The 461,373-nt window shown below is 37.9% G+C and carries 413 protein-coding genes, 3 tRNA genes and 14 pseudogenes (2 of these 430 cut by a window edge); 278 read left to right on the top strand and 152 right to left on the bottom strand.

Annotation, left to right across the window (positions count from 1 at the left end; genetic code table 11):
* Positions 1–547, bottom strand: partial view of an SAM-dependent methyltransferase gene (locus OVA16_RS04665; RefSeq protein WP_267763810.1) — the 5' portion only. 167 nt of this gene lie to the left of the window's left edge; only the first 547 of its 714 coding nucleotides appear in the window; its start codon is at positions 545–547; its stop codon lies beyond the left edge, outside the window.
* Positions 548–818: 271 nt separating this feature from the next.
* Between OVA16_RS04665 and OVA16_RS04660 the strand changes: the two genes are divergently transcribed.
* The 13 genes from OVA16_RS04660 to OVA16_RS04600 all read left to right on the top strand — a co-directional run bounded on the left by OVA16_RS04660 (position 819) and on the right by OVA16_RS04600 (position 15,830).
* Positions 819–2,153, top strand: a complete 1,335-nt coding sequence (locus OVA16_RS04660; protein WP_267763809.1) for a DUF6600 domain-containing protein — start codon at positions 819–821, stop codon at positions 2,151–2,153.
* Between the two features lie 193 nt (positions 2,154–2,346).
* Complete coding sequence (locus tag OVA16_RS04655) at positions 2,347–3,402, top strand: nucleoid-associated protein (RefSeq protein WP_267763808.1); 1,056 nt, start codon at positions 2,347–2,349, stop codon at positions 3,400–3,402.
* A 162-nt stretch (positions 3,403–3,564) separates the two neighbouring features.
* On the top strand, positions 3,565–4,125 hold the full coding sequence (locus OVA16_RS04650; RefSeq protein WP_267763806.1) for a TatD family hydrolase: 561 nt from the start codon (positions 3,565–3,567) through the stop codon (positions 4,123–4,125).
* Between the two features lie 87 nt (positions 4,126–4,212).
* Positions 4,213–5,013 (top strand): tRNA threonylcarbamoyladenosine dehydratase, encoded by an 801-nt coding sequence (locus tag OVA16_RS04645; RefSeq protein ID WP_267763805.1) that lies wholly within the window; start codon positions 4,213–4,215, stop codon positions 5,011–5,013.
* A gap of 192 nt (positions 5,014–5,205) precedes the next feature.
* Positions 5,206–5,682: a transposase gene (locus tag OVA16_RS04640; RefSeq protein WP_267763804.1), complete on the top strand. Its 477-nt coding sequence runs from the start codon at positions 5,206–5,208 to the stop codon at positions 5,680–5,682.
* The gene (locus tag OVA16_RS04635; RefSeq protein WP_267763803.1) at positions 5,673–8,921 is read left to right on the top strand and encodes a UvrD-helicase domain-containing protein; all 3,249 of its coding nucleotides are present in this window, start codon (positions 5,673–5,675) and stop codon (positions 8,919–8,921) included. Before OVA16_RS04640 ends, OVA16_RS04635 begins: the two co-directional genes overlap by 10 nt.
* Positions 8,922–8,986: 65 nt before the next feature.
* Positions 8,987–11,827, top strand: a complete 2,841-nt coding sequence (locus tag OVA16_RS04630) for a PD-(D/E)XK nuclease family protein (protein ID WP_267763801.1) — start codon at positions 8,987–8,989, stop codon at positions 11,825–11,827.
* 107 nt (positions 11,828–11,934) lie between these two features.
* Positions 11,935–12,486, top strand: a complete 552-nt coding sequence (locus OVA16_RS04625; RefSeq protein WP_267763800.1) for a GNAT family N-acetyltransferase — start codon at positions 11,935–11,937, stop codon at positions 12,484–12,486.
* Between the two features lie 21 nt (positions 12,487–12,507).
* Complete coding sequence (locus tag OVA16_RS04620; protein ID WP_267763799.1) at positions 12,508–12,717, top strand: hypothetical protein; 210 nt, start codon at positions 12,508–12,510, stop codon at positions 12,715–12,717.
* 61 nt (positions 12,718–12,778) lie between these two features.
* A complete protein-coding gene (locus OVA16_RS04615) occupies positions 12,779–13,159 on the top strand; it encodes a hypothetical protein (RefSeq protein ID WP_324288594.1) in 381 nt (126 codons plus the stop codon).
* A complete protein-coding gene (locus OVA16_RS04610; RefSeq protein ID WP_267763797.1) occupies positions 13,159–13,515 on the top strand; it encodes a bleomycin resistance protein in 357 nt (118 codons plus the stop codon). The genes OVA16_RS04615 and OVA16_RS04610 overlap by 1 nt, the downstream gene beginning before the upstream one ends.
* A gap of 154 nt (positions 13,516–13,669) precedes the next feature.
* On the top strand, positions 13,670–14,656 hold the full coding sequence (locus OVA16_RS04605) for a pyruvate dehydrogenase complex E1 component subunit beta (protein ID WP_267763796.1): 987 nt from the start codon (positions 13,670–13,672) through the stop codon (positions 14,654–14,656).
* 538 nt (positions 14,657–15,194) lie between these two features.
* Positions 15,195–15,830, top strand: a complete 636-nt coding sequence (locus tag OVA16_RS04600) for an OmpW/AlkL family protein (protein WP_267763795.1) — start codon at positions 15,195–15,197, stop codon at positions 15,828–15,830.
* An 84-nt stretch (positions 15,831–15,914) separates the two neighbouring features.
* On the opposite strand, the gene OVA16_RS04595 is transcribed toward OVA16_RS04600, so the two are convergent.
* Complete coding sequence (locus tag OVA16_RS04595; protein WP_267763793.1) at positions 15,915–16,238, bottom strand: 2Fe-2S iron-sulfur cluster-binding protein; 324 nt, start codon at positions 16,236–16,238, stop codon at positions 15,915–15,917.
* 14 nt (positions 16,239–16,252) lie between these two features.
* The gene (locus OVA16_RS04590) at positions 16,253–17,263 is read right to left on the bottom strand and encodes an NAD(P)/FAD-dependent oxidoreductase (RefSeq protein WP_267763791.1); all 1,011 of its coding nucleotides are present in this window, start codon (positions 17,261–17,263) and stop codon (positions 16,253–16,255) included.
* A gap of 281 nt (positions 17,264–17,544) precedes the next feature.
* On the opposite strand from OVA16_RS04590, the gene OVA16_RS04585 reads away from it, so the two are divergent.
* From OVA16_RS04585 to OVA16_RS04565, 4 genes and pseudogenes are all read left to right on the top strand, one after another.
* Positions 17,545–18,294, top strand: a complete 750-nt coding sequence (locus OVA16_RS04585; RefSeq protein ID WP_267763790.1) for a UDP-2,3-diacylglucosamine diphosphatase — start codon at positions 17,545–17,547, stop codon at positions 18,292–18,294.
* A gap of 21 nt (positions 18,295–18,315) precedes the next feature.
* Positions 18,316–19,122 (top strand): hypothetical protein, encoded by an 807-nt coding sequence (locus OVA16_RS04580; RefSeq protein WP_267763789.1) that lies wholly within the window; start codon positions 18,316–18,318, stop codon positions 19,120–19,122.
* 223 nt (positions 19,123–19,345) lie between these two features.
* Positions 19,346–20,420 (top strand): annotated as a pseudogene (gene prfA / locus OVA16_RS20215) (peptide chain release factor 1).
* Between the two features lie 199 nt (positions 20,421–20,619).
* Positions 20,620–20,693, top strand: a tRNA-Asp gene (locus tag OVA16_RS04565).
* 196 nt (positions 20,694–20,889) lie between these two features.
* Here the strand turns inward: OVA16_RS04565 and OVA16_RS04560 are convergent.
* The gene (locus tag OVA16_RS04560) at positions 20,890–21,843 is read right to left on the bottom strand and encodes a transposase (protein WP_267758925.1); all 954 of its coding nucleotides are present in this window, start codon (positions 21,841–21,843) and stop codon (positions 20,890–20,892) included.
* A 22-nt stretch (positions 21,844–21,865) separates the two neighbouring features.
* The gene (locus OVA16_RS04555) at positions 21,866–22,213 is read right to left on the bottom strand and encodes a transposase (protein ID WP_267763786.1); all 348 of its coding nucleotides are present in this window, start codon (positions 22,211–22,213) and stop codon (positions 21,866–21,868) included.
* 158 nt (positions 22,214–22,371) lie between these two features.
* On the opposite strand from OVA16_RS04555, the gene OVA16_RS04550 reads away from it, so the two are divergent.
* Positions 22,372–22,992, top strand: a complete 621-nt coding sequence (locus tag OVA16_RS04550) for an Arm DNA-binding domain-containing protein (RefSeq protein ID WP_267763785.1) — start codon at positions 22,372–22,374, stop codon at positions 22,990–22,992.
* On the opposite strand, the gene OVA16_RS04545 is transcribed toward OVA16_RS04550, so the two are convergent.
* Positions 22,929–24,007, bottom strand: a protein-coding gene (locus tag OVA16_RS04545) for an IS3 family transposase (protein ID WP_267759787.1) whose coding sequence is annotated in 2 segments (ribosomal slippage) — positions 22,929–23,746 and positions 23,746–24,007 — 1,080 coding nt in all. Because the reading frame shifts where the segments join, the coding sequence is not laid out codon by codon here. The two genes, OVA16_RS04550 and OVA16_RS04545, sit on opposite strands and share 64 nt — an antisense overlap.
* Positions 24,008–24,009: 2 nt before the next feature.
* On the opposite strand from OVA16_RS04545, the gene OVA16_RS04540 reads away from it, so the two are divergent.
* On the top strand, positions 24,010–24,864 hold the full coding sequence (locus tag OVA16_RS04540; RefSeq protein WP_267763782.1) for a site-specific integrase: 855 nt from the start codon (positions 24,010–24,012) through the stop codon (positions 24,862–24,864).
* Between the two features lie 240 nt (positions 24,865–25,104).
* Here OVA16_RS04540 and OVA16_RS04535 read toward each other — a convergent pair whose 3' ends face one another.
* From OVA16_RS04535 to OVA16_RS04515, 5 genes are all read right to left on the bottom strand, one after another.
* Positions 25,105–25,410, bottom strand: coding sequence for a helix-turn-helix domain-containing protein (locus OVA16_RS04535; protein ID WP_267763779.1), 306 nt, complete (start codon positions 25,408–25,410; stop codon positions 25,105–25,107).
* A 35-nt stretch (positions 25,411–25,445) separates the two neighbouring features.
* On the bottom strand, positions 25,446–25,736 hold the full coding sequence (locus OVA16_RS04530) for a hypothetical protein (RefSeq protein WP_267763776.1): 291 nt from the start codon (positions 25,734–25,736) through the stop codon (positions 25,446–25,448).
* Between the two features lie 359 nt (positions 25,737–26,095).
* Positions 26,096–26,842, bottom strand: coding sequence for an IS21-like element helper ATPase IstB (gene istB / locus OVA16_RS04525; protein ID WP_267763774.1), 747 nt, complete (start codon positions 26,840–26,842; stop codon positions 26,096–26,098).
* A gap of 23 nt (positions 26,843–26,865) precedes the next feature.
* Positions 26,866–28,443 carry an IS21 family transposase gene (gene istA, locus OVA16_RS04520; RefSeq protein ID WP_267763773.1) on the bottom strand — a complete coding sequence of 526 codons (1,578 nt, stop codon included), beginning with the start codon at positions 28,441–28,443 and terminating at the stop codon, positions 26,866–26,868.
* 407 nt (positions 28,444–28,850) lie between these two features.
* Positions 28,851–30,332 (bottom strand): Fic family protein, encoded by a 1,482-nt coding sequence (locus OVA16_RS04515; RefSeq protein WP_267763771.1) that lies wholly within the window; start codon positions 30,330–30,332, stop codon positions 28,851–28,853.
* A gap of 572 nt (positions 30,333–30,904) precedes the next feature.
* On the opposite strand from OVA16_RS04515, the gene OVA16_RS04510 reads away from it, so the two are divergent.
* Complete coding sequence (locus tag OVA16_RS04510; RefSeq protein ID WP_267763769.1) at positions 30,905–32,197, top strand: hypothetical protein; 1,293 nt, start codon at positions 30,905–30,907, stop codon at positions 32,195–32,197.
* A 404-nt stretch (positions 32,198–32,601) separates the two neighbouring features.
* Here OVA16_RS04510 and OVA16_RS04505 read toward each other — a convergent pair whose 3' ends face one another.
* Entirely contained in the window at positions 32,602–33,189 is a 588-nt protein-coding gene (locus OVA16_RS04505; protein ID WP_267763767.1) for an RNA polymerase sigma factor, read from the bottom strand.
* Positions 33,190–33,322: 133 nt separating this feature from the next.
* On the opposite strand from OVA16_RS04505, the gene OVA16_RS04500 reads away from it, so the two are divergent.
* From OVA16_RS04500 to OVA16_RS04440, 13 genes are all read left to right on the top strand, one after another.
* A complete protein-coding gene (locus OVA16_RS04500; RefSeq protein ID WP_267763765.1) occupies positions 33,323–34,474 on the top strand; it encodes a FecR family protein in 1,152 nt (383 codons plus the stop codon).
* Positions 34,475–34,661: 187 nt separating this feature from the next.
* Positions 34,662–36,182 (top strand): SusC/RagA family TonB-linked outer membrane protein, encoded by a 1,521-nt coding sequence (locus tag OVA16_RS04495; RefSeq protein WP_267763763.1) that lies wholly within the window; start codon positions 34,662–34,664, stop codon positions 36,180–36,182.
* A gap of 196 nt (positions 36,183–36,378) precedes the next feature.
* Entirely contained in the window at positions 36,379–37,611 is a 1,233-nt protein-coding gene (locus tag OVA16_RS04490) for a hypothetical protein (RefSeq protein WP_267763761.1), read from the top strand.
* Positions 37,612–37,622: 11 nt separating this feature from the next.
* The gene (locus OVA16_RS04485; protein WP_267763760.1) at positions 37,623–38,120 is read left to right on the top strand and encodes a hypothetical protein; all 498 of its coding nucleotides are present in this window, start codon (positions 37,623–37,625) and stop codon (positions 38,118–38,120) included.
* A gap of 19 nt (positions 38,121–38,139) precedes the next feature.
* The gene (locus OVA16_RS04480) at positions 38,140–39,516 is read left to right on the top strand and encodes a RagB/SusD family nutrient uptake outer membrane protein (protein WP_267763759.1); all 1,377 of its coding nucleotides are present in this window, start codon (positions 38,140–38,142) and stop codon (positions 39,514–39,516) included.
* Positions 39,517–39,580: 64 nt separating this feature from the next.
* Positions 39,581–40,708: a TlpA disulfide reductase family protein gene (locus tag OVA16_RS04475; RefSeq protein ID WP_267763757.1), complete on the top strand. Its 1,128-nt coding sequence runs from the start codon at positions 39,581–39,583 to the stop codon at positions 40,706–40,708.
* Positions 40,709–41,206: 498 nt separating this feature from the next.
* Positions 41,207–42,328, top strand: coding sequence for a peroxiredoxin family protein (locus OVA16_RS04470; protein ID WP_267763756.1), 1,122 nt, complete (start codon positions 41,207–41,209; stop codon positions 42,326–42,328).
* Positions 42,325–43,575, top strand: a complete 1,251-nt coding sequence (locus OVA16_RS04465) for a thioredoxin family protein (RefSeq protein ID WP_267763755.1) — start codon at positions 42,325–42,327, stop codon at positions 43,573–43,575. The genes OVA16_RS04470 and OVA16_RS04465 overlap by 4 nt, the downstream gene beginning before the upstream one ends.
* Before the next feature lie 131 nt (positions 43,576–43,706).
* The gene (locus OVA16_RS04460; protein ID WP_267763754.1) at positions 43,707–44,168 is read left to right on the top strand and encodes a hypothetical protein; all 462 of its coding nucleotides are present in this window, start codon (positions 43,707–43,709) and stop codon (positions 44,166–44,168) included.
* A gap of 419 nt (positions 44,169–44,587) precedes the next feature.
* A complete protein-coding gene (locus OVA16_RS04455; protein WP_267763752.1) occupies positions 44,588–47,377 on the top strand; it encodes a T9SS type A sorting domain-containing protein in 2,790 nt (929 codons plus the stop codon).
* A 33-nt stretch (positions 47,378–47,410) separates the two neighbouring features.
* Positions 47,411–49,114 (top strand): InlB B-repeat-containing protein, encoded by a 1,704-nt coding sequence (locus OVA16_RS04450; protein ID WP_267763751.1) that lies wholly within the window; start codon positions 47,411–47,413, stop codon positions 49,112–49,114.
* A 7-nt stretch (positions 49,115–49,121) separates the two neighbouring features.
* Positions 49,122–51,125, top strand: a complete 2,004-nt coding sequence (locus OVA16_RS04445; protein ID WP_267763749.1) for a pectinesterase family protein — start codon at positions 49,122–49,124, stop codon at positions 51,123–51,125.
* 60 nt (positions 51,126–51,185) lie between these two features.
* On the top strand, positions 51,186–52,619 hold the full coding sequence (locus OVA16_RS04440) for a pectate lyase (RefSeq protein ID WP_267763747.1): 1,434 nt from the start codon (positions 51,186–51,188) through the stop codon (positions 52,617–52,619).
* A 67-nt stretch (positions 52,620–52,686) separates the two neighbouring features.
* Here OVA16_RS04440 and OVA16_RS04435 read toward each other — a convergent pair whose 3' ends face one another.
* The 3 genes from OVA16_RS04435 to OVA16_RS04425 form a co-directional block, all read right to left on the bottom strand.
* Complete coding sequence (locus tag OVA16_RS04435; RefSeq protein WP_267763745.1) at positions 52,687–53,478, bottom strand: helix-turn-helix domain-containing protein; 792 nt, start codon at positions 53,476–53,478, stop codon at positions 52,687–52,689.
* A complete protein-coding gene (locus tag OVA16_RS04430; RefSeq protein WP_267763742.1) occupies positions 53,478–54,605 on the bottom strand; it encodes an MBL fold metallo-hydrolase in 1,128 nt (375 codons plus the stop codon). Before OVA16_RS04430 ends, OVA16_RS04435 begins: the two co-directional genes overlap by 1 nt.
* A 117-nt stretch (positions 54,606–54,722) precedes the next feature.
* The gene (locus OVA16_RS04425; RefSeq protein ID WP_267763741.1) at positions 54,723–55,169 is read right to left on the bottom strand and encodes a hypothetical protein; all 447 of its coding nucleotides are present in this window, start codon (positions 55,167–55,169) and stop codon (positions 54,723–54,725) included.
* Between the two features lie 332 nt (positions 55,170–55,501).
* Between OVA16_RS04425 and OVA16_RS04420 the strand changes: the two genes are divergently transcribed.
* On the top strand, positions 55,502–56,848 hold the full coding sequence (locus OVA16_RS04420; RefSeq protein WP_267763739.1) for a Gfo/Idh/MocA family protein: 1,347 nt from the start codon (positions 55,502–55,504) through the stop codon (positions 56,846–56,848).
* Positions 56,849–57,072: 224 nt separating this feature from the next.
* Here the strand turns inward: OVA16_RS04420 and OVA16_RS04415 are convergent, their stop codons facing one another.
* Entirely contained in the window at positions 57,073–57,420 is a 348-nt protein-coding gene (locus tag OVA16_RS04415; RefSeq protein ID WP_267763738.1) for a hypothetical protein, read from the bottom strand.
* A gap of 164 nt (positions 57,421–57,584) precedes the next feature.
* Between OVA16_RS04415 and OVA16_RS04410 the strand changes: the two genes are divergently transcribed.
* Both OVA16_RS04410 and OVA16_RS04405 read left to right on the top strand, forming a co-directional pair.
* Positions 57,585–58,112: a superoxide dismutase family protein gene (locus OVA16_RS04410; protein ID WP_267763736.1), complete on the top strand. Its 528-nt coding sequence runs from the start codon at positions 57,585–57,587 to the stop codon at positions 58,110–58,112.
* Positions 58,113–58,201: 89 nt separating this feature from the next.
* On the top strand, positions 58,202–58,738 hold the full coding sequence (locus OVA16_RS04405) for an ExbD/TolR family protein (protein WP_267763734.1): 537 nt from the start codon (positions 58,202–58,204) through the stop codon (positions 58,736–58,738).
* 97 nt (positions 58,739–58,835) lie between these two features.
* Here the strand turns inward: OVA16_RS04405 and metK are convergent, their stop codons facing one another.
* Positions 58,836–60,122 (bottom strand): methionine adenosyltransferase, encoded by a 1,287-nt coding sequence (gene metK / locus OVA16_RS04400; RefSeq protein WP_267763731.1) that lies wholly within the window; start codon positions 60,120–60,122, stop codon positions 58,836–58,838.
* Between the two features lie 234 nt (positions 60,123–60,356).
* Between metK and OVA16_RS04395 the strand changes: the two genes are divergently transcribed.
* The 32 genes and pseudogenes from OVA16_RS04395 to OVA16_RS04240 all read left to right on the top strand — a co-directional run bounded on the left by OVA16_RS04395 (position 60,357) and on the right by OVA16_RS04240 (position 89,040).
* The gene (locus OVA16_RS04395; RefSeq protein ID WP_267763730.1) at positions 60,357–61,241 is read left to right on the top strand and encodes a diacylglycerol/lipid kinase family protein; all 885 of its coding nucleotides are present in this window, start codon (positions 60,357–60,359) and stop codon (positions 61,239–61,241) included.
* Between the two features lie 38 nt (positions 61,242–61,279).
* Positions 61,280–61,636, top strand: coding sequence for a translation initiation factor (locus OVA16_RS04390; protein ID WP_267763729.1), 357 nt, complete (start codon positions 61,280–61,282; stop codon positions 61,634–61,636).
* 135 nt (positions 61,637–61,771) lie between these two features.
* Complete coding sequence (pckA, locus tag OVA16_RS04385) at positions 61,772–63,379, top strand: phosphoenolpyruvate carboxykinase (ATP) (protein ID WP_267763728.1); 1,608 nt, start codon at positions 61,772–61,774, stop codon at positions 63,377–63,379.
* Positions 63,380–63,643: 264 nt separating this feature from the next.
* Entirely contained in the window at positions 63,644–64,474 is an 831-nt protein-coding gene (locus OVA16_RS04380; RefSeq protein ID WP_267763727.1) for a MotA/TolQ/ExbB proton channel family protein, read from the top strand.
* Between the two features lie 129 nt (positions 64,475–64,603).
* Complete coding sequence (locus tag OVA16_RS04375) at positions 64,604–65,179, top strand: biopolymer transporter ExbD (protein ID WP_324288519.1); 576 nt, start codon at positions 64,604–64,606, stop codon at positions 65,177–65,179.
* 11 nt (positions 65,180–65,190) lie between these two features.
* On the top strand, positions 65,191–65,739 hold the full coding sequence (locus tag OVA16_RS04370) for an ExbD/TolR family protein (protein ID WP_267763726.1): 549 nt from the start codon (positions 65,191–65,193) through the stop codon (positions 65,737–65,739).
* Between the two features lie 28 nt (positions 65,740–65,767).
* Complete coding sequence (locus OVA16_RS04365; RefSeq protein ID WP_267763724.1) at positions 65,768–66,583, top strand: energy transducer TonB; 816 nt, start codon at positions 65,768–65,770, stop codon at positions 66,581–66,583.
* Positions 66,584–66,664: 81 nt separating this feature from the next.
* Positions 66,665–66,835 (top strand): hypothetical protein, encoded by a 171-nt coding sequence (locus OVA16_RS04360; RefSeq protein ID WP_267763723.1) that lies wholly within the window; start codon positions 66,665–66,667, stop codon positions 66,833–66,835.
* Positions 66,832–67,749, top strand: a complete 918-nt coding sequence (locus OVA16_RS04355) for a PstS family phosphate ABC transporter substrate-binding protein (RefSeq protein ID WP_267763722.1) — start codon at positions 66,832–66,834, stop codon at positions 67,747–67,749. Before OVA16_RS04360 ends, OVA16_RS04355 begins: the two co-directional genes overlap by 4 nt.
* A gap of 73 nt (positions 67,750–67,822) precedes the next feature.
* Entirely contained in the window at positions 67,823–69,538 is a 1,716-nt protein-coding gene (locus tag OVA16_RS04350) for a tetratricopeptide repeat protein (RefSeq protein ID WP_267763721.1), read from the top strand.
* Positions 69,539–69,617: 79 nt separating this feature from the next.
* Positions 69,618–69,989 carry an NADH-quinone oxidoreductase subunit A gene (locus OVA16_RS04345; protein WP_267763720.1) on the top strand — a complete coding sequence of 124 codons (372 nt, stop codon included), beginning with the start codon at positions 69,618–69,620 and terminating at the stop codon, positions 69,987–69,989.
* A 123-nt stretch (positions 69,990–70,112) separates the two neighbouring features.
* Complete coding sequence (locus OVA16_RS04340) at positions 70,113–70,655, top strand: NADH-quinone oxidoreductase subunit B (protein ID WP_267763718.1); 543 nt, start codon at positions 70,113–70,115, stop codon at positions 70,653–70,655.
* A pseudogene (locus OVA16_RS04335) lies at positions 70,655–71,154 on the top strand (NADH-quinone oxidoreductase subunit C). Before OVA16_RS04340 ends, OVA16_RS04335 begins: the two are co-directional and overlap by 1 nt.
* Before the next feature lie 2 nt (positions 71,155–71,156).
* The gene (locus OVA16_RS04330) at positions 71,157–72,371 is read left to right on the top strand and encodes an NADH-quinone oxidoreductase subunit D (protein ID WP_267763716.1); all 1,215 of its coding nucleotides are present in this window, start codon (positions 71,157–71,159) and stop codon (positions 72,369–72,371) included.
* Positions 72,364–72,888, top strand: a complete 525-nt coding sequence (nuoE, locus tag OVA16_RS04325) for a complex I 24 kDa subunit family protein (protein ID WP_267763715.1) — start codon at positions 72,364–72,366, stop codon at positions 72,886–72,888. The genes OVA16_RS04330 and nuoE overlap by 8 nt, the downstream gene beginning before the upstream one ends.
* A gap of 64 nt (positions 72,889–72,952) precedes the next feature.
* A pseudogene (gene nuoF, locus OVA16_RS04320) lies at positions 72,953–74,328 on the top strand (NADH-quinone oxidoreductase subunit NuoF).
* Positions 74,329–74,338: 10 nt separating this feature from the next.
* Positions 74,339–74,704, top strand: coding sequence for a four helix bundle protein (locus OVA16_RS04315; protein ID WP_267763713.1), 366 nt, complete (start codon positions 74,339–74,341; stop codon positions 74,702–74,704).
* A 53-nt stretch (positions 74,705–74,757) separates the two neighbouring features.
* Positions 74,758–75,768 carry a 2Fe-2S iron-sulfur cluster-binding protein gene (locus tag OVA16_RS04310; RefSeq protein ID WP_267763711.1) on the top strand — a complete coding sequence of 337 codons (1,011 nt, stop codon included), beginning with the start codon at positions 74,758–74,760 and terminating at the stop codon, positions 75,766–75,768.
* On the top strand, positions 75,768–76,802 hold the full coding sequence (gene nuoH, locus OVA16_RS04305; protein WP_267763709.1) for an NADH-quinone oxidoreductase subunit NuoH: 1,035 nt from the start codon (positions 75,768–75,770) through the stop codon (positions 76,800–76,802). The genes OVA16_RS04310 and nuoH overlap by 1 nt, the downstream gene beginning before the upstream one ends.
* A gap of 7 nt (positions 76,803–76,809) precedes the next feature.
* Positions 76,810–77,307 (top strand): NuoI/complex I 23 kDa subunit family protein, encoded by a 498-nt coding sequence (locus OVA16_RS04300; RefSeq protein WP_267763708.1) that lies wholly within the window; start codon positions 76,810–76,812, stop codon positions 77,305–77,307.
* 78 nt (positions 77,308–77,385) lie between these two features.
* A pseudogene (locus OVA16_RS04295) lies at positions 77,386–77,894 on the top strand (NADH-quinone oxidoreductase subunit J).
* A complete protein-coding gene (gene nuoK, locus OVA16_RS04290) occupies positions 77,887–78,216 on the top strand; it encodes an NADH-quinone oxidoreductase subunit NuoK (RefSeq protein ID WP_267763705.1) in 330 nt (109 codons plus the stop codon). Before OVA16_RS04295 ends, nuoK begins: the two are co-directional and overlap by 8 nt.
* Positions 78,217–78,231: 15 nt before the next feature.
* Entirely contained in the window at positions 78,232–80,133 is a 1,902-nt protein-coding gene (nuoL, locus tag OVA16_RS04285) for an NADH-quinone oxidoreductase subunit L (RefSeq protein ID WP_420712335.1), read from the top strand.
* A gap of 19 nt (positions 80,134–80,152) precedes the next feature.
* Positions 80,153–81,619 (top strand): complex I subunit 4 family protein, encoded by a 1,467-nt coding sequence (locus OVA16_RS04280; protein ID WP_267763704.1) that lies wholly within the window; start codon positions 80,153–80,155, stop codon positions 81,617–81,619.
* Positions 81,620–81,621: 2 nt separating this feature from the next.
* A complete protein-coding gene (locus OVA16_RS04275) occupies positions 81,622–82,995 on the top strand; it encodes an NADH-quinone oxidoreductase subunit N (protein ID WP_267763703.1) in 1,374 nt (457 codons plus the stop codon).
* Positions 82,996–83,131: 136 nt separating this feature from the next.
* Entirely contained in the window at positions 83,132–84,283 is a 1,152-nt protein-coding gene (locus OVA16_RS04270; protein WP_267763701.1) for an ATP-binding protein, read from the top strand.
* A 79-nt stretch (positions 84,284–84,362) separates the two neighbouring features.
* Entirely contained in the window at positions 84,363–85,019 is a 657-nt protein-coding gene (locus tag OVA16_RS04265) for a DedA family protein (protein ID WP_267763699.1), read from the top strand.
* A gap of 8 nt (positions 85,020–85,027) precedes the next feature.
* Positions 85,028–85,570: an inorganic diphosphatase gene (locus OVA16_RS04260; RefSeq protein WP_267763698.1), complete on the top strand. Its 543-nt coding sequence runs from the start codon at positions 85,028–85,030 to the stop codon at positions 85,568–85,570.
* Between the two features lie 7 nt (positions 85,571–85,577).
* Positions 85,578–86,993 carry a hemolysin family protein gene (locus OVA16_RS04255; protein ID WP_267763697.1) on the top strand — a complete coding sequence of 472 codons (1,416 nt, stop codon included), beginning with the start codon at positions 85,578–85,580 and terminating at the stop codon, positions 86,991–86,993.
* 96 nt (positions 86,994–87,089) lie between these two features.
* Positions 87,090–87,824, top strand: coding sequence for a 16S rRNA (uracil(1498)-N(3))-methyltransferase (locus OVA16_RS04250; protein ID WP_267763696.1), 735 nt, complete (start codon positions 87,090–87,092; stop codon positions 87,822–87,824).
* Positions 87,796–88,536 carry a DUF4159 domain-containing protein gene (locus OVA16_RS04245; RefSeq protein ID WP_267763695.1) on the top strand — a complete coding sequence of 247 codons (741 nt, stop codon included), beginning with the start codon at positions 87,796–87,798 and terminating at the stop codon, positions 88,534–88,536. The genes OVA16_RS04250 and OVA16_RS04245 overlap by 29 nt, the downstream gene beginning before the upstream one ends.
* A gap of 3 nt (positions 88,537–88,539) precedes the next feature.
* Positions 88,540–89,040, top strand: coding sequence for an acetyl-CoA carboxylase biotin carboxyl carrier protein subunit (locus OVA16_RS04240; RefSeq protein WP_267763693.1), 501 nt, complete (start codon positions 88,540–88,542; stop codon positions 89,038–89,040).
* 75 nt (positions 89,041–89,115) lie between these two features.
* On the opposite strand, the gene OVA16_RS04235 is transcribed toward OVA16_RS04240, so the two are convergent.
* Positions 89,116–90,681: an SUMF1/EgtB/PvdO family nonheme iron enzyme gene (locus OVA16_RS04235; RefSeq protein WP_267763692.1), complete on the bottom strand. Its 1,566-nt coding sequence runs from the start codon at positions 90,679–90,681 to the stop codon at positions 89,116–89,118.
* Positions 90,682–91,120: 439 nt separating this feature from the next.
* Between OVA16_RS04235 and porV the strand changes: the two genes are divergently transcribed.
* Together porV and ispF are read left to right on the top strand one after the other, a co-directional pair.
* The gene (porV, locus tag OVA16_RS04230) at positions 91,121–92,287 is read left to right on the top strand and encodes a type IX secretion system outer membrane channel protein PorV (protein WP_267763690.1); all 1,167 of its coding nucleotides are present in this window, start codon (positions 91,121–91,123) and stop codon (positions 92,285–92,287) included.
* A gap of 10 nt (positions 92,288–92,297) precedes the next feature.
* A complete protein-coding gene (ispF, locus tag OVA16_RS04225; RefSeq protein WP_267763688.1) occupies positions 92,298–92,780 on the top strand; it encodes a 2-C-methyl-D-erythritol 2,4-cyclodiphosphate synthase in 483 nt (160 codons plus the stop codon).
* Positions 92,781–92,855: 75 nt separating this feature from the next.
* Here ispF and OVA16_RS04220 read toward each other — a convergent pair whose 3' ends face one another.
* From OVA16_RS04220 to OVA16_RS04170, 11 genes are all read right to left on the bottom strand, one after another.
* Positions 92,856–93,263, bottom strand: a complete 408-nt coding sequence (locus OVA16_RS04220) for a pirin family protein (protein ID WP_267763686.1) — start codon at positions 93,261–93,263, stop codon at positions 92,856–92,858.
* A 26-nt stretch (positions 93,264–93,289) separates the two neighbouring features.
* A complete protein-coding gene (locus OVA16_RS04215) occupies positions 93,290–93,727 on the bottom strand; it encodes a pirin family protein (protein WP_267763685.1) in 438 nt (145 codons plus the stop codon).
* Between the two features lie 50 nt (positions 93,728–93,777).
* The gene (locus tag OVA16_RS04210; protein WP_267763683.1) at positions 93,778–94,308 is read right to left on the bottom strand and encodes a YceI family protein; all 531 of its coding nucleotides are present in this window, start codon (positions 94,306–94,308) and stop codon (positions 93,778–93,780) included.
* 166 nt (positions 94,309–94,474) lie between these two features.
* Positions 94,475–95,062 carry a Crp/Fnr family transcriptional regulator gene (locus OVA16_RS04205; protein WP_267763681.1) on the bottom strand — a complete coding sequence of 196 codons (588 nt, stop codon included), beginning with the start codon at positions 95,060–95,062 and terminating at the stop codon, positions 94,475–94,477.
* A 6-nt stretch (positions 95,063–95,068) separates the two neighbouring features.
* A complete protein-coding gene (locus tag OVA16_RS04200; RefSeq protein WP_267763680.1) occupies positions 95,069–95,230 on the bottom strand; it encodes a FeoB-associated Cys-rich membrane protein in 162 nt (53 codons plus the stop codon).
* 183 nt (positions 95,231–95,413) lie between these two features.
* Complete coding sequence (locus tag OVA16_RS04195) at positions 95,414–96,598, bottom strand: hypothetical protein (protein ID WP_267763679.1); 1,185 nt, start codon at positions 96,596–96,598, stop codon at positions 95,414–95,416.
* A gap of 246 nt (positions 96,599–96,844) precedes the next feature.
* Positions 96,845–97,669: a type 1 glutamine amidotransferase gene (locus OVA16_RS04190; protein ID WP_267763678.1), complete on the bottom strand. Its 825-nt coding sequence runs from the start codon at positions 97,667–97,669 to the stop codon at positions 96,845–96,847.
* Between the two features lie 4 nt (positions 97,670–97,673).
* Entirely contained in the window at positions 97,674–98,774 is a 1,101-nt protein-coding gene (locus OVA16_RS04185) for a carboxylate-amine ligase (RefSeq protein ID WP_267763676.1), read from the bottom strand.
* Positions 98,775–98,793: 19 nt separating this feature from the next.
* Positions 98,794–99,258, bottom strand: coding sequence for a hypothetical protein (locus OVA16_RS04180; protein WP_267763675.1), 465 nt, complete (start codon positions 99,256–99,258; stop codon positions 98,794–98,796).
* Entirely contained in the window at positions 99,216–99,857 is a 642-nt protein-coding gene (locus OVA16_RS04175; RefSeq protein WP_267763674.1) for an ATP-grasp domain-containing protein, read from the bottom strand. Before OVA16_RS04175 ends, OVA16_RS04180 begins: the two co-directional genes overlap by 43 nt.
* 100 nt (positions 99,858–99,957) lie before the next feature.
* Entirely contained in the window at positions 99,958–100,662 is a 705-nt protein-coding gene (locus OVA16_RS04170; RefSeq protein WP_267763673.1) for an esterase family protein, read from the bottom strand.
* Positions 100,663–100,903: 241 nt separating this feature from the next.
* Between OVA16_RS04170 and OVA16_RS04165 the strand changes: the two genes are divergently transcribed.
* Positions 100,904–101,620 (top strand): alpha/beta hydrolase, encoded by a 717-nt coding sequence (locus tag OVA16_RS04165; protein ID WP_420712334.1) that lies wholly within the window; start codon positions 100,904–100,906, stop codon positions 101,618–101,620.
* 4 nt (positions 101,621–101,624) lie between these two features.
* Here the strand turns inward: OVA16_RS04165 and OVA16_RS04160 are convergent, their stop codons facing one another.
* Together OVA16_RS04160 and OVA16_RS04155 are read right to left on the bottom strand one after the other, a co-directional pair.
* Positions 101,625–102,440: an anti-sigma factor gene (locus tag OVA16_RS04160; RefSeq protein ID WP_267763672.1), complete on the bottom strand. Its 816-nt coding sequence runs from the start codon at positions 102,438–102,440 to the stop codon at positions 101,625–101,627.
* 3 nt (positions 102,441–102,443) lie between these two features.
* Complete coding sequence (locus OVA16_RS04155) at positions 102,444–102,995, bottom strand: RNA polymerase sigma factor (RefSeq protein ID WP_267763671.1); 552 nt, start codon at positions 102,993–102,995, stop codon at positions 102,444–102,446.
* A gap of 337 nt (positions 102,996–103,332) precedes the next feature.
* Between OVA16_RS04155 and OVA16_RS04150 the strand changes: the two genes are divergently transcribed.
* Both OVA16_RS04150 and OVA16_RS04145 read left to right on the top strand, forming a co-directional pair.
* Positions 103,333–103,905: a fasciclin domain-containing protein gene (locus OVA16_RS04150; protein WP_267763670.1), complete on the top strand. Its 573-nt coding sequence runs from the start codon at positions 103,333–103,335 to the stop codon at positions 103,903–103,905.
* A gap of 256 nt (positions 103,906–104,161) precedes the next feature.
* The gene (locus OVA16_RS04145) at positions 104,162–104,611 is read left to right on the top strand and encodes a VOC family protein (protein WP_267763668.1); all 450 of its coding nucleotides are present in this window, start codon (positions 104,162–104,164) and stop codon (positions 104,609–104,611) included.
* A gap of 9 nt (positions 104,612–104,620) precedes the next feature.
* On the opposite strand, the gene bla is transcribed toward OVA16_RS04145, so the two are convergent.
* Both bla and OVA16_RS04135 read right to left on the bottom strand, forming a co-directional pair.
* On the bottom strand, positions 104,621–105,379 hold the full coding sequence (gene bla, locus OVA16_RS04140) for a subclass B1 metallo-beta-lactamase (protein ID WP_267763667.1): 759 nt from the start codon (positions 105,377–105,379) through the stop codon (positions 104,621–104,623).
* A gap of 296 nt (positions 105,380–105,675) precedes the next feature.
* On the bottom strand, positions 105,676–106,428 hold the full coding sequence (locus OVA16_RS04135) for a carbonic anhydrase family protein (RefSeq protein WP_267763666.1): 753 nt from the start codon (positions 106,426–106,428) through the stop codon (positions 105,676–105,678).
* 538 nt (positions 106,429–106,966) lie between these two features.
* On the opposite strand from OVA16_RS04135, the gene typA reads away from it, so the two are divergent.
* On the top strand, positions 106,967–108,775 hold the full coding sequence (gene typA, locus OVA16_RS04130) for a translational GTPase TypA (RefSeq protein ID WP_267763665.1): 1,809 nt from the start codon (positions 106,967–106,969) through the stop codon (positions 108,773–108,775).
* A 211-nt stretch (positions 108,776–108,986) separates the two neighbouring features.
* Here the strand turns inward: typA and OVA16_RS04125 are convergent, their stop codons facing one another.
* The 4 genes from OVA16_RS04125 to OVA16_RS04110 all read right to left on the bottom strand — a co-directional run bounded on the left by OVA16_RS04125 (position 108,987) and on the right by OVA16_RS04110 (position 111,728).
* Positions 108,987–109,400: an energy transducer TonB gene (locus OVA16_RS04125; protein WP_267763663.1), complete on the bottom strand. Its 414-nt coding sequence runs from the start codon at positions 109,398–109,400 to the stop codon at positions 108,987–108,989.
* 11 nt (positions 109,401–109,411) lie between these two features.
* Positions 109,412–109,966, bottom strand: coding sequence for an energy transducer TonB (locus tag OVA16_RS04120; RefSeq protein ID WP_267765342.1), 555 nt, complete (start codon positions 109,964–109,966; stop codon positions 109,412–109,414).
* A 542-nt stretch (positions 109,967–110,508) separates the two neighbouring features.
* Complete coding sequence (locus OVA16_RS04115) at positions 110,509–111,354, bottom strand: M56 family metallopeptidase (protein WP_267763662.1); 846 nt, start codon at positions 111,352–111,354, stop codon at positions 110,509–110,511.
* A complete protein-coding gene (locus OVA16_RS04110; protein ID WP_267763661.1) occupies positions 111,351–111,728 on the bottom strand; it encodes a BlaI/MecI/CopY family transcriptional regulator in 378 nt (125 codons plus the stop codon). Before OVA16_RS04110 ends, OVA16_RS04115 begins: the two co-directional genes overlap by 4 nt.
* 339 nt (positions 111,729–112,067) lie before the next feature.
* Here OVA16_RS04110 and OVA16_RS04105 point away from each other — a divergent pair, with 339 nt between their 5' ends.
* Positions 112,068–113,474, top strand: coding sequence for an MBL fold metallo-hydrolase RNA specificity domain-containing protein (locus OVA16_RS04105; protein ID WP_267763660.1), 1,407 nt, complete (start codon positions 112,068–112,070; stop codon positions 113,472–113,474).
* A gap of 78 nt (positions 113,475–113,552) precedes the next feature.
* Here OVA16_RS04105 and OVA16_RS04100 read toward each other — a convergent pair whose 3' ends face one another.
* Positions 113,553–115,130: a M28 family metallopeptidase gene (locus OVA16_RS04100; protein WP_267763659.1), complete on the bottom strand. Its 1,578-nt coding sequence runs from the start codon at positions 115,128–115,130 to the stop codon at positions 113,553–113,555.
* 99 nt (positions 115,131–115,229) lie between these two features.
* Here OVA16_RS04100 and OVA16_RS04095 point away from each other — a divergent pair, with 99 nt between their 5' ends.
* Positions 115,230–116,588, top strand: a complete 1,359-nt coding sequence (locus OVA16_RS04095) for a M20/M25/M40 family metallo-hydrolase (RefSeq protein ID WP_267763657.1) — start codon at positions 115,230–115,232, stop codon at positions 116,586–116,588.
* A 138-nt stretch (positions 116,589–116,726) separates the two neighbouring features.
* On the opposite strand, the gene OVA16_RS04090 is transcribed toward OVA16_RS04095, so the two are convergent.
* The 5 genes from OVA16_RS04090 to OVA16_RS04070 form a co-directional block, all read right to left on the bottom strand.
* Complete coding sequence (locus tag OVA16_RS04090) at positions 116,727–116,882, bottom strand: type II toxin-antitoxin system RelE/ParE family toxin (protein ID WP_267763656.1); 156 nt, start codon at positions 116,880–116,882, stop codon at positions 116,727–116,729.
* A gap of 2 nt (positions 116,883–116,884) precedes the next feature.
* Positions 116,885–117,088: a DUF2683 family protein gene (locus OVA16_RS04085; protein ID WP_267763655.1), complete on the bottom strand. Its 204-nt coding sequence runs from the start codon at positions 117,086–117,088 to the stop codon at positions 116,885–116,887.
* Positions 117,089–117,233: 145 nt separating this feature from the next.
* On the bottom strand, positions 117,234–118,031 hold the full coding sequence (locus OVA16_RS04080) for an ABC transporter permease (RefSeq protein ID WP_267763654.1): 798 nt from the start codon (positions 118,029–118,031) through the stop codon (positions 117,234–117,236).
* A gap of 138 nt (positions 118,032–118,169) precedes the next feature.
* On the bottom strand, positions 118,170–119,078 hold the full coding sequence (locus tag OVA16_RS04075) for an ABC transporter ATP-binding protein (RefSeq protein ID WP_267763653.1): 909 nt from the start codon (positions 119,076–119,078) through the stop codon (positions 118,170–118,172).
* Between the two features lie 2 nt (positions 119,079–119,080).
* Positions 119,081–119,254 carry a hypothetical protein gene (locus OVA16_RS04070; RefSeq protein WP_267763652.1) on the bottom strand — a complete coding sequence of 58 codons (174 nt, stop codon included), beginning with the start codon at positions 119,252–119,254 and terminating at the stop codon, positions 119,081–119,083.
* Positions 119,255–119,516: 262 nt separating this feature from the next.
* Here OVA16_RS04070 and OVA16_RS04065 point away from each other — a divergent pair, with 262 nt between their 5' ends.
* Positions 119,517–120,554, top strand: coding sequence for a sensor histidine kinase (locus tag OVA16_RS04065; protein ID WP_267763651.1), 1,038 nt, complete (start codon positions 119,517–119,519; stop codon positions 120,552–120,554).
* Positions 120,551–121,294 carry a LytR/AlgR family response regulator transcription factor gene (locus tag OVA16_RS04060; RefSeq protein WP_267763649.1) on the top strand — a complete coding sequence of 248 codons (744 nt, stop codon included), beginning with the start codon at positions 120,551–120,553 and terminating at the stop codon, positions 121,292–121,294. The genes OVA16_RS04065 and OVA16_RS04060 overlap by 4 nt, the downstream gene beginning before the upstream one ends.
* Positions 121,295–121,370: 76 nt before the next feature.
* Here the strand turns inward: OVA16_RS04060 and OVA16_RS04055 are convergent, their stop codons facing one another.
* The 5 genes from OVA16_RS04055 to OVA16_RS04035 form a co-directional block, all read right to left on the bottom strand.
* Positions 121,371–121,910 (bottom strand): dihydrofolate reductase family protein, encoded by a 540-nt coding sequence (locus OVA16_RS04055; protein ID WP_267763648.1) that lies wholly within the window; start codon positions 121,908–121,910, stop codon positions 121,371–121,373.
* Positions 121,911–122,046: 136 nt separating this feature from the next.
* On the bottom strand, positions 122,047–122,784 hold the full coding sequence (locus tag OVA16_RS04050; protein ID WP_267763647.1) for a lysophospholipid acyltransferase family protein: 738 nt from the start codon (positions 122,782–122,784) through the stop codon (positions 122,047–122,049).
* Between the two features lie 52 nt (positions 122,785–122,836).
* Positions 122,837–123,391 carry an NUDIX domain-containing protein gene (locus OVA16_RS04045; RefSeq protein ID WP_267763645.1) on the bottom strand — a complete coding sequence of 185 codons (555 nt, stop codon included), beginning with the start codon at positions 123,389–123,391 and terminating at the stop codon, positions 122,837–122,839.
* A 117-nt stretch (positions 123,392–123,508) separates the two neighbouring features.
* Positions 123,509–125,926, bottom strand: coding sequence for an outer membrane beta-barrel protein (locus tag OVA16_RS04040; protein WP_267763644.1), 2,418 nt, complete (start codon positions 125,924–125,926; stop codon positions 123,509–123,511).
* A 173-nt stretch (positions 125,927–126,099) separates the two neighbouring features.
* The gene (locus OVA16_RS04035) at positions 126,100–128,559 is read right to left on the bottom strand and encodes a TonB-dependent receptor domain-containing protein (RefSeq protein ID WP_267763643.1); all 2,460 of its coding nucleotides are present in this window, start codon (positions 128,557–128,559) and stop codon (positions 126,100–126,102) included.
* Positions 128,560–128,656: 97 nt separating this feature from the next.
* On the opposite strand from OVA16_RS04035, the gene OVA16_RS04030 reads away from it, so the two are divergent.
* Complete coding sequence (locus tag OVA16_RS04030; protein WP_267763642.1) at positions 128,657–129,280, top strand: thioredoxin family protein; 624 nt, start codon at positions 128,657–128,659, stop codon at positions 129,278–129,280.
* Positions 129,281–129,352: 72 nt separating this feature from the next.
* On the opposite strand, the gene hisS is transcribed toward OVA16_RS04030, so the two are convergent.
* A complete protein-coding gene (hisS, locus tag OVA16_RS04025; protein WP_267763641.1) occupies positions 129,353–130,735 on the bottom strand; it encodes a histidine--tRNA ligase in 1,383 nt (460 codons plus the stop codon).
* A 486-nt stretch (positions 130,736–131,221) separates the two neighbouring features.
* The gene (locus OVA16_RS04020; RefSeq protein ID WP_267763640.1) at positions 131,222–132,070 is read right to left on the bottom strand and encodes a DUF2911 domain-containing protein; all 849 of its coding nucleotides are present in this window, start codon (positions 132,068–132,070) and stop codon (positions 131,222–131,224) included.
* 141 nt (positions 132,071–132,211) lie between these two features.
* Between OVA16_RS04020 and OVA16_RS04015 the strand changes: the two genes are divergently transcribed.
* Complete coding sequence (locus OVA16_RS04015) at positions 132,212–133,054, top strand: SDR family oxidoreductase (RefSeq protein ID WP_267763639.1); 843 nt, start codon at positions 132,212–132,214, stop codon at positions 133,052–133,054.
* Positions 133,055–133,508: 454 nt separating this feature from the next.
* Here OVA16_RS04015 and OVA16_RS04010 read toward each other — a convergent pair whose 3' ends face one another.
* Together OVA16_RS04010 and OVA16_RS04005 are read right to left on the bottom strand one after the other, a co-directional pair.
* A complete protein-coding gene (locus tag OVA16_RS04010) occupies positions 133,509–134,819 on the bottom strand; it encodes a DUF3887 domain-containing protein (RefSeq protein WP_267763638.1) in 1,311 nt (436 codons plus the stop codon).
* Positions 134,820–134,975: 156 nt separating this feature from the next.
* Positions 134,976–135,392, bottom strand: a complete 417-nt coding sequence (locus OVA16_RS04005) for an OsmC family peroxiredoxin (protein ID WP_267763637.1) — start codon at positions 135,390–135,392, stop codon at positions 134,976–134,978.
* A gap of 124 nt (positions 135,393–135,516) precedes the next feature.
* Here OVA16_RS04005 and OVA16_RS04000 point away from each other — a divergent pair, with 124 nt between their 5' ends.
* A complete protein-coding gene (locus tag OVA16_RS04000) occupies positions 135,517–135,960 on the top strand; it encodes a nuclear transport factor 2 family protein (protein ID WP_267763636.1) in 444 nt (147 codons plus the stop codon).
* A gap of 18 nt (positions 135,961–135,978) precedes the next feature.
* Here OVA16_RS04000 and OVA16_RS03995 read toward each other — a convergent pair whose 3' ends face one another.
* Entirely contained in the window at positions 135,979–136,260 is a 282-nt protein-coding gene (locus tag OVA16_RS03995) for an ATP-dependent Clp protease adaptor ClpS (RefSeq protein WP_267763635.1), read from the bottom strand.
* A gap of 459 nt (positions 136,261–136,719) precedes the next feature.
* Between OVA16_RS03995 and OVA16_RS03990 the strand changes: the two genes are divergently transcribed.
* Together OVA16_RS03990 and OVA16_RS03985 are read left to right on the top strand one after the other, a co-directional pair.
* Positions 136,720–137,766, top strand: a complete 1,047-nt coding sequence (locus OVA16_RS03990) for a 3-oxoacyl-ACP synthase III family protein (RefSeq protein WP_267763634.1) — start codon at positions 136,720–136,722, stop codon at positions 137,764–137,766.
* A 75-nt stretch (positions 137,767–137,841) separates the two neighbouring features.
* Positions 137,842–138,825 carry a Smr/MutS family protein gene (locus OVA16_RS03985; protein WP_267763633.1) on the top strand — a complete coding sequence of 328 codons (984 nt, stop codon included), beginning with the start codon at positions 137,842–137,844 and terminating at the stop codon, positions 138,823–138,825.
* On the opposite strand, the gene OVA16_RS03980 is transcribed toward OVA16_RS03985, so the two are convergent.
* The gene (locus tag OVA16_RS03980) at positions 138,826–139,137 is read right to left on the bottom strand and encodes a helix-turn-helix transcriptional regulator (RefSeq protein WP_267763632.1); all 312 of its coding nucleotides are present in this window, start codon (positions 139,135–139,137) and stop codon (positions 138,826–138,828) included.
* Positions 139,138–139,410: 273 nt separating this feature from the next.
* On the opposite strand from OVA16_RS03980, the gene OVA16_RS03975 reads away from it, so the two are divergent.
* The 13 genes and pseudogenes from OVA16_RS03975 to OVA16_RS03915 all read left to right on the top strand — a co-directional run bounded on the left by OVA16_RS03975 (position 139,411) and on the right by OVA16_RS03915 (position 147,675).
* Positions 139,411–139,638 carry a hypothetical protein gene (locus OVA16_RS03975; protein ID WP_267763631.1) on the top strand — a complete coding sequence of 76 codons (228 nt, stop codon included), beginning with the start codon at positions 139,411–139,413 and terminating at the stop codon, positions 139,636–139,638.
* Between the two features lie 74 nt (positions 139,639–139,712).
* Positions 139,713–140,801 carry a hypothetical protein gene (locus tag OVA16_RS03970; RefSeq protein ID WP_267763630.1) on the top strand — a complete coding sequence of 363 codons (1,089 nt, stop codon included), beginning with the start codon at positions 139,713–139,715 and terminating at the stop codon, positions 140,799–140,801.
* Complete coding sequence (locus OVA16_RS03965) at positions 140,798–141,277, top strand: TlpA family protein disulfide reductase (protein ID WP_267763629.1); 480 nt, start codon at positions 140,798–140,800, stop codon at positions 141,275–141,277. The genes OVA16_RS03970 and OVA16_RS03965 overlap by 4 nt, the downstream gene beginning before the upstream one ends.
* Before the next feature lie 398 nt (positions 141,278–141,675).
* A complete protein-coding gene (locus OVA16_RS03960; RefSeq protein WP_267763628.1) occupies positions 141,676–141,933 on the top strand; it encodes an ABC transporter ATP-binding protein in 258 nt (85 codons plus the stop codon).
* Positions 141,934–141,974: 41 nt separating this feature from the next.
* A complete protein-coding gene (locus tag OVA16_RS03955; RefSeq protein ID WP_267765341.1) occupies positions 141,975–142,361 on the top strand; it encodes an ATP-binding cassette domain-containing protein in 387 nt (128 codons plus the stop codon).
* On the top strand, positions 142,358–143,128 hold the full coding sequence (locus tag OVA16_RS03950) for a hypothetical protein (protein ID WP_267763627.1): 771 nt from the start codon (positions 142,358–142,360) through the stop codon (positions 143,126–143,128). The genes OVA16_RS03955 and OVA16_RS03950 overlap by 4 nt, the downstream gene beginning before the upstream one ends.
* Positions 143,125–143,514 (top strand): hypothetical protein, encoded by a 390-nt coding sequence (locus OVA16_RS03945; RefSeq protein WP_267763626.1) that lies wholly within the window; start codon positions 143,125–143,127, stop codon positions 143,512–143,514. Before OVA16_RS03950 ends, OVA16_RS03945 begins: the two co-directional genes overlap by 4 nt.
* 111 nt (positions 143,515–143,625) lie before the next feature.
* Positions 143,626–144,078: a hypothetical protein gene (locus tag OVA16_RS03940; RefSeq protein WP_267763625.1), complete on the top strand. Its 453-nt coding sequence runs from the start codon at positions 143,626–143,628 to the stop codon at positions 144,076–144,078.
* A 147-nt stretch (positions 144,079–144,225) separates the two neighbouring features.
* A complete protein-coding gene (locus OVA16_RS03935) occupies positions 144,226–144,759 on the top strand; it encodes a hypothetical protein (protein ID WP_267763624.1) in 534 nt (177 codons plus the stop codon).
* A pseudogene (locus OVA16_RS03930) lies at positions 144,731–145,958 on the top strand (cysteine peptidase family C39 domain-containing protein); the annotation flags it as partial. The gene OVA16_RS03935 and the pseudogene OVA16_RS03930, both read left to right, overlap by 29 nt.
* On the top strand, positions 145,950–146,870 hold the full coding sequence (locus OVA16_RS03925; protein ID WP_324288593.1) for an ATP-binding cassette domain-containing protein: 921 nt from the start codon (positions 145,950–145,952) through the stop codon (positions 146,868–146,870). The pseudogene OVA16_RS03930 and the gene OVA16_RS03925, both read left to right, overlap by 9 nt.
* A gap of 164 nt (positions 146,871–147,034) precedes the next feature.
* A complete protein-coding gene (locus tag OVA16_RS03920; protein ID WP_267763623.1) occupies positions 147,035–147,277 on the top strand; it encodes a hypothetical protein in 243 nt (80 codons plus the stop codon).
* Positions 147,274–147,675, top strand: a complete 402-nt coding sequence (locus tag OVA16_RS03915; protein WP_267763622.1) for a thiol-disulfide oxidoreductase DCC family protein — start codon at positions 147,274–147,276, stop codon at positions 147,673–147,675. The genes OVA16_RS03920 and OVA16_RS03915 overlap by 4 nt, the downstream gene beginning before the upstream one ends.
* Here the strand turns inward: OVA16_RS03915 and OVA16_RS03910 are convergent.
* The 4 genes from OVA16_RS03910 to dcd all read right to left on the bottom strand — a co-directional run bounded on the left by OVA16_RS03910 (position 147,672) and on the right by dcd (position 152,904).
* Complete coding sequence (locus OVA16_RS03910) at positions 147,672–148,547, bottom strand: SDR family oxidoreductase (RefSeq protein ID WP_267763621.1); 876 nt, start codon at positions 148,545–148,547, stop codon at positions 147,672–147,674. The two genes, OVA16_RS03915 and OVA16_RS03910, sit on opposite strands and share 4 nt — an antisense overlap.
* Positions 148,548–148,613: 66 nt before the next feature.
* Positions 148,614–149,390: an enoyl-CoA hydratase/isomerase family protein gene (locus OVA16_RS03905; RefSeq protein ID WP_267763620.1), complete on the bottom strand. Its 777-nt coding sequence runs from the start codon at positions 149,388–149,390 to the stop codon at positions 148,614–148,616.
* Positions 149,391–149,486: 96 nt separating this feature from the next.
* Positions 149,487–152,237: a TonB-dependent receptor plug domain-containing protein gene (locus OVA16_RS03900; RefSeq protein ID WP_267763619.1), complete on the bottom strand. Its 2,751-nt coding sequence runs from the start codon at positions 152,235–152,237 to the stop codon at positions 149,487–149,489.
* 130 nt (positions 152,238–152,367) lie between these two features.
* Positions 152,368–152,904 (bottom strand): dCTP deaminase, encoded by a 537-nt coding sequence (gene dcd / locus OVA16_RS03895; protein ID WP_267763618.1) that lies wholly within the window; start codon positions 152,902–152,904, stop codon positions 152,368–152,370.
* Between the two features lie 170 nt (positions 152,905–153,074).
* Here dcd and OVA16_RS03890 point away from each other — a divergent pair, with 170 nt between their 5' ends.
* The 6 genes from OVA16_RS03890 (at position 153,075) to OVA16_RS03865 (ending at position 157,064) form a co-directional block, all read left to right on the top strand.
* Positions 153,075–153,722 (top strand): 4'-phosphopantetheinyl transferase family protein, encoded by a 648-nt coding sequence (locus OVA16_RS03890; protein WP_267763617.1) that lies wholly within the window; start codon positions 153,075–153,077, stop codon positions 153,720–153,722.
* Positions 153,723–153,818: 96 nt separating this feature from the next.
* Positions 153,819–154,514: a lipoyl(octanoyl) transferase LipB gene (gene lipB / locus OVA16_RS03885; protein ID WP_267763616.1), complete on the top strand. Its 696-nt coding sequence runs from the start codon at positions 153,819–153,821 to the stop codon at positions 154,512–154,514.
* Positions 154,515–154,586: 72 nt separating this feature from the next.
* Positions 154,587–155,525, top strand: a complete 939-nt coding sequence (locus tag OVA16_RS03880; protein ID WP_267763615.1) for a carboxypeptidase-like regulatory domain-containing protein — start codon at positions 154,587–154,589, stop codon at positions 155,523–155,525.
* A 104-nt stretch (positions 155,526–155,629) separates the two neighbouring features.
* Complete coding sequence (locus OVA16_RS03875) at positions 155,630–156,100, top strand: DUF5684 domain-containing protein (RefSeq protein ID WP_267763614.1); 471 nt, start codon at positions 155,630–155,632, stop codon at positions 156,098–156,100.
* 36 nt (positions 156,101–156,136) lie between these two features.
* Complete coding sequence (locus OVA16_RS03870; RefSeq protein WP_267763613.1) at positions 156,137–156,442, top strand: DUF2752 domain-containing protein; 306 nt, start codon at positions 156,137–156,139, stop codon at positions 156,440–156,442.
* A 10-nt stretch (positions 156,443–156,452) separates the two neighbouring features.
* Entirely contained in the window at positions 156,453–157,064 is a 612-nt protein-coding gene (locus OVA16_RS03865; RefSeq protein ID WP_267763612.1) for an SGNH/GDSL hydrolase family protein, read from the top strand.
* On the opposite strand, the gene OVA16_RS03860 is transcribed toward OVA16_RS03865, so the two are convergent.
* Entirely contained in the window at positions 157,061–157,801 is a 741-nt protein-coding gene (locus OVA16_RS03860) for an RDD family protein (protein ID WP_267763611.1), read from the bottom strand. The two genes, OVA16_RS03865 and OVA16_RS03860, sit on opposite strands and share 4 nt — an antisense overlap.
* Positions 157,802–158,048: 247 nt before the next feature.
* Between OVA16_RS03860 and OVA16_RS03855 the strand changes: the two genes are divergently transcribed.
* From OVA16_RS03855 to OVA16_RS03830, 6 genes are all read left to right on the top strand, one after another.
* Positions 158,049–159,011 (top strand): stage II sporulation protein M, encoded by a 963-nt coding sequence (locus OVA16_RS03855; RefSeq protein WP_267763610.1) that lies wholly within the window; start codon positions 158,049–158,051, stop codon positions 159,009–159,011.
* Positions 159,008–159,880 carry a hypothetical protein gene (locus OVA16_RS03850; protein ID WP_267763609.1) on the top strand — a complete coding sequence of 291 codons (873 nt, stop codon included), beginning with the start codon at positions 159,008–159,010 and terminating at the stop codon, positions 159,878–159,880. The genes OVA16_RS03855 and OVA16_RS03850 overlap by 4 nt, the downstream gene beginning before the upstream one ends.
* Before the next feature lies 1 nt (position 159,881).
* Positions 159,882–160,634 carry a DUF4129 domain-containing protein gene (locus OVA16_RS03845; protein ID WP_267763608.1) on the top strand — a complete coding sequence of 251 codons (753 nt, stop codon included), beginning with the start codon at positions 159,882–159,884 and terminating at the stop codon, positions 160,632–160,634.
* Positions 160,631–161,821 carry a DUF4350 domain-containing protein gene (locus OVA16_RS03840; protein WP_267763606.1) on the top strand — a complete coding sequence of 397 codons (1,191 nt, stop codon included), beginning with the start codon at positions 160,631–160,633 and terminating at the stop codon, positions 161,819–161,821. Before OVA16_RS03845 ends, OVA16_RS03840 begins: the two co-directional genes overlap by 4 nt.
* Positions 161,822–161,943: 122 nt before the next feature.
* Positions 161,944–162,921: an AAA family ATPase gene (locus OVA16_RS03835; RefSeq protein WP_267763605.1), complete on the top strand. Its 978-nt coding sequence runs from the start codon at positions 161,944–161,946 to the stop codon at positions 162,919–162,921.
* Positions 162,922–163,027: 106 nt separating this feature from the next.
* Positions 163,028–164,173, top strand: a complete 1,146-nt coding sequence (locus OVA16_RS03830) for a DUF58 domain-containing protein (protein WP_324288511.1) — start codon at positions 163,028–163,030, stop codon at positions 164,171–164,173.
* Between the two features lie 284 nt (positions 164,174–164,457).
* Here the strand turns inward: OVA16_RS03830 and mfd are convergent, their stop codons facing one another.
* Positions 164,458–167,787 carry a transcription-repair coupling factor gene (gene mfd / locus OVA16_RS03825; RefSeq protein ID WP_267763604.1) on the bottom strand — a complete coding sequence of 1,110 codons (3,330 nt, stop codon included), beginning with the start codon at positions 167,785–167,787 and terminating at the stop codon, positions 164,458–164,460.
* 237 nt (positions 167,788–168,024) lie between these two features.
* On the opposite strand from mfd, the gene OVA16_RS03820 reads away from it, so the two are divergent.
* The 4 genes from OVA16_RS03820 (at position 168,025) to OVA16_RS03805 (ending at position 170,759) form a co-directional block, all read left to right on the top strand.
* Positions 168,025–168,330, top strand: a complete 306-nt coding sequence (locus OVA16_RS03820; protein WP_267763603.1) for a DUF2752 domain-containing protein — start codon at positions 168,025–168,027, stop codon at positions 168,328–168,330.
* A gap of 2 nt (positions 168,331–168,332) precedes the next feature.
* The gene (locus OVA16_RS03815; RefSeq protein ID WP_267763602.1) at positions 168,333–168,692 is read left to right on the top strand and encodes a TM2 domain-containing protein; all 360 of its coding nucleotides are present in this window, start codon (positions 168,333–168,335) and stop codon (positions 168,690–168,692) included.
* A 226-nt stretch (positions 168,693–168,918) separates the two neighbouring features.
* The gene (locus OVA16_RS03810) at positions 168,919–170,016 is read left to right on the top strand and encodes a Nif3-like dinuclear metal center hexameric protein (RefSeq protein ID WP_267763601.1); all 1,098 of its coding nucleotides are present in this window, start codon (positions 168,919–168,921) and stop codon (positions 170,014–170,016) included.
* A complete protein-coding gene (locus tag OVA16_RS03805) occupies positions 170,016–170,759 on the top strand; it encodes a zinc ribbon domain-containing protein (RefSeq protein WP_267763600.1) in 744 nt (247 codons plus the stop codon). Before OVA16_RS03810 ends, OVA16_RS03805 begins: the two co-directional genes overlap by 1 nt.
* A 70-nt stretch (positions 170,760–170,829) precedes the next feature.
* Here OVA16_RS03805 and OVA16_RS03800 read toward each other — a convergent pair whose 3' ends face one another.
* The 8 genes from OVA16_RS03800 to OVA16_RS03765 all read right to left on the bottom strand — a co-directional run bounded on the left by OVA16_RS03800 (position 170,830) and on the right by OVA16_RS03765 (position 176,020).
* Positions 170,830–171,033: a hypothetical protein gene (locus OVA16_RS03800; RefSeq protein WP_267763599.1), complete on the bottom strand. Its 204-nt coding sequence runs from the start codon at positions 171,031–171,033 to the stop codon at positions 170,830–170,832.
* A gap of 770 nt (positions 171,034–171,803) precedes the next feature.
* Positions 171,804–171,986, bottom strand: coding sequence for a hypothetical protein (locus OVA16_RS03795; RefSeq protein ID WP_267763598.1), 183 nt, complete (start codon positions 171,984–171,986; stop codon positions 171,804–171,806).
* Between the two features lie 11 nt (positions 171,987–171,997).
* On the bottom strand, positions 171,998–172,195 hold the full coding sequence (locus tag OVA16_RS03790; RefSeq protein WP_267763597.1) for a hypothetical protein: 198 nt from the start codon (positions 172,193–172,195) through the stop codon (positions 171,998–172,000).
* Between the two features lie 100 nt (positions 172,196–172,295).
* Positions 172,296–172,607, bottom strand: coding sequence for a hypothetical protein (locus OVA16_RS03785; protein ID WP_267763596.1), 312 nt, complete (start codon positions 172,605–172,607; stop codon positions 172,296–172,298).
* Between the two features lie 108 nt (positions 172,608–172,715).
* On the bottom strand, positions 172,716–174,419 hold the full coding sequence (locus OVA16_RS03780; protein ID WP_267763595.1) for a peptidase domain-containing ABC transporter: 1,704 nt from the start codon (positions 174,417–174,419) through the stop codon (positions 172,716–172,718).
* A 16-nt stretch (positions 174,420–174,435) separates the two neighbouring features.
* Complete coding sequence (locus tag OVA16_RS03775) at positions 174,436–174,861, bottom strand: cysteine peptidase family C39 domain-containing protein (RefSeq protein WP_267763594.1); 426 nt, start codon at positions 174,859–174,861, stop codon at positions 174,436–174,438.
* 2 nt (positions 174,862–174,863) lie between these two features.
* Positions 174,864–175,235, bottom strand: a complete 372-nt coding sequence (locus OVA16_RS03770) for an HlyD family efflux transporter periplasmic adaptor subunit (protein WP_267763593.1) — start codon at positions 175,233–175,235, stop codon at positions 174,864–174,866.
* On the bottom strand, positions 175,169–176,020 hold the full coding sequence (locus OVA16_RS03765; protein WP_267763592.1) for a hypothetical protein: 852 nt from the start codon (positions 176,018–176,020) through the stop codon (positions 175,169–175,171). The genes OVA16_RS03770 and OVA16_RS03765 overlap by 67 nt, the downstream gene beginning before the upstream one ends.
* Positions 176,021–176,285: 265 nt before the next feature.
* Between OVA16_RS03765 and OVA16_RS03760 the strand changes: the two genes are divergently transcribed.
* On the top strand, positions 176,286–176,843 hold the full coding sequence (locus OVA16_RS03760; protein ID WP_324288509.1) for a rhomboid family intramembrane serine protease: 558 nt from the start codon (positions 176,286–176,288) through the stop codon (positions 176,841–176,843).
* Here the strand turns inward: OVA16_RS03760 and OVA16_RS03755 are convergent.
* Positions 176,836–176,985, bottom strand: coding sequence for a hypothetical protein (locus tag OVA16_RS03755; RefSeq protein ID WP_267763590.1), 150 nt, complete (start codon positions 176,983–176,985; stop codon positions 176,836–176,838). The genes OVA16_RS03760 and OVA16_RS03755 overlap by 8 nt on opposite strands.
* A 150-nt stretch (positions 176,986–177,135) precedes the next feature.
* On the opposite strand from OVA16_RS03755, the gene OVA16_RS03750 reads away from it, so the two are divergent.
* Both OVA16_RS03750 and OVA16_RS03745 read left to right on the top strand, forming a co-directional pair.
* Positions 177,136–177,414, top strand: a complete 279-nt coding sequence (locus OVA16_RS03750; RefSeq protein ID WP_267763589.1) for a helix-turn-helix domain-containing protein — start codon at positions 177,136–177,138, stop codon at positions 177,412–177,414.
* Between the two features lie 106 nt (positions 177,415–177,520).
* Positions 177,521–179,011 carry a tetratricopeptide repeat protein gene (locus OVA16_RS03745; RefSeq protein ID WP_267763588.1) on the top strand — a complete coding sequence of 497 codons (1,491 nt, stop codon included), beginning with the start codon at positions 177,521–177,523 and terminating at the stop codon, positions 179,009–179,011.
* 62 nt (positions 179,012–179,073) lie between these two features.
* Here OVA16_RS03745 and OVA16_RS03740 read toward each other — a convergent pair whose 3' ends face one another.
* The 4 genes and pseudogenes from OVA16_RS03740 to rsfS all read right to left on the bottom strand — a co-directional run bounded on the left by OVA16_RS03740 (position 179,074) and on the right by rsfS (position 183,564).
* Complete coding sequence (locus OVA16_RS03740; protein WP_267763587.1) at positions 179,074–180,144, bottom strand: 3-oxoacyl-ACP synthase III family protein; 1,071 nt, start codon at positions 180,142–180,144, stop codon at positions 179,074–179,076.
* Positions 180,145–180,220: 76 nt separating this feature from the next.
* A complete protein-coding gene (locus tag OVA16_RS03735; protein WP_267763586.1) occupies positions 180,221–180,865 on the bottom strand; it encodes a LutC/YkgG family protein in 645 nt (214 codons plus the stop codon).
* A 215-nt stretch (positions 180,866–181,080) separates the two neighbouring features.
* A complete protein-coding gene (gene ftsH, locus OVA16_RS03730) occupies positions 181,081–183,171 on the bottom strand; it encodes an ATP-dependent zinc metalloprotease FtsH (protein WP_267763585.1) in 2,091 nt (696 codons plus the stop codon).
* A gap of 19 nt (positions 183,172–183,190) precedes the next feature.
* Positions 183,191–183,564 (bottom strand): annotated as a pseudogene (gene rsfS / locus OVA16_RS03725) (ribosome silencing factor).
* A gap of 45 nt (positions 183,565–183,609) precedes the next feature.
* Between rsfS and OVA16_RS03720 the strand changes: the two are divergent.
* The 11 genes and pseudogenes from OVA16_RS03720 (at position 183,610) to OVA16_RS19990 (ending at position 198,652) form a co-directional block, all read left to right on the top strand.
* A complete protein-coding gene (locus OVA16_RS03720; RefSeq protein ID WP_267763584.1) occupies positions 183,610–184,380 on the top strand; it encodes a biotin--[acetyl-CoA-carboxylase] ligase in 771 nt (256 codons plus the stop codon).
* Positions 184,381–184,425: 45 nt separating this feature from the next.
* Positions 184,426–184,875, top strand: coding sequence for a protein-disulfide reductase DsbD N-terminal domain-containing protein (locus OVA16_RS03715; protein WP_267763583.1), 450 nt, complete (start codon positions 184,426–184,428; stop codon positions 184,873–184,875).
* A gap of 240 nt (positions 184,876–185,115) precedes the next feature.
* On the top strand, positions 185,116–186,798 hold the full coding sequence (locus OVA16_RS03710; protein WP_267763579.1) for a protein-disulfide reductase DsbD family protein: 1,683 nt from the start codon (positions 185,116–185,118) through the stop codon (positions 186,796–186,798).
* Entirely contained in the window at positions 186,799–187,782 is a 984-nt protein-coding gene (gene pfkA, locus OVA16_RS03705) for a 6-phosphofructokinase (RefSeq protein WP_267763577.1), read from the top strand.
* 172 nt (positions 187,783–187,954) lie between these two features.
* Positions 187,955–189,493 carry a YifB family Mg chelatase-like AAA ATPase gene (locus OVA16_RS03700; protein WP_267763576.1) on the top strand — a complete coding sequence of 513 codons (1,539 nt, stop codon included), beginning with the start codon at positions 187,955–187,957 and terminating at the stop codon, positions 189,491–189,493.
* A 396-nt stretch (positions 189,494–189,889) separates the two neighbouring features.
* Positions 189,890–191,777 (top strand): annotated as a pseudogene (gene htpG / locus OVA16_RS03695) (molecular chaperone HtpG).
* Between the two features lie 116 nt (positions 191,778–191,893).
* A complete protein-coding gene (locus OVA16_RS03690; RefSeq protein WP_267763575.1) occupies positions 191,894–193,114 on the top strand; it encodes a metallophosphoesterase in 1,221 nt (406 codons plus the stop codon).
* A 336-nt stretch (positions 193,115–193,450) separates the two neighbouring features.
* Positions 193,451–194,083 (top strand): DUF4397 domain-containing protein, encoded by a 633-nt coding sequence (locus tag OVA16_RS03685; RefSeq protein WP_267763574.1) that lies wholly within the window; start codon positions 193,451–193,453, stop codon positions 194,081–194,083.
* A 220-nt stretch (positions 194,084–194,303) separates the two neighbouring features.
* Positions 194,304–197,213, top strand: coding sequence for a TonB-dependent receptor (locus OVA16_RS03680; RefSeq protein WP_267763573.1), 2,910 nt, complete (start codon positions 194,304–194,306; stop codon positions 197,211–197,213).
* A 1-nt stretch (position 197,214) separates the two neighbouring features.
* Positions 197,215–198,129: a M28 family peptidase gene (locus OVA16_RS03675; protein ID WP_267763572.1), complete on the top strand. Its 915-nt coding sequence runs from the start codon at positions 197,215–197,217 to the stop codon at positions 198,127–198,129.
* A 1-nt stretch (position 198,130) separates the two neighbouring features.
* On the top strand, positions 198,131–198,652 hold the full coding sequence (locus tag OVA16_RS19990; RefSeq protein ID WP_324288506.1) for a TlpA disulfide reductase family protein: 522 nt from the start codon (positions 198,131–198,133) through the stop codon (positions 198,650–198,652).
* 362 nt (positions 198,653–199,014) lie between these two features.
* Here the strand turns inward: OVA16_RS19990 and aat are convergent, their stop codons facing one another.
* The 4 genes from aat to OVA16_RS03650 all read right to left on the bottom strand — a co-directional run bounded on the left by aat (position 199,015) and on the right by OVA16_RS03650 (position 201,607).
* Positions 199,015–199,659, bottom strand: a complete 645-nt coding sequence (gene aat, locus OVA16_RS03665) for a leucyl/phenylalanyl-tRNA--protein transferase (protein ID WP_267763571.1) — start codon at positions 199,657–199,659, stop codon at positions 199,015–199,017.
* A gap of 39 nt (positions 199,660–199,698) precedes the next feature.
* Entirely contained in the window at positions 199,699–200,055 is a 357-nt protein-coding gene (locus OVA16_RS03660; protein WP_267763570.1) for a hypothetical protein, read from the bottom strand.
* An 89-nt stretch (positions 200,056–200,144) separates the two neighbouring features.
* Positions 200,145–200,543, bottom strand: a complete 399-nt coding sequence (locus tag OVA16_RS03655) for an META domain-containing protein (protein WP_267763569.1) — start codon at positions 200,541–200,543, stop codon at positions 200,145–200,147.
* Between the two features lie 143 nt (positions 200,544–200,686).
* Positions 200,687–201,607, bottom strand: coding sequence for an App1 family protein (locus tag OVA16_RS03650; protein WP_267763568.1), 921 nt, complete (start codon positions 201,605–201,607; stop codon positions 200,687–200,689).
* Positions 201,608–201,714: 107 nt separating this feature from the next.
* Between OVA16_RS03650 and OVA16_RS03645 the strand changes: the two genes are divergently transcribed.
* On the top strand, positions 201,715–202,611 hold the full coding sequence (locus OVA16_RS03645; protein WP_267763567.1) for a diacylglycerol/lipid kinase family protein: 897 nt from the start codon (positions 201,715–201,717) through the stop codon (positions 202,609–202,611).
* On the opposite strand, the gene OVA16_RS03640 is transcribed toward OVA16_RS03645, so the two are convergent.
* From OVA16_RS03640 to hflX, 5 genes and pseudogenes are all read right to left on the bottom strand, one after another.
* The gene (locus OVA16_RS03640) at positions 202,574–202,975 is read right to left on the bottom strand and encodes a hypothetical protein (RefSeq protein WP_267763566.1); all 402 of its coding nucleotides are present in this window, start codon (positions 202,973–202,975) and stop codon (positions 202,574–202,576) included. The two genes, OVA16_RS03645 and OVA16_RS03640, sit on opposite strands and share 38 nt — an antisense overlap.
* Before the next feature lie 2 nt (positions 202,976–202,977).
* Positions 202,978–203,634: a TonB family protein gene (locus OVA16_RS03635; RefSeq protein ID WP_267763565.1), complete on the bottom strand. Its 657-nt coding sequence runs from the start codon at positions 203,632–203,634 to the stop codon at positions 202,978–202,980.
* A 337-nt stretch (positions 203,635–203,971) separates the two neighbouring features.
* Positions 203,972–204,607 carry a PAQR family membrane homeostasis protein TrhA gene (gene trhA / locus OVA16_RS03630; RefSeq protein ID WP_267763564.1) on the bottom strand — a complete coding sequence of 212 codons (636 nt, stop codon included), beginning with the start codon at positions 204,605–204,607 and terminating at the stop codon, positions 203,972–203,974.
* The gene (rbfA, locus tag OVA16_RS03625; RefSeq protein ID WP_267763563.1) at positions 204,600–204,980 is read right to left on the bottom strand and encodes a 30S ribosome-binding factor RbfA; all 381 of its coding nucleotides are present in this window, start codon (positions 204,978–204,980) and stop codon (positions 204,600–204,602) included. The genes trhA and rbfA overlap by 8 nt, the downstream gene beginning before the upstream one ends.
* A gap of 99 nt (positions 204,981–205,079) precedes the next feature.
* Positions 205,080–206,280, bottom strand: a pseudogene (hflX, locus tag OVA16_RS03620) (GTPase HflX).
* Positions 206,281–206,764: 484 nt separating this feature from the next.
* On the opposite strand from hflX, the gene OVA16_RS03615 reads away from it, so the two are divergent.
* The 26 genes from OVA16_RS03615 (at position 206,765) to OVA16_RS03490 (ending at position 237,737) form a co-directional block, all read left to right on the top strand.
* Entirely contained in the window at positions 206,765–209,053 is a 2,289-nt protein-coding gene (locus tag OVA16_RS03615; protein ID WP_267763562.1) for a Tex family protein, read from the top strand.
* Positions 209,053–209,580: a 5' nucleotidase, NT5C type gene (locus tag OVA16_RS03610; RefSeq protein ID WP_267763561.1), complete on the top strand. Its 528-nt coding sequence runs from the start codon at positions 209,053–209,055 to the stop codon at positions 209,578–209,580. Before OVA16_RS03615 ends, OVA16_RS03610 begins: the two co-directional genes overlap by 1 nt.
* Before the next feature lie 264 nt (positions 209,581–209,844).
* Complete coding sequence (gene gmd, locus OVA16_RS03605) at positions 209,845–210,996, top strand: GDP-mannose 4,6-dehydratase (protein WP_267763560.1); 1,152 nt, start codon at positions 209,845–209,847, stop codon at positions 210,994–210,996.
* A gap of 41 nt (positions 210,997–211,037) precedes the next feature.
* Positions 211,038–213,494 carry an SLBB domain-containing protein gene (locus OVA16_RS03600; protein WP_267763559.1) on the top strand — a complete coding sequence of 819 codons (2,457 nt, stop codon included), beginning with the start codon at positions 211,038–211,040 and terminating at the stop codon, positions 213,492–213,494.
* A 32-nt stretch (positions 213,495–213,526) separates the two neighbouring features.
* Positions 213,527–214,795 (top strand): nucleotide sugar dehydrogenase, encoded by a 1,269-nt coding sequence (locus tag OVA16_RS03595; RefSeq protein WP_267763558.1) that lies wholly within the window; start codon positions 213,527–213,529, stop codon positions 214,793–214,795.
* On the top strand, positions 214,782–215,909 hold the full coding sequence (locus tag OVA16_RS03590) for a DegT/DnrJ/EryC1/StrS family aminotransferase (protein WP_267763557.1): 1,128 nt from the start codon (positions 214,782–214,784) through the stop codon (positions 215,907–215,909). The genes OVA16_RS03595 and OVA16_RS03590 overlap by 14 nt, the downstream gene beginning before the upstream one ends.
* Positions 215,902–216,498 carry an acyltransferase gene (locus OVA16_RS03585; RefSeq protein ID WP_267763556.1) on the top strand — a complete coding sequence of 199 codons (597 nt, stop codon included), beginning with the start codon at positions 215,902–215,904 and terminating at the stop codon, positions 216,496–216,498. Before OVA16_RS03590 ends, OVA16_RS03585 begins: the two co-directional genes overlap by 8 nt.
* Positions 216,479–217,534, top strand: a complete 1,056-nt coding sequence (locus OVA16_RS03580; protein ID WP_267763555.1) for a Gfo/Idh/MocA family protein — start codon at positions 216,479–216,481, stop codon at positions 217,532–217,534. The genes OVA16_RS03585 and OVA16_RS03580 overlap by 20 nt, the downstream gene beginning before the upstream one ends.
* A 13-nt stretch (positions 217,535–217,547) precedes the next feature.
* A complete protein-coding gene (locus OVA16_RS03575) occupies positions 217,548–218,639 on the top strand; it encodes a Wzz/FepE/Etk N-terminal domain-containing protein (RefSeq protein WP_267763554.1) in 1,092 nt (363 codons plus the stop codon).
* A 6-nt stretch (positions 218,640–218,645) separates the two neighbouring features.
* A complete protein-coding gene (locus OVA16_RS03570) occupies positions 218,646–219,671 on the top strand; it encodes a polysaccharide biosynthesis protein (protein WP_267763553.1) in 1,026 nt (341 codons plus the stop codon).
* 7 nt (positions 219,672–219,678) lie between these two features.
* Positions 219,679–220,767 carry a DegT/DnrJ/EryC1/StrS family aminotransferase gene (locus OVA16_RS03565; RefSeq protein ID WP_267763552.1) on the top strand — a complete coding sequence of 363 codons (1,089 nt, stop codon included), beginning with the start codon at positions 219,679–219,681 and terminating at the stop codon, positions 220,765–220,767.
* A gap of 23 nt (positions 220,768–220,790) precedes the next feature.
* Entirely contained in the window at positions 220,791–221,831 is a 1,041-nt protein-coding gene (locus tag OVA16_RS03560) for a DegT/DnrJ/EryC1/StrS family aminotransferase (protein WP_267763551.1), read from the top strand.
* 1 nt (position 221,832) lies between these two features.
* Entirely contained in the window at positions 221,833–222,330 is a 498-nt protein-coding gene (locus OVA16_RS03555; RefSeq protein WP_267763550.1) for a GNAT family N-acetyltransferase, read from the top strand.
* Between the two features lie 61 nt (positions 222,331–222,391).
* Positions 222,392–223,882, top strand: a complete 1,491-nt coding sequence (locus OVA16_RS03550; RefSeq protein ID WP_267763549.1) for an oligosaccharide flippase family protein — start codon at positions 222,392–222,394, stop codon at positions 223,880–223,882.
* On the top strand, positions 223,879–225,117 hold the full coding sequence (locus OVA16_RS03545) for a glycosyltransferase family 2 protein (RefSeq protein ID WP_267763548.1): 1,239 nt from the start codon (positions 223,879–223,881) through the stop codon (positions 225,115–225,117). Before OVA16_RS03550 ends, OVA16_RS03545 begins: the two co-directional genes overlap by 4 nt.
* 54 nt (positions 225,118–225,171) lie before the next feature.
* A complete protein-coding gene (locus tag OVA16_RS03540) occupies positions 225,172–226,215 on the top strand; it encodes an EpsG family protein (RefSeq protein WP_267763547.1) in 1,044 nt (347 codons plus the stop codon).
* A 117-nt stretch (positions 226,216–226,332) separates the two neighbouring features.
* A complete protein-coding gene (locus tag OVA16_RS03535; protein WP_267763545.1) occupies positions 226,333–227,277 on the top strand; it encodes a hypothetical protein in 945 nt (314 codons plus the stop codon).
* A gap of 17 nt (positions 227,278–227,294) precedes the next feature.
* Positions 227,295–228,383: a glycosyltransferase family 4 protein gene (locus tag OVA16_RS03530; protein WP_267763544.1), complete on the top strand. Its 1,089-nt coding sequence runs from the start codon at positions 227,295–227,297 to the stop codon at positions 228,381–228,383.
* Positions 228,362–229,165, top strand: a complete 804-nt coding sequence (locus OVA16_RS03525; RefSeq protein ID WP_267763543.1) for a glycosyltransferase family 2 protein — start codon at positions 228,362–228,364, stop codon at positions 229,163–229,165. Before OVA16_RS03530 ends, OVA16_RS03525 begins: the two co-directional genes overlap by 22 nt.
* 135 nt (positions 229,166–229,300) lie before the next feature.
* A complete protein-coding gene (locus tag OVA16_RS03520; protein ID WP_324288498.1) occupies positions 229,301–229,759 on the top strand; it encodes a DapH/DapD/GlmU-related protein in 459 nt (152 codons plus the stop codon).
* On the top strand, positions 229,744–230,895 hold the full coding sequence (locus OVA16_RS03515; RefSeq protein ID WP_267763541.1) for an NAD-dependent epimerase/dehydratase family protein: 1,152 nt from the start codon (positions 229,744–229,746) through the stop codon (positions 230,893–230,895). The genes OVA16_RS03520 and OVA16_RS03515 overlap by 16 nt, the downstream gene beginning before the upstream one ends.
* A gap of 2 nt (positions 230,896–230,897) precedes the next feature.
* On the top strand, positions 230,898–231,926 hold the full coding sequence (locus OVA16_RS03510; RefSeq protein ID WP_267763540.1) for a hypothetical protein: 1,029 nt from the start codon (positions 230,898–230,900) through the stop codon (positions 231,924–231,926).
* A complete protein-coding gene (locus OVA16_RS03505) occupies positions 231,880–232,845 on the top strand; it encodes an NAD-dependent epimerase/dehydratase family protein (protein WP_267763539.1) in 966 nt (321 codons plus the stop codon). Before OVA16_RS03510 ends, OVA16_RS03505 begins: the two co-directional genes overlap by 47 nt.
* Before the next feature lie 72 nt (positions 232,846–232,917).
* Positions 232,918–233,892 (top strand): MraY family glycosyltransferase, encoded by a 975-nt coding sequence (locus tag OVA16_RS03500; protein ID WP_267763538.1) that lies wholly within the window; start codon positions 232,918–232,920, stop codon positions 233,890–233,892.
* 59 nt (positions 233,893–233,951) lie between these two features.
* Positions 233,952–235,892, top strand: a complete 1,941-nt coding sequence (locus OVA16_RS03495) for a polysaccharide biosynthesis protein (RefSeq protein WP_267763537.1) — start codon at positions 233,952–233,954, stop codon at positions 235,890–235,892.
* Between the two features lie 225 nt (positions 235,893–236,117).
* On the top strand, positions 236,118–237,737 hold the full coding sequence (locus OVA16_RS03490; RefSeq protein ID WP_267763536.1) for a gliding motility protein RemB: 1,620 nt from the start codon (positions 236,118–236,120) through the stop codon (positions 237,735–237,737).
* A gap of 251 nt (positions 237,738–237,988) precedes the next feature.
* On the opposite strand, the gene fcl is transcribed toward OVA16_RS03490, so the two are convergent.
* Together fcl and dxs are read right to left on the bottom strand one after the other, a co-directional pair.
* Positions 237,989–238,915, bottom strand: a complete 927-nt coding sequence (gene fcl, locus OVA16_RS03485) for a GDP-L-fucose synthase (RefSeq protein WP_267763535.1) — start codon at positions 238,913–238,915, stop codon at positions 237,989–237,991.
* Positions 238,916–238,962: 47 nt separating this feature from the next.
* Positions 238,963–240,891, bottom strand: coding sequence for a 1-deoxy-D-xylulose-5-phosphate synthase (gene dxs / locus OVA16_RS03480; protein WP_267763534.1), 1,929 nt, complete (start codon positions 240,889–240,891; stop codon positions 238,963–238,965).
* A gap of 183 nt (positions 240,892–241,074) precedes the next feature.
* Between dxs and glyA the strand changes: the two genes are divergently transcribed.
* Entirely contained in the window at positions 241,075–242,346 is a 1,272-nt protein-coding gene (gene glyA, locus OVA16_RS03475; RefSeq protein ID WP_267763533.1) for a serine hydroxymethyltransferase, read from the top strand.
* 28 nt (positions 242,347–242,374) lie between these two features.
* Positions 242,375–245,137, top strand: a complete 2,763-nt coding sequence (locus OVA16_RS03470) for a PAS domain S-box protein (RefSeq protein WP_267763532.1) — start codon at positions 242,375–242,377, stop codon at positions 245,135–245,137.
* 111 nt (positions 245,138–245,248) lie between these two features.
* On the opposite strand, the gene OVA16_RS03465 is transcribed toward OVA16_RS03470, so the two are convergent.
* The 3 genes from OVA16_RS03465 to OVA16_RS03455 all read right to left on the bottom strand — a co-directional run bounded on the left by OVA16_RS03465 (position 245,249) and on the right by OVA16_RS03455 (position 247,687).
* Positions 245,249–246,631, bottom strand: coding sequence for a hypothetical protein (locus OVA16_RS03465; RefSeq protein ID WP_267763531.1), 1,383 nt, complete (start codon positions 246,629–246,631; stop codon positions 245,249–245,251).
* Positions 246,631–247,329: a ComF family protein gene (locus tag OVA16_RS03460; protein WP_267763530.1), complete on the bottom strand. Its 699-nt coding sequence runs from the start codon at positions 247,327–247,329 to the stop codon at positions 246,631–246,633. Before OVA16_RS03460 ends, OVA16_RS03465 begins: the two co-directional genes overlap by 1 nt.
* Before the next feature lie 73 nt (positions 247,330–247,402).
* On the bottom strand, positions 247,403–247,687 hold the full coding sequence (locus OVA16_RS03455; protein WP_267765337.1) for a helix-turn-helix domain-containing protein: 285 nt from the start codon (positions 247,685–247,687) through the stop codon (positions 247,403–247,405).
* Positions 247,688–248,284: 597 nt separating this feature from the next.
* On the opposite strand from OVA16_RS03455, the gene OVA16_RS03450 reads away from it, so the two are divergent.
* From OVA16_RS03450 to OVA16_RS03435, 4 genes are all read left to right on the top strand, one after another.
* Positions 248,285–248,911 (top strand): DUF4369 domain-containing protein, encoded by a 627-nt coding sequence (locus tag OVA16_RS03450; RefSeq protein ID WP_267763528.1) that lies wholly within the window; start codon positions 248,285–248,287, stop codon positions 248,909–248,911.
* Positions 248,912–249,518: 607 nt separating this feature from the next.
* Positions 249,519–250,733, top strand: a complete 1,215-nt coding sequence (gene ltrA / locus OVA16_RS03445; protein ID WP_267763130.1) for a group II intron reverse transcriptase/maturase — start codon at positions 249,519–249,521, stop codon at positions 250,731–250,733.
* A 222-nt stretch (positions 250,734–250,955) separates the two neighbouring features.
* Positions 250,956–251,504 (top strand): REP-associated tyrosine transposase, encoded by a 549-nt coding sequence (locus OVA16_RS03440; RefSeq protein ID WP_267763527.1) that lies wholly within the window; start codon positions 250,956–250,958, stop codon positions 251,502–251,504.
* Positions 251,505–251,672: 168 nt separating this feature from the next.
* Positions 251,673–252,212, top strand: coding sequence for a tetratricopeptide repeat protein (locus OVA16_RS03435; protein WP_267763526.1), 540 nt, complete (start codon positions 251,673–251,675; stop codon positions 252,210–252,212).
* A gap of 196 nt (positions 252,213–252,408) precedes the next feature.
* Here the strand turns inward: OVA16_RS03435 and rlmN are convergent, their stop codons facing one another.
* The 8 genes from rlmN to OVA16_RS03395 all read right to left on the bottom strand — a co-directional run bounded on the left by rlmN (position 252,409) and on the right by OVA16_RS03395 (position 259,451).
* A complete protein-coding gene (gene rlmN / locus OVA16_RS03430) occupies positions 252,409–253,458 on the bottom strand; it encodes a 23S rRNA (adenine(2503)-C(2))-methyltransferase RlmN (protein WP_267763525.1) in 1,050 nt (349 codons plus the stop codon).
* A 5-nt stretch (positions 253,459–253,463) separates the two neighbouring features.
* A complete protein-coding gene (locus OVA16_RS03425) occupies positions 253,464–253,745 on the bottom strand; it encodes a Txe/YoeB family addiction module toxin (protein ID WP_138729701.1) in 282 nt (93 codons plus the stop codon).
* Positions 253,721–253,927, bottom strand: coding sequence for a DUF2683 family protein (locus tag OVA16_RS03420; protein ID WP_267763524.1), 207 nt, complete (start codon positions 253,925–253,927; stop codon positions 253,721–253,723). The genes OVA16_RS03425 and OVA16_RS03420 overlap by 25 nt, the downstream gene beginning before the upstream one ends.
* Before the next feature lie 109 nt (positions 253,928–254,036).
* Entirely contained in the window at positions 254,037–255,572 is a 1,536-nt protein-coding gene (locus OVA16_RS03415; protein WP_267763522.1) for a flotillin family protein, read from the bottom strand.
* Between the two features lies 1 nt (position 255,573).
* Positions 255,574–256,140 carry an NfeD family protein gene (locus OVA16_RS03410; RefSeq protein ID WP_267763521.1) on the bottom strand — a complete coding sequence of 189 codons (567 nt, stop codon included), beginning with the start codon at positions 256,138–256,140 and terminating at the stop codon, positions 255,574–255,576.
* 533 nt (positions 256,141–256,673) lie between these two features.
* Complete coding sequence (rluF, locus tag OVA16_RS03405; RefSeq protein ID WP_267763520.1) at positions 256,674–257,660, bottom strand: 23S rRNA pseudouridine(2604) synthase RluF; 987 nt, start codon at positions 257,658–257,660, stop codon at positions 256,674–256,676.
* Positions 257,661–257,840: 180 nt separating this feature from the next.
* Positions 257,841–258,338 carry a DinB family protein gene (locus OVA16_RS03400; protein ID WP_267763519.1) on the bottom strand — a complete coding sequence of 166 codons (498 nt, stop codon included), beginning with the start codon at positions 258,336–258,338 and terminating at the stop codon, positions 257,841–257,843.
* A 423-nt stretch (positions 258,339–258,761) separates the two neighbouring features.
* Positions 258,762–259,451, bottom strand: a complete 690-nt coding sequence (locus tag OVA16_RS03395; RefSeq protein ID WP_267763518.1) for a helix-turn-helix transcriptional regulator — start codon at positions 259,449–259,451, stop codon at positions 258,762–258,764.
* A gap of 122 nt (positions 259,452–259,573) precedes the next feature.
* On the opposite strand from OVA16_RS03395, the gene OVA16_RS03390 reads away from it, so the two are divergent.
* The 3 genes from OVA16_RS03390 to OVA16_RS03380 all read left to right on the top strand — a co-directional run bounded on the left by OVA16_RS03390 (position 259,574) and on the right by OVA16_RS03380 (position 262,946).
* Positions 259,574–260,569: a hypothetical protein gene (locus OVA16_RS03390; protein WP_267763517.1), complete on the top strand. Its 996-nt coding sequence runs from the start codon at positions 259,574–259,576 to the stop codon at positions 260,567–260,569.
* Complete coding sequence (locus tag OVA16_RS03385; RefSeq protein ID WP_267763516.1) at positions 260,550–262,046, top strand: ATP-binding protein; 1,497 nt, start codon at positions 260,550–260,552, stop codon at positions 262,044–262,046. The genes OVA16_RS03390 and OVA16_RS03385 overlap by 20 nt, the downstream gene beginning before the upstream one ends.
* A gap of 111 nt (positions 262,047–262,157) precedes the next feature.
* Complete coding sequence (locus OVA16_RS03380) at positions 262,158–262,946, top strand: Cof-type HAD-IIB family hydrolase (RefSeq protein ID WP_267763515.1); 789 nt, start codon at positions 262,158–262,160, stop codon at positions 262,944–262,946.
* 44 nt (positions 262,947–262,990) lie between these two features.
* Here OVA16_RS03380 and OVA16_RS03375 read toward each other — a convergent pair whose 3' ends face one another.
* Positions 262,991–264,310 (bottom strand): sigma-54-dependent transcriptional regulator, encoded by a 1,320-nt coding sequence (locus OVA16_RS03375; RefSeq protein WP_267763514.1) that lies wholly within the window; start codon positions 264,308–264,310, stop codon positions 262,991–262,993.
* Positions 264,311–264,387: 77 nt separating this feature from the next.
* The gene (locus tag OVA16_RS03370; protein WP_267763513.1) at positions 264,388–264,957 is read right to left on the bottom strand and encodes a hypothetical protein; all 570 of its coding nucleotides are present in this window, start codon (positions 264,955–264,957) and stop codon (positions 264,388–264,390) included.
* Between the two features lie 229 nt (positions 264,958–265,186).
* Between OVA16_RS03370 and OVA16_RS03365 the strand changes: the two genes are divergently transcribed.
* The 13 genes from OVA16_RS03365 to OVA16_RS03305 all read left to right on the top strand — a co-directional run bounded on the left by OVA16_RS03365 (position 265,187) and on the right by OVA16_RS03305 (position 278,317).
* A complete protein-coding gene (locus tag OVA16_RS03365; protein ID WP_267763512.1) occupies positions 265,187–266,350 on the top strand; it encodes an amidohydrolase family protein in 1,164 nt (387 codons plus the stop codon).
* 78 nt (positions 266,351–266,428) lie between these two features.
* A complete protein-coding gene (locus tag OVA16_RS03360; RefSeq protein WP_267763511.1) occupies positions 266,429–267,256 on the top strand; it encodes a Bro-N domain-containing protein in 828 nt (275 codons plus the stop codon).
* Entirely contained in the window at positions 267,253–268,200 is a 948-nt protein-coding gene (locus OVA16_RS03355) for an NAD(P)H-dependent flavin oxidoreductase (RefSeq protein WP_267763510.1), read from the top strand. Before OVA16_RS03360 ends, OVA16_RS03355 begins: the two co-directional genes overlap by 4 nt.
* A 217-nt stretch (positions 268,201–268,417) precedes the next feature.
* Positions 268,418–268,702: an acylphosphatase gene (locus OVA16_RS03350; protein WP_267763509.1), complete on the top strand. Its 285-nt coding sequence runs from the start codon at positions 268,418–268,420 to the stop codon at positions 268,700–268,702.
* A gap of 120 nt (positions 268,703–268,822) precedes the next feature.
* A complete protein-coding gene (locus OVA16_RS03345) occupies positions 268,823–270,313 on the top strand; it encodes a lipopolysaccharide biosynthesis protein (protein ID WP_267763508.1) in 1,491 nt (496 codons plus the stop codon).
* A 34-nt stretch (positions 270,314–270,347) separates the two neighbouring features.
* On the top strand, positions 270,348–270,779 hold the full coding sequence (gene dut / locus OVA16_RS03340) for a dUTP diphosphatase (protein ID WP_267763507.1): 432 nt from the start codon (positions 270,348–270,350) through the stop codon (positions 270,777–270,779).
* 200 nt (positions 270,780–270,979) lie between these two features.
* Positions 270,980–272,638, top strand: coding sequence for a tetratricopeptide repeat protein (locus OVA16_RS03335; protein ID WP_267763506.1), 1,659 nt, complete (start codon positions 270,980–270,982; stop codon positions 272,636–272,638).
* The gene (locus OVA16_RS03330; protein ID WP_267763505.1) at positions 272,616–273,407 is read left to right on the top strand and encodes a DUF4292 domain-containing protein; all 792 of its coding nucleotides are present in this window, start codon (positions 272,616–272,618) and stop codon (positions 273,405–273,407) included. Before OVA16_RS03335 ends, OVA16_RS03330 begins: the two co-directional genes overlap by 23 nt.
* Positions 273,408–273,426: 19 nt before the next feature.
* Positions 273,427–274,701 carry a murein hydrolase activator EnvC family protein gene (locus OVA16_RS03325; RefSeq protein WP_267763504.1) on the top strand — a complete coding sequence of 425 codons (1,275 nt, stop codon included), beginning with the start codon at positions 273,427–273,429 and terminating at the stop codon, positions 274,699–274,701.
* A gap of 51 nt (positions 274,702–274,752) precedes the next feature.
* Positions 274,753–275,115 carry a Sec-independent protein translocase subunit TatA/TatB gene (locus OVA16_RS03320; RefSeq protein ID WP_267763503.1) on the top strand — a complete coding sequence of 121 codons (363 nt, stop codon included), beginning with the start codon at positions 274,753–274,755 and terminating at the stop codon, positions 275,113–275,115.
* A 27-nt stretch (positions 275,116–275,142) separates the two neighbouring features.
* Positions 275,143–275,337 (top strand): Sec-independent protein translocase subunit TatA/TatB, encoded by a 195-nt coding sequence (locus tag OVA16_RS03315; RefSeq protein ID WP_267763502.1) that lies wholly within the window; start codon positions 275,143–275,145, stop codon positions 275,335–275,337.
* 31 nt (positions 275,338–275,368) lie between these two features.
* The gene (gene gatA, locus OVA16_RS03310; protein WP_267763501.1) at positions 275,369–276,814 is read left to right on the top strand and encodes an Asp-tRNA(Asn)/Glu-tRNA(Gln) amidotransferase subunit GatA; all 1,446 of its coding nucleotides are present in this window, start codon (positions 275,369–275,371) and stop codon (positions 276,812–276,814) included.
* Between the two features lie 102 nt (positions 276,815–276,916).
* A complete protein-coding gene (locus tag OVA16_RS03305) occupies positions 276,917–278,317 on the top strand; it encodes a LysM peptidoglycan-binding domain-containing protein (protein ID WP_267763500.1) in 1,401 nt (466 codons plus the stop codon).
* Between the two features lie 7 nt (positions 278,318–278,324).
* Here OVA16_RS03305 and OVA16_RS03300 read toward each other — a convergent pair whose 3' ends face one another.
* Positions 278,325–278,579, bottom strand: coding sequence for a helix-turn-helix domain-containing protein (locus OVA16_RS03300; protein ID WP_267763499.1), 255 nt, complete (start codon positions 278,577–278,579; stop codon positions 278,325–278,327).
* 144 nt (positions 278,580–278,723) lie between these two features.
* Here OVA16_RS03300 and OVA16_RS03295 point away from each other — a divergent pair, with 144 nt between their 5' ends.
* The 20 genes from OVA16_RS03295 to OVA16_RS03200 all read left to right on the top strand — a co-directional run bounded on the left by OVA16_RS03295 (position 278,724) and on the right by OVA16_RS03200 (position 307,681).
* Positions 278,724–280,322 (top strand): cysteine peptidase family C39 domain-containing protein, encoded by a 1,599-nt coding sequence (locus OVA16_RS03295; protein ID WP_267763498.1) that lies wholly within the window; start codon positions 278,724–278,726, stop codon positions 280,320–280,322.
* Positions 280,323–280,474: 152 nt separating this feature from the next.
* Positions 280,475–280,702 (top strand): hypothetical protein, encoded by a 228-nt coding sequence (locus OVA16_RS03290; protein ID WP_267763497.1) that lies wholly within the window; start codon positions 280,475–280,477, stop codon positions 280,700–280,702.
* Positions 280,703–280,758: 56 nt separating this feature from the next.
* Positions 280,759–281,904, top strand: a complete 1,146-nt coding sequence (locus OVA16_RS03285; protein ID WP_267763496.1) for a TlpA family protein disulfide reductase — start codon at positions 280,759–280,761, stop codon at positions 281,902–281,904.
* A 346-nt stretch (positions 281,905–282,250) separates the two neighbouring features.
* Positions 282,251–282,445: a hypothetical protein gene (locus OVA16_RS03280; RefSeq protein WP_267763495.1), complete on the top strand. Its 195-nt coding sequence runs from the start codon at positions 282,251–282,253 to the stop codon at positions 282,443–282,445.
* A gap of 71 nt (positions 282,446–282,516) precedes the next feature.
* Positions 282,517–283,554 (top strand): TlpA family protein disulfide reductase, encoded by a 1,038-nt coding sequence (locus OVA16_RS03275; protein ID WP_267763494.1) that lies wholly within the window; start codon positions 282,517–282,519, stop codon positions 283,552–283,554.
* Between the two features lie 430 nt (positions 283,555–283,984).
* Complete coding sequence (locus OVA16_RS03270) at positions 283,985–284,821, top strand: hypothetical protein (RefSeq protein ID WP_267763493.1); 837 nt, start codon at positions 283,985–283,987, stop codon at positions 284,819–284,821.
* Positions 284,784–285,500 (top strand): TlpA family protein disulfide reductase, encoded by a 717-nt coding sequence (locus OVA16_RS03265; protein ID WP_267763492.1) that lies wholly within the window; start codon positions 284,784–284,786, stop codon positions 285,498–285,500. The genes OVA16_RS03270 and OVA16_RS03265 overlap by 38 nt, the downstream gene beginning before the upstream one ends.
* Positions 285,501–285,531: 31 nt before the next feature.
* Positions 285,532–286,353, top strand: a complete 822-nt coding sequence (locus OVA16_RS03260; protein ID WP_267763491.1) for a DUF6625 family protein — start codon at positions 285,532–285,534, stop codon at positions 286,351–286,353.
* Positions 286,354–288,618 (top strand): peptidase domain-containing ABC transporter, encoded by a 2,265-nt coding sequence (locus OVA16_RS03255; RefSeq protein WP_267763490.1) that lies wholly within the window; start codon positions 286,354–286,356, stop codon positions 288,616–288,618.
* A gap of 48 nt (positions 288,619–288,666) precedes the next feature.
* Positions 288,667–289,953 (top strand): HlyD family secretion protein, encoded by a 1,287-nt coding sequence (locus tag OVA16_RS03250; RefSeq protein WP_267763488.1) that lies wholly within the window; start codon positions 288,667–288,669, stop codon positions 289,951–289,953.
* Between the two features lie 311 nt (positions 289,954–290,264).
* Positions 290,265–292,574 carry an NADP-dependent malic enzyme gene (locus OVA16_RS03245; protein WP_267763487.1) on the top strand — a complete coding sequence of 770 codons (2,310 nt, stop codon included), beginning with the start codon at positions 290,265–290,267 and terminating at the stop codon, positions 292,572–292,574.
* Positions 292,575–292,733: 159 nt separating this feature from the next.
* A complete protein-coding gene (ruvA, locus tag OVA16_RS03240) occupies positions 292,734–293,318 on the top strand; it encodes a Holliday junction branch migration protein RuvA (RefSeq protein ID WP_267763486.1) in 585 nt (194 codons plus the stop codon).
* Between the two features lie 10 nt (positions 293,319–293,328).
* Positions 293,329–293,769 (top strand): hypothetical protein, encoded by a 441-nt coding sequence (locus tag OVA16_RS03235; protein ID WP_267763485.1) that lies wholly within the window; start codon positions 293,329–293,331, stop codon positions 293,767–293,769.
* Positions 293,738–300,496, top strand: coding sequence for a cell surface protein SprA (gene sprA, locus OVA16_RS03230; RefSeq protein WP_267763484.1), 6,759 nt, complete (start codon positions 293,738–293,740; stop codon positions 300,494–300,496). Before OVA16_RS03235 ends, sprA begins: the two co-directional genes overlap by 32 nt.
* A gap of 129 nt (positions 300,497–300,625) precedes the next feature.
* Positions 300,626–301,006: a glycine cleavage system protein GcvH gene (gene gcvH, locus OVA16_RS03225; RefSeq protein ID WP_267763483.1), complete on the top strand. Its 381-nt coding sequence runs from the start codon at positions 300,626–300,628 to the stop codon at positions 301,004–301,006.
* A gap of 1 nt (position 301,007) precedes the next feature.
* Positions 301,008–301,415, top strand: coding sequence for a VanZ family protein (locus tag OVA16_RS03220; RefSeq protein ID WP_267763482.1), 408 nt, complete (start codon positions 301,008–301,010; stop codon positions 301,413–301,415).
* A 266-nt stretch (positions 301,416–301,681) separates the two neighbouring features.
* Positions 301,682–304,462, top strand: a complete 2,781-nt coding sequence (locus OVA16_RS03215) for an outer membrane beta-barrel family protein (RefSeq protein ID WP_267763481.1) — start codon at positions 301,682–301,684, stop codon at positions 304,460–304,462.
* Positions 304,463–304,668: 206 nt separating this feature from the next.
* On the top strand, positions 304,669–304,884 hold the full coding sequence (locus tag OVA16_RS03210) for a FeoA family protein (RefSeq protein ID WP_267763480.1): 216 nt from the start codon (positions 304,669–304,671) through the stop codon (positions 304,882–304,884).
* A gap of 1 nt (position 304,885) precedes the next feature.
* Entirely contained in the window at positions 304,886–307,012 is a 2,127-nt protein-coding gene (feoB, locus tag OVA16_RS03205; RefSeq protein WP_267765336.1) for a ferrous iron transport protein B, read from the top strand.
* A gap of 66 nt (positions 307,013–307,078) precedes the next feature.
* Complete coding sequence (locus OVA16_RS03200; protein WP_267763479.1) at positions 307,079–307,681, top strand: SprT-like domain-containing protein; 603 nt, start codon at positions 307,079–307,081, stop codon at positions 307,679–307,681.
* Here OVA16_RS03200 and OVA16_RS03195 read toward each other — a convergent pair.
* The 7 genes from OVA16_RS03195 to OVA16_RS03165 all read right to left on the bottom strand — a co-directional run bounded on the left by OVA16_RS03195 (position 307,669) and on the right by OVA16_RS03165 (position 317,668).
* On the bottom strand, positions 307,669–307,965 hold the full coding sequence (locus tag OVA16_RS03195) for a helix-turn-helix domain-containing protein (protein ID WP_267763478.1): 297 nt from the start codon (positions 307,963–307,965) through the stop codon (positions 307,669–307,671). The two genes, OVA16_RS03200 and OVA16_RS03195, sit on opposite strands and share 13 nt — an antisense overlap.
* A 255-nt stretch (positions 307,966–308,220) precedes the next feature.
* On the bottom strand, positions 308,221–310,197 hold the full coding sequence (locus OVA16_RS03190) for an alpha-ketoacid dehydrogenase subunit alpha/beta (protein WP_267763477.1): 1,977 nt from the start codon (positions 310,195–310,197) through the stop codon (positions 308,221–308,223).
* Positions 310,198–310,376: 179 nt separating this feature from the next.
* The gene (locus OVA16_RS03185; protein WP_267763476.1) at positions 310,377–311,765 is read right to left on the bottom strand and encodes a LutB/LldF family L-lactate oxidation iron-sulfur protein; all 1,389 of its coding nucleotides are present in this window, start codon (positions 311,763–311,765) and stop codon (positions 310,377–310,379) included.
* Positions 311,766–311,873: 108 nt separating this feature from the next.
* Positions 311,874–313,181 carry a threonine synthase gene (gene thrC, locus OVA16_RS03180; RefSeq protein ID WP_267763475.1) on the bottom strand — a complete coding sequence of 436 codons (1,308 nt, stop codon included), beginning with the start codon at positions 313,179–313,181 and terminating at the stop codon, positions 311,874–311,876.
* A gap of 93 nt (positions 313,182–313,274) precedes the next feature.
* Positions 313,275–314,255, bottom strand: a complete 981-nt coding sequence (locus OVA16_RS03175; protein ID WP_267763474.1) for a homoserine kinase — start codon at positions 314,253–314,255, stop codon at positions 313,275–313,277.
* A gap of 107 nt (positions 314,256–314,362) precedes the next feature.
* On the bottom strand, positions 314,363–316,810 hold the full coding sequence (thrA, locus tag OVA16_RS03170) for a bifunctional aspartate kinase/homoserine dehydrogenase I (protein ID WP_267763472.1): 2,448 nt from the start codon (positions 316,808–316,810) through the stop codon (positions 314,363–314,365).
* Between the two features lie 405 nt (positions 316,811–317,215).
* The gene (locus OVA16_RS03165) at positions 317,216–317,668 is read right to left on the bottom strand and encodes a GNAT family N-acetyltransferase (RefSeq protein ID WP_267763471.1); all 453 of its coding nucleotides are present in this window, start codon (positions 317,666–317,668) and stop codon (positions 317,216–317,218) included.
* A gap of 294 nt (positions 317,669–317,962) precedes the next feature.
* Here OVA16_RS03165 and gcvT point away from each other — a divergent pair, with 294 nt between their 5' ends.
* Both gcvT and OVA16_RS03155 read left to right on the top strand, forming a co-directional pair.
* Positions 317,963–319,045: a glycine cleavage system aminomethyltransferase GcvT gene (gene gcvT / locus OVA16_RS03160; protein ID WP_267763470.1), complete on the top strand. Its 1,083-nt coding sequence runs from the start codon at positions 317,963–317,965 to the stop codon at positions 319,043–319,045.
* 81 nt (positions 319,046–319,126) lie between these two features.
* Positions 319,127–319,840, top strand: a complete 714-nt coding sequence (locus tag OVA16_RS03155; protein WP_267763469.1) for a 2-phosphosulfolactate phosphatase — start codon at positions 319,127–319,129, stop codon at positions 319,838–319,840.
* Between the two features lie 10 nt (positions 319,841–319,850).
* Here OVA16_RS03155 and OVA16_RS03150 read toward each other — a convergent pair whose 3' ends face one another.
* From OVA16_RS03150 to gldB, 4 genes are all read right to left on the bottom strand, one after another.
* Positions 319,851–320,108, bottom strand: a complete 258-nt coding sequence (locus OVA16_RS03150) for a transposase (protein ID WP_267763468.1) — start codon at positions 320,106–320,108, stop codon at positions 319,851–319,853.
* 69 nt (positions 320,109–320,177) lie between these two features.
* Positions 320,178–320,429, bottom strand: a complete 252-nt coding sequence (locus tag OVA16_RS03145; protein WP_267763467.1) for a transposase — start codon at positions 320,427–320,429, stop codon at positions 320,178–320,180.
* Positions 320,430–320,478: 49 nt separating this feature from the next.
* Positions 320,479–321,258, bottom strand: coding sequence for a patatin-like phospholipase family protein (locus OVA16_RS03140; RefSeq protein ID WP_267763466.1), 780 nt, complete (start codon positions 321,256–321,258; stop codon positions 320,479–320,481).
* Positions 321,259–321,335: 77 nt separating this feature from the next.
* On the bottom strand, positions 321,336–322,373 hold the full coding sequence (gene gldB, locus OVA16_RS03135) for a gliding motility lipoprotein GldB (protein ID WP_267763465.1): 1,038 nt from the start codon (positions 322,371–322,373) through the stop codon (positions 321,336–321,338).
* A 113-nt stretch (positions 322,374–322,486) separates the two neighbouring features.
* Here gldB and OVA16_RS03130 point away from each other — a divergent pair, with 113 nt between their 5' ends.
* Positions 322,487–323,137, top strand: a complete 651-nt coding sequence (locus OVA16_RS03130) for a porin family protein (RefSeq protein WP_267763464.1) — start codon at positions 322,487–322,489, stop codon at positions 323,135–323,137.
* Between the two features lie 74 nt (positions 323,138–323,211).
* A complete protein-coding gene (locus tag OVA16_RS03125) occupies positions 323,212–324,855 on the top strand; it encodes an NAD+ synthase (protein WP_267763462.1) in 1,644 nt (547 codons plus the stop codon).
* Between the two features lie 129 nt (positions 324,856–324,984).
* Here OVA16_RS03125 and lspA read toward each other — a convergent pair whose 3' ends face one another.
* From lspA to rsmI, 5 genes are all read right to left on the bottom strand, one after another.
* On the bottom strand, positions 324,985–325,509 hold the full coding sequence (gene lspA, locus OVA16_RS03120; protein WP_267763461.1) for a signal peptidase II: 525 nt from the start codon (positions 325,507–325,509) through the stop codon (positions 324,985–324,987).
* 59 nt (positions 325,510–325,568) lie between these two features.
* Positions 325,569–327,185 (bottom strand): apolipoprotein N-acyltransferase, encoded by a 1,617-nt coding sequence (gene lnt / locus OVA16_RS03115; RefSeq protein WP_267763460.1) that lies wholly within the window; start codon positions 327,183–327,185, stop codon positions 325,569–325,571.
* Between the two features lie 94 nt (positions 327,186–327,279).
* Positions 327,280–327,930, bottom strand: coding sequence for a PH domain-containing protein (locus OVA16_RS03110; RefSeq protein WP_267763459.1), 651 nt, complete (start codon positions 327,928–327,930; stop codon positions 327,280–327,282).
* A 126-nt stretch (positions 327,931–328,056) separates the two neighbouring features.
* Positions 328,057–328,383 carry a GIY-YIG nuclease family protein gene (locus OVA16_RS03105; RefSeq protein ID WP_267763458.1) on the bottom strand — a complete coding sequence of 109 codons (327 nt, stop codon included), beginning with the start codon at positions 328,381–328,383 and terminating at the stop codon, positions 328,057–328,059.
* Positions 328,384–328,428: 45 nt separating this feature from the next.
* Positions 328,429–329,208, bottom strand: coding sequence for a 16S rRNA (cytidine(1402)-2'-O)-methyltransferase (gene rsmI, locus OVA16_RS03100; protein WP_267763457.1), 780 nt, complete (start codon positions 329,206–329,208; stop codon positions 328,429–328,431).
* Positions 329,209–329,326: 118 nt separating this feature from the next.
* On the opposite strand from rsmI, the gene serS reads away from it, so the two are divergent.
* Entirely contained in the window at positions 329,327–330,598 is a 1,272-nt protein-coding gene (gene serS, locus OVA16_RS03095; RefSeq protein WP_267763455.1) for a serine--tRNA ligase, read from the top strand.
* Positions 330,599–330,674: 76 nt separating this feature from the next.
* Here serS and OVA16_RS03090 read toward each other — a convergent pair whose 3' ends face one another.
* From OVA16_RS03090 to OVA16_RS19985, 4 genes are all read right to left on the bottom strand, one after another.
* Positions 330,675–330,983, bottom strand: coding sequence for a hypothetical protein (locus OVA16_RS03090; protein WP_267763453.1), 309 nt, complete (start codon positions 330,981–330,983; stop codon positions 330,675–330,677).
* Positions 330,984–331,089: 106 nt separating this feature from the next.
* Positions 331,090–331,398 carry a hypothetical protein gene (locus OVA16_RS03085; RefSeq protein WP_267763452.1) on the bottom strand — a complete coding sequence of 103 codons (309 nt, stop codon included), beginning with the start codon at positions 331,396–331,398 and terminating at the stop codon, positions 331,090–331,092.
* A 139-nt stretch (positions 331,399–331,537) separates the two neighbouring features.
* On the bottom strand, positions 331,538–332,083 hold the full coding sequence (locus OVA16_RS03080) for an SIMPL domain-containing protein (RefSeq protein WP_324288592.1): 546 nt from the start codon (positions 332,081–332,083) through the stop codon (positions 331,538–331,540).
* Positions 332,074–332,229, bottom strand: a complete 156-nt coding sequence (locus OVA16_RS19985; RefSeq protein WP_324288491.1) for a hypothetical protein — start codon at positions 332,227–332,229, stop codon at positions 332,074–332,076. The genes OVA16_RS03080 and OVA16_RS19985 overlap by 10 nt, the downstream gene beginning before the upstream one ends.
* A gap of 102 nt (positions 332,230–332,331) precedes the next feature.
* On the opposite strand from OVA16_RS19985, the gene OVA16_RS03075 reads away from it, so the two are divergent.
* On the top strand, positions 332,332–332,685 hold the full coding sequence (locus tag OVA16_RS03075; protein WP_267763451.1) for a hypothetical protein: 354 nt from the start codon (positions 332,332–332,334) through the stop codon (positions 332,683–332,685).
* Between the two features lie 149 nt (positions 332,686–332,834).
* Here the strand turns inward: OVA16_RS03075 and OVA16_RS19980 are convergent, their stop codons facing one another.
* The 5 genes from OVA16_RS19980 to ileS form a co-directional block, all read right to left on the bottom strand.
* Complete coding sequence (locus OVA16_RS19980; RefSeq protein WP_324288490.1) at positions 332,835–333,290, bottom strand: cold shock domain-containing protein; 456 nt, start codon at positions 333,288–333,290, stop codon at positions 332,835–332,837.
* Between the two features lie 205 nt (positions 333,291–333,495).
* The gene (locus OVA16_RS03065) at positions 333,496–334,299 is read right to left on the bottom strand and encodes a 3-keto-disaccharide hydrolase (protein WP_267763450.1); all 804 of its coding nucleotides are present in this window, start codon (positions 334,297–334,299) and stop codon (positions 333,496–333,498) included.
* Positions 334,300–334,424: 125 nt separating this feature from the next.
* Complete coding sequence (locus OVA16_RS03060) at positions 334,425–335,027, bottom strand: lipoprotein signal peptidase (RefSeq protein WP_267763449.1); 603 nt, start codon at positions 335,025–335,027, stop codon at positions 334,425–334,427.
* Positions 335,028–335,127: 100 nt separating this feature from the next.
* Positions 335,128–335,511: a TraR/DksA family transcriptional regulator gene (locus tag OVA16_RS03055; RefSeq protein WP_267763448.1), complete on the bottom strand. Its 384-nt coding sequence runs from the start codon at positions 335,509–335,511 to the stop codon at positions 335,128–335,130.
* 73 nt (positions 335,512–335,584) lie between these two features.
* On the bottom strand, positions 335,585–339,016 hold the full coding sequence (gene ileS / locus OVA16_RS03050; RefSeq protein WP_267763447.1) for an isoleucine--tRNA ligase: 3,432 nt from the start codon (positions 339,014–339,016) through the stop codon (positions 335,585–335,587).
* 279 nt (positions 339,017–339,295) lie between these two features.
* On the opposite strand from ileS, the gene OVA16_RS03045 reads away from it, so the two are divergent.
* The 3 genes from OVA16_RS03045 to OVA16_RS03035 all read left to right on the top strand — a co-directional run bounded on the left by OVA16_RS03045 (position 339,296) and on the right by OVA16_RS03035 (position 342,044).
* Entirely contained in the window at positions 339,296–339,559 is a 264-nt protein-coding gene (locus OVA16_RS03045) for an isoleucyl-tRNA synthetase (RefSeq protein ID WP_267763445.1), read from the top strand.
* A 161-nt stretch (positions 339,560–339,720) separates the two neighbouring features.
* Positions 339,721–340,572 (top strand): hypothetical protein, encoded by an 852-nt coding sequence (locus tag OVA16_RS03040; RefSeq protein ID WP_267763444.1) that lies wholly within the window; start codon positions 339,721–339,723, stop codon positions 340,570–340,572.
* Positions 340,554–342,044 (top strand): O-antigen ligase family protein, encoded by a 1,491-nt coding sequence (locus OVA16_RS03035; protein WP_267765334.1) that lies wholly within the window; start codon positions 340,554–340,556, stop codon positions 342,042–342,044. Before OVA16_RS03040 ends, OVA16_RS03035 begins: the two co-directional genes overlap by 19 nt.
* On the opposite strand, the pseudogene OVA16_RS03030 reads toward OVA16_RS03035, so the two are convergent.
* Positions 342,021–342,559: pseudogene (locus OVA16_RS03030) on the bottom strand (DUF4269 domain-containing protein). The gene OVA16_RS03035 and the pseudogene OVA16_RS03030 sit on opposite strands and share 24 nt — an antisense overlap.
* Positions 342,560–342,562: 3 nt before the next feature.
* Positions 342,563–344,920: an efflux RND transporter permease subunit gene (locus tag OVA16_RS03025; protein WP_267763443.1), complete on the bottom strand. Its 2,358-nt coding sequence runs from the start codon at positions 344,918–344,920 to the stop codon at positions 342,563–342,565.
* Between the two features lie 142 nt (positions 344,921–345,062).
* Between OVA16_RS03025 and OVA16_RS03020 the strand changes: the two genes are divergently transcribed.
* From OVA16_RS03020 to OVA16_RS03000, 5 genes are all read left to right on the top strand, one after another.
* Complete coding sequence (locus OVA16_RS03020) at positions 345,063–345,410, top strand: diacylglycerol kinase family protein (RefSeq protein ID WP_267763442.1); 348 nt, start codon at positions 345,063–345,065, stop codon at positions 345,408–345,410.
* Positions 345,411–346,136: a DNA repair protein RecO gene (recO, locus tag OVA16_RS03015; RefSeq protein ID WP_267763441.1), complete on the top strand. Its 726-nt coding sequence runs from the start codon at positions 345,411–345,413 to the stop codon at positions 346,134–346,136.
* A 102-nt stretch (positions 346,137–346,238) separates the two neighbouring features.
* Positions 346,239–346,313 (top strand) — tRNA-Val (locus OVA16_RS03010).
* Positions 346,314–346,358: 45 nt separating this feature from the next.
* Positions 346,359–346,433, top strand: a tRNA-Val gene (locus tag OVA16_RS03005).
* A 414-nt stretch (positions 346,434–346,847) separates the two neighbouring features.
* On the top strand, positions 346,848–347,903 hold the full coding sequence (locus tag OVA16_RS03000; RefSeq protein ID WP_267763440.1) for a hypothetical protein: 1,056 nt from the start codon (positions 346,848–346,850) through the stop codon (positions 347,901–347,903).
* A 61-nt stretch (positions 347,904–347,964) separates the two neighbouring features.
* Here OVA16_RS03000 and OVA16_RS02995 read toward each other — a convergent pair.
* Positions 347,965–349,178 (bottom strand): annotated as a pseudogene (locus OVA16_RS02995) (MFS transporter).
* A gap of 168 nt (positions 349,179–349,346) precedes the next feature.
* Between OVA16_RS02995 and OVA16_RS02990 the strand changes: the two are divergent.
* From OVA16_RS02990 to OVA16_RS02895, 20 genes and pseudogenes are all read left to right on the top strand, one after another.
* Positions 349,347–350,327, top strand: coding sequence for a deoxyhypusine synthase family protein (locus tag OVA16_RS02990; RefSeq protein ID WP_267763439.1), 981 nt, complete (start codon positions 349,347–349,349; stop codon positions 350,325–350,327).
* A 255-nt stretch (positions 350,328–350,582) separates the two neighbouring features.
* The gene (locus tag OVA16_RS02985; protein WP_267763438.1) at positions 350,583–351,869 is read left to right on the top strand and encodes a c-type cytochrome; all 1,287 of its coding nucleotides are present in this window, start codon (positions 350,583–350,585) and stop codon (positions 351,867–351,869) included.
* Between the two features lie 47 nt (positions 351,870–351,916).
* A pseudogene (locus tag OVA16_RS02980) lies at positions 351,917–354,959 on the top strand (TAT-variant-translocated molybdopterin oxidoreductase).
* Between the two features lie 24 nt (positions 354,960–354,983).
* A complete protein-coding gene (gene nrfD / locus OVA16_RS02975) occupies positions 354,984–356,456 on the top strand; it encodes an NrfD/PsrC family molybdoenzyme membrane anchor subunit (RefSeq protein ID WP_267763437.1) in 1,473 nt (490 codons plus the stop codon).
* 2 nt (positions 356,457–356,458) lie between these two features.
* Positions 356,459–356,995, top strand: coding sequence for a DUF3341 domain-containing protein (locus OVA16_RS02970; protein ID WP_138729378.1), 537 nt, complete (start codon positions 356,459–356,461; stop codon positions 356,993–356,995).
* Positions 356,967–357,575, top strand: a complete 609-nt coding sequence (locus OVA16_RS02965) for a c-type cytochrome (protein ID WP_267763436.1) — start codon at positions 356,967–356,969, stop codon at positions 357,573–357,575. Before OVA16_RS02970 ends, OVA16_RS02965 begins: the two co-directional genes overlap by 29 nt.
* Positions 357,576–357,590: 15 nt before the next feature.
* Positions 357,591–358,831, top strand: a pseudogene (locus OVA16_RS02960) (quinol:cytochrome C oxidoreductase).
* 60 nt (positions 358,832–358,891) lie between these two features.
* Entirely contained in the window at positions 358,892–360,145 is a 1,254-nt protein-coding gene (locus tag OVA16_RS02955; RefSeq protein ID WP_267763435.1) for a cytochrome c oxidase subunit II, read from the top strand.
* Positions 360,146–360,163: 18 nt separating this feature from the next.
* On the top strand, positions 360,164–362,035 hold the full coding sequence (locus tag OVA16_RS02950; protein ID WP_267763434.1) for a cytochrome c oxidase subunit I: 1,872 nt from the start codon (positions 360,164–360,166) through the stop codon (positions 362,033–362,035).
* A gap of 95 nt (positions 362,036–362,130) precedes the next feature.
* The gene (locus tag OVA16_RS02945) at positions 362,131–363,192 is read left to right on the top strand and encodes a COX15/CtaA family protein (RefSeq protein WP_267763433.1); all 1,062 of its coding nucleotides are present in this window, start codon (positions 362,131–362,133) and stop codon (positions 363,190–363,192) included.
* A 10-nt stretch (positions 363,193–363,202) separates the two neighbouring features.
* Positions 363,203–364,105, top strand: coding sequence for a heme o synthase (cyoE, locus tag OVA16_RS02940; protein WP_267763432.1), 903 nt, complete (start codon positions 363,203–363,205; stop codon positions 364,103–364,105).
* A 2-nt stretch (positions 364,106–364,107) separates the two neighbouring features.
* Positions 364,108–364,689 (top strand): cytochrome c oxidase subunit 3, encoded by a 582-nt coding sequence (locus OVA16_RS02935; protein ID WP_267763431.1) that lies wholly within the window; start codon positions 364,108–364,110, stop codon positions 364,687–364,689.
* 31 nt (positions 364,690–364,720) lie between these two features.
* Complete coding sequence (locus OVA16_RS02930; RefSeq protein ID WP_267763430.1) at positions 364,721–365,455, top strand: cytochrome c oxidase subunit 3; 735 nt, start codon at positions 364,721–364,723, stop codon at positions 365,453–365,455.
* 26 nt (positions 365,456–365,481) lie between these two features.
* Entirely contained in the window at positions 365,482–365,877 is a 396-nt protein-coding gene (locus tag OVA16_RS02925; protein ID WP_324288486.1) for a cytochrome C oxidase subunit IV family protein, read from the top strand.
* A gap of 8 nt (positions 365,878–365,885) precedes the next feature.
* On the top strand, positions 365,886–366,599 hold the full coding sequence (locus OVA16_RS02920) for an SCO family protein (RefSeq protein ID WP_267763429.1): 714 nt from the start codon (positions 365,886–365,888) through the stop codon (positions 366,597–366,599).
* A 111-nt stretch (positions 366,600–366,710) separates the two neighbouring features.
* Positions 366,711–367,259 (top strand): DUF420 domain-containing protein, encoded by a 549-nt coding sequence (locus OVA16_RS02915; RefSeq protein ID WP_267763428.1) that lies wholly within the window; start codon positions 366,711–366,713, stop codon positions 367,257–367,259.
* A 69-nt stretch (positions 367,260–367,328) separates the two neighbouring features.
* Complete coding sequence (locus OVA16_RS02910) at positions 367,329–367,568, top strand: hypothetical protein (protein ID WP_267763427.1); 240 nt, start codon at positions 367,329–367,331, stop codon at positions 367,566–367,568.
* A gap of 82 nt (positions 367,569–367,650) precedes the next feature.
* Positions 367,651–368,313 (top strand): DUF2461 domain-containing protein, encoded by a 663-nt coding sequence (locus OVA16_RS02905; protein WP_267763425.1) that lies wholly within the window; start codon positions 367,651–367,653, stop codon positions 368,311–368,313.
* A 10-nt stretch (positions 368,314–368,323) separates the two neighbouring features.
* Positions 368,324–369,166, top strand: a complete 843-nt coding sequence (locus OVA16_RS02900) for an OmpA family protein (protein WP_267763424.1) — start codon at positions 368,324–368,326, stop codon at positions 369,164–369,166.
* A 104-nt stretch (positions 369,167–369,270) separates the two neighbouring features.
* Entirely contained in the window at positions 369,271–369,867 is a 597-nt protein-coding gene (locus OVA16_RS02895; protein WP_267763423.1) for an SUKH-4 family immunity protein, read from the top strand.
* Positions 369,868–370,047: 180 nt separating this feature from the next.
* On the opposite strand, the gene rfbC is transcribed toward OVA16_RS02895, so the two are convergent.
* Genes rfbC through OVA16_RS02880 form a run of 3 tightly spaced genes read right to left on the bottom strand, consistent with a single transcriptional unit; the run spans position 370,048 to position 372,679 of the window.
* On the bottom strand, positions 370,048–370,602 hold the full coding sequence (gene rfbC, locus OVA16_RS02890; RefSeq protein ID WP_267763422.1) for a dTDP-4-dehydrorhamnose 3,5-epimerase: 555 nt from the start codon (positions 370,600–370,602) through the stop codon (positions 370,048–370,050).
* Positions 370,602–370,904 carry a DUF4286 family protein gene (locus OVA16_RS02885; RefSeq protein ID WP_267763421.1) on the bottom strand — a complete coding sequence of 101 codons (303 nt, stop codon included), beginning with the start codon at positions 370,902–370,904 and terminating at the stop codon, positions 370,602–370,604. The genes rfbC and OVA16_RS02885 overlap by 1 nt, the downstream gene beginning before the upstream one ends.
* A gap of 14 nt (positions 370,905–370,918) precedes the next feature.
* On the bottom strand, positions 370,919–372,679 hold the full coding sequence (locus OVA16_RS02880) for a tetratricopeptide repeat protein (RefSeq protein WP_267763420.1): 1,761 nt from the start codon (positions 372,677–372,679) through the stop codon (positions 370,919–370,921).
* 294 nt (positions 372,680–372,973) lie between these two features.
* On the opposite strand from OVA16_RS02880, the gene OVA16_RS02875 reads away from it, so the two are divergent.
* The 3 genes from OVA16_RS02875 to OVA16_RS02865 all read left to right on the top strand — a co-directional run bounded on the left by OVA16_RS02875 (position 372,974) and on the right by OVA16_RS02865 (position 377,351).
* Positions 372,974–374,869, top strand: coding sequence for a prolyl oligopeptidase family serine peptidase (locus OVA16_RS02875; protein ID WP_267763419.1), 1,896 nt, complete (start codon positions 372,974–372,976; stop codon positions 374,867–374,869).
* Positions 374,870–374,872: 3 nt separating this feature from the next.
* A complete protein-coding gene (locus OVA16_RS02870) occupies positions 374,873–376,552 on the top strand; it encodes a sensor histidine kinase (RefSeq protein ID WP_267763418.1) in 1,680 nt (559 codons plus the stop codon).
* 106 nt (positions 376,553–376,658) lie between these two features.
* Positions 376,659–377,351 (top strand): response regulator transcription factor, encoded by a 693-nt coding sequence (locus tag OVA16_RS02865; protein ID WP_267763417.1) that lies wholly within the window; start codon positions 376,659–376,661, stop codon positions 377,349–377,351.
* A gap of 296 nt (positions 377,352–377,647) precedes the next feature.
* On the opposite strand, the gene OVA16_RS02860 is transcribed toward OVA16_RS02865, so the two are convergent.
* The 6 genes from OVA16_RS02860 to OVA16_RS02835 form a co-directional block, all read right to left on the bottom strand.
* Positions 377,648–378,451: a hypothetical protein gene (locus OVA16_RS02860; RefSeq protein ID WP_267763416.1), complete on the bottom strand. Its 804-nt coding sequence runs from the start codon at positions 378,449–378,451 to the stop codon at positions 377,648–377,650.
* Positions 378,452–378,534: 83 nt separating this feature from the next.
* Complete coding sequence (locus tag OVA16_RS02855; RefSeq protein WP_267763415.1) at positions 378,535–379,827, bottom strand: metallophosphoesterase; 1,293 nt, start codon at positions 379,825–379,827, stop codon at positions 378,535–378,537.
* A gap of 256 nt (positions 379,828–380,083) precedes the next feature.
* Positions 380,084–381,562 carry a sigma 54-interacting transcriptional regulator gene (locus tag OVA16_RS02850; protein ID WP_267763414.1) on the bottom strand — a complete coding sequence of 493 codons (1,479 nt, stop codon included), beginning with the start codon at positions 381,560–381,562 and terminating at the stop codon, positions 380,084–380,086.
* 74 nt (positions 381,563–381,636) lie between these two features.
* Positions 381,637–382,728, bottom strand: coding sequence for a vWA domain-containing protein (locus OVA16_RS02845; protein WP_267763413.1), 1,092 nt, complete (start codon positions 382,726–382,728; stop codon positions 381,637–381,639).
* 111 nt (positions 382,729–382,839) lie between these two features.
* Positions 382,840–384,861: a WG repeat-containing protein gene (locus tag OVA16_RS02840; RefSeq protein ID WP_267763412.1), complete on the bottom strand. Its 2,022-nt coding sequence runs from the start codon at positions 384,859–384,861 to the stop codon at positions 382,840–382,842.
* A gap of 22 nt (positions 384,862–384,883) precedes the next feature.
* Entirely contained in the window at positions 384,884–385,948 is a 1,065-nt protein-coding gene (locus OVA16_RS02835; RefSeq protein ID WP_267763411.1) for a DUF2809 domain-containing protein, read from the bottom strand.
* A 57-nt stretch (positions 385,949–386,005) separates the two neighbouring features.
* On the opposite strand from OVA16_RS02835, the gene OVA16_RS02830 reads away from it, so the two are divergent.
* Positions 386,006–386,431 (top strand): YybH family protein, encoded by a 426-nt coding sequence (locus OVA16_RS02830; protein ID WP_267763410.1) that lies wholly within the window; start codon positions 386,006–386,008, stop codon positions 386,429–386,431.
* A 967-nt stretch (positions 386,432–387,398) separates the two neighbouring features.
* Here the strand turns inward: OVA16_RS02830 and OVA16_RS02825 are convergent.
* The 12 genes and pseudogenes from OVA16_RS02825 to OVA16_RS02775 form a co-directional block, all read right to left on the bottom strand.
* On the bottom strand, positions 387,399–388,664 hold the full coding sequence (locus OVA16_RS02825; RefSeq protein ID WP_267763409.1) for a DUF5690 family protein: 1,266 nt from the start codon (positions 388,662–388,664) through the stop codon (positions 387,399–387,401).
* 13 nt (positions 388,665–388,677) lie between these two features.
* Positions 388,678–389,055: a DUF5615 family PIN-like protein gene (locus tag OVA16_RS02820; protein ID WP_267763408.1), complete on the bottom strand. Its 378-nt coding sequence runs from the start codon at positions 389,053–389,055 to the stop codon at positions 388,678–388,680.
* 48 nt (positions 389,056–389,103) lie between these two features.
* Positions 389,104–389,283 (bottom strand): DUF433 domain-containing protein, encoded by a 180-nt coding sequence (locus OVA16_RS02815; protein WP_267765332.1) that lies wholly within the window; start codon positions 389,281–389,283, stop codon positions 389,104–389,106.
* 48 nt (positions 389,284–389,331) lie between these two features.
* On the bottom strand, positions 389,332–390,114 hold the full coding sequence (locus OVA16_RS02810) for a DUF3050 domain-containing protein (protein ID WP_267763406.1): 783 nt from the start codon (positions 390,112–390,114) through the stop codon (positions 389,332–389,334).
* 46 nt (positions 390,115–390,160) lie between these two features.
* Positions 390,161–390,775 (bottom strand): sugar O-acetyltransferase, encoded by a 615-nt coding sequence (locus tag OVA16_RS02805; protein ID WP_267763405.1) that lies wholly within the window; start codon positions 390,773–390,775, stop codon positions 390,161–390,163.
* A 376-nt stretch (positions 390,776–391,151) separates the two neighbouring features.
* Positions 391,152–392,029, bottom strand: a pseudogene (locus OVA16_RS02800) (cupin-like domain-containing protein).
* Between the two features lie 221 nt (positions 392,030–392,250).
* A complete protein-coding gene (locus OVA16_RS02795; RefSeq protein WP_267763404.1) occupies positions 392,251–393,036 on the bottom strand; it encodes an SDR family oxidoreductase in 786 nt (261 codons plus the stop codon).
* Between the two features lie 160 nt (positions 393,037–393,196).
* Positions 393,197–394,339: a radical SAM family heme chaperone HemW gene (gene hemW, locus OVA16_RS02790; protein ID WP_267763403.1), complete on the bottom strand. Its 1,143-nt coding sequence runs from the start codon at positions 394,337–394,339 to the stop codon at positions 393,197–393,199.
* 126 nt (positions 394,340–394,465) lie between these two features.
* On the bottom strand, positions 394,466–395,356 hold the full coding sequence (locus tag OVA16_RS02785; protein ID WP_267763402.1) for a DNA-binding response regulator: 891 nt from the start codon (positions 395,354–395,356) through the stop codon (positions 394,466–394,468).
* Positions 395,357–395,454: 98 nt separating this feature from the next.
* Complete coding sequence (locus OVA16_RS02780; RefSeq protein WP_267763401.1) at positions 395,455–397,233, bottom strand: sensor histidine kinase; 1,779 nt, start codon at positions 397,231–397,233, stop codon at positions 395,455–395,457.
* A 171-nt stretch (positions 397,234–397,404) separates the two neighbouring features.
* Positions 397,405–397,608 (bottom strand): annotated as a pseudogene (locus OVA16_RS20210) (two-component regulator propeller domain-containing protein); the annotation flags it as partial.
* 19 nt (positions 397,609–397,627) lie between these two features.
* Positions 397,628–398,533, bottom strand: coding sequence for a ligand-binding sensor domain-containing protein (locus OVA16_RS02775; protein ID WP_267763400.1), 906 nt, complete (start codon positions 398,531–398,533; stop codon positions 397,628–397,630).
* Between the two features lie 269 nt (positions 398,534–398,802).
* Between OVA16_RS02775 and OVA16_RS02770 the strand changes: the two genes are divergently transcribed.
* From OVA16_RS02770 to OVA16_RS02650, 25 genes are all read left to right on the top strand, one after another.
* Entirely contained in the window at positions 398,803–400,023 is a 1,221-nt protein-coding gene (locus tag OVA16_RS02770) for a glycoside hydrolase family 88 protein (RefSeq protein WP_267763399.1), read from the top strand.
* Positions 400,024–400,035: 12 nt separating this feature from the next.
* Positions 400,036–401,292 carry a DUF2264 domain-containing protein gene (locus tag OVA16_RS02765; protein WP_267763398.1) on the top strand — a complete coding sequence of 419 codons (1,257 nt, stop codon included), beginning with the start codon at positions 400,036–400,038 and terminating at the stop codon, positions 401,290–401,292.
* A 534-nt stretch (positions 401,293–401,826) separates the two neighbouring features.
* The gene (locus tag OVA16_RS02760; RefSeq protein WP_267763397.1) at positions 401,827–402,705 is read left to right on the top strand and encodes a TonB-dependent receptor plug domain-containing protein; all 879 of its coding nucleotides are present in this window, start codon (positions 401,827–401,829) and stop codon (positions 402,703–402,705) included.
* Positions 402,689–404,821 carry a SusC/RagA family TonB-linked outer membrane protein gene (locus OVA16_RS02755; protein ID WP_267763396.1) on the top strand — a complete coding sequence of 711 codons (2,133 nt, stop codon included), beginning with the start codon at positions 402,689–402,691 and terminating at the stop codon, positions 404,819–404,821. Before OVA16_RS02760 ends, OVA16_RS02755 begins: the two co-directional genes overlap by 17 nt.
* 8 nt (positions 404,822–404,829) lie before the next feature.
* Positions 404,830–406,401, top strand: a complete 1,572-nt coding sequence (locus OVA16_RS02750; RefSeq protein ID WP_267763395.1) for a RagB/SusD family nutrient uptake outer membrane protein — start codon at positions 404,830–404,832, stop codon at positions 406,399–406,401.
* A gap of 6 nt (positions 406,402–406,407) precedes the next feature.
* Positions 406,408–407,079: a fasciclin domain-containing protein gene (locus OVA16_RS02745; RefSeq protein WP_267763394.1), complete on the top strand. Its 672-nt coding sequence runs from the start codon at positions 406,408–406,410 to the stop codon at positions 407,077–407,079.
* Positions 407,080–407,109: 30 nt separating this feature from the next.
* Entirely contained in the window at positions 407,110–408,129 is a 1,020-nt protein-coding gene (locus OVA16_RS02740) for a DUF5007 domain-containing protein (protein ID WP_267763393.1), read from the top strand.
* Between the two features lie 56 nt (positions 408,130–408,185).
* Positions 408,186–410,828 carry a SusC/RagA family TonB-linked outer membrane protein gene (locus tag OVA16_RS02735; RefSeq protein ID WP_267763392.1) on the top strand — a complete coding sequence of 881 codons (2,643 nt, stop codon included), beginning with the start codon at positions 408,186–408,188 and terminating at the stop codon, positions 410,826–410,828.
* Positions 410,829–410,881: 53 nt separating this feature from the next.
* Positions 410,882–411,361: a hypothetical protein gene (locus tag OVA16_RS02730; RefSeq protein WP_267763391.1), complete on the top strand. Its 480-nt coding sequence runs from the start codon at positions 410,882–410,884 to the stop codon at positions 411,359–411,361.
* Positions 411,362–411,371: 10 nt separating this feature from the next.
* Positions 411,372–412,946 carry a RagB/SusD family nutrient uptake outer membrane protein gene (locus OVA16_RS02725; protein WP_267763390.1) on the top strand — a complete coding sequence of 525 codons (1,575 nt, stop codon included), beginning with the start codon at positions 411,372–411,374 and terminating at the stop codon, positions 412,944–412,946.
* A 5-nt stretch (positions 412,947–412,951) separates the two neighbouring features.
* Entirely contained in the window at positions 412,952–413,695 is a 744-nt protein-coding gene (locus OVA16_RS02720) for a fasciclin domain-containing protein (RefSeq protein WP_267763389.1), read from the top strand.
* Between the two features lie 12 nt (positions 413,696–413,707).
* Positions 413,708–415,306, top strand: coding sequence for a DUF5008 domain-containing protein (locus OVA16_RS02715; RefSeq protein WP_267763388.1), 1,599 nt, complete (start codon positions 413,708–413,710; stop codon positions 415,304–415,306).
* Positions 415,307–415,333: 27 nt separating this feature from the next.
* Positions 415,334–417,073, top strand: coding sequence for an alkaline phosphatase family protein (locus tag OVA16_RS02710; RefSeq protein WP_267763387.1), 1,740 nt, complete (start codon positions 415,334–415,336; stop codon positions 417,071–417,073).
* An 11-nt stretch (positions 417,074–417,084) separates the two neighbouring features.
* A complete protein-coding gene (locus OVA16_RS02705) occupies positions 417,085–418,536 on the top strand; it encodes a M60 family metallopeptidase (protein ID WP_267763386.1) in 1,452 nt (483 codons plus the stop codon).
* Between the two features lie 5 nt (positions 418,537–418,541).
* Entirely contained in the window at positions 418,542–420,293 is a 1,752-nt protein-coding gene (locus OVA16_RS02700) for an alkaline phosphatase family protein (protein ID WP_267763385.1), read from the top strand.
* Positions 420,294–420,313: 20 nt separating this feature from the next.
* A complete protein-coding gene (locus tag OVA16_RS02695; RefSeq protein WP_267763384.1) occupies positions 420,314–420,718 on the top strand; it encodes a hypothetical protein in 405 nt (134 codons plus the stop codon).
* Between the two features lie 12 nt (positions 420,719–420,730).
* Entirely contained in the window at positions 420,731–422,248 is a 1,518-nt protein-coding gene (locus OVA16_RS02690; RefSeq protein WP_267763383.1) for a beta-propeller fold lactonase family protein, read from the top strand.
* A gap of 287 nt (positions 422,249–422,535) precedes the next feature.
* A complete protein-coding gene (locus tag OVA16_RS02685) occupies positions 422,536–423,858 on the top strand; it encodes an FG-GAP-like repeat-containing protein (protein ID WP_267763382.1) in 1,323 nt (440 codons plus the stop codon).
* Positions 423,859–424,125: 267 nt separating this feature from the next.
* Positions 424,126–424,353: a T9SS type A sorting domain-containing protein gene (locus tag OVA16_RS02680; protein ID WP_267763381.1), complete on the top strand. Its 228-nt coding sequence runs from the start codon at positions 424,126–424,128 to the stop codon at positions 424,351–424,353.
* Positions 424,354–424,478: 125 nt separating this feature from the next.
* The gene (locus OVA16_RS02675) at positions 424,479–425,810 is read left to right on the top strand and encodes a kelch repeat-containing protein (protein ID WP_267763380.1); all 1,332 of its coding nucleotides are present in this window, start codon (positions 424,479–424,481) and stop codon (positions 425,808–425,810) included.
* Positions 425,804–426,310 carry a T9SS type A sorting domain-containing protein gene (locus tag OVA16_RS02670; protein ID WP_267763379.1) on the top strand — a complete coding sequence of 169 codons (507 nt, stop codon included), beginning with the start codon at positions 425,804–425,806 and terminating at the stop codon, positions 426,308–426,310. The genes OVA16_RS02675 and OVA16_RS02670 overlap by 7 nt, the downstream gene beginning before the upstream one ends.
* A 132-nt stretch (positions 426,311–426,442) precedes the next feature.
* Entirely contained in the window at positions 426,443–427,918 is a 1,476-nt protein-coding gene (locus OVA16_RS02665) for an alpha-L-fucosidase (protein WP_267763378.1), read from the top strand.
* Between the two features lie 153 nt (positions 427,919–428,071).
* Positions 428,072–429,823, top strand: coding sequence for a heparinase II/III domain-containing protein (locus OVA16_RS02660; protein ID WP_267763377.1), 1,752 nt, complete (start codon positions 428,072–428,074; stop codon positions 429,821–429,823).
* A gap of 61 nt (positions 429,824–429,884) precedes the next feature.
* Positions 429,885–430,400, top strand: a complete 516-nt coding sequence (locus OVA16_RS02655) for a hypothetical protein (protein WP_267763375.1) — start codon at positions 429,885–429,887, stop codon at positions 430,398–430,400.
* A gap of 140 nt (positions 430,401–430,540) precedes the next feature.
* Positions 430,541–433,741: a TIM-barrel domain-containing protein gene (locus tag OVA16_RS02650; protein WP_267763374.1), complete on the top strand. Its 3,201-nt coding sequence runs from the start codon at positions 430,541–430,543 to the stop codon at positions 433,739–433,741.
* Positions 433,742–434,125: 384 nt separating this feature from the next.
* Here OVA16_RS02650 and OVA16_RS02645 read toward each other — a convergent pair whose 3' ends face one another.
* Positions 434,126–434,461, bottom strand: coding sequence for a hypothetical protein (locus OVA16_RS02645; protein WP_267763373.1), 336 nt, complete (start codon positions 434,459–434,461; stop codon positions 434,126–434,128).
* Positions 434,462–434,787: 326 nt separating this feature from the next.
* Here OVA16_RS02645 and OVA16_RS02640 point away from each other — a divergent pair, with 326 nt between their 5' ends.
* The 8 genes from OVA16_RS02640 (at position 434,788) to gldN (ending at position 443,638) form a co-directional block, all read left to right on the top strand.
* Entirely contained in the window at positions 434,788–435,066 is a 279-nt protein-coding gene (locus OVA16_RS02640) for a pyrimidine/purine nucleoside phosphorylase (RefSeq protein WP_267763372.1), read from the top strand.
* A gap of 45 nt (positions 435,067–435,111) precedes the next feature.
* Complete coding sequence (locus OVA16_RS02635; protein ID WP_267763371.1) at positions 435,112–436,842, top strand: BamA/TamA family outer membrane protein; 1,731 nt, start codon at positions 435,112–435,114, stop codon at positions 436,840–436,842.
* A 1-nt stretch (position 436,843) separates the two neighbouring features.
* Complete coding sequence (locus OVA16_RS02630) at positions 436,844–437,806, top strand: DUF4271 domain-containing protein (protein WP_267763370.1); 963 nt, start codon at positions 436,844–436,846, stop codon at positions 437,804–437,806.
* A gap of 15 nt (positions 437,807–437,821) precedes the next feature.
* Positions 437,822–438,592: a uroporphyrinogen-III synthase gene (locus tag OVA16_RS02625; protein WP_138722843.1), complete on the top strand. Its 771-nt coding sequence runs from the start codon at positions 437,822–437,824 to the stop codon at positions 438,590–438,592.
* Between the two features lie 351 nt (positions 438,593–438,943).
* Positions 438,944–440,263, top strand: a complete 1,320-nt coding sequence (locus OVA16_RS02620) for an SUMF1/EgtB/PvdO family nonheme iron enzyme (protein WP_267763369.1) — start codon at positions 438,944–438,946, stop codon at positions 440,261–440,263.
* Between the two features lie 57 nt (positions 440,264–440,320).
* Complete coding sequence (gene gldL, locus OVA16_RS02615; RefSeq protein WP_267763368.1) at positions 440,321–441,124, top strand: gliding motility protein GldL; 804 nt, start codon at positions 440,321–440,323, stop codon at positions 441,122–441,124.
* Positions 441,125–441,160: 36 nt separating this feature from the next.
* Positions 441,161–442,687 (top strand): gliding motility protein GldM, encoded by a 1,527-nt coding sequence (gene gldM / locus OVA16_RS02610; protein ID WP_267763367.1) that lies wholly within the window; start codon positions 441,161–441,163, stop codon positions 442,685–442,687.
* Positions 442,688–442,693: 6 nt separating this feature from the next.
* Positions 442,694–443,638 (top strand): gliding motility protein GldN, encoded by a 945-nt coding sequence (gene gldN / locus OVA16_RS02605; RefSeq protein ID WP_267763366.1) that lies wholly within the window; start codon positions 442,694–442,696, stop codon positions 443,636–443,638.
* Between the two features lie 188 nt (positions 443,639–443,826).
* Here gldN and uvrC read toward each other — a convergent pair whose 3' ends face one another.
* The 3 genes from uvrC to OVA16_RS02590 all read right to left on the bottom strand — a co-directional run bounded on the left by uvrC (position 443,827) and on the right by OVA16_RS02590 (position 451,068).
* Positions 443,827–445,635, bottom strand: coding sequence for an excinuclease ABC subunit UvrC (gene uvrC / locus OVA16_RS02600; RefSeq protein WP_267763365.1), 1,809 nt, complete (start codon positions 445,633–445,635; stop codon positions 443,827–443,829).
* Between the two features lie 215 nt (positions 445,636–445,850).
* Positions 445,851–448,106: a transglycosylase domain-containing protein gene (locus OVA16_RS02595; RefSeq protein WP_267763364.1), complete on the bottom strand. Its 2,256-nt coding sequence runs from the start codon at positions 448,104–448,106 to the stop codon at positions 445,851–445,853.
* On the bottom strand, positions 448,096–451,068 hold the full coding sequence (locus OVA16_RS02590; protein ID WP_267763363.1) for a gliding motility protein: 2,973 nt from the start codon (positions 451,066–451,068) through the stop codon (positions 448,096–448,098). Before OVA16_RS02590 ends, OVA16_RS02595 begins: the two co-directional genes overlap by 11 nt.
* A gap of 106 nt (positions 451,069–451,174) precedes the next feature.
* Here OVA16_RS02590 and OVA16_RS02585 point away from each other — a divergent pair, with 106 nt between their 5' ends.
* From OVA16_RS02585 to OVA16_RS02530, 12 genes are all read left to right on the top strand, one after another.
* Positions 451,175–451,390, top strand: a complete 216-nt coding sequence (locus OVA16_RS02585) for an AtpZ/AtpI family protein (protein ID WP_267763362.1) — start codon at positions 451,175–451,177, stop codon at positions 451,388–451,390.
* A gap of 28 nt (positions 451,391–451,418) precedes the next feature.
* Complete coding sequence (locus OVA16_RS02580) at positions 451,419–451,784, top strand: hypothetical protein (protein WP_267763361.1); 366 nt, start codon at positions 451,419–451,421, stop codon at positions 451,782–451,784.
* Between the two features lie 73 nt (positions 451,785–451,857).
* Positions 451,858–453,015: a F0F1 ATP synthase subunit A gene (gene atpB / locus OVA16_RS02575; RefSeq protein ID WP_324288483.1), complete on the top strand. Its 1,158-nt coding sequence runs from the start codon at positions 451,858–451,860 to the stop codon at positions 453,013–453,015.
* Between the two features lie 41 nt (positions 453,016–453,056).
* Positions 453,057–453,263: an ATP synthase F0 subunit C gene (gene atpE, locus OVA16_RS02570; protein WP_010601523.1), complete on the top strand. Its 207-nt coding sequence runs from the start codon at positions 453,057–453,059 to the stop codon at positions 453,261–453,263.
* 93 nt (positions 453,264–453,356) lie between these two features.
* Positions 453,357–453,851 (top strand): F0F1 ATP synthase subunit B, encoded by a 495-nt coding sequence (locus tag OVA16_RS02565; RefSeq protein WP_267763359.1) that lies wholly within the window; start codon positions 453,357–453,359, stop codon positions 453,849–453,851.
* A 72-nt stretch (positions 453,852–453,923) separates the two neighbouring features.
* Positions 453,924–454,460 (top strand): ATP synthase F1 subunit delta, encoded by a 537-nt coding sequence (gene atpH, locus OVA16_RS02560; protein ID WP_267763358.1) that lies wholly within the window; start codon positions 453,924–453,926, stop codon positions 454,458–454,460.
* 216 nt (positions 454,461–454,676) lie between these two features.
* Positions 454,677–456,251: a F0F1 ATP synthase subunit alpha gene (gene atpA / locus OVA16_RS02555; protein ID WP_267763357.1), complete on the top strand. Its 1,575-nt coding sequence runs from the start codon at positions 454,677–454,679 to the stop codon at positions 456,249–456,251.
* 80 nt (positions 456,252–456,331) lie between these two features.
* Positions 456,332–457,213 (top strand): ATP synthase F1 subunit gamma, encoded by an 882-nt coding sequence (atpG, locus tag OVA16_RS02550; RefSeq protein ID WP_267763356.1) that lies wholly within the window; start codon positions 456,332–456,334, stop codon positions 457,211–457,213.
* A gap of 175 nt (positions 457,214–457,388) precedes the next feature.
* Complete coding sequence (locus OVA16_RS02545; protein ID WP_267763355.1) at positions 457,389–458,162, top strand: 5'-nucleotidase, lipoprotein e(P4) family; 774 nt, start codon at positions 457,389–457,391, stop codon at positions 458,160–458,162.
* 63 nt (positions 458,163–458,225) lie between these two features.
* Complete coding sequence (locus OVA16_RS02540) at positions 458,226–458,450, top strand: hypothetical protein (protein ID WP_267763354.1); 225 nt, start codon at positions 458,226–458,228, stop codon at positions 458,448–458,450.
* 323 nt (positions 458,451–458,773) lie between these two features.
* The gene (locus tag OVA16_RS02535) at positions 458,774–459,652 is read left to right on the top strand and encodes a DUF4349 domain-containing protein (RefSeq protein ID WP_267763353.1); all 879 of its coding nucleotides are present in this window, start codon (positions 458,774–458,776) and stop codon (positions 459,650–459,652) included.
* A 191-nt stretch (positions 459,653–459,843) separates the two neighbouring features.
* A complete protein-coding gene (locus OVA16_RS02530) occupies positions 459,844–461,298 on the top strand; it encodes a M28 family peptidase (protein WP_267763352.1) in 1,455 nt (484 codons plus the stop codon).
* A gap of 29 nt (positions 461,299–461,327) precedes the next feature.
* On the opposite strand, the gene OVA16_RS02525 is transcribed toward OVA16_RS02530, so the two are convergent.
* A protein-coding gene (locus OVA16_RS02525) for a CBS domain-containing protein (RefSeq protein WP_267763351.1) crosses the window boundary here: on the bottom strand, positions 461,328–461,373 show its final stretch. Its footprint extends 383 nt past the window's final position; the window shows 46 of its 429 coding nt (coding positions 384–429); its start codon lies beyond the right edge, outside the window; its stop codon occupies positions 461,328–461,330.

Genomic DNA, 461,373 nt, shown 5'->3' with positions numbered 1-461,373 from the left:
ACAAATGATTGTTTCTAAAAGGCGTTTCCATAAAAAGCTGCGTTTGCCTGTAGCGCTGGGATAATTGTTCTAAATCCTTAATTCGTTTTACCCTATCTCCTTTATCTATGGGTAAGTAGCCGGTAAATGCGTAGCTCTGTCCGCTAAAGCCAGATGACATTAAGGCCTGTAACATTGCATTTGGCCCCACAAGTGGTACCACCTTAATATTTCTTCTATGTGCTTCGGCCACAATTTCTGCCCCCGGATCTGCCACACCTGGGCAACCCGCTTCACTCATTAAACCTACATCTATGCCTTCGTTTAGTTCTTTAAAAAATGGGGCTAATGAGCTTCCTCTCTTGTGCTTTCCAAAATCGTGTATCAACAATTCGCTCTGCGGAGTTTTTAAACCTGCCTCCTTTAAAAATTTGCGAGCTGTTTTTTCATTTTCTACGATATAAGTTTTGATGCTATTAATGGTATCAATTAAAAATGGGGTAAAAGACTTATGGGCAGCATTATCTGCCAGCGGAACGGGAATTAGAAACAAAGTACCTTTTTTCATACACAAAATTAAAATTTATAAAAACAATAAAGTGCAATCAAGTGTTCTGCTTGGTTGTTTAGTGTATCAAATTTAGTTCTGTTTGTGTTTGCTAATGACATAATTTTAATACAGATTTTGCACTTAAACGCCGAAACTTACGTTAATTCTTGTAGATGAGCAACTTTCTTGTTGCAACTAATAGCTTTTTACACCTTTTAACACAGTTTGGATTTTAAATTGATATAGCTCTGGTGTTAGGTTAATTATAAATTTTTAAAACACACAGGACATGAAAACCTTAATCAAATTTCCAGCGATGATGCTGGGGCTTTTGCTGCTCCTTACCGGAACCACTCAAATTGCAAAAGCGCAGTACGATGATGTTTCTCTGCAAACATTTTACGATGAGCTTTCTCCTTATGGAACTTGGATAAACGACCCAGAATATGGATACGTTTGGCGACCAGATGTAGATCAAGCAGATTTTAGACCCTACTATAGCAATGGCCGTTGGGCTATGACAGAGTATGGTAATACTTGGGTATCTAACTACGATTGGGGATGGGCGCCTTTCCACTACGGACGTTGGATTTACAACAGGTATAACAATTGGGTTTGGATACCAGATACCACTTGGGGGCCAGCTTGGGTAGACTGGAGAAGTGGCGGCGGATACTACGGATGGGCACCTATGGGGCCTAGTATTAGTATCAATATTAACATTGGCCGTCGTTATGTAATTCCAGATTTCTGCTGGAACTTTATCCCAAGTGCTCATATTTATTACAATAGCTATCCACGTTATTACAGTGGCAGAAATAGGGTATATATTCAAAATACGATAATTATTAACAATACCTACGTTCGTAACAATAGAACCTATTACACCGGCCCAAGAATAGATGATGTGAGAAGGGCAACCAATAGAAACGTAACTGTTTACAATGTTTCTAGAACAACTAGATCTGGCGGAAATAGGATTGAAAACAATACCGTAAATGTTTATGCCCCAAGACCAACTAGAGGTAGCGATAATGCTAAAGCTGCACCTAGACAAGCAATAACAGGTAGTGTTACCCGCGATAGGATTGAAAGAAATAGTGCGGTAACAAGAGATAGCCGTGGTAACGATAACAGTGCTTATAATGCTAATAACGGAAGAGGCGAGAGAACAGAAAGAGGTTTCGACAATAGTGCAACTAGAGAACGCGGCGTAACAACCGCTCCAAGAAGAGAAACAAGAGTAGATAGCAACAATGAGCGTAGTAGCAATAGAGGAAGTATTTTTGGCAGATCAAGAGAAAGTGCAACTACAAACGAGCAAAGTAATGGCAATGCGAACAGACCAAGTGCAACCGTAGCGCCAGAACGTATAGAGCGTATGGAGCGCAGTAGGGAAAATTTCCCTTCTCGTTCATCTTCTGCCGAAGGTAGAACACAACAAGCTGTACCACAAAGAACCATGGAGCGTACAGAACGTTCTTCACAGCCACAGCGAACTGAAAGAGTACAGCGTTCTGTGGAACGTTCACAACCATCTAGCTCAAACAGTAGATCATCTAATGGTTCGAGCTCAGAAAGATCTAGCCGAAGCGAAAGCGGCGGCAGACCCGGAAGGGGTTAAACAAAGTGAAAGGATGGCCAGCGGTCATCCTTTCTGTTTTAATACTCAGAGCCTAAAATTGGAGTTCTAGTAGTAAAGCTACAAATATCACCATCGCCATTTCAGCAAGGTGTAATTCGCAAACACAACTCGTTTTGCTTTACCTCTTTTTCACTCCCTACTTTTTAATACCTTTGCTCCTCAATTCAAATTTATGGTATCTTTTTTCGAATCGAATTTAGCTGAGCTTTCGGTGCATCATGTTGGTAACAAAACAAACGAAGAATATTATTCGCTTTCCGACAGTTCTATACACGTAGAAGATGAAATGCTGAACCAATTGTTGAAGCAGTATTTCCTTTCGCCATTTCAAAAAGTGAACGAAGTTTTTCGCTTTACACAGCACAGCAACGATTTAAATTCGAACGAAATTTACCGCTTGGTTTCAGAAGTTTTTGCAGATGGAGGTAAATTTCACGAAAATAGCCAAGAGATTGCAAAGTACCTTTTTGAGGTAGCAGACCATCCAAAAGTTAAAGGTGGCGAGCTTTATGTAGGCTATTTTGAAAACCTGCAGATAGAGGGCGATTTACACGATGCCATCGGCATTTTCAGATCAGAGAACAAAGAAAGCTTTATCAAGGTTTTTCCAGAGCAGAGTGGTTTTGGTATCAGCTACGAACAACAAGGTATCAACATCAACAAATTAGATAAAGGCTGTTTAATTTTTAACACCGAAAAGGAAGAAGGTTACAAAGTAGTTGTAATTGATACGACCAGCCGTACATCTGATGCCGCCTATTGGAAAGATCAGTTTCTGGTTTTAAAAGTTAGGAACGATAACTTCAACAAAACGCAAAATGTGATGGATGTTTACAAGAACTTTGTTACAGAAAAATTAGATCAAGAATTTGATGTAGAAAAAACAGATAAAATTGATCTATTGAACCGTTCGATGAAGTATTTTAAGGAGAAAGAAACTTTTGATATCGACGAATTTGCCAATGAAGTAATTGCCAACGAAGAAGGTATTGAGCTATTTAAGAGCTACAAACAATCTTACGAAGAAGAATTTGATACGCAAATTGCAGATACTTTTGACATTTCTGACGCTGCAGTAAAAAAACAGGCTAAGGATTTTAAAAGCATCTTAAAGCTAGACAAGAATTTTCATGTGTATATACACGGCAACAAAGAGCTGATAGAGAAAGAATACGATGCCGAAAAAGGAATGAATTGCTATAAACTTTATTTCAAGGAAGAGCAATAGTGTTGTTGGGGATGCAAACAGCATAAAAACTTTTACAAGGGTAATTGCTACCTTTATAATAGATGAGCATTTTTTTAGATATTCATACCCATCAAACCAAGCAAGAGCAAGGAGTTTTATCTATACAAAACCTTTCTTTAACCGAAAGTATTTTTTTTGGCCATGCCCAAAACCAAACCTATTTCTATTGGTATACACCCATGGTATGGCAAATTGCAAGAGCTTGATAAAAACCTAAAATATTTGAACGTTTTAGCTAGGCAAGAAAATGTAAAGCTGATTGGCGAGTGCGGCTTGGACAAGCTTAAGGGAGAACCAATGGAAAACCAACTACAGACCTTGGAAGCCCAAATTTCATTAGCGGAAGAGCTAAAAAAACCTTTAATCATCCATTGCGTAAAAGCTTTTGATGAATTGGTTGCTTTAAAAAAACGCTTGCAGCCCACCGTACCAATGATTATCCATGGGTTCAATAAAAAATACGAAATGGCACAACAGCTCATTAACCAAGGGTTTTATTTATCGTTTGGGGCTGCCGTTTTAAAATCTGATGAAGTCGCAATGGCTTTGGAAAAAACAGAGACGCCATTCTTTTTAGAAACAGATGAAGCCGATGTTAGTATCACAGAAATTTATAACAAAGTGGCCGAAATTAAGAAAATCTCATTAGATAAACTTAAAGATATTATTTTTGCCAATTGTAAGAAACTGGGGTTGTTGTAGTATGTTACAGGTTACGAGTTGCGAGTTATGTGGCTAAGTGCCTAAGGCTCGCAACTCGTAACAGACAACCCGTAACTTTAAATTAAAATGTCTGATTTAGCTTGGTTATCTCGCTCTGCATTATTGGTTGGCAACCAAGGGATTGATTTGTTGCAGCAAAAGCACGTTTTGGTAATTGGTTTAGGTGGTGTAGGCTCTTTTGCAGCAGAGTTTATTTGTAGGTCTGGTGTTGGCGAAATGACCATTGTAGATGGCGATGTGGTAGACCCGAGTAACAGAAACAGACAGTTGCCGGCGCTGGCAACTAACCACGGTGTTAGCAAAGCCGAAATTATGAAAGAGCGATTGTTGGCCATTAATCCAGAGCTCAAGTTGCATGTAGTGCAAGATTTTTTAACACCCCAAAGATGCCGCGAAATCCTTACGACTAAGTTTGATTATGTGATGGATTGCATCGATAGCATTACGCCAAAGGTAACTTTGTTATCAACCGCTTTACAGTTCAATTTACCTATTGTAAGTTCTATGGGCGCTGGCGGTAAGCTAGATCCAACAAAGTTGCGTACAACCTATTTAACAGATACCTACCAATGTGTTTTTGCACAATATGTGCGTAAACGTTTGAAAAAATTGGGCAATGCAAGTACAATAAAAGCTGTATTTTCTATAGAGGAGGTAATGAAGGAATCACTGATTATGACTGATGGTTCTAATTTCAAGCGCTCTGCTTACGGCACCATTTCTTATTTGCCAGCTGCTTTTGGTGGGGTTTGTGCATCGGTAGTGATTAGAGATTTGTTAGGTTACAAGGTTGATATTGAGAAACGTCCGGAGGGGATTAATAGCAAGTCGATTAAAAAAGCAAGGGAAAAAGGAGGAAACAAGTAGTTTTTGGTTGCGAAATGGCGTAAAGAACATTTTCTATGTGGGCAAAATTGTTTAAATTAAAGTCTATTTGAATAACCTATGCCAATCTACCCCCACCGCCGTTCCATTCGTTTAAAAGGATATGATTATTCGCAAGAAGGATTATATTTTTTGACTCTGTGTTGCCAAGATAGGATTTGCAGATTTGGAAAGGTGGGAAACGACGAAATGGTGTTGATCGAAAAAGGTAAAATAGCCGAGGGTTGTTGGTCGCAAATACCCGAACATTTTCCCAGCGTTGTTTTGCATGAATTTGTAATTATGCCAAACCACATCCACGGCAGTGTCGAAATCGTTTGGACGAAACACCAGCCATCCGATGAAACCGTAGGGGCGAAAAATCTTTCGCCCGAAAACCAAACCGACCAGAATGACCGGGCGAAATATTTTCCGCCCCAACCAGGAACGTCAAAAACCGTAGGTTCGATAGTTAGAGGATTTAAAATAAGCGTTACCAAATGGGTATGGCAAAATACCGAAATCCAGCATTTATGGCAACGTGATGATTACGAACACATCATCCGCAAAGAAAGGGCCTACCATAATATATCAAGGTATATTCAAAACAATCCCTTAAATTGGGGCGAAGACAAATTTACCATTAAGGCATCATCAAATTCATGGCAGTAAAACCACTCAAAATATTACAAGCATCGGCTGGATCTGGTAAAACATTCAGTTTAACAGCGCATTACCTTACCCTGCTTTTTAGCGGCGAGAACAAATATCGCGAAATTTTAGCGGTAACCTTTACCAATAAGGCAACCGAGGAGATGAAAACCCGTATCCTCGAAGTGCTTAAAGGCTTTGCCATGGGCGATGCTTCAAAGAAAATTGAGGATTATCGCAAGATTGTTTTGGAGGCTTACCCTGGACTTAGTGCAGCGGAATTAAAGCTCAAGGCAGATAAAGTTTATCGTAAAATTTTGCATGATTACAGTCGCTTTGCGGTAAGTACCATTGATGGTTTTGTACAGAAAGTAATTCGTGGTTTTGCCTTTGAGTTGGGTTTAAATGCAGATTACACCTTAGAAATGAACTATGATAAGGTAAAAGACGAGCTGGTGCAAAAACTGGATGAAAGTTTAAATCACAACCAGCAATTGTTGCAATGGATTATCGATTTGGCATTAGAGCGCATCGGCGAAAACAAAAGTTGGAATTACAAGGCAGAACTGATTAATTTAATTGGCGAAGTTTTTAAAGACAGTTACGAAGTTTTTGAAACATCAATTAATGCATTAGGTTTATCCAGCTTAGACGAACTTTTCAAAAACTATATCAGCGTTACCAAAACAGAAATCAACCAGTTTCAAAATAGGTTAAAAGAATTAGGATCGTCGGCTTGGCAGGTTTTCGAAAATCACGGCATCCTAGTAGAACAACTGAAAGGGAAATCAAGAAATGGTTTGTTAAAAATTCGCAACATTGCTGACGGAGATTTCTCTAAGTTAGAGGCTGTTTTTAAACTCATTGACGAACCTGAAGAGTGGTTTCAAAAAGGAATTGATTTGCCCGCTTTTTATAGCGAATTAAATACGCAATTGATCAATATTAAAACGTATCATGAACAAAATTTAGCGACTTATAGCTTGTCTATCGCCTTTAATAAGAACTTATATTATTTGCGTTTAATGCAAGAAGTAGCTGTTTTGTTAAGCGATTACAGAAACGAAAACGACAACCTGCTTATTAGCGATGCACAAAAATTAATTACCGGAATTACTGATGATGCTGGCGATAACCCATCTTTTATTTGGGAAAAAGTTGGCAATAAGTACCGAAATTTCCTGTTCGATGAGTTTCAAGACACTTCCGTAAATCAATGGAAAAGTTTCAGGTCTATTTTATCTAATGCGATTGCCTCGCCTAGCCAAAAACACATCGATAACTTAATTGTTGGCGATACCAAACAATCAATTTACCGTTGGCGTAATGGCGATTGGAATATCCTACACCAACAAGCTAAACACGAAATAGGCGAACATAATGTGCTTGATGATAACTTAGAGGAAAATTACCGAAGCACCGAAAACATCATAGAATTTAACAACTATTTGTACCAATCTTTGCCTGTGGTGGTGCAAAATCAGTTGAATACTAACATTACCGAAAAATCTGATGAATTACTGCAATGGTGGGATGAAAATGGCTATAGCGATATTGTGATTTCAGTTTATGGCAAAGCAAAACAAAAGCTATCTCCATTTACCAAGCCGGGTGGTACAGTAAAAGTTAAACGTTTTGGCAAAGCCGATGCCGGCGAAGATGTAGAAAGGTTTACAGAAACCGTATATCGTGAAATCGCTTTGCGAGATGTGATTGACGAAATTAAAACGATACAAACTGAAAAAGCATACCAAGCTAAAGATATCGCTATTTTGGTGCGCTCTAACTTTGAAGCAATGCTTTGCGTAACCCGTTTAATGGAGCAAAATATACCGGTTTTATCTGGCGAAGCATTAATGGTTGCCAATAGTAAAGCGGTAGATTTAATCATTAATACCCTAAAGGCTTTAGTGGGCATAGACAAGCAAACGACATTATACAAAGCCAATTGTATTTCGCTTTATCATCGTTTGCACGCTAACGAAGTATCGCCCACGGCTTATTTAGGCTTAACCGGAAAACCTTTGAGTAGTTTGTCTGCGTTATTGCCTAAATCGCTCTGCGAAAATTGGCAAAATTGGATGCAATTACCTTTAATTGAATTGGTAGAAAACCTAATTGATGCTTATGGTATTGGAGGTTTAAAACAACATATCCCTTACCTGCTTGCTTTTAGAGATTTGGTTGCCAATGCAACTAGGATGGGCGAAAAAGGCATTGTTAATTTCCTTACTTGGTGGGATGAAGATGGTGTCAAAAAATCATTGCCTTCTCCAGATGAGGCTGATGCCGTGCAAATTATTACCATCCATAAATCTAAAGGATTGGCTTTTAGAGCGGTTTTTGTGCCATTTTGTAATTGGGATTTAAAAACCAAAGCCAATTCTATTTTTTGGGTTTCGGCAACAGAAACAGCTTATAAAGAACTGGGCGGAATTCCATTAAAATTTGAAGATGATTTGAGTAATTCTACAGTTGCCAAGGCTTATTATAAGGAAGTTTTAGACAGTAATTTGGATGCTTTAAACATGCTTTATGTTGCCACTACTCGATCAAAGGATTATTTGTACCTATCGGTGATGGAGAAGAAAGATGCTTCAAACATTACCTCGATTGGCGATGCTTTGGCGCAAGTCATCACTCAAATTCCGGCATCGGAAGAAGAAAATTTTAGTACAACCAATCGATATGAGATTATAGCGGATGTAATAGAAGTAGCGAAGGCTGATGAAAGCAATAACTTTGAATTGGAAGCCTATCCAACTACCAATCGGCTATCAGCTTTGTATGTACCATCTCAAGAAAAGCATTTGCAACATGTGCTAAATATTGAACAATCTGGTAGGATTGGTTCTATAAAACACGAGGTTTTAGCCAATGCAACTACAGCACAAGAAGTAGAAGATTGCTTAAATGAAATGTTGATGAACGGTGTGATTGGAAAAGGCGAATTTGATACGTTGAAAGAAGGCGTGATGGAGGTGCTGGATCATCCAGAACTCAAAGTAATTTTAGCGCAGTCTACAGAGAATATCATCGAAAAAAACATCATCGATGCTGATGGAAAATTGCACCGACCAGATAGAATTGTGGTGCATGCAGATGGTGTAACCATTATCGATTATAAGTTCACGTTAGAACAAACCAGCCAGCATCTCGAGCAAATTTTAAATTACAAAGATTTACTAACGCAGATGGGTTTCGAGAAGGTAAAAAGCTATTTGTTTTACGCAGTAACACAGGAGTTGAAAGAGGTATAAGTTTTAAGTTATACGATGTTTGCTTCTCAACAATCGTAACTCGTCAATCTAAAATCGTAAATTAAATGACCCCATTTTTAAAAGAAGTTGCCGAAGATTTAGTTGCCAAGTTTGGCGATGATTTACAATATTGTGCCATTGTTTTTAACAACAATAGACCCGCTACTTATTTGCGTAAACATTTAGCAGATATTATCAAAAAACCATTTTTTAGTCCAGCGATATATACCATACAACAGTTTTTTGCAGGCAGCGTTAAAGAAAAAACCGCCGATTTCTATTTGCAGTTTTTCACGCTGTTAAAAGTGTATAATCAGCTTTTGGCAGAAGAAGGATTAACGCCGATGAAAAGCAGTCAGTTTTATCCACTGGCTAAAATTATGCTAAGCGATTTTGCGCAAATAGATAATGATTTGGTAGATGCAGATAAGCTGTACCAAGAAATGGAAGAAGTAGCGGAAATTAATTTAGAATTCGATTACCTTTCGAAAGAGCAATACCAGTTCTTAGCGCAATTTTGGCAATCGTACAGCGAAGGAAAACACAAAAAACAGCAAGAGCTTTTCATTAAAATGTGGCGCAGAATGCCAAAGCTTTACCATCGTTTTAAAGAAGAGCTAAAAGCACAAAATTATATTACCAACGGGCAGGTTTATCGCCATTTGGCAAATACAGATTTGGCTTCTTTGGATTTTATCAAATCTTTTGAAAAGGGCAAAATCATCTTCGTTGGATTTAATGCACTTACCCGTGCCGAAGCAAAAGTTTTTACACAATTGCAAGAGGCGGGTAAAGCCTTGTTTTATTTCGATACAGACGTTTATTATGTAGAAGATGAATTGCAGGAAGCAGGTTTGTTCTTGCGTAAAAACCTTCGTCAGCTTGGGTTGAAGAACATTTTTGAAGAACACAATAACACTTTTGCTTCAGAACCACATTTGGTAAATGTTTACAAAGTACAAGGACAAAGTGCGCAGGCCAAAATCTTAAATCAGGTTGTTGAAATTGATGAAAATGTTGATGAAGAAATAGGTACAACAGCAATTATTTTAGCCGATGAAAGTTTGCTGATGCCAGCTTTACAAACGTTGGATGAACAACTAGATGTAAACGTTACCATGGGTTTTGCCTTGGCGAGTTCTACGGTTTTTGGCTTGGCCGATTTATGGTTAACAACGCAACTGGAGCTTAGAGAAGCCAATAGCGTAGCTTACCAAACACTCGAAGCTTTTGTAACGCATCCACTTACTGGCTTAAGCACTAAATTAAAAGCCAATATTCAAGAAGCATTATTAAAAGATAATGTGGTAAGTGTTGATGTGCGTCGACTGCAAAAACAAGGCGGTATTTTCGAGAAATTCTATCACAAAGTGGATGAGCCAGCAGAATTAGTGAATGAACTGTTGAGCGTGATGCGGTTTTTGTTAACGCGTTTGTCTTCGCAAAAATCATTAAAAAAGATTGATGCCGATTTGTTTGTAAAAACGATAGAAGAGCTCACACGATTAAATGATACGCTGAAAGATTTTGTGAAAGACGAAGAATTTCACTTTGTGGTGCAGCTAATCCAAAAATCTCTGCAAGGTGTTTCGGTTCCATTAAGTGGCGATCCGTTAAAAGGAGTGCAGCTGATGGGTTTGTTAGAAAGTCGTAACCTTAACTTCGATAATATTGTTTTTTTAGGTTTTAACGAAGGAATTATCCCGAAAACGTCTATCGGAAATAGCTTTATCCCAGATGGTATTCGTAGGGCTTATGGATTGCCAGTCTTAGAAAATTTGGATGCCATTTCTGCTTATATGGTTTATCGTCTATTGCAAAGAGCAAAGAATATCAGTTTTGTCTATAATAGCTTGACAGATGAAAGTAATACGGGAGAAGTGAGTAGAATTTTGAAACAGTTGGAGTATGAGAGTAACTTTAAATTTAACTACAAGGCGCTAAATTTACCTGTTAGTACAGAGCCTCAACATGTAATAGAGATAGATAAGAAAGACGAAAATATTCAAAAAGCACTGCAACGATATCTAACTGGAGAAAAAGTGTTGTCGCCATCTGCATTAACCATGTATATTTCAAATCCGATAGATTTTTTCTTTCGTTACATAGCGGAAATTAAAGAACCAGAGGAGGTGACTGCTGTGATAGAAGCCAATCAAATCGGTTCCATTTTACACAAAGTGATGGAGTATTTTTATCAGCCAGAAATTAAAAAAATGGTTACTCCAGAAGTGATCAAGCTCAAAAGAAGTAGCATCAAAACTTTGGTGGCAAAGGCTTTCAATTTTGTAATGACTAACAACGAAGAAAGTACGCTTGAATATTCAGGAATGCAAAAAGTGATTTTAGCCATTGTAGAAGCTTATGTAGAAATTATTTTAAATAGAGATGAAGCTGATGCGCCTTTCACAATTATTAGTCTGGAAGAAAAAATTAGCACATCGCTAGAGTTTGAACTAAATGGTAAAAAAGAACAAGTAAAACTTTTTGGGTTTATTGATAGGGTAGACGAGAAAAATGGTGTAACACGCATTGTTGATTATAAAACTGGCGGAGATAAACTGACTTTCTCTGCTATAGAAAAACTTTTCGATACCGATGGTAAAAGTATTAACAAAGCTTTAATACAGACTTTGATTTATACTTATGCCTACGAAAAACAATCTGGAAGAACTGGTGTAGAACCTAATCTTTTTATCGTAAAAACCATGGCGGATAATAAAGTGCATTTTAATTCGAGAAAATTAGTTTTAACCGATGCTTATTTGGAAGAAGTGAAACCTCTGTTTTTAGAAGAACTGCAAGCTAAGGTAGCTGAGCTGTTTAATTTGGATATTCCATTTAGGGCTAGTCAAGTGCCAGATAATTATGTGTATTCTAAATATAAAACTTTGTTTGGGGTGTAATTACTTTACCTCATCGTCATTGCGAGGTACGAAGCAATCTTAAAGCGAACTGCAGTCCATAGATTGCTTCGTACCTCGCAATGACGACATTTTCATATCTTTAACTCATGCTAAACCTCAACTTCAACCCATTTCCAGAACTGAAAACAAAGCGCTTGCTGCTAAGACAGGTGCTCCCAACCGATGTTGATGCCATCATGAAAATTAGAGGCAACGAAGAAGCCATGCGCTTCATACCCAGGCCCAGAGCCAAAACTGAGGAAGAGTCGCTAGCGGTTATTAAAATGTTAACCGATGGTATTAACGAAGGGAAATCGATCAACTGGGCAATTTCAAATTTAGAAAACCCGACAGAAATTTATGGTATTATGGGTTATGTTAATTTCTATCCAGAGCAAAGCAGAGCTGAAATAGGTTACATGCTCCATCCAAATTATTGGGGAAAGGGTTATGTGCCCGAGGGGATTTTGGAAGTGGAGAGATTTGGTTTTGAACAAATCAATCTATTAAGTATCGAAGCTAAAATAGACCCGAGAAACGATAATTCTCGGAAAATCCTGATCAGAAATAATTATCAATTTGATAGATTAATACAAAAGGAAATGGTTTTTCAGGAAGAAGAAATAGACTCAGAGTATTATCAAAAATATCGTGTTTAACTAAAAAGGTTATATTTGTATATGTACCGTTTAGATAGAACAGCATTTAGGGCACAAACTGCAGAACAAGCGACAAAATCTCATGCTGAGTTTTACAAGAATCTCACATGGCAAGAGCGCTTAAAAATCGCTAATTATTTGAACAGTATTGCCTTTAATTACCCAGAAAATAATATCCCCCGCTTAGATAGAACAAAGTTTTCGGCTACTTCAAGGAATAACGATGGCTAACATTTTCAATGAAGATTTTAGAGATTTCTTACATGCGTTAAACCATAATAATGTTCGTTAAATACTGGTAGGAGGTTTTTCAGTTATCTTAGATGGCTACTCTCGAACAACTGGCGACATGGATATCTGGGTAGAGCGTACAGAAGAAAATTATCGAAAAATTAAAATGGCCTTTAAACAATTCGGTATGTCTGTATTCGATATGACAGAAGAAAACTTTCTTTATCACAAAAATTGGGATGTTTTTACTTATGGAAACCCACCTTCGGCAATTGATTTAATGATTGCAGTTAAAGGACTTCATTTTACAGAAACCTTTAATAATGCAGTAATTTTTGAAGATGATGAGTTATCTATCAGAACTATTCATAAAAACGATTTGATAACGGCGAAAAAATCCGCAGGAAGAGCTAAAGATTTAGATGATTTAGAAAATTTATAATGCTACAAACCGCAGTACCTATCCTCGCTTCGCTAAACGCCAAAGAAACTATTAAATTCTACACCGAAAAATTAGGTTTTACCTTCCATAACAATTGGGATGGCTATCTCATCTTCAGTAAGGATGAAATTGAAATCCATTTATGGCCAACTAGCGACCCAGAAGTCCCAAAAGCTACGGGTTGTTACATTAAGGTAACAGAGGTAGACGAACTGTTCGCGGCCTACAAAGAGCAAGGCGTTGTTCATCCCAATGGGTCATTAAAAAACATGCCCTGGGGTATGCGTCAATTTTCTATTTTAGATAATAGTGGCAACATTATCCATTTTGGAGAAGATATTTCTGTAGGGAAATAAATCTAATTCAGATTTTCATTTGGTAAAGTAGCCGTTTTAAAACATTTTCTACTGCTTATAAGACAATTATAATATTACAATTATGCATTTTTATAAGCTTTGCAAAGCAATAAACTAATAATTATATTTGCCTTCGTTAATTTTCAACAAAACAATGAGAGAAATCCAATTCAGAGAAGCATTACGCGAAGCATTGAGCGAAGAAATGCGCAAAGACGAGAACGTTTTCATGATGGGCGAGGAAGTTGCGCAATATAATGGTGCCTATAAAGTTAGTCAAGGTATGTTAGATGAGTTTGGCGACAAACGTATCATCGATACACCAATTGCCGAGCTTGGTTTTGCAGGTATCGGAATTGGAGCTGCAATGAACGGTCTTAAGCCAATTGTTGAGTTCATGACTTTCAACTTTTCATTGGTAGCCATCGACCAAATCATTAACTCGGCAGCAAAAATGTTGTCAATGAGCGGTGGTCAGTTCTCAGTGCCAATAGTTTTCCGTGGGCCAACCGGTAACGCAGGTCAGTTAGGTGCACAGCACTCGCAAAACTTCGAAAACTGGTACGCAAACTGTCCAGGTTTAAAAGTGGTAATTCCAGCAACACCTTACGATGCTAAAGGTTTATTAAAACAAGCCATCTTAGATCCAGATCCAGTAATTTTCATGGAATCTGAGGTGATGTATGGCGATAAAGGCGATGTTCCTGCAGAAGAATATTACTTAGAAATAGGTAAAGCCAACGTAGTTAAAGAAGGTACAGATGTAACTATTGTAACTTTTGGTAAAATGTTAACCCGTGTGGTAAATCCAGCTGTTGAGGAATTGGCAAAAGATGGTATCAATGCAGAAGTTATTGATTTACGTACCGTACGTCCAATCGACTATGCAACCATCATCAACTCTGTGAAAAAAACAAACCGTTTGGTAATTGTAGAAGAAGCTTGGCCATTAGCTTCAATTTCTTCTGAAATTACTTTCAACGTACAGAAAAATGCATTCGACCACTTAGATGCGCCTATTTTGCGTGTTACTTGTCAAGATGTGCCTTTGCCTTATGCGCCAACTCTAATTGCTGCAAGCTTACCTAATGCAGAGAAAGTGGTAAAAGCGGTAAAAGAAGTAATGTACGTTACTAAATAATAAGCTTGAATTATTACAATATCAAAATCCCATTCTGTAAAGAGCGGGATTTTTTGTTTTTAGAAAAGCAGGTTTCGGTAATTCTTGGGTTACGAAAGTCCCGCTTTTCGTTACAATCTTTTTGTGGCCTGTCTTGCCGTCATTTCGAACGTACGTGAGAAATCTCAAAGCTAACAGCTACTACCTAACAGATTTAACTTCGTTTATTTTCAATTCTCCTCGTTCCTCTCCGAATGTGCTCGGAGCAGGCTGTCGAAATGACGCAACAAAAAGGCATTTTCACTTCAATCGGGTTTAATTAACCCAAACCTCTAACAAACGGGATAGCGGTTTGTAAAAGCTAGTTTTCTAATACATTAAAAACCTTCGTGTTCTTTTCGAGGCTTTGCATTCTTCGCGTTAAAAATCACCGCAAAGGTTCTTAGGTATTCGCAAAGAACGCAAGCCCGAGTAATCAAAATCACTACAGTACCTGTAATCCCTCATTAATTTAAAGCTCGTTTCCTGTTAATATTGTCTCAATAAATAACATAACAACATGAGAAAAATATTAACCTTCCTCCTATTTGCAGGATTATCTATTAACAGTTTTGCACAACAAAAAGGCGATTTTAGAATGCGTTTACGAGCAACCGCAGTTGTTCCACAAGAAAGTGCCACAATCAGTACCATTAACGGAAATGTCGATATTTCTAATACTGTTATTCCAGAATTAGATTTTACCTATTTCCTTGCTAAAAACTTTTCTGCCAATTTAATATTAGGTACAACCAAGCATGAAGTAAGTGCCATTAATACTGCACTAGGCAATGTAGATTTAGGAAAAGTTTGGTTATTGCCCCCAACCTTAACTTTTGCTTATCACATGCCAGTAAGTGCTCAGGTACAACCTTATGTTGGGGCAGGAGTTAACTATACCATTTTCTACGGTGTTAAAAATGCACCCGCCATTGCAAAAACTTCTTACAAAAATGCTTTTGCACCGGCAGCACAACTAGGTGTAGATTTCGATATCAGTAAAAAGTTGTTCTTAAACTTCGATGTAAAGAAACTTTGGTTAAGGACCGATGCAACCTTAACTACGATTCCAAATGTGGCAGGTGGAGCCACTGTAGTTGCGGATACGAAAATAGATCCTTGGTTATGCAGTTTAGGTATCGGAATTAAGCTATAACAAAAGCAATACAACTAAACATAGATATAAAAAAAAGTCCTGACACAGTCGGGACTTTTTTTATGTTTTTACAAGAAATTGTTACTAATCCATAGCGTGTAGCCTAACTTTTAAGCCTTCCATTGCAGGGCTTAATTGTAACTGACAAGCCAATCTGGTATTAGGGAGCAAATCAGGTAAAGTATCTAGCATAGCGTATTCATCATCGCTCATCTGGTTCAACTTCTCTTCGCCTTCAAGTACGTCTACGCTGCAGGTAGCGCATAAAGCCATTCCGCCGCAAGTAGCCAATACATCGTACTCACTAGCTTTCAGAAATTCCATTAAACTTAGCCCCATATCGGTTGGCGCTACTAGTTCGGCTACATTTCCTTCTCTGTCTTCAACAGTTATATTAATGTCACTCATTGTTGTTTTCTATTTTAGAATTCGCTTACGCCATTAACGGTAGTGTATTTCATGGTGTATTTTACACCAGGATTCATGTACTGGTAAGCGCTGTGGCTCATTAAAGCAGCTTCGTGGAAACCACATAAAATCAGTTTTAACTTATTGGTGTAAGTATTGATATCGCCAATGGCATAAACGCCAGGTACATTGGTAGAATAATCATCTACATTTACTTCGATAGCACTTTTGCTAATGTTTAATCCCCATTGCTCAATTGGGCCTAATTTAGGGCTTAAACCAAACAATGGAATCAAATGATCTGCTGCTACTGATACCGTTTCCATTGTTTTGTTATGGATAATATCAACAGTTTCTAATTTGCCTTCGCCATGTACAGCGTTAAGATTACTATTTAAAATTAGGTTGATTTTTCCTTTTTCAGCTAACTCCATCACTTTGGCAACCGAGTCTGGAGCGCCTCTAAAGGCTTCGCTGCGGTGTACCAAAGTCAGTTCGCTACAAACATCAGCTAAGAAAATTGTCCAGTCTAAGGCAGAATCTCCACCACCAGCAATTACCATTTTTTGATCGCGATATTTCTCAGGATCTAAGATCATGTAGTTTACACCACGGCCGTTTTCAAATTTCTCTAATCCAGCAACCACAGGTTTACGAGGTTCGAAACAACCTAAACCACCTGCAATAACTACAACTTTAGCTTCAATTACGGTTCCCATGTTGGTTGTTAACACAAAATCTGCTTCGCCTCTTTTTTCTAAACCTTCAATTCTCTCGCCCAAAGTAAAACCAGGGTGGAAAGGCTTGGCCTGATCCATTAAATTGTCGATAAGCTCTTGCGCTAATACCGAAGGGAAACCAGGGATGTCGTAAATAGGTTTTTTAGGATAGATTTCTGATAGCTGACCGCCTACCTGTGGCAAATAATCAATTAAATGACAACGCATTTTTAACAAACCCGCTTCAAAAATTGCAAATAAACCAACTGGACCAGCGCCAATAATAGCTATATCAGTAGAGATCATAATAATTAAAATTTGTGCAAAAGTACGAAAATAAGTTTTAAAAAACGGTAGCTATTTAGATAAGTTCTAGATAGAAAGGTTAAAATTCTACTAAATCTATAGATATACAGTTTTGACAAGGGGTTTGAAGCTATTTTTTATTTTTTACAATGTGATAAAAAACCTGTTTTATGCACTAAATAGACAGCTTGGTTCTTAAAAGTTATCAGAACTTTTTAAAGGGTAATAAGAGCCTAACCTCATTCTTTGTGCCTAACTCTTTATTCTTTATCTTTGGAAAAATGACTAAGAACATATATTTCGCTTCAGATTTTCATTTAGGTTCGCCAAACCATACCGAAAGCAGACGACGTGAAGACCGTATTGTAAGATGGCTGAATTTCATCACTCCAAATTGCAGCGAACTGTTTTTAATGGGCGATGTATTCGATTTTTGGTTCGAATATAAATATGTAGTGCCGAAAGGATTTGTGCGCTTGCAAGGTAAATTAGCCGAAATGTCTGATAAAGGCATCAAAATCTATTTCTTTAAAGGTAACCACGATATGTGGGTAAAAGATTACTTTATTAAAGAGATGGGCATGCAGATGGTAAGCGACGAACTGGTTATTGAGCGTGGTGGGAAGAAATTTTACTTACACCATGGCGATGGATTAGGGCCAGGTGATAGAAAATATAAGTTCTTACGTAAGATTTTTAGAAATCCTGTTTGTCAATGGTTGTTTGGCGTTGTGCCGCCTAGAATTGGTATGGGTATTGCCAGTGCTTGGTCGTCTCACAGTAGGGCAGCAAGTAAGGCCGAAGAAGTTTTCTTGGGAGAAGATAAAGAGTGGTTAGCGATTTATGCTAAAGAGCAGCTGCAAAAGCAACATTTTGATTATTTTGTGTTTGGACATAGGCATTTGCCAATAGAGATGAAATTAAATGCGCAAAGTATTTACATCAATATCGGCGAATGGTTAAACTATAGTTCTTACGGTGTGTTTGATGGAGAGGAGTTGAGACTGGAATATTTTACCCCTAGCCCCTAAAGGGGAATTGAATAATCGATCATGAAAAGGTTAGCTGTTTTACTGTTTAATTGTTTAATTGTTGTGCTATTTAATAATAGTGAAGCTAATGCGCAGTTGAAACAAGTAGCTCAAATAGATACGATTGCTAAAGCTGTTTACGCAGATAACCTGGATAATGTTTACCTACTTTCGGAAAGGGAAGAGCTGCTGAAATACGATGCAAAAGGTAAGTTGAAGTGGCGTTACAGCAACAATCGTTTTGGTAGGCTGCACAGCGTGGATGTTTCTGATCCGATGCGGGTAGTGCTTTTTTATGCCGATTTTCAACAGGTGGTGGTGCTAAACAATAACTTAAATGAGATTACGAGTTACTCTTTCGCAAAAAACAGTAATTTGTTGGTGTCGGCCGTAGCATCGGGTAACAATAATAGTTTGTGGATTTTTGATAGAACCGCCAATGCACTTATTAAATTGAGTAGTAATTTTACAGAAGAAGTACGTTCGGCTAACCTTTTTCAACTTTTTGATGAAGTGGTTGATGTTAAAAAAATGGTTGCTTCTGACCAATATGTTTTTCTTCAGCGAAAGAACGAAGGTGTTTTGCAGTTTGATAGGTTTGGTGGCTATGTGCGGGAGCTGCCTATAGATAGTCTGTCGGATTTTAATATCACAAGTAATGTGATTGCTTACGTTAAAGGTATGGAGATGATCAAGTATCATCCAGCCACTTTTGAAAGTACCAAGCAAACACTACCTGTTTCTCTTGCAATTAGGCAGGTTGCGGTGGGCAATAAATTAATTGCAGTGTTAACCGAAAAAGCCGTATTTTTGCTGTCCGATAATTAAAGCGTGTTGGTTTTTTGCACGGATTTTGGTGTAATAAACCCGATTGAAGTGGTATCTTTTTTGTTTGTAGTGACGTCGTTTAGTGTCACGCTGAGTTTATCGAAGCGTTGTATCCTATAAAATCCTTCGACAGGCTTAGGATGACAGAAGTTGACAAAAAAATAAAACGTAAAGCGGGACTTGCTTTAATTGAAAGAATAATATTGATTTTCTTATAATAACTATGTTAGATAAATTAGAAGCCATTAAGTTGCGTTGGGAAGATGTAGAGGAGCAGTTGAGTAATCCGGATGTGATACAGGATATGAAGCGTTTTGCTGCGCTGAACAAGGAATATAAAGACTTGACCAAGATTGTGGAGGAGTACAAAGTGTACAAGAACGTAATGAGCAATATTGAGGCAAACAAAGATATTTTGAACAACGAGAAAGATCCGGAGATGAGAGAAATGGCCAAAGAAGAGCAGGATTTGTTGTTGGTGCAGCAAGAGGAAATGGAGGAACGTATTCGCTTGATGTTAATTCCGAAAGATCCTGAAGATGCTAAAAATGCGGTATTTGAAATTCGTGGTGGTACTGGTGGCGATGAAGCAGCTCTTTTTGCTGGCGATCTGTATCGTATGTACACCCGTTATTTCGAAACTAGAGGCTGGAAAGTAGAAACTGTTGACGTAACCGAAGGTACTGCTGGAGGTTATAAAGAGGTAATCTTAAAAGTTTCTGGTGAGGGATGTTTACGGTACTTTGAAATACGAAAGTGGTGTGCATCGTGTACAGCGTGTGCCAGATACCGAAACCCAAGGTAGGGTACACACTTCGGCAGCTTCGGTAGCGGTGTTGCCAGAGGCTGAAGAAATTGACTTTTACTTGAACCCCGCAGATATTGAGTTGCAAACCTCGCGTTCTGGTGGTGCTGGTGGACAGAACGTAAATAAGGTAGAGACCAAAGTGCAGTTAACGCACAAACCTTCGGGAATTGTGGTGGTTTGCCAGCAAGAGCGTTCGCAATTGGGTAACCGTATTATTGCGATGGAGATGTTGAGAAGTAAGCTTTATGATATTGAGTTGCAGAAGAAAAACGGAGATATTGCAGCTAAACGTAAAACGATGGTATCAACAGGCGATAGATCTGCGAAGATTAGAACCTACAATTATCCGCAAGGGCGTGTTACCGATCATCGTATTGGTTTAACGTTGTATAACTTGCCTTCAATTATGGATGGCGATATTCAAGAGTTGATTGATAAGTTACAATTTGCAGAAAATGCAGAAAAAATGAAAGAAGGAGCAATTAATTAAAATTGCTTGGTTTGAAATTATATAAGGCCCCGGATTGATTGCGGGGCTTTTTGATTTATATGGTTTTGAAAAATAAAGAATTGTAAATGAGGTGTTTTTGTGCGGTGTTAAATTATTTTTAAATTATTGTTGAATAAATAAAATATTCGCTCTATATTTGCAACACCAAAACGGAAAACGGTTGTTTAACGTTGCGAACGGTTCGGTAGTTCAGCTGGTTAGAATGCCGCCCTGTCACGGCGGAGGTCGCGGGTTCGAGTCCCGTCCGGACCGCAAGGTCGAGTTAAAAGCCTTTAAAAGCGCACTATACAGTGCGCTTTTTTTGTTTCCACGCATTTTTTATCAAATTTTTTCAAATAAACTGTACAAAACAATCCAAGTCAGTTTAGAAAAAATGTTTACCATTTCGTTTACCACTTTGTGGTGGTAAATTAGGATCAAGCAAATAATCTGGGGGGGGCTAGAAAGATTACGCATATATTTTGGCTAATCTGTACATAAAGAATTCAACATTTCTGACTCCTCTGAATTGAGTTCTTAGTGCTTTGATTTTAGCATTGAACGATTCTGCAGAAGCATTTGTATGCCTGTTGTCAAAGTAGTTCAGGATGGTGTGGTAGTGGTTCTGTATGGTTCTTGCCACGGTTGAAAATGCTTTTATGGCTGATTTTTCAACCTCATCATACCATTTGGCGAGCCTGGTAAAACCGATGCCCTTCTCCTTTGTGTTTGAAAAGATATGAGACAGTTTCCTGCTCAGCCGATAGGCTTTCTCTAATAAGGGATACCTGGCAAACAGCAGCTCTGACCTGTGCTGTTGGGAAGCTGTCCAGTTTGTTTCATCTTTAAATAACAGGTGCCTGCTACGGGCCAGTAATTGCTTTAAACTATCTCCGTTTTCTAATATATCAGGCACATGGGGATGGTTTAGCTGTTTTGCCAGCTCCATTTCACTGTTTTCCTGATCGATAGCTTCCCATCGGTATTGAATGCGGATTTGTTGAACAGCATCTGCTGCAAGCTGCTGCACGTGAAAGCGGTCAGATACCAGTCTTGCCTTGGGGAAGGCACGCCTGGCAATACGCTCCATCGTTGGAGCCAGATCCAAAGTAACCTCCTTTACTTCTTTACGAAGACGATAGGGAATGCGTTCAAGTATAGCAATCACCTGATCGCTGATGGTTCCTTTTACCATAGCCAGTAAAGCACCCTTTTTCCCCTTTGCATCCTTATTGGTGAGTACCGTATAGAGTTCTCCCCGGGACAGGCATACTTCATCCAGGCTTAGGTATTCTCCAATATTTTGTTCGAATAGAACCCAGTGGCCTGCATGAGAACGTTGGTCCCAGTCCATGAAATCACTTAGGTAACGAATATATTGTTCCTGCAACCGCCTGCCATCAAGCCCATACAGCTGACCCAATAGTTTGCAGCTGATAGGATGGTTATCGATCAAATTCTTTTAAAAAAGCAGCGAACTCTGCGGTTAAACGCGTGCCCTCTGCCACCGTATTCCATGAACTGTAAACGGATCTGCCGGTATCATGGTCATGCCATTTGCGACGGCGAAGATGAAGGAAACAGGCTTTGCCACGCAAGGGAAAATCACGGATAATTGCCTGATCTAAAAATCCTTTGGATTCCAACTTGTGGCTGGCAAATTCCGCAGGTGGAATATTATGCTGGTCAAGAAATAAATGATAACCATCTTCCATCGGTTCGATGCGGATAAGGTCAAAATGTTCGATAAGTTCTGTCGGTAGAAGTAGTTTGAGTAGTTCCTGCTGTTCCAAAAAAATAAATCAAGAGTGAACAACAAAAATAAAAATCTAAATGAATCCCCCCAGATTATTTGCTTGATCCGTAAATTAGGTAAATGGTTTTTCCGAAAAGATCGGTTTTAGGGACTTCAGGCCACTTTTGGCAAATTGTTGAACTTAAAAAGTGTAGTATGAAAAGCAATCAGAAAATGTCCGTGATGTTTTGGCTCTTCAGGGCAAAGTCGGACAAAAAGGGAATGGCGCCACTGTACGTAAAGATTAACATCGATGGGGAGGATGTAGATCTTTCCATCGGAAAGAAAATCGCTCCCGAATTCTGGGACACCGAAAACAAAAGGAGTACCGAGGGGAACAGGGCTGCCGATGAGATCAATTTCAGGATCATGGAGGTCCAGAAGGACCTGGACAGGGTCTTTGAAAATCTCTGCTGGGAGCGTGGGCATGTCGGCCCGCAGATGGTAAAGAATGTCTTTAACGGCAAAGGTGCTGACTGGAACCAGTTGGAAGAAAAAAAGCAGAAGGAGGCGAAGCATACGCTAGTTGAAGTAATGGATGCCAAAATAGCGGAGCTTCAGTTACAGGTGGAGGCCAAGCTGTTGGAGAACTCTACGTTCACCACATGGAAAACCTCCCGTAACCACCTGATGGACTTTGTGCGTTACCATACTGGGATTTCCGACATCGGTCTGTGTGCTTCCCTAAATTTCGTACCAATCAAAAATAGAATTTATTGGCATAATTTGTATTCTATTGGTGTTTTATTTTTGAGTGCTCTATGTGGCCTACTATAGTTATAGTCATTCATCCATTCTTCACTTATTGTTCTTACTTCCTGAATTGATTTAAATACGTAGGCATTTAATATATCCCTTCTGAAAGTTCCGTTTAACCTTTCGATATAAGCATTTTGCGTGGGCTCACCAGGCTGAATGAACACAAGTTGGATCTTATTTTCCTTGCTCCAAATATCCAGTTTTGCACTAATAAATTCTGGCCCGTTGTCAACCCTTATCATTTTGGGATAACCCCTTTGCTGGGCGATTTCTTCCAAACTCCTTATTACCCGTAATGTTGGCAGCGATGTGTCTGTTTCTATCGTTAAAACTTCCCTGTTAAAATCATCAATCACGTTCAATAACCTTATTTTTCTGCCATCCCATAAGCTGTCACTCATAAAATCTATGCTCCAGACCTCGTTGATTTTGCCGGGCTGGAACAAAGCCTGTTTTACCCTTGCTGGCAATCTTTTTTTAGCCCTTCTTCTTATGTTCAGTTTTAGTGCGGTGTAAATCCTGTAGAGTTTTTTATGGTTGATCATTTCCCCTGACTTTCTTATCCGATGGTAGCATTGCCAAAAACCTATGCTTACGTGCTTTTCTGTCAAACCATTTAATAGTTCAATGTACTTGTCATCCTGCTTTATGCGGGCCAAGTAACTGAAGCTGCTTCTTGAGATTTTAATGCTATCACAAGCCTTGCGCTTACTGATCTGATGTTCGACAAGCAGAAAAGTAACAGCTTCTTTTTTATCGCAAGGCGCTAAAGCTTTTTTTCAATCAGATCCTTTAGCGCATCGTTCAAAAGTGCCAGATCGGTATACATCCGTTTCAGCTTGGAGTTTTCTGCCTCAAGTTCCTTTAGGCGTTTGAGATCGTTAATTTCCATCCCGCCATATTTGCTTCGCCATCGATAGAAGGTCTTCTCTGATATGCCGTTTGCTCTGGCAATATCTGTTACCTTAACGCCTTTTTCATGCTGTCTCAATATTGAAACAATCTGTGCCTCTGTAAATTGTGTTGTTTTCATAATTGTTAATTAAAAATAGTGTCTTTTTTCTATTTTTAATCGGACCAATTTCGGGGAAGCATACAGGTCTAAGTGACATCAGGCAGGACTTCGCCCGGGAAATGGTCAACTTCCTTACCCTGCGCAAGGAGAACCCGCTGAGTCCGGTCACCACCGAGCGCAGGGTCATCCACCTGAAGGCATTCCTGGATTATGCAGTGGAAAGGGAATGGCTCGACAAGAACAGGGTGCAGCACTTCGAGTATAATCCCAAGAGCAAGAAGGTGGTCCCTTTGGAATACGTAGAGGTGATGCAGCTGCACGCTGCCGGGTATGAAAGTCCAAAGCTGAACATCATCAAGGACCTGTTCATTTTCCAGTGTTTTACCGGCTTTGCATATATCGAACTGGCGAACCTGACGCAGGAAAACCTCATCGACCACGGCGGCAGGGGCAAATGTCTGATGCGAAACCGGCAGAAATCGGATGCGACTGAGCTTGTGCCGGTACTTCCCATCGTAGAGGAGATCATCGAACGTTACAGGGAACACGAGGTGGTACTGAGGACCGGCAGTCTATTGCCTGTGATCAGCAACCAAAAATATAATGACTATCTCAAACCGGTAGGGGTGCTGGCCGGCTTTGCCCGGCCATTGACAACACATCTGGCCAGGCATACCTTTGCCCACATGATGCTCAACCACTTCTTCCTCCCCTTGGAGGACGTGTCCTTGATGCTCGGCCATCGGTCGATCAAGACAACGCACCAATATTGCCAGGTAGGCAAGGAAAGGCTGATGAAAAGCATGCAGATGGTACAGGGGCAGATGGACAAGGTTATTGAGAAAGTACCACTCCTTACAAACAGGGCTTCATAGCAAAGGCTGCCGATTGGCAGCCTTTCTTATTTGGTCAATGCCCATAAAAGATACGCCTCCAAGCATGTTGCTTCCAGTTGAGGATGCGTATTCCCCTACTGTTTTTCCATTTTTTTAGGGAGTATTCCCTAAAAAAATGTGTAGCATCATTTTCCGTGGCACCGAATGAGGTGAAATAGATCTCGACATGCTCCCTGCTTGGTGGGACATTGCATCCCACCCCTTTTTTCTTTAGCTCACTCATCTTCTGCGGTTTGGTGATTCGAGCATGCGCTGGATTTCGTCAACATTATAGTACAAGGTTCCACCTATCCGGGTATAGCTGATCAATTTCGAGTTGCGCATTGTCTGAAGCTTGCCATGCGAAATGTTCAATAGTTTTTTCACATCTACCGATTTGATCCACTTCTTGATATCGGGTACCTGTTTGTCTTTCAGCATGCTGCTGATCTCCGTTAGGATTTCTTTTTTCAGGTCACTCACCAAATTTAGCATGAAGACCTTCATATCGTAATCCTGCAATTTGTTCTCTGTCACTTTTTCCATTTCCTGAATATTTATGATTATTTCCAATTTTTATCCTAGTCTGGCAGGTGGAGGATGATCTTGCTCGCCTGGTTGCTTTTATGCGATGGCTGATATTTGAGATAGCCAAAATCGCTCAGGTCTTTCAGGCATTTCCTGTAGGTCATGGGTGCTGATATTTTTGCGATCTCCATGATCTGGTAACTGAAGGCCTGAAGCGGGTTTGTGAAACCTGATTGCTGCCAGTATTTCAGCAGTGCGGTGTACACCGCGATATGCGTTACACTGATCCGACCGTCCTTTTCGATCGATGAAAAGAAATCGGTCAAAGGTTTGAGAATTTCCATACCGATATTGATTATGTTACTTTGTTACTTTTGTGCCAGTTTTTTTTGAGGTCTTTTGTTCCGTTGGCTTTTCCAGATTCTGCTGCTTGACTGTCCGCTTTCCTAACAGCTCGGCCTTTGATATCCGTTTTCCATTTTGGTCATAGACATTAATGGTTTTAAACTGGGGATTTGCTTCAATCTGGTATTTTTTCGTTCCGATCAGGATCTCTGGTCTGCTGGATATACCAATGAAACTGTCCCCCCTTCCACCACTGCAAACTGTCCCCTCAGAGTTGAGGTTTGAAAAGAACAAAAAGTTGTTGTGCAGATCGGTTCCTGAGACGGATATTTTTTGTCCGGGTTAACAACTATTATTTCTACAAAAATACATTTTCCGGATTAGTTTTTTTTCTCCTTAGTGATTCTCCAAACAATTCGACCCTTACTGAGTGGTGTACAATGCGGTCAAGCACTGCGTCAGCCACGGTCTTTTCACCAGTGATGTCGTACCATTCCTTTACCGGGATCTGCGAAGTAATGACCGTAGAACGCTTCTGGTGCCTGTCCTCGATGATATCAAGCAGGGCAAGCCTGGACTGGGGATCGAATGGCTGGAGGCCGAAGTCATCCAATATGAGCATGTCCATGCGCTCTATACGCTTCAGTTCTGCCAGCATGGTCCCTTTGGCCTTAGCCAGCTTTAGCTGGCCCATCAGCTTAGCTGTATTCACATACATCACTTTGTAGCCGTTCTGGCAGGCATGGTAGCCCAGAGCGGTTGCCAGATAACTTTTGCCGGTTCCAGTGGAACCGGTAATGAACACATCCTTGTGCTCTTTTATAAACTCGAGTCCGGCAAGCCTGTGGACCTGATTCTTATCCAGACCACGCTCAAATGAGTAGTCGATCTGTTCCAAAGAAGCATTGTAGCGAAAACTTGCCCCACTGATCGCCCTTTGTACAGACCGGTTCCGCCGATCATCCCACTCGCTGGCCACCAGCAATGCAATGAATTGGTCTGCGGTAAGGGATTCTTTCACTGAAGTCTCCAGATTGGTTTTAAAAGCATCGTACATGCCATAAAGGCGAAGTTGACGCATCTTCTCTAATGTTTCGTTATTCATGTTTGTTATGGATTGTTAATGTATTACTGATAATATTCTTTGCCCCTGATGTTGTTATGGGCCGGAATGCTGGCCGGCTCATCCTCAGGGGTAAGCTGGTCCAGCCGTTTTCTCAGGATCTCCTCAATGATCGGATAGTTGTACTGGCCAAGATTATCGGCCCAGCGGCAGGCATTGGCCAGACGCTCCGGGCCGACACGCCTGGTGAAGCTCAGTATACCGGAACATGATTTGTAGGCCTGCTCGGGATAGGCTTTACGTTCCAGGACCTGAGAGATGTATCTGGCCACATCCTCATGGATCTGCTCGGCTTCCTGCATAAACTTTTCAGGTGTCCATTCGGTCAAAAAGCGGTGCTGTGAGGCCAGGTGCTCTTTACCGGTGGTGTAATGATATTTGGCCCGGGTGCGTTTATGGGCAGCAACCTGCGTGTAGTGGTAATAGATCTGGACCATGGTAGAGGTATAAAGCACTTTTACTTTCTTGCCGATATAGGTGTAGGGCACGCTATAATAGTGGATATCTTCGCCTAAACGCACATAACCGTTCTTCATCACCGTTACCATGACCTGTTTGTGCACTTCGTAACGGATCGGGTTGAGCGGTCCCAACGCTTCGCGTTCAACCTCTTCGAACTGTTCCCTGCGTGAATAGCTCCGCCCTGAAAAAGGTTTGTTGTTGTGGATCTCCAGTGCGGACCTTATGGCGGCGTTAAGTGATTCCAGGTCACTGAACTTGCGGCCTTCCAGACGTTGGTAGATGCTTCTGTAGATCAGTTTAACGGCCCCTTCCACTAAAGACTTGTCACGGGGCTTATAGACCCTGGCAGGAACCACGGTAACGGCATAATGCTCGGCAAATGCCGCAAACTCATCATTGAGCACGGCTTCGTACTTACTCCCCCTGGTTACCGCAGAACGCAGATTGTCGGGGACAATGGCCCCCAGCACACCCCCAAAATAGTGCAACGCGTTCTCACAGGCCTTGATCAGGTCTTCTTTGCGCTGGCTTTCTACCGCCTCCACATACGTAAGCTGGCTGCAGCCCAAGATCGCTACAAATACCTCCGCATCACGCTCCGGACCTGAGGCTGGATGAAGTTGCAGTTTGCTTCCTGCAAAGTCGATATAGATCTTATCGCCGGCTTTATGGTCAATGTGCATGACTGGCCTGGAAAGCTGGAGATAGGTATGGATAGCATTGTTGAAACGGGACCGTCCGTAGCCCTGGGGGTGTTTAAGGATGTATTCCAGATGAAGAGACTCACGGGTTACACCTTTCTTTTTTAGCCTTTTACAGTACTCTGGCAATAGAAGTTCCAATTCCTGCATACGGGGACTATTGATCGTTTTGGCAGTTTTTGTATTAAAAAGAACAGCAAGTTCATTATCGCTCCTGGAATTGAATTCTTCGTGGGTGATACCCAGTTCATGCCATATGCGCAAATACTTTTTGATGGTGGTACGTGAAGTGCCTACCATACCGTTGATGGTCTTTGTGCCGGTTCCCTGGCAGTAAAGACGGATAATCTGTCGTAGTTTATTCATTTTGATCGGTGTGTTGGACATCGTAATCGAGGGTTTTTGTTCGTAGAAAAACATAAACAAAAACCCCGTCTGACGAAACCGATCAGTACTGGTGCTTTTTGGTCTTTTCAGGGGGTCAACTTGGCCTGGCGAAGGGGGATCACTTTCGTTTGGCGGAAGGGGATCACTTTGCTCTGGCAGAGGGGGCCATTTTCATATGGCGAACGGGGGCCACTTTGGTGTGTTTTATCCATTTCACCGCAGGAATGGGAATTTATCTTTGAAAAAGGAAGTAACTATAGTATGTTCCGAGTTTATCAAGCTGGTTCAGCCAATGTTCGGTTTGATAGGATCAACAACGTATCCCAACGCATAAAAAAAGCAGAAATATTACCAAATCCCTTTTCTCTTATTCTATAAATAAACTCAGCATATAGCTTTTCAAAAGGGGGGTGTCTCAAAAACCGAGACAGCCTCTTTTTTTATTCTCCTACGATCTTTAGTATGTAGTCTTCCCCCTCTTCGAATGCATTGCTCTGATCCAGGATCACTTGCATCTGATCCATATTGGCGCCAGCAATAGTCTCGCTGAACTTCCATGCCCTTAATAGCATCCTGATGTATTTTTCTGGCTCGTTCCTGCGGGTGAGCGCTCGTAGTCCGCCCAGGTAATCTTCGCGATAAACGCTTGGAACAATAATCTTACTCTGTCCTGCGGCGGTCATTTCTGCATTCATCATAACCCGGGCAATTCTACCGTTGCCATCTAGGAAGGGGTGGACCTCGCTGATCATGAACATCATGAACGCGGCCTTGGTAAATGGATGCTGAAGGGCGTTATAGTAATCAAACCCTTTTTCCAATGTTCCCTTTACCAGATTGAAATCGACAAAATCGGTTGCGCCTGCTCTGTTATTGACATCCTTAAACTCGCCAGGGGTTTTCTCCGGTCTGGCACTCATCAGGATCTTGTGCCGATATTTCATAATTTCGATCAGCTCTGAAGATGTCGCTGGTGCAATCTGCATTTCCTGTCGGTTGCTTACGATTTGGTACGTACCCAAGACATCGTGCCCGTCTTCGAACCTTGTAGGTAAAGGCTTTCCGGTTTCTATAATCTTGATCGCTTCCTCTACTTTGAACTTGGTTCCTTCGATGAAATTGGAGAAGTAAGCTTCGAAGAAAGCGAAATTGCGGTAGGCTTCAACAGTTTTATTGGGATCTGGACGCAATGGATATTCATTCTGCTGTAACGTTACAAAAAGATGTTGGAAAAGGTCTATACGTGCAGGATCGTAAGGCGAACCAAATGCCCTGGCCTGCGCAATAGGTGAAGTTAGGATGTTGGATGGCTTGGTACTCAATAGCGCACCGATCATTTTGTCCAATCGTTCATATTCTTTTTCCATACCCAGCTGGGGGGCAATGTCTTTCGCCTTATCACGAAGCGCATTGATACCTTCTTCGCCATTTACCCGTATAATCTGATCAAGTTTCAATTCAATTTCAGGTAAAGTCAGTGTTTTCGAGGTAGCTCCCGGTCTTCTCGATGGTTGTAGGCATTCCAGAAAGGCCCTAGCTTTTTGAGAAACATGCAAATCTCCCATAAAGGTAAGATCACCCTCTAAGGGGCCTGGTCCCCTAAGAAAATTCAGTGTAACCTCATGCATTTTAACCTTCTTATCATAACCATGCGTAATGAAAATATCACCCGATGAAGTAGGCTGATATTCAAACGCTGACCGATGGCTGAGTATAGCTCCTTTGTAAAGATGTCCGAGTATCTTTAGCAGATGCCTTTTAAGAATAGTAGTCTCATCCTCATGTAGGTTGGAGGTGTAGACTTTGGGAACCAGTAATTTTAGCTTACCTTCCCTTACCAGTGCGGATATAGCTCTACTGGTCTCAGGCTCACTTGATGCGAAAATAATTTCCTGTAGATGAAGAGGGATGTTCTTGTCCATATTGCAAATTTTTCTGGTTAAAAAGCTCTATCAACCTTTTTTACACAAATTTTTCTGGCTAAAAGTAGGTAAATTCACAAATTTTTCTGGATAGAAATGCAAATTTTTCTGGCTAAGCAATCGCTAAGTATTGCAATTTACAAATTTTTCTGGCTAAAGCAGTCATTTCTTACAAACTTTTCTGGATAAAGAAAAGTTTTAGAAGTGTACCAACTCAAGGGTTTTTAGTTGCCATTCCATAATGTTGACTATCTTTGCACCCAGATAGTTATTTACATAGTAAAATACGCCCGTATGGCTGCGGGAATAGAAGCCCTCAATGAGTATCAAAATCATTGGGGGCTTTGCCTTTCAAACTACCGCGACTGGCTGACTGTGTCCTCGAAAATTACTTAGAGATCCTCCCTACTCATTTTATTCATCGAGGCGTTTACCCTATTATACAGTTATATCTTTTGATGTCAAATTATAGTTGGCGGTACCGCAATTAAATCAGTAGGTTTGTACAACATGTAGTTGTATGAGAAGTTGGGGCGGACCGATATAAATTTTGCAAACTAAAACGATACAATATGCTTAAAATTAACTACTCAAAGTGTACGGGCCTGCTAATGGCCCTAACCTTTTTGTTTGGAACTGGGAAAACAAAAGCCCAGACCGATCTTGCCGCTGGCGACCTGCTATTTACAGGCTATGACGCCCAGCCTGGAATCACTGCCACCGGACCGCGTTTTGATAGGATTTCATTTGTTGCACTGAAGAGGATGACAATGGGAACGGTACTCTATTTTACCGATAGGGGTTACAAGGGAGGCTGGTTTGCAGCCAATAACAATACCGAGGGTTCGCTTTCTTTGACTACTACAGCAGTTGTTGAGGCAGGCAAAGAAGTGGTGCTGACACTTACTCCAGGTTTTTATGCCGCTACAGTTGACGGTTCCAGCATAGGTACACCTGCGGCGGTTTCACCAAGGCTTTCTATGGGCAATACTGGAGACCAGTTCTTCATTTTCCAAAAGGGAGGTGGAGAGCCTGATGGCGCAGGTGCGGTTATGATCGCTGGTCTGCACTGGAACGCTGTGCAGTCGGGTAGTTTTGCACTGATCACCAGTAGTGCAGATTGGGACAACTTGAATATGGCTGGTCATCCTTCATCAACGCTCAGTACAACAAATTCAAATATCCCACCCGGTCTAGTAGCTGGAGAGAGTGCGTTTTTCATAGGAGCGCATTATACTGGGAGTAGTTACATCAACTATGAATCAGCTAACTTCAATGGAGCTGGAAAGCCCTATGCCAATGCGGCGGCGATCCGCTCAGCGGCGATGAATGTGGCCAACTGGACTAGGGTGCCATCTGGAAATGGTACCGCAGTGAGTGTGCCAACAGGACATTTTACCACGGTACTACCCGTGACACTGCATAGCTTCTCCGCAAAATTGAATGCAGGAAGCTTAAAGTTGGACTGGAGGACATTGAGCGAAGCCAATTGCGACCGTTTTGTGGTGGAGACTTCCAATGATGGCCGATCGTGGACAGCACTGGCAACGGCGAAATCGAAAGCTACCGATGGTAACTCCGCTACGGCACTAGACTACAGCTTAGCTGTTCCAATTGCTGGGACTGCGTTGGCAGGTTTTGGCATCTTTGGGCTGTTGTTATTACCGGCCGTTAGAAAACGTTGGATGAAAGTGGGACTAATGATTTTTGCGGTCTGCATGGTCGCTGCCTGCGCCAAGCAGGAAGTCAATGGAGAGGGCTTGGAAAAACTGGATCGTGCAAAAGCACAGGTCTATGTACGTTTGGCACAGATCGATAAGGATGGCAAGGTAAGCTACAGCGAAACCTTATTGGCCAAGAACTAGGGTTTATTCTAGGATTTTATAATGAAGCCACTTAGCCGCTGTGTTGAGTGGCTTTTGCTTTGTGTTGGTTTTGCTGACTCCCATCACTTCGGTTTTTAAGGATTTTAATGGGCTATGTGAGATAATTTGTTATCTTTGTACTATAAGTTGTTCATTGAAACTGATCCAAAAGGATTTAAAAAATATGTTTACCAATTCGTTTACCACTTTTTTTTGGGACGAAATGGAAAAATGAAAAGTATGCGCAAATAGTGGCTTCTAGAGGGTTTAAAGCAAGAAAGTTGTTGTCCCGTCCAGACCGCAAAGACTTAAAGTTCGGATCCCGTCCGGACCGCAAAAAATCCTCAATCTGATAAAGATTGGGGATTTTTGCTTTTGAAGCCTTTTTTAAAAGCAAAAATCTTTTAAACTTTGATACTAAGCAGCGTTAGGATAATGAGTACAATTAGGTAAACATGAGCTCTTATTGCCTGCAAAGCCTTACCAATTTGGTTTTCTACAGTTTTAACAGAAATATCTAGTTCATCGGCAATTTGCTGATAACGCATTCCTTTTTCTTTGTTCATTAAAAATATTTCTTTACAGCGAGCTGGAAGCTGAGCTATCGCTTCTTTAACTTTTTGTAAGCGTTGGCTAAACACTTCTTCATGATCTTCATCAAGTAGTTCGGCTAAGCTTGCCAGTCTAATATTATCCAATTCTTGGTCCAGCCGTTTAGTTTTTCTGTAATTATCAATAAAGTTGTTATAGGTAATCTTATATAAATAGGCGTTTAAGGAACCGTTTGATCTTAAAATTTCACGATTATTCCACAGCTTTAAAAAAGTGTCTTGTACAACATCTTCTACTAAATTTCGGTCTGTTGTAAAGTTAAGGATGTAAATACAGAGCTTTTGGTAGTAATTAGAGTAAATAGATTTCAATGCGCTTTCCTCTCCAGCATGAATTGCCTTTATGAGATTTATTTCATCCGCTTTTGAATAATCTGTCATTTACTAGAGAAGCTAGGTAGGTTGGAGCGCCGAAAAGTAAAGGTATAATATTATGAAATAAAAAAAAATAGATTTTGCGTGGGGGTTTTTTCTTTTTTTACGTACTACAATAGAAAAATGAACTAAACTAGGCATGAAAGAACCTATAGAAGAGTTAATAGCAAAATTCTTAAAGAATGAACTGAGCCAAAGTGAAGCAAGTTTGCTTAAAAGTTGGATGGAATTACCAGAAAACAAACAGTTTCTGCAACATGAAATTCAGCTGTATCATTTGATTAATGCTTATTGCGAAACTTTCGATGCAGAAAAAGCCTATCAGCAACACCTTTCTGTTATAGCAGGCGGCAAAGCAACAATGGTTCGTAGCTTATGGCCAAGGTATGTAGCTGCGGCCGCTATACTTACTGTGCTAACGTTTGGTTTCTATTTCGGCAGAAATTTGCTAAAAGATAAAGCCAATGCAAACCTAGCTGCTACAGAGCATATAATTAAGCCAGGAACAGATAAAGCAATTTTAACGTTAGCTAATGGCGAAAAGATAGTATTAGATGCCTCTAAAAATTTAATCAATTTAGATGCCCATCATCAAATTTCTAGTGATAGTAGCGGGTTAATTAGCTACGAAAACATGGAACCTAATGCCTCTCAAGCATCTTATAATACCATTGAAATCCCCAAAGGTGGTACTTATCGGTTAATTCTATCAGATGGAACAAAAGTATGGCTTAATGCGGCCTCTAAATTAAAGTATCCGGTGGTGTACCAAGGTAAAGAAAGGGTAGTTGAGCTAGAAGGCGAAGCTTATTTTGAAGTAACCAAAGATCCCGCTAGAAAATTTAAAGTTAAAAGTAAGGGGCAGGAATTGGAAGTGCTTGGTACTAAGTTTAATGTAAACACTTACAGCGACGAAGCTTTTGTAAAGACAACTTTGTTAGAGGGGGCTGTAAAAGTTTCTAACTCAAAGCAGTCGGTAGTGCTTAGCCCGAACCAAGTAAGTATTAATGTCAATTCTGGTTTACATGTACAAACATTGGCCGATGCCGAAGAAGCCATTGCTTGGAAAAATGGCTATTTCCAGTTTGACGACGAGCCAATTGAAAGTGTAATGAGAAAAATTGCTAGGTGGTACGATATCGAAGTTGAATTTGTAGGAAAATCGGAAGGTAAAAAGTTCAACGGAATAATTACAAGAAATAAAACCCTAAAAAATGCGCTCAAAATTATGGAAGCTACAGAAAACGTAAAGTTTAAAATAGAAGGGAGGAAACTTATTGTAAAAACCTGATCAAACTAAATTGACAGGAAACAACGAAATCAGAGGCGTCGTTACCGCCCCTGATTGGTATAGGTTTCCTAGTCATCTATTGCGCTAAACAATTTTCCAACAAACTAAACCTATTTAACAAATGTATGAAATTTTACATGTTATAAAACATGGGCTAACTCCCCATGTCTATAAGTTAATACTAACTATGAAGCTAACCACTTTATTGATTTTTGCAGTGCTGTTCCAAGTAAGTGCAGCGTCAAATGCTCAAATCACTATTGTAAATAAACACATTACACTTGAGCGTGTTTTCAAGGAAATTCAAAAGCAGTCTGGCTACGATTTCTTTTATAACAACGATCTCATTAGAAACCTGCCTGCAGTTTCGTTAAACCTAAAAAATGCAAGCGTAGCTGATGTGCTAGATGCGAGTTTAAACGGCCTGCCTTTTCAGTATAAAGTGGTAGAAAACTCTGTAGTAATTACCACAAAGCCTAATACCATAATTATACAAAAACAACAGCGCAAGGTAGAAATTACGATTAGTGATGAATATAATAAGCCAATTCCGGGTGTTTCGGTCGTTTCCAAAAACAAAAAGGTAGTACTTGGCATGACTAACAAAGACGGTAAGTTTATGGCTGATGCCGATGAGGGCGATGTGTTAATTTTTCGCTTTTTAGGTTATGCCATTAAAAGTGTTACCGTTGGTAAATCTCAGTCGATAGATGTACAGCTAGATCCAACTGATAGTAGCCTCGGCGAAGTGCAAATATCTACAGGTTACCAATATATTAAGCCAGAGCAAAGTACGGGTAGTGTAACGGTAATGAACAACAAACAATACGATAGCCGAATTAACACTACCGATTTTTTAACTGCGCTGCAAAGCAGAATTCCAGGGTTGTTAATCAATAACGATGTGGAGTTTGAAGGGAATAGTTTATTCCAAATCAGAGGTATCTCTACCATTAACGGTAATAAACAACCACTTATCGTTATTGATGGTTTCCCCACAGAGTTAACGCTGGCCAGCATCAACCCTAACGAAATAGAATCGGTAACGGTGCTTAGAGATGCCGCCGCCGCTACAGTATATGGTGTACGGGCATCAAATGGCGTAATAGTTATTGAACGTAAAAAAGCAAAATTGGGCAAACCTAACGTAGGTTACCGTGCTACTTTGAGCCTAACGCCTAAAGAAAATTACGAACGTTACCGCTGGGATCCAGATGGCGCCAATACTTTAATAGAACACTCAAAGGAATTGTATAAAGGTATAGGGTCAACTGCATACTCTTTTATGGTTTTGCCTACTTTAGGCAGTTTGTTTACTTACCCTGAGACTTATGCTATTATGGCTCGCAATTTTGCAGGCATAATTACAAACGAAGAAGCAAACAATCAGTTCGATGCACTTAGAAGCTACAATAATGCTGGCGACTACGCTGATTTGTTTTTGCGGACTGCTGCTACACAAGTGCATAACATAGACGTTTCTGGAGGTACCGACAATGCCCAATATTTTATCACGGCCAGATATAACAATAGTGCCGCCAATAAAATAAAAAATGGCAGCAATCTTTTCGAACTTTCTGCTAGAACAAACTTAAAACTATCCAAACGCCTCTCGGTAGAGTTAAATACAAACTTTCAAGATTCTGAAAGCTTTTGGAGCGCCTGTACCAGATATCACTACATTTTATCCTTACGAAAGATTTGCTGATGCAAACGGTAATCCATTATCTACCTACAAAGGTTCTAAGGTTACCACTTATTACAACGATGTAACTAAAGCCCTGGGTATATTAGACAACCTGTATTATCCACTCCAAGAAATCAATCTGGTAAGTGATAAGAGACATTTAACCAGTAACCGTTTAATAGCTAATTTTAAATACGATATAGGCAAAGGTTTAAAATTGAATTTTGGTGGAGTATACGAAACTGCAACAACGAATATCCGACATTTGGCAAACGAGGCATCTGCAGAAGTTAGACAAATTATTAATCGTTATACAGAAATTGGCACTAACGGAGCCTTAACTTTACATGTACCAAAAGGCGATTATTTAAAGCAAACTACTAATAAAACTGAAGGTTACACCGTAAGAGCGCAATTAGACTACAATAAACAAATTAACACCAATCATGCTATTAACCTAATTTCGGGTTTAGAGATGCGTAGGCAGGCCGAAAGTGCAAGCGCTACAGCTAACTTTGGTTACAGCGACCAAACCTTAATGCAACGCCCCGTAAATTACGCTCTAATACAAAATGCAGGTTACGTATCTGTTTACGGCAGAAACAATTCGGCGTTGGTTTACGATGATCTTTTTAAGCAAAGCTACGTAGAAAATAGATTTTTATCGGGATATTTTAACGCGGTTTACAACTATAAAGGCAAGTATTCGATAACGGGGAGTGCTCGTATAGATCAGTCAAATCTTTTTGGTTCCGATCCTAAAAACCGCTACAAACCATCTTGGTCTTTTGGTGCCGGATGGAATGTGGATCAAGAAAAGTTTCTACAATCGCAAACCTGGGTTAACTATTTAAAAATGAGAGCTGCATTAGGTTTTAATGGTAACGTTGCAAAAAATGTATTGCCACAAGTTATTGCCAATGCTAAAACCAACAACTTCGATTATACCATCAACTCACTTGGCTTGCTTTCTCCCGCAAATAGTCGTTTGAGATGGGAACAAACTTTCAATTTCAACTTAGGATTAGATTATCGCATTTTCAAAAACGTAAGCGGAAATATAGACTACTACTTGAAAAAAAGTATAGATGTTTTAGCTTCAAACGAGGTTGATCCAACTCGAGGTGTTACATCGGCTATCATTAACGAAAGTACCATTAGAAACGGCGGTTTAGAAGTTAGCCTAAATGCCGACTGGATTAAGCGCAGAACTTTCAATTGGAACACTGGGTTCATTTTCTCAAAAAATATGAGCAAAATTCTGAAGGTTTACAATGTGAATGTACCCGTAAATCCAAAATCTTATCACTACGCCGTAGGCAACAGAACCAGTTATTTAGAAGGATACGCAGTAGGTGGTATTTTTAACTATAGGTATGCTGGCGTAGACAACACGGGCAAAGTTTACTCATTTACGATAAAGACGGTAAAACCAAAAACTTCGATGTAGACGACCAAGGTTTGGCTGATGTAGATTACGTGGGTTCATCTATACCTGCTTACAATATTGGTTTAAGCAACAGGGTTGATGTTGGAGATTTCTATGCTTTTGCCATGATCAATTATTTTGGTGGATTTAGCACAAAAATTCCATTGCTAGATCCCGCAGCTACCAGACCCTTGAAAGGCGCTAATAATTATTGGAGAAAGCCAGGAGATGAAAGCATACCAGACGTAATGCCTGCACTTAACAGCGGTTACGCTAGTTATTTGTCTGCAACCAATCGGTTTATTGTAGATGGAACTTACTTTACTTTAGGAGATTTAACCGTTGCCTATAGTTTTAGAAAGGCCAACTTTGTGAAAAAGGCAAAGCTTTCAAATTTCGAACTAAGGGCACAAGGTTCTAATCTTTACACATTTGCGCTTAACAAGCACAATTACAGCGTAGCTACTAAAAGTTTCGAAAAAAGCTACTTAACGCCTACGTATACTGCAGCACTTGTAGTTAATTTTTAATTTCCTAAGTTTTAAAAGAATGAAAAAATACATATACACCTTTCTGATATCAACCTTGTTCTTGATATCGTGTGATAAGTATCTTGATGTGAAACCTAAAGGTGTACGCCTGTTAGAAACTATACGCGACTATGACGAGTGGTTAAATAATATGGATTTAGAAACTTCTACATCGCCGCTGTTAAACTGGTTAGATGATAGAAAAGACTTGCCAACGCTTGTTGCTGCTACAGCTGCAACTGGTGTAAACGAACGAATTTATTCTTGGCAGGCTCAAGCCATAGAAACGGTGCCAGGTACTGCACCTATATGGTCAACATTGTATAAAACCATTTACCTTTATAACACGGTTATTATTGATGTAGAAAAAGCAAAAGACGGTACAGAGCAGCAGAAGCAACGCTTAAAAGCAGAAGCTTTGTTGGGTAGAGCTTTCGAATACCTGTATCTGGTAAATTTATACGGAAAAGTATACAACCCGGCAACCGCTGGTAAAGATTTAGCTGTACCATTTGTAACCTCTGTTGATGTAACCGATGAAGTGCCCAACAGGAGTACCGTACAGGAAATTTACGATCACATCATCAATGATATTACTGCTGCTTTACCATACTTGCCAGCAGATAATAATTCGAACCGTTTTAGAGGCTCGGTTGCTGCGGCTCACGGGGTTTTGGCAAAAACTTATCTGTACATGGGCAATTATCCAAAAGCGGCACAAGAGGCTCAGCTAGCTTTAAATACGGGGCCTAACATGATCCTAGATTACACCACTATTGCCAATGCCGCAGCTATTCCTCATTTAATTAAAAGATCTGATGCCATTTATGCAAGAATTGGTGGCTCAAGCTATATCAGTACAGAAATTCCAACGCAAGCTTTTCTAAAAACATTTAATACAAAAGATCTACGCCTCAAGTTTTTTTACTCGCCAATTACAGATTTAACCTTTGCTACTAGAGGTCGTACAATCTTTCGTCATTCTGGTGTGGTTGCAGGCTCGGGTTCTCCAAATTGGGGGATTGCCGTAGCAGAAATGCACTTGATTATTGCCGAAGCGGCAGTGCGAAATAATGAGTTTACTAAAGCTTGCGATGAGTTAGACATTTTACGCAAAAGACGCTTTTTGGCCGCAGATTATGTAAAATTTACATCTACAGATAAAGAAACGGTGTTTAACAAGGTGTTTGAAGAGAGAGGCTTTGAACTTGCTTTTGTTGGCATGAGATGGTTTGATATGAGAAGGCTAGATGCCGAAGGACGAATGCCCGCTGTAAGTAGGTATTTGGGCAATGGTCAATTGTTGGCCACCCTTGAGCCTAATAGCCCACGATATACCTTACAAATTCCAAAACAAGTAATGTTTTACAACCCAACTTGGGAGCAAAATCCATAATCTACTTATAAGTATGATGGTTGTAGCAAAACAATCATCATGCTTATCTACAAAATACACACAAATGAAAAAACTGATTTTATATATCGCTTTGCTAATGCCTGCTTTGGCTTTGGCACAAAACAATACTTTTTTGATAAAAGCTAAATTGGCAGGAAAAGAAGAGCTGCTTAGTGCTAGTTTAGTGTACTTAAACCCAGCTTATCACAGCGAGGAAGTAGAAATTAAAAACGGTAGCTTCGAATTTGCCGGAAAAATAGAAGATCCACTTAGGGCTTCTATTAGTGTAGACCGAAAAATACAAGGGAAAAGAAAAACGGAAATTTACTGGATTTACCTAGAGCCTGGAACCATTTTGTTAGAGAGTGCTACAGACCTGCTTGCTGATGCCAAAATAACTGGCTCGAAGCTTAACCTAGATTTTAAAAAACTGGAAGCTGCATTGAAACCACTAGAGGAAAATAAAAAGAAATTGGATGCGAAACTTCGTAAGATGCCCGATGCTGACCGTAAAAATGAAGCAATAATAGCCGAGATAGATAAGGGCAAAGAAGCCATAGATGAACAAATAGCAGTCGTTTATTACGAGTTTTATAAGAAAAATCCAGATAGCTATTTAAGTATTGAGGCTTTGAACAAGTATGTAGGTAAAATATTCGACTATAGAACTACTGCACCATTGTTTGATAAGCTTTCGGCTCGAGTTAAAGCTACCAAAGCAGGAAAAGAAATGGCAGAGCAGATGGCAAACTTGAAAAAAACAGATATTGGAACCATTGCGCCAGATTTTACACAGTTAGACATTGCAGGAAAACCAGTTAAACTTTCTGATTATAAAGGTAAATATGTATTGGTAGATTTTTGGGCATCGTGGTGCGGCCCTTGTAGAGCAGAAAATCCGAATGTATTAAAAGCTTATAACAATTATCATTCAAAAGGATTAGAAATATTAGGCGTGTCTTTAGATATTGAAGCTTTTAGACAAGCATGGATAAAGGCCGTAGAGGTAGATCAATTGCCTTGGAAACAGGTTTCGGACCTTAAGTTGCCAAATGAAGCAGGTAAGATTTATGGCATTAATGCTATCCCTCAAAATGTATTGGTAGGGCCCGATGGAAAAGTTGTTGCCAAAAACTTAATGGGCGATGGACTTCACTCCAAGTTGGCCGAAATTTTCGATAAAAAATCATAAAAGAACCAGGTTAGTAATGCGTCACTTTTTAAAACCGCAGGTGCTTTGGTAACTGCGGTAAAGTGAGCCTAATTAGTGGAGTTTTTTACCACAATTACTAGGTTGCGGTCAATGCAAGTAAGTTAAGAAGAAAACAAAACCGAGGCGTCATTTTGAGCTAGTAGACATACATTGGTTTAATTTTTAGTTAGAGAAATATTCTTCGATAACTTGTTCCCATTTATCGGCAAGCTCAGCCTAACAAAGCAAAATCCTTCACTTAATGAAATTGAGGTTGTGGCTATCATTTGCTAGCAAAACCATTTATTAACAACCTGAGCTCGATTATTATTTGCTTATTTTACGGTACTATATAAAACTATCGGGTTAGCTGACCCTGAAATAAATTCAGGGTGACGAAAGATCGGCGGTTCGTCATGCTGAATTTAGTTCAGCATCAGTTTTAAAGTCTAATTATCAATAGGTTAAAAATCAAACTTAGGTTAACAAATACACAAAATGAAAAAACTACTTATCGCTGTCATGCTTTGGTTACCAACTTTAGCTATGGCGCAGAGCAATACTTATACCTTAAAGGTAAAGCTTGCCAAAAATAACAATCTTACCACCGCTCAACTTTCCTATCCAGAAACGCCCTCGCAAGTTGTGGAGCTTAAGGATAGTATTTTTGAATTTAAAGGTACACTACAAGATCCTATACTTGGCTTCCTTACCGTCAACAGAAAAGTAGATGGAAAGAGAAAATCCGAGTCGGTTTGGATATACGTAGAAAAAGGCAACAATCTATTAGAAAGTCCCAGCGACTCTCTGGCCCATGCAAAAATGAAAGCTTCGTTACTTAATGAACGATATGACCAGTTAAAGGCTGCGCTAAAACCAATTGAGCGCAGGAAAAAGATTTTTGAAAGCAAGCTGAAAGCATTGACTGATGGTAAGCCTAGCGATGAGTTTTTGGATGCACAAATTGCCAAGGCCAAAGAAAGTTTAGAAGCCGAAATGACCAAGGTTTACTATCAAGCCTATCAAGAAAATTTAGATAATTTTTTGGGGATAGAGGCACTAAATAAATATGTAGGCCTTGTGGTAGACTATCGTGCCACAGTACCTTTGTTCAATAAGCTTACGCCACAAATAAGAGCAACGAATGCCGGTAAAAATATGGCAGATTATTTGGCCTTGCTTAGTAAAACAGATATTGGCAAAAAAGCAATTGATTTTAGCCAGCCAGATGCTAACGGAAAGCAGATAAAACTTTCTGATTATGCAGGGAAATACGTTCTGGTAGATTTTTGGGCCTCTTGGTGCAAACCTTGCAGAGCCGAAAATCCAAACCTTTTAAAAGCGTATAACAAATATCATCCTAAGGGATTTGAGGTTTTAGGCGTTTCTTTAGACATCGAGGCATTTAAAACAGCCTGGCTGCAAGCAGTAGAGGTAGATCAATTACCTTGGAAACAGGTTTCGGACCTTAAAATGCCGAATGAAGCAGGTAAGATTTATGGAATTAATGCTATTCCACAAAATATATTGGTAGGGCCAGACGGAAAAGTAGTAGCCAAAAATTTAATGGGCGATGCTTTGCATATCGAGTTGGCGAAAATTTTCGATAAAAAGTCATGAAAAATTTTAGGTTAGTAATGCTCCTCATTTTAAATTCCGTAGCTGCTTTGGCGGCTACGGCAGAGGGGATAAATTTTGAAAATGGTACTTGGAAAGAAATCACTGCCAAGGCAAAAAAAGAAAATAAGCTCATCTTCATAGACTGTTACACTTCGTGGTGCGGGCCTTGCAAGCGCTTATCAGCAGAAATATTTCCTTTAAAAACAGTTGGCGATTTGTTCAATAAGAACTTTATCAGTTACAAAGTTGATATGGAAAAAGGAGAAGGAATTGCTTTGCAAAAGAAATTTCATGTAGGTGCTTTTCCAACCTTATTATGGGTAAATGCAGAGGGCGAGGTAGTACATAGAGCGTTAGGATTTATGGAGGCAAACGCTTTATTGGCCGAAGCCGAAAAAGCATTCAATGGCGGCAGCTCCTTAACAGAATTAGAGGTTCGTTATCAAAAAGATCCAAACAACGTTGAGTATGTGAAAGCATTTCTTCAATCTTTAGTAAAAACAGCAGATGTAAGAGCTAGGGAGGTAACGGAAAAATACTTGTTGCTTATCCCTAAAGAACAATATCTAGATGCTGATGTTTTTGAGCTGATGACTAAAAACCAACCAGATCCATTTTCTACTGCAGGGCAATATTTTTTTGAACATAGAAGTGCTTTTGAGGCAAAGTTTAAAAAAACTCGAACGGATGTATTTGCCATAAATATCTACAATAAATATGCAAAATGGTTACTAGAGCAAGTTAAAAATGGGAAAGAGTTCGATGAAAAGTCTTTTCAAAAATTAATAACGTTAATGGAAAACCAGCAGTTTGAAAAAAGACATTTTCTAGCCGATGATTTAAAAGTTAGTGCATTAGCGTATCAAAAAAAGTGGAGCGTTTATGCTTCAACCATTAATTTGCTTTTAACAGAAGATCGTTATCAAAACATATCTTCTGGTGTGTTAGATAGATGGATTAACCCAGTTTTAGAAAATGATTGCAAAGAGGTGCAAGTACTTAAAAGTGCGGTTGCTTGGACCATACTTTCTTTCAAAAACAACACTACCTTTAGCATGGATCGTTTCTCTAAAAATCTAGTAACAAGAATTAAATTGTTAGAGAAAATTCCTAACAGTATGGCTGCTTTATTGCAAGCTAAAACAGAATTAGCTATTTTACAAGAGTTAGCCATTAAACAAGAAAAATTTGCTGCCGATAAAGCCAAAACAATTAAAATGATAGAAGCAATGTCGAGTAAAAAATAATACGCCTCATTATGATCAGAAAAATTTTGCTCGCCGTTCTTGTCGTTGCATTTCTTATTTTGATGTTCTACATTTCGAAGTATAAGAAGGTATCAAAAGTTCATCAAGATTCGACTAAAAAGAGTCAAAATGTGACTTTTTCTGAAACAGATACGATTTGGTTTTCTCATTCATCAATAATTACGTTAGATAAGGCTTCAAAGTATTTACATCAAAAAGCTCCAAAATTATTGGCTAAAGGTAAAATAGGATTTGAGTTTCACAGCAGAGAAGTATATAGGAAGCTCGAAATGGAATTAGATGGTAAAATTAAAAGTATCGATATGTTTAGCCAGTCTGGTATACCTGTAGGTGTTTTTAAAGATACTTTGGAAACATCAGGTTACACTTACAAGTTGATTGGTGGTTATCAAAGTAGAATTACGGAAGAGCCTTATATTTGTATGTACCAAGATCTGAATGGGCAATCTATAATTGAAGTGCACTATTTTGGTGGGTTTAATAATTTGAGGCTAATTAAGGTTTACACTAATGATGCTAATCATTCTTTTAGCTTCTCTAACCCCGAAAAACTTTTCTTAAAAGACAAATAAAGAGGTTCAATTAATTGAGCCTCTTTAAAAGAATACACCAAACACGTAGAAACTTTTTGAGTTTTTATCAAACGCTTTGTTTGTCAGCCTAAGCTTTCCGATAAATTGGAGCAAGCTAGCGTAGCTTATTGCTACTCTTAAATTCTTCGACAAATTGTGCTGATTTATTGTGAAGCTCGGAATGAAATTTAAACCGTTTCTTTAAATCAATCTTAATATTTATGCAACCGATAGCATAAAGCTTCTTATAATGCAAACGTTCCCGTTAACGTTTGCACAGATTTTTATGCTCAACCATTCATAAAGCATGTACTAAACTGATTAATATTGATTTAACCAAATATTATCAGACCCCTTCATTCGGGATAGTTTAGGTGTAAAGCAGGGCGGTCAAATAGTGTTTCCTAAACCAAATATGTATGAATTTATTGCTACGTATCAGCTTTGCGTTATCATTTATTGTATGCTTTGTTTTTTACTCCAATGCCCAACTGGCCGCATTTCCAAGTGCGCAAGGTTTTGGCAAATTTGCTAAATTGGGTAGAGGCGGTAAAGTATATACGGTTACCAACTTAAATGACGCTGGTGCGGGCAGTTTTCGTGAGGCTTTTAATGCTTATCCGGGAGAGCCTCTAACCATCGTTTTTGCCGTTGGTGGAACTATCGAGTTGCAATCGCAAATAAAAGTAAACAGATCTAACTTTACCATTGCTGGCCAAACTGCACCTGGCGATGGCATTTGCTTAAAAGGAAATTCTTTCATCATTAACGGCGCTAGAGCAGCTAACTTGGGTGGCAATCATGGCAATATCATCATCCGTTATTTGCGTTCTAGGCCAGGCAGTACGCTGTCTACAGGTGTTTATGGTTTCGATTTAGAAAATTGCCATAATGTAATTGTAGATCACTGCTCGTTTAGCTGGGCCAACGAAGAATGTGCCGCTATGTACGATATGGAAAACATAACAGTGCAATACAGCATCGCTAGCGAAGGCTTGTTTAATGCAGGGCACGCCAAAGGAAATAGAGGTTACGGCGGTGTTTGGGGCGGGCAATATGTATCTTATCATCACAACCTTTTTGCGCACTTAAATGCCCGTTCTACCAGATTTAACGGTGCAAGAGCGCATGATGTGAACGCACTGGTTGATTACCGAAATAACGTAATTTACAACGCAGGCACTAGAAATGCTGCTGCAGGTGGAGCGGTAAATATTGATAATAGCTTTTCTCGTATCAATCTGGTAAATAACTATTACAAACCTGGGCCAGCCACACCATCAGATTATCTTTTTATTGAAGCCGATTATGAACCAGCCGAAGCAAAAGGTGTAGGCGAGTTTCATTTGAGTGGCAATGTAATGCATGGCAACAGTGCAAAAACTGCCGACAATTGGACTGCCGTAAGTTTCGATAAAATACCAAGTGCTTCGCAAAGTGCCGCCAAATCATTAGTGCCGTTTGCAGTTGCACAACCTATTGCTGTGCAAAGTGCTAACGACGCTTACTTAGAAGTATTAAAAAATGCTGGTGCCAATTTACCAATTAGGGATGCGGTGGATAAACGGGTAGTTAGCGAAACCGCTACGGGGACAGCTTATAGCGTAGGCATAACTTCTGGCAAGAGGGGCATTATAGATTTACCTTCGGAAGTTGGCGGTTGGCCTACCTACAATACGGCAACCGCACCGATAGATACCGACGGAGATGGAATGCCCGATACTTGGGAGCAAGCCAATGGCTTAAATCCAATTGACGCTGCTGATGGTAATTTAACCAATGCAGATGGTTATACCATGCTAGAGGTTTATCTTAACAGCCTTACTGCATCAATAAACCAAAGCTACGAGCTAATGGGTTTTGCCGCAACTTTAAACGCAAGCAGTACAACCACCGCAACTCTAAATTGGGTGGTAAACAATGATACCGATTTGCAAAGTTTTGTATTGGAGCGCAGCGCCGATAATCAAAATTTTAATGCAATTACCACGGTAGCCAGCCTAAGTAGCAACAATTTAAACAGCTACAGTTTTACAGATAATAATCCATTGGGTTTCACTTCGTATTACAGATTAAAATTAGTAGCAACTAACAACCAAGTAAGCTATAGCGATGTGGCGGTGTTAAACAACCCTATTGCGCAAGCGTATTGGACCGAGCCTTTTACCAACACCACCGTAACCACCATAGCTAAACCCGCTACCATACAAAACTCTGTTCAAGATAATGGCACTTGGATTTTGTACGGTGCACAAAGAGAAGAAAAAACAGTGTCTGATGTGGATGCTAACAACCAATGGACAAATGGTGTTGCTAATCCGAGCTTAAAAATATTAAACAGAAATACTGCTACAACTACAGATTATACTTTGACCGAAGATCCTTATGTAATTACGCCAGTGTTTGGTCAGGGCATTTCTAAGATTACTTTCCACGAAAACCAACGAGCTAGTATTGGCGCTAACAGCATCAAAATCTATACTTCTACAGATGGCGGACAAACGTGGAATGCAACACCTATTTCTAGTGCTGCTAAGTCTTCGAAATTCGATCTAATTACTGTAAATATTACGGGAGCCAATATCAATCGCCTAAAAATTACCAAGCCTGCTACCGTAACCATGAATATAGATAACCTAACCATTTACGGCCCTGTTGGTGTAACGCTACCGCTTGATTTTGTTTCTTTTTCGGTAACGCTTCAAAAAGAGCTAACGCACAAAGCGGTATTGCAATGGAGAACAACAAACGAAGTAAATACAGCTTCTTTTGAAATAGAGCGCAGCACCAATGGCAACGATTTTATTAAAATAGGTGTGCTTGCGGCAGCTAATAAAGCAGGTACTCAGCCCTACGATTTTGAAGATGCTAGACCTCTAGCGGGAGTAAACTATTACCGCCTAAAGCAAATTGATTTAGATGGAAAGTATAAGTTTAGTGAGGTAAAATCGGTTAACAATAAGCTAGATGGGCAACTTGCCATATACCCTAACCCGGTGCTCGGCAATGTTACTGTAAACCATCCCGAAGCATCTGCCGGCACCACAATAAGTGTTTACGATATTTCGGGCCGTAAGATAGCGCAAGCCAATGTAAATAAAGGAGCGCTGCAAACCAATATCGCTTTGGCGCATTTGCCACAAGGCTTATATCTTTTGAAGTATCAAAGTGCTACCCAAGCAACTACTCAAAAAATTTTAAAGAAATAACCAAATCATCATAAACCAAAAACCAATAAGCGTATGAATAGAAAATTTACCTTACTAATTTGTAGTCTGCTGTTTTTTTTACAGCAAAGCTGGGCGCAAGAAAAGCTGCTTTACGCTACAGAGTTTAATGGCGCAAGTACCAACGCCCAAAGCAATTGGACTGCTGTAGCTGCTTCGGCAACGGAGCAAACAGTTACCAAAACCACCGATTTCTCTAACGAAAGTTTAACCTTTAAATTTCTGCAAGTAGCGGTAAATCCAACTGGCGCAGATGCCACAAGGTTTAAATATGCTCCCACAGCGGCTGATGCAGGTGGCGTACAGGTAACAGCAGGTTGGGCGCAAGCGCAAAAAGTGGTTGGTTCTTACATCGAGCTATCTCCCTTAAACTCTATAACTAAAGTGGTTTTTACACATGGCGCAACGGGGAGTAGCAGAGGCTACAAACTTTGGAAAAAAGTTGGAGCGGGAGCATGGACAGAAATATCAACTGCATTTGCTAATCCAAGCTCTGGGCAGCAGGTTACAGTTAACATTAACGAAACTAATGTAGCATTAAAGTTTACCAATTTAAACGATGCCCAAAATGCCTACCTCTTTGATTTGAAAATTTACGGAAACTATACTTCTACAACTACACAATATCCATTAACTACCACATTAAGTGATGCGGCTGCCGGAACAATTGCTCGTAGCCCTTACGCAACAGACTATGATACAGGTACAGCAGTAAGTTTAACTGCAACGGCAAACTTCGGCTATCGTTTTGTAAAATGGGTTGATGCCGCCAATGGCGATGCAGATTTATCGACGGCAAACCCATATTTGGTAACCATGGATGCTGCAAAATCTATTAAAGCAGTATTTGAAGCTAAGAACACCTACACTTTTACCGTTACTAAAGAAGGCTCTACTTGGGGCGAGGTAAATTTAAGCCCCGCACCGGTAAATGGTAAGTACGAAGAAGGAACAGAGGTTACCATGACCATCGTTCCAAACGCAGTAACCTCGTTTAGCAAATGGGAAGACAACACCAACGCCACCCAACGTGTGGTTACAGTAAACGCCAATAAAGCCTTTACCGCTACTTTTGACGAAATTCCTTTTATCGTAGGTTGGAACTTTAAAGATCAAAATACTAAAACTGCAAAAACGGCAGATTACTACGCAGAAAGTACCAACACCGGAACAATTTCAACTTTTGAACCCAATGGAACAGCCGTTAACTGGCTATCCAATGCTGGTGCTTTCTCGCCATCTTATCCAAACATCAGGTTTTGGACAGCAGGAGCAAATTTCGCTACTACCCGCCGTTATTTACAAGCGCAGTTTTCTACCACTGGTTTTACCAATATCCAAGTAAAATCTATGGTTAGTGCCAATTATCAGGCTTATAAAGTAATGACTTTGCAGTACTCAACCGATGGCACTAACTTTACAGAAGCAGCTAGGGTTGATATTACCGATGCGTACAATACCGTTTGGAAAGATTTGAACGTTACGCTTCCGCCAGCGGCAGAAAACCAGACCCGTTTATACCTGCGTTGGGTGGCCGATGCTACCAGTGGTTTATTGGGCAACAGCACCGATAATGATGGCAGCGCTTTTACCAATATCTATGTGTATGCAGACAAGGAAGTAATTAACGATAGCACTGCGCCACTATTGGTTTCTACCACGCCAAGCAGTGGCTCTAGCACTGCAACGGTTAGCGGTTCGGTAGTAGCTTACTTTTAATGAGCGTGTGAAATTAGGCACAGGCAACATCACACTGGGCGCAAAAACTTTAACAGGCGTTTTTGGCTCAAAAACGGTTACTTTCCCTTATGAGAAGTTAAGCTATAATACTAGCTACACAGTTACAGTTCCAAACGGAGCATTAACAGATATGTCTGGCAACGCCTATGCAGGAACCAGTTTCACTTTTACCACGGCTAACCGAGCAGAACCTGTCAAAAAACTATACGACGCCATTGTGGCAAAAGATGGCTCTGGAGATTATACTTCAGTAATTGACGCCATTGGCGCTGCGCCAACAAGTCGTACCACACCATGGGTAATTTTCATTAAAAATGGCACTTATACTGGGCACCACGATATACCTACTAACAAGCCTTTTATCCATTTAATTGGCCAGAGCCGCAATGGCGTAATCATCTCCGACAACCGTTTATCTGGAAATGATGGCAATGGCTCGCCAGTTTATAATGTAAACTTGGGTGCCACCATGGTAGTTAATGCTAACGATGTTTATTTCGAGAACATTACGTTCGAAAACGCTTTTGGTTACAATAACTTGGCAGGCCCGCAAGCCTTAGCGTTATACACTATTGGCGATAAATTTGCCATGAACAATTGTTACCTCAGGTCTTATCAGGATACTTATTTAACTACCTACAATAGTTTAACGGCAAGGCATTACATCCGCAAATCGAGAATAGAAGGTGCTGTAGATTTTATTTATGGCGGTGGCGATGTTTTCTTCGATGCCGATACCTTATCAATTAACAGGGCTGCCGGAGGTTACATTGTAGCACCAAGCCACCAATCTGGTACGGCCTATGGCTACGTTTTTAGTAATAATGTAATCATTAAAGACAGAGTTGCTAGCGTAGATGTCTATTTAGGTCGCCCTTGGCAAAATGCACCAAAAACGGTGTTTATCAATACCAAATTGGCAAGTAATGTAAATATTTACCCACAGGGATGGTATTACAAAATGGGCGCTATTCCAGCCGTTTTTGCCGATTATGGTACGGTAAATAGCAACGGGCAGCCAGTAGATGTTTCGCAACGTATATCTAACTACGAGTACGATGTAAAAGATGGCAATGGCAATGTAACCAGTACGGTAACAGGTACTGCTAAAAGTTCGTTAACCGATGCAGAGGCTGCGGCTTACTCTTACGAAAACGTAATTTTACGCAGTGGCGATGCCTGGGATCCGCGTTTAATTGCCGAAGCGCCGGAGCAGCCCGCAAATGTGAACATTAACAGCGCCTTTAAGCTAACTTGGGATGCGGTAAGCTACACTCGTTTATACGTAATTACACGTAACAACGTGGTTATTGGTTTTAGCTTAACTAACGAATACACAGATGCTACGGCAACTGCCGGAAATAATTATACTTACAAAGTGCAGGCAGCAAGCGAGTTTGGAGCATTAAGCGCTGCATCTGAGCCTATACAAGTGCTACCAATTACTGGCTTAACTTTTAATGCCAAAAAAGCAGGCAACACCGCTGCTTTAACTTGGAGTACCGCTACAGAAAACAACACCTCACATTTTGAAGTGCAACGAAGCAAAAACGGCCAAACTTTTGAAACCATTGGTACACGCAAAGCTACTGGCGAGAGCAACTCGGTTAAAACCTACCAGTTTACAGATGTAAACCCGGTAAGTGGCAACAACTATTATAAAATTAAAGCAGTAGATAACGATGGCAAATTTAGCGAAACTTCGGTACAGGCTTTAAAGTTCGATTTGCAACAAGCAGCATTTACGGTTTATCCTAATCCGGTAACTAACCACGAAATTAATTTTGTGCTAACAACAACTAAAGCTACGAAAGTAGAAATTAGAGTTTTTTCTTTAGATGGCCGCATGCTACAAACAGAAAAAGCTGATGTACAACAAGCAAATGCCAGCTTCAAAATTTCGCTGAACAGAAACATTCCACAAGGTATTTATCTGGTTAAATTGAGTGGCGCCGATGTAAATCAAGTAGCTAAAATAGTAGTAAAATAAAGAGAGATGATGATGACCTTTTTTCGAACAATTGGTATTTGTTTACTAGCCTGTTTCCTTATGTTCTGTAAAAAGAAAACAGTAAAAAATGACGATACCATAGACCCAGCACCCAAACCGATATTAGTTACCGAGCAGCCATTGGCTTTTCCCGGAGCCGAGGGCTTTGGCAAGGATGTTACTGGCGGCCGCGGCGGCCGTGTAATTAAAGTAACCAATTTAAATGATTCGGGTTTGGGAAGTTTACGGGCTGCCGTAGAAGCTTCGGGGAAAAGAATTGTAATTTTCGAAATTAGTGGCACTATCGAGTTAAACAGTCGTTTAGTAATCATCAACAACGATATTACCATTGCTGGGCAAACTGCGCCCGGCGATGGTATTACCTTAAAAAAACATCCAGTTGTTATTCAGGGAAGCAATGTCATTATCCGCTTTATGCGCTTTAGAATGGGCGATGAGGGTGGCGTAGAAGCCGATGCCATTGGCGCTTTTGAATCCAGAGATATCATGGTAGACCACTGCTCTATGAGCTGGTCGGTTGATGAGTGTGTGTCGTTCTACAATAACGACAACTTTACCCTACAATGGTGCATCATTTCAGAAAGTTTAAGAAACTCTGCACATGGCAAAGGCGCACATGGTTACGGAGGTATTTGGGGTGGTAAAAACGCATCTTTCCATCACAATTTATTGGCTAACCACGATAGCCGTAACCCACGTTTTGGCGAGCGGGCAAACAGTGCTTATGCACTAACCGATTTGGTAGATTACCGCAACAATGTGGTGTATAATTGGGGCAACAACAGTACCTACGGCGGCGAAGCTATGAATATCAACATCGTTAATAACTACTACAAACCAGGGCCGGCAACCAAAAGTGGTACTATCGATAGAATTTTCTCCATTGATAAAAATAAGGAACCTACAGCAGCGGTTTACGACAAATGGGGCAAGTTTTTCATTAGCGGTAACGTGGTGGAGGGCAGAGCAAATGTAACCAACGACAATTGGACTTACGGAGTATACAACCAATTTCATTCGCAATACGGAACTGTTTCTGCGCAAGACAAGGCCGCAATGAAATTAAATGCTCCACTCGAAATAAACAACAACGTTACTACCCACAGCGCCGAAATTGCCTATGCTAAAATATTGGAAATTGGCGGTGCTAGTTTTAAAAGAGATGCGGTAGACCAGCGGATCATCAACCATGTTACAAACAAAACTTACACCGCAGATGGCTCTAGTGGCGATGCGTTGAGTAGATTTGGCATCATAGATCGTCCAGCAGATGTTGGCGGTTGGCCGCTTCTTGCCACATTGCCGGCACCAAAAGATACCGATGGCGATGGCATGCCAGATGAATGGGAAATCAGTAAAAAGCTAGACCCCAATAAGGCAAATGCTAATGGCAGAGATTTAAGCACCGCTTACGATAACATTGAAGTTTATATCAATGAACTGGTAAAAAGCATTGTAGATAAACAGAAATAGAAAGGTAATGAAGAAAGCGCTCTTAAACGATGAAGGTTTAGGACGCTTTCATTTATAGGATAAAATCCTACTCCGCCAACTTGGTAGGTGCATAGCCAAACAACTTTTTAAAGGCAAAAGAAAAATGAGACAAATCCTCGAAGCCCAAATCGAGGTAAATTTCTGTAGGTTTTTGTTTTTTCTTTTGGATAAGGAAATGCGCCTCTTTCAATCTTTTCTTAATTAGCCAACGATTGGGAGTTTCAGAAAAAATCTTCACAAAATCTCTTTTAAAAGACGATAAACTGCGGCCAGTTAAATAGGCAAAACGTTCCATACCCACGTTAAATTTGTAGTTATGGTTCATAAAAATCTCTAGGTCTATTTTTTCTGGGATACCAAAATCAAAGAGTACATTTACCAAATCTGCATTGGTCTGCAACAGAATTAACAGTAACTCTTCCTTTTTTACTTGCTCAAAAGCGCCATCTATTTGGTGAGAACCATTGTAGTAAGGCATCAGTGAGCTTACAAAGTTGGGCACCAATGCTGTTTTAGTAAGTTCGTAAAAAGCCCCTTTGGCTGCTTTTCCAGTCCTTTTAATTTGATGTTTTTGCTGAAACTGCTGTAAAAAATCTTCATCAAATACCACCACCACTTTATCAAAAGCGCCATTGTCTTCTTGCTTGGTGTATCTTGCCAAATGGTTTTTCCTAACCAAGCAGTATTCGCCGCTTTTCATGGTATATTTTTGATGACCATCATAGCCAGAAACATCGCCTTTGGCCAAAAACATAAACAAGTGCTCGGGTATAAAATGTTCGGGAGAAATTTCTGGCCCAATGTAGCAAGAAGTAATTTCAATGCCTTTAATTTCCATTATTTAACTCCTCTCCACCATTGTGTAAATACTTGATTTTCGTTGTTTAGGTTAACTACTTCGCCAATCATAGGCGTAACTATCGGGATTTCGCCATTATTTATTTTACTTACTTCGTTTAAAGGTTCGTCCCATGGGTGCATGCCTAACATAAATTTAGACGAATGTACCGGGAAAAACCGTTTCGCTTTTAAATCTTTCGCTGCCTGTACTGTTTCTTGCGGTAGGGTATGTATGGCCTGCCAAGCTACATTGTACTGGCCGTTTTCCAAAATAGCCAAATCAATAGGGCCAAACTTGTTGCCAATCTCCACAAAGTGTGTATCGTAGCCGCTATCGCCACCAATAAATATCTTACCCTTAGGTGTTTCCAGTAGGTAAGAAGTCCACAAAGTGTTGTTTCGTTTAAATCCGCGGCCAGAAAAATGCCTGCCCGGAACGGTGTTTAAAACGAAACCATTGCCTAAATCCACTTTTTCATGCCAATCTTTTTCAATTAAATTTTGTGGAGCATATCCCCAATATTCAAAATGTTCGCCCACGCCCAAGCCACAAATTACCTTGCCTACTTTATTTTTTAGGGCGATAATCGTTTCGTAGTCTAAATGATCATAGTGGTCGTGGCTAATCACTAAGTAATCGATGTTGGGCAAATCGGCCACACTGTAAATATCTGCACCTTTAAAAGATTTGGTAGTGCCTGGAATAGGAGAAGCATTGCCGCTAAATACAGGGTCTACCAAGAAACGTTTACCCTCAATTTGCATAAAGTAAGAGGAATGCCCAAACCAAACCAACACATTAGAGTCTACAGGTAAATTCAATAAATCTGTTTTTACCGATGGAATGCTGTCTACAGGTTTCCTTCTCGGATGGGTTTTAAAAAACATATCGAACATAATGCCCAGCATCGAATAGCCTTCCGTTAAATCTGGCGTGTAGTGAAAATTTTGAAACTTGCCATCTTTATAGTTGGGAGATTGTTGTACAAGCGCTAAACGTTTGCCGCTGGGCGCTTTGCCAAATTTGGGTAGGCGCATATAGAAATAGGTAGAAATAGCCAATATTAGGGCTAAACTTATAAAGAATATCATAGTTGCTTTAAGTATTTTTAGGATTCTTTTCATCAATAGATGATTAATTTATATCACAAAAGTCTACATAAAAACCGAATACTGCTTTGTTAAAAAGCTCAATTTTGTTTTGTTGAAAAGTTCATGTTTTTGGTAGTTTAGAATCTTCAGCTATTTGTACTTACTAAAAAATAGTCTGGCCAATATATCCCAAAACCAACGATTGGTGTCTACACTACCCTCGCCGCAATCTATCACGCCGCTTCTAAAAGCTACAAACTTTGCAAGCTTTTGTACAGGCCATAATTTAATGTTTCGCTGCATCCACAGTGCCAGGCGATAGGCAGCTAAATGTCCCCAAATTTCGGCAATAAATGAAGCATTTTTTATTTTAAGCTCTTTTTGATAGTGGTTTCTGTAGTCGGTTTTAATTTTTATTACTATTGTAGCACTTTCTTGATATAACCTGCTTAAAGTTTCTTTTTGGGTGTACGGTGTAAAATCTATACTCGTTACTTTGTTAGCAAACCTAACATCAAGTGGAAGTTTAGAGATAGTATAGGTAGTGGTTTTGCTCATTAATAAATCAAAAATAGGAAATAGATAATTAGCAAACATTTTTACTTCGATTAGGTTAGGAAAATTTTCTAAGATTTAGCCTAAAGCCAAAAGATTCCCATCAAATAGCTATCAGTAAAAATATGAAACAATGATATGTAGAGATGAGTTCATTGTCTTTGGTTCTAGCTCTAATAGGCAAGTAAGACGATAAGCTAATTGCCCTTGGCTTTAGTCAAGGGTGTAGGTAAAATAGGAAGATGGCTTTAGCCAAAAGTTAACAATCAAAATCGGTTGCGTTTTTATTGTCGAAAATGTATGGCGCAATTAGATTTCGTCTATCATTTTTTTTAATTTAAGCCCATAAATACAACCACAAATAAACCAACTGTATGGAAAGAAGAAATTTTATTAAAACTGGGGCTATTGCATCAGCAGGCTTTACCATTTTGCCTTCGGGTGCTCTATTTGCAAAAGATAACCAAAAAGTGCGTTTGGGCTATATTGGCGTTGGCGCAAGGGGCATGAACCACATCAAAGAAGGCTTGTTAAGGGATGATGTAGAGATTGTTGCCGTTTGCGATACGCAAGAAAGCTCACTTAAAATATGCCGAGAAGCCATTGCTAAATCTGGTAGAGCTGCGGCAAAAGAATACACAGGCAGTTTAGATGCTTACAAAGCGATGGTAGATCGAAAAGATATTGATGCTATCATTATTTCTACACCGTGGCAGTTTCATCACGAGCAATCCATTTATGCCATGAATGCGGGTAAATATGTGGGCTGTGAAGTAATTGCAGGACTAACCGTTAAAGAGCATTGGGATATTGTAAGAACATCAGAAAAAACGGGAATGCCTTACATGACTTTAGAAAATGTATGCTACCGTAGAGATGTTTTGGCAGCATTAAATATGGTTAGGCAAGGGATTTTTGGCGAATTGGTGCATTTGGAAGGTGGCTACCAGCACGATTTGCGAGAAGTTTTATTTAATAATGGCAAGCAATATTATGGCGGTGGGGTAGAGTTTGGCCCCAAAGCTTTAAGTGAAGCACAATGGCGCACCCAGTTCAACATCGATGTAGATGGCGATTTATATCCTACCCATGGTGTGGGGCCAATTATGCAATGTGTAGATATTAATAGAGGAAATAGGTTTACAAATTTGGTATCGTTCAGTTCCAAAGCGAAGGGTTTGGCAGATTATGTCGAGAAGAAGTCGCCTGGGCATCCAAATGCGAAAATCAATTATAAAAATGGCGACGTGACCACCACTTTGTTAAATTGTGCCAATGGCGAAACGGTAATGCTAACGCATGATACGCATTTGCCACGTCCGTATTCACTAGGTTTTAGAATACAAGGTACAGATGGTTTGTGGATGGATGTAAATAAATCGGTGCATATTGAAGGCGTTTCTAAACCACACGCTTGGGATAAAGCCGAAGATTGGTTTAAAAAGTACGATCATCCACTTTGGAAAAAATATGAAAGTAATGCTTTAGGTGCAGGGCACGGTGGCATGGATTGGTTTGTGTTCAACGCTTTTATCATCGCAGTGAGAGATAAAAAACAAACGCCAATAGATGTTTATGATTCGGTAACCATGAGTGTAATTACACCGCTATCTACCAAATCATTAAAGGAGGGGAATAAGCCCCAAGAATTTCCAGATTTCACTCAGGGAAAATGGAAGGAAAGGAAAAATACTTTTGCATTAGATGATAGTGGATATTAAAAACGAAGAGGCTGTATCAAAATAAGAAAGGCATAATTTTAAAAGAGTTAAACTTGGCGTTATCGTCATTCCCGCAAAGGCGGGAATTGTAAAGCGGTTTAAATTAAAATAAATTTTGCTTTACAATGCCCGTAGACCTGAGCATGACAACTTTCAAAATATTATTTCGCTAGCAAATTCATATCATCATTTTTGATACAGCCTCTTCAATAACAGATAATTTTCTATCTAAAAAGTTCTTGCTCGTCTCTATCCACCGTATTGATTTTCTTCAAGAAATCGGCAAATGCTGGCCCATCATTATCAGAGTAAGCACCGTAAGAATCTAAAATATAACCCATATTCTTGTCGCTGTCCTCTACCATGTATAATACAGAATTATCTCCCGGATCCGACATTCCTTCAAACCTGTAAGTTTTAACGATGTTCAAATCTTCGGGTGCATATATTTTATCTAAAGTTTTAGATTGCATTTTACCGTGGTCGGTCATTTTTAATTCGTTATCTATCCCCTTTTTTCTCAACTTTTCTAAAATCTGACTAAGGGTATTCATTTCTGCTGGCTGTTCCATAACGTTTACATCTTGATTTATATGTAAAACAACCCTAAATAAGAATGGTTTTGTTTTTAAAATACATTTTATAAAACTAATATAGTTATACGTTGTTCTGCTTAAACCTGGTCAAATTAAGCTCATTTATCTACTTAAATCAGTTTTATCTTAATATTAGAAAAATGAAAAATTACATTTTATACTTAGCTTTAGGTTTATCAACAATTGTAACTTCATGCGCTAATAAAGAGCGAGAGGTAGCTAATTCCGTTTTAAACTCAACGGCAACTAACCAGCCAATTGGTTCTGCTAAATTTTTTCAAATGGCAGATGGGAAAATCAAAATGGATTTAGAAATTAATATGCCCGAGCGTGTGGATAGTACTGTTGCAGTGCATTTCCACGAACATGGCGATTGTGGTAACATGGGAGAGAATACGCATGGACATTGGAATCCAACCGCTGAATCGCATGGTAAATGGGATTCTGATAGTTACCATTCGGGAGATATAGGGAACATTCAATTAGACAGTAAAGGCCATGCTAAAATTTCGATAAGCACTTTTAGGTGGAGCATTGCCGATGGAGATGTAAAAAATATCATTGGCAGAGGTATCATTGTACACGGCGGTACCGATGATTATGTAACACAACCCACCGGCAACTCTGGTCCAAGAATAGGTTGTGGCGTTATAAGTGCGGTAAAATAAAAGAGATAGAGAGCGATTAAAATTTTAATCGCTTTTTTTATGAAAAGCGCTTGCAATTGTCATCATCCTTAAAACTAAACTAAAAAAAGATGGCAACACTTAATGTTCCTCAAGGCGGCAAGGCCGTAAGAGGAAGCTCCAGAAAACCTACTCCCGGAGTTGATTTAACCGCAATGGTAGATTTGGCGTTTCTGCTCATTACATTTTTTATGCTCACTACTTCGTTGGGTAAAATGAATGCGATGGAGATTGCTAAGCCAGACCCCGTGCCAACAATAGAGAAATTGGAACCTTGGCCAGCCTCTAGAACTTTAACTGTTTTGCTGGGTAAGGATGATAAAGTGGTTTACTATCTGGGAGAGGCATCTAAAAGCCCAATGCGGGTGGCTAATCTTTCAGAAATTAGAAAGACTTTACTCGCTAATCAAAAGATAGTAGCCGAAACCCATAAGGCGTCGAAAGATCAAGCAATGTATGTAATTATTAAACCTACAAGTACATCTGTTTATAAAAACTTTGTAGATGTAGTTGATGAGATGAGCATCAATAAAATAAATACTTATGCGATAGATGATAAATATCTGCTTGATGAAGAAAAGTTCTTTATGAAGGCTAAAGGGATTTAAAAGTTGCCGTCATTTCGAGCGCAGAGAGAAATCTAACGAGATGTTATCAATAATAGCTAGATTTCTCCTCGTACCTCGTCGAAATGACGGCATATTATTATAAACCGAAAGCAGTTTTAACTTGGTCTACGTAATCTAGTTTTTCCCAAGTAAATAACTCAACCGTTACTGTTTTCTCTTCTCCGCTTGGAGATTTGAAAGATTTAGTAACCGTTTCAGCTTGTCGGCCCATGTGCCCATAAGCAGCAGTTTCGCTATAAATTGGGTTTCTTAATTTTAAACGTTGTTCAATAAAGTAAGGGCGCATATCAAAAATCGCCTCTACTTTCTTGCTGATTTCTCCATCAGTTAAACCAACTTTTGAAGTGCCGTAAGTTACCACATTAATAGAAGTAGGTTTGGCAACACCAATAGCATAAGAAACTTGTACCAAAACTTCATCACATAAACCTGCAGCAACCAAATTTTTAGCGATATGGCGTGTGGCATACGCAGCACTTCTATCTACCTTACTTGGATCTTTTCCAGAGAATGCACCACCACCGTGAGCACCTTTACCACCGTAAGTATCTACAATGATTTTTCTACCAGTTAAGCCGGTATCGCCATGTGGGCCACCAATAACAAACACACCTGTTGGGTTAATGTGATAAGTGATATCATCATTAAATAAATGCGCATATTGCGGATATTTAGCTTTAACTCTCGGAATTAAAATCGAAATTAAATCACTCTTGATTTTAACCAACATCTCATCGTTTGCGGCATCTTTATCTGCTTTAGATTCAGATTTAGCTTTCACAAAATCATCATGTTGCGTAGAAATCACAATCGCATCAATTCTTTGCGGTTGGTTATCGTCCGAATATGCTAAGGTTACTTGAGATTTAGCATCAGGGCGTAAATAAGTAATTTCAGCATTTTCTCTCCTCAAAACAGCCAATTCTCTCAGCAAAGCATGAGATAAATCAAGTGCCAATGGCATGTAGTTTTCGGTTTCGTTGGTTGCGTAACCAAACATCATTCCTTGGTCGCCAGCACCTTGCTCTTCTTTGGTAGTTCTATCTACGCCTTGGTTAATATCTTGAGATTGCTCGTGAATTGCAGAAAGTACACCACAAGAGTTTGCTTCGAACATATATTCGCTTTTGGTGTAACCAATTTTCTTGATCACATCTCTGGCAATTTGTTGCACATCTAAATAGGTCTTAGATTTTACCTCGCCAGCTAAAATAACCTGGCCTGTAGTAACCAAAGTTTCACAAGCCACTTTAGATTCTGGGTCAAAGGCTAAAAAATTATCGATTAAAGCATCCGAAATTTGGTCAGCAATTTTATCTGGGTGACCTTCAGATACCGATTCTGATGTAAATAAATACGACATTTTAAGTTTTTATTTAATTAAAAAAGCAATAAAAGTTAAAATGGCAAAGATCCACCCTTACGGTTGTAAATAGAAGTGTAGAAACATATTAGCACTTTTTTTTACGTGGTTGCAATCAGTTCCGATACTTAACGCTCTACGGAAATAGCAAATCAGTCCACTTTAACAGTGCAAAACTACCACAATAAATTTTAATACTCAAAAATTATCGATTATTTTGTGTGCTAATTATTTATGTCGGTAAACAAATCCAATATCCTTTTTATTATCAACCCAATTTCTGGCGGAAAAAAGAAATCGAGTTTACCTGCTTTAATAGATCAATATCTTGATAAGCAAAAATTTGCGCCCATTTATACTTTTACAGAATATGTTGGGCACGCCTCAGAGTTAGCAGAAGAAGCCGAAAAGAAAAATTACGATATCATTGTAGCCGTTGGCGGCGATGGTACCATTAACGAGGTAGCAAGTAAATTAGTGCACAGCGATAAAATATTGGCCATCATTCCTTTCGGTTCGGGTAACGGATTGGCTAGGTTTTTAAACATCCCTTTAACTGCGCAAAAAGCAATTTCGCTAATCAATACTGGTAAACACCAAGTCATCGATACCGCAGAATTAAACGGTAAAAAATTTTTCAACATGGCTGGCATGGGTTTCGATGCGCATTTGAGTTCTGTTTTTGCGGGAAATAAAAAAAGAGGCCTAAAAAGCTATGTAGAATTGGGTTTTAAGGAAATTACTACTTATAGAGCTCAGCCTTATCGTATAGAAATTGATGGCGTGAAATACGATAAAGACGCTTTCGCTATAAGCATTGCCAATTCCTCACAGTACGGGAACAATGTGTATATCTCTCCAGATTCGTCTTTAACAGATGGCTATTTAGATGTTTGCATTATCCATCCTATATCTTTGGTAAAACTACCTGTTTTGGCTTTTCAAATGATTACCGCAAAAACGCATAAATCTAGTTTGGTAAAAATTATTAGAGGAAAGCATATCAAAATAGAAAGAAATGCCCCAGATGCGGTACATTTAGATGGAGAACCACTACAGCTTGGCGAAAATTTAGAAATAAAAATAGTGCCAGCATCGTTAAAGATATTAAGCAATTAAAACTAATCCCTTACACCTAGTTCCTGACCCCTATCAATATGAGCAAACAAAAGAAAAATACACTAAATGATTTTGGAGGCATCATGTTTTCTACCGATCCAGATTTTGTTTATGAAAATCAAGAAGCCGTAGCGCAAGAAACCTTGCCCAATGCGCAACAAGATTTAAGGGTAATGCTAGATCGCAAAAATCGCGGTGGCAAAACAGTAACTTTAATTACTGGCTTTGTGGGTACAGATGCCGATTTAGAGAAATTAACCAAAACCTTGAAGACAAAATGTGGGGTAGGCGGAAGCGCTAAAGATGGAGAAGTTATTTTGCAGGGAGATTTTAAAGAAAAAGCATTTTTATTTCTTCAAAAAGAAGGCTATAAAGTAAAGAAATCTGGAGGCTAATTTTTATTTATAATCAACTGTTATTCAGTGTTTTAATTCTTAGTGTAAATGCCACAATAAGTAAAATTTTTATCTAAAATTGGCATTTTTTGCGTAAATATCTCCTTAGCTTTGGCCCATATTTAAACCAAAAATATGACCAAATATAGTATCCAAAAACCTCAGTTAGATTATCTAGGTTTGGCTTCGCTGCAATTCAAATATCAGCTAAGTATTCCAGAGTTAGTTGAAGAAGCAATCAAAAATGGAGAGGGCACACTAGCCGATTCTGGTGCTTTAGCAATTGATACAGGAAAATTTAAAGGCCGTTCTCCTAAAGACAGATTTATCGTTGCCGATGATGTAACCAACGAAAGCGTTTGGTGGGGAGATATCAATATTAAAATAAGTACGCAACATTTTGATGCGCTTTATCAAAAAATGCTATCCTTTTTAAGTGATAAAGAAGTGTACGTAAGAGATGCTTATGCCTGTGCCAATAAAAATTATAGCACTAGCATTCGGGTTATTACCGAGCATGCATTTCAAAATATATTCGCCAATAATCTTTTTTTAAGATATGGCGAAGAAGAAATACCAGCCCAACCAGAGTGGACAATTATCGCCATTCCATCTTTTTTAGCTAATCCAGCAACGGATGGTACCAGGCAAGAAAACTTTTCTATTCTTAATTTCTCTAAAAAAATTATTCTTATAGGTGGTACGGCCTATACTGGCGAAATTAAGAAAGGAATATTCTCTGTGCTTAATTTCATTTTGCCTAAAGAAAAAAATACTTTATCAATGCATTGTTCGGCAAATGTAGGTAAGGATGGAGATACTGCCGTGTTTTTTGGCTTATCGGGTACGGGAAAAACAACTTTATCTGCCGATCCGAATAGGGCATTAGTTGGCGATGACGAACACGGTTGGGGCGAAGGAACCATCTTTAATTTTGAAGGAGGCTGCTACGCAAAATGTGTAGATTTAACAGCAGAAAAAGAACCTCAAATCTTCAATGCTATTAAATTTGGGGCACTACTAGAGAACATCAATTATTTTTCTGAAACCAGAAATGTAGATTTTGCAAATATCGAAAAAACGGAAAATACCCGTGTGGCTTATCCATTAAACCACATTGATAATGCTTTAGAGCCATCGGTAGCACCCGTTCCAAAAAATATTTTCTTTTTAACCGCAGATGCTTTTGGAGTTTTGCCTCCAATTTCAAAGTTAACTCCTGCACAAGCAATGTTTCATTTTATTTCTGGCTATACAGCAAAGGTTGCTGGTACAGAAACCGGTGTAACCGAGCCGCAATTAACTTTTTCTGCTTGCTTTGGTAAAGCATTTTTGCCTTTACACCCAACAGCTTACGCCAAGCTATTGGGCGAAAAAATGAAAAAGCATCAAGTAAATGTATGGCTGGTAAATACGGGCTGGAGCGGCGGCCCTTATGGTGTGGGCAGCAGAATGAAACTAGCTTACACAAGGGCTATGATTACGGCAGCGCTTAACCGAGAGCTAGAAAAGGTAGATTTTATTACTTTCGCCCCTGTTTTTGGTCTCGCTATGCCCGTAAGTTGTGCAAATGTTCCGGCAGAGGTTTTAAACCCGCGAAACACTTGGAGAAATGCCAATAATTACGATATTAAAGCAAATGAACTCGCTCAGGCATTTTTAGATAACTTTAAGGAATTCGAAGCTTTTGCTGATGATGAACTCAAAAAAGGAATGCCAAACTTGATAGAAATTGAGGTGTAACACTTTTTTTCTTTCAAAAATTTGCATTTAATTAAATTTTTAGTTTTAATTGCGTTAAGATTGCCTCACAGGCAATCTTTTTTAGTTAAGAACGCTTCGTTGGCTTGAGTAACGAATTAATTGTGTAACGAATATTTAATTTGTAATTTAAATCAAAATTATAAATTTGCTTCCGCAACAATTCGGCCTGGGCTGCGTTGTGTATTAACTTATATTTATTTTGAAATTTAAAAAACAAATGCTAAACTAAAAAATCAAAAAAAAATGGCAAACGCACCAAAACCTACACCAGCTAAAAACGAGGGTAGCTCGTCGGCATCTAACTTATTTGCAACGTTAGTTATTCCTATCTGTATCATTATTGGTATCTGTATCTTCAAATTTGTTTTAGGTGATGCAAACAACTTTATTGACAACAACGTAGATAACCTACCTAAACAAGGTAACTACGCAGGTATGGCTTATAAAGGTGGTCCTATCGTGGCAATCTTAATTGGTCTATTATTAATGACAATCGTTTTCTCTGTAGAGCGTATGATTGTTATTGGTAAAGCAACAGGTAAAGGAAGTTTACAAGCTTTCGTTACTAAAATTCAAGGTTTCTTGAAAACTAACAACATTTCATCTGCTATCGCCGAGTGCGACAAACAACAAGGTTCAGTAGCTAACGTAATCAAGTCTGGCTTGAAAAAATATAGCGAAGTAGAATCTGATTCAAGATTAGACGTAGAGCAATCAGTATTAGCTATTCAAAAAGATATTGAAGAAGCAACTACTTTAGAAATGCCAATGTTAGAGCAAAACTTAACTGTAATTGCAACATTAGTATCTATCGGTACATTAACAGGTCTATTAGGTACAGTAACTGGTATGATCAAGGCCTTCGCAGGTTTAGCTAACTCTGGAGCTCCAGATCAAGCAGCATTAGCGGTAGGTATCTCTGAGGCGTTAATGTGTACAGCTACTGGTATCGGTACTTCTACTTTAGCGATTATCATGTACAATATCCTTACTTCAAAAATCGATAAGTTAACTTACGCTATCGATGAGGCTGGATTTAGCATCGTTCAAACTTACGCTAGTACCCATAAATAAGAATTATTAAAAATCTTTTCCCGGCTTTATGGAAAACCGGAACAATTAACATCATTAATAAAAAGATTTAGATAATTATTTAATTATGGCAAAAGCAAAGGTAAAAAGAACCAGTAAACTTCGATCGATATGACTGCCATGTGCGACGTGTCGTTCTTATTACTTACGTTCTTTATTTTAACAGCTACTGCCCGCCAACCAGATCCGCTAGAGATTGCAACACCATCGTCTACCGTGCAATATAAATTGCCAGACAAAGGAGTGGTAATTGTTAGCGTTGGAAAGGGCAAAGTATTTTTAGACATCGTTGGACAGGATGTGAAGAGAGCAACTTTACAAAAAATGGGTGCTTCTTACGGGCTTCAATTTACAGAAGAAGAGCTTAAGCGTTTTTCTGTACTGCCAGCCTTCGGAGTTCCTATTGGAAACCTAAAGCAGTTTTTGGCAATGGATGGTCCTCAACGTGAAAAGTCTGGTTTACAAACGGGTATTCCGTTAGATTCTACCAAAAACAACGAGCTGTTTAATTGGTTAAAAGAAGCTCGTATGGCTAATGGCGAAATTTATGGTATCGACTTAAACGCGGCCATAAAAGGTGATGGTAAAACCGAATATCCAGTAGTACGTAAGGTGGTAGAAGTTTTCCAAAACCAAAAAATTAACAAATTTAGTTTAATTACATCGTCGGAAGGCGGCGGAGAATAATCATATAAGCTATGGCAGAATTAGACACCTCCTCCGGCGGAGGTAAAAAAGGCGGCAAAGTAAGAACCAAGAAGCAGGCTACCAAGGTAGATTTAACTGCAATGGTTGACTTGGCTTTCTTGCTAATCACGTTCTTCATGCTAACAACATCATTATCTAAACCAGCAGCTATGGAAATAGCCAAGCCAGATAAAGATGCCAAAGATGAAAACAGATTAGAATTAAAGGAGTCGCAAACAATGACCATCTTATTGGGCAAAAACGATAAAATTGCTTGGTACATGGGACAGCCCTCGGCAACCAATGCACCAACCATCGAAGGTTTTGGTGATATCGAAGCTTCATTGTTGAAAAACAAAAAAGATGTAAAGGATAAAACCGGTCGCGATATTGTAATTATAGTGAAGCCTACAGATGGCTCTACCTATAAAAACTTTGTAGATATCATGGATGAAATCGCTATTACAAAAACCAACATCAGTGCGCCTGCTGTTGATGACGATCCTAGTCATATTTTGGATGGTGAGAAAGAGTTTATGAAATCTAACGGGATTTGGTAGTGATTATTAACAATTAAAAAATTGAACAATGTCTAAAATAGATTTATATAATAGAGGTTGGATAGACGTAGTGTTCGAAGACAAGAATAAAAGTTACGGAGCTTACAAGCTTCGCCAACAAAATTCTTGGAATACAACTAAGTCATTGCTCCTTGCAGGTTCGGTTTTCGTTTTTCTTTTCTTTACACCGAAAATTTATTCGTTGCTTAAAGGAATGGGGCCGGTAGAACCTGAAGAGACAATAAGGGAGGTAATTATGCAACCACCTCCACCAATTAACCCAGAGGTTAAAACACCTCCTCCGGTAGAGCCACCTCCACCAAAGCAAGATCAAATCAAGTTCCCTCCGCCGATTGTAAAACCGGATAACGAGGTACGTGACGAGAAACCGCCAACCGTTGAGGATTTGAAGAAAGCAGATCCAGGACAAAAGACCATGGAAGGTGACCCAACTGCAGATGTAGTACAAATTACTGCTGCTGGCGAAGGCCCTAAACAAGCTGTTGTGGTAGAAGATAACACCGTTTACAGCTTTGTGAGTATGGAAAATCCTCCAACCTATCCAGGCGGTATGGATAAGTTTTACAAATTCATTGGCGATAACTTAAAGTACCCGCCAATGGCTGCAGAGAACAATATCCAAGGTAAGGTATTTATCTCGTTTACTGTAGAGAAAGACGGTTCTGTTACCGATGTAAAAGTTGACAGAAAATTAGGCTACGGTACCGATGAGGAGGCTGTTAGGGTAGTTAAGTCTAGTAAAAGATGGAACCCAGGAATGCAAAATGGTAAACCTGTAAGGGTAAAATACAATATGCCTATCGCATTTACTTTGCAACAATAATTTAGTGTCAAGATGCTAAATTCAGATAATTCAACGCAGAAATCGCCTCAACAGCGATTTCTGCTTATTTTAGGGGTTACGATGATTGTACTTTTTTGTACAATTGCCGTAATAGTTGTATTTTTTGGTGATGTAATTCATTTAGATCCTCAAAAATTTCCTCAAGAATATCGTGTAGCCTTTGGTATTGTTTTGGTAATTTATGCTGCAATTAGGTTTTTTAGGATAGTAAGAGATAATAAAATAGAATGAGAATAGTATCTAGTTTAGTGCTCGCTACGCTTGCCTTGTCTTTGTTTTCTTGCAACAGAAAAACAAATAGCGATGAAGTAGGCGAAAAAAGAACTTCTGGAAGTACAACAATATTGGTAGACGAAAGTTATGCTCGAATTTTAGATAGGCAGATTACTGTTTTTAAATCTGACTATCCAGATGCAACGGTAAATACCATAGTGGGTAACGAAAACGAGATATTGCCAAAGTTTAGAAGTGGAGATGTGAAGATGCTGGTAATGTCTAGGATGCTAAAACCAGAAGAAGAACAGTTTTATAAAAAAAGACAGAGCCCTATCTATGTAGATAGATTTGCAATAGATGGATTGGCATTGATTGCGAATAAAGCAGATGCAGACAGTACAATAACTGTAGCAGAAGCTTATGAGATCATGAAAGGTAGTTCTACAACTGGTAAAAAGTTGGTTTTTGACAATGCCTATTCAAGCACCATTAGATATTTTATAGACTCTGCAGGTATTAAAGAATTACCAAAATCGGGAGTTTATACGTTAAAAACAACCAACGATGTAATTAAGTACGTAGCCGAAAATAAAGGTTACGTAGGAGTTATTGGAGTAAACTGGTTGTTAAAAAATGTTAAAAACCCATCGCCGTTTTTAGCCAATGTAAAAACATTAGCTGTTAAAAATTTGGCAGGTAAAAAGAACGCAGACGCTTATTACAAGCCTACTCAAGAGAATTTAATTAATGGTAAATATCCATTTCTTAGAAATGTTTATATCATTAATGCCGAAGGAACGAGCGGTTTAGGCACGGGATTTGCAACTTGGTTATCAAGTCCTCGTGGACAATTAATTGTGCTTAAATCTGGTCTTGGGCCACATGAGCTAGCGCAAAGAGAATTTAACTTAAAAACTAATAAGAAATAAGAATTATTAATTACGGAAAAGTAAACTACTTTAAGTACAAGAAGTTTAAATTTCAACTTAACAAATAGAGACAATGAAAATGATTAAGAAGAACATAGCCTTGGCCACGGGCTTATTATTGATGGGTAGCACTGCCTCATTTGCTCAAAGTTTAGCCGATGCTAAGAAAGCTATCGATGCTGAACAGTATCAAAAAGCCACATCTATGCTTAAAACTTTAGTGGCAAACCAACCTAAAGAAGGCGAAAATTACTTTAATTTAGGTAAAGTTTATTTATTAACTGATGATATTGACTCGGCTAGGGTAGCATTTACAAATGGTACAACAGCCGATCCAAAAAATGCATTAAATTATGTTGGCTTAGGACAGGCTGATTTAGCACAAAAAAATGCAACTAATGCCAAAACTAATTTCGATAAAGCTATTGATCTTAAGAAGAAGGATTACACCACATACCTAGCAATTGGTAGAGCTTACATTGATCAAGAAAATCCAGATTACGCATTAGCATTGCCAAACTTGCAACAAGCTGATGACTTAGATTCGAAAGATAAAGATCCGGAAACTTTCTTAGCATTGGCAGATTACTATGCTAAACAAAGGAAAAATACGGAAGCATATCCAATGTACCTAAGAGCATTAGATATTACACCAAATTTATCTAGAGCACACGTGCAAATAGGAAAAATGTATAAAGACGCTTTTGCGTTTCCAGAAGCAGAAGCAGAAGTGAAAAAAGTAATCGAAACAGACCCTAACTATGGCCCTGCCTATAGAGAGTTGGCAGAAATTCAGATGCAATGGTCTTTTGCAGATCCTAAAAATGGTGCTGCAAAGAAAGCTGATGCTTTAGCTAACATGAGAAGGTATTTAGATTTAACAGATAAGTCTTTCGATTCTCGTTTACGTTATGCTCAGTTTTTAGTGTATGCTGGTGATTTTGCTACATTAGGACAAGAAGTTGCAACCTTAAATTCGCCAGATCCTAAAAATCCTAAAAACTTTGTAGTAACTAGGATGAGAGGTTACTCTGCTGTAGAAAATAAGAACTATGAGCAAGGTGTGAAATACATGAACGAACTATTTGCTAGAACGCAAGATGCTTCTCGTATCATCGGTTCAGATTATTTGTACTTGGGTAAAGCACAACAAAATTTAGGTCAAGATAGCTTAGCTTTCATCAATATTTCAAAAGCGGTAGAATTAGATTCTACTAAAGTTGAGGAATTGGCAGCTATCGGTGCGAAGTGCTATGCCGCTAAAAACTTTGCAAAAGCGGCGCAAGTGTATGATAAAGTAACTCAGGCAAATTCTAAAGATCCTAACATAGCTATGAACTACTACTATTTAGGAGCTTCTCACTATTTTGATTATGTTTTTGCTGTAAGAGATAATAAAAACCCAACTAAAGATGCTTTGGTTAAAGCAGATACGGCTTTCTCTAAGTTAACAAAATTAGCACCGGATTACGAAACTGCTTACTTATTTAGGGCACGTATCAACAAAAATTTAGATGATGCAGAAAGCACGCAGAAACTAGCGGTACCTTACTATGAGAAATTTATAGAATTGGTAACTGCAAAACCTGAAAAAGTAGCTGCTAATAAAGCAACATTAAGTGAGGCTTATAATTATCTTGGGGCTGTATTTGCTAGCACAGATAAAGAAAAAGCTAAAGAGTATTTCAACAAAACTTTAGCTATTGATCCAACAAATGCTTTAGCAACAGATAACTTAAAGTTCTTAGCTGGAGGAGGTGCAACGAAAAAAGCACCAACTAAAAAGTAATTAGATATAATTAAAGAAAAGGCAGGGTTTGTAATCCTGCCTTTTTATTTTAATTTTGCCCACAACTATTAGTATTGTTATGCAAGCACAAAGTACAGCTCAAGATTTTATTCCTATTATATTTCAGGTAATTGTAGCTTTAGGTTTCGTAGTGGTAACCTTATTTGCTACTCACTTACTGGGGCCTAAAAGAAAAACTAAAGATAAACTGACTTCTTTTGAATCGGGTGTAGAAGTAATAGGTAATGCCCGCCAACCGTTTTCAATCAAATATTTTTTGGTAGCCATATTGTTCGTGCTTTTTGATGTTGAGGTTATCTTTATGTACCCTTGGGCGGTTAACTTTAGAGAGTTAGGTTGGAACGGTATTATTGAGATGTTTATCTTTATGGGAACATTGTTACTTGGCTTCATCTATATCCTTAAAAAGAAAGCATTAGATTGGCATTAGAAACGATCAAAGCAATTATTTAGATTGTTTCTAAATGATGATAGGTTGACCTAAATAAGGCTAAATATCGTAGATTTGCTGCTTGTCCTAGTTATATTTGGACAAGCATTTTTGTTTATAGACATGAGTGAAATCAAAATAGTAGAAGCGCCTCCAGGCATAGAAGGAAATGGCTTTTTCGCTACTTCTTTAGACAAGGCAATTGGATTGGCTCGTTCGCATTCGTTGTGGCCTTTACCCTTCGCAACCTCTTGTTGTGGTATCGAATTTATGGCAACCATGGGCTCACATTATGATTTTGGACGTTTCGGTTCAGAGCGTTTGAGTTTCTCGCCTCGCCAAGCAGATGTTTTAATGGTAATGGGCACTATTGCAAAAAAAATGGGGCCAGTGTTGAAACAAGTTTATCTCCAAATGGCCGAGCCGCGTTGGGTAATGGCTGTAGGTGCTTGCGCATCTAGTGGTGGTATTTTTGATACGTACTCGGTATTACAAGGCATTGATGAAATTATCCCTGTGGATGTGTATGTGCCCGGCTGCCCACCAAGACCGGAAGCTATTTTAGATGGTTTTCAGCGCATCCAAGATTTGGTTAAAAATGAATCGGGTAGAAGAAGACATTCTCCTGAATATAAAGAACTGTTAGCAGGTTACGGAATACTATAATGGCTAAAGCAACAAATACAGAGTTAGTTGATCTGCTGGGCGAAAAATTCGGCGAGCAGCTTTTTGATGTTTCAGAGCCTTATGGCTTGTTAACTTTCTCTACTACGAAAGATAAAGTGATTGAAGTGCTTTCTTTTCTAAAGGAAAATGGAAAGATCAACTTCAACTTTTTAACAGATATTACGGCAGTACACTATCCTGAGAAAGAAAAAATTGCTGTGGTTTATCATTTACATAGCATGGTAAGCGGTATCAGGGTTAGATTGAAGGTTTTCTTGCAAGAAAATGATCCAAGAGTGGCTACGGCTACCGTTTTATGGAACGGGGCAAATTGGATGGAGCGAGAAACTTATGATTTCTTCGGCGTGAAATTCGAAGGACATCCAGACTTGAGAAGAATATTAAACATGGATGAGCTAAACGTTACCCAATGCTTAAACAATATCCTTTAGAAGATCCTAATAGGGTAGATAAAAAAGATGAATACTTTGGTAGATAATTATGACTCACAATCAACCAGTATATACAGATAATGATCCGCAAGATGGATTGGTAACCCTAAACTTAGGGCCTACGCACCCAGCAACACACGGTGTGTTCCAAAATGTTTTGCAAATGGATGGCGAGCGAATTGTAAGTGGTGTATCAACCATTGGATATATCCACAGGGCTTTCGAGAAAATTGCAGAGCATCGTCCATTCTATCAAATTACACCATTAACAGATCGTTTAAACTACTGTTCGTCGCCTATCAATAACATGGGCTGGCACATGACGGTAGAGAAGCTTTTAAATATTCAAATCCCGAAAAGGGTAGATTATTTAAGGGTGATCATTATGGAGCTTTCACGTATTGCCGATCACATCATCTGTAATACCATTATTGCTCAAGATACGGGTGCAACTACAACTTTCCTTTACCTTTTCCAATACAGAGAGCATATTTATGAGATTTTTGAGGAAATCTGTGGTGCTCGTTTAACGACTAACATTGGTCGTATTGGTGGTTTAGAAAGAGACTTTAACGAAGTTGCATTTGCGAAAATCAATAAGTTTTTGAAAGATTTTCCTGTTGCGTTAAAAGAGTTTGAAAGCTTACTAAACCGTAATAGAATTTTTATTGACCGTACCAAAGGTGTGGCTGAGGTAACTGCAGAGAATGCTTTGAGCTATAGCTGGACTGGGCCATTATTGCGTGCTACAGGTATCGATTACGATGTTCGTGTAAGTGAGCCGTATTCATCTTATCAGGATTTTGATTTTGAAATCCCGGTAGGCACAAGTGGTGATGTTTTCGATAGGTATTTGGTGCGTAACGAAGAAATGTGGCAAAGTGTGCGCATTATCGAACAAGCCATGGAAAAATTGAAATCAGAACCGAAGGGAATTTTTCATGCTGACGTTCCTGATTTTTATTTGCCTGGAAAGGAAGAAGTTTATAACAATATGGAAGCATTGATCTATCACTTTAAAATTGTGATGGGCGAAATTGATGCGCCAAAAGCAGAAGTTTACCACGCTGTTGAAGGTGGTAATGGTGAGCTTGGTTTCTATTTAATTAACGATGGAGGCAGAAGTCCGTATCGTTTGCACTTTAGAAGACCGAGTTTTATTAACTACCAAATGTACGCGAAAATGAGTGAGGGTATGTTATTATCTGATGCCATCATTAACATGAGTAGCTTGAACATTATTGCAGGAGAATTAGATGCTTAAAGTAGAAGAAACACAACCTGTAGAATTTTCATCAGCTTTGCTAGCTAAGTTTGATGAGATTGTGAAACGCTATCCGGAAGGAAAGCAGAAATCGGCTTTGCTGCCTTTATTACATTTAGTACAAGCAGAGTTTGGTTGGACGAGTGTGCCAGCAATGGATAAAGTTGCGGAGTATTTAAATATTCAGCCTATCGAAGTATATGAAGTAGCGAGTTTCTATACCATGTACTTTTTACAACCCAAAGGAAAATATGTTTTGGAGGTTTGCCGTACTGGACCTTGTTGTTTAGTGGGTGCCGAAAAAATCATGGATCATATCGAAAAGAAACTTGGCGTTAAGGAAGGAGAAGTGACTGAAGATGGCTTGTTTAGCTGGAGAGGTGTAGAGTGCTTGGCGGCTTGTGGTTTTGGTCCAGTTTTACAGATTGGCCCAGAATATACTTTCTACGAAAATTTAACCGAGCAATCGGTAGATCAATTAATTGACGATTTAAAAAATAAAGATTTGCGACAATAGATTTGAGAATTGAGGTTGGACGCTTAGTCTCCTATCTCACATCTCATATCTCATATCTAACACAATGGGACGTAAACTATTATTAGAACATATCAATGTACCTGGCATCAATACGCTAGCGGTTTATCGTGAAAAAGGCGGTTACCGTGCGGTGGAAAAGGCATTGAAAACCTTAACTCCAGAAGATGTTGTTGAAGAAGTAAAGAAATCTGGATTGAGAGGTCGTGGTGGTGCAGGTTTCCCTACCGGGATGAAATGGAGCTTTTTGGCTAAGCCAGAAGGTGTGCCTCGTTACTTAGTTTGCAACGGTGACAATCTGAACCGGGTACTTTCAAGGATAGATATTTAATGACACACATTCCTCATGCTTTAATTGAGGGAATGATTGTTTCTAGTTTTGCTTTGGGGGCAAATACTTCTTACATCTATGTAAGAGGCGAAATGATGCCTCAAATCAGGATTTTAGAAAGAGCAATTGAAGAGGCAAAAGCTGCAGGTTGGTTAGGTAAAAATATCTTGGGCACTGGATATGATTTAGAGCTTTACGTTCAGCCAGGTGGTGGTGCTTATATCTGTGGCGAAGAAACTGCATTGTTAGAATCACTAGAAGGAAAAAGAGGAAATCCTCGTATTAAGCCACCATTTCCGGCAATTGCAGGATTATATGGTTGCCCAACTGTAGTGAATAACGTAGAATCTATTGCGGCTGTAGTTCCAATTATCAATGATGGTGGCGATGAATATGCTAAAATTGGTATTGGAAGAAGTACAGGAACGAAATTGATATCAGCTTCTGGTAACTTGGTAAAACCAGGAGTTTATGAAATAGAATTAGGCTTACCAGTAGAAGAATTCATTTATTCTGATGAGTACTGTGGTGGTATTGCCAATGGTAAAAGACTAAAAGCAACCGTAGCTGGAGGTTCATCGGTGCCAATTTTGCCGGCTAACTTAACCTTAAAATACGCTAACGGCGATCCCCGTTTAATGAGTTACGAGTCGTTATCTGAAGGTGGTTTTGCAACAGGTACCATGTTAGGTTCAGGTGGTTTCATCGCTTTTGATGAAGACCAGTGTATCGTTCGCAATACTTGGAATTTTTCTCGTTTCTATCATCACGAAAGTTGCGGACAATGTTCGCCTTGCCGTGAGGGTACAGGATGGATGGAGAAAATCCTTCATAAAATTGAGCATGGACATGGAACTATGGAAGACATTGATCTTTTGTGGGATGTACAACGTAAAATCGAAGGAAATACGATTTGTCCGCTAGGCGATGCAGCAGCTTGGCCAGTAGCAAGTGCTATCAGACATTTCAGAGATGAGTTTGAGTGGCATGTAAAAGAGCCGATGAAAAGCCAAAGCACTAATTATGGTTTAGCGAATTATGCTAATCCGATAGAGAAGGCTCCTGTAGAGGAAGTTAAAAATCAAAATTAAAAAGTAAAAAATGTCTGAAGAAAAGGCATACGATATTAAAATAAGAGCTTATCATTTTTCGAAAGCTATTATCAACTTAATATCTAAAACCAAAATCGAAAGACTATACTTTTCAATTGTTGATCAATTATTAAGAAGTGCAACTTCAATTGGCGCTAATGTAGTGGAGGCTAAGGCGGGAAGTTCGAGGAAAGATTTTAGAAACTTTTATACAATAGCACTGAAATCTGCAAACGAAACTAAATATTGGCTCTGTTTAATTAGAGATACAGACGTAGTTAGAGTTGACAAAGAGATAGTAAAAGAATTATTAAAAGAGGTTGATGAAATATCAAAAATAATCGCCTCGATAATAATCAATATAAATAAAGAATAGGTTAAAAGCCAGTGATTGTTTTTAATTTTTAATTTTCACTTTTGACTTGAAGAATGAGTGATTTAGTTAAAGTAACCATAGACGGAATAACGGTAGAGGTAGAAAATGGTACCACCATTTTAAATGCTGCCCGCCAAATTGGAGGAGATATTGTACCTCCTGCCATGTGCTATTATTCTAAATTGAAGGGTAGTGGAGGTAAATGTCGTACCTGCATTGTGAAGGTAAGCAAAGGTTCTGAAAAAGATCCTAGGCCAATGCCGAAGTTGGTAGCTTCTTGCCGTACCACAGTGATGGATGGGATGGAAGTGCTAAACATTACATCGCCAGAAGTTTTGGAAGCTCGTGCAGGTGTGGTAGAGATTTTACTAATTAACCACCCATTGGATTGCCCTGTTTGCGATCAAGCTGGCGAGTGCGATTTACAAAACTTGGGCTACGAGCACGGTTTACAAAAAACAAGATATGAGTTCGAGCGTAGAACGTTTGACAGAATAGATATTGGCGATAAGATTCAGTTGCACATGAACCGTTGCATTTTATGCTATCGTTGTGTGTTTACTGCAGATCAAATCACGAATAAACGTGTTCACGGTATTTTAAATCGTGGAGATCACTCAGAAATCTCAACTTATATTCAAACTGCTGTTGATAACGATTTTTCAGGAAACGTAATTGACGTTTGCCCAGTTGGTGCTTTAACCGATAAAACTTTCCGCTTTAAAAATCGTGTTTGGTTTACAAAGCCAATTGATGCACACAGAAACTGCTCACACGAAAAATGCAATGGTAAAGTAACGTTGTGGTACAAAGGAGAAGACGTTTTACGTGTTACGGCTAGAAAAGATCAATTTGGGGAAGTAGAAGAGTTTATCTGTAACGAATGTCGTTTCGATAAGAAAAAAACTGCTGATTGGACGTTGGAGCACCCAACACACATTTCTGAAACTTCGGTGATTGCGTCAAACCATTACGAGACATTCAAACCGCTTCCAGTAATTAAAGAAAACTTAGCTTTACAAGAAGCAAATCAACGCGAACTAGAAAAAACCTTTAAAATCTAATGGAAATCGATTTCGTCATAGAGAAATTTATATTGGTTACAGCAATATTTGCAATTAGTTTATTAATTGCAATGTATTCTACTTATGCTGAGCGTAAGGTTGCCGCTTTTTTACAAGATAGGCTAGGTCCAGATAGAGCTGGTCCCTTTGGGATTTTACAACCCTTGGCCGATGGTGTAAAGATGTTCATGAAAGAAGAAATTATTCCAGCGAATGCCAATAAATGGCTGTTTATGATTGGCCCAGGTTTAGCTATGCTATGTGCTTGTATTGGTACAGCAGTTATTCCTTGGGGACAAGATATGATGGTTGGGGATAGACTAGTGAAATTGCAAGTAACCGATATCAACGTTGGTTTACTATACATTTTTGGTGTTATTGCCTTAGGCGTATATGGCGTGATGATTGGTGGTTGGGCATCTAACAATAAATATTCGTTGTTAAGTTCTATTCGTGCGGCTTCTCAAAATATCAGCTATGAAATTGCGATGGGCTTGTCTATCATCGCTTTGCTGTTAGTTACCAACTCACTTAGTTTAAGAGAAATTGTAGCACAACAACACGGCTGGCACTGGAATGTACTTTATCAGCCTTTAGGCTTTATCATTTTTATGGTATGTGCTTTTGCCGAAACCAACCGTGCTCCATTTGATTTACCTGAGTGTGAGGCCGAGTTAAACGGTGGTTATACCATTGAGTATTCATCAATGAAATTAGGTTTTTACCTGTTTGCTGAGTATATCAACATGTTTGTGTCCTCTACCATAATGGCAGCATTGTACTTTGGAGGTTACAACTATCCAGGAATGGATTACATGGCTGAATTGTTGGGTCCAACTTGGGCTCCTTTATTTGGTACGTTAATCTTCTTCCTAAAAATATTTGCATTCATTTTCTTCTTCATGTGGGTACGTTGGACCATCCCTCGTTTCCGTTACGATCAGTTGATGAATTTAGGATGGAAAGGTTTAATTCCTTTAGCTATCGCGAATATCATTATCACAGGTATTGTTATTGCTATTTTAAAATTTTAACAGAGAGATGGAATCATTAAGCAATAAGAAAAAAGTATTGGTTTCGAAACCACTTAACTTGGCGGAGAGGATTTATCTTCCGGCTATTGCTAGTGGCATGAAAACGACTATTGGTCACTTTTTCAAAAAGCCAGCTACCATTAAATATCCGGAGCAGGAGCGTGAATTTTCTATCAATTGGAGGGGAATGCACTCGCTGAAAAGAGACGAACAAGGTAGAGAGCGTTGTACAGCTTGTGGTTTGTGTGCATTGTCTTGTCCAGCAGAGGCAATTACCATGATTGCTGCTGAGCGCAAGAACGACGAGAAGCACTTGTATCGCGAAGAGAAATATGCATCGGTTTACGAAATCAACATGTTGCGTTGCATTTTCTGCGGTTTATGTGAAGAGGCTTGCCCTAAAGAGGCCATCTACTTAGATGGACCAATTGTACCAGCAGATTATTTACGTAAAGATTTCATTTACGGTAAAGATAAATTGGTAGAAGCTCCATTAGAAAAATAATTTAGCCACAGATGCACAGATATTATGATTGATAATCTGTGCATCTGTGGCCAACAAATAACAACTAAATAAAAATTAATGGGTACATCAGTATTCTATTTTGTAGCAACATTAAGCGTATTCTTTGCGCTGATGGTGGTTTTTGCGAAAAATCCAATCCATAGCGTGCTATACTTAATTCTAACGTTCTTTACGTTTACAGTTCATTACATCTTATTGAATGCACAATTTTTGGCGGTAGTTAACTTCATTGTTTACATGGGAGCCATTATGGTGCTTTTCCTTTTCGTATTGATGTTGCTTAACCTCAATAAACAAAACGAGCCCAACAAATCAATGGTGCTAAGGATAATTGGTGTAATTGCTGGCGGATGTTTAGCGGTAACTTTAATTGGTTCTTTAAAATCGGTAGCAATTGCTGATCCTTTGGTGTTGAAAAATCCAAGCTTAGGATTGGTAGAAAACTTAGGTAAAGAATTATTCGGTCCGTTTATGTTACCGTTCGAATTATCGTCATTGCTATTGTTAAGTGCAATGGTTGGTGCAATGCACTTTTAACCAAAAAGGAGGAAAAAACTAATGGATAGTTTATTCGCAAATATGCAGGGCGTACCATTGAACCACTACATTTGGTTCTGTGCCATCATTTTCACTATTGGTGTTATTGGCGTGTTGGTTCGTAGAAATGCGATCATCATTTTCATGTCGGTAGAGTTAATGTTAAACGCAGTAAACTTGCTTTTAGCAGCGTTCTCGGTACATCATAATGATCCATCAGGGCAAGTGTTCGTATTCTTCATTATGGCTTTGGCCGCTGCAGAAGTAGCCATTGGTTTAAGTATCATCGTGATGGTTTACCGCAACACACAATCAATAGATATTAATGTATTAAATCGCCTTAAGTGGTAATTCTAATAAAATAAAATGATTACAAGTTTACTTTGGTTAATTCCAGTTCTTCCGCTTTTAGGCTTCGTGATAAACGGCTTGGGCAGAAACTCGCTGAGCAAAGGTGCTGTTGGTTTTATTGGCAGCGGAGTGGTTTTAGCTTCATTTATCCTTAGCGTTTGTTTTTTCTTTGAGCTTAGTTCAAGTGTAGAAAAGCAATTCACTGTTAACTTCTTCGATTGGATTAGTGTTGGAGATTTGAAAATTCCTTTGTCGTTTCTATATGATCCTTTGAGTGCAATTATGCTCTTGATCATCACAGGAATTGGCTTCTTGATCCACATCTACTCTACAGCTTATATGCACGAGGATGCGGGCTTTGGAAAGTTCTTCGCCTACTTAAACCTATTTATCTTCTTCATGTTGATTTTGGTTTTAGGCTCTAACTACATTGTAATGTTTATTGGATGGGAAGGCGTAGGTTTATGTTCATACCTATTAATCGGTTTCTGGTTTACCAACAGCAGTTATGCAAGTGCGGCTAAAAAAGCATTTGTGATGAACCGTATTGGTGATTTAGGCTTCCTTTTAGGTGTGTTCTTAATGTTCCAAGTTTTCGGAAGTTTAGAGTTTGCAAAAGTGTTCCCACAGGCTGCTAATATGTTGCCAGGAAACGATACCATTACCATCATTGCAATATTGTTGTTTATTGGTGCTTGCGGTAAATCTGCACAGTTGCCTTTGTTTACTTGGTTGCCAGATGCAATGGCTGGACCAACTCCAGTTTCGGCTTTAATCCACGCGGCAACCATGGTAACCGCCGGTATTTACATGATTGCACGCTCGAGCGTAGTGTTCGATTTAGCTCCAATTGCGCAAAATATCATTGCTATTGTAGGGGCGGCCACAGCATTAGTTGCGGCGTTAATTGCCTTAACTCAAACAGACATTAAAAAAGTATTGGCTTATTCAACGGTATCTCAATTGGGATATATGTTTTTAGGCTTAGGCGTTGGCGCTTATACAGGTTCATTCTTCCATGTATTAACTCATGCTTTCTTTAAAGCGTTGTTGTTCTTAGGTGCTGGTGCGGTAATACACTCTTTACACCATGAGCAAGATATGCGCCACATGGGTGGATTAAAAGCTAAATTGAAAACTACTTTCGCTACCATGATGGTGGGTACCATTGCAATCGCTGGTTTACCTCCATTCTCAGGTTTCTTCTCTAAGGATGAGATTTTAGCACATACTTACCAATTTAGTCCGATACTTTGGGGTATAGGTGTATTGACAGCATTTTTAACTGCATTCTATATGTTCCGTATGATGTTCTTAACTTTTTACGGAAAGTTCAGAGGTTCTCATCATACAGAAGAGCATATCCACGAGTCGCCAAAATCAATGACTATTCCATTGGTAGTATTGGCAATTTTGGCCGCTGTTGGTGGTTTGTTAAATATTCCTCATGTATTTGGTGGAAACGAATGGTTAGCACATTGGTTAATCGGAGCTAAGGTTACCCAGAATCATTTAGAGCTAGATCATACTACAGAATTTACTTTGATGGGTGTTTCTGTATTGGCTGCTATTGTCGCTATACTTTTAGCTTACAGCAAATACGTTAAAAAGGCAGATGTTCCTGTTGCTGATGAAGCAACTCGTACTGCTTTCGAAAAATTATCGTACAACAAATTCTATTTAGATGAAATTTACGATACCATCATTAGAAAGCCTTTAGATGCATTTTCTAATTTCTTCTATAAAATTATCGATAACAAAGTAATTGATGGTTTGGTAAACGGTTTAGGCTGGACTACCAATGAGGGTAGCAAGAGCTTAAGATTATTGCAATCGGGTAATGTGGGTTATTACATCATCATGATGGTTGTTGGTATTGTGGCATTGTTGGCTTACACTTATTGGTTTATCGCTTAAATTAGTTCAAATATTATAAATGGAACTTTTAATACTCATATTTCTACCCTTAGTTGGCGCCATTGCCACCGCTTTATTTGCCAAGCAAAACACCGCTAAGGTAGCTGCATTACTCTTCTCAATTTTATCATTGGGAGTAACAGTTGGATTGCTATGCAGCTTTACACCAGATGCAAGCACACAGTTTGTAGTTAATTTCCCTTGGATTGAACAACTGGGCATTAAATTCCATGTTGGTATTGATGGAATTAGCATGATTACGGTTTTATTAACGAATGTTTTAACACCACTAATCATTTTAGCTAGCTTTAAACATGAATATAAAAACGCCAATGCTTTTTATGCTTTAGTTTTGTTCATGCAAACTGGTTTGTTATTGGTGTTTACAGCTTTAGACGCTTTCTTGTTCTACATTGGATGGGAAGCTGCTTTAATTCCAATTTACTTCATCTGTGCTACTTGGGGAGGTAAAGACCGCATCAAGGTAAACATGAAGTTCTTCGTTTACACCATTGCAGGTTCTTTATTCATGCTTTTGGGTATCATTTATTTGTATCTACAAAACCCAGCTAACAATTTTGAACTAGCTGAATTTTATAAATTAGAATTAGATGCCACGCAGCAAGGCTGGATTTTTTGGGCTTTCTTTATTGCGTTTGCCATTAAGATGCCAATTTTTCCATTCCACACTTGGCAACCAGATACTTATACTACAGCGCCAACTCCAGGAACCATGTTGTTATCGGGTATCATGTTAAAGATGGGTATTTATGGTATAATCAGATGGTTATTGCCAATTGTACCTCAAGGCGTTCAAGATTGGACTGGCTTAGTAATGGTTTTGGTTATCGTTGGTGTGGTTTATGCAGCTATTATTGCTTTCATGCAAAAAGATGCCAAACGTTTGGTAGCTTATTCTTCCATCAGTCACGTAGGTTTAATTGCAGCAGGTATTTTTACTTTAAGCCAGCAAGGCTTGCAAGGTAGCATGATCCAGATGTTAAGTCACGGTATCAATGTAATTGGTTTGTTTTTCGTATTGGATATCATCAAATCACGCCTAGAAACTAACAAAGTTGATGAATTGGGCGGTTTAGCAAAAGTAGCACCTCAATTGGCAATCACTTTCTTGATTATCCTTTTAGGTACTGTAGCTTTACCAGGAACTAACGGTTTTATTGGCGAGTTTTTATTATTGATGAGTGTTTACAACTATAATGCTTGGTTAGGTGCGGTAGCAGGTTTAACCATTATCTTCGGAGCGGTTTATATGTTCAGAAGTTATCAAAAGATTATGTTGGGCGAAACGAATGCACTTACCGCTAGCTTTAAAGATATCAACGGAACGGAAAAAGTAGTATTGTACACCATCTGTGCTTTGATCATTGTAATTGGCGTTTATCCAAAGCCGTTAATGCAAATTTCAGACGCCTCAGTACAACACTTATTACAACAGATTAATCATAAATTAACAGGGATTAACTAAGCATGAATATTATTATAACCATTGCCGTAACGGCTTTAGTAGTTCTTTATACAGGTTTATTTAAAGCCAAAAAAGCTTTATTGCCTATTACCTTGCTTGGTCTTTTGGTTGCTTTAGGTTTTACCATTTGTTCTTGGGATCAGCCAACGGTATACTTCGGAATGATGCAGATAGACAATTTTGCATTAGCTTTCGGCGGGCTTTCAATTATTGGAACCTTATTCATTTTCCTATTAACACAACGTTATTTTGCTGAAAATAGCCAAAACATTGCCGAATATTTCACTTTGATACTTTTTGCCTTATGCGGTATCATCATCATGGTTTCTTATAAAAACTTGTCGATGTTATTTGTGGGTTTAGAAATCATGTCAGTGTGTTTGTACATCTTAGCAGGTATTAGAAAGCTCAATTTTGCCTCTAACGAAGCTTCTTTGAAGTATTTCTTAATGGGAGCTTTTTCAACAGGTTTCTTATTGTTCGGTATCGCGTTGGTTTATGGTGCTACAGGTTCTTTTGATATCGATGTGATCCAAACCAACTTGGTAAACAACGTAACTCATGTATCGCCGTTGTTTTACCCAGGCATTATTTTAATGATGGTAGGTTTGTGCTTTAAAGTGGGTGCTGCTCCTTTCCACTTCTGGACACCAGACGTGTACGAAGGTGCGCCTTCCTTGATTACGGCTTTCATGTCTACGGTAGTTAAAACTGCAGGTTTTGCAGCTTTCTTAAGATTGTTCGCAGGTGCTTTTGAGCCTTTGCACGATTTCTGGATGCCGGCATTAATGATCATCGTAATCATCACATTGTGCTTAGGAAATATTACGGCCTTGTTCCAAAAGAATTTTAAGAGAATGCTGGCTTATTCGAGTATTTCTCATGCAGGTTACTTATTGTTTTCTTTAATCGTTTTAACGGCTAATTCAGCAAGTAACGTATTAGTTTATGCTGCTGCCTATACTTTTGCGAGTATTGTGGCTTTTGCGGTATTAATTAACGTAAAACAGAAAACAGGTAGCGACGATATTGAAAGCTTTAATGGTTTGGCTAAACGTAACCCTTTGGCCGCATTAGCCTTAACTATCGCGATGCTTTCGTTGGCGGGTATTCCTTTAACGGCAGGTTTCATTGGTAAATATGTGATGTTCTTAAACGTAATGGAGAACTATCAAATTATTCTGGTAGTAATCGCTATTTTAAATGCTTTGGTTGGTTTCTACTATTATTTCAGAGTAATCATCGCTGTTTATTTCAAAGAAGGAAAAGAAGTAGAGTTGGATACACCTGTTCAATACAAAGTGGTACTGGTTATTTCTACGATAGTGATCTTAGTTTTAGGTATTTATCCGGCACTTATTTTGAACCTGATATAGTTCATATTATTGCATTGCAAGCGGAGATATTCAACAGGATATCTCCGCTTTTGTATTTAAAATTGCCTTAAAAAGTAGTTTTTACAATTTGGGAATTTAATTCCCAAATTGTAAAAAATTTGATTATATTTGATGTATGTTAAAAAGGGAGATAACTGAAAAGCTCAAAGAAATAGCTAAGAAATTTCCTGTAATTACTATAACGGGACCAAGACAATCGGGTAAGACAACTCTGTGTAAGCAAGTCTTTGCAGATTATCGCTATGTAACACTCGAAAATCTTGATACACGTTTATATGCTGAAAATGATCCGCGTGGATTCTTAGAAGAATACAATGATAAAGTAATTATAGATGAGGCGCAAAATGTTCCAGTATTATTTTCTTATATACAAGGCGTTGTAGATGAAAATAAGAAAGCTGGACAATACATACTGTCGGGTTCGCAAAATTTTCTGCTTTTAGAGAAGATAAGCCAATCCCTTGCTGGGCGGACGTATATTTTCCACTTACTTCCTTTTTCACAAACTGAACTTAATGTTTCTTACCAACAGAATTTATCCCAAAGTATATATAAGGGAGGTTATCCCGCTATTTACGATAGGCAGATAGCTCCTCTTGACTATTTTCCATCTTACATCCAAACCTATATAGAACGTGATGTAAGGAGTATTCTACAAATAAAAAATCTTAATTTATTCAGTACCTTTTTAAAGGTATGTGCGGGTAGAATTGGTCAGCTATTTAACGCTTCTGATGTAGGTAATGAGATCGGTGTAGATCATAAGACAATACAAAGTTGGCTCTCTATACTTGAAGCTAGTTTTGTTCTATTTCGCTTGCATCCATGGCATGTGAATTTTAATAAACGTGTTGTAAAAACACCGAAGCTATATTTTTACGATACAGGACTGGCTTGCTATTTACTTGGGATTCGTGAAGCTGAGGAGCTTAATGTCCATTTTTCGAAAGGCGCATTATTTGAGAACTATGTAATTACAGAATACATTAAAAATCGAGGAAATAAAGGGGATAATGCGCCTGCATATTTTTGGCGAGATAATACTGGAAATGAGATAGATCTGTTAGCTGATTTAGGAGGGCATATAAAACTTATGGAAATTAAAGCAGGTAAAACCATTAAAGATGATTTTTTTAAAAGTTTAACGTTCTTTGAGAAAATACAATCGGGTTATCATTTATCTAAGTATATTGTATATGGTGGAGAGAATTATAGGAGGCAATACGAAACACAAATTTTACCTTGGAATAGGATAGCCGATTTCTAAAAATCTTAAAAGCTAAAAATCACTCTAGTTAAGATAACCATATAGAATATTATTTGTAGTTTTACGAATAATTGTAACTATGGAGCAATTTTGGAACCATCTGCAGCATCTCATTGATCCTGAAAAACTCCTTAGGGAAGGTGGTTTCTATTTGGTTGTTTTCGTTATTTTTGCTGAGACAGGGCTTTTCTTCGGCTTCTTCTTGCCAGGAGATTATCTCTTATTCTTAGCGGGAATGTTTGTCGCAACTGGCAAGCTAGATGTGAATATTTACGTATTAGTTTTCTCATTAATTGTTGCAGCTATTTCAGGAAACTTTACAGGATATTGGTTCGGTAGAAAAACAGGGCCAGTTTTACATACCAGAAAAGACACTTTCTTCTTCAAGAAAAAATTCCTTAAAACAGCAGAAGAATATTACCGAAAACAAGGTGCTTTTGCCTTAATTATGGGCAGGTTTGTACCTATTGTAAGAACATTTGCACCTATCGTAGCGGGTATCATCAGAATGGATTTCAAGAAATTTGTACTCTATAATGTTTCGGGTGCACTTTTATGGATTTGTTCCTTAACTTTGCTGGGTTATTTTTTAGGTAAAAGTTTTTCAAAACAAATTGAAGAATACTTAGGTTACATCATATTTGGATTTATTTTAATCACAACAATCCCTTTGGTGATTACCTTTGTAAAAAATAGAATAAAGAACACGAATAATTTAGAAGACAAAGAGATTTAAAGAAAAAGATGATCAAAGACGAAACCCATCCGTGGCACGGCGTATCTCCTGGCGATAATTTGCCAGAAACAGTAAATGCAATTATCGAAATCCCAAAAGGATCAAAAGCAAAATACGAAATAGATAAAGATTCTAACTTAATCAAGTTAGATAGAGTATTATTCTCCTCAGTAATGTATCCAGCAAATTATGGCTTTATTCCGCAAACTTATTGCGATGATAAAGATCCATTGGATATTTTAGTTTTATGTTCTGTAGATGTTTACCCAATGACTATTATAGAAGCTAAAGTTGTTGGTGTAATGCACATGATTGATAATGGTGAGCAAGATGATAAAATTATTGCAGTGGCAAAAAATGACCCGTCTGTTAATTACATCAATGATTTAACAGAGCTACCTCCGCATACCATGAAAGAAATTGTAAAATTCTTTCAAGATTATAAAGCATTAGAGAACAAACAAGTAACTATTGAACACCTTTTGGGCGTTAGATATGCGCACAAAGTGATCAATGAGAGCATCGAGCTCTATAATACAACATTTAGATAATCCCTTAATGATTTACCCCGTCTGTACACCAATAATTGCATTTGTTAATGCATATCTTCCAAGTCCGGTTTTAGCAGTAGTAACTACGCCCGAAACCGAAAGTGGATCTATAGGGTGGCGCCTCATATTTGCATTATTTTTAGTGTTTTTAAACGGATTTTTTGTGGCGGCCGAATTTGCAATTGTCAAGGTTCGGGCGTCGCAAATTGAAATTAAAGCTAAATCTGGCAGCAGAGTAGGTAAAATGGCAAAAAATATCCTACACCACTTAGATGGATATTTGGCAGCTACACAATTGGGTATTACGCTGGCCTCGCTTGGATTAGGTGTGGTAGGAGAAAAAGTAATGCACGAAATTATTCATGATTCGTTGGCTAATTTTGGCATTGCAGAAGCATTAATTACCACCATTTCTACCATATTGGCATTTTCTATCATTACCATTATGCACATTGTGTTTGGTGAGCTGGCGCCTAAGTCATTGGCTATTCAACGTCCAGTGGCAACTACATTGTTCGTGTCTTTCCCATTACAAGGTTTCTATATCTTGTTTAGGCCTGCAATTTGGTTGCTAAATGGTTTAGCCATGGTTATCTTGAAGCCATTTGGTATTGATACAAGCGCAGGTCATGAATCGTTACACAGTAATGAGGAGTTACAATACTTGTTAGACCAGGGTAAAGAAAGCGGCGCTTTAGAAGATAACGAACACGAGTTGATTAAGAATGTATTCGATTTTAACGAACGCGTAGTTAAGAATATCATGGTACCGCGTACCAAAATTTCGGGGATCGAATTAAATACTTCTAAAGATGATGTGGTAGAAAAAATTATCTCTGAAGGATACTCTCGTATGCCTGTCTACGATGAAATAATTGATAAGATTGTTGGAATTATACACGCAAAAGATGTTTTACCTTTACTAGCTAGTAAAAAGGATTGGACATTATCAGATATCATTAGGAAGCCATATTTCGTTCCAGAAACAAAAAAAATCAATGATTTATTGAGTGAACTGCAATTGAAGCGTATTCAAATCGCTATTGTTCTCGATGAATTTGGAGGAACCGCGGGTATGGTTACGCTAGAAGATATTGTAGAAGAAATTGTTGGCGAAATACAGGATGAATACGATGAAGAAAAACCTATCGTAGAAAAAATTACAGATACTGAATTTGTTGTAAATGCCTACGCTACCGTATACGATGTAAATGAGTATTTGCCACATGATTTGCCAGAGGATGAAGACTTTGATACCGTTGGGGGCTTGGTTTCTCATGCTTTCGGTAAAATTCCAGAAGTAGGAGATAGTGAAGAATGCTACGGCTATTTGTTTACTATCCTTAAAAAGACAGAACAAAACATCGAAACTGTAAAGCTTGAGATTGTAATTAACAAAAGCGATATGGTAGATTTGCATTAATAGCTAGGTTAATTGTCAAATCGTTTAACTGGTTAATTGTTTTAGTGGCTTTGGCTAGGTCTTTTTAATTTTTATTTTTGACTTTTAACATCAAGGATGCATTTATTCTACACTCCAGATATTAACGCTAATACTTATACGCTAAGCGAAGAGGAAAGTAGCCACTGTACCAAAGTGTTGCGCCTAAAGCAAGGAGATAGGGTTAATTTAATTGATGGGGTGGGTGGTTTGTATACCGCAGAAATTGCTGAAACGACAAAAAGAGCGGTACACTTAAATGTTATCCATAAGCAAAGCGAATTTGGCAAACGTAATCATTACCTACACATCGCCATTGCGCCAACAAAAAATATCGATAGGCTAGAGTGGTTTTTAGAAAAAGCTACCGAAATTGGTGTTGATGAAATTACACCCATTATTTGCGACCGCTCCGAACGTAAGATTGTGAAAGAAGATCGTTTAGAAAAAATCATTACTTCGGCAGTAAAGCAATCGCTAACGGCTTATCATCCTAAAATTAACGCAACTATTGGCCTTAAAGATTTCATTAAGCAAAGCGAAGCTGATGATAAGTTAATTGCACATTGTATTAACGAAGAGGATAGAAAAGCCATATCGGAAACAATCAAACCTCATCAAAAATACCTTGTTCTTATTGGCCCTGAGGGCGATTTTACCCCAAAAGAAATTGAACTGGCTTTGCAAAGCGAATTTAAACCAGTAACTTTAGGCAACACCCGCCTACGTACAGAAACTGCTGGTTTGGCGGCTTGCTTTGAAGTTAATTTTTTAAACAGGATCAATGAACAAAGAACAAAGAACAAAGATTAAGGCAACCCTTTCAAAAAAGAACTATGCTTTTGCTTTTTTTCTAACATCTCGTCCTTGTTCTTTTATCCTTGCTCTTTTATCTTTTATACTTTTAACAGCTTTTACAGTTTTTCCTCCAACTTACAAAATCGGCAAACTCAAATACGCTGGTGGTGGCGATTGGTACGCAAACAGAACTGCATTGCCAAATCTTGTGGCTTTTTGCAATAAAAACATCGCTACCAATTTTGCCGCCGAAGAGGGTATTGTTGAAGTAGGAAGCGCCGAACTTTACAATTACCCTTTCATATACATGACTGGCCACGGAAACGTGACTTTTAACGCACAAGAGGTGGCTAATCTTAGAAAATATTTAATTGGAGGAGGTTTTCTACATATTGATGATAATTATGGCTTAGATAAGTTCATTCGCCCTCAAATGAAAAAGGTTTTTCCAGAGTTGGATTTCGTGGAGTTGCCTGCTAACCATAAAATTTATCATCAAAAATTTAAGTTTACTAACGGATTGCCCAAAATACACGAGCACGATAATAAGCGCCCGCAGGGTTTTGCACTTATTTATAAAGGACGTGTGGTTTGTTATTACTCTTATGAGTGCGATTTAGGCAACGGTTGGGAAGATTATGGAACTTACCCTTCGGATACACAAGAAAGTAGGACTAGTGCACTTAAAATGGGTGCCAACTTAATACAATACGCACTAAGCAATTAAGCGATGAACAAAGTAACCGTAAACAACCAACATCAGTTTGATGTAGCTATAGCAAACGATATTTTGCAGGTAAATAGCCAAAATGTAGATTTAGATCTATTGGCGTTGACCGGCCGGTCTAGTCATATCCTACACGAAAACAAATCTTATAACGTAGAGGTAGTAGATTTTGATAGGCACGAAAAGATGGCCAAAATTAAGGTTAACGGCAATGAATACGAAGTTAAAGTAACTACACAATTAGATTTGTTACTAAAACAATTGGGATTAGATAATTTAAACGCCAATAAAGTATCTCAAATTAAAGCGCCTATGCCTGGTTTGGTCTTAAATATTTTGGTAAAGGAAGGCGATGAAGTTAAAAAAGGAGATAACTTATTGGTGCTAGAAGCGATGAAGATGGAAAACATTATTAAATCTCCTACGGATGCTGTGATTAAGAAAGTAGGAGTAATGCAAGGAGACAAGATAGAGAAAAATACTATTTTGATACAGTTTGGTTAAATATTAAAATTTTGATAAAAAGAGAGGGCTTTACAAATTGTAAAGCCCTCTCTTTTTATCATTAGCTAGCTAATCTTATTTTACCTTAAATGGTTTACTAGCTTTAGTTTTAAACTGAGGTTTTCCTGCAGATCTCACTTCTGATGCACCAAGCATTGTCATTGCCGAACGGAAACCGATATCAGCAGTAGATTCGTCTTCTTGTAAAAATCTTCTAGAAGCTGGATTTAGCCACATGGCTTGATCGTTCCAAGAACCGCCTTTGTATACACGTGATTTATCGTTGTAAAGCGTAATTACTTCGCCATCTGGCAGATTCTTTTGCTCATCTTTATAACCACGTTGATCTGCTTTGTAAGTAGAATCTGTATAGTTAGATTGTAACTGTGCCCAAGTTTGTTTAACTCCGGTACCTGCAGATTTCATCACTGGGCGGCCTTTGCCATCAACTTTAATTACACTGCTTTTTGGGTCTCTAACCTTGTCGGCGTATTCGTTACCTCTAAATGGGTTTAAACCTTCGGTAGCTTCGAACGTGTTAGGGCGATAAACATCATTTACCCACTCGTTTACATTGCCTGCCATGTTATACAAACCAAAATCATTAGGTGTAAAGCTACGAACAGATTGCGTGATACTTCCCTTATCATTTAGCGAGCCACCTACGCCCATGTAATCTCCTTTGCCACGTTTAAAGTTGGCCAAAATCATCCCTCTGGTAGATTTTTTTGGAGAAGTAATGCCTAAACCATTCCAAGGATAAACTTTTTTCTCATTAATATTGGCATACTGTGTATTTCCAATTAGGCCCAAAGCGGCATATTCCCACTCAGCTTCTGTTGGTAAGCGGTAAGGTTGAAGGATTTCCCCGTCCTCAAGCCTTACATTTCGTTGTACTTTATTTTTACCCGTCCCGCCAGCTTCGGCACTTAGATCTTGTGGTGCTCTTTTACCAAGGTCTTTAATTTGTCCGTTTAAATAAACATCGGTGTTAAATACGGTATCTGATTTTTTAACCGGAGCACCACCTTTAGCTGTAGGTTTATTAAGGTCTTTAAATGGGGTCATGATCCCTTTTTGCCTTAAAATAAATTCGTTTACCCTATCTGTACGCCAAACACAGTAATCAGTAGCTTGTTGCCAGCTTACACCTACTACTGGATAATCTCCATAAGCTGGGTGTCTTAAGTAGTTGTTAACATAAGGTTCGTTATAAGAAAGCGGTCTTCTCCAAACCAGGGTATCTGGTAAGGCTGTGTAGTAATACTCTGCAAGTTCTGGTTTTCCTCTAAAGGTAGTTCTAATCCAGTGCAAGTATTCTAGCCAATCTGTATTAGAAACCTCTGTCTCATCCATATAAAAAGAGCTTACCGTAACTTGTCTTTTATAATTGTAAGCGCTCATGTCTTGGCCTGGTATTTCAACGGCACTACCGCCCATAATAAACTCACCGCCTTCTATTTCAATTAAGCCAGGTCCAGGTCCTCTTTTATAGCCTTTTTTTACTTCAAAGCCGCCATTTTCTCGTTTATTGTAGGCATAGCCAGTTTTTTCAGATACAGCTCCGCCCTTAGGACCACAAGAACTTAATGCCCCAACACCAAATAATGATACTACCGCGTATAAGTAAATTTTATTCATATATTGCAAATTGCACTTTAGTTGTTAAAAATACACAAAAAAAGAATGAGAAGTAAAAAACTTTTTTATTTGGTAGCTTTTACTGCCAAAATTTAATTTTAAAATTAAGTAACATTAATATGGAACTTTCTCTTTTTAAGCTACTAAACGAAAGACTTCTGATTATATTGTTGATATCTTTTTGGAAAAAACAAACGGGGAATATTTTCCCTATGTTGCGAAAATTTTAAGTCTTTTGGTTATAAATGGTTGTGATATTTAAAGTTTTTAATAAAATTGACTGTAGAATTATCCCTTTTATGATGCAACAAATTAACTATTGATTGTTGGAGGGCAATATTGCACCTTTATTGTCGTTAAGCAGAAAGATATAAAATTAGCTTACCACTCGCTTTGATATTAACAAACTCTATACTAAATTGCGCAGATTAACTGTTTTATGATGAAATTAAACTATTTGAGAAGAGCTTTGTTGCTTTTGTTCTTATTTGCGGGAAAAACTGCTCTTGCTCAAACTACTACAGGAAGTAGCACTTCTCAAACCAACGGTGTATACCCTGATGTTCCTTTCTTGTTAATTACTCCAGATGCTAGGGCAGGTGCCATGGGCGAAGCGGGTGTAGCAGTAATGCCTGATGGCAATGCGATGAGCATTAACCCTGCTAAGTTGGCGTTTTTAGAAAAACCTTATGGCGTAAGTTTGTCTTATAGCCCTTGGCTTAAAAATTTAGTGCCCGATATTAATTTGGCTTATTTAAGTGGTTTTTACCAACTAGATAACAGAACAGTAATTGGGGCTTCGTTAAGATATTTTTCTTTGGGAGATATAGCATATACAAATGAGGGTGGAATTACGGAAGGTACCTTTAACCCAAATGAGTTGGCTTTTGATGCGACCTACTCACGTAAATTCGGAGAAAATTTCTCTTTGGGAACTTCGGCACGTTTTATACGCTCCAACTTAACTCCTGGTTTGGGAAGCGGTAGCCAACAAAAAGCTGGTATTGCGGTTGCTGTTGACGTTTCTGCTTTTTTCAAGAAACCAACTGTTCTTTTTGGAAAGGATGCGATTTTATCAGCAGGTTTAAATTTGTCTAACATTGGCACAAAAATGAGTTATGCAGAAACACAAAATAAAAGGTTTTTGCCAGCAAATATGAAATTAGGAGGTGCATCTACGTTTATCATAGATGATTATAATCAGTTTACCTTTGCACTTGATTTTAATAAACTTATGGTGCCAACAAACCCGATTAGAGATATCAATGGCGAAATCGTGGCGGGTAAAGATCCTTTTCGGTCGGTGCCTTCGGGTATTTTAGGCTCTTTTGCCGATGCTCCAGGAGGTTTTAAAGAAGAACTGAAAGAGATTGGAATTTCTACAGGTATAGAATATACTTACAACCAACAGTTTGCCGTAAGGGCTGGTTACTTCTATGAAAATCCTCAAAAAGGAGATAGAAGATATTTAACATTAGGTGGTGGATTGAAATACAATGTATTTAATCTTGACTTTTCTTATCTGATAGCTAATGCTCAAAATAGTCCTTTGGCAAATACATTGAGATTTACCTTGGCGTGGACTATCGATAACGTGAGTAAATAAGAAGAGATTTATGCGTATAAAAGTAGGCTTTGGCTTTGATGTTCATCAGCTAAAAGATAACCACCCTTTTGTGGTTGGAGGTGTAACTTTAGAACACCATAAAGGCGCATTCGGACATTCTGATGCCGATGTATTGTTGCATGCCATTTGCGACGCCTTATTGGGTGCTGCAAATTTGAGAGATATTGGATTCCATTTCAAAAATACCGATCCACAATGGAAAGGGATTAGCAGCCTTGTTTTATTAAAGGAAACCGTAAAATTGCTTAAAGAGAAAAATTACGAAATAGGAAATATTGATGCAATGCTTTGTTTAGAAGCACCCAAAATCAATCCTCATATTCCGCAAATGCAAGAAAATATTGCTACAGCCATGGGTATTTCTGTAGACGATATTTCTATTAAAGCAACTACAAACGAAACGATGGGATTTATTGGAAGAGAAGAGGGCGTAGTAGCTTATGCTGTTTGTTTGATAGAAAAAATTGGTTAAAGGTTATGAGTTACGTGTTGCGAGACTTTTTAAATCCGCAGACCTGTAACTCATAATTTTCAACTCGTAACTTAACTACTCTAAATACCCAAATTTTCCGGTATTGTAATCTTCTATTGCTTGTTGCAATTCTTCGGGCTTGTTCATCAAGAATGGTCCGTACTGGGCAATAGGCTCATTAATGGGTTCTCCAGATAAAAAGAGTACTACTGAGTTTTCGTTCGCTTCAATTTCAATAGTTGTACCCTCATGCGCAAAATGTACCATTTGATTGGTAACTGCCTGCTCAGTTCCATTTACGGTTATTGAACCTTCTATTACCACTAATGCTGTGTTGTAATTTGCTGGACTGCTTAAAGAAGCTTTTGCGTTAGCGTTTAATCTCACATTATACATTTCAATTGGCGTAAAGGTGGTTGCGCTGCCTTTAGTGCCTTGGTATTCTCCTGCAATTACTTCTATCGTTCCGCCGGCGTTAGGCAATTCGTATTTGGCAATGCTAGCGTTAGCTAATGCCTGATACTTGGGAGTATCATTTTAAATTTAGCAGGTAAGTTTACCCATAATTGCACCATTTGAAATGCGCCACCTTTTTTGCTGTAGGCTTCTTCATGATATTCTTTGTGTAAGATACCACTTCCGGCAGTCATCCATTGTACATCGCCTGGATAAATTATACCACTATTGCCAGCGCTATCATGATGGGCTACTGCTCCATGATAAGCAATGGTTACCGTCTCAAAGCCACGATGTGGATGTACGCCAACCCCTCTGAGTTTATTGGTTGGCGAAAACTCAATTTTTGCATTGTAATCGAGTAAGTAAAACGGATCCATTTTAATTTTGTATCCGCTTGGAAAGAAATTGTGCACCCTAAACCCATCCCCTACCATGTGAGGAGCAGGAGGGTTTAGGATAGCAGCAACTTGTTTTATTGTTGTAGGCATAATTTATACGATTTGTTAGCGAAAACGGTTAACTGCCAACTAAAAACTGACTATGCTTGTTTAACGAATTGTAGCTCGCCTAAGATTTTTACCTCTTCGCTTACCATTACGCCGCCAGTTTCTAATGCAGCGTTCCAAGTTAGGCCAAATTCTGTACGGTTAATTTTGCCGCTTAAAGTAAAACCAGCTTTGGTGTTGCCCCATGGGTCGGTAGCTATACCACCAAACTCTGCATTTAATTTTACGGGTTTGGTTACGTCTTTAATAGTGAGATCGCCTTTTACTAGGTAATCGCTGCCATCTTTTTCTACACTGGTAGATTTAAAAGTAATTGCCGGAAATTTTTCTGCATCGAAGAAATCTCCGCTTTTCAAATGCCCGTCCCTATCGCCGTTACCTGTATCAATAGAATTGATGTCGCCAGAAAAAGAAATATCCGCATTGGTAAAATCATCGCCTTCTGAAGATAACTCTGCTTGGAAAGATTTGATATTTCCGGTTACAGTAGTTATCATTAAGTGTTTTACTTTAAACTGTAATTCGCTGTGGGTTGGGTCTAAAGCCCATTTAGTTGTTGCCATAATATTTTAAATTTTGTGTTTCTAATTTTAATAACACAAAGTTATGGCGGGCAGTTTAGTTAAACGTTGATGTATGTTAAGTAATGAATTTGGTTCATCGGCTCACTCGTTCATTAGTTTTGTAGTCAATAGATTAAGCAAATAACCAATTTTAACAGTTAACCTATTACTTAAAGTGTTTTTTAGCTAAGTCTTTACGTACTCTGCTTAATGATTCGGGGGTAATGCCTAAATAGGATGCAATCATCCATTGGGGTACTCGTAAAGTTAGGTTGGGGTATAATTTGATAAAGTCGAGATAACGTTCTTCCGCAGTTGCGGATAATAACATATTTAACCTTTTTTGCATAAACCTAATGGAATTATGCAGCATTAAAATATTAAGTTCTAAAATTTCGGGTACAATATTTTTAATAGCCGGAAAAAAATCTTTTTTTACTACCACCACTTCGGTATCTTCAATGGCATCGATATAAAAAAAGGCGGGTTCGTTAAAAACAGAGGTGTCTCTATCAGACAACATCCAGTCTTCGGGTGCAAATTGGATGATATGCTCTTTGCCTTTCTCATCTATAGAAAAATACCTCAGTAAACCACTGTTAACAAAATAAGCTTCAGATTTTAAATCGCCTGCTCTTAATAAAATTTGCCCTTTTTTGTAAGTTTTGATGGTTAGACAGCTAACGGCTTCTGCAGCCTGTTCTTCTGTAATAGCAAGCCTTTTTTTAAGATAGGAAGCAAATTTATCGAGCATTGGTAATTAAGTTTTTGGTTTAGAAATATGATCAAAATTGGCAGCACATTTTCCGCAACCTGTACCACAACCCTCATTTTTTGGAGATATACTACGATAGATGATGCGCCCCACATAAATTAATGCAGCAGCGAAAATAACAATCATCAATATGAATTGAATATCCATGCTTACAAATATAGGTAATTGCTTTATTGATGAATTGTTTAATTGTTGGCATATTGTAAAAGAAGCTCAAGTTAATGCTGATCTGAACATCCTGTGTCAGTCAGAGCTTGTCGAAGACTAATAATTAAATCCTTCGATAACCAGTTCCAATTAATTGCTAAACCACAAATATTAATATAGAAACTACTCCATCAATCCTACTGTACCTCCAACCCAATCAAAATCTGCATTGTAGCGTACGCCAATCATTTTGCCTCTACTTAAACGGGCTAAGTTAATACAAAGCTTAGGTTCTCCGCCATCTGGCCAAAGGTACATTAAGCGTATTTCGGCTTTTACCCCGCCATCTGGAGCTTGTATTAGTGGTTCGTAGGTTACTTTGCGTTGCAAAATCCAGTTTTCGGGATCTTTAATTTCAACGATATCTTTTTCGGTTACATCAATAATTACACCCATGCCAGCAAAAGAAAAAAGTGGCTTTAGTACATAATTTTCTAAATCTGGCGGAATAGCCTCTATTTCATTTAAAAACCTAGTTTCGGGCACAAATTTGCCGTTTAAAAAGGGCATGGTATATTTGCTGATGCGATAAAACCAATTGGGATGTGTAATCCATTCTACGTCTACTTCCTCTCTTGGGTCAAAGCTTTGTTCAAATAACTCGGTGTTATCGGCTATTTCATCAAAAATTAAGCGATTATAAATTCTTTTGATTTGAATTTTTTCATTGCCTTCAGTGTAAAAAAGCTTATTTCCTTCTTTATTAATTTCTTCTAGTGCAAGAATTTTAATGCCAATTTTATTAGCGGTGGCGTAGAAATCAATCGCTGTTTTTTGGTTTTTTGCGTCAACATCCATCAGCACTACTTCGTGTGGTTCATGGTTTCCTACAATTACTTTTTGAAGTAATTTGAAATAACTTTCTTCGGTTAAACCGTTAAAATAAGGAGATAGATTTTCTGCTAAACCGTACGCGTTTTTGTAGGTGTTTGCCAAAAGAGCTTGAAAACCATATAATGATGGAAAGCCTTGCATTTCGATTAGCATGGGCGAAATTTCGCCGTTTTCATCTTTGCAAAGGCCAAAATCAAATGTCAAAAAATGCGGATGATCGTTTTCATTTGGGACCGACCATTCTTTAGGGATGGCATTTTGAGTAAGCTGTTTAAAGTTGCTTTGCTTAATTAAAGCAATAATCTCCTCGCCAGCCGTTATTAATTTCTGCTTTAAATCTGCTGAGATAAATATGGGAGACTCGGCAACACGAAAAGTGATTTCAGGGTAGCCTGCTCCTAATTGTTTTAAAAAGGTTTGATATTTTGCTATGCTAAAATTAGCGTTAAAAGCTTGTCGGTGGTTTGTGATCATAGGAAGTTCCGTTGTTGTTTACGTCATTGCTAGGCACGAAGCAATCTTAAAGCTGCTTGTCATTCCAACGTTAGAAGGAATCTGTTTATTTAGTGCTACTTTAGGAAAATGCCGTCATTTCGACGAGTAACGAGGAGAAATCTAATAATAATCCTCAGATACTAGATTTAACTTCGTTGATTTTCAATGCTCCCTCAGGTCGAAATGACGGCTGCTTCTACATCATCTTTCTTTAATTTTTTACAGCTAAACTTCTTGAAGCGCATTTATCGCCTCGTCCAAGAAATTTGGTAAAATCACACTTTGTGTCAACATAATCCGATCTGGATTTTCCAGGCTATCAATCATGTCATCATACTTTTCTTTACCGTGATTTTTGATAATCAATTCTTTTTTCTCTTCTAGTAATAAATACATTTTCATACCAATTGGATCTGCTTCTGGATGAAATTGTGTACCAATCTTGTAAGGCGAAAAGCGGATGGCCATCATGCATCTTTCTAAATCTACATGTGGGCGTTCTTTTTCTATGGCCAACAATTGTGCACCCATTTTTTCGAAAACCTTTTGGTTAGGTTGTACCACCTGCCAATCTCTACTATCTACCGAGTAAAAAGGGTTGTAAAGTCCATCAAAAACACGTTCCTTTTCTCCAGCTTCGGTTAAGGAAATAGGGAAAATACCAAAAGCATTAGATTTACGCTGCGTAACCTCGCCCAGACCGTATTTTCTGCAAGCCAATTGAAAGGAATGGCAAATTAGAAAAACGTGCTTCTTTTCGTTGTTACTTAGGTTAAAATCATCAATTCTATCTAGTAAATCAAAAAAATCGGCTTCCCATTTTTGCCCTTCTCCATCATAAGGATTGCCTGGCCCCCCGCTAGAAATGTAAATATTGTAGCTTAAATCTGGTACTTCTCCTCGCTGCCTAATGTCAAAAATATCAACCTTTAGGTTAAGCTGATTATAAATTTTGTATCGGTGTAAAATCTCTTGTATACCCCTCATCCCCTGGTTAGGGAACCCGTTATTCATATCTATAACGGCTACCTTTAAATTAATATCGTTCATTTTTTTATTTAGCACCTATTAATGTTTGTGTGGTAATGTAATCTACCACAGATTCGTAGCTTTTGGTCTGCTCAAAAACAGCGAGCTGTCTATCGGCACCTGTACCATTGGCTAAAATTTGATGTACATAGTTAATTTCGTTTCTGCTGCCCAACTCATCTACTACATCGTCTATAAAATCTAACAGTTCGAGCACCAAATTTCGACAATTTACTTCCATTTCTTTGCCAAAATCAATCAAATTTCCATCAATTCCGTAACGGGCGGCTCTCCATTTGTTCTCGTTAATGAGTGCTCTGCTGTAAGAAATGAAGTTCAAATTCTGTAAACGTAGCTTATACAATTTAGCGCATAACGCTTGAAATAATGCTGTAAAAGCCATGGTTTCATCAATTAGCATTGGGCAATCGCACACTCTAAATTCAATAGTTTCGAAGAAAGGATGCACACGAATATCCCACCATATTTTTTTTGCGTTATCGATACTATTGGTCTTAATTAAAAGTTTTACATAGTTATCATAATCTTCGATGCTATTGAAAATATCAGGAATACCAGTACGTGGGAATTTATCAAAAACCTTAGTGCGAAATGATTTGTAGCCCGTATTTCGGCCTTCCCAAAACGGAGAGTTGGTAGAAAGTGCAAAAACGTGAGGCAAGAAATAACGCACTTGGTTGGCAATGTGTATGGCCAGCTCTCGCGATTGAAACCCTACGTGAACGTGCAAGCCAAAAATAAGATTAGATCTGGCAGCTTCCTGCAGCTCATTAACAATTTCGTTGTAACGAGGGTGCTCGGTAATTAACTGTTTTTCCCAGTGCGAGAACGGATGCGTACCAGCAGCACCAATGCGTAAACCTTGCTCGCCGGCCAATTCTGCAACGGTTTTGCGCAGTTGGGTAATTTCTTGGCGAGCTTGGTCGGTATTTTTGCAAATTCCAGTACCCACTTCTACCACGGCCTGGTGCATTTCGGCTTTTACTTGGTCTTTGTGGATTTTTTGTGCCGCTTCTACAATTTTTTGTTCATGAGAAGTCAATTCCCGTGTTACAGGATCAACAATCATGTATTCTTCTTCAATTCCTAAGGTAAACTCGTTCATAGATAGTTTGTTTGGCTATTTATTTGGTTGATTTTTTAGCAGCAGTTTTGGTGGTGGCTTTAGGCTTTGCCGCAGGTTTTTCTTTTGTTGCTGCTGCTGCAGGTTTTGCAACTGTTTTAGTTGCCTTGGCAATAAGCGGAGTGCCTGTTGCGCCAGATTTTACATAACTGCCCCAAGTAAGGTTGTCTTTACCAAATTCTTGAGCCAGTGCTTTTTCTATAGCATAATTTGCAGCGGTTTCTACCACCCACTCAAAGTTTTCGGCGCCAACGCTTTCTACGCCTGCATCTGGTGCTGGGTTGCAAAAATCAATAGCAATAGGTACGCCATTACGCACTGCAAATTCTACGGTGTTAAAATCGTAGCCTAAATATTGGTTCAGTTTTAAAGTATATTCTTCTATGGTTTTTAAAAGTGCTTCACTTGGTTTTGGGCCATCAACTACATAGCGTAAATGGTGTGGGTTACGTGGCTCGTATTGCATAATACGTACGTGCTTGCCGCCAATGCAATAACATCTAAAGTATCATCAAAAATAATTTCTTCTTGCAGCATCATTACCGTTTGTTTGGTTTCGCTGTGCTTTTCAAAAAACTCTTCTTTGCTACATAGTTTGTAAACCTCTTTCCAGCCACCGCCATCAAAAGGTTTCATATAAGCTGGGAAACCAGTGTATTCAAATATCGCATCCCAATCAAAGGGCATTACCAAGTTGCTAAACGAGTTTTCGTTGGTATCGTCTGGGTGTTCTCTTGATGGAATTAGAGCTGTTTTTGGTACAGGCACGCCAATATTTTCTGCTAGTGCATTGTTAAAAAACTTCTCGTCGGCGCTCCACCAAAAAGGGTTGTTAATTACCGCTGTGCCACCCATTGCGGCATTTTTTAAGTAAGCACGATAAAAAGGCACATCTTGCGAAATACGATCGATGATTACAGCATATTCTGGTTTTTCGGCCTGAAAAACTTTGTCGATTTTAACAAACTCTGCAGTAATTCCTTTTACTGCTTTTTGGTTAACTCTGTCTATAAACGCTTGCGGAAATGAACGCTCTTGGCCAAATAAAATTCCTATTTTCTTCATTGGGGTTATATGTTTTTTGTTAAGTATTTGAAATGTGGGTTAACTGTTTAACTGTGTATTTGGTTAATTGTTTTAGTACGCTTACTGATACCTGACCACTTTATAATTGATAAATGTATTCTGGGAACATATCTCGCCATACTGGCCAGTCGTGGTCGGCATTTGGTCTAATATCCAGCCAATGCTGTATACCTTTTTGGTGTAAAATGCCAGACATGCGCTCGTTGTCGGGTCTACAGATATCTCTATCGGCTGTGCCCAGTACTATTTTCATTTGCCAAAGTTCGGGATTAATGTTGTTAGGTAGGTAGTCTACAGGGTTGTTAAAGTACACCTCATCGTTGTAAAATCCATCTAATTGTCCAGTAATATCAAAAGCGCCACTTAGGCTAAACAGGTGGCTAACTGCCCAAGGGTGGCGAAAGGCGAAATTAGCCGCATGGTAACCGCCAAAGCTACAGCCTGCAGTAATTACCTTTTCTTTGCCGGTTTGGCTTTTTGCTAGAGGCAGCAGCTCTTCTAATAAAAATTTATCGTACCAAATGTGGTTTTTTACCCGCTCTGCCGGATGGATATGCTTGTTGTACCAGCTCAAAGAATCGATACTATCGGGGCAATAAATCCTAATTTTGCCTTCGTTAATGAAATTTTGTACCGAATCGATTAATTTGAAATCCTTGTTTTCATAGTAACGGCCCATACTTGTTGGAAATAGGATAATTGGGTGGCCACTATGACCGAAGACGAGGGTTTCTATCTCTTTATTTAAATTGGGACTATGCCATTTGTGTAATTCTTCTATCATGGGTATAATGTTTAGACGACTTAAGATAAGTAAATCATTATCAACAACAAAAATATCTGAGAAATATTTTTTGCCGCTTAAATGCAATAGAGGGTTGCCTGTTTTTTAGGATAATGGTAACTTTGCAACAGAATTGGAGAGAAGTGTTTTTTTCTTCTGAAACCTTATTGCATCTGTTATCAAAACTACCTATCAAATAAAATCGAAATTTCTTCAACGTAATGTTGATATAGACATATATGTGCCTGATAATTTATTGGGGAACGAAAAAGTAAACCTCTTATTAGTAAATGATGGGCAAGATTTGGCTCAAATGGGTTTAGATCAATCGCTTTCATCGTTATACGAAAAGTGGAAGATTGAACCTACAGTAGCTGTTGGAATTAGTGCTGGCCAAGAACGTTTACAAGAATATGGCATAGCTAACCGGCCCGACTTTAAGAACAGGGGCAGCAAGGCGCATTTGTATACCAGTTTTATTGTTGAAGAGCTATTGCCTTTTATTGATAAGGAAGTGAACGTTAATATTAGCGGTAAGAAGGCTTTTGCTGGTTTCTCGCTAGGTGGCTTAACGGCCTTTGATATTGCTTGGCACCATAGCACTGTTTTTGATTTGGTTGGTGTTTTTTCTGGCTCGTTTTGGTGGCGTAAAAAAGATTTGAGCGATGGTTACACTGATGACGATCGTATTCTACATGAAATGCTGAAAGAAAGTTCGGCAAAGCCAGCACTCAAGTTTTGGCTAATGACTGGTACTGACGATGAAAAAGCGGACCGCAACCAAAACTTTATTATCGATTCTATTGACGATACAGTTGATGTAGTTAAAGAACTGCTAAAAAAGGGCTATCAACGTCCGTCGGATATTTTTTATTACGAAATGGTTGGAGGGAAGCATGATGTGCCTACATGGGGGAAGGCTTTTCCTAAATTTTTGGAATGGGCTTTCGCTAAATAAAAGGCTAAACTTTGCCCATCACGTACATATTCTCCATAGTAGGAGAGGCTACTCCGCCACGTTTCTCTAATGTAATTGCGAAAGCTTGCGCTGCACTTACGGCAATCATTTGTTGCATTGCTTTTTCAGAGTTTTGATCGTATACGCCCAAACTTACCGGTTTACCTTCTACAATTGCCCATAATTGATATTGTTGATCTTTAGGAGCCATTGGCAAATTCTCTAAAGTAAGGTAGACAGCATTAGAATTTTGCTCAAAATATACCATGGCTTTCATATCTGGGTGTTTTTCTACACCAAGTAGTGGAATTGTTCTAACGCCAGGGTTACTTGCCATATCCCATTTGCTTTTCAGGTTTTGGTAAGCTAAATCGGTTGTTTTTTGATTTTGAGACAATGCTGCTAATTGAGCATTGATGCTATTTTTATTGTGGTTTAGGTAAAAGTTAAGAGAAATGCTAGCTACCAATAGAACACTTGCCGCAGCGGCAAACCATTTTAAGGTTGCTTTGCTATTATCTATACTTTGTGTTGGATAAAGAGGTGTGGCAATTGTTTCTGGTTGTTGTGTTGCAGTAATTGGCTGTTCTCGATTTTCGTCTGAAATTTTAGCCCATATCGCAGATTTTAATGCCGGTGGTGGGGCAATAGCCTCCCTAGTGGCAAAATCCTCTAAGGTTTCTTGCGCATCTATAATGGCCTGCTGTACTTCTGGATTGTTTTTTCTAACACAATCCAAAATGCTGATTTCTTCCTCAGAAGCAAATCCCATTACATAGGCCTCTATAATTCCTGACGATATGTATTCTTTAATATCCAATTCTTATCGGTAGTCTTTTAACAATCTTTTCAACTCAATTAACGCATTTCTGGTTCTAGTTTTAATTGTGCCAATAGGGATATCAAGCCTTTCGGCAATTTCTTGCTGCGTATATCCCTTAAAGTAGGCTAATTCAATCAATTCTCGCCAATCAGACTTTAATTGAGCTAATATATCTTTCATTCCAATATGGTCAACATTTAATGCTGTAGCATACTGCTCGCTTTCATTTACGAATTCTGGAATGGTTTGGTTTTTTTGTTGGTTTTGATAGCCTTTAGAACGTACGTAATCTATAGCTGTATTTCTTGCTAAGTTAATCATCCACGTATATAAACGTCCTTTTTCAGGGTCAAATTGTACAATGTTTTTCCAAATTTTCACAAAAACATCTTGTATAATTTCATCTGCATATTCCTTTTCGCTTACTACTTTGGTAATGATACCATATATAGCTCCAGCATAATTATCGTACAAATAATTAAAACCTTTTTCGTCTTGCTTTAATAACAAAGCGACAATTTCTTGTTCGGATAGCTTGATCTGGACGTTCAAAAATTTAAATGCTTAAAAACAAAAATAGAAAAATATATGATACACAAACAATTAAATATGCATTTGGTTTTGTATCGATTTCCTTTCCCGTAAAAAAAAGATTTTTTGAAAAAAAGTATAAAAATAAAATCCAGAGATAAATCTATTCTCGTAGATGCGGTTATAAAAATCATGAAACCATCGAGAACTTGGCTTTTCTAACTAGAAATAAACTCTTGAGCGGTTCATAACCATTAAATTAATTAAATTATGAAATAGCCATGATTGCCGAAATACCAACAAAAAAGAATACAATCTGGCTATTCCATTTCACAACTAAAAACAAAATTAAAAACGTATGAAAAAGTTAACAAAAATTGTAGTACTGGGCGTATGCTCATTAAGTGTAATGTTCGCAAGCGTAGACGTAGCACAAGCGCAAAACAAACAAAAAACAGTAATGGTTGGAGGAGCGGCAATATACCCAACTAAAAACATCGTAGAAAATGCTGTAAACTCTAAAGACCATACCACCTTGGTTGCAGCAGTAAAAGCAGCAGGTTTAGTAGAAACTTTATCTTCTAACGGGCCATTTACCGTATTTGCACCAACTAATGCTGCTTTTAATAAATTGCCAAAAGGAACTGTAGAAACTTTAGTAAAGCCAGAAAATAAGGCAATGTTGACTAAAATTTTAACCTACCATGTATTAGCAGGTAATTACAGTGCAAAGGATGTTTGGGCCGCAGTTAAGAAAGGAAATGGTAAAGCAACCATGAAAACTGTTGAAGGTGGTAACTTAACTTTCTGGACTAAAGGAAAAGACTTATATGTAAGAGATGCAAAAGGTGCTGATGCTAAAGTTACCATTGCTGATGTAAACCAATCTAACGGCGTAATCCATGTAATTGATGCGGTGTTAATGCCATAGTTTTCGTTTTAATGTTATAGTTGATTAGCCCAAGTTTTTTATACTTGGGCTTTTTTATGATTTTTTTAAAGCGATATATAATAAAGTTTCAATGAATGAGTTTATATATCTGAGAGCGTTAATTTAGATGGCGGGGACAAGGCGGTATGCTAAGTCCCCGTTTCTTTTATTGCAAAATTTCATTCATAGATTTTCTTGATAAACTGATTGAAAGAAGTGATTTTCTTAGCCTAGGTGTTAGATGTAACTTCGTTTCATGATTAAAGGATTATTTGAAACGCACATCTTTGTAGAGGATCTAGAAAGGTCTATCGATTTTTATAAAAACGTATTGGGGTTAATTAAATGCGGTTATAATGATGAGCGTAGAGTAGCTTTCTTTTGGATTGGCGAGCCCAAAGGTGCAATGTTAGGTTTGTGGGAAAAGCCAAAAGAAGAAATAGATATTCGTCATTTTGCTTTTAGATGCGAGTTAGATGATGTGCTGAATAAATCGGTAGCATTTTTAAAAGAACGCAGCCTACAGCCTTACAATTTTTTAAAAGATGGAACTGAAAAGCCGATGGTTTTTGCCTGGATGCCGGCAGTGGCCATTTACTTTAAAGATCCCGATGGACATGACTTGGAATTTATTGCTATGCTAGAAGGAGAAGGAAAACTGGAATTAGGTGTAATTAGCTATGAAGAGTGGTTGAAGCTGAGTTAATAAATAGTTTTACTGTTTCTCGAATAAGCGGATGGTGTAGTCCAACAATTTTTTATCGCCTCGTTCGCCATGGCCCGGAACAATGATTTGAACTTTTGGATATTCCTTTCTTATTTTTTCTACAGTTGTTGGCCAGGCAGAAACATTGGCATCGCCGAGAAAGCCTTTTGTGGCATCTATCTCTTTGATTAAGCAGCCGCCAAACATTAACTGTTCGCTAGGAAAATAACCTATTACATTGTCTCTAGTATGGCCTTCTCCAAAGAATTTTACGGTAACATGCTTTGCGCCCAGTTTAAGATTGAGCGATTTGTTGAAGCTATTTTGAGGAACCGTAAAGTTTTTCGCTTTAGCAAAAGCAATAGTTTTAAAATAGGCGTAAGATGGAATACCATTTTCATGGAAAGCTTTTAAACCACCCAAGCAATCATCATGGAAATGAGTTGGTATAACCGCATTGATTTTACAGTTTAGTTTTTCCGTAATCCACTTGATCAATTCCTCTGCGCCTTTATCGTTAGTGGGTGTATCGAAAATAATGGTTTCATTGCCATCTTTAGCAATTAGCCCATTGCAGGGAACCTTTCCAAAATCGTTGGTTTGGAGGTAGGAGGTGTGTTCAAAAGCATTGTCTGAAATTTGAGTTACTGTTAAATCATTGGTTTTGTAGACAATTTTCGGAAAAAACCTTTCGACTTTTTGCGAACCACAATTAACAATGCAAAAAAGCAAACAGACGGTAATTAAGAATTGCGCAGTAGTATTCATGTACCCTTGGATTTATTCTTGCTAAAGTTAGTAAGAATATGAGCTAAATGATGGCATGTGCAGTTGAAAAGTGATTAAAATCGGTCTGTTTTTAAGTATAGTGAAAGGAGACTAAATGTTCTCATGTATGCATAGAGCGCTCCAGGTTGTAAAATTTAGTGTATGTTTTGTTTATAAAAAATGACAGCCACAGCAGCTTTATGTTTCTTTTGCGAATTGAGCACTTCGGTTTTTCTTTTAGGCTTACTGATCCGAAGGGAAACGCTAAACCAGCTATGGCGTCATGGCATCGGTTGTTATTTGATGAATTCAAGCGTGCCGTCTGTTAACCTGTAAAAGGCACCAACAATTTTAATTTCGCCTTTGCTTTCCATTTCTTTAAGTATGGGGCTTTTTTCGTGAATTTGTTGGATAGCGTGTTTGATGTTGTTTTCTGAAACATGTTTTACAAATTCATCATTCTTTGATGTTTTTTGTCCGATAAAATCTTGGCTCATGGCTACGGCCGGCTTTATTTTCGTCAACATAGCGGTAATGTTTCCTAGTTTAACATCGTCTATTGCGCCTTTTACGGCACCACAATGTTGGTGTCCCATTACTAAGATTAGTTTTGCTCCTGCAACTTTGCAAGCAAATTCCATACTGCCTAAAAGGTCTTCGTTAACAAAATTTCCGGCAACACGACCCACAAAAATATCGCCAAGACCTTGGTCAAAAACATCTTCAACAGGTACCCGGCTATCAAGACAGCTTAACACAACTGCTTTTGGGAACTGCCCTGGAGCAGATTTTCTGGCTTGCTCGCTGTGGTCTCTAATGGTGGTTTGCCCGCTTTGAAAACGTTTATTGCCATCAATAAATTCCTTCAAAACGGCATCGGGTGTAAGCTTTTCTTGCTCTTCTTTTGTCATTACATGAGAAACTATTTGTTTTGCCTCGTTTGTTTGTAATGCATTGTTACTATGGTTTTCTGTTTGGTTACTGCTATTACACGCAAACAGCATTGCTGCCAATACAGCCATCGGGGTAATTTGATGTTTAAGTTCCATGTTTTTTAGATTGTTGCCTACTTTGTAAAACGGTGTTCGGCTAGTCCGTGATATTGTTTTGTGTAGTCATTGCTAAAAACGATAGTTGCTAAAAAATTATTCGACAATTATGAGTAGATATACACTAAAAGCCTGTGTGTACTAAATTATATTTTTGCAAGTATCTTTGTTTTTGGTTAAAGCGGTTTTACAAAACTATGATAGAGCTGTAAGTTTTGTTTGCTGATAATGAAGTAGGTTGTTGTATTTACGCTATAAATGAATGTTTGCCTAAGGTGGTGTTTTAGAAGATAAAGGATCAAAAAGGTGTTGATGCCGTGGTTAATTTGTTTTGGTTTAAAAGTCCTTTTAAAGACCGATGGCTAGAAATGAATCGATTTTTAATCTAAGCGAATAAAAAACAGGTCCAAGCCAGACCTATGGTAACCTACTACCAATGCAATTGATTTACAAAAACTTAACAGCTTTTAATATGCTTTTTGCTTTTTGCTTTCAGCTTTTTTAGCTACCTTTGCGCCCTTAAATACAATCGCATAAAATGCAAAAGATAAGAAACATAGCTATTATAGCCCACGTAGACCATGGTAAAACCACTACGGTAGACAAAATTTTACATGCCTGTTCTATTTTTCGTGATAACGAGCAAACTGGAGATTTAATTCTAGATAACAATGATTTAGAGCGTGAGCGTGGTATTACCATCGTGTCTAAAAACGTTTCGGTAAAATATAAAGATGTTAAAATTAACATTATCGATACTCCTGGTCACGCCGATTTTGGTGGCGAGGTAGAGCGTGTATTGAAAATGGCTGATGGCGTGCTTTTACTTTGTGATGCTTTTGAAGGTGCCATGCCGCAAACGCGTTTCGTAACGCAAAAAGCTTTGGCTTTAGGCTTAAAACCAATTGTGGTTGTAAACAAAGTTGATAAAGAAAACTGTCGCCCAGAGGAAGTTTACGAGCAAATTTTTGAGTTGTTCTTTAACTTAGAAGCTACAGAAGAGCAGTTAGATTTCCCTGTAATTTACGGTTCGTCTAAAAACGGTTGGATGAGCACTGATTATACCAAACCAACTGATAACTTTTTCCCATTGTTAGACGCTATTGTAGAGCATATTCCAGCAGCGCCAATTAACGATGGTACTTTACAAATGCAAATTACTTCGTTAGATTATTCTTCTTTCGTAGGTCGTATTGCAATTGGACGTGTACACAGAGGCACAATTAAAGAAAACCAACCAGTAACGTTAATTAAACGTGATGGTAAATTGGTTAAATCTAGAGTAAAAGAATTATACACTTTTGAAGGTTTAGGTAAAGTTAGAACTACAGAAGTTAAATCTGGAGATATTTGCGCTGTTGTTGGTATTGATGGGTTTGATATTGGCGATACCATTGCTGATTTTGAGGCACCAGAACAATTACCGGTAATTAGCATTGATGAGCCAACAATGAATATGTTGTTTACTATCAATAACTCGCCTTTCTTTGGTAAAGAAGGTAAGTTGGTTACCTCTCAACGTATCAAAGATCGTTTGATGAAAGAGATGGAGAAAAACTTGGCGTTGAAAGTTGTGGAAACTCAAGGCGCAGATTCATGGTTGGTTTACGGCCGCGGTATTCTTCACTTATCTGTATTAATCGAAACTATGCGTCGTGAAGGTTACGAATTGCAGGTAGGTCAACCTCAGGTAATTGTGAAAGAAATTGATGGTAAAAAACACGAGCCAGTTGAAACTTTAATTGTAGATGTACCTGGCGATGTTGCTGGTAAAGTAATTGAATTGGTAACGCAACGTAAAGGCGAGTTGTTAATTATGGAGCCAAAAGGCGATTTACAACACTTAGAATTCGAAATCCCATCTCGTGGTATCATCGGTTTACGTAACAACGTATTAACTGCTACTGCTGGTGAGGCGATTATGGCACACCGTTTTAAAGCTTACGAGCCTTGGAAGGGCACTATTCCTGGTCGTTTAAATGGCGTGTTGATCTCTATGGATAAAGGTACAACCACTGCTTATTCTATTGATAAATTACAAGATAGAGGTCGTTTCTTCGTAGATCCGGGTGTAGATATTTATGAAGGACAGATTTTGGGCGAGCACATTCGTGATAACGACTTGGTAATTAACATTGTTAAGGGAAAAGCGTTAACCAACATGCGTGCTTCTGGTACAGATGATAATACCCGTATTGCGCCTGCAATTAAATTCTCATTAGAAGAATGTATGGAATATATCCAAGCCGACGAGTATATTGAGGTTACGCCTGCAAGTATCCGTTTACGTAAAATCTTTTTAACAGAGAATGAGCGCAAAATAAAAGGCAAGCAATTTCAATCTTAGTTAGCAAATTGCGTGCTGCTTAGACAAGGCTTTCGCTGCTATCGTTTAAAGCTTTGTCTAAGCCTGTAAATGGTTGTATGCTAGCATAGTAAATTCGGAAAATTGAAATTAATTATTTAACTTTAGTTGTCCGAGACACAGGAGTTATTACAAAGCCCTCTAGACTTTTTTGTCGAGAGGGCTTTTGTATTCGTATTTGTGTGTAATTAATTTATTTTTTAGCACTATTGGTAAACTTTACAGGGATATTGTATTTTACTCTAACTGGTTTTCCTTCTTTTGTTCCCGCTGCCCATTTAGGACTTAAGCCTAAAACTCTTTCTGCTTCTTGGTCTGTGCCTGCACCCAGTCCTCTAACGGTTTTAACGTTGCTAACCGAGCCATCTTTTTCTATAATAAAAGAAACAAAAACGGTTCCTTGCACATTTGTTTTTTTAGCTTGTTCGGGGTATTTCATGTTTTCGCCCAAAAACTTGTAAAATGCGGCCATTCCACCCGGAAATTTTGGTGGGTTTTCCATCGCTACAAAAGAGTAAATTTTATCTTCGGCGGTAGGCATTGTTTGTGCTTTACTAAAGCTAATTCCTAGCAGCATTATTAATACTATTACTATTGTTTTTTTCATTTTACGGCGATTTAATTTTTAGCAGGGCTTATAGTAATTGCCTTTGGAGCTTTTTTAGTAACAATGATAATAACCCCGTGTACCGCTTTTTCGCCATATAAGGCCAATGTGCTGGCATCTTTAAGTACAGTTATCGATTCGATTTCTTTAGGGTCTAATTCTTTGATGTCTTTTTCGTAAGGTTTGCCATCTAAAATATAAAGCGGGGTTTTATCCGTAAGGAAAGTAGATCCCTTTAAAAAGCTGTTGGTATCCACACGTTCGCCTAGTATTTTGCTTTTAGTTGCCGTGCCTTTATTGTTTAAGTTAAACCTAATGGGTAAGTTATATTTTACTCTTACCGGTTTCCCATCCATTAGCCCGGGATTCCATTTTCTGCTTAATTTCAATACTCTTACCGCTTCCTCGTCTGCGCCATAGCCAAGTTTTCGATCTATCTTAATATCCATTAGCGAGCCATCTTTTTCTACAGTAAACGAAACAAACACAACGCCTTGAATCTCTTCTTTCTTAGCTTCTTCAGGATATTTAATCGTTTCGCCTAAAAATTGATAAAATTTGCTCATACCTCCCGGATAGGTTGGTGGTGTTTCCATCGAAACAAAACCGTAAATGGTATTGTCATCGCCTGTCGTTTTAGCCGCATAGCCCATAATAGTAATGGTATTTAAGGCGGTATAGCCAGCCTGTCTTTTAGCTTCTTCGTTTAATATGGGTGTAGCAGCGCCGTTTAACCGGTGCTCAATGCGTATGCTATATTTTCCGTTGCTAAAAACCTCTGAATTAAATGCTCTTAATACTTTAGTGATTTCTTCGTCGGTGCCAAATCCTAATTTCGGATTAATGGTAATACTGGTTATTTTTTTATCGTATACAATAAAGTTTACAATTAAATTTCCTTGTACATTATTTGCTTGCGCTTCTTTACTATACCTTGCATTGTCTGCCAAAAATTTATAAAATTTTTCTATACCGCCCTCGTTTAGCATTTTCGGTTCAGGCAATTTTACCGTTGGCTTGGCAACAACTACTTCTAAAGCTTTTTCTTGTGGCGTATTTACGGTTTCGGTAACTACCTTTTCTAGTTCTTCAAAAGGTACTTGCTCGGCTACGGCCAAAATCTGCTCATTTTCTTTAACAGTTGCCGAAGACAGCAATAGTGCTGCGGCAAATAACGGCACAACAACACCATATTTGATGATTGCCGTTTTTCTTGATCTTTCTTTGTACAACATAAAAATTCTTTTTTAATCATTGATTTTTTAAAGAAACCGTTGGTTAACGAATTTACATTTACACCAAAAGCTTGATTTAGCAAAAGCATAGAGTAGGCCTCCTTGTCACCTTGAAATTCGGCTGCAGCTTGGTCGGCTAAATACTCGTGAATGTTTTTAATGGTTTCTTTGTATAAATAAACGATGGGGTTAAACCAAGTAATAATGGCTAAGAGCTCAAAGAAAACAACATCTAGCGTATGTAGCTGCTTAATGTGGATGTCTTCGTGATGGTTTACTGTGGCTGCTTCTGGTAAATTTTCGGCAACTACTTTCTTGTTCCAAAACGAAAAAGCTAAACCACTTTTAATGCCTTTAAACATTTTTTTAACGGCCACTAGCTGTAGCGTAAATCGGATAAGAAAAAATGCTACGCCCAGTAAGTACACCAATACAACCAATGCTGCCCAGCTAAACTGTTGCTCATTATCGGTACTTGTGCTGGTAGCTACCATAAACTGATTAATTTGCTCAACCTGCACATAAATCTGCTGACTTACCTCTTGTTTGCTAAACCAATCTATTTTCATAAATGGAATAGTTAAGGCAAAAAGCCCAGAGCCAACTAGATAAATCCTGTTTAAAATAAAATAGGTTTCTTTGGCTAGTAAAAGCCTATAAAAGGCGTAAAATACAACCAAATAAATGTTAACCTGTAATAAATAGTGCGACCAACTCATTTTGGTTTGTTTTTAAATTTGTTAATCATTTTTAAGATCTCGTCAACATCACTCAAGTCGAGTTTTTCTTCTTTTACGAAAAAAGAAAACATACTTTCTACACTGTTTTCGAAATAGTTGCCCAACAGCTTTTCCGTAGCATGTCTTTTGTACTCTTCTTTAGAAATTAATGGATGGTATTTGTGTGCTTTTCCAAAAGCTTCGTGACCAATAAAGCCTTTTACTTCTAAAATGCGGATAATGGTAGAAACCGTGTTGTATGCAGGTTTTGGGTCTGGCAGCTGATCGATAACTTCCTTTACAAAAGCGCTTTCCAATTGCCATAAAACTTGCATAATTTGCTCTTCTGCCTTAGTTAAATCTTTAATTTCCATTTTTTGATGTTGTTTTTTAAGTTCTTGCCTTGCAAAGCGCTGAACTAGTTTTAGATATCTAACACTAATCTATAACTAATATTTTAGTTTTCAAAATTTTTAATGATTTATTTTGGTTAAGCCACAGGACTTGTTCCGAATACGCGATGCAAAAATGAATTAATATTCAATGACCAATCCCTAATAACTAATAAACCAATAACCATAAAGCAAAACGATTCAAAGATCACCGCTAGGGTCGGGATGAAAGGTTGTTGGAGAACTTTCGGACTTTGCCGACTTTCACACTAATGAACTAACAATCCAAACTTTTTGCTATCATTGATTAAAAATCTAACTATGAAAATATCTTTTCACGGCGCTGCTAGAAACGTTACCGGAAGTAAACACCTAATTACGCTCAATAACGGAACAAAAATTTTGTTAGACTGCGGCATGTTCCAAGGAATGGGACAGGAGACGGAAGAACTTAACGAAAATTTCGGTTTTAATCCTGCAGAAGTAGATTTACTAGTGCTTTCTCATGCGCATATTGATCATAGCGGTTTAATTCCACGTTTGGTTGCGCAAGGCTTTAAAGGAAAGATTTATGGAACATCGGCCACTAGAGAATTGGCAAAAATTTTACTGTTAGATTCTGCCAAAATTCAGGCTGGAGATTTAAAATATAAAAATAAGAAATTAGCTAAACGAGGCTTGCCCTTAGAAGAGGCACTTTACGAAGAGGCCGATGCACTAAAAGCGATTAGTCTTTTTGAGGTGGTGCCTTACCATAAGGAAATTGTAATTGCCGAGGGTGTTACGCTTCAATTTTTTGATGCTGGGCATATCATAGGCAGTGCATCGGTGTATTTGCAGATTACCGAAAATGGGAATACAACGAGTTTGAGCTTTAGTGGTGATGTTGGTCAGTATGGAGACTTGTTGTTACGAGCACCACAGCCTTTTCCGCAGGCAGATTATATTTTGCTAGAATCTACGTACGGAGATAAGCTACACAAAGATGCCCAACCTACGGCAAAGGCTCTGCTAGATGTGGTAGTTAAAACCTGCGTAGAGAAGAAAGGAAAAGTGATTATCCCTGCTTTTAGCGTGGGAAGAACGCAGGAAATTCTACATGTGCTCAGCAATTTAGACTTAGAAGATCGTTTGCCAAAAGTAAATGTTTATGTTGATAGTCCACTCTCGGCCAAGGCCACTGCCATTGTAGAAAACCACGCAGAAGGTTTTAATAACGAAGTTTTGGATATCATGAAGATTGATGACAACCCTTTTGATTTTGAACACTTACATTACGTAGAAAGTGCCGAAGAGTCTATTGCCCTTAATGCCAACCCAGAACCTTGTATCATTATATCTGCCTCTGGTATGGCCGAAGCTGGTAGGGTAAAACACCATATCAAAAATTGTATCGGCCATGCTAAAAATACTATTTTATTGGTGGGTTATTGCGAACCAAATTCTTTGGGTGGCAGGCTAAAGAATGGAGCTAAAGAAGTGGGCATTTTTGGCGATAGATTTGAGGTGCAGGCTGAGGTGCAGAGTATACAATCTATGAGTGCGCATGGCGATTATAATGATTTGCTACAGTTTCTCTCTGGCCAAGATGCCAGCAAAGTGAAGAAAATATTTTTGGTACACGGCGAGTATGAGGTGCAACAAGTTTTTAAGGAAAAACTTCACGCCGCTGGTTTTGCAAATGTAGAGATACCTGATAGGCACCAAGCTTTTGAATTGTCTTTTTGAGTTTGTAATTAAAAAACCACATAGACACATAGTTCTTTATTTCAAGAATATGTGTCTGTGTGGTTAAAATATTAATTCCTAGTTACGAGGAGCCACTGGCTTAGGTAATTCTTTACGAGGTATTTTTTGGGCACGCTCAGAAGTGTGATATACAAACGAAGCGATGATGGTTGCCGATTTCTTCAAATCATCTTCTACCAATCTATCGTAAGTATCTTGGTTAGTGTGATGCGTACGGGTATTGTAATCCATTGGATCTTGGATAAACTGGAAACCTGGCAAGCCAACGGCATCGTAAGCTTGGTGGTCGGTACCGCCAGTGTTGTTAATGGTTACGGTTTTGGCGCCTAAATCTGCAAATGGGTTTAACCAAGCTTGGAAAATATCTCTAGCTGCCGCATTGCCTTGTAAATAAATACCGCGAACGGCACCAGTTCCGTTATCTAAGTTGTAGTAAGCGCTTAATTTGTGGTGCTCTGGTAACAACTCCATCTTGGTAGGGTCTGCAAAATGTTTCTTCACGTAGCCTCTTGAGCCGTATAGCCCTTGTTCTTCGGCATCCCAAAGTGCAATTCTGATGGTCCTTTTCGGTTTAAAATCAATAGCTTTTAAAATACGCATTACCTCAATCATTACAATAGAACCAGCAGCATTATCTGTTGCCCCAGTTCCAGAGTGCCACGAATCGAAGTGCGCCCCTAACATTACAATTTCATCTTTCAATTTTTTATCTGTACCCGGAATTTCGGCAATTACATTATATCCCTTGGCGTCGTCAGCGTAGAAAGTAGTTTTTACTTCTGCCTCTACTTCTACTTTTTGCCCAGCACGCAGTAAACGTAAAATATGCAAGAAATCTTCTGCCGATACTTCCAATTCAGGATTAACTGGTTTGGCATCCATTGCATAAGAAGCACCATTGCTGGTAAAGAAAGTGCCGTAGTTACCACGAGCGTAAGTTAAAATTAAGCCTACTTTTTCTTGTAATAACATCTCGTTAATGGCAACTCTGTTTTGACGCATACGCATCATCATGGCCATTTGGTTGTTGCCACCACGTCCACCTCTGCCTTGCCCCGGAGCCGCAGGTTCTGCCGCAGCCATTTCTGCTAGTTTTTCATCAGTGTGGCGGGTAACATCTGGTGTGTACGAATTTTTTAATGGTTGCACCATAACCGATTCGATTACCACAATTTTACCAGCTAATTTGCCTTTGTATTTTTCTAAATCGGTTACAGTATCTGCTTTAATTAAAACCACTTCAGATTTAATTGGGCCGTTGGTGCCTGGTGTCCAAGCTTTAGGGTAACCAATAATGGGTCTGTAAAATGGTGCGGTAGTAGCGGCATAGTATCTTTCTACCGACCAGCCTTTACCAAAATCGCCCCAAGTTTCTTGTTTGGCATTTTTTAAACCCAAGTCGGTAAAGTATTTTACAGCCCAGTCTCTTCCCTTTTTTATACCTGGAGAATTGGCTAAACGAGGGCCAATTACATCTGTAATTTGGAAAGCAATGTCCATTACTTTCGAGTTTTCTAATCCTTCTTTTCTAATTTTCTGTACCGCATCTGCATTAACTGGTTCTTGTGCCCAAGTTTGCATTGTACTCATAGAAAATGCGATGGCTAATGCGCCAATGGTAAATTTCTTTATCATAAATGATTTGTTTAGGTTAAGTAACAATATGGTGTGAATTTACAGCTAATGCGAAAAACTTGTAACTTTCTATTCAGAATTTTACAAGCTATACTTAAGATGAAATACCTAAAACAAACCATTGCCATTTGTCTATGTTTTTTTGCGATTAAAACTAGCTACGCTCAAAAAACAGAGATAAAAGATCCCGCTATTGTATCGATGTTAAATGAAGTTTCGGCAGCTAATTTGGAAACATTGGTGCGGAAAATGGTCTCATTCCATACAAGGCACACACTTAGCGATACGCTAAGTAAGACCAAGGGAGTTGGGGCTGCTAGAAATTGGATTAAAAGTGAGTTTGAAAAATATGCAGCAGAAAGCGGCGGACGACTACAAGTTTCCTTTGACACTTTTACGCAGCCAGCCGATGGCCGTAGAATTAAGGAGCCAGTAGTTTTGAAAAATGTGATGGCCGTTTTACCAGGCTCAGATCCTACAGACAAACGGATGCTCATGGTTTCTGGGCATTACGATTCTAGAGTTACCGATGTAATGAATATCAAAGATTTTGCACCAGGCGCTAACGACGATGCTTCTGGTGTTGCCGCGGTAATGGAAATGGCTCGTATCATGAGCAAACATCAGTTTAGCAGCACCTTGGTTTTTGTAGCTTTTGTGGGCGAAGAGCAAGGTTTGTACGGGGCTGCTAATTTGGCCAAACGAGCCAAGGCAGAAGGCTGGAACGTGCATTTGCTAATGAATAATGATATTGTTGGCAACTCTTACGGGATGGAAACCGATATTAAAGACAACAAGAGTGTGCGTGTTTTTAGCGAAGGTGTTTCTGCTTTAGAAACGCCTGCCCAAGCCGCAGCACGGTTAGCTGCGGGTACCGAAAATGATGGTAATGCCCGCCAAGCGGCTAGGTACATTAAAGAAGTGGCAGAGCGATACATAGATCAGCTAGAAGTAAAACTGATTTACCGTAGAGATCGCTTTTTGCGTGGTGGCGATCATACTTCTTTTTCGCAACAGGGATTTACCGCTGTTCGAATTACGGAAATGAACGAAGATTTTAATCGCCAACACCAAGATGTGAGAACAGAAAATGGTTTTAAGTTTGGTGATTTGCCTGAATATGTAGATTACAACTATTTACAAAAAGTAACTAGGATGAATATGGCGGTAATGGCTAATTTGGCACTATCAACCCAAGAACCCGAAAATGTGGGTGTAGTAACTTCGGGCTTAACCAATAAAACAACTTTGAAATGGGACGCTCCGAAAGGAAAATTGCCTTATGGCTATTATGTTTTAATGAGGGAAACTACCAGCCCATTTTGGGAACGTAAATTTTTTGTGAAAGACAACCAGACTGTTTTAAACTATTCGAAGGATAATTACTTTTTTGGCGTACAATCCGTGGATGAAAATGGGCACGAGAGTTTGGTGGTTATTCCAAAACCGGTAAGGTAAAACACAAACAAAAATATTTACAATGCTTCTTGTCTGTTGTCCCAAAAATAGAGTAGCCATATCTCTTGCTCACGAATTTCATAAAATAGGCTAGACTGTGGTGTAATTACCGCCTTTCTAACATTCTGTAACAGGGTTTCAGGAAACATTTGCGGCATCGAAGCTATTGAAATCAATAATTTCTTCGTTTTTTTTGATAAAATTTTTCGAGGCTGAGACTCCCCAATTGTTGATGATAAAGTTGATGATCGAATCGAAAGTTTCCTCTGCTTGTGGAGACCAAACTATTTGCATTACTACTTGTCGTATTTTTTAAATACTTCTTCCGATGTCTTTCCTAAGCCATTTTTGAGTTGCTCTTGTCCTTTTTTAATTCCCTCTACAACATGCGCAGGAATAGGCTCTCCCTTTCTTTTTTCATAAGGTACAGCTAAAGCTTTTAAGAAAGCCTTTAATGCTTTTTCCTGTGATTTATTGGGATGTACAAGATAAGTTTCCATTTTTAGCTCTTGATGATAAACAAATTTAATAAAAATTCATCTAGAAATTAAATGTTTCCGTATTAGGCGCTTATGCTTAAATCTGGAGGATAAACAAAAAAGGCGGTAACCAGCCGCCTCCATTATTAACTAAACTAAAAAATCTTTATTTGATATTCCTTTTGGAGAGGATAAAATAACCTGCAATAAATAGCACGGCGGCATAAGCTAAACTTACCCATATTTCTTGCGTAAAAATGGGTAAATCTTCTGGTCTCGAATTTTTACTTCCTTCGGCAGCCCTAAGTGCTAAAGTAGGGGCGCTGTAGGGAATTAAATAAGCATGTTTCCAACCCACGTTAGCTGTAATAATACCTGCAATGGTTCCTATGAAACCAATGCCCATTGGCTTTAAAAAATCGCTCCAAATTAAGCTCAACACAAATTGGATGGAAAGGATACCTAAAGAAGCTAAGAAAAGCTTGCCGTAAAAGCGAGTGAGTATGATGGCCGGGTCGTAATCCTTAAAAGTATATTTGGGAACCAATGCCTGTAATAAATATCCACTGGCGTAGGTAAGTATTGGGAAAAGTAAAATGCAAATGAGCAAGAGCATTGCAGCATACATGTATTTGGCCGCGTAAATAGAAAATTTATTTAAAGGCTGCGAGAACAAGGTTTTCCAAGTATCGTTTTTGTGCTCAATGTTGTTGACAGAAAATGCCATAAACATCACGTAAAAAGGCAAAATTAGCATGCCCATTACGCCCAAAGCAGCACTGCTGTATTTGAACCAAAGTACCATGCCAGGGTAGTTGTATTTCAATATTTTCTCGGAACTGCTATAATAACCAAAGGCAATTAAGCCGCAAATTACTACCGGAACAATAATGGCTGCCCAAAACGCTAAAGTTTTGCGGGATTTATAAAACTCTGATTGTAGTGAGATAAAAAATGATCGCATGTTATTGGTTGGTTAGTTTTTTGGATGTTTGGTTTTTTGGAAATTGGTGCTTGATTATTAGATGTTTGGTTGGTTAGTTTTTTGGTTTTTGGTTTTTGGAAATTGGTGCTTGATTATTGGTCATTTCTCCTTGTAGTTTTAATTCTTCGATGTGATATCCAAAAACAAATTTTCTAGGTCTTTTTTATCGGTTTTGATACTGTAAACAGTTACTCCATTTTGTACCAATAAGGTATTTAGCTTGCCCATGTCGGCTTTACCGGTATAGGTAATATGTATATTTCCTTCTTCCTCACTAATGACTTCTGCTCCGTTGCTACTTAATATATTGGTAGCTGCTGCTTGGTCATCTACTTCTATTTTGATAGATGGCTTGCTTAAATCTTGTAACTCGTTAATGGTACCTTGAAAAAGCATTTCGCCTTTGTTGATGATACCCACGTGGGTAGCCGTTCTTTCAATTTCTGCCAACAAATGGCTTGATACGAGTATGGTTTTGCCATGTTTGCTGGTCAATTCAACCATCAGGTTTCTAATTTCTATAATGCCATTGGGGTCTAAGCCATTGGTAGGTTCATCTAGCAGCAAAAGTTCTGGATCGGCAATTAAAGCTAGTGCAATGCCCAAGCGTTGTTTCATGCCCAACGAGTATTTGCCAGCTTTTTTGGTGGCAGCTTCGGTTAGGCCAACTAAGGCAAGCATTTCATCAGCTTTGCTTTTGTTGATGCCTAAAAGTATGCAACGGTTAATTAGGTTTTCTTTGCCACTTAAATGTGCGTAAATAGCAGGTTGTTCTACCAAAGAACCCATTTTGCCTAAACAGGCAATGCGGTTGTGGTTAAGCTCTTGGCCAAATATAAAAACAGTATCTGCTGGAGATTGTAATAGGTTAAGTAAAATCTTAATGGTAGTAGTTTTACCTGCGCCATTAGGACCTAAAAAGCCATAAATACTTCCTTTAGGTACTTGTAGTGATAAATTCTTAACTACCACTTGTGAGCCAAAATGATGATTAAGCCCAACTGTTTCTATGGCAAACCTGCTCATCTTTATTTCAAGATTGTTGTTGCGGCTTTAACAATAGAAGTAGTTTTAGAGGTAGTTTTTACCAAGCCTTCTTCGCTAGCGTTATTGTTTGCGTTAGTAGTAAAAGCAAATAACATTACCACAAATACAGGTACTAATAAAAGTAAGAAAGGCGATACGTTGGTTAACTTTTTCATGATTTTAAGGTTTTAAGTTTACTGCTTTGCACATTGGCCTATGGCTTTTTGCGTTTTGCTTGAACAAATAGAATAATTCTTTAAAACCTGTGAAAATGTTTTAGACCAAGAGCAAAATATCCTAGATAAACGGTAAAAATGCCTGTTTGTCGAATAAATGGGCTAAATTGCCCATTCGTAGAAAAAAAATGCCCGTTGGTCGAAAGTGCTTGGTAGCAATTAGGCTTATAGGTAGTTTAGAAATTAAGTTTCTACAAATGATATGAAAAATAGTAGCAGAGCATCGTTAATTTTAAATTGCATATTCTGGGGGGTAATAGGGCTATTGGTTGCTGCTTCTTTTATTTTCTCGTCTAGAGAACATAGTTTAAAAGAACACGTAATAGATTACCTCGTATTTGGCTCCATTAACGTAGCTGTATTTTACATTAACTACATCGTACTAATTCCAGAGCTCATAAAAAAACGCAAGCAATATTTATGGTATGTAGTTTGTTTCGTTTTACTAATTGCAGCCAGTACTGGTATAAAAACAGTGGTAGCTATGCTAAACCCAGAGTTGGTGTTGCAGTATACTTCTGATGATGGTAAAATTCATAACATATCTACCGCAAACTACGTTGTTACGGTAGTTTTTATTGCAGGTTTCTTTTTGGTTTCGAGTAGTATCATCAAATTTGCTGTAGATTGGTTTTCTAATGAACGTATCCAACGTAATTTAGAAAGCGAGAAGAAAGATATGGAATTGCAGTTTTTAAAATCGCAGCTCAACCCACATTTCTTATTCAATTCCTTAAATAATATCTACTCTTTGGCCTATCAAAAATCTGATAAAACGGCCGATGCAATTTTAAAACTTTCTGAAATTATGCGCTATATGATTTACGAAAGTAACGATAGCTGGGTAAGTTTAGATAAGGAAGTGGAATACGTAGAAAGTTATGTAGAGCTGCAAAAGCTAAGATTTAAAGACGGTGCTGCGGTAGAAATTACCATTAATGGCGTAATTGATGGACAAAAAATAGTTCCGCTAATTTTGATCTCCTTTGTAGAAAATGCTTTTAAACATGGTGTAGCTAACGATACCGAAGACCCAATTAGAATTAATATTATCGCTAACCAGAAAATTTTGCATTTTAGCGTAACTAATAAGAAAAACACAACCAACAAAGATGCTGTTGGCGGTGTTGGCTTGAATAATGTTGAAAGAAGGTTGCAGTTGTTGTATCCAGAGCGATATAAGCTTAATATTGTGAATACGCCAACCCATTACACCACAGAACTAATGCTTGATTTATGATTTTAAAATGTATTGCCGTTGATGATGAGCCGCTAGCGCTCGATATTATTGCCGATTATGTAGCTAAAGTGCCTTTTTTAGAATTGGTAAAACGTACCGAAAATGCGATAGAGGCCATGCAGTTGGTGCAGGAGGGTAACATAGATTTGGTTTTCTTGGATATCCAAATGCCAGAGTTAACAGGCATACAGTTTTTAAAAATTGCAGGTAACAAAGCCAGTTACATTTTAACCACCGCCTATTCGCAATATGCTTTAGAAAGCTATGATTTGAATGTGTCGGATTACCTGTTGAAACCAATTGCTTTCGATAGGTTTTATAAAGCAGTAGAAAAAGTTCGTAACCAGCATCAAAAGCAAGAAGCAGCGGTTGCCGTACCTACACCCGAGCCTATTTCGGCACCGACTAGCGCAGCACCAATACAAGATTTTATCTTCGTTAAAACCGAGCACAAAATCCAGAAAATAGAATTAGATGATATTCTCTACATCGAAGGATTAAAAGACTATATCTCTATCTTTACCAAAAATGAGCGTGTAATTACGCTGCAAAACATGAAAAAGATGGAAGAAACTTTGCCCAAAGGAGATTTCATTAGGGTGCACAAATCTTACATTATTGCAGTAGATAAAATTGAAAGCATAGAGCGTAGTCGTATTGCCATTGCTGGTAAAACCATCCCAGTAGGAGATACTTATAGAGATGCGTTTTTTAAGTTGATTGACGCAAAGAACGTTTAGTTAAACCGGGATTCCTTTGACATCAGATAATGCACAGAAGGATAGTGCTCAATTAATTTGTTATTTGATGTAAAAATTATTGCTTGTTTTTTCGCTTATAATGCAGTTGGGCCAATCCCGTTGTAAATGTTTTAGCAGTTATAAATTCAAGAGCTTGCTCAGGTCTTCTATCTTTAAAAAGTTTGGTTCCTTCTCCTAATAAAATTGGTATTATCGAAATAATGAACTCGTCTATTAAATCGTGCTTCAAGAGTTCGTTTATTACTTCTGAGCCGCCATCACAATAAATGTTTTTCCCTTTTTCAGACTTCAACTGTTTAGCCAACTCGGCTATATTTCCCGTATAAAAAATGGTTCTGCCTACTCGCTGTCTTTCTGTTCTTGTTATAACGTAAACATCTCTTTCTCCGTTTTCATAGTAAGATGAGCCTATTTCTTTAACTACGTAATCATAGGTTTTTCGGCCAATAATTAATGTATCGATGTTGTCTGTAAATTGCGCATATCCATAGTCTTCGCCTTCTTTTTCAACAAGTTTTAAAAAACTAAGGTCGTCATTAGGCTTTGCAATGTAACCGTCTAAACTCATGGCAATAAAAAGACATATTTTTCGCATGGTTTTAAAATTTTAATTTTTAAATAAAGTTTTTTAGAAAACAATTTCTTTCTTCTGTTGGCTTTTTCTTGATAGAGAGTTTTCGGAAGATCTTACCTTAAGAGGCAATATAATTATTAGAAGCATTAGGCCTATTCTAATTCTGCCCAATCTGTTGCTTAATTGCGTTCTCTGCTTGTAAAACTAACTCTTCTGCATTTTTATCGCCTCTTTCTATTGGCGCTAACACCGTCCATTTTAAAGGTAATAGTGCATTTAATGGGTAAGTGCCATTACGCACCACACGCCACGAGTTTCCTATCGCCACAGGCACGAGCAAAGCATTAGGAACAATTTTTAACAGTGTTGCTATACCACCCACTTGAAAAGGTTTCATTTTACCGTCTTTAGCTCTAGTGCCTTCTGCAAAAATTACCGTGCTCCAGTTTTTTTCATTCATTCTGCGGCCTAGTTTAATAATTTCGCCAATAGATTGCTTGCTGTCTTTGCGATCTATGTTTGCGCCACCGCCATATTTTAGGTTAAAAGAAATAGACGGAATACCTTTAGTCAATTCAATTTTAGAAATAAACTTAGGATGATGTTTGCGTAAAAACCAAATTAAGCTCGGAATATCATACATGCTTTGGTGGTTGGCTACAAAAATAATAGGTCTATCAGTAGGTAGCTGCTGCTTATTTTTAAAGCTGATACCGTTAAGCAAAGTAAGCTGTGAATAGGTAAGGAAGAAGTTAAGTAAATCTACCGAACGTTTGTGGGCCGTGTAGCCAAACGCTTTGTAGCATATCCACTGTATGGGATGAAAAATGGCCAAAAACAAGCCAAACGTAAAATAAAATATGGGGGTTAATAGGTAGCCTAACAGCTTCTTCATTGACAGTATTTATAGATTTGCCTCAAAGTTACAAAGTTTTACGAACCTATAGCTAAATAGCGCCTTCTTGTAATAAAATATGCACTTTAAGAATAGCAGCCACGCTTATGCTATCGGTAATTTTACCAGCTAAAACCATTTGATAGGCTGCTGTAAAAGGTACTTTTTTTAGCTGTAACTCTTCGGTTTCTTCTGGCTCTGCCTGGCCCTGCGTTAAATCTTGAGCCAAGTAAATAATGGCTAATTCATCACTTACCGAATTGGAAAGGTGCATCCGCTGAATTTCGGTAAGCTTGCCCGCAATTAGGCCGGTTTCTTCTGCCAACTCTCTTTTGGCGCTCAATTCTGGGTTGGTGCCTACTGGGCCACCGCCCTCGGGTATTTCCCAGCTGTAGGCTTTAAGCGGGTAACGGTATTGGCCAACCAGCCAGGTGTTATTTTCATCATCCAAGGCCAAAATGCCAATGGCGATGTTTTTAAAATGCACTTCTCCGTAAATCCCATTTCCACCAGATGGATTAATTACCTGATGTTCGGTAACCTTAATCCAGTTGTTGTTGTATTTTTCTTGGCTACTTAGGGTTTGCCATGGGTTTTCTTCTGTCATTGTAGGAACTAGGGTTTAGGTATTAGTGAACTAGTTTTACAAAAGTAAGAAATTAAGAATTTGCCCTAGCTCTTTAATCTTTACTCCTTAATCCTTGCTCTTTGTTCCTTACTCCAATTAATTTTTAGACGTAGTTGGTGGTGGCGGAACCGTTACTTTGTTTACCTTAACTTTAGTAAAACGGTAATTGAGGTTAAAAACAATGTTATTGGTATTGTTTACGCCATAGCTATTAGAAAAGAAATTTAAGCCTTCGTTAAACGTCGAGTTTCTTCTTCCCCTAAAAGGATCATTGGCGCTAATACGAGCCGAAAGCCTGTTCTTTAAAAAAGCTTTACGGGCGCCAAAGCTAGTGTTGATAGAAGCTTGGTTTCGGCCTTGGGCAGTTACATTGTTGTTGTAGTTTAAATTGGCTTCGAAAGCGGTTTTGTAAGGCAATTGCATCGAAAAACCGGCCCTAGAGCGGATGCTTAAACCGCCTCTGTTGAGCGAGCTGTTTAATGAAGACCTGTAGTTGCTCTGGATGACACTAAAATTGCCGTTGGCCGATATAGTTTTGGTAGGTCGGTAATTACCGATAAGCATTAACGCTACCGAATAATTGGTGCCTACATTGTTAAAAGTACTTTCAGAAATTCCGTTGGTGTTCACAAAGCGATATCTTTCTATTACGCCGGTGGCGTTTGAGTAAGAAATGCGTGGCGTAAAAGACCATTGCTTACCAAAGGCTCCAAAGCTAATATCAAACTGATGGGTATAAGAAGGCGATAATTCTGGGTTCCCGTAAGAGATATTTAAAGTATCGGCATTGTTTACCTGTGGGTTTAGGGTGTTTTCTCTAGGTCGATTAATCCTTACGCTATAGCTTGCGCCAATGTTATATCTCTTTCTAAAAAAGCGATTGAGAGAAAACGACGGAAAAAAACTTAGGTAAGGGTCTACATTATAAATCTCGCCAGTAGATAAATCGAAGTTTACGTTGGTATACTCGCTACGCATGGCAGCCTTGGCCGACCAGCCGTTTTTTCGATAATTATAAGACAGATAGCCAGCAATAATATTCTCGTTGTAGAAAAACTTATTGCTTAATTTGGCATTGCCAACAAATTGTTGCGTACTGTAATTAAAATTGTCTACCGATAAATCGTTGTCATTCTTGCGGTAGTTAAAGGCAAGTCCAAACTCCAAACGATCTCGTTTTTTAAAAACGGGCTTATCGTAATCTAGGTTAAAATTGATACCCATGTTACCTACTTCATTATCGTTTTGCTGCAAGCTGGGGTTTAAATTTGTTGGGAAAGCATAGGTGCGCTCAAAGCTTCTAAGTGAATTGCTGCTATTCGCGTTTACCGTAAAACCAGCAGTAAGTTTTCCGCCGGCGGTATCGGTAGTTAAGCTGTAATCGGTATTAATTACAAAGTTTTTGCTGCTATTATCGCCCAAATTAACTTGGTTGCGCAAGCGTTTGGTAATTTCTTCTTGGTTAATGTAGTAAAAGTCGTTGCCCGACCAGCTATCGCTACCATTAATGTTGTAACTGGTGTTAATTCTCAGGTTTTGCTTTTTATTGATGTCCCAATCTAGTGCCGCCCTAAAGTTACCTCCATTGCTTTCGCTACGAGAATTGTCGAATTGATTGTAATAAAAGGTAGTGTCTGGGAAAAAATTAGTGCGGTAACTTTCGCTTAATCTTTTAGAAATGCCTGTACGGTAGGCCCCACCACCAGTAATGCTATATTTTTCGCCACGGTACGAAGCATTGGCATTGGTATTTATGTTGCCTTGTGTGCCTCCAGAAATTCCGAGGTTACCATTAAAGCCCACTTTAAAGCCTTTCTTCATTACAATATTAATGATGCCCTCGCCGTCTGCAGAATATTTGGCCGGTGGATTAGTCATCACTTCAATTTTCTCAATGGCATCAGAGGGCAGTACGTTTAACAAATCGGCAATGTTAGAGGTCATGTAATCCGAAGGTTTGCCATCAATAAAAACACGGGTACTTCTTTTGCCAGAAATGATGGTGTTGCCATCAATATCCACCTCTACCATGGGTACATTTTTAAGCACATCGGTAGCGGTACTGCCTTCTGCTAAAATGCTAGAGCCAACGTTGTAGGTAATCACATCTGCGCCAACCTCAATCACTGGTTTTTCGGCGGTAATTACTACCTCGTTTAGGTTGTTTTGCTCAGTAGCCAATTTCAATGTGCCTACATTTTTGTCGAAATCAGCTTTGCTTACCATAATTTCGTTAACGAATAAGGAACCAAAGCCAACATAGCTTACTTTAAGTTTATAAATGCCAAATTTAAGGTTGTTGAATTTAAAAGAGCCATTCTCGTCGGTTTGGAAGGTAACCACTGGTTGTTCGGCTCCACTTTCAAAAAGTGCTACTACTGCAAAAGGAATGGGCATTGCGCCAACTTCTTCAATTACTTTACCTCTAATAGAACCCTTATCGGTAGTTTGAGATTTTGCTAAGAATGGAAAGATAGAAAATAAAAAAAGAGTTAGGCTAAGTAAATTCTTCAACGTTTGGTTAGGTCTAATTTCAATACTAAGATATTAAAAAACTGTATAAAACTTAATTTGGTAGAGCGCTAAGTTTACTTAAAAAGGAGTTTTAAAATGGTTTGGATAGCAAAAATCCCCTAAGGTTTAATTTTCTCAAGGGATTTTAAATGTTTTTTGGTGTTGGATATACTTTAGAAACTTTCTTCGTCCATTCGTGGCGCTTCTTGTGCTTTCTTCTTCTTTTGGCTAAAGTCTGATTTTCCAAAACGGTAAGAGAAGGTTAGTGAACCCATGTTACCAGCTCTCATTCTACTAAAATCTATTGTAGAACCTGAGTTCTCAAACTCCATCTGGAATTTACGAGTGTTGAACAGGTTTCTAATGTTAAAGCTTAAACTCGCTTTCTTGTTCATTAAATCCATTTTTGCACCAGCATCAAATCCATACATTGCTTTGAAAGTTCCTTGTGCCGTTACTTCGTTTGAGCGATAATCTGCTCTTAATTGCAAGGTAATGTTGTATGGCAAGGTAATGTTGTTGGTTAGGTTGGTATTGTAAGCCACTCCATCTACATCCGAGGTGCCAAATTGTGCTACTCCCTCAATTTTTCTATGATATAAGTTAAAGTTAGAGGTAAGGTTCCATTTTTTAGAAACATCAAATTTTCCAATTAGTTCTACACCACTATTTTTGGCACTGGTTAAGTTCTGTGGTGTGGTTAAATTAATACCTCCTTCTAGCTCGGTTCTAATTCTTTGTATTACATCATTGGTTTGGCGGAAATAAACAGAAGAAACTAAAGAGAAACTTTTGAAAAATCTGCTGTAGCTAAACTCAAAGGCGTGTACATCTTCGGGCATTAAATTCACATTACCTTGGCGGTAGTTAATTGGATCAGATACATCTAAGAATGGATTGGTATCCCAACCACGGGGGCGGTTAACACGGCGACTGTAGCTTAACTGTAATTGTTGCTCATTTTTCAGTTTCTGAGTTAAGAATACACTTGGGTACAAGCGAGTATAAGCTACTCTACCAGGGGTGTAACTTAAATCCCCTCCCGGCCCATAAGCACCCATTTCAGTTTCTAGTGCGGCATCTTCGCCTCTTAAACCTACTTGGTAACCAAAGTTTTTAATTTGGTTTTGATAATTTACGTAAAGCGCATGTACATAGTCATCACTATTAAAATCGTTACTTAGCGTTCTGCTAAAAACGTAAACATTATTATAAATCGAGTCGGCTAAGGTTCTGCTATTAGATACCCTAAACTGGCTCCTGTAACCTGCTTCGATACGAGACGTTTCCGTAAGTGGCAAAGTGTAATCTAGCTGGATATTGTAGTTCTTGTTGTCAGTAGGTCTAAGGGTACGTTGTTGAAAAAACTCACTAGTAGGTAAAAATTGGTCGGTGTTAAATAATTGATCGGTATCGTTATTTCCAGTTGCGTAGCTAGCATTAAAAGTAAGCTCCTCGCCCTTTTTCTTTAGTTTTTGAACGAAGTCTAAACTTACATCATAGTTATTGCCTTCACGATCTCTGGTGTTAAGTCTGTTAGAACTTGTAACTAGTGCATTACTTAAGCTAAAGCCATTTAAACTAATGAATTCTTCATCTACACTGGTTCTGGTATTAATTCCTCCAGATAGGCTAATTGTGCTTTTTTCACTTAAGTTATAGTCCATACCCAATTTAACGTTATGCCCATCCTCGTTATCGTTAGAGGTATTGTTTTGCCTTACAATACCTACTCCGTTAAATTCTGTTCTATAAAACGTATTGTTGTAGCCGCTACCTGGCCTGTTACCATAGCGATAGCTGTAATTAGCATATAAGTTGATGTTTTTGTTTTGGAAAGACAAGTTGGTAGTTGCATTGTAATTATCTCTGTTGCCAGCGGTAAACGCAACATTTCCATTAAATCCTAGTTTTTTGTTCTTTTTTAAAACAATGTTGATGATTCCCGTTTGCCCTTCTGCATCGTATTTAGAAGAAGGATTGGTAATTACTTCGATGGTTTCGATAGAACTTGCAGGTATTGAGGCTAATATTTGCGCCACATCGCCACCACCAATTAACGATTGCTTACCGTCAATCAAAACCCTAGCTGCAGAGCCTCGTAAAGAAACGCCACCGTCCATATCGGTTTGTACTGATGGTACGTTTTGCAGCACATCAGTAGCAGAGCCGCCTTCGCTTACCACACTTTGGTCTACCGAAAAAATCTTCTTGTCTATCCCTAATTGCATAGTTGGCTTTTGAGCTGTAACTACCACCTCGTTAAGGATATTGCCTTTGCCAGTTTTCATTTTTATGGTGCCTAGGTTAATGCTTTTTAAAGCTCCCGTGATGGAGATAGAATCTCTAACCATGGTTTGGTAGCCAATATAACTTGCTTTAAAGGTGTATACACCATTAGGTAAATTAGGGATGTTAAAATTGCCATCCAGATCAGATTGTACTGTTCTAACTTTGGCTTTCGTTTTTCTATCAGTTAGTATGGCCGATGCGTAGGGTATGGTTTCATTAGTTTGGGCATCTACAATTTTGCCGCTTATTTTTCCAGTATTGCCGCTCTGCGCATAAATTTTTACAGTTGTAATACAAATAAAAGCAGCTAATAAAAGAACTTTGCACTTAATCCTATCCATTTAAATTCTTTGAGTTTTGTGTGTGTTAATGAGGTCGCAAATCTCGCTCAATAAAAGATTTAAAAAAAGGGCGTAACCATTTTATTACAGCTATTTTATGCTTAATTACAGTAATATTTTTGATAAAGAGACGCTAGACTATGCTAGCTATAGAAATTTAGTAGATGAGCTACTGGCTAAAGGCGAAACTACAGGCCCCGATAATTCTGAAGCCATGTTGCACTATACCAAAATGAATGTGCAACGTATGAACAGAGTTGATAAAACCACAGTGCTGGGCGAAGAATTACTTGCTACATTGGAAAAAATTGAAGGTAAATATCGCTTTTTGGTAATTACCGAGGGATGGTGTGGCGATGCGGCTCAAATTGTGCCTGTAATACATAAAATAGTATCGGCTGCGCCAGAAAAATTTGAGCTGAAATTAACTTTACGCGATAAAAACCTACCGTTGATTGATGCACATTTAACCAATGGCGGAAGAGCAATTCCGGTTTTATTAATTTTAGATGAAGCAGGTAATTTGGTTTTACCTAAATGGGGGCCAAGACCTGCAGTTTTACAAAGTTTAATGGCCGACTGGAAAAAAGAAGGGGTAGAAATGCCCGAGTTGGCCGAAAAACTTCATGGCTGGTATGCGAAAAACAAGACTTTAGCCACTCAGAAGGAGTTGAACGAGCTTTTAAAGCCCCTCTCTGCCTTAGGGATCTCTCCCCAATAGGGAGAGAAAAGTTCTTGGGGAAGTAGGCGTATGGTCGAAGTCCTCCCTTTTGGGGAGGATTAGGAGGGGCTTTTAACTCAACTTCTCAACAATCTCTGTTGCAGTTAATTTCTGTTGTGCTCCGCTTACCATATCCTTTAATGTAAGCAAACCGCTTTGCATTTCTTCTTCGCCAATTAGAACCACATAAGGTATACTTTTCGCATCGGCATAGCTCATTTGCTTTTTTAATTTTACCGATGCCGGATAAAGCTCTGCAGCGATATTGGCATCTCTTAATTGTTGCAATAGCGGTAAAGCATACAGCTCGGCAGCTTCATCAAAATTGCTAATCAATACTTTAGTGCCTTGTTGTGCCGAAGTAGGGAATAAGTTCAATTCTTCCAACACATCGTAAATACGATCGGCACCGAAAGAGATTCCAACGCCTGTTAGGTCTTTCAAACCAAACATTCCAGTCAAATCGTCGTAACGGCCGCCGCCGCCAATGCTGCCCATGGCAACTTCGTTAGTTTTAACCTCGAAAATACAGCCAGTATAATAGTTTAAACCACGGGCAAGGGTAATATCAAGTTCTACTTTAGTTATGAGTTGCGTGTTATGAGTTGTGAGTTTGTTTACGTAGTTAAACACAGTTTCGATTTCTTCAATGCCTTTTAAGCCGGTTTCTGAAGCGGCTAAAACCGTTCTTAAACTTGCTAGTTTTTCTTCGTTTGAGCCTTCTAACAAAATTACGGGTTTCAGTTTCTCGATATCTGCTTCGGTGAAACCACGCTCTAGTAATTCTTTGCTTACGCCGTCCAAACCTATTTTATCTAATTTGTCGATGGCTACGGTCATGTCCACAATCAGCTCTGGCTTGCCAATAATTTCGGCTATGCCGCTTAATATTTTACGGTTGTTGATTTTGATGTTGAAGTCTTTAAGACCAAGGTTGGTTAAGGCTTCGTGGTAAATCAATACAAACTCTGCCTCGTTAAGTAGTGAAGTAGAACCCACTACATCGGCATCGCACTGGTAAAACTCGCGGTAACGACCTTTCTGTGGTCTATCGGCACGCCAAACCGGCTGTACTTGGAAACGTTTAAATGGAAAAGCAATTTCGCTTTGGTGCATTACTACGTAGCGAGCGAAAGGAACTGTTAAGTCGTAACGTAGGGCTTTTTCTGAAAGTTTTGAAGTTGCGAGTTGCGAGTTGCGGGTGGTAAGTAAGGTTTCATCAACTTTTGCAAGATAGTCACCAGAATTCAAAATTTTGAAAATCAGTTTATCGCCTTCGTCACCATATTTACCGGTTAAAGTTTGCAGATTTTCCATACTTGGGGTTTGTATTTCTGCATAGCCATATTTTTTGAAAACCGTTTTAATGGTATCATAAATATAATTGCGTTTCACCATTTCTAAAGGCGAAAAATCTCTTGTTCCTTTGGGTAAGCTTGGCTTAGTTACTGACATAGCCGCAAAAGTAAATAATTATGATGAAAGTTGCGTTTAGGTATTGATAGACTTGGGGGTTAACCCATTTAAATTTAATTTACAAAATATAAGATATTGCCAATGTATGGCTTTGTCTTGACCAGACAGGCTTTTTCTTTTGAGACATCAAAAGAAACAAAAATGTCCGACTCAAACTTTTCTATTAAAGTAAGTATTTGGGCTAGTTGGTGCCACCCGAAAATTTTGCAGGTCGGTTTAAAAGTGAACGGAGAAACAATGCGAAGGCTTGACTAGGAGCTTAAAATGCAATTTCAAAATAAATTCAAACGCATTTTGCTGATGATAGACTTACGAAGTTTTTAAATGGTAAAATCCTCAACTTTATCAAAAAAATAGAAAACTAAAGTTAAACTTCGTAAGTCTTAATATGGTAAGTTATCTAAATAAGAAAAACCGTTGAATTTGCTCCAACGGTTTATAAATAAATTTTGATTAGAAAAAAGCTTATTTCTTTGTTTGTTCTAACAGTTGTGTATTTAAACGAATGTATTCTTCGTTTTTAATTTTGGTTGCAATTTCTACACCTTCTTTAGCAGACTGTGCGGCACCCGCTTTATCGCCCATTTTCAATTGCATACGACCTTTCCAAAGTTTTACCCAAGGTGCATCAGTCATTTGCTTATCGGCCTCATTCATCCACTCCATAGTAGTTTTTAAGTCTTTGCCATTAGCAAAATAGTACATCGCCGCTTGAAAATAAGGTTTCTTTTCGCCTTTCATTGCTTCTGCAATGCTTGCCATTACACGCTCGTCTACCGATGTGGTTAACTTCACGTTCACTAAAGTATTTTCCCAAGCTAATTGTAAATCTGCAGTGGTATCATAAACGTTTGCAAACTGAATAGTAAAAGTTTCTACTTTATCTTTCAACGTAGTACGTTTAACCTTTACACGCAATACGTCATTAGCTTCGTTGTAAGTGTATGCGCCCCATTCTTTAGTGCCCTTGTTAAAGATGATGGTCCACTCTGTTTTGCCAGGGATAGTGAATAAAGCATACTCGCCAGCAGCTAAATCTTTGCCTTCAACTTTAACAGCTTCGCTAAATTTAATTACCGTTGCCGAGTTAGCGCCAGTGCGCCAAACCTTATCAAAAGGCTCTAATGCACCAAAAATTTTACGCCCTTTTACATTTGGACGAGAGTAGCTTAGGCTAATTTTTCCCAAACCAAAATCTTGTGTTACGGTTTGTGGCGTACTTGGCTGAGGTAATTTTAGGCCTTGTGCTTGTAGGTTTTCGCCTAAAGTAATTAGTATAAAAAATGCTAAAATGAGTTTAATTGATGATTTCATCTTTTTTTATTTAGTTGTGCGATAAAATTACTGAATAATTCTGTCACAGTTTATCATGGTTTTGTTAATTAGCCATAGCTGCACAAATTTATTCTAGAAAATATCTGTGCATCTGTGGCCGAAGTGTTATTTTGCACACAAATGGAAATAAAAACAATTAGTATTTTAGGCTGCGGTTGGTTTGGTTTGCCCTTTGCAAAGGCATTGCTGGCAAAAGGCTATAGGGTTAAAGGTTCTACCACTAGCATGGATAAACTAGAGCAGTTAAAGGCAGAGGGTATCGAACCTTATCAAATTAACCTTAATGAAGATGCTGATTTGCCTGCTAGTTTTTTTGAAACAGACGTGCTTTTTGTGAACGTGCCACCAAGAGCCAAAGCAGAAAATGCACAAAACTATGCCCAGAAATTAACGAAAATTGCAAATGCAGCGTTAGGCAAAACCAGTCAATTGGTTTTTATTAGTTCTACGGGAGTATTTGAAGATGGAAATTTTGAGGTAGATGAAAATACACTCCCAAATCCAACAAATGATGCAGGAAGGGCTTTGCTAGAAGCCGAAAAACTTTGGGAAAACTATCCTCAGTTTAGCACCACCATTATGCGCTTTGCTGGATTAATTGGGCCGGGTAGAAATTTAGCTAAGTTTTTTGCTGGCAGAGCCGATGTGTCTAATGGGAAAGCACCAATCAATTTAATTACTTTGGATGATTGTATTGGGCTTTGTTTACGTTTGCTAGCAACCGAACAATTTAGCGAGATTTACCATGGCGTGGCACCGCATCATCCAACAAGAGCAGCTTTTTATACCCAGCTTTGTGATGTTTCTGGTATGGAAAAACCACTATTTAAAGATGAACTGCTAGACTGGAAGCAAATCAACTCCGTTAACGTGAGCGATAAATTAGGTTACAACTTTGAAGTGCAAAACTGGTTTAAATGGATGGAAACACTAAGCTTTAATCCCTCATGGGGATCAGGCTGAGCTGCCTTTAAAAAAGCATTGCTTTTAACCAAAAACGACCGTCAATCTCCAGTGCCGGCCAGATCAAAAAAACAGGAGCACAAAATAACAAGCGCCAATTCCAAACCTGAAACGCAGTGGTTTTGTGCTCAATTCTGCAAGCACTTTCATTTATCGCTAACAAACAAACCCCGAAGGGCTCAATCAGACAAATAAAAACAAAACACAAAAACTGATTAAACGAAGTGCCGCTGTTTTTTTGATGAGCGGGAGATTGTGGAAAGGCACATAGCGGGATTGACAAGCATTTTTGTAGACTTTTGATGCTTCAAAAGTTGAATGCCACCGAATAAAGACAAAATCATCCTGACATTTGTGTCCACACGATAGGATAAATCAAAACAGTTCGTTGAGGCCTTTGGAGTAAGTACAAACACTTCGACAAGCTCAGTGTGACAATAAGTCAATGATTTATCTACAACTCCTTAATCCAGTTTGCTAAATCTTCTATGGTGCGTTGTTCTACGTTACTAGGTTTTTGGTATTGCAGCATATTCCCTTTTTCTTCTACTTGAGCAAATAGGTGGTTAAAATCTGGATAAAGTTTAAAATTCACATTGCTATTGCTGCTTAAAGCCTCTTTCCATAAATTAAAATCTGTTTCACTTACCTGGAAATCATATCCGCCTTGGATCACGAAAATACGTTGCTTCAATTTTTTTGCCGTTTCTACTTGGTTGTAGTTGTTCAGATCAATCCAGTAGCTTGCGGGTAAGCCCAACAAAATAGAGTCTGGTTTCATGTTGTTGGCCAACTTGGTTAGTTTTGTTTTTTCAATCTCGGTAATTGCATCTGCTAAATTTTTCTGCATCACGGCAGATGTATCTTTGCTTTGGGCAACCATGTATTTGTTTTGTTCAATAATGAGATCGCTCAATGAACGGGCAGGGGCGGCCGCTAAAATAATACCTTTTAAATCTGGCGCAAGTGTAGCAATACGAGGAGCCAGCATACCGCCTAAGCTGTGGCCCAACACATAAATCTGTTTCAAATCTACCCCTTCAACTTTTTTTGCCAAAGCAATGGCTGCCAGTGCATCATCTAAAACTTCTTCTTTAACGGTATAAGTTTTGCCAAATTCTTGCGGATAAATTACCGTACGTTTTACGTACCTAATAGAGGCAATGCCGTTAAGCGCTAAGCCCGCTGCAATATCCTTAAATGGTTTGTTGGGGCCTATGGTCTCATCCATATCATTAGGGCCAGAACCATGTACCAACACTACAATAGGGAAACTATTGCCATCTTTTGGCGTAGTAACAACCGCTGCCAACTGATGCCCTGGCCATTCTATATAGGTAGATTTTTCTTTGTAAAGTGTGCTATCTGCGTAACCAGGTGCTCTGTAGCTTACTGCCTTTGGCGGCAAGTGCATCCCTACCAATTTTTCGGATTTATCAAACATCAGTACAAAATCTTGTTTGTCGTACTGAAACTCGCCACTAACGGTTACGGCATAAAATTCGCCTTGATTTCGGCTTCCAGTGGCGTCTATAGATTTTACCTTTCCCAATCTGGCTTCCATGTTGGTCCAAAACTGTTTTAGGTTTTCGGCAGTAACTTTGGTTTTGCCTTCTTCAGAGAAATAGCCGTGGGCTTCTTCAAATTTGCCAGCTGCAAATAGATCGAAAAAAGTATTTGCTTTGCCAAAAAGGCTAAAAACATTTTGCGAAAAGCTAGCTAAGGCTAAAAATAAAAGGGCAGATAGTAAAAAAATCTTCTTCATGTGTACCGTTGGTCATCAATAATATGCTAGAAAACCAAATGTACTATTTTTTATAAAAAATCAACGTTGTTTTTAGTTAAATGATTTTAGCCACAGATACACAGATGAGCCTTGAAAGTGAATAAAATATTTGTGCATCTGTGGCTGAAAAAAATCTTACAATAACTCAGAATCTAAAGTAATCTCTGCGTTCATCAATTTAGAAATTGGGCAATTTGCTTTTGCATCGGCTACTAATTCATCAAATTTTTCTTGAGACAAACCTTCTGCCTTTACTTTCACTACCAAGTGGATGTTGTCAATTTCGCCCTTTTCTGGGTTTAGGTTTACAGTAGCTTTAGTTTCGATGCTTTCTGGCGTAATGTTTTCTGCAGAAATGTTGAAACTCAGCTTCATGCTAAAACATCCGGCGTGTGCCGCAGCTACCAATTCTTCTGGGTTGGTACCTACACCTTCTTCAAACCTGCTTTTAAACGAGTATTGTGTGTCTTGCAAAGTTGTGCTCTGCGTAGTTAAAGTGCCTTTTCCGTCTTTACCTGTGCCGTTCCATTGGGCGGTTGCGTGTCTTTTCATTTGCTTAATTTTAAATGAGGTAATTTAATTGTTCCTAAAGATAATTCTTAGTCAATGAAATTAATGTTTTTATAAGGTTAATTGTTTTGGTTAAGCTAACTTTAATCTTCAAAACAACAAAGTCATGACAGCAAACGAACAACTGATCCATCAGTTTTACACTGCTTTTCAGCAAAAGGATTATAAAACCATGCAAGATAGCTATGCAGAAAATGCAGTTTTTAATGATTCGGTATTTAGAAATTTAGATGCCAAACAAACCAGAGCCATGTGGCAAATGCTGATTTCGAGAAGTGGGGATATGACTTTGACCTTTGGAAATATCAGAGCAGCGGGCAATAAAGTGACTGCCTATTGGGAAGCGCATTATACTTTTACGGCAACGGGCAAAAAAGTGATCAATAAAATTAACGCCGAATTTGAAATAGAAGACGGTAAAATTGTGAAACATACCGATAGTTTTGATTTCTACAAGTGGGCAAAACAGGCTTTTGGCGCTGGAGGTTTTTTGTTAGGATGGACCAATTCTTTCAAAGAAAAAGTGCGCCAAACCGCCAAGAAAAATTAGATGAATACGTTCAGAATACTAATCAACCGTAACGGTTAAACCTTCTTGCTGTAAGATTTTACGGTACACTTCCATTTCGGTAAACGAGCCTTCTAAAACTGCACATTTACCTTTGTTATGTACTTTCCAAGCAATTTTTTCTGCTTGGGTTTCGCTGTAATCTAGGTAGCGCATCATGCACCAAATCACGTGGTCGAAAGTGTTTACATCATCGTTCCATAGAATTAAACGATGCACGGTTTTCAGTGAGGTTAAAATCTCCTCCAGTGTAAAGGTTTCTTCCTTGGTTTCTGTTGACATGCTGCAAAAATACAAATTGATTTACGAAATACGATTGTAGATTTACGATTTGCTTGGAAAACATTTAATTACGATGTTGTTTTATGTTTTTTTGAAAAGCAAAACATGTGGTTCTTCGGTTGTGATAGTCCTGCTTTTCGTTACTCCCGATTAAAAAATCGGGATACACTGCAATCAGGTTTATTTAACTTAGACCTTTACTACTAGGAGCTTTCACAAATCTCTATCCCACGTGCGAGAGGTTTGTGAAAGCTAACGCACAATTGGTCCCTGCGTTCTTTGCGAAACTCTTCCTTGCCTTTGCGTTTAAAATAACCGCAAAGATTTTAAAGCTTTCGCAAAATGGCGTAAAGAGAAAACCGATGTTGCAGTCTTTCCTTTTTCCTTTGTGCCAGTCAATCGTAATTCGTCAATCTAAAATCGTAAATTAACCTATCTTTGTTTATCAAACCACCTGATATGTATAGTTCAAAAATTGCCGGAATAGGTCATTACGTGCCAAAAAACGTATATACCAACAATGATTTATCGCGTTTTATGGAAACCAGTGACGAATGGATACAAGAACGTACAGGTATTAAAGAACGTAGATTTGCCGATAGGTACGAAGAAACAACGACCACCATGGGCATTGAGGCTGCAAAAGTTGCCATAGAAAGAGCTGGAATAACTAAAGACGATATTGATTTTATCATTTTCGCTACTTTAAGTCCCGATTATTATTTTCCGGGTTGTGGGGTTTTGCTACAACGCGAAATGAAGATGAAAGAAGTAGGCGCTTTGGATATTCGCAACCAATGTTCAGGCTTTGTTTACGCACTTTCCGTTGCCGATCAGTTCATTAAAACCGGCATGTACAAAAACATTTTGGTGGTAGGTAGCGAGAAGCATTCGTTTGCGATGGATTTTGAAACCCGCAGTCGTAATGTTTCTGTTATTTTTGGCGATGGTGCCGGGGCGGCAGTTTTGCAGCGAGCAGAAAAAGAAGGTCAGGGCATTTTAAGTACGCATTTACATAGTGATGGCGCCGATGCCGAAATTTTGGCAATGCACTATCCGGGAGCACACGCAAATAAATGGTTAAAAGATAAGCCAGCTTTTGCAGACCAAGAGTTGGGAGGTTTATTTTTTAACGAAGCAATCTTAAATAGCGGTGCAGCCTTGCCTTACATGGATGGACCAGCGGTTTTCAAAAAAGCAGTGGTAAAATTTCCAGAGGTAATTAACGAAGCACTAACGGCAAACAATTATACGGCAAAAGACATAGATTTGTTGGTACCACATCAGGCTAATTTGCGTATCAGTCAATATGTGCAGCAATTATTGGGCTTGCCAGACGAAAAGGTATTTAATAATATTCAAAAATACGGAAATACAACCGCAGCCTCTGTTCCCATTGCATTAAGCGAAGCTTGGGAGGCAGGAAAAGTAAAAGAAGGCGATTTGATTTGCTTAGCAGCATTTGGTTCCGGCTTTACTTGGGCAAGTGCATTAATAAAATGGTAAGCCCCCTAGCCCCCTAAAGGGGGAATTATATACAGAGAGCGTAAGGCTCAAATTAAAATTAAATTCATATATATAATGAGCGATAGAAATGAAAGCCCCTTTAGGGGTTTGGGGTTTAAGGTTGGCGATTACGTTCGTTTCATAGACGAAAAAAGAGAAGGTTACATTACAAAAATCATCGACGATTTAACAGTTGGCGTTACCGATACTGATGGCTTTGAAATACCAGTTTCTAAGGGCAATTTAACGTATGTGCATGGTCATCATGCCAATGCAGCTACTGCTAACAATGCCATGCCTGCGCAACAGGTAGACGAGAAATTTGTAGAAGACGGGATATTTTTGGCAGTAGCCGAAGATAACAAAGCTTCTGTTGTTGCTCATTTTACTTTGGTAAATAGAACTTCTTATCAATTATTGTTATCCTTAAAAACCGAGAAGGCTGGAATTTATAAAGGCGAGTTTGCTGGTGTCATTCAACCGAAAACTAGTGTGCAAATTTATACCGCCAACCTTGGCGATTTAGACAATTGGCCCAACTTTACTTTTCAGTCATTGTATTTTACTTCGGGAAATAAACAGCCACAAAAACCATTACAAGTAGAAAAGAGATTTAAGTCGAAAGATTTTAGCGGTTCTAAAAATCAAATCACAGAAATCAATAAATATGGCTGGTTAATTAGGTTAGATGAACCTGCTTTGGTAATTGATGCGCAGAAATTGAAAGAAAGTTTTTTCTCTGCCAAAATCGATGAAAAACCTAAAGTTGCCAAGCCCGCCCCAGAAGTAGATTTACATATCGAAAAGCTAAGGGATGATTATCATTTTTTATCACAAACGGAAATATTAAACGAACAATTATCGGCTTTCAAAAAGGTTTTAGATGCTGCGATAGTGCATCAAATGCCGTCCATCGTTATTATTCATGGTGTTGGTAATGGTACTTTGAGAGATCAAATTCATAAAGCAATTAGCAAACATCCGCAGGTGCGCACTTTTATGGATGCAAAGAAGGAAAAGTTTGGCTATGGTGCTACAGAGGTGGTTTTTAAGGTGTAGTTAATGCTTTGCTTTTGTGCTCTTGCTCTCTTGCTCTCTTGTTGCGGGGGGGTTAATGTATTTTACCGCACCATCTAAACCTGCAGCGCATTCGCTTTCGTAAATTTCTATCACTAATTCTAAGAGGTTTCTTGGCAGTACGCCAAAAACCTTGGCTAATTGGTACAGCCGCCTGATATCTAAATCGGTGCGGCCATTTTCTATGTGCCCCAATAAACTTGGGCTGATGTTTATTTTTTGTGCCACATAATCTTGCTTATAGCCTAAGCGAAGCCTTATGGCTTTAATAACTAATCCAGTTTCTTTTTTCATAGGTAAGGTAGGTAAATCGGTAGATTTAAAGCAAAAGTTAACAGGTTCGGCTAGCAAATTGAGGTGGTGTGTCTGAGTTTTGCTAGTTAAAGCTACAAAAATATTACATCAGTAAAAATGATATAATATTTTTTTACCATCATATTTTTAGGGTAAAAGTTTTTGCAATTCGTTGTATGCCGAACTTATATTTGGTTTAATGTTTGGCCAACAGCAAGAGATAACCGAAAATCTTTAAAAGAGTAGGTGGAAATTTTTTAGCCAAATAAGAGTATGAAAAAGAAATTTTTAATGTTAAGTGTTTTTGCTGTTCTAGCCACATCGGTCTTTGCAGGAGAGTTAGTAAATAATACTTGTAAATTAAGTTTTAATTTTTTAGGAATTGTTAAAATCTGGTCAGGTGAAAAAACCTATGTAACTACCGATTACCTTGGTAATACCTATACCTATACCACAGGTTGTGGGGAAGATGGTGGAAGCTGGGATTGGTTTTGGGAATAAATACTTACGCAAGCTTAAAGACTGTCAAGTTTGACAGTCTTTAACACTAACTTTTAAAATATTACTTATATTATATGAAATTATCAGTATTACTTGCATCTTATTTATTTACGATATTTTATGCACATGCGCAAGTTAAGCATATTATAGTCACTTCTACAGATGACAATAAATCAGTTTCAAACGTTTTGATTTACAATAAAACGGATATTATTGGAGAAACTGATAAAAAAGGAAAAGTAACTTTAAAACTAAAAAATGTAGATACAGTAGTTCTTGTAAAAAACGGCTACCATGACTTAGTTCTACCTATAAGTCAGCTAACGGATAATGTTAAAATGACAAAGAACGGTGTTATAGTATTAAACGAAATAAAAATTACGCCAATTAATGCTAAGATATTACTTGCCAGAGTTGATGAGTTTATGAAAGGAAAAAATGAGGATAGTGGCAATAATCCAAAGTCGAATTACCTTATACCAACTTATATGCAGATATATAATAAATTTACAGCTAATAATGATACATTACATTATCTGAATGAGAGATTTTTAGTTGAAAAAAATCGTCTAAAAGTAAACTTTCAAAATAAAAATATAAAAGGATTTAAAAGGGTTAAGAAAGATGAAAACATTTATTCAAGTTATAACTGGAAATCCAAAGAAATTAACTTTGATGTAATAAGTCCACAAACTCCTTTAGGTATGCAATACAGTACAGAGTTTACAAATTTTTTCTTTCATCAAGATTTATTTGAATATCTAATTCAAGAGGATGACAAATATTACAAGCTAAATTTTAAACAAAAGAAAAAGTCGTTTTCGAGCATAGAAGGATATTTGCTTATAGATAAGTATGATTATGGTATTTATGAATTTGAAACAAAACTACTTAATGATAAGCCATTGCTTAAAAAAGGAACTAATTTCAGCACTAAAAGGGCTTTATCGTTCAAGATAATTAACGATGGTTATCGTTTTAGCAATCTCAAACAAAATGGGAAATATGTGTTAGACAACTGTACTAAAAATATAACGTTTACTATTGAAGGTGCAGAATTTGATAACATTTTATTTTCAAATACAGTTCAAGTCGAAAAGACAATGAAATTTGATGATACAAACCTTAAACAGTTCGATACTTTTAGTTGGGATATCAAATGATAAAAGCACTGAAAATTTTGGCTGTTTTTATTCTGATTTTTGCAATAATACAAACGGCAAGAATATATTGTAATGGTAGCACAATACCTAATTACAAATATAGGGGAATAGATGGGGCTTATCACTCGAAAAATGACTTGCCAAAAACACCTGTCATATTTGTTTATTTTTCTCCAGATTGTGGATTTTGCGAAAAAGCCATACCTGAATTAAAAAATCTTCATAAAAAGACAAGCTATATAAATTTTGTGTTTATTACTAATCAGAAATTCGAAAAAATGGTAATTGATTTTATAGAATCAAATAAGTTAACCGAGTTAACAAACGCTATCTTAATAGATGAAAAAGATAGCTTTCCGGTTGATTTTGGATTGGGGATGGTTTATAGCACGCCGACATTTTTACTTTATAATAAAAACGGAAATTTTGTAAAGAAAATTACGGATTATAAAGAAATCAAATCAATAAAAATCTAACTCCCCTTAGCACCTCTAGTCATTTGCTCCAACATATCTCACATTTCACTTGGTATGGCTTCTTAAACATTAACCTCTAATTGCTATTTACACCACAGGCATCTACCATACATTATCAAATTTGCATATAAATTACCTAAAAACAGGTGCTCTCTTTATGCATAAACAAAGCTAAAGCTTTTTGCTCTTTGTACCTTTTTGGTTAATTTTTCATTTTCTGCACACTTGTAGTTTTAACATCCCTAGCCAAGTTTTACAACTTAATACTTTTAAAAAAAAGCATTAACTATAATACAATAACATTTTTTAAGATCTATTCGTTTCTGCGATGCGAATTACTTAGATTCGGTTTAGTTACATTGCCAGTAATACTTATTGATTAAAACTCATCTACTACCATGTTAACCATACAAAATCTTAGTTTTACTATAAATAACAGCTTCATTTTATCAGAAGTTAACCTAGAATTAAATAAAGGAGAGTGTATTTGTTTGTTTGGGAAAAATGGGAGTGGAAAAAGTACATTGCTAAAATGTATTTCGGGTATTTATACTTTTAAAGGTAAAATAAATTTGGATGGGTTTAATCAAGAGCAGCGAGCTGAGTATTTTGGAAACCTTGGCTTTTTTTCCCCGATAGCCTTTATGATTTTTTAACGGTAAAAGAAAACTATACTGTTTTTCTCTCTTATTACGGCATAAAGCGTAGCGATGTGGGCAAGTGTATGAACGATTTTGTAAATACATTTGAGTTAAACGACCTGCTTGATGCAAAATTAAAAACATTATCAGCAGGGCAAAAGCAGCGAGTTGAGCTAGCGTTAGCCTTTATGCATCAACCCAAATTAATCCTCTTTGATGAGCCTTTAAATAATTTGGATATTTATTTTATTGATAAGTTTTATAGTGCTTTAAACAGCTATTTGCTTAAGCATAAAGCTTCTGCAATTATCGTAAATCATAATGTTACGAGTACGCCAGCTTGGATAAATAAAATCGGTATCATCGAGGATAAGTTTGTTAAAACAACCGATAACAACAAACAAGGTTTAGATTATATCGCAGCTAAAATATACCAAAAATGAGAAATTCTTTTTTGATAGAAATCTACAAGATTTTAAAAAGAAAGTGGTTTTGTTTAGCGGTGTTTCTTTTGGGTATCGGGCTTCCGCTTTTAATGGGTTGGTATACAAAATCGCTTTTCATTTCTCAATTTTCAAATTGGGCAAGATTATCACATGATCCAAATCCGTATAATTTTCTTTTAAATAAAGCCTCGTGGTATGCTGCAATTACGACGTTGTTTTGCTTGGTTTTATGGGGTTATGCGATCACGAGCACAGAGTATCACAACAGGGCTATAGCTAAAATAGAGATTAGTACGATAGGGTTAAAAAAGTTGGTATTTGTTAAAACAATGTTAATGTCTTTACTGGGGGTTTTATCTCTTACGGTGTCGCTACTCATCCTGTTTTTAGTATTTAGGCCTTTATTAAATGAGTTTGAAACAACGTTCAGTGGTTATCACTTTGTAAGCAAACCTAAACTACTATCATTTTTAAGTTTGCTTAGTTTATGCGTAATTAAAATAGCTGCATTTCATCAAATTTTAATTGTATTAGCCAAAAAGCACTATTATCTACCATTAGTTATTGGCTTATTGGCTGTTTTCGTTTTCCCTTTTAACTATTTGCCCTATGGTATATACTACCGTACTTATGAAAATTTTGGATTATTTAAGCTTGTGGTCTTACATAATTTTGTAGGTCTTTCAATAGCAATTGCATTATATCTTATTTTTTTTAGCGAGACTGTTCAAAAGAAACTAAAAGTAATTCATCAATCCTTATGATATATGCGGAAATTTTGAAATTAATTAAAAATAGAGAAATAGTTGCAACTGGGGTGTTATGGCTAACTGTAAGTGCTATTTTATTTTATCTTTTAAGATTTTCTTTCGTAAACCCCAAAGTATATGCGGTATTTGACAACCAAGCACCTTATGTGATATATCAACATGCTTTTTTAAAAAAGATACTATTTTTGGCAAACATATTTTTGGTAATAGCACTGCTTATACAACAAAAATTAAACAGCACAAAAATTACGGAGCGTAAAAAGACGTTGCCAATTAAACCAAGCGAGTTACAAAGCTACGAATTATTAGCCGTTCAGATCGTTGGCTGTGGTTTAATTGTTTTAACTACTGCACTTTCGTTGATTGTGATTTACTTATAGTTCGGTGTTAAAGAAAGTTTATTAGAGGTAACCAAAATAGGTTTGGTGTTTTTGTGGTTTAGCTTGCTTACTACCGCGTGTGTGATCTCGATCTTTTTTAGATTGATTAGGATGTTCAGCAATCAAATCATAGCTACTGTTTTTTGCATATTATTATGCTTAATTTCTGCTGTAGCTAAAGTCTTTCCTGTACAATGGGGAGTAGCTATGATGCCTCAGTCTTCGGCAAATTTGGGGAGCATTTATTTATATGTTTGGCTCTGCCTCCTATTGATATTATTACCCTTTGCTAAAGCGATATTGCAGTCCAACAATTATTTTAAAATTGTGTTTGCTGGGCTGTTTTTTCTTCTAGGTTGTGCACAAAAAGGCCAAAATAATTTAGCCCACGCATTTAGGCCCACACCAAATACCGTATATATCGCCTTTTCTTTAGAATGTAATATTTGTGATGATGAGGTAATGGCGCTGTCTAAAAGTACGAGGCTAAATTTTGAGAAGATAGCATTCTTAAGTACGGATGGAGAAGAGGAAATCGAGGCCTATACAAAATCAAAAAAGTAGATCCTCGTATCAAATTTAATATTGTTTCCGAAAGTGAGTTTAAAGATATATTCGGGACAATGTCTTTCCCACAGGCCGTACTTCTTAAGGAGGGACAAAAGGTTAAATTAAGTCAGGAAGTTCTTAAAAAAGAAAACTTGGAGTCTTATGTCGAAAAACTTTAATAAGGAATTTTTAGCGCTAGCATTTCTATTGCCGCTACTGTGGCTATCGGGCGTTTATTTAATAAACCCTTTCTGGTTTGTGGAAGATAAGTTTGGAAGTGCAAGATTTCTCATTTTCTTTTTTTTAATACTTATTTATTTTAAGCCTAGTCCAGAAGGGAGTTTGAAGAAATTGATGATCGACATTATGCTCATTTTCATTGTCTATATAGCTACGTTGTATGCCATAGATACCTTTATTAATTTCAAGTTTGACACCAATCTTAAATTGGAGTATTACGATGAAATGTATGCAGATACTGTCGATAGTGCTGAAGACGAATTAAAATCGATTAATGAAGATTATAAAGTTTCATCAAAAGATGAAATGGTTGCGGCGTTAATTAGTAAGAATTATAGTTTATCAGGCTATTTCAGAAGGATATTTATCGATTTTTTAAAAATTGCTACCCTATCTGTATTTATAACAATGTTTTATTCTAAAAGGGATGCAAAAACTGGAAATATCTTTTGTTAAGCAGCAAGATCAGTCCGATTGTGGCGTAGCCTGTTTGCTTTCGTTAACAAAATATTACGGAGGCACAAATACCCTAGAAAAACTACGTGAATTAAGTGGAACAAACGTTACAGGCACAACTCTTCTGGGCTTATACCAATGCGCTAACAAAATTGGTTTTACAGCAGATGCCTTTGAAACGGATATGCCTAACCTTAAAGCATTAAACGAACCTTGTATTTTACATGTTGTAATAGAAGAAAGCCTTCAACATTATGTGGTTTGTTACGGATACGATGCTTACCTCGGGGTATTTATTGTGGGTGACCCTGCAAAAGGATTGACACAATTTAGAGAAAAAGAGCTAGAAAAAATTTGGCAGAGCAAAACTTTGTTGCGAATTAAACCAAATGAGAGTTTCGAGCTAAAAAAGCAACAAAATAATGCCAAATGGCTTTGGTTTAAAGGCCTAATCCAAGATGATATCAATATCCTAACCATTACCATGGTGTTGGGCATATTCGCTACGGTGTTAAATTTAGCTACGGCAGTATTCTCGCAAAAACTAATAGATAAAATATTACCTTCTGGCAACCAACAAAAATTAATAACGAGCTTACTTTTGTTATTCTTGGTACTGTTAATTAGAGCATGCTTAAGTTATTTGAGACAGCATTTTCTTTTGCTACAAAGTAAAGATTTTAACAATAGAATAGTAGGCAGTTTTTTTAAAGCCTTGGTTCATTTGCCTAAATCTTTTTTCGATACACGCAAAACTGGTGATATGATTGCCCGAATGAATGATACAGCCCGTATTCAGAAAAACATAGCCTATATTTCCGGTTCGGTGTTTATAGATATTATCATTTTTTCTGATCAACTATTCACTAATCATTGCGCTCATTACATTTGCTTTTATACCCGTAGTTGTGTTGGTTGTCTTAAGTTATACCAAGCCCATCAAAAAACATCAATCGGCAGTGATGGTGGCGAGCGCTGTTAACGAGAGTAATTATATAGATACCATTAACGGCATTATGGTCATTAAGGCGCATAGCCAAGAAGAAATGTTTACCAACAAAATCACTGCGGTTTATGGGGATTTGCAAAATCAAAGTTTTGCACTGGGTAAATTAGGCAATCGTTTTACCATAACCACAGATGTAATTACTGTAATTTTAAGTTTGGTTTTAATTACGGTTGCTTCATTTATGGTATTGCATAAAAAAATAATGGTTGGCGAAATGATGGCGATTATTTCTTTAGCTGGCTCACTGATACCTGCGGTCGCTAGATTAAGTCAAATTAATTTACAATTACAAGAAGCCAAAGTTGCTTTTGATAGGATGTACGATTTCACATCGATTAAACCAGAGTTTGAAGCCCAAGAAATTACTTCTTTAGATTTTAAGAAATTAGCGGTAAAAAATATTTCCTTCCGCTTTGCGGGAAGAAAGCCCGTATTGCAAGACATTAGTTTTGCGCTTGCCAAAGGCGAAATAATTGCCATTTTAGGAGAAAGCGGTTGCGGTAAAAGCACCACCGTGGCAATATTAGAAAAATTTTACCAAGTAGAACAAGGAGAGATTTTGATAAATAGCACGTTAATTGAAAATATCTACACACCAACTTGGAGGAACATTTTAGCCTCCGTACCACAGGAAATAAAGCTTTTTAATGGTACTTTGCTGGATAATATTGCTATTGGTAATACAGAACAAGAAGTTTTAGCCATCGTTGATTTTTGTAATGTGAATGGTTTCAACAAATATTTTGAAGCCTTACCGCAAGGTTATTTTACTTTGGTTGGCGAAGAGGGAATAAATCTTTCTGGTGGACAAAAACAATTGGTAGCTTTAGCTAGAGCACTATATCGTAAACCTCAAGTTTTGTTGTTGGATGAAGCCACTGCGGCAATGGATAGAAATACAGAACGATTTATTTTACAGCTTTTAAACCAATTGAGAAATGAAATGGCAATTGTATTAATTACACATAAAATACAAACTGCTAAAGTAGCCGATAGAATTTATGTTATTGAAGATGGAAAGATAACGACAAGCGGTATGCCTTCCCAGTTGCTAGAAACGGATAATTTTTTCAGTAGGGCGGTGGCAGATGCTTTATTATAGTTTTAACAATGATGGTAAGCATAAGACAGCGTTAGTTTAATGAGTGGAAACACAAAAAAATACATCCGAAGAAAACGACTAAATTTTAAGTCTTACTATCTACAAAAAATCATTATCTTAACTTATTGAAATAGAAAAAAAATATCAGCTTAACCTATTGTCCTATGGAAAAGATTAAAAGAAATTATATCGGTATTACATTGTTATGCGTATCGTTTATACTGGCTTTCGTTGATTTAAATAGCTCGTTAATTAGCAGTTTTCTGGGTAGTTTAGCTTTTGTGTACACAAATCAAATCACAGCATACATTGCCACTGTAGAGAAAAAGTATGCGGAAAAACAAGCGGTCTATGATGAAGTAGAAAGGCATAATAATACAATTTTTAGCAAGCGTGATAACGAATGATGAAAGCACAGCCTATTGTCTTTTTTGATGGAGTTTGTAACCTGTGCAACGGGGCAGTTCAATTTATCATTAAGTATGATAAGTTAAGTATTTTCAAATTTGCTTCTCTACAAAGTGACGTTGCGGAAATAATGTTGAGCCCTTACGGCTTAGATGTTAGCGAGTTTAACAGTATTGTGTTGCTTCAAAATGGTAAGGTGTATGATAAATCATCAGCCGTATTGCACATTGCAAGACAATTGAGATACTTTAGTCCTCTCTATTTTTTAATTTTTATCCCAAAATTTGCCAGAGATTGGGCTTATAATCTTGTTGCTAGAAATCGATACAAGGTCTGGGGCAAACAAGAAACTTGTATGTTGCCGTCGGGTTCTTTAAAAGCTAGGTTTATCAACTAACTCCCCTTAGCTCCCCTAGTCATTTGCTCTAACATATCCCACATTTCATTAGGTATTGCTTCTAAACCGTTCATTTGGCCGGCACCTTGCAACCACTCGCCACCGTCAATGGTAATTACCTCGCCGTTAATGTAATTAGAAAAATCGCTAACTAAAAAGGCAGACAGGTTAGCTAATTCTTGATGGTCGCCTACACGTTTCAGCGGCACACGGTTTTTGAAATCGAATTTCTCTGCTAAATCGCCAGGCAATAATCTATCCCACGCACCTTTGGTAGGGAATGGACCTGGTGCAATGGCGTTGGTTCTAATTCCGTATTTACCCCACTCTACGGCCAAAGAACGTGTTAAAGCCAATACGCCACCTTTGGCACAAGCCGAGGGCACTACATAACCAGAACCTGTAAAAGCATAAGTAGTTACGATATTGAGTACGCTTGCTGGTTGCTTTTCCTTAATCCAATGTTTGCCGAAAGCCAAAGTACAGTTTACGGTTCCTTTTAGTACAATATCGATAATACTAGAAAAGGCATTTGCCGACAAACGCTCGGTAGGAGAAATGAAGTTGCCTGCTGCGTTGTTCACCAATACATCAACACTGCCAAATTTCGCTAAGGTTTCTGCGAGCACATTTTCAACTTGAGCATTATCCCTTACATCACACTGTACAGCTAAAACTTTACCGCCAGTAGCGGCTTCCATTTCCTCGGCTGTTTTTTGCAGCACATCTAACTTCCTGCTGGTAATTACCAAATTGGCACCTAGTTGTAAGAAGTAAGTGCCCATCGCTTTGCCTAAGCCTGTTCCGCCGCCTGTAACTACAATAGTTTTGCCTTTTAAAGCATCATCTTTTAACATGGGTTGGTTGTACATAAGATTTGAGTATTAACCCCCAGCCCCTAAAGGGGAGTTTGGAGAATAGTTTAAAAATTCAGTTGGTTAAGCCCCTTTAGGGGTTTGGGGTTTTAGGCTTTCTATCAACGACTTTAATATAGCCCTTGTACTTGGCGACCACCACTGCTTCAGCATGATTTCTAGGTCTTTGCTTTGGTCGGCGCTGGTTGTGACAATAAGCTCTTTACGTAGGTTCAGTTTACTTTGTTGCCAAGTGTTAGTTTCAAAAGCCATGTATTTTCTCACTTTCCTTTCGGCGGCAGTCATGATACTTTCGGGTTTTACCAGTTCATCTACCAAACCAACAGCAAGAGCTTCTTCTGGAGAAAATAATTTGCCTGCTAATAAATTACGGTAAGCGTTGGCTTTTCCCAGCCAAAAAGAATATAAACTAAAAATGCTATTTGGAACGATAATCCCAACAGGTACTTCATTTAAACCAATGATGTATTTTCCCTCAGCCATTACCCTAGCATCGCAAGCTAAGGCAATAACACAACCACCCGCTGGGCTGTGACCATTAATGGCCGCTACCAAAGGTTTTTTAAATGCAGTAATTTTTGCAGTGAAGTTGAGGAACAAATGCCAAAAGCTCTTGGCTTCTTCTTCGTTGTAATGATAAAGTTCAATTAAATCTAAACCTGCCGAAAAGAAATTTTCTCTTCCGGTAATGATTACGCCGCCAATGTTGTCATCGTTTTCAATGTTGTGAAGCATATCGCTTAATTCGGTAACCATTTCTCGGTTAAGCGAGTTAGATTTTCCGCGGTTTAAAGTGATGATGGCAAGTTTATCTTTTACAGATGTGGAAATGGTATTCATACCTCTTAGCTTTACAATTTAGTTTTTATAAAGCTAAGAGGTTTAAATTTATTATGCAAGCATAAAATAAATGACCTGTTGTAACGCTCTCTTATTTTACTTCGTAAGTGAGTACTTTTTTCTTGCCAAGCTGCCATTCACATCAATACCTTCTACTACTATTCTGTAAACTCCAGGTACATCGGTATTAAAATAGCTAATTTTCGCTTTGCCAGCGGCATCGCTTACCATTTGCGGCTCCCAAAAAACGGTAGTTCTCAAATCTGGTCTGCTATCTGGTTTAACATCGTATTTTGGCGAGTAAAATTCTCTTACACCGGCATATCCTTTTGGTATGTAGTTAATTAAACCAGGAGTGTAGTTGTTTACGCTTCTTGGGCCATCGCCACGTTTGGTGTTAATAATGAGTACGCCCGAGCCACCACGAATACCATAAATTGCCGTAGTAGCGGCGTTTTTAAGCACTTCTACCGTTTCTATGTCTTGCACTACAATGTCATCCAAATTAAAACTGTCTCCATCCATCATCATTCCGTCTACGTTAATAGACATTGGCGTTTGGCTGTTACGGGCAAAGGCTTGTCCATCTCTAATCTGAACACCCGCAATACGACCTTGCAAATACTGAGATAAAGAAAAAGCGGTTTCTAAATCTTTTGCTGTGATTACCGCATCGGCATTGCCAGCCCCTGCTAAGTTGGCCGAGTTATAGGTAGGTTTCTTTTTTTCAACAATGTTTACCTGATCTAGTAAAATAGTTCTGTTAAGTAAACCTCGTTTAGTTTGGTCATCGAAATATTTGCTGCTTTGTTGTAAATAATCAGCTAAGGCTTGGTTTACGTTTACTTCGATATCTCCAGTGTTTGGATTTTTATTGGTTACCTGTCCGGGTACTACATCCATTACAATGTCTACAAACTTTCTATCCTTATCGGTACGGGCTTGTACCACAAATTTGGTGCTGTCTAAAAACTCAATTTTATCGAAGTTAAAACGGCCTTTATCATCGGTTAGGGTATCTGTCATGAAAAATCCGCCAGAGAAAGATACCAACGAAACCTTGCCTTTTGCTACTGGTTTGCCACCTTTGGTTACCGTCCCGCTAATTTGCAGTCTTTTCTCGGCAGGAAACTTTGCCACAGCTTCAGTTCCATCGGTCACTTGTTTCCAGTCAATTTTTCTCCAACCTTGGGTCAGTAGCAAATTGTCTAAATCAAATCTGGTATCTCTATCGTTTTTAAGGAAATAATGGTTTGGTTTTTCTACATAACCAACCAAATCAGAGGTCAATAATAATTTAGTGAGGATATTTGTCTCGTTTTCTGGATCGGGTTTTACGGCCGCTGTATTGGTTACTGCTACAGAAAAACTACCCTGTATAGGTTTGCCTTGGTTGGTTGTAGCTAGCGATAGATCTACTTTTGCTCGCTTTCCGTAAGATGGTTTTAAATTTTCGGGCTGTACGTCAATTTTGTCATGTACATTGTTTACAAAAACAATGCGCTCGTTTAATGGAACAAATGTTGAGGATAAAAGTGAGATCTGAATAATGCCAGATGGTAAGCTATCTTTTGGAACAGTTAGCGACACAACTTGTTTGGCCGAGCTAACTTTGGTAGAGAAAAATACAATACCGTTATGTTGGGCAATTAAATTGTACTCTTCTTTATTTAGTAAATCTGGAGATAAATAAACTTTGATAGACATTTTGGTGCTATCTAAGTTGCTTACCGAGAGTACCCTGCCACTTTTGTCGGCAACAGGTAGTGAAATGGTTTTTTGAGTGCCGTCTGCAAAAGTTAGATTGGCTTTGTAGGTTTGTCCGCTTGCCGGATTAAGGAAAAACGAACCCATTCCCAGTTTGTTTGTCTCAAATTTAGAGATTTCAGTTCCATCACTACTTACAATTACCCCAGTAGTAGGTTCTCCTAGTCCGCTGCTGTTTACCGATTTAATAGCTACTTTATTAGGTAAGTTCTCTACCAGTTTCCCTCCCTCTGGAAACAGCTGTACGTCTACCTCTTTGGAGGTAGTTTTTAGCGGTATTTCTTTGCTAACTACCTGTTTGTTAGGTAAAGTAATATTGGCTGTAATATGCCCGCTTTTTAAAGCTTCTGGTTGTTTATTGGTTGCCGTGATGGTAATTTCGCCTTGTGCATTGGTTACTCCCTTTCCACGTTCTATGGTCTTATTTCCTAATCTAACTTCAAAATTTACAGGTGCATTGGCATAGGCCATGTCCTGCTTATCGGTAAATTGTATGGTGGTGGTAACTTTTTGTTGGTTGTTTTCGGTGCTTAATACATTGTTAGATTTGGTAAAAACCTTGTTTGCCCATGCGTTGCCAATTTTAATGGTTTTGTCGAAATAAAACTCGGGCCCTGCATTACGCATCCATTGGGTATAAGCTCTAACGCGGTAATTGCCCTCGCTCAACGAGTCGGTTAACTTAAAATCTCCCCAAGTAATGCCACTTTTCATAGGGAGTTTCAATTGTTTAGCTACCGAGTCTTTTTCGGTAATTAGTTCTACGTATAGCAAACCGCTAATGCTAGAAGGTAGGCCTGTTTTTGCATTTATAGTGTAGGCTTTAAACCAAATGTCATCGCCTATGGCATAGTAAGGTTTGTCTAAGTGCAGGTACACTTTTTCTTGTGCTTGCTTACTTGTGGTTTCGTCTAGTTTTTTGGTAAAGCTGCTTAAATTGGCATCTTGTGCTTGCAGCAAAAAAGAGTTTAACGTAATTAAAAATAGGGTTCCAAGCGTAGAGAGCGTTGCTGACAAAGAGCGTTGAGAGTGTGTAGAGAGCGTTGAGAGCGTTGGATACGCTATGAGTTTAGTTTTCATGTATAATAATTTGATTTACCCTGTTTAAATACCTTCTTAATTTATTGGCATTGATAATGTTAAGTTACGAAAAAGCTAGGCTTAATAACTAGACTATAGACTATCATTTTAGTTACAAGGTTCAAAACATTTAAAAATTGTTTTTCCACATCATACTTTCTACTGGGCGAGTGGTTTTGTTATTGTATTTGGCGTTATCTTTGGTGTTGTACATTTTATCAATATTACCTTCTACCACAAAATAAATAAGTTGCCCAATGGGCATGCCTGCATAAATTTTTACCGGCTGTACGCAAGAAATTTCCAAAGTCCAAGTGTTGCAAAAACCTACATCGCCTTTACCTGCAGTGGCATGAATATCAATACCTAAACGTCCTGTACTGCTTTTTCCCTCTAAAAAAGGCACATGGCCATGGGTTTCGGTATACTCTACGGTTACACCTAGGTACAAAGTGCCCGGCTGCAAAACAAAACCTTCTTTCGGAATTTCGAAATGTTCTATCTTGTTGTGGCTTTTGGCGTCTAACACTCGGTCTTTATAAGTAGCCAAATACTTGCCCAAATGCACATCGTAAGAGTTGGTGCCTAAACATTCTGGCTTAAAAGGTTCTATAATGATGGTGCCTTTGTCAATTTCCTCAAGTATCCGTTTGTCCGATAATATCATTTTTAAATTTTTTGGACTAAATTAGGACAAAATAAGCAAAGGGCAAAGGGCGAGTTGATAGCGTTTGGTTGTTTAATTTAAGGCAGCAAGTATTTGTATAGGTTGAGATTTATTGTTTAATACGCTGTGCTAAAATTTCCTTACTTTTGTATTGATTTTCTAAATAGAGGATGCCTGTAGTTTTTGATTTAAAAATTGATGAACATACCGAACTTGCGGTGTGGAAAATAGAGGAAAGCCACGAAAGCTTAATGGCAGGCTTGCAACTTAGGCAACATGAGTTAGACGTTATTGCCTCTTTTAAAAGCGAAAAACGGGCTTTGCAATGGTTAAGTACACGTTTGCTGCTAAGAACCATGCTCAATACCAAAGAATATATTGATTGTAAAATGGATGATCATGGCAAGCCCTATTTGGTTAATTACGATTACCATATCTCGCTAAGCCACTCTTATGACTATGCCGCTGTAATGATTAGCCGCAACGCCCAAAAAAAAGTGGGATTGGATATGGAAATGATCAAACATAAAATCAAGTTGGTAAGGCATAAATTCCTTTCGGATGTTGAGCTTTCGCAAAAGCAAATTGGCGATAACATTAATGGTTTGTACGTTTGTTGGTGTGCCAAAGAGGCTATTTACAAATGGCACGGCAAAAAAGAGCTGGAATTTAAAAGAGATATCCATATCAAACCATTTAAACTTAGAGATGAAGGCGACCTAATGGCTGCAGTAGCATTGCCCGAAGGTACTAGAGAACTCGAAGTAAATTATTTTAAAACTGACGACGGTTACATGTTGGGCTACGTGATTGGCTAGGCATTGAATGAATTTTGGATGAGTAAATGACAGAATGAGTAAATAAGACGTAATATCATCGGGCTTTCGGACAGCGGACTTTTCTGACTTAAAAAAATGAACAAAAAAGTAAAATATATAGATTGGGGTTTAACTGATTATCAAGAAGCTTGGGATAAACAGGAGGCTGTTTTTAATGAAACCGTGGCGCTAAAAACCAAGAACAGGACAGAGAACACTGAGCTGGAAATACCTAACTATTTGATTTTTAATGAGCATCCGCATGTGTATACCTTGGGTAAAAGCGGTAAGCCAGAAAATTTATTGTTAGATGAGCAGGGATTAAAAGACAAAGCTGCTACTTACTATAAAATTAATCGCGGAGGCGACATCACTTACCATGGACCGGGGCAAATTGTGGGCTATCCAATTTTAGATCTGGATAATTTCTTTACCGATATTCATCTTTACCTACGAACTTTAGAGGAAGCGGTAATACTTACCTTGGCTGATTATGGGATCAAAGCTGGTCGCTACGAAGGTTTTACTGGCGTATGGCTAGATGCAGACAATGAAAAAGCCCGTAAAATTTGTGCTATGGGTGTACGTTGCAGTAGGTGGGTAACCATGCATGGCTTTGCATTTAATGTAAACGTAGATTTAGCTTATTTCAAAAATATTGTGCCTTGCGGTATTGATGATAAAGATGTAACCTCTATGCAGCGGGAGCTTGGCAGAGCATTAGATATGGAGGAAGTGAAAACAAAGCTGAAAGGCCATATTGCAAAACTTTTTGGTATGGAGCTGATTTAACAACCAAATAAGCTCTAAGAGCAAATCGCTTCGCTTGAAATTATTATCTTGCGTTATAATCTATTAACGTAAATGAAAATTCTTTTAACCCTATTTTTACTTCCTCTTTGTGTCTTCGCTCAAATTAAAATTGAAGGAAAGGTTGTTGATGCCGTAACCAAACAACCAATTCCCTATGTAAACATAGAAAGCTTTAAGTACAAAATGGGTACGCAGAGCAACCAAGATGGATTGTTTATTCTTGAACTCCCACAAGGGAAATCATCGGATACGATAAAAATTTCTTGTGTTGGGTATCATGATAAATATTTAACTGACATTCAATCTTCAAACGAGCTGTTGGTCGAGCTTAAAACTTCAATTATAGCCTTAGAAGAAGTTATCATCAGAAAAGGAAAGTCTATTTTGAAGGAGGTTGGAGTTTTAGAAAAAACAGGGAGAAATTTGGCTTATTTTAATCAAATGCTGAAAAAGGGCGGCTTTCAGCACGCTGTTTTGATGAAAGGCTTAGAGGGTAAAACAGCAAAGTTAAAACAAGTACATTTTTTTATTGGAAAGGAAGCCTACAAAGCCCCATTTAGGGTGCGTATTTACGAAAATTTGAGTGGCCAACCTGGCAAAGATTTGCTAAGCAAGAGCTTAGAACTTTTTGCTTATCAAAAAAATAACTGGAATGCTTTTGATGTTTCGCAATATCATCTTGAGGTTCCTGAAAAAGGAATTTGGGTAGCAATTGAATGGATCGCTAATGAGAACTATGAGATGAAAAGTAGGCCTTTGGTACGATTTGATAAAGATGGAAAACCATATCAAGATAAATCTACCATTTTTACTTACTATGGACCAGAGATCGCTTACCAAATAGATTCTAAATATGGACTAACTTATAGCAAATCACTAGGTGAAAAATGGTATCAAAAACGTGCAGGCAGAAAGCCACAAGATGGTGACATGAAAAAACTTGGTTTTTCAGACATACTAGCAAAAGCCACCATCGAAGTTATAGAATAAGACAATCTTAAAAGTGCTAAGAAAAATTTACAGCTAAGGTTTTGATTTTTAGGCTTTAATTTTATCTTTACTTAAAGAATTAAAATTTTAAACTAAAACAAATTATGGACTATTCATCTGATTACTCTTCTGAAGGTGCAGGTATCTTGGCAGGACTTGGTATCGGCTTCTTTATCTTCTTTTTTGGCTTCTTTATCCTAATGATTGCTAGTATGTGGAAGACATTTGAAAAAGCGGGTCAGCCTGGCTGGGCTTGTCTTATACCCATTTATAGCACTTACATTATGATTAAAATTGTAGGAAAACCTGATATCTGGTTATTATGGTGCTTAATTCCATGCGTTAATTTTGTGTTTGGCATTTGGCTAACTAATCTAATCAGCAAAAGCTTTGGCAAAGATGAAGGGTTTACCGTTGGGCTAATATTACTTTCATTTATCTTTTGGCCAATTTTAGGCTTTGGCAGTGCAAAATATTTGGGGCCATCTGCAGCAGAAGCGCAACAAGGTCGTTTCGGCAACGGCTTCGGTAATCCAAACGACCCATTTAATCAGCAAAACCCAAATCAGTTTTAATAGGTGCTGGTTTTACATATTCAAAAAATATCCGCTTTGCTAATTTTAAGTAGAGCGGATATTTTTTTGTTGCCCTGTCCATTCAAATATTTGTTTGGTTTCGATTGTCCCGGCTGTGGCTTTCAACGTTCGGTATTGGCTTTGTTCAATGGAGATTTTGTGCATAGCTTTCAGTTGTACCCGCCAACGGTTCCGTTTCTGTTGAGTTTTATTGCCGGAGTTGGCACTTGGCTATTCAAATTTGATCAAAATGCGAAATGGCTTAAGGTAATGTATTTTTTTACAGGTTTTGTAATGGTGGTAAGCTATCTTTACAAAATGCTGTTTCAGCACATTCATTAAAGTTTTTACTATGGCAAAACCACTTTCTTACTTAGCATTAGGCGATTCGTACACCATTGGCGAGGCTGTTGAACCATCAGAATCTTTTCCGTACCAGCTGGTTGAGCTCCTAAAAGCTAAAGCTATTCAATTCGAAAACCCCAAGGTAATTGCCAAAACTGGTTGGACAACCGATGAACTGCGTCACGCCATACAGCAAGAGCAAATCACAGAAACCTTTGACTTAGTTACTTTGCTCATTGGTGTAAACAACCAGTACCGCGGCTATTCGCAAGACACCTACCGCAAAGAATTTACCGAGCTTTTAGCAACTGCCATCAGCTTTGCTGGCGGAGATAAAAATAAAGTTTATGTAATTTCTATTCCCGATTGGGGCGTTACAGAATTTGCAAAAAACAGTGGTAGAGACTTAAAAACGATAAGTAAAGAGATTGATGCTTTTAATGAAATTAACAGGCAGGAAACCGAAGCTAGCCATGTGACTTACGTAGATATCACACCAATCTCTCGCCAAGCGGTTAAAAAACCAAACCTTATTGCAGGCGATGGTTTACATCCTTCTGGTAAGATGTACGCAGAATGGACTAAACTAATTGCGGAAAAAATCATAGAGAAACGTTAAACCGCCCTAGAAGTTAAATAAATATAATCTGAAGAAACGGTTTTTAAGAACTGCATTTCATTCATCCCCTCTGGGATATTTACGCCCAAATGTGCTGAAACTTTTGCAGCCATTTGATAGATGAGCTGTGTGTTATAGGTGGTGTAATAGGTGCGCACCACCTCGTGAATAAGTTCAATGTCATGGTCGCTCAGCATCATCGCATTGTCGAAAATAGGTGTGTAGTCTTCGTCTTCTACCGGATGAAAAGCGATATGTTCAATTTTAGTAGCAGGAACGGTTCTAATCAACGTAGTGCCGGCAACAATATCGCCAATGCGCTGTTTTTTTTCGGAAACGGCAACGCTAATGAAACCCAATAGATTGGCTGTAAGCGTAAAATCGGCTATTCTAAAAACCCAACGTATAAAATACTGTCCAATACTGGCTCTTCCGCCGTCTAGGCTTACTACTTTTATTTTCAATAGCTTTTTGCCTAGGCTTTGTCCGTTAAATGCCACTTCGCAAAGCAAATCGTAAAACACATAGCAAATCCCAAATACAATGATCAAAATTACAGTAGCACTATTGTTAAAGCGATTTTCTAATTCGGTAATTGCGAAGGCAATAAGCGCAAAGAAATAAATGACCAAGAACATAGCGAAGTCGATAAGATAGGCGGCTACACGCTCGCCCAAACCAGCTACGGGATAATCTATTTCTACGTGTTGACTAGTGTTAATTTTGATGGTTTCCATTAACCAAATATAATTTTTTTAGCCACAGATGCACAAATGATAGATAAAATATTTCTGCTTATTGCACTCATGTATATCAATGGAAGTTTTATTTGCCATATTGATTAGGATTTAGCACAACTTATGGTATTGATTAAAATCTTTGCATCTGTAGCTAAATTTTTTAAAACTTGACGTTGTTTTTTATGGTAGCTAACATTTTTTGTTTTATTTTAACAGAAAATATCTCTCGCAATACATCAAATAAATGAAAGAAGCGCTCTTTGTAAAACAAAATGCCGAAAAATGGAAGCACTACGAGACGCTAAAAACCGACAGTCCCGATGAGCTTGCCCAACGTTTTGTAGAAATTACTAACGATTTGGCTTATGCAAAAACTTTCTACCCAAAGTCTAAAACTACAGCATATCTTAATGGTTTGGCTGCTGTATTTCATCAGGCCATTTATAAAAACAAAAAGGAAGAAAAAGGCCGGTTTTTTAGTTATTGGAAGTATGAGCTGCCGATGCTGTTTTATACCTATCGCAAACAAATTCTTTACTCGTTCATTTTCTTTGCGCTAGCGGTAAGTATTGGTGTGTTGTCTGCCAAGTACGACGATCGTTTTGTTCGCTTAATTTTGGGCGACCGCTATGTAAACATGACCAACGAAAATATTGCCAAAGGCGATCCGTTTGGGGTATACAAAAGCGAGAGTGAATTTGCCATGTTTTTTAAAATTGCGGCCAACAACACCTGGGTTTCTTTTGTGATGTTCGTTAGTGGGGTTTTGTTCTCTATAGGCCCTGTTTTTTACCTAGTGCGCAATGGCATTATGCTGGGAGCTTTCGAGTATTACTTCTTTAGCAAAGGCTTGGGTGCCAAGTCTATCCTAGTTATATGGATCCACGGAACTTTAGAAATTCTTTCTATTGTGGTTGTGGGTGGTGCAGGCTTGGTATTGGGGCACGGACTACTTTTCCCTAAAACCTATACCCGTTTACAGGCTTTTAAACGTAGTGGAAAAGATGCCACTAAAATAGCCATAGGCATTATCCCCATTATTTTATTGGCTGCATTTGTAGAAGGCTTTTTAACTAGGCATACTGGCATGCCCATTTGGTTAAGCATTTTTATATTAGCATCATCGCTAACGTTTATGGTTTGGTATGTAGTGATTTACCCGTATCAGTTATTTAGAAAAACCTCGGCTCAAGAAAAATTATCATGAAAGAAAATATACAATTTAAACAAATTAGAGATTTTGAAGGCGTAATTTCTGGAACGCTACTCTTCATTAAACAGAATATTAAAGCGCTGCTTAAAACGTTTTTCTCACTTTGTGGCGTGTTTATTTTAGGAGGCGTACTTTCTAGTGTTTTTATGCAGTGGCATATTTTAGATTCGAGTAGTGGTTATGCTTATGGTGGTAGCGTGCTTAGTAGTGTGTTTGGTTGGCGTTATTGGTTTACCATGTTGTTCTCCATCCTTAACTACACAGCCATGGTTGTGTCTATCCTTAGTTTTATAAGTTTATACATTGCTAAAGGTAATGTAGCGCCAACATTAGAAGAAGTATGGAGCTACTTTAAATATTATTTTTTTAGGGTATTTTGGAGCGGTTTTTTAATCTATATCCTTTGGATTATCTGCACCATGCTATGCCTTATTCCCGGAATTTATGTTACCCCAGCATTTTCTATCTTTTTTGCCGTAATGGTTTTAGAAAATGCTGATTTTGGGAATGCTTTTAGTAGGTCATTTGCTTTGGTTAAACAAAACTGGTGGTTAACTTTTGCTACTTTGTTGGTAATAGGCATCATTACCGCGGTTTGCATGTCTGTGGTGTATGCGCCTTCGTATATACTCATGATGGTCAGTACCTTTTCTGGTACAGATCTGCAGCTGCTAAAGGGCTATCATGTACTTACTTCAATCTCTATTTATATCGCTCAAGTATTTGCTATTATTCCATTGGTAGCCATTGCATTTATTTATTTTAGCTTGGCCGAAAGAAAAGAAAGCCAAGGTTTAATGGAAAGAATTGAAGGATTTGGAAATACACAAGCCCCAGTAGTACATCCAGACGAAGATTATTAATATGCGGATACTGCTCTTAGTTGTTTTATTGCTTTTTGCTATTGATTTGCAGGCTCGGCAAGTGGCTAAGCCAATGCTAAGCAAACCTAAAGATTCGGTGGCGCTAAAACTTGATAGTAGCAAAACTCAAGTTAAACAATTTGATAACGAAACTATCCAAAAATATAAATCGCAAAAAGAATTTCAATATGGCGATGAAGAACCTAAAAACCTAAGCTGGTGGGATAGGTTGTGGCGAGCTTTTTGGAAATGGATCGATAGGTTGTTTGGAGAAAGAGAAACAACTTCGGGGCCTTCTATTTGGCCTAAAGTATTAAAGTATGTAACCATAGGCATTTGCATTGGTCTTATTATTTTTGCTGTTTTTAAACTTGTTGGGGTAAATTTTAAATGGTTTACGGGTAGATCTAAAACGGTAGATGTACCGTATGACGAGCATTTAGAAAACATCCACGAGATTAGTTTTGAAGACGAGATTGCCAACACCCTACAAAATGGAAATTACCGATTGGCCGTTCGCCTGCTGTACTTGCAAACCTTAAAACATTTAAGTGATAGAGAAATTATAGATTGGCTGCCCAATAAAACCAATTTAGAATATGTGAAAGAGATGCAGGGCCAAAACGGGCAAGATACATTTGCCAGCCTAACTTACCAGTTCGAATACATTTGGTACGGCGATTTCCAGATAGATAAGTTGGCATTTGGTCAAATACAGCAGTCCTTTCAGCAATTTAATACCTTATTAAGATGAGCGGATTGAGAAGATATTTTATTTTTGGCGGCTTGCTATTGGTGCTTTATATTGTTGCGCAGTACACCAAGCCTGCAGAAATAAATTGGAGCCCCACTTATTTGCCCGAGGATAAAAATCCCTTTGGTACGTATATTTTACGCCAGCACGTTCAAGATGTTTTTCCCAAAGCAGAGCAAAAAGTCTACAAAACCGATATTTATAATACGCTTAAAACATCTCCAAAGGGAAGTTCAAACTATTTTATCATTGCATCAACCCTAAATGTAGAAAATCTTGACTTTGCTGCCATGCGTAAATATATGGAAGCAGGCAACCACATTTTTATTGCCGCTTTTCAAATGGATGGTGCATTGGCAGATTCGCTAAAAATAACACTAGGATCAGATTTCGATTTTCAGAATAAAACAAAATATCCTATCAACTTCACATCTCCGCATCTAAAACGGGAGATGGATTATTATTTCGAAAAAGGAATTGCTGCTCAATACTTTAGTGGTTTAGATACGGCCAAGGCATTAGTTTTGGGGAGGAAATATGATGTTAAGCCAAATCTAATCCAATATCGTTTTGGTAAGGGCAGCTTGTTGCTTTGTCCAAACCCGCAATTATTTACCAACTATAGCTTGCTAAACGAAAATGGCGCAGATTATGTAGCAAAGCTGCTTTCTTACTTGCCACCAGCTAAAGCCATTATTTGGGATGAGCATTATATGCGACCAGCGGCAGATGAACAATCGGTGTTTAGGGTTTTATTTGGATACGATGAATTGCGTTGGGCATATTATTTGGCCTTGCTTGGCTTGTTGATTTTTGTGCTGTACGAAATGAAACGCAGACAACGCATTATTCCTCTGTTAGATCCGTTAACAAACAGTTTGGTAGAATTTGCCCAAACTATTGGGAGGGTATATTATCAGCAGCGTAACCATCATGATATCATCGAAAAGAAAATCAATTATTTTTTGGAGTATGTAAGAAATAAGTATCGCTTAAAAACTACTGATTTAGATCAGGAATTTAAAGAAACCTTAGTAAAAATTACAGGAATTGATGCCGCACTAATTGAGCAGTTGGTAGGATACATTAATTCATTTAACAGGTTGGATGAACAAGCAAAAATCGATGATCAATATTTGATTGATTTCAATAAACTAATAGAGCAATTTTATAAACTAGATAGGTAATGGTTTAATCGTCATTTCGCACCGAAATACAATGAAGGGAGAAATCTAGCTCAAGAAAAGATCTCTCCTATTGTCGAGATGACGGCAAATAGCCTAAACAAAAACGAAAAGAAATTATAAACATGGAACAAGAAATGTTTAACCAGCGTACCGATTTAAGTGAGCTTAACCAAGCGGTAGAGCAAATTAGGCAGCAATTAAGTAAAATAATTGTAGGCCAAACGGCAACCATTGATTTATTGATTGCTGGCCTGCTAGCCAATGGGCACCTATTGTTAGAAGGAGTGCCTGGCGTAGCTAAAACGTTAAGTGCAAAATTAGTTGCCAAAAGCATTGCAGCCACGTTTTCACGAATACAATTTACGCCAGATTTAATGCCTTCTGATGTGTTAGGTGCCGCAGTTTTTAGTCCTAAAACTGCGGAATTTCAGTTTAGGCAAGGGCCAATATTTGGTAACATCATCTTGGTAGATGAAATTAACCGAGCACCAGCAAAAACACAATCTGCTTTGTTCGAAGCCATGGAAGAACGCCAGGTTACTGTAGATGGAGCCACTTACAAATTAGAAGAGCCTTTTATGGTGTTGGCTACACAAAATCCGATAGAGCAAGAGGGAACTTACCGTTTGCCAGAAGCGCAATTGGATCGTTTTCTGTTCAAGGTAGAAATTAAATATCCATCGTTAGAAGAGGAGATAGAGATTTTAACACAGCAGCACCAGCAAAATACACAACTTCAATTAGAAGAAATTAAGCCAATATTAGATGTCGCACAAATTATAGCATTAAGGGCTACCATAAAAGCGTTATTTGTAGAACCAAAATTGTTGGCCTATGTCGCACAAATTGTTCACGAAACTCGCCAAAACAAAGCTTTGTATTTGGGTGCCTCGCCAAGAGCTTCTTTAGCTTTAGTGAATAGTGCAAAGGCAATTGCAGCAATGGCAGGTAGAGATTTCGTAACACCAGACGATATCATTAAAGTAGCTACGCCGGTGTTGGCGCACAGAGTGATGCTAAGTCCAGAAAAAGAAATGGAAGGGTTAACAACTTCGGATATTATTTCACAAATTATTAAGAAAATAGAGGTGCCGAGGTAGGCTCTCTCGTCATTGCGAGGCACGAAGCAATCTGACAACTAAAGTTAGTTATTTAGTCACGCTTTAAGATTGCTTCGTGCCTCGCAATGACGGGAAAATGAAATAAATGAAAAAACTATTTAGAAAATTCTATACCAACCTGTTTCTCGAAAACAGACTTTTCATAGCTCTGGGCATTTGCTCGGCCTTGTTTCTTTTTGCCTTTTTTTTACCCATTTTAGGCGATATCCCGTACATCGCCTTTGGGGTGTTTGTTTTGTTGGTTTTAACAGATGTTTACCTTCTTCATTCGTCTAAAAAAGCCGTGTTTCTACGAAGAGATGTGCCCGAACGTTTAAGCAATGGCGACGACAATGAACTGAAAATCTATTTGGAGAACTTTTATCCTTTCGAGGTTTCAGTGGGGATCATCGATGAAATTCCGTTTCAGTTTCAAAAACGTGATTTGTGGTTTAACATTACACTGAAATCGCAGGAGCAAAAAATCATCAATTACTTTTTAAGGCCAACTAAACGTGGAGAATACGATTTCGGTTTTACCCGGTTATTTGTGAAATCTCCTTTGGGTTTAGTAAGCAGAAGATTTAATATCGCTGGTGCAGGAATGGTGCCTGTGTACCCCTCGTTTCTGAAATTGAGAGAGTATGAGCTAATGGCAATTTCTAACCGCTTAATAGATGTTGGCATTAAAAAAATCAGAAGGGTTGGCCATAGCATGGAGTTCGACCAAGTGAAAAACTACGTAGCTGGCGATGATTTTAGAACCATCAACTGGAAAGCTACTGCTCGCAGGTCTGATTTGATGGTAAACACCTACACCGAAGAGCGTTCGCAGCATATCTATTGTGTGATAGATAAATCGAGGGCAATGAAAATGCCTTTTGAGGGGATGAGTTTGTTAGATTATGCCATCAACGCCAGTTTAATTTTATCAAGCGTAGCTTTAATTAAGCAAGATAAAGCGGGGCTGATTACCATTGCCGAAAAAACTAAGAATGTGGTGCTGGCAGACCGCAGGCCCATGCAGCTCAATAAGATAATGGAAGTACTCTACAAAGAAAAAACCGGCTACCTCGAAACCGATATGGAAGCGCTTTTTGTGAGTTTACGTTCGGCGCTAAAGCAACGTAGTTTGGTGGTTTTCTTTACCAACTTCGAAAGCATGTCGGCGTTAGAACGCCAGTTGCCTTATTTAAAGCGTATTGCCAAATACCATTTGTTATTGGTCGTTTTTTTGAGAATACTACGTTAAGAACCCTAAGTACCGATGATGCAAAAGACGTAGAAGGTATTTACATTAAAACCATTGCCGAGAAATTTGCCTACGAAAAACGTTTAATGGTTAAAGAATTGACTAAACATGGAATTTTGAGCTTGCTTACAGCTCCGCAAAATTTAACCGTTAATGTGGTAAATAGATATTTGGCGATAAAGGCGAGGCAACAGATATAACCCCTAAATCCCCTAAAGGGGATTTTTAATGCAGGCTGTTTATTTGTAATAAGCCATAAGTTCCCCCTTTAGGGGGCTAGGGGGTTATATCATTTCCAACATTTCTACCGCCTCGTCTATATTCCCAATATTATCGAAAGAAATACGCAAACTATCTTTTACCTCTTTTAAATTACACAAACGTGGGTGTAACTGCGCAAAAGCCAGCACACGGTTAAACGTTTCCGAATCGAAAAATTTTGACTGCTTATCGCTCACAAAATAACCTCTCAGTACATTCTTCTTGTAGCTTACTTTTTCAAATCCCAATTTTTTAGCAATCCATTGTAGGCGAACTACTTTGAGCATGGCTAACACTTGTGGAGGTACTGGGCCAAAGCGGTCTTTCATGCGTTTTTCGAAAACAGTAATTTGTTGTTCGGTTTCTAGCTTAGAAATCTCTGTGTATAAATTATAGCGCTCGGTAATGTTAGTCACATAGCTATCCGGAATGTGCATTTCCACATCGGTATCTACCTGCGTAAAACTCACATAAGGGCGTTCGGGTTGGTCTTTAAACAAGTCCTTAAACTCATCATCTTTCAGTTCCTGTATGGCTTCATCCAAAATCTTATTGTACATTTCAAAGCCAATTTCGGCAATAAATCCACTTTGTTCGCCACCTAAAAGGTTTCCACTACCACGTATATCCAAATCACGCATAGCGATGTTGAAACCGCTGCCTAAATCAGAAAACTCTTCTATGGCGCTTAAACGTTTACGGGCCTCATCGGTTAGGGTAGATAAAGGCAAACTCAGTAAATAACAAAAAGCCTTTTTATTAGAGCGCCCTACGCGGCCACGCATTTGGTGTAAATCGCTTAAGCCAAACATGTGCGCATGGTTAATGATAATGGTGTTGGCATTGGGTACATCCAAACCAGTTTCAATGATGGTGGTTGCTACCAAAACATCGGTTTCTCCGTTAATGAAGTCCAGCATCACATCCTCTAAAGCATCTCCTTCCAGCTGTCCGTGGGCAATGCCAATGCGTGCTTTAGGCACTAAGGCCTGTATCAGCCCTGCTAATTGTTTTAAGTCTTGTACACGGTTATGCACAAAGAAAACCTGACCACCCCTGTCTAATTCAAACTGAACTGCTTCTTGCAAAAGCTTATCGTTAAATACATGCAACTCGGTGGTTACTGGTTGCCGGTTTGGAGGAGGTGTGTTAATGATCGACAAATCCCTAGCGCCCATTAAAGAGAAATGTAAAGTTCGAGGAATTGGCGTTGCTGTTAGTGTTAAAGTATCAATACTTACACGCAAAGCACGTAATTTTTCTTTAGCTGCAACTCCAAATTTCTGCTCTTCGTCAATCACCATTAAGCCTAAATCTTTAAACTTCACATCCTTGCTTAATAAGCGATGCGTACCGATGATGATATCGATTTTACCTTGCGCCAATTTTTCTAAACTTTCTTTGATTTGCTTGCTGGTTTTAAAACGATTGATGTAATCTACTGTACAAGGAAAATCCTTCAATCTAGAAGAAAAAGTTTTGAAATGTTGTAGCGCCAAAATGGTAGTAGGAACCAATACTGCCACTTGTTTGCCATTGGCAACTGCTTTAAAAGCTGCACGTAAGGCCACTTCCGTTTTACCAAAGCCCACATCGCCGCAAACCAAGCGATCCATCGGATGTGGCGCTTCCATGTCACGTTTTACGTCGGTAGTGGCTTTCATTTGATCTGGCGTGTCTTCGTAAATAAAAGAAGCTTCCAGCTCGGTATCTAAATAGCTATCGGGAGCAAAAGCTGTTCCCACTTGCGCCTTACGCATGGCATAAAGCTTAATCAAGTCGCGGGCTATGTCTTTAACTTTTTTTAGTGCTTTTTTTAGCTTGTCCCAAGCTTCCGTCCCAAGCTTGTTCATTTTGGGCGGTGTGCCATCTTTGCCGCTGTATTTCGCAATGCGATTTAGGGAGTTGATGTTTACATAAAGCAAATCGTTATCGGCATAAACCAAACGGATCATTTCCTGCATTTTGCCGTTGGTTTCTACTTTTTCTAATCCTGCGTATTTACCAATACCATGGTCAATGTGCGTTACAAAATCGCCAGGTTTTAAATCTCTTAGTTCTTTTAAGGTAATGGCTTGGCTGCGCTGATAGCCTTTTTTGAGTTGATATTTATAGAAACGGTCAAAAATTTGATGATCGGTGTAAAAAGCAACTTTTTGAGTAGCATCTACAAATCCCTCGCGTAATGGAACGTGTATGGGGATAAACTTTACGGTTTTATCAATATCATCTAAAATGGCATACAAACGTTCTATTTGTTTGGCCGAATTGCTAAATATAAAATTATTGATGCCCTGCTTTTCGTTTTCCTTAAAATTGTGGATTAAGAGGTTGAAATCTTTATTAAATGATGGTTGTGGCTTCGTATCAAAGTTAATAACATCATCAGTTTGATAGAAAAACTGTTTGCCGAACTCTACTAATGTAAAATCGTGGAACAAGTCTCCTAGCATTTTTTCGTCTGTAAAAGCAAATTTTGGATCTAGCCAATTTGGATTGGCCTGCTTTTCAGCTGCGGATAATGCTTTCCAAAGTTCGTTGGCTTTTTTGTAGCCAGATTTTACGATATCTAAGGTAAAAGCAACATCTTTAAACCAAAGCTGGGTATCTTTTTCAATATAATCTAACAGGCTAATGTTGTTTTCGGTAAGGAATTTAGCCTGCACGTTGGGTACAATGGTTAAGTTTTTTACGTCATCTACCGAAAGTTGGCTCTCGATCTCAAAAGTGCGAATGCTCTCTACCTCGTCGCCAAAAAACTCAATACGATAAGGCAAGTCGTGAGAGAAAGAAAAAATATCTACAATACCACCACGAATGGAAAACTGACCAGGTTCGTAAACAAATTCAGAGCGTTCAAAATCGTACTCGAACAAAAATTCGTTAATAAAATCGATACCTAGGCTCGCACCAACGTTAATTTCTAAGGTGTTTTTTTCTAATACGCTACGGTCAATTACCTTTTCTGCTAAAGCTTCGGGGTAGGTTACTACAATTTGGCCATACTCGCTTTGGTGGTTTAGTTCGTTTAGCACTTCGGCACGGGCTAATACGTTTGCCGTATCTACCTGTGTAAACTCAAAAGGCTTACGAAACGAAGATGGGAACAGCAATATTTCTTTGCCTAAAATACTTTCTAGGTCTGAAGAAAAATAAGCAGCCTCTTCTCTATTGGGTAGTACAAAAAGTTGTGGTTTGTGCTGCAAAAAGTAGGTGGTAAGCGCAATTACAGCATCAGAAGAACCCACCAATCCCTTAATTTGCGTTTTGCTCTTACTGTTGTTCAGCGATTTTGCAATGGCTAAAACTCTGGGGTCGGTTTTAAATCTATTAATTAAATCTCTAACGTTCACTATTCAAAGATACGTAGTTGGGGCGAATAATTATTTGCCCGTACTAGAATATATTTGTTAGGTAATGTCGTTTTAAGAATATTGCATTATCCCATCATTTTCATCCTAATAATTAAATACTGATAACTGCAAACTGCCCATTGGTCGGTTTTTATTTCCCGTTGGTCGAATACGCTTTAAAACAAGTAACAATAACCCTAATATTGTTACTAATTAATAAACAACAAAGAAAACTTGATGAGTAAAGTTGGAAAATATGTAGAGATAGTTTTTTGGGTTTTGGCGCTAACGTTATTGGCCTCCGCTAATCCTCACGAGCATCATTTCACTTTATGTCCGCTAGCAAATCTAGGTTTCGAGTGGTGTCCGGGATGTGGTTTGGGTAGATCAATAACGGCCATCTTTAATGCTGATTTTCATGCAAGTTTTAGGCATCATTGGTTTGGCGTTCCGGCCCTGCTCATTATCCTTTACCGCATTTATCAGTTGGGTAAACAATTAATTAACAAACAAAAAAAATATTTAAAATATAAGGAGATTTAGTCATGTTCGATCAAAATTTTATGTCATTGCCAGGAATTAGCCCTCAAGAATATTCTTACTTACAATCTGCAACACAAGGCTTAAATGAGCAACAGCTGCGTACTTTCTTAATGATTTATGCAGGCAAGAGAAAAAATCCATCAGATATTCTTTTAATGTGTTTAATTGGCTTTCTTGGTTTTGCAGGTATACACCGTTTCGTAGTTGGACAAATTGGTATGGGTATTTTATATATGCTAACCTGCGGTTTATGTTTTATTGGTACCATTGTAGATTTAATCAATCATAAGCAGTTAACCTTTGAGCACAATCAACGCATGGTTTTCGAAAGTATGCAAATGGTAAAAATGACCAATTTTTAATATTCAAATACGCACAAATATCAAATCCCTATGGTTGTAAAACCGTCGGGATTTTTTTTTAGCCCCTCTAAATCTCCCCTAAGGGGAGACTTTCAAACATGAAATCAAATTTTGCAATTACTTTCATCCTGCCCCTCTCTCTCTTTTGGGGAGAGAGAGGAGCATAATAACTAACCAAATAACCAATTTCAACGATTAGTTAACCAAATAACCTTATTTTTACTCCATGAAGCTATCCGAAATAACCAACTTCCTCGAAGCCTTGGCGCCGCTTAACTATCAAGAAGATTATGATAATGCAGGTTTAATTGTAGGTAACCCCAATGACGAAATTAGTGCCGCGTTGGTATCTTTAGATTGTACGGAACAAATTGTAGACGAAGCCATTGCAAAAAACTGCAATCTCATTATTGCACATCATCCCATCGTATTTAAAGGCTTGAAAAAGTTAAATGGCAAAAATTATGTGGAGCGTACCGTTTTAAAAGCTATCAAAAATAATATCGCCTTATACGCCATCCATACCAATTTAGATAGTGTACACAATGGCGTAAATGCAGAAATTTGTAAGCGTTTAGGCGTAGTAAATACACAAACCTTGGCGCCTAAAACTGGTATACTTAAGAAACTGGTTACCTTTTGCGAGCAGAAAGATGCAGAAAACTTACGTAACGCTTTGTTTAATGCTGGTGCAGGCAACATCAGCAATTATAGCGACTGCAGTTTTAACGCCAATGGCGTAGGAACTTTTAAAGGCAATGAGCAGTCTAACCCTGTTTTAGGAAAAGCAGGTGTGCGAGAATATGCCGACGAAACCCGTATAGAAGTCATCTTTAAGAAGCAAGATGAGCGTAACATTTTAACGGCACTGTTTAAAAAGCATCCTTACGAAGAAGTTGCCTATGATATTTATGCTTTAGAAAATAAGCTGCAAAGCGTGGGTTCGGGTATGGTAGGGCAACTGCCTGAAGCCCTAGTTGCCCAAGATTTTTTGCGTTTGGTAAAAGATAATATGCAGGCTAAGGTATTGCGCCATACCCGCATTCTCCCTAAAAACATAAAAAAAGTAGCCGTTTGCGGCGGTTCGGGTAGCTTTTTGTTAAAAAATGCCATTGCAGCAGGGGCTGATGCCTTTGTTACTGCCGATTTTAAATACCACGAATTTTTTGATGCCGAGGATAAAATTATGATCGTTGATATCGGGCATTTTGAAAGTGAACAATTTACATCTAATTTGTTGATAGATAATATTCAAGAAAAATTTCCTAACTTTGCAATCCGTTTAACGGAGCATAACACAAACCCCATAAATTATTTCATTTAATGGAACAAACAGTAGAGCAAAAGCTAAAGGCTTTATACGAATTACAAAACTTACATACCAAAATTGATAAAATACGCCAAATTAGGGGTGAATTGCCAATTGAAGTTGCCGATTTGGAAGATGAGGTAGCTGGTTTGGAAACCCGTATACAAAAGATAAAAGCAGAGTTGGATGATACGGAAGATGCCATTGTAAATCGTAAAAACATGATTAAAGAAGCTCAAACTTTGATCAAAAAATATGATGCACAACTTAAAGACGTAAAAAATAACCGTGAATACGATGCGTTAACCAAGGAAATCGAAATTCAAAATTTAGATATCCAGGTAAGCGAGAAAAAAATTAAAGAATTTGGTTTCGAGATTAACAACAAAACTGAAATCTTTGAAAAAGCACAAGCTAACCTTGATTTGAGAAAAGGTGACTTGGAAGCTAAAAAAACTGAGCTTGAAACCATCACTGGTGAGACAGAAAAAGAAGAGCAGGCGCTATTGAAAAAAGCAGACAAAGCTCAGGAAAATATCGAAGATCGTTTATTGTTCGCTTATAACAGACTGAGAAAAAATGCAGTTAATGGTTTAGCGGTAGTAACTATCGATAGAGATTCTTGTTCAGGTTGTTTCAATAAAATTCCACCTCAACGTCAGTTAGATATCCGTCAACGTAAAAAAGTTATTGTTTGCGAGCACTGCGGACGTATATTGGTAGATGAGGCTTTAACGCAAGAATTGGCAGAAGCTTAATAAAGTACAAAACCAACCAAATATAAAATTAAAAACCTCGAAGCAATTCGGGGTTTTTTTATGTCAAAATTTACTCATTACCTATTGGAGCACTGAAGGAACCATTTTCTACGGTTATCGTTTGTAGTGTGGTTAAACCGGAGCCAATTACCAAAATTCCAGAGAATTTTCCTTCTACGTAAGTGTTGTTCTGCTTAGTGATTTCTAAGTCGAAAGCATCGTTAAAAACCGTTTGTCTGGATGCCGTAAAGTTTTTTTGAACGTTGCCTTCCATAAAGTGATAGATGCTTGTGATAGAATTGCTCGAACTAGATGGCTAGCACGATCTCCTAACTAAATAGGTTCACTATAATACGAGCAAGCCAGCCTAACGAATAACCCATATAATAGAAAGGCCTTAAGCCTAATATTGAAGCAATGATTATGCTAAATACAATGACTAAAATAAAAAAATATCGTTTTTTCATTATTTCTTTTAAATTAATTAAAGCTCTAAAATTTGCAATCTTGATGTGATTAGTCTTTATATGAATAAAGCAAGAAAATTATAAATTGCGTGTAGGATAGCAACTGTTGTGAACGCATACGCTTTTCCGTTTTCTTTATAGGTAATATACATAAAGTTGAACACTACACACATTAAAAATGCCATGCAAATGTAAAGTATACTGTAGGCGTGGCTCAATGCAAAAACAAAGGAAGATAATGTAATGCGAGCAAACATGTTTTTGATTTTCAATTTACTTAAAATAGTATAACCTAGTGTTTGAAATATATAAGTTTCTATGATAGGGGCTAGGACGATACTAGTAATTATCCTAATTACCATACCCTCTTCTTGTACAGGATTTTGAGGCAAATTTGAAAAGTAGAAATATTCAATTGTACTAAATATTGTACTGTTGATTAAAAGCAGAATCAAGCAAAGGAGAAAAAAACCTGCAGTTCGAAAATTATTATTTAAATTGATCAATGCAATTGAAATGAGAATCATTGAGATGCGAACTAATATCACATCTCAAGGAAATAAGAAAATGTGTGGGTTTAATTTGACCCTGCAAGACCCACGCCTGCATAAGAAGCTAATCCGACAAACTTACCGACATAATAACCTGCCCAATAAAAAATGCTTTTTGGTTGTTCTGCACCACCGTTTATATTTTGCATTTCATCGCTAGATAAAATCTTCAACGATGTGTCCACTTTGTTTAATAAATTGTTTTTCATCTTAATATAAATTATTTTGCTCCTTCTTTAAAACCATCTATTGCTCCGTGAAGAGCATCGGCTGTCCAGCCAGCTACTGTACCTACTCCTTCTCTTATTGCCTTAAATAAGTTCATGGGACCAAGTATAATGTATCCACCATCAACATTTACTGTCTCTCTAGCATCCATCTCCTGCACACCAAAGTTTTTTAAATCTAATGTTTTCATATTAAAAATAAATTTGAATTAATACCTACTCTTTCAAGGCTTTTCGGTTTACGCCTTTTGTTGCAACAGCATTAATTTAGCTTTACTCACTCTACAAAAATTAGAGCGAACAAAAAAGTTTATAAGTATGGTCTATCCTCCAACCTGCGTTGGTATTAGCCATTTCTTCGTTAGAAAGTGGTCTTAACGAAAGGGATATGTTTATTTCGTATTCGTTGGTATAATAATAAGTTTCTAATTTGCGAGAATAGGTTATGGGAACATTTTTCATGCGCAGTTCTTCTACTAATTGATATACTCTGCCCTTCGAAATGCCCAACCGCTTCGCCAATTTTTCTGGGCAACCCGTTCTTCGTTCGCTAATTAATTTATGCAGTAAATTAATGCGTTCTATGTATTCGAATAGTTTCATTTTCAAAGATTTAAGGTTTGGGGCTTAAAGGTAAATTCGCAAATAGATCCTTCGTTCCTCAGGATGATAAGTTCCCGATTTTTACTGATAACTGTCGACTACCCACTGCTAGCTGAACTGTTGTTTCCATAAACTGCTATAATGTCCGTTTTGTTGCAGTAATTCTTCGTGTTTACCTTTTTCAATTACTGCTCCCTTGTCTAGTACAATAATTTCATCAGCATTTTTAATAGTGCTTAGCCTATGTGCTATAATAATAATGGTTTTTTGCTGTTGTACCAGCCAATCTATAGTGCGTTGCACATATTGTTCGGCTGCACTATCAAGAGAAGAGGTGGCTTCGTCTAAAATGAGTATTTCGGGGCTACGGTACAGCGCCCTTGCAATAGCAATGCGCTGCCGTTGGCCACCAGAGAGCGAGGTGCCGTTTTCACCCAAATAAGTGTTAAAGCCTTCGGGCAGGCTTTCTATAAATTCTAAAATGCCAAGCTGTGTGCAAATGTCTATAATGCGCTGTAGGTTTGGTTGATAATCGCCAATGGCAATATTTTCTGTAACGTTGCCGGCAAATAAGTCTATTTGTTGTGGCACTACGCTAAGTAGGCTACGTAACGAATTATTGTTGATATGTTTGATGGCGTATTTACCAATGTGGATATTGCCTTTTTGTATAGGATAAATGTTTTGCAATAGTGACATTAAGGTGCTTTTGCCCGAGCCGCTTTCGCCAACAATGGCCGTAAAGCTGCCTGCTTTAATTTCGAGGTTCAGATTTTCGAAAACGCTTACTCTTGTTCCGTATCTAAAAGCCACATTTTCGAAACGGATATCGCCTATCAACTGCGGTGTGAGCTCAATTTTTTCAGCGTTGCTTTCAATTTGCAGATCCATAATTTCGAAAAGCCTGTCTGCAGCGATCACCGCATCCTGTATTACTTTATTGGCGCCAATTAACGAAGCTGCTGGACCTGTAAAATAGCCTATTAAGGTGTAGAAAGAGAACAATTCGCCTGGAGTAATTTGGCTATCCAAAACATAGCCAGCACCTACCCATAACAATACAATGGTAAGCAGGCGGGCTATCAACTCTGTTGCCGTACCCGAGAAAACAGAGTTTAAACCAGATTTATACACCGAGCGTAGCAGGGTAATGAAATGTGTTTCGGTTTTAAAATTGGTATGTTCTTCTAGGCCAAAGCGCTTAATGGTGCCCAAGGCATTTAAGCTTTCTACCAATTGTGCTTCCAGTTCGGCACTTTGCTCCATTAGCCTGCGCTGTATCTTTTTATTGAGCCTATTGGTAATTACATAAATAACCAAGTACAGCGGAATTACCGTGAGCATAATTAGGGCTATTTTCCAATAGTAGGTAAACATTAATGCAAAGGCAAAAATTACAATGAATAGGTTTACTGCCAGATTAATAGAAACATCATTAATAAAGGTTCGTATTTTAACGGCATCGTTTACCCTAGAAATAATTTCCCCCACCCGCATGGTATCAAAAAATTGCTGAGGTAGCTTGAGGAGGTATTTATAGTAGCCTAAAATTAAACGGGCATCTATTTGTTGCCCCGTACGCATGGTAAAAATAGTTTTGGTTGTACCTATAAAAAGTTGCAGTAGCAGCAATAATATCATGGCTATGCTCATGAGATTTAGTAGGTTACGATTGCCATCTACCAATACGTGGTCGGTTATTTTTTGTACAAAAACAGAAGTGCTTAAACCTAAAATGGTGTAAATAATGGCGCCAAATAAGGCTTGTATTACTATACTTTTGTGAGGTTTTAACAATTGCCAAAATCTCATCTTAACATCTACTTTTTCATTTTTTTCTATAAAATTTGGTGTGGGTTAGCAGCAATATCAATACTCCTGTCCACTCTTTAGTAAAATCTTCTTTGGTTTTACGATAGGTTTTACCATCTGCGGGATACATTATTTGAACTCCTTTTTGATCTGCTTTGTAGATAACTACATAATGGTGTAATTGCTGTTTAACAATAACATGGGCAATGGCAGGTAGGGGTATTTTAGTTAAGCTATCTAAAGCGCCTTTTACTCCCTTTGCTTCGAACCCGAGCTTTTGGCTCGCTTCTATCATACCTAATACGTTGGTGCCTTTTTTATCGGTGCTAGCATATTGCCTAATGCGAGCTATAGGCATTTTAAGCTGATAATGTGCAGCAACAGAAGCTAAGCATGCTGCGCCACAATCGGTAATATCTCGCTGTTTAACGTTTTTTGGCATAGTTAGCTTTTATTAGAAATGATAGATGGGTTCATCCAGTCGTCTACCCTGTCGTAAAGTAATTGCAACAAACTGCGTTTGGCAATGGTAAAATTTGCGGTGAGGCTCATTCCTTTTTTGATATTGCCTTTGTAGCCGTTTTTTAGCTGTAGATATTGCTGGTCTAGCTTGCATTTTACCTTAAAGTACATAGTTTGGTTTTGCTGGGTGATGTCTTCGGCTATATCTATTACTTTTCCTGTAAGCATGCCCCATTGGTTGTAATTAAAAGCATCTATTTGGAAACGAACCCGTTGACCTTTTTTGATTAGGCCAATATCTGATGGTTTGACGTAGCAAAACGCAATGAGCGAGCTGTCCGGTAAATTTCGCAAATTTTTTGATTGGCCTGTACAAAAGATCCGACTTGTAAACCTGTTGGATTTTGAATGAAACCATTAATAGGCGATACAAGTTGATACAATGATTTTTGCTCCTTCAATTGGGCTTCATGGTTATGAAGTTCGCTAAGTTCTTGTCGATATTGCTTAGCCTCAGTTTGCCATTGTGTTTTATAACGTTTGGTCACCATTTCTAGCTCCGAAGTACGTTGTTCAAGGTTAAACTTATGTTCTTCATACTCCGCAAGCGTAACTACTTTTTTTTGATATAGCGTTTGGTAACGATCGAATATTTTGAATGCTTGTTTTTGGGCACTTAGAGCCGTTGCTCTTTGTTCGTTAAATTGCTGCCAACTGGCTGTATAAAGGCCAGTAGTTAAATTACATTGCATCGCATTGATGTGATTGATTGCTTTGTTAGCATCCGACAGCCAGTTAGTCAACTCAATTTTTCGGTGATTAGCAATAACTTCTTGCTGTCTTGGTAAATTTTCATCTATACTCAGCAATAGCTCTCCCTTTAAAGCTTTGCTGTTGTCAACCAAGCTATGTTTGGTAATCTTTCCTGATACAGGAGCAAATAGTTCAATTTTTTCGATATTGCTTTGCATCATACCTACGCTTTTAACACTTACAGTGGTATGGATAAAAGGTAGCGAGACAAGCAACGTTGCGATAGCCACTAATGTAGTGATGTAGATAATTTGGCTGAACACACGTGTTTGATAGATGAAAATTATGGCGGAAGTTTCCAACTGCTTGTCGTTGATGATATGCATAACTATTTGTTAATGTAACTTTACAAATGTGTGTATCGGAAGACAGCTGCACAACAACCACAGGTTATATTTTCATTTTAGATAAAAATCTGCGTTTCAGTGATAGTCTTTAATTATAATGGTTTCGGAAAAATTTATTAGCTTGCTTTACTAATCACTACCTATGTTTCCGCCATTTTTAGAAATGCCCTTTACTTATACCATTTGCTTGTTGGTTATTTTAAGCAGCATAATGGGGTTTTATAACAAGCGCTATTATTAACGTTTGGTTTATCATCCTTATGAGGTTTTTAGGGGACGACGCTTGCATACCGTTTTTACATCTTCTCTGGTGCATCAAAAATGGTGGCATCTATTATTTAACATTTATGTTTTTTACAGGATAAATAGGGATATCGAATATATCATTATGGAAGATGATTTTAGTTTTCCGGTAATAGTGACCATTAGTGTTTTAGTAGTACTTATTGGCGTAATTTTGCCAAACCTAATAACGGGCTTTAAACAAAAAAATAATATTGAATTTACATCTGTTGGCTTTTCTGGAGCTGTGTTTTGTAGTGCTGGCTTTTGTATGCTTTATTTACCTTTAGATGTATCGCCAAAAACCTATTTACTTTTTCCCTTTTTGCATTATTCTTATGAATTTGCTTTTATGGGTTTAATTGTTTTTTCATTGGTGACCATTATTTTTAGAAATAGTAAAAAAACCAATCACAAATTGCATTTGCTGGCTTATGTAATTGGTTTTTTGATGGCAATAATCCTTAGACCAAAGCTAGTTCAAGAATTAATAGGGTACTTGTTGGTCAAATTTAATTGAACCAGCTAGAAATCCATCCTCCGAAGCCAGTAACAGCGTTACCTAGCATGTCAAATGCCCCGCTATATCCACTTCGTTCCTTCTTTTTGTCTACAGCGCCTCCGTTAATCTCCATCATTTCTTCTTTGCTTAGGTTTTTCATTTTTAATTGCTTTTAATTGATTTCGCACCACAATTAGTGCTTGAACAAAAATTGCAATAGCGTAAAGTCAGGGCAAAAACCTGTAGTTGTTTTAAATAACTTGCGGTTGTTGCATAAAAGATTTATGTTGTGCTTAGCAAATTTGGAGATATGAAAAGTATAGGAGAAAATATTAGAGCGATAAGAGAAAGCAAGAAGATTTCGCAGTATGCCGTAGCTTATAGTATGGACATGTCGCAAGCTGCTTATTCAAAGATAGAACGTGGAGAAACTGAAGTAAAAGCCATTCACTTGTATAAAGTAGCAGCTATACTGGACGTATCTGTGTATGATTTGCTGCCACCATCTTTAGCAAGTAGTTTTGACGGCAACGACTATCTGCTAAAACCAATGGTCAATGGTTTAAACGTATTTTTTATGCATTTGTAGTAAAGCGGAAATTGAAGCGTTTAAGCGAAGCAAAATAACTAATGCTTATATATTCTCAAAACAAGTAATAGCTAACTACGTTATATAGCTTTGCTAACTTATACTAATGCCTTTAAAAATACTTCGCTTACCACTATTACTGCTCGTTTTATTATTGCCTTTTGGCGCATCTGCCAATTTTGATTTTAATGCCAATTGTGTTAAGGCTTATCAAAATATTTTTGAATTAAAATTAAACACCGCCAAAGCATTAATAGCAGCCGAAAAAAAAGCTAGGCCCCAAAACTCAATCATCCCTCTGTTAGAAAATTATGTAGATTATTTTTACTTGCTAACCGTAGAGAGCAAGGCGGAATTTGAGAAGCTAGAAGCCAATAAATCTACGAGATTAGATCAAATTAGCAAAGACGATAAAAACTCGCCCTACTACTTATACGCACAGGCAGAAATTAATTTGCAATGGGCGCTAATTCGTGGGAGATATGGTGCTTATTTTGCCGCATCCAGAGAAATTAATAAAGCCAATGGTTTACTAAAAGATAACCAGAAAAAATTTCCCAACTTTCCTTTAAATGCCAAAGGTTTAGGATTAATTAACGTGGTTATTGGTGCCTTGCCCGATGGTTTCATGAAATCTGCTTTGTCTACTTTTGGCGTAAAAGGCGATGTGCAATTAGGCCTTAGCCAGTTAGATAAGTTGGCCGAAAGTTTGCCAAAATCTACTTATGAACCATTTTACGAAGAAGTAATCTTTTACTACGCTTACATCTTGTCTGATGTGGCGAAAAGTGCACAGGCCTACCCTAAAATAATGAAATATACTGCTCGAATTGCCGATAGCAGTCTATTAAAAACTTACATGCAGGCTTATGCTTGTTCAAGAAATGGAAAGAACGACCAAGCTATAGAGATATTGGAAAATAGACCCAAAGGGAATGCCTACCAATCATTTGCCTATTTAGATTATTTGCTTGGTGCAGTGAGGTTAAATAAACTTGATGTAAGGGCAACCGTAAATTTTGATCAGTTTTTGCAGCTAAATCGAGGCGTTAATTACGTTAAAGATACTTACCTGCACCTTGCGTGGATCTCGTTACTAAAAGAAGATACTGCAAATTATACTGCTTATTTGAATAAGGTAAAAAGCAGCGGGGCAAGCTACGCCGAAAAAGATAAGCAGGCACTTAACGAAGCCAATGCACCAATGCCTAATTTGATATTGTTGAAAGCCAGGCTGCTATACGATGGCGGCTACCTAAGCCGTGCTTTGGAGGTGTTAACAGCTAGCAAAGCTAATGACTTTAAAACCCCAAAAGATAAAGCAGAATACGCTTACAGAATGGGGCGTGTAAATGATGATTTAGGTAGGGATGATATAGCCTTAGCCCATTATCAAAATGCTTTTAATGTTGGAAAAACTCAGAAATACTACTATGCGGCAAAATCTGCAGTATTGATAGGTAATCTCTACGAGAAGAAGAAAAATTTTGCAAAGGCCAAAGCTTATTTCAATCTTGCTATTGGATTAAAAGACCACGAATATGAGAGTAGCATAGAAAATGAGGCCAAGCAAGGATTGAAAAGGATAGGAGGGTAAAGAAGCAAAGAACAAAGACTTAATTGCAAAACATCTTTGTTCCTTACTCTTTGTTCTTTTATCTAGAATTTGTAAACTATTGCATTAATGTGCATACCAGCACCTACAGAAGCAAACACGGCATGGTCTCCTTTTTTAATTTGGTAGCCATCAACTTTGTTTTTTAGTACTAAATCTATGAGTGTGGGTACCGTTGCTACAGAACTGTTGCCTAGCCAAGAAATGGTCATCGGTACTAATTTTTCTGGCACGGTATCTTCGTCGTAAAGTTTAAACAAACGCTTCATGATGGCATGGTCCATTTTGCCATTGGCTTGGTGTATAAAAACCATTTTAATTTGTTTTACATCTACACCAGATTTGTCTATGGCCTGTTTTACCAATTGTGGTACGGTAACTACTGCAAACTCATACAGCTTGCGGCCTTTCATTTTAATATAGGCATTGCCATTGTTTTCTGCCGGATTGTTGCTGCCGCCCATAATTAACATATCTGCATGGCTGGCATGGGTTTGTGCTTTATGTGCCAAAATTCCGGTTTTTTCTTCTCCTTCTACTGCTTCTAAGATGGTTGCACCAGCACCGTCGGCAAAAATCATGCTGTCGCGGTCGTGTTGGTCTACAATTCTAGAAAGGGTTTCGGCACCAATAACCAATACTTTTTTGGCATCGCCAGATTTAATGAGGTAATCTGCCTGTATCATTCCCTGTACCCATCCTGGGCAGCCAAAAATAATGTCAAAAGCTACACAATCTGGATTGGTAATGCCCAACTGAACTTTAACCTTTGCAGCCAAAGCAGGAAGCATATCTATTCTGTTGCTGCCCAGTTTTACATCGCCAAAGTTATGGCAAAATAGAATGTAATCTAGGGTTTCTTTATCAATACCAGCATCTTCTATTGCTCGTTGAGCCGCAATAGTACCTATATCGTGGTTCAGTTGATTATCGTCGATGTAGCGTCTTTCGTTAATTTCGGTAATGTCTGCAAATTTTTGAACGATTTCTTCACTATCCTTGTCTATTTTTACACCACCATCAAAAAAAGTGTGCTCAAGAAAGTGTTTTCCAGCAATTATATTTTCGGGAATATAGCTCCCTGTACCGGTAATTACCGATTGAATTTTGTTCATATCAATAGAAAGTTACTTTAAACCAATTTGGTATTTAGTATAAATGTAACACTGTTTAGGGATAGAACAAAATTCTTTAAGAAAAATCATCAATTAGGAATACAAAAAGCTCTTTTGGACCGTGTGCGCCCAATACCAAGGTTTTTTCGATATCGGCAGTACGGCTGGGGCCAGTAATATTGCTAATCATGCTTGGTAGTTGGTTGCCATATTTGTTTTTTAACAGCTGAAAAGCATCTTTCAAATCTAAAACTAGTTGGCCTGTTCTGGCTATTACAATATGGTGGTGCGGGAAAATACTTAGTCTTCTGCCAGCGGCATTGCTATTGCTTACCATTACCGAGCCGTTGCGGGCTACCAAGGCTTCACACATGGTAATTCCTACTTCGGCTTGTTCAAAATCTTTATCGGTTTGGTAGAAAGGAAATTCATAGGTGCTTAACAATTGTTGCAATTCAGGCTCCCAGCAATAAATTTTACGCCATTTATATCTATCGGCCAATTCCAGAATGTTCTCAATAAAATCAACTCCGTTTTCGCAGAAAATAAAGTTTCCAGATACGGCGCTTAGTTGCTCGGCAAATAGAATTTCAAGCTCCTCTTCATTTTGTTGGTAAAGTGGGCTTTCTTCTAAATTGGGATAAGGATTGTCACGCTTTTCGAGTAGTGCTTTCCTTATCTTTTTCAGCATTAATTCTTTTGAGGTAATGTTTTCTTTCATTGCTTGCAAAGGTAAGTATTGTGGCGCCGCGTTATTAAGGAAAGTAGAAAAAATATTGATGTGGCTGAGACCTTTTTAGCCACAGATGCACAGATGGTATTTCTCGATAATTTTAATCGTTTAAAAAATATAATTTATTCTCGCCTCAAAAATTTGTGCATCTGTGGCCGTAAAATAGCGTTAAAAAAAATCCCGAGGTAAACTCGGGATAAAATTTAATGGCTAACTCCCGTATTCTCGTTATTGGGAAGGTCTTTATTTTCTAGCGTCGGAACTTCGTTAGCTTTAACATCTTCAAAAGGAACATTTTCTGCCAATAGTTCGGTTCCTTCATTATCAGATGGTCGCTTGCCAAAAATCTCCTCTAAATCTTCTTTAAAGATCACTTCAGAAGTTAAAAGCTTTTCTGCCAGTTTACCCAAATTCTCTTGGTTGTCTGCTAATATTTGCAAGGCACGGGCATATTGTTCTTCAATAATTTTGCTGGCTTCTTCATCAATAATTCTCGCAGTAGCTTCAGAGTAAGGCTTGGTAAAGCTCTCTTGCCCCCTAGAATCGTAGTAAGAAATATTACCTATCTTATCGTTTAAGCCATACATAGACACCATGGCATAAGCCTGTTTAGTTACCTTTTCTAAGTCGCTTAATGCACCTGTGCTAATTTTACCGAAAGTAATTTTTTCGGCAGCTCTACCGCCCATGGTAGCACACATTTCGTCTAAAATTTGCTCTGTGGTAGTAATACTTCTTTCTTCTGGTAAATACCAAGCGGCGCCTAAAGATTGCCCACGAGGTACAATGGTTACTTTAATTAGTGGGTGCGCATGTGGCAATAACCAAGAAACCGTGGCGTGTCCTGCCTCGTGAAAAGCAATTGCTCTTTTTTCTTCTTTGGTAATGATTTTATTTTTCTTCTCTAAACCGCCAATAATTCTATCTACAGCATCTAAAAAATCTTGCTTTGTTACCGATTCGTGCCCCTTTCTAGCTGCAATTAGGGCTGCTTCGTTACATAAGTTGGCAATATCGGCGCCAGAAAAACCAGGCGTTTGTTTGGCCAAGAAATTGATATCGATATTGTCTTCCAGTTTAATTGGTTTCAAGTGCACATTGAAAATTTCTTTACGTTCGTTAATGTCTGGCATATCTACGTAAATCTGTCTATCAAAACGGCCTGGTCTTAGTAGGGCATTGTCTAGCACATCGGCTCTATTGGTTGCAGCCATAATAATGATACCACTATCGGTACCAAAACCATCCATTTCAACCAGTAATTGGTTCAAAGTGTTTTCGCGTTCGTCGTTTCCGCCCATCATGTTGCCTTTTCCTCTAGCCCTACCAATGGCATCAATCTCGTCAATAAAGATGATACAAGGCGCTTTATCTTTTGCTTGCTTAAACAAATCGCGTACGCGAGATGCACCTACACCTACAAACATCTCCACAAAATCAGATCCTGATAAAGAGAAGAAAGGTACTTGAGCTTCGCCAGCTACTGCTTTGGCCAATAAGGTTTTACCAGTACCAGGCGAGCCAACCAATAACGCACCTTTAGGTATTTTACCTCCCAAGTTGGTATATCTTTTCGGATTTTTAAGGAAATCTACAATTTCCATTACTTCTTGCTTGGCTTCGGTTAAACCAGCAACATCATTAAATGTAATATTTACTTGGCTCTCTTTATCAAACAAGGTTGCTTTAGATTTGCCAATGTTGAAGATTTGGCCACCACCGCCACCGCCGCCGCCACTCATACGGCGCATCATGAAAATCCACAAGCCAGCAAATAACAATAATGGTAAAATGATGTTGATAAACACACCTGCCCACGCATTTGATTTTGAAACTGGTTCTGCTTTAATTTGATTTTCGGCAGGTACGTTAGCTTGAGATTCTTTCAATAACCTGTCTAGCTGATCTGGCGATGCAGCGTTGAAAACCACCATTGGGCCTTTGGTGTTCCCAAAGCCAGTTTTGTTTTGGTATTTCTTGTATTTCGGATCGTCTTTTTTACTGTCTTTAATATAAACCTCAGCCTTTACAATGTCGTCTGCCTTGTACGAAATGATTTTTTGTACATCGCCTGGAATAAGCATTTCTTTTTCGAAAGTGCTGTAGCTTACTGGTTGGGCATTATCAGAATTAAATAGGAAATTAACTGCTATAAGACCAATAATGATGGCTGCATACACCCAAAAAATGTTAAATTTTGGTGTTTTTTGAGGGCGTTTAGGAATGTTAGGCATTCGCTTAGCTGGTTTGTTAGGCTTATCTGTTGGGTTGGTTGAATTGTTTTTCTGTTCCATGTAAAATCTTGTTAAGGAGTTATGCACTCTTATATGTGGTAGCTTCGGCATCGCCCCATAATTCTTCTATACCAAAGAAATCACGTTTCTCGGTTCTAAATATATGAATTACAACGTCTAAGTAGTCTAAAATAATCCACTCTGCGTTATCTTGTCCTTCTTTTCTCCAGGGGTGGGTTTGGGTTAATTTATAGATTTCATCTTCTACACTATCGGCAATTGCTTTTACTTGTGTAGACGAATCTGCATTACAAATTACAAAATAATCAGAAACTGAGCTGTTCAGTTCCCTTAAATCCAATCGCACAATATCGCTCCCTTTTTTTCTTGAATGCCCTGTACGGCTATTTCAGATAGGTATGTAGAAAGGTTGGCATTTTTCTTTTTTACCATTAAAAAAATTAATTTTGGTCTTCAATAAATTATAAAAATCAACACTTGCAAAATAACACTTTTTCAACATTATTTGTTGGTCAAAATCTCATCAAATTATCAGCGGTTGATTCTACTAACAATTATCTAAAAAATTTAACTTCAAATTCCGAGCCATTGCCAGAAGGTACTGTAATTATGGCAGAGCACCAGTTTGCAGGTAGAGGTCAATTAGGCAATGTATGGTATGCAGAACCAGGTAAAAATTTAACATTCAGTTTGTTGTTAAGGCCAAGTTTTATTGCTATAGAGCAACAATTTGTTTTAAATATGCTTGTTTCTGTGGCATTAAATGAGGTTTTGCTGAAATATTTGCCAAACGGACTGAGTGTAAAGTGGCCAAATGATATTTTTTTGGATGATAAGAAAATTGGTGGAATTTTGATTGAAAATGTGATTGTTGGCAGAGTGATCAAACAAAGCATTATTGGCATAGGGCTAAACATTAATCAGTCAGTTTTTGATGGCGAACTTAAAGATAGAACAGTTTCTATAGCGCAAATTTTACAACAAGATGTAAATTTAATGGCTCTTTTGGCTGAGATTTGCACGCAAATAGAACAACTTTATTTGAAATTAAGAGCTGGGCGAAGTACAAGCTTACGAGATTTGTACGTTAGTAAACTGTATAGGTTAAATAAACTTGCAAGATATAGCCACAATGGCCAAATTTTTGAAGGTAAGATAGAAGGTATTAGTGCAGCAGGCTTATTGCAGATTAAACCAATTGACGGAGCTACTGTCGAATTTGGTTTTAAAGAAGTAGCTTTTGTTTAAAACTTTAAACATTAAAAATTGTATTTGACTAACTTTTATAAACACATGAAAAAAATCACTTTAATCCTAACGATGGTAGTAATGACCACCATCAGTGCGTTTGCCCAATTAGAAAACCCGGTTACCTGGCAATATGCGGCAAAAAAAACCGGTAAAAACGAGGCGACCCTCTACATTAAAGCTAGCATAGATCCAAACTGGCATTTGTATTCTCAAAACATGAAACCAGGTGGCCCAAATAAAACCGAGTTTACGTTTGCATCTTCAAAAGATTATACTTTGGTAGGTAAAACCATGGAGCCTAAGCCCATTACTAAATATGAAAAAGTATTTAAAATGGATGTAAGCTATTTTGAGAACGAAGTGCTTTTTACGCAAAAAGTAAAATTAAATAAAGCTACTACAGCTGTAAAAGGTAAGGTAGAATTTATGGTTTGCGATGATAAACAGTGTTTGCCTCCAAGCGAAGTAACTTTTAGTATTCCAGTAAAATAATTCGATTTATTGATAAGTTGTAAAGGAACGCTACGGTGTTCCTTTTTTGTTTATGCTCGGTTTTAATTTTCGGTAAAGCCTACTTGGTTTAGTAGTTTGGTGTAATTAGCTAATTTTTAGGATAAATCTAAAGTAATACCTCTTTTTGCTGTATCTAAACTGATAGACTTTTATGATTTGCAATTGACCTGATGATTAGAAAATTATCGTTAATTTCACGCCTTCAACACAACACACAAAATGAATAAACAAAATTTATTATTGGTGCTTTTAATAGCATTGTTTTCGGTGTTTTTTACCGAAAGTAGCTATGCACAAGAGGCTAAAGAAGACACTGCGGCAACTACTGCCGATATAGGCGATATTGAATTTACCACGGTTGGTTCTAAAGAAGATAGTATTGCCAACAGTAAAATTCCCGCATCAAAAGAAACCGCAGTAGATACAGTTACTAACAAAGCAACAACTACTGCCGCTACTTCAGAGCCAACTTCTCTTTGGGTAACCTTTGGGCTAGGTTTGTTAGCAGGCTTAGCTGCGTTCTTTTTACCTTGTATTTTTCCAATGGTACCACTTACGGTTGGATTTTTTACCAAACGTGCAGAAAGCAAGGCCAAAGGTATCAGAAGTGCAATTATCTATGGTCTATCAATCATTGTTATTTATGTGGGTTTAGGAATTATCATCACTTTAATTTGGGGTGCAAGTGCGCTTAACCAAATCTCAACCGATGGTTTTTTCAACGTATTTATATTCATTATCCTGTTGATATTTGGTATTTCCTTTTTAGGGGCTTTCGAAATTATGCTGCCAAGTTCAATAGTAAATAAGCTCGATGCGAAATCAGACTCTAAAGGCTTAGGTGGGATATTTTTTATGGCGGCAACTTTAGCCGTGGTATCTTTCTCTTGTACGGGCCCACTAATTGGAACTTCGTTAGTAGCGATAAACACCGACTTGCTTACGCCAATTGTAGTAATGTTTGGTTTCTCACTTTCATTAGCCTTGATTTTTACCACTTTTGCTATTTTCCCAAGTTTAATGACTGGCTTGCCTAAATCTGGAGGTTGGTTAAATTCGGTAAAAGTGGTGTTGGGTTTCTTAGAGTTAGGTTTATCTTTAAAATTTCTTTCAACCGCAGATTTAGCATACCACTGGGGCATTTTAGATAGGGAAGTTTTCTTAGCCATTTGGATAGTTTTGGCCATCCTTTTAGGTGTTTATTTGTTGGGAAAAATTAAATTCTCTCACGATAGCGATTTGCCTTATATCTCGGTACCGAGGTTTTTTGTGGCTGTAGCAAGTTTTGTTTTTGCAGTGTATTTAATCCCAGGTTTGTTTGGTGCTCCTCTAAAAGCAGTGAGTGCATTGGTGCCTCCGTTGGCTACGCAAGATTTTGTAATTGGAGAGGGCAGTGGTACTGCTTCGCACGGCGATGAATCTGGCAAAAAGAAAAAATATGCAGATTTTCTTCACATTCCGCATGGAATTGACGGCTACTTTGATTACGAAGAAGCGTTGGCTTATGCTAAAGAAGTAAATAAACCCTTGTTTTTAGATTTTACAGGCCATGGTTGCGTAAACTGTAGAGAAATGGAAGCTCGTGTTTGGTCTGATAAAGAAGTGTTAAAAAGATTGAAAGAAGACTATATTGTGGTTTCGCTTTATACTGATGACAAAACCGCTTTGCCAGAAAGCGAACAATTTTATTCGCAAATCTTGAAAACTCAAGTAAACACGGTTGGGAAAAAATTCCAACATTTGCAGGCAGAAAGATTTGGTACCATTGCACAGCCTTATTATGTGCTGTTAGATACCGAAGAAAAAGAACTGGTTTCTCCACCAATTGGAGTAGAATTTAATATAGATGCTTATCTGGGTTACCTTGATAAAGGTTTAACTGAATTTGCGAACAAAAAATAAATGAGTAAGATACAAAATATAGGGGTGCTAACTTCTGGAGGAGATTCTCCGGGAATGAATGCAGCCATTAGGGCCGTTGTTAGAGGTAGTTTATACTACAAGTTAAAAGTTACAGGCATTTTAAGAGGTTATGATGGCTTAATTAATGCAGATTTTTTCCCGATGGATGGCAAATCTGTGGCCAATATCATTCAAAGAGGTGGAACCATTTTGAAAACTGCCCGTTGCGATGAGTTTAGAACGCCAGAAGGAAGAGCAAAAGCCTACAAAAATCTAGTAGAAAGCAATATTGATGCTTTGGTGGTAATTGGTGGCGATGGAACTTTTACGGGAGCGGATATTTTCTCTCAAGAATACGATTTCCCGATTATTGGCTTGCCAGGAACCATTGATAATGACTTAGAAGGAACGGATTTAACCATAGGGTACGATACAGCCATCAACACTGTTGTAAATGCTGTAGATAAAATTAGAGATACCGCAGAATCTCATGATCGACTTTTTATTGTAGAAGTAATGGGCCGTGATTCGGGCTTAATTGCTTTGAGAAGTGGTATTGGTGTTGGCGCCGAGGCTATTTTAATTCCCGAAGCTAAAATGACTACCGAAGATTTGATTGAAAGGGTAGAGCACGGGCGTAAAGACAAAGCATCGAAAATTATTGTAGTAGCCGAGGGCGATGAAGCTGGTGGTGCCTACAATGTTGGCGAGGTTTTGAAAGAAAAATTTCCTCATCACGATATCCGTGTTTCTGTTTTAGGTCATATCCAGCGTGGCGGTAGCCCTTCTTGTGCCGATAGGGTATTGGCAAGCCGTTTAGGTGTAGCTGCGGTAGAAGGTTTGTTGGCGGGTAAATCTAAAGTAATGGCGGGGCAAATTAATAAGGAGATTGTGTTTACGCCTTTCTCTAAAGCTATTAAACATATTGATGCCGCTCAAGTTACGCCAGCATGGTTGCAATTAGCAGAAATTTTGTCATTGTAATAGATGTAAACCAAGACTAGGCTGCTTTGCTAACAGCTGCTTTAGCTAAAATGGCTGAAGATTACTAACGGTAAAATACAGTTTGTAAATATTTAAAGGGATAGGTTTAAACACCGTCCCTTTTTTGTTTCACTAAAATTTTCTATCTTGATGTTGAAAAACATCTTCATCTATGCTTGTAAAAACCTATGGAAGTGCCGTTTATGGCGTAGACGCCATTACTATTACCATCGAAGTAAATATTGGTGCCGGTAGCAGTTACTATATGGTAGGCTTGCCAGACAATGCCGTTAAAGAAAGCCAGTATCGTGTAGAAAGCGCCATCCGCATTGCGGGATACCACATGCCACGCCAAAAAATACTAGTTAATTTGGCGCCTGCCGATATTAGAAAGGAAGGGTCTGCTTATGATTTAACGATTGCCATTGGCATTTTAGCTGCGTCTGGGCAAATTGATGCCGAAAAGCTGGGTAGTTATGTCATTATGGGGGAGCTATCATTAGATGGAGGCCTGCAAAGTATTAAAGGAGCCTTGCCCATTGCCATACAAGCCAGAAAAGAAGGATTTAAAGGTTTAATTGTACCCAAGGTAAATGCAAATGAAGCCGCCATTGTGAATGATTTGGATGTTTATGGCATGGATAGTTTGCTAGATGTTGTTAATTTTTTTACGGGTAAGGAACAACCACAGCCTGTTCAAATAGATACCCGAAAAGAGTTTTACAAACAAATTAACAGCTACGAGCAAGATTTTTCTGATGTAAAAGGACAAGAAAATATCAAAAGAGCCTTGGAAATTGCGGCAGCTGGAGGTCACAATGTAATTTTAATTGGTCCGCCGGGAGCCGGAAAAACCATGCTGGCAAAAAGGTTGCCCACCATTTTACCGCCCTTAAATTTGCCCGAAGCGCTAGAAAGTACCAAGATATATTCTGTAGCTGGACGTTTGCCTGCCGCTAATGCGCTAATGACCGAGAGGCCATACCGCTCGCCCCACCATACCATTTCTGATGTTGCCCTAGTAGGCGGCGGCATGAACCCACAACCGGGTGAAATTTCTTTGGCGCACAACGGGGTTTTGTTTTTAGATGAGCTGCCCGAATTTAAACGAACGGTTTTGGAGGTAATGCGCCAGCCGTTAGAAGATCGGAAAGTGACCATTTCTAGAGCTCGTTTTTCGGTAGAGTATCCGGCTAGCTTTATGTTGGTAGCTTCTATGAATCCTTGTCCTTGCGGTTTTTACAACCACCCCGAAAAAGAATGTGTTTGCGGGCCGGGCGTAGTGCAAAAGTATTTGAGTAAAATTTCTGGGCCTTTGTTAGATCGCATTGATTTGCATGTAGAAGTAACGCCGGTTAACTTTTCGGAGTTGTCTTCTTCCCGCCCTGCAGAAAAAAGCAGCTTAATTAGAGAACGAGTAATTAAGGCAAGAGAGGTGCAAGATACCCGTTTTGCAGAGCTAGATGGGGTGCATTCTAATGCGCAAATGAGCGCAAACATGGTAAGAAAAATCTGTGAGATTGATGACGTAGGTAGGGGACTGATTAAGCAGGCCATGGAGAAATTAGGCCTATCTGCCCGTGCTTATGATCGTATTTTGAAGGTTGCCCGCACCATTGCCGATTTAGCGGGTAGCGAGAAAATAGCAATTGAGCATTTGGCAGAGGCGATACATTACAGAAGTTTGGATAGGGAAAGTTGGGCTGGGTAATTAGGACATGGTTAAAGCCTTTGTATTCTGCAAATACTTCAAAAAACTTTGTATTAAAATTCTACCGCAAAGAAAAACAGGAGGTTCGATAAGTATGCAAAGGTTTTCTTAAAATTTGTCAATCTTGAATTGGAGTTTTGTTTATAAGATTGACAAATTTTCCTGCATTGCCCTTGTTCTTCAAACCCGATTGTACGAAAAGCCCGCAAGCGAGTGTAACGAGTGCGGACTTGAAGTAAAAGCGGGACTATCGCAGCCTAAGAACCGCTGTAAATGCTTTTCAAATATGCTTAAACAGTTCAGAACAACAATCCAAGCTTCTGCCACTTTGACTTATATTTTGTTTTGGAACAAGGCTTGATAAACAAGCGTATAAGCAAAATTTAAGTTTAAGATATGACAACAGAAAAAGGAAGTATTTCCATACACACAGAAAACATTTTCCCAATCATCAAGAAATTCCTGTATTCGGATAATGAGATCTTTTTACGGGAATTAGTTTCTAATGGGGTTGACGCAGTGCAAAAGATTAAACGCTTAGGCGCTCTTGGTCAGTTTAACGGCGAGGTTGGCCAACCTTTGGTTGAAGTGAAGTTAGATGAAAAGGCAAAAACCATTACCATTAGCGATAATGGTTTGGGTATGACTGCCGAAGAAATCAAAAAATACATTAACCAAGTGGCTTTCTCTGGTGCTAGCGAGTTTGTAGAGAAATTTAAAGATGCAAAAGACGCTAATGAGATCATCGGTAAGTTTGGTTTAGGTTTTTACTCTGCCTTTATGGTAGCAGATTTAGTGGAGATCAACACTTTATCGTATCAAGATGGTGCTGAGGCTGCAAAATGGACTTGCGATGGTAGTAGCTTCTTTCGAAATTTCGGAAGGTTCTAGAACTACCCGTGGTACCGACATTGTGTTGCACATTAACGCAGAAAGCGAAGAGTTTTTAAGCCAACATAAACTACAAGAGATTTTAGATAAATATGCTAAATTCTTACCTGTGCCTATTAAATTTGGTACTAAAACAGATAGCGTAGAAGATGGTGTTGATGAAGAAGGCAAACCGAAATATACCTCGGTTGAAGTGGATAATATTGTAAATACCACCAACCCAATTTGGACCAAAGCGCCTGCAGATTTGTCAGATGCAGATTACTTGGATTTTTACAAGCAATTGTATCCTTTCTCTGATGATCCTTTATTCTGGATCCACTTAAATGTTGACTATCCTTTTAATCTAACGGGCGTATTGTATTTCCCGAAAGTGAAGGAAGATTTCGATATGCAGCGCAACAAAATCAAGTTGTTCTCTCGTCAGGTGTTTATTACGGATGAAGTAAAAGATATTGTTCCTGAGTTCTTGATGTTGTTACACGGGGTAATTGATAGTCCAGATATTCCGTTGAACGTTTCTAGAAGTTTCTTACAGGCTGATGGAAATGTGAAGAAAATTAACAACTACATCACTAAAAAAGTAGCTGATAAGTTGAGCGAACTGTTTAAAGCAGATCGTAAAGGTTTTGAAGAGAAATGGGGCGATATTGGCTTGTTCGTTAAATACGGTATGATTAGCGAAGAGAAATTTTACGATAAGGCGAAAGATTTTGCTTTGTTAACCAATACCAAAAAAGAGGCTTTCACTTTTGAAGAATACAAGGAGAAAGTAAGCGCTGTACAGACTGATAAAAATGGCAATGTAGTTTATTTATACGCTACTGATTTAGATAAACAAGACGGTTTTATCCAAGCGGCAGAGAAAAAAGGTTACGATGTTTTAGTGATGAACTCGGCTATCGATAATCACTTTGTGAGCAGTTTAGAGCAAAAATTAGAGAAAACATTATTGAAACGTGTAGATGCTTCTGTTGCTAACCAATTGATCGAGAAAGACGAGAAATTGGAATCGGTGCTGAGCGAAGAACAATCTACTACGGTTAAAGGTATTTTCGAAAAAGCAATCACTAAACCAGGTTATACGGTAGAAGTTGTTGGTTTAAACCCAGATGATGCTCCTGTTACCATCACCATGGATGAGTTTATGCGAAGAATGAAAGACATGGCTAAAATGGGCGGTGGAATGAGTTTCTATGGTAGCATGCCAGATAGTTACAAAGTGGCCATCAACGGAAACCATAAGTTGGTAAGCAAAATTTTAGCATCGGCTGATGAAGCAGAGCAAAGCAAATTCGCTAAGCAAGCGGTTGATTTAGCATTGCTTTCTCAAGGCATGCTAACTGGTGCAGAACTTACTGCATTTGTGAGCCGCAGCGTTGAGTTGATATAATTTACAAAAGCAATAACGCAACATATAGCGTCATTTCGACTAAAGCGTAGCGAAAGGGAGAAATCTTTTTAAAAGACCTCTCGGCTATGGTCGAGGTGACGCTTTTTTGATCTATCATGAGAAGAAAATTTCCATTTGTACCGATTTTAATATTCGCATTGATATTTCTGTTGATTAACGGATATGCTTTGAATGCCTTAGCTACAATTGTAGCTGCTCCGTTATTGGTTTGGTTTTGGGTTTTGCCGATCGTACTGCTCATTTCATTTGCCTATGGTGTCGCAAGACTAAGGGTAGATGGGCAAAGTCCATTTTTTAAAATCAGTGCTCACGCCCTTCTGGTATACTTTGTGTCTCTGTTGGTATTTGTACTGGCGGAAGTAATAACAGACATTTATAGATTGGGTTTAGCAGGAATTAACTACATCGCTAAAGGTAACTTTACTTATCCCGAAAGGCCAATAATTGGAGTTTATATTGGGATTTTAATCGCTTCATTAATCATTATTGCCTTCGTTTACGGAATTTTAAAAGGCAAATATGCCTACCGGGTAATTAAGCATACTTTGTATTTCGATGATCTTCCCGACGCTTTTGAGGGCTTTAAATTGGTGCAAATTTCTGACGTACATGCTGGGAGTTTAAATAATCCCAAAGCGGTACAAAAAGGTATTGATTTGATTAATCGGCAACAGGCAGATTTGTTTGTTTTTACGGGAGATTTAGTGAATAACAAGGCCGAAGAAGTAAAGCCTTACATTGCTCATTTTTCGCAAATTAAAGCTCCTTTTGGTCAGTTTTCGGTGCTGGGTAACCACGATTATGGCGATTACGTAAAGTGGGAAAGTGATGCTGCAAAACGAGAAAATTTGCAGCAACTAAAAAAATACCACGCCGAAATTGGTTTTAGGTTATTGTTGGATGAGCATGTCAATCTTGAAAAGAATGGTCAAAAAATTACCTTAGTGGGGATAGAAAACTGGGGCTTAGGGTTTGGCGAACGGGGAGATTTAGCAAAAGCACTACAAGGCACTACAAAAGATGAGTTCAAAATCTTACTTTCTCACGATCCTAGCCATTGGGAAGCTCAAGTAAAAAATCATCCTTCAAAAATACATTTAACATTAGCCGGCCATACCCATGGGATGCAGTTTGGTATCGAAGCTTTTGGCTTAAAATGGAGCCCAGTTCAGTTTCGATACAAACATTGGGCGGGAGTAAAAAAGGAAAACGACAGGTTTTTAAATGTAAACAGAGGCTTTGGTTTCATTGGCTTTTCTGGAAGAGTAGGTATTTGGCCCGAAATTACCGTGATAGAGCTGAAGAAGAAGAAGTAATTGATGGAAGAACATCTAAAAAGATCTTTTAATTAAGAATAATTATCGTTTATTGAGAGCGTAACCCTAAAATATTATAACTTATTGAGAGTGTAATCCTAAAATATTATATACTTATAGTCTCTAAAACCATTAAAATCAATCATAAATAAAAAATATTCATAAAACTGTAGCGTTCTTAATTCAGCCTACGTAAAGGTGGTGTGAGTTAATGGCAATGTGCCTTATTATTTAATATATTTTTTATATCATCATGAGATTTTTTTAAAACACAAAGCTATCGCTGCGGCGTTAACGTTCTCAGTGTTTTCTTTAGGTTTGGTTTCTTGTTCAAAAATGGATAGTAACTATGAGCCAATTCAAGTATCTGGTTTAAATGTAATCCAAGCATCGCCAACTACAGAACTATTAGATGTTTACGTAGACAATAGCAGAGCGAACCAAAATGTAGATTTCGAGTTTGGAAATAAAATTGGGTATCTAAGCGCCTATTCTGGAAACCGAGTTTTTAACGTAACCAAGAAAAATAACCTAACCTCTTTAAAGAGTTTACAATATACGCTTAAACCTCAATTAGGTTATTCGCTTTTTGTGGCTAACACCTTAGAAAATATCGAGTTACTAATGCTAGAAGATAACTTAGAGAAACCGGCTGCCGGAAAAGCAAAAATTCGTTTTGTGAATTTAAGTCCAGATGGTGGCGCTTTAAGTTTAAACGTAAATGGTGCAGCTACCGACTTGGCTACCAATAAAGCTTTTAAAGAATTTAGCGCTTTTGAGGCAGTAGATGCGGCAGAGAGCACAACACTTAACATTAAAAATGCTACCAGTGGTGCCGTTGAGACTACACTTACAGGTGTGAAGTTAGAAGACGGAAAAATTTATACCGTTTATGCCAAAGGTTTAAAAGCCAATACTGGCGTTACCGGCTTTGCGGCTAAGATGTTTGTACACAGCAACGCAAATTAATACTCAAACACACCAATAAACCTCATCGCCATTGCGGTTTGGAGAAAATAACCTGTCTAAGCAACAGTTTTCTTCAATTGCAATGGCGATTTTTTTTGCATCGGTTTTATGGAATTTTTAGAAGTAAGCATCTAAACTTAAAGTTTGGCTGTTAAAGTTTTGTTAAAAAGAAAAAGCTTAATAACTAAATATTAAGTTTGTTGTAGCAACGCAAAAACCATTGAAGATTTTATCTATTTTGCTGCTCTCTCTGTCTATCATACTAGCCAGTCTGGATGGGTTTTCACAAGCCAATAGAAAGGTTGTGGGCAAAGTTGCCGATACGAGCGGCGTAGCTATATCTGATGTGACAGTTCTTCTCATTAACCAAAAAGATACCCTAAAAACCAAAACAGACGATGATGGCCATTTCAGCTTTTCGAAGATAAAAAGCGAAAGCTTTGTGCTACATATAGCCATAATGGGCTATTACGACTTCAAACAAGATTATACTTTTGGGAAGAAGCGGGAACTAGAGATTGAAAATATCAAATTAAAAATGGCTAGCAACATGCTAAAGGAAGTGGTAATTAAGGCAAAACCCAACCCTATTAGAGTAATGCAAGATACCGTAGAATATAATGCAGCAGCCTACCAGGTTTTTGACGGTGATAATGTAGCCGACCTCATTAAGCAGTTCTCTGGAATAGAAGTTGATGATGAATACAATGTCAAGTCGATGGGGAAAAATGTGGTTAAACTTCGGGTAAATGGTAAAGATTTTTTTACCAATGATGTGAAGGAATTTATAGCCACTTTGCCAGCGGGAATTGTTTCTAAGATCCAACTTATTGATGATTATGGTGATCAGGCTAATTTTACTGGTTTAAAAATCGGTGAGCCGCAAAAGCTCATCAACATTGTCACCAAACCGGGAATGAACCGCGGAAAGTTTGGCAACCTAGCGATTAATGCTGGTTCTAATGACCAAATTGGCTCGAAAAATAGAATGAATATTTGGAACGGCGATAAACAAACTGGGTTTGGTTTAAATTATACTACCCAAAATAATGGTGCAGGTGATAGTCAAAATGGATCATTCTCCATTAATCACCGGGATAAGGTTGGAAAGACAGGTAATTACAGTATAAACTATGGCTCAAACCAAGGTAAAAACGCCTTTACAAATGAACAGGCAGTTGAGACCTTAAGTGATTTAGGAACGTACTACAATTTGTCGCAAAGTAATGGTAAATCTAAGAACGCTGCACATAACTTAAGTTCTGACATTAACCTTATGAACAAAGTGCTGTATTTGAACGGCTATATCAATGTTAGTCTCAATAATAACAGCAATAATAGTGCATCGCTCAACAACCAAAGTGGAGTTAACAGACAAGATTTTAAAAACATCAACCAAACCGAGGGAAGTTCTCCAAATGTTAGCGGTAACATGAGTTTTTCGAAGCGACTTAAGAATAAAAGAAATCACTTATCTGGCAACTTCTCTTTCAATGCTTCAAGCCAAAAATCCAATCAATTGGTAAACACCAATACTTTATATTATAATCAACAAGATCAATCGCTCTTAAAAGATTCGGTACTCAACCGAAATATTAATAATAGAAACAACTCGCAGGGTTTTGCATTCAATACCAGTTATTCTTTGGCAATCAGTAAACCTACAGATAGTTTTAATATTAAGCATTTTAGCATAAATTATGCGCTATCTTTAACTAATTCTTTTAACCGCTCGGCTACTGAGGTGCTGAGTAATTTAACTAACGATTATCGTTTTATTGATTCGCTTAGTTCGGAGATGAAATCTTTGTTTATTACACAAAATATAGGGCTTAATTATAACCAAAGTAATAAGAAAGTTCGTTTTACTATTGGGTTTAACGCTCGGCCTACGCTGTTGAGAAACAATTACATCAATCTTGATCAAAAAATCAATAATAATAATTTTAATTACTCGCCAACATTAAATTATAGTAAAACTCTTGAAAAAGGAAAAACGTTAAGTGTAGGCTATTCAGGTAATAACAATAGTCCTTCTGCCAGTCAACTACAGCCCATACGTAATACCCAAAACTTGCAAAATATCGTTATTGGCAACCCAAATTTAAAACCATCGTTTAACCATCGATTAAATGCCAATTATAACTATGTAGAGGAGAAATCTGGAGCGTCCTTGTTCGCATCCGCTAATTTTTCCACTACGCAAAATGAAATTGTAAACAACGTGATCGTAATACCTGACACGCTGGGTAGCTATAAGCAGGAAACTCGATATGAAAATACCAATGGCACTTATAATCTGAGCGGCAATTATAATATCAGTATCCCAATTAAAAAAAACATTTTTTCGGCGGGTTACAATGGAACTGTAGGTGTTTCCAATAGGGCGCTATTCATCAATAATACTCGTTACTTTAACAGCGGTTTAAACTTTTCGCAGAATATTTCTGGAAACCTGAATTTTAAAAAAGGTAATTTGACTATTGGAGCTGGTTACAATCAAGTAAATAACAACAACGTACAGAGCTTACAAAACAGCTTTGACTATGGTAGTTTTTCTTCGGAAGTTATTATTAACACTGGAGGTATGGGAATGCCTGGAATTATGCTGCCAACTTTTAACCCGGGTCAGTTAACCACTACCCAATTCTTTATTACCAGAACATTTAGTTCAAATTTCAGTGGTCGTTTAAGGTTAAAAGATTTTAATTTAAACGGTTCTGCTAACTATTCGCAAAGTTCAAACTCGAACAATGCATTGCAAAATGCAAATAGGGATTTACAAACTTTATCTCTTTCACTTAACGGAAATGGTACCATAAAAAAGACCTACCGTATTGGGGTTTCGGTGGCTAAACGTATCAACACTGGCTATACTGTAGCCAATCAAAATCCATTGCTTATCGGTGCTAATTTGAGTAAACATTTTCTTAAAAATAAATCGCTTAGTTTAACTGCCAGTGCAAGCGATTTATTAAATCAAGGAAATATGGTATTTCGTCAGGTATCTGGTAATTCAGTTATCGACTCTAAAAACAATGTAATCACTAGGGTTTTCTCTTTTGGCTTAACCTACAACCTCTCTAAATTTGGTGCTAGAGGCACTACTTACCGCGTAGATCCAGATTAATATGATAAAAATTTCAACCTTTTTATGGCTGACTCTTTTTAGCTTTTGCTGCTCGGCAAATACGGATACCGTTGCTGTCAAAAAGCATCTTAAAAACATTACCAAGACAGCCTCGTATCGAAACCCCGAAAATCTAGCACAGCTAAATTCCATTGCCTACTATATAAAAACTGATTTCCTAAAGTATAGCGATAAAGTTTCTTATCAAGAGTATAAAGTGGATGGCAAGATTTACAAAAATGTGATTTGTTCTTTCGGAACTGAAAATCAGCAACGCATTATTGTTGGGGCGCATTATGATGTTTGTGGCGATCAGGAAGGTGCAGACGATAATGCCAGTGGCGTGGTCGGTTTATTAGAACTAGCTCGGCAGTTAAAAGGTCGGAAGTTGAATAAACGCATTGATTTGGTAGCTTATACCTTAGAAGAACCTCCTTATTTCAGAACTGAACAAATGGGGAGTTATGTGCATGCCAAATCCTTAAAAGATAACAAGGTTGATGTGCTGGGAATGATTTCTCTGGAGATGATTGGTTATTTTAGTGATAAAGAGAATAGCCAGAACTATCCGCTAGCAGCCATGTCTAAAGTGTATGGCAATAAAGGAGATTACATCACGCTAGTCAATACTACAGAAAAAGGTAAGTTTGTGGAAGACTTTAGCCAGCATTTTAAACAAGCTAAAACGATAAAAACAGAAGAGTTTAACGCACCGAGATCATTGCCTGGTATCGACTTTTCTGATCATCTCAATTATTGGAATTTTGGTTACAGCGCAATGATGATTACGGATACTTCGTTCTATAGAAATAAAAACTATCATAGAAAGACTGATAAAATGGAAACCTTAGATATCCGTCGAATGGCAAAAGTAATTGACGGTGTTTATTTAGCTTTGTTGAAGTTAACTAAATAACATGGAAAAAAAGAGCATTAAAAAATATATCTCCAACGGGATTTTCATCCTAATTTTAGCATTAATTCTATTTGTGCCTTCCGCCAAAGCTTTAGTAATTCAAGGTTTAATGCAAATAGGTTTGTTCAATCCCGATGTTCAACCTGAAAAAACGTTAGTAGCCCCAGTTTTAGAATTGAGGTTTAAGGATCAAGATGGGAAGATAGTAACGTTAAATGAATTGAAAGGGAAGGTGGTATTTCTTAATTTTTGGGCTACTTGGTGCCCACCCTGTTTAGCCGAAATGCCATCTATCAACAAATTATATGAGCAGTATAAAAATAGTGCGGATGTTGTTTTCATCCTTTTAGATGCTGATAGTAACTTTGAAAAAGCAAATGGTTACATGAAAGCTAGAAAGTATACTATGCCTAGGTTTACCAAATGGCTAGCAGTGTGCCAGAACAGATATTTGCAGGTTCGTTACCCACTACAGTGGTTTTCGATAAAAAAGGTAGGTTGTCTTTTAAGCACGAAGGAGTAGCAAATTATAACGGCAAAAAGTTTGTAGCGTTTATAGAGAAACTGCGGAATAGTGTTCAATAGCCACTAGTTCATTTTAGTTTGGATGTAGGGTTTGAAAATTGAAATTTGATTATTGGTTATTTAACGTGAGTTCGGGATAAGAAAATTATGTTATTTGCTAGCGATAGCGCTTCAAATCTTCGTTCAGCTAATTTTCGGTCTCTTATTTTTCGGGACGCACCAATAAGCCAAAGCACTTTCTTTAAAAGAAAAATAAGCAACCGAGAGTTTTTGTTGCTTTTTGCGGTCAAAAAGTAAGAGCCCAGCGGCGGCGAGCTAAAAAAAAGTTCAATGCGAATTTCTCAAGAATTGTAAAGATACTTAACCCGAACTCACGTTATTTAGCAAACTCATGTAGGTTTGCCTGTCAATCATCTCGGCACCCAAACTGAGCAAATGATCATTTGGCAACTGGCAATCTATCAATTCAAAGTTGGTTTGCTGGCAGAGAAAAATCAAGGCAACTTTTGAAGCATTGCTTACCAAACTAAACATACTTTCGCCACAAAATACTTTGTTGATTGCAATACCGTAAAGCCCGCCTACTAGTTCGCCATCTTTCCAAACTTCTACGCTGTGTGCCCAACCTAATTGATGTAAATTGATATAAGCACTTTGCATTTCCTTTGTAATCCAAGTGCCGGGCTGGTCTTTACGAGCTACTTTGGCACAGTTTGCAATTACCTTTTCGAAAGCTAGGTTGGCAGTTACCTTAAAGCTGCCTTTTTTTAAGGTCTGCTTCATGCTTTTGCTAACCTTAATCCTGTCGGGATATATTACACAGCGCTCATGAGGCGAGTACCAACAAATAGGGTCATCATCGCTAAACCACGGAAATATGCCGTGCTGGTAAGCAAGAATTAATCGCTCGGCACTTAAATCTCCGCCAATAGCGAGCAATCCATCTTCATCGGCCAGCTCAGGGTTAGGGAATACAATTTCATCTCCGGGCAAACTAAAAACCATCCTCAAAAATACGGAACTGTTTTTTAGATTGCTGCAAAATCAATCCTTACGTTTTAGTATATAAAATTTATGAATGGTGTCGTCGCGATAAGTTACCGCATAAGCATTAAACAATTCATAGCCGTAAATTTTCATTTTATTGATGAAATCTAATGCTGAGTTGAACTCCATGTTTTTGCCATTGTAGTCTTTTACAAGAGAAGCTTGCCTATCATTTACCACTTTTGGCCATACTCTAGCTGTACGAGCATTTTTACTTCCAAATTCTTGCTTAAAAGCACGAATTTCTAGATATGGTTCCTTTAACTCTACTAATTTTATACCGTTGATGGTTTGAGCCGATGCGATGCCTACAAAACCTGCAAGCATCACTGTAAATAAGAGGGTTCTTTTCATTGTTTAAGGTTTTTTGTGTGTAGAAAAACATAAACACTAATAATGCCAAACAATCAAAAAGAATGTAAAGAAATTGAGGGTAAAAAATCTTATTCAGCTTTCACAAAAACCATCAGCAGGTTTTCGTTTTGGTACAGATAAAGTCTGTTGCCCGAAACTTTGCCGGCAGTTACTTTTTCTAAATCTGCATAATACTTATTTTCGGCATAGCCTACGGCCTCACAGTACATTTTAGTGCCAAAAATTTTGCTGAACTGGATAGCATTGCCGTTAATTACTGCACTACCACCATAAGTATTACAGAAAGATTTTCCACCAATCTTATTTCCACCGCTTATGTTTAAGGTTGCTTTCGCCGCTGTTGGTAAAGTTTTTCCTGGCCAGCGGGTTAACTCCCATTTAGAGTCTTGTTGTTTAATTGAACTAAGGTCTTTGGTGCAGGCTTGTAATGTAAAAACTACAAACAATGCGAAAATTATTTTTTTCATTATGCGTAAATTTTTTTTCGATGGTTATGGAGCTATCATGATTTTTTCACAAGTTTCTATCATACTTTGGTGTTCAAAAACTCGCAAGCTCGGTTCACTTATTATTGTTTGTGATTGGCAAAATCATGATGGTTTCATGCTTATCAATTAATTAAGCCTATTTTTTTGGAGTGAGCAATGGCATCTTCGCTATGCACAAAAAGACAGGTGCTAATATTTTTGTCCTCTAATTTATTCAATATTTCTTGTGTTTCTAATAATTTAGATTTTCTTACGTTTCTAATATAAACAGCAATTACATTTTTGCCATATTTTTCTGCGATTTTATAGTAGATTTCTGGATCTTTCTGAGAATTATCACCCAAGAAAATAAACTTCTGATTAGGGAAAGCATCGATAATCCGCATGATCCGCAACAACTTTCCTTCGTGTCCAGTTTTGCCAGTTTTCAACAAATCTTTCCAGCGTTTCAATTGGTTTAATAAAAAAGTCCCTTCCGGAAATCCGTTGAAACGAAAAGTTTCTACCAAATAATCGTATAAGTTCCATTCACTGCTAGATACGTAAAAGAAAGGATTGGGCTGCTGCGGTTCGGTATGTGCCTGTGCCAACAGTTCGTAGTGGTATTTTGTAGATTGAAATGTTTTTCGAGTTCTTGGATTTTTCAGCAATAATTCTTTCAGTCTTTTGCCGATGGTTTTAGAATGAGAAACCATAATGGTGTCATCAATATCAGAAATAAAAGCGTACTGCGTAATATGCGGAACGTAGAAAGAACCGGTAGATTTTGCCAATTGTTTGCCATCTTCGGTAAAAGCAGTTACCTCAACCTCGTGCCAGCCGGCCGTTACATTTTCATTAGCTTCCCACTCAAATTTAAAAAAGCCATCGTAAGCAGCGGTAGTAACTACAGTTTGGCCGTTAAAATTTAGTTGAACTTTAGCAAAGGGATAGGGTTTTAGTACAAAAAGCTTAAATACATGCTTTAAGTTTACAAAAAAGCCGTTTTTAAAACGCTGTTTGGCATTGGCTCTGTGCTTAAAAACATGGCCGTAAATTACCAAATTATGAGTGTGGCCGTAGCCGTGATATACCTTTACTTCTGCATTTTTTTTGACATATTTATTTAAAACAGACTAGCACAAATGTTGTTTTATATCATATTATTTATATGACCAATACACAAACCAAATTACGTTTACTTTTTGTAGTAAATCAAGGTTCTGGCAACAAAGACGTAAGTTTAAGTGAACAGATTATCAATTTTTTTAGCAATAGCGAAATAGCTATTGAGATTTTTGAGCTGCCACGCAAATGTAGCATAGCGCAGATAAAAAAAACAATAGAAAAGGTTAAAGCTGATAGGGTTGTTGCTGTAGGTGGCGATGGTACGTTAAAATTAGTGGCCGAGTGCTTGTTGAATACCGAAACTCCCATTGGTATTATACCGGCAGGCTCAGCAAATGGAATGGCTAAGGAACTGGGTATTCCATTAGATATTGAAGAAGCACTTGAGGTAGTAGTAAACGGAATGCCGAAAAAAATCCATGCTACTATGGTTAACCAAGAGCTCTGCATTCATTTATCAGACATAGGGTTTAATGCCTATCTAGTTAAAAAATTTGACGAACTTTCAACCAGAGGAATGTTAACTTATGCAAAATCGGCATGGCATGCCTTTTGGAATCACAGAAAAATGCAAGTGCAATTTAAAGTTGCCGACCGTCAAATTAAGACTAAAGCAGCGATGGTGGTTATTGCCAATGCCACCAAGTACGGAACAGGTTTTAACATCAACCCAAATGGTAAATTAGATGACGATGTTTTTGAAATTATCTTAATTAAGGAGTATGCCGTAATGGAAATTCTTAAGATATGGGTAAGTAGACTTCCTTGGAACCCCAAAAAAATAGAAAGCTTTCAAGCCTCAGAGGTACAAATTACCACTAAATATAAAGCCCATTTTCAGGTAGACGGCGAGTATTTGGGGAAAACCAACAAGGTAGAGGCAAAGTTACTGCCCAATGCCATTAATTTGATTGTGCCTTTAGTTGATAATGAAACTTGACGGTTAAAAATAGCCTAACGAATTCTCCAACAAAACATACTTTAAATAATATCGAAAACCATTTATCATCGTAATTACCCAACGCCTCTGGAAATAAGGTAATAAAACCTAAACTAAAAACCCAAAGGTAAAGCCTAAAAGGAAATTGAATATAATAGCTGATGAACCCAATTTTCTTGATAAAAAACAAACCATAAGTTCCCACTAAAACCAAGATAAACATAGGAAACATAAGTACGCCTTGTACTTTTTCAGAAAGTAAAGAGAAGTTACCGTAGTTTTTCAATATCGCCCATAATTGCATCGACATAAAAACAAGTGATATTAAATCTAAAAAGGCAAAAGAACGAAGAAGTTTACGCATGTTTATTTACAATATTTGGCAAGCAGTTTGTCTGCTTTTGTAGAGCCCATATATTTCACAAACTTAAAGTCTTCGCAGGCGCTTTGCAAATCTCCCTGACTAATTTTTTTCTCTGCAATAGCTATTTTCTTAGTCAAATAATCATCATCAACTCCCATTTCATTTTTTAAGGCAATTATTTTCTCTTCTTCAATAAAATTCTCGATGCCTTTTTCAATATTTCTGTAGTAGTTGGCAATTTTACTGAACGAAGCCATATCATCGTTATATTGCTTAATGGCCAAACCTACACTGCCTGGGTTTATTTGTTCGCAACCAAAATCTTGTAGCGAAAATTTCATGGGCGAACGAATAAGAAACGTAGTGTCGTAGCCTGCTGGCACGGTCCATTTTCCGCTAGTAAGTTTAATTAGCCGAAGCGCCTCGGCGTCTAAATCTGCACCAATGCCTTCGGTAATGCCTGCGTAGGTTATTTTTCCCTCTTTATTTATTTTAAACGCAACTTCAATGTTTCCTTGTATGCAGTTTTCTTTCGCGTACATAGGGTAAATGGTATTGGCTCTCACAAAAGATTCCAATCCGTTTTTAATGGTTGGGCGCTGCTGTGCATTTATTTGTAACGACAAGCCCAATAAGAAAATCAAAATCAATTTGCTCATACCTAAATTTACGAATTATTTGTAAAAGCTTAGCTTTGCATTGCCTTTGTTACTTTTAACCTTTGGTTTTAGAAAAGCAAAAATGGGTAGCTCTTTTGTTTCGAAAGCCCCGTTTTTTGCTTTACTTCGGGGCAAAACATAAGTTTGCCCCTACGTGCCCGCTACAACCGGGTTTATTTAACTAAAGGCTTTGCAATTATTTAAGAAAGCCCCCTCAAAAGCCTAATATTTATCGCTGATTTTCGCAGATATTTATTTTATCTTAGTTTGAGCAATGAGATTTACATCCCCTTATATCTGCGGAGAAATCAGCGAAAATCTGCGGGACACAACTGAGCTAACTTTTAAACACGTAAAAGTAGTTGTAGAAAAAATGTGACAACGCACCAAAATTTACAAACAAATGCCAAAGCTCGTGGCTATGTAAATACCTGTACAGAGGTTTGTCTTTCGCGTAATAATAAGTACCTCCAACATAAAACACTCCACCTAAAAACAACCAAAATAATCCCATAGCAGGTACACTTTCAATCATTTTTGCCATAAACGGAATAATTAAACAGCCCATGGCAATGTAGAGAGCAGTAGAAAGGTTTCCTTTTTTTAGCTTGTTCAAGATTTTGAGTAAGCAACCAATAATTGCTACCAGCCATACCAAACCAAAAGCTAGCCATCTTACCCAACCATCAAATAAAATTAAAGTTGTTGGCGTAAACGAACCGGCAATCATTAAATAAATACAGCAGTGGTCAAACTTTTGCCAAAGCCTAATGCCGTATGCTGTTTTAGGTGCGCTGTGGTAAATGGCACTTACGCTAAAAAGCAATAAGATACCACCGCCATAAACCCATGCAGCTACATTTTCAAAAACAGTAGAAGATTTCTCTAACAGTAGATACAATCCTGGTAATGCTAACACTGCAGGTAAAAAATGAGTAATAAAGTTTCCGGGCTCCCGAATGTATTTATTCATTCTCTGGTAAGTCGGTGTCTTTACGTTCTTTCGCTATTTTATCGAAAATTTGGTCCATTCTTTCTACGTACTCATTGGTGTCATCTACAAAGAAAGTTAAAGTGGGCACCACCCTAGCCTGATGGCGAATACGTGAGCCCAATTTGTACCTAATTTCGCCAGCATGCGAGTTAACTGTAGCTACAGATAAACTGGTATTGTTTGTATTTAAAAAACTAAGGTAAACTTTAGCCACCGCCAAATCTGGCGATACACGAACCTTAGTAATAGTTACCAATGTATTTGGCAAGTAAGCAGCGCCCTCACGTTGAAAAATTGACGCCAATTCTTCCTGTAATAATCCTGCAAACTTCTTTTGTCTGTTACTTTCCATAATTTGTTCTTTTCGTCATTGCGAGGCACGAAGCAATCTTACAACTAAAATTCAATCGCTTTAGGATTGCTTCGTGCCTCGCAATGACGGTGTTACTTTCTAATACAACAACTTATCATACGGATACCGTGTAGTATGAATATCTTTCACTTTATCGTATAATAATGTCCTAAATTCTTCTAAATTTTCTTTTTGCGTGGCCGAGATAAAAATAGCCGGAGCATTGTTGTGCGCCATCCAAGTTTTCTTGAAATCTGCCAAGGTTACGGGTTCTCGTTGTTCATCTACATCTACCAAATTATCAAACTCAGGTGCCACGTAAGCATCAATTTTATTAAAAACCATAATGGTTTCTTTATCCCGAGCTCCTAAATCTTTTAGGGTTTCGTTAACCGTGTGTATCTGATCTTCAAAATTTGGATGTGAAACATCTACCACATGTACCAAAATATCAGCTTCACGCACTTCATCTAACGTAGATTTAAAGCACTCTACCAAATGATGAGGAAGTTTACGAATAAAACCAACCGTGTCTGAGAGCAAGAATGGCAAGTTTTCGATTACTACTTTGCGAACGGTAGTATCTAAAGTTGCAAAAAGTTTATTCTCGGCAAACACTTCAGATTTAGATAGCATGTTCATGATGGTTGATTTACCCACGTTGGTGTAACCCACCAAAGCCACACGAATTAACTGTCCGCGGTTTTTGCGCTGTGTTTCGTTTTGCCTATCAATCAATTTCAAGCGATCTTTTAACAAAGTGATCTTTTCTAAAATCATCCTTCTATCGCTCTCGATCTGGCTCTCACCCGGTCCACGCATACCAATACCCCCTTTTTGGCGCTCCAAGTGTGTCCACATACGGGTTAAACGAGGTAAAAGATATTGCAACTGCGCTAACTCAACCTGCGTTTTGGCTTGTGCGGTTTGCGCCCTTCCGGCAAAAATATCTAAGATTAAATTACTTCTATCTAATATTTTAACCTTCAGTTCTTTCTCAATGTTACGTAACTGCGATGGCGAAAGTTCATCATCGAACACCACCAAATCAATTTCTTCTGCTTTAACGTAAGCCTGTATTTCTTCCAACTTACCAGGTGCCCACAAAAGTAGCACGGTCTGGCTTTTGCATACGCTGTGTAAAAGTTTTCTCTACCACGCCACCAGCTGTATTTACTAAAAAGGCCAGCTCATCCAAATACTCCTTGGTTTGCTCGGCTTTTTCGCCCGGCAAAGCAACCCCTACCAAAACCGCCCGTTCTTGTTTGGGCGCTGTGTCATAAAATTTCTGTTTTCCCATTAATTATTACAAAGATACAAACCGATTTACGAATTACGATTTTTTACCGTACGATTTGATTGTTATATGTTATAACACGCTATTGTAAGGTATGTTTTAGTTGTTTGTTGCCACAGATGCACAGATAAAATTTTGTATTATTTGATATTTTAAAATCTGTGCATCTGCGGCTGAAATAATTTTGCGAGCATAGCTGGCTTTAAACCGCTGACTAGGAAAAAATGCAGCCTTGCCAAGAGATACTAAGCTTTCGGATATAAACCTTATTGCAGCGTAAATCCTTTTTGTTGGGTGTCATCCTGAGCTTGTCGAAGGATTTTGAGTTAAAGAGCAGATGTTTCGACAAGCTAAACATGACAACTAGGATTAGCAATGTCAACAAAAGATTGAAGCGGAAAGAAGGATTGCAAAAGCCAAGCACTTTTTGCTTTTGTTTTCCAAATCAATTTAATTAGGTTAATTTTAGCCTCTTTTAAAATTGACTATGAGTAACCATATCCAACATATTTCTACAGTATTAAACATCAACAGCAAGCAAGTTAGCGCCACTTTAACGCTTTTAGAGGAAGGCGCTACAGTTCCATTCATTTCTCGTTACAGAAAAGAAGTGACTGGTAGTTTAGATGAAGTACAGATTGCGGCTATAAGAGATTTAGCACAACAATTAAAGGAACTAGATAAACGCAGGGAGGCCATTTTAAAATCAATTGCCGAGCAGGGTAAATTAACATCAGAATTAGAAAAGAAAATTAATGCTGCCGAAACCTTAACCATTTTAGAGGATATTTATCTTCCATACAAGCAAAAAAGGAAAACCAGGGCATCGGTAGCGAGAGAAAAAGGCCTAGAACCTTTGGCATTACGCATTTTAGCACAAAGTAGAATTGATGTAGAAAGCGAAGCTTCGGCCTATATTGATAGCGAAAAAGGCGTTGGCAATGTAGAAGATGCCTTGGCTGGTGCAAGAGATATCATTGCAGAAATGATTAATGAAGATGCGGAAACCAGAACTAAAATGCGTAAGTATTTTGAACAAAAGGCAACCTACAAAGCGGTGGTGGCAAAAGGTAAAGAAGTTGAAGCAATTAAATATAAAGATTACTTTGAATGGGAAGAAAGCGCTAAAAATGCGCCTTCGCACAGGGTTTTGGCCATGTTGCGTGGCGAAGAAGAAGGCATGTTGAAACTAGATGTGCTGCCGCCAGATGAAGATGCGATACAATTATTAGAAAAACAGTTCATCACTGGAAATAACAGCGCAAGCCAACAGGTAGAATTAGCTATTTACGATGGTTACAAACGCTTGTTGCGCCCTGCAATGGAAACCGAATTGAGAGCTGCGATTAAACAAAAGGCAGATGAAGAAGCCATACGGGTTTTTGCTTCCAATGCTCGTCAGTTGTTAATGGCAGCACCTTTGGGGCAAAAAAATGTAATGGCTATTGATCCTGGTTTTAGAACTGGTTGCAAAGTGGTTTGCTTAGATAGACAGGGGAATTTGCTAGAAAACACCACCATTTATCCGCATACGGGGCAAGGAAATGTGAAGGATGCGGAGTGGAAAATTCAGCAGCTTTGCGAGAAATATGAGATTGAAGCCATTGCCATTGGCAACGGAACAGCAGGTAGAGAAACAGAAACTTTTGTGCGTGGATTAAAACTAGCTAATCTGACTATTGTGATGGTAAACGAAAGTGGTGCTTCTATCTATTCGGCATCGCCTTTGGCTAGAGAAGAATTTCCAGAGCATGATGTAACGGTGCGTGGGGCGGTTTCTATTGGCCGCAGGTTAATGGACCCCCTGGCAGAGCTGGTAAAAATTGACCCAAAATCTATTGGCGTTGGGCAGTACCAGCACGATGTGGATCAAAACAAATTGCAACAGAGTTTAGATGATACGGTAATGAGTTGTGTGAATGCGGTTGGTGTAGAGTTAAACACGGCTTCGAAACAAATTTTGGCCTACGTTTCTGGTTTGGGCGAAAGCTTAGCGCAAAACATCATCAATTACAGAACAGCAAATGGCGCTTTTAAAAACAGGGCAAGTTTAAAGAAAGTGCCTCGCTTGGGCGATAAAGCTTTTGAACAAGCGGCTGGTTTCTTACGCATTCGAAATGCTGAGCAGCCTTTAGACAGTAGCGGCGTACACCCAGAACGTTACGATTTGGTAAAGCAAATGGCGAAAGATTTGGGCGTATCTGTAGCAGAGCTGATGAAAAATACGGAACTACAAAAACAGCTAAACCTACAAAAATATGTAAGCGCAGAAGTTGGATTGCCTACGTTACAAGATATCATGAAAGAATTGGCTAAACCTGGTCGAGACCCACGTGAGCAGTTCGAAGCCTTTAGCTTTGCCGAGGGCGTAAACAGCATTGCTGATTTGAAGAAAGGCATGAAACTAAAAGGTATCGTGACGAACATTACCAACTTTGGCGCTTTTGTAGATATTGGCGTACATCAAGATGGTTTGGTGCATACCAGTCAGCTGGCCAACCGCTTTGTGGCCAACCCTAACGAAGTGGTAAAGGTAAGCCAAATAGTACAAGTTACAGTAACAGATGTTGATGTAGAGCGTAAACGAATTTCTTTATCGATGAAGGAACCCCAAACCCCTAAAGGGGCTCAACTGGCTCAAACAAATAAATCACAAAATAAGGAGTCTAAATATTGGAAACCTAGTGGTCAAAAAGCCCCTTTAGGGGATGGGGGTAAAGAAGTTGATGGCGATTTGCAGGCTAAGTTGGCCAAATTAAAGGGAATGTTTAAATAATGAGAAAAATGAGAATAGCCATAGATATGGACGAGGTTTTGGCTGATCCTATCCATAAATTTATACAGCTTTACAACCGAGACCATCAAGTTCCATTAGATTTAATCATTAAGCCCGGTACAGAGATTTTCCAAAACGTACCAGAAGAGGTTAACGATAAGTGGTTTGATTACATTAACGAAAAAGGGTTTTTTAGAGATTTGCCAGTTATCGAGGGTGCGGTAGCGGCTGTGCAGCAATTGCAAACAAAATATGATGTTTATATTGTGTCTGCTGCCATGGAGTTCAGAAATTCTTTAGAAGATAAGTTCGATTGGCTAGCGGAACATTTTCCATTCATCAGTTGGAAGAATGTGGTTTTTTGTGGAGAAAAAATTGTTGATGTAGACATCATGATTGATGATCGGATCAAGAATTTCGTAGGTTTTAAAGGCAGGCCACTACTTTTTACTTCGCCACATAACTTGCTCATTACAGAATACGAACGGGTAGATAACTGGCAGCAGGTTTTAGACAAGTTGTTGTAATTAAAAATGTTTAACCTTACTGGCGTAATTTCTAAAAGAGAGAGATTTTGGGGTTTAGTTACAAGCCCAAACCTTAGTAAACAAAACCTTTAGCTAATTGTTTGGTATTCCTAAATTGTTTTGTTAATAACACAGAGTCGCATAAATTGCGTGACATTAATTCAATAAAAATGCTAATTTTGGGGCGCTAAATATCTACGACATTTTTGTGACACAAAACACAGTCTCGTGCTTTTAGTTGATAATCTTAAGGAATTTTAATAAATGAAAGTTGCACTAATTACGGGGGTGACCGGCCAGGATGGCGCCTATTTGACAGAGTTTTTGTTAAAAAAAGGATATTTTGTTCATGGCATTAAAAGAAGATCGTCTCTTTTTAATACAGACAGGATAGATCATTTATATCAAGACCAGCATGAGAATGATGTAAGGTTCAAAATGCACTATGGAGATTTAACCGACTCTACCAATCTAATTAGAATTGTTCAAGAGACACAGCCTGATGAGATTTATAACCTAGGTGCAATGTCACATGTAAAAGTTTCCTTTGATTCGCCAGAATATGTAGCTAATGTGGATGGAATTGGAACATTAAGAATTCTCGAGGCGGTGCGTATTTTAGGATTGGAAAAGAAAACAAGAATTTATCAGGCTTCTACCTCAGAGTTGTACGGCGGTTTGCCCGAAAATAAAAATGCAGCAGGCTTTTATGACGAAAATTCCCCGTTTTATCCACGTTCGCCTTATGGCGTTGCAAAAATCTACGGTTTCTGGATCACTAAAAACTATCGCGAAGCTTATGATATGTTTGCCTGCAACGGTATTTTGTTTAACCACGAGAGCCCATTGAGGGGAGAAACATTTGTAACACGTAAAATTACCAGGGCAGCCTCAAAAATAGGTCTTGGTTTGCAAAGCTGCTTGTACTTAGGTAACCTTTCTGCACAACGCGACTGGGGCCATGCCAAAGATTATATCGAAGCTATGTGGTTAATTCTTCAGCAAGAAAAGCCAGAAGATTATGTGATTGCTACTGGTGTTACCACTACTGTTCGTGATTTTGTACGTATGGCTTTTGCCGAGTTGGGCATTACCGTTGAGTTCTCTGGTAAAGATGAACAAGAAAGAGGCGTTATCATTGATATAGACACAGAAAAAGCTGCTCAATTAGGTTTAAATTTAGAAACGCTAAAATTGGGCGAAACGGTGGTAAAGGTAGATCCTAAATATTTTAGACCAACAGAGGTTGATTTATTGTTGGGAGATCCAACCAAATCTAAAACTAAATTAGGTTGGAAACCAAAATATGATTTACAAGGCCTAGTAGAAGATATGATGCAATCTGATTTAAACTTGATGAAGAAAGACGAATATCTGAAGCAAGGAAATTACAAAACGTTAAACTATTTCGAATAACAAACATTCGATCAAAAATTAAAGTTGATTAGCCTCGGCTCATGAAAAAAATATTTCTTTTTATACTGCTTGTTGTTACAGCAATATCAAGTTTTGGCCAAGTTGGTTCAAATATTAAAGTAGACGAACTGTCTGATGCGCAAATTTTGCAGATGGTAAAACAGGCAGAGTCTATGGGCTATACTTCCGAAGCTCAGTTAGAGCAAATGGCTATTTCTAGAGGCATCAAGCAAGATGAAATTGTTAAGTTTAGAGCAAGGGTAGAGAAATTAAAAAAGCAAGGTTCGGGGCAAACTACAGATAAATCTACAGCCGCAGCTGGTAGAGAATACAGCGAAACTACAGATGGAGGTTCTATTTCTAACCAGAAAAAGGAAGACGATGACGAGATCAAAACTAAAGTATTTGGTGCGGAGTTGTTCAAAAATGGAAATATCACTTTCGAGCCTAATTTAAGGATAGCTACCCCAAAAAGCTATATTGTAGGCCCAGATGATAAATTGATTATTGACCTTACTGGAGATAACGAACGTAGCTATAACCTCCAAGTAAGTACAGAAGGCGCCATTAATTTAGAGTATGTAGGCAGAATCATGGTAGGGGGCTTAACCATAGAGCAAGCTACTGCTAAAATTAAAGCGGCAATGGCAAAAACCTATCCGTCCCTTAGAACAGGCAGAACCTCTGTAGCCATTAATTTGGGTAATATTAGAAGTATACAAGTAACCGTTACTGGTCAGGCAGTTAAAACAGGAAGTTACACACTGCCTTCGTTGGCAAACGTTTATAGAGCTTTATATGTTTCGGGTGGTCCATCTCAAAACGGATCTTTTAGAAATATCCAAGTCATTAGAAACAATAAAGTTATCGCTACCATTGATGTTTACGATTTCTTGCTTAAAGGAATACAGACCGGTAACGTGCGGCTGCAAGATCAAGATGTCATTAATATCCCTACGTATGATAAAAGGGTAGAAATTTCTGGCGAGGTAAAAGATGCTGCCATATTTGAAATTAAACCTAACGAAACGTTACAAGACGTGATTGGCTTTGCACAAGGTTTTACCGCAGAAGCTTATACCGCAAAAATCAAGACTTTTCAAAATACCAATAAGGAAAGAAAAATTAGGGATATCTCAGCTTCGCAATACGCCGTTTATCAACCGAAAAATGGCGATAAATTTGTGGTAGAGGCGATACTGGAAAGGTTTGAAAATAGGGTAGAGATTATAGGAGCCGTGTTTAGACCAGGTATCTATGCGCTCGACAAAGGATTAACACTTTCTGGCTTAATTAAAAAAGCGGATGGTATTACTGAAGATGCCTTTTTAAATAGAGGATATATCAATCGTTTAAACCCTGATAAAACACAGTTTTTTGTTTCATTTGATGTAGCGAAAATTTTATCTGGAGAAGAAAAAGATATTTTATTGACTAGAGAAGATAAGGTAACCATTAACTCCATCTTCGATTTAAGAGAAGAATATACGGTAACCATACAAGGCGAAGTTAGAGCACCGGGAACTTTTGAATATGCAGAAAATATCAAATTAGAAGATGTTATTCAAATGGCAGGTGGTTTAAAAGAAGGTGCCAGCCCAAATAGAATAGAGGTTTCTAGAAGAATAAAAAACAGTGACCCAAATTCTACTTCTTCAAAAACCGCAGATCTTTTTGTAGTTAATGTAGATGAAGATTTAAAGGTATTGGGCGATAAATTCAAAATCCAACCTTTTGATATCATTTCGGTAAGAAGTTCAGAAGGTTACGCTATTCAAAAACAAGTAAAGATTGAAGGAGAGGTATTGTACCCAGGTATGTATACCATTACCTCAAAAGATTACCGCATTTCTGATTTGATTAAAAGGGCTGGCGGCTTAACTACCTTTGCTTATGCCGAAGGCGCTTCCTTGAAAAGACCAGGAGCCGAAAAGGTAAATCCAGCAGATAAGAACGCCATCAACAATAAAGAGGAAGAAGAGAAGAAGTTTCTTAACCTAGAACGTGTTAAAGAAAAGAATTTAAATGCTCCTGATACCGCAAAGAAGATAGATGAAAAACTAGCTCAATCTGATTTAGTGGGTATCAACTTAGAACGAATTTTGCAGAAACCATTATCTAGGCAAGATCTAATCTTAGAAGAGGGAGATATTGTCAGAGTGCCTAAGCAATTACAAACGGTAAAGGTAACTGGCGAGGTTTTAAATCCTAATAGTATCGTTTATGTGCCCGGTAAAAGCTTTAAGCAATATGTAAATGGAGCTGGTGGCTTTACCAGTTCTGCGCTAAAAAATAGGGCATACATCAAGTATGCCAATGGTTCTGCCGAAGCAGCAAAGAAATTTTTGTTCTTCAACAATTATCCAAAAGTTAAACCAGGTGCCGAAATTATGGTGCCAGTTAAAGCCGAACGAGAGAAAATCACAGCTCAGGGTTGGATAGGGATAGGTACTGGAATAGCTTCTGTAGCAGCTATCATTGTAAGCTTGTTGAGGTAATTGGTTCCCAATCATTGTTTTTAACTATATAAATGAGTAATTACCATATTGGTGTTATTGGCTTAGGATACGTTGGCTTACCGCTAGCTATAGCATTTGCCAAAAAATATAAGGTAGTTGGTTTTGATATTGATGTAGAGCGGGCTGCCGAACTTCAAAAAGGATACGATAGAACCAAAGAAGCCGATATGAACTTGCTTCAAGAAGTATTGTCTACCGGAAGTTTGGTATTTTCTTCTACGGTAAATGATATTTCGAAATGTAATGTTTTCATTGTAACGGTACCCACGCCAATAGATCAATTCAAATCTCCAGATTTGTTGCCTTTGCTAAAAGCATCCCAAATGTTGGGAACTGTGCTTAAAAAAGGCGATATCGTAATTTACGAATCTACTGTATATCCAGGTTGTACAGAAGAAGATTGTGTGCCGGTATTGGAGAAATATGCTGGATTAAAGTATAACATTGATTTCTTTTGTGGTTACTCTCCAGAACGGATCAACCCAGGAGATAAAGTAAATACACTTACTAAAATAAGGAAAGTAACCTCGGGTTCTACTCCTGCCATTGCAGATGTTGTAGATGGCTTGTACGCTAGCATTATTACTGCTGGTACGCACAAGGCGCCCAGTATCAAAGTAGCAGAAGCTTCTAAAGCCATTGAAAATGCCCAACGTGATATCAACATCTCTTTCGTAAACGAATTGGCTTTAATTTTCGATCGTGTAGGTATAGATACCAATGATGTAATTGAAGCGGCAGGCACCAAATGGAACTTTTTAAAATTTAAGCCAGGTTTGGTTGGTGGTCATTGTATCGGTGTAGATCCGTATTATTTGGCACATAAGGCGCAGCTGCTAGGCTACCATCCTCAGGTAATTTTATCTGGTCGTCGTGTAAATGATGATATGGGCATGTTTGTCGCTAATAAAGTGGTAAAACTGCTTATCAAAAAAGGGAATGCCATTAAAGGCTCTAAAGCTTTAATCTTAGGGATTACTTTCAAAGAAAACTGTCCAGATATTAGAAACTCTAGGGTAATTGATATCTATCACGAATTACTACAGTTTGGTATAAATGTAGCTGTTTACGATCCTTATGCTGATAAGGCGCAAGTGCACGAAGAATACGGTATTACACTTTTATCAAATTTAGAAGACAAATACGATAGCATTATTTTGGCTGTAAGTCATCAAGAGTTTCTTACGTTAGATTTTGGGGCATTGAAAAATGGAGAGCAAGCCGTAATTTTTGATACCAAAGCTTTTTTAGACCGTAGAATTATTGATGCCCGACTTTAAGGTGAAAGTGCCATTTTTTGATGCTGCGCAACTCTATAGCGCTAATAAAGCAGAACTTGACGGAATTGTTCTAAAAGTGTTAAGTGATGGCGCTTATATTAATGGTCCAGAAGTTGGACGATTTGCAAATCAACTGGCCGACTATCTCAATGTTAACCACGTTATCCCTTGTGGAAACGGTACAGATGCACTTTGTTTAGCGCTGATGGCTTTAGGCTTAAACCAAGGCGACGAAGTGATTGTTCCTACTTTTAATTTCATTGCAGCAGCCGAAGCTGTAGCTTTTTTAGGATTGACCCCCGTATTTGCAGATGTATCTCCTGAAGATTTTAATATCACGGCAAAAAACATCGAGGAAAAGATAAGCAATAAAACCAAAGCGATAATTGTGGTTCATCTGTTTGGTGCTGCAGCAGACATGGAGCCCATTTTGACACTAGCCAATCAACATCAAATATTTGTAATTGAAGATGTGGCGCAGGCTTTAGGAAGCGAGTATAATGGAGAAAAGCTAGGTACTTTTGGAGCCATAGGCTGTACCTCTTTCTTCCCGACTAAAAATCTAGCCTGTTTTGGCGATGGCGGTGCCACTTTTACACGAGACCAATTTTTGGCAAACAAGCTAAAAATGTTGGCCAACCACGGGCAACAAAAGAAATATGACCACCAATATGTTGGTGTTAATTCTAGATTAGATACTTTGCAGGCGGCCATTTTATCTCATCAGCTTGCACAGCTAGACGTTAATATTGAGAAAAGGATAGCTTTAGCCCAGCGCTATAACGAAGGATTAAAATCGCTTGATATCGGTATTTCCGTTAAAAGAGAATATACAAAACATAGTTTCAACCAGTATTGTATCGTTTTAAAAAGTTCCAGACAGCGAGACCAACTCAAAGCGTATTTAGCAGATCAAGATATTGCCACAATGATTTATTATTCGCAACCTAATCATTTGCAGCAGGCTTTTTCTTCATTGGGCTATAAAGTTGGCGATTTTCCTGTTGCAGAAGACCTTTGCGGTACAGTATTAGCCTTGCCTATCGCTCATCTGTCGATAACACAACAAGATGATGTCATTGCTCACATCAATGCTTTTTTTGCAAATGCCTAATTATTTTGTACATGAAACAGCAGTGGTAGATGAGGGCGCAAAAATAGGTGCTGGGACTAAAATTTGGCATTTTTGCCATATCATGCCTCACGCAAAAATAGGAAGTAACTGTAGTCTGGGCCAAAATGTAATGATAGCCGACCAAGTAGAGATTGGCAATGGCGTTAAAATCCAAAACAACGTATCAGTTTACGAGGGAGTAATGCTCGAAGACGATGTTTTTATTGGTCCTTCGGTGGTATTTACCAATGTTAAAAACCCTAGGAGCTTTATTAACCGTAAAGCGGAATTTAAAAAAACAGTTGTTAAAAAAGGAGCATCCATTGGCGCCAATGCAACTATTGTTTGTGGTAATACCATTGGCTCTTATGCCTTTGTTGCTGCGGGTACGGTAATCACTAAAGACGTGAAACCTTACTCTTTGGTAATGGGCAATCCCGCAGTACATGTGGGGTGGGTAAGCGAACATGGACACACCTTGAATTTTAACGTAAGTAATGTTACTCAATGTCCAGAAAGTGGAGAGAAATATCAATTGGTAGATAATCAGATTACTAAATTAGCACAAATTGGCATTGAGGAAAATTAGGTTTGCTGTTTTAGGTTGTGGGCATATCGGTAAAAGACATGCCGAACTGGTGGCTAAACATCCAAACGCCGAATTGGTAGCTACTATAGATTTGCGGGAACCTAAAGAACTACAGATTTCCAATTACCATGTGCCACATTTTTTCAATATAGACACTTTTTTAGAGTCTGGTATGAATGCCGATGTGATCAATATCTGTACACCAAACGGATTGCATGCCGAGCAAGCAGTTAAGTGTATTGACGAAGGATATCATGTAGTGATCGAAAAACCGATAGCCTTACAAATCGAGGAAGCCTACGCAATTTTAGCAGCAGCGAATAAAAATGATAGGCACGCTTTCCCAGTAGTACAAAATAGATATTCTGCTACAGTAAAGTGGTTGAAACAATTGGTTGAAAGCGGCGCTTTGGGTAAAATCTTTATGATCCAAATGAACTGCTTTTGGAATAGAGACGAGCATTATTATACCAAAGGAAGTTGGCATGGCACATTAGCACTTGATGGTGGTCCTTTGTTTACCCAGTTTTCGCATTTTATTGATGTGTTGAACTGGACTTTCGGCAAAATCACAAATATCAACGCCGACTTTTATAATTTCAACCACCAAGAAACTACAGCATTTGAAGACAGTGGTTTAATCAAATTTGAATTGGCAAATGGAGCGGCGGGTACAATTTCCTATTCTACATCAATCTTCCAAAGTAATTTTGAAAGTAGCATTACGGTAATTGCCGAAAAAGGCACGGTAAAAATTGGTGGTCAGTATATGAATGTGTTAGAATATTGCCAAATTGATGGTGCCGAAAGGCCGGTTTTGGATGAGCACCAATTGGTAAATCATTATGGCGCTTATAAAGGCTCGGCATCTAACCATCAACAGGTCATAGAAAATGTGGTAAATACGTTAAATGGTTTAGAAAAACCTCACGTATCTTTACCAGAAGGTATAGAAGTAGTCGAAATCATTTCAAGCATTTACCAGCAGCGTAAAATAGAAAAAACAACACTACAAGATAAAAAACATTTAGTTTAGCATTGATCGAATAATGACAAACGATTTAGAAAAAAATAAAAACATACAAGAAGATGAGATTTCTTTAAAGGAACTCATCTTAAAAATAAGAGAGTGGTGGCAATACCTGTGGAGTAAGAAATGGATCATTATTGCCGCGGGGTTGGTAGGTGCTTTACTTGGCTTGGGCTATTCTTTTACTAAAAAACCGATATATACTGCTACTACTACGTTTGTTTTAGAGAGCGGAGAAAAGAGTGGGGGAGGCTTAGGTGCTTATGCAGGTGTAGCCTCAATGATGGGTATTGACTTAGGCGGTGGTGGAGGAGACATGTTCCAAGGGGATAATATTTTGGATTTCTATAAATCTAGAAAGATGATAGAAAAAGCGTTGTTTAGCCCTGTTGATACAGGTTCTAACCAACCGCTTATCGAAAAATACATTGAGATCAATGAATTAAGAAAAGTTTGGGGCGAAAATGAGCAGTTGATCAAGCTAAAATTTAAAGTCGGCGATTTTGAGTTGGTGAAAAGAGACCGCTTGCGTGATAGCGTGGTCGGAAGTATTGTAGAAGATATAGGTAAAAATTATCTTTCGGTGGCCAAGCCAGATAAAAAGCTGAGTAAAATCCAAGTCGATGTGAAATCAACAAATGAGGTTTTTGCGAAAAGATTTAATGAGGAAATCGTTGAAAATGTAAATGATTTTTACGTGGAGACTAAAACTAAAAAATCTCTAGCTAACGTAGCTATTTTACAACGCAAAACAGATTCGGTTAGAGCAGTGATGAATGGAGCAATTTATAATGCTGCGGCAGTTTCTGATGCCACACCAAATATGAACCCAACTAGGCAGGTGCAACGTGTAGCCCCAATTCAAAGGGCACAAGCATCGGCCGAAACCAATAAAGCAATCTTAAGCTCTTTAATTCAAAATCTAGAAATGTCTAAAATGGCTTTGATGAAAGAAGCGCCTTTACTGCAAATTGTGGATGGGCCAATTTATCCTTTGCAGAAAGAGAAATTTGGTAAGGCTAAAGGTATTGTGTTGGGTGGGATTTTTGTTGTTTTCATAACATTGTTAATATTAACTGGTAGGTACTTTATTAATAAAATTTTAAATTAAAAATTTATGTATAAAAATAAAACGCTTTTGATAACTGGAGGAACAGGGTCTTTTGGTAATGCGATGTTGAAAGGGTTTTTAAATTCTGAATTAAAAGAAATTAGGATTTTTAGCCGTGATGAAAAAAAGCAAGAGGATATGCGTATCCAGTATAAAAATGACAAGTTAAATTTCGTGATAGGTGACGTTCGTGATTTCAATTCTATAAATCAAGCAATGCAAGGAGTAGATTACGTGTTTCATGCAGCGGCCTTAAAACAAGTGCCTTCCTGCGAGTTTTATCCAGAACAAGCAGTCAAAACCAATATTATAGGTTCCGAAAATGTCTTGGAAGCTGCCGCTAGAAATGACGTTAAACGCGTAGTTGTTTTGAGTACAGATAAAGCAGTGTATCCAATTAATGCTATGGGAATTTCGAAAGCAATGATGGAAAAAATAGCAGTTTCTAAAGCTAGAGATTCCAGAGTTAAAAATATTGATGCAATTTATACGGCAACTAGATATGGTAATGTGATGTGCTCTAGAGGATCTATTATCCCGTTGTTTATTCAACAAATAAAGCAAGGCAAACCATTAACTATAACGAATCCAGATATGACAAGATTTATGATGTCACTGGATGATTCGGTAGAATTGGTAAAATTCGCTTTTGAGAATGGAACCCCAGGCGATATTTTTGTACAAAAATCGCCAGGAGCTTCAATCAAAACATTGGCACAAGCATTAAAGGAGCTTTTTAATGCTGAAAATGAAATTCACATCATTGGAGAGAGGCATTCAGAAAAAAAATACGAAACATTGTGTTCTAAAGAAGAAATGTCGAAAGCCGAAGATTTGGGACGATTCTATAGAGTACCAGCTGATTTTAGAGATTTGAACTATACAAAATATGTTCAAGAAGATGGACCTAAACTTTTTGATAGCGAGTATAACTCTGATAATACTAAAAGATTAACAACAGAAGAGCTAAAAGCACTTCTATTGACATTAGATTACGTAAGAGAAGAACTATCTTCACACGACAAAAAGTAATAAAAAGATGTTACCTTTAGTAAAAACGAGTATTCCGTCCCGAGAAATTTTAATGCCGTTACTTGAAGAAGTACTATACAGTGGCTATGTCGCCCAAGGTGATACAGTGGACGAGTTTGAAAGAAAATTTGAGAATTATATTGGTGGAGGTTATACTCTGTCACTAAACTCTGGCACGGCAGCTTTACATATTGCCTTAATTTTAGCAGGCGTTAAAGAAGGAGATGAAGTAATAACTACTGCGTTAACGGCCGAGCCGACAAATGTAGCAATTAAAATGGTTGGTGCAAAAGTCAGATGGGCAGATGTAGACTATGAAACAGGAAACATAAGCGCAGAGTCGGTAGAAAAAGCAATCAATCCTAGAACTAAAGCTATAATCGTGGTAGATTATGCAGGCATACCTGTGGACGTAAAACGTGTTCAGGAAATTTCTGAAAAATATAATATCCCGGTAATTGAAGATGCGGCTCACGCTCTGGGTGCTAAATATAAAGGTAAGAAGACTGGAAATCACTTTCCTTTCACAGTCTATTCTTTTCAAGCGATAAAACACTTAACAACTATTGACGGTGGTGCGTTACAAATTTTAGATAAAGACTTATATGAAAAAGGGAAAATAATAAGATGGTTTGGACTTGATAAAAAATTAACTAGGATGGATAATAATATTCAAATTCAAGGTTATAAATATCACATGAACAACGTCAATGCGACAATAGGCATTGCGCAGCTCGCCCAAATAGAGAATTTAGTACACCGCTATATTGATAATGGTAAGTTTTTCGACGAGCACCTAAAAGGTGTTAAAGCCGTAGAACTAATAAACTATTACCCAGATACAGAGCCGTCATATTGGTTATACACACTCAAAGTAGATAACAGAGCTAGGTTTATTCAAATGATGGCAGAAAATGGAGTTATGGCTTCTGAGCTTCATAAACGTAACGATTTGCATGATTATTTAAATGATTTTCCCGCTGAGCTACCAAATTTGGACTTATTTTACCGTAAGATGGTTCATATTCCTTGTGGTTGGTGGGTCACTGATACAGATAGAGAGAAAATCGTTGCTTTAATAAAGAAAGGTTGGTAATGATACCTATTTATAAACCGTATATGCCGAAAGATATCGGCAATGAGATAAATGAAATACTTTATTCAGGACAGTTAGGATATGGGAAATATGGAAAGATTTTTGAAAATAAATTAGGAAAGTTTTTGGGATGCGAGAATGTCCTATCTGTAAATACTTTTAACATAGCGATGCTTGTAGTGTTATCGACTTTAGGCTTGAAAGCCGAGGACGAGGTAATAGCAAGTCCAGTAAGTTGTTTAGCCTCTAACCAACCATTTGCCATTAAAGGTATTAAAGTAGTTTGGGCCGATATAGACCCTAAATTTGGCGGTCTCTGTCCAGACAGTGTAAAAAGCAAAATTACTAAAAAGACCAAAGCGATTTTTCACAATCATTTTTGTGGTTACTTAGGTAACATCACGGCGATAAATGCCATCGGAAGAGAATATGGCATACCTGTTGTAGATGATGGCATAGAGGCATTTGGTTCAAAGTATAAGGGTAATAGACTAGGGAATATTGGAACAGACATTACTGTGTTTTCTTTTCAAACAGTGCGATTGCCGAATACAATTGATGGCGGCGCCATTGTCTTTAATAACAAAGAATTATATGAAAAAGCTTTACTAGTGAGAGACTATGGAATTGACAGAGGAAAGTTTAGAAATGAAAATGGCGAAATAAGCTCTTCATGCGATATCAAGCTAGAAGGGTACGGTGGTCTAATGAGCGACTTAAATTCTTGTATTGGGATTAGGCAAATGGATGATATAGAAGAACTACTCCAAATTCAAAGTAAAAATTCCAACTATTGGAAGAATAAATTTTATAGCCATCCCGAAATTCAACCCTTACCGGAAGTGGATTTTTGTGAGCCTAACTTCTGGGTTTTTGGAACTTTATGTGAAAATAAGGAAAAATCGATAAAAGAATTTAGGGAAAATGGTTTTTACGCTACTGGTGTGCATATAAACAATAATATTTACACAGTATTTAAAGATAAAACTAAATTAAAAGGTGTAAATGAATTTATGAATCGCTTTGTCGCAATTCCAAGCGGATGGTGGGTTAAAAATAGGTAGTATGGAATTAGTTTTAATTAAGCATAGTCAGTTGACAGATTTAGATTTAGAGAAAATCATTGATATAAAGAAGATACATTGGGATTATAGCCGTGAAGAGCATAAAGAATGGATTGATAAGAATTTAGGAGAGGCAGACATTCATGCTCTAATATTTAATAATGAGGAATTAGTTTCATATTTAAATCTAATCAGAACAGAAGTAAGAATAAACGGGGTAAGACAAAGTTTTATGGGTGTTGGAAATGTTTGTTCGCTCACAAAAGGATTTGGCTTCGGTAAAAAGTTAATGATTGAAATTCAAAATTATTTATTGAAGAATAACCTAAGAGGAATTTTGCTTTGCAAAGAAGAGTTAGTTCATTTCTACAAAAAACACCGTTGGGAGTTAATTGAGCCTGATAAAATCATTTCTGAACAATACAAGAATATCAATATTATGTTATTTAATATCAATTCAGTGATAGATAAATTAGACTATGACGGAAGAAATTTTTAAGATTTAGGATGAAGAAAAAACTTTAGAGCGAATTACAATTACAAAACGATAATATAGCTCAATGTTTAAAAATATTATTGCCAATTATATTGGCAAAATTTGGGGAATCTTTTCCGTATTTATATTTGTTCCTTTTTATATTAAAATTTTAGGGATAGAGGCTTACGCAATTATCAATTTTTATGGAATAATACTAACTATAATGTATTTTGCAGATGGAGGTCTTTCGGCTACTCTAAACAGAGAATTTGCAAGAAATACAGATAAAGCGATAATGGGCAATATACTCTTTACAATAGAAAGGGTATATATTTGTATATGCATTTTTATTGCTCTCTTCATAGCATCATTTTCAAGCATAATCGCAAATAATTGGCTAAATACTCAGTCCATATCTCCACATAGCCTACAAACTTTTATCATATTAATGGGGCTAAGTGTAGCATTTCAATTATTTTCTACCTTAGAAAACAGTGGTTTACTCGGTCTAGAAAAGCAAGTGTTGGCAAATGGTATTCAGGTTTTAAGTAGCTTTTTTAGATCAGCTGTAGTTTTAATTCCTCTATATTTTTATCCCTCTCTTTTAACTTTTTTCGTTTGGCAAGTAGTTGTAAATGTTTTATTTTTCTTTATTACACGGTACAACTTGTGGAAATATATTAAAACGGATACTAAGCACTCTTTTGATAAAGAATTTCTAAAGACAGTAGGTAAATTTGCGGGAGGCATGATGTTAATGGCTATCATCTCATCTTTGAACACACAGATAGATAAGCTAGTAATTAGTAAAACGTTATCCTTGAAAGAGTTTGGATATTACTCTTTAGCTGGTGTACTTTCGCAATCTCCTATACTTCTTGTTTCTCCGATAGCTGTTGCTATATTGCCTAGGCTTGTAAAGTATTCTGAAAACATAAATAAAACTCGTTTAAAAAGAATATTTCATATTAACTCCTCTATTTTATCGGCCCTTGCAACTTCGGCGGGATTAGTTCTTTTTCTGTTTACTTATGATTTTATTTTAATATGGACTCACAATAAAGAAATTGCTACTACAATAGATAATGTTGCCAAGGTTTTAATTCTAGGTTCTGTGTTTTTATCTTTTCAATTCATGCCATACCATTTAGCTATTGCAAACGGACACACAAAGACCAACATTAAGCTTAGTGTCGTGTCTTTAATTCTAATTATCCCAACTTTGTATTATTCTGTAAATAGATATGGCCTAATTGGAGCTACGTTTACTTGGCTAGCATTAAATGTTATTGCATATCTTTATTTAGGTTATTTCCTACTAGGTAAATTCTTAAAAAATGAATTTAAAAATTGGTTGTTTTTTGACACTATTTTGCCTCTAATAATTGCGTGTATTGTTGGATGCGTAAGCTACTTTTTAGTCTATAATTTACCCAAAGGGTTATATGTTTTACTATACTCTGTTGTAATAGGTATAATTTGCCTAGGAATTAATTTATTTGCTTTAGGGAAAATATACCCTAACTATAAATACTTGTATATCAATATTTTTAAAAAAAATATAACAAAATGAGCAGCAATATTAGGCCTCTGCTAACAATAGTTATTGCAACAAAAAATAGAGAAATTTATTGTATCGAAGCTATCAAGTCAATTTTATCTATAAATTCTGATAAAATAGAAATAGCAATTGCTGATAATAGTGACAGCAGCAAAGTTAAGATTTTTGTGGAAAGCCTAAATAACGAGCATTTAAAATATATTTATGATAGTTCTCCAACAAGCTCAATAGCTAATTTTAATAGAGCGATGAGTTTGGCTACAGGTACCTACGTTTGCATGATTGGCGATGATGATGGTATTAATCCAGATATAATAGAAGTTACAGCATGGGCATTAGATAATGATGTAGATGCAGTTTTCGGAAGTATGTCTGCGAATTATCGTTGGGAGGGTACGGGTGCGCCCGATACGCTTTTTACCAAAATGACAGGGAGTACATTAACAATTACACCATTTAACGGAAAAGCAGAAATTGTAGATATAAATCAATCTTTAGAAAGGTTTATGAAGAACGGATGCACTAATTATGCAGACTATAAACTGCCTAGGTTGTACCATGGACTCGTGAAAAGAAAATTCTTCGATATATTAAAATCTGAAACTGGGGATTATTTAAAGGGTTTAAGTCCAGATATATATTCTTCATTAGCATTGGCTTTCAAAATTAAAAAACTTGTTTTTTTAGATTATCCTATCACAATACCAGGCGTATGTGGAGTAAGTACATCTGTTATTGAAGGTCAAAAGAAATCAAATTCGAAAAAGATAGAGCATATCCCTCATCTGAAAAATAGAGGAGATTATTCTTGGAGCAAATATGTGCCCCGATTTTATTGTGTACAAACTATTTGGGCTGATTCTGGCTTTGCAGCTATAAAAGAATTTGGCCGCGAAGATTTAATTCAAAGATTTAATAGGCGCAGCTTGTACGCAAAAATATTGAATGCAGATTTAAGCCTAATAAGCTATCTTTATAAACACATTGTTGACGACTGCAAGTCTAATAGTCGATTTGTTTCTATTGAAATTATGTTAACATTTTTAAGTTACATCAAAGTTTTCGTAAAAAGAAATATATTCTTTAGAGCGTATAATAGATTTTGCACGAAGCTTAGATTAAAAAGAATGGATACTTTGACGGGTTTAGTGGAAATTACCCAAGCGATGAACGCATTAACTGACAATATTAGCCAGAGGCAAATAGATTACAGGCATAACTTAGCGAAAGTCGAAAATAAAATATAATTTGGGAGAGTTGTCAGCAAGCGACAAGATCATACTTTCAAAGAAGTTTATAGGATGATTTATTTAATAATCGGACTTCTTATTATAGCGCTTACTTATGTAGATGCGATAACTAAAGATAGAAAGTTTTCTAAATATACTTCTTTGTTCGTATTGGCTGTAATGCTTTTACTCGTATCATTACGCTACCAAGTAGGCACAGACTGGGATGCTTATTATGATTTTTATAAAGGAAATAGATCTACAGATAACGTAGAAATTGGATATGCTTTATTAAACGACCTTTTTTCAGGACTAGGTTTCCACTATAACTTTTTTATTTTAGTGCTCAACATATTTGCACTAACGCTGATGTTTTCCTATCTAAACAAAAATGGTTTTTTGCTATGTGTCGGTCTACTAATTTTTTTTTCAGATTTATTCTTGTATTTAAACCTAAGTGGAATTAGGCAGGGTATAGCCATAGCTATAACATGTTTTAGTATTAACTTTGCAATAAATAGAAATTTTCTTCCGTTTTTGGGGTGCATATTATTTGCCGCTTGTTTCCATGGTACCGCTCTTGCTTTCTTGGTAGTATATTTTTTGCCTAGAACGAAAATGAAATTTTATGTAATAATTTGTTGCGCTATCGGCTTCCTACTCTGTAATTTATTCTTAGAGTCTATTTCCGAGTTTATTACGTTATACACTATTAAGAGCGCCGATTTTTATACAAGTCAGCAAGAGAAAATTGATAATGTCATGAATCTCTTTTATGTCGGTATTGCCAAGCGCTCAGTTATTATATGCGTTATATTGTTTTTTGGACGAAAAATGTTCGACTTGCCGAACAGTCATTTTTTTTTTAATATATACTTGTTTGGATTCGGAGTTTATCTAAGCTCTTATCTCATATCGCCAGACATTGGTGCTCGTTTAAGTAGTTATTTCACAATATTTGAGATGTTATTAGCTGGGAAATTACTTTATGCAATGAATAATATAAATAACAGAGTAGTCGTTGTTACGTTATTTTCATTAATGGCCATATATAAGTTGTTAGGTTATATGAGTTTTGAAACATACGTTTATCAAACAATCTTTAGCACACTATAAAAGCTACAACAGGATTGCATTTAAATTTGATTGTTAGTTCGTGTATAATTAGGTCATTAACATTGTAATAAACAATACTTAGATAAGTTTTTTATTCTAAATTAAAAAAATAGTTTCATGAAAAGTGCAGTTTTATATTTAATCTTTAATCGTGTAGACGAAACGTTAAAATCTTTTGAAAGAATTCGGAATGCTAAGCCTTCGCGTTTGTACATTTCGGCGGACGGTCCAAGAAAATCAGTGCCTAGGGAAGAAGATGTTTGTAAGTCTGTACAAGAAATAGCTACCAATGTAGATTGGCAATGTGAAGTTTTTACACTTTTTAGAGATGAAAATTTAGGCTGTAAAAAAGCTATCGTAGAAGCTATAAATTGGTTTTTCGAAAATGAGAACGAAGGAATAATTATTGAAGACGATGTAATACCCAACGAAGAGTTTTTCCCTTTTTGCGACGCAATGCTAAATAGATATAGAGACAATGCTAAAATTAAGGCAATAAATGGATTTAATCAGTTTGGACAAGAGGTAAAAAGTAATTCATATTTTTATTCCCGAGGGTTTTACCCATGGGGTTGGGCAACTTGGAAAGATAGATGGACAAATTATCAAGCTGATGGTATCAATTTATCGAGATTAGATGATAAAGATATACGAAAAGTATATCATAAGGCAGCAATCGAAGGAGTGAAGTTTAACTTAAATATTATCAATAAAGGTGTTCTGGATACCTGGGATTACCAAATGGTGTACATGATCATGAGTGAACGAGGATTTGTTGTAACACCGTATGCAAATCTAACCTCGAATATCGGCGTAAATGGAGCCCACTCAACTAACAATCAAAATATTTTCTTTAAATATGGCCAGTTGTATATGGATAATTTAGCCTACCCAGAAAAGATTGAAGATAATGAAGGTATGAACGCCAAATTATGGGAAGAATATAAGCAAGCTTACTTTTCTGTAAAAGTTAAAAATATTTTATTTAAAACTAATGTCTACAAGCCTCTTAGGGGACTGTACAAAAGAGCTATGAAGCTTTATCTCTCTTTTTCTAAGTAGAGTTTCCTTTCATTATTATGAAGAATAAGAAAATTCTGTTCTATTTTAATAGCATGATGCCCGCTGGAGGGATTGAAAGAGTGATTGCTACTTTAGCAAACGAGTTTTCTAAATTTTTAGATGTGACTATTCTTGTAAAGGATGCCCCAGTTACCCATTATCCGCTTAATCAATGTGTGAAAATAGAGAGTTTAGGCAACGAAATTAAGCTTGACTTAAATAGCAAGATCAATAGGATATTTCAGGTTGGCAAGAATTTAATAGGTAGCAAAAGAAAGCTTAAAAAGTACCTCGCAAATAATGATTTTGATTACTACTATATTGCCCATCCGCTTAATGTTTTAGAGTTCTATTTAGCAAAAGGTATTAATAAACAAGTAATAATTACCGAGCATGGCGGTATAGATGCTTATAATAAGATATACAAAGGTCTAAAAAAATGGTTATATCCTAAGGCAAAAACCTATGTAGTTCCAACAAAAACAGATACAAGATTATATACAGACTTAGGTTTTCCATCAGTATATATTCCACACTTTAAATCGGCATTAACTTACTCTAAGAGTTTGCAAGATAAAAAAATCGCCATTACTATTGGCCGAATGACAGAAGCTAAAAGACAATGGATTTTAATAGACTTGTGGAACAAAATTGTACATACTCATAAGATATTAGATTGGCAATTGCATATTGTTGGAGATGGAAATCTTAAAGAAGAGTATTTAAAAAAAATTGAAAAATTTCAATTGAAGGAATACGTTACCATCCTTCCGCCCATAAAAGATGTAGAAAACTATTATAAGGAAGCGTCTTTTTTTTTACTTACCTCCCAATCAGAAGGTTTTGGAATGGTAATTTTAGAAGCCATGTCATTTGGGTTGCCTTGTGTAAGCTACGATTGTCCAGCTGGGCCTCGAGATATGATTACTAACAACACTGATGGTTTTTTAGTAGAGATGGATAATTTTGAAGCATTAGAAAAATCTACTTTAGAGATGATTACCAATCGTGAAAAGATGCTGGAGTTTGGTAAGCAAGCTTATTTGGTAAGTAAGAAATGGGATGATAATAGCATATTAAACGAATGGAAAAAGCTATTGAATTGAAAAAGATATCTGTAGTTATACCTATGTATAACTCGTCAAAAACTATAGAAAGGGCCCTGCTATCTGTTGTTTCACAACTCTATAAAGGAACGATAGAAATAATTATAGTAAACGACGGCTCCAAAGATAATTCGGCAGAGGTGGTAAATAACTTTATCCTTAGATATCCTGATTTTAATATCAAATTAATTAATCAGCAAAATGGGGGAGTTTCTAAAGCAAGAAATATCGGTCTAAAGAATGTTACAGGAAATTATATTGCATTTTTAGATTCTGACGATGCATGGTTTCCGGAAAAATTAGAAATTCAGATAAGCCATTTGACATCTGATATGTCAATCGATTTTTTAGGCACCTCATTTGATGGGTTTGGTTTAGAAAATAAGCATATAGGAGAATTAATAAAGATAGAATTTAAAGATCTATTGTTTAAAAATTATTTTCAGCCATCTACCGTTTTCTTTAAAAAAGCAATTATAGATAAAATAGGTTTTTTTGACGAAACTCAGAAATACGCAGAAGAAGGAAACTATTTTATGAGAATTGCAAGGGAATTTAATTGTTTCTTTCTAAACAAAAGTCTTATAACTTTTGGAGACGGTAAGGCAGGGTTTGGCGAAAGTGGGTTAAGTGCCAATTTGAAAGAAATGGAAAAGGGAGAATTGAAAAACCTAAAATTTGTGTACAAACAAGGCTGGATTAGCCCAGTATTATATGTTTTTGCAGTTTGTTATTCCTTATTAAAATATTTTAGAAGAATTCTAATCGTTAAGTTTAGATAAATGTCGGTCTTTAAAAGATATACGTTTTTGCAGCTATTGTCTCTTGTTTTTTGTAAAATAAGGACAAGATTTATATTTAAAAATGCTCGTATCATTCGTTTTCCAATTGATATAAGAGGTAAAAAATTTATTAAAGTGTCAAAAGGATTTACCACAGGGGTGGGTTGCAGAATCGAGGCTTATCCAGACGATAACCAAACAACTTTATTTTTTGGAGAAAATTTCCAGATGAACGATTATGTTCATATTACTTCAATGAAAAAAGTGCATATTGGAAATAATGTGCTTATTGCAAGCAAAGTATACATATCAGATTGTTCGCATGGTAGTTATGCCGGAAACCAAGATGATTCCAATCCAAATTCAAAACCTAAAGATAGGCCATTATATTCAAAACCTGTAATTATAGACGATAATGTGTGGATAGGAGAATTTGTATCTATCTTGCCTGGTGTTACCATTGGTAAGGGGTCCATTATTGGTGCAAACTCGGTAGTAAGCAAAAGTTTACCGGAGAATGTAATAGCAGTGGGCTCTCCGGCAAAGGCAATTAAGAAATTTAATTTTGAAATCCAACAATGGGTAAAAATATAAAGATGAAAAATATACTAATTACCGGCGGAGCCGGATTTATAGGAAGTAATTTAGCTCTAAGATTAGCCAGTAAGGGCTATGTTATAACGGTGCTTGATAATTTGTCAGTACAAATTCACGGGAACGATGCTAAAAACACATCGCCTCTTTACTTAAGCATAAAAGATAAAGTTAAATTTATTAAAGGAACTGTTACCTCAAAAGCTGATTGGCAAGAGGCTATAAAAGGGCAAGATGTAATTGTGCACTATGCCGCCGAAACAGGTACTGGCCAATCTATGTATGAGATACAAAAATATGTTGACGTAAATATAAATGGAACGGCCATACTTTTGGATTTGCTAGCTAACGAGCCAAATCAAGTTAAAAAGTTAGTAGTAGCTTCTTCTAGGTCTATTTACGGGGAAGGAAAGTACAAAAGCAAGGAGTTAGGGTTTGTTTATCCGAGGCATCGAACGGCCGATTATATGGATAATGGCGATTTTGAAGTTAAATATCAAGGTTCAAGTGCTCTAGAACTGGTAGCTACCGATGAAGAGTCAAAAATTCATCCATCATCCGTATACGGCATCACAAAACAAAATCAAGAGCAAATGATTATGACCGTTTGTCCCACTCTTGGTATTGCGCCCGTAGCGTTTCGTTATCAGAACGTTTATGGGCCTGGGCAATCTTTGAAAAATCCATATACAGGAATACTTTCTATCTTTTCAACACAGATAAAAAATGGAAATGGCATCAATATTTTTGAAGACGGGAGGGAAACTAGAGACTTTGTTTTTATAGATGACGTTGTGGATGCAACCATTCTTGGGATTGAAAAAAACGAAGCAAATGGTGAGGTATTCAATGTAGGAACTGGCGTACCTACAGATGTAGTTACGGTAGCTAATGGATTGTTAGAAAATTATGGGGTCGAGGTTCCTTTAACAGTTAGTGGTAATTACCGACTGGGAGATATTAGACATAATTATGCGGACCTAACTAAAATCAAAAATAAATTAGGTTTTGAGCCTAAATTCACTTTTGAGCAAGGGCTTAAGCAGTTTACCAATTGGGTAAATACGCAAGAAGTTGCGGAGGATAGATATACAAAATCTATCGAAGAAATGAAAGCTAAAGGGCTTTATAAATAAAAATGACGTTAGAAGATAAGCTTTCTGGTAAAAATATAATTTTCTTTTCGGTCCAAACTTTTAATTTAGAAAAGGAGATTAAAAACAAGTTAGAACAATTTGGTGCAAAAGTGTATTACTATGATGAAAGGCCATCGAATAGTAATTTTACAAAGGGTATTATTAGGTTAAAAAGAAGTGTTTATCAAACCAAAATCGATAATTATTATAAGTCAATACTCAATGACACAAAAGACTTGAAGCTCGATTTTTTATTTGTTAATAGAGGAGAGGTAGTACCGGCTTTTTTCCTCTTTAAGTTTAGGGAATTGCATCCAGAGTGTGAATTTATTTTTTACACTTGGGATTCTTTTACGAACCACACTCACCCAACTACAATTTTGAGTTATTTCGATCGAAAATTAACTTTTGATCCAGAAGATGCTACAAGATACAAAATTGATTTTAGACCTCTGTTTTATCTCGACGCATTTAAAGATTTGCAGGCAGACAAGATAGAAAACGACATCCTATTCTTAGGAACTGCACACTCAGATCGCTATAGAATTAGTACGCAAATATTTAATTGGGCAAACACCCAAAAAATGACCATGTTTTGTTATTATTACATGCATGGGCGTTTGGTATACCTATACAAAAGATTGTTTGATGCTACGTTTAAAGAGTTTGATTATAAAAAGTTAAGTTTTAGGTCTTTGAGACTAGTAGATATCATAAAGCTATACAAAAAATCGAATGTTATTTTGGATATCAATCATCCTCATCAAAAAGGATTAACTATGCGTACATTCGAGGCGATTGGCGCAAGAAAAAAAATAATAACAACAAATAAAGAGGTTTCTAAATTTCCATTTTACTCTAAAGAAAATGTTCATATTATAGAGCGGGAAAACATAAAACTTGAAAAAGGTTTTTTTAAAAGTAGTTATGTAAATATTGATGATGATTTATATAAAAAATTATCTTTAGAAGGGTGGTTGTATAATGTCTTTGTTGATAGCGAAGGAGAGTTTTGGAGGCAGTGTAAATAAATTAGAAATGAACTTAACCATTACAGGCTCCTCAGGCTTTATAGGCCAAAATCTCCTCCAATACTTAAAAAATTATCAGGTCACAGAGTTAACTAGGCAGCAATTAAACAATCCAACAATTGAACAATTAAGCAATTCCGAAGCCATCATCCACCTTGCCGGCAAGGCACATGATCTAAAAAAAACATCCAACCTAGACGAATATTACCAAGTTAACTTCGAGCTGACCAAAAAGCTGTACGATGCTTTTTTAAAGTCAGATGCCAAAAAATTCATTTTTATAAGCTCAGTTAAAGCCTCCGCGGATAGCGTAAATGGAATATTGACAGAAGAGAACGAACCCAACCCACAAACAGATTATGGCAAGTCTAAGTTAATGGCCGAACAATATATTCAAGCTCAAGAGCTTCCGGTAGGCAAAAGCTACTATATTTTAAGACCCTGCATGATCCACGGTCCAGGTAATAAAGGTAATTTGAATTTACTGTATCAATTCGTGCAAAAAGGCATCCCGTATCCTTTAGCTACTTTTGAAAATAAACGTTCTTTCCTGAGCATCGAGAACCTATGTTTTGTGATACAACAATTGTTAAAAAAAGATATTAAATCTGGGGTGTACAATGTGGCAGACGATGAAGTGCTCTCAACTAATGACGTAGTAAAAATTTTAGCGCAAGCATCCCATAAAAAAGCCAAACTCTGGAAAATCCCTTCAACATTTATAAAAAAGCTAGCAAATGTAGGGGATGTTTTAAGGCTACCTTTAAATTCCGAGCGTTTACAGAAACTAACAGAGAGTTATGTGGTAAGCAATGCTAAAATCAAAGCTGCACTACAAATATCGCTTCCCGTAAATACCGCCGAGGGATTAATGATTACTGCCAAATCTTTCAGCACCCCAACCCTAGGTCCCAAGTAGGGTTCAAGTAGGGATAGAGTACTAGTAGAGTACTCATCTATGCTTACATAATAAAAATCCATTTCTAACACAATGTCAATTCCCATACTCATTTTATACTTCGTAATTTTCATAGCGCTAGAGCTCGTCTATTTCAAAATCGCAGATCGCTACAACATCATCGATAAACCTAACCATCGCAGTTCGCATAGCAGCATTACCATTCGCGGTGGAGGCATTATTTTTCCTTTGGCTGTTCTGGCATATTCGTTAACCAACGGATTTCAAAACTTCTATTTCGTAATTGGTCTATTGGCCATATCCACCATTAGTTTTTTGGATGATATTTTGACACTCAACAACAAAGTGCGTTTAAGCATACACCTTACCTCGGTTTTACTATTGTTTTTTCAGTGGGATCTGTTCAGTTTAAGTTGGTATTGGGTACTGATAGCGCTCATTTTTGTTATTGCTACCATCAACGCCTATAATTTTATGGATGGCATTAATGGCATTACTGGCGGCTACAGCTTGCTTACCATAGCTACGCTATACTACATCAATACACAGGTCGTAGCGTTTACTTCCAATGAGCTTTTGATCGTTGTTGGACTTTCATTAATTGTATTCAATTTCTTTAACTTTAGAACCAAAGCTAAGTGTTTTGCCGGAGATGTCGGCAGTGTAAGTGTGGCTTTTATCATTGTCTTCTTTATCGGTCAGTTGATATTAACCACACAAAATCTGTCCTATATTCTATTGCTTCTGGTGTACGGTACCGATACCGCCTTTACCGTTTTATTCAGAAAAATTAGGAAAGAAAATATTTTCGAAGCCCATCGCAGCCATTTCTATCAATTCCTTTCCAATCAATTGAAGTACGCACATATTTTTGTGTCTTTCATTTACATCATGGCGCAGTTACTGATAAATATTGCGTTAATTTTGTTGATTAACGCAAATATGCTGTATGTTACAGGGATGTTTTTAACATTTGTGTTCATTTACCTTGTACTACGTTTTGTTTTCGAAGGCAAGGAAAAGTTGCTGGTATCCTATCATCACTAAGATGGTAAAATTTTTGATGGAATATAATTATTGTCGTACCTTAGTTCAAATTAGTTGCTTTGTTTGGTAAAATAAATATTGTCCCTCGGTGGATTATCTTCCTGCTCGATTTAGGTATTTGCGCAATATCTTTAACTATTGCCTATGCTGTTAAGCTTAATCTTGCACTTTCTGCAATAGATCCTGTAGAGTTTAGTAGAAACATACTCATTACTACTGCTATCAGTATTGTTGTTTTCTTTAACGTCAAAACTTATTCTGGTATTATTCGCTATACCAGTGCTCAAGATACCTTTAGGATTCTTTTTGCAGTAATTATTAGTAATGGTATATTTTCGGTACTCAACTTTTTAATTACTGCATTCGGTTACCACCCTTATATATCCAATACGGTTTTAATTGTAAATTTACTTACCTCTTTTCTGTTGTTGATTACCTACAGGGTACTGATCAAGTATTTCTTTATGTATATCAAAAACTTAAACCTCGATAAACGTAAAGTAATAGTTTATGGCGCAGGCGAAGCGGGTTTGGCTACCAAAAGAACCTTTGATCACGATGGCAAGGTAAATAAAACCATCATGGCCTTTGTTGATGATGATGAGCGTAAGGTAGGCAAAGCAATTGATGGAATTAAGATATTAAGTGCGCAACGTTTAGAAGAACTCATTAAAGAGCACGAAGTGGATGAAGTTATTTTTGCATCTTACACCATTCCAATAGAAAGAAAAAATAAGATTGTGGATGTTTGTCTGGAGCATGAAGTAACTGTGCTAAACATTCCACCACCAGATGCTTGGCAGGGAGGTAAACTCAACAAATCGCAGATACAGAATATCAATATCGAAGACTTGCTTAATCGTAAACCAATAGAGATCGATGTGCAAGAACTTCAAAATCAGTTAAAGGACAAACGCATCTTAATTACTGGTGCTGCAGGTTCTATAGGCAGTGAAATTGTTAGGCAACTAATTAAATTTGAAGTAGGCTTGATTATCCTTTGCGATCAATCGGAAACTGCCTTGCATGATATTTACCTAGAACTAGAAGAGAATCATAAAAACAATAACTTTCATGCTTTTATTGGCGATGTAAAGGACGAGCGAAGGATGATCCATCTTTTTGAGATGTACAAGCCTCATTATGTGTACCATGCTGCTGCTTACAAGCACGTGCCTATGATGGAAGATAACCCATCTGAAGCCATTAAAAACAATGTAATGGGTACCAAGATGATTGCCGATCTTTCGGTAAAATACGGGGTGCAAAAGTTTGTAATGGTATCTACCGATAAAGCAGTAAATCCTACCAACATTATGGGAGCTTCAAAGCGGATTGCTGAAATTTATGTACAATCACTCAATAATTCGTTAAGCCAAAATAATTACATTTTCAGTAACGGTTTAAGCTACATCAACAGCTTAGAAGTAAAGCCCATAACTAAGTTTATTACTACCAGATTTGGCAATGTGCTCGGTTCTAACGGTTCGGTTATTCCTCGCTTTAAACAACAGATAGAAAAAGGTGGCCCTGTTACGGTAACACATCCAGAAATTACCCGTTATTTTATGACCATTCCCGAAGCTTGCAGATTGGTTTTAGAGGCCGGCTGCATGGGTAATGGTGGAGAGATTTTTGTGTTTGATATGGGCAAATCGGTAAAAATTGTTGAGCTTGCCAGAAAAATGATTCGTTTGGCGGGCTTAGTCCCTAATCAGGATATTAAAATACAATACTCTGGTTTAAGGCCAGGAGAAAAACTTTTTGAAGAGCTGCTAAACGATAATGAAAATACGATGCCTACACATCATGAAAAAATCATGATAGGAAAAGTTAGAGAATACTTATTTACCGAAGTAGAGGAACAAATTTATTCACTACTAAAGTATGCCCAAGCAAATGATGATAGGCAAGTGGTAATGGGCATGAAAAAAATGGTAACAGAATTTAAAAGTAAAAACTCGGTATTTGAAGAGCTGGACGGCATAGTAAACGAGTAATTTAACAAAACCTTATCGAGCAGAGCTAAAAGCTAGATAAACTTTCTGGATAAAGGCTTAAACGTCTAAAAGGATTTTATATTCCAATAAAACCATCATCATTTTGCTAATCACAAAAACACTAACGAGTAAACCGAGCTTGCGAGTTCTTGAACACTAAAGCATGATAGCAACTTGTGAAAAAATCGTGATAGCTTCATAACCATTGAAAACAAATTTACATTTATGAAAAAATGTCTACTAACGGCCGTATTCATGGCCTTTTTTATATTTGGAGCAAAAGCCCAAGAAGCTAATACCGCTAATCAGCATATCTTACATGATTACCAGCTGTATCAAAAGCTTAATCGCTCGGTGTACGATACTCAAAGCAAATTTCACTCTTCTATTAGAGGTTTTTATGCTGACGATGCGAAATTAAAAACGGCTTATGATTCGTTAATGAATTATGGCGTAGATACCTTAAACAGAAGAAGCTGGGTGCACCGCAAACTTTTTCAAGAGCACTTGTTAGAGTTTAAAACTAATGAATACCACGTCTATGCAGACTTTCTGGCCGATTTTCAGATTGGGAGGGAGTTTGAAGGCGAGCGAACCACTTGGCTAAACACACGTGGTTTTCAAATTGGTGGAAACATTGGCGAAAAGTTCTCCTTTTATCTCAATGGATTTGAAAACCAAGGTAAGTTTCCGGGCTATGTAGATGATTTTATTATAGCCAATCAGGTAGTGCCAGGGCAAAGCTTTGGTAAGTTAGAGAAAGATACCAAAGATTGGAGTTACGCTTCAGCACTATTATCTTACACGCCCAATAAATACTTAAATTTTGCCTTAGGTTACGATAAGAATTTCATAGGTGATGGCTATCGTTCTATGTTGCTTTCTGACGTGTCTTCAAACTATTCTTTTTTTAGGTTAAGGGCCACATTGGGCAGTTTTCAGTATCAAACCATTTATGCCTATATGCTAGATCCAGGAGCGCCTAAGTTAACTACGGACAGACGCTTGGGAGATAGGGCCAAATGGATGGCAGCGCATTATTTGGATTGGAATGCAACCAATAAATTGTCGATAGGATTTTTTCAGGCCGTAACTTGGGCTGATGCAGAAGTGGAAGGCAAACGAGGCTTCGATTTTAACTACATCCACCCATTTATATTTTTAAGACCGGTAGAGAGTTCGCATTTCTACTCTCCAGATAAAATGCGCTTAGGACTTAATGTGAAGTACGAGTTGTTAGAGAAAACTGCGTTATACGGACAGTTTATGTTTGATGAGTTTACCGCCAAGGAATTTTTTGCGGGAAATGGTTATTGGGCAAATAAGTGGGCCATTCAGTTAGGATTTAGAGGTTCAGATCTTTTCAAAGTGAAGCGTTTAAATTACTTGGCAGAGTTTAATACTGCACGCCCTTATACCTATGCTCACTTTGATAGGCTATCTAATTACTCTAATTTTAATCAACCTTTGGCGCATCCATTTGGTGCCAACTTTAAAGAGTTTTTAGGTATTTTAAATTATAGCGTAAAACGATTTGATTTTCAGGGACAGGCACTGTATGCAAACTATGGCCTAGATGCTGATGGAACCAACTACGGTAAAGATATCTTTAAAAGCTACGATACCCGCTCCGTTAACTATGGTAGCCACATAGGGCAGGGTATTGCTACCGATTTATTTTTGATGCAAGGGAAAGTGGCTTATTTGTTAAATCCGAAATACAATGTAAGGCTAGAACTGGGCGGTTTAGTTAGACAAGAGAAAAACAGCTTGTACAACAATAAAACAGCTATGGTTACTTTTGGGTTAAAAACCAGCTTTAGAAACTTGTATTACGATTTTTAATATTTACGATTTAGGAAATTTTATAAAGGCGAAGCTTTCACTTTGTCCCGGAACAGAAACAAATAAAAAAATAATCACTTTGCGTCGATTTTTTTGTGTTATAGCCTATTAGCTTGTAAAACTGACCCTGAAATAAATTCAGGGTGACGCTAAATCGACGCGTCGTCATGCTGAATTTATTTCAGCATCTGCTTGCAAATTTAATAAGCCTTCTGCATGAAAAGTCCCGATTGATAAAATCGGGACTTTTCTTATTTCTTGCTCAAATAATCTTGATAGGCTAAATTTAAACCCTCTTCCAATTCTATCTGATGTTTCCAGCCTAGGTTGTGGAGCTTGGTCACATCCATCAATTTTCTTGGTGTACCGTCTGGCTTAGAAGTGTCAAACACTAACTCTCCCTCAAATCCTACAGTTTTCTTTACGGCCAAAGCTAAATCTTTAATGGTTAAATCTTCTCCGGTACCAATGTTAATTAAGTTGGGCTCGTTGTAATTCTCCATCAAGTAATAACAAGCGTCTGCTAAGTCATCTGCAAACAGAAACTCCCTCATTGGCGATCCAGTGCCCCAAATCACCACTTCCTTACTACCATTGCTCTTGGCTTCATCAAACTTTCTAATTAGCGCTGGTAATACGTGCGAATTTTCTGGGTGGTAGTTGTCATTCAGTCCATATAAATTGGTTGGCATTACCGAAATAAAATTACATCCGTATTGGTCTCTATAAGCATCACACATTTTAATACCCGCTATTTTAGCAATGGCATAAGGCTCGTTAGTTGGCTCTAAAGTTCCAGTCAATAAATAATCTTCTTTTAATGGCTGAGGAGCCATTTTAGGATAAATACAGCTAGAACCCAAGAACATCAATTTCTCTATGCCATTCAAATAAGATTGATGGATGACATTGTTCTGTATTGCTAAATTCTCATACAAAAAATCGGCCCGGTAAGTGTTGTTTGCTACAATGCCCCCTACTTTAGCCGCTGCTAAGAAAACATAATCAGGTTTTTCTGCTGCGAAAAAATCAGCAACTGCTTGTTGGTCTCTTAAATCAAGTTCTGAAGAAGTTTTGGTAACAATATTTTGGTAACCTTCTTTTTGAAGCTTACGGTAAATAGCCGAACCCACCATACCGCGGTGGCCTGCTACGAAAATTTTAGAATTCTTTTCCAATGTAATTTTTTTAAAAGCCCTTCCCTTTGGGGAGGGTTGGGTGGGGCTTAAGAAGCCATTATTTTAGTTGGCCTGCTAACTGCTATTTTCTTTACTGCTTTGATAATTGCCTGGGTATCGTACCCACAAAGTGCCCAAAGTTCTGGCTGTTCGCCGTGCTCTACAATTTCATCTGGAATACCAAGCCTTGTTACATCAGCCTTATAACCGTGATCTGCCATAAATTCCAATACAGCGCTACCCATTCCACCTTGCAAACATCCATCTTCTACCGTAATTACATTTTTGAAACGAGTAAATACATCGTGAAGCAATTCCTCATCTAAAGGTTTTACAAAGCGTAAATCGTAATGAGCAGGGTTAATGCCATCGCTATTTAATTCTTTACAAGCTTCTACAGCAAAATTACCTACGTGGCCAATAGTTAAAATGGCTACATCCTCTCCATCACATATTTTTCGGCCTTTGCCAACCTGCAATTCGGCTAATGGACGTTTCCAATCTGGTAGCATACCATTACCTCTTGGGTAACGGATGGTAAACGGACCCTTATTTTCAAGCTGTGCAGTATACATCATATTGCGCAGTTCCTCTTCATTCATTGGAGCTGCTACCGTCATATTAGGAATGCAACGCATAAAAGCTAAATCGTAAGCACCATGGTGGGTTGCCCCATCAGCGCCAGCTAAACCAGCCCTGTCTAAGCAAAATACAACATTTAGGTTTTGTATGGCCACATCGTGGATTACTTGGTCATAAGCCCTTTGCATAAAGCTAGAGTAAATGTTACAGAAAGGTACCAAGCCTTGCGTTGCTAAACCCGCAGAAAAGGTTACGGCATGTTGCTCGGCAATGCCCACATCAAAAGCTCTATCTGGCATGGCTTTCATCATGATATTAAGCGAACATCCTGATGGCATGGCAGGTGTAATCCCTACAATTTTTTTATTTGCCTCTGCAAGCTCAACCATGGTATGCCCAAAAACATCTTGGTACTTTGGAGGTTGAGGTTTATCTGGAGCAGATTTTTTAATCTCGCCAGTAATTTTATCAAACAAACCTGGTGCATGCCATTTGGTTTGATCTTTTTCGGCCAAGGCAAAACCTTTACCTTTTACGGTAACGCAGTGCAATAATTTAGGACCAGGAATAGCAGATAAATCTTTGATGATGGCAGCTAGACGCTTTACATCATGACCATCTACCGGGCCAAAATATCTAAAATTTAAAGCTTCGAAAAGGTTACTCTGTTTTAATAAAGTGCCTTTAATGCTTTTCTGAATTTTCTTTACATATTTCTGTGCATTAGGGCCAAGCTCAGAAAGTTTGGTCAACACATTGAAAACATCATCCCTAAAACGGTTATAAGATTTAGAAGTAGTGATGCTAGTTAAGTATTCTTTCAATGCCCCAACGTTAGGGTCTATCGACATACAGTTGTCGTTTAATATTACCAAAACGTTAGATTTTTCTATCCCTGCATGATTTAAACCTTCAAAAGCCAAACCTGCAGTCATCGCTCCGTCGCCAATTACAGCAACATGTTGTCTGTCTTTTTCGCCTTTATAATGCGAAGCAACGGCCATACCTAAAGCAGCAGAAATAGATGTAGATGAGTGCCCTACACCAAAAGTATCGTATTCGCTTTCGCTGATTTTTGGGAAGCCGCTAATGCCGTTAATAATGCGGTTGGTATGAAACTGGTCTTTTCTTCCTGTTAAGATTTTATGACCATAAGCTTGGTGGCCAACGTCCCAAACCAGTTTATCATAAGGGGTATTTAGCGCATAATGCAAAGCAACAGTTAGCTCTACTACGCCTAAGCTAGCTCCAAAATGTCCTCCGTTAACACTCACTACATCAATGATATACTGGCGTAACTCCTGGCAAATCTGCTCTAAATCGCTCTCACTGTATTTTTTCAAATCAGTAGGGTAATTTATTGTAGACAACAAAGTTCCTGTTTTAACTTCCATGCAATGTTATAAAAGCACAAATTACGGTATTTTGTTTAACAAATTTATCAATAAAAGTTCCAAATTGACAGAAGCCTATTGCTAAGGTTAATGAGAGTGACTTAGTTATGCGCATTACATCATTGTATAACCTAAAATTTTGGTTATTTTTACCGAAACAAATACACATTTCCAATTTCAAGAATGAACAGAGACACATTAGTTTTCGATTTAATTGACAAAGAACTAGACAGACAAGAACACGGATTAGAGCTTATCGCTTCAGAAAACTTCGTTAGCAAGCAAGTAATGGAAGCTGCGGGCTCGGTATTAACCAACAAATATGCCGAAGGTTTACCGGGAAAACGTTACTATGGCGGTTGCCAAGTGGTAGATGAGATAGAAAATATCGCTATCGAAAGAGCTAAAAAACTTTTTGGTGCTGCTTGGGTAAATGTACAACCACACTCTGGCGCTCAGGCTAATGCTGCGGTAATGCTGGCGGTAATACAACCTGGAGATAAAATTTTAGGTTTCGATTTGTCTCACGGTGGTCACTTAACACACGGCTCTCCTGTTAATTTCTCTGGAAAACTATATCAACCTTTGTTCTACGGTGTAAAAAAAGAAGATGGCTTAATTGACTATGCAAAATTGGAAGAAGTTGCCTTGGCCGAAAAACCAAAGTTAATTATCTGTGGCGCTTCTGCTTATTCGAGAGAGTGGGATTATGCCTTTATCCGTAAGGTTGCAGATCAAATTGGTGCTTTGGTATTGGCAGATATTTCACATCCGGCAGGTTTTATTGCTAAAGGTTTGTTAACTAACCCGCTTCCTCATTGCCATATTGTTACCACAACTACACATAAAACGTTGCGTGGTCCACGTGGTGGAATGATCATGATGGGTAAAGATTTCGAAAACCCATGGGGTTTAAAAACACCAAAAGGCGAAACCAGAATGATGTCTAACTTGCTAGATATGGCTGTTTTTCCTGGCACACAGGGTGGCCCTTTAGAGCATATTATTGCTGCCAAAGCCATTGCTTTTGGCGAAGCTTTAACAGATGAGTATGGTGATTATATCAAGCAAGTAGGTGCTAATGCGCAAGCTATGGCCAAAGCATTTGTAGCTAAAGGATACGGAATTATTTCTGGCGGTACAGATAACCACTTGATGTTAATTGACTTGAGAAACAAAAATATCACAGGTAAAGCTGCCGAAGAAGCTTTAGGCAAAGCTGATATTACTGTTAATAAAAACATGGTTCCGTTTGACGATAAATCTCCGTTTGTAACATCAGGATTTAGGGTAGGTACTGCTGCAATTACTTCTAGAGGTTTTAAAGAAGAGCAAATGGCAGAAATTGTTGAATTAATTGATGAAGCCTTAACGAATTCAGGAGATGATCAAATACTAGCTGGCGTGAAAAATAAAGTTCAGGCCTTGGTAAGTCGTTTTCCATTATATAAATAGCTATATTAGATAGTTATTGCTAACTATTATGCTTAATGTCCCTTCTCCAAATTTGCAGGTTGAGGAACAGCGCTTAGCGGCACTGTACGCTTATGATGTGCTTGGAGAAGGGCTTAACAATGAGTTAGACAATCTGGTAAAATTAGCAGCGCAAATTGCGGCTACCCCAAAAGCCTATATTACCTTTGTTGATCAAGAAAACATTGTGTTTAAGGCTTCGTATGGGCTGGTTACCAAAGAACGTGTCTTCAACAGAGACGGTAGCATCTGTCAGTTTGCAATGTATGCCAACGAGGTTTACATTACACCTAATATTCACGAAAGCCCAGATTTTAAAGGCAGTCTATTGTTATATTCTGAGGATAAAATCGTTTTTTATGCCAGTGTGCCTTTGGTTGATACTGAGGGTTTCCCTTTAGGCTGTCTTTGTGTAGTAGATGATATTGAGAGAAGCCTAAACTCTTCACAAATCGAAGCCTTACAGACACTTTCGCAACAAATTATAACGCATTTATCTTTAAGGCGAAAAAATTTGCAACTGGCAAAGCAAACGCAACGCTCCGAAGAATTTATCAATGTCTTTGAAGCCTCGCCAGAAATTCACTGTATTTTAAATAGAAATGGCGATATCGTATTTACCAACCAAGCAGCTTACAGATTGTTGGGCTACAAAAGAGAAGAAGTGCTTGGCAGAAGTATGTGGAGCTTTTGTTACCCAGAAGATGTTTTAAAAATCATTAACCACATAGAAGAAGGTTTAAAGTTAGGAGAAAAAGAGTTTACATTAGATTTTCGTGTGGTAGATAAAGCTGGCCAAGTAAAATGGTTAAGCTGGAGCATGGTGTCTAAAGAAGATCGCTGGTACAGTTATGGAAGAGACATAACCGAACGTAAACGCTTAATTGCCGAGCTAACAAATTTATCTTTTGTAGCAAGTAAGGTAAACAATGGCGTGGTAATTAGCGATAATTATAACCGGGTAAGCTGGGCAAACGATGCTTTTACCGAAATTACCGGTTTTACTTTGCAAGATATTCAGGGCAAACCACTCGGCGATTTAATTAGGGGGCCAGAAACAGATTGGTCTGTAGTTGAGGAAGCCCGAAAGCTTACCAACGAGAAAAAATCTTTTACCGTAGATATCCTAGCCTACCGAAAGGACAAAAAGAAGATTTGGCTCTCTATTTACAGTACCATTATTCTCAGTGCCGATGGCGAAGTAGAAACCGAGATTGAGATCATCATCGATATAACCGAGAAGAAAAAAGCAGCGCAAGAGTTAGAAATACTTTCTACGGTGGCCAGCAAAACAAATACTGGAGTAGCCATTTGTAATGAGGAGGGGGCAATTACTTGGGTTAACACCGCTTTGGAGCTACTTATCGGGTATGCTTCTGCCGAACTTTCGGGTAAAATGCTGGGCGATGTGCTTTCTACTGATGAAACCGATAGGCAGGTAATTTTAAGTGCAAGGGCAGCATCTGAGAACCAAAAATCATTTTCTATTGAAGTTTTAGCGCAAAAAAAAGACGGCACTTCTATTTGGTTGTCTGTAGCTAATACACCCATTATTAACAGTAAGGGCAAGGTAGAGCGGTATATCGAATTAATTACCGATATCACCGAACGCAAACAAGTAGAAAGAGATATCATACAAGCCAAAGAACAGGCCTTGCAGCTTAGCGAAGCAAAGGAAATGTTTTTGTCGGTAATGAGCCACGAAATACGCACGCCGCTAAATGCCATTATTGGTATGACGCACCTGCTCATCGAAAATGAACCTAAAACATCTCAAATAGAAGATCTTAATATCTTAAAATTTTCTGGAGAGAACTTGTTGAATATCATTAACGATGTGCTTGATTTTACCAAAATAGAAACTGGCAATCTTCACTTAGAATTTCTGCCGGTCAATCTTCAGGTTTTATGTACCGATATCATTAGCTCGTTACAAATTAATGCTAACAAACAGCAAAATGTCCTGGGCCTAAATTTCGACAAGCAAATTCCAAGTTTGGTATTGGCAGATCAAACAAGACTTTATCAGGTATTGATGAACTTATTGGGCAATGCCATCAAGTTTACTACTAAGGGCAAGGTAGAATTGTCGGTAAAAGCTCAACATCAGAACGATAGTAGCATAGCTATTTATTTTGAAGTGAAGGATAACGGTATAGGTATTCCTTCTGATAAGAAAGACTACATATTTGAAACTTTTACGCAGGCCAGAGCAGATATCTCTGCGAAATATGGCGGTACTGGTTTGGGTTTAGCTATTACCAAAAAGCTCTTGAAATTATACCAATCTGAAATTAAGGTAGATAGTTTAGAAGGAGAGGGAACCTCGTTTTCTTTTGTGATTAAGTTTGATAAGATTTGGCAAGTAGACTCACAAAAGAGCATAAAACCTGTAGCTTTTGAAGGAAAACGTATTTTGATTGTGGATGATAACGAAATCAATATCCTGATAGCTAAACGTATTTTAATGAAATGGGGATTGAATATCGATTTCGCATCAGATGGCTATAAAGCTATAGCATCTATTACCAAAAACAAGTACGATTTAGTTTTTATGGATATTAAAATGCCTGGTATTACTGGTTTCGAAACCACTACCATTATACGAGGTATGGAAGAGGAATACTACAAAAACCTGCCTATTGTAGCTCTTACGGCATCAACCCTGCATAACGAGGAAAGCAAGTTCAAAGAAAGCGGAATGAATGGGCACGTGCTGAAACCTTTTAGCCCTACAGAGATTAAAAAGGTTTTATCCCGATTTTTGATTTAAAGTAAAGGGCCGATATTCCGAGTGGAACTATCGACCCTTACCATCTAAATTAACGCTCTCGGTATAATAAACGAATAGCGTGGGTAAAAGTTTTTAAAAAGTTAATATTTTTTAATTATCCTCGTAACAGCCTAATTCAGAAGGGAATATTCTTTCTTTTTCTAAGATGTCTTTACTTAGGTAGGTAGAGAAATAAGGATGCTGACTTAAGTTGATGCCTTTATTTTTCGCGGGGCTGTTTTCGCTAATCTTAAAGTTTCCTTGCCGTGGGTTGATAAACAGCGGGTCTGCATTGATTAAATTTCCATTTCCGCTAAACTCTGCCTTAGTGGTTTTAATTAAGTTGTTTTTAAGCTCAATTAACGATGTGGCCGCAGATTTCTTTTCGATGGTTAGCTCGTCTTCTAAGCTGCCCCAAATGATGTTATTGCTTAGCGTTGCTTTTAATGCTCCAAACTCTGTACTGCTAATGAAGTCTGATAAATGAACGGCCGAGGTTCTACGGGCAAAACTATAGTTGTAAGCACCAAAGGTATTCTGTGCCAAATCGTAATTACCACCGCCAATGCCATAAATTAAGTATTGTCCACAGTTATGAAAAAGGTTATTGTAAGCTGCCAAATCGGTATGATAGCCTAAAAGGCCTACTACCTGCATATTTTTTACTACCGTGTTAGCCAATACCAGTTTAGGGTTGGTGTTAGAAGAAAGTGAATCTACGGTAATACCAGCAATGCCGTTTTTGATGGTGGCGTGGTTAATGATGGAGTTTTTGCTGCTGCCATAAAAATGGATACCATTCCACTGGCCGGGCTCCTCTTCATAAATACGCTCTGTTCTGTCGCTGGCAAACAAAATACTGTCTTTTTTGGTGCCTATTGCCGTCAAGGTTCCTTTTACATTCATGGTAGAGCCGTTATGAAACAGCACTCTTGTACCAGCAGCAATGGTAAGGGTGGTGTTTTCTGCTACGGTAACCGAGTTGTAGATAATGTAAGGCAATTGGCTATCCCAAGTAGTATTACTATTAATGGTGGCGTTGTTCACAAAAACTGCATTTTGCCCATAAGCTACCAATGGGATTTTCTCTTTCTTTCCGTTAAAAAACAAAAGGATAGAGTCTTCTACAATAAAGGGCTGGTTGGCTAGTGTGGGGTTAATGTTTACACGCACCAAAACGTTAATCGAATCTTTTCCATTAATTTTAACGTTTTTACCATTTGCCATTTGCTGGCCATTTACGTTTACGAGGAAAGGAGAGTTGGCACCGCCACCTAGTTTGATTTCATCAAGATTGATGGCTTTTTCGTTATAGTTAAATACTTTAAATCTTCGTACGGTAGAGCCTATAGAAGTAAATACGGTATCGAACAAAACACTGTCTGTAGAAAAACTAAGCTTTACATTGGGGTCAAAAGTAATGTCCTCATCTTTATTGCAAGCAGCAAAAGATAAGGTAAGCAAGGCAAGTAAAACTAGGATTGTATATTTCATTATTCTGCAAATGCTACGGCAGCTATACTTAATTTTTTAATTCCGTGGTTAAGCAAAGTATTTCCGCAAGCTTCTAAAGTAGCGCCAGTGGTAATTACGTCGTCTACTAAAAGAATGTGCTTGTTTAACAACTCAGTTTCGTTTTTAACGCTAAAAACATCCTGCATATTTTCATAGCGGGTATATCTTGCTTTTTTGGTTTGTGTTTCTGTAGCCTTGTTTCTCAATAAATGTGTTGTACTTACTGATAGATCAAGTGCTGTAGCCAAACCAGTTGCAATATACTCACTTTGGTTGTAACCTCTTTGTCTTAATTTTTTTTGATGCAGGGGTACAGGAACAATCATGTCAATATCTGCATAAAATTCGCTTTGCGAGAGTTTTTGGGCAAGCAGCTTTCCTAAAGTAATACCCACCTCTGTTTTGCCTTTATACTTTAAGCTGTGCATAAGGTTTTGCACTTTGGTGCCTTTCTTAAAATATAGCATAGCCATGGCCGCATTTAAGGGTAGGCGCCCCCAAAGCTGCTTGGCTACCAAATTGTCTTCATACAAATGAAAATCTGTATAGGGCAAATCGTAAAGACATTTGGTACAGATATCTTTTTCGCCACGATACAACAGTTTTCCGCAACCGTTACATAGGTCGGGGAAAAGTAAATTGATTAAATCTTCTGTATAACGTTTTAAGGCAAACATGATACAAGTTAGTGAAATTTAACGGATTGGGGAAACTACGTTTGTTGGTGTGTCAGCCTGAGCCTGTCGAAGACTAAGCTTTTTGACTTAGCAGAAGTTTAAGTTCTTTTATTTCTGTAGCTTGTAAAGCGATAATTTCTTTTAAAGCGTCTATATCACTTTTATCTATGGTGTTTTTTCTACTATTGGGCAAAAAATCTTCCATTTCTTTTCCTAAGATATTTGCTATTTCTATCAAACGCTCTTTAGTTACATTAACTCTACCCGTTTCTATTTTTTGATAAGTGCTTTGGCTAATGCCTAACTTCGAAGCCATGTATTCTTGGCTTAGGCATCGTTCATCTCTATAGCGGCGAATGTATTATTCTTCGCAACCGCCATAAATGGTTCTCATTTCCTTACGGTTTAATTTATTGAGTATGTTCATAAGCGATAGGTTTTCTATTAAGGTAGCTATAAATTTTCAACCAATAGGAATAATTTTATTCATTAAAAATTTTTGCTGAGAAAATGAGTTGTTTAGTTTTATAAAAAGCTTTTAAAAAATAAGGCAGCACGATTGCAAGCGAAACTGCCTTAAAACGAATGCCAACGTTTTTGGTATCGCCGTAAGCAGACCAGCGTGGAAGGTCTACAAAACTTAAAACTAAAGTTATAAAAAAATGAACAAATTAAATCAATTGAGTAGAGCAGAAATGAAGAAAGTGATGGGGGGCCTCACTGGGTAATGGAAATTATACGGGAGACTGGTGTAATGGAATGACATCATTTGAATGCTACGTACATTATTCATCGCAGACTGGGCAAGCTGGACATACTGATCAAGAATACCAAGTAGTATTTGATGGGCTAGCGGATTTTTGCAATTATATTTGTTCAGAAACGAGGCCTGTCTAATGGTTAAAGTGATAGGGTACACCCCTGTCACAAATTTTATTTATCAAAAAATAAGAGTATGCTTAGGAAAATATGTATTATCGTTTTATTTCTGCTATCCGTGATATGCGCTAAAGCGGATGAGTTAACTTTTCGAATTAAAGGTGCTTTGATAGGTAATACTAATTACCAATATGCTTATTTATACCAAAGTGATACAAAAAAATTATTAAGAGTTAAATTGGAAAATCGGCGATTTGAATTTACTGGGGAAATTATTTTATATAAAAAGGATTTTAATGTAGGGTTTATATTCCTTAGTAATGATTCTGCGGCTAAGTTCATTAACCAAAGAGAAATCATAGAGAAGCAGATAGATCGACAATATCGGATGATTATACTAGGGAGGCACACAATAAATGTCACTACTGATGCTGATATTAAAAATGCAAAAGTGGAGGGCTGTGAGTTAAATAAAGACTATGATGAGATGAACTTAGCTGGTCATGAATTGAAATATGAGCAGTTTATAGACTCTCATCGTGATTCTCCAATTTCATTATTGCTTATTAGAGGGATATTGCCACTAAAACATCTGCCGATTTTCGATCAATTAAATTTTCAAGGGCTATATGATAAATTATCGAATAAAATTAAGCAATCGGAATATGGACTTGAAACACTAAAGAGAATAAAAAACCTCTAGAGTTTGTTGTCTAACCTGTCTGGCTTAAGGTGTGCCGTGAATGAATAATAAGGTTGTATTTATTCTTCAATGTTGGATAGAAGATGATGGTAGGTCCATCACAGTCGTTGTGCAAGCGGAGGCTGTAAACCGCCCCTCGGTGCTAAAGGAGTAATTCGATGGTATTGAACGGAAAGGGGAAAAGGCCAGCAGGACTGGTCAGGTACGGATAAGGGAGATGAATGCAAATGAACCATCGATGAAGTAATGAGATAGAGATACCCATTGCCAAAAGTCGGTTTTCTTAAGGGCTGATGAGGATTGTAGCGGCTACTTGCCTACTGGCTACAAGGCAATCGTTATAGAGGTGGCATGACCCTTATCCAGGCTTTTATCCGGAACACGGGAAGTCCATATTGGATATAAAGCGAAATGCACAAGCAGGCAATACCTGTAAGGCTGAAAAGCGATGCCGTTATGGATGGCGGATGATGCCGTAGTAGTGATGAATTTTCTGTAATGGAGATGGAGCGAAGGGCATCAATTATACAGGTTAATAATGTTATAACAACTCTGCAAAGAGGAGGATTAAATGTTTGAGACAAAATCAACAACAGTACCCATAACAATGGAAATGGTACGGGAAGCCTATCGCAAGGTAAAATCGAACAGGGGTTCGGCGGGAGTAGATAAAGAAAGTTTGGAAGAATTTGAGACTGATTTATCGAACAACCTATATGTAATCTGGAACCGATTATCCTCAGGTAGCTACTTTCCCAAGCCTGTCCGTTCTGTCGCAATACCGAAAGCTAATGGTAAGAAGCGATTTTTGGGCATTCCAACAGTATCCGACCGTATTGCCCAACAGGTTTTAAAGACTTACCTTGAGCCCCGTTTGGAGGCTGTCTTTGCCAAAGAATCGTATGGTTACCGTCCGCTGAGGGGTGCCCATCAGGCAGTGTCTGCCGTGCAGAAAAACGTACGGCAATACCCTTGGGCAATCGATATGGATATCAGTAATTTCTTTGATGAGGTAGACCACAGTTTACTGATGAAATCGATAGATGTTCATGTAGAAGAGCGTTGGGCCAAGATGTACATCAAACGCTGGCTTGAAAGTCCAGTGCAGCAGGCAGATGGTTCATTAAGCCCAAAGGCTGGAAAAGGTACACCACAAGGCGGTGTGATAAGTCCTCTGCTTGCCAATCTGTTTCTGCATTATGTTTTAGATAAATGGTTGGGCAAGTATTATCCACAAGTTGCTTTTGTACGCTACGCGGATGATATTATAATCCACTGTTCTTCAGAAACAGAAGGGAAACAAGTATTGGATGGTGTACGCAGTAGGCTAAGGGAGTGCAAACTAGGGTTAAATGAGGAAAAGACGAAAATGGTTTACTGCCAAGATTATCGAAGAAAGCGGCGAAAAGATTATGCAAAGAAATTTGATTTTCTAGGCTTTACATTCAAACCAAGAACTGTAGTTTCCAAGAGGGAAGGTCTATTTTTGGGCTATGGGTGTGCTATTAGCCAAACATCACAGACACGTATTGTGGAGGGGTGGAGGCGTTTGAAATGGCATAACAGGAGCGATCTGGATATTCAAGATATCGCAGGTCATTTAAATGTCCAAATGGCGGGCATTATCCGATATTATGGCAAGTTCAATCTTATGGCTCTACGGAAATTGATGTGGCACTTCGAATTCAGGTTGGCAAAATGGGTGTTGAACAAATACAAAAGCTTTAGGAATAGTTATACCAGGGCATACAGATGGATAAAGGAGCTAAAGCGAAGCTATCCAGCAATGTTTTATTATTGGACTGTTTTTAAGCATGTATAATGATTTGTATAATAAGAGCCGTATGAATTGAGAGGTTCACGTACGGTTCTGTGAGAGGTTTGGGCTGAAATGCCCTTGCCTACTCGACCATTTCGTATAGCGCAAGCATTAGCGTAGCGGTGCTTGTGCTTTTGTATATAGTCTGAATAGGCCCAAGCAAATGCTTGCGCCAGAGTGTGCCTACTCATTGCTATTAAGCTAAAAAAACAACTATCTTGTAGCGTGGGTAGCAAATACAAGATACGGGACCAAAGCCTGCCATACTTTGTAAGCTTTGCCACGGTATATTGGCTAGATTTGTTTATACGGAACGAATATAGAGAAGTTCTGCTAGACAGTATTAGGTACTGCCAAAAAGAAAAAGGCTTGGAGGTTTATGCTTGGTGCATCATGACCAGTCACGTGCATTTAATAATTGGCACAAGCGGTAACAAGATGGAGGATATATTAAGAGATTTTAAGAGTCACACCTCCAGAATGCTGAGGAAATCGATTGCGGAACATCCACAGGAGAGCAGAAGAGAATGGTTGTTATGGATGATGGAACGGGCAGGCAAGAAGAACGGGAACAATAAGGGCTTTCAGCTATGGCAGCAAGACAACCATCCAATAGAGCTTTGGGAAAATTATATGAGAAATCAGAAATTGGAATATCTCCATCAAAACCCTGTAGTTTCTGGCTTTGTTTCTCTGGCGCAAGATTATGTTTATAGTAGTGCAAGAGACTATGCCGGAGAAAAGGGACTGTTGGAAATAAAGTTTCTGGAGTAGGCACAAGCACCGCTGCGCTAATGCTTGCGCCAGACAAAAACGCTTAAGCCAGACAGGGCCAGAGGTGCGCTAGACAAAAGCTTAAGCCAGATTGGGTATCGATGCTAGTAAAGCTATATCAAAAGACGGCAAGGCAAAGTTAGTTCAAATTAAAAATATTAATATATTATGAATAAATTGATTATCATTTCTTTATTGATATTTAATGTCATTCTCGCAAATGCTCAAAAGCAAAAATCTGCAAATTATTATTTCCAAGAGGGAAATAATTGTATGAATGCAATGCCGGGGATGCTTAGGGCAGAGAGAATTAACCAAAGTGTTCAGTATTTCTCTAAAGCCATAAATATCAATGATAAGTTTTGGCAGGCTTACCGAAATAGAGGGCGGGCATATTATTTTTTGCATCAATATCAGAAAGCTTTGCTGGATTTTAACAAAACATTGCAACTGACCGATGAAAAGATAAATCCAGATCTGTTGTTATGGAGAGGTAGATGTCTGTACGAGCTGAAGTTGTATGACAAAGCGATAAGAGATTTTGATCGTTCGATCCAATTATCAGGAAATGCTGACTATATTTATTTTTGCAGGGCTAAAGCTCATTGGAAATTGGGAAATTTTAAGAAGGCCTGCTTAGACTACAATAAGGCTGTAAACGGCTCGCCAGAATATAGTAAAGAGATAGATTTTATTAAATGTAACTAAAGATACTAACATAAGGCAAAATTACAAGTAGTCGGGCTTTTGCTCGTTCTCTAGCGTTAAGACTAGCGCTAAAGTGGGATGTATCGTCCTAAAATAAGTTTACAGGTTAATTGATTAGTCCTACTGGTTTACAATGCAAAATTCGAAAAAGGTAGAGAAATCTAGAATATGTGCAAGCAATTAAAAATGTAAATATCTAAGCCTTCTCTTTCACTGCCAACTGCCCACAAGCGGCATCAATATCTTTACCACGGCTGCGTCTGATATTAGTAGTAATACCTTGCTTTTTCAAATAATTTGCAAAAGCGTCAATTTTATCGCCTTCGGCATTAATGAAATCTGCAAATTGGATGGGGTTGTATTCGATTAAGTTAACCTTACAAGGAACGTGCTTACAGAATTTGGCCAATTCCATCGCATCCTGTATTTCATCATTAAAGTTATTGAAAACGATGTACTCGTAAGTAACTGGATTTTTGGTTTTTTGGAAATAATACTTTAGTGCTTCGGCCAATGCTTTTAACGAATTATGCTCGGTAATGGGCATAATCTCGTGGCGTTTTTGGTCGTTAGCGGCATGAAGCGAAAGTGCCAAGTTAAATTTTGCACCATCATCGCCCAGTTTTTTAATCATTTTGGCAATACCGGCGGTAGAAACGGTAATTCGTTTGTACGACATGTTTAAACCATCTGGTGCGGTAATACGTTCGATAGATTTTAGTACATTGGCGTAGTTGAGCAAAGGTTCGCCCATACCCATGTACACAATATTGGTTAGCGGAATGTTATAGTTCTTCTTCGCCTGTTGGTCAATTAAAACGACTTGATCGTAAATTTCATCTGCATTCAAATTACGAACGCGATCCATGTAGCCAGTTGCGCAGAATTTGCAGGTTAAGCTGCAGCCTACTTGCGAACTTACGCAGGCGGTCATGCGCTCTTCTGTAGGAATCAAAACGCCTTCTACAATATTACCATCGTGCAAACGGAAAGCATTTTTAATGGTATGGTCGTTACTGAATTGGGCATTGCTAATTTCAACGGTGTTGATGGTATAGCCTTCGCTCAGCTTTTTACGTAAATCTTTAGAAAGATTGCTCATCTCCTCGAAATTACGAGCAGATTTTTCCCAAAGCCATTGATAGACCTGTTTTGCCCTAAATGCAGGTTCGCCCATGTCTTTAAAATGTTGGGCTAATTGTTCTGGGCTTAATGAACGGATGTCTATCTTTTTTGTGCTTTGCATTATTATTATTTATCGTTGTAATGGCCCATGGCTGAGATGATGAAGACAAAAACAATATTTTCATCAACTCTATAAATTAGCCTGTCCTTCTTATTTATTCGTCTTGACCAAAATCCAGAAAGTTCGTTGCGTAAAGCTTCCGGTTTGCCGGTGCCGATGTAAGGATGTTCTGAAAGTTCAGCAACTATTTGCTTGATTTTTTTGATTGAAGCCTTGTCCCCTGATTTGAAGTGTTTTCGGAAATGTTCATCCGCTAACTTCTCTATTTTAACCCTAAACTTTCCCATATATCATTAGGGTCTACCTCATTAAACTGCCCTCTTTCTTCGGCATCCTTAATCATCTTTACAAAGGCAGGATCATATTGCTCCTCTTCTTTTTTCTCAAAAGGAATTTTCAAAGCTTTGGCTATTGCCTTTAAGGCCGCTAATTGCTCTTTGTTGGCAGGGTGCATGACTAGAGTTTCCATCTTCAAGTTGATATTTGATAACGAATTTGAATGCACAAAGTTACTTAAAAACATTGAGGCTTCGAAAACCTAATTCCGAAGCCTCAAAAATTATAAAATCTAATTAAAATTAAGCTTTAGGATTGGTGTCATTTGCATCAATTGTAGGTGTGGCTTCTGGATCTTCTCCTTTTAAATAAGTAGGTAAGTTTAATCCAGCCATATTAAACAAATCGTTTAAAGGAGGTACGGTTTTCATCATGCCAGAGACGAAGTTTGCGGTAGAACCAGCACCATTTTCTCCTGCACCGTTGCCAGAGTCCCAAACGGTAATTTTATCAATTTTGATATTTTTAACGGCTTCAACCTGTGTTTTAACCAATTCTGGCAGTTTCTCAATTAACAACAATTGGAAGGCTTTGGTTGGGTCGCCACCTGCTGCGGCAACTACATCACGATAACCTTCGGCTTGTTTGGTCAAGATTTCGAACAAACCTTTCGCTTCTGCTTCCATTTTGGCGTAAATCGCATCAGCTTCTCCTTTTGCGTTTTCTCTAATGGTTTCTGCATCGGCCTGTGCTTGGATGATGGCTTTTTGCTTGGCAATTTCGGCGGGTACTACAATGTTAGCTATTTGTGTGGCTCTTTCTCTTTCAGAACGAGCTTCTTCTGCTTTTTGCTCTGCTAAGTAGGATGCTTCTAACGCTTTTGCTTGTTGCACTTTCTCGGCCGCTACAGCAATTTTTAAGGCTTCTGCTTCCTTTTCACGGCGCAAAGCATCTGAGGCTGCAATTTCAATCTTCGCCTCGTTTTCTCCTTTCACAGCAATGGCGTTGGCTTCCGAAGTTTTGATACGTGTATCTCTTTCGGCTTCGGCTTTACCAATGGCCTCATCTTTAAAAGCAGAGGCAATACTAATTTCCCTGTCTTTTTGGGTAATGGCGATTTTTACATCACGCTCACGCTGCGTTTCTGCAATCTGCACATCTTTCTCTCTATCGGCAATGGCTTTACCAGTTTCTCCGATTTTAGTTTGTTCGGCAACGCTGATGATGGCCTCGTTAATGGCTTTTGCAGCAGCTTCCTTACCCAAAGCTTCAATGTAACCAGACTCATCCTTAATATCTGTTACGTTTACGTTGATAAGTTTTAAACCGATTTTCTTTAACTCGGTATCTACGTTTTTAGAAATGTTATCTAAAAACTTATCACGGTCTGAGTTAATTTCTTCGATAGTCATGGTAGCAATAACTAAACGTAACTGACCAAATAGGATGTCTTTTGATAGTTCTTGGATATCTGCAGGTGCCAAACCTAGCAAACGTTCGGCAGCATTATTCATGCTGTCTGCTTCGGTAGAAATAGCAATGGTAAATCGGCAAGGCACATCCACACGGATATTTTGTCTACTCAAAGCATTTACCAAATTGGCTTCTATAGAAATGGGTTTCAAATCTAAATAGGCAAAATCTTGAATTACTGGCCAAATAAAAGCACCACCACCGTGGATACATTTGGCTGAAGTGCCGCCTGTTTTTCCATAAATGACTAAAATTTTATCTGAAGGGCAGCGCTTGTAGCGTGCCAATAAGGCCGAGAGGGTAACGAAAATTACGATAACAGCAATTAAAATGACTGTAATAGGCGATTGTAAGAGGTTTTCCATATTATATTTTTTCTACTAATACGAGGTTGTTACTTTCTATTTTAATGATTTTTACGGCTGCACCACTGGGAATTTGTTCGTTATCGGTAATGGCATCTACTTCTTTGTAAGAACCATTTATACTTACTTGGATTTTGCCCATGCCAGTTCTTTTTTCGGGAATACGTAAATACGCCGAGCCACTTTTGTGCAATAGCGAAGTAATTTTAAAGGAATTGTCTTCTGCTAGTTTTTGGATTTGCTTGATGATGGCAAAAAAAATCAGAATAAAAAGAATGCCTATTACTACTGAGAAGAGAATAAGTATGGCTCTGTTAGTGATTAAGCCATAAAAAGAAATGCCTGTCCAGCTAAAGCCTAACAGAAAGTTAATCAGATTTCGGAAAGAGAAAAGCTGAAAGGGGACATTGCCTCCGTCTAAATCGCCATCAAAGTCTGCATCAATACCATCGCCAGAGTCGGCTCCGATAAAGGTCATTACCGTTTGAACGATGAAGATGAAACTGATGGGTATAGCCAAATACCAAAATATCCTTAATAAAGGTTCGAGATTGTTTAGTGCGTCCATAGATTATTGTTTGTTCAGTCTCGCTAATATAAAGAAATTAGGAGATTTTAGCAATGAATCTGCAGGAAAAGAAGATATAAAAGGAGTAAGTACTGCTCTTCTTCTTGGTTAGGTTGATCAAGTCGGTTTTTTACCAGTGTGTTTGAGCTTTTGCATAAATCTTTGGCTTAAAATTCTGATGCTTAAGGGTAAGCGCATTAAAATGTTTTGTCTTGCCAAACGGGCTTTTCCACTTTTTCTTGATAAAAAGTGGAGTAAAAATCAAGGCTTGCATCTATTTTGGTAAAAATTAGTCAAACCACTCTTGAAAATAATTTAAGGTCTTGCCCTTCTCATTTTCCATTGCACGACTGAAAATTATTTTGCGCAATGCAATTAGATCGGAACTACTGGTGGTTTCAAACTATTTTTCCTCAAAATATCCGCTAGGCCAATACGTTCTTGGGTAAGTTGCTGCTCTTAATAAGGTTTTAACAAGCATAATGCTTAATTTTAATGCGTTGGTCCTGACTGATGCTTAAGGTTAGTATCGCTTATTTCCTTTTAGGGCTACGTGTTTTTACTTTAGCAACTCCAGATTTACCGTTTGATGGGCGAGCGGTTCTTTTGTTAGGTCCGTTAGCTTTAAACCAATCATTGGCGGCTGCGCTACTGTTTTTTGATGCTCCGCCGCTAGCTCTTTTGTCGGGGTTTGCTTTAGAAGAGTCCGTTTTACCTTTAGCTTTTGCAAAACGTTGAGCAGGTTTTTCGGGCTTGTTAGCACTAACTTTTTTGTTCACTTGCTTAGGCGCAGCAGGTTTCTCTGAACTAGATTTTGCCACCATTTTAAAAATTTCGGCTTGTTCTTTTTCATCCAGTTCACGCCAATCGCCAAGGCCTAAACCTTTTAAAGTAATGTTCATGATACGTACACGCTCTAGTTTGGTTACCTCGTAGCCAAAATATTCGCACATGCGGCGAATTTGTCTATTTAAACCCTGAATTAAAGTGATGCGGAATACGTTGCTTCCTTCTTGTTTTACCTTACATTTTTTGCTCATTACACCTAAAACCGGAACGCCTTTGCTCATGTTCTCTACAAAAGTTTCGTTAATAGGCTTGTTAACCGTAACTACATATTCTTTTTCGTGGTTGTTGCCGGCACGTAGAATTTTATTAACCAAATCTCCGTTGTTGGTTAAAAATATTAAGCCTTGCGAATCTTTATCTAAACGACCAATTGGGAAAACACGTTCGCTATGGTTTACGTGGTCAACAATGTTGTCTTTAACGCCAGCTTCGGTAGTACTGGTAATGCCAACAGGTTTGTTGTAGGCAATAAGAATAGAGTTTTCTGCTTGGCGGGGCTCTATATTTTGGCCATTTACACTCACTACATCGCCAAATAATACTTTGTCGCCAACCTTAGCTCGCTTGCCGTTAATAAATACTTGACCAAGTTCAATGTATCTATCTGCTGCTCTTCTTGAGCAAAGTCCGCTTTCGCTGATGTATTTATTTAAACGTGTGGTATGATCCATGATTAGAATTAGTTATTAATTTACAAAGTAACCAATTCTAATTCGAATATCACTTTAAAAGGTTTTAAAAAATGGAACCACATAGGCACATAGAATAGGAATTGGTTAAATGATACATAAATATCGTTTATGCGAAACTAAAACCTTTTGAAAACTATGTGTCTATGTGGTTTAATAATGTTAGAAATTTAACTCATCTGCACTTGGTCCATAAGAACCAGGTATCGGGATGTTTAGTAAACGAAGATAAACACCCAACTGTGCACGATGGTGCGTGATCTGGTTTAAAGAAACTCTGATCAATCCGTATTTGGTGGTTGCTATATGAATTTGGTTGCCTGTGCGCAACACCCAAGGTTTTTCTAGAAATGCTTCTTCTACTTCTGCTAAGCTGGTTAAACTTTCTGCTATACCTTTGTCGAACAGTGCAATTAACTGTTCGTTATCGTGAACTTGGGCTGGATTATATGGTGCTGTAGCAAAGTCAAGTTCATCTGTTTCTACTCCTAGTTTTGGCCAGCTAGCTAAATCTGCAATGTGTGTGGCCAAAGCTATTAGCTTCATGCTTTTTTCGTGTGGTGCATAATCTGGTTTATCGAAAGGCACTAAGGCTAAAAATTTACGGGTAGTTACTGCTTCTTGGTTGAGCTCGTTTTGTAGTAATTTAATGATATCCATGATGTTTATTTTTTTGTTGAAACAAAGTTGAGAGGACAGAGTGACAACCCTATGGCAGCGGGAAAATTGATGCGAGAATTTTATGAATTTTTCTTAGCGTTCTTTGCGATTACTTAATTAAATCTTTTCGTTTTTACGCCAAAAAATTCATCGCAAAGAAATTAGGAGTATTGCAAAGAGCGCAAAGCAGGAAAGGTTGATTTGTTGAATAATTCCGGGCCTATAGCTATCGGTAGGAGTAAACACTTCGATGAGGAACGAAGAGAAATCTGTTAAATAGAAGTGTTGTACCGTGAGATTTCTCATATACGTTCGAAATTACGGGAGCAGTATACAAAAAGATTAAAGCGAAAAGTTACGAAGGTAATTCGGGATAAACTAAGGCTGCAGTTGCCGATGTTGGATGGCGATTGCTTTCTAAAACTAATAATCTACAGGTAATTGCTTCATATAATCGTTAATACTGATGTGCTCGGTAAGCGTAAACGGCAGCGAAGAACAGTTGAGCTGTAAAATGTTGTTGACCTTGAAATCACGATATGAACTGCGCAGGTGGCAGTAGCCTATCAAGTGCCAAGAAAATGCATAAAAAATTAATCCGATAGGTTCTAAACGACGTTCGCTAACTTCTTCTTTATAGTTTTTGTACTTAATCGACACTATTTGTTTGTCGGCAATGGCATTTTGAAGTAGCGATAAATACTCAACATCGCTACGCAAACGCTTGGGCAATTGTAGCCGGATGTTGGCATTAAGGTTTTCGACTACTTTCTTTTGGTTGCTTTTTAGTACATTTTTAACCTTGTCTAATGCACTTTGGTAATGTTGTTTGATGGATTTATCTGCAAAACCTTCGATAAAACGTTCCATCATGAGCAGTGCACTTGCCTCATCTGTATTAAAAGACACTGGAGGCAAAAAATAGCCCTGAACAATAAAATACCCTTTGTTAGGTTCGAAGCTTAAAGGTATGCCTTGTTCTGAAAGCGCTTTTACATCTCGATAAACGGTACGAACACTAATCTCGAAACGACTGGCAATGCTTTCGGCACTTACGTGTTTTTTCGATTGGAGTAAAATTAAAATGCCAAATAGCCTGTCTATCCTGTTCATGATACAAATATATAATAGGCGGTTGTTGCTACAACTATTTGCAAAGGTTTAATTAACCACAATTGTTACAAATTTTTAAGTAATTAAAACTATTTCGGTGCGTATTTTGTGGTTATTTAAATATGTCTAGCAAATCTACAGCTCAATCTCAAAAGCATTTCTTTAGGGCCACAAAAGGTAAAGTGGTACTTGGCTTTTTATTTGCTGGCTTGGCACTTTTTTTAGCTTGGGGCGTAAGTAAATTTGTATTTGGCGAAATTTTAGGTACAGTAGAGAAAATATCTGCTCCTAACGATAAATTGAGATTGGTAAACAAGCTTTCGCATCAAATAGCCTCGCTAGATCAGTTGCAGAGAGAGCAGAAAAACAATGTGAGTTTTTTTGCTGCCACCCAAAAGTTGCGCAGAACCTTAGATACGTTAAACACGCTTTATACCACAGATCAGGAGCAAACTAAGCGCATTAACAAACTAAAAAAATTGCTTAAAGATAGAGATAAGCAGTTTCTACTATACTTAGAAGTTAAAGAAAATTTGGTAAATACGCAGTCTTTTTCTGAAGAAGTAGAGAAGCTAAACGAGCTGTTTGCACAACGTACCAGAGAGGCCGATAGTGCGGTTTTTACTACGCAAACTTCTACTTCTACCACTACGGTGGCTCCCGAAGAAGACCAGAAACCTCGTGGGTTTTTAAGTAGACTTTTTGGAAAGAAAAAGGCAGAGGTTTATAAAATCATTAACGAAGAATATAAGGTAAAAAAGGATACGCTTAACCCACAGGTAGAAGATAGCATTATGCGAAATGTAGCAACTTCGCTTAAAACAATTGAAACCGAGCAGCGCCAAAAGAGTAACCGTTTTTTAAAAAAGGAAGCAGAATTGGCGAGTTCTAGCAGTGCGTTAACCAAGCAAATGTTAAATGTGCTGCGTGAGGTAGAAGCAGAAGCTTTGATGCAGATTGATTTGAACGGAGAACAGGCCAAAAGTATGGTTAGCGAAGGGGTACATCAAATTAAGATTATCATTATCGCTTTTTTTATAATCACCATGATTTTGGGCTCGCTCATTTTGGTAGATATCACCAAAAATAACAAGTACCTTGGCCTTAGAAAAAGCTAAAGAAGAGGCCGAATATCACGGAAGGGCAAAACAACGCTTTTTATCTAACATGAGCCACGAAATTAGAACACCTTTACAGGCCATTTTAGGTTATTCGGAGTTTATAGCTAAACAAGAAAATCCCAATAAAAAGCACGTGGAAGCCATTCATCGGTCGTCGGTACATTTATTGCAGATTGTAAACGAAGTGCTAGATTACAACAGAATTACATCGGGCGAATTTAGCTTTAAACAGGAAGATTTTGATCTTCAGAAATTACTCGATGAGGTAATGGATGCGGTAAAGCCCTTGGCAGAGAAGAAAGACATCAGCCTGGTGGCTAATTTTGATTTACCAGAGCAACATTGGATAAAAGGAGATGCTTTTAGGTTAAAGCAAGTGCTTTATAATCTGTTGGGAAATGCCATTAAGTTTACGGTAAAAGGGCACGTGAAATTGATTGTAGATTGTAAAGAGCAAGATGAAAACGTTTATTGTTATTTTACGGTAGAGGACACTGGAATTGGTTTTTCGAAGGAAGATCAGGGGAAGATTTTTAAAGAGTTTGAGCAAGGGGATAACTCAAATCATCAGTCGATGAACCAAAACGGTACGGGCCTAGGGCTGGCTATTGTGAAAACTTTGGTAGATGCGCAGGGCGGAAGAATTAATGCCAAAAGTAAGTTAGGAAAGGGTACTTCATTTGTGGTGCATTTACAGTATCAAAAAGGTAATGCGCCTGCTGAAACTATACGGTTAGAAAATACAAAAACGGTTACCAAGGCTAAAGGTGTTTGGGTAATTGACGATGATAATTTAATCCTCAATTTGTGTGAACTCATATTCTCTGCCCACCAAATTCCGTATAAAACTTTTAGGACAGCTAATGCCATTTTGAATGAGCCAATAGACGATGAGCTGGAATATGTTTTTATAGATATGCGCTTGGAAGGCGGAATGACTGGAATTGAAGTACACAAACAGCTTAAACAGCGCCTGGCCAATGGTGTAAAATATTACGCAATTACTGCCCAAAAGCTGCCCGATGAGCAGCAGGCGGTGTTAGACCAGGGTTTTGAAGGTGTGATTATTAAACCTTTTAAAGCAGAAGATTTGCTGGCACTATTTGAAATTTCGGCAGTAGCGGAGGTTGGTTTTGATGATAACGCTTTGCAGAAAATGACCATGGGCGATGAAGAAATGATGGCTAAGATTTTAGCAAGTTTTATACGAGATTGCGAAGAAGACCAAGCCTTGTTACAGGAAAGTATCGCCAACCAAAACCAACCGGAAGTGAGATTGGTAATACATCGCTTAGCTGGAAGAGTTGCGCAAATTGGTGCTAAAGAATTAGGTGCTGAATTTAGACAGTTAGAACAAGAAGTTGCGGCGGTAGGGATATTGGATGAAGCTATTCGTAATCAAATAAATGCGTTACTAGGTAAATTGAAATCACTATTGAAAGCTGTGGAAATACGTAAAAATAAATTTTCTTAAAAAAAGCCACAGATACACAGATTTAAAAAGAAAATAGAAATCATTTAAAAATTAACCTGTTGTTATTTGATCTGTGCATCTGTGGCAAAAAAATACTTTTAACTTTGTTTCATGCAAAATCCATCCGTAAAAGCTGTTTTTTTCGATATTGACGGTACCTTGTTAAGTTTCAAAACACACAAAGTTTCGGCATCTACCGAGCAGGCAATCGCCGATTTACAAGCCAAGGGCATCAAAACCATTTTATCTACAGGTCGTTCAATTAATAGCATTGATCATATAAAATACTTAAATTTTGATGGCTACATTACTTTTAATGGTGGTTATTGTGTTACAAAAGATGAAGAGCTACTTTTTAAGCAGTGTATAGCCGCAGAAGATATTAGAGGTATTTTATCCTATGCCAAAGAAAATACGTTGAGTTTTTCATTTATGTCTGAGAAGGAAATCGGTATACATGATGTTACCCCCGAAATTGCTGGAATGTACGCTCATGTAAATTTACCTGTGCCGCCACCAATAGATCCAGAAAGAGTAGATGTTTCTTCCATTTTGCAAACCAATATTTTTTTAGGTCCCGAGCAGGAAGCCGCTTTTATGGCTACGGTAATGCCTAATTCTACAGCTTCGAGATGGACACCTTTATTTGCTGATGTGAATGCAAAAAATCAAAGTAAAAAAATAGGTATCGATGTCTTCTGTAAACATTTTGGTATTGATTTAGCTGAAACCATGGCATTTGGCGATGGTGGTAATGATATTGAAATGCTAAAGCATGTAAATGTTGGTGTAGCCATGGGCAATGCTAATCCAGAAGTTAAGGCGATTGCAGATTACGTTACTGATGATGTAGATAGTGATGGCATTTGGAATGCGCTAAAGCATTTTGAGGTGCTTTAATATTTAAGTTGGGGCGAAAAATTTTTCGCCCGTACATGACCTTATTAATCTATTCCATAGCGCTCCATTTTCGAATAAAGCGTTTTTCTATCAATATTTAGCAGTTTTGCAGCTTTAGATTTGTTGTATTTTACCTTAATCAGCGCTTCGGTAATCAACGCTTTCTCATTGCTTTCGTTTACAGCTTTCAAATCTGAAGGGTTATCCAAAGGTGTTTCATTAGCCACAGCTATCTTCATCTCGTCAGGTAAGCTATCTGCTGTTGCAATACTGCCGGCAGTTAGTAAAACCATTCTTTTGATTACATTTCTTAGCTCCCGCAAGTTTCCTGGCCAATCATATTTAAGTAGTAAGTGTTTAGTTTCTTTGTCTAGTTCTTGTACATTTCTATTCAGTTCTTCGTTAGATAATTTAATGAAAAGCGCTATGAAAAGCTCCAAGTCTACACCCCTTTCTCTTAGCGGTGGCAACTGAATTTTAAACTCGTTTAACCTATGGTAAAGGTCTTCACGAAATTCGCCGTTTTTCATGCTGTTCGCTAAGTCATCATTGGTAGCGGTAATAATGCGCACATCAACCGGAATTTGCTTGTTGCTGCCCAATGGCTGTATCACTCTCTCTTGTAAAGCTCTGAGTAGTTTAACCTGTACTTCGTAGCTAAGGTTGCCAATTTCATCTAAAAAAATAGTACCTCCATTGGCGGCTTCAAACGAGCCTTTTTTATCTGTAACGGCACCTGTAAAAGCTCCTTTAACATGGCCAAACAATTCGCTTGCTGCTAAATCTTTAGATAAAGCGCCACAGTCTATCGCTATAAATGGTTTGTTTTTGCGCTTGCTTTGCTGATGTAAGGTTCTTGCAGCAAACTCCTTTCCGGTACCGCTTTCGCCTTGTATCACTACAGACATATCGGTTTCGGCTACCAAATCAATATGCTGATATAATCTATTAGCAACATCGCTGCTACCCCTAATAAAATTGCCTTCGTTAGTTTTTTGAGGTGCTTTTTTCTGTAACGCATTGTCAATTACCATCAGTAACTCATCGGGGTTAATGGGTTTGGTAATGTAATCACTCGCCCCGAGCTGTATAGATTTTACCGCGGTACGCACATCGTTAAAAGAAGTCATGATAATTGCCGGAACAGCTAAGCCAATTTCGCGGCGGTGGTTCAATACCTCTATGCCAGTTCCGTCTGGTAGGCGATAATCAATCAATAACAACTGGAAATCTTCATGAGCAATTAATTTAAGAGCTTTGGCAACATTACTAACGGTAGTTACTTCAAAATTTTTCTTTGTTAAAAAACCTTCAATAATTTGAGCGAAAGTGCTGTCGTCTTCAATAATTAAAACAGATGCCATATATACAAAAATAGGAAAAGCCAGTATCATATAACTGGCTTTTCCCTTATTTAGTTTTAAGAAATGATGATTTTTGACTATTCTACTGGCTTGCCTTCAGCATCAAATTTTAACGAAGCTGTTTCTTCCTCTTTTTTCACATCAACTTGGAAGTAAGCTTTATCGCCATCTTTTACGCTAAATGCTGCTGTTGGTGTCCAAGCTTTGTATGGTTCGGTTGCCAATACTGTTTTAATTGCATCTGGCAAAGCCGACATTTCAATTGGAGTTTTAATCACACTATCTTGTACAGCAACCATTTCGTTAATCGAAGCTTGTGCTGCTGCTACCGAAGCTCCTGAAAATTCTACTGGTTTGCCTTCCGCATCAAATTTCAACGAAGCCATTTCCTCTGCTTTTTTCACATCAACTTGGAAGTAAGCTTTATCGCCATCTTTCACGCTAAAAGCTGCTGTTGGTGTCCAATCTTTGTAAGGGTCTGTTTGTAAAACTGTTTTAATTGCATCTGGCAAAGCCGATACTTCAATTGGAGTTTTTACCACACTATCTTGAACTGAAACCATTTCTAACTTATTAACTGAAGCTTGAGCTTGAGTTGCTGTAAAACCTGCGAATGCTACGATAGCTGCTACAAATAACTTTTTCATAATATCTATTTTTAAGTTTAATATATTTTGTGAATTATACTAACCTAAGGCTTCATAATAGTGCCAAGCCATAATTTGTACTGTGCCAAACTGTTAATTGATTGTAAATCAATTATTTTTGTGTTTTTCGCTGAAATCTAGGTTGTGGAGTTTCTCTACAACTTGTTGCTATAAGCACCAAAAAAGTTTTAAATTTCGATATTAAACCCAATTCAGTTTAATTTGTAGTATGCAAAGATACTTGTCGGCAAACAGAATTTACCCAGTAACCAGCGAGCCAATTGATAACGGTGTGATGCAGATTTCGGATACCGGAGAAATCATTTCTATATTAACAGCAGCAGAAGCCGCAGCTCGAAACATTGAAAATATAGAGCAATATGAGGGGGTTTTGGTGCCAGGTTTTGTAAATACGCACTGCCACTTAGAACTGTCGCACCTGTTTAATAAAATACCAGAGCAAACCGGATTGCCAGCTTTTGTTAGGGAAATTGTAGCCCAACGAGCCGCAGCAGATGAAGTGATAATTGCCGCTATGAATGCTGCAGATAAGCAGATGTTCGAAAATGGAATTGTTGCCGTGGGCGATATTTCCAATCAGTTAATTTCTAAAGAAATAAAACAACATAGCCCTTTGCATTATCATACCTTTGTAGAGGTTTTTGGCTTTAATCATCCATCGCAACCAATTATTGATGAGGCTGTTAAAATAAGAGATAGTTACTGGCCATTAAAAGCATCTATTGTACCACACGCACCATATTCTGTGGCCACCGAATTATTTCAATACATCGAAAAAAACACTCGGCCACAAGATATTTTAAGTATTCATAATCAAGAAACACTAGCCGAGAACGAGTTTTTTGAGAAAGGCACCGGAGATTTTGAAGCGATGTATAATAGAATGGGCGTACCAAAAAGCGAAGCACACGGTACAGGAGAAAATGCCATTCGTTACCATTTGTCGCAAATGCCAAGAAATAGAACTTTACTGGTGCATAATACCTTTACCAGCAAAGCCGATATTGATTTTGCGGTAGCGCAACACAAGGATTTGTATTGGTGCTTTTGCCCAAACGCTAATGTTTACATAGAAAATGACCTGCCTAACGTTAATCTGTTTTTCGATACTAGCGTAAGAATTACACTTGGTACAGATAGTTTGGCCAGTAACCACCAGTTGTCTATTTTGGCAGAGATGGAAACTTTACAACAGAAAAAGCGAGTTCCTTTTGACGAATTGTTAAAATGGGCCACAATAAACGGTGCAGAATTTTTAGGTATTGCTAATCAATTTGGAAGTTTTGAAGTTGGTAAAACGCCTGGAGTTAATTTGATTGAAGTGAGTGAAGCAAAAATCATCAAATCTCACGAGGTAAAAAGATTAGTTTAATTGGTAGGTAGTTTTGGTGGTTTTTCTTTCCGATATTTAAGGAATATCTATCCGCAAATATTATAAATCAATTATCCTATGGCAAGCATTAAACTGTTCGAAAGCAATCAAATACGTTCCGTATGGAATGAGAACAAACAGAAATGGTATTTTTCTGTTCAAGATGTTGTTGAAATACTTACAGACAGTACAGATGTAAAGCAGTATATCAAAAGAATGTTAAGCCGTGACGAGCAGCTTAAGAGCAACTGGGGTACAATTTGTACCCTAGTTGAAATGGTAGCAGCCGATGGGAAAAAACGTAAAATACAAGCTGCCAATTCAAAAGGTCTTCTCCGTATCATCCAATCCATTCCTTCGCCCAAGGCAGAACCTTTTAAACTTTGGCTGGCACAAGTAGGTTCCGATCGTTTAGAGGAGATAGAGAATCCAGAGTTGGCTACGCAACGAGCAAGGGAGCTGTATAAACTTAAAGGCTATAATGAGGATTGGATTGAAAAGCGTATGCGCAGCATCGCCATTCGTGAAGAACTTACCGACGAGTGGAAAAATAGAGAGGTAAACGAACAAAAAGAATATGCTATTTTAACAGCCGAAATATCTAGAGCTACTTTTGGGCTTACACCATCAGAATACAAAAAAGTTAAAGGTTTAAAAAGCCAAAATCTGCGTGATCACATGACTGACTTGGAACTGATTTTCTCGATGTTGGGCGAAGCATCTACCACAGCCATTGTTAAAACCCAAAACCCCATAGGCTTTAAAGAAAACCAAAAAGTGGCTAAACAAGGTGGGGCAGTTGCAGGAAATGCTAGGAAAGAATTGGAAAGCAAAACGGGTCAAAAAGTAGTTTCTAATCAGAATTATTTACCCGAAACAAAGAGAATTAGAAAAAAGGACAAATGAAAAACTCAATTACCTCTTTATTCAATATCAAATATCCAATTATTCAAGCCGGTATGGTTTGGTGTAGCGGCTGGCGGCTGGCCTCTGCTGTTTCTAATGCTGGTGGTTTGGGTATTATTGGTGCTGGTTCTATGTATCCAGAGGTTTTGCGAGAGCATATCCAAAAGTGTAAACAGGCAACAGAACAGCCTTTTGCGGTTAATGTGCCTTTGCTTTATCCTAACATTCAAGAGATCATGGATGTTTTGGCGGAGGAAAAAGTCAAAATTGTGGTTACTTCGGCAGGTAACCCAGCAACTTGGACTAGCTTTTTGAAAGAGAAAGGAATGACCGTTGTTCATGTAATTGCCAACACTAAATTCGCGTTAAAAGCACAACAAAGTGGAGTAGATGCGGTTGTTGCCGAAGGTTTTGAAGCTGGTGGTCACAACGGAAGAGAGGAAACTACAACCTTGTGTCTAATCCCGATGATTAAAGCGGCTGTGAATATTCCAGTAATTGCTGCTGGAGGTATAGCAAGCGGCAAAGCTATGTTGGCGGCCTTTGCCTTAGGTGCTGATGCCGTACAAATAGGTTCGGCCTTTGCTGTAGCCGAAGAGTCTTCTGCCCACCCAAACTTTAAGGAAAAAATCTTATCCTCTACCGAAGGCGATACCAAATTAAGGATGAAAAAACTGGTGCCCGTTAGATTGCTTAAAAATGAATTTGCTGATGCCGTTGCACAAGCAGAAGCTAATGGCGCAAGTACAGAGGAGTTAGCTGCATTGCTAGGAAGGGCAAGAGCCAAACTCGGTATGTTCGAAGGCGATATGCAAGAAGGAGAGTTGGAAATAGGGCAAGTGTCAGCAATGCTCAGTGATGTTAAGCCAGCTGCGATTATTTTTAATGAAATTTGGGAAGAGTTTTTAGTTGAAAAGGAAAAGCTCGAAAAACTAAAATTTTAGATTTGTACGGACGAAATATTTTTCGCCCCGACATAGCTTTATGTACACCTTAGAAAACTTAAGCTAATTGTTTAAGAATAATGGTAGCTAATTGACCGTGTAATTTCTATTTCTAATCTAAAATGTTCTTAGGCGTCTTAGGTGGTTCAAAATAATTACTTTTGTATAAATTTTAAATTTTGTCTCATATCTCACATCTCAATACGCATATCTAGTCATGAAACACATCAATATAAAAGTAATAGGTAAAGTGCAGGGCGTGTTTTTTAGGGCAAGCACCAAAGCCGTAGCCGACCAAATGGGCGTAAAAGGAAAAGTGAAAAACGAAAAGGATGGCTCCGTTATTATTGAAGCAGAAGCAAGTAACGTAATTTTAGATATGTTTGTAGAGTGGTGCCATAAAGGCCCAGAGAAAGCAATTGTAGAGCAAGTAGTTGTAGAAGAAAGCGAGTTACAGCATTACACCAACTTTGTGGTAATTAAGAAAAATTTATTGTGGTAATGTGATTTACGATTGTAGATTGACGAATTACGATTTAGCCATCTACAATCTCAAAAATGAGTGAATAAGAATATTGATTTTAGAAAATCGTAAATCTAAAATCGCAAATCTAAAATCAACTTGTCTGTAGCAAAGAAATTTTTAGGGCAAACCATGGTTTATGGCATTAGCACCATATTAACTAGGATGCTTAATTTTATTTTAACACCAATATTTACGCGTACCTACGCTGCGGCGGTTTACGGTGTTTTTACTAAAATGTACAGCTGGGCTTCTATCATTAACGCCATTTTGGCCTTCGGTATGGAAACTACCTATTTTAGGTATTTGAATAAGTTTGAAGACAGAAAGCAGCAAGTCTACAATAATTCTTTTTTGGTTGTTGCTTTTATTTCAACACTATTTCTAGTTACAGGATTGGTATTTACAGATCCAATTACGAAATGGTTGGTAAACAATGATACTGCGAACCTGAACGACCAAAGACGGTATGTACAATATTTTATATGGTTGCTATTTTCTGATGCCATTTGTATCATCCCTTTTGCCAAGTTACGTGCCGACGGTAAACCATTTAGATACAGTTTGATTAAATTTCTGAATATCTTAACCTATGTTTCTTTGTGCCTGTTTTTCATTTACGGTATACCGGCAATAATTAAACATAATTTGCCAACTGCTAGTTTCTTTGCCAGTTGGTTTAGAGAGAAGTGGGTAGGCTATGTATTTATTGCAAATTTAGTTGCAAGCGTAATTACTTTTGTGTTGTTAATACCAGAGTTTTTAAAGCTTCAATTAAAGTTCGATAAAGCGATGTTCATGAAAATGCTATCGTATAGTTGGCCAATATTGGTAGCAAATCTATCGTTTATAGTTAACGAAAATTTAGATAAAATTCTTTTAGATAAGTACGCTACAGAAACACAAGTAGGAATTTACGGAGCAGTTTGTAAAATAGCTATTTTCATGAGCATATTTAACACCGCTTTTAGGCTAGGTGCCGAGCCTTTTTTCTTTAGCCATGCTAAACAAGAAAATGCCAAACATACCTATGCCAACATTCTTAAATATTTTGTAATTGCTTTGGCTGTTTTGTTTGTGGCCTTGGTAGCCAATATCGAAATTTTAAAATATTTTATCAGTAGAGATAGTGCGCACATTGCCGAGTATTGGGTTGGTTTGCCAGCTGTTCCTTACCTGTTGTTGGGTTACGTTTGTTTAGGCATTTACATGAATCTTTCTATTTGGTATCGTCTATCGGATCAAACTCGCTTTGGTTTATATATTTCGGTAAGTGGTGCAATTATTACTGTTGTACTAAATGTGGTGTTAATTCCTAAATACAGTTACATGGGCTCGGCTTGGGTAAGCATGATCGCTTATTTCGTGATGATGGTTTTATCGTATGTTTTAGGCCAGAAATACTATCCAATACCCTACAATTTTAAAAAAATATCAGCTTATTTGCTAAGCTCAACCATCATCGTATTTTCTTCGTTTTTTATTTTCGATAGAAATATTTACATCGGCAATGCACTTTTGTTAATTTTTATAGCTGTAGTATTTTATTTTGAAAAAAATGAATTAACTAAAATTCTGAAACGAGGCTAGTCTCAATACTCACATCTCAATACTCATATCTAACATGCAAATCAAAGTCATCAATAAATCTACACACCAATTACCAGCCTACGAAACCGCTAATGCAGCAGGCATGGATTTAAGAGCAAATATCGAAGAGCAAATCATAATTAAACCATTGCAGCGTTGTTTAATTGCAACGGGTTTGTTTATAGAATTGCCAGTAGGTTACGAAGCACAAATAAGACCTCGAAGCGGTTTGGCTTACAAGCATGGCGTAACGGTGCTAAATTCGCCAGGAACTATTGATGCAGATTATCGTGGCGAGTTAAAGGTATTGTTGGTAAATTTGTCGGATACCGATTTTGTGGTTAACAACGGCGAACGCATAGCGCAAATGGTAGTAGCAAAACACGAAACTGTAGTTTGGGAACAAACTGAAGAGCTAAGCGATACCAATAGAGGCGCTGGCGGCTACGGTCATACAGGTAAATAAGCCCATCTAACTCTTCCCAAAGGGAAGAGTTTTGTATGGCACAATTAAATGAGGCAATTAAAGATTAGCAAAGTGCAGCTAGATTTTTAAGCCTTTTGTGGTAAAGAAATTTGAAACTTAATAATAAAATATTGGATTTAGGATTGCTTTCTCCCCTCTTTTGGAGGGGTTGGGGGAGGCCATTTTTTACAGCAAGTTTAATGTTGTTGTGCTTATCTATCAAGGCGCAGCAAACACCCGTTGCCGTAAAAGATAGCAATGCCATAAAAGAACTTTTTTTCGCAGGCTTAAAAGAAAAATTGAGCGAAAACTACGTTAATGCTGGTAATAGTTTTTCCAAAATTCTGATTATCGATCCAAACAATAGCGCAGCACATTTTGAAATTGCTAATATTCAATTGCGTCAAAATAAATTGCTAGATGCCGAAGTTTCAATCAAAAAAGCCCTTTCTGCTCAGCCAAATAATGTTTGGTATTTAAAATTACTATCCGAAATCTACAAACGCAATGGCAACATGGAAGCGCTGGTGCAAACTTTCGATAAGTTAATTACACTAGAACCTAACGTAGAAAGCTATTACTTTGATAGAGCAAACGCCTTATACATCGCAGGTAAAACGGAAGAGTCTAAAAAGGCTTTCGATTTGTTTGAGGAGAAATTTGGAGTAACAAAATCGTCTACAGTGGCCAAGCAACGGTTTAAGAAGCCAGGAGAAGCTGATGGCAACGCTTTGCAAAAATTGATTACTGATCATCCGGGGGATGTTAAAAATTACCTAGAATTAAGCGGATCGCTTTTAGAGAAAAACCAAAACAGCGAGGCTTTGGCATTACTGTTAAAAGCAAAAGATATTGATGCTGATCATTACGAAATACAGTTGGCTTTAGCCGATGTTTACCATGCGTTAAAAAAGCCAGACGAAGCTTTTGCGTCGCTTAAAGTAGCTTTTACTAATCCAGAAATGCCTTTGCCAAACAAGGTTAAGATTTTGAGCCAAATGTTACTTCGTTTTAGCAAGCCAGAAGTGGTAAAAAATGCTACCGAGTTGGGCTTAATTGTGTTAAACGATTACAAAGATGATGCAAAAGTAATGTTGCTTTATGGCGATATTTTATACCAACAGGGAAATTTAAGCGGAGCCAAAGCGCAATATTTGGCGGCAATACAGCGGTCGGAGCAATTGTACATTGCTTGGGAAAAAGTACTTGGTGTACAAACCTTGATGGGCAATTATACCGAAGCCATTAAAACAGGCGAAGAAGCACTGACCATTTATCCTAACCAAGCAATTTTATACTATTACAGAGCGTTTGCGTTACACAGAAATGGGCAAAATGCCGAAGCTAGTTTTGAGCTTAAAAATGCCTTGCAGCTAGAGCCAGAAGATGCCAATTTAAAAGCTATGATTTTAGCTTTACAGGCCGAGGTTTTGATAGATCAAGGAAAGCTAAAAGAGGCAGATGCCGCCTTTGATAAAGCAGTAGTTTTGGCTCCTAATAATTACCTTACTATGAGTAACTATGCCTATTATCTCGCCTTGCGTAATCATGATTTACCAAAGGCAGAGTTATTGGCGGCTAAGGCAGCATCGGCTTTGCCCAAAAACTCATCTATTTTAGATACCTACGCAATTGTGCTGCTTAAATTAAATAGAATTGATGATGCTCTTAACTACATACAAAAGGCTTTACAAAACAACGAGGCTAACCATCCTGTTTATTTAGAACATTATGGCGATATTCTTTTCCTAAAAGGAGATAAAGAAAATGCAGTTGTGCAATGGCAAAAGGCAAAAAGTGTAGGCAACCAATCAGAAAAACTAACTAGAAAGATCAATGAAAAAAAATATATTAAATAGCGCTTTAATTGCGGCTTGTGCCTTAATGGTGGTAAGCTGTAGACCCAAAAAAGAAATTGTTAAAGCTCCGCCGGTAGCAGAGGCTGCCCCAGTTAACGACAAAAAATCTGAAAATTTAGCAGTGCTTTTTGGGAAAGAGCTTCAGTACAATACACTGGTATTAAAAGGTAAAGCAGATTTAGATATCGATGGCAATGCAAATAATGTAACACTTAATATCCGTATCAAAAAAGATGAAACGATCTGGTTCAGTGTTACGGCATTGGGTGGTGCCTTAGAAGCAGCCCGCGGTGTAATTACACCTGATAGCTTGTTGTTGATGAACAGGCTTCAAAAAACTGTGCTTAGAAAACCACTATCCTATATCCACAGCTATACCAACAAACAGGTAAATTTTGGTTGGCTGCAATCTATCTTAACGGGCAATACCATTAAAGAGTTTATGACAGAAAAATCTGACCTGAACCTAGAAAATGGCGTGTGGGTTTTAAATGGAACCAATCAAAGTTTAGCTTACAGAACATTATTCAACACTTTGTTGAAATCTACAGAACTTACTTTAAACGATGCAGCAGCGGCACAAGGACTTAAAGTGGTTTACGATAAGTATACACCTGTAAATAATGGCCTTTTCCCATCGGTAGTAAAAATAAACTCGGCGGTAGGCAATAAAAAAATAAGCGTAGCCGTTGATTTTGTTAAAATAGATGCCAATGTAGCCGTAGAGTTCCCTTTTTCGGTTCCAAAGAACTACGAAGTTATCAATTAATTTTTTATACTTTTGGTTAATGAAGTTACATAAAGTTCTGCTTTTAATTATTGCCCTATGTTTTTGCGCCAGTGCTTTTGCGCAATCAAGTAAAGAGCTAAAGCGTAAAAAAGAAGCCTTACAGAGAGAAATAGAGCTAGCTCAGAAAAATTTGAATAAAGCGGCAAGTGGTAAAAAACTAACGCTGGGGCAAATTAATGCCATTAAAGCTCAAATTAGGTTAAGACAAGACAAAATTTCTACCATTAACTCAGAGATCAAAAACATCGATCATCAAATTCATGAGAATGCCAATAAGGTACAAAATTTAAAAGGTCGTTTGGCAGATTTAAAAAAGGAATATGCCGGCATGATTCGCTTTGCGCAACGCAACCGCAATTCTTATGATAAAATGATGTTTATTTTTGCCGCAAGCGATTTTAACCAAGCCTACAAACGCATTAAATATTTGCAACAATTTGGACAGTACCGTAAAAAACAGGCGGCGTACATTCAGGGTACCGAAAAGCAATTGAGTAACCAGATTGTGGTATTGGACAAGAGCCTAAAAAGCAAGAGTAGTTTATTAAAGGAAGAAGAAACCGAGAAAAGTAAGCTCGACAAAAATAGAAGTGAGCAAACAGTGGTGTTGAACAAATTAAGCAAGCAAGAGAAACAATACCAAGCAGATATTAAAAGGAAAAGACAGCAACAGGCCGCGGTAGATAGAGAGATTAGAGCAGCTATTAATAGAGAGATTGCTGCCGCCCGTAAAAAGGCCGAGGAAGAAGCGAGAGAAAGAGAGAGGATTGCTGCAGCAAAAGCGAAGGCAGAAAATAAACCTGTGCCAACTACCACAGCGTCGAAACCTAAAACTGCTAATGAGGCTTTAAGAGCGACACCAGAAGCAGCGAAATTGTCTGATGCTTTCGAAGCCAATCGTGGCAGCTTGCCATCGCCAGTTTCGAACGGATATATTACAGGCAAATTTGGAGCATATAAGGTCGACCAAGCGTCGGGGAGAAATGACGGAGTTACCTTTCAAACCTCAGAAGGTGCTAGTGTTAGAGCCGTGTTTAATGGAAAGGTTACGAAAGTGCGAAGTATATTTGGACGTTATTTTGTCATCATAAATCACGGTGAGTATTTTACTGTGTATCAGAATTTGAAAAGTGTTTCTGTTTCGGAAGATAGTAACGTTTCTACAAAGCAGACTATAGGTATAGCGGGCGAGACAGATGGGGTGCCTGAAGTTACATTCCAAGTGCTTAGAAGCTCTGTTGCACAAAACCCAGAAAGTTGGCTGGCTAGATAAAACAAGCAATTTACCTAATTAAACCCTATATTTGTATAAAATAAGCTTAAAATGTACAGCACGCCGTTATTAGAGTTTTTAAATATGGGAGGCGGTGAGATGATGCTCATCGTAATTGCAATACTTTTGTTATTTGGAGGTAAAAAATTGCCAGAATTAGCAAGAGGATTAGGGAAAGGAATTCGCGAGTTTAAAGATGCTTCTGAAGGAGTAAAAAGAGAAATCCATCGCAACATTAACTCTTTTGATACTGATGAAGAAGACAGGAAAGCAGATGAAAATCGTAGGTATCGCGAACCAGAAGTAGACAACTCACATTCTATCCATGATGAGCCTACGGTTAGCACAGAAAACCAAAACGCAACAGCTTTCGTAGATAATAAAGAAGACAAAGAACCAAAAAGTTCTATTTAAAAAAATTGAATACATAAAACAACAGTCATGTTACAAACACCACTATTAGCTGCGCTAGGCACAACCGAAATCATTTTAATTATTGTGGCAATTTTATTGCTTTTTGGGGGTAAAAAAATTCCAGAATTAATGCGTGGTTTAGGTAAGGGGATGAAAGAATTTAAAGACGGTAAAGACGGTGTAGATTCTACTACTACCGATAACACCAACAAACCTCAATAAACCGTATTTACAAACGCTTTAAGTTTATATTTTGAAGAAATACAGCTCTTTAACAGAGATACAGGGAGAACTTGCGCAAAAGCAGCTAACTTTAAAAGAACTTATTGCTTACTATTTTAAGCAAATAGAAAAGCATCAACACCTCAATGCGTTTAATGAGGTGTTTTTTGATTCTGCGACAAAACAAGCCGAAGAAATCCAAGCTAAACTTGATCAAGGTTCGGCAGGTAAATTGGCGGGCATGGTTATCGGTATTAAAGACAACATCTGTTACGAGGGGCATATAGTAACTGCTTCTTCTAAGATGTTAGATGGGTTTGTTTCCCCTTATTCTTCAACGGTAGTTAAGCGGTTGTTGTCAGAAGATGCCATCATTATTGGCCGTTTAAACTGCGATGAGTTTGCTATGGGCGGTTCTAATGAAACGTCGTACTTCGGTACAGTAAAAAATGCAGCCGATGAAGAACGGGTAGCTGGTGGTTCATCTGGTGGCTCTGCGGTTGCTGTGCAAGCAGATTTATGCTTAGCGGCTTTGGGTACCGATACTGGTGGTTCTGTGCGCCAGCCTGCAGCTTTTTGTGGTAACATTGGCTTTAAGCCCACTTATGGCCGTATTTCTCGTTATGGCGTAATTGCCTACGCTTCATCTTTTGATCAGGTGGGCACACTCACTTCTTCAGTTACTGATGCCGCTTTGTTGTTAGAAGTTTTGGCCGGTGCCGATGAAAATGATAGTACAGTTTCGCAACAACCAGTGCCGTCTTACAGCTCAAATCTCAAATCTCAAACCTCAAATCTCAGAATAGCAGTACTAAAAGAAACCATAGAAAGTAATGCTTTAGATGTAGAAACAAAAGAAGCGATACTTGCAGCAATCGAAAAATTTAAGGCAGATGGCCATGAAGTAACCTATGTATCTTTCGATTTGCTGGAGTATTTAGTGCCAACCTACTATATTCTAACTACAGCAGAGGCCTCATCCAACCTTTCGCGTTACGATGGTGTACATTATGGCTATCGTAATACACAAGCACAAAGCCTAAACCAACTGTACAAAAGCTCAAGAGCCGAAGGTTTTGGCGAGGAAGTTAAGCGACGTATCTTATTGGGTACTTTTGTTTTAAGCGCCGGATATTATGATGCTTATTATCAAAAAGCACAAAAAGTACGTCAATTAATTAGAGAAAGGGTAGAAGCTTTGTTAAAGGACAATGATGTTTTAATTAGTCCAGTGGCACCCACCCCAGCTTTTAAAATTGGCGAAAATGTGCAAGACCCCTTGGTAATGTACATGGCAGATATTTATACCGTATTGGCATCTTTAGCAGGTATTCCGGCAGTAGCATTGCCTTTGGGCAATAACAAAGCAGGTTTGCCGTTAAGTATCCAATTAATGGCCAAGCATTTTAACGAGCAAGCTTTGCTCAACTTATCATATAGTTTTTTAAACGCTAGCGTCATTTCGAACGAAGTATAACGTAGAGAGAATTGAAAATCAACGAGGTTAAATCTGTTTTCTAAGTGGTTTGGCTCTAGATTTCTCCTCCTGCGTTGTCGAAATGACGAGAAATTTTAGCCTATGAGGAAATTGATACTTACTGTCTTGAGTTTTGTGATTGCTTTTAGCACTTTAGCACAAGTTCCGAGTAAAATTCAAGTAGATACCATTTTAAAAAGGCTTACTACAGCGCCGCCAACAGATACAGTAGCCGTTCCTGTAATTGAGCAACCAATGTTGTTTGGCCAGAGTTTGTTGTACAAAATGCGTTTAGATTCTATACAACAAACGGTTCCTTTAGATTATAACGAATACGTACAAAGCTATATTGATATTTACACCAAACGTAAGGCCATGTATGGCGATATGCTCGGACTATCTAGCTACTACTTCCCGATTTTCGAAAAAGCGCTGAAATCTTACAACATTCCAACAGAAATTAAATATTTAGCCATTGTAGAGTCTTCCTTAAACCCTCATGCGGTTTCTAGGGTTGGCGCTACGGGTTTGTGGCAGTTTATGTTTGGCACGGCAAAAGCTTACGGTTTAACCATGGATAACTTTGTAGATGAACGCAAAGACCCTATACAAGCCAGTTACGCAGCTGCAGCGTATTTTCGCGACGCTTACGAAGAACTGGGCGACTGGCTTTTGGCTATAGCTGCCTACAATTGTGGCAAAGGCAATGTGCAAAGAGCCATCGACAAAGCTGGCTCCCGTAATTTTTGGGAGATTAGAAAGTTTTTACCCAAAGAAACCAGTAATTATGTGCCGGCTTTTATAGCTGCGGTATATGTAATGAAATACGCACCAAAACATCAAATTATTACCAAACCTAACGCATTTGCTTTTAAAACAGATACCGTACAGGTTAAAAATTTTGTGGCACTGGCCGATGTAGCAAATGCCATTAACCATAAAGAAGAAACATTAATAGCCTTAAACCCTAGCTATAAAAAGAAGATTGTTAACGGTACAGACATTATACCGAAACGTATCGTAATACCTAGGCCAGACCACCAGTTTTACGAACCGCTTTTCACTGTTTTAAATAACGACATTGAAGTTGATAGAGAAATTATTTTGGCATCAACCGATGATGTGAGGGATTTAAGAAAGAAAGCTTTGCCTAAAAAGGAAGCCGCCCAACCCAAAATATTAGTGCATAAAGTAACGCCCGGACAAAGTTTAACAGCCATTGCCAATAAATACGGCGTTGAGGTACAAGATTTAAAAGTTTGGAACAAATTAGAGGTTACAACCATTATTCCGGGGCAGAAACTAAAAATTTACAGAGACACTGTTCCAACTAAGCTTACACCAAAATCCAAAGCTAGTTTCGCGAGTTATAAAGTGAAATCAGGAGATACTTTATCTAGCATAGCCGAAAAATTTGATGGTATTACCGTGGCCAGCTTAAAAGCTGCCAATGGTTTAAAATCGGCAAAGATTACCGAGGGCATGGTGTTAAAGGTGATGTAGGTTTTTGTTAAATTTTTTTATTAATTAAACTTGCCACTACATCAGGGCTACTAACGTAACCATCCAATATCATTTTAGTAAGTGCATTTGGCCCTAAACCATAAAAGGCGGCTATTTGCGTAATTTGCGAAAGCGCTAAATCTTTCTCTTTATTTTCCCATTTGGTATAGGTACTGCGTTCAATTTTTAGCGCATTGGCAATTTCTTGCTGGCCAAAGCCACTCATCGCACGCAATTGTTTGAGCACGGTTAACTTTTTCATACATGTTTTTTGATAGGTAGCCTTAAAGTTAACTAATTTATTAGGCATTTAAAAATGTGACGAGATTTCACAAAATGTGACGAGATTTCACATAAAATGTCAATTGGGGGGGTAAATTAGCTCATACAAAAACCGAATATACCTATGAAGCTGTTTACCACTCCCAAAGCAAGCGCTATTGAAGTGCCTAGGCTACTGTTAAATGAGCTAGGTGTTAAAGTAAGTGAGGCGTCCTTAACAGAAAAACTGGAAAATCATCCAGATTTTCCGAGCCTAATGGCTGTAAGCGACTGTTTTAATGGTTGGCACCTCCCTAACGCAGGTTATCTTATCAAAAAAGAGAATTACAAAGTAGAAGAATTAAAGTTTCCATTTATTGCGCAATTGCCCGCTAACGGCGGTATATTCATATTGGTACATCAGATAACCAAAGGAAAAGTAATTTATAGCGATGAAAAAGTTAAACGTAAAGAAATTACCGAGCATGAATTTTTAGATACATGGAGTGGTATATTATTATACGCCAAAGCAACCGAAAAAAGCGGAGAAGAAGGCTACTTTACAAAGCAGCTAATTGGAATAGCTAATGCCTTAATTGTGCCCTGCTTTATTTTGATTGTGATGCTAGCTACAGCGTTATTTATCAACTTTAGTGCTGCTCCTTTAGCATTTAGCTTATTGTTGGCCATCAAGTTTATTGGGGTAGGTATTTCAGTATTGTTGTTAGCACATGGTGTAAACGCCAATAATCCTTTGGTGCAAAACCTATGCAGTTTAGGCAAAAAGAACAATTGCAATGCCATCCTAAAGTCAGACGCAGCAAAAGCAACTTCATGGCTAAGCTGGAGCGAAGTAGGCTTCTTTTATTTTGCTGGTAGTTTGCTATCCTTAATCTTTGTTCCTTCATCCTTGTACTTCTTAGTTTGGTTCAATATCTTAGCTTTGCCCTATACACTGTGGTCAATTTACTACCAATACAGCCACAAAAGCTGGTGTGTGTTATGTTGTGCCGTACAAATAATTTTATGGCTAGAGTTTGCAATTGCTTTAGTCTTTGGTCTCTTACCTTTTAGCTTTTCTTCTTTCTCCTTACAACTTTTACCTTCTGCCTTCTACCTACTTTTAAGCTTTATCGCTCCGGTATTGCTGTGGTATATTTTAAAACCAGTATTGCAAAAATCATCAGAGTATCGCCTCTTGAAACAGCAGTTAAACAAATTCAAATATAATGCTGAATTATTTGGACATGCCCTTACCAAGCAACCACGTTATGCGGTGCCTAATGAAATAGCGCCAATCACGCTAGGAAACCCCGAAGCGCAAACAATTATTACCATGGTAAGCAATCCTTTTTGTGGCCCATGCGCCAAGGCTCACGAAACTTTAGATAAATGGTTAAAGACAAGAAGCGATATTCAACTGGAAATTGTATTTACCACAGCAGATCATGATGATGACCAGCGCACCAAGGTAGCTCGCCATGTAACCGCCCTTAGTTTAACCAACGATGTGGCTTTGGTTGAGAAAGCCTTGAACCACTGGTACGAACTACGTGAAAAAAAATATGAAAATTGGGCGAAAGATTTCCAGATTGAGATTGGAGAAGAGGTAAACGTGGCTACCAAAAAACAAAAGCAATGGTGCAAAATGGCGGAAATCACCTTTACACCAACCATTTTAGTTAACGGCTATAAATTGCCAGAGCCCTATCAATTAGATGATTTACCCTATTTGATCAACTAAAGATATTCCTTGTCTAGACACTTAGGAAAAAAGGGACGGCCCAATTGCAAGTGTACCGCCCCAGCAACGAGTAAAGGCGTTTACCTTTACCGCCGTAAGAAAGCCAGCGTGGAGGGCCTGCAAAGTTTTAAGTATCCAAATCTATAAAAATCATGAACAAGGAGAATTTACTCAGCAGAGCTGAGATGAAAAAAGTAATGGGAGGGTATGATGTTAGTGTCCAATGCACCTATCATTTTTGGAATGGTACAACCGAGTCTGGTAATGTGACTGTTCCGGGAGGTTATGGAGGTAATTCTCAGTATGCATTTGCACATCTGTACGCCGAAGATTTTTGTGCGAATGATCCAAGTTGCGCATTTGTTGATTGTGGACATTAGTATTCAATTAAAATGTGGCCTATTAATTCTTAGACCACATTTTTAACAAAAATAAAATGAGATTATTTCTTGCGCTATTATTAATATTTACATCAAAAGTCTTACTTGCGCAGCATTTTGAGATGAGTATACAAATTATTGATCCAGAAAATAAAGTGGATGATAGTTGTGTTTGGGACCTGAAGACTTTTGAAAGGTTACCTTTAGCAGCACCAAAACATATTTACAAAGCGACTGTTACCAATAAATATGCTAAGTTTAATGATATAATTACAACCGCAGAAGTGGCTATGTTAAGCTTAACATGGGGCTCAAGATTTATTTCGTATAAAATTGTTATTGAACCTAATGCAACGTATAACTTAATTTACGATTTGCCAAACAAGAAATTTAGTATTTCAAGCAACTCAACATCAGATAACTTATTAAGATTTTTCTTTAATGGTTTAGATAGTCTCGCCAAAATAAAAGACGTAAGGCTAGAGCTACATAAAAGATTTGTCTCGTCTGAAAATGAAAAATCTGCCGATAGTGTGTTCAGATTAATAAAGTCTTACGAAGACGCAGTTGAGAAGTTTAAAAGGCAAATTGCTGCTGAAAATCGAAATAGTATTGTATCGCCTTACATTTTAAGTAAAAACTCACAATTTGATTTAGAAGAGCAAAAAATTTATGAAAATTTAACTAACGAAATAAAGAATACTAGCTATGGTATTGCATTAAAAGAAAATATATATAAAAATGTAAGTAATTTATTGTACGAGCAAGGTGTTAAATTAATTAGTGAAGATTTGGTTCCAATTAGAGCTAGTGATTTATCTGGTAGCGAACTCTTAATTGATGAAGAATATTTTAAAAATAAAGGCAATAAATTAACTTTAATAGAATTTTGGGCTAGTTGGTGCGCTCCTTGTACGCAATCTCTTAAAGAATTGTACACATTTTATTATTCAAATAGATCGAAAAGATTTAACGTTATTCTAGTTTCTTTAGACGATGACATAAGCAATTGGAGAAAAGTAAGTATGCATGATAACTATCCGTGGCTTAATGTTTCTGATGGTAGAGGACATTTATCTGTTATACCTAAAGATTATAGAATAAATGCAATTCCTGCGAATATTCTAGTGAACGAAAACGGGAAGATAATTTCAAAAAATGTAAGCAACCTAAAGATGATTGAAAATTTGCTAGAAAAATGAAGTGGAACTTAATTTTTTACCATAAAAGGTCTGCTTGATAAAAGCGAGTTAAAATTTTGATAGTTAAAAAACTAATATTTTTTATTCTTTAATGTCAGTTTTAATTTAAAATATTACGCTCAAAAAACTTCATGTCATATAGGTAATTCGCTCACATAAATTAGAAGATATACAGTTTTAAACCTAATGAAAATATTCCTTGTAGTCTAGACCTGCAAGGTAAAAAGGGGCGGCCCAATTGCAAGTGTACCGCCCCAGCAACGAGTAAAGGCGTTTACCTTTACCGCCGTAAGCAAGCCAGCGTGGAAGGCTTGCAAAGTTTTAAGTATCCAAATCTATAAAAATTATGAACAAGGAGAATTTACTCAGCAGAGCTGAGATGAAAAAAGTAATGGGGGGAACTAGGCAGAGCGCTACAGGCTGTTTGCAAGAATGTGAACTAGAAGATGTTGGTAAGCAATGTGGAGGTGACAAGGGAGTTTGTACTTTCTACGCTGCATCAGACGGTTGTCCTGGAGGAGAACGTCTTTGTGTTAAATAAAAGATGTCTAAGGTATGAGGTTTTACAACCTTATACCTTAGATAATTAGATAATGAAAATAAATCTATTGTATGCAACAAATTTTTAGGCAAATACTAGCTACCTTATTTTTAATAAAATTGTTACCCTGCGCAATTTATGCACAAGATACTTTAATTGTAACATTTGTTTTTCCAAAACAAATGGAACAAAAAGAAATAATCTTTAAGCAGCATTTATTCTCTACCCCTTTGATAAAAATGGATAATTTTAGTGAGGAGGCTCAAGTAAAAAGCCAAGTTTGTGTTATTAAGGTGCCTACAAAAGGTTTCGAGAGATATTCTATTGCCTTAAAAGAACGGCCGAACAAACAGGTTTTTTTTGAACTTGGGCCTGGTATTGCTGAAGTGAAATTTTTAGACACACTCCTCAATTCTTATAAAGTAATGGGTAATAAAGCTAACGCAGAGTATACAGAGTCAATGAAGCTAAGTGATAGGAGTAAGTACATTCAGAGCGAAGTTAATGAAGCTTTAAAGAAACTAATCAAGAATAATCCAAGCTCTATTCTCAATTTCGATTACCTACTTGAGCTAGAGAACAAGATACCTGATAGTGAGTTGCTGGAAATTTATAACTCAATTAAGGACAGTATAGTGAAAAACTCGAAAGGTGTTTTATTAAACTACATTATCGAAAATCTTTACGAAGGTAGAATTGCCCCTAATTTTATTCAACCAGACACTAATGGAGTTGATATACAGCTCTCAGATTTTAGGGGTAAATACGTTCTGTTAGATTTTTGGGCAAGTTGGTGCGTTCCTTGTAGACAGGAACATCCCCAATATAGAGAATTAAACAAAAACTACGCAACATATCCGTTTGAAATTGTTAGTGTTTCATTTGATGATGATAAAAATAAATGGATGAAAGCAATTAGGGAAGATAAAATACAAGCTTGGAGTCATCTTAGCGATTTACATGGAATAGGAAATTCAGTATATTATAAGTATAGAATTCGTTATGTGCCAGTTAGTTATCTGTTAGATCCTGATGGGAGAATTATTGGAAAAAATTTAAGAGGAAAAGAATTAGTTAGTACACTTAATAAAATCTTTCCGAACAAATAATAATTTAGATGAAAAAGGGGCAGCCCAATTGCAAGTGTACTGCCCCAACAACGAGTAAGGGCGTTTACCTTTACCGCCGTAAGCAGACCAGCGTGGAAGGCCTGCAAAAACTTAAACATTCAAAATTAATTAAATTATGAAAATTGAGAAAATTAGCTTTGGCGCAATTGCAACTAAATTGTCGAGAGCAGAGATGAAAAAGATTATGGCGGGAAGTGGTGAAGCGGAGGGGATTCTCCAAAAATAAAGGCGTGTGCAGGAAAAAGTGCAAATAGTGAATGTCATTATACAGATAACACAGGATATGAACAATCAGGAAAGTGTACTTCTTACATAGCAGGCCCACTATTTTGCTCAACATTGCTTTAACAAAACCTGTATTCTAGCGAATTTCTTTGTATTCGCTAGAATATAAAGAAATTAATATAACATGATAAAAATCTTAAAACTTAATTTTTATTACATTTTTGTACTTATTTGCTCTATTACTTACAAACCTTCCTACGCAATAACGATCGATACTCCCGTAATTAATGCAGGTACTGCGATGTTGAAAGGAGAAATTCATGCAGTAAATAAGGAAATCGAAGGAATTTCGGTACTCGTTGTAGTTCCTAACCCAATCTCTGGAGAATATGAAAAATACACAACGTTTACAGATGTAAACGGTAACTTTTCAGTTGATCTACATATTGAAACCTCTGTATCGCTTGTAAGTCTCAATATTGGGCTAAATAGCGACAAATTTTTAATAACAAAGATCGAAAACTCTAAGACAACAGTCATTAAGATCTTTTATGATACCAACCAAAAAATTGAAAGCATTTCGACAAATGACAGATGGAGCTCGAGCAATATGATAAATGGTATGGATGTGATGGTAAAGGTGTTAAGCTACAAGCCCAATAGAATGCCCGTCCCATTGTACAATAGAAGTACGAACTATTTTCTTGACTATGCAAAGTCTATAGTTGCGGAGCGCTTAAAAATCGTTGATAACGATACCCTCGTATCTGAAAATTTAAAAGATGTGATTTCTAGGGAGGTGCAATTAAATTTGTACACCGCACATGTTTTTGATTATAAAGAAGAAATGCTGCGGAATTTCAAAAATACGAGTAGTGATAAGAGTATCGAGCCCACCATTAGGCAGGTTGATAGGCTATATTTTCGTTTCTTAAAAGAACTCAAATTTAACAATCCACGACATTTACTAGGTTTTAGCTTTTATGAAATCCAAAAAAATATTGCAAAACGAAATACTTAATCTACCCAAAATTAAAGACACACCCATCCCTACATGGTTAGCTGAGGCCAAGCTAAGATTAGCTGACCTGTTAGGTTTTAATAATGGCTATTATTACGATGTGTTGGCTGCGAATGCCTATAGCTTACAGCTGAATGAAGAATTGAGACCTTTGAGCGAAAAACAAATAAAAAACATAGAGAGTTATTGGAAAAATGGAGAGATCGCTAAAATTTTATTAAGGAAGAACAACAAAGTGGCTGAACTAGCTAAACTTAAATTACCGACTACTGTAAATGATATCTCATCTGTAGCTAAAGATAAAGTTATTGAAACAATTCTTGCCAAATATAAAAATAGAGTTGTTTTTATAGACTTGTGGGCCACATGGTGTGCGCCGTGTTTAGATGCCATGCAGGAGTTTAGAAGCACAAAAGATGAATTTCACGATAAGAACATTGCATTTGTGTACCTTACAAATGGCTCTTCGCCTAAGAAGTTGTGGGAAGAAAAGATCAATGGAATAGGGGGTGAACATTATTACTTAGATCCCGATCAATGGGAGTTTATGATGGACCAGTTTAAATTTGAGGCTATTCCGTCTTATCTATTGTATGACAAAAGTGGACTTCTTAAAAACAAATTCACAGCATTTCCTGGCAGTAAGGTAGTGAAGGATATGATAAGTGAATTACTATAGAAAAATCCAAATTTCTTTAGAAATATAAAAAATGAGTACCATTATCTTTATTGTATGCTACATGGGCAAACTGCCTTGGTACGTTCATCATTTTTTGCACAGTTGTAATTATAACTTAACTATAGATTTTCTTTTGGTAACAGATGATAGGATCACACCATTGAAAATACCAAATAATGTTACTGTTACCTACAAAGATTTGAGCAAAATAAATGAATTAGGGACTAAAAAGCTGAATTTACCAATCAGCATAAAAAATGGTTATAAGCTTTGCGATTTTAAACCAGCCTACGGTAAAATTTTTGAAGAAGATATAGCTAAATATGACTATTGGGGTTACGGAGACCTCGATGTAATATTTGGAGACATCAGAGCTTTTATCACAGATCACGTTTTGCAAAGCCATGATATTATTAGTGTAAGACATGATTTTTTAACTGGCTATTTTCAATTGTTTAAAAATAATGAATTTACACGTTCTTTATACAAAGAGAGTAGAGATTATAAAAAGGTTTTTACTAACGATAAACACTATTGCTTTGATGAAACAAATTTCACGCACAAACAATTTACAGATGGCCTTTTAGCAGAACAGATTGATTGCGAAATAGATAGTATGATGCATGTGGTAAAACGTTTAGAAAAAGAAGGAAGGATTAAAGCCTACTTCGATTTTCATGTAATTGAAGGCTTACCTGGAAAGCTTAAGTGGCAAAATGGAAAACTTTATTATAGAAACAAATATGAAGTGATGCTTTATCATTTGATCATGTTTAAACTAGAAGGAAAATCAAATATTAAGATTGGTAAATATCGTAGTAAGTTTCATATCAGTCCAACAACAATCTACTAAATGGGCTTTACTCTCTATAGACAGTTAGATGGTATGGACTGCGGTCCTACTTGCCTACGTATGGTCGCCAAACACTATGGTAAAAATTTTAGCCTACAAAAGCTAAGGGACATTTCTGGTATAAATAGAGAAGGTATTTCATTATTAGGTTTAAGCGAGGCTGCCGAAAAAATAGGCTTCCGTACCATGGGTAGCAGGCTAACCCTACAACAATTAAAAGAAACAGAGCTGCCTGTTATTTTACATTGGAGGCAGAACCATTTTGTAATACTGTTTAAGGTAAAAGGTAGAGGGCGTAAGGTAAAAGGTAATGAAGCACAAATTAGCACCAATGGCTCCCCTTTCCTTGGGAGAGGGGTTGGGGGAGAGGCCGTTTATCACATCGCCGACCCAGCTAAAGGCTTAATTCAATACACAGAAGCCGAATTTTTAAAATATTGGCTAAGTACACATCACAATGGACATAGCCAAGGTATAGCTTTAATGCTTTCGCCAACACCAGCTTTCTATGAGCAAGATGGAGATCAAACCGAAGCTTTGAGTTTTAGGTTTCTGTTGCGCTATCTATATCAATATAAACAACTAATTGTACAACTGTTTGTAGGTTTGGGTGTGGGCAGTTTACTGCAACTCATTGTGCCTTTTCTTACGCAGTCGGTGGTAGATATCGGTATCAATACCCGTAACCTTAACTTTATTTACATTGTGCTTATAGCACAAACTATGTTGTTTGTTGGTCGCATGAGTGTAGATTTCATTCGTTCGTGGATCTTACTGCACATCAGTACCCGTATCAACATCTCAATACTTACCGATTTTCTCATCAAATTGATGAAACTCCCCATGAGCTTCTTCGATACCAAGATGACCGGAGATATCATGCAGCGCATGAACGACCAAAAACGTATTGAAAGTTTTCTAACTGGAACCACGCTAAGCACCGTTTTCTCGCTTTTCAACTTATTAGTGTTTACACTGGTACTGGCCTATTACAATGTCAATATCTTCTTTATTTTTCTAGTCAGCAGCGTGCTTTACTCGCTTTGGGTGGTTGCCTTTTTGAAAAGACGTAGAGAACTGGATTTCAAGAGGTTTGACCTATCTTCTAAAAATCAAAGTAGCATTGTGCAGTTGATAGGTGGTATGCAAGAAATTAAGCTTAACAATTGCGAGCAGCAAAAACGTTGGGAGTGGGAACATCTGCAAGCTGGCTTGTTTAGGTTCAGTATCAAAAGCCTTTCACTGGGGCAAGTACAACAGGCAGGAGCCTTTTTCATCAATGAAGGAAAAAATATACTCATTACTTTTTTGGTAGCCAAAGCAGTAATAGATGGTCAATTGACACTGGGAGGTATGATGGCGGTACAGTATATTGTTGGGCAAGTAAACAGCCCTATCGAACAGTTGTTGGGGTTTATCCAACAAATGCAAGATGCCAAGATTAGCTTAGAACGGCTAAACGAAATCCACCAAATGGAGGAAGAAGAACCTGCGGATAAGGTATTTGTTAAAACCCTTCCCATAGACCAGTCAATCCGTTTGGAGAACATTAGTTTTACCTATCCCGGAGCAGGTAACGAGCCTGTGCTCAATCAAATCAATTTGAATATTCCGCAAGGTAAAACTACGGCCATTGTGGGTATGAGCGGTAGTGGCAAAACTACCATTTTAAAATTGTTGCTGAGATTTTATGGTCCTCAGAAAGGTGAAATTAAAGTGGGTGCCAGTCATTTAGACCAAATTGGCTATGGTTTTTGGCGTAGCCAATGTGGTACGGTAATGCAAGATGGCTTTATTTTTTCTGATACCATTGCCAAAAACATTGCTGTGGCAGATGAATATCCAAATATGGACAAATTGAGACATGCCATTAAAGTTGCCAACATCAATGACTTGATAGAAAGCTTGCCATTAGGTTTAAACACTAAAATTGGCGCTGAGGGTAATGGGATTAGTCAGGGACAGAAACAACGCATATTGATTGCCAGAGCGGTTTATAAAGATCCAGCATATATCTTTTTTGATGAGGCTACCAATGCTTTAGATGCCAACAATGAAAGTGTGATTATGCAAAATTTGGAAAATTTTTTTGAAGGAAGAACGGTAATAGTGGTAGCCCATCGATTAAGTACGGTAAAAAATGCAGACAATATTGTAGTGTTGGATAAGGGCAAAATTGTAGAACAAGGTACTCACGAAGAACTCACGAGGCAAAAAGGCGAGTATTACCATTTGGTTAAAAACCAGTTGGAGTTAGGGAATTAAAAAGCTCGTCTTCTATTGAAATAAAAAGCAAGAATTCAAAAAAATCGAATGCCGGTACAAGAAGAAGAAATATTATTGTCGCCAAGAAACAGCGAAGAGGTAAATGACATTATTACCGCTGTGCCCCCGTGGATATTGCGCTGGGGCATTACTTTGGTTTTTTCTGTATTGCTGGCTATTGTTCTGGGGGCAGCTTTTATCCGCTACCCCGATGTAGTAAAAACTCCCTTAAAAATCAATTCTATTAATGCACCAAAAACCATTATTGCCTACCAGCCGGGCAAGTTGGTTAAAATTTTGGTAAACGATAACCAGCAGGTAAATGCCAACCAAACATTGGCGTATATAGAAAGCACAGCAAAGCATGAAGATGTAATTAAATTGAGAAAATACCTTGCTATTTTAAACCAACAAATGGGTAAACAAGAATTGAGCTTGCAACAACTGCCACAAAGTTTAAATTTGGGCGAGCTTCAAGGTGCCTATCAAAATTTTTATCAAGAATTTTTAAGGTTTTTAGGTACACAAAGGGGAGGTTTTTATCTCTCACAAAAGAGCTATCTGCAAAAAGATTTGAATGAAATAAGCAAACTACAACAACAGATATTAAAACAAAAAGAAATACAGCTTCAAGAATTTGCCAATATAGAAGAAGAGTATGGCAACTATAAGAAGCTGAAAAGTAAAAATGTAATTTCTAACAGCGAATTTAAGGCGCAAGAGAACAAATACCTATCCGCAAAATATCCGTTAGAGCAAACCACTACCGCATTAATTAATAACAACTCCAGTTATTTGGCAAAGCAAAAAGAACTGGCCACTTTAGAAAATACCATTAGAGAAGAGCAAAGTAAATTTGTACAGGCTTTAAATAGCATGGTTACAGAAACCGAAACTTGGTTGCGCAACTATGTGATAAGTGCAACCATTGCGGGCAAGGTAAGTTATGTAGGCATATTGCAGGAGAACCAAAATGTAACAACTAATCAAGAGTTGTTTATGGTAAACCCAGGCAATGCTAATTTCTTCGGCGAAGTGCAAATTCCGCAATACAATATGGGCAAAGTAGGCATGGGCCAAAGGGTGCTAGTTAAACTACGCAGCTACCCATTTGAAGAATATGGCGCCATTGAGGGAAAGATAGCTTACCTCACAGATGCAGCTTTAAAAGACAGTGTGTTTTTTGCAAAAATAGATTTTAAAGGCTTAACACAGAAAGACGGCAACAATACCATTGTTTTAAAACAAGGAATGATGGCTGATGCAGAAATTATTACCAAAGAAAGCTCGCTACTGCAACGCTTCTTGAGAAATGTTACTAAAATGTTTAATTAGGTAAAATGTGGAGTGAATATGCTTAGTTCTATTTAACCGTAATTTGTTGTGCAAAACCTTTGTATCATAAACCCTATTGCAGCGGCAGCCCGCAGTGAGCGTAGCGAGCGAGGACTACAGCGGAAAGAGGGGCTAACTATTGAATAGTAGCAGTAATTTGCTTTTCAAAAAATCTTTAGCGGTCCTTTTGGTTGTTTTTACAGACTATTTTCTAAACATTCATAACCTATTGCCAATCAATACAGATTGATAAAAACAACCACATCCTTAAAAAAAGATTGTAACTTTGGCCGTTACAAATAATTTGAAAAATGAGCAAGATTAACAGAAAACAAGATGCCTTGGATTACCACTCGCAGGGTAGACCTGGAAAAATTGAAGTAATCCCAACCAAACCATACTCTTCACAACGTGATTTAACATTAGCCTATTCGCCAGGTGTGGCAGAGCCTTGTTTAAAAATTGCAGATAATAAAGACGACGTATATAAATACACCGCAAAAGGAAACTTAGTAGCCGTTATTAGTAACGGTACAGCGGTTTTAGGTTTAGGCGATATTGGCCCCGAAGCTGGTAAACCAGTAATGGAAGGTAAAGGCCTTTTATTTAAGATTTTTGCTGACATTGATGTGTTTGACTTAGAGCTTGATACCAAAAATGTAGATGAGTTTGTAAACATCGTTAAAGCTTTAGAACCCACTTTTGGCGGTGTAAACTTAGAAGATATTAAAGCACCAGAATGTTTCGAAATTGAGCGTAGGCTCAAAGAAGAGATGAACATTCCGGTAATGCACGATGACCAACACGGTACGGCCATTATCTCTGCAGCAGCATTAATTAACGCTTGCGAATTGCAGAAAAAGAAACTAGATAAAATCAAGATTGTAGTGAACGGTGCAGGTGCAGCTGCTATTTCTTGCTCTAGACTTTATATGGCCATTGGTGCTAAAAAGGAAAACATTGTAATGTGCGATAGAAATGGTGTGATACGTGCAGATAGAGAGAAGTTAGATCCTATCAAAGCGGAGTTTGCTACCAGTCGCAACTTAACTACTTTGGAAGAAGCCATGAAAGACTCTGATGTATTCATTGGACTTTCTTCAGCAGATTGTGTATCGGTAGATATGCTCAAATCGATGGCGAAAAACCCGATTGTAATGGCCATGGCTAATCCAAACCCAGAAATTGCTTACGATTTGGCCATCAGTTCACGTAAGGACATCATTATGGCCACTGGTCGTTCTGATTATCCTAACCAAGTAAATAACGTTTTAGGTTTCCCTTATATTTTTAGAGGTGCTTTAGACGTAAGAGCTACCGCAATTAACGAAGAAATGAAAATTGCAGCGGTTCGTGCTATTGCCGAGCTCACTAAAAAGCCAGTGCCAGAAGCAGTAAATATGGCTTACAATGCCAAAAACATCAAATTTGGTAAAGATTATATCATTCCAAAACCAATGGATTTTCGCTTAATGACCAACGTTTCTATGGCGGTGGCAAAAGCGGCAATAGAAAGTGGTGTGGCACGTAAGATCATTACCGATTGGGATGCTTATGCAGAAGAATTGAGGAAGCGTTTAGGTACAGATGATGCCATTATGCGTGCCATTACCAACAAAGCAAAATCAGATCCTAAGCGTGTGGTTTTTGCAGAAGCAGATAACTACAAAATCTTGAAGGCTGCCCAGATTGTGAAAGACGATAACATCGCCATTCCAATTTTATTGGGTAACAAAGAGAAAATACAGCAAATTATTGAAGAAAGTGCCTTAGAATTAGATGGCGTTGAAATTATTGATCCGGCTTTAGAACCAGCCAGAACGCAAAAATATGCACAATCTTTATATCAAAAAAGACAGAGACGTGGTGTTACATCCGTAGCCGAAGCTGCAAAAATGATGCGTGACAGAAACTATTTCGGCTCATCGATGGTAGAGTTTGGCGAAGCTGATGCCATGATCTCGGGGCTGACCAAAAACTATGCAACTACCATTAAACCTGCTTTGCAAATTATTGGTACAGAAGAAGGTGTAAGTCGTGTAGCAGGTATGTATATGATGATGACCGAAAAAGGTCCGGTTTTCTTTGGCGATACCACTGTAAATGTAGACCCAACGGCAGAAGAGCTGGTAGATTTAACCTTGTTGCTAGAGAAATCAGTAAGAAAATTCAACATTACGCCACGTATTGCTATGCTTTCTTACTCTAACTTTGGTTCTAACGAGGGCGTTATTCCAGAAAAGACTAGGAAGGCTGTTAAAATTCTTCACGAAAAATATCCTGAAGTAATTGTGGACGGAGAGATGCAAGGAAACTTTGCCATTAATAATGCGATGTTAAAAGACAATTTCCCTTTCAGTAGCTTAGCAGATGCGCCAGCAAACACCCTGGTGTTCCCTAACTTAGAGTCGGGCAATATTGCTTACAAACTTTTACAAGAACTTGGTGGTGCAGAGGCCGTAGGTCCAATTTTGTTGGGATTAAAAAAACCTGTTCATATTGTGCAGCTGGGTAGCTCGGTAAGAGAAATTGTAAACATGGTAACCATTGCAGTGCTAGATGTGCAAGCAAAAGAAGAAGAGGCAAGTCCTAAAAAAAGAGGGTTATTTAAAAAGAAATAAGCTTAAAAATAAAAATCTAGTTAATTTAGCGTTAAACGCTATGTTTACTGTAGCTTTAGGCGAGTGTAATGCACTCGCCTAAAGTGTTTTATTAATGCTGGTGTTTAAAAACTGAAAATCTTTTTTTGACTTTTGATTTTTTACTTATAACTTAAATTTATGTACGCTTATATTGATGGTAAACTTACGTTTAAATGCCCAACTTATATTGTTGTAGAAGCAGCTGGAGTGGGCTATCACATCAATATATCGCTTAATACTTATGCTGCTTTAGGTAGCGCAGAGCGATGCAAAATCTACACTTGGTTGCATGTAAAAGAAGATGCGCATACGCTTTACGGCTTTGCCGATGAAGGAGAACGCAAGTTGTTCCTGCATTTAATTTCGGTTTCGGGCATTGGCCCAACCACTTGCCGTATGATGCTCTCTTCTATTACGCCAGCAGAAATACAACAGGCAATTGTAAATGCAGATGTAGCATTGATACAAAAAATAAAAGGAATAGGAGCTAAATCTGCGCAGCGTATAGTATTAGAGCTGCAAGATAAATTGAAAAAAGAAGGCATAGAATCATTAATTTTAATGCCTGTTCACAATACAATTAAAGATGAAGCGTTATCTGCTTTGATCATGCTTGGCTTTGGCAAACAGGTAGCAGATAAAGCATTAGAAAATGTGATTAAAAAAGCTGACGGTGAACTTACTGTTGAGCAAATGATCAAACAAGCTTTGAAGAATTTATAAATAAACCAGATTGACAAACAAACTTACCTATTTTGTTTTATTGGTAGGCCTATGCATAGGCAAAAAAGCGTTCTCACAAGTACACAGTGCTAGTTCTAGGATAGACTCTGCGAAGAACACATTTAACCTACAAGAAAAACAATGGATGGGGTTGCGCAACTACAGCAATCCTTTTTTTAAACTTCCCGAAAATATAAAACGTGAGGTAGCGTATGATGCCATTAATAACCGTTATGTAATTACCGAACGTATTGGCGATAAGCTCTATACACCACCTCAATACCTTACCGTAGAGCAATACTTGCGCATGGTTAATAGCGATATTAAGCGTGAGAATTGGCGCTTGTTTTCTAACCAAGAAATTGATGATATCCGTAAAACGGGTGTTATTCCGGAAGTAAAAATTAACAGTCGTGTTTTTGAAAAAGATTTTTGGTGGTACCACCATTGATATACAGCCGAGCGGCGAGGCAGAGCTTACCTTTTTAGGGCGCATCAATAAGAACGAAAACCCTTTGTTTAACGAACGGCAACGGGTGCAAAGTAATTTTGATTTTACACAACGTATCCAAATGGATGTGGTAGGTAACATTGGTACCAAAATGAAAATCAAGATGAACTACAATACCGAAGCGCAGTTTGATTTTGAGAACCAAATTAAGTTAGACTACACTGGCGGTCCTGACGATATCATCAGAAGAATTGAGGCAGGTAACGTGAGTTTGCCTTTAAATACTTCGTTAATTACTGGTACACAAGCCTTGTTCGGTATTAAAACGCAGTTGCAATTTGGTAAACTGGGTTTAACTACAGTTTTTACGCAGCAAAAATCTCAATCTAAGCAAATAGAAATTAGCAACGGTGCACAGCAAAGCGAGTACCGTGTAAGTGGTAGCGAGTACGAAGCTAACAAACACTATTTCTTGGCGCAGTATTTTAGAGACCAATACAACAGAGCGCAAAGAACCCCGCCAACAGTGTTATCGCCAGTAAATATTACCAAAGTAGAGGTTTGGATTACCAACAAGACTGGTAACACTACAGACTCTAGAGACGTGATCGGTTTTGCAGACTTGGCCGAGTACGCACCTCATAACCCAAATTTTACCCGTACCAGAACGGATAGTTTACCTTCTGGTTTTAACAACAGTACCTTCCCAACGCAATCAAATAATTTATTGGCAACCATCCCACCAGGCGCAAGGTTGTCTAATAGTAACGATTTACTTCAATTTTTTCAGGGCTCTGGTTCTACAGATAACTTTGCTAAAATTACCTATGCCCGTAAACTTACCGATAGGGAGTTTACCATGCACCCACAGTTAGGGTATATCTCTTTAAATGTTCAGTTAAATACAGACGAGTTGTTGGCGGTAGCTTATCGTTACACTTACAATGGCCAGGAGTTTCAGGTGGGCGAGTTTTCTACCGATGTACCTTTTGACCAAGCAACCCCAAATGTTTTATTCGCAAAGCTATTAAAGAACGAAACTACCAAACCCAACTTGCCAATTTGGGATTTGATGATGAAAAACATTTATAACATTGGCGGTTATCAAATCAGTAATCAGAACTTTAAACTAGATATTTTTAGGGTAGACGAAACTGCTGGCGTAGAGCGTGCCGTAATTACAGAAGGAGCTAGAACTACCAATAAGATTTGGCTACAAGCGGTAGCTTTAGATAGGTTAAATCAGCAGAAAGAGCGCAAGCCCGATGGTGTTTTTGATTTTGAAGCCCAAAGTAGCCCCTTTGCTTCGTCGCAAAGTAATGTAGGAACTACCAATAATCCAACTTTTGGTACAGGTACTTCGGCTACCTCGTTAACCAATACCATCAGCGGTTATGTAACTATAGACCCACAAAACGGTCGTATTATTTTTCCAGTAATAGAGCCGTTTGGTAAAGATTTGGCTGGTCAGTTTGTTTCTACAGAAACCAATTTGATAGATAAGTATACCTATCCGCAATTGTACGACTCTACTAAAGTGGTGGCCCAACAAAATTTCCCTGGTAAAGATAGATATATCATTAAAGGACACTACCAATCAGAGATTTCTTCAGAATTTAGCTTAAACGCCATCAATGTGCCAGAAGGTTCGGTAAAGGTGTTTATGGGCAGTATTCCTTTGGTAGAGGGTAACGATTATACGGTAGATTACATGAGCGGTCGTGTAAAAATCTTAAATACAGCACTATTGAGCTCTGGCCAGTCTATCCGTATTTCTACAGAAAACAATGAGCTTTTTGGCTTGCAGCAGCGTTCTTTATTTGGTATTCGCGGAGATTATCGCGTAAATAACAAATTAAATATCGGTGGTACTTTTATGAACCTTACCGAGCGGCCAATTACGCCGAAAGTAAACTTTGGGGAAGAACCTATTTCCAACTCTATTTGGGGAATGGATGTAAACTATACCTCTTCGTCTAGGTTTTTAACTAAACTGGTAGATAAACTTCCTTTAATTTCTACTAAGGAGAAATCTAACATTACCTTTTATGGCGAATTTGCACAGTTAGTTCCGGGCCATCCGTCTGCATTAAACATGGGAGGCAGCAAAGGAGGTACCAGTTACATTGATGATTTTGAGGCCTCTCGCTCGGTAATAGATTTAAAAAGTGCCATTGCTTGGCAAATTTCTGGTACACCGCAATTATTTTCCGAAGGTTCGCCTAGTTTAACACCAAGCTTATCTTATGGTTACAATAGGGCTAAAATAGCTTTCTATAACATCGATCCGCTTTTTTACGGTAGGGGCGGACAAGGACAAATACCAGCCGGTTTGCGTAACGATAAGAACGAACTTTCTAACCACTATGTGAGAGAAGTTTTAGAAACTGAAGTTTTCCCGTTTAAACAAATCAGTACAGGGCAGGCCATTACACTACAAACTTTAGATTTGGCTTATTACCCAATGCTAAGAGGCCCTTATAACTTTGCCACTACAGGTTTTAATGCAGACGGAACTTTGCAAAACCCGAGAAGCAGATGGGGAGGTTTAATGCGCAGGGTAGACGTAAACGATTTTGAAGCCAACAACATTGAGTATGTAGAGCTTTGGATGATGGATCCGTTTATGTACAAGCCAGGCTCACAAGGTGGAGATCTATATTTTAACATCGGTAATATTTCTGAAGATATTCTAAAAGATGGGCGTAAATCTATTGAAAATGGTTTGCCAGCTGGAGACGATCCAACCAAATACGACGAAACCATTTGGGGTAGGGTAGCCAAGCTACAGCCGGTGGTACAGGTTTTTGATAACGATCCAAATGTAAGGCGTGCACAAGATGTGGGTTTAGATGGTTTGTCTAATGCCAACGAAAGAGCCAAGTTCCAAAGCGAAATTAATCAGATTAAAGCGTTGTTAAATCCTGGTGCGGCTGCGGCTTTCGAGAACGATCCATCATCAGACGATTATGCTTATTTTAGAGGTGGTGCACTAGATCAAGAAAATGCAGGTATCTTAAAGCGCTACATGAATTTTAATGGTTTAGAAGGAAACTCTAAAACCTCGCAACAATCGCAACAAGAGTTAGGATTGGAAAACTCGGCTTCTACGGCCTTGCCAGATGGCGAAGATGTGAACCGTGATAACAACATGACCCAGTCAGACGAATATTTCCAGTATAAGGTTTCTATTCGTCCGGGAGATTTACAGGTAGGGCAAGGTTTTGTTACCGATAAAGTAGTTTCTTCTGTAAAGTTGGCAAACGGGCAAACGCAAAACGCTACTTGGTACCAAATCCGTATTCCTTTGGCTCAGTATGAAAGAGCCATGGGTGGCATTCAAGATTTTAAATCTATCCGCTTTGTAAGAATGTTTATGACCGAGTTTGCGGATACGGCGGTTTTAAGGTTCGCGAAAATACAGTTTGTACGTGGCGAGTGGAGACAGTACAACACCAAAAATGAAAGCAATAAAGTAATTGCCGATCCGGCCTTAGGTTTAACCCCACCAGCAGATAATTCGATTTTAGAACTAGGAACGGTAAATATTGAAGAAAACGGCAGGAGAACACCAATTCCTTATGTGGTGCCTCCAGGTATAGAAAGAGAACGTGATTTTAGTAATTACAGAGGAGATACTCGCCAAAACGAGCAATCGCTATCGCTAATTGTAAAAGATTTACGAGATGGTTATGGTAGGGCGGCTTTTAAAACGGGTATCAACGATTTTAGATCTTATAAACGGTTAGAAATGTATGTCCATTTAGAAGCTGATGGCGTACACAACCTAGAGAACAACGATTTAAGTGCCTTTTTACGGATTGGTACCGATAACGATGATAACTATTACGAGTACAACAAACCTTTGCGAGTAACGCAGCCGGGCACTAGCGATCCGTACGCCATTTGGCCAGAAGATAATAAGTTAGATATTGCACTAGAGTTGTTTCAAAAAGCAAAAGTTGCCCGTAACAATGCTCGCTTGGGTGCTGGTCCGTGGCCAATTAACCAGCCTTTTCGCTATAGCGATGGGGTAAACACCATTATTGTAAAAGGCCAGCCAGACATGAGCAAGGTGCGGGTGTATATGCTTGGGGTTAAAAACCCATTGCAGGGAGCTGTTGGCTCTCCTACCAATGACGATGGTTTAGCCAAATACGCCCAAGTTTGGTTTAACGAATTGCGCTTAACCGAGTTTGATGAGCGTGGCGGCTGGGCAGCAACTGCAAGAATGAGCATGAAACTTGCCGATTTTGCTGATGTGAATGTTTCGGGAACAAAATCTACCGTTGGTTTTGGCTCTATAGATAGCAAAGTGAGCGAACGTAGCAGGGCAGATCATACCGCTTTTGATATTTCTTCGAATATGGAATTGGGCAAGTTTTTGCCTAAAAACAGCGGCGTTAAAGTACCTATGTTTGTGAGCTATTCTAAGCAGGTGGCCACCCCTCAGTTTGATCCTCGTACACCAGATATAGAGTTGTCTAAAGCTTTGGATGCTTCTAACAAAGCACAAAGAGATTCGATACTAAACTTTGCACAAGATTACACCACCCGTAGTAGTTTGGCCTTTACCAATGTGCGTAAAGATAGAGTGAAAGAAGATGCAAAAGTAAGGCTTTGGGATATAGAAAACTTCAATGTTTCTTATGCGCAAAGTAAGTTGTCGCATCGCGATTTTATTAATCAGTCTACCATACAAAATACTTACAAAGCTTCATTAGCTTATAATTATAGCTATAACTCCAAAAGCTATCAGCCATTTGATAAACTAATTAAATCTAATACCTTAAAGTTATTGAAGGATTTCAATTTTTCTTTATTGCCAAATGCCATTAATTTTAGGATAGATTTCGACCGTTTCTACTCAGAAAACACGCTGAGAAACAACGACCCTAACAACTACATTCCAATAAACACCACCTTTAACAAGAATTTTCAGGTAACTAGGGTGTACGGTATTGCTTGGGATTTAACCAAATCACTAAGCTTAGATTTTGATGCCACCAACTACTCTATTATTGATGAACCAGAAGGCCGTATAAATGGCTTGAAAAGCGATACACTTTGGAACAACCTTAAAAGTTTAGGAAGAACCACAGATTATAACCATAGCTTAAATGTAAGATACAACTGGCCAATCAATAAAATTCCGGGTATGGACTGGATGACCGTGGCCACTACTTACGGAACTACCTTTACTTGGCAAACAGAGGCATTGTCTACACTAAATGATCCAACCATTGATTTAGGTAATACCATTCAAAATTCGAGAACTATACAAGTTAACCCAACCTTAAATATGGCTTCGCTATATAATAAGTTTGGCTTTATTAGACGAACACTTAATAATCGAGATACGGTATTTAAGTTTTCGAACTTTATGGTTGGCTTGCTAACCAGTATCAAAAATGTGAACGTTGCTTATACCCAAACAAAAGGAACTTTCTTGCCGGGATATTTGCCTAAAACAAAGTTCTTTGGTATAGACGATGTTAGCGGAGCGCCTGGCTTAGGCTTTGTGTTTGGCAGCCAAAGAGATATCAGGTTAATGGCAGTTAACAACGGCTGGATTACTACCGACGAAAATCAAATGCAATTGTATGTAAATACGCTTCGCGAAGATTTTCAGTTAACGAGCACGATAGAACCGCTAAAAGACTTAAAGGTAACTTTAACAGCGAGTAAAAACCGTACCTTAAACTATTCTACCAACTTTAAATACGACGTGCCTTCTGGCGGATTTACCAATTTAAGTCCAAATACAACGGGCGACTATAGTATCTCTACCATTACTTTTGGTACGGCATTTAAAGATAAAAGCGGCAGCACGCTGTCTGGAGTGTTTAACGAGTTCATGAACAACAGGTCTGTAATTTCACGTAGGTTGGGTGCACGAAATCCCAACTCGGGAGGTGTTACAGCAGGCTATGCAAATGGTTACGATAAGAGCTCGCAAGATGTGGTGGTGCTTTCGTTCTTGGCTGCTTATACAGGTAAAGATGCTAATTCATCTAGCTTAAATGCCTTGCCTAAAATACCGTTGCCAAACTGGCGGTTAACCTATTCTGGCCTAACAAAGTATCCTTTCATTGCCGATCGTTTTTCTGAAATGAGCTTAAGACACGGCTATCGTTCGGTGTATAGCGTAAACGGCTTTAACAGCTTGTTAAGGTACGAAGAGGTTGATGGTTTCGCCAGCAGTAAGGATGTAAATGGTAACTTCTTGCCATTGTATCAATTTGCACAGGTAAGTATTGCCGAGCAGTTTGCGCCTTTGGTTGGTATAGATACGCGTTTAAAAAACAACATGACACTTAACTTCGAGATCAATAAAACCAGATTGCTGGGATTGAGCTTGTCAAATAGTCAATTGGCTCATCTTTCAGAAAATAATGTAGTCTTCGGGTTGGGCTATCGTACTACAAAATTCCGTTTCCCGTTTGGTTTATTTAAGCAGTTAAAAATGGATAACAACATGGACTTTAAGTTGGATATATCAGTTCGTGATAACAAAACGGTAATTTACAGAGCCGATATTGTGGAGGCCGAAGTATCTTCTGGAGCTAAAAATATTACCTTACGTCCAAGTGTAGATTATGTGCTAAACCAACGTTTTAATGTGCGTTTGTTCTACGATTCGAATATTACCAAGCCTTACACTTCGCAATCGTTTAATACCTCGTTCAGTAATTTTGGTTTTAGCTTAAGGGCAACATTAAATTAAAAATACACGCACATTTTTTTACAACAGTAATAAAGATTTTTCTATTATGGGCGAAAGATTTTTCGCCCCAACAAAAATTACTAACTTCGCATTAATAATTCAAACACAACAAAACTTAATCGTATAAAAATGAACTTTCCATCAGAGTTAAAATACACAAAAGACCACGAGTGGGTTTCGGTATCAGGTAACGAAGCAACCATTGGTATTACTGATTTTGCGCAGAGAGAACTAGGAGATATTGTTTACATCGATATCAATACTGTAGGTGCAGAAGTTGCAGCAGAAGAAGTGTTTGGTACTGTAGAAGCAGTAAAAACAGTTTCAGATCTTTTTATGCCAGTTGCTGGTACAGTTAGCGAGTTTAATGCGGCATTAAATGATAATCCAGAGCTGGTAAACTCAGATCCTTATGGACAAGGATGGATGGTTAAAGTAACTTTAACTAATGCTACTGATGTAGATGGTTTACTTAGTGCAGACGAATATAAAGCGTTAATTGGCGCTTAATATGTCAAGTATTAAAGCACTAAAGTACCAACGTTGGGCCATACTTTGGGCAGTTGTAACTTTAGTGCTTTGTAATATAGATTTATCTAAAGCAAGCCACACATCTGGTTTTTTCTTTACCGGTTTCGATAAGCTTGCCCACCTCGGCTTCTTTTATGTACTTACCATTTTACTATTCTACGGAAAAATAAAATACCAGCACAATTATAGCTTCCGCTCGCTCACTATCTTCAAAATCATCATGATATCTGTAGTTATTGGCGGAGGCATAGAATTGCTACAATGGAAAATGTTTACCTATCGTTCTGCAGAGTGGTGGGATTTTGCTTGTGATATGATAGGCTGTTTAATGGGCGTGTTTAGTTATGTACTTTTGCATCGATCAAATTACAATGAAGACAAGGTTTAATCTCTTTTTAATTTTTTTTCTGTTAGTGTTATTGCAATCTTGTAGTATTTTTAAACCTAGTTGCAAGTGCCCAAAAGTAGCTCACTCACGTCAAAAAAGCTTATAATTCCTTAATATACTTCAACATTATTTAATTGCAAATTAGCTTTTGTAACGAAAAAATTTTTGTATTTAAAATGTTACCACGCTTTTTTCAATCCTCAACAAACTTTTAGGGCTTTTAGTAGTCTGATAGTTAATTCAAAAAATAAATATTCAAACATCGAATGAACAAACATTTACAACGATTTTTATTATTGGCCATTTTTTGCCTTGCCAATATTGCTTTTGCACAAGCGCAGGGTACTGTTAGTGGAAAAGTATTAAATCAAAAAGACAAGCAACCAATAGACTATGCTTCTATTGCTATCAAAAAATTAAGCGCAGATTCTGCCGTAGTAGGCTCTACCTCTACAGGCGCTACCGGATCTTTCTCGGTTGGTAACATTGCAACTGGTAAATACAGGTTATATGTAGTTTACTTAGGTTTAAAAAGCATCAATAAAGATTTCGAATTAACAGCAGCTAAGCCTAGCATTAACTTTGGCGAGCTTTTAATGGAAGATACCGGGGTTACCTTACAAGGCGTAGAAATTAAAGGAGAAACGCCACCTGTAGTAGTTAAAAAAGATACTTTGGAGATCAATGCATCTACTTTAAAAGTTAAAGAGAACTCGGTAGTAGAAGATTTATTGAAAAAAGTACCAGGAGTTGAAGTAGCTAAGGATGGTACAGTAACAACCCAAGGAGAAACCATTAAAAGAGTAAGGGTAGATGGTAAAGATTTTATGGGTAACGATCCGTTGTTGGCCACCAGAAATTTACCTGCTGATATGGTAGATAAAATCCAGATCATCGATGACATGTCTGAGCAATCCAAATTCTCCGGTGTTGATGATGGTAACCGTGAAAAGATTTTGAACATCGTGACTAAAAATGGGGTTAAAAATAAAGGTTACATTGGTAACACTACCGTAGGTTATGGTACAGACGAACGTCATGATGTTAACATTAACCTTAACCGTTTTGATGGTTCGCAAAGGATTACCCTTTTAGGTCAGTTCAATAACGTGAACAAACAGAACTTTGGTGGCGGTGTTGGAGGCGGCGGTGGTGGCCGTGGTCAAATGTTTGGCGGTGGTGGTGGCCAACAGCAACAAGGCATTACCACAACCAGTGCGGGTGGTATAGACTTTGCCGATACTTTTGACGATGGTATGCAATTTAACGGTAGTTATTTCTTTAACAAAACTTCATTGTTTAATACCAATGTTTCTAGCACGCAAAGGTTTTTAAGCAATAATAGAACAACTACCAGTTTAGAAAATTCAGAAAGTACTACCGAGCGGTTAAATCATCGTTTAAACTTTATGATTGACACTAAATTAGACTCGGCAACTTCAATTAGGATACAGCCAAATATTTCTTATACGGATAATAGTGCCAATAGTTTCAGTAGTTACGACAGGATGAATACTGCAGGAAATGCGGTGGGTACGCAGAATTTAATTACTGGTTCTAAGGCTCCATCAATTAGTAACAACTTGTTGCTAAGAAGAAAGTTTCTTCGCCGCGGACGTACACTTTCCTTAAATGTAAACACGAATATCAACGATAGCGAAGCAGATAATTTCAATAAAAATCCGGAAACGCTAGATGGCCTTCCAAACAGAAATTTAGATCAACTAACTAACAACAATGTAAACTCCTTTAGTAATACCGCTAGATTGGTGTATACAGAGCCTTTATCTAAAACTTTAAGTTTAGAGTTTAACTTGCAAAATGTTTATATGCACGATAATAGACAGCGCTTAGTTTACGATTTCAATAACGGAACTCAGCAGTATGACGTGGTAAATATAGATTATAGCAATGAGTTCGAAAACACAACCTGGACCAATGCCCTAGGTTTTAGTTTAAACAAAAACGAGAAGAAATACAATTGGAATGTAGGCGTAGCCGGACAGCTAACCAACAGAACAAACGATAACCTAACCACGGGCTTTTTATTCAAACAGGATTTTTTTAATATTACTCCTTCGGCACAGTTTAGGTATAACTTTAGTAACTCTAAACGTTTAAATGTGCGTTACGATGGTAGAACTAACCAGCCAAGTATTGATCAAATACAACCGGTAAGAGATAACACCAACACGCAAACGGTACCATTAGGTAATCCAAACTTGAAACCTTCATTCTCTAATAATTTAAGAATTTTCTATAATAATTTTGATTTCGCCAGTTACCGTACTTTGTTTTTAGGCGCATTTATTACGCAAACATTTAATGATTTTGGTAATGCACAAAGAGAAATTACCGAGGCAGGAGAAGATTTAGGAAAGATTGAAAATGGCTACGTAAATGTTAAAGGAAATTACAGCGCAAACTTATTTGGTAGCTTAGGTTTGCCAATTATTAAAGGCAATAAATTAAACTTTCAAATGAACGGTGGTTTGTCTGCAAGTCAGGGCACCAACGTTACCGAAGGTTTAGAAAATGTAACCAAATCTATTGGCTTAAGAAATGGCTATAAATTGGTTTCTAACATGGATAAATTAGATTTAATTGCAGGTGTTTCTGGTAGATGGGATCGTAGCAATTATACCATTGGCCAAACTACCAACTTTTATACCTTATCGCCAAATATCGACATCAGTTATATGTTCCCTGGAAATATCCGTTTGCAAACAGATGTTACTTACAATAGCTTAACTGGAAGAGGTGCAGCAAATGCAGATTACACGCAGGTAAATGCATACATTAGCCGTCAGTTTTTCAAAAACAAAGGCACATTTAAGCTTTCGGTAAACGATTTGTTTAACGAAAATACGGGCGTTATTCGTAATGCAAATGCCAACGCTATTGTTGATCAGAACTTTAACGTGTTGAAACGTTATTTCATGTTCTCATTCACTTATGCGTTAAGTACCATTGCAGGTATGAGCCCGCAACAGCAACAAGGCAGAGGCCCAGGCAATTTTAGAATGGGTGGCCCGGGTAGAATGTAGTTGTAGAAATTTTATATACTTTAAAGGGAGCTAAAGCAAGATTAGCTCCCTTTCTTTTTGGAGTAATCTCTAACCTGTATAGCATGGCATTCCTTTTACTTTTTTTTACATATTCTTATTTGGATTTGATATAAATAAGGGTTAACTTGCAGGCGTTTTAACGAGTACAAAAATGTTGTTTTTGGCTTGTAAATAAAGATTTTTCTATGAAACTTTCGCAATTAGATCCAGGTCAAAAAGGTACCATTATCTCATTCACAGATTCTGAAATGGCTGTAAAACTGATGGAAATGGGATGCCTTCCGGGAGAAGAGGTAGAGGTAGAGCGTTGTGCTCCATTGGGTTGTCCAATAGCCATCCGCATTGCGGGATATCAACTTTGTTTACGTAAAGCCGAAGCTGCTGTAATTATAATTCAATAGTATTTTGGCCGATTTAAAAGTAGCATTAGTTGGAAATCCGAATACAGGAAAGTCTACCTTATTTAACCTCCTAACCGGATTAAATCAAAAAATTGGGAACTTTCCGGGCATAACTGTTGATAAAAAAACGGGTTACTGTAAGCTTCCATCGGGTAAAACTGCCGAGATTATCGACTTGCCAGGTACTTACAGCCTGTACCCAAAAAGTAAAGACGAAAGTATTGTTTTTCAAGTGCTTGCGGATAAAAGCAATGCCAGTCATCCAGATATGATTGTATTGGTGGCAGATTCTACCAATTTGCGCCGTAATCTTTTACTGTTTTCTCAAGTTGCCGATTTGGGTATACCCATGATGTTGGTGCTTAACATGGCCGATATGGCCAAGAAAGAAGGCATCAATATAGATATAGATAAACTGGCTGAGCGTTTAGGCGTACAGGTGGTAAATATCTCGGCAAGAAAGGGAGAAGGATTAACCGAACTGAAGCAGGCTATTGCGCAAACTACTACCATTGCTACGCAAAATAGCAGCATTGCAGCTAAAGAATTTGCGCCACAAGCCATAGAAGCAGTTAAGCAAAAAATAGCTACAACAAACGATTATTTTGCGCTGCAGGTGCTGCATCAGCACGAGCATCTCAATTTTTTTACTGAAAAAGAGCAACAAGAAATTGAAGCCATTGAAGTAAGCACTGGTTTTGACACCACCAAGTTACAAGGCGAAGAAACTGTTGCCAGATACAAGCATTTAAGTAAAGTATTGGCAGATGTAGTTACAGATACCGGAGCGGCAAAGAAATTTACGGTTACAGATAAACTCGATTCTATTTTAACCCACAAAGTTTGGGGCTTCGTTATTTTCATCTTCATCCTTTTCTTCATCTTTAATGCCATTTTCTCTTGGTCTTCGTTGCCGATGGATTTAATAGAAGGATCTTTTGCCACCTTAACAGCATGGGGGCACGAGTACCTGCCAGCGGGTGTGCTTACTGATTTGCTATTGGATGGTGTAGTGGCAGGTTTAGGTGGTATTGTGATTTTCATCCCTCAAATTGCTATTCTGTTCGCTTTGATTTCTATTTTGGAAGATACGGGTTACATGGCCCGTGTTACTTTCATGATGGATAAAATTATGCGTAAGTTCGGCTTAAGTGGCAAATCTGTAGTGCCTATGATTGGCGGTATTGCCTGTGCAGTGCCTTCTATTATGAGTGCTCGTAATATTGAAAGCTGGAAAGACCGCATTATTACCATTATGGTTACTCCCTTGGTAAGCTGCTCGGCCAGGTTGCCTGTTTACACCTTATTAATTTCATTAGTAGTACCAGATGAAAAAGTTTGGGGCTTCTTTAGTCTTCAAGGGTTAACTTTAATGGCGATGTATTTGATCAGTATTATTGCCGCTATTTTGGTGGCTTTGATATTCAAATTTATTATTAAGGCCAAAGAACGCTCGTATTTTATTATGGAACTGCCGGTGTATCGTATGCCACGTTGGAGCAATGTTTTGTATACGATGTACGAGAAGTCTAAGACTTTTGTAATCGAGGCTGGTAAGGTCATTATTGCTATCTCAATTATTTTATGGGTAATGTCTACTTATGGTCCAAGCTCACGTTTCGAAGCCATTGATGCCAAATACGATCAAATAGAAGCTACCTCAATAGATACTGTGCAGTTGGCTTCGTTAGAAAGAGATAGATCGGCAGAAAAGTTAGAAAACTCTTATGCTGGTATTCTTGGCAAAACTATAGAACCAGCTATTAAACCTTTAGGTTACGATTGGAAAATAGGTATTGCCTTAATTACTTCATTTGCTGCCCGTGAGGCTTTTGTGGGTACCATGGCCACTATTTATAGCGTAGAAGGGGTAGACGATGAAAATGGCGAATTGCGGTTACGTGATAAAATTGCTGCTGCAAAAAATCCAGAAACGGGCTTACCTATATTTACCTTTGCAACAGCTTTATCGTTAATGTTGTTTTATGCTTTTGCCATGCAGTGTATGAGTACGGTTGCTGTGGTGTATAGAGAAACCAAATCATGGAAATGGCCAATCATCCAATTGGTTTATATGACGTTGATGGCTTATGTGGCGGCGCTGATTGCTTATCAGTTGTTGAAGTAAATTGCTATATTGCTTAATTGTTGAATTGCTGTAAGGATATTCAATCATTCAAAATTTAGTCATTCATTGGATAAAAAAGAAGTTTTAGCGAATTATATGCCACCAGCTGCGGCACCTATTATTGCTAAGTGGATAGATTATTTCCAGTGTGAGTTTAAGATTTCTAAAACTAGGAATACTAAATTAGGCGATTACCGACATCCATTTAAAGGAAAAGGCCATAAAATTTCTGTAAACAACAACCTAAATCAATACGCTTTTTTAGTGACTACCGTGCACGAATTTGCTCATTTACTTACATGGAACGACCATAAGAATAAAGTAAAACCCCACGGCACAGAGTGGAAGGTTAATTTTAAACGAATGATGAAGCCTTTCTTTGATCTTAATGTTTTTCCTCCAGATGTTAACCAAAGTATTATTGCTTATTTGAATAATCCAGCGGCATCTAGCTGCACCGATTTACATTTGGCGAGAGCCTTAAAGAAATATGACCAAAAAACAGAAACCCATCATGTTGAACAATTACCCGCTGGTACTATTTTCACATTAAAAGACGGTCGCAGATTTCAAAAAGGCGAGCGAATTAGAAAGCGTTACCGTTGTGTTTGTTTAGATAACAACAAAGTTTATCTTTTTAATCCGCTAGCAGAGGTTTATGCCGAATAGGCTGTCTGCTTTTTATACAGCGCTTCCCTTTCTTTTTGAGCTTTAATTAGCCTAATGGTGGTAGGGTTGTTAACATAGTTGTCGTACTCCATACATAAAATTAGATAGTGTAGCTCAAAGCCATAAAAAATAGCAATTAGCTTGGCCGTATCTAATCGTAGCATAGTTTTATCCTTTTCTAATTTGGCGTAGCTAGTTCGTTCCAAATTTAAAAAGTTGGCTATGTTTTCTTGTGTAACTCCTTTGTATTTTCTAAGCTTCTTTAAGACTTTACCAACATTCATAAAAGCGTATTTGTAGTAAATTAACTAAAGATACGACTTCATTAATAGACAAAATGGGAAAAAAAGTCACATTTTCTCGTTAAGTGCTGTAAATGAATATTTTTACGGCATAGAATAAAATCCGTCATTTAAATAAACGCTCAATTACTCACTTCAGTAAGCCCCATCATTTAATTAACGCTCTTTTTGTTTTAAATGTTGTGGGCTCTACTGAGCGGATTTTTACTAGCAAATAAAAATTTATTGGGTTTTAGGTTAGTATGCTAACAATTTAGTTACAAACTCTGGCAGTTTAGCCTTTGCCAAAAAATCGTTCTCTAATACCTTGCTCATGGGAATGGCGGTATCTAGGCTGGCGCATCGCATTACTGGAGCATCAAGATACTCGAAACAATTTTCACTAATCCAAGCAGAAATTTCGGCGCCAAAGCCGTTAGTTAAAGTATCTTCATGAAGTACCAAAACTCTTCCGGTAGCTTTTACTGCAGCTTTTACTGCTTCTTTATCCCAAGGTTGTAAACTTACCAAGTCTACTAATATTGCAGAAATTTCTGGATTAGATTTAAGATAGTCTAATGCCCAATGTACGCCAAGGCCATAGGTAATAATGCTGAGCTGTTCGCCTTTTTGTAAAGTATTTGCTTTCCCGATTTCAAGGGTGTAAAAACCCTCGGGTACTAAACCTGTTAAGCTTCTATATAAATATTTATGTTCGAAATAAATGACTGGATTAGGATCTTCGATAGCGGCAAGCAGTAAACCTTTAGCATCAGAGGGAAAAGCCGGATAAACGATTTTTAGCCCAGGTGTTTTGGTAAACCAGGCCTCGTTGCTTTGCGAGTGAAATGGCCCTGCTCCAGTTCCAGCGCCTGTTGGCATACGCACTACCACATCTGCTTTTTCGCCCCAACGGTAATGCGTTTTGGCTAAATTGTTAACGATTTGGTTGAAACCTACACTTACAAAATCAGCGAACTGCATTTCTACTACCGACTTAAAGCCATTAATAGAAAGGCCTAAGCCAGCGCCAACAATAGCAGATTCGCAGATGGGCGTGTTACGCACCCTGGCTTTGCCAAACTCGGCAACAAAACCATCTGTTATTTTAAATGCGCCACCATATTCGGCAATATCTTGCCCCATTAACACCAAGTTGCTGTGGCGTTGCATGGCAATTTTTAAACCATCTGTAATGGCATCTAAATATCTTTTTTCGCTATTTGTTGTAGTTGGGTTAATAGCATTTGCATGATAAGGATAATACATATCTGCCAATTCTTGGTCGGCATTGGCTTGTGGCTCAGGCTCAGCAAAGGCTAATTCCACCTCGCTGTCAATTTGTTTTTTGAACGTATTCCTAATTTCGGTAATTAGTTGCTCGGTTAAAATGTTTTCTTCTAAAAGATAATCTTCGAAATTCTTTACTGGGTCTTTCTGCGCCCATACGTTAAACAAATGTTGAGGAACATATTTAGTGCCCGAAGCTTCTTCGTGTCCACGCATTCGAAAGGTTAAACACTCTACCAAAACTGGTCTTGGGTTCTGGCGAATATCTTCGGCTATTTCATTTAATTTGTCGTAAACTTCTAAGATGTTATTGCCATCTAATTGCACTCCTTGAATGCCGTAACCAATGGCCCTGTCTACTAAATGTTTGCATTTGTATTGTTCGTTAATAGGGGTAGAGAGGCCATATCCGTTGTTCTCGATTAGGAAAATTACGGGTAAGTTCCAAACTGAAGCTACATTAATGGCTTCGTGGAAATCGCCTTCACTGGTAGCTCCTTCGCCTGTAAAAACTAAGGTCGCTTTTGGCTTTTCGGCAATTAAATCTGCTAAAGCAATACCATCTGCCAAGGCCATTTGTGGGCCTAGGTGCGAAATCATCCCGATAATTTTATATTCCTGAGTTCCAAAGTGGAAAGATCTGTCTCTGCCTTTGGTAAAGCCTGTTACTTTGCCCTGCCATTGTGCCATTAACTTTCTAAGTGGAATATCGCGGGCGGTAAATACGCCCAAGTTGCGATGCATGGGCAAAATGTATTCATCGCTCTGCATGGCAAGTGTGCTGCCCACGGCAATGGCTTCTTGCCCAATGCCCGAAAACCATTTGCCAATTCTACCTTGTCGTAACAAAATCAGCATTTTTTCTTCTACCAAACGAGGGAAAAGTAAACGCTTATAAATTTCCAATAACTCTGAATCGCTTTTTTGTTTACGGTCGAATTGCATAAAGGTTGATATTGGTTTACCGTAAATATAGTAATTAAGTCATCAGTCGTCAGAAATCAGGAGACAGTTTTTATTTTGAATCTTTAGATCTGTTTAAGGTTCGTTTAGCTAAACTAATAGCCGTTCGCTACAGTTTCGCCGCTTAGACTAATACCTGATCCCTAACACCTAGTACCTGCTTACTCTATCTCTTTCTTCTTCTGGTGTTCTTCCCAGCGTTTTGCGAAAGATTTCTCTGCTACTTCTGGCATTTCACGGTATTTGCCCCAGCCTTTTTTAAAGAATGTTTTAAGGAAGAAGTTCTTCATTTTTCCACCAAAGAAATCCATCAATGAGCGTTTTTTCATTCCTTTTTTCCAAAGGTTCCAGCCCATGTTTTCTTTAGCGGTATTTTCGTTGGCTACAGCCGCATCTCTACGGTTTAGTAACAGCATTTTATGAATGTCGATTTTAACCGGGCAAACTTCCGAACATTTTCCGCACAAGCTCGAGGCGTAGCTTAAATGTTTAAATTCTTGCATGCCTTTAAAGTGAGGCGTAATGATGGAGCCAATTGGCCCGCTGTACGTGGTGTTGTAAGTGTGGCCTCCAATGTTTTTATAAACTGGGCAAGCATTTAAACAAGCGCCACAACGAATGCAATATAAAGCCTGGCGTTGATCTTTTTGAGCTAGCAAATTCGTACGTCCATTGTCTAGCAATATCACATACATTTCTTCTGGCCCGTCTGTTTCATGTGCTTTGCGTGGTCCACTCAAAATGGTATTGTAAACCGTTAAATTCTGTCCCGTACCGTGGCTAGACAACAAAGGCCAAAATAAATCTAAGTCTGCAATAGACGGAACTAATTTCTCTATACCAACCACCGCAATATGGATTTTAGGAAAAGTGGTGGTTAACCTCGCATTGCCCTCATTTTCTGTCAATGCAATACTTCCGCTATCTGCAATTAAAAAGTTGCCGCCAGTAATGCCAATATCTGCTTTTAGGTATTTATCACGCAGTAATTCACGAGCTTTTTGGGTCAATTGCTCGGGAGTGGCGTCTATTGGGGTACCGAATTTCTCATTAAAAAGCTTGGCGATATCTTCCTTGCTCAAGTGCATGGCTGGCGTAACAATATGATAAGGCGCTTGGCCCAACAACTGTACAATGTATTCGCCCAGATCGCTCTCTAAAGATTCGATATTGTTTTTATCTAAAAACTCATTCAAATGAATTTCTTCGGTAGTCATTGATTTAGACTTGATGACCGACTTGCCTCCGTTTCTTTGAATAATTTGCAGGATTTCTTTTTGAGCCTCTTCGGCATCATTTGCCCAAATTACTTTACCGCCACGTTTCTGGAAATTAGATTCAAACTCTGGCAACAGCTTGTCCAGATTTTCCATCACACGCCATTTAATAACGTGTGCTTTGCGTTTAGATGCTTCCAGATTTTCAAATTTAGACAAACCACGAGACACCGCTGTATCATACTTACCAATATTGTAATTGATGGTATTGCGATGCGGCATATCGAAAGCCTTTTGGTCGGCTTTGGCTAAAAAATCTTCGGCAATGGTCATAGCTGTCAAATATAGGTAAATAGGCTAGGGCTTTAAAATTTAACGGCCAGATGTTGATATAATTACATTGATATCCACATCTGGCCGTTAATGATGACTAATCTTTGATTAATTTTTATTGATTAACCAGTTTTTAAATCCTTCGAATGCTACATCTAATTCATCAGCTTGTTTGGCTCTACCTTCCAATTCTTTTACCGAAGCGGGGATTTCAATTTTAGCAGCTAACTCGGCAGGGAAAATATCGGGGAATTTACAAGCGTGGGCAGTAGATAAAAATACAGCAGCTCCATCGTAACCAGTTTCGTTTCTGTATTTTTCTACTGCTAAATAAGCAATTGCCGTATGCGGACAAGCGATGTAATCGTATTTTGTATCAATTGCTTTAATGGCAGCTAAAGTTTCTTCATCAGTGAAACGAGCAGCACTTACTACTTTTTTCAAAGCATCTGCATCATCAGCAAACAAATCCATGATACGCACCCAGTTGCTAGGAGCGCCAACATCCATCGCGTTAGCATAAGTTTGTACAGATGGTTTGGTTTCATAAACACCAGTCTCCAAGAAACGAGGAACGGTATCATTCACATTCGTAGCAGCGATAAACTGTTTCACTGGTAAACCCATTTTATAAGCTAATAAACCAGCGCCAATGTTTCCCAAATTCCCGCTAGGTACAGAAAATACCACCTCCTTAAAACCTTTTCTTTTCAATTGCACATAAGCATTAAAATAATAGAAAGTCTGCGGAATTAAACGAGAAATATTGATAGAATTGGCCGAAGTTAAACGGAATTTTTTGTTCAGTTCTTCATCAGCGAATGCTTGTTTTACCAAAGCTTGGCAATCATCAAAAGTGCCGTCTATTTCAATGGCTCTAATGTTTTGCCCTAAGGTGGTTAATTGTTGCTCTTGTATTGGGCTTACTTTTCCCTTTGGATAAAGTATGGTTACTCTTGTATTCGCTACGCCTAAAAACCCTAAAGCTACAGCACCGCCAGTATCGCCCGATGTAGCTACCAAAACATCCAGTAATTGTTCGCCATCTTTAAGGTAATAACCCATTACGCGACTCATGAAACGGGCACCAAAATCTTTAAAAGCTAACGATGGTCCGTGAAAAAGCTCTAAAACAAAAGTGTTCTCGTTTAAAGGAACTGTAGGCGCATCAAAATTAGCCGCTTCCTCTACCAAAGCTTTCAAATCGTTGGCAGGTATTTCGTCTTTCAGCAAAGCTGATGCTACTTCGTAAGCAATTTCTGTAAGCGAATATTGCTCAATGTTATCGATAAATGCAGCAGGTAATTGAGGAATTACCTCGGGCATGTATAAACCTTTGTCTAAAGGCATGCTATTAAAAACAGCCTCTTTAAAGGAAACACGTAAATCTTTATTGTTGGTTGAGTAGAATTGCATTGGGTTTTGGGTTTTGGGTTACGAGTTGTGTGTTGCGAGTTGCAGGTTTAGACATCTAGACCCATAACATTCAACTCGTAACTCGTAACAATTTTACAACGTTCTCGGTCCTTCTGTATTTACTTCAGAAACGTAAGCTTGACTATTAATATTAATTTGATGCAGGTGCATTTGTTGTGCTTTTGTAATTTTCTTGGCACTTTCTTCATCCTTAGTTAAGGCAAAAACAGATGGGCCAGAGCCAGAAATCCCGAAGCCAACAGCACCGTTCTCCATCGCTAGTTTGCGTAGCACCTCAAAATCTGGGATAAGGATAGAACGCGTTGGCTCGACTAAAACATCTTTCATGCTGCGGCCAACTAAATCCATATCGTTTAAGAACAAGCCACTTACCAAGCCAGCTACATTTCCCCATTGGGTAACGGCATCTTTTAAGGCCACCTTAGCACGGATCATTTGGCGGGCATCTTTGGTAGGTACATCTACTTCTGGATAAACAATTGCCGCAAACATGCCATCGGGAACTGGAAGAGAAATTACATCTAAAGGTTCGTAACTGCGTACTAATACAAAGCCACCCATAATTGCTGGCGCTACATTATCCGCATGACCATAACCACAAGCAATTTCTTCCCCTTTCATGGCAAAAGGAACCAGTTCTTTAGCGGTTAGTAGGTTGCCCATCAATTGATTGATGGCATACAAACCTGCAACGGTACTTGCCGAACTAGAACCCAAACCGCTGCCAATTGGCATTTTTTTGTGCAGTTCAATTTCTACACCTACATCCTCACGGTTGATGTGACTTAAATAGTGCTTAACTGAAGCGCTCACGGTATTTTTATCGCTGTTTAGCGGAAGTTTGCCATCATCGCCAGTGATTTTTAATAGGCGAACACCAGGTTCTTCCACCAAACGCATCACTGCCTCGTCGCCTGGAGCATTTACCGCAAAGCCAAGTACATCGAAGCCGCATACCACGTTGGCTACCGTTGCAGGGGCGAAAACTTTGATTTCTTTTAAATCCACTTTCTGTTTTTTAGGTTCCACAAGTGTATCTGTATTATTTGACATTTTGTTTCTTTTAATAGTCTTGTCGTCATTGCGAGCCTGCGAAGCAATCCTAAAGCATCTTGTTAAACGTTGAAGAGATTGCTTCGTGCCTCGCAATGACGGGTTAGTTAAGGAGTAGCCACATTAATAATATCTGCAAACACACCTGCTGCGGTAACTTCGGCACCAGCACCTGGGCCTTTTACTACCATTGGGCGAAATTTATATCTATCGGTTACGAAAGAAATAATGTTGTCGGCTCCAGAAAGTGCATAGAAAGGATGGTCTTCGCCAACCATTTGTAAGCTGATTTCTACCTTGCCATTTTCTAATTTGCCAATGTAACGCAATACTTTTTTCTCGCTTTCAGCCGTATTTTTTAGGTTTTCGAAATAGGCACTGTTGTTTTTAAGTTCTTGATAAAACTCTTCTACCGTTGCTGCTTTTAAGCAAGCTTCGGGCAAAATGTTATCTATTTTTACATCACTTGATTCTAAAGGATAGCCTGCATCCCTAGCTAAAATCAGCATTTTGCGCATAAAGTCCATGCCGTTGAGGTCGTCACGTGGATCTGGTTCTGTGTAGCCTAAATCTTGTGCTTCTTTTACAATGTCGTAAAATTCCTTGTCGCCTTTAAAGCTGTTGAAGATAAACGAGATTGTTCCCGATAAAATCGCTTCGATTCTATCGATTCGGTCTCCGCTCATCATCAGGTTTTTCAATGTGCCAATAATAGGCAAACCTGCACCCACGTTGGTTTCGTAATAAAAATCTACACCGTGTTTACTGGCCGTATCCTTAAATAATTTGTATTGGGCAAACTCTGCCGAGTTACCTTTTTTATTACAGGCAACAATAGAAACGCTGCTTTCGAAAACTTGCTTATAAAATGGAATTGGAGCTTCACTAGCGGTATTGTCCACAAATACACTATTCGCCAAGTTTAACGATTGCATCTTGCCTACAAAATCCGAAAGGTTTGCTTGTTCGCCGTTTGCTTCTAAAGTATTTTCCCAGTTATCTAAATCAATTCCGTTGGCATCAAAAACCATTTTGCGGGTATTGGCAATACCTACAACTTTTACTTGCAAATCGTTTTTCTCTGCTAAAAATTGGCTTTGCTCTTTAATCTGTTTAAACATCGTTTTACCGATATTTCCAGTTCCTAAGCAATAAACATTTAGGGTGCGTTTCAAATCGGTGTAGAAAGCATCGTGTACTGCATTGAGAGATTTTGCCAAATCATCTTTGCCGATGATTACCGAAATGTTATATTCTGAAGAACCCTGCGCAATGGCTCTAACATTAACACCGTTTCTCCCTAAAGCATTGAACAAACGGCCGCTCATGCCAGGTGTACGTTTCATGTTTTCGCCAACGATGGCCAGTACCGCAAGTTCGCCTTCAACTTCTGGATAAGCTAATTTGCCTGCAGCTAGCTCTAATTCAAACTCTTTGTTGATGATGGTTACCGCTCTAGCGGCGTCTGCAGGATTTACCGCAAAAGTAATGCTATGTTCAGAAGAGGATTGCGTAATTAAAATTACGTTGATTTGTTCTCTGGATAGTAGAGAGAACAAACGGCCACTAAAACCAGCTTTACCTACCATACCACTACCGCTCAAGTTAATGATGCTGATTTGGTTGATAGAAGAAATGCCTTTAATTGGTAAATCGGAAGGTTTGATGTTGCTACGGATGAAAGTTCCAGCAAATTCTGGCTCGAAAGTGTTTTTAATGACCAAGGGGATTTTTTTTGCAAAAGCCGGAACCATGGTTGGTGGATAAATCACTTTAGCCCCAAAATAACTCAATTCCATTGCCTCAATGTAACTCAGTTCATCTAATGAAAAAGCTTTTTTAACGATGCGTGGATCGGCAGTCATCATGCCATTTACGTCTGTCCAAATTTCAATCTCCGAAACATCTAAAGCGGCACCCCAAATGGCTGCGGTATAATCAGAGCCGCCTCTACCAAGTGTAGTAATTTGATTTGCGGCGTTGCTGGCGATGAAACCCGTAACGAACAAAACTTTGTCGCTGTTTGCTTCGTAAAATTCTTTGATTAGCGTATCCGTCAGTTCAAAATTAACTCGGGCATTTCCAAACTCACTATCGGTTTTAATGAGTTTAGAGCCATCCACATACAATGAATTGTCGAAATACTGTGTAGCAATGTGCGCTACCATACTATTTGAGCACCTTTCGCCAAAACTAACAATAAAATCTCTAGTGCGTAAGCTGAGTTCTTGCAAACTAGAAACTGCTTGCAAAGCATCTTCCAGCTCGTTAAAATGAATTTTAAGCTTGGTTAAAATAGGGTTTTGAGCTGCTGCTGGCAATAATGTTTTTACTACATCGAAGTGTTTTTGCTCAATGCTTTTCAGTTGGTCTTGATAGCTTTCTCCTTTTTCGGCTAGCTCCGCCATTTCTAGAAGAAGATTGGTTACACCGCTCATCGCCGATAATACAACCACCGGATTTGCGTTCTTTCTTTCTTCTTGCACTAGCTTAAGAAGGGTTTTAATGTTTTCGGTGGTACCTACGGATGTACCGCCAAATTTGAGGACTTTCATCGTTTTATTTATTTGTTTTTAATGGTAATGAAGCTGTCTTGATTATGCTCTGATTTGATTTTGTCAATCAAGACGGTTTCATCTATTTATTTTTTATTAGGTTTTAACGTTTTAAAAAAAAAAGCGTCCCGATTTTTATCGGGACGCTTTTTGTGTTTTTATGTTTTTCTCAATGTTACACAAGGTTGCTCCCGATAGCTTTGCCGCCGGTAATAATAATTGTGGTAATAATTGAAGAGTTAAAAATCATTTTCTGTTAGTGTTTTATTTACACTTCAAAAGAGCGTAATAATTTTGATATATGCAAATGTTTCTGTTGAAATTTTTAATTTTTTCTATAAAGATTTATGAAGTTGGTTGATTTGGTGTTTTTATTTTGCAAAATTTTCAAAATGTAGGTATGGGTTATATTGTTTTTTCAAAACAGATGCTGTTTGCTATGCCAATGTATTGCCCGTAATTTGGAATGACTTCATATCCATTTTTGCTATAAAGCGCTAATGCGTCGGGTTGACGTTTACTTGTTTCTAACACACATTTTTCGTAGCCCATTTCCTTTGCCCATCTTTCAAGTTCTTCTAAAAGAATACTGGCTGCGCCTTGTCCTCTGTTGTTTGGCAAAGTGAACATCCGTTTTACTTCCATTGCAGCTGAAGAAAATTGTTTGATGGCTCCGCAAGCTATTGGTTTATTATTATCGCACACTAAAACTACGTGGTTAATTTGATCAATTTTATTGAATTGTGCGTAAAATGCATCTTCATTGCCATTAACTTTTGATAATTCGGCATTTAAATAGCCTACTAATTTAACGAAATCAGGATCAGTAGAAGTGGTTCTTTTTAGTGAAAAAGTCATGTTTGAAATTTATGATCCAAATATAGCTTTAAAAGGCTTTAAAGATTTAGGCTAAAGCCAACTTAATTTAACTGTAACCGTCGGTTGAAACCGACGGCAATGAAGCATACATTATTTCATAATCTTGATGGCTCTTGTTTGGTTCTAATATGGGCTTGGTTTCATAGCCCTTGGCTTTAGCCAAGGGGCAAAAATGAAATATAAAGGCTTTAGCCAAATAAAAAATTCGGCTTTTTCTTAGTACTTTTGCGCCAAATAAAACCAATGTAACCCTGATTATAACTTATTATAAAAATGAAGAATACCGCGTTAACACAAAAACATATCTCACTTGGAGCTAAGATGGTTCCTTTTGCTGGCTACAATATGCCGGTACAATACGAAGGAATTAATGCAGAACATGCTACGGTACGTAATGCAGTAGGTGTTTTCGATGTAAGTCACATGGGCGAATTTATCCTTAAAGGAGAAAATGCTTTAGACTTAATTCAACGGGTAACCAGTAACGATGCTTCAAAGCTTTACGACGGTAAAATTCAGTATTCATGCTTGCCAAACGAAACCGGCGGTATTGTAGATGATTTGCTGGTTTATCGTATCGATGAAAAGTCTTATATGCTGGTGGTTAACGCTTCGAATATCGAAAAGGATTGGAACTGGATCCAAAAGTTCAACGATAAAGATGTAGAGATGCACAACATTTCTGATCAAACTTCTTTATTAGCGGTTCAAGGTCCGAAAGCAGCAGATGCTTTACAATCTTTAACTGATATAGATTTGGCTTCGATGGAATATTATACTTTCAAGAAAGGCAAATTTGCAGGTGTAGATAATGTATTGGTTTCTGCTACAGGTTACACTGGCGCTGGTGGTTTCGAGGTTTATTTCGAAAACCAATATGCTGATCAAATTTGGGATGCCATTTTTAAAGCCGGCGCAGAGTTTGGCATCAAGCCAATTGGTTTAGGTGCTCGTGATACCTTGCGTTTAGAAATGGGTTTCTGTTTATATGGAAATGACATTGACGATACTACTTCTCCAATTGAAGCTGGTTTAGGTTGGGTAACTAAATTCACTAAAGAATTTACCAATTCGGCAGCTTTATTAGCACAAAAAGAAGCTGGTGTTACCCGTAAATTGGTAGGTTTCGAAATGGTTGATAGAGGCATTCCTCGTCACGATTACATTGTAGTTGATACTGACGGAAATCAGATCGGTAAAGTGACTTCTGGTACGCAATCTCCATCACTGCAAAAAGCCATTGGTATGGCTTACGTGGCTAAAGAATTTGCTAAAGAAGGTACAGAAATCTTCATCGACATAAGAAATAACAAAGTAAAAGCTAAGATAGTAAAGTTCCCTTTTTTGAAAAAATAAGGTTACGAGTTACGGGTTTTGAGTTGCGAGGCTAAGCTTCATATCTCATAACCTGTAACTCATAACTCATAACCCACTCCGATGCCTAAAATAGAAGTTTGTTTAACGCCCGCTCTGTTAGATTTATATGCTATCGAAAATAGTATAGTTGTTGTGATTGATATTTTGAGAGCAACTTCTTCTATCACTTACGGTATCGAAAATGGTGCAGAGGCCATTATTCCGGTAATGAACGTGGAAGATTGTTTGAACTATGCTGATAAAGGCTATTTGCTAGCTGCAGAGCGTAATGGAGAAGTGGTGGAAGGTTACGATTTCGGTAATTCGCCTTTTTCTTATACCGCCGAAAAAGTAGCGGGTAAAACCATTGTGTTAACTACCACAAATGGCACTAAAGCTATGCACTTGGCTCAAGAAAGAGCACATCAGGTAATTGTAGGCTCATTTCTTAATCTTAGCTCAGTTTGCGATTATTTGAAGAAACAAGATAAAGATGTACTCTTACTTTGTGCAGGCTGGAAAGATAACTTCAATTTAGAAGATACTTTGTTTGCAGGTGCCGTAGTTGAACAACTACAAAATGATTTTACCGTAGGCGATGATTCTAGCGTAGCTGCTTTAGATATGTATCAATTGGCCAAAGGCGATTTACGCAAATACCTCAAGAAGTCTTCTCACAACCATCGTCTTGTGAAATTGAATATCGAAGAAGATGTGCAGTTTTGTTTAAAAGTTGATGTTTGTACAATTATTCCTGTTTTGGAAGGCGAGTATTTAGTGAAACTGTCTATTTGATTACCATCAACTACTGTCTGTAAAATTTATCCGTTCTCCACTTTATTGGATTTTCTTGGATGTACCTTGCGATGTTCTGATAAGCTCTTTCATTGCGAATAATGTGTTCGTAATAATTTCGGTGCCAGATTTTTTTGTCGAAAGGTTTCCATCCCAAAGTTTTCACACCCTTTATGTAAGAATTTGTGGTCGTCGTTTTAAGCCATTGAACAACGTGGTGTAGGGGCGAACCTCTGTGTTTGCCCTCTGCTTGGCGTTTAATTTGCATATTAGGGTCGGTTGAAGGGTCGACACATAGGTCGACCCGTACGACGCCTGCATTATGCAATCCCATATTTTAAATAATAATGTGTAGATGATTAGGCATAATCACATATTCATCAGTTCGAATGTCAGGAAATTTGTTTTCGAGTTCTTTAATCCACTTGTCAACCATCAGCCCTGCTGCGTTTAGCTTCATTTGTCCGTTAAGCACTTTGCCAAACAAATGAGCCATATTTTGACAACAGATGGTTACAAAATATAATCCTTCTTTTGAGTAATCATACCCTTTCAGTCTGATACTTCGCCTATCAAATTTATTTGGCATAGGTTTTACATTAAGATGTAGTCCTAAAATACCAAATTCAAAAGAAGAATTAAAATCGCTGCTGTTTTTTAATTAACTCCTTAAAGCTCTCGCTATTTTTAATCGTTTTCAAAGCTTCTTCATAAGCCAGCCAATAAATAGTTTCGGCTTTTTTGGTGTCAAAAGTATTGATCTCGCCCATCCCTTTTGGTTCGATCATCAAATCACAAAATTTAGATTTTCGTTCCATGTCATGGTTGATAGACATGATTGCGGCTCGCTGCATTAACCTATGAATGCCTACAATTTTATCTACGGGTTTTAGGTGGTTACAGGTAGAGCCGATAATGTAATCGCAGTTATTTAATAGCGGCTCTGCAGGGAAATTGTTCAAAACACCGCCATCTACATACATCTGCTCATGAATCATGATGGGTTTAAAAACGCCGGGGATACAACAAGAAGCGTGGATGGCTCTAACTAATGGGCCTTTGGTAAAATAGGCTACCTTGCCCTCGCTAAAGTTGGTCGTGCAAATCGTCGTCTGAATTTTTAAATCCTCAATATGTGCAGGCAAGTATTCTTTGAAAATATCGCCAGTTCGTTCGATGTTAATCAAGCCTAAAGAACCCAAAGCCGGACGAACAAATTTCATCAATTTCGTTTTCATGAAAATATTGAAAGCATCTTCTGGGTCTACACCAGCAGCGTAAAAAGAGCCTGCAATAGAGCCAGCACTGGTGCCCACAATCTGATCAATCTTTACACCACTATTTTTTAGGGCTTTTAAAATGCCCAAATGCGCAATCCCTCTTATTCCGCCCCCGCTTAATACGATACCAACTTTCATTGTAATAATTTGATGATTTGTTAATTTAAGAATGTGATGATTTGGAAAGGTTATTGGCTAATTATCATATTTGCCAATTATCTCATCAATTTAGGTTTATACTTCGATTTGGTTAATAATTTCTGCGTATCCGTATCTGCCATGAGCTGTTGCAAGGTAACTTCTGGGTTTTCTTCCATATATTTCCTTACAATTTGCCAGCCGGTCCAAACACCCAGTTTGGGGGGCGATTGTCGGTTTTCGCCCAAGCCAGGTGTAAATGGTCCTTCGCTTAAATACACTTGTATTTTTGGATAGTCTGTTTCATAAAGTAGGTTGCTTTCCAGATAAAATCCCCAAATTTCTGCTTCAAAAGCCTTGCACCAGTCTAGTTGTTTATCGGTATAGCCAATCTTTACGCTATCGGGCATGTTATCTGGCATAATCTGATCCATGAAATACAAAATCTTTCCGTTGTAGATCATTTTGGCCAATAAACTACGGTCTTCGTCGCGTTCTTTAAACAAGTTTTCTCTAATGTAATATTCGCTTACGCGAGGTACAATGTATGCTGGCGTAAATTTTCTGGATAAATATAGTGGTATGCTATTTACCAAGGCACCGTAAAATTTACTGTCTTTACCTAAAAACATATCTAGGCCAATGCCCACATAGTTGTCGCCAATTGGTGTTTGGTAAGAAAATCCTGATAAAAAACCGATAAAACGAGGAATTTGGACTTTTGGGTAGTAATATTTAATGTATTTAAAACTCTGGGTAAGTTCGTTTTCTACCTGCGTTAAGTTCGGGAAAACGCTGTCTACTTCGTGATTAAGATCAGTATAAGCTTTATCATTGTACAAGCCTTGCAAAACTTCTTGGCTGGTGTAGCTATCGTTGCCTACCATTTTAAAGATGAAGTCTTCGTAAAAAGCGCCATATTTTTGGTGTAGCAGACTATCAGTTAATTCGATACTTTTAGCTTTACCTTGATATAAATCTTTGTCGAACCTTTCGATTTTAATGTCTAGTTTGATGTTGCTTACATCTGGCTTTTTACTATCGCTGCACGAAAAAAATAGCACAGCACATAGAAAAAATAGATAACTTTGGCTAAATTTTGAGTTGAGTATCATTGCTAACAAATATATGAAACGAATATGAACTGTCGTTAATATGATGGTTCGATAATATTAAATAGCTGAGCTGATACTTTCGAAATAGTAAAAACATCATAAATACATCCAAAATGAAAAAAACATTATTAGTATTATTTTTATTTATCGCAGTTAATTCATTTGCACAAGATGCATCTCAAGTTAGATTAGGCCTTACTGCCCACCCAACTTTTGGTTTTCTAAAAGTTGAAAATGGTAAAGGCAATGGCCTAAGTACAGGTTTCACTTACGGTTTAATGAGCGATTTTGAATTTGCCGAAAACTACTGTTTTGGTACCGGTTTAACCATTACCAGTATCAACGGAACTGGCTCGTTACTAAACTACCAGCCCTATCATGCTGGGGTAAATGGCGATGCCGCTTATGATGTGAAGTTTAAGATGCAATACCTACAGATTCCATTAACCATAAAACTAAAAACAGATGAAGTAGACGAAATTAAGTGGTTTGGTCAGTTTGGGTTAACTACCGATTTTCGTATTAGTGCCAGGCAAGATGTTGAGCAGAACAACAACCAACTGGCAGATCATGCATCAGCAACTGATCGTACCAAGTTTTTTAGGGCCGGAATGGTTATTGGCGGCGGTGCAGAATACAGGTTAAGTGGCAAAACAAGCCTGGTTGGTGGCCTCACTTATAACAATGGTTTAACTAATATAGCTGCTAAAGGACAAGAAGTTAAAAACCACTACGTAGGATTAAATATTGGCATTTTCTTTTAAGCCCCAATAATTAAGTTTTAATAAAGCAAGTCTCAGCAAGGCTTGTTTTTTATATTTACGGCTCATATAAAATCATGAAAATAGCATTAGCACAACTCAATTACCATATCGGAAATTTTGAAAATAATACGCAAAAAATAATCTCGCATATCAACTTGGCGAAAGCCAAAGGCGCAGATATGGTGGTGTTTGCAGAATTGGCTATTTGCGGTTATCCGCCACGCGATTTTTTGGAGTTCGAAGATTTTATATCGCTCTGCGAAAATGCGGCACAAACCATTGCTAAACACTGTACAGATATTGCCTGCATTGTTGGCTTGCCGATAAAAAATACAGTTTTAGAAGGTAAAGATTTGTTTAATGCCGCTTATTTTATTGCCAATGGAGAAGTAAAACAGGTAATTAAAAAAGCTTTGCTGCCCACTTACGATGTGTTTGATGAATATCGCTATTTCGAACCTAATACCGTTTTCGATTGTGTGGAGTTTAAGGGCAAAAAAATTGCGCTAACCATTTGCGAAGATCTTTGGAACATCAACGATAATCCGTTGTACGTATCTTCTCCAATGGATGAACTGATTAAGCAGCAGCCTGATTTAATGATCAACATTGCTGCTTCACCATTTGATTATGGACATGATGAAGATCGCATTAAGGTGCTATCTGATAATGTCAAGAAATATCAACTGCCTTTATTTTATGTAAACCAAGTAGGTGCGCAAACTGAAATTATTTTTGATGGTGGTTCTTTAGTATTTGATGAAGAAGGTTCGCTAAAGGCAGAAATGAAATGCTACTTTGAGGAAGACTTGCAAGTGTTTGATTTGGATGAAGTACAAAATGTGAAGAACAAATATCCAGCAGCAGAAAGAACATCGGATATAGAGCAAATTCACGATGCACTAGTTTTGGGTATCAAAGATTATTTCGCAAAATCGGGTTTCAAAAAGGCAGTGCTTGGCTTGTCTGGAGGAATTGATTCTGCTGTGGTTTGTGCTTTGGCGTGTAAGGCCTTAGGCGCAGAAAATGTAATGGCGGTATTAATGCCCTCTAAGTACTCATCAGATCATTCGGTGCAAGATGCTTTGGATTTAGTGAACAACATTGGCTGTAAACACGAAATTATCCCTATTAAAGAAGCTGCTGATGCTTTCGATAGCATGTTGGCCAAACCATTTGCAGGTTTGCCATTTAACTTGGCCGAAGAGAATATTCAGGCCCGTAGCCGCGGTATTGTGGTAATGGCCATGTCTAACAAATTTGGGTACATTTTGCTGAACACTTCTAACAAAAGTGAGTGTGCAGTTGGTTATGGTACTTTGTATGGCGATATGTGCGGCGCTATTAGTGTTATTGGCGATGTGTACAAAACCCAAGTGTTTAACTTGGCTAAGTACATCAATAAGGATCGAGAAATTATTCCAATCAACACCATCGTTAAACCGCCATCGGCAGAGCTAAGGCCCGACCAAAAAGACTCTGATTCGCTACCAGAGTACGATGTATTAGATGCTATTTTATATCAGCACATTGAGCTTAAAAAAGGTTCGAAAGCCATTATTGCCCAAGGTTTTGATGAAGTTCTAGTAAAACGGATTTTAAGAATGGTAAACTTGGCAGAGTTTAAGCGTTATCAAACGCCACCAATTTTAAGGGTATCGCCTAAGGCTTTTGGTATGGGTAGGCGTATGCCAATTGTGGGCAAATATATGGATTAGGAGACTTACGATTTTAGATTGACGAATTACGATTGAATATTAAACTTACGAAGTTTAACTTTGTATGTTCTTGGTTTTAATGATAAAGTTGAGGGCTTTGCAGTTTCAAAACTTCGTAAGTTTTTTGCATTAGGCAGATGCCTCTTCCTGCTCAGCTTCTTGGTTTTTAATTTTTGCTGCGGTTAAATTCTGTAATAATAACAGTCCTATGCCAACCATAATAGAAACATCGGCCATGTTAAAAATTCCAGTTCTAAACAGCACAAAATCTAGGTGTAAGAAATCGGTTACTGAACCGTAAACAATCCTATCGTAAATGTTGCCAATTCCACCGCCAATTAAAAAGCAAATGCCAACTTGCATTAAGCGTGGCAAGCTTTTATTCGAATACAGAAACCATAAGCCATAGCCTAAAACTAAAATAGGAAGTACAGTTAAAAATGCAATACGAACAATATTGGGTAAGTTGCTACCTGCGCTTAAAAAAGCCCCTGTATTTTCTACTAGTGTTAATGTAAAACGATCTTTGATTACTGAAATTTGTTCATAAGGAGCAATGTTTTTTCTTGCAATTACTTTAGAGAACTGGTCGCAAACTAAATTTAAAGCTATAATAAGTAGCAGGAATACGAATTTTATGGGGGTTTTAAGCATAGATTATAGTTTAATCGTTCAAATTGGTTAACTGAAAAATATTTTCAAGCATTTTACAACTATTTAATTAACCACTTTTTTATTAGGATAAATAAAGCTGCTATTGCGGCGAAGCCAACGCAAAATTTAGCAATTAAATCGCCATAGTTTACATAAGGCGTAATTTCGTCATTCAAATTAATATCCGCTTTTAAAGCGGTGCGTGTCCACCATTTACTTTGCTGTACCACATCTCCACGTTGATTAATAAAACCCGAAATTCCCGTATTTGCCGAACGAACTACATATCTTCTGGTTTCTATAGCACGTAGTTTGGCATACATTAAGTGTTGATCTTTGCCAGAAGTATTTCCCCACCAGCCATCGTTGGTAATTACCGCAATAAATTGTGCGCCTTGTTTCACTGAGCCTGCTACCCAATCTCCCCAAATAGATTCGTAACAAATGGTAGGCGCAACTCCAATGCCACTTTGAGCATAGAAAACGCCAGGTTCGTCTTGCCAGCCCCAGCCAGATACACTACCGCCTAGTTTGCTAAATACCGGTGCAAGAAATGAAAATACTTTAGGGAAAGGCATTTTCTCTACACCAGGTACCAACTTCGATTTGTGGTAAAAAGCTACGCTTGCCGAATTTTCTACCTGCATAGCTGCATTGTAATTGTCGTAAAAACCTCCGTTCGGATTTTCTTTGGCCGATAGAGTTTTCTTATCATTATAGAAACGAACGCTTTCTATTCCTGTGATCAGCGTACCATTTTTATATTTAGACAAAAATTGTTGTGCTTGCAAATAATCAGGATTACTTCTAATTCGGTCTTCATCCGCATAATTAGGGATAGCTGTTTCTGGCCAAATAAAGTATTCGGTATTAGTTTGCGCTATAGAATCTGAAAGTTTGGTTAAAATACTTAGCTGTTCGTGTGCTGATGCACTTTCATATTTCTCATACGGATCGATATTGGGCTGTACCGTAACTACATTTACAGGAACACTTTTTTCTTTGTGGTTTTTATATTGGTAAACAGAAAATCCGATAGGTAAAAGGACGGTTAAAGGCCAAATTCCAGCTAGCCTATACTGCTTTTGATGTTTAATTTGCTGGTAAGCTTCAAAAGCTAAAATATTGCTCAATAAAATCCATAATGAACCACCGTAAACGCCAGTAAATTCATACCATTGCACAATCTGGTGCATTCCGGCAAAGCCATTTCCCAAAGTCATCCAAGGGAAAGCCAAATCCCAAGTTTGGTGCAAATATTCCATGCTGATGTAAAAGGCAATTAGCGCTGTGTAGCCTGCCCATTTATTTTTTGTGTAAGTGCTTAATCGGTAATACATCCAAAAAGCAAAAGTCATTAACAATGCGCCCAAGCCATAAGGAATAAGTGACACCAATAATGAAATGATAGTGCCAATGAAACCCGTATTTACCGCATTTATCGAATTAAAAACCCAATAAATAGAAGCGGTGTTCCAAACTAAGAAAGTTAAACCTGCGGTAAGGAATACTTTCTTTCCTGTTTTTTTATCTGATGTTTTTACGATTTGTTGTAAAGCAATTAGTAAGGGCACTAAACCGATAAAAAGTAATGGTGCAAACCAAGTATGAGGTGGCCACGCCAACCACATGATGAAAGCACTAAGGAGCGATAAGAGGGTAGTTTTTTTTGTCATTTCTAGGCTTTCGTCATTGCGAGGCACGAAGCAATCTTAAAGCGTTTAGCTAAAGTAGTAGGATTGCTTCGTGCCTCGCAATGACGATATGGATTTACATACTATCTAAAATTGCAGCTTTTTTGTGTTCATACTCTTCACGGGTAATCAACTGCTTATCGTATAAAGTTTTTAGTTTGATCAGTTTTTGCTCAATTTCATCTTCTTTGTTTACCTCTGCAACAGGTGCAATTTCTGGAATAATCACTGCTTCCTCAATTGGTAAGTCAATTACTTGCGGAGTAGAAGGTGCAGGAATGTTAAACGTAGATGCCGTTGCTCTGTTTTCTTCCAACTTTTGTTGTCTCAATAATTCTTTATACTCCTCTAGCTGTTGGTTGGCTGCTTGGTGCAGTTTACGCACCTGTGTTTTAGGAATAAAATCAGTAACAATGTTTTCTCCCGATTGTGGTACGCAAATAAATTTAGAACCTAACAAACCTTCCTTAAAAGAAACTTCTTTAATGTTTTTCCAAGAAATATCCTTAAAGTTCATGGTTAAGCCTAAGTTGCTAGGCGAGCAATAAAAAATTCTTTTGTTGCTAATGGCAATGCAATCTGGCAACAAGTTTACCGCAGGTTTTTTTTGCACGGCTAGGTATAAAATTTCTTCGCCACTGGTTAATAAATCGTTTAATTTGCCAGCTACTTTTTCTACGGCTTTCGGGTCTTGCTCGTCGGCCAAAAATCTATCTATGTTAATCATGGTTTTCTTTTTATTATTCTAATGCTAGTTAAGCGTTTCGTCATGCTGAATTTATTTCAGCATCAGTTTTGCAAGTTTAGTAATTTGTATAGCCGATCCTGAAATAAATTCAGGATGACGTACTATTTAGGTTAATGGTTCCTCGCCTAATTTGTAAAACAAATCTTCCCAATCAGGATTAAAATTATTGATTAGATTTATTTTCCATTGTCTTTTCCAGTTTTTAAGTTGCTTCTCTTTAACTATGGCTTCTTCAATATTCATAAAATGTTCAAAATAAACCAATTTATAACAGTTGTATTTTGAAGTAAACGAATTTGGATAATATTTTGCTTTATGCTCTACAATCCTTGAAAACAAATTGGAAGTTACTCCGATGTAAAATACATTATTATAGTAGTTTGTTAAAATATAAACACTTCCACCTCTTACCATTTTTATTCTTTCCGTCATGCTGAATTTATTTCAGCATCATTTTTGTAAGTTTATTATATCTATTTAGCTGATCCTAAAATAAATTCGGGATGACGACCTACTTCGCTGGTCATCTAACTTTCCATATTTATCTTTATTCTTTGCTCTTTTATCTTTGTTCTTAGCGCTCTCCTCATTTCCGCCAACACAAATTACGAATTCTCCTTTTAAAATATTGTTTTCGAAATGTGATTTTACTTCTATAACTGTGCCACGAACATTTTCTTCGTACATTTTGCTTAATTCTCTGCTTACGCAAACCCGCCTGTCCTCGCCAAAAAACTCGGCAAACTCTGTTAATGTTTTCAATAATCGGTGCGGACTTTCGTAAAAAATCATTGTTCTTTCTTCCTCGGCCAGTTGTTTCATTCGTGTTTGGCGACCTTTCTTCACAGGCAGAAATCCTTCAAAAACAAACTGATCGTTAGGTAAGCCAGAGTTGACCAAGGCAGGTACAAAAGCGGTAGCACCAGGCAAGCAAGTAATTTCAATTTCATGTTTAATCGCCTCACGAACCAAGAAAAAACCTGGGTCAGAAATAGCTGGCGTGCCTGCGTCAGAAATTAAGGCAATGTTTTGTCCTTCCTTTAAAAACTTGATGATTTCGGCTGTTGCCTTGTGTTCATTGTGTTGATGATGCGCAAAAACCCTTTTATCAATACCAAAATGCTTCAACAAAGGCGCACTAGTACGTGTATCTTCTGCCAAAATCAAATCTACCTCTTTTAAAATACGGATAGCCCTAAAAGTCATATCTTCTAAGTTGCCGATAGGTGTAGGTACAATGTAAAGTTTTCCTTGCATGCTTTGAGGTTTAAGGTATAGGGTTTAAGGTTTTGGTACAAGCGCTAAGTTTTTCCTTATGCCTTTCCGCCTTTTACCTTTCGCCTTTAAAAACTATCTTTGTCAAAAATTATAAATAATGCTGCAAGTTAACTATATCCGTGAAAATAGAGAGAAAGTTTTAGAGCGATTGAGCGTTCGTAACTTTAAACAGGTAGAATTGGTAGATGAAATCATCGCTGTAGATGAAGAACGTCGCTCTACACAATCCTCTTTGGATAATTTGCAAGCAGAAGCAAATGCTGCGGCCAAACAAATTGGCGAGCTGATGCGCAGTGGCAAAAAAGAAGAGGCCGAATCTATCAAGGCTAATACTGCAGCTCACAAAGAAAAAATCAAAGCCCAAAATGAGCAGTTAACTGCTTTAGAGGAAAAGCAACAAACCTTAATTGTGCAGTTGCCAAATTTGCCATATCACTTGGTAAAAACAGGCAGCACAGCTGATGATAATGAGATTGTTTTAACACATGGCGAGCCATCGGCTTTGCCAGAAAATGCCTTGCCACATTGGGAATTAGCTGCAAAATACGATATCATAGACTTTGAATTAGGAACGAAAATTACTGGTGCTGGTTTCCCTGTTTACAAAGGAAAAGGAGCGAGGTTACAACGTGCTTTAATCAATTTCTTTTTAGACCACGCTACTGCTGCGGGTTATAAAGAAATGCAAGTGCCACATTTGGTAAATGCTGCATCGGGTTTTGGCACGGGGCAGTTGCCAGATAAAGAAGGCCAAATGTACCATTCTACTGTAGACGATTTGTACTTGATCCCGACGGCAGAAGTACCAGTTACCAACTTGTACAGAGATGTGATTTTAAAGGAAGAAGATCTTCCAATTAAGAATACGGCGTATACACCTTGTTTCCGCAGAGAGGCTGGTTCTTATGGCGCTCACGTACGTGGTTTAAACCGTTTACATCAGTTTGATAAGGTAGAAGTAGTGCAAATTACTCATCCAGAGAAGTCTTACGAAACTTTGGAAGACATGAGCCAATATGTACAATCGTTGTTGCAAGAGCTAGAGTTGCATTACCGTGTATTGCGTTTATGTGGTGGCGATATGGGCTTTACTTCAGCCATGACTTACGATATGGAAGTTTGGAGTGCTGCGCAACAACGTTGGTTAGAAGTTTCGTCTGTATCGAACTTCGAAACCTACCAAAGTAACCGTTTAAAGTTAAGATTTAAAGGTAAGGAGGGTAAAACCCAATTAGCGCATACCTTAAATGGAAGCGCACTGGCGTTACCTCGTATTGTGGCTTCTATCCTAGAGAATTATCAAACAGATAAAGGAATTAAAATTCCAGAAGCCTTGATAAAATATACAGGTTTCGATATGATTGATTAGAAATAGCGCTAACAATCTTTAAAAAAAAATGCCAGAGACTTTTCGTTTCTGGCATTTTTTGTTTTATAAACTTGGCTTATAAAATAAGTATCAATAATAAGATGATAATAATGATGGCTCCAACCGAAAGATAAACGCCTCCGCTCATCGAATTGGCCTTTTTCTTCATCTCCCTTAGCTCTTTACGCAGTTCTTTTTTCTCTTCTCTGGTTAGCTTAGATTTATCCATGGCTTTTATTTCATCAACCCTAGATATAATTCTATTTAGCTCTACACGTTGCTCAGCAGTGAGCTCGGTTTTTGGCTTGTCGCTTGCGGCAACGGCGAAATTGAGGTTAAAGGTTAGTGTAACCAATAACAGTAAAGGATAGATAATTTTTTTCATCTTTTTAAATTTTAGTTGTTATCGTATTCGTTGAGGTTTTTAAAGCTCAATTTCTATAACAACAATTGTAAAATATTGTTCTATCCTTAACAAAAAGAAATTTGATTTAAAGAATAATGATCAATAACAATAAGATGATGATGATAGCGCCTAAAGAAAGGGTTACGTTTTGATTTAAAAAATCAGCACGCTTTTTCAGTTCCTTTACTTCTTTCCTTAAAGCTTTTCTTTCCGTTTTGGTAAGTGTAGATCTATCCATTGATCTAATTTCTTCCACTCGTTTGGTAATGCTTTGTAATTCTACTTTCTGTTCTGCTGTAAGTTCTGTTTTAGGCTTGTCGTTAATTGCAGATTTGGCATTAACAGTAGTAGAAAGCGTAAAAACTAAGATTAAGGAGTAAAGTAATTTTTTCATTTTTTAATTATTGCTTTTAGCGGTTACAAAATCTTTAAGGCTTCGCATTGCGCTAGTTATAAAATAAAAGAACCTACCAACAATACGCTGATAGGTTCGCAAAATTATTAAAATAAATTATTTAATCTCGAAAACGGTATTAACCGTGAAGCTCAATTTTATCTTTTTTAAAGTCAATTTCTGGCGCTTGGCTTGCATCCATTGCCATTTCTGCTTTCATTGCGTAGTTTCTGTATTGTGGCACCATCATACCGCCATTGTTATCGCCAAGGTCTTGTATGTCTAATACGCTACCTAATTTATCGCCCAAAGCCTCTACCATATAAGTAGCTTTCTCTTTAGCTGCCAATAAAGCTTTTACTTTTAGTTCTTTTTTCAGTATTTCAAGTTTGCTATGGTCGTAGCCATCAATATTGGTGCTTAAAATTCCTTTGGCATCAATACCTTCTAAAATCAAGTTAAATTTGTTTAAATCGCTAACTTTTAAACGGTATTGTTTGCTGGCTAAAAAGTCTGGGTCTTTTTTCTTAGTGGTGGTGTAATTCCAGCTGCTTAAGTTATTAATGGTTAAATTTTCTTTAGCTATGCCTGCTTTTTGTACGGCATTAAATAACTGTGTTTCTAAAGTAGTGATATCTACTTTTTTCTTACTGTTGCCATCTTTTAAATATTCTTTTAGGGAAATATTGATATAAATGATGTCAGGTGTAATTTCGGTTTCGGCAGTGCCGCTAACCGTAATTTTTTTCTTAAATCTACTTGTTGTGCCGAGGCATTTAAACTAGCTAATGTGGTAAGCGCTACAAGCGCAATTGTGAATAATCGTTTCATCTTGTGTGTTTTTATGTGTGTTTATAAATCAGATGTGAATATCCACACAAATCCATAAACAATTTTCATGCGATAAGCAAAAATTGCGCCAACCATCAAGTAATGAATGATTTATTTTTTTATTTTGAAAAGCAATTGCAATGCTACAGGGGTAGTTTGGACGTACTGCTGCAATCTTTTTTTGTTTTTTTCATTTCTAACGCCTGTGAGAAATCTAAGGATAAATACACCTATCCAACAGATTTAGCATTGCTTCCTTTCAGTGCGCCTCGTTCTTGGTACAAATGGGCATACCAAAACGTATTGACGCTGCTACCGATAGCTATCGGTACAGGGTTTGATCAATCAAGGCGGAATACAAAGCTTAGTGATCTTTGCGTAGTTCTTACTTTATTTGCGTCAAAAACAGCCGCAAAGGTGTGTGTTTTCGCTAAGAACGGGAAGAATTTAGGGTGACAATAAGTAAAACGAAAAATATATCCCTTCAAGCGAGTCAATTAAGCAAAGACATTGCTGCTATTATAGAAAAGAAAGAAATTTCTATCGTAAAAAGATCTGAAATAAACTCAATGCAACCTTTGAATTTATTTCAGTATATCTGAAGTTTATTTGACAGTAGAAACTCTAACCGCAGTTGGTCCTTTTTGACCTTTTTCAACCTCGAAAGTAACTTTATCGCCTTCTTTGATTTGGGTTTTTAAACCGTTAACGTGTACAAAAACACTTTCTTGAGTTTCGCTATTTCTAATGAAACCATAGCCTTTAGATTCGTTAAAAAAAGTAACAGTACCTTTTTTAACTGGGTCTTCATCAATCAAATCTTCTTGTCTGGCAGTAGAGATTTGGATATCTTCTGTATTGATTACTTTTTTCTTTCTGTTCGGATCTGGTGGAGTAGAAGTGATGTTTCCGTTTTCATCTACATAAGCCATCATGTCTTCTAGTGACATGCTTTTTTTATTAGCTTGGCGTTCTTCACGCTTTTCTTGTTTGTCGTTTCTCTTTTTTAATCGTTTTTTCTCGTTTTCTTTTTTACTAAAAGTTGCTTGAGATTTAGCCATATTTAATTATTTCGTTTTATATCCAGATAGGCACGTTGGATAGTTATTGGCATTATTGCCTTTAATGAGCGTAATTGGTAATTTTAAATCTTAAGACAGTGCCTGAACCAACAATTTACGTTGGGATGTTTTGAAGATATGCAAAGATACGAATAATTGTTGGAAGGTTGAAATGTTGGAAAGTAGTAGGGTTTGATTGGTTAGCTTACTTGCTTAATTTTTTAATTGGAGTAAGTTTTAACTCTCTAAACTCTACCTCACTACCTTCGGCCTGTAAGGCAATTTGTCCTTTGTTTGCTGTACAGTTGTAGCCGTCGTTAACTAAAGTTCCATTTACCCAAACCCTTACTTTATCCTTCAAGCACTCGATACGCATGGTATTCCACTCGCCTAAGGGTTTTTCGGAATCATCGGTTAAATTTTTAATGCGTCTTCCATTTTTTTTATCGATACTCCAATCTGCTTTTGGTCCACGTCTTTCCTCCATGTTAGGCACGGTAATGTCTTCGCCAATACACCAAAAATCGCCAGCATCTTGATGTTGCATTTGTACTTCTAAAGATTTTGGGAACATTTTGTACAAAACTCTGGGCGTAGAAACATGCACCAATACACCACAGTTTCCGGGTTTTCCCGCAAAGCGATATTCTACATCGAGGCGGTAATTTTCATAAACGGCATTGGTAATCAAGTGTCCACGTGGGTCGCCCAAGCTAACTAATTTGCCATCTCTAACTATAAACGAAGCGGCAGTATCTGGGTTTTTATCTTTTCCGGGTACATCTGCATGCCAACCTATTAAATCGTTTCCGTTAAAGAGGTTAATGGATTTTTGGGCAAATACCAAATAGTTTAAACTGATTAACAATAGGAAGATGGAAAGGAGTTTCTTGCTGAACATACGATTTGGTCTTTTATCAAATGTAAGGAAATTATCGTTGTCTTCGTTTCGACCTTTTGGAGAAATCTTTTGGCTAAAATATAATTTATAGGTTAAAGATTTCTCCATTTCGCTGCTTCTTCACTCGAAATGGCGATCATAACGAAACAAAAAACCTCACAGCGACAACTGTGAGGTTTTTATAAAACGGTATAGATTAAATCTAAAATCGTAATTCTACAATCTTCAATTCCTTAGTCTTCTACACTTTCGTTGTTAATGCCAATTTCATCGTTTACCTCTTCCTTAAAATAAGTTTTTTGGAAGATAAGAATGGTAATTACACCTACAGAAATTGCAGCGTCTGCTAGGTTAAATACAGGTCTGAAAAATTCAAATGGCTCGTTTGCCCATATCGGAAACCAACTAGGGAAAGTGCCTTTGATAATTGGGAAATACAACATGTCTACCACACGACCATGAAAAAGAGTAGCGTATTTGTAAATTACACCGTAAAAAACCGAGTCGATAATGTTGCCCAAAGCACCCGCAAATATCAAGGCTACGTTTAAAATTAAGCCACGATGGTATTTGCGCTGGATCATGTAGTGCAGGGCATAACCAATGCCTCCAACTGCCAAAATCCTAAATAACGATAAAGCTAGTTTGCCAAACTCTCCGCCAAACTCTAAGCCAAAGGCCATCCCATTATTTTCTGTAAAGTGAATAATGAACCAATCGCCCAAGATTTTAAATTCTTGGCCTAAGTACATATTGGTTTTGATCCAAGTTTTAGAAACCTGATCTGCCAATAGCACTAAGCATATTAAAAGTAAAGGTTTTGTGTAGCCTTTCATCTATGTTTAATGATGTTTTTGTTATGTCAGATGGAGCCTTTGATGATTAAAATAACCATTGCTTGTTAGCTTAATGATTATTTTAATCACGTTGGGTTCATTAACCTTGTTTCAATTTAGCTTCCATGCTTAAAGTAGCGTGAGGTACCGCACGTAAACGTTCCTTTTGGATCAATTTGCCAGTTTCCCTGCAAATGCCATAAGTTTTATTCTCGATACGCACCAATGCAGCTTCAAGGTTATCTATAAACTTTTTCTGACGGGCTGCCAATTGGTTGGTTTGTTCTTTTTCTAAAGTGGCAGAACCATCTTCTAAAGTTTTATAAGCACCAGAAGTATCTTCTGTACCGTTAGAGTTCGGGTTGCTTAGCGATGCAGTTAAGGCTTGTAATTCTTCCCTTGAGCTTTTTAATTTCTCTTGAATAAGCTCTTTAAATTCTTGTAGTTCGCTATCAGAGTAACGTGTTTTTTCAGTCTTTTCCATCTCTTAATTAATTTAGTGGTATGATGCTATATATGGTTTTACCTGATATTAAACCAAGATTAATCCATATGGTTTATAATTTGGTAATCAAAATATCCAATTCAACATCTTCTATGGTGATTTTGTTTCCGTTCGATACGCTTTCTGTTAACAAAATATCATTAGCTAAAATTTCGTTGCAAATGTAGTGTTTGTTTTGTGCCACCGCATCTGCAATTAAATTATGTTGTTGTAAACTTACCGTTATCCTATCGGTAACTTCAAAATTTAACTCTTTTCTTAAGTTTTGGATACGGTTAATCAGCTCACGAGATAAACCTTCTTGTTTAAGTTCGGTCGTTATATTGATATCCAATGCAACGGTTAAGCTGCCCATATTAGTTACCTGCCATCCTGGGATGTCTTCTGCTATAATTTCTACATCGCTCAAAAGTATTGAGTATGCAGTGTTGGGTATAGAGAAAGTGCCCTCTTTTTCAAACTGAGCAAGCTCTTCTTGGCTCATTTTATTGATGACTTCCGTTACCAATTTCATATCCTTGCCTACTTTAGCGCCCAAAGCCTTAAAGTTTGGTTTTACCTTTTTCTTGATGAAACCAGCAGTGTCGGTAATGTATGAAATTTCTTTAATATTGGTTTCAGAAAGGATCAAATCCTTCACTAATTCTACTTTATCTTTAAAGTTTTCATCCAAAACGGGGATCAGTACTTTTGCCAACGGCTGACGAACATTGATACCCATTTTCTTACGTAGTGATAGCACCATCGAAGAAATGTTTTGCGCCAATTCCATACGTTCGTTCAATTCATTATCAATTAATGATTGATCTGCATCTGGTAATATCGTTAAGTGTACCGATTCTGATTTCGCTTCGGCTGGTAAAATCTCCGTTAAGTTTTGATACAACCAATCTGAGAAGAACGGTGCCACTGGCGACATCAGCTGTGCGATATTAACCAAGCAAGTGTATAAAGTTTCGTAAGCTGCTTTTTTATCTTCGGTCATTTCGCCTTTCCAGAAACGACGACGAGATAAACGAATGTACCAGTTGCTTAAATGCTCGTCCACAAAGTTTTGGATAGCTCTTGCCGCTTTAGTTGGTTCGTAAGTATTGTAAGCTTCATCAACTTCTGCAATTAAGTTTTGCAATAACGATAAAATCCAACGGTCTAGCTCGCTACGTTGTGCAACAGGCGTTTGGTTGTTCAAGTCAATCTCGAATTTATCGATATTGGCATATAAAGCGAAGAAAGAGTAGGTATTGTACAAGGTTCCGAAGAACTTACGGCGCACTTCATCTAATCCTTCTAGGTTAAATTTCAAATTATCCCAAGGCGATGCATTCGAAATCATATACCAACGTGTAGCATCGGCACTGTAAGTATCAATAGTGCTGAAAGGATCAACCGCATTGCCTAAACGTTTAGACATTTTTGCGCCGTTTTTATCCAATACCAATCCGTTAGATACTACATTTTTAAATGCAATACCGGGATTGTTTACACGCTCGTTAATCGCTTTGATTTCGTCGCTGCTTTCGCTTAACATTACCGCAATGGCATGTAAAGTAAAGAACCAACCGCGAGTTTGATCTACACCTTCTGCAATAAAATCTGCAGGGTAAGCATTTTCAAACTCTTCCTTATTTTCAAAAGGAAAATGCCATTGTGCGTAAGGCATGGCGCCGCTATCAAACCAAACGTCAATTAGGTCGGTTTCGCGGGTCATTTTTTCGCCTTTGGATGATACTAAGAATACATCATCTACATAAGGGCGGTGCAAATCGAATTTTGAATGATTAAGTGATTGAATGATTGAATTTTGCTTTTCTGCCTCCTCTGCTGATAGTACTCCACTATTCAATCCTTTAATCATTTCATCCTTTAACTCTGCAATAGAGCCGATACATTTCTCTTCCAAACCATCGGCAGTACGCCAAATAGGCAATGGTGTGCCCCAATAACGAGAACGCGAAAGGTTCCAGTCTACCAAGTTTTCTAACCAGTTGCCAAAACGACCAGTTCCAGTTGCTTCAGGTTTCCAGTTGATGGTTTTGTTCAGATCAGCCATTTTTTCTTTAACGGCTGTAGTTTTAATGAACCAACTGTCTAACGGATAGTAAAATGCTGGTTTGTCAGTTCTCCAACAATGCGGATAACTGTGTACATATTTTTCTACCTTAAAGGCTTTGTTTTCTTCTTTTAAACGGATCGCAATTTCTACATCTACCGATTTCTCAGGAGCTGTGCCTTCTGTATAATATTCGTTTTTAACGTATTTGCCGCCAAATTCTCCTAGTGATGCTACAAATTTCCCTTGTAAATCAACCAAAGGAACAGCATTACCTTTATCATCCAATATTAACATTGGAGGAATTTCAGGGCTAGCCAATTTAGCTACACGAGCATCATCAGCGCCAAAAGTAGGTGCAGTGTGCACAATGCCTGTGCCGTCTTCCGTAGTTACGAAATCGCCAGCAATTACACGAAAAGCATCTTCTGCATTTTGGTAAGGCGTAGCTAATGGCAACAATTGCTCGTATCTGATACCCACTAAATCTTCGCCTTTGCATTCGGCTAAAATTTGGTAAGGAATTTTCTTGTCTTCGGCTTTGTAGTTGGTAAAGGCTGTTTCATCTTCCGCTAGGAAAAATTTGCCGCCAAATTGTTTGCTCACTAAAGCTTTCGCTAAAACTACATTGATTGGTTCGAAAGTGTACTGGTTAAAAGTTTTTACCAACACATAGTCGATTTTTGGACCAACTGTTAACGCAGTGTTACTTGGCAAAGTCCAAGGCGTAGTTGTCCAAGCTAAAATGTCGACAGTACCAAATCCTTGTAAAAATGAAGGTAAAGTTTCCGCTTTTGCCTTAAACTGTGCTACAATGGTCGTATCACTAACATCGCGGTAGGTACCTGGTTGGTTCAGCTCGTGCGAACTTAAACCTGTACCAGCAGCTGGCGAGTAAGGTTGGATAGTGTAGCCTTTGTATAAAAGTCCTTTGTTGTAGAGTTGTTGTAAAATCCACCAAAGGGTTTCAATGTATTCGTTTTCGTAGGTTACGTAAGGGTTTTTCAAGTCAACCCAGTAGCCCATTTTTTCGGTAAGGTCGTTCCAAACATCGGTATAACGCATTACCTCTTCTTTACAGGCTGCATTGTATTCATCTACCGAGATTTTCTTTCCGATGTCTTCCTTAACGATGCCTAATTTTTTCTCTACCGCTAATTCGATAGGTAGACCGTGGGTGTCCCATCCGCCTTTGCGTTTAACTTGATATCCTTTTAGGGTCTTATAACGACAGAAAATATCTTTAATAGCACGAGCCATTACGTGGTGGATACCAGGCATTCCGTTTGCCGATGGTGGCCCCTCGTAAAAAGTAAAAGGTTTCGATTTTGGGCGGCTGTCAATACTTTTATCAAAGATATTTTGTGCTTTCCAAAATGCTAGTATTTCTTCTCCTATTTTAGCTAGTTCTAACTGTTTAAATTCCCTATACATCAATCAAGTATCTCAAAAAATTAAGGTTGCAAAGTTAAGGTTTTAGAATGAATAATGGTAGTTTTGCCCCCGAAATAGTTTTATGGATAAATTTATTAAAAGAGGACTTTTTTGCATGTTGGCGGCAGTGTTATTGATGCCAGCTGCTTTACTGCTTAAAAGCTCGTACCAAAATATAACATTAGTAGTGCTTTTTTTAAGCATGATTTTAGAACTTATTGGGTTGGTCTTTGTTATCATAAGTATATTGAAACGAAGAAAAGGTAAAACCCAATAAAGATGATCAAACATTTAAAGCTAACTAAAGCTGTTGTAGCAATGGCTTTGGGTATTGTGGCGCTTATTGTCGCAAAAATCATGGAAAACTATAAGATGGAAGGCAACCAAGTAGCATTATTTGTTGCCGGAGTATTGTTTATTGCCAGCGCACTTGTCTTTTTATATCCAATTGTTTTCGCTAAAAAAGCGGATAAGGATGGCAAAAGCGTAGAGTTGCAGCCTGTAGAGAAAGAACCAGAAAATCAAGCTCTAAATGCAAGTTAGGCCATCGCTATACTTCTTCTAGTTCGTTTATTTTAGCTTGAGGTTAGTAGATATATTGCTTTTATTGTGCGATAGAATTTAATTAGATTTTTTTACTTTTATTTGCGAAGTAACAGCCACATGATAAGTGTTTATGGAAGCTTTGCATACCTACAAGTAACATGAGTAAATCAAACAAATCTAAAATTCACGCCGCTCCCTCAAATGTTGGCGCAAAAAGCAACGGACTATCTTACGAAGAGTTTATGGTGCTCTTGCTTGTGGCGGCTTTCCTATTGATAGATTTCTTGCCTTATTTTAAGAGCTATGAAATCATTGCTCCACAATTTTTATACTTAACGGTAATCAATCTTGTTACTGGCCTTTACATTTATTCGAACCCATTGTTGCATCAACAATCGCTCATTTCAATCTTTAAGCAAAGTTATATTTTTGGCGCTTATATAGGTTTTATAGTACTTTGTAGCATTTCTATATTTTTTGCGAAAAATGTTTCGTTGGGTGTTGTAAGTATAGCCGAGATTTTTGTTGTTCTGGCTATGTTCATCAACTTTAGCATTTTATTTTATAATAAGCTGCATTTGGTGGTTAAGGTTGCGTTTTTAGTTGGTGTCAGTGCTTTTTTTCAGGCAGGGGTGGTATTGTATAATTTTGATACTTTTGCAAAAAGTAAGTCAATAGTAGAGGCTTTACAATCCAATATTTTAAAAGGTAATGCTGGCAATATCAATATTCTCGCAGCTAGTTTAGTGTTTAAAATACCGTTTATCTACATCGGGATAGTTAATTTGCATAATTGGAAAAAATGGTTCCTTACAATAGGGCTGATTTTCGCTTCGGCTGTTATTTTCTTAATTAGCGCAAGGGCATCTATATTATCGCTGATTATCACAAGCATCGTATTTTTAATTTATTTTATTAGGGTAAACGAGAACAAAAAGCAAACCGCCATGCAACTTTTGTTTTTAGTTCTGCCTTTGGTTGTTTCCTTTTTCTGGCTAACCAAGTTTTAGAAAAAGCCCAGACAGATGAAAGGTTTGTGTCTACAGCAGATAGATTGACGAAGGTTAACGTGAACGATGGCTCTATCAATAGGCGTATTACTTTTTACAAGGCTGCCGTAGCGTTGGCAAAACAAAATCCTATTACAGGCATTGGTCTGGGAAATTATCGTGTCGAATCTATTCCTTACGACTTAACGACGAACCTTAGTGTGCCCTTGCATGCGCACAACGATTTTCTAGAATTAGCTGCTGAAACCGGGATTTTTAACAGCCTGCTTTATTTTTCGATTTTTGTGGTGCTTTTGTTTGTCAATTTAAAACGGTTGATAAGAACCAAGGATAATCAGGTTAGAAACATTGCCTTGCTTACTTTGCTATTGCTCATTGTTTATGGTGTTGATGCGCTGTTTAATTTCCCTTTTTATAGGCCAACTATGCAGCTTTGTTTTTCGTTTTTAATGGCTTTTACTTTTGTAAATACCGAAAAACAGATTGAAGATAAAACTTCATTAAATAAGAAGATCTTATTGGGTTTTGTTGTGTTGTGTGTGCTCCCGCTGTATGTTACCTATCAAGCCTACAAAACTTCTAAATTAGAGTATTTGATACAAACAGATAACATCAATTTTGCTGCTTCTGGCGTTTTAAAGGGCGATGATGTGGTAAACCTTAGCCCCAAAATCCCTAATGTTTTTCAATCTTCGGAAGCATTTGTGGAGTATGCTGGTATCTATTATTTTAGAGAAAAAGCTTATGATAAGGCAATAAAATTGCTAGATAGCGCCAATAAGATCAACCCGTATTTGGGGAGGCCAAATTTTTACAAATATTTAATTGCTGCAGAAAGAGGCCTGCCAGATAGCGCTTATTTTTATGTAAAATCGGCTTTTTATCAAAGGCCAATCAGTGATAATTTCTTTGAAACGGCAACTACACTTGCTTCGTCTCGACGTGACACCACCGAAATCTTAAAGATGTATGCGGCTTTTCCAGAAGGTGTAACAAAGCCTAAAAGTTGGTCTACGGCCTATTTTTCATTAAATAATGCAGGTTACAGTAAAGCTGGACTTGCAGACTTTAAAGCTTTGGCGCTTAAAAGCTTTCCAAAAGACACTTTAGTGCAGAAAGCCATCAGCCAGTTGGCTATTACCAACTACATTATAGAAGGACAGCGTTTGTTTGCTGCCGGTAAGCATCAAGAAGCTTTAAATACTTACGAGCGAGGCTTAAAATTAGATCCTAGTAATATTTATGTAAATCAAAATATAGGATTTTATTACTTTAACCTAAGCAAGGCAGGGGCGGCTATTCCTTATTTTAAAAAGGCTTTGGCGTTGCCGGGTTTAAATAACGGTAAAACCGAGTTTTTTTTAGGCTTATGCTATGTAAATGTTGGGGATAAAGCAAATGCTTGTAACTATTTCAAATTGGCCGGTAATTATCCCGATGCTGCGAAATTATTGGCAATTCATTGTAGGTAAAAGTTCTAACAATGCCTGGTAAGGATTGCCTTTCAGATTTAAAAGTTTAGCAAATGCGGGTTCTGTTTTGTAGCCTTCTTTTTTGAGTGCAATAATTTCAAGTCTAAAGTCTTCGCCTCGCTGTTGTAAAATTTGATGCTCAACTAACAGATGCAGATAAGCGTTTTGTTGTTTGGATGGAATGTTTTGACCGAAAATCTCTATCTCAAATTCGTCTGCTTTAAAGTTGCAAACTACAGCTTCTTGGCCATCAATGTTGGTCTGCTTAATTTGAAAAGCTTCTTTTTCTGCAAAGAATTGATAAAGCATACTTCAATAAATGTTTGCTTTTCTTTCCAACAGCAAATGATATCGAGATCACTATTTTCGATATTGATATCTATTGGAATGGTACCTGCTAAAATAGGCTCAAATGGGCTTAGTTTTTCTAAAATTTGATGCGTTACGAGGGTTTGGTAAGCAGCTCTTTGTAGTGCATTACCCTCTTTTAAATAATCAATTTTTAGAAAATCCATTTGCTAATGATCATCCAAATTCTCAAGGTTTTTTGCAACCTCTGCTTCCGATATTTTTTTGCGTTTTTTGTTTTTATCTAACCATAACATTAATGCAGGCAATAAGGTAAGGTTAAAAATTAAGGCTACAATTAAAGTAATTGAAAGCAGAAAGCCCAAAATTACCGTACCGCCAAATGTAGAAGCTGTAAAAATGCCGAAACCGAAGAACAAGATCAATGCAATGTGTGTCATGCTTACACCTGTTTCGGTAATGGTATCTGTAATTACCTTGCTTACGCTGTAATTGGTTAGGTTTAATTCTTGCTGGTATCTGGTTAAGAAATAAATGGTTTGGTCAGATGCTAAGCCAAATGCAATGGTAAAAATTAAAATGGTGGAAGGTTTTAACGGAATGCCAAAAAAGCCCATCAGCCCTGCTGTAATAATTAAAGGAACAATGTTTGGTAGCAACGAAATGAACATAATACCCAAGCTCTTAAATTGAGCTAAACGTAATAAAGAAATCAACACAATGGCTAAGCCAATGCTTTCAAATAGATGCTTTAGTAAATAATCAGTTCCTTTTGCGAAAATAATGCTAGAGCCAGTTAGGGTAACGTTAAAGCGTTTAGGAGAGAGCAAAGAATCTATCCTAGGTTTTAATTCCTCTAACAGTTGGTCTAAGCGCTTAGAGCCTACATCGGCCATTTGGAAACTCACACGAGCAGTTTGTTTCGGTTTATCTACAAAATTGGTAAGCATATCGCCATTGCCTTTACCAGAGTTGGCGGCATAGATTAAGATGAAATTCTTCTCAAAATCGCTTGGCAGTCGGTAAAAATTGGTGTCGCTATTGTAAAAAACCTGGGTGGCGTATTTTAGCCCTGTATTTAAAGAAATAGAGCGAGAAAACTCGGGATAAGCCGAAATCATCTCTTCCATTTTGTCAATTTTCTTTAATGTAGAAACGCTCATTACACCATTTTTGCGTTTAGTATCTACACTAATTTCTAGCGGTAAAATTCCTTCAAAATTCTTTTCAAAAAATTTAAGGTCGGTTAATATTTTAGAGCTTTTTGGCAGGTCATCCACCACATATCCGTTTACGTTGATGCGGTAAACGCCAATTAAAGAAACTATGGTTAAAATAATGGTAACTATATAAATTGTGGCGCTTTTATGTTGTACTAAGTGGTCGGTTTTTACTAGAATTTTATCTAGAAAGTTGGCTTTGTGTGTGCCGTTAATTTTATTCTTTGGCGCTGGTAAATAGCTAAAAATAGCTGGTATCAAACATAAACTCATTAACCAAGTAAACATTACGTTTAGGGCAGCCACACTGCCAAATTGCATCAATAATTCACTTCCTGTAAAGTATAAAACACCAAAACCTATAGCAGCGGTAACATTTGCAATTAAGGTAGTTACCGAAATTCGTTCTACGGTAATTTGCCAAGCCTTCTGCTTGTCGCCGTGTTTTTTAAGTTCGTTATGATATTTGTTTAGCAAAAGAATGCTGTTTGGAATACCGATAATTACGATAAGCGGCGGAATTAATCCCGTTAGAATGGTAATTTCATAGCCAAACAACACTAAAGTACCCACGCTCCACACTACGCCCATAATTACTACCAAAATCGGATAAAAAACGGCTGAGAAACTGCGGAAAAAGATCACTAGAATTAACGCCGAAACTAAAATGGATAAGCCTAAAAAGAGCACAAATTCGTTAGAAACCAGTTTGCTGGTAGCTGTTCTAATGTAAGGCAAGCCCGATAAGTGAACGTCTACCCCTTCGCTTTTACCAAATGCCAATGCTTTTTCTTCTATTTCTTTAAGGATTGGATTTCTAGCTGCCGAATTTAGAATTTTCTGATCGAAGGTAACCGCCATTAACGTGGCATTGCTCTCGGTATTATACAGTAGTCCTTTGTAAAATGGCAGTTCGTTCAGCTTGCTTTTCAGCGAGTCCATTTCAGCATCGGTAACTAGCATTTTGCCAGGAAGCGGTTTAACCGTAAATTTTTGATTTAAAGTATCTTTTTGGAGCTCGAAAAACTTACCGATAGAAAGCACACCTTTAATGCCATTCAGCTTTTGAAGGTCATTAGATAGCTGCACCCATTTATTATAAGTTTCTTTTTTAAAGATTTTCTCACTTTTTACGCCAATCACTACAATGCTGCCGTCTTCGCCAAATTGTTTTTTAAAAGCATTATACTTCACAAAAACCGAATCGGTTAGCGGAAGTATTTTAGCGCCAGCGTAAGAAAGTTTGATGTTTTTGGCCTGCCATCCCATGAATATGGTAAGGGCTACAAATAAAACGATAAGGAGAACGCGGTTTTTTAATATTGCATTAGATAGTTTTACCCACATATAAATCTTTAAAAAAATGTAAAGAACGCATAAAATTGACGGAATGCAAAATGCGGCAAGTTAAATATGCGTTAATATTGTCTTTATAAACAAGGTTTTTGCCTAATTGTTGTAGCTAAAATGATGTAACTTTAAACCAAATATGCAGAAGTTTTTTAGAGGATTTACATTTGCTTTGAACGGATTAATTTACGCCATTAAAACCCAGCTAAATGTTCGGGTTCAGTTGTTTGCTGCGTTGCTGGTTGTGATTGCAGGTTTTTCATTTAATATTTCGTTTTTAGAATGGTTGGCTATCGCCATTTGTGTGGGTTGTGTTTTGGCAGCAGAGCTGATGAATACCTCACTTGAAGCCTTGGTGGATTTGGTTTCTCCCGAATTTAACCCTAAAGCTGGCTTGGTAAAAGATATTGCAGCGGCTGCAGTTTTAATAATCGCGTTAATGGCTTTAACCGTAGCTTTGATTATTTTTGTGCCTAAAATTTTTTAAATGCTGCATAAAACCCGAGGTATTGTATTGCTAACCACTACATATAGCGAAAGCAGTGTGGTAGTGCAGGTGTTTACCGAAAAATTTGGTATTCAATCTTATCTCATTAATGGGGTTAAAAAGCCAAAGGCAAAAATCCCGATGAATGTGTTGCAGCCTTTACACTTGCTAGACATGGTAGTTTACCACAAACAGAACACGCAGATACAAAGAGTACAGGAAGCCAGACCAATGCCCATATTTAAGAGTATTCCTTACGATGTAATTAAGAATACCATTATTCAGTTCTTAAATGAGGTTTTGTATAAAAGTATTAGGCAGCAATATGTAGATGAGCAACTATTTTCTTATCTGTATAATGCAATTAGTTGGTTTGATGAAACGCAAGGGATAAGTGTAAATTTTCATCTGTCTTTTTTAATGAAGTTAACTCGGTTTTTAGGATTTGCCCCGCAAGCACAAATTCGGCAGGATCAAAAGTATTTCGATTTACAGGATGGTAACTTCACGTCTGTGGCTCCTGTACATCCTTATTTTGTAGCCGCTTCAGAAGGAAATGCCTTGATGCAACTACTCGACACTTCTTTTGAGAAAATTAGTACGATAAAATTTACCAATACGTATCGCCGAGATTTGTTAGATAAAATATTGATTTACTATCAGTTGCATACTGCTTCTTTCGGTAAAATAAAGTCGCATCAGATTTTAGAGGAGGTGCTTTCTTAAAAAAATGAAAAAAAGAATTGTAAAGAAATAATATAACGCTATATTTGCATTCCCAAACGAAAACGGTGGTTATGCTGAAAAGTAGTTTAAAATTGAAATACTGGAAAATTAGCTCAGCTGGTTCAGAGCACCTCGTTTACACCGAGGGGGTCGGGGGTTCGAATCCCTCATTTTCCACTCAATAAGTTTGCAGGATTGTAAACGAAGATTATCTAAAATATTGGAAAATTAGCTCAGCTGGTTCAGAGCACCTCGTTTACACCGAGGGGGTCGGGGGTTCGAATCCCTCATTTTCCACTTAAGCCTTGTTAGTTTAACTAGCAAGGCTTTTTTGTTTTTGGTAAATGTCTTAAATTTAAGAGATGTTCATTACCTACATCTTGTATTCTCCTTCCCGCAACCGCTATTACGTTGGCTCCACATCGGATATTGAAAACGTTTAGCAAAGTATAAAACCAACCACAATGGCTTTACCGGTAAAACTGGAGATTGTACAATTGTTTAAAGTGAGATTTTTGAATGTGCTGGTTTTGGTAGGGTAAAGCTAATTTCTTAGAGAGAGCTAGCCGTAATAGCTCGACATCGTATTTGTTCTATTCTCTACGTATTATCCCGTACTTCAATTCCGTGTAAAAGGGTATTCGGTTTAGTTATTCATCTCTGCAACTTAGCAATCGAAAGTGATACAGCTTCTAATAAGAAAGTACAAAGATGAAAACAAAACTACTATTTGCACTTATTACTGTTTTTTCGGTAAGTGTAAGCGCACAAACCTTGGGAGAGTTTAAACCAAAGGAGACAAAATTTGGGCTAGGTAAAGCTAAAGATGCAACTAAGATCTATATTTCAAATTTTGCAATCAACTATCAAATTTACAACGAAAAGCAAAAATTTAAGCAGGGCGGTCGTATGCTGGGCGGAGGATATAGGGGCGATGCCAAAGCCGAAGCTTCTGTTGGCTTAACAGGATTATCGGAAGCCGATGTTCAGCAAATTACGGACAAGCTATACAACGATTTCCTGTCCCAAATTAAAGCAAAAGGGTTGCAGGTTGTAAGCGCAGACGAAGCTGGTAAAACAGAAGTATATGAGGAGTATGTAAAAATGCAGGGGGGCAAAGCAAGCTTAGCACAATTTCCAGGTACTATGACAACTGCGCCAACCTATTATGAATGGTTTGTTAAGAAACTGAAACAAGACGGTAAAACCAAAAGCGGTGGTTTTTTAGGGAATGCTTCTTTCTTGTATCCGAAGTTGTCTAAAGCCTTGGGTGATGCGATAATTGCAGATGTAAATATCTACGTAATGTTTGTAGAAGATAAAACAGCTTTTCAAGGTGGTGGCGCATCAATTAAAATAAAAACAAATTTGCGCATAGCAGATACTGAAGCAATCGTGATGTCTGATAACGACTCTTTCATTAGGCTTAAAGGCCAAAATAGTATTACTGCCATTAATAGCACTGTTAATTTTGCCTACGGTAAAATGGGCTTGGGCGCTACTACCAGCTACAGCGGACAATTATCTAAGCCATTAGAAATTAATGATGTGATAGAAGATACAAAAGTAACCAGCTTTGCAAGGGGTGGAGCCGATTTTGTAGGAACAAGCAATTTATACGTAACTTATTTTACACCAGAGGATAGGTCATCGGAAACGGCAAAAATAATAAAGGTAGATAACAAGAAATATATTGAAGGTGTATACGCAGGTGCCAAAAAGTTTCTAGATTTTCATACCGAAGCTTTTTTTAGTGCATTAAAATAAACCAATTTAACTAATGGGTAACTGCGCATTAATCTTCAAAATTAATGCGCAGTTTTTTTAATTACTTAGCTTTTCTAGTGGTGCTGATGTTCGGTAAAAACATCGTAATCAATCCAATTAACGGTAAATATGCACAGATAGAAAAAACATAGTTGATGCTGGTTTTGTCTGCTAAATTGCCAATTAAAGCAGAGCCCAAACCGCCCATGCCAAAGGCAAAGCCGAAGAAAAGACCAGCTACTAGACCAACTTTGCCTGGGATCAATTCTTGTGCGTAAACTAAAATCGCTGAAAAAGCAGAAGCTAAAATCATCCCTATGGGTACAATTAAAACGCCCGTCCAAAAGAGATTTGCATGAGGTAAAAGTAAGGCAAAAGGCGCTGCGCCCAAAATAGACACCCAAATCACATATTTACGGCCAATTCTATCGCCAATTGGGCCGCCTAATAAAGTGCCTGCCGCTACCGAGAACAAGAAAACAAACAAATAAATCTGTGAGGTTTGTACCGAAACATGAAATTTATCAATTAAATAAAAAGTGAAGTAGCTGGTTAAACTTGCCATATAAAAGTGTATTTCGAAAAGATCAATACAAGTAAAATTCCGATCGCAAAAACTACCCTCCTTTTCGAAAGTTGGTGTCCTTCTGTTACTGCACTGCCTTTCTTTGCTTCGCGATTAATAATGTATCCTTTGTACCATTTACCTACATAGCTTAGCACCATAATTGCTAGTAAAGCTATCACTGAGAACCAAATTACGCCAAACTGTCCTTTTGGAACAATGATCCAAGCGGCTAAAAGTGGCCCAATTGAACTTCCAGCGTTGCCTCCCAATTGAAATACCGATTGTGCCAATCCTCGTTTCCCGCCAGATGCGGCATGTGCCATTCTCGAAGCCTCGGGATGAAAAATAGAGGAGCCAGTGCCAACTAACGCCACCGAAAATAAGATCAAATAAAAGCTGTTTGATAACGAAAGTGTAATTAAACCCATTAAAGTAAAGCCCATACCTATGGCTAAGGAGTAAGGCTGAGGTTTTTTATCAGTATATAAGCCAACAAAGGGCTGAAAAAGAGACGCAGCTAGTTGAAAAGTTAGCGTGATTAGGCCAATCTGTGAAAAAGTAAGATGGTAAGAGTTTTTAACCAACGGATAAATGGCTGGAATTAAAGATTGAATGGTGTCGTTAAGTAGGTGCGAAAAACTTAAAGCAAATAAAATAGGGAACACTGTAGCATTTGCTTTGCTAAAATCAGAGGGGTTTGAGTTCATGAATAAAGGGTTTTAGACAAATCTACGCATTTTATTAAGCTTAATCGGTTAATCGTAAAACTGCTTAACTGTAGTGCTATTTTTAGTGTTTTGCGTCAAATCGTAAATCGTAAACCTAAAATCGTAAATCAATTTGTACTTTTGCGGCGAAAACAAAATGAATATAAAATGAGTGTAAATAGAGGACCAATATCGAAATTCATGGAGACGAACTACCTCCATTTTAACGCTGCGGCAATGATGGATGCGGCTAAAGGTTACGAAACGCATTTAGATGAGGGCGGTAAAATGATGATTACCCTTGCTGGAGCGATGAGTACCGCCGAGTTGGGTATTTCGTTAGCGGAAATGATTAGACAAGATAAAGTTTCAATTATTTCTTGTACAGGAGCTAACTTAGAAGAGGATATCATGAACTTGGTTGCTCATTCACACTATAAAAGAGTGCCTAACTATCGCGATTTAAGTCCACAAGACGAGTGGGATTTGTTAGAGAACCACTACAACCGCGTTACAGATACTTGTATTCCAGAAGAAGAAGCTTTCCGTCGTTTGCAAAAACATATCCACGCCATTTGGAAAGATGCCGATGATAAAGGCGAGCGTTACTTCCCGCATGAGTTTATGTACAAAATGTTAAACAGTGGCGTGTTGGAGCAGTACTACGAAATTGACCCTAAAAATTCTTGGATGTTAGCTGCGGCAGAGAAAAACTTGCCAATTGTAGTGCCAGGATGGGAAGATAGTACCATGGGTAACATTTTCGCTTCTTATGTAATTAAGAACGAATTTAAGGCCACTACCATGAAAAGCGGTATCGAATACATGGGCTGGTTGGCAGATTGGTACGTGAAAAATTCTGAAGGTAAAGGAATTGGCTTCTTTCAAATTGGGGGAGGTATTGCAGGAGATTTTCCTATATGTGTAGTGCCAATGCTTTATCAAGATATGGAGATGGAAAACATTCCTTTCTGGAGCTATTTCTGTCAGATTTCAGATTCTACTACTTCGTATGGCTCTTATTCTGGCGCAGTTCCTAATGAGAAAATTACCTGGGGCAAATTAGATATCCACACACCAAAATTTATCGTAGAAAGCGATGCTACAATTGTAGCACCATTAATGTTTGCTTGGATTTTAAAACAATAATTTAATTTCAAAATATTGGGGTGTAAAATTAACCCTAAGTGAGTCAGCGATTTTGTGAAAAATCGCTGATTTATTTAGTTCTAGCACATAAAAATGCATTTGTTTAGAATGATTATAAATTGTATTTCACTGTCATTAATATGTCATTGGTATCTTAATAAAGCTTACTTTTGTCCAATTATTTCTGAGAGGTAAATCATCATTCATCACTTAGATTAACAATTATATTTCAAAATAAAGCATAAAATACTCATTATGAGGAATATCTCATTCGGACTTAAAAAACTTAGAAAAGCAACATTAGTAGTAGCTGCACTATCTTTTTTAACTGTAAATGTATCGAAAGCGCAAGATGTGGTAGAGGGAAGAACTTTATTTAAGTCGAAGTGTGCTTCTTGTCACGCTCTTGATGCGCCAAATGCTGGTCCTGCCTTAACTCCAAAGATGAACGAGCGAGACGAATCGTTCTTGATTCCTTGGATCAGAAACAATCAGGCTTTAATTGCATCGGGTAATGCGCAGGCTATCGAGGCTTCGAAATACTCGCCGTCAGAAATGACAGCATTCCCTACATTAACTGATGATCAAATCAAGAACATCATTGCTTATGCCAAAGAGGGCGAGCCTAAACCTGCTGTTGTGCCAGGTGCAGAAGTTAAAGACGAAGGTGTTTCTGGACTTTCTATCGCTGGTGTAATTGCTATCATTGTACTATCTATTGTGGTATTGGTAGTGTTGGGCAGAGCGGTTAAAATGTTAGAGCGCTTAATCTTAGAAAAACAAGGCATTGCTGTAGAAGAAGAAAGTGTTTCTTTTGCAACTGGTGTAAAAGGCTTGTTCAAAAACAAGAAGTTTGTATTCTTTACGGTGTTGTGTTTAGTGATTGTTTTAGGTTCATTCGGTTGGATGGGTATGTGGAACACTGGCGTTCACACTGGTTACCAGCCAACACAACCAATTAAATTCTCTCACGAGTTACACGCTGGTATCAATCAAATCGATTGTCAGTACTGCCATACTGGTGCATTCAAATCAAAAAACTCAACTATTCCTTCGTTAAACGTTTGTATGAACTGTCATAAAAACGTACAGGCAAGAACAGATGATGGTTTGATTTCTCCAGAAATTCAAAAAATCTATAACGCTTTGGGTTACAATCCAGAAACTCAAACTTACGACAAAACTAAAGAGAAGCCGATTGAGTGGGTACGTGTACACAACTTGCCAGATTTCGCTTACTTTAACCACTCTCAACACGTAGTGGTAGGCGAAGAAGCTATCCGTAAAGAGGCAGGTTTAAATCCTAAAGACCCAGTTTGTTTCGCTTGTCACGGTCCGGTTAATACCATGGAAGAGGTTTATCAATACTCTCCATTAACTATGAAATGGTGTATCAATTGCCACAGAGAAGCAGATATTTCTAATAAGAAAAACGATGCTTTCTATGCTAACGTAATTGCAGCTCACGAAAAAATCAAAAAAGGTGAGAAAATTACACCAGCATTGTTAGGCGGTTTAGAGTGTGGTAAGTGCCACTATTAATTAATAGAGTTTTTTAAGAACGTTCGATAAACAGTAATATAGCTTAAATGGAAAGCAACAAAAAATACTGGAAAGGTTTGGAGGAGTTGAACAAAACTCCCGAGTTTGTTGAAAACAACAAAAGCGAATTTGCCGAGCCGCTTCCAATAGAAGATGTTTTAAGTGAAGCAGGATTAAGTACAGTTACCCCACGCCGTGACTTTTTAAAGGCATTAGGTTTTGGTTTAGGTGCTGTAACTTTAGCTGCGTGTCAAAAAGCAACAAGTACACAAATCAATCCCTTACTTAGTTAGACCAGAAGAGGTAACTCCAGGTATTCCTAACTATTATGTTTCTAGTTTCAAAGGAAACAGTGTAATGGTAAAAACTGTGGTAGGTCGTCCAATTAAAATTGAGGTAAATCCAAATGCAGGAGCGTTTAGTCGTGGTACTGATGCACAAGCTCAAGCTTCGGTTTTAGATTTGTATGATGTATCTAAGCTTAAAACTCCGTTATTAAAAAAGGATGAAACTACTTGGGCAGATTTGGATAAATTCGTTAAAGGCGAACTGAACAAAGTACAAGCTTCGGGTAAACAAATTCGTATAGTAGCAAGTTCTTTAAACAGCCCTTCGGCTAAAGCGGTAGTAACCGAGTTTACAGCAAAATATCCTACTACTAAATTGGTTCAATACGATCCAATTTCTTACACTGGTATCATCAAAGCTAACGAGAATAGCTTTGGTAAAGCAGTGTTGCCAAAATACAACTTCGATAAAGCAGATTTAATTGTAAGCTTTGCAGCCGATTTCTTAGGAACTTGGATTAGCGGCGAAGAATTTACTGCTCAATACACTTCTAACAGAGATTACAAATCGTTAGAGAAAAAGAAAATGTCTCGTCACTTCCAGTTTGAAGCTGGTATGAGTTTAACAGGTACTAATGCTGATACTCGTATTGCTTTAAAATTATCTGAAGAAGGACCTGCGTTAATCGCTTTATACAATGCAATTACTGGTGCTAGTTTGCCAGGTGCTGGCTTGCCAGATAACGCAACTGCTGATAAAGCAATCAAATTAGTAGCTAAAGAATTATTACAGAACAAAGGTAAGGCGGTTGTAGTAGCTGGTTCTAACGATGTTTCTGTTCAAACTTTAGTAAACGCAATTAACGTGGCTATTGGTAGCTACGGTACTACTATCGATTTAGATAACCCTTGTAAACGTTACGAAGGCAATGATGCTGAATTTGCATTATTAGTTGACGAAATGAACAAAGGTGAAGTTGGTGCGGTGTTTTTCTTGAACTCAAACCCAGCTTACGATGCCATCAACGTAAAAGCCTTTACTGATGGTTTAGCTAAAGTTGCTTTGAAAGTTTCTTTCTCTGATAGAGAAGATGAAACGTCAGACCTTTCTGATGTAGTAGCAATTACGCCAAACTATTTAGAGGCTTGGGGCGATGCCAATACTTACGAAGGTTTCTATTCTATCGTTCAACCTACTATCAATCCAGTTTTCAACTCTCGTCAGGCGGAGCAAAGCTTGCTAACTTGGGCTGATGCTCCTGTACAAGATTACTACCAATATGTACGTAACTACTGGGAGAAAAATATTTTACCAGCAGCAGGTAAAACTTGGGAAGATGTTTTACAAACAGGTGTAATCGCTTCTGCGCCAAAAGCAGCAGGTAGCTATGGTTTCACTCTATCTTTAGATGCAGTAGCAGCGGCTATCGTAGCAAGCAGCAAAGCATTGAAGAAAGATATCGAGCTTCAGATTTTCGAAAGCATTCCAATGCGTGATGGTAAACAAGCGAACAATGCATTCTTGCAAGAGTTCCCTTGTCCGGTAACCAAAGTAACTTGGGATAACTATGTAGCTTTAAATCCTCGTCAGGCTGAGAAGTTAGGTTACAAGGAATTTGATGTAGTAAGCATTAAAGCTGAAAATGGTTATACGGTAGATTTGCCAGTATTGTTCCAACCAGGCCAAGCAATGGGTACTGCTTCTGTAGCTTTAGGTTACGGACGTACAAAGGCTGGTAAAGCTGGTAACAACGTAGGTAAAAATGCTTTCCCATTTGTAACGTATACCAACGGTACTTTAAAATATGCAACTACTGCAACTTTAACGGGTACTGGCCGTTGGGAAGAATTAGCACAAACACAAACTCACTACTCTTTCGAGGGTAGAAATATCGTACGTGAAGCTAGCTTCAAGGATTTCTTAAAAGATCCAGCTGCTGGTTCAGGTAACCACCACAAACACAAAGTTTATGATTTGTGGACTACCGATAAACACGAAATGTTGGGTAACAACTGGGTAATGGCAATCGATTTGAATGCTTGTACAGGTTGTGGTTCGTGTATCGTTGCTTGTAACGTAGAAAATAACATTCCAGTTGTTGGTAAAGACGAGGTTCGTCGTCGTCGTGAGATGCACTGGTTACGTATCGATCGTTACTATAGCTTTAACGATGAGCAACATGGTGCAGTAACTGAAGAGAAAGAAATTGCTCACTTAGATAACTTAGAGAATGTTTCTGTAGTGCACCAACCAATGTTGTGTCAACATTGTGATCACGCACCTTGCGAAACGGTATGTCCAGTATTGGCAACAGTACACTCATCAGACGGCTTAAACCACATGGCTTATAACCGTTGCGTAGGTACACGTTACTGTGCAAACAACTGTCCATACAAAGTTCGTCGTTTCAACTGGTTCAACTACTGGAACGATTCACGTTTCGATAACTATTTGAACAATGAATTTACACAATTAGTATTGAACCCTGATGTTACCACACGTTCACGTGGTGTAATGGAAAAATGTTCGATGTGTATCCAACGTATCCAAGCTGGTAAGTTAACTGCCAAATTAGAAAAACGTGCATTGAAAGATGGCGATATCAAAATGGCTTGTCAACAAGCTTGTTCTGCCAACGCAATTATCTTCGGTGATAAAAACGATCCTAACTCGGAAGTTTCTAAAGCCCTACGTAGCGAGCGTACTTATTACGTATTAGAAGAGATCAACGTTGAGCCAGGAATTGGTTACATGACTAAGATTAGAAATATAGATTCAACAACAAAAGAAGTACACGCTTAGGCTTTACTTACAGCAATATAAATTATGTCAGGACATAGCGAATCAATTTTAAGAGAACCATTAATTACCGGCAAGGACATTACGTATGCACAAATTACGGAAGAGATCCTATCGCCGGTAGAAAATAAGCCAAACAGGGCATGGTGGATCGGATTTATCCTAGCACTATGCGGCGCTACCCTATGGATCGTTTCTGTAGGTTACACCTTCTGGTTTGGTATTGGTGCTTGGGGATTAAATAAAACAGTAGGTTGGGCTTGGGATATCACCGGTTTCGTATGGTGGGTAGGTATTGGTCACGCTGGAACATTAATTTCAGCAGTATTATTACTCTTCCGTCAAAACTGGCGTAACTCCATCAACCGTTCGGCAGAGGCGATGACAATTTTCGCCGTTATTTGTGCCGCTACCTACGTTGTATCACACATGGGCCGTCCATGGTTAGCTTATTGGGTATTACCTTTACCAAATCAATTTGGTTCACTTTGGGTAAACTTTAACTCTCCATTGGTATGGGATATGTTTGCGATCTCAACTTATTTCTCTGTATCATTATTATTCTGGTACACAGGTTTATTGCCAGATATCGCAACAATTAGAGATAGAGCAACTGGAATGCGTAAAAAGATTTATACTATCTTTTCTTTCGGATGGACAGGAAGTGTTAAAACTTGGCAACGTTTCGAGGCGGTATCATTAATCTTAGCAGGTATTTCTACACCACTGGTACTTTCGGTACACACTATTGTATCAATGGACTTTGCAACTTCGGTAATTCCGGGATGGCACACTACCATTTTCCCTCCTTACTTCGTTGCGGGTGCGATCTTCTCAGGTTTCGCGATGGTATTAACCCTAATGTTGGTTGTACGTAAAGTATTAGGTTTAGAAAACTATATCACGATGTTCCACATCGAATCAATGAATAAGATTATCATCTTGACAGGCTCGATTGTAGGTGTGGCTTATTTAACGGAGTTCTTCATCGCTTGGTACTCTGGGTCACAATATGAGCAATATGCGTTCATTAACCGTGCAACAGGACCATACTGGTGGGCTTATTGGATGATGATGACTTGTAACGTAATCTCTCCACAGTTGTTGTGGTTCAAAAAAGTTCGTTTAAGCATCCCAGCTACTTGGATTTTATCTATTGTAGTAAACATAGGTATGTGGTTCGAGCGTTTCGTAATCATTGTAACTTCATTACACCGTGATTATATCCCATCAAGCTGGACAATGTTCTATCCATCGTGGGTAGATGTGGGCGTGTTTGTTGGCTCAATAGGTGTATTCTTTACCTTATTCCTATTGTTCTTAAGAGTGTTACCTTCTATCGCCATTGCGGAGGTTAAAATGATATTGAAAACTGCAAGTGAGCAGTCTAAAATGAAATTGATCAAAGAAGGTCATTTAGATAAAGAACACGTAGCTGAGTACGTAGAGTCTTTAGAGAAATTTGATAGTGTTAAACAAGAAGATTACGCAAAAATATAACAATGAGTAATATCAAATATATTTTAGGCAGTTTTGGTGATCCTGATGAGATGCTGCACGGCATCGAGAAATTGCAGGAAAATAACATCGCTATTTATGATGTTTATACTCCAATGCCTATTCACGGTATCGAGGCAAAATTAGGCGTTAAAAGATCTAGGCTAGATATAGCTGCTTTCTTTTTCGGAATTACAGGTACAATAACCATGCTTACTGGTGTTTATTTAGCTACAGCGGTAGATTGGCCAGTTAACATTGGTGGTAAAACGCACTTTGCTTTGCCAGATTTTATTCCAATTACTTTCGAGTTAACTATTCTATTCTGTGCATTTGGTTTAGTAGGTTCTTATTATGCCTCTACCCACTTGTTTCCAGGAAGAGCGCCGAGAGTGATGGACTTACGTGCAACTGATGATCGTTTCATCATTGCGATTGATGCAAAGCAAAATACTGAACACGATAAAATTGACGAACTTTTAAAAGGAGCAGGTGCTTTAGAAGTTAAACATAATGAAAGGAAGTATCTTAGCTATGAATAAGAATAGAATTGTTTTAGGGGCATTTAGCTTACTGGCTTCTGTAGCGATGCTTTCGGCTTGTAACGATAACAAAAGTACAGGTTTAGAGTACGCAAGAAACATGTATGATCCGATTGCTTACAATCAAGATCAGCCAAATAAGAACTTTGCTAACGGAGCGACGTCACAAACGCCACCTCCAAATACAAAGCCTGTTGATTATATCAGATATGAATATCCTAACACAAAAGAAGGATACGAAGCATCTGTTGCGTTAGTAAATCCATTGGCATTAACAGAGAAAAATTTGACTGAAGGAAAGCACTTTTATACAGTTTTCTGTGCGCCATGTCATGGTGATCAAGGTGATGGTCAAGGTCATATCGTAAAATTAGACAAAGGTATTTCAGGTGTGCCTGCTTATCATGGCGCTGATGCAAATTCATCTCGTGGTGGTTTAATGAAAGATATGCCTGCTGGAAAAATTTATCATACCATTATGTATGGTTTAAATGCAATGGGATCTCATGCTTCACAACTTAGCCCAGAAGAAAGATGGAAAGTAGTGATGTATGTTCAACAATTACAAAAAATACAATAAGAAAAGCAGATATAAATGGGAACTCATCATTATAATTTAAGTGAACAATTTGAGTTTACTGGAAAAGCAAAAACCCTGAGTATTGTTGGTATCGTAATTGGTATTTTGACAATTGCTTACGGCTTGTTTTTTAATCACGAACATGCGCATGCAATGCACGAGCGTACTTATGCCAATCTATTACTGATGGGTTATTATTTCGCTTGCGTATGTATGTCTGCTACCTTCTTCTTGGCAGTACAATTTGTTGCTCAAGCAGGATGGTCAGCGTCGATATTACGTGTACCTCAAGCAATGGCAAAAAACTTACCTTTAGCTGCTATAATTCTAATCGCAATTATTTCGGCAGGTTTGTTTACACACAATCTTTATCACCACTGGGCTGATCCAGCTTTAGTAGATAAAAGCAGTGAGAGCTACGATAAACTTATTGACGGTAAGTCAGCATTTTTGAATATTCCGTTCTTCTTAACAAGACAATTCTTGTTCTTAGGTTCATATTCAATCTTTTCATACTTTGTTACCAAATGGTCTTACAATGAGGATTTAGCTGGAGGTTTAGAATCTTACCGCAAGAGTTTCAAGTATTCATGTGTGTTCTTAGTGATCTACGGATTTACTACACCAGTTTTCGCTTTTGATACCATCATGTCATTAGAAGCGCACTGGTTCTCAACTATGTTTGGTTGGTATAACTTCGCTTCAATGTGGGTAAGTATTTAGCTATCATCGCTATTGTAATCATTCTATTGAAAAAAGCGGGTTACATGAGTTGGGTTAACAATAGCCATTTACACAACTTAGGACAGTTTATTTTTGGTTTCTCTATTTTCTGGACTTACGTATGGTTTGCTCAGTTCTTATTGATCTACTATGCAAATATGTCTGAGGAAACGGTATACTTCTACAAGCGTTTTAACAGTTACGAGTTTTGGTTCTACCTTAACTTAGTATTGAACTTCTTGTCGCCACTATTACTATTAATGGATCGTGATAACAAGAGAAGTATCAACATCTTGTTAACCGTATCTATCATCGTGGTATGTGGTCACTGGGTAGATTATTACCAAATGATTATGCCAGGTGTGTTTGAGTTTGGGCCTAAAGATGGTAGCGGTTTTGGAATTTTAGAAATCGGAATTGCAGCAGGTTTCGTAGGTTTATTTACCTACACTACATTGAGTGCATTAAGCAAAAAGCCATTGGTGGCAAAAAACCATCCGTTTTTACAAGAGAGTTTACACCATCAGTTATAATCGGTTACGATTACAATAAACATTAATATAAAACAGTACATCGTACTACTTTTAAAGAAAATGAGTTTAAGAAGATTAATAGTTAACAAAACAATGGCAATACTAGCGGTATTATTTACCGTGTTCTATAGTGCAAATGCCTTTGCTCAAGAAGCAGCAGCAGCCGCTACGGCTAAACCTGTAGATATGGGGCCAATACATAAAACCGCCGCTTTTTATGTGTTATTGTTCTTGCTTTTATGTTTATTTATTGCAATTATAGGCAAGGCATTAAAGGTATATGAACTAACTCGCGAAACGCAAGGTAAGCCTGAAGGCATTAACTGGAACACCATTAATGCGGTATTATTTGCCCTATTTTTAATAGTAGGTTTATACGGTGTTTATTGGGAATACACGGTACACGGTAGCATGATTTTGCCAGAAGCGGCATCAGAGCATGGTGTTAGGATTGACGAGATGTTTAACTTAACGTTGATTATTACTACCATTGTATTTATTCTTACTCATATTGTACTTTTTGTATTTGCTTACATCTACAGAAGTTCTAACAAGAGAAAAGCTTACTACTATCCTCACAACAATACGATTGAAAAAATCTGGACCATTGTTCCTGCTTTGGTGTTGACATTATTAGTATTAAAAGGTTTCTTAACCTGGAGATCTATTTTCTACAAAGCTGAAGACGCTAATAACAGACCTATCAACATTGAGGTAACTTCGTCTCAATTCTTATGGGATATCCGTTATCCGGGACCAGATGCTATTGTAGGTAAAAGAAACTATAAGTTAACTACAGCAATTAACGGTTTAGGTATCGATTTCAACGATAAAAACAGTTTAGATGATTTATTGGCTGATGAAATTGTACTGCCAGTTGGTAAGCCTGTACGTTTTACCTTGGCAAGTAAAGATGTGATCCATAGCTTTTATATGCCACACTTTAGGGTACAATTAAATACAGTACCGGGTATGGTTTCTTATTTTGAGTTTACTCCTACAATTACAACAGAGGAGATGAGAACTAAAACTAATGACCCTAAATTTAATTATATTTTACTGTGTGCTAAAATTTGTGGAGCCAACCACTTTAACATGCAAAAAAATGTAAGAGTAGTTAGCGAAGCAGAGTACAAAGAGTGGTTAGCAGCGCAAACCCCTTATTTAACTAACGACTTAAGAAAGGCATTTAATTTACCAATTCCAGTAGAAGCGGTTCCTGCAGCTACAGAAGAAACTCCTGCAGCTGATACAACAGCAACTGCGGCAGCGGTAAAATTAGATGTGAAAAACCAAATAGCTTTAAAAAAATAATACTGGAAAAACCTTATTATGTCAACAATATCATTACACGATACACACCACGACGATCATGGACATGGCCATCACCATGAAACGTTCTTAACTAAATACGTATTTAGTCAAGACCATAAAATGATTGCCAAGCAGTTTTTAATAACTGGTATCATTATGGCAGTTATTGCAATGCTTTTATCTATTTTATTTAGAATTCAGCTTGCATGGCCAGATAAATCTTTTCCTTTGTTAGAAACCTTTTTAGGCAAATGGGCTGAAGGAGGAAGGATAAAGCCAGACTTTTTCTTGGCCTTAGTTACCATACACGGTACTATTATGGTATTCTTTGTGTTAACAGCAGGTTTAAGTGGTACCTTTAGTAACCTTTTAATTCCTTTGCAACTTGGTGCTAGAGATATGGCTTCTCCTTTCATGAACATGCTATCTTACTGGTTTTTCTTGGTAGCTTGTATCATCATGATGAGTTCATTCTTTATCCAAACTGGTCCTGCCAGTGGTGGTTGGACGGTTTATCCTCCGCTTTCTGCTGTTCCAAAGGCAATGCCTGGCTCTGGCTTAGGTATGACTTTGTGGTTAGTAAGTATGGTAATTTTCGTGGCATCTTCATTAATGGGTAGTTTAAATTATGTAGCTACTATTTTGAACATGCGTACCAAAGGAATGGACCTTTGGAAAATGCCATTAACCATTTGGGCTATATTTTTAACAGCTGTTTTAGGTATCTTATCTTTCCCTGTATTGGTTTCGGGTGTGGTACTTTTAATCTTCGATCGTAGCTTTGGCACCAGTTTCTATTTATCAGATTTAGTATTCGGTACTGAGATTTTACCCAACGAAGGAGGTTCGCCAATTTTGTGGCAACACTTATTCTGGTTCTTAGGTCACCCAGAGGTATACATCGTAATTATGCCTGCTTTAGGTATCTCTTCAGAAATTATCTCTGTAAACTCAAGAAAACCAATTTTTGGTTACCATGCAATGGTTTACTCGCTAATCGGTATTACGGTACTATCGTTTATCGTATGGGGTCACCACATGTTTGTTACAGGTATGAACCCGCTATTAGGTGGTGTGTTTATGATCACAACCTTAATTATTGCGGTGCCATCGGCAGTAAAAACATTTAATTACTTAGCTACGCTATGGAGAGGTAATATCAGGTTTACACCAGCAATGTTATTTGCCGTTGGTTTAGTATCATTCTTTATCTCTGGTGGTTTAACTGGTATTTTCTTAGGTAATGCTTCTTTAGATATTAATTTGCACGATACTTACTTTGTAGTGGCTCACTTCCACTTGGTAATGGGTTCTGCAGCTATCTTTGGTATGCTTGCTGGTGTTTACCACTGGTTTCCAAAAATGTTCGGTAGAATGATGAACCCTAAGTTGGCTTACTTACATTTTTGGGTAACTTTCATTTGTGCTTACTTAGTATTCTTCCCATTACACTTCTTAGGTTTAGATGGTGTGCCTCGTCGTTACTATGCATTCACTGAGTTTGAGTTCATGAACAAATGGTTAACTGTAAATACCTTTGTAACTTGGTCTGCTATTGTTGCAGCTCTTGCACAGGTGGCATTCTTGTTCAACTTCTTCTATTCTATCTTTAGAGGTAAAAAAGCAACTCAAAACCCTTGGGAAGCTAATACTTTAGAGTGGACTACTCCAGTAGAACGTTTGCACGGAAACTGGCCAGGAGAAATTCCAACTGTATACCGTTGGCCTTATGATTATAGCAAGCCAGGGGCTGATCAAGATTTCATCCTTCAGACAACTCCTTTCTCTGAAACGATAAGCTCTAACTTACCTCACGACTTTGAGGGTAACGAAGAAGCTGAACGCATACAAAAAGAGTGGGAAGCAGCGAATAAGCCAGTACAAGAATAGTACTGTCGCAGACTTTGTCGAAAATATGTAATAAGGTATCTGCAATTGTTTAAACACTTACAGGTACCTTATTTTTATAAATCTATCATACATCAATGATTGCTAAATCTGAAAATAGATTTATTAGGATAAATTTAATAACCATTATTGCCACCTTAGTGGTAATTTTGGCCGGAGGCATTGTTCGCAGCACGGGTTCTGGAATGGGTTGCCCAGACTGGCCTAAATGTTTCGATCAGTACATTCCACCTACTTCCGCTAGTCAACTTCCTGCAGATTATGAAACAAAGTACATAGAAGGCAGGAAAAAGAAGAACGAGAAGTTTGCCAAATACTTGGAAAGTATGGGTAAGCACCAGTTGGCTGATAGTCTGAGAAAAGACAAGTCTATATTGGTGCATGAAGAGTTTAATGCCACAAAAACATGGGTAGAGTATGTAAATAGGCTTGCGGGAGCCATACTAGGTATATTGCTACTGCTAACTGCAATTTGGTCGTTCGCCTACAGGAAAACGGCGAAGAGAATTATTGTACTGAGCTGGTTAAATATTATTGTAGTTGGTTACCAAGCTTGGTTAGGTTCTATTGTAGTATCTACCAATTTAACGCAATGGGTAGTTACCGTACACATGCTTTTAGCATTAGTAATTTTAGGAATATCAATATACACCTATAATTACGCAAAGCAATTACATAAAGAGCCTTCGGTAATTATGTACCGAATTATGTGGCTAAAAGGTTTTCTGTTGTTTACCATCATCATCTCTATTCTGCAAATTATTTTAGGAACGGAGGTGCGGGAAGCGGTAGATAGTATTGCCAAATCGTTACAATACAATGGGCGCAATACTTGGGTTTCTAAAATAGGAAGCGTGTTTTCTTATCATAGAGATTTAGCAATTTTGGTAAGCATCAGCAATTTTATTGTTTACAAAATGGTAATTGATAGGTTTAGCGGAAAGGCTTGGCCATTAATTACTGCAAATTATTTAATGGTGGTACTTTTGGTACAAATAGCTTCAGGCTTTTTGTTATCTTATTTAGGCTTGCCACCCTATGCACAAGCAATACATATTTTGTTTTCTACAATGATGTTTAGCCTGCAATATTATTTATACCTGTTAGTTTATAGAACCAAAACCTATAAAACAACATAAAAATTAAAAATTGAAACAGTTTTTTTCTGATTTCTCGAAGCTAATTAAATTCCGCTTAACCTTTTCAGTGGTTTTTTCAGCGTCTATTGCCTTTTTGATTGGATCGAAAATTCAAATAGATCGAGCTATTATTGATGAAATTAATTGGATGAATTGGTTAATGCTAATTGTTGGAGGATTTTTGGTTACCGGAGCTGCAAATTGTTTTAACGAAATTATAGAAGTTGACTTAGACAAGTTGATGACTAGAACCAAAGACAGACCTATGCCAGCCGGTAGAATGACTACTGGACAAGGTTTGGTTTCTGGCTTGGTAATGGGCATTGCAGGTACTTGGTTATTGGGTAAACTTAATTTAGAGACTGGCTTGATCTCCGTGTTTTCTATTTTGTTATATGCTTTTGCTTATACGCCGTTAAAAAGAAAATCGCCAATAGCGGTTTTTGTGGGGGCTTTACCGGGGGCTTTTCCTCCACTTATCGGTTATATTGCAGCAATTGGACATTCTCCAGTGGGTTACGTTCCAATGGATTATCTAATTGCTATCGTTTTATTCTCTATTCAATTCGTTTGGCAATTTCCTCACTTTTGGTCAATTGCTTGGGTATTGGATGAGGATTACAGCAAAGCTGGATTTAGGTTATTGCCTACTAAGAAGAAAGATAAAACCAGTGCGGTTTTCACTTTTGTGGGTACATTAGTTTTAATTCCGGTAAGTTTATTACCTACAATTTTAGGATTTGGCGGTTATTATGTTGCGGTAACCTCATTACTGTTTGGCTTATTGTTTAGCTGGTATGCTTATCAGTTGATGGTAAAAATGGATACAGCAAGTGCTAAGAAAGTGATGTTTTGTTCATTCTTTTATATTCCATTGGTACAGTTAATTTTGTTATTTGATTTAGTAATATAGAAATGGTGAGTACATTACAACAAAAGGAAGAGTTTTCTATTGGCTTAAAGTCTAAGAAATTTTTAGTTTGGCTATTCGTAGTTTCATCAACCATTATGTTTGGGGGGTGGACTAGTTATTATCTAGTTTTTATGGCTTCTAAAGGCAAAGGTCATGGTTTGATATTGCCAGAAGTTTTTAGCTATAGTACAGGCGTATTGCTGGTAAGCAGTGTTTGTCTTTTTTTAGCGGCCAGAGCTTTAAAAAAAGGAGACAGGGGTAAACAGCGCTTATTTTTATGGATAACTTTTGTTTTAGGAATTGCATTTGGTGTAATGCAGTTTCAGGGCTGGACAAGCCTTTACCAAACTGGGGCAGTATTGGTAAATAACAATGCTGCTATTTCCATGATCTATATTGTATCGGGTTTCCACTTGTTACACATTATCGGTGGTTTGGCCTTTGTAACCAGTAGCTTAATGGGCAACTACAAAAATGTATCGCAAGAAGTTGCAGAATATCGCCAAGATATTACCTCAATATTTTGGCATTTTATAGATATCTTATGGATTTATCTATATGTTTTTTTACTTTTGAACAGTTAATTTTTTAACAAACTATTATACTAATTATTAAATGGATTCATTATCAAAATTAGACGAAGTTAAAACCACACCTTGGGCCGGTGGTCGTGAACCATGGTCGATAGAATATGGTAAAATAATGATGTGGTTTTTCCTAGTGTCAGACGCATTTACATTTTCATCATTCTTGATTTACTACGGTGCTCAAAAATTTGCGCAACCTACTTGGATTGATGCTGATAAAATATTCCAATCTATCCCAGGTATTGCAGATCATGGCCAACCTTTGGTTTTTGTAGGTATCATGACCTTTATTTTGATCATGTCTTCTGTTACCATGGTATTGGCTGTAGAGGCAGGTCATCGTAATTCTAAAAAGGAAGTAGTAAAATGGATGATTTGGACCATCTTAGGCGGTATGGCTTTTGTTGGCTGTCAGGCATTGGAGTGGAGCCACTTACACCACGTAGGCTTCTGGTTTGGTCAAAATCCTGCAACAGGTTTAACTGATCCTGCAGCGATATCAGCAGCATTACAACCGTATTTTACTAATGATATTTCTTATACAGCAGCCTTACAGTTCTCTAACCTATTCTTTACCATTACAGGTTTCCACGGTTTCCACGTAACGGTAGGTATCATTTTAAACATCATCATTTTATTTATGGTGTTGAATAATACTTTCGAGAAAAGAGGAAGTTATTTAATGATTGAAAAAGTTGGTTTGTACTGGCACTTCGTAGATTTGGTGTGGGTATTCGTATTTACCTTCTTCTATTTAATCTAATTACCTAATAAAATTTATTTAAGATAATGGCACATCACGATCATACATTAGATACTCACGACGCTCATGCACATGGCGAAGGAATGGGAGTAAAGCAAATTTGGCAAGTATTTGGTATCCTTTTAGCAATTACAGCGGTAGAGTTTTTAGTAGCTCTAGGGTTTGTACACCACTGGCATATTGTTGCAAAGGGCCCAGCTTTGTACGCTTTTTATGTTGTACTTACCTTAATTAAGGCATACTACATTGTTGCTTTCTTTATGCATTTAAAGTTCGAAAAGAAAAGCTTTATTATTTGCTGCTCAATTGTATTCATCTTTATCATTTATTTTATTGTATTGATGCTAATTGAGGGAGGTTACCTATTGAATCATTTACAGGAACACCCAGTTTATAAAAATAGCGGTACTTCTCATCATTAATAAATATAATGAACGCAAGTTCTAGCAAAAAGAAGATTTCAACCATATTAATCCTGGCAGCCATATTAGTGATGCCAGGATTTTTATATTATTTACTTCAGGATCAGGGAAAAAATAGGTACAGACCCTTGGCTATTTTTGGTCCTAAACAAGTTGCTTCTACCTTCCATTCGGTAAGGGGTAAGCAAATACCAGATACAATTTATCATTCCGTAAGTAATTTCTCTTTAACTAATCAAAATGGGGACACCGTTACCTTAGATAGTTGGAGAGGAAAGATCATGGTCTTGAACCTATTGTATAGTCATGTTCAAACGGATGGTTCAAGAGCTATTTTTACCGAATTTAAAAAGTTCAACAAAACGTATCAAAATAATAACTTGGTTCATTTTGCAAGCATTAGCGTAGACCCGTCTGATAACAAGGAGCAACTGGCAGAAACAGCAAGGTTGTTACAAGCAAAACCCAATAAATGGGATTTATTGAGCGGAGATACTACCGCTGTTTATGCCATGGTTAGGAAAGATTTGTTGCTAGATGTGATTGAAGTTAAAACACCTGTTGAGAAAGTGATATATAGCCATAAAATCGTATTGCTAGATAGTCATCATAGGATTAGAGGTTTTTACGATGCTAATAATCACGAAGCGCTTTCTAAATTAGACGATGAAATTAAAGTGCTAATTGCCGAAGAGTTGAGAAATATGAAAGACGGCAGGTAGAATTCAAAGGTAAAAGGTGTGAGATGGAAGTTGGAAGTCAAAAGTCAAAAGTCAAAAGTCAAAAGTCAAAAGTCAAAATAAGTTTTTGGGATATCAAGTTAGAGATTTAAAATGAACCACGTAGAAAAAACAGTTGAACAAAAATATAACAAGTGGATTGTAATTCTTTCGGTTGCTATTCCGTTGGTAGTGGCTTTGTTGTTTGGGGTTAACTTAAGGAAACTGGGTTATGACGTAAAGCCCTTGAGCTTCTTGCCGCCAATTTATGCCACTATAAATGGCCTCACTGCAGTTGTACTGGTTGTAGCGGTTTGGGCTATCAAAAATGGCAAACGTAAGCTGCACGAAAATTTAATGAAGTTTGCTATTCTACTATCTGTTTTGTTTTTGGGAATGTACGTAGCCTATCACATGACGTCTGATTCTACCAAGTTTGGTGGCGAAGGAGCCATCAAATATGTTTATTACTTCATTTTAATCACGCATATCTGTCTATCGGTAATCATCATTCCTTTTGTTTTAGTTACGTATGTGCGAGCCTTAGCTGAGCGTTTTGATAAGCATCGCAAAATTGCCAAAATTACTTTTCCAATTTGGTTGTATGTGGCAGTAACAGGGGTTATTGTTTATGTAATGATTTCGCCATATTATTTACATTAGTAAATAAAATGAAAGATTTTTGTTTCTTAAGCTTAACAAGCTCTTAAACTTTATCAGTACCTTTGCACTATGAAAAAAGTACTAGCTGTTTTACTTTTCTTTATGGCAACAATTGCTTTAGCTCCAAAAGCTAATGCGCAATGTGCCATGTGCACTGCCAATGCCGAAATGGGCGTTAAAAATGGCAATACCCAAACCAAGGGACTAAACTCGGGTGTTTTGTACTTGTTGGCAGCACCGTTCTTATTAGCTGGAGTAGTGGGTACAATTTGGTATACGAGCTATCGTAAAAAACCAGATGTAGCCTAATCTCTACTGTTAAAATCCATTAAATTTTACAGAAAAACATATTAATTCACTACATTGGTAGCGATTGCTAATGTGATTATTTATGCTGAAAAAAACAACTTTCGATTTTCTTCGAGAATTAGCGGAAAATAATAACCGCGAATGGTTTGCCCTAAACAAATTCCGTTATGAAGAAGCCAAGCTGGATTTATTTGCTTTTATTTCTCCATTAATCAAAGAATTAGCAGCTATAGATCCGGAGTTTTCTGCAGATACCGAACCTAAAAAGTGTTTGCTCAGAATTTATAGAGATGTGAGGTTTAGCTTAAACAAAGATCCTTATAAGAAAAACTACGGAATTGCTTTCGACGTAAAAGGTTATGGGCCAAGTACACCAGCTTATTATTTACATTTAGAACCTAGAAACTGCTTTTTTGGTGTAGGTTTTTGGATGCCCGAAAGCAAAATAGTTAAAAGTATAAGAGAAGAAATTGACTACAATGGCGATGAGTTTTTAGAAATCATCAATGACAAAGACTACCAAAAAATATTTTCTTTAAGTAAAGAGGACTCTCTAAAAAAAGCTCCAAAAGGCTATGAAATAGATCATCCTATGATTGAATACCTTAGACTTAAGAGTTTTATTTCTATTTATCCATTAAAGGAAGATGATTTTTATAAAAATAATATCGTTGATAAGTTAATAACTGCTTTCAAAACTATTCAGCCTTTCGTTTTATTTTTGCGCAAAGCAGTATCTCAATAAATAAACAGTAATGAAAAAACTAAATCTTCTATTCGCTCTATTTTTGGTAACCGCAACGCTAAGTTCTTGTGTGGTGCTTTCTACAAAAAAGTACAAGTCGTTATTGGCAAAACAAGACTCGCTAAATACCGGCTGGAACGATGCGCAGCTAAATAATGAAAGTTTAGAACAACGTATAAAGCGTTTACAGGCAGATACGGCAACCCTAAATGGTAAACTAGCAGCGCTTAACGATCGTTACCTAGAGTTGGATGCAAATTATAGTAAACTTAGAACCAACAGCTCATCGGAGATTAATAAATTAACTGGCGACTTGGCTAAGCGTGAGCAACGATTAAAAGAGGTAGAAGAAGTGTTGCGCAAGAGAGACCAAGCAACCGACCAGCTAAGAGCCAAGCTACAACAAGCTTTATTGGGCTTTACCAAAAGTGGTTTAACGGTAGAAGTTAAAAACGGCAAGGTTTACGTATCGCTAACGGATAAGCTTTTGTTTCCTTCGGGCAGCATTATAATTGATGAGAACGGTAAGAAGGCACTAACCCAATTGGCAGAGGTTTTAAAGCAGCAGCCAGAAATTAATATTGCGGTAGAAGGCCATACAGACTCGCAACGTATAAACAATCTAGGACAAATTAAAGATAACTGGGATTTGAGTGTACTGCGTGCAACTTCGGTAGTCCGTTTCTTAACCGACGAACAAAAAGTAGAAAGTGTAAGGATGACCGCTACTGGAAAAGGTCAGTTTCAGCCTTTGGCAGAAAATACAACCGCAGAGGGTAGAAGTAAAAACCGCAGAATAGAAATTGTGCTTTCTCCAAAATTGGATGAGTTGTACGATTTGATTAAACAGTAAAGCCCCTCCCAACCTCCCCAAGGGGGAGGAGTATGTATGGTCGAGAAGACTTACGAAGTTTCTAAAACTTCGTAAGTCTAATAGTTACCAGCAATAGTTAGACAATGACAGCAACAGAATTTAAAAGTAAGTGGATAGCCGTAGGTAATGACATTCTCAGCCCATTCCCATTAGAAAAGCTAGAAGGATTAAATTTCCAAAAGTCAACTATCGATTTTTTTAACGTTTCAGGTCTTCCGAATAGTTCAGCACCTTTTCTATCATTTGCAAAAGATACGAACGACCCAGAAGATGGAGTTATTTTACTTACAAAACTTTACGACTTTCTCGAGGATGACTATAATAGATTTATTTCGATAGGTTCTGACGGAAGCGGAAATCCTATTGCCTTGGACATATTGGACAATGACAAAGTTGTTTGGCTAGACCATGAGGACTATTTTAAATCTTATTATATGAATAGTTCAATTTCAACTCTTGCTCAGACTTTACTTGTCTATCGAATATTCATATCTAAGCTACTTGCAGAGAATGGCGAAAATGCCGTCATTGACTGTGATTTTACCGACGAACAATATGAGAACCTAAAACAGAAAATCATTGAGATAGATAGCAAAGCTCTCATAGAAGAAAATGGATTTTGGAAACAAGAAATGGAAATGTTATTGACAAATCGAGAATATTATTCAACTAACAAATAACTGCAGCTGGTAGCAACAAGTTTAAGTTAAGCCTCTGGCGAAGTACGAAACGAGAATTTGAAGCTATTTATTTAGATTAGTGCGAGGGGTTTTGTTGTACAAGTAATTAAGCTCAACTTAAACCTGCAAACCGATAAAGATTTCTCCACTGGCTTCGTGCCTCGCAAAGACGAAAACTGACTAAAACGGCGATGTAAAAGAATCGAAGTTGCTTAGCGCTAAATCTTTATCAGAGAATAAAAACTCGCTAGGATCTAGGTATGCGGCCCAATCAATATTCAAAGTTGGATCGTTCCACATCACACCAATTTCCGAAGCTTTATCGTAATAATTGGTTACTTTATAGGTAAAGATGGTATCGTCTTCTAAAGTTAAAAATCCGTGTAAAAAGCCCGGTGGTACCCAAAGTTGTTTGTGGTTTTCACCACTTAATTCTATTGCAAAATGTTGTCCGTAAGTAGCAGAGTTTTTTCTAATATCTACAGCTACATCTACCACGCTACCTTGTATTACCCTAACCAGTTTTCCTTGTGCAAAAGGACTAGCTTGTGCATGTAAGCCTCTTAAAGCCCCTTTTTGGGAGAACGATTGATTGTCTTGTACAAAATTTACTTTTACGCCCGCATCTTCAAAAACTTTTTGGCTATAGCTTTCGTAAAAATATCCTCTATTGTCTTTCCAAACTTTTGGCTCAAGTACAAATAGATCTTTAATCGGAGTTTCAATAATATTCATCAGTTTACAAATTCCATTAATGTTCTAAAAGCTACAAATCTATTTTCGAATTTCTGTTGCAATTCGGCTTGTAAAGCTGGTGCAAAGTTTAGCTGATAGTCTTCGTAATCTGCAAAACTCTCTGCCACGTATTGCGCACAATAGGTAACACCTTCATTTGGCGAATCTAAAACCCTAAGCAAACGGTTAGAAACAAATTTTTCGGTAGCCAGTACGGCAGGAATATGTGTTTCCTGCATCCATTTTAGCCATTCTTCAACAGCGCTTTCCTCTATAATTAGCGTAACATTGTATAATAACATGTTGCAAAGATACGTTATGTGCCTAAATTATCGCCACGTATATTTCGGTATCTTTTTCTAGCTTCTGTATTCAGCATGCTTCCCGGAAAATCAGTAATTAAGCGTTGGTATAATTTCTTAGCTTCTTCTAAATTGTTGAGGTTGTTTTCATAAAGCTCAGCAAGGGTAAAAATGGCATCGTCTATCCAAATACTGTTGGTATGGTTATCAATTAGTTGCTTTAAGTTATTTTCTGCTTTGCTAAAATCCTTTTCCTTGATAAAAATTCTTGCTTTAGCCATTAAAATATCATCAGCTAAGCTATTGTTTTTATAGGCTATGTCTATGCTGTCGAGTTTTTTTAATGCAGCAGAATTATTGTTGATAAACTGTAGCATTTCTGCATCTGCATACATCATCAAAGCTAAGCTGTCGTTTTTGTTCTGTAGGTTGTCAGAAATCAATAAGCTCAGGTTTATGGCATCGTTAGCCATGAGTTGAGAAGTAGAAGCTTTCAATACATCAGCCTGCGATTTGGCAAACTTAAAGTTACCTTGATAAAAAGATAACCTTGCCGAACGGAAACGGGCATCGCTGGCAACAGGTAAATTATCGTATTGTTTCGCTACCTGTTCATAAACCAATACTGCTTCCCAAGGCTGTTTGTTCAATACGTAAATGTCGCCTAAATCTATCTTTAGTTGTCCAATCTCTAAACCTGGCAGGCCTGGTACTTTTAATGCCTGTTCTAAAGTTTTTTCGGCCGCTGGCAAATCATTAAGGTAGTAAGCTTGTAGATATGATAGTTTTTTGAGCGCAAAAATGGTTTGGCTGTTAATGCCATATTGCGTAATGATCTGCGAAAACTCATCGGCCAGCGCCTTAATTGCTGCTGGTTCTGTTTTACCCAGCAAGGCCAGTTCATATTTGGCATTAATTAACTGAATTTTTGAGGGAAGATACAATTCATTTTCTGGGCCTTTTGTTAACAGATATTCATAAGCTTTAATTGCTGTTGCAAATGCTTTGTTAGCTACAAAAGTATTGGCCGTGTTAAACAATAAATTGGCAGAGTTTTTAGTACGTTTATCTTGAGCTATAAGCTGCCTAAGTGCCATTTCGTAGGCTTCTTGTTGTATAAATTGCCAAATCAGCAGCTCGGTATAAATTTCGTTTTGTGGGTCTTTTTGTATTTTTTTGAGCAAAGCCGATTGTAAAACCTGGTAATCGCTATTGCTCTCGAAAAGGTTGGCCAACACACTTTGTGCTTGTGGTAAAAGTTGTGGGTTGGCAGGCAGGGCATTTAAGTATTCGTTAATTAAGGCCGCTTTGTCTTTCTTAAAACGATAGATACTTAACAATTCGAAAGCAAACAACTGGTCGTCGTTTAATATTTTTCGGCCTTGTAAAAATGTATTTACGGCCATATCATAAGCTTCGAAACGGTAAAACGAATTGGCTAAATCTCTAACCTGAAATTCGTTTTTTGCTACATTTTGTATAGCGGTATAGTAAATTTTATTGGCATCGGCCGTTTTGCCGTTTTCTTGGTAAACCCTGCCCAAAGCAATTTGATAATTTAGCTTATCGGGAGCTTGCTTAATTAAGCGTTTTACCAAACTTTCTGCTTCATTGTACTTTTTTATTTTTAATAAGGAAGTGTAATAAAGGTCAAAGTAGCTATCGTTTCTGGTTCGGTTAAATAGTTTTTCTAATAAAGAAGCGGCCTTTTCGTAATCGGCCTGTTGGTAATATTGGTAGGCTAACGCTTCTTCCACATTATCTTGTGCCCACATAGTGGATGATAAGCAGCAAGCCAGTAAAAGGAGCACAAAATGTTTCATCTATTTTAAGGATTAGTGGTTGTTAGCTTTAACCCAGCATCAGCTTTGCTAAAATTAAATTTTTTAACTTATAATTACGTATTCAATTAAAAATAACGTATTACCGCAACTTGTATTTTAAATGTTACGCGTTGTATTTTTATCGAGTGCCATTTTTTGTTTTATTTGATATTAACTAAAATTTTAAGATAAGTAACAATGTTAATGCTTATGGCTTAACCGTACTTTGTTGTGTAATTTTGTGATATGATGGTTGCTGTGAAAAAATATGGATGGTTATTGGTGGTGGTGGCGCTTTTCGCCTGCAGTCGGGAGAAAAAAGTAAGGGAAATTCCTGTTAATGATTTCTTTAAAACGCAGGATAGGGCTTTGTATCGGCTATCGCCTAATGGCAAATACCTGTCTTACCTTACACTTAAAGATAAAAAACAACATTTAGTAGTACAAGATTTAGAAAAAGGAGCAACAACCGAAGTTTCTAAATTGGAAGAGCGCAATATTAATTTTTATTGCTGGGTTAGTAATGATGAGCTGATTTATTACAAGGAAAAAGACGGGACTAGGTTCCAGACCGACTTGTACATTGTAAATAAAAATGGCACCGAAGAACGGCTTTTAAATGCTGATGAAAAGAGTAAAGTGCGCCTCTTGGAAGATCAGTTAATTGACGATAAATTTTTGCTGGTAACCAGTAACAAAAGAGATTCTACCGTTTTTGATGTTTATCGTTTAAACGTGAGAAACGGGCAAATGGTTATTGCGGCGAAAAACCCGGGTAACTTTACCAATTGGCTTACCGATAGCAAGGGAAAGTTACGGATGGCCATTTCTAGCGACGGTGTAAATGAATCGTTTTGGTATAGAGAAAACGAAACTAAGGCGTTTCAAAAAATCATTACTAACAACTTTAAAACGACATTATGGCCGGTAGCTTTTTCTGAAAGTAAACCAAATATTGTTTATGCTATTTCTAACGTAAACCGTGATAAAAATGCGCTGATAGAGATTGATTGTACCAATGGCAAAGAGAAAAACGTGTTGTTTGCCAATGATACTTTGAACGTAGTTGAAGCACAATACTCTAAGCGCCGAGCTAAGATGGATTTTGTGGTGTACGAAACTTGGAAGAAAGAGAAACACTATCTTAACGAAGAAGCAAAGCAGCTATTCCAAAATCTGGAAAAGCTAATCCCCGATGCGGAGTCTAGGATTATTCATAGCGATAAAAAGGAGCAACATTTTATCGTGAGAACCTTTACAGATCGTAGCCCAGGAGCATATTATCTGTATTACGCCGAAAATAATTTCCTTAAAAAGTTAAGCGACATTAATCCTTCTATTAAGGAAGAAGAAATGTGCGAAATGAAACCAATCAGCTATCTTACCGCCGATGGCTTTAAAATAAACGGTTATTTAACGTTGCCTTTAGGGCTAGAGCCAGAGCAACTGCCTGTTGTAGTTATACCACACAATGGGCCAGGGCAGCGAAACAGTTGGGGCTTTAACTCTGATGTACAGTTTTTGGCCAACAGAGGATATGCGGTTTTGCAGGTAAATTACAGAGGTTCTACTGGTTATGGTAAAGAATTTTATGCCGCTGGTTTTAAAGAATGGGGGCAAAAAATACAACAAGATGTTGATGCTGGTGTACAATGGTTAATTGATCAGAAAATTGCAGATCCGCAGCGTGTAGCCATTTACGGCTATGGTTTTGGTGGCTTGGTTGCTATCAATAGTGCGGTTGCCAATCCTAAAATGTACAAATGTGCGGGCTCTAGTGCAGGGGTGCTTAATCTTTTCAGTTACCTTAAAACCATACCGCCATTTTTAACGGCTAACCTGCAAATGTTTTATGAGATGGTGGGTAACCCAGATAAAGATGCGGAGTACATGAGGCAAGCTTCGCCAGTTTTTCATGCAGATAAAGTTAAAATTCCAATATTCATTACTCAAAACTCTAAAGACCCAAGAATTAATGGTAATGATGCCGTACAGTTTGTAAAGGAACTTAAAAAACTGAACTCGCCAGTAACTTACCTCGAAAAAGAGGATAACAAATCGGTATTAAACAGGGAAGAAGCTAGAAAAAAATCTTACGCAGCACTGGAACTTTTTTTAAAAGATAACCTTAGAAAGCGATAAATTATGCCTAAGGAATCTGTAAAAGAAAGTGGTTATCGCAAGAATTTTTCATTGATTGTTACTTTCATTGGCCTAATTTCGGTACTATTTATTCTCTCTCTCTTTTTGGCGTTTAATTTTAGCAAGAAGAAAATAGAAGGAGATTTTGTTTCGGCAAAAACCAACGTTTTAGAAGAAAGTATAAAGCCGTACAACGATTTTTTTCTTAATAAACTGCCCGAAATTTCTTATTATAATGGTTACTTAGATTCTACTACCGCCGCAAAATTTGTAGATACCATTTTGCTGAAATATCCTTTTGTTAAAAAGGTTGTTTTTTTTGATGCAGAGGTGCGCAATGCCCGCTACGAAGAAAATGGATTGAACGTTGGCAACTTTTCTGTAGGTATGAAAAGTGTTTATCAGTTTGGTACTTATATTCCCGAAGATTCGGTAAAAATTTTTGGCACAAACTCAATTGCAAGTAACACCACGTTAGAAAATTTTAACGAACTAGCACTAAAGCTCTACACTTTTGTACATAAATTGGATACAAGTAGAGTTCCTAGTCAGGAAGATTTGTTTAGTAACTTTTCTAACATTAGACCAAACAGAATTGATTATTTCAACATACCTAGGTTTGAAGATTTAAAGGTGTACAAGCAGATGATTAACACCAAATTGCCATCAGAACCAGTGTACCAACAGGATATGCTTTCTTTTGAGCTTGATCCGTTGAAAATTAAAATTAAGAACAACCGGCCATTACTTTACCAATCTGTACGCATAGAGCCTGTAACTTACGATCCTTTAGAAACTTCTTCGGAATATGTAACTGGAGAAATTACTTTAGGTGGCCCTTTTTCGGCTTACAAACTGTATTTCATTTCCGCAAAGTCTTTCATCAAAAAAGAGATTTTTAGCTACTTTTTTCCAATAGCGGCACTCATTTTATTGTTTTATGGCTTACTACTTTTAGTGGCATTTTTAATTTATAGAAACCTAAACATTAACCATAAGATGTTTAAGCTGCAATATGATTTTATTACCAATTTAACCCACGAGTTTAAAACACCGGTATTAAGCGTAATCAAAATAGCAGGCAACAACATTAAAAGTGCGGCAAGTATTTCAGAAAGGGAGCAAAAATTGTACGGCAAAATATTAGATGAAGAGGCCGATAAGCTGAACGGATTGATGAATAAACTACTGGCCTTTACGCAAATTGAGAACAAAGCCGTTAAGCTAAATGAAGATAGGGTAAACATTACCGAATTTATAGAAAGCACCATCGATGTGCACCAGCTAAAACACCCAGATTTTAAGTTAAGCTACGAAGTAACCGACTTTACTCATTTTACTACAGATCCGGTTTTATTAGGCAGTTTATTTGATAATTTGTTAGAGAACGCCTACAAATATTCGCAGCCAGATAAAAAACAAATGCACATTACGGCACGTTTAATTAAGGATAAAATTGTGCTCCGTTTTAAAGATGCGGGTATTGGTATTCCGGCATCAGAAATAAACAATATCTTTAAGAAGTTTTACCGCATACAAAACCAATATAACCAAGCGGGCAGCGTGGGCTTAGGTTTGGCTTTTTGCAAAGAACTTGTTAATTTTATGAAAGGCGAAATCAGTGTTCGGAGCGTTGTAAATAAAGGAACAGAATTTAAGATTGTTTTACCATTTAACCAATGATTAAATGAGTAAAGGAATCAATGATTAAATAAAAGCTAATAGATTGAGGGATGTTAGTTTGAAGAATTACTCATTCAATCGTTTACTCATTCAAAATTCAAAAAATATGTCAAAAGATATTAAAATATTAATTGTAGAAGATGATGAAAACCTGCGTTTTTTAACTGCAATGCGCTTAAAAACGGAAGGCTACCAGGTTATAGAAGAGGGAGATGGTGCCAGTGCGGTGCAAACAATAGCTGCAGAAAAACCAGATATTGTATTGCTAGATTGGATGCTGCCCGGTAAAGAAGGTTCTGAGGTTTGTGAAGAAGTGCGTAAAAATGGTTTCGAAGGTTTGATCATTATGATGACTGCCAAAGCACAAGACGTAGATAAAATTGATGCCTATCAGTTTGGGGCTTCTGATTATGTAACCAAACCATTTAATATGGATGTTTTGGTAGCAATGTTAGAAAGCAAGGTAAAATTTTTGGTAAATGCAGAACGTTCAGAAATCCATCGTTTTGGAAATATGGAGCACCATCCAAATATCCATACTTTGTTTCGTGATGGTAAGAAGATTGAGTTGACCATTCTTGAAAACAGGATATTACTTTATTTCTTGCGCAACCCTAACCAAGTAATTAGTAGAGAAGATTTAATGTTGGAAGTTTGGGGTTACAACTCTGATGTAAATACCAGAACTTTGGATATGCATATTGTACGTTTACGTAAGAAAATAGAGGTAAATCCAGATAACCCGCAGTTATTGCAAACGGTTAGAGGAGTGGGTTATAAGTTTAATGTGGGGAGTTAAGTTGTATTATTTGAATTAACTTTCATCGTTGCGTCATTTCGAACCTATGTGAGAAATCTGTTTTGAGGATGTGTTTAAACTTGTAGATTTCTCACATACGTTCATCATCACGTAATTCCCGCGTAGGCGGGAATCTTAAAGCGAATAGTTATTCTATTTTTTATCGCATTACGATCCCAGACTAAATCTGGGATGACGGAGGTCTTTAAGTTAGTGCAACACTCAACCAACTACACAGAACCAATATCACATATTGCAATAACATGGTTCCGTCTAGGTATCCGAAGTAGAAATACTCATTTCTCTTGATATTGGATTTGAAGATTAACCAGCCTGTAAGTACTACTGTTAAAGTTAATCCAATTACATCTGTGTTGATGCCTTTTGTGAATAAGATCAAAAGCTACTAGATAAATACCTAACAAGGCTTGGCAAAAAATCCAGGCTTTTTTTTCGCCCAATACTACGGGTATCGTCTTTAGCTCGTACAACTTGTCCTGAAACAGGTCTCTAATATCAAAAGGAACGGTTATGGCACAAACAAATAGAAATCTTTTAGCAACCAACAACACGGTTTCGCTTAGCGGAACTTGTATCTGATGCAGACTCTCTAATTCGACAATGGGCAGTAAAACACAGCTGCTGGCCCAAACAAAAGCAATTAAAAATAATTTGATGCCCGGGATATTTCTTAGTCCGATTTTTTTGCCGTTTAAGGTTAAGAATGGAATATTATAGGCAACAGAAAGTAAACCTATAAATACCATCAGCAATTTTGCTTCGAAACTTAAATACAGCAAACCCAAAGGGATAAGGCAAAGCACCGAAATTAAAGTGGTAGATATAGTTAACCTGTGATGTGCAAAAATCCATCTCACTCTTTTAAAAGGAGATTTTTGCGGTTCTTTTGGTTTAGACAGTAAAACGGCTAAGTTGTAAATTAGTAACGTGGAGAAAAACAGGAAAGCCAATACATAGGCGCTTGGCTTAGCATTTAACAAATGATAGGTTACCAAACCTTGCGCAGCTGCACAAATGGCAATAAAAATATTGCTGAACAGTAAAAAATCAAGAATGGATGTACCTAGTTTTTTAAGCATCTATTGGGTTACGAGTTACAAGTTATTGGTTGCGGGTTTAAAGCGCCGAGACACGTAACTCTTAACTCATAACCCGCAACTTATTAAGCTCTGCTTAAAGTAAATATCGTAATTTCTGGCAACATACCAACACGCCCTGGGTAGCCTAAAAAGCCATAGCCTACATTAACATACAGCTGTTGTTGTTCTCGGTACAAACCTGCCCATTCTTTGTAAATGTATTGTACTGGGCTCCACTGTACATCTTTTAAACGTACTCCAAACTGCATACCATGGGTATGCCCGGCAAAAGCCACGTCTATATCTTTGTACTTTTCTAAAACCTCGCCACGCCAGTGCGATGGGTCATGAGATAATAAAAGTTTTACAGGCAAATCTTGGGTGTTTTGCATTGCCAATTCCATTTTTCCATACTTAGGAAAACGGCCCATGCCCCAGTTTTCTATCCCAACAATGCCAATTTCTTCGCCACCAACTTTTAATCTTCTATTTTCGTTCATTAGCAAATCCCAACCCATAATTTTATGCGTAGCTACCATATCTTGTAGGTTTTTTACCTTGGCTGGGGATGTACCTTTACCAAAATGATAATCGCCATAATCGTGGTTACCTAATACAGAATACACGCCTAGTGGAGCTGTTACTTTGCTAAAAATATCCTGATAGTCTTTTACCTCGCTCGTGAGGTTGTTTACCAAATCTCCCGTGAAAAAAACAAAATCTGGTTTTTCTGCCATTAACATTTCTACGCCGCCTTTTACCGCTGTTTTATTATAAAAACTTCCAGAGTGGATATCTGTAATTTGTGCTAAGGTAATACCATCGAAAGCTTTGGGAAGGTTGGGAAGTTTTAAAGTCACTCGTCTAATTTGGTAATCATAAGCGCCAGAAATAATGCCCCAGCTTAACGAGCTTAAGGGTACAGCACCTGCAATTAAACCTGCTTTAACTAAGAATGCAGAACGAGTGATAGGCTCGCCAGCAATTTTATTGTTGGATTGTGCTATTGCTGTATTGTTGTTTGTTATAGCCTCAGACGTCGGTCTTTGCTCTTCGGTCTTTAACTTCCTAAAGATTTTAATCGTTAATCTTCGTAAATCATCAATTAGCAAAAATGGTAGCATAACCAGCTTGCCCGTACTAATTAAAAAGAAGGCCACTAAAATAATCGCCCGTGCTGATAAGAATAGGTTAAGGTAGATAGCAGCAAAAACACCTAAAATTAAGGTAATGCTAATGCTCCACCAAGTAATTTTAAAGATCTTTTTAGTGCGATTTTTCCAGTTTTTAAAAACTGCTACAATTGCGTAATAGCAATAAAAATCTAGTAGAATTACAACGAAGCAGAGTATTGTTAAAAATATTGTTCTTCCCATTGGGGTGTAAAATTAATTTTTTAGTTAGATGATTTTGAAGATGATTTGTTTCAGCTTTTAATTTGAGACTTACGAAGTTTAACTTTGAAGTTTTTGTTATTCCTAATGGTAAAGTTGAGGGCTTCGCCGTTTAAAAACTTCGTAAGTCTTCTAGGCTTTCCGTCATTAGACTGGAGCGTAGCGAGAGAGAAATCTAACGACCTATAGCTTTTTGCTAGATTTCTCCTCGTTCCTCGTCGAAATGACGTGCTAACGACTACCCAAAATCTTCATCGTCTTCATCTATATCTGCGTTGAACAAACTATCGAACATGTCAGAAAAACCGAACCCACCGTTCAGATAATTTTTGTTCAATTGCGAATACTCAGATAAACCGTGCAACACAAATTCCATCAATAACAAAGTTTGGTTTTCACTCAATTTAGGATGAAAAGTTTTTACCATTTCTGCTAACCCAGGTACTTTGTGGAGTTCTTTTTTATAATCGGACGAAGTTAGATTGTCGTCAATATCAACGTTGTTGCCTTCGGTAAACCATTCGGTAATTTGGGTGTATGGATTAGCCGTTTTACTTTTCTTGGCTCTGGTTGGGTCTGGGAAATACCTTGCAAACAGATGTTTAATTGCCTTGCCAATTAAGGTATGAGCAACTTTTGCGGGGCCTTCCAATTCCCCTTCATAAACCAATTCAATTTTGCCGGTAACTGCTGGGATAATGCCACTAAAATCTGAGATACGCACAAACGTTGATTTCTCTTTGTTTACCAACATTCTTCGCTCTGCGTTACTAATCAAATTCTCGAAAGCAGAGATGGTTAACCGAGCAGAAACTCCTGATTTTTGATCAATGTATTCACTCTTGCGGGCTTCGAAAGCCACTTGCTCTACCAAATCTTTCACTAAGCCATCTGCTTCTATTAAGCGCTGCTCTTGGGTTAATTTAGCTTCTTGGAAAGTAATTTTTCTCGAAATCTCAACCGTTTTTGGGTAGTGCGTTAAAATCTGACTTTCAATTCTGTCTTTCAGCGGTGTTACAATGCTACCACGGTTGGTATAATCTTCGGGGTTTGCAGTAAATACAAACTGAATATCTAAAGGTAAACGCAATTTAAAACCACGAATTTGGATGTCTTTTTCTTGCAGCATGTTAAACAAAGCCACTTGAATACGAGCCTGTAAATCGGGCAATTCATTAATTACAAAAATGCTGCGGTGTGCTCTTGGGATTAGGCCAAAATGAATTACACGTTCGTCATTGTAAGTAAGTTTTAAGTTTGCAGCTTTAATAGGGTCAACATCGCCAATTAGATCGGCTACGGTAACATCAGGCGTGGCTAACTTTTCTGTATAGCGTTCGCTGCGGTGTAGCCAAGCAATTGGGGTGTTGTCGCCTTTGGTTTCAATTTCATTGCGGCCAAACCACGAAATCGGGTTCAATGGATCATCAAATATCTCGCTTCCCTCAATGTACGGAATGTATTCGTCTAACAAGTTGACCATTAAACGGGCAATACGAGTTTTCGCTTGTCCACGTAGCCCTAACAACAGCACGTTGTGACGAGCTAATATCGCAGTCTGTAATTCTGGAATTACCGTTTCATCGTAACCTAAGATACCTTCGAAACCTGCTTCCTTGTTTTGTAGTTGTATGATTAAGTTCTTCCTTAATTCGTCTTTAACGCTTAAAGATTGGTATGAGGTGGCTTTTAATTCGCCTAGTGTTTTTGCTTGCATATGTTGGAATAAGGATGAAGGAGCAAAGAACAATGATTTTAATAGCTAATCTTTATTCCTTGCTCCTTGTTCTTTTATCTTATTGTTCTTCTTCTATTTTTAATATAATCTTCAAAAATGTATTCGCCCAGGCCGTTGAGTGAGCTGTAAAATGCCCTGCCGCCATTAATTTCTGTAAACTGCCTTACAAATTGTTGCAGGTAAGGGTCTTTGGCAATCATAAATGTAGTAATAGGAATATTCAGTCTTTTACATTGCGCCGCCATGTTCAGCGTTTTGCCAATTACTTTTCTATCTAAACCTATGCTATTTTTGTAATATCTGCCATTTTCTTTTAGGCAAGTAGGTTTGCCATCGGTAATCATAAAAATTTGCTTATTGTGTGTTTTTCTTCTGCGCAGCAAATCTGTCGCTAGCTCTAAACCAGCAAACGTATTGGTGTGGTAAGGGCCAACCTGTAAATAAGGTAAATCTTTAATAGTGATGGGCCAAGCATCGTTACCAAAAACTACAATGTCTAAAGTGTCTTTTGGGTATTTCGTTTTAATCAGCTCTGCTAAAGCCATCGCCGTTTTCTTGGCAGGTGTAATTCTATCCTCGCCGTACAAAATCATAGAGTGCGAAATATCTATCATCAACACGGTGGAAGTTAAAGTTTTGTAGTCCTTTTCTTCTACTTCCAAATCACGTTCGGTAAGCCTAAAATTGCCAATACCGTGGTTAATTTGCGCATTGTGGATAGAGGCGGTCATGTCAATTTGGTCTAAACTATCGCCAAAATTGAACTCCCGTCTATCCGCATTTTTCTCCTCGCCAATGCCCGAAATATTACTGTTGTGATTTCCTTTTCCAGCTTTTTTTAGCTTGCCAAAAATCTCTTCCAAAGCCGATTTACGAATGGTTTGTTCTGTTTTTGCAGTGATTTTGGTTTCGCCATTTTCTTCGCTAATGTAACCTTTTTCCTTCAGGTCTTCCATAAAATCGCCCATGCCATAGTCTTTGTTGGTAAACTTGTACTGTTTGTCCAGTTCGTTCATCCAAGCCAAAGCTTCGCCGGCATCGCCAGCGGTGTAGTTTAAAAGCTGCGTAAATAACTTTAGCATCTCATCAAAACCACCCTTTGGCAATTCGTTTGGTACATATTTAGAAAACTGATAACCTTTCATATCTCTCTGCTAAACAATTATTTTCTTAACGTAACACTAAGGTAAAGGTTTAGCGATGGAGTATTTTAAGCTTCGTGTCATTTTTAAGCACAAGGAACAATGATAAGCCGCTTACCTGTCATCCTTATGAATTTCGCCTTTGGAATTATAGGTGTTGCCGTTGTAATTAGAATAAGTAAGGTTATCGGCGTCTTTCTTAACTGAATAGCTTCTAAAACCATCATCAAATTTCTTAATTACTTTGTTTTGATGATCGATGAGCTGATAGCCGCTATCAGTTTTTACCATGGCACTAATTTTTGAAAAGTTTTTGGCTTCGTTGTACATAAAAGGAATAACCAAAACGTTCTTGCTATTGATGTAGCCCCAATTGCCCTCCGCATTTTTAACAGGTGCCAATCCGTAAGAAAATGGCCCTATATTTTTGTATTTAGAACCATCTATTACCACTTCTCCTTTGGTGTTGATGAATAGCTTTTTGCCAGCCTTGTTTTGCACCAAAAGCAGGCTATCCATTCCAAAATAATCATAGGTATTTATCACATAATCTTCCTTATTGATTTTCTGTCCTGCTGTATTGTAAATGTCGTCAGTGTTACTCAGTATCGAGTAATCTGCGAATTTTTCTTTGGATGTGTAAGGTTTGCTTTTAAAGATGTAATCGCCATTAATTTTATAGGCGTATCCATTTACTTTTAATGCTGGTTTTAAATCTTTGTTAATGATGGTGTTTACATCGTTTTCTTCCCTTAAAACAATGTAATTGCCTTTTTCAGAAATGTTATCCAAAGTTGGCTCAATTAGCACTTTGTTGGTTTGCATATCTATTAAACCTTTAGGGCCGTTGATCCCATTTTCTATTGCATAATATTTGCCTAATATCGGTTCGTTACGATAAAAACGGTACTTAAGCGGTACCAGTTTACGATTTGCCTTGTCGAGCCATAAAATAGAACGGTAGCCATCATCTGCTACTACGCCCATAAAGTAATTACCTTTGTAATGCGATAACTGTTCTAGTGCTGGTTGTACTACCCATTTGCCCTCTTTATCTAAAATGCCTGCCAAATTACTCTTGTTGTAGGCCACGCCATAACCATCTGCAAAGGTAATGGTACTTTTCAGTACAAATGTGTAGGTGTTTAAAGCACTTTTTTCTGGTTTTAAGAATAGGTTAACTTGTGTAATGTTTCCTCTAAAGTTGAAAGTAGCATTTGTCAAGTTTTCAGGTTTGTTTTTATCTTCTTTAGGTACTTTGCTGTACAAATCGTCTATCAATTCATCTACATTTTTATAGTCGGCTTTATCAATTTTTTCTATTACGCTTTTACCGGCTTCGTAATACTGATTTAAAAATGCTACCGAATAGTTGCTGGTGCTGCTAGATGAAGAAGAGCCGTACTGTTCAATTGCTTGGCCTGCGGCGTTAATACCTTCTACTTTATAGATCTTGTCTTTTAATGCAGGCGAAATTTTTAAGCTTGCTTTGCCATCGGTAACAGAAACCAGTTGAATTTTGCCATCGGTTAATTGCTGTAAAGGTTTATCGGCGCTTAAATTAATTACAAGCATTGCCTCTGGATAATGGTAGCTGGCTTCAAGTTCAATGCTGTCAATCCATTTAGTGCCTTTAATTTCATCTACGGTTTCGTTGCTTCTGCCGTGTAACTCTTTATCGAAATTAGCAGTTTTACCATCTTGATAGTACACTTTTTTAAGCTTTAAAATTGGTTTCGGAAACTCGTAATCATCGTAATCTTTAACGCTATAAATTAAGCTTTTTACACTATAACTTATACTCAAATCTGTATTTGGGTATATTACCGTTGGACTAAAGTATAACCTGTTTAGTGTTTTTGCAAACTGTTTTGCAATGAGTTCTTTTTGTGAGTTATCGAACTTTTGGGTAGTTCTTACCTCTCTCAGATCCACATCGCCCGGCGTTATTTTTATCGAGGTAGAGGCCAGTGTAATTAGCTTTTCTATTTGTGTGTTTTGCTTTTCTAGGTAGGTTTTTATCTCTGGTAAAGATTTGTTTTTAAGCTGGGCTTGAATATCTTTTTTGGTAGTTTGCGCCATTACAGAGGAACTAATGAATAGCAGGAAAGTAATGAAGTATGAAGTAGATTTCATTTAGATAGGGTTATTTCTTTTACTAGTCTAGCAAATTAGCTCTGTTGTAATCAAAAATTTCTTGTGCGTTCTTTTCAATTAGCCTGTCTAAAAGCGCATTGTAGCCGTTGGCAATTTTGTAGTTCATTTCATCTGCATACAAAGGAAAAACGGAGTAGATATTAATCAAGTTTTCTCCAGCCTGTACCGAGGTAAATTCTTCATCAAAAGTTACGGATGGCAAAATAACTACACCCGTATAATTGGTGTTTTCTGCATAAGGTTCCATATTTGCGGTGGCTTGTAGGGTATGGCCTATGGCTAGCCAAGTATCGTAATGATGAGGGAAACGAGCAGCTTCTTTCAGCATCGAAATGAGCCAATCGTTTGGGTTATCTCCAGTTACTTTACCAAATGTGATAGCTTTTGGTAGCAATAACATCAGCTCTGCAAATTGATACGCTTGCGGATTTTCTACTGCTGTGGGAACTGTCATTTCCAAGGTGCTCATTCCCGCTGTGATTAAGAAATTGAAATTGTGTTTTTCTGACTGAACGAAATACACATCGAGATGGAAATCTGGGGAAAATATTTCATGGAAAACGGTAATTTCCTCAGTAGTGTAACGTTCGTCTAAATGTGCCGAAATTGCTTCAGCGTGATCATCGAACTGTTTCTTGTTCCTAAATTTTTCATAAAAGTCGGTCATGGTAGGTTTTTTTGTTTTTATAAAGTAGATTTCTATAAAAACAACAATAGTTATTCCAATTGTGTAGGCAATCATATCTTCCCATGCAAAATAATTTCCAATTACGATGTTGGCGAGCTTGTTATCGCCTAATCCTATCAGTTTTACAAATTGAAAATATTGTAACGTTTCTATCAAATAGGAGAACAAAAGTGTGCTAATGGCTAAAGGCCAAATGCCAATGTGTACAAAAGCCTTCACAAAATAATAGATAAGGATAACCACTAATACATCGCCAACGTAGGGACGAATAAAATTGTCTGTAATAAATAAAGCAATTAAAACTTCGATGATGAATATGGCAATTGCGATGAGTAAACTGCCTAGATGAAAGCGGAAATGAGGCTTTTTGGGTTTCATTTGTTTAGATAGGTTTAAAAACCTAATTTAAGCTAGATTTTGAATTAAACGAAGACGATGAAAAAAATATTATTGCTATTGTTGGTGGCTTTTGCAAATACTGCAATGGCACAAACGCCTCAAGACCGAGTAGCTATTTTAAAGGTGTTAGAAAACCAACGCCAAGGTTGGAACAAAGGCGATATGGACAGTTATATGCAAGGTTATTGGAAGAGTGATAGTTTGTTGTTTGTGGGTAAAAATGGCCCCACTTATGGCTGGCAAAAAACTTTGGATAATTACAAGAAGGGATATCCTGATAAGAGTGCCATGGGGTTTTTAACTTTCGGGATTAAGAAAGTGGAATTTTTAGCAAAGGATAAAGCCTTTGTTTTGGGAAGCTGGAATTTGAAAAGAGAGAAAGATGAGCCGAAAGGTTATTTTACTTTGTTGTTGAGGAAGATTGACGGGGAGTGGAAGGTGGTTGTTGACCATAGTTCTTAGTTGCAAAATGTATCTTTTATTATCTATACTTTGAGATTTACTATTTGAAGGACTTGTCTATATCATTAAGCGTATAGACCGTTTTTTCCGGGGAATCCCTTATAAAAAGACGAAAGGTAGGACGTATTTTTTGTTTGAAAAAAGCAGTAATGCAACTATAATTATCGCTGCTTTACTGTTGTTTATTACACTTTTATTTTTCTTTAATCGATAGTCTTAGTATTGATGCTGTTTGACATTACTCCTGTGGTTGGTGTTATTACCAATCCACACTAATCAATAACAATGATAAATACAAATTGGTTGGTGATAACACCAACCAAAATCGGGATGATATGGTTATCTAAATGGAATGAAAATGAACTCTGACGAACTTTTATTAATTTTTAGTTTCCTAATTTGTTGGACAACTTTAGTGTTTTTAATTGTAAAAGCTAAAAGCAAAAAACAAATAATAGCAATCAACTTTACAATCCATTTTATTTATAGCTTATATTTTCTATATGGACTTTTTTATGAATCAAAAGGAAATGGAACCGCATTGGCTTGGTGGTTTTTTCTTTTGTTATTACTTTGGACACATTGTATTATCAACTTAGGACAGCTGGTTTACCTTTATCTTAAGACAAAAAAGAACTGATAGTTTGGTTTGTAATGAAGCGAATCGTGCTATCGCACCTATGCTATCGCACCTATGCTAGCGCACGAGTGCCGCGTGTGAGTTAATTTGTTAATGTGCAGCGCACACGCCACAGGCATGCGCTAGCGAACGGGATTACAAACCCTAAAGAGCGCTTAGTTGCTAATCATCTTCCTATACTTCCTCGAAAAATAATAAAGTGAATAAAAAGTAAGCAACACCCCAACAACCCTATGCTAGCGCACGCGTGCCGCGTGTGAGTTAAATGTGCAGCACACGCCACACAGGCATGCGCTAGCGAACGGGATTACAAATCCTAAAGAGCGCTTATTTGCTAATCATCTTTCGATACTTCTTCGAAAAATAATACAAGGAATAGAAAGTAAGCAATACCCCAACAACAGATAAAATCATCACGCTACTAGAAAAGAACGTAACCCAATTCAGTTTTACTTTAAAAATCTCTTTGCTTAACAATACGCCAATACTGCCTACATAACCAAAAGCATCAGCAATGTAAATGAGGAAACCTACGTTACTGGCATACTTGAAAGTAGAAATTAATCTGTCGAAAAAGATAGCATTGAATGGAATGTAAACCATATACAAACCTAAACCTACTAAAGTCATCCAAGCAATAGGGCTTAGCTGATTGTATTTGAAAATCAAGGTTGAAACACCTGCAATCACAAAACCAATCACAATAAACCAATGTGCTGTTTTTAAAGCAAGGAAGTTGTTTTTAATCATTACCATGCTGCCAATAAGTACCAGCACAATGATGGTAATTGGGGTTTCCGTTTTAGAAAATAATGCAGGCTGATTAAAGAAACCCATTTCCTTCCACATCTCGGCACTAAAATTATCTCTGATGTCTCTAAAAATAGTGGCAAAGCAGTAAATGATGACACATGCAATAATTCCACCTAAAAAGTCTCTGATAAATTTCTTTCTATCTTCGGTAGTCATGGCTACACGTTCAGCTCTGTATTCGATGTCTTCTTCGCTCGGCTGCGGTATTTTCTCCATCAGGAAAACAAAAAACACCAGTGGAATGCAAAATACCAAACCAGTGTAAAAAGGCATCCAAAACTCAGAAATGCCAAACTCAGCCATTAACCAAGCTCCAACAGATTTTACAAAACCCGAAGCAAAAATGAAACTTACTGCTAAAGTGGCGCCAATAAAATCGGTACTTCTTCTTCCTTCTACGTAAGAAAAAACTACGCCCCAAAGCATCCCCAATGGAAAACCATTTACAAATAGAAAAACGATATTGTAAGGCATGGGGATCACCGCAAAAAGTAACCAGCTTAACCAAGAAATTCCAGTTAATAAAAGAATGATTTTTCCTCTGCCAGTTCGTTTAAGTTCTGAAATGTATTTGATGCCATAGAACTTGGCGAGTAAATAACCCAGCATTTGGCTAATCACCAAAATTGTTTTGTAGCTGTAGCCTGCCAAGGTTAAGCCATCGAAGGTGGCCACGGTAAAAGTTTTGCGATAGCCAAAAATCATGGTGTAGGCTAAAAATACTACTACGGCAGCGTAAAGCCCAGTTTTGATGGATTTGCTAGAATTGTTTTGGCTCATAAAAAGGTTAATCTTACATTGAAGATAGCCTAAATTTTTGATAAGAGTTTTGCTGATCAAAAATCTCAAGCAAACCAGTTTCTGTATCTTCCGAAAGATTGATCATATCTTGGATATGCTTTTCTGAAATTTCTCCTAGATGGTTGGTAGATTGATTTCCAGTTCTCAATAAAATTACCTTTGGCGGAAATCCATACAAATTGGAGAAGTGATAGAAGTCGTCATCATTGGTAATAATAATGGCATTTTTTGATTTTGCCCATTGCCAGATATCATTGTCAGTAGCTGGTTGCTGGATATTTATCCTTTCAACATGTTCTACTTCAGTAAAATATTTTGATAGTTTAAACTTTAGTTTGAACGAAATATTTGCATCTAGCAATATTTTCATGTTAAGCGGAAATTAAGCGAGTTCTAGTCTCACTATTGGCTGCAAATGCTAGTGCAGCTTTAATGTGTTCGATTCTAATTGAGGGAAATCGGATAAAATTTCTTCATTAGACATCCCAGAAGCCAGCCAGCCTAGGATATCTTGAATGCTTATTCGAGTACCTTTAATGCAAGGTTTACCAAATCTGATGTTTGGGTCGATATTGATATATGTTGCAAAATTTTCCATCACTGTTAATTTGTACTAAGTTATCAAAAAAAGAGTTTGGAAACAATTTTAAGCTGTCATTACCACGTTTTCGATTTCTTCTAGCGCAGCATCCCATAAAGCAATTCGCTGTTGCAACGCTTCTTTTACAACTGCTGCAGCTTCGTTCCAAGCTTCTTCGGTTTTGCACAATTCGCTAGTCATAGTTAAAGCCAAATGACTATGATGATCGCCATCTACCTCAATGTGTCTATCTAAATAATACTTGAAAATGGTTACTTGATCTGGATGTTTGCTGTTCAAATCGTTTACCATGGTATGAAACATATTTGGAATTAAATCTTCCCTCCCGAAAGTAAAAGCCGCCGCAGTTGCATGGTTTTTGCCAGCGTTGATTACCGCAAAGGTGCTATCCATAAATTGTTGAGCTGCTAACGGAACTTCGGCTTGGGCATACGCTTCTTGAAAAGTAGCTCCATTTTGCAAAGCACTAATGAAAGTGGTAATAGGTTTGGTGTTAGCGCCTACTTGCTCCATCGCATCTAAGTACAATTCGAAATGACTTTTAATACCACCATCAGCGTCTAAGTCTGATTCTTCTCCAGCTACAATCTCATTAATCAATTGGCGAGTTTTGGCATTGCCTACCGGAAACCAAGGAAGAGTAGTGCAGGTCAGATTAATTTGTAGTGCTTTTAATAACGACATGAAATCCCAAACGGCGTAGATATGATGCTCCATGAAGATGCGAAGTGCTGGCAAATCGCCAATTTGTGTATATACTTTATGGTTTACAATTTGTGCTTTTAACTGAGCCGCTTGTTGGTTTATTTTTTCTATTTGTGAGTTCATGTGTGTTTTAAAAGTACTTACGAAGTTTAACTTGAAAAGGATTGTTTTATTCGCCTAGTTTATAATTTTTGTAATAAAAATCTTTGTCGGCATCGGTAATTGCTCTAATTACTTTGCAAGGATTGCCAGCCGCAAATACATTATCAGGAATATCTTTGGTAACTACACTGCCAGAACCGATAACTACATTGCTGCCAATTGTTACGCCAGGGTTGATGACTACATTACCGCCTAGCCACACGCTATCGCCAATGGTAATAGGTTGTGCCCATTCGTGCTCTTGATCACGTAAGTGTTGGTGTAGTGGATGGCCAGCGGTGTAGATAGCCACATTTGGACCAATAAAAGCATGGCTACCAATAGTTACCTTGGCGCAGTCTAAAATAGTGAGGTTGAAATTGCTGTAGAAATGGTCGCCAATTTCAATGTTGTAACCATAATCGCAACGAAAGGGTGGTTCTACATAAAACATAGTTTCGGTTTTGCCAAAAAGTTTTTTGATGAGCTGCTTGCGCTGTTTAATTTGCTTCGGAGGCAGGTTGTTGAACTCGAAAACAATTTCACGTGCTTTTAACCTGTCGTTGGCCAGTTCGTTGTCTCCAGCTTGATAAGCTTTACCAGCTAGCATCTTTTCTTTTTCGCTCATTTTTTTCTCTTCCATCGTGCTGCGAAATTACTAAGCGATTGATAAAGGCACAATTATTTTTACGTTTATGAGATTGGAGTGTTTTTTACTTCTTCTTTGCGTTATTAGCAAATTCCTAAAAACCATTGCGTTAAAATTAGCCGTAAAGTAAAAGAAGAGGTACGCAAAGAACGCCAAGATTTGCATAAGTTTTTGTGCAATAAACCCGATTGAGCGATTATCCTTTTTTGGTGATTGTCATCCTGAGCTTGTCGAAGGATTTGTTTGTTACTTGTAGACGCTTCGATAAACTCAGCGTGACAACAGGTTGTGATGATGTCAACAAAAAAGATAGAAGTGAAAGCGGGGCTACCGTAACCGATGCCCCGCTGAATTTGCTTTTCTAATTATTTTAAAGTTTACCTTTTGCGTAAGCATTTTCGGCTCTTTGTATGGCTTTTTTCTCTCGCCAATGCGCATATTTTTCTTTAAATGCCATTTTGATTAAGCTGTCTACCGCACCATGTCTAAATAAACTCCAAACGCTGGCCACTTTACGAGTGATAGATTGGTCCCAAGCTCTTAAACTTAGCGAGAAAGAACCATCAACGTATTTCATCCAGTGCCACATGCCGGTTGGCATAAATAAAGTATCGCCATGTTCTAAATAAACCTCGTAGCCTTCAATGCCATTTAGCGAAGGAAATTTCTCGAAATCTGGATTGTCTACCTTATAATCTTCTAAGGCGTAAGTTGCATTTGGCAAGCAGTACAAACGTTTTTTCCACTTATAATCGAACAAAATAATGTGCTTACGGCCGCCAAAGTGCGTATGGAAAATATGAGGTAAATCGATATCGTAGTGTAGGAAAGTTACCGAATTTGAACCACCAAAAAACATAGCTGGCATACTTTCAATAAAACCGCCCATTAAATCTTTTGGGATTTTGATATCGTTGATTAAGCTTGGAACTTTCTTAAATAGGTTGAAAAAAATATCCTTAACTCGGTAGGCTCACGCTTAATTAAATCTAGGTAGTCGCCAAACTTCATGTGCGCAGTGGCAGCATTGATAGGTTTGCTCGGATCTGCCTTTGAGTTGTCGTAAAGAGGCACTTCCAAATCGCCGCCAATTTCCTTCAAATATTCGGTAGTCCATTTCTCTCTAGCAGGCCAGTCTTTAGTAAGGCCTTTAATCACCAAAGGACGTTTTTTCTTAAGATAGTTCTTCTTAAAGTCCTCGGGAGTGATGGTTTCTACAGTGTCTACTGGTTTTAAATTGAAGCTCATTGTTTATTTTATGTAAACTGCTGATTAATATTGCGATAAATGTAATCAGTACAAAGTTGTAATTTTAAAATGAAAACGTGTAATCAGATTAAGATAAAAAGTGAATAAAATGATTGATATCATCTTAATTAGCCACAGATGCACAGATTGAGTCTCTGAAATCAATATTGATTAAAAAAACGCATCATCTTTATTTGTGTATCTGTGGCGAATATTAGCAGTTAAGTTACTTTCGCTTTTTTAATAATTTTAGTAAAATACGAAGGAAATAGACGTTTTAATAACACACCTTTTACTTCCTTGCCGCCAATATAAACCTCATCTTTTTTCTTTTGAATAGCTTTGATGATTTGTTTAGCGCATTCTGCTGCTGGCATTCCATTTTCTTGCGCTTGGTCCATAGTGCCTTGCTTACTACCATCGGCAGTTAAGGCATTGATGGTAACGTTGGTTTTGATGAATCCAGGGCAAGCTAATAAAATGTGGATATTGGTGCTGTCCAGTTCAATTCTTAATGATTCGAAATAGCCGTGCAATGCATGTTTGGAAGCTGAATATGCCGAACGTAAACTGGTGCCAAATTTGCCGACTAAACTACTCACGCATACAATTGAGCCAGAATCTTGTCTAATCATTTGAGGCAACACGGCTTTACTTAAAATTACAGTGCCCCAAAAATTGATATCCATGAAACGTTTTTCGGTTTTTAAATCGGTTGCTAGGGCTAAAGCTCTTTGACTGATCCCGCCGCTGTTAATCAGGATGTCGATACGACCATAAATACGGATGGCTTCTTCGGCTTTTTTGGGAAGGCTTTCGCTGTCTTCTAAATCTAACGAAAGTACGTGGGTATCTATTTGGTTGCGGCATTTTTGTTTTACACGAAAAAGTTCATCGCGGTTGCGAGAAGAAATAATCAGTTTTGCACCTGCATTAGCTAGCTCGTAAACCAATGCTTCGCCAATACCCGATGAAGCGCCAGTAATCCAAATAACTTTATCTTTCATGTTTTTAAGCCTTGTTTTATAATGGTTCTGAAGCGATCATGATTTTTTTCGCGGTATGCGTGGATAAATCATGATGGTTTCATGTCTCAAAATTACGATTTTAAAAAATAGGAGCTGATAACTGTTGCGTTAGGATTAAGTAAAACTATACCAACTTGGATTAGTTAAAATCTTCCTCATCCACGAAGAATGCTGCAGCAATACCATCTGCAAATAATTTTCCTTTGTTGGTAAGTTTAATCACATTGCCCTCGTTCAGTAATTGTCCGTCGGCAACAAAGTTCTTCATAAGTTTCTGAATTTGATCTACGTAGTTCTTGCCAAAATCACTCGCAACTTTTTCTAAGTTTAAGCCCCACATCGTTCTTAAAGAGGTCATTACGTATTCATTAAATTTATCAGTGCTGCTGAGTTGCTCTACAGTTTCTAGAAGCTCTCCTTTAAACAGGCTTTCCATGTATTTGGCATTGTTGGCAATATTGATGTATCTATCGTGCCCATCAAAACCATGGGCCGAAGGGCCAATGCCTAAATACGCGACACCTCTCCAATAATTGGTATTATGTACGGCGTATTTTCCGGGTAAGCTATAATTAGAAATTTCGTAGTGCTCAAAGCCGCTTGCGGTAACCGTATCAACGAGCATCATAAACTGTTCTGCGCTTTGTTCATCACTAATATCTGGCTGTTTGCCTTTTTCAATGGCGTTTGCCAAAGCTGTTTTAGCCTCCACCGTAAGCGAATAAGCCGACAAGTGTGGCACCTGAAGTTCAATTGCAGTTTGAATGTTGGTTTTCCACTTTTCGTTAGTGAGTAGGGGATAGCCATAAATTAAATCTATAGTAAGGTTTTCAAACCCAGCATCCTGACTGCGCTTAATACAATCCGTTGCTTCTTGTGCGTTGTGGGCACGGTTCATCCAAACTAGATCTTCGTTAAAAAAAGATTGTGTGCCAATGCTGAAACGATTAACAGGTAATTTTCTCAGTTCAGCAATTTTCAAAGCTGTAAGGTCGTCGGGATTTGCTTCTAAGGTAATTTCTGCATCCGAAGAAATAGAAAAGTGATTTTCTATGGTAGCAAGGATTTGCTGCAATGCGGCCGTTGGTAATACAGAAGGTGTTCCTCCACCAAAATAGATGCTGCCAATTTGTTGTTGCGCTAGCCTATTTTTCTTAAATATGATTTCTTTGCAAATTGCTTTAACCATCTCGTTAAGGTATTTTGTTGAGGTGGTAAAGTGGAAATCGCAATAGGTGCAAGCTTTTTTACAGAAAGGGATGTGGATATAGATACCGGCCATGCTATTTTTATATATAAGATCAAATGCTGTTTCTCAAATTTATATGCTTATGGTCCCTGTAAAATTTCATTTTATGAGCTCCATCGCCAATTTTTTCAGCATCTTACAAACCTACAAGTAATTTCTCTACGAGACCGTGTCATTGTTAGATTGTATTTTTTTCAAATATTCCGTAGGCGTATAGCCGAATTGTTTTTTGAATTCCCTACTGAAATACTTGGCATCGTTGAAGCCCACTAAATAGGAGATTTCGGAGATATTGTATTGATTTGTTTCTAATAGGGAGAGCGCCTTCTTTAAGCGAATAGATTTGATGAAATCATTCACGGAAAGGTCTGTAACTGCTCTTATTTTCTTATAAAGCACTGGTTGGCTCATGCCTACCTCATTAGCTAAATCTTGTATTACAAAATGTTGGTCGGCCATTTTATCATCCACAAACTGAACTACTTTTAACATGAAGTCATGATCAGCTTTGTTTATAGTGATGTCTTGAGGTTTAAGGTTTACTTCTTCAGTAAATTTCTTTCGCATCATTTTTCTGGCCTGGAGCAAATTTCGAACGTTAAGTAAAAGCAGTTCTGTGCTAAAAGGTTTGGTAATATAGATATCTGCACCAGTTTCAAGACCATCTACCATTTGAAGATGCGAATCCATTGCTGTAAGTAAAATTACTGGAATGTGCGCTGTTCGTTCGTCTGTTTTTAAGCTGCCACACAATTCTAAACCGTTCATAACAGGCATCATGATATCGCAAATTACAAGGTCTGGAAGTAACTCTGTAGCAGTTTCCCAACCTATTTGTCCGTTTTCGGCCTCTACAACATGATAAAATGGCGATAAAAAACCACGTAGCATTTGCCTAATCTCTGGGTTATCTTCTACAATTAATATGGTCTCTTCAAATACAGCTCCAGCTCCGGTTACTTCTGTTACTGTATTTTTGGGCACATTAACTTGGTAGAGGCTGTTAGTAGGAGTGCTGTTTGTTTCTTCATAATCTGCATTGATTGCCAATTTGCCTTTTTTTAAGGTAACAGTAAACTTGGTGTCGCCAGGTTTTTCTGGTGTTTCCTGCCTACTGTCAATCGCAATTTTTCCACCATGGGCTACTACTATACTTTTAGATAATGCCAGGCCAATACCCGAACCAATATGCCCCGAGCCAGGGTGTCTATCTGGAAAAAATCACTGAAAAGTTTATCCTTACTGCTTTCTGGTATTCCTATACCATTGTCCCTAATTTCTATGCTTACCTGCTGTTCAATGTCTTTTACGGTAACGCTAATCATTCCGTTATCGCTGGTAAACTTAAAAGCGTTAGACAATAAATTGAAAAATACCTTCTCTAGCTGTACCCTATCTATCCATACCTGTATGGGCTGTGCGGGTGTTTCGATGCGGTAATTGATGTGCTTACTGGTAGCTAAATCTTTAAAAGCATTGAATATATACTGTATAAATTGTACAATATCAAGCTCTTCCAGATGTAGCTTCATGTTGCCGGTTTCTGTTTTTCTAAAGTCCATTAACTCGGTAATTAACCTAAGCAATCTATCTGCATTATTTTTAATAGGTACTACCTGTTGGTGAAGCTCTGGTAGGTGGGCTGTATTTTTAAGGAGCGATTCTAATGGGCCTAAAATGAGTGTTAAGGGAGTTCTAATTTCATGAGATACATGTGTGAAAAACTTCAGTTTCATCTGTTGAACATTTTCGGTTCTTTTTAACAAGGCACGAATAAAGAAATATCGTAACGTTAAAAATAAAATGCCCGATAATACGATGGCATAGCCTAGATAAGCCCACCAAGATAGCCACGGAGCAGGGTTGATATGGATCTTTAAAGCACGTATGGCGCTGCCCGGAATACCATCGTTGTTTATTCCTTTTACTACAAATCGATAGTTGCCAGATGGCAGGTTGGTATAAGATGCAATGGGAGTAGAATCGAACTTCCACTCCTTATCATACCCTTCTAGTTTGTAAGCATACTTGTTTTTATCGGGTTTTACGTAGTTGAGCAATGAAAATTCTAACGTAAAATTATTTTGGTCGTAACTAAAATCTAGCTCTTCGGTAAGGTTTAAATTATTTTTTAGAATACCGTTTTCTTCGTCCACGTTTACTGGTTTATTAAAAAGCCGTAAACCGGTAAATACTAAGGGAGATATATAGTTGTTAGATTGTATTTCTGTTGGATAAAACGAGGTAAGTCCGTTAATGCCTCCAAAGAAAATTTCTCCGCTACTGTCTTTAAAATAGGAGCGGTTGTTAAACTCATTGCCTGCTAAACCATCACTTTTGGTGTAGTTTCTAAATCGCTTGGTTTTGGGGTTAAACTCCGATAGTCCGTTAGCGGTACTGATCCATAAATTTCCACTATTGTCTTCAATTATGCCTAATACATTGTTGTTAACTAGTCCATCATTTTCTGTGAAGGTTTTAAAAGTATTGCGTTTGGTGTCGTAAATGCTTAGTCCTCCAGAATTGGTGCCAATGAGCAGCTCGCCATTTGCATTTTCTGTTACACAATTAATATAGTCTGATTGTAGGCTATCGGAATTGTTTGCTTCGTTAAAACTGGTAAGTTGCTTTTTGTTTAAATTATATCTATAAAGTCCTGTAGAAGTTCCAATCCAAAGGTTTTCCTTAGAGTCTGCAAAGAGATGAAGTATCCCTTTGTTTTTAAGCGCATCATTTATTGGGCTGCGAGTTGTTTGGCTGGGGTACACCCCGTCTTTGCTTTTTAAAGTGGTTATCCCGTTCATAGAACCAACCCAAAGTGTTCCGGTTGCGTCATAAGCCAAGGCAATTATTTCTGCGGAACCGATGGTGCCCTTATTGTCTTTTACATTTGCAATTCTTTGAAATTTTCCGGTAGATGTATTCAATATGTTGATGACGCCCCTATGTGTGCCGATAGTTAAATTATGGTCATCGTATCTGTTTTTCGTTAGTATTTTAACAAGGTTAGAACTGATACTGTTGTAATTGCCGGGATCGTGTTTGTAATTACTAAAGGAGTTAGAGGCTTTGTTGAACAGATTTAAACCTGCGCCTTCGGTTCCAATCCATAGTTGATTAGGTTTGCCCTCGGCAATGGCGCTTACTACATTTCCGCTAATGCTATTGGCCGATTTGCCATTACGATAAACCTTAAAGTTTGTTGATACAGGATAAATGACGTTTACACCGCCAAAATAAGTGCCAATCCAAATATTTTTATTTCTATCTTTAAATAGATGATGAATAGAATTATGGCTAATACTACCTGTTGTTTCTGGGTTATGCTGGTAGTTGTTGAATAAACCGAGTAGAAGGGTTAAAAATACTTAGGCCGTTCTGTGTCCCAATCCACAGGGTGCCATCATCACTGGGCATAAGCTCTCTAATATCATTATGAACCAGCGAATTTACAATCCCTTCGGTGTGAAAAAAAGTTCTAGAAAGCTGTCCCTTGTTGTTTAATAAATAAAGGCCATTGGTTGTGCCTACCCAAGTATGCTGATTTTTATCTTTCGCTATGGCGGTGATGTAGCCACTTATTGGCTGAGTAAGAAAGTTGATTTTTTTGAAACTGAAAATGCCCTTTCTATAGGTTGCCTGTATGAGCCCATTGCCGGTACCTACCCAAATATGGCCAGTTTTATCTTTACATATTGCAAAAACACTATTTATTGGATCTTCTGCCTTTTTACTAAAAAGAAAGGTTTTGAATTTATGCTGATTACGGTCGATTAATAGTTTTAAGCCCTTCTGCGTGCCAATCCATAAGTTTTTGTCATCATCTTGATATAGTAATTCTATAAGCTCATTGTTTAACTGTGCTAACTTTTCAAATCTATCTTTTTTGAGATTATATTTTTGTAGTCCGGTATCGGTACCCGCCCATAAGGTTCCAGTATAGTCGGTTATTAAAGAAGTGATTTCTTCTTGCTCGTTACCTTTTTTGTCAGTATTGCTTTTACTATAATTTTTAAAGTGATACCCATCATATCTGTTAATGCCCTGCCTAGTGCCCAGCCATATTACGCCGGTACTATCTTGGGTTATTGCCATTACCGAATTTTGAGACAGTCCATTTTCTACCGTTAAGTTCGAGAAATTTAAGTTACGCTGTGCCTTGGCCGAGAAAAGCACGTTGATGGAAAGCAAAAAAAAGAAAATGCCTACAGAAGAATTAAATCTCATGAGAAATAGCAAGTAAAGGTTTGTTGTAGTCCCATAAAAATAAAGAATAATAACTGAAAATTTGAGCTGCTTGCAATAAAAACGAAGTTTATGGATTTGTTTTTTTGATTTTTCTACCCTTTCTTTTAGGATTCTACCCCTTTTTTTAAACGTAAATTTTCAGTTTTGAATGGTCTTGTAAGGTAGCAATTAAACGCGTCTAAAGTTTTAATCAATCGTATAAAATAAAAAAGATTTATCCATCCCTAAGTACATAAATGACCTGTAAAATGAATATCGGAGAATTTAAAATAACCAAGGCTACTAAAAGAATAGCCTTTTATCTGTTGTTGTTTTTTACCTGTACCCATGTAAAGTCGCAAAACTCAAGCGATGATATGCGCCAGTTAATTGATAAGCAGTTTAAGTTTGCCGAAAGGCAATACCGTATACTGGCCAGTAATACTCCCATGGGCCGTATGCCAAAAACCTTTTATGCCAAAAGCAATAAGTTTGAAACCAGTGATACCAAGTGGTGGTGTAGCGGGTTTTATCCGGGTTCTTTGCTCTACATCTATGAATACACAAAAGATCAGTCGGTATTAAAGGAAGCAGAGCAGCGTTTGGCTACCCTAGAAAAGGAAAAACATTATACTGGTAACCATGATTTGGGCTTTATGATGTACTGTAGTTTTGGAAACGCCTATCGCTTAACAAAAATTCCGGAATACAAAAAAACGATAGATACTGCCGCGGCTTCTCTTGTAACACGTTACAGGCCAGATGCGAAAGTTATTCAATCTTGGAATTCTAACAAAAGCTGGAAAGGCCCTGTAATTATTGATAATTTGATGAATTTAGAGTTGTTGTTGTGGGTAGCACAAAACGGGGGAGACCAAAAATATAGGGAAATAGCTTTAAACCATGCTAATGCTACATTAGCTAACCATTTTAGGCCAGATTTTAGCTCGTACCACGTAGTTGATTACGATATGTTGAATGGCAAGGTAATTAAAAAAGGAACTGCCCAAGGCGCTGGAGATGAAACTGCTTGGAGCCGCGGACAAGGCTGGGCGCTATATGGCTACACGTTAATGTACAGGTTTACTAAAGATAAACAGTATCTTAATTTCGCCCAAAATATTGCTAAGTACATCTTAAATAATCCAACCTTGCCAGCAGATAAAATTCCGTATTGGGATTTCAATGCTAAAGAGATACCCAATACATATAGAGACGCATCTGCCGCTGCGGTCATCGCCTCTGCGTTATTAGAATTGGGGCAATATAGCTCGGCTAAAACCAAAAAATATTATGTAGCACAAGCAAAAGAAATGTTGGTGTCCTTATCTTCGGATAAATATACAGCACAAGAGGGTACAAACGGTGGGTTTTTATTGAAGCATAGCACTGGTGCATTGCCCTTAAAATCAGAAATTGACGTGCCCTTAACTTATGCCGACTATTACTATCTTGAAGCTTTAATGCGATATAAAAACTGGTATTTGTAAAAGCGAAATAAAATGAGAAGAAGAAACTTTTTAACTGCAATGTCCCTTGCTGGCTTAACGGGTTTAGTTAGACCAAAATCTGTTCTAGCCACAGAAAATGATAACGAGAAATTGCAAAAACCAGTAGATGATAGAACGTATTGGTACCAGTTGCTTTACAAAATAGCCAATCCTGTGGTGTCTAATCTGGCCGCTGGAACTTTGGTAAAAAATATGCCTTTAATTACTTCGCCAACGTTTGATAAACGCTCTCCAAAAGTGTCTTACTTAGAAGCAGTGGGTCGTACTTATGCAGGTATTGCGCCTTGGTTGGCTTTGCCCGATGATGGTACCGAAGAAGGTAAATTGAGGAAAAAAATGCGATTAGAAGCGGTTAAAGGTCTGGATAATTGCTTTTCCGATGGCAGTCCCGACCAGCTTGTTTTTAATAAAGATTATCAACCCATTGTAGATGCGGCCTATTTGGCACAAACTTTTTTGAGGGCTCCCAAAGCATTATGGGAGCCTCTAAAACTAGAAACTAAACAAGCAATCGTAAAAGCGTTTAAGTCGCTTAGAAATAGAAAGCCATTTAAAAGCAATTGGTTATTGTTTGGCTCTATAACCGAGGCTTTTCTTTTAACCATTGGCCAAGATATTGACAAGGATAGACTGAATGAGGGCATTATAAAACTTAATGAATGGTACAAAGGCGATGGCTGGTATGGCGATGGCCCTAATTTAGCATTCGATTATTATAACTCTTTCGTTATCCATCCCATGATGGTAGATACATTAGCTGTTTTGGTAGATCATCAGTTAGTAGAAGCGGCTACCTACCAATTAGCTCTTAAGCGTATGCAGCGTTATGCGGTGGGGCAAGAAAGATTGATCTCTCCAGAAGGTACATTTCCGCCCATTGGCCGTTCAATTACCTACAGAACTAGTGCTTTTCAGGCATTGGCACAGGTAGCGTTAATGAATAAGTTGCCGAAAGAAATTTTGCCAGCACAAGTGAGGTGTGCCCTAACATTGGTAAAAAAGAATATGTACGATGTAAAGGGAACCTTTGATGGCAACGGATGGCTGCAGCTTGGTTTCTGTGGTCATCAACCAGAAATTGCAGATTACTATACCTCTACAGGAAGTTTGTATATGGCTACTTTATCCTTCTTGCCTTTAGGCTTACCTGCTACAGATCCGTTTTGGTCGGCACCTTTTACAGCATGGACTGCTAAAAAAGCGTGGTCGGGTAATGGGTTTCCAAAAGACTATCACGTAGATTACTAACACGAGCTATTCGGTGGTAAACTGGTGCAGCCAGCCAATATTTGATGAGATGATGTAAAGAGGCAAAATGCCTTTTTACATCTAGCCCAGTAAATATAAAAACTGCTAACTCCCTTAAAAAAAATGATGCTGAATTAGCAAAAGCTAACTATGGGTAAGGCATTATTCAATTCCTAATTTTTATTTCAAAATATTTACAAGATAAAAAGTGGTTTACAGGCAAACATGTGGCTGTTTTGTGTTTTGGGGCGTTTTTTTGAGGATTGTCTACCTAATTGTTTTGGATTTTCATCTTTTTTAAAATGCTTAATAAACATATTTGGGGTAACAAAACCAACTTAAACTAATGATGAAACCAAACAAACAAATTCTTTTTGCTAAGGAGCAGGTGTGCTCAAGCAACCTTTCGAAATCGAAGAAGATAAGCTGAAAAAATAACCTTCTTAATACTAGAATTAGAAGACGTAGAGCGTATCATCAATTTATCGCTGTACGGCTGCAATATTCGAAATGATTAAATCAACAATTAGAAAAATGAAAAACTATTTTGCGTGTTTTACTTTTTTACTTTTCATTAACGCCTGCCTGCCAAATGCTGTGGTGGCTGGCGTTAGCTCAAAATATATAACAACAGCTGCCTTTTATCAAGAAGTAGATTCGGCAAAATCTAAGCAAGATACACTCCCTAAAAATACCAAGGTTATAGACTCGGTAGTGCTTAGAAATTATGTTTCTAAAAAAATCATCGATTCTATTGATGTAAAGAAGGCTGCATTGTATCCTTTCAACTCTTTACAGCAGGCGCTAAAGGCATCCGTTAGCGGTGTATTTGTGCAAGAGCCAAATGGCGAACCTGGGACTTCGGAACAGTGGATGCTGATTAGAGGAATAAGCCGTCCGTTTTTTACCCAAGGAGATGTGGCACTGGCACAACCAGCAATCTTTGTAAATGGTATTCCGCTAATGCAAGACAATACATTTTCGAGCCAGATACAGAAGTATGATTTTAGTCCGCTGGGGTCGGCAACTAATCTGCTTTCAACCATCGATTTAGATAATGTGGCATCAATACACGTGGTAAAAGGTTTGGAGGCTGCTGCAATTTACGGGCCACGTGCCGCCAACGGAGCCATTTTAATTACCACCAAAAACGCTCACGAAGGTAAACGCGAAATCTCTTTTAGCAGTGCCTATGGTTTTGTAGATAAGGATATGGTAACCACAACCAACGGTGTGGATGAGAGTAATTTCAGAAAAATATTTTACGATAAATTTGCTAGTGCCGAAGAAAAAGCCAACATACCAGGTTTTTTGAGCGATGCTAGTAATGAAAATTACTATGGTGCTTCTAACTGGACAGATCTTTACTACAAAAGGGCGCCCATCTATTCCATTAATGGCAGTATTACTTAGCGGCACCAGCAGATCTAATTTTAGGTTTTACGGCGCAAACAGTTCAAGCGCAGGCAATGCCGATGATACAAAGCTAGATAAGTATGTAGCCTCTTTCTTTATTAATATGTTGCCGCTAAAATGGCTAACCGTTTCTAGTATGGTAAATGCCACCAAATTAACCAGGGATAGAAACAGAAACTTGAGAGATCGCTTTGCCGAAATGCAATACGTGCCAGACTTAAGCAGTCCAATTGCGCCAAACAAACTAGTGTATAGCAACTTGCTTAACCAGTACGATCATAAATCTTTCGACAATAATTCAAACAACGCTATACAAGGTTCTTTCTCATTAAACGCAAAAGTTAAAAAAATTGATTTCCTGTCAAGAATATCATTTGATTATAATGAAAACATGAGAGATGTGTTTTATAACTCTCAATTGTTGGATGGAAATAACTACGTGTCTAACTATTTTGGTTATAACCAAAGATTAAATATTGATAACGTTTTAAGCTACGGCTATACGCTGGATAGTAAAAACGACTTTAACTTTTTAGTAGGGCATACCTTTACTAACGATATCAGTAAGTATAATTACGGACAAGGCTACAAAGGCCCTAGCGATTATGTTAGGATTAATTCCGTTGTTGGAAATTCGGCAGATGCTGATTATCTAAGATCATTATTTCTTATCGTAAACAGATTTACAGACAAGCAAAAAATTAACCTTAGCTCTTTATACAGTAAGATAGAATACAGTTATAATAAAGAGTTCTTCTTAAATGCGGTGTTGCGTACAGATGGGGCATCTAATATGCAGCCTACAGATCGGTGGTTTTTCTCGCCAATGGTAAATGCACAATGGGATCTTAAAAGAGTTGTTGCCAAAAACAATTTGCCCGTTACCAAATTGAAAATTAATGCCACTTGGGGAAGATTGGGTACACTATATACTTCTGATAGATACGCTGCCGGTCCTCAATACACTTCTGATATTGGCTGGTCTGCAAACCCTAACATGAGTTCTTATAACGGTTTTGGAACCATTACCAGGCCTTATTCTTTAGGATGGGTTGGCTATGATATACCATGGGCTTATGTACAAGAAACTAGTGTGGGTTTAGAGGTAGGTCTATTAAAAGATAGGTTACAAGCCAAGATAGATTTGTACACTAAAAATAATAACAGAATGCTGTTAGATGTGCCAACCAACGCAGAGTACGGTTATGCTAAAACCTACCAAACAGGCATGGATGTGAATAATAGAGGGGTAGAATTAGCCTTGCAAGCCGCTATTTTAGCGCCTAAAAGTGGTGCGGTTACATGGAATGTGAATTTCAATGCGGCTTATAACACCAATAAGCTAAATGCGCTTCCGGGTGGACTTAACGATATCACGGTAGGTAACCAAAAACTGGTTGTTGGTAAACCGATAGATAGGTTTTGGGTGTTGCAAAGTACAGGCGTTTACCAAAGAGATATAGATGTTCCGGTGAATCCTGCTAACTATCAAATCTTAAGCTATAAAGGATTGCCGCTACTTGCGGGCGATCCAAAATGGAAAGATCTAAATGGCGATTACATCATCAACGAAAGCGATAAAGTAGAACTGGGTAACTTTATTCCTCGTATTACAGGGAATGTAGGAACAGATATAACCTATAAAAGCTTTACCCTAGATTTAAACTTCGCCTTTGTAGGCAAGCGTAATATCTTAAACCAAGCGGCAGCAAACCGACTTGATTTTGCAGCTAGGGCGGGCAGTAACGATATCAATTCCATCAACGAAATTACTTTTTGGCAAAAAGGCTTGGATATGGCCAATTATCCTGTTTACAATCCTTGGAGTGCTGTACAAGCCTACCGTACCGATCAAGATATTTTCATCGAAAATGGGGCTTATCTAAAATTGAGAAGCATCTCATTGGGCTACGACATCACTAATGCAGGCTTTTTCAAGAAACAGAAGAACAACTTCAGAAGATTATACCTGTACGCTACAGCATTAAATGTATTTACAGTTACGCCTTATACGGGCGGAGATCCAGAATTGGTAAATTATATAGGGATAGATACCGGATATGGCATGTCTATTCCAAGAACATATTCTTTAGGTATAAAACTAGATTTATAAGAACGAAAATGTTATCAAAGCAACTACATACATTCAGATTTAATGCGTTAAAAATCCAAACCGTTGGATTTTTGATGACTGTGCTGGTTCTTATTTCTTGCAACAAGAAGTTAGAAGTTGATGCCACACACTTGGTAAACGAAAACAATAATTGGGAAACTATTTCGGATACCAGAGGTGCGCTTTTGGGATCTTATGGACTACTTAGAGCCGCTTTAGCCGATAACAATGCCCAGTGGCTATATGGCGAACTTAGGCACGGCGATTTCGTAGCCACCACTAGGTTAGACCTTAAAGCAATTATTGGTAATAACCTGAACGCTCCTTATCCAACGCTGCAATCTTTAAGCAACTGGAGAAGGTTTTACGCCGTAATTAATAGCGCCAGCTTATTTATTGAAAGGGCAGGAGAGGTACTAAAAAAAGATAGACAATATACAGAAAGAAACTACAAAGCAGATGTAGCCCAAATGAGAGCTTTAAGGGCCTTTACCTATTTTTTAATGTGCAGAATTTGGGGAGATGTGCCCTTGATTACTTCTTCTCATGATTCTTATTTTGATAAGAAGGAAAGAACTAAACAGGCTATTGTATTAAGATACGCAGAAAGCGAATTGGTACTTGCTGCTACAGATTTGCCTTATAGGTATGGTTTTCAGCTAGATGACGATTTGCCCGGTGCCTATTACGGCAAATACACTGATGGAACAGTTGCCGGCGATGTGGGTTATTGGAATGGTGTATTGCTAACCAGAACATCTGCCTATGCAATTTTGGCACACATTGCCGCTTGGGATCAACGATATTTGGAAGCCTCTGCCTATGCCGAAGTGGCCATTAGAAATTATACAAAAACTGGTGCGGCTTTTACCACAACGGCCGATTTAACACTATCAAATGGCTTCTTTTATAACAATAAGCCCGCCCACTTAGTAGCTTTTCCTTTTAGGTGGGATACCAAGGAGTTTTCGCAGGTGGGCCACATCGAAGACCTTACGTTGGCAGCACCTATAATTACCCGGGCTAGGCCACATATTTATGTTCCAGACGAAACCATTACGCAAATTTTTAATGAGCCCACCGATGGCAGGTTTAGAATTAACCCAGCAGATGGTAAACCAGTAACAGATTACTTTACCGGATACGGAAGCTCTAATACCGTGTTCAGTAAAATTAAATGCCTTAGAAATGCCCCGCAAACAGATGGCTCTTTGGCCTTGTACACTTCGGCCATGGTGTTTACCAGAATTGAGGAACTGACCTTGTTATATGCCGAGGCTCAAGCGGTTTTAGGGAATACCTCTTCTGCAATAGATGAACTAGACAGGGTACGTTTTCTACGTGGTTTAGGTGGCTACAACGGACCTGACGAAGGCGTAATAGAGGCCATTTTTTTGGAGAGAAGAAGAGAACTGATGGGCGAAGGTTGGAGATGGTTTGACCAAGTAAGGCTAAATAGAATAAAAAGAAACGATGCGGCATTTAACCAATTATTGGATAATGGGGGCATTTATTGGCCAATTAGCGAAGAGGTACTAAGAAATAACTCATTATTGGTACAAAACGAATATTGGAGGTAATAAGCAATGAATTTTAACAAGAAAAATAAGAGTAAAATTTTACTAGGCTTTTTGATATTGTGTTTGGCATTTACAGCCTGTGAGAAAGACAATGGCCGATATGATTTTGTAAATGAAGTAAACGTTTACGATGGCGATGTATATGCCTATCTAAAAAGTCAGCAGCAGTTTGATTCGCTTACCAAAGCGATTGAAAGGGTGCCCGGATTTAAAGATTGGATGGTACAAGAGCAAAATCTTACCGTTTTTGCACTTACCAACAGAAGCTTTGAGGTGGCATTTACAGGCCTTAATAAGGTTAGAAACGGGCAAAACAAATCGCCTTTGGGCATAGCAACCATAGATGTAGACCAGTTAGAAATCTTGATGGATCGCTACGTCATCAAAGGAAAGCTCACTACAGATAGTTTAAGGTTTGCCGATGGGGCATTTCTCAGAACTGCCCGCTTAGATTATGAGATGAACGCCGTAGATAAAAGCTCTAATGCCAGCGGCTTGGTAAACGGCGGTCCTAAAAGTATCATCTACAGTGATGTGAAAAACTCGCAGTACACAAAAGATTGGATTAGCACCACTACCCAAGCCGTAAATATCCACAGTAAAAATGCTATTGTACACATTATTGCCGCCTCGCATGAGTTTGGTTTTGGCGAGTTTGTAAATAGAATGAATAGATAGGATTTGAAGCAAGAATATAAAAATACAGAGATGCTTAAAAATAAAACAAACGCACTATTAATACTTCTACTCGGCACTTTGCTGTTTGGTGCCTGTAAAAAGCTTTTGCCTACCGACAAAGATGCTTTTAACGCCGATGCAGGCTTTACCCAAACCGTTTATCAACCTGTTTTGGGCAGAACTACCGTAATGAGCAATAACTTTAACTCGCAGGGCTCTTCTTTGCCTTTAACATTCAAAATTGTTGGGATTAGAAATAGTGATGGTATGTCTGCGCCTGAATTGCTAAAATCTTTTCCGGTAAGTGTTTGGAAAAAAGCTTATGATGGCAGCGAGAAAACATTGGCAGAAATTGAAGCAAAAAGAGTAATTGAAGAACATCCCTTTTTCGAAATCAGACAACATTCTGGAGAACTGATCATGTGGTCGGAAGCTACTTCAAACATTGTTAAATCATTTCCAGATTCTGGTTACGTTTTCGATGTAGAGGTAAGTAACTCTGGCGGTCGTAAATATTACAATGGCCTTAAGCTACAGCCTTACAAAGAAAGAGCCTACGAACCCAATAATATCAATCCACTTACGGGCACATCTACAGGGGGTAACCTATTCCCAACAAGAATTGATAACATTATGGGGGAAGCCAGTTCTAGCTTCCTAAATTTTGGAGATGTAAATATTTCTTTTCACAGAAAGGGAGATGGAAATTCATTGAGCTTTAAGTTCTTGGATACCTTATATAATCCAATAGACCCAGCCAAATTTAAGCTCACTAACTGGGCAAAACTGGTGCACGGGTTTAATATGAGAATGACAGCCACCGAAGTAACTTATGATGTGGCATATCCCATACCTTGTGTACTCATTCCTACGCCCTATACCACAGCAGATGGCACTAGAGCTAGCGTAGATTTTCTTTATGACAGAATGGGCTTTGGCGGGATGAGAGAAGTAGCAAAATTGGGATTTGATTTTACCATTTTCCAAAAAGGAAGCTGGGATATCATCATTTGGTTTAAGACAGACAATCCAAAATTTACAGACGACTAATGGAACATACAAGTAAAATAAAATTGGATAAGATACTTTTCACAAACAAACCTATCATGAAGCAAAAGTGTGTTCATTTCGTTTTAATGCTAATGTTTGCTGTATTAACGGCTACAAATGCTCATGCACAAAAAAATATTACCGTAAAAGGAGTTGTAGTAGAGCGTAGCAACGGTTTGGGCATACCCTCATTGGTAATTATGATTAGCGGTACGCAAAGATCAGCTGGGTATACAGATTCAGATGGAAAATTTAGTGTTAGTGTACCTGAAGATGCCGAACTAGTTTTTAGGTATATGGGTTTTAAAACGCAATCCATCAAGGTAAAAGGAAAAACAGATTTAAAGGTACAACTGGTAGAAGATAACGCCACCAGTTTAAAGCAGGTACAAGTTATTGGTTACACCCCAAAAACAAAAGAAGTAACCACTGGATCTGCCGTTACAATCAGCGGTAAAGATATTCAGGATGTACCAGAAGCCAACTTAATTTCGCTTTTACAAGGAAAGGTAGCGGGCTTAAATATTCAGAACAACACGGGTAGCCCAGGGGCGAGAGGTTCTATTTTTGTACGTGGCTTAAGCAGTATCGATGTTCAGGGATCGGGTAATAACGCCTTTTTAACACCAACTTCTCCGTTATTCGTAATAGACGGTGTACCTATTGATGCTAATACCGATTATGAATATGGCTTTTCTGGCGGAGGTCCGGGCATTAGCCCACTATCTATGATTCCCGCCGAGGATGTAGAAGAAATTACGGTACTTAGAGATGCTCAGGCAACTTCTTTATACGGTTCGCAAGGTGCTTATGGTGTAATTCTTATCACTACTAAAAGAGGAAAATCTAAAACACCTATTATCCAATACACCTCTAACGTCTTTGTAAATACGCCGCCAAATTTAAAAGAGGTGCTGGGCGGCAACGGAGAAAGAGCCTTGCGTATATGGCAAATCAATACTTTTGGTAGAGACATCTACTCGGCCCGCGAAACCATAGACAATGCTCCGTTTTTGGCCGATAGCTTAAATGCGTTTTATAACAACTCAACCAATTGGCAAGATTTATTTTATAGAACAACCTTTAACCAAACCCATAACATTTCTGCCTCTGGTGGCGATGATAATTTTAACTATAAGGTTAACATGGGCTATTACGATGAAAATGGGATTGTAGAGAACACCGGTTTCAAAAGGTATTCTTTAAATATGAATACCAGATATAGACCCAATCAGCGGATTTCTTTTAACGCCAATATTTCTACTAATTTAGGTAACAGGCAAAATGGTAGCGGAAATGGCGTTCTGCAAACAGGTATAGCCTCGGCAGCGTCTGCATCTTCTCTACTGCCCGGCCCAAGTTTGTTTAATGGCAATGCTGCATTGGGGGCGTTAATTACCGAGAATGATAACAAAACAGGAAATTTAAAAGCAGTAGTAGAAGGTAAATACGAATTTATCAAATCGCTTACGGCTACCAGTACCTTTAGTTACGATTATAATACTGGTACGGTAGAAACATTTACACCCGCCATTTTAGGGAACAACGTAGCGAAAGTGTATTCGTACAACGATAAACGTAGCACCTTGTACAATAGGAATATGATCAATTTCAGTAAAACGATGAAGAAGCATAGTCTTAACGCATTCGTTTTTAATGAAATGTATATCCGAAATTTCCAGGCTCATGCCATAAATAATGAACAAACCACCAATGATCAATATCAAGGGCCGCTAGGAAATACTGGTGCAACTTCTAGAAGCGGTATCCTAGATAATTATTTCGATTTAAGATCAGTAGCATTTGCTTCTCAGGTTTCTTACGATTTTGATAAAAAATATGTGATAGATTTATCTTACAGGTTAGATGGCTTGTCTACCAGCGGGCCAAATGCACCATGGTCAAAAAATCCATCTATTGGCTTACGTTGGAACTTTAACAAAGAAAACTTTTTAACGTTATCTAAGTGGTTAGATTACGGTTCATTACGTGCTAGTTGGGGTAAAAATATTGTGCCTACAGGTTCTGTTTTTGATGCTTTTGGTACCTATGATTATACAGGTTTCTACAACGGAAACCAATCTGTAGGGGTTGATTTTGGCACCCTGCCAAACATTAGCTTGGTGCCAACTACAACCACACAATATAACGCCGGTTTTGATATGGGTATTTTCAATGGTAGGTTATCATTATCTTTTGATACTTACTATAAAATGGTTGATAACCAGTTAAGATCTAAAGCCTTATCAAATATGACTGGTTTTACCTCTATCAAAACTAACGAAGTAAGTTTGGTTAACTATGGTTACGAACTTTCGGCAACAGTGAGGCCTTTGCCTAAAAACAGCAAAGTAGAGTGGACCTTATCTTTTAACGGAGCCATCAACAAAGATGTGCTCACTTCACTGCCTGATGGAGCCCGACAACAATTAATAGAAGGTGGGGCAACTGGTCAGGCCATTCTTTACAGACTGGGCAGAAACAGTTTAACCAACATCCTTTACAATACCAAAGGTGTTTACTCTACTACCGGTGCGGTAGCGGTAGATCCGGCTACAGGTATGCGTTATAAAACTTTTAATGGTACTACCACACCGGTATATTTCCAAGGTGGAGATCCTTATTATGCCGATATTAACGGAGATTACATTTTAGACCAAAGAGATTTGGTGCCTGTAGTAACTCATTTCCTCAAGTAACAGGAGGTGTTACTTCTTTCATCAGGTACAAAGAGTTCTCGCTTAACGTAAACATGTCTTATACCTACAAGAGAGATATTTTAAATAACTCTTTGTCTAGCATGTTTCAAAATTTTGCCAATCCCTTGGCGGAAACAAATTTGGTTCCAATAGAGCAGTTTAACTACTGGAGGAGTGCTGGCGATAATGCCACCTATCCAAACCCTTACGATTATTTAAGATTTGGTAATTACAGCCCTACATCAACCGCGGGAACGCAGTTTTTACCGTTCCGTTACAACCAAACTTTATTTCAAGAAGACGGCTCGTACCTAAAAATCAACTCCGTTACCTTTTCGTATACTTTCAATAGAAATGCACTTAAAAAAATAGGCGTAAGCTCTATGAGGGTATATGTTACGGCTAATAACGTTTACACGTTTACGAGTTACTCTGGGCCAGATCCCGAAAACGTAAGCGATTTGGGTAGGGACATGTCTGCCGGATACCCATCAAGACGTAGTTACAGTTTAGGCTTAAACGTTCAATTTTAAAAAGATCACTATGAAACGAATTAGCTATATCCTATTCATTTTTGCCTTAGTGCTAAGCATCCCAAATAGCGGGTGTAAAAAATTCCTTAACGTAGAGCCTTTAAATAAGCTCTCAGGAAATAACTTTTGGACAAGCGAAAAAGACGCCGAAAGTTTCGCTACCGATATTCATCGTTTATTTAGAAACGCCACCATGTCTAGTGTTTTGTTTGCCGTTGGCGATGAGCGTTGTGCTCCATTTACATACTTCGATGGTAATCCGGACAGATTAGATTTTCTTTATTTGGCAAAAAACAACCTAAAGCCAGCAATTGCAGCTCGTTACGATCCTAACAGAGCTTTAAATCTACCAGCTTCCCAATTACTCCTAGAATGGTTTCAAAACAATGCCAGATATGACCTCATACCCAATTGGACGCCGTTTTATAGGGTAATCCAGTCTTGCAATATCATGCAAAAAGAGATTGATCTGATACCCTCAACAGAAATCACAGAAGCCAAAAGAAATCAATACAAAGCCGAAGCAGTATTTATGCGTTGCATGGCGTACTACTTTTTAGTGAGGCTGTATGGCGATGTACCTTATTACAAAGAAGCCTATCAGCAAGATGCACTTCCAAGAACGAACATGGTTACTGTATTTAACGATTGTGTAGCAGAATTAAAAAAGATAAAAGACAATTTACCCTGGACTTACGCCGACCCAGCTAACAGAGGGGTAAGGCCTATGCGTGGAGGGGCTTTGGCTCTAATGATGCACATGAACATGTGGAATGCAGGTTTTGATGCCGGTAATTCAAAAAAATACTACGAAGAAACTGTAGCATTTGGTGATGAAATTGAAGAGATAGGCGTAATAAAAGAACGTGCTTATCGTCTGTTGCCAATTGAGCTAACGTATCAGGTTATGTTTGGCCGTTCGCAAGAAGGGCTTTACGAAATACAATTGAGCGACAACTATGGAGAAAGCACTGCTAGAAATAGGTTTAAGTTTAGCGTAGGTTTAGTAAATCAGATTTTTGCACCTGCCATTAGCGATAGAAATTATACAGAACTCATCATCAACCCTAACTATCTTAAAAAGATTTATCCAGAAACAGCACCAGATAGAAGAAAAGACGTATGGTTTGATGCAAATATGTATAAAGTGGATGGTTCTGCCGTATTCTATAAAATGTTTAATAAGAGCGCTACTACCCAAAGTAGTGATGACAACCCTATTGTTTTTAGATTGGCAGATACGTATTTGCTACAGGCAGAAGCATTGGCCGAGTTAGGTACTGATGATGCCAAAGCTGCAGATTTATTGAATAAAATTAGGGCTAGGGCAGGTGCAGATCTTTATCCGGCAGAGCCAGGAGAAGGAAAATTAAAGGATGCTATTTTTTGGGAGAGATGTAAAGAATTAATGGGCGAGGGGCATTACTTCTACGATTTAGTACGTACAAAAAAAATCTTAAATCCAGATTACTGCTACAATCCGCTTACCTATTCTGCATTTATTGCTGGCGCCTGGACATGGCCTATAGACAGGGCTGCCTTAACAAACAATCCATACATGACATTAAATAACTATTGGCAATAAAACGAATGAAAACAACTATAAAAATGAGTTTTACTGGAAAAATAGGCATGGGTTTATTGCTGCTGGTTATGGCCATGTTAACCATCACTTCTTGTAAAAAAGACTATTATAAAGATACAGGTTTGGCTAAGGCCCAATTTGATGGAACGATATTGCAATACTTGGAATCTAAGCCCCTACATTTTGATACCCTAGCTAAAATTATAAAGCTGGCAGGTATGGAAAACACTTTCAACAATGAAGAGGTTACCTTTTTTGCACCACCAGATCCAACCATACAGGTGTCAATTACGGCGCTAAACCAGCGTTTGCTTTCTATAGGTAGAGATACAGTAAGCAAATTGGAGGATATCAAACCTCAAGCATGGAAAACGCTGCTCTCAGCGTATATCTTTAAAGGGACAAACCGCTTAAAAGATTATAAGCAAGTAGACACATTGGCTTTAGATACCTATGCTGGGCAAGGTTATTTAGCTTATAACAATGTACCCTACAATATTGGGGTGGTATTTAACGATGCCAAAAATGATAATATCGTTATCAAATACGCAGGCTATCGCCAATTAATGATATCGTACATTCCAGATTGGACAAATCCCAAAAAATATTGGATAAACGCTTTGGTTTCGTCTTCAGATATCAATCCTAAAAATGGGATTGTACATGCGCTAAAAATAGATCGCCACGCATTTGGTTTCAACACCGGAATATTTTCAGAAATAGCGCTACAGTTTGGCATTGGCAATTAATAAAAAATAGACATGAAAAGATTTAAAGATATAAAGCATCCAGTTCATTTTTTATTCGTATTAATGTTTGCTGCGGTGGGTTTTACTGCTTGTAAAAAAACAGAGCCCTTGCCGCAAGATCCATACGCAGGTGGTAAAGAAGCATTAGGTATTAGGTTTTTAACTACTGCGGCAGTAATTGATGGCAACAGTATGACCTTTAGCGCTACAGGTTTGGTTCCTTATAAGGATAAGGTGCATTTGCTCATTAACAATGTAGAGGCAACAATTACGGCAGTTACCGCAAATTCTGTAACGGTTACAGTGCCCAATAATTTAAGTTCTGGACCGGCGGTAATTATTGTAGACGACCAGATATTTTTTGGTCCAATGGTAAACATAGCTGGTAAAACCGAGGTTGATGCTACTTTCTCGAGTTTGGGCGCAAATAATACAATTAGCCAGGTGTTGCCTTTGCCAAACGGAAACCTGATGATGGTGGGTAGTTTTTCCAACTACGCCCAGGCAGCTTCCGAAAAACAGCCTATTAATGGTATCGTGTTAACTAATCAAAACGGAACTTACCTTAGTACTTTAAGTGCCGGAAAAGGTGCCAATGGTTCTATCACATCTATTGCTCGTTTAAGCAGCGGCCAGTTTATGATAGGTGGATGGCTTAGCAGCTTTAACGATAGAAAAGGCATTAGCGGTGTTACCAGGTTAAACGCCAATGGTTCGCTAGATACTACACGTGTAGAAGTGGTAAATTTAACACCGCTTATCCCAAACAATAGTTATGATACCGTAGCCAGGTTTAATGGCGGAATTAGTGGTATTGCCAGTAAACTTTTTATCCATAATGATCAAATTATTGTACAGGGTAATTTCAATAATTATGCAGAACATTTTTATGAAAGATCTACCCGCGATAGGAAAGTAGTAGGCTACACCAAAATAAATAATGTGTTACGGATGAGTTTAGAGGGTAAAATGGACTCTACTTATAATTTTGATAAGGTTGCCGGTACTCCATTAGAAGCAGGTAATGGTAGCGTTTACGATGCCGCCATACAGCCCGATGGTAAACTGATGATGGTAGGTAGTTTTACAAGATACCAAGCGCAAACCGCTAACTACATCTTAAGGTTAGATAACAACGGTAGGGTGGACCTATCATTTACAGCAGCGGCAAACGGACCCGTTCACAGCGTACGGTATAATGCTACTAGCGGTAAATACATGTTGGCTGGCGCTTTTACCACCTATAATGGTGTGCCGGTAAATGGCTTGGTGCGTATCAATGCAGATGGAAGCCTTGACCCTTCGTTTACCGCTCAAAATATGGTAGGTGGTTTTCCAACTTTTGCAGCGCAGCTTTCTGGCGGAAAGATCATCGTTTCGGGAAGTTTTACAAGCTATAACAACATCATCAGGCAAGGCTTTATGATCTTGAATTCAGATGGAACACTGGCCGAAGGTTATAATAATACAGGCAGATTTGTCGGTTCAATTTCAGACATCTATGAAAGAACAAATAGCCTAGGGTATCCAACAGTAATTATAGCTGGGTTTATCTCAACGTTTGATGCAAGACCTGTTAACAACATCGTTAGAATAGTCCTTAAACCATAAATTATTTACCTCTTGATTAAAATAGCAATGGAAAGAGTACAAGAAAATAAATCGAATAAATATGGTGCATGGTATTACACCTTATTTGTTTTAGTCATATTAGGCCTATCGGCGTGTAATAAAGATTTTGAAGGTAAGCATGATTTTGCCAAAACAAAAGATACGGTTTTAGATGTTCGCACCTCAAAAATTTTGTACGTAATTATAGATGGTGCCAGGGGCAAATCTATAGAAACCAGTATGGCTCCCAACCTAACCCAGATTAAGGTAAATGCAAATTATGCTTACGAATCGGTTAGTGATGATAGTGGTTTAGATGCAACCACTTGGACAGATATGCTTACAGGCGTAAACAAAGTTAAACATGGTGTAACTACCTCCAATTTTGCAGGTAATCAGTTAGCAAACTATCCTATGTTCTTTAAACGAATTAAAGAGAACTTTGCGTTACGTACGGCCGCTTTTTGTGCATCGGCACGTTTAAGCCAAAATTTAATTAGCAATGCTGATGTAAACCAATCTTTTAATGATGATGATTTGGCGGTAAAAACGGCCACTGTAGATGAACTGAAAAGAGACGATGCCGCCGTGGTGCTTACAGAGTTTAGCAGCGTAGATAAAGCGGGTGCGCAATACGGTTACGATAATTCGGTGGCACAGTACCAAAGTGCTATTCTTAAAATAGATGGTTACATAGGCGAAATTATGGCCCAACTAAAAAGCCGTAAAAATTATACCAATGAGAATTGGTTAGTGGTTATAGCTTCTAACCAAGGAGGTGCTTACCCTGTTAACCCGGCAGATAATGATGGTACTTTTTTTAGCAGACCATTGTTAAACAGCTACATTATGTTCTATAATCCGGCTTTTAATACTAGCGTTTACGAGAAGCCAAGTACGGGTGCTATTCCTTACAGTGGTAGTAACATTAAACTAAATGGTACAGCTTTAAGAGGTACATTGAGTGCTACAGATGCCTCCATCTTTAACTTTGGTACAGGAGCCGCAGCACCAGAGTACACCGTAGAATTAAAATTGAAAGTACATGCTTTTGGGACATTAAACGCACCAATTTTCTCTAAAAGTAGTAGCCCAGCAAATTCATCTACTGGTTGGTGGATTATCCACAACGGATCTAACGGGACATGGCGTTTTGCGGGCTTATCTTCATCAACAATTACTAGTGCTTCGGCTCCTTTGCTAACAGTTGGCAAATGGTTTACGCTTGGCTTTAAGATATACAATGAAAATGCCAAAAGATGGGTGGTGCTTTATCAAGATGGCGAGCGAATTTCAGATCCAGTAGATATTACCAGCAGGAACGTTGACAACGCTGTGCCGCTAATAGCCGGACAAATAGATGGCTATGGAGCCACGGCAACCCAAAGCATAACTGATATCAGGTTATTTAAGGCAGCCGTTCCAGACAACATCATTAAAGAATATGCTTGTCAGGTAAATGTACCCACAACGCATCCTTATTACAGTTCTTTAATAGGTTATTGGCCGGCAACAGATGCCGTTGGGGTTGCTTTTAAAGACAAAATATCGGGCACAAGAAATTTTGCACTAGGTGGAAGCCCAGTTTGGGAGTCTTTTGAAGATACAGATCCAAAATTCTGCATTCCATTTTCTAGTGAAATATACAAGGAACTACCACGTGGGGTAGATATTCCAAGATACATCTACTCTTGGTTAAAAATAAAGACCGATAGCTACGGGCTCGATGGAAAAGTTTGGTTGCCAGTTTATAACATCACTCAATAATTATGATGAATATGAAAAGATATAGTTTTAGTGTCGCAGGCATTTTAATGATAGTTTTATGTTTGGCGGCATGTAAAAAGAAATATGGCTATTCTTTTGAAGATGGCTATAATCCAAATGGTGTCACAGATACGCTCAAAGATCTGGTTTTAGATACTTCTATTTATAAAGTAGACCGTTCGCAGTTTAATTCGGCTAGGGCATTTCCGGGGCTGGTAGGTATCGAAGAACCGCGATTGAAAGGCATAGAAGTTACGCTAGATTTAGATTACGTAGTAAGCAATAATGATCATTTAAGAGTTTCTGTGCCTCCCGGTGGGTATTTCAGTACTGGAATGTATGCGCCTGCTGGCGAATTAATTGAGATTGTAGTGCCGGTAGGTGTTTATGGCTTAACGGCTCAAATTGGGGCTTGGACAGATAATTTGACAGGCAAAGATCCATTGAGTAGGGCTCCGATAATTTATAGCCGCCAAGAATTGTTTCCGGGTAAAAACTTGCTGCGCAACCTGTATGGTGGCCATGTTTGGATTATTCCTCCTCGTCCGCTAGGTAAAAAAATAACTTTTCAGTTTACCGGCGTAGTAAAATCCCCAGATTTTGTACTAGGCGAAACAACTACAGCCGAGTGGAAGCAAATGATTGCCAACACCAAGGTACCTTGGTTTGAGCTAAGGGGCAAGCGCATTATTTTCACTTTGCCAGTAAATAAACTGGCTGATTATCCTATCAACGATCCTCAATTACTAATGGAAACTTGGGACAGACAAGTAGAAGATGGTGTTTGGAAATGGTACGGCTTGTCTCCTGATGCAGCGGATGTGAGAGATAGAAATGCCATGTTGCCTTGGCGTATTGTGCATGATATTCAGCCATCGGTTGGTGCTCAGCATAGCGGCTACCCTATTGTGGCCACAGCCAACGAAAACTATTTTAAGCAAGCGGTTACCCAAACCGAGGTAGTTGGGCTTAACTGGGGTACTTACCACGAAATTGGACACAATATGCAAATGGGCTCTACCTGGAACTTTGAAGGCAATGGCGAGGTAACCTGTAACCTATTCAGTTTAAAAGTAGCCAAGCAAAATGGCTTTAAGCACACCAATTATAAAAGAATGCTCGATGCTGGTTTGGCTTATGTATCATCAACAGGTACAAAAAATTACAACGCTACAACCACCTCGCTCGATGCTAGATTGGGGATGTATATCCAAATATTTGAAAGATATGGATACGAATTTATGACTTATCTAGCAACAGAAGCTAGACACGCCAGGTTTGGGGCAAACAATAACCAAGATAAAATAGATTTTTTCTACGAAAAGTTATCTGCTTACGCCAATACCGATATGCAACCTTTTTTAACAGCTTGGGGCATTACCGTAAGTAGCGTTTCCAAAAACAAAATATCAGCACAATATCCATTGTTAACAGAGCAAGTTTGGCTTTCAAATCCAATTTAAAAAAGATGAAGACGTTTAAAAATACTCAACAAATTTTAATCAAAGGGTTTTTACTCTTAATGCTTTGCTTTGCTTTTTTGGGATGTAAAAAGTATTTCGATCCACCAGATGTGTTTGAAGAGCAGACCATAGTAAATGTTAAAAGAAAAAAGGTGATGCTTATTGTAATTGATGGTGTTACCGGAAGTGACTTACAAGCTATTGCACCACCTAAAATTACAGCAATGCTAAACAACAGCAAATATTCATGGAGTGGTTATAGCGATTATGTAGTGTCTGACGGTACTGCATGGAAGAATATCATGACTGGGGTTGCTGTTGGCAAGCATGGTGTCTCTGATAATACGTTTGACCCAAAAGTAGGAGGGACTGGAAATGAACATGATGCACAGACAGCTTGGCCAACTTTTATTGAACGCTTACAAGCTTCGGGGAAAATGAGAAGATCTGCTACGGTTACGCCTTGGAAGCAACTTAGTGACAAACTTTTGATCTATGCAGATCAGCCTATAGTTGCAAATAATGATCAAGCGGTAAAAGATACAGTACTTAAAAAGCTCAACACGGGAAATGAAGATCTGCTAGTGGTAAACTTTAATGAGGTAAGCAAAGCAGGTGTTACTTATGGATTTTCTCCAAGTATTACAGAATATTCAAATGCGATAAAAACGGTAGATGAATATATTGGTGCACTTTTGGATGCCATGAAAGCCCGCAAAACGTATAAACAGGAAGATTGGTTAGTTATTGTAACTTCTAGTCATGGAGGAACTGGTAACAGTTATGGAGAAGTAGCTAATAGAGATAGGGAGAGAAACGTATTTAACTTATATTATTCGGATGACTTTAAAAGCCATGAATTTAAGAGCCAGCCTTTTATGGATGGATTAAAATTCTCGGCAAATGCTATTACTGCTAGATTGGCGGCGGCAGATGCTGCTACGTATAATTTAGGTCTTACGGGAGAATATACTATTGAATTTAAGCTAAGAATAAATGCCTTTGGTACTTTAAACTCTACCATTTTCTTTAAAGCAAATAGCCCAGCTAACAGTAGTTCTGGCTGGTGGTTTATTCATAATGGTTCAGATGGCTCATGGCGTTTCGTAGTTCGTAGAGGACCAAGTGGAGGCGCTAACAAAACGCTAACGTCTAAAGATTTAACTGTTGGCCGCCCGCCGTTAATGGTAACTGATAAATGGTATCACTTAGCAGCTAAAATTTATGAAGAAGCAGGTAAACGTTACATGATTATTTATCAGGATGGTGTTAAAGCTTCAAATGCTTTAGAAATTACGGGTGAAAATATCATTAATAACGAAGATCTATGGGCTGGTTTTAAATCTGGTTATGGAAACGTGACCAATCAAACCATTGCTGATATCAGATTTTGGAATACAGCTTTACCAGATGCAAAGATTTTGGAAAACGCTTGTCTAAACAGTATCACATCATCAGATCAATATTATAGTAATTTGATAGGTTATTGGCCAGGTAATGATGGATTGTCTGCTTTTAAAAATTATAGTCCACTAGCGGTTGATAAAGATTTGAAGCTTGCTGGAAGCTATAGTTGGGAGCCACACGTAATGCCAACTTGTGGTAATGAGATACCTATCCCAGCAGATCAAGTATTGCTTAGAAATAGTGATATCGCCGCACAAATTTATTATTGGTACGGTGTTCCTATTGACGACAAGTGGAACGTTGATGGAAAGATATTCTTAAGTAAGTTCGAATCTGAGTTTATAAAATAGAAAGCGTTAAAGATTGCAACATGAAAGCATCAAAAATCAAAATATTCAAATACATCGTTCCAGTAATAACCACTGCCACTATTTTATCTTGTAGCAAATTAGAAAATGATGCACTTAATACCGATGAAAATTTACCAAGTACATCATTAAATATTAAAGTGATTAATGCTAAAAAGAATTTGCCAGAGCCTGGGGTAAAAGTTTTTGTTGGGCGAAGAATTAGTGCGCAGGGACAATACCAGATTGTAGATACCATTAGAACCAATGCCAGCGGCGAGTTTAATTATGATGCTCGTTATCCAAACCAGTATAGGGTGTTTGTAGATACCACGTTTTACACTGCCGATACGGTTAACTTGGTAATGGGTACAGCTGCACCAAATAGCATATTGCTACATACAAATCCAAAATTTGGAATGTCGTAGGTAGAAATTAATGTGATAGATAGTGCTGCATTGCAACCTATCGCAAATTTCGATGTAGCTGTAAGTTACAGGGGTTCTGGCAAGAATGATTTTACCTCAGTTGGTACAGAAAAAACAGATGCGTCGGGTAGAATCTTGATGTCTTTGCCATGGCCATCTACAGTGAAGGCAAAAGTGGCAAAAGAAGATGTTTACAAAACAGATTCGGCTTTTGTGCTTCATAAAGATGATGTCGGTTCAGCTATCACTCTAAAAATATCTACGTTAGTTGGTTTAGATGTAAATGTTTTCGATTTTCTCGACAAGCAGTATATACAAGGTGCCAATGTTAAATTCAGTATAAAAAAGCAAGGAGAGAGTGCTTTTTCCCTATTGGAAACAAAAACAGTTTCGGCAGCAGGTAAAGCAAGTGTCTTGGTCGCTTTCCCATCAGAGGTAAAAGTAGAAATATCGGGGCTTAAATTTTTTAAGGATACTGTAATTAACATCAACGTACCCAAGTTTGCTACCCAGTCATTAAGTGCGCCGCTATATTTAAAACCTGCTGCCTATACCGAACCCGTGATGACCAATTTGCAGGTAACTACCCTTGCATTAAATAACGGTATTACCCTCGCAGACCCGCAAGATGTAACTACCGATAGAAAAGGTAATATCTACATTACGGAAGGTAATACGCACAGAGTTATAAAGGTTGATGCCAATGGAAATACCTCTGTTTTGGCAGGTACTGGTACCGCAGGAAAAACTGATGGCGCTGGGGCTACGGCAACTTTCGCTTTTCCTTACGGAATTAAAGTAGCTAACAACGGAGCAATTTATGTAGCTAACAATAATGGCTCTGGAAGTACCGCTTTTCATGCCATACGCCGTATAGATATTGCGCCAAATGGGGCGGCAACGGTAACTACTATTGCAGGTTCTGGCACCTCTGGCACTGCAGATGGCGTAGGCACAGCGGCTACATTTAACAGACCGGCGGGTTTGGCCATAGATAAGGCAAATAGATATCTGTATGCAGCAGAATGGGGTAGTGCACGTGTAAGAAGAATTGATTTAACCAATAATCAGGTAAGTTTTATTGCCACTACCGGAGCTAACCCATGGGGAGTAGCCATAGACGAGGATAGCCAAAACCTCTATGTAGCCGCTTGGAACGGAAATTCAATCAGTAAAATTAACTTGGCAAATAACAGTATAACGGCCATTAGAAGTGGGGCTACCACCAATTTTAAATCGCCTCGTGGTATTTATGTAAGCTCGCAAGGTAAAATTGTGGTTTCTAATTTCGATAACCCTGGTACTGGTCAAGGTCATTACCTATCTATGGTAAATTCTCTTAACGAAACGGGTACATCAACCTTTAGTTTGGTGGCCGGGGCAACAGCCAGCGGAGATGCCTTGGGGGCAGCCAATTCGGCAAGATTTAATGGCCCAATTGGTATTTGGTATGATAAATATACAGGCAATTGGTATGTGGCAGATGTAGGTAACAAGAAAATAAAAGTAATTAGGTCAAGTGATCTATAAAATTACATCACACGCCGGCTTGGTAAAATCGGCGTGTGATGATGTGATCATCTTAAAGATATGTTAAACCTAAATTTAAAAATTATGAAAAAAAACTACTTAAAAAAAATTTAAGAACCATATCCAAAGTTGTAACGCTGTGCTTTGGCATTTTTACATTTGGGAGTGTTAATGCGCAATTAACAGATTTAAATTATTCCGCAACAGGTGGCCTTTTTAATAACGTAGCAATAAACCAAGTAATTTTTGGCAACGTAGATCCAAATGCTACCATTAAGAGTAAAGATATGCTCGTAGTGGGGTATACAACTTCAAATATTAGTACTGGAGCCTACGTTTCTGGACCTTATGTTAAAATATACAAAAATACAGGTACAGCACCTTATTATAATGAAACAGATGTAATTACGAATATACCCGCTTGGGTTAATACCAATTGGGCAGCAAGTAATGCGGTTAGACAATACACTGGAAATTTTGCGGCTTGGAGCAAAAAAGATAGCAAGATTTTGGTAACCGGATCTGACGGAACAAATAAATACAGCAAGTTATTTAAACCAGATGGTTTAGGCGGGTATGCGGAGATAGTGAATCCAGTTGGAGGAACAACTCCTTTTGAAGGCGTTATTGGATATTGCGGTTTTGGAGACTTTGATGCGGACGGCGACGATGATATCTTGCTTTATGATACGGGTTTGAATACTTCGACCCGTGCTTTGGGATATGCAAGGGTTTATAGAAATGATGGTGCCGATAACTATACATTGATGACGTTGAATATGCCGTATACAGTACAAAATTTTTACAGCATTGCAATTTCTGATACCAATGGCGATGGTAGAGATGATATTGCAATTAATGGAGTTTATAACCTTACATCCAATACTGCTGCAAACTACAGAACGGCATTGTACACACCCGATGCTAGTATGGCATTTACAGAGGTTATTCCAAAGGTAGCGGCAGCAAATATTCGTCAAATTGCCTACGGGGCTGTAGCATTTATAGATACCGATGGTGATGGTGTCGCTTCCGATATTGTTATGGCAGGAGGTCAAGGAAATACGACTAGTGCAAGAAGATTTACACTATATAAAAGAAATGCTGCAGTTCCCTTAACTGACGATAATGCTTATACAGTAGAGTTCGACTACGCCACAACGGATGGAGCTTTCAATGCAGTTGGTTTTCAGTACGGAATGATTGCTGTAGGTGATTTGAGTGGAACTGGCAAAATGAAGGATTTTGTATCGATAGGTCAAAGAAATAGCAATAGTAACAGACCGTATGTAGGTATTAAACGTACTTCAGGCTATACAATATATAACAACTTAGAGGTTACTACTAATGCTGCAATTAGTTCATATAACGGAAACACAGCTCCCAACACTTCGTTTTTTGGTAATATTATAAACGGTGGTGGTAGTAGTGTGTTAAGGGCTTATGCTATTGGAGATGTAGATGCCGATGGTAAAGCGGATGATTTGGCTACTTTTGCTCTAGAATATTTTGGTGCAGCTTCATTAAAAGTTTCATCTACACTTTATGTCAATGATGAAACAGTAAACTCCGATAACAGGCCTAGAGTTTACCGTAAAAGCAGTAAGTAATGGTGCGAAACTAAATTGGTCTACTGCTACCGAAAAAGACAATAGTCATTTTATCATTAGTCGCAGTACAGATGGCAGCAAATTTACACCAATAGCAACAATAACTGGTTCAAGTACATCAAACGTAACCAACAAATATCAATTTGTAGATCTTACACCGGCAAAAGGTGTAAATTACTACAAACTACAACAAGTAGATTTTAATGGAACTACCACAGATTTAGGTGTAAAATCGGTTCGTTTTGATCTATCGGCTAGTAAGCTTTGGTGGTTTACCCTAATCCCACCAAGGGTGTCGCTACTGTAACATTAGCTGCTGTTGCTTACACAAATTACACCGTGGTTGGTGTACAAGGTAACACGGTAGCAACAGGTAAAATTGGTAATGGCGCAACTACGGTTAATATAGAACTTTCTTCAGCACCAAAAGGTACTTATATCGTTAAGTTATTTGGCACAAGCGGAAGCAGCGCAGCCAGAGTAATTAAATTGTAATGACAAGGGAAGCCATATTTGGTATCCCTTTTTTGCTTTATATATTCTTAAAAATGTTTGCAATTATGTTTTTAGAATAGGAATATAAAGTAAACCCCAGTAACCTCTTTTTAATAGTAAAAGACATGAAAAAAATCTACAAAGCTAGTTTGCCATTATTGCTAATACTTACGCAATTAGCTAATACAGCATACGCTCAATATCCTTTTTGGCGATGGATAGCCGGTCCAAAAACGACTAATGGAACCGGTATTTATCCTACAGCTGTGGGTGTAGGTGATAACAATGCCTACCCTGGTGCACGTATAGGTGGTACGGCACAGTTTAAGGATAATAAACTTTATATTTTTGGTGGCCATAACAGTACATCAAATAGGTTTGCAGATCTCTGGAGTTATGACATTAATAGCCAAGTATGGACTTTGCTTAATGCCGCTAGTAATACTTACGCTAACACAACAGTACCTTATGGAGTAAGTAAAACTCCAAATACGAATATTCGTCCAGGTGGCCGCTCTGGCATAAACTCTGTAGTCATAGGCGATGATATTTATACTTTCGGAGGGCAGGGATATGGTACCGACGGTACGAGTTTAGGTAGTGGCAAGTTAAACGATTTTTGGAAATATAATATCACAAGTAATACCTGGACGCTTTTAAGAGGGGTTTTAACGAATGCTGGAGCTACAGTTATTGGCTCAAAAGGGAGTGTTGATGATGGTAGTTTTGCACCTCGTTCTCGCTCTAATGCTTGTTTGGCCGCAGTGGGTACAGATATTTATTTATTTGGCGGCGAAGGTACAGGTGTTACAGGCGATTTGTGGAAATGGGATACGCTTACTTCTAAATGGCTTTGGCTAACGGGCGAAAATGGTGCCACCACAGCAGTTAATGTAGGTTTAAATGACCCTACAAATACGCCCAGCGCTAGGCAAGGAAGTGCTTTTGTTGCTATAGGTACTAAAATATATTTATTTGGTGGTACTACCAATGCAAATACCGAAACAAACATGCAAAATGATTTGTGGGTTTATGATACTGCTACAGGATTTTGGAATTTAATAACTCCGTCTAATGCAGCACCTCCTATTCGCAAAGATGTGCAAGGTTGGGCTGCAGGTGGCAACCTTTATATCTTTGGGGGTGTTTCTAGGGCAGACGGTACTACTAGTAAGGTGGTTAACGATTTATGGAAGTACGATCCTGTTGCCAACAGCTGGACAAAATTGAAAGGAGAAGCTGCACCTGCCGGAACGTATGCTGTAGAAGATTATACCGCGGCAACAGTAGCTCCGGCGGCTTCGAATACGAGTATTCCAGCTGGACGTGTTGGCATTTTGGCCGCTAGCAACGGAAATAAGCTATACCTATTTGGGGGAGATAGAACTACGGCTTGGACACAAAGGTATAGCGATTTATGGACAACAGATTTAGATGAAACGGTGCTACTATGGTAAACTTCATCAGCTTTGCTGCAAAAGCAACTACTACTGGTGTGCAGTTAAATTGGAAGATAGCTTCAGAAACCAACCATAAACAATATATTGTTAGTCGCAGCACTAACGGTAAAGATTATACAATTGTTACAACCACTACTGCTTACAGCACAACAGATAATAACGTAGCTTCAGGTACTTATTATTATAAATTAGAGCAACAAGATAACGATGGAACAATTAACCAGTTAGCTGTTCAGGTGGTTAAGGTAGGTTTGGCTACTAATTATCTTACTGTTTACCCTAACCCTACTAAGGATATCGCTACTGTAACATTGGCTGTTGGCGCTTACACAAATTACACGGTGGTTGGGGTACAAGGTAACACGGTAGCAACAGGTAACATCAATAATACCGACACTATGTTAAAGGTTAACCTTTCATCGGTAGCTGCGGGCACCTATATCATTAAATTGCTTGGTGTAAACGGAAACACTGCTGCCAGAGTAATAAAATTATAAGGATTATACCGTAGAGAGAATAGGCGAAATGTCTCCTCTTTTTTTTGCATCTATTCTCATCATGTTTAAGAATTTAATACCAACGCAATTTTGATACGTAGAAATTGCTAAAATTAACCTATCCACACACAAATGAAAAAAACAATCTTAACCACTTTGTTAATTGGCCTAGCAAGTTTAGCTGTTAATGCCCAATCTTCCCTTACAAAAACCGATACCATACCTCTAAAATATGGCGCACATAGAACAGGCAACCGTACCGATGCCGAAATGGAGCGTTGGCGTAGTTATGGCTTAGGGCAGTTTATCCATTGGGGAGTTTATGCCATACCTGGTGGCCAATGGCAAGGTAAAACCTATGGTGGCGCAGCAGAATGGATACGCTCATGGAGCAAATCATCGGCACCAGAAAACTGGACCAGTATTTACGATAATCTATACAAGCAATTTAATCCAGTTAATTTCGATGCAAAAGCATGGGCAAGGCAGGCTAAGCAAATGGGGGCAAAATATGTGATATTTACCACTAAACATCATGATGGTTTTTGTCTTTGGCCAAGTAAATACACTAATTACACCATCAAAAACAGCCCTTACAAAAAAGATATTGTTAAAGAAGTGGTTGATGCCTACAATGCCGAAGGTATAGATGTGTATTTGTATTTTTCGATTATCGATTGGAACCACAAGGGCTACAGAAGTGCAGCTCCAAAAACCGCTGATGAAATTGCTAGCTACGAAACCTTCAAGAAATTTACCCGCAATCAGTTAATAGAGTTGGTTAAAAATTATCCAACCCTTAGGGGACTTTGGTTTGATGGTACATGGGATCAGGCTTGGACCAAAGAAGCGGCCTATGTTGATGCCTTAGACAAAGAATTACGTAAACTTAGCCCTGGTATTATCATTGGTAGTCGCTTTAGGCCAGATGATTATGGAAAGAGAGGCCAAGACTCAAATGGTAATTTAATTGGCGACTACGAGCAAGGTTGGGAACGTAAATTACCAGCTAGTATCGAAGTAACTAAAGGCCGCGATTGGGATTGCGTAATGACCATACCACCCAACCAATGGGGCTATAATGCAGATTGGAAATCATCATACATTAAAACAGATTACGATTTGATACAAATGTTGTTGCACTCGGTATCGTTAAATGGCAATTTGGTCATCAATTTTGGCCCAGATGGCAAAGGTGCCATCCGTACAGAAGAAGGCGCCATTGCAACGGGTATTGGTCAATGGATGCAACAAAACTCTGAAGCAATTTACGGAGCCAAATATGCAGGGTTGCCTAAACCAGAATATGGTTATTATACCCTAAAAGGAGATAAGCTGTATTTAACGGTATTCAACCGACCTGTGAATAATCAATTACGTTTGGCTATTCCTCAATCTTACAAAAAATCTTTACAAAAAGCGGCTCTTCTAGTGGGCAACCAATCATTAGAGATTAAAAAAACCAACATTGGCATAGATAGGGATAGCAATACTTATTTTGATGTTACCCTGCCAGCAAACTTAACGATAGATAAGCCATTTGTTGTGGTGTTTGATTTAGGAGAAAGTAACGGAAACAATAAAAATTATGGCGATGCGAAGACCTAAGCTAATAGGCTTACAGATTATTTTTTTCTGGAGATAGCTTTAAATGGCTACGCCCAAGAAAAAAACTACATCACAAAGAAATTTAGTGAGATATACAGCCACCAAGCATTTGATAATGATGTAAGCCAATGGCGTATTACCGAATTAGCCAATTTGTGGCATAAAATCAACAGTCTATCTGCCACGCAAAAAGCCTATTATATTAATTTGGCCAATAAGGCAAACGAGTATGAATGGCCCAGTATTACCGCATCTTTATATTTAGATTATAAACACACGGGCCGTCGTGTAGATTTCGAAAATTTGCATAACAAGCGCCAAGAGATGATTTCGCTCTTGGCCATAGGTGCAATGATTACTAACGATGATACCTATATTCCGCAATTGGTAAACGGATTATGGCTGCTGCTAGAAGAGAGTACATGGGTGGCTCCGGCTCATATTGTAGTACAAAAGCAAGGGGCAGATTTGCCAGCGGTATCTACTTCTTATATCGATTTACATGCTTCCCGAACGGGTTACCGTGTGGCATTAATCCACTTTCTTTTGAAAGATAAGTTAGAGAAATATTCTAAAGTTATCAACCAAAGAATAGCAGCAGAGCTAGATAGGCGAATAATTAAACCCTATTTAGAGAACAACAGGTTTTTTTGGATGGGGCTAAATGGCGGAGTAGTTAATAACTGGAATGCTTTTAATAATGCCAATTGCTTCAATGCTTTGATCTATTCGCAAGTATCTGCCGATACGTTAAAGCAATTGGCACAGAAAATTATCCTCAGTTCCGATGCTTTTTTAAATCATTATCCAGCTGATGGCGGCTGCGATGAAGGACCGTCTTATTGGGATATGGCAGGCGGTCGTTTAATTAATTTGCTAGGTCAGCTAAAAGCTATTTCGGCAAATAAAATTGATTTCGCAGAGAACAAATTGTTGCATAATATGGGAACCTATACCTATAAAATGCACATCAGCGATAAGTTCTATACCAATTTTGCCGATGCTCACGCTGTTTATACGCAAAACCCAGTCAGCATATTTCAGTATGGGCAAATGTTTAACGACGAGAAACTAAAAGAATATGCTGCTTTCGTTTTTGGTCAGCGAAATAAAGAATGGGGTAACGACGTAATTGATTTTGTAGATTTGTTGAAAGTGCATCAAGATTTGGCTGCTACAACAGCAAGAGCACCATACCCCAAGTATACGTCGCTACCAAATTTGCAAGTTTACACGGGGCGTGAGCAAGAGGGAGCTAACAAAGGCTTGTTTTTCGCTATCAAGGGCGGGCACAACAACGAAAGCCACAACCATAACGATATTGGAAATTTCATTGTCTATGCAGATGGAAATCCGTTGTTGATAGATGTTGGCGTTGGAACTTATACATCTAAAACATTTAGTAAACAACGCTATGAAATTTGGAATGTACAATCTAACTGGCATAACTGTCCTACCATCAATGGGTTTGAGCAGAAAGAAGGTAGAAAATACGCCGCTTCAAACCTAAAGGAAACTCATAACAATAATGTTGAGCAAATATCAATGGATATTTCAAAATCTTACCCCGTAGAAGCAGCAATAGCCTATTGGAACCGTGAGATTTTATTGAACAGATCAAAAAAGCAAATTACCATTACCGATAAATTTGGATTGAATAAAGTGATAAAAAACAATGAGCTTAATTTTATTTCTGCCATTAAGCCCTCTTTAACCAAAGGTAAATTAAACTTTGCCGATAAGGCAAGTTTGCATTTTGACGCTACCAAATTCGATGTGGTAATCAATCCAAAAATAATGGATGATGATAGGTTGATAAACGCTTGGGGAAGTCAAATTTTTCAAATCAAACTTATCGCTAGAAATAAACTCCTGAAAGATAATTATCAAATCATTATCAGGTAATATAAAGGTGCCTTTACCTAACTATATAAAATATATATTAACAAATATGCTGGTAAATAAAATGAATATATACCCTAGAGCCAAGTACAAAAAATGGTGTGTTTCTCTGCTAACGATGATAATGTTTTTTGGCGGGTCTCAGCCGTGTGTAGCCAAAGTTGCAGATGTTGAAACTAATGAAGAAAAAGCCATTAAATCTGCCAAAAAAATTAATGCCACCACTATAGAGGTGCTATATGCCAATGGTAAAAAAATGCTGATAGACTTCTATGGAGAAAACATTTTTAGGTTGTTTCAGGATAATACTGGAGGTGCAATGAGAGCGCCTCAAGCTAAACCAGACGCTCAGATTTTGGTGGACAATCCAAGAAAACCGCTGAGCAAGTTGGATGTGGACAATGGAGAAAGCCTGATCACCATAACAACCGCAAATACTGTGGTTAGTATTGATAAGCAAACACAGTTGTTTAAGGCACTTAATAAAGCTAAAAATACAATAGCCTTCGAATTTGCAAATCCTATTTTATTTGAAACAGAGAAGGTAAGTATTAGCTTGAAAGAAAGTATAAGTGAGTAAGCTTTTATGGTGGAGGTGTACAGAACGGTCGTTTTTCGCATAAAGGAAAAACTATTGCTATTGAAAACCAAAACAGTTGGACCGATGGCGGAGTAGCTTCTCCAACACCATTTTATTGGTCTACCAATGGTTATGGCGTAATGTGGTATACCTTTAAGAAAGGAAAGTATGATTTCGGTTCTAAAGAAAAAGGTTTGGTAAAATTATATCACGAAACCGATTATCTAGATGTGTTTTTTATGATTGCTGATGGCGCTGTGCCGCTATTAAACAGTTTCTATCAGCTAACAGGCAACCCTGTTCTCCTCCCAAAATTTGGATTTTATCAAGGTCATTTAAACGCATATAACAGAGATTATTGGCTAGCCGACGAAAAGGGCATTCTGTTTGAAGATGGTAAACGTTACAAGGAAAGCCAAAAAGATAACGGTGGAACTAAAGAGTCGCTAAATGGCGAAAGAAACAACTATCAGTTTTCGGCAAGAGCGGTAATAGATCGATACAAAAATAATGATATGCCTTTGGGGTGGATATTGCCAAATGATGGCTATGGCGCAGGTTATGGGCAAACATCAACGTTAGACAGCAATATTGCCAATCTAAAAAGTTTCGGCGAATATGCTCGAAAAAATGGTGTTGAAATAGGTTTATGGACACAATCTGATTTGCACCCAAAAGAAGGTGTATCGGCATTATTGCAACGTGATATTGTAAAAGAAGTAAAAGACGCAGGTGTAAGGGTATTAAAAACCGATGTGGCTTGGGTAGGAGCAGGCTACTCGTTTGGTTTAAATGGCGTAGCCGATGTAGGCCAAATTATGCCTAAATACGGTAGTAATGCCCGTCCATTTATCATTTCTTTAGATGGTTGGGCTGGTACACAACGCTATGCAGGTATTTGGTCTGGGGATCAAACAGGCGGGCAATGGGAGTATATTCGTTTTCACATCCCAACTTATTTAGGCTCGGGCTTATCGGGACAGCCTAATATTTCTTCAGATATGGATGGAATTTTTGGGGGTAAAAACCCGGTGGTAAACACTCGTGATTTCCAGTGGAAAACTTTTACCCCTATGCAATTAAACATGGACGGTTGGGGAAGCAATGAGAAATATCCACAAGCATTAGGCGAACCAGCAACGTCTATCAACCGTAATTATTTGAAGCTAAAATCAGAGTTAATGCCTTATGCTTATAGCATTGCAAAAGAAGCCGTAAATGGTTTACCGATGATCAGGGCAATGTTTTTGGAAAATCCTAACGCATACACTTACGGCACAGCTACGCAATATCAGTTTTTGTACGGGCCAAATTTCTTAGTTGCGCCCATTTATCAAGCCACCAATAGCGACGAAAACGGAAACGACATCCGCAACGGTATTTATCTGCCTAACGGAACTTGGATTGATTATTTTACTGGCGAAAAATATGAAGGTAACCGGGTAATCAACAATATTGATGCGCCGATTTGGAAATTGCCTGTATTTGTTAAGGCAGGAGCCGTTATTCCATTAAACAACCCAAACAATAATCCACTACAGGTAAACAAAAAACTGCGCATTTTCGAGCTATACCCAGCAGGAACAACCAGTTTCACATTGTACGATGATGATGGTTTGACAGAAGCTTACAAGGACAAAAAAAGTGCATCAACTCTAATACAGAGCACTGTTGATAAACAAACTGCCATAATTACCATTAAACCAACCCAGGGAAGTTTCGACGGATTTGAAAAACTGCAAGCCACCGAATTTAAAGTTAACGTAACTGCTAAGCCTAAGCAGATTACTGCTAAAGTTGGCAAGCAAAAAATAACCTTAAAAGAGGTGCTGTCATACGGCGATTTTGCAAAAACAGATAATGTCTATTTTTACGATTCTGCGCCTAATATCAATAAATTTGCAACTAATAGTAGCGAATTTGAACGCGTTACTATGACCAAAAATCCACAGTTATTGGTTAAACTGGCAGCTGTCGATGTTACTGCTAACGAAACAGTATTACTTACTATAAATGGCTACGAGTTTGAACCAATAAACCATCATTTAAAAAGTAAAGGAGTGCTAGCGCCGCCAATTACCGTAAAAGTAACTGATGAGAATACTGGCCCATACACCTTAAAACCTAGCTGGGACAAAGTAGCAAATGCAGATTATTATGAAATCATTTTTAATGATGTCCTGTTCTCTACCATTAAAGAAAATAACTTGTTGTTTGATGGGTTGATCCCTGAAACTAACTATAAATTCCAGATCAGAGCGCTCAACAAGGATGGGCAATCGAAATGGGTAGATTTTTCAGCAAAGACCAAAAACGACCCTCTGGAGTTTGCCATTAAAGGCATAGTAGCAGAAACCTCCGTGCCAAACCAAGGTGGCAATGAAATTCGCAAACTTTTTGATTTTGACGAAGGTAACCTATGGCACACCAAATGGGGAACTGCTGCGGTACCATTTAATATGGTTATAGATTTAAAAACAGTAAATCAACTAGAGAAAATTCAATATTTACCGCGTAACGGTAGAGGAAATGGAATTGTCCAAGAAGGCACGTTTTATTATAGTAACGATAAGCAGCACTGGACTAAATCAGCAGATTTTACATGGACTAACGATGATAAAACTAAAGAATTTGTTTTTAAAGAAAAACCAGCTGCCCGTTACCTAAAATTAGAAGTTGCAAAAGCAACGGGAAATTTCGGTTCAGGTAGGGAAATGTACGTTTTTAAAGTGCCAGGTACCGATAGTTATTTGCAGGGAGATATCAACAACGATAAAAAACTGGATAGAAATGACCTTACTTCATACATGAACTATACAGGTTTGCGCAGAGGTGATGGGGATTTTGAGGGTTATATCAGTAATGGCGATATTAATAAGAATGGCCTAATAGACGCTTATGATATCTCAGTTGCAGCAACGCAAATAGAAGGCCTGGCCAAGGCTAAAAAAGATGAAAAGTTGCTCGGTAAATTAATTTTAGCAACAGCTAAACAAAGCTATGCCAAAGGTGAAACCATTGAAATAGAAGTTAAAAGCGAGGGCTTTTCTTCGGTTAATGCCTTAAGTTTTGCCTTGCCTTATCATACGGAAGATTACGATTTTGTAAGTGTACAACCGCTAAACGTGGAGAAAGCAGAAAACTTTACTTATGACAGGCTACACTCAGACAGGAGCAAGGTACTTTATCCAACCTTTTTGAATGTCGGTAATCAAGAAACGCTAAATGGTTCCAAAACGTTATTTTTAATTAAGCTAAAAGCGAAACGTAATGTGAAATTTAACCTAAAAACATCAGAAGGTTTCTTGGTAGATAAAAACTTAAATACCATTCGTTTTTAATTTTAAGAGCATATTGTCCTGTTCTTTGTTTAAGGCAGGACAATTTTATTTATGCCGTAAACTGGAATTGCAATCCCTATTTCCTCAAAAAAATATGGAATTACTACTAAATTAGACACATCGTTCACGTTAAATTAACATCGGGGTCAAAAACATCCATAGTCTCTACTGTAATCTGTAATGATACTGGAAACCAAAGTTTAAAGAGCTTACGTATCAGAAAAGGCGCTGAGTGCTACTTTACACATGCCAAAGGCAGACACGACACGCCTGGGAAATCAAAGAGAAGAAATGCAATAAGTTAAAGTTAATTTGGTATAGTCGTGTTTTTAACCATTACCTTAACTTTGCTAACATCAAGCGCTTTTTGGTAGCCATTTAGAATTAAAAGATACTTGCCAGCTGGTTTTGCATGTCCTGGCTTTTATTAGTTAATTTTCTTACGCCTGTTAATCTTTGAACGCCAACAAAACTACACTGCTGTCCTACCGCAATTTTTTTAGTTAAATCTTTTCCCCAAATGTGTAATATGGTATCTCCTAAATACACCCAGTTAAGCTTTTTCTTAGCATAATTAGAACAAGTTATTTTAGTAATGGTTCCAGTAATGGTTCTATTATTGATACCGGGGGTATATTGGAAAGTTTTTACCTTGTTTTGTGCTGATAATTCTGCGCTAACTAGTAAAATAAGTAGTATGGCTAAATAAATTGTACGCATAAGTTTTTTTATTGCTGTTTCTTTAGCTCTGCTAGAAAATTGATGCCAAAAAATAAATCCTCATTTTAGCGTTAAAAACAACGAATTGTACATGGTTTGCGGATGGAAATACGGGAAACAGGGGAATTTTTATACATGGCTATGTTCATGTTGTTTATTTACAGTTGCTTAGCTTGTTTGGTGGTCTTCTAGCATTAATGGCTTATTCGGTTTTTAAAAAGGGTAAGCCTTATTAGCGATGCTTATTGTTTTATTGGCAAGTTTTTTCCCTCTATTTAATTTCAAAAAATAGCTATAGATTATTCGTTATATGTTATTTTAGCAATATGATTACTGTAAACGAATATTTTGATGGAGCGGTAAAATCGCTAGGCTATGAGCACAATGGGAAATCTACCGTAGGTGTAATTGATGCGGGCGAGTATGAGTTTGGAACTTCTACCCACGAAATTATGATTGTTGTAGAAGGACAGATGGAAGTTTTATTGGCTGGAGAAACGATATGGAAAACCTTTAGTGCGGGAGAGAAATTTGAGATAGCAGCAAACTCGTCTTTTAAAGTGAAAATAGCAGGCCAAGTTTCGTATTTGTGTAAATACAAATAGCCTTTGCCATAAACCTAATGCTTTTAATTACTTTTGATAAAGTATATGAGGTTTGCAATTTTGCTTTTATTCTGTTGTTGTAGTGCAGTTGTTTTTGGCCAACAGGGCTATAGGCTAACCGTTTCTTTTCCTGATCATTCCAAATCGCTATCAAAAGTAATCACGTATCCTAAAGAAATTAAAGATAGTGTAGCCGTTTATAAAGAAGCAGACAAATTACTTTCGCAATTACAATTTAGGGGCTATTTGCTAGCAGAAATTACAGCATTAGCATTTAAAGAAAAACAAGTTGCTGTAGCAATTGAACCAAACCAGCTGTACCAATGGGTTAGGCTCAATAGCGGAAATTTACCATCGGCAATTAAACAAAGTGTAGGTTTTAAGGAAAAAAATTATGAGCGGGTGGATTTTAATATTGCCCATCTTACCAAGCTTTTTGAAGCCCTACTCGCTTACTACGAAAATAGTGGTTATCCGTTTGCCAGCGTCAGTTTGCAGCAAATTAGCATAGAGGGAAATACAATAAGCGCAAGTGTAGATACGAAACCTCATCAGAAGGTTTTATTTGATACCTTGCAAATTGTGGGTAATGCACAAATTTCGCAGAAATATTTACAGTCTTATCTTAATGCCAAAAACGGAATGCCTTATGCCGAAAAATCGGTAGCACAAGTAGAAAATCGGCTACGCGAACTCCCTTTTTTAGAAGTGGTAAAACCAACCGAGGTAAGTTTTTCTAATGAGAAAGCTTCGATTTGCGTTTTCGTTAACAAAAAAAATGCGAACCAATTTGATGGTATTGTTGGCCTACAACAAAATGGAAGCAGCAGCAAAACTCAATTAGTTGGTAACCTAAAACTTAATTTGCAAAATGCTTTTAAAAGAGCCGAACAGTTAAATTTCAACTATCAAGGCCTAGCACAAAAAAGCCAGCTATTAGATATTAAGGCCATTTTTCCGCATGTGCTTAATACAGATTTTGGATTAAGCCCAAGCTTGTCCCTTTACAAACAAGACTCGGCCTTTTTAAATGTAGATACCAAACTGGGGTTCAACTATCTGTTAAAAGGCAATAGCAATTTTCAATTTTTTATCGAAAATAGATCTACAAGTTTAGCTGCAGTAGAGGCTTACCAAAACGCAACCGCTTTGCCCTCTATTTTAGATGCTAGCACCACTTTTTATGGTTTGGGTTTAAATATCGAAAACCTAGATTACAGATACAATCCACAAAAAGGTTATAGTGTTGCGTTTGATGCAGCTGTAGGAAGCAAAAAAATAAAGCGAAATGCCGCTATTCCAGCAAACCTTTATCAGGGTATTCCGCTAAGTAGCACTTCTTACAAATGGTTTAGCCAAATTAATTACTATTTGCCTTTGGCTAAACAATTGGTTTTTGCGGTAGCTAACCAAACTGCATTTATAAATGGCAAATACCTGTTAGATAATGAGGTTTTTCGCTTAGGCGGACAAAGAAGCTTACGAGGTTTTAACGAGCTTTCTATATTGGCCACAAGCTATACACTTGGCAATGCCGAAGTTAGGTATTTGCTAGAGCAAAACTCCTTTTTGTTTGCCTTTTACAACCAAGCCTACCTGCAGTATAAAACAGATAAGTTAAATTATTCAGATTTTCCTTTGGGTTTTGGAGCTGGAGCAAACCTAGAAACCAACCTCGGAATTCTTTCTGTGAGTTATGCATTGGGGAAACAAAGAAATAATCCCTTAAATTTGCGCCAAGGTAAAATACACTTCGGTATAACCGCACTATTTTAAAATGGCTAAGAAAAACCTATTGCTTCTTGTTTTTTCAGTATTGATAACCCTGGCTAGCCATGCGCAAATTGCTCCTATAGTAGATACGCTAAAAAATACTGTGCTGCCCCAAGACAGTATAGCCATTGATAGTGCAAAAATTACAGCGATTGATACACTAACGCCCAACATTTTAAAAATTAGAGATTCGCTAACCAATGCAAAGTGGATCGATAGTTTAAATAATGGATACGGTTTTGAAGTTTTTTCATTAAAAAAGTGGATTGATCTAGCCAGTCAGACTTATGAAAAAGTAGATTATCAGCATGGTAATTTGTTGCCCAAAGGCGATGTTTGGGTGCTGGCAATTATTGGTTTTTTACTGGTGTTGTTTGCTATTTTAAAAAATACCTTTGCCAAGCAATTAAGTGCAGTGGTGCAATCTTTTTACAGTAACCGAGCATTAATTAACCTCAACAAAGAAGATAACTTGGTTACGTCTTGGTCTTTTTTATTGCTGTTTATACAATTTGGTTTTACCATTGGGATGTTTTTTTACCTAGCTGCACAGTACCAGGAACTGCCACAAGTACAGCAAGGCGGTTTTACCTTTTTTATTACTATATCTGTAGTAGTTATTCTATTGTATTTATTAAAAATAGTTTGTTTGCGCTTCATTGGTTTCGTGTTCGATGTGCAAAAAGCCCTTCATCAATACATATCTATATTATATTTAAGTTATTTTAATACTTCTTTATTGTTTGTTCCAATCATCATCGCTTTTGCACTTTCTGCCAAAAAATATGGTGCTGGTTATGTTTATTTAGGGGTTTTTGCCTTGGTGCTTATCTTTGTGTTTCAGTTTATAAGGGCTGCTGTAAATATTTTATCACAGTATCGGTTTCCTAAATTGTATTTATTTTTGTACTTTTGCACCCTCGAAATTTGTCCTATATTGATATTAATCAAGGCAATAGGTTTATAAGTGCTAATTAGAAAAATGCAAGAAAATAACGACGAAAGATTACGCAAGGTAAAAAGCATATTGGTAACCTTGCCTAAGCCAGAAACTGAAAAATCCCCATATTTTGATTTAGCAAAGAAGTATAATCTTCGAATAGATTTTCGCTCTTTTATTCACGTAGAAGGTGTGCCAGCTAAAGACTTTAGAAAGGAAAAAATTAACCTGGCCGATTTTACCGCCGTGGTTTTTACCAGCAGAAATGCGGTAGATCATTTCTTTAGGATATGTGAAGAGATGAGGTTTGAAGTGTCTGTTAATTTGAAATATTTCTGCATTTCTGAATCTACTGCGCTTTATCTTCAAAAATACATCCAGTACAGAAAACGTAAAATTTTCTTTGGCAAAGCTACTGCATCTGATTTGGCAGAGGTGTTAAAGAAACATGCTACCGAAAAATTCCTGTATCCGTGTTCTGATGTGGCTACCGAAGATACCATGAACTTTCTACAGAAAAACGGTTACGATGTAACCCCAGCTGTGTTATTTAGAACGGTAGTGAGTGACTTATCTGATCTGGCTGATGTGTTCTATGATGTGTTGGCGTTCTTCAGTCCTTCGAGTATTCAGTCACTGTATACAAATTTCCCCAATTTTCTACAGAACAATACGCGAATAGCTACTTTTGGGTTAAATACACAGAAAGCGGTAGCCGATAAAGGTTTAATTGTGGATATCGCGGCTCCAAATCCAGAGGCTCCTTCTATGATCATGGCTTTAGAAAATTACATCAAGAAATCTAATAAGTAATTTGGTAAATACCTATTTTTAGGTATTGATGTGCAACTTGTTATCTCTTAACTTGCATAAAATAACCAATGTTTTAGCTAAGGGCGTAATAAAGCAATATTATTTGCGTTTATCTGTACCGATTACATGGTAAGCAAGGAGGTAATCTTGTTTTTTGTGTCGTTTGGATGGGTTTTTAAAATTAATTGTTGGATTAGATCTGCAACATTTATACTTTTAAAACCTATAGTTTTGAGATAAACTGAATGTTAATAAATTATTTTGCAGTTAAAAGTGTGGATTTTTTTGTGCGAATAGTTGTTAATCTCAATGTTAATTGATAAAATTGCTATAAAATTGCTTAGACAAACTATGAAGAAATTATACTTTCTTGCAATAACCTTACTGTCATTAATGTTATCTAGCTGCGGAAAAGGCGGTCAAGGAGAGTTAGTGGGAGCCTATAACAGAAAATTCAAAAATACAGCTATTCCATTAGGAATGGTTTATGTACCTGGTGGTAGAAACCTTTTGGGGATGACTGATGAAGATATTACATTTTATCAGGGTAAACAGAGCAAAATGGTTTCTATTAGTCCTTTTTATATGGACCAAACAGAAATTACCAATGCAGAGTATAGGCAATTTGTGAATTGGGTAAGAGATTCTATAGCCGTTACCAAAGGTAATATCGAAGAGTATTTTATCAAACCAAAAGGAAATGCTGCTGCCGGCCCCGCTAAGTTTAAGGTTATAGATTGGAAAAAGGTGGGTAATGGCTCTAACCTTTGGCGTAATAAGAAACCAGATGTGCAAACCAAATTAAAGGCAATGTACATTAACGATAACCTTTCTAATTTTACCCATGGCAAAAATGATAAGGATATTGATATTAAGTTGTTGCGCTATGCGTATGTAGAGAAAAACATGGATATGGCGTTAGAAAATGCAGCATTGGCTGATAGACAACGTATCGATGATTATGATATCTATACAGATAATCCAACACCTGGTAAAGTTAACGAACACCCTTCGGTAATGGTTTATCCAGATACTTTAGTTTGGCGAAAAGATTATACGTATGAGTATAACGACCCAATGGTTGAAGCTTATTTTAACCACCCATCTTATGATAAATACCCCGTAGTTGGCGTAACTTGGGATCAAGCTAGAGCTTTTAGTAATTGGCGTACACAGTTTTACGAAAATGTTGCTCGCCAACGTAAACTACCTGTAAACTCTAGGCTGAAATATGACTTGCCTACCGAATCGGAATTTGAATATGCAGCTCGTGGAGGCAGAACGCAAACAAAATATCCTTGGGGTGGCCCTTACATTATGAATGCCAAAGGTTGTTTGCAAGCTAACTTTAAAGTAGGTAGAGGTAATTATGCCGATGATGGTGCCTTGTACACGGTAGAAGCCAGGGCTTACTTGCCTAACGATTATGGTTTGTATAACATGGCTGGCAACGTAGCAGAGTGGACATTGAATTCTTACAATACAGCTCTTCCAGAAGATAAAAACCCCATTTTTAGAAAAGGCAGACGTAAAACTGTAAAAGGCGGATCTTGGAAAGATGTTGGATTTTTCCTTCAAAATTCAGTTGCCCAACACGAGTATCAAAATGTACCGAGGTCGTATATCGGTTTCAGGTGCGTATCCCATTTCGCTGGAAATAGCTTAATGTAGCATCAAAAAATAAAACATAAACATAAAACCACAAACTAAAATTAACTATTAAGAACTATGGCTGGAAAATATGCTACTAATGAGGCAAAATTACACCTTGCAACTTCTGTTGGTGCTGCAATCGTAATTGTAGGTGCATTATTTAAAATTCTTCACTTGGGAGGAATTTGGGGAAGTATAATGATTGGTGTTGGATTAGGTGTAGAAGCATTCTTGTTCTTAATTGGAGGTCTTTTCCCTCCACATCCGGATGTAGAATGGGATAAAGTTTATCCGCAGTTGCGTAAAGATGGAAAACCAACTCCTCAAGACGCCATTCCACAAGCGGCAGTTGGCGTGGGTGCTACAGGCGCTTTAGATAAGTTAGTAAACGAAAAAATTGGTCCAGAATTGATTGAAAGCCTAGGTAACGGTTTACGTACCTTTTCAGATAAAGTTGCGGGCATTTCTAACGTAGCCGATGCTTCTTTAGCCACAACTGAATTTACTTCGAAAGTTAAAGGTGCTTCTGACAGCCTTGGCAATATGAATACCGCTTTTGATAAAGCAACCGCACAACTGGCAGAACTAGGTGCTAGCAATGCAGATTCTAAAGCTTATCACGAACAAGTAAATAACTTGGCAAAAAACTTATCTGCGTTAAACGCGGTATACGAATTAGAATTACAAGACTCTAGCGCTCATTTAAAATCAATGAACAAATTTTACCAAAATCTTTCTTTAACCATGGGCAACTTTAACGACTCTATGGAAGACTCTAAACAGTTTAAAGAAGAAGTTGGTAAACTAGCAAAAAACCTATCGTCGTTAAATGCTATTTATGGCAACATGCTAACGGCAATGAACCAACCTCGTGCTTAATCGGTCATATTATTAACTATTAAATATTGATATAATATGGCAGGAGGCAAGGAAACGGCAAGGCAGAAGATGATCGGTATCATGTATTTGGTACTGTTAGCTATGCTTGCCCTTAACGTTTCAGATTTGGTGTTAAAAGCATTTAAAAATATTAATGATAGCTTAAACACCTCTAAAGAAAACGTGGGTAATAACATTACTCAACTTTTAAGAAATTACGAAAGTACCAAAGCCAAAGAAAGTGGCGATAACCTATTAAAATTAAATAGAGCTAAAGAGGCACAAAAGGTAGGCGAAGACTTGATCAAATACATTGATGGGCTTCATGCTAAAATAGCGGCCGATGGTTTTGATGAAAATGGAGATTTGGTACAAAAAAATAACCTAGATATTGGTCAAAATATCATGGGTAACGACGCAACTCCAAAGGCAGGTAAAGAATTACAAGCTAAAATTAATGAGGCAGGTAAAAAATTAGCTTCTTTATTACAGCCTGATGAAGGTAAGCCGACATTTATGCTACAGGCTTTAGACCCTGCCAAACCTAAGGCAGGCGAGCCCAAAAGTTGGACTGGAAGTATGTTTGGAGAGGGCGTGCCATTGGCGGCTTTTAGAACCATCTTAACCATGATTCAGAATGATGCTAAAAACATGGAAGCTGATATCATCAATAAAATTTTAGCTGATAAGCCGATTGTAACCTTAGATCATTTCGAGGCGGTAGCAGTAGCTCCTTCTTCTTACGTAATACAAGGCCAGCCATACAAAGCAGAGATTTATCTTACTGCAAGTGATACCAAATCTAGTCCAGATGTGAGTGTAAATGGCTCTAAAGTGCCCACCGTGAATGGTAAAGGTGTTTATACAGGTGGCACAGGAAGCGTAGGTACATTTACTTGGAGAGGTACAATTAGGGTTAAGAATAATAAAACGGGAAAATTTGACTCTTTCGAGACTCCTCCGATGACTTATCAAGTAGCTGCCCCATCGGCAACAGTTTCTTCAGATAAGCTGAATGTGATTTATGCAGGTATTCCGAACCCGTTTACAATTTCTGCACCAGGATTTCCAAATGTGAATGCCACAATTACTGGTGGTTCATTAAGTGGAAGTGGTGGTAAGTACATGATTAACGTTCCGGGATCTTTAGTAGGAAAAGAAGTATCTATTAACGTGAGCGGTACTAACGATGGAAAAACAGTAAACCTAGGCGCACCTAAGTTTAGGGTAAAAGCTATTCCGGCACCAATTGCAAAAGTTGGTGGCTACGGTGGTGGCGATATTGCTTCGGTACAGTTGAAAAGCGAAAGTGAAATTGAAGCCGATTTAGATGATTTTCCTTTTGATGTGAAGTTTAAGATCTTGCGTTTCGAACTTACGGTAATTAAACCTCGTTCAGATGCAATTACGATTTCTGGACAAGGTGGCAATTTTACTGGAGCGGTTAGAAATGCAATTAATGCAGTATCTCCTGGTACTACGGTAATCTTTAGTGATATTGTATCGCAAGGTCCAGATGGTAGACAAAAAGTATTGCCACAATTGGTATTTAAAGTAAAATAATTGAAGATGAAAAAGGGTACGTTGTTGTTTGTTGTAGCGATTTTATTCGCAGCTGTAAGTTTCGCTCAGAAAGGCAATGCCAGACAAACCAATGCGAAGCAGAACAATGCTGGTAAAACTACCACTCCTGTTAGCACTCCAGTGGTGCAAAAAGCAGATTCTACAAAAAAGGTGGTGGCTAAGAAAACTCCAAAGGTAAAACCAAAAGATGGTTATGCCATGGAAAGAGAGCTTAGAGATACCGCATCTGAGAAAGCATTTTTGCCTGTAATTAAAGATGAAGATGTGGTATATACCAAAAGGGTATGGAGAGATATAGACTTGCGTGATACCATTAACGGCGTACTTAACTATCCTAAATCGAGATTAATTGAGGTGTTGATTACTCATGTAAAAAATGAGGAACTAACCGCATATAATCCTAAAAATCCAACAACTTTAGATGACGTAGACGGATTTGATTTTCCTTTAGATACCGCCGATGCATTGAGATTGGCAAATGGTGTGGTAAATGTAACCAACAATAAAACGGGTACAGTTACACAAGTGCCAGGCGAATTTAATCCGGAGTTGTTTAAGAAATATAGAATTAAAGAAGACTGGGTTTTTGATGGTAAAAGAGGTGTTTTTGAACCTCGTATTGTGGCGCTAGCTCCTTTAAAGCTGAACGACCAGACTAAAGAATGGCAACCAGTATTTTGGATCGCTTACGAAGAGGCAAGAGATATTCTGGCTACCAAAAGGCTTTTCAATTCGTTAAACGATTCTTCTCCATTAAGTATGGACGATTTCTTTATCCATCGTTTGTTCTCTAGTCACATTGTGAAAGAAACCAATGCTGGAGATTATAAAGTAAAAGACTTAATTGGCGATCCAAGACAGCGTTTGTTAGAAAGCGAGCGCATCAAAAAGAAAATGGCCGATATGGAACAGGCACTTTGGGAGTATTAAAAGCCCCACCCAACCCTCCCCAAAGGGAAGGGCTAACATTAAGTATAAAAAAGAGCAAATCGATAAGGTTTGCTCTTTTTTTATTTCGGTCGTCATTGCGAGGAACGAAGCAATCCTAGAGCATAATGTTACCTTTAATAGTAGTAAGATTGCTTTGTGCCTCGCAATGACGATTTTACAATAGCTTTTTAAACTTCTTCTATATTATTGAAATAGTTTAAAAGCGTAACCACTTGCTTTTTGTTAAGTAGTTTAGCCAATTCTTCTGCGCTTGCTTCTTTAATTTTTTTCACAGATTTAAAATGAGTGAGCAACTTATCTGCCGTAGCTTTACCAATACCTTCAATTTCTTCAAGCTCCGTTTTTAAAGTGCCTTGGTCACGTTTTTTGCGGTGAAAGGTAATACCAAAGCGATGTGCTTCGTCTCTTAAATGCTGAATAATTTTTAAAGTCTCCGATTTTTTATCCAAATACATCGGTAAGCTATCGCCAGGATAAAATAGTTCTTCTAATCTTTTGGCAATGCCAATAATCGTCACTTTTTTATCAATACCCAGTTTCTTTAAGCTGCTTACCGCCGATGATAGCTGGCCTTTACCACCATCAATAATGATGAGTTGCGGTAAGCTTTGGTTTTCATCCAGCATACGCTTATAACGCCTATAAACAGCTTCTTGCATGGTGGCAAAATCGTTTGGGCCTTCCACGGTTTTCACATTAAAATGGCGATAGTCTTTTTTACTTGGTTTGGCATCCTTAAATACCACAATGGCCGAAACTGGATATTTTCCCTGAAAGTTCGAGTTATCAAAACATTCGATATGGTAAGGTAATTGTGTTAACCTCAAATCGTTTTTCATTTGTGTTAACACCCGATCTGTTTTGAGCTCTGGATTTAACTTCTCGTATTGGTTTAATTTTTCTTTTTTAAAGAACAGCACATTCTTTTGCGAAAGCTCCAAAAGCGCTTTTTTCTCGCCTAACTTAGGCACGGTAAGTTTTAAATTAGTGTCATCCAAAGGAATTTCAAAAGGAACTACAATCTCTTTAGAGGTGCTTTTAAATCTACTTCTAAACTCCGCAATGGCAATAGAAAGTAGTTCTTCATCACTTTCGTCCAACCGTTTTTTAATTTCTATGGTTTGCGTTTGGATGATGGCACCGTTCATCACTTTCAGGTAGTTCACAAAGGCATAACGCTCATCGCTGGCAATGCTTACCACATCTATATTGGTAATGGCGCTGCTAACCACTGTAGATTTGCTTTGGTATTTTTCTAGCACACTCAGCTTTTTCTGATAATCGTGTGCCAGTTCAAAATTGAGTTCTTCTGCAGCGGTTTTAACCACTTGCTTTACGTCTTTTATCACATTGCCAATTTTACCGTTTAAAATGTCTTTAATTTCGGCAATGTTATTTTCGTAGTCTTCTTTAGATTGATAGTTTTGGCAAGGCCCTTTACAATTACCGATCTGATATTCCAAACATACTTTAAATTTTCCCGCGTTAATGTTTTCAGGTGTTAAAGCCAGATTGCAAGTACGCAAAGTATAGGTCTCTTTAATAAGGTCTAAAATAGTGTGCATCATACCTACAGAAGCGTAAGGGCCTAAATAGGTAGAACCATCTTTGATCATTCTTCTCGTAGAAAAAACTCTTGGAAACGGTTCTTTTTTAATGACAATCCATGGGTAGGTCTTGTCATCTTTAAGCATAATGTTATAGCGGGGCTGATGCTTCTTGATTAAGCTATTTTCCAGTAGCCAAGCATCAATTTCGGTGTCTACAATGGTAAACTGAATGCGCCTAATTTTAGAAACCAGTGCTCGTGTTTTACCATTAAGCTGTTTGTCTTGCACAAAGTAAGAGCTCACCCGATTACGTAGGTCTTTAGCTTTGCCAATATAAATAAGCTTATCATCCGCATCAAAATATTGGTAAACGCCAGGTTTATGCGGGATATCTTTTAAGGCCTTTTTATAATCGAAACTGCTCATATTGGATTGCAAATTTACATAAAAAACAAGAGGCTCTCTCAAATTCGCTCGTCATCTCGAACGTTAGAGAGAGATCTGCTTCAGAAATGCTTCTGAAAGAGATTTAACTTCGTTGATTTTCAATTTACTTCGTAGACCTTCGGTTCTTCTCCTTTGATTGTCGAAATGACGGCATTATTTTACTTTTGAGACAGCCTCTTGTTTTAGATTACTTATTAAAACCCTAATTTCTTATCTAATTCCGACGTAGTGGTTTGCTCCAGTTGTTGTTGCTGGTATTGGTTACAATCGTAAACAATATTTACGCCGCTGGTAGGTGGTTCAAAATCGTTTTTGCCCATTTTTAAGTTAGGATTGGCGTAAACCCGTTTCATGAAACCTGCGTAAATTGGCAGTGCCGAATTTGCACCTTCGCCGTAGCTGGTGCTGGTAAAGTGAAAAGCACGGTCTTCGCAACCTGTCCAAACACCTGCAACTAAATCTGGTGTAATGGCCATAAACCAACCATCAGAGTTATTTTGCGTGGTGCCCGTTTTGCCACCAATTGGGCCATTTACTTTGTACTTATAGCTTAATCGAGAACCTGTTCCGCCAGTAACTACGCCGCGTAGCATGCGGGTCATTACGTAAGCCACTTCTTCGTTCATGGCTACTTTAATAATCGGTTTACTTTCGTAAAGTACCACGCCATTTTTATCTTCTATTTTAGTGATAAAGTTAGGCTGCGTCCAGGCGCCTTTATTGGCAAACACACCGTAAGCGCCAACCATATCGTAAATTGAGGCATCAAAAGTCCCTAGTGCAATGGATGGAACCGCCGGCACATCGCTACTAATTCCCATTTTTTTGATCTCGTTCATTACCGCTGTTGGGCCAACTTGTTTCATTAAATAAGCCACAATATAGTTTTGCGAATAGGCCAAGCCTTTTTGCAAGGTAATTTTGCCCGGCAATGGCGTTCCAGAGTTTCTCGGCGTCCAATCTGGACTACCGGGGTTAGAAATAGTTACCGGCTCGTTTAATACCTCATAACAAGGCGAATATCCATTTTCTATTGCTACTGCGTAAGTAAATGGCTTGGCGGTAGACCCTACTTGGCGCTTGCCCATTTTTACTTGGTCGTATTTAAAGTGCTCAAAATTAATACCGCCTACCCAAGCTTTAATGTTTCCACTTTTAGGATCCATGGCCATCATCGCATTGCGTAAAAGCAATTTATAGTATTTAACCGAATCGATAGGTTTCATTAAGGTATCAATATTGCCTTTCCAAGTAAAAATGGTAAGTTTTGTAGGCGTATTAAAGTCTGCGGTAATTTCTTCGTCAGATTTGCCTTCGGCTTTTAATGCTTTGTAGCGGTCTGATCTTTTTACACCTTGTTCTATCAGCGCTTCTTTTCCCCTAAAAGGATTTCTACCTTTCCAGCTTTTGGTAAATTGTGCTTGCAAGGTTTTCATGTATTCTTTTTGTGCTTCTTCGGCATACACTTGCATTTGATAGTTGATGGTAGTGTACACTTTTAATCCATCTCTGTCTAAATCATAAGGTGTACCATCAGCTTTATTGATAGAACGTTCCTCTAATATTTTTTTTACTTCGTTTTTTAGCACAGCTCTAAAATATGGCGCTATGCCATCGTTAGTAGTTGCCGCATTAAAATGTAGGTTTAAAGGTTTTTCTCTTTCGCCAGCAAATTGGTCTTCAGTAATATAGCCTTGCTTAACCATCAAAGCCATTACCGTATTTCTTCTATCTAAAGAGCGTTCGGGGTTTTTGGTAGGCGAGTAGCGGGTAATTCCTTTTTGTAAACCAATTAACACGGCAGCTTGCGGTACGGTTAATTTATCTGGAGTAGTGTTAAAATACACACGAGCAGCAGATTTAATACCATAAGCCTGGTTTCCAAAATCAACCGTGTTTAAATACATGGTAATGATTTCTTCTTTGGTATAGTTGCGTTCTAATTTAATGGCAATAACCCATTCCTGAAATTTTTGGATAATACGTTTTGCAAAGTTTTTCGCCCTACCTTCTTCGGAGAAAAGGTTAAGTGCCAACTGCTGTGTAATGGTACTTCCACCTTGCTTTTTACCTACAAGTGCGTAAAGGAAAATGGTAAAGGTACGCCTAAAATCTATACCAGAGTGCGAGCGGAAGCGGATGTCTTCTGTGGCAATTAGCGCATTAATTACATTCGGAGAAATTTCGCTGTAGTTAACGTTTGAACGGTTTTTAACGAAATAGGTGCCCAAAACTTTGCCTTCCTCAGAAATTACCTCTGTGGCTTCGTTGCTTTTAGGATGTTCTATTGCTCTAAACGACGGTATCTCTCCAAAAATGCCAAAGCTAATCATGACAATGAAAATTGCAAAAGCAATGATGCCCGCAATAAGTACTTTCCAAATACGCCAGTTGTATTTTTTGATTAATTCTGGAGGTAGTGAATTGTTGTTCTTATTTCTATAATTCATTGTTATTGATATATCTGATATACCGCTCTAAAGTATCGCGATTGGTAATTTTTTCTAAGTTCTCTTTACTTATTGCAAAAGTAGTATAATTAGCGGCAGGTATTTTGATAATTCTACCTAATTTTGATTTTATGGTTTGTTGATATTGCTGCACATCAGAAATACTTGTAAAATCGCCTACTATAATTAACTGATCTTGTTCTAGTTCTTTAAGTTGATGGCGAAGGTTGGTGCCCGAGTAATTACCTCTATTAAATTGCCCGATGCCGAAACGAGAAGTGCTCACATTAGCGCTTGCCGAGTTAACCGCTACTACATAATAGTAATTGCTAGACGATGCTGGGTTAAATAAAGTCTCTTTTGGAGGTTCTGGAACAGCAATTGGTTGGGCAACTGTATCTGCTGGTTTTGTAATTACAATTGGATTTGCAATGGTGTCTTTCTTTTCTGTAGCAATAACAGGAGGTATAGCCACAGTATCTTTCTTAGTTTCTACAACTGGTGCTTTAGCAATTACCGTATCCTTTTTAATTTCTTTTACTGTTGGTTTTACCTCTGGTTTTTTCTCTGTTATAGGCTTTTCAATTGGTTTTTCCGCAATTGGCTGTTTCACTACTGGTGGTGCTGGCTGTACGAATTTTTTCTTGCCTGTTGGATCTAGAACATTGGCAATAATAGGCTCGTTTAACCTAATTCCAGTTTTGTTTTCTGCAAAAGGAATTTCGTAAGGGTCGTAGCCAACCAATGCTATTTTCCTTTTCTTAAACTCGCTTAAATGTGCATTGATGTATAATAAGTGCTGGTCTACCAATGGTTTTATCAGCACATCTTTTTGGTGCCTTTCCGAAATGTCTTTAAAGGCCGCAATTAGGTGGTCTACATTTTCTGTACGTCCAATAGCTATGGCCTTAAGGTAATCGTACTGCGGTTCCATGGTATTACCTGGAAAACGTTTACTTATATCACTAGCGCTAGTAATTACTGTGCTAAAATCTTTCTCTTGCAGTTTGTTAAATAAGCCCTCGTATTCTTTATTTAACATTGCTTCTAATTGGTTTTGCTTTAGAGAAAAATTAGGGTCTAAAATAGTTTTTGCAAAAGCCGAATTCGGAAATTTGCTTAATACCAGATTTTTATACTCGTTAGATTTTGCATTATCTGTGCCTTTATACGCCAAGTACAAGCTATAGTAAACCATATCTAGCTTGTTGTTGTTAGGAAACCGTTTCAGTAAAGCTTCGTAAGTTTTTATCGCCTCTGGCTTATCATTTAAAACCTGCTGATAAAAACTGCCTATATCTAAATAGGCATTGATGATTTTTTGGTTAGAGGCTTCTAAAGCTGCCGGAGTAAGCGGAATAGAATCTAAATATAGTGCAGATTGATTTGCAGATTTTGGAGCCGAAGTGGCAGGTGCATCTGGGTTTTGTGGCATTGCTCCAAATCCATCATCAACGGCAGCAAGCGCATCTGCTTGGCTTTGCGAAGACTTTACACTTTGGCGCCAATTTGGAGTTAACTTTCTATTACCCCAGCGCTTTTTAAATTCGTTGAAACCCCTGCTAATTGCATTGGTGTTAGCAAAATAAAAGGTACTGCCCGTTGGCGAAGTGTAGTTTACGTTTGCTCTTCCTGTAGTAGTTTGTTGTGCGTTGTTGCTACTACCTGTAGTAGTTTTGTTTTCTAAAGCCGCAAAATAATTAGCTAAGGCAATTTCTCTGTCTGCTGCTGGCAACTTAGCAAATTTTTGAAGTGTATCTTGTAGGCTAATGGTCTCGTACCTTTGCTGTAGATAAGCTAGGTTCTGTGCTTTTTTAGCTATGGCATTATACAGCGGATGCGTTTTGGGCAAAGTTAATGCCGTACTATCATAATACAGCTTAGCGGTTACGTAATCGCTATAATGTTTAAAGTTTAAATCGGCAATTTTTAAGTACGATAGAGCCTTTTGCACATTATTAGTGGTGCTGCTTTTTACCGAAAGGTTGTAATATGCTTCGGCTTTGCCATAGTCATTGCTACCATAGTAATCCTCGGCAATTTCATAATAGATTTGGTCTTTAAAATCTTCGTTCTTATCATCTTTCAGCATTTTAGTAAGCGCTAGCTTTCTATCGAAGCTATTGCCGCTTAATTGTTCGGTTACTCTAATTCGGCTTAGCTTAGCGTTAAAGTACATATCAAAAGCTGCATTGCTTTTTTCTACTTTGCGATAAGCACTTAAACTTTTTTCAAATTCTTTTTCGCTTTCATAAAGCTGGGCTAAAGTGTAAGTCCATCTGGTTTTATTTAAAGACGTTGGTCCAGCTTTTAAAGCTTTTTCTAAATAGGTGATGGCTTGTTTGTCATTTTCTTTAATGATACTAATTTGGGCTAAAGTTGCCAAAGGCTCCGATTTTTGACCTTTTACCGAATCTAATTCTGTAACTACAGTATCTAATACCCTCTCTGCATTGTCTAAATCATCTAATTCAATTAAGCTTCGGGCTTTCCAGTTTAGGGCATTCAAATATACTTTGTGGTTTTTATGATAGGCACTTGCCACATAGTCGAAATATGCTTGGGCATTATAATATTTGCCTTGGTAAAAATTTGTTTTGCCTAAAAGGATGTAAGCATCATCTATATAATTACTGATGTTTTTTTCTGCAATAATGGTCCTTGCTTTCTGATCAACTTCGTCAAGTTCTTTAATTTTTGTGCCTGCAGTGGTGGCATCTGCTGTTGCGGGAGCATGGTAGAGCGGCAAAAAATTATCGAAATTATCTTTTCTACTTTGATTTACACTTTCTAAATATTCATCTAACAAAACATTAGAATTGTAGATAAGGTTATATCTTGCCGAAAGGTTTTGTAGCTTTCTGTTTACAACGGTATCTTTTTGAGAAGAGCAGCCAAAAGTTAATGCAAGCAATAGGCTGCATAAAATGGCGCTAATGAGATGTTTTCTGTAGGTGTTCAATGATTTTTGTTTATTTATTACTATAACAAAATATCTGCAAAAATATTTTATTCGGCAATACAATCTTAATAATTAATCGCAATTTACTAAACTATTAATATATAAAATGATTGACCCAAAAAATAAACCTACACCTAATTATATCAAATATAGTGGGATGGCCTTTCAAATGTTGGCAACTATTGGCGTTTTTGCATTTGTGGGTTATAAGATTGATGAGCATCAACAAATATCAAATTTTCTTTTTACTGCTCTTTTAGGGATTGTTGGTGTAGCCGCCTCGCTTTATCAGGTGGTAAGATCTTTAAATAAAGATAAGTAATTATAGGATTGCCATGCTTTAATTACCTTTGCGTAAAATTTTAAACATTTTGGTTTTAAGAAAGTTTGTTCCCGCTTATTTGGTTTACACGGCTTTGCTTGCTGGTGTAGCTACGCTATTGAAACATTTTTTTCCTCAGGCAATTGCTAGCCAATTTTGGTTGGTATTTGGATTTTTGGCAGGTTTAACCTTTATAGCTTATTTATTAGCTTATTTGGGTATTCAGAAAAAACCGGAGATTGGTGTTTTTGCCATTTTGGGAGCAGTAATTATCAAAATGTTATTCGCTATGTCTTTTGTGCTGATTTACAGCTTAAAACAAACTAAAGGGGATATGGCATTTGCGCTTAATTTTTTTCTTTATATTTATTGTTTACCCTCTTTGAAATATTAGGTTTGTTGCGTAACTTGCGCCACCAAAATAAATAGTAAAAATCTGCGAGTAAATGGATTATAACCGAGTTTTTGTGTCAAAAGTTAGAAGAGTAATTGTTGTTTTTGCGCTTTTTTCTGCGTTTTTAGGATTTAGAACTACTGCTTTTGCGCAAACTGATAGCGTGAGTGCTCATGGTCATGAAGTGGCTGCTCCAGCTACACATGCTGAGGAACATGCGAAAGAAGAAAAAGGTTTCGATATTACCTCTTTTATTTTTCATCACATTAGCGATAGCCACTACTTCACTTTGTTTGGTCATGGAGATCATGGTGTGCATTTGCATTTGCCAATTATCTTGTGGACCGACAATGGTTTGGTAACTTTCAGCTCGTCGGCTTTTCAGTTTGATGATGCGGGTAAAGTTGTGGTAGAGAAAAACGGTCAACGTTTTGCTATTGCTCATAATAAAATCTATTACGCTAACGCAACTGCAGATGCGCATGGTTCTTACGTTTCGCATGTAACTAACCAAAAAGGCGAAGAAACGATTACTAACGTTCGTCCCCTAGATTTTTCAATCACTAAAAACGTATTCAGTATGTTGTTGTCAATTATCGTTTTGGTAATTGTATTTACAACGGTTGCTGCTGGTTATAAAAAGAGAGTTGGCAAGGCGCCAAAAGGAATTCAATCTTTCTTAGAGCCGATTATTCTTTTTGTGCGTGATGATATTGCTAGACCAAACTTGGGTCATAAATATGCTGCTTTTATGCCTTATTTGTTATCTGTGTTTTTCTTCATCTGGTTAAACAATATGTTGGGTTTGGTTCCTTTCTTTCCGGGAGGTGCTAACGTAACTGGTAACATTGCTTTAACTGTCGTTTTGGCCGCTTGTACTTTCTTGATTACAACTTTTAAAGCAAATAAATATTACTGGGGGCATATTTTAAACCCTCCTGTGCCTTGGTGGTTAAAACCATTAATGATCCCTGTGGAGATTTTCGGTATGTTTACTAAGCCTATCGCCCTAGCTATCCGTTTGTTCGCAAACATTACGGCAGGTCACATCTTGGTGATGTCTCTACTATGCTTAATCTTTATTTTTAACTCTTATGCTGTAGCTCCAGCTTCAATTTTCTTTGCGGTATTTATCGGATTAATTGAATTTTTGGTAGCCTTTATACAAGCATTTATATTTACTATTCTATCAGCCTTATTTATTGGTATGGCGGTAGAAGAACACCATTAATTAGAACATAATTGTTAAACAATAATAAATAAATCAGAAAAATGACTGGAACATTAGCTGCAATCGGCGCAGGCTTAGCTGCAATTGGCGCTGGATTAGGTATCGGTAAAATCGGTGGATCTGCAATGGAATCTATTGCTCGTCAACCAGAAGCCGCTTCAAAAATTCAAACTGCTATGCTTATCGCTGCTGCCTTTATTGAGGCTGTTGCGTTATTCGCAGTAGTAGTTTCTTTGATCGCAAAATAATCAAAGAGAAATTTTAAGATAAGCACCTTCTCGGGGTTGCCGTTAAGGTGCTTATTTAAAACGTTTAACATTAAAAAATATTAAATATATACAATGGATTTATTAATTCCTGAAGTTGGTTTATTAGTTTGGAATACGATTGCATTCTTAGTATTGGTGTTTTTATTGGGCAAGTTTGCTTGGAAACCAATCATGAAAGGCATTAGCGACCGTGAGCAAAGCATTGATGAGGCTTTAAACAAAGCTGAGTTGGCTAGACAAGAGATGGCTCGCTTAAGCGCTCAGAACGAAGAGTTAATGAAACAAGCTCGTGAAGAACGTGATCAAATCTTGAAAGAAGCGAAAGCTTTAAAAGATGGTATTGTGAACGAAGCTAAAACTCAAGCGCAAGCAGAAGGAGCTAAGTTAATTGAGAAAGCTCGTATCGAAATTGAGAACCAAAAGAAAGCTGCTTTGGCAGAATTAAAAGGTCAAGTTTCGGCTTTGTCTTTAGATATCGCAGAGCGTGTTTTACGTACGCAATTAGACGATAAAGCTAAGCAACAAGAGTTGGTTAACAATTTGTTAAAAGACGTTGAATTAAACTAAATAGGTTATGGGTTGTGAGTTATGGGTTATGAGTGCCCGCAACTAACAATAGGTAACTCGTAACACAAAGATATGTCAAGTAAAGCAGGAGCTAGGTACGCAAAATCATTGTTAGATCTTTCTAAAGAGCAAAACGCTGTAGAAGAAGTGAAGAATGATATGGTGTTTTTTGAGCAAATAGTTGATGGTAATTCTGAGTTAGAGGCTATCCTTAAAAACCCTATTGTGCCTTTAGATAAAAAGCAAGGGATTTTGGAAGGCGTTTTTGGCGGTAAAGTACATGCCATTACCAATAGCTTTTTCCAATTGGTGGTTAAAAAGGGCCGTTCGGCAATATTGTTTGATACTGCTAAACAATTTGTGCAACAGTACAATGCCATTAAAGGTATTGTAACTGCAGAAGTAACTTCGGCAAGTGCTTTAACTGATGCTAACAGAACTGAAGTAGTTAACTTGGTTAAAAAAGAATTAGGTGCTAGCGAAGTGGTGGTAGTGGAAAAAGTTAATCCAGATTTAATTGGCGGTTTTATCTTGAAAGTTGGCGATAGACAATTTGATGCCAGCATTGCCAGCGGTTTAAATAAACTGAAAAAGGAATTTGCTAACTAGTAGTGAGATTTGAGTATTGTGTATTGAGACTTTGAAGGTACTACAATGACAAAAGAACTACAGCAATAACAATTATAAACCCGATTGAAACGTAAATCCTGTTTGTCATCCTGAGCTTGTCGAAGGATAAAACAGATTGAAGTGTAAAGCGGGACTGAAATAACAAAAGAGTAAGAGATTACATTTTACAAAAAGATATCAAAATAACATAAAATTATGGTAGAGGTAAGACCAGACGAAGTTTCGGCAATTATCAGACAGCAATTGGCCGGCTTCAAATCAGAAGCTGAACTAGAGGAAGTTGGTACTGTATTGCAAGTGGGCGATGGTATTGCTCGTGTTTACGGCTTAACTAAAGTTCAAAGTGGTGAGCTTGTTGAGTTTGCTAACGGTTTGCAAGGAATTGTATTGAACCTTGAAGAAGATAACGTAGGTGTGGTATTGTTAGGCCCATCAGACGAGATCAAAGAAGGTGATACCATTAAACGTACTAAGAAAATCGCTTCGATCAAGGTTGGAGAAGGAATGCTTGGTCGTGTGGTAAACACTTTAGGCGAGCCAATTGATGGTAAAGGACCTATCGCTGGTGCTACTTACGAAATGCCTTTGGAGCGTAAAGCGCCTGGGGTAATCTATCGTCAGCCAGTAAACGAGCCCCTACAAACTGGTATCAAAGCTATTGATGCAATGATTCCAATTGGTCGTGGTCAACGCGAGTTGGTTATTGGTGACCGTCAAATTGGTAAAACTGCGGTTTGTATCGATACGATTATCAACCAAAAAGAATTTTACGAAGCAGGTAACCCTGTATTCTGTATCTATGTAGCTTGTGGTCAAAAAGCAAGTACAGTAGCAAACGTTGTACGTACTTTAGAAGAAAACGGTGCAATGGCTTATACTGTGGTTGTAGCTGCTTCTGCTGCTGAACCTGCTCCATTACAATTCTATTCTCCATTTGCAGGTGCTGCAATTGGCGAGTTTTTCCGTGATACTGGTCGCCCGGCTTTAATTGTTTATGATGATTTATCTAAACAAGCTGTGGCTTACCGTGAGGTTTCTTTATTATTGAAACGTCCTCCAGGTCGTGAGGCTTATCCAGGTGACGTATTCTACTTACACAGTCGTTTGTTAGAAAGAGCTGCGAAAATCAACGCTAACGATGATATCGCTAAAAACATGAACGATTTACCAGAGTCAATCAAAGGTATCGTTAAAGGTGGTGGTTCATTAACTGCATTGCCAATTATCGAAACTCAAGCTGGTGACGTTTCTGCATATATCCCTACTAACGTAATTTCTATTACTGATGGTCAGATCTTCTTAGAGTCTAACTTGTTTAACTCAGGTATCCGTCCGGCAATTAACGTAGGTATCTCTGTATCACGTGTAGGTGGTAACGCACAAATTAAATCAATGAAAAAAGTGGCTGGTACTTTAAAATTAGACCAAGCACAATACCGTGAGCTAGAGGCTTTCTCTAAATTCGGTTCTGATTTAGATGCGGCTACAAAATCTGTACTAGATAAAGGTGCTCGTAACGTAGAGATGTTGAAACAAGCGCAGTTCTCTCCATTTACGGTAGAGAAACAAGTAGCTATTGTTTACGCAGGTACTAAAAACTTAATGCGTAGCGTACCAGTAAACAAGGTAAAAGAATTTGAAACAGATTACTTACAAGCATTAGAATTGCGTCATCCAGAAACTTTAGCAGCTTTAAAAGCAGGTAAGTTTGATGATACCATTACTGGCGTATTGGAAACTGTAGCAAAAGAAATTTCAAGTAAATACTAATTTAGTTATGAGTTGCGGGTAATGAGTTATGGGTTTTTGCCCGAAACTCGTAACTCGTAACCCGAAACTTTAAATAAAAAATGGCCAATTTAAAAGAAGTAAGAAATCGTATTGCCTCGGTGCAGTCAACTCAGCAAATTACCAAAGCTATGAAAATGGTTTCGGCAGCGAAGTTGAAGCGTGCTACTAATGCGATTGTTCAATTACGTCCTTACGCAACCAAGTTGAAAGAGATTTTAGGAAATCTTTCGGCTAGCTTAGAAGGTTCTACCTCTCCTTTTACCGAAGAGCGAGTGCCTAACAAGGTGCTAATCGTTACTGTATCTTCAAATAGAGGTTTAGCAGGTGCGTTTAATATGAACGTAATTAAGGCTACAAATAACTTAATTGCGGAGAAATATAGTGAGCAGCTTAAAAAAGGAAATGTAAGTATCGTTGCTATTGGTAAGAAGACACAAGATTTTTACGAGAAACGTGGTTACAACGTAATTGGTAATAATAACGACATTTACCAAGCGCTTACTTTCGAAAACGTAACTAAAATTACCGAAGCTATTATGGCTGGTTTCGCAAAAGGAGAGTTTGATAAAGTGGAGTTAGTGTACAATCAGTTTAAAAATGCGGCTGTACAAATTATTACTACAGAACAGTTATTGCCTTTGCCTAAGGCAGAAGGTGTAGTAGAGGTTAAAGCTTCTAACGTTGATTATATTTTAGAGCCAAACCAAGAAGAGATTGTTTCTCAATTGATCCCTAAATCAATCAAAATTCAGTTATACAAAGCAGTGTTAGATTCTCATGCTTCTGAGCACGGTGCACGTATGACTTCGATGGATAAAGCAACTGAAAATGCAGGAGACTTGTTGAAAGCATTGAAATTGTCTTACAACCAAGCACGCCAAGCGGCTATTACAACTGAGTTAACTGAAATTGTAAGTGGTGCGGCTGCGTTGAATGGATAATTAGTTCATTTGTTCAGTAGTTCATTCGGTATTAACTAACTTAAGAGATATAAACCCTTATCGTTTTCGGTAAGGGTTTTTTGTTGTTGTATTTTTAAATTCTTCTTAATTCATTACACGAAGGTTATAGGTTTTAGCTTTTAACTTTATACTTTTGACTTTTAACTTATCTGATATGAGATTTAGAATATTAATTATTGCTTTGCTGGCTATCCCAACTTTAGCTTCAGCACAAAAGGCTGGCCCAGAAAGAGATTGGACAAATGCAGTGCTATGGCAGCAATATAGTGGTGAGTATAGAGCGTTAGCCTTTCAGGCTTATAACTTTGCCAGATTATCTTTAAAAGAGGCTTTATGGGAAAATCAAAATGGTAAACCTAACTGCGTTATTGTAGATGCTGATGAAACGATTATCGATAACTCACGTTTTCAAGGCTACGAAATTCAACATGGGGTAAGTTATGTTCCTGCAGATTGGACCGCATGGACCGCCAAGGCAATGGCAGATACGGTACCTGGTGCATTGTCATTCTTAAAATTTGCCGCTAGTAAAAACGTAGAGACATTTTACGTAACCAACAGGGATGAAGCAGATCGAAAAGGCACTATTGAAAACTTAAAGAAGCTAGGCTTCCCTTATGTTGATGAGGCTCATATTTTATTGAAAAGTACCACCTCTGATAAGCAAGAGCGAAGAAATAAAGTATTGGAGAAATACAATGTGCTTTTGCTTTGTGGAGATAATTTAAGCGATTTTTCTAATGTTTTTTATCGCGAAGGAAAAGATACAAAGGAACAAGTTGATGCAAATCAGCACCTGTTTGGTACAAAGTTTATTGTGTTGCCTAACCCAATGTATGGCGATTGGGAGAAACTGCTTTACAAAGAAGGAAAATTTACTGAACAAGAGAAAGCAAAGCAGCGCTTAGAAAAGCTTAAAAGTTATTAATTTCTAGTGTTTTTATTCTAGAAATGTTATTTTTGCGCTAAACAAAATTAAAACGATTAAATCATGGATGCTAAAGAAAGAGAAAACAGCATTGATACGGCAAATCAGCCATCTATCTATATGACAATTGCAGTTGGAGTAGTAATCTGCGTAGTAGGTACCTTCTTACGTTTCGCTTTCGATGCACTTTGGCTTTCGCTTTTATCTTGGGCAATTTTAACAATTGGTACAATAATTTGCTGTAAAGGTGTTTTCCAAATCTTGGGTTCAAGTAATTCTAAACGCTAAGCCGAATAATAAGATCTATCATTTTTTGCTAGATTTTTTACAATAAAATTTTTGATTTAAAATCCCTTCATGGTTAGCCTTGAAGGGATTTTTTATGCTTTTAGGTTTCAAAACTGCCAATTGATAACTGCCAATTGAAAACTGATTTGGGTTACCTAAATCAATTTTCAGCATTAAGCATTAAACCCCTATACAAATTGTCTGCCTTAAGGAAATAGCATGCTTAAGCAATTTTGTTAAGGATGTGTTTACGACTTAAAAACGATCACAAGATGAAACCAGAAATGGAACATCTTATAGTTGAAAACAAAATCTAAAACAAGATGAAAAGACATTTTGCCGTTGTAGCATTGGCTACAATCCTATTTGCGGGCTGTAGTTCCGAACATAAAGGAGAAGCAACTGACTATGCTTCTACCGACACTATCGCTGCTGAAGCAGTTTCTAATGGTGAGTTAGTTGAAAAATTGACCAAAACTGCGGATATGCGGTTTAGGGTTAAAGATGTGCAACGCACTAAGGAAAATTTAAGTGCTACCATCAAAAAACAAGGTGGCTTAGTGATGGAGTTTAACATCAATAGTGCCATCCAAAATTCGGAGAAAGTTAAATTTAGCTCAGATTCTTTAAAAGAGATTACTTCGTACAGAACCGACGGCTATGTGGTTGCCCGTGTACCATCAGATAAATTGGATGACTTGACCAATCAGATTGCAGGCATGGCTGTTTTTGTTGATAATCAATCGCTAAAGATGGAAGACAAGAGTTTCGATTATTTAGAGAATAAACTCAAATCTGAAAATAGACAAGAAGCGGTAGCGCAAATAAAAAAGGTGGCTACTAAAAAAAGTGCAAACGTTACAAGTTCGATGCTGATCAAGGATGATTACGTAAATAAAAAAATCGAAAATCTAAATATCGACAAGCAAGTTCGTTACAGTACTATCACATTGAGTTTTTACCAAGATAATACCATTAAAACCATGATTGTGGCTAATGATAACATCTACGATTACAAACCAGATTTCTTTAGGAGATTAGGATTAAACCTAATGGATGGTTGGATGTATTTTAAAGAGTTTATTCTGTTCTTATCAAGGTTGTGGATGTTTGTTTTGGTGGGAGTGGTTGCTTTCTTTGTAATCAGGTATTACACAAGGAGACAAAGTAACAAGACATTTTTGCCGCCGCCAAGTAACTAACCTCTTCGTTATTTCGAACGAGGAACGAGGAGAAATCTTAAAGCTATTCTCAAATTGTAGAACCATTCAAAGTTTAAAGATTTCTCCTATTGTCGAAATTGACGTGCGAAAGTTAATTGTAAAATTTAAACGATACAACTTACTTCTGCTGTTAAAATCCTAACTTCATTCAACTAAACTATCATCGTTAAATGAAGAAACTTATTCTTTCCGTTGCTTTTGTTGTCTTGCTACTGCAAGCAAATGCTCAAGACAACTTTTCGTCTGTTTTTAAGCAGATCAATACCGAAGTTCAAAGTAATTCGCAGGCTTATCAAAACTTAAAAAATGCCACAGAAAAAATTGGGCATCGTTTAACGGGTTCCGCTAATGGGGCGAAAGCCGAAGAGTTTGCTTACAATCTGTTCAAATCTTATGGTTTTGAAGTAAGATATCAACCATTTGAAGTAGAAAGCTGGGATAGAAAAACATTGGCGGTAAAAGTTGGTAACGACAAGAACAGTTTATCAGCCGTTAAAGCGGTAACCTTAGCACATTCTCCTGTAAAAGCAAATGTAACAGCCGAGCTAATTGATGTTGGTAATGGTTTAGAAGCCGATTATCAACCAATAAAAGAAAAAGTTAAAGGCAAAATTGCGCTGATTTATTTGGGTGTGCTACCTGGTTCTCCAGCTGGTACCGCATCTTTGCACCGTTCAGAAAAAACGGCCATTGCTACAAAATATGGTGCGGTTGGTGTGGTCATTATTAACAAAGTTGAAAATGGGGTTTTGCTAACTGGAACGGCCTCGGTAACTGGAAAATTAATTCCAATTCCTGCGGTTTGTATTGGTTTAGAAGATGGTATGGCCTTGAAGGCAAAGTTGAAAGCTGCACCGCAATTTGCGCAAATAGACATGACCAACTTTTCGGGAATGATTAAAGCTAGAAATGTAATTGCAACTTTGAAGGGAACTAGTTTACCGAATGAGAAAATTGTAGTGGGCGGTCATTTAGATAGCTGGGATTTAGCCACTGGAGCTATAGATAATGGTATCGGTTCATTTGCTATTATTGACATGGCCAGAACCTTCAAAAAACTGAAACTACAAACTAAACGTACTATAGAATTTGTAATGTTTATGGGCGAAGAGCAAGGTTTATTGGGCTCAAAAGCTTATGTAGCCCAAGCATTAAAAGATAAAAATTTAGGTCAGGTTCGTTTCATGTTAAACTATGATATGACTAACGACCCAAAGGGATTTTCGACTACAAGAAAAGAAATGGAACCTTTGTTTAAAGGATGGGGAGCAGAAGTGGCAAAGATTGATACTGGATTTAAAAACTTATTTCAAGCAGGTGCGGGTTTACATAGCGATCATCAGCCGTTTATGTTAGAGGGCGTACCAACAGGTGGTGGTGCCGGTGGCAAATTACCAAACAATTCAGGCCCATTTTATCACTCAGATGGCGATGGTTTCCATTTGGTAGACGAGCAAGGATTGAAAAATACAGTGCGTTATTCGTCAATGCTAACTTACGCTTTGGCAAATACTGCTCAAATTCCGGTAAAAAGATTTACCAATGCAGAGTTGAAAATATTTTTGGAAAGTCAAAAGTTAAAAGAGCCACTAAAAATAGCTGGCGAATGGAAATGGGGAGATTAAGACTCCCTGTTTTTAGTTAGCAATTATCATTAACTATTAATATAACTTTCCAAAGCTGAAATAGTATGTTTCTGA

The organism is Pedobacter sp. SL55 (assembly GCF_026625705.1).
Classification (GTDB): Bacteria; Bacteroidota; Bacteroidia; order Sphingobacteriales; family Sphingobacteriaceae; genus Pedobacter.
Note: the sequence above shows the minus strand (reverse complement) of the source record. Positions and strands in the feature narration are given on the sequence as shown.

Excerpts from the sequence above, each read along its gene's own strand:
- OVA16_RS04660 (WP_267763809.1), top strand. The coding sequence starts at position 819 with ATGAAAACCTTAATCAAATTTCCAGCGATGATGCTGGGGCTTTTGCTG.
- OVA16_RS04655 (WP_267763808.1), top strand. The coding sequence starts at position 2,347 with ATGGTATCTTTTTTCGAATCGAATTTAGCTGAGCTTTCGGTGCATCAT.
- OVA16_RS04650 (WP_267763806.1), top strand. The coding sequence starts at position 3,565 with ATGCCCAAAACCAAACCTATTTCTATTGGTATACACCCATGGTATGGC.
- OVA16_RS04645 (WP_267763805.1), top strand. The coding sequence starts at position 4,213 with ATGTCTGATTTAGCTTGGTTATCTCGCTCTGCATTATTGGTTGGCAAC.
- OVA16_RS04635 (WP_267763803.1), top strand. The coding sequence starts at position 5,673 with ATGGCAGTAAAACCACTCAAAATATTACAAGCATCGGCTGGATCTGGT.
- OVA16_RS04630 (WP_267763801.1), top strand. The coding sequence starts at position 8,987 with ATGACCCCATTTTTAAAAGAAGTTGCCGAAGATTTAGTTGCCAAGTTT.
- OVA16_RS04625 (WP_267763800.1), top strand. The coding sequence starts at position 11,935 with ATGCTAAACCTCAACTTCAACCCATTTCCAGAACTGAAAACAAAGCGC.
- OVA16_RS04620 (WP_267763799.1), top strand. The coding sequence starts at position 12,508 with ATGTACCGTTTAGATAGAACAGCATTTAGGGCACAAACTGCAGAACAA.
- OVA16_RS04610 (WP_267763797.1), top strand. The coding sequence starts at position 13,159 with ATGCTACAAACCGCAGTACCTATCCTCGCTTCGCTAAACGCCAAAGAA.
- OVA16_RS04605 (WP_267763796.1), top strand. The coding sequence starts at position 13,670 with ATGAGAGAAATCCAATTCAGAGAAGCATTACGCGAAGCATTGAGCGAA.
- OVA16_RS04600 (WP_267763795.1), top strand. The coding sequence starts at position 15,195 with ATGAGAAAAATATTAACCTTCCTCCTATTTGCAGGATTATCTATTAAC.
- OVA16_RS04595 (WP_267763793.1), bottom strand. The coding sequence starts at position 16,238 with ATGAGTGACATTAATATAACTGTTGAAGACAGAGAAGGAAATGTAGCC.
- OVA16_RS04590 (WP_267763791.1), bottom strand. The coding sequence starts at position 17,263 with ATGATCTCTACTGATATAGCTATTATTGGCGCTGGTCCAGTTGGTTTA.
- OVA16_RS04585 (WP_267763790.1), top strand. The coding sequence starts at position 17,545 with ATGACTAAGAACATATATTTCGCTTCAGATTTTCATTTAGGTTCGCCA.
- OVA16_RS04580 (WP_267763789.1), top strand. The coding sequence starts at position 18,316 with ATGAAAAGGTTAGCTGTTTTACTGTTTAATTGTTTAATTGTTGTGCTA.
- OVA16_RS04550 (WP_267763785.1), top strand. The coding sequence starts at position 22,372 with ATGAAAAGCAATCAGAAAATGTCCGTGATGTTTTGGCTCTTCAGGGCA.
- OVA16_RS04535 (WP_267763779.1), bottom strand. The coding sequence starts at position 25,410 with ATGGAAAAAGTGACAGAGAACAAATTGCAGGATTACGATATGAAGGTC.
- OVA16_RS04530 (WP_267763776.1), bottom strand. The coding sequence starts at position 25,736 with ATGGAAATTCTCAAACCTTTGACCGATTTCTTTTCATCGATCGAAAAG.
- istB (WP_267763774.1), bottom strand. The coding sequence starts at position 26,842 with ATGAATAACGAAACATTAGAGAAGATGCGTCAACTTCGCCTTTATGGC.
- istA (WP_267763773.1), bottom strand. The coding sequence starts at position 28,443 with ATGTTTTTCTACGAACAAAAACCCTCGATTACGATGTCCAACACACCG.
- OVA16_RS04515 (WP_267763771.1), bottom strand. The coding sequence starts at position 30,332 with ATGGACAAGAACATCCCTCTTCATCTACAGGAAATTATTTTCGCATCA.
- OVA16_RS04510 (WP_267763769.1), top strand. The coding sequence starts at position 30,905 with ATGCTTAAAATTAACTACTCAAAGTGTACGGGCCTGCTAATGGCCCTA.
- OVA16_RS04505 (WP_267763767.1), bottom strand. The coding sequence starts at position 33,189 with ATGACAGATTATTCAAAAGCGGATGAAATAAATCTCATAAAGGCAATT.
- OVA16_RS04500 (WP_267763765.1), top strand. The coding sequence starts at position 33,323 with ATGAAAGAACCTATAGAAGAGTTAATAGCAAAATTCTTAAAGAATGAA.
- OVA16_RS04495 (WP_267763763.1), top strand. The coding sequence starts at position 34,662 with ATGAAGCTAACCACTTTATTGATTTTTGCAGTGCTGTTCCAAGTAAGT.
- OVA16_RS04480 (WP_267763759.1), top strand. The coding sequence starts at position 38,140 with ATGAAAAAATACATATACACCTTTCTGATATCAACCTTGTTCTTGATA.
- OVA16_RS04475 (WP_267763757.1), top strand. The coding sequence starts at position 39,581 with ATGAAAAAACTGATTTTATATATCGCTTTGCTAATGCCTGCTTTGGCT.
- OVA16_RS04470 (WP_267763756.1), top strand. The coding sequence starts at position 41,207 with ATGAAAAAACTACTTATCGCTGTCATGCTTTGGTTACCAACTTTAGCT.
- OVA16_RS04465 (WP_267763755.1), top strand. The coding sequence starts at position 42,325 with ATGAAAAATTTTAGGTTAGTAATGCTCCTCATTTTAAATTCCGTAGCT.
- OVA16_RS04455 (WP_267763752.1), top strand. The coding sequence starts at position 44,588 with ATGAATTTATTGCTACGTATCAGCTTTGCGTTATCATTTATTGTATGC.
- OVA16_RS04450 (WP_267763751.1), top strand. The coding sequence starts at position 47,411 with ATGAATAGAAAATTTACCTTACTAATTTGTAGTCTGCTGTTTTTTTTA.
- OVA16_RS04440 (WP_267763747.1), top strand. The coding sequence starts at position 51,186 with ATGTTCTGTAAAAAGAAAACAGTAAAAAATGACGATACCATAGACCCA.
- OVA16_RS04435 (WP_267763745.1), bottom strand. The coding sequence starts at position 53,478 with ATGGAAATTAAAGGCATTGAAATTACTTCTTGCTACATTGGGCCAGAA.
- OVA16_RS04430 (WP_267763742.1), bottom strand. The coding sequence starts at position 54,605 with ATGAAAAGAATCCTAAAAATACTTAAAGCAACTATGATATTCTTTATA.
- OVA16_RS04425 (WP_267763741.1), bottom strand. The coding sequence starts at position 55,169 with ATGTTTGCTAATTATCTATTTCCTATTTTTGATTTATTAATGAGCAAA.
- OVA16_RS04420 (WP_267763739.1), top strand. The coding sequence starts at position 55,502 with ATGGAAAGAAGAAATTTTATTAAAACTGGGGCTATTGCATCAGCAGGC.
- OVA16_RS04415 (WP_267763738.1), bottom strand. The coding sequence starts at position 57,420 with ATGGAACAGCCAGCAGAAATGAATACCCTTAGTCAGATTTTAGAAAAG.
- OVA16_RS04410 (WP_267763736.1), top strand. The coding sequence starts at position 57,585 with ATGAAAAATTACATTTTATACTTAGCTTTAGGTTTATCAACAATTGTA.
- OVA16_RS04405 (WP_267763734.1), top strand. The coding sequence starts at position 58,202 with ATGGCAACACTTAATGTTCCTCAAGGCGGCAAGGCCGTAAGAGGAAGC.
- metK (WP_267763731.1), bottom strand. The coding sequence starts at position 60,122 with ATGTCGTATTTATTTACATCAGAATCGGTATCTGAAGGTCACCCAGAT.
- OVA16_RS04395 (WP_267763730.1), top strand. The coding sequence starts at position 60,357 with ATGTCGGTAAACAAATCCAATATCCTTTTTATTATCAACCCAATTTCT.
- OVA16_RS04390 (WP_267763729.1), top strand. The coding sequence starts at position 61,280 with ATGAGCAAACAAAAGAAAAATACACTAAATGATTTTGGAGGCATCATG.
- pckA (WP_267763728.1), top strand. The coding sequence starts at position 61,772 with ATGACCAAATATAGTATCCAAAAACCTCAGTTAGATTATCTAGGTTTG.
- OVA16_RS04380 (WP_267763727.1), top strand. The coding sequence starts at position 63,644 with ATGGCAAACGCACCAAAACCTACACCAGCTAAAAACGAGGGTAGCTCG.
- OVA16_RS04375 (WP_324288519.1), top strand. The coding sequence starts at position 64,604 with ATGACTGCCATGTGCGACGTGTCGTTCTTATTACTTACGTTCTTTATT.
- OVA16_RS04370 (WP_267763726.1), top strand. The coding sequence starts at position 65,191 with ATGGCAGAATTAGACACCTCCTCCGGCGGAGGTAAAAAAGGCGGCAAA.
- OVA16_RS04365 (WP_267763724.1), top strand. The coding sequence starts at position 65,768 with ATGTCTAAAATAGATTTATATAATAGAGGTTGGATAGACGTAGTGTTC.
- OVA16_RS04360 (WP_267763723.1), top strand. The coding sequence starts at position 66,665 with ATGATTGTACTTTTTTGTACAATTGCCGTAATAGTTGTATTTTTTGGT.
- OVA16_RS04355 (WP_267763722.1), top strand. The coding sequence starts at position 66,832 with ATGAGAATAGTATCTAGTTTAGTGCTCGCTACGCTTGCCTTGTCTTTG.
- OVA16_RS04350 (WP_267763721.1), top strand. The coding sequence starts at position 67,823 with ATGAAAATGATTAAGAAGAACATAGCCTTGGCCACGGGCTTATTATTG.
- OVA16_RS04345 (WP_267763720.1), top strand. The coding sequence starts at position 69,618 with ATGCAAGCACAAAGTACAGCTCAAGATTTTATTCCTATTATATTTCAG.
- OVA16_RS04340 (WP_267763718.1), top strand. The coding sequence starts at position 70,113 with ATGAGTGAAATCAAAATAGTAGAAGCGCCTCCAGGCATAGAAGGAAAT.
- OVA16_RS04330 (WP_267763716.1), top strand. The coding sequence starts at position 71,157 with ATGACTCACAATCAACCAGTATATACAGATAATGATCCGCAAGATGGA.
- nuoE (WP_267763715.1), top strand. The coding sequence starts at position 72,364 with ATGCTTAAAGTAGAAGAAACACAACCTGTAGAATTTTCATCAGCTTTG.
- OVA16_RS04315 (WP_267763713.1), top strand. The coding sequence starts at position 74,339 with ATGTCTGAAGAAAAGGCATACGATATTAAAATAAGAGCTTATCATTTT.
- OVA16_RS04310 (WP_267763711.1), top strand. The coding sequence starts at position 74,758 with ATGAGTGATTTAGTTAAAGTAACCATAGACGGAATAACGGTAGAGGTA.
- nuoH (WP_267763709.1), top strand. The coding sequence starts at position 75,768 with ATGGAAATCGATTTCGTCATAGAGAAATTTATATTGGTTACAGCAATA.
- OVA16_RS04300 (WP_267763708.1), top strand. The coding sequence starts at position 76,810 with ATGGAATCATTAAGCAATAAGAAAAAAGTATTGGTTTCGAAACCACTT.
- nuoK (WP_267763705.1), top strand. The coding sequence starts at position 77,887 with ATGGATAGTTTATTCGCAAATATGCAGGGCGTACCATTGAACCACTAC.
- nuoL (WP_420712335.1), top strand. The coding sequence starts at position 78,232 with ATGATTACAAGTTTACTTTGGTTAATTCCAGTTCTTCCGCTTTTAGGC.
- OVA16_RS04280 (WP_267763704.1), top strand. The coding sequence starts at position 80,153 with ATGGAACTTTTAATACTCATATTTCTACCCTTAGTTGGCGCCATTGCC.
- OVA16_RS04275 (WP_267763703.1), top strand. The coding sequence starts at position 81,622 with ATGAATATTATTATAACCATTGCCGTAACGGCTTTAGTAGTTCTTTAT.
- OVA16_RS04270 (WP_267763701.1), top strand. The coding sequence starts at position 83,132 with ATGTTAAAAAGGGAGATAACTGAAAAGCTCAAAGAAATAGCTAAGAAA.
- OVA16_RS04265 (WP_267763699.1), top strand. The coding sequence starts at position 84,363 with ATGGAGCAATTTTGGAACCATCTGCAGCATCTCATTGATCCTGAAAAA.
- OVA16_RS04260 (WP_267763698.1), top strand. The coding sequence starts at position 85,028 with ATGATCAAAGACGAAACCCATCCGTGGCACGGCGTATCTCCTGGCGAT.
- OVA16_RS04255 (WP_267763697.1), top strand. The coding sequence starts at position 85,578 with ATGATTTACCCCGTCTGTACACCAATAATTGCATTTGTTAATGCATAT.
- OVA16_RS04250 (WP_267763696.1), top strand. The coding sequence starts at position 87,090 with ATGCATTTATTCTACACTCCAGATATTAACGCTAATACTTATACGCTA.
- OVA16_RS04245 (WP_267763695.1), top strand. The coding sequence starts at position 87,796 with ATGAACAAAGAACAAAGAACAAAGATTAAGGCAACCCTTTCAAAAAAG.
- OVA16_RS04240 (WP_267763693.1), top strand. The coding sequence starts at position 88,540 with ATGAACAAAGTAACCGTAAACAACCAACATCAGTTTGATGTAGCTATA.
- OVA16_RS04235 (WP_267763692.1), bottom strand. The coding sequence starts at position 90,681 with ATGAATAAAATTTACTTATACGCGGTAGTATCATTATTTGGTGTTGGG.
- porV (WP_267763690.1), top strand. The coding sequence starts at position 91,121 with ATGATGAAATTAAACTATTTGAGAAGAGCTTTGTTGCTTTTGTTCTTA.
- ispF (WP_267763688.1), top strand. The coding sequence starts at position 92,298 with ATGCGTATAAAAGTAGGCTTTGGCTTTGATGTTCATCAGCTAAAAGAT.
- OVA16_RS04215 (WP_267763685.1), bottom strand. The coding sequence starts at position 93,727 with ATGCCTACAACAATAAAACAAGTTGCTGCTATCCTAAACCCTCCTGCT.
- OVA16_RS04210 (WP_267763683.1), bottom strand. The coding sequence starts at position 94,308 with ATGGCAACAACTAAATGGGCTTTAGACCCAACCCACAGCGAATTACAG.
- OVA16_RS04205 (WP_267763681.1), bottom strand. The coding sequence starts at position 95,062 with ATGCTCGATAAATTTGCTTCCTATCTTAAAAAAAGGCTTGCTATTACA.
- OVA16_RS04200 (WP_267763680.1), bottom strand. The coding sequence starts at position 95,230 with ATGGATATTCAATTCATATTGATGATTGTTATTTTCGCTGCTGCATTA.
- OVA16_RS04195 (WP_267763679.1), bottom strand. The coding sequence starts at position 96,598 with ATGATCACAAACCACCGACAAGCTTTTAACGCTAATTTTAGCATAGCA.
- OVA16_RS04190 (WP_267763678.1), bottom strand. The coding sequence starts at position 97,669 with ATGAACGATATTAATTTAAAGGTAGCCGTTATAGATATGAATAACGGG.
- OVA16_RS04185 (WP_267763676.1), bottom strand. The coding sequence starts at position 98,774 with ATGAACGAGTTTACCTTAGGAATTGAAGAAGAATACATGATTGTTGAT.
- OVA16_RS04180 (WP_267763675.1), bottom strand. The coding sequence starts at position 99,258 with ATGCAATACGAGCCACGTAACCCACACCATTTACGCTATGTAGTTGAT.
- OVA16_RS04175 (WP_267763674.1), bottom strand. The coding sequence starts at position 99,857 with ATGAAGAAAATAGGAATTTTATTTGGCCAAGAGCGTTCATTTCCGCAA.
- OVA16_RS04170 (WP_267763673.1), bottom strand. The coding sequence starts at position 100,662 with ATGATAGAAGAATTACACAAATGGCATAGTCCCAATTTAAATAAAGAG.
- OVA16_RS04150 (WP_267763670.1), top strand. The coding sequence starts at position 103,333 with ATGAAAAAGTTAACAAAAATTGTAGTACTGGGCGTATGCTCATTAAGT.
- OVA16_RS04145 (WP_267763668.1), top strand. The coding sequence starts at position 104,162 with ATGATTAAAGGATTATTTGAAACGCACATCTTTGTAGAGGATCTAGAA.
- bla (WP_267763667.1), bottom strand. The coding sequence starts at position 105,379 with ATGAATACTACTGCGCAATTCTTAATTACCGTCTGTTTGCTTTTTTGC.
- OVA16_RS04135 (WP_267763666.1), bottom strand. The coding sequence starts at position 106,428 with ATGGAACTTAAACATCAAATTACCCCGATGGCTGTATTGGCAGCAATG.
- typA (WP_267763665.1), top strand. The coding sequence starts at position 106,967 with ATGCAAAAGATAAGAAACATAGCTATTATAGCCCACGTAGACCATGGT.
- OVA16_RS04125 (WP_267763663.1), bottom strand. The coding sequence starts at position 109,400 with ATGAAAAAAACAATAGTAATAGTATTAATAATGCTGCTAGGAATTAGC.
- OVA16_RS04120 (WP_267765342.1), bottom strand. The coding sequence starts at position 109,966 with ATGAGCAAATTTTATCAATTTTTAGGCGAAACGATTAAATATCCTGAA.
- OVA16_RS04115 (WP_267763662.1), bottom strand. The coding sequence starts at position 111,354 with ATGAGTTGGTCGCACTATTTATTACAGGTTAACATTTATTTGGTTGTA.
- OVA16_RS04110 (WP_267763661.1), bottom strand. The coding sequence starts at position 111,728 with ATGGAAATTAAAGATTTAACTAAGGCAGAAGAGCAAATTATGCAAGTT.
- OVA16_RS04105 (WP_267763660.1), top strand. The coding sequence starts at position 112,068 with ATGAAAATATCTTTTCACGGCGCTGCTAGAAACGTTACCGGAAGTAAA.
- OVA16_RS04100 (WP_267763659.1), bottom strand. The coding sequence starts at position 115,130 with ATGATAAAGAAATTTACCATTGGCGCATTAGCCATCGCATTTTCTATG.
- OVA16_RS04095 (WP_267763657.1), top strand. The coding sequence starts at position 115,230 with ATGAAATACCTAAAACAAACCATTGCCATTTGTCTATGTTTTTTTGCG.
- OVA16_RS04090 (WP_267763656.1), bottom strand. The coding sequence starts at position 116,882 with ATGCAAATAGTTTGGTCTCCACAAGCAGAGGAAACTTTCGATTCGATC.
- OVA16_RS04085 (WP_267763655.1), bottom strand. The coding sequence starts at position 117,088 with ATGGAAACTTATCTTGTACATCCCAATAAATCACAGGAAAAAGCATTA.
- OVA16_RS04080 (WP_267763654.1), bottom strand. The coding sequence starts at position 118,031 with ATGCGATCATTTTTTATCTCACTACAATCAGAGTTTTATAAATCCCGC.
- OVA16_RS04075 (WP_267763653.1), bottom strand. The coding sequence starts at position 119,078 with ATGAGCAGGTTTGCCATAGAAACAGTTGGGCTTAATCATCATTTTGGC.
- OVA16_RS04070 (WP_267763652.1), bottom strand. The coding sequence starts at position 119,254 with ATGAAAAAGTTAACCAACGTATCGCCTTTCTTACTTTTATTAGTACCT.
- OVA16_RS04065 (WP_267763651.1), top strand. The coding sequence starts at position 119,517 with ATGAAAAATAGTAGCAGAGCATCGTTAATTTTAAATTGCATATTCTGG.
- OVA16_RS04060 (WP_267763649.1), top strand. The coding sequence starts at position 120,551 with ATGATTTTAAAATGTATTGCCGTTGATGATGAGCCGCTAGCGCTCGAT.
- OVA16_RS04055 (WP_267763648.1), bottom strand. The coding sequence starts at position 121,910 with ATGCGAAAAATATGTCTTTTTATTGCCATGAGTTTAGACGGTTACATT.
- OVA16_RS04050 (WP_267763647.1), bottom strand. The coding sequence starts at position 122,784 with ATGAAGAAGCTGTTAGGCTACCTATTAACCCCCATATTTTATTTTACG.
- OVA16_RS04045 (WP_267763645.1), bottom strand. The coding sequence starts at position 123,391 with ATGACAGAAGAAAACCCATGGCAAACCCTAAGTAGCCAAGAAAAATAC.
- OVA16_RS04035 (WP_267763643.1), bottom strand. The coding sequence starts at position 128,559 with ATGGATAGGATTAAGTGCAAAGTTCTTTTATTAGCTGCTTTTATTTGT.
- OVA16_RS04030 (WP_267763642.1), top strand. The coding sequence starts at position 128,657 with ATGCTTAATTACAGTAATATTTTTGATAAAGAGACGCTAGACTATGCT.
- hisS (WP_267763641.1), bottom strand. The coding sequence starts at position 130,735 with ATGTCAGTAACTAAGCCAAGCTTACCCAAAGGAACAAGAGATTTTTCG.
- OVA16_RS04020 (WP_267763640.1), bottom strand. The coding sequence starts at position 132,070 with ATGAAATCATCAATTAAACTCATTTTAGCATTTTTTATACTAATTACT.
- OVA16_RS04015 (WP_267763639.1), top strand. The coding sequence starts at position 132,212 with ATGGAAATAAAAACAATTAGTATTTTAGGCTGCGGTTGGTTTGGTTTG.
- OVA16_RS04010 (WP_267763638.1), bottom strand. The coding sequence starts at position 134,819 with ATGAAGAAGATTTTTTTACTATCTGCCCTTTTATTTTTAGCCTTAGCT.
- OVA16_RS04005 (WP_267763637.1), bottom strand. The coding sequence starts at position 135,392 with ATGAAAAGACACGCAACCGCCCAATGGAACGGCACAGGTAAAGACGGA.
- OVA16_RS04000 (WP_267763636.1), top strand. The coding sequence starts at position 135,517 with ATGACAGCAAACGAACAACTGATCCATCAGTTTTACACTGCTTTTCAG.
- OVA16_RS03995 (WP_267763635.1), bottom strand. The coding sequence starts at position 136,260 with ATGTCAACAGAAACCAAGGAAGAAACCTTTACACTGGAGGAGATTTTA.
- OVA16_RS03990 (WP_267763634.1), top strand. The coding sequence starts at position 136,720 with ATGTATAGTTCAAAAATTGCCGGAATAGGTCATTACGTGCCAAAAAAC.
- OVA16_RS03985 (WP_267763633.1), top strand. The coding sequence starts at position 137,842 with ATGAGCGATAGAAATGAAAGCCCCTTTAGGGGTTTGGGGTTTAAGGTT.
- OVA16_RS03980 (WP_267763632.1), bottom strand. The coding sequence starts at position 139,137 with ATGAAAAAAGAAACTGGATTAGTTATTAAAGCCATAAGGCTTCGCTTA.
- OVA16_RS03975 (WP_267763631.1), top strand. The coding sequence starts at position 139,411 with ATGAAAAAGAAATTTTTAATGTTAAGTGTTTTTGCTGTTCTAGCCACA.
- OVA16_RS03970 (WP_267763630.1), top strand. The coding sequence starts at position 139,713 with ATGAAATTATCAGTATTACTTGCATCTTATTTATTTACGATATTTTAT.
- OVA16_RS03965 (WP_267763629.1), top strand. The coding sequence starts at position 140,798 with ATGATAAAAGCACTGAAAATTTTGGCTGTTTTTATTCTGATTTTTGCA.
- OVA16_RS03960 (WP_267763628.1), top strand. The coding sequence starts at position 141,676 with ATGTTAACCATACAAAATCTTAGTTTTACTATAAATAACAGCTTCATT.
- OVA16_RS03950 (WP_267763627.1), top strand. The coding sequence starts at position 142,358 with ATGAGAAATTCTTTTTTGATAGAAATCTACAAGATTTTAAAAAGAAAG.
- OVA16_RS03945 (WP_267763626.1), top strand. The coding sequence starts at position 143,125 with ATGATATATGCGGAAATTTTGAAATTAATTAAAAATAGAGAAATAGTT.
- OVA16_RS03940 (WP_267763625.1), top strand. The coding sequence starts at position 143,626 with ATGTTCAGCAATCAAATCATAGCTACTGTTTTTTGCATATTATTATGC.
- OVA16_RS03935 (WP_267763624.1), top strand. The coding sequence starts at position 144,226 with ATGTCGAAAAACTTTAATAAGGAATTTTTAGCGCTAGCATTTCTATTG.
- OVA16_RS03925 (WP_324288593.1), top strand. The coding sequence starts at position 145,950 with ATGGTATTGCATAAAAAAATAATGGTTGGCGAAATGATGGCGATTATT.
- OVA16_RS03920 (WP_267763623.1), top strand. The coding sequence starts at position 147,035 with ATGGAAAAGATTAAAAGAAATTATATCGGTATTACATTGTTATGCGTA.
- OVA16_RS03915 (WP_267763622.1), top strand. The coding sequence starts at position 147,274 with ATGATGAAAGCACAGCCTATTGTCTTTTTTGATGGAGTTTGTAACCTG.
- OVA16_RS03910 (WP_267763621.1), bottom strand. The coding sequence starts at position 148,547 with ATGTACAACCAACCCATGTTAAAAGATGATGCTTTAAAAGGCAAAACT.
- OVA16_RS03905 (WP_267763620.1), bottom strand. The coding sequence starts at position 149,390 with ATGAATACCATTTCCACATCTGTAAAAGATAAACTTGCCATCATCACT.
- OVA16_RS03900 (WP_267763619.1), bottom strand. The coding sequence starts at position 152,237 with ATGAAAACTAAACTCATAGCGTATCCAACGCTCTCAACGCTCTCTACA.
- dcd (WP_267763618.1), bottom strand. The coding sequence starts at position 152,904 with ATGATATTATCGGACAAACGGATACTTGAGGAAATTGACAAAGGCACC.
- OVA16_RS03890 (WP_267763617.1), top strand. The coding sequence starts at position 153,075 with ATGCCTGTAGTTTTTGATTTAAAAATTGATGAACATACCGAACTTGCG.
- lipB (WP_267763616.1), top strand. The coding sequence starts at position 153,819 with ATGAACAAAAAAGTAAAATATATAGATTGGGGTTTAACTGATTATCAA.
- OVA16_RS03880 (WP_267763615.1), top strand. The coding sequence starts at position 154,587 with ATGAAAATTCTTTTAACCCTATTTTTACTTCCTCTTTGTGTCTTCGCT.
- OVA16_RS03875 (WP_267763614.1), top strand. The coding sequence starts at position 155,630 with ATGGACTATTCATCTGATTACTCTTCTGAAGGTGCAGGTATCTTGGCA.
- OVA16_RS03865 (WP_267763612.1), top strand. The coding sequence starts at position 156,453 with ATGGCAAAACCACTTTCTTACTTAGCATTAGGCGATTCGTACACCATT.
- OVA16_RS03860 (WP_267763611.1), bottom strand. The coding sequence starts at position 157,801 with ATGGAAACCATCAAAATTAACACTAGTCAACACGTAGAAATAGATTAT.
- OVA16_RS03855 (WP_267763610.1), top strand. The coding sequence starts at position 158,049 with ATGAAAGAAGCGCTCTTTGTAAAACAAAATGCCGAAAAATGGAAGCAC.
- OVA16_RS03850 (WP_267763609.1), top strand. The coding sequence starts at position 159,008 with ATGAAAGAAAATATACAATTTAAACAAATTAGAGATTTTGAAGGCGTA.
- OVA16_RS03845 (WP_267763608.1), top strand. The coding sequence starts at position 159,882 with ATGCGGATACTGCTCTTAGTTGTTTTATTGCTTTTTGCTATTGATTTG.
- OVA16_RS03840 (WP_267763606.1), top strand. The coding sequence starts at position 160,631 with ATGAGCGGATTGAGAAGATATTTTATTTTTGGCGGCTTGCTATTGGTG.
- OVA16_RS03835 (WP_267763605.1), top strand. The coding sequence starts at position 161,944 with ATGGAACAAGAAATGTTTAACCAGCGTACCGATTTAAGTGAGCTTAAC.
- OVA16_RS03830 (WP_324288511.1), top strand. The coding sequence starts at position 163,028 with ATGAAAAAACTATTTAGAAAATTCTATACCAACCTGTTTCTCGAAAAC.
- OVA16_RS03820 (WP_267763603.1), top strand. The coding sequence starts at position 168,025 with ATGAGTAAAGTTGGAAAATATGTAGAGATAGTTTTTTGGGTTTTGGCG.
- OVA16_RS03815 (WP_267763602.1), top strand. The coding sequence starts at position 168,333 with ATGTTCGATCAAAATTTTATGTCATTGCCAGGAATTAGCCCTCAAGAA.
- OVA16_RS03810 (WP_267763601.1), top strand. The coding sequence starts at position 168,919 with ATGAAGCTATCCGAAATAACCAACTTCCTCGAAGCCTTGGCGCCGCTT.
- OVA16_RS03805 (WP_267763600.1), top strand. The coding sequence starts at position 170,016 with ATGGAACAAACAGTAGAGCAAAAGCTAAAGGCTTTATACGAATTACAA.
- OVA16_RS03800 (WP_267763599.1), bottom strand. The coding sequence starts at position 171,033 with ATGGAAGGCAACGTTCAAAAAAACTTTACGGCATCCAGACAAACGGTT.
- OVA16_RS03795 (WP_267763598.1), bottom strand. The coding sequence starts at position 171,986 with ATGAAAAACAATTTATTAAACAAAGTGGACACATCGTTGAAGATTTTA.
- OVA16_RS03790 (WP_267763597.1), bottom strand. The coding sequence starts at position 172,195 with ATGAAAACATTAGATTTAAAAAACTTTGGTGTGCAGGAGATGGATGCT.
- OVA16_RS03785 (WP_267763596.1), bottom strand. The coding sequence starts at position 172,607 with ATGAAACTATTCGAATACATAGAACGCATTAATTTACTGCATAAATTA.
- OVA16_RS03780 (WP_267763595.1), bottom strand. The coding sequence starts at position 174,419 with ATGAGATTTTGGCAATTGTTAAAACCTCACAAAAGTATAGTAATACAA.
- OVA16_RS03775 (WP_267763594.1), bottom strand. The coding sequence starts at position 174,861 with ATGCCAAAAAACGTTAAACAGCGAGATATTACCGATTGTGGCGCAGCA.
- OVA16_RS03765 (WP_267763592.1), bottom strand. The coding sequence starts at position 176,020 with ATGCATATCATCAACGACAAGCAGTTGGAAACTTCCGCCATAATTTTC.
- OVA16_RS03755 (WP_267763590.1), bottom strand. The coding sequence starts at position 176,985 with ATGAAAAACCTAAGCAAAGAAGAAATGATGGAGATTAACGGAGGCGCT.
- OVA16_RS03750 (WP_267763589.1), top strand. The coding sequence starts at position 177,136 with ATGAAAAGTATAGGAGAAAATATTAGAGCGATAAGAGAAAGCAAGAAG.
- OVA16_RS03745 (WP_267763588.1), top strand. The coding sequence starts at position 177,521 with ATGCCTTTAAAAATACTTCGCTTACCACTATTACTGCTCGTTTTATTA.
- OVA16_RS03740 (WP_267763587.1), bottom strand. The coding sequence starts at position 180,144 with ATGAACAAAATTCAATCGGTAATTACCGGTACAGGGAGCTATATTCCC.
- OVA16_RS03735 (WP_267763586.1), bottom strand. The coding sequence starts at position 180,865 with ATGAAAGAAAACATTACCTCAAAAGAATTAATGCTGAAAAAGATAAGG.
- ftsH (WP_267763585.1), bottom strand. The coding sequence starts at position 183,171 with ATGGAACAGAAAAACAATTCAACCAACCCAACAGATAAGCCTAACAAA.
- OVA16_RS03715 (WP_267763583.1), top strand. The coding sequence starts at position 184,426 with ATGAAAAAAATCACTTTAATCCTAACGATGGTAGTAATGACCACCATC.
- OVA16_RS03710 (WP_267763579.1), top strand. The coding sequence starts at position 185,116 with ATGAATAAACAAAATTTATTATTGGTGCTTTTAATAGCATTGTTTTCG.
- pfkA (WP_267763577.1), top strand. The coding sequence starts at position 186,799 with ATGAGTAAGATACAAAATATAGGGGTGCTAACTTCTGGAGGAGATTCT.
- OVA16_RS03700 (WP_267763576.1), top strand. The coding sequence starts at position 187,955 with ATGCTTGTAAAAACCTATGGAAGTGCCGTTTATGGCGTAGACGCCATT.
- OVA16_RS03690 (WP_267763575.1), top strand. The coding sequence starts at position 191,894 with ATGAGAAGAAAATTTCCATTTGTACCGATTTTAATATTCGCATTGATA.
- OVA16_RS03685 (WP_267763574.1), top strand. The coding sequence starts at position 193,451 with ATGGATAGTAACTATGAGCCAATTCAAGTATCTGGTTTAAATGTAATC.
- OVA16_RS03675 (WP_267763572.1), top strand. The coding sequence starts at position 197,215 with ATGATAAAAATTTCAACCTTTTTATGGCTGACTCTTTTTAGCTTTTGC.
- OVA16_RS19990 (WP_324288506.1), top strand. The coding sequence starts at position 198,131 with ATGGAAAAAAAGAGCATTAAAAAATATATCTCCAACGGGATTTTCATC.
- aat (WP_267763571.1), bottom strand. The coding sequence starts at position 199,659 with ATGGTTTTTAGTTTGCCCGGAGATGAAATTGTATTCCCTAACCCTGAG.
- OVA16_RS03660 (WP_267763570.1), bottom strand. The coding sequence starts at position 200,055 with ATGAAAAGAACCCTCTTATTTACAGTGATGCTTGCAGGTTTTGTAGGC.
- OVA16_RS03655 (WP_267763569.1), bottom strand. The coding sequence starts at position 200,543 with ATGAAAAAAATAATTTTCGCATTGTTTGTAGTTTTTACATTACAAGCC.
- OVA16_RS03645 (WP_267763567.1), top strand. The coding sequence starts at position 201,715 with ATGACCAATACACAAACCAAATTACGTTTACTTTTTGTAGTAAATCAA.
- OVA16_RS03640 (WP_267763566.1), bottom strand. The coding sequence starts at position 202,975 with ATGCGTAAACTTCTTCGTTCTTTTGCCTTTTTAGATTTAATATCACTT.
- OVA16_RS03635 (WP_267763565.1), bottom strand. The coding sequence starts at position 203,634 with ATGAGCAAATTGATTTTGATTTTCTTATTGGGCTTGTCGTTACAAATA.
- trhA (WP_267763564.1), bottom strand. The coding sequence starts at position 204,607 with ATGAATAAATACATTCGGGAGCCCGGAAACTTTATTACTCATTTTTTA.
- rbfA (WP_267763563.1), bottom strand. The coding sequence starts at position 204,980 with ATGGAAAGTAACAGACAAAAGAAGTTTGCAGGATTATTACAGGAAGAA.
- OVA16_RS03615 (WP_267763562.1), top strand. The coding sequence starts at position 206,765 with ATGAGTAACCATATCCAACATATTTCTACAGTATTAAACATCAACAGC.
- OVA16_RS03610 (WP_267763561.1), top strand. The coding sequence starts at position 209,053 with ATGAGAAAAATGAGAATAGCCATAGATATGGACGAGGTTTTGGCTGAT.
- gmd (WP_267763560.1), top strand. The coding sequence starts at position 209,845 with ATGAAAGTTGCACTAATTACGGGGGTGACCGGCCAGGATGGCGCCTAT.
- OVA16_RS03600 (WP_267763559.1), top strand. The coding sequence starts at position 211,038 with ATGAAAAAAATATTTCTTTTTATACTGCTTGTTGTTACAGCAATATCA.
- OVA16_RS03595 (WP_267763558.1), top strand. The coding sequence starts at position 213,527 with ATGAGTAATTACCATATTGGTGTTATTGGCTTAGGATACGTTGGCTTA.
- OVA16_RS03590 (WP_267763557.1), top strand. The coding sequence starts at position 214,782 with ATGCCCGACTTTAAGGTGAAAGTGCCATTTTTTGATGCTGCGCAACTC.
- OVA16_RS03585 (WP_267763556.1), top strand. The coding sequence starts at position 215,902 with ATGCCTAATTATTTTGTACATGAAACAGCAGTGGTAGATGAGGGCGCA.
- OVA16_RS03575 (WP_267763554.1), top strand. The coding sequence starts at position 217,548 with ATGACAAACGATTTAGAAAAAAATAAAAACATACAAGAAGATGAGATT.
- OVA16_RS03570 (WP_267763553.1), top strand. The coding sequence starts at position 218,646 with ATGTATAAAAATAAAACGCTTTTGATAACTGGAGGAACAGGGTCTTTT.
- OVA16_RS03565 (WP_267763552.1), top strand. The coding sequence starts at position 219,679 with ATGTTACCTTTAGTAAAAACGAGTATTCCGTCCCGAGAAATTTTAATG.
- OVA16_RS03560 (WP_267763551.1), top strand. The coding sequence starts at position 220,791 with ATGCCGAAAGATATCGGCAATGAGATAAATGAAATACTTTATTCAGGA.
- OVA16_RS03555 (WP_267763550.1), top strand. The coding sequence starts at position 221,833 with ATGGAATTAGTTTTAATTAAGCATAGTCAGTTGACAGATTTAGATTTA.
- OVA16_RS03550 (WP_267763549.1), top strand. The coding sequence starts at position 222,392 with ATGTTTAAAAATATTATTGCCAATTATATTGGCAAAATTTGGGGAATC.
- OVA16_RS03545 (WP_267763548.1), top strand. The coding sequence starts at position 223,879 with ATGAGCAGCAATATTAGGCCTCTGCTAACAATAGTTATTGCAACAAAA.
- OVA16_RS03540 (WP_267763547.1), top strand. The coding sequence starts at position 225,172 with ATGATTTATTTAATAATCGGACTTCTTATTATAGCGCTTACTTATGTA.
- OVA16_RS03535 (WP_267763545.1), top strand. The coding sequence starts at position 226,333 with ATGAAAAGTGCAGTTTTATATTTAATCTTTAATCGTGTAGACGAAACG.
- OVA16_RS03530 (WP_267763544.1), top strand. The coding sequence starts at position 227,295 with ATGAAGAATAAGAAAATTCTGTTCTATTTTAATAGCATGATGCCCGCT.
- OVA16_RS03525 (WP_267763543.1), top strand. The coding sequence starts at position 228,362 with ATGGAAAAAGCTATTGAATTGAAAAAGATATCTGTAGTTATACCTATG.
- OVA16_RS03515 (WP_267763541.1), top strand. The coding sequence starts at position 229,744 with ATGGGTAAAAATATAAAGATGAAAAATATACTAATTACCGGCGGAGCC.
- OVA16_RS03510 (WP_267763540.1), top strand. The coding sequence starts at position 230,898 with ATGACGTTAGAAGATAAGCTTTCTGGTAAAAATATAATTTTCTTTTCG.
- OVA16_RS03505 (WP_267763539.1), top strand. The coding sequence starts at position 231,880 with ATGTCTTTGTTGATAGCGAAGGAGAGTTTTGGAGGCAGTGTAAATAAA.
- OVA16_RS03500 (WP_267763538.1), top strand. The coding sequence starts at position 232,918 with ATGTCAATTCCCATACTCATTTTATACTTCGTAATTTTCATAGCGCTA.
- OVA16_RS03490 (WP_267763536.1), top strand. The coding sequence starts at position 236,118 with ATGAAAAAATGTCTACTAACGGCCGTATTCATGGCCTTTTTTATATTT.
- dxs (WP_267763534.1), bottom strand. The coding sequence starts at position 240,891 with ATGGAAGTTAAAACAGGAACTTTGTTGTCTACAATAAATTACCCTACT.
- glyA (WP_267763533.1), top strand. The coding sequence starts at position 241,075 with ATGAACAGAGACACATTAGTTTTCGATTTAATTGACAAAGAACTAGAC.
- OVA16_RS03470 (WP_267763532.1), top strand. The coding sequence starts at position 242,375 with ATGCTTAATGTCCCTTCTCCAAATTTGCAGGTTGAGGAACAGCGCTTA.
- OVA16_RS03465 (WP_267763531.1), bottom strand. The coding sequence starts at position 246,631 with ATGAAATATACAATCCTAGTTTTACTTGCCTTGCTTACCTTATCTTTT.
- OVA16_RS03460 (WP_267763530.1), bottom strand. The coding sequence starts at position 247,329 with ATGTTTGCCTTAAAACGTTATACAGAAGATTTAATCAATTTACTTTTC.
- OVA16_RS03450 (WP_267763528.1), top strand. The coding sequence starts at position 248,285 with ATGCTTAGGAAAATATGTATTATCGTTTTATTTCTGCTATCCGTGATA.
- ltrA (WP_267763130.1), top strand. The coding sequence starts at position 249,519 with ATGGAAATGGTACGGGAAGCCTATCGCAAGGTAAAATCGAACAGGGGT.
- OVA16_RS03435 (WP_267763526.1), top strand. The coding sequence starts at position 251,673 with ATGAATAAATTGATTATCATTTCTTTATTGATATTTAATGTCATTCTC.
- rlmN (WP_267763525.1), bottom strand. The coding sequence starts at position 253,458 with ATGCAAAGCACAAAAAAGATAGACATCCGTTCATTAAGCCCAGAACAA.
- OVA16_RS03425 (WP_138729701.1), bottom strand. The coding sequence starts at position 253,745 with ATGGGAAAGTTTAGGGTTAAAATAGAGAAGTTAGCGGATGAACATTTC.
- OVA16_RS03420 (WP_267763524.1), bottom strand. The coding sequence starts at position 253,927 with ATGGAAACTCTAGTCATGCACCCTGCCAACAAAGAGCAATTAGCGGCC.
- OVA16_RS03415 (WP_267763522.1), bottom strand. The coding sequence starts at position 255,572 with ATGGAAAACCTCTTACAATCGCCTATTACAGTCATTTTAATTGCTGTT.
- OVA16_RS03410 (WP_267763521.1), bottom strand. The coding sequence starts at position 256,140 with ATGGACGCACTAAACAATCTCGAACCTTTATTAAGGATATTTTGGTAT.
- rluF (WP_267763520.1), bottom strand. The coding sequence starts at position 257,660 with ATGGATCATACCACACGTTTAAATAAATACATCAGCGAAAGCGGACTT.
- OVA16_RS03400 (WP_267763519.1), bottom strand. The coding sequence starts at position 258,338 with ATGGATATCATTAAATTACTACAAAACGAGCTCAACCAAGAAGCAGTA.
- OVA16_RS03395 (WP_267763518.1), bottom strand. The coding sequence starts at position 259,451 with ATGAACAGGATAGACAGGCTATTTGGCATTTTAATTTTACTCCAATCG.
- OVA16_RS03390 (WP_267763517.1), top strand. The coding sequence starts at position 259,574 with ATGTCTAGCAAATCTACAGCTCAATCTCAAAAGCATTTCTTTAGGGCC.
- OVA16_RS03380 (WP_267763515.1), top strand. The coding sequence starts at position 262,158 with ATGCAAAATCCATCCGTAAAAGCTGTTTTTTTCGATATTGACGGTACC.
- OVA16_RS03375 (WP_267763514.1), bottom strand. The coding sequence starts at position 264,310 with ATGGCATCTGTTTTAATTATTGAAGACGACAGCACTTTCGCTCAAATT.
- OVA16_RS03370 (WP_267763513.1), bottom strand. The coding sequence starts at position 264,957 with ATGAAAAAGTTATTTGTAGCAGCTATCGTAGCATTCGCAGGTTTTACA.
- OVA16_RS03365 (WP_267763512.1), top strand. The coding sequence starts at position 265,187 with ATGCAAAGATACTTGTCGGCAAACAGAATTTACCCAGTAACCAGCGAG.
- OVA16_RS03360 (WP_267763511.1), top strand. The coding sequence starts at position 266,429 with ATGGCAAGCATTAAACTGTTCGAAAGCAATCAAATACGTTCCGTATGG.
- OVA16_RS03355 (WP_267763510.1), top strand. The coding sequence starts at position 267,253 with ATGAAAAACTCAATTACCTCTTTATTCAATATCAAATATCCAATTATT.
- OVA16_RS03350 (WP_267763509.1), top strand. The coding sequence starts at position 268,418 with ATGAAACACATCAATATAAAAGTAATAGGTAAAGTGCAGGGCGTGTTT.
- dut (WP_267763507.1), top strand. The coding sequence starts at position 270,348 with ATGCAAATCAAAGTCATCAATAAATCTACACACCAATTACCAGCCTAC.
- OVA16_RS03335 (WP_267763506.1), top strand. The coding sequence starts at position 270,980 with ATGTTGTTGTGCTTATCTATCAAGGCGCAGCAAACACCCGTTGCCGTA.
- OVA16_RS03330 (WP_267763505.1), top strand. The coding sequence starts at position 272,616 with ATGAAAAAAAATATATTAAATAGCGCTTTAATTGCGGCTTGTGCCTTA.
- OVA16_RS03325 (WP_267763504.1), top strand. The coding sequence starts at position 273,427 with ATGAAGTTACATAAAGTTCTGCTTTTAATTATTGCCCTATGTTTTTGC.
- OVA16_RS03320 (WP_267763503.1), top strand. The coding sequence starts at position 274,753 with ATGTACAGCACGCCGTTATTAGAGTTTTTAAATATGGGAGGCGGTGAG.
- OVA16_RS03315 (WP_267763502.1), top strand. The coding sequence starts at position 275,143 with ATGTTACAAACACCACTATTAGCTGCGCTAGGCACAACCGAAATCATT.
- OVA16_RS03305 (WP_267763500.1), top strand. The coding sequence starts at position 276,917 with ATGAGGAAATTGATACTTACTGTCTTGAGTTTTGTGATTGCTTTTAGC.
- OVA16_RS03300 (WP_267763499.1), bottom strand. The coding sequence starts at position 278,579 with ATGAAAAAGTTAACCGTGCTCAAACAATTGCGTGCGATGAGTGGCTTT.
- OVA16_RS03295 (WP_267763498.1), top strand. The coding sequence starts at position 278,724 with ATGAAGCTGTTTACCACTCCCAAAGCAAGCGCTATTGAAGTGCCTAGG.
- OVA16_RS03290 (WP_267763497.1), top strand. The coding sequence starts at position 280,475 with ATGAACAAGGAGAATTTACTCAGCAGAGCTGAGATGAAAAAAGTAATG.
- OVA16_RS03285 (WP_267763496.1), top strand. The coding sequence starts at position 280,759 with ATGAGATTATTTCTTGCGCTATTATTAATATTTACATCAAAAGTCTTA.
- OVA16_RS03280 (WP_267763495.1), top strand. The coding sequence starts at position 282,251 with ATGAACAAGGAGAATTTACTCAGCAGAGCTGAGATGAAAAAAGTAATG.
- OVA16_RS03275 (WP_267763494.1), top strand. The coding sequence starts at position 282,517 with ATGCAACAAATTTTTAGGCAAATACTAGCTACCTTATTTTTAATAAAA.
- OVA16_RS03270 (WP_267763493.1), top strand. The coding sequence starts at position 283,985 with ATGATAAAAATCTTAAAACTTAATTTTTATTACATTTTTGTACTTATT.
- OVA16_RS03265 (WP_267763492.1), top strand. The coding sequence starts at position 284,784 with ATGAAATCCAAAAAAATATTGCAAAACGAAATACTTAATCTACCCAAA.
- OVA16_RS03260 (WP_267763491.1), top strand. The coding sequence starts at position 285,532 with ATGAGTACCATTATCTTTATTGTATGCTACATGGGCAAACTGCCTTGG.
- OVA16_RS03255 (WP_267763490.1), top strand. The coding sequence starts at position 286,354 with ATGGGCTTTACTCTCTATAGACAGTTAGATGGTATGGACTGCGGTCCT.
- OVA16_RS03250 (WP_267763488.1), top strand. The coding sequence starts at position 288,667 with ATGCCGGTACAAGAAGAAGAAATATTATTGTCGCCAAGAAACAGCGAA.
- OVA16_RS03245 (WP_267763487.1), top strand. The coding sequence starts at position 290,265 with ATGAGCAAGATTAACAGAAAACAAGATGCCTTGGATTACCACTCGCAG.
- ruvA (WP_267763486.1), top strand. The coding sequence starts at position 292,734 with ATGTACGCTTATATTGATGGTAAACTTACGTTTAAATGCCCAACTTAT.
- gcvH (WP_267763483.1), top strand. The coding sequence starts at position 300,626 with ATGAACTTTCCATCAGAGTTAAAATACACAAAAGACCACGAGTGGGTT.
- OVA16_RS03220 (WP_267763482.1), top strand. The coding sequence starts at position 301,008 with ATGTCAAGTATTAAAGCACTAAAGTACCAACGTTGGGCCATACTTTGG.
- OVA16_RS03215 (WP_267763481.1), top strand. The coding sequence starts at position 301,682 with ATGAACAAACATTTACAACGATTTTTATTATTGGCCATTTTTTGCCTT.
- OVA16_RS03210 (WP_267763480.1), top strand. The coding sequence starts at position 304,669 with ATGAAACTTTCGCAATTAGATCCAGGTCAAAAAGGTACCATTATCTCA.
- OVA16_RS03195 (WP_267763478.1), bottom strand. The coding sequence starts at position 307,965 with ATGAATGTTGGTAAAGTCTTAAAGAAGCTTAGAAAATACAAAGGAGTT.
- OVA16_RS03190 (WP_267763477.1), bottom strand. The coding sequence starts at position 310,197 with ATGCAATTCGACCGTAAACAAAAAAGCGATTCAGAGTTATTGGAAATT.
- OVA16_RS03185 (WP_267763476.1), bottom strand. The coding sequence starts at position 311,765 with ATGACCATTGCCGAAGATTTTTTAGCCAAAGCCGACCAAAAGGCTTTC.
- thrC (WP_267763475.1), bottom strand. The coding sequence starts at position 313,181 with ATGCAATTCTACTCAACCAACAATAAAGATTTACGTGTTTCCTTTAAA.
- OVA16_RS03175 (WP_267763474.1), bottom strand. The coding sequence starts at position 314,255 with ATGTCAAATAATACAGATACACTTGTGGAACCTAAAAAACAGAAAGTG.
- thrA (WP_267763472.1), bottom strand. The coding sequence starts at position 316,810 with ATGAAAGTCCTCAAATTTGGCGGTACATCCGTAGGTACCACCGAAAAC.
- OVA16_RS03165 (WP_267763471.1), bottom strand. The coding sequence starts at position 317,668 with ATGACTTTTTCACTAAAAAGAACCACTTCTACTGATCCTGATTTCGTT.
- gcvT (WP_267763470.1), top strand. The coding sequence starts at position 317,963 with ATGAAGAATACCGCGTTAACACAAAAACATATCTCACTTGGAGCTAAG.
- OVA16_RS03155 (WP_267763469.1), top strand. The coding sequence starts at position 319,127 with ATGCCTAAAATAGAAGTTTGTTTAACGCCCGCTCTGTTAGATTTATAT.
- OVA16_RS03150 (WP_267763468.1), bottom strand. The coding sequence starts at position 320,108 with ATGCAAATTAAACGCCAAGCAGAGGGCAAACACAGAGGTTCGCCCCTA.
- OVA16_RS03145 (WP_267763467.1), bottom strand. The coding sequence starts at position 320,429 with ATGCCAAATAAATTTGATAGGCGAAGTATCAGACTGAAAGGGTATGAT.
- OVA16_RS03140 (WP_267763466.1), bottom strand. The coding sequence starts at position 321,258 with ATGAAAGTTGGTATCGTATTAAGCGGGGGCGGAATAAGAGGGATTGCG.
- gldB (WP_267763465.1), bottom strand. The coding sequence starts at position 322,373 with ATGATACTCAACTCAAAATTTAGCCAAAGTTATCTATTTTTTCTATGT.
- OVA16_RS03130 (WP_267763464.1), top strand. The coding sequence starts at position 322,487 with ATGAAAAAAACATTATTAGTATTATTTTTATTTATCGCAGTTAATTCA.
- OVA16_RS03125 (WP_267763462.1), top strand. The coding sequence starts at position 323,212 with ATGAAAATAGCATTAGCACAACTCAATTACCATATCGGAAATTTTGAA.
- lspA (WP_267763461.1), bottom strand. The coding sequence starts at position 325,509 with ATGCTTAAAACCCCCATAAAATTCGTATTCCTGCTACTTATTATAGCT.
- lnt (WP_267763460.1), bottom strand. The coding sequence starts at position 327,185 with ATGACAAAAAAAACTACCCTCTTATCGCTCCTTAGTGCTTTCATCATG.
- OVA16_RS03110 (WP_267763459.1), bottom strand. The coding sequence starts at position 327,930 with ATGATTAACATAGATAGATTTTTGGCCGACGAGCAAGACCCGAAAGCC.
- OVA16_RS03105 (WP_267763458.1), bottom strand. The coding sequence starts at position 328,383 with ATGACGGAAAGAATAAAAATGGTAAGAGGTGGAAGTGTTTATATTTTA.
- rsmI (WP_267763457.1), bottom strand. The coding sequence starts at position 329,208 with ATGCAAGGAAAACTTTACATTGTACCTACACCTATCGGCAACTTAGAA.
- serS (WP_267763455.1), top strand. The coding sequence starts at position 329,327 with ATGCTGCAAGTTAACTATATCCGTGAAAATAGAGAGAAAGTTTTAGAG.
- OVA16_RS03090 (WP_267763453.1), bottom strand. The coding sequence starts at position 330,983 with ATGAAAAAAATTATCTATCCTTTACTGTTATTGGTTACACTAACCTTT.
- OVA16_RS03085 (WP_267763452.1), bottom strand. The coding sequence starts at position 331,398 with ATGAAAAAATTACTTTACTCCTTAATCTTAGTTTTTACGCTTTCTACT.
- OVA16_RS19985 (WP_324288491.1), bottom strand. The coding sequence starts at position 332,229 with ATGAAACGATTATTCACAATTGCGCTTGTAGCGCTTACCACATTAGCT.
- OVA16_RS03075 (WP_267763451.1), top strand. The coding sequence starts at position 332,332 with ATGAATGATTTATTTTTTTATTTTGAAAAGCAATTGCAATGCTACAGG.
- OVA16_RS19980 (WP_324288490.1), bottom strand. The coding sequence starts at position 333,290 with ATGGCTAAATCTCAAGCAACTTTTAGTAAAAAAGAAAACGAGAAAAAA.
- OVA16_RS03065 (WP_267763450.1), bottom strand. The coding sequence starts at position 334,299 with ATGGAGAAATCTTTAACCTATAAATTATATTTTAGCCAAAAGATTTCT.
- OVA16_RS03060 (WP_267763449.1), bottom strand. The coding sequence starts at position 335,027 with ATGAAAGGCTACACAAAACCTTTACTTTTAATATGCTTAGTGCTATTG.
- OVA16_RS03055 (WP_267763448.1), bottom strand. The coding sequence starts at position 335,511 with ATGGAAAAGACTGAAAAAACACGTTACTCTGATAGCGAACTACAAGAA.
- ileS (WP_267763447.1), bottom strand. The coding sequence starts at position 339,016 with ATGTATAGGGAATTTAAACAGTTAGAACTAGCTAAAATAGGAGAAGAA.
- OVA16_RS03045 (WP_267763445.1), top strand. The coding sequence starts at position 339,296 with ATGATCAAACATTTAAAGCTAACTAAAGCTGTTGTAGCAATGGCTTTG.
- OVA16_RS03040 (WP_267763444.1), top strand. The coding sequence starts at position 339,721 with ATGAGTAAATCAAACAAATCTAAAATTCACGCCGCTCCCTCAAATGTT.
- OVA16_RS03025 (WP_267763443.1), bottom strand. The coding sequence starts at position 344,920 with ATGTGGGTAAAACTATCTAATGCAATATTAAAAAACCGCGTTCTCCTT.
- OVA16_RS03020 (WP_267763442.1), top strand. The coding sequence starts at position 345,063 with ATGCAGAAGTTTTTTAGAGGATTTACATTTGCTTTGAACGGATTAATT.
- recO (WP_267763441.1), top strand. The coding sequence starts at position 345,411 with ATGCTGCATAAAACCCGAGGTATTGTATTGCTAACCACTACATATAGC.
- OVA16_RS03000 (WP_267763440.1), top strand. The coding sequence starts at position 346,848 with ATGAAAACAAAACTACTATTTGCACTTATTACTGTTTTTTCGGTAAGT.
- OVA16_RS02990 (WP_267763439.1), top strand. The coding sequence starts at position 349,347 with ATGAGTGTAAATAGAGGACCAATATCGAAATTCATGGAGACGAACTAC.
- OVA16_RS02985 (WP_267763438.1), top strand. The coding sequence starts at position 350,583 with ATGAGGAATATCTCATTCGGACTTAAAAAACTTAGAAAAGCAACATTA.
- nrfD (WP_267763437.1), top strand. The coding sequence starts at position 354,984 with ATGTCAGGACATAGCGAATCAATTTTAAGAGAACCATTAATTACCGGC.
- OVA16_RS02970 (WP_138729378.1), top strand. The coding sequence starts at position 356,459 with ATGAGTAATATCAAATATATTTTAGGCAGTTTTGGTGATCCTGATGAG.
- OVA16_RS02965 (WP_267763436.1), top strand. The coding sequence starts at position 356,967 with ATGAAAGGAAGTATCTTAGCTATGAATAAGAATAGAATTGTTTTAGGG.
- OVA16_RS02955 (WP_267763435.1), top strand. The coding sequence starts at position 358,892 with ATGAGTTTAAGAAGATTAATAGTTAACAAAACAATGGCAATACTAGCG.
- OVA16_RS02950 (WP_267763434.1), top strand. The coding sequence starts at position 360,164 with ATGTCAACAATATCATTACACGATACACACCACGACGATCATGGACAT.
- OVA16_RS02945 (WP_267763433.1), top strand. The coding sequence starts at position 362,131 with ATGATTGCTAAATCTGAAAATAGATTTATTAGGATAAATTTAATAACC.
- OVA16_RS02935 (WP_267763431.1), top strand. The coding sequence starts at position 364,108 with ATGGTGAGTACATTACAACAAAAGGAAGAGTTTTCTATTGGCTTAAAG.
- OVA16_RS02930 (WP_267763430.1), top strand. The coding sequence starts at position 364,721 with ATGGATTCATTATCAAAATTAGACGAAGTTAAAACCACACCTTGGGCC.
- OVA16_RS02925 (WP_324288486.1), top strand. The coding sequence starts at position 365,482 with ATGGCACATCACGATCATACATTAGATACTCACGACGCTCATGCACAT.
- OVA16_RS02920 (WP_267763429.1), top strand. The coding sequence starts at position 365,886 with ATGAACGCAAGTTCTAGCAAAAAGAAGATTTCAACCATATTAATCCTG.
- OVA16_RS02915 (WP_267763428.1), top strand. The coding sequence starts at position 366,711 with ATGAACCACGTAGAAAAAACAGTTGAACAAAAATATAACAAGTGGATT.
- OVA16_RS02910 (WP_267763427.1), top strand. The coding sequence starts at position 367,329 with ATGAAAAAAGTACTAGCTGTTTTACTTTTCTTTATGGCAACAATTGCT.
- OVA16_RS02905 (WP_267763425.1), top strand. The coding sequence starts at position 367,651 with ATGCTGAAAAAAACAACTTTCGATTTTCTTCGAGAATTAGCGGAAAAT.
- OVA16_RS02900 (WP_267763424.1), top strand. The coding sequence starts at position 368,324 with ATGAAAAAACTAAATCTTCTATTCGCTCTATTTTTGGTAACCGCAACG.
- OVA16_RS02895 (WP_267763423.1), top strand. The coding sequence starts at position 369,271 with ATGACAGCAACAGAATTTAAAAGTAAGTGGATAGCCGTAGGTAATGAC.
- rfbC (WP_267763422.1), bottom strand. The coding sequence starts at position 370,602 with ATGAATATTATTGAAACTCCGATTAAAGATCTATTTGTACTTGAGCCA.
- OVA16_RS02885 (WP_267763421.1), bottom strand. The coding sequence starts at position 370,904 with ATGTTATTATACAATGTTACGCTAATTATAGAGGAAAGCGCTGTTGAA.
- OVA16_RS02880 (WP_267763420.1), bottom strand. The coding sequence starts at position 372,679 with ATGTGGGCACAAGATAATGTGGAAGAAGCGTTAGCCTACCAATATTAC.
- OVA16_RS02875 (WP_267763419.1), top strand. The coding sequence starts at position 372,974 with ATGATGGTTGCTGTGAAAAAATATGGATGGTTATTGGTGGTGGTGGCG.
- OVA16_RS02870 (WP_267763418.1), top strand. The coding sequence starts at position 374,873 with ATGCCTAAGGAATCTGTAAAAGAAAGTGGTTATCGCAAGAATTTTTCA.
- OVA16_RS02865 (WP_267763417.1), top strand. The coding sequence starts at position 376,659 with ATGTCAAAAGATATTAAAATATTAATTGTAGAAGATGATGAAAACCTG.
- OVA16_RS02860 (WP_267763416.1), bottom strand. The coding sequence starts at position 378,451 with ATGCTTAAAAAACTAGGTACATCCATTCTTGATTTTTTACTGTTCAGC.
- OVA16_RS02855 (WP_267763415.1), bottom strand. The coding sequence starts at position 379,827 with ATGGGAAGAACAATATTTTTAACAATACTCTGCTTCGTTGTAATTCTA.
- OVA16_RS02850 (WP_267763414.1), bottom strand. The coding sequence starts at position 381,562 with ATGCAAGCAAAAACACTAGGCGAATTAAAAGCCACCTCATACCAATCT.
- OVA16_RS02845 (WP_267763413.1), bottom strand. The coding sequence starts at position 382,728 with ATGAAAGGTTATCAGTTTTCTAAATATGTACCAAACGAATTGCCAAAG.
- OVA16_RS02840 (WP_267763412.1), bottom strand. The coding sequence starts at position 384,861 with ATGAAATCTACTTCATACTTCATTACTTTCCTGCTATTCATTAGTTCC.
- OVA16_RS02835 (WP_267763411.1), bottom strand. The coding sequence starts at position 385,948 with ATGAAACCCAAAAAGCCTCATTTCCGCTTTCATCTAGGCAGTTTACTC.
- OVA16_RS02830 (WP_267763410.1), top strand. The coding sequence starts at position 386,006 with ATGAAAAAAATATTATTGCTATTGTTGGTGGCTTTTGCAAATACTGCA.
- OVA16_RS02825 (WP_267763409.1), bottom strand. The coding sequence starts at position 388,664 with ATGAGCCAAAACAATTCTAGCAAATCCATCAAAACTGGGCTTTACGCT.
- OVA16_RS02820 (WP_267763408.1), bottom strand. The coding sequence starts at position 389,055 with ATGAAAATATTGCTAGATGCAAATATTTCGTTCAAACTAAAGTTTAAA.
- OVA16_RS02815 (WP_267765332.1), bottom strand. The coding sequence starts at position 389,283 with ATGGAAAATTTTGCAACATATATCAATATCGACCCAAACATCAGATTT.
- OVA16_RS02810 (WP_267763406.1), bottom strand. The coding sequence starts at position 390,114 with ATGAACTCACAAATAGAAAAAATAAACCAACAAGCGGCTCAGTTAAAA.
- OVA16_RS02805 (WP_267763405.1), bottom strand. The coding sequence starts at position 390,775 with ATGGAAGAGAAAAAAATGAGCGAAAAAGAAAAGATGCTAGCTGGTAAA.
- OVA16_RS02795 (WP_267763404.1), bottom strand. The coding sequence starts at position 393,036 with ATGAAAGATAAAGTTATTTGGATTACTGGCGCTTCATCGGGTATTGGC.
- hemW (WP_267763403.1), bottom strand. The coding sequence starts at position 394,339 with ATGGCCGGTATCTATATCCACATCCCTTTCTGTAAAAAAGCTTGCACC.
- OVA16_RS02775 (WP_267763400.1), bottom strand. The coding sequence starts at position 398,533 with ATGAGATTTAATTCTTCTGTAGGCATTTTCTTTTTTTTGCTTTCCATC.
- OVA16_RS02770 (WP_267763399.1), top strand. The coding sequence starts at position 398,803 with ATGAATATCGGAGAATTTAAAATAACCAAGGCTACTAAAAGAATAGCC.
- OVA16_RS02765 (WP_267763398.1), top strand. The coding sequence starts at position 400,036 with ATGAGAAGAAGAAACTTTTTAACTGCAATGTCCCTTGCTGGCTTAACG.
- OVA16_RS02760 (WP_267763397.1), top strand. The coding sequence starts at position 401,827 with ATGAAAAACTATTTTGCGTGTTTTACTTTTTTACTTTTCATTAACGCC.
- OVA16_RS02755 (WP_267763396.1), top strand. The coding sequence starts at position 402,689 with ATGGCAGTATTACTTAGCGGCACCAGCAGATCTAATTTTAGGTTTTAC.
- OVA16_RS02750 (WP_267763395.1), top strand. The coding sequence starts at position 404,830 with ATGTTATCAAAGCAACTACATACATTCAGATTTAATGCGTTAAAAATC.
- OVA16_RS02745 (WP_267763394.1), top strand. The coding sequence starts at position 406,408 with ATGAATTTTAACAAGAAAAATAAGAGTAAAATTTTACTAGGCTTTTTG.
- OVA16_RS02740 (WP_267763393.1), top strand. The coding sequence starts at position 407,110 with ATGCTTAAAAATAAAACAAACGCACTATTAATACTTCTACTCGGCACT.
- OVA16_RS02735 (WP_267763392.1), top strand. The coding sequence starts at position 408,186 with ATGAAGCAAAAGTGTGTTCATTTCGTTTTAATGCTAATGTTTGCTGTA.
- OVA16_RS02730 (WP_267763391.1), top strand. The coding sequence starts at position 410,882 with ATGTCTTATACCTACAAGAGAGATATTTTAAATAACTCTTTGTCTAGC.
- OVA16_RS02725 (WP_267763390.1), top strand. The coding sequence starts at position 411,372 with ATGAAACGAATTAGCTATATCCTATTCATTTTTGCCTTAGTGCTAAGC.
- OVA16_RS02720 (WP_267763389.1), top strand. The coding sequence starts at position 412,952 with ATGAAAACAACTATAAAAATGAGTTTTACTGGAAAAATAGGCATGGGT.
- OVA16_RS02715 (WP_267763388.1), top strand. The coding sequence starts at position 413,708 with ATGAAAAGATTTAAAGATATAAAGCATCCAGTTCATTTTTTATTCGTA.
- OVA16_RS02710 (WP_267763387.1), top strand. The coding sequence starts at position 415,334 with ATGGAAAGAGTACAAGAAAATAAATCGAATAAATATGGTGCATGGTAT.
- OVA16_RS02705 (WP_267763386.1), top strand. The coding sequence starts at position 417,085 with ATGAAAAGATATAGTTTTAGTGTCGCAGGCATTTTAATGATAGTTTTA.
- OVA16_RS02700 (WP_267763385.1), top strand. The coding sequence starts at position 418,542 with ATGAAGACGTTTAAAAATACTCAACAAATTTTAATCAAAGGGTTTTTA.
- OVA16_RS02695 (WP_267763384.1), top strand. The coding sequence starts at position 420,314 with ATGAAAGCATCAAAAATCAAAATATTCAAATACATCGTTCCAGTAATA.
- OVA16_RS02685 (WP_267763382.1), top strand. The coding sequence starts at position 422,536 with ATGCTCGTAGTGGGGTATACAACTTCAAATATTAGTACTGGAGCCTAC.
- OVA16_RS02675 (WP_267763380.1), top strand. The coding sequence starts at position 424,479 with ATGAAAAAAATCTACAAAGCTAGTTTGCCATTATTGCTAATACTTACG.
- OVA16_RS02670 (WP_267763379.1), top strand. The coding sequence starts at position 425,804 with ATGGTAAACTTCATCAGCTTTGCTGCAAAAGCAACTACTACTGGTGTG.
- OVA16_RS02665 (WP_267763378.1), top strand. The coding sequence starts at position 426,443 with ATGAAAAAAACAATCTTAACCACTTTGTTAATTGGCCTAGCAAGTTTA.
- OVA16_RS02655 (WP_267763375.1), top strand. The coding sequence starts at position 429,885 with ATGAATATATACCCTAGAGCCAAGTACAAAAAATGGTGTGTTTCTCTG.
- OVA16_RS02650 (WP_267763374.1), top strand. The coding sequence starts at position 430,541 with ATGTGGTATACCTTTAAGAAAGGAAAGTATGATTTCGGTTCTAAAGAA.
- OVA16_RS02645 (WP_267763373.1), bottom strand. The coding sequence starts at position 434,461 with ATGCGTACAATTTATTTAGCCATACTACTTATTTTACTAGTTAGCGCA.
- OVA16_RS02640 (WP_267763372.1), top strand. The coding sequence starts at position 434,788 with ATGATTACTGTAAACGAATATTTTGATGGAGCGGTAAAATCGCTAGGC.
- OVA16_RS02635 (WP_267763371.1), top strand. The coding sequence starts at position 435,112 with ATGAGGTTTGCAATTTTGCTTTTATTCTGTTGTTGTAGTGCAGTTGTT.
- OVA16_RS02630 (WP_267763370.1), top strand. The coding sequence starts at position 436,844 with ATGGCTAAGAAAAACCTATTGCTTCTTGTTTTTTCAGTATTGATAACC.
- OVA16_RS02625 (WP_138722843.1), top strand. The coding sequence starts at position 437,822 with ATGCAAGAAAATAACGACGAAAGATTACGCAAGGTAAAAAGCATATTG.
- OVA16_RS02620 (WP_267763369.1), top strand. The coding sequence starts at position 438,944 with ATGAAGAAATTATACTTTCTTGCAATAACCTTACTGTCATTAATGTTA.
- gldL (WP_267763368.1), top strand. The coding sequence starts at position 440,321 with ATGGCTGGAAAATATGCTACTAATGAGGCAAAATTACACCTTGCAACT.
- gldM (WP_267763367.1), top strand. The coding sequence starts at position 441,161 with ATGGCAGGAGGCAAGGAAACGGCAAGGCAGAAGATGATCGGTATCATG.
- gldN (WP_267763366.1), top strand. The coding sequence starts at position 442,694 with ATGAAAAAGGGTACGTTGTTGTTTGTTGTAGCGATTTTATTCGCAGCT.
- uvrC (WP_267763365.1), bottom strand. The coding sequence starts at position 445,635 with ATGAGCAGTTTCGATTATAAAAAGGCCTTAAAAGATATCCCGCATAAA.
- OVA16_RS02595 (WP_267763364.1), bottom strand. The coding sequence starts at position 448,106 with ATGAATTATAGAAATAAGAACAACAATTCACTACCTCCAGAATTAATC.
- OVA16_RS02585 (WP_267763362.1), top strand. The coding sequence starts at position 451,175 with ATGATTGACCCAAAAAATAAACCTACACCTAATTATATCAAATATAGT.
- atpE (WP_010601523.1), top strand. The coding sequence starts at position 453,057 with ATGACTGGAACATTAGCTGCAATCGGCGCAGGCTTAGCTGCAATTGGC.
- OVA16_RS02565 (WP_267763359.1), top strand. The coding sequence starts at position 453,357 with ATGGATTTATTAATTCCTGAAGTTGGTTTATTAGTTTGGAATACGATT.
- atpH (WP_267763358.1), top strand. The coding sequence starts at position 453,924 with ATGTCAAGTAAAGCAGGAGCTAGGTACGCAAAATCATTGTTAGATCTT.
- atpA (WP_267763357.1), top strand. The coding sequence starts at position 454,677 with ATGGTAGAGGTAAGACCAGACGAAGTTTCGGCAATTATCAGACAGCAA.
- atpG (WP_267763356.1), top strand. The coding sequence starts at position 456,332 with ATGGCCAATTTAAAAGAAGTAAGAAATCGTATTGCCTCGGTGCAGTCA.
- OVA16_RS02545 (WP_267763355.1), top strand. The coding sequence starts at position 457,389 with ATGAGATTTAGAATATTAATTATTGCTTTGCTGGCTATCCCAACTTTA.
- OVA16_RS02540 (WP_267763354.1), top strand. The coding sequence starts at position 458,226 with ATGGATGCTAAAGAAAGAGAAAACAGCATTGATACGGCAAATCAGCCA.
- OVA16_RS02535 (WP_267763353.1), top strand. The coding sequence starts at position 458,774 with ATGAAAAGACATTTTGCCGTTGTAGCATTGGCTACAATCCTATTTGCG.
- OVA16_RS02530 (WP_267763352.1), top strand. The coding sequence starts at position 459,844 with ATGAAGAAACTTATTCTTTCCGTTGCTTTTGTTGTCTTGCTACTGCAA.